This is a genomic window from Flavobacterium johnsoniae UW101, assembly GCF_000016645.1.
Taxonomy (GTDB): Bacteria; Bacteroidota; Bacteroidia; order Flavobacteriales; family Flavobacteriaceae; genus Flavobacterium; species Flavobacterium johnsoniae.
In genome coordinates this window covers 690868-1152240 of record NC_009441.1, presented here as the reverse complement: position 1 = coordinate 1152240, position 461373 = coordinate 690868, and the positions used below count along the sequence as shown (strand labels likewise).

Genomic DNA, 461373 nt, shown 5'->3' with positions numbered 1-461373 from the left:
AGAAATTAGTTTTGAGTTTTCAGAAAACTAAAGAAAGCATAACAACACAAAATATTGTAAACGGATTCGTTTCATCTTATACAGATTACTTTTCAAATTCTTATACAAGTATTTTACAATCCATTTTACCTTATGTAATTGGCTGGTTTATAAATAAAAAAAGAGGCAGTTAAGCCTCTTTTTTATTTTAAAATTATGAATGAACATCTGGTTGAATGTCATCTTCATAACCAGATTGCGGTTGAATAGGTTTTGGTTTCTCTATCTTTTTATTGTGCTTTTTCATCATTTCACCAACCTGGTTCGATGCAGAAAATGAAGCAACCATATTATTTAACATGTCACTTCCAGCTTGTGGAGAATTTGGTAACAAAATTAAATTAGAATTAGCATCAGCTCCAATTGCTTGTAAAGTATCATAATGCTGAGTAACTACAATTAGGGCAGAAGCTTCTTGAGAATTAATTCCAACACTGTTTAAAACTTCAACACTTTCTACAAGACCTCTTGCAATTTCACGACGCTGATCTGCAATACCTTGACCTTGTAAACGTTTACTTTCTGCTTCAGCTTTTGCTTTAGCAACGATTCTAATTCTTGAACTTTCTGCTTCAAATTCTGCAGCGGTTTTTTCTCTGTCAGCAGCATTGATTCTGTTCATTGCATTTTTTACCTGAATGTCCGGGTCAATGTCTGTAACCAATGTATTGATAATGTCATATCCATAAGTAGACATTGCTTCGTTCAATTCACGTTTAACTGCAACTGCGATATCATCTTTTCTTTCAAAAACATCATCTAATTTTAATTTTGGAACCTCGGCACGAACCACATCAAATACATAAGAAGTAATTTGATCGTGTGGATATTCCAGTTTATAAAAAGCTTCGTATACTTTTTCCTGAATAACTTTAAACTGAACAGAAACTTTCATTTTAATAAAAACGTTGTCTCTGGTTTTCGTTTCGATGATAACATCTAACTGTTGAATTTTAAGATTTACACGTCCGGCCAATCTGTCAACTAACGGAATTTTAAGCTGTAATCCTGAATTTCTAACACTCTGAAATTTTCCAAATCTTTCGATAATTACAGAAGACTGCTGTTTTACTGTAAAGAAAGACGACATGAAAATGAAGAATGCCAATACTAAAAAGATAATAAATGCTGTACTCATGGTGATATAGTTTATATTTTTGATTTTGGTAAATTACGAAAATTCTTCTAAATTAAAATTTTAAAACATTAAAAAAACGCTAAGAACATTTTTGAGATGTTGCTTAGCGTTTGTTTTTTTAACCATTAAGGTATTAAGAAAATTAAGATCAAAACTTTGTCAAGAGAATTAAGCTTAGCTTTATGAACTTTTAAGTTCTGTTTTTTACCACCAAGAAATGCTTAATTAACTTAATATCTTAATGGTAAAATATTTTTATAAAGCAGAAATTGCTTTCTGAATTCTTGAAACAGTTTCTTCTTTTCCAATGATTTCTACAATGTCAAATAGGTGAGGACCTTTAAGAGCTCCAACCAAACTTAAACGGAAAGGCTGCATTACTTTACCCATTCCAATTTCGTTTTTAGTTAACCATTCTTTTACAATAGTTTCAATGTTTGCAGAAGTAAAATCTTCAATATTTTCAAGAACCGAAATCAATTCTTTCATTAAAGCTGGAGTTTCTTCTTTCCAGTTTTTACTTGCTTTTTCATCATAAGATGATGGTGCCTGAAAAAAGAAATCAGTTAAATCCCAAAATTCAGAAACGAAATGAGCTCTTTCTTTAATCAAAGAAACAATACGAGTTGTCACTTCGAGCGGAGTAGAGAAGCCTTTTTCTTCTAAAATTGTAGAGAAGCTCTTTGCTAAATCAGCATCATTTTGTTTGATTAAATATTGGTGATTGAACCATTTGTTTTTTTCAGGATCAAATTTTGCTCCTGCTTTATGAACTCGGTTTAAGTCAAAAGCTTCAACTAATTCTTCAAGAGAAAATAATTCTTTATCAGTTCCATCATTCCAACCTAACAAAGCAAGGAAGTTTACAACTGCTTCCGGGAAAAATCCTTTCTCTCTGTATCCAGATGAAACGCCTTCTTCCGTTTTCCACTCTAATGGAAACACCGGAAATCCTAATTTATCACCATCTCTTTTCGATAATTTTCCGTTTCCAACAGGTTTTAAAATCAAAGGCAAATGTGCAAATTCTGGAGCATCCCAGCCAAAAGCTCTGTATAATAAAACGTGAAGAGGCATAGATGGTAACCATTCTTCACCACGAATAACATGTGAAGTTTCCATCAAATGATCATCCACAATATTCGCTAAATGATACGTCGGCATTCCGTCACTTTTAAAAAGAACTTTATCATCAAGCAAGTTCGTTTCAAACTTAACATCACCACGAATGATATCTTTTAAATGTAAAGTTTCATCAACCGGAGTTTTAAAACGAATCACATAATGTTCTCCATTTGCAATTCTTTTAGCAGTTTCTTCTGCAGAAATTACTAAAGATGTATCTAATTTTTCACGGTTGTGATGATTATAAATAAATGTTTTTCCTTCAGCTTCGTGTTGTTTTCTATGTGCATCAAGAGCTTCTGGAGTATCAAAAGCATAATACGCCCAGCCTGAATTGATCAATTGATCTGCATATTTTTGGTATAAATCTTTACGATCACTTTGTCTGTACGGACCAAATTTTTCATTTTTTCCAACAGTTTCTTCAGGAGAAATTCCTAACCATTCCAGTGCTTCCATAATATAAGCTTCGGCACCTGGAACAAAACGTGTCTGATCTGTATCTTCAATTCTCAGATAAAAAACACCGTTATGTTTTTTTGCAAATAAATAATTAAATAGGGCAGTACGAACTCCGCCAATATGTAATGGTCCAGTCGGACTTGGTGCAAAACGCACTCGAACTTGCTTTGACATTTTGTTTAAATTTTGATGCAAAGATACGATATTAGTCAAAAGCCAAAAGTCGAAAGTTTGAAAGGTTTTTAGCTGTGTGCTAAACTTTTGACTTTCGACTTTTGGCTTTCAGACTTATCGTTATAATTACTACTTTTATGGGTTATAATTAAAAGAGATTTTATTTTGAAAACATCATCTGCAATATATCAGAAGTTAGAAGGATTTATAAAGAAATATTATATGAATGAATTGATAAAAGGAGGACTTCTTTTTATTGGTTTTGGACTTTTGTATTTCCTGTTTACACTTTTTATTGAGTATTTTCTTTGGCTTAAACCATTAGGAAGAACCCTTTTATTCTGGATATTTATTGCAGTAGAAGTTTTTCTGTTGTTTCGTTTTATTTTGTTTCCAATTTTTAAGTTGTTCAAACTTCAAAAGGGAATCGATTATAATCAGGCTTCAGCTATTATTGGAAATCATTTTACAGAAGTAAGTGATAAGCTGACAAACTTTTTACAGCTTTCTTCAAACGAAAATTCTGCTGAAAGTTCAGAATTAATGTTGGCTTCGATTGAACAAAAAGCAAATTCATTGCAGCCAATTCCATTTGGAAATGCCATCAATTATAAATCAAACAAGAAGTATTTACCTTTGGCTTTGATTCCGGTTTTATTGTTTGCAGTCTTTTTTGTTTCTGGAAACAGCAATATAATTTCTCAGAGTTTTAATAGAGTAGTACATTTTAATGCTTCGTTTTTACCGCCGGCTCCTTTCAAATTTGTGGTTCTAAATGACAAACTTCAAACAGAACAAAACAAAGATTTTATTGTAAAAGTTGAAACAGAAGGAAACGTAGTTCCAGAAAATGTAATGATCCATATTGGTAACGAAAGCTATTTTATGGAATCTTCTCAAACCGGAAAGTTTGAATTTAAGATCGAAAAACCTACATCAGATGTTCAGTTTTCATTTGAAGGAAATTCAGTTTCATCAAATGAATATGAATTAAAAGTTATTACAGTTCCATCGATTGCCAACTTCGAAATGGTTTTGAATTTTCCATCTTACCTAAAAAAGAAATCAGAAACGATTCAGGGAACCGGAAATACAATCGTACCAGAAGGAACAATTGTAACCTGGAAAATGAAAACGCAGTCGACTCAAGAGGTAGTTTGGAAAGATGATAACTCAATTTTGAAGTTTAATAAGGCCGAAAATGAGTTTAAATTAGCTAAAAAGATCAATCAAAATACAGAATATCAAATCCTTACTTCGAATAATAAGGTTAAAAACTACGAGAAATTAGACTATCAGCTGTCAGTTATTAAAGATCAGCATCCAACAATCACTGTTTCGCCAGCTCCGGATAGTTTAAAATTAGATAAGAATTATGTTTTAGGAAGACTTGGTGATGACTACGGTTTATCAAAATTGCAGATTGTGTATTACGAACATGGCAAACCACAAACTGCAAAACGCGGAACCATTCCAGTAAAGCAGGCAGTATTCGATCAGTTTGTTTTTAACTTCCCGAGTAATCTTGCAGTAGAAGAAGGAGTATCTTATGAATACTATTTTGAGGTTTTTGATAACGATGCATTGCACGGATTTAAGAGTACAAAATCTTCTACGTTTTCAGACCGAGTTTCTACTACAGATGAAATTCAGGATGCAGAACTGAAACAGCAAAATGCTAACATTAATAGTTTATCTAAATCATTAAAGAATCAGGAAAAGCAATTTTCTGAAATGGATAAACTAAAAAATGCCGGAAAAGAAAAAGATAATTTAGAGTTTAAAGATCAGCAAAAAGTAAATGATTTTATCAAACGTCAGAAACAGCAAGACGAAATAATGAAGCAGTTTGCTGAAAAAATGAACAAGAATTTAGATAAATACAATACCGATAAGAAAGATAAAACTGCCGAAGATTTACAAAAGCGTTTAGATAATGCCGAGAAAGATTTAGAGAAAAATCAAAAATTGATGGATGAGTTGAAGAACTTAAATGATAAATTAAACAGCGATGAGTTGTTTGATAAGATGGAAAAGTTTAAACAAATCAGCAAAAACCAATCTCGTAATTTAGAACAATTAGTTGAATTAACGAAACGTTTTTATGTAGAAAAGAAAGCAGAGCAGGTTGCAGAGAAGCTAAATAAGTTAGCCGAAAAACAAGAACAGCTTTCTAATAAAGATGTAGAAAACACAAAAGAGAAGCAGGACGATATCAATAAATCATTTGATAAAATCAAAGAAGATCTTAAAGATTTGAAAGACGAAAACAATAGTTTGAAATCTCCATTAGATATTCCTAAAGATGCTTCTAAAGAAAAAGACGTAGAGAATGATTTGAATAAAGCTTCAGAAGAATTAAATAAAAAGAATACTTCTTCGGCTAAGCCAAAACAAAAAAGTGCTTCAAAGAAAATGAAGTCTATGGCAGAGCAAATGAGTTCAAGTATGGAAGGCGGAGAACAGGAACAATTAGTAGAAGATGTTGCCATGCTTCGTCAGATTCTGGATAACCTTTTAGCTTTTTCATTATCTCAGGAAGATGTTATGAAACAATTTAAATCGATGAAATTAGGTTCTTCAGCCTATACAAAGAACATAAAAATTCAGCAGAATTTAAAACAACAGTTCCGTCATGTAGATGATAGTTTGTTTGCAATGTCTCTTAGAAATCCAAAAATAGCTGAAGATGTTACGAAGGAAATTGGCAACGTACAATATAATATGGATAAAGCAATTGAAGTTTTAACCGATGTTCAAATCCCAAAAGGAGTTTCGCATCAGCAATATGCTGTTTCATCTGCAAACAAATTAGCCGATTTTTTAAGTGATCTTTTAAATAATATGCAGATGCAAATGTCAAAACCGGGAACTGGAAAACCAAAACCAGGGGATGGGCAAGGGATGCAATTACCAGATATTATTCAAAAACAAAAAGGTCTTGCTGATAAAATGAAAGAAGGAATGAAACCCGGAGACAAACCAGGAAGTGGGCAGCAGGGAAAAAGTGGAGAAGGAAAACAAGGTCAGGACAGCGGGCAAGGAAAAGAAGGAAATGGTAAAGAAGGTAAAAATGGTCAGGGTAAAAATGGACAAGGAAGTAAAGAAGGTGGAAAAGGAAAGGATGGAAATGAAGGCGAAGATGGAGAAGGAGATGCTGAAAAGATAATGGAGATTTACAAAGAGCAGGTTAAACTTCGTGAAGCTTTACAAAAAGAGTTAGCTAAAAAAGGATTAGATGCTCAAGGAAGATCTGCAATAGAACAGATGAAAGCTTCAGAAAAACAGATTTTAAATAAAGGATTTAAGAATGAGAACCTGCAGAGAATTTTAAATATTCAGCAAGAACTATTAAAATTAAACAATGCAGTCCAGGAACAAGGTCAAGATACGAAGCGTCAATCTGAAACAAATAAGACTGAATTTTCTAATCGTTCAAATGCTCTACCAAGCTCATTAACTGATTATTTAAATAGTGTAGAAATTTTAAATAGACAATCGCTACCTTTGCGCTCGAATTTTAATCAAAAGGTTCAAGAATATTTTAATACAAAATGATAAACTTTAATTACGAAACCGAATTTTCTTTAGACAACGAACAAGCTTTTACAGATTGGTTGAGCGCTGTTATTGTTTCTGAAGAGAAGAATGAGGGAGAAATAAATTATATTTTTTGTGATGATGAATACCTGCATAAAATAAATGTTGAGTATTTAAACCACGATACACTAACTGATATTATTAGTTTTGATTATACAGTTGGTAACGAAATAAGCGGAGATATTTTTGTATCTGTTGAAAGAGTAGAGGACAACGCTAAAGATTTTAATGTTTCTTTTGAAGAAGAATTGAAACGTGTTCTTGCTCACGGTATATTACATTACTGTGGATATAAAGATAAAAGTGATGCAGATGCTGAACTAATGCGTTCGAAAGAAGATGAAAAAATTGCAATGTTTCACGTGGAACAGTAATTAAACATCTATAAAAATTAGAGATATGTTCCACGTGAAACATGTTTTTAAGGTTAAATATATTGTGTTCCACGTGAAACGTTTTTAATTATTGAGGCTCAATTTTATAATTTCGTTCCACGTGGAACATAAAACAGAATAAAAGAATTCAGTTTTTAATTCTTAAAACAAGTTCCACGTGGAACAGTTTAGAGGAATTTTCAATTCGTTTTAAGTAAAGAAATATATTCCACGTGAAACAGTTTTGATATTTATAAGTAATCAAGATATTGTTTAGAGAGTATATTTTTAAATATTTCGTTCCACGTGGAACGAATAAAATAAATTTAGAATAGATGAATTTGGGTTTAAAATTGTTTTGAGCTTTGTTTGAGAAATGTTTTAAATCTGATGTTTTGATAGTTTTTGATATTAATTTGGTTCCACGTGGAACCAAATTTTAGGTTTGATTTTAATTTTTTCGTTTCGTTTTACTTTGTAAAAGAATGAAAAACGGAATTGAAATATAGTTTTAAGTGTACGCTGTAAAGCGTGAAACTTGAAACATTGAATGGAAACTTCAAGTTTTGAATTTGGATTTTCTGAGATTGAAATTAAAAGATTCGTTCTACGTGGAACAAAAAGAAAATAAAGTTAATTCTGAGAACTGCCTTAAACGGTTTGCAGAGAATAATAAAACAAAATGTTTTTAGAAGAGTACGATGTTATTGTAGTTGGTGCTGGTCATGCAGGATCTGAAGCCGCGGCAGCGGCCGCAAATTTAGGATCCAAAACTTTGTTGGTTACAATGAGTTTGCAGAACATTGCCCAGATGTCTTGCAACCCTGCAATGGGAGGAATTGCAAAAGGACAAATTGTTCGTGAGATCGATGCGCTTGGAGGATACTCCGGAATTGTTTCAGATCGAACTGCAATTCAGTTTAAGATGTTGAACAAATCAAAAGGACCTGCGATGTGGTCGCCGAGAGTTCAAAGTGATCGAATGCGTTTTGCAGAAGAATGGAGAATGATGTTGGAGGGAACTCCAAATTTAGATTTTTACCAAGAGATGGTAAAAGGTTTGATTATCGAGAACGGAAAGATAAAAGGAATCAGAACTTCACTTGGAGTTGAGATTCGATCCAAATCGGTTGTGTTGACAAACGGGACTTTTTTGAACGGATTAATTCATATTGGAGAAAAACAATTTGGAGGAGGAAGAGCAGGCGAGAGTGCTGCAACCGGAATTACCGAAGATTTAGTGAAAGCCGGATTTGAAGCTGGAAGAATGAAAACAGGAACGCCGCCACGAGTTGATGGACGTTCTTTGGATTATTCTAAAATGAACGAAGAAAAAGGAGATGCAAAACCAGATAAATTTTCATATTCTGATTTGACAAAACCTTTAACGCAACAACGTTCTTGTTACATGACATACACGTCGCTGAATGTTCATGATATTTTGAGAGAAGGTTTTGATCGTTCACCAATGTTCAACGGAAGAATAAAAAGTTTAGGTCCGAGATATTGTCCTTCGATCGAAGATAAGATTAATCGTTTTGCAGATAAAGAACGTCATCAGCTTTTTGTTGAACCGGAAGGATGGAATACTTGTGAAGTTTATGTAAACGGATTTTCAACTTCGCTTCCGGAGGATATTCAGTTTAAAGCTTTGCGCTCTGTTGCCGGTTTTGAAAATGTGAAATTCTTCCGTCCGGGTTATGCAATCGAATATGATTATTTCCCGCCGACACAATTGAAACATACTTTGGAAACTAAGTTAGTTGAAGGATTATATTTTGCCGGACAAATTAATGGAACGACAGGATATGAAGAAGCAGCTTCGCAAGGTTTGATGGCAGGAATAAATGCGCATTTAAAAGTGCATGAAAAAGCGCCGTTAATTTTAAAACGTGACGAAGCGTATATTGGAGTTTTGATCGACGACTTAATTACGAAAGGAACAGAAGAACCTTATCGTATGTTTACATCAAGAGCAGAATACAGAACTTTGCTGCGACAAGATAATGCCGATTTCAGACTGACGCCAATGTCGTTCGAAATTGGTTTAGCTTCTGAAGATCGAATGAGAAGAATGGAGCATAAACTTAACGAGTCTGAAAAGATGGTTGCCTTCTTTAAAGAAACAAGTGTAACAGTTGCAGAAACAAATCCAATTTTAATTGAAAAAGAATCGGCACCAATTTCACAAGGCGATAAAATGTTTAAAGTTTTTTCTCGTCCGCAGATTGAATTAGAGGATATGCTGAAATTTGAAAAAGTAGATTCTTATATCAAAGAAAATAATCTGGATGAAGAAATTGTTGAGCAAGCCGTAATTCAAGTTAAGTATTCTGGTTATATCGAAAAAGAAAGAAATAATGCTGATAAACTAAATCGTTTAGAAGAAGTAAAAATTCCGGAGAATTTCGATTACAATAAAATTAAATCAATGTCGATTGAAGCAAAACAAAAATTAAGCAAAATTCGACCTGTTACAATTTCTCAGGCATCAAGAATTAGCGGCGTATCACCAAGTGATATTTCCGTGCTTTTGATTTATATGGGAAGATAGAAAAGTTTTCAGTCGCAGTTTTCAGTTTTCAGTATTTTTAACTGAGACTGAAAACTGAGACTGAAAATTAAATTTTGTTCCACGTGAAACATTGAATTCAATTTTAATGAAAGTTGTTAGAATAGAAAATTTATCATTAGAAGAAAAAAAGGTTTTAATGCATCTTCGTAACAATGCATTTCCGATTCAGTTTGGTCATGCAGTATTTGAAGAATTTGATTTGTATTTGGATAGTTTGATCGAAGTAAAACATTATTTGCTGAAAGACGAAAATCAAATAGGAGGCTGGGCTTTTACTTTTTTTCGAGATCAGGAAGTTTGGTTTTCGATAATGATAAATAATCAAATTCAAGGAAAAGGAAACGGAACAAAATTGATTGAAGAATTAAAAAGAAATAATTTCAATTTGAATGGCTGGGTTATCGATCATGAAAATGATATAATGCAAAATGGCGAAGTTTATAAATCGCCTTTGTTATTTTATATCAAAAACGGTTTTAGTGTTTATCAAAATACAAGAATCGAAAATGAAAAAATTAAAGCAGTTAAAATAAATTGGACAAACAACAAATAGAAATAAAAAAATAATGCTAAAAGTGATTTTTCATTTTTAGCATTTCTCATGAATTAAACCAAAAAATACCAAGAATTAAAAAATGGACGTTTTAAATAAAAAACATTTTCTTACTGTAAAAGACCATTCTGTTTCAAAAGAAATTTTCGATTTGTACTATGATGAAAATCTGGATATGCTGATTACTTCTCCGCAGCCGGATTTAGAAAATTTAGGAAGATATTACGAAAGTGAAGATTACATTTCGCATACAGATAACAAACGTTCTTTTTTTGAAAAAGCATATCATTTTGTAAAAAGTATCGCTTTAAAAAATAAACTGAATTTGATAAATTCAGAACAATCTCAAAAAGGAAAAATTTTAGACATTGGAGCCGGAACCGGAGATTTTTTATTAACGGCAAAAAATGACGGCTGGAATGTAATTGGAATTGAACCGAGCGACCGGGCAAAAAATATTGCAAAGCAAAAAGGAATTTCGTTTGCAGAAGAAACAGCTTCTTTAGAAAATAATTCTTTTGACGTAATTACCATGTGGCACGTTTTGGAACATGTTCCAAATTTAGAACTTCAAATTCAGGAATTGAAGCGTTTGTTAAAACCAACTGGAACATTAATTGTTGCGGTTCCAAATTTTAAATCTTTCGACGCAAAACATTATGGAGAATTTTGGGCAGCTTTTGATGTGCCAATTCATTTTTGGCATTTTTCAAAAAAAGCGATAAAATCACTTTTCGAAAAAGTCGATATGAAATTAGAAAAAGTACTTCCAATGAAATTTGATTCATTTTATGTGAGTCTGCTTTCTGAAAAATATAAAACGGGAAAAATGAATTTTGTCCGTGCATTTTTTATTGGTTTAAGATCAAATTTAAAAGCATCAAGTACAAAAGAGTATTCATCTCACATTTACGTGCTAAAAAACAGCTAAAACGCAAAATAAGTGCATTTAAGACACTTTCTCTCTTAAGTTGAAGGTTTGTGTCGTCTTTTTTTAGAAAAAGGCTCTAATAAAGGCTATGAAAGTCACTTTTAATAGTGATATTTTATAGCTTTTTTTTGATCCATAAAGAAAACTAATACCTTAAAATTAGGGCAGTTTTTCTATTTTTTTCTTGATTTTTTCAATTTTTAATTTTCGACTTTGACGAGATGAAAAAATGAAATTTTTTTGTTTTTGGATTTTGCTTTTTGGATTTTCAAAAAAATGAAAATTTCAAAAAGTATGAAAAACAGAAATTTCATGACTTTTTTTAAAAATGAACTTGATTTCTTGTTTTTGTTGATTTTGGTAATGAAATTTAATAACGAGGTTCAAAAAAGTTTTCGTTTTAGAATTTATGAGCTAAAAAAGCATCAAAACGCAAAATAAGCGTATTTAAGGCGTTTTCTTGGTTAAATTGAGGGTTTGTGTTGTCTTTTTTGAGAAAATAGTTCTAACGAAAGCTATAGAAGTCACTTTTAATAATGATATTTTATAGAATAAAAATGTACCATAAAGAAAACTAATATGCTAAAATTCGAGCATTTTTTAAACTTTATGTCGATCCTATTTATTTTTTTATATTTTTGTCTTTCATACCAATAAAAAAATAGAAATTTAGAAAATGAAAAAAGCATTAGCAATTATCGCACTTTCAATTTTAGTTGTTTCGTGTAATAAAGCAACAGAAGTTAAGGAAGTAAAAACAGCTTACATAGATACTTCAGTTTTAATGAAAGAGTACACTGAAGCAAAAGACCTTGAGGCTAAATACAAAGCTCAGGCAGAAGAAAAAGGAAGACAATTACAAGCTGAAATTTCCCGCTTCAAACAAGACGCTGCTAATTTTCAAAGCCAGGCACAGGCAAATGGCCAGCAATGGGCTCAGCAAAGAGGTGCAGAATTGCAAAAAAGAGAGCAGCAATTAGGATATGCTCAACAAGCATTATCTCAGCAATTACAGCAGGAAAGCGGTGTTGAAATGGATTCTCTTGTAAGCGGAGTTAAAAAATTCATCAAAGAATACGGTAAGAAAAACGGATATTCTTATATCTACGGTACAGGTGATGCAGCTACAGTTTTGTATGCTGAAGACAAGTATGATATTACAAAAGAAGTAGTTAAAGCTTTAAATGACAAATACAAAGCGTCTCCAAAAGCAGAAGAAAAAGCTCCTGCTAAAAAAGAAGAAGCTAAAAAATAAAAACTGCCAAACTAACTAAAACTAAAATTGAAAAACCTAAATCCACATCGGATTTAGGTTTTTTTCTTTTATAAAAATGCGATAATTTTGACGTTTAATACCGGTCTAATGCAAAACGTTTCTGAAGCTGCAGCTTACACTTTACAATTTATCAATCAAACACAAAAATCGATCTTCCTGACAGGTAAAGCCGGCACAGGAAAAACGACTTTATTGCGTGAAATTATAGCAACAACACACAAAAACACTGTAGTTGTTGCGCCTACCGGGATTGCAGCTTTAAATGCAGGCGGTGTAACAATTCATTCGATGTTTCAGCTGCCTTTTTCAGCATTTATTCCTTCGTATGAAGAAAGTTCCCAGTTTACAGAAACCGTAAAATTTGAGAATAAGGAATCACTTCGCCGACATTTTAAAATGAACAATGTAAAGCGAAATGTAATTCGTAATATGGAACTGCTGATTATTGATGAAGTCAGCATGCTTCGTGCTGATTTACTGGATGCTATCGATTTTATGATGCAGACAGTCCGAAGAAATACGCGCGCTTTTGGAGGTGTTCAGGTGCTTTTTATTGGTGATTTATTGCAGCTGCCGCCCGTAATTCGGGATGAAGAATGGCGCACTCTGCGCAATTTTTATAAAGGCAAATTCTTTTTTCATTCGCATGTAATTCAGCAAAATCCGCCTTTGTATATCGAATTATCCAAGATTTACCGCCAGAGCGACGATGTCTTTATTTCGGTTTTAAACAATCTGCGAAACAATCAAATCACAACTCAGGATATTGAGGTTTTGAACCAATATGTACAGCCGGATTTCGACTTAAAAATGAATCCGGGTTATATAACCCTTACAACGCACAATGCAAAAGCCGATGCTATAAATGAACAGGCTATCAATGATTTAGCAGGAAATGAATTTGCTTATCAGCCATTTGTAGTGGGTGATTTTCCGGAGAAAATTTTTCCTGTAGAAGAAAATCTAAAACTTAAAGTAGGTGCTCAGGTAATGTTTGTCAAGAATGATTTATCTTTTGAAAAGCGTTATTTTAATGGAAAAATAGGCGTTATAAAGTCACTTTCCGCAGAAGAAATCTTTGTTCATTTTCCGGAAGAAAACAAAACAATTGAAGTTGAAAAATACGAATGGAAAAACATTCGCTACAAAGTCAACGAACTGACAAAGGAAATCGAAGAAGAAGTTCTGGGAACATTTGCCCATTATCCAATCAAATTGGCCTGGGCGATTACGGTTCATAAAAGTCAGGGTTTAACTTTTGAGAAAGCTGCGCTCGACGTATCGCAAGTTTTTCTTCCCGGGCAGGCCTATGTAGCACTTTCGCGTTTAACTTCCTTAAACGGGCTTATTTTGCTTTCTAAGATGCAGATGAATGGTCTGTCGAACGATCAGGATGTAATGGATTATGCTTTGAACAAAGCAACAGAAGATGATTTGAAAAATTCACTTCATTTTGAAACCAAGAATTTTATTCATAACTATTTGATAAACAGTTTTAACTGGACGGATTTAGCACAAGAATGGAGAAATCACCGTTTTAGTTATAATGAAAATGCTGTCGCTTCAGAAAAATCAAAACATTCGGTCTGGGCGCATAAACGCATGGATACGATTGAAGCATTGGCAGATCCTTCGCAGAAATTCATTCAGCAGCTTAATAAAATTTTCAGCAAAGAAACTGTCGATTTAAAGTTTGTTCAGGAAAGGGTAGTGGCGGCTTACGATTACTTTTTTAAACCAATGGATAAATTGGTTTCGGATCTTTTGAGTAAAATGGCTGAAATCCAGAAATTTAAAAAGGTAAAAGAGTTTTACGAAGAATTGGCTCTGCTGGACGATTTACAGACAAAAGCCGTTTTGCGTTTAATGAAAGCCAGACTGCTGGTTGATATTGTGGTTTCCCGTGAAACAATCAGTAAAGAAAGTTTAACATCGCCAGCCATTAAAAATTATAAAACAGATAAAATTTCGAAAATCAAAGAAGAGTTCAAAATGGCGAATACAGAAATGTTTCAGGTTGATGAGCCTGTTATACGTTATTCTTCTAAAAAAGTGGATAAAACAGCCGAAAACGGACCAAAAAAGACTACTGTGGAAGAGACTCATGAACTTTGGTTACAAAAAAACTCTGTAGAAGATATTGCACGCATTAGAAAACTCACTGTACAAACTGTCGAATCGCATTTAATAAAACTCATTCAGGCGAAAAAAGTAGACGTTTCAGATGTGCTTCCGTATGATAAAATCCTTGCTTTACGTGAAGCATTTCAGTTTTACGATGAAGAATCCTTAAGTCCGTTAAAAGAAAAATACGGTGAAGAATTTACCTGGGATGAACTCAAGATGTTTAAAGCCAGCATTAACTGATTTTAGATTTTAGATTTTAGATTTTTTGTGCGTCTTGGGTAAGATTTTGTAACTTGTTGTGTGATTCTAAATTTTAGAATTAACTATAAAAACATTATGTAAAATAGAAATTATGAAAAAGCTTATATACATTGCATTACTTATTTTTTCTGTCACAAATATTTCGGGTCAGGAACTTAAAAAAGAATATCAAAAATTCATTCAAGTTTTCATTGATAATGTACAAGTGGACAAGAAAGAAGAAATTGCAAAGATAATTTCGTATCCGTTAAAGAGAGATACTCCAATTCCATCAATCAAAAATAAAGCGGAATTTATTAAGAGATATTCAGAAATTTTTGATGCCGCTTTGAAGAAAGAAATAACATCGTCTAAAGCCGATAAAGACTGGACAGAAATGGGATGGCGCGGTATTATGCTAAATCAGGGAACAATTTGGTTTGATGAAGAAGGTCGTTTAATTAGCATTAATTATCAATCCAAATTTGAAAGCGATTTGAAAAACAAACTGATAGGTTCTGAGAAAACTAAAGTACATGCGTCTATATCTAAATTTAAAGAACCCGTTTATGTTTTAGAAACTTCTAAATTCAGGATCAGAATTGATGATTTAGGCAATAATAACTTTCGTTATGCTTCATGGTCTATCAAACAAAAAATGAATGAAAAACCAGATTTAATTATAACTAACGGTAAATGGGTTCAGGATGGAACAGGAGGAAACCATTACATTGAATTTAAAAAAGGAAACTATGTTTATGTATGTGATATCATAGTTTTGGGCGAAAAAAATTCGCCTCCGGCAAGATTAGTTATTACACAAAACGGAAAAGAAATTTTGAATCAAGATGCGAAAATTGTTCCACGTTAAACACAAAAAAAATCCTATTCTTTTCGAATAGGATTTTTTATTTTAATCAAAGAGCTGAAATAGCCTTTTCAAGTTCTTTTTGCTGCGTTATTTGTGTTAATTTAAGTTTTTGAATGTTGAGCTCGTTTTGCTTCGTTTTAATTCTTTGTTTTTGAATTTCTTCATCAGAGATTGAAGTAGTGGTTATTTTATTTTCAATTTTTTGATTTGCGAGTTCCAGTTTGCTTATTTTTTCTTTCGTTGAGTTTAAATTATCTTCAGACTTAACTAAGTTTTTCTTTTTTGTTTCAAGATCTTTCAGCTGTTTTTTTAAATCTGAAATTTTGTTGTCAAGGATTTTATGATTATCGGCAGATATTCTTTTTATCTCATTTTCATAGTTTTGCAATTCAATTTCATGAGTTTTTTGATCTGTATTTATTTGCTGTGCAAAAAAGAACTGAGAGCTCATTAGTGACAGTATAACTGCCAATGTTTTTAAAGTTACTTTCATTTTTTAAAGGTTTAATTAAAAAACTAAATTATCAGATGTAGTTTTTTAAAAAGCCCCGATAAAATTTTTAAAGCAGCAGAATAGGACAAAAAAAATCCTATTCAAACGAATAGGATTTTTAAAGATTTATAGATTTTCAACGAGAATCCAGGCATCTGGATTTTCACCTTTTTGAATTTCTTTTTGAGCTTTTTCAGCTTCGGCCATTGTAGCATAACTTCCGTATAAAACCGGAAATAAACCATGTTTGTTTTCACCAAGCATTCTGGCGCTGTATCCGTCTTTAATTAACTGGTTATAAGCTTTTCTTGCATTAGCTTCGCTTCTAAACGCGCCAGCCATAATGTGATACGGCATTAATTTTTCGGCAGTTTCTACTTTTGCAGAATCTACTAACGTTACTGCTGGCAGCGGGTTTTGAATAACAAAAGTTGCTTCCTGAATTTTGTTCTGAACTTTTTTCTGAACATTTCCTTCTACCACAAGGGTTTGAGCAGCAATTTGATTTTGGTATAATGGATATCCTATACTTCCAGTTATTCCAAGTCCAAGAACAAATATTGCAGCATATCTTAAGAATGGTCTTGAAGATCTAACTTCTTCATTTTCATATAATGAAATTGGTTCTTTTTCTGAAATCTGTTCGATTGTTTTCTCAAAAATTTCTCTTTTAACCAACGGAGAAACAAACGGGCTCAATCCAAAAGATGTTGCCAGATAGTTCATTTGCTCATTTGGTGTAAATATGATATTGCTTTCAGAATTAAGACGAAGATCTCCAATATTTTTAAGACTTATAACGCCGTTTTCTTCAAGAGTTTGTCTCCAGTTTTGTACTTCATAAGCAATACCATTTACCGCTGCTCCGTAAGATATATTCTCTGCCTGAGCAACATGATTTGCCAATAATCCGTCGTTGTTTTTTAAACGGCTGTTGAAAAAGATTGTTTTCTTGGGTGGAAAAAACGAATTTGTACTTTCATTCAGTTGAGCTGAGTGAATTTCCGTTAAAAATGCTCCAAATCCAGGAACCGTTACACACTGATAACGATACAATAACTGCGCGATGTAAGTTTCGATTTTCATAGTAACAAAGTTAGGTAATGAATATAGTTATCAAAATTTTATTCACAATTTTTATTAACAATTGGAATTTTTTTATAGATAATTAATTTTCAATATTTTAATATTTAGGTTATCAGCAATATTAAATTTTGTTTATTATAAAATAATGTTTTTATTAAGAAATTACTTTGTTTTTATCATATTTGCAATACTTTTTGAGTTTAGTTTTTAGCTCTATTTTACATAATATTTTAAAGAGATGTCAGATCAGGAATTGTTTTATTTATTAGCCTTACTTAAAGTAGATGGAGTTGGAGATATAATGGCTAAAAAATTGCTGGTAAATTGCAGTAAAGCTGAAGATGTTTTTAAAACCAAAACAAATCAACTTGCTGCTATAGATGGAGTTGGTTCAGTCTTATTAAAAAACCTGAAAGACAAAAGTATTTTTGAGAAAGCGAACCAAGAACTTGAGTTTATAAGAAAAAATAATATTACGGTTTCTTATTTTCAGGAAGAAAATTATCCAGATCGGTTAAAACATTGTTTAGATTCTCCTGTCTTACTTTTTTCGGGCGGTAATATAAATCTAAAAAACAAAAAAATTATAAGTATTGTTGGTACACGACAGATAACATCTTATGGCATAGAATTCTGCCGAAAACTTATAGAAGATTTGATACCCTTAGATCCAGTAATTGTAAGCGGTTTTGCTTATGGGGTTGATATTGTTGCGCATCAGTTTGCTATGGATTATAATTTGCAGACTATTGGCGTTCTGGCACATGGTTTAAATCAGGTTTATCCAAAAACGCATAAAAAGTATATGGCGAAAATGGAAGGAAACGGAGGTTTTATAACCGAATTTTGGAGTTCATCAAATCCTGATAAAGAAAATTTTGTGAAAAGAAATCGCATTGTGGCCGGCATCAGCGAAGCCACAATTGTAATTGAATCTGCAGATAAAGGCGGATCACTCATAACTGCCAATTTAGCAAATGATTATAATCGTGATGTTTTTGCAGTTCCAGGCAGAGTAACAGATAGATACAGCCAAGGGTGCAATGATTTAATTAAAACCCAAAAAGCCAATGTTTTAACTAGTGCGGCTGATTTGATTTATGTTTTGAATTGGGATTTAGAAAAGAAACCCAAAGTGATTCAACAACAATTGTTTATCGATCTCAATCCTGACGAACAAAAGATTTATGATTTTCTTTTAAAAAATGGAAAAGAACTTCTAGATATTATCGCTTTGGAATGCGATTTGCCGATTTTCAAGATCTCCGGAACTCTTCTAAATATGGAACTAAAAGGCATTATAAGGCCTTTGCCTGGAAAAATGTTTGAGGTTGTTTAAAAAAGAATTAAGATTTAGGATAATATTTCGAAATTTCAATAGAAAAAAGAACACTCGAAATCTTCCATTGTCCATTAATTTTGACTAGCTGCCAATATTCATTACCCCAATTTGTCATCGAATCTTCTGACCAAAAACTGTAATCAAATGTTACGCTGGCAATGGCATCATCATTTTGAATTACTATGTTTTCGAACTTTTCCTCGCTTTTTTTATTTCGTAGAATACTTTGTATAAATGAAGTATAAGTGCTTGTAAAATAATTTTTTACGATTGATGGATTAACTTCGATTCTTTTGGCTTGACTTTTTTCTTTAATTACACCAATCCAGTTAACGTTTCCTTCAAAAAATAAACTATTAAAAGTTACAGAATCCTTTTTTACAATACTTTGCATAAAACTGTTTAACAATTGATGTATTTCCTCCTTATCTTTTGATGTTTGTTGTGCAGAAATGAAGTTTAAAGAAACAAATAGTAATAAAATTGTAATGGCTGTTTTCATGTTTTAAGACTTAATTTTTAGTATATAATTTTTAATTTTTGAAGAAGGATTTTCAATTAAATGTTTGATAAAATAACTGATTATGATACAGTTAATAAAACAAATTAGTAAAGTGATTTGTCCGTCTTTTTCAATATTTAATTTTTCTAATGCCATTTGTGTTAAGTGTATAATTCCTTTGTGCGTGAGATAAATAGAAAAAGAAAGTGATGCCAGCCGAGCAGATAAAATAGATTTTGAATGGTATAAAAAACAAGATTTTGAAACAGCCGACATTACAATTAATCCAAAGCCAATTGAAACTAATGTAAATCCAATTATAGAAGCTGATTGTGAAGTTTGATTGGAACAAATCCAAAACGAAAATGAAACAACTACTAATCCAGATAAGAATAATAGATTGCCATTTGAATTAATGAATTTTTTAAAGCATCTGGAATATTCATAAAAATATGCAATACCAATTCCTGTTAGTAAACCGTCTAATCTTGTGTAGGTTGGATAATAGATTTTCATGTACCAAATTCTCCATACATTCTCCGTATTTTGGTTTGGAACTATGAATAACTCCCATGAAATTATTCTCAAAAGAATAGTTAAGAACAATAGAGAAAACAGAAAATATTTTATTGTATATACTTTTTGGAATTTTACAAACAGCAGTAGAAATAATGGAAAAAGAAAATAAAACTGTTCCTCAATACATAGTGACCACGCATGAGAAAAGGTTCCAAAGTGGAGTAGGTCAAGTTCAATGTTTTGAGTAAAAGTGATAAATTTCCAAAATGAAGGCAAAGCTTCTCTTTCTCTAAAAAGAGGAAAGCCAAAATATAAAATTAAGGTTAATGCGTATGGAGGAATGATTCTAAAAAAGCGTTTGATATAAAACTCTTTTAAGCAAATTTTATTTGAGAATTTGAGTTGTTCAAAAAGCTGTTTTGAAATTAGAAATCCACTAAGAACAAAAAACAAATCTACCCCAGTCCAGCCAAATTGACCATATTTGTCTACCCATTCTGGATGAGCAAACATGCGATAATGATACACCAAAACCATTATAATCGCTAAAGTGCGTAAATGATCAAGGCCAAGAAATTTTTCTGTTGTTGGAGAGTTCATTTTTTTTCTGCAAAACTAGAGCAGACTTTCTTCTGTTTTTTGAACGGTATTTGTAAAGCTTACTTTGATGTTTGAATAACTTAATTTCATATTTCAACGACGCTTCTTGTCGTTCATCATTAAATTTAAGCCGTTTACCATCAACTTATAAAAAATGGAATTTGATTGTCTATTTTTGGATTATGATAAAATGTAGTTTAAATAATAATGCAAAGCAAAGTACTGTATTTCAGTTGTTTTTCTGGATTTTGTTTTTCTTAATCGGCGAAGCCAAAATTTATGCTGAATACAGACAGCCGCTTTTTTCTATGAATATTCCGTATGATTTGTGCCATTTGATTTTTCAAGTCTTAAGTGCCAATTTCATATATTTCATTTTGATAAAAAGGGTATTTTATAAAAAGCATTATTTTCAATTTGTCGTTTTTTTAGTCACTAGTATTTATTTGTTTTCAGTTTCAAACAGAGTTTTTGCTATTTACATAGCCGAACCTTTTTTTAGTAATGAACCGCAGGACGATTTGTTAAGTATTTTTACAGATTTGGATTATCTGTTTTGTTATTATGTGATTCCAATTGCGACTGCTTCTTTTGTTTTTGTTTCTGTAGCATTTATGTTCGATTTAAGGAACGAAAAACAATATTCTGTAGAAATACTCAAAGAAAAGGCAGAATTAGAATTAAAGGCCTTAAAAACGCAATTAAATCCACATTTTTTATTCAACACGCTGAACAATATTTATTCGCTGTCGATTATTGATTCTGAAAAAACGTCAGAATCAATAAGCCGTCTTTCAAACATTTTGGATTATATTTTATATAAAGGCCATAATAAATTAATTTCTATCTCAGATGAGTTGAAGGTAATTCACGATTACATCGAATTAGAGAAATTACGTTACGATTCAAGGCTAGAACTTATTATTACAGAACAAATTAAAAATCAGAATTTTGTCCCGCCTTTATTGTTTTTATCTTTGGTAGAAAATGCTTTTAAACATGGCGCAGGAAGTATTTCTGGAAAAATTTTCATTTCAGTTTTTATCGAAACTGATGCTGTAAAGACAGTTTTTAAAATTGAAAATTCTTTTGTTCCTAAAGAAATTAATAATGAAAAGAGTATGGGTTTAAAGATAATCCAGCAACAATTAAAAATTATTTATGGAAATCTGAGTTCCTATTTAGTTAAAAATGAAGATAATCGCTTTATTGTAGAAATAATAATTCCGGCCAATGAAAATTGATTGTATTATAGTTGATGATGAACCGCTTGCAATTAAGCTTTTAGAAAATCATATCTCTAAAATTGAAGAGCTGCGATTGGTTGGTACGGCCGGAAATGCATTAGAGGCTTATAAGCTCACTAAGTTAAAAACTGTTGATCTAATTTTTTTAGATATTCAAATGCCGGACTTAACCGGAATAGATTTTCTAAAATCATTAAAAAACAAGCCAAAAACCATTTTTACCACTGCATACAGAGAATTTGCTGTTGAAGGTTTTGAACTTGAAGCGGTAGATTATATTTTGAAACCCATAACTTTTGATCGTTTTTTTAAAGCTGTAGAACGTGTTTTAAGACATGACTCTGATTATGTAAAAGAAGACTTTCTTATGTTGAAGTCAAATGGTCTGCAATATAAAATTAACCTGAAATCTATTTTGTTTTTTGAAAGTCAGGGAAATAACGTTAAGGTAGTTTTAAAGAATGAAAAGCCTCTTATTGTGAAGTACAAATTAAGTGATTTAGAGAATGACTTAAGCTCACTTGGTTTTGTTCGGATTCACAGATCTTTTATAGTTAACTCAAAAGAAATAAATGCTTTAGGAAATACTGAGCTCATTATTGAAAACTTTTCTGTACCCGTTGGAAGAAGCTATAAGTCAAATTACGAAGAGTTGAAAAGAAAACATTCTATATAGTTTACTATGAGAGTTATTTATATATTTAACGAGTAATTTCTGTTATTTGTTTTTGTTTCTAAAATGTTTAAATAAGCGATACAATACATAGATAATCAATATTCCAAAAGCAATATTTAGTATCTGAAAAAGATAAGGAGGAATGTCGTAGTCTTCAATATATTTATTCATTTTAAGCAGGTATTAAATTATAAATAATTAGTTTATATGAAGTTACAAAAAAATATATAAAAAAAACCTCTTGTATTAACAAGAGGTTTGATATGGTGTTTGAATTTGTTTTTATTTTCCAAATCCTAGTTTCTCACGAACTCTTTGCAGAACTCCGTCAGCAACTGCAGAAGCTTTGGCAGCACCTTTTTTCAATAAGGCATCAACTTCATCAAGATTGTTTATATAGTAATTATATCTTTCTCTTTCTGTTTTGAATTTTTCTGTAATCAATTCAAAAATAGCTTGTTTTGCGTGGCCATAACCATAATTTCCGCCTAAATAATTCGCTCTCATTTCTGCAATTTGAGCTTCATCTGCCATTAAAGAATAAATAGCAAAAGCATTGCAGGTATCAGGATTTTTTGGAGCTTCAAGCGGTGTACTATCCGTTTCAATGCTCATAATCTGTTTGCGCAAAGCTTTATCATCAAGGAAAATGTTGATGTAATTATTAGCAGATTTACTCATTTTTCCTCCATTTGTTCCTGGAATCAATTTGCTGTCTTCCTGAATTTTAGCTTCTGGAAGTACAAAAGTTTCACCCATTTGGTGGTTGAATCTTGAGGCTACATCACGGGTAATTTCTATATGCTGTAATTGATCTTTTCCAACAGGAACAAATTCTGCATCATACAATAAAATATCAGCAGCCATCAACATTGGATAAGTAAAAAGTCCGGCGTTAACATCGTCTAAACGATCGGCTTTGTCTTTGAAAGAATGTGCCAAAGTTAAACGCTGAAACGGGAAAAAGCAGCTTAAATACCAGGTTAATTCAGTTGTTTGAACTACATCTGACTGTCTGTAAAAAGTTACACGGTCAATATCTAATCCAAAAGCAAGCCATGCAGCAGCCACACTAAAGGTATTTTCTCTTAATGTTTTACCATCTTTGATTTGTGTAATCGAATGTAAATCAGCAATAAACAAAAATGATTCGTTTGCCGGATTATTCGATAACTCAATTGCAGGGATGATAGCTCCCAATAGATTTCCTAAGTGAGGCGTTCCAGTACTCTGAACACCAGTAAGTATTTTTGCCATTCTAGTTTTTTTCTTAACCGCAAATATTGCAAGTTTAATTTTAACCGCAAAGTTCGCAAAGTTTATTTTTAATTTAACTGCAAAGTTCGCAAAGTTTATTGGAATGTAAATTCTTTTATAAAATTCACTTCGGTTTTCTTACATTTGAAACCATGAAAATATTGAAAATTGCTTTTTGGATTATCTGGCGCGTTTGGTTTTACGTTTTAATGGCGGTTCCAATACTTATTATGCTGCCGTTACTGCTTATTTCTATCATCTCTGAGAGAGGATATCCATATTTCTTTAAAATGGCCCGCATTTGGGCTAAATTCATTCTGTACGGAATGGGTTTTTATTATAAAGTAAAACGCGAACAAAAACTGATCAAGGGAAAAAGCTACATGATCGTTGCCAATCATACATCAATGACTGACATTATGCTGATGCTGGCAATTATTAAAAATCCGTTTGTTTTTGTTGGAAAAAAAGAACTTGTAAAGATTCCGTTGTTTGGATTTTTCTATAAAAGAACCTGTATTTTGGTTGACAGAAATTCATCAAAAAGTAAAAATGAGGTTTTTAAAAGGGCTCAAAGCCGTTTAAATCAAGGTTTAAGTATTTGTATTTTTCCTGAAGGCGGCGTTCCGGATGATGAATCGATTTTGCTGGATGAGTTTAAAGATGGTGCTTTCAGACTTGCCATAGACCATCAAATTCCAATTGTGCCTATTGTATTTCCTGATAATAAAGACCGTTTTCCTTATAGGTTTTTAAGCGGCAGTCTTGGAAAAATGCGCAGCAAAATTCTGCCTTTCGTAGAGACAAGCGGACTTGCATCTGATAACAGAAAAGAGCTTAGAGATACAGTCAGAGAAATGATTTATAAAGGTTTACTCGAATTTAAAAAGAAAGATTTAAAAGAGTAATTTAAAATACAAACCCGGCAAAATATAAAAAATTGCCGGGTTTTCTTTTGAATAAAAACCCCCGTTTATAATTCAAAAAGTTTATCGGTGTATTATTTTTTCTGAGATGAATCGTAATACTTTTTTAAATTTTAATTTGGTTTTTCTGCGGTTTTTATTGAACAACACTTCTATTCTCTCTTTCATGATTAAGTATTTATAGGGTTGATAATAAAGAGTTTATTAAACTCAAGTTAATGTCACATATTACTAAGAGCGTCAAAAATGAAAAAGGTTGCGTCGAAAGAAGAAAATTCTTTAAAATAATTAGTAAAAAATCCGTTAGTTCTTGGATACTAACGGATTTTTACTGAATCAACCAACCAAATTTATTCTAAAAAAACGACGAATTGGTATTTATGGCCCATACCAAAAACAAATCGTATGTCTGTTTAATAGATGAGTTTGTTTTAAAAAGGTTGCGTTGATTTCTAATTTTATTTTCAAAATAAAAAACCCGGACTTTTATAAGTCCGGGTTTTTATATGTAAAGTATTAATTTTAAAAGATTAAGCGTTTGCTAATTCTTTCATATGAGCTTTTATTTTTTCTTCTAATTCGTCAGCTAATTCTGGATTATCTTTAATTAGAGCTTTTACAGCATCACGTCCTTGACCTAATTTTGTATCGCCATAGCTAAACCAAGATCCTGCTTTTTTAACGATATCAAATTCAACCGCTAAGTCAAGAATTTCACCGGTTTTAGAAACTCCTTCTCCGTACATAATGTCGAACTCGGCTGTTTTAAAAGGCGGTGCCACTTTGTTTTTAACGATTTTTACTTTAGTTCTGTTACCAATTACGTTTTCACCGTCTTTAATTTGAGCAGAACGACGAATATCTAAACGTACAGAAGCGTAGAATTTCAATGCATTACCTCCGGTTGTTGTTTCAGGATTCCCAAACATAACACCAATTTTTTCACGCAGCTGGTTAATAAAGAAAACAGTACAATTTGTTTTACTGATAGTTCCGGTAAGTTTTCTTAAAGCTTGAGACATTAAACGTGCATGAAGACCCATTTTAGAATCTCCCATTTCACCTTCAATCTCGCTTTTTGGTGTCAATGCAGCTACAGAGTCAATTACAACAATGTCTATAGCTCCAGAACGAATTAGGTTTTCGGCAATTTCTAAAGCTTGCTCACCATTGTCTGGCTGTGATATAATTAAGTTCTCGATATCAACATTTAATTTTTCAGCATAGTTTCTGTCAAATGCATGCTCAGCATCAATAAATGCTGCAATTCCACCCGCTTTTTGTGCTTCGGCAATAGCATGTAATGTCAATGTGGTTTTACCAGATGATTCCGGCCCGTATATTTCAATAATTCTTCCTTTTGGATATCCATTTACCCCAAGAGCTAAATCAACACCAAGTGAGCCAGAAGAAATCGTTTCTACCTCCACAATGGCTCTGTCGCCCATTTTCATTACGGTTCCTTTTCCGTAGGTTTTGTCAAGTTTATCAAGCGTTAGTTGTAACGCTTTTAATTTGGCTTCTTTGTCTGAACTCATCTTTTCTTAAATTATCTAAAATTGTTATTTTTCTTTCCGGTTAAAATTCAAAAAAAATGCTTCTTTTAAATTTTACAGGTCAGGCTTATAATTTGTAAAATTACTTCTTTTTTTGAAGTTTGATTGTTCCAAATTGTCACAATTTAACTATAAAAATAAAGCTTTTAATTCTGTTGCATCAGAAGGTTTTATTTTTCCGGCAAGCAGTAAACTCAGCTGTTTACGACGCAGAGCAGCGTCAAAACGCTGTATTTCAATTTCTGTTTCCGGTACAATTGGCGGTACTTCGACAGGTCTTCCGGTATCATCTACAGCTACAAAAGTATAAATTGCTTCGTTTGCTTTTGTTCTGTTTCCAGATTCGCGGTCTTCTACCCAAACGTCTATAAAAACTTCCATTGAACTTTTGAAGGATCTTGAAACTTTTGCTTCGACAGTAACTACGCTTCCAAGCGAAATGGCTCTGTTAAAAGCCACGTGATTTACAGATGCCGTAACTACAATTCGGCGGGAATGTCTGCGTGCTGCAATACTTGCTGCACGATCCATTCGGGCTAATAATTCGCCTCCGAAAAGATTGTTTAAAGGATTAGTCTCGCTCGGTAAAACTAAATCAGTTAATATAGTTAGGGACTCTGAAGGATGTTTTGGATTCATTTTTTTAATGTGAAAATTTAAAATAATTACGGTTGATTAATTCAACCAGTTTACTACCATTACGGCAGGAATGAAATATATAACAATGGTTCTCGCACCATCATAATCTTTGGCTAATCGTTGTCCGAAAAGCATCATTAACAAACAGATACATGAAAAAATTCCGGCATAAAAACCATACTCACGACCACTGTTTGTTAGTAATTGTATGGCTCCGACAACACTTAAAATTCCGGAAATTAATTCTAAAATTAATAAATGAAGTAAAGCAAGAGGAACTTGATTTTTTAATGGCGTTTTGGCAAAATGTTCTTTAAGCCAGGCTACATTATCTTTCCAGTAAAAAATCTTTTCGTAGCCTGATTGTAAAAATGTTAAGGCTAAAAATGCCAGTGATAAAATTGAGGCAACATTATTCATTTGAGGACTATTTTTTATGAATTAAACGAGTCAGTTTTATAGATAAATCGGTTAGGATTATTTTTGCATTTCCGTTTCTTTCAATGTGATACATGGCATCTGAAAGTTCTTTGAAAATTTCGTGAATGTTATTTCCGTTTACAAAAGGAGCAAAATTTTCGAGTTTAAATTTGTCGACTTTTGGTTCTATGTAAACTAAACTTGGCGTTTGATAATTCAGTAAAAGTGCCTGTCTGAACATTTCGATACAGAACTGAATAAACTTTTTCTGGCTTTCACGTCCAAGTCCAGCAATTTCTTCGCTCCATGAAATTAAATCCTGAATTGCCGCTGCATTTCCTTTTGCTCTAAAAGCAGCGCGGACCCAATTGACAAACCACTGTTCAAAAGGATATTCAGAATCATCTTCTTTTAACAAATGCATTGCTTTATTGAAATTTCCCTGTGCCTGATGAGCGATTTTTTTAGCGAAATTAGAATCGATATTTTCTCTGGAAACCAATGCTTCGGCAATAACTTTTTCCGGAAGTCCGTTAAAGTGAATTACCTGACAGCGAGAACGTATGGTTTGTATAATATCTTCTTCATTTTCAGAAATCAGAATAAAAATGGTTTTATCTGATGGTTCTTCAAGAAGCTTTAAAAGTTTGTTTGAAGCTGCAATATTCATTTTATCTGCCATCCAGATAATCATGATTTTATAACCGCCTTCATACGACTTTAGCGAAAGTGACTTTAAAACTTCCTGTGCATCTTCGACTCTGATTTCGCCCTGCTTGTTTTGAACGCCCAGAATTTTATACCAGTCAAATAAACCGCCGTAAGGCATTTCCTGAATAAATGTTCGCCAATCCTGAATAAAGTCTAAACTTTTTGGTTTGGTTTTTACATCTTCGGTAGTAACTGTTGGGTAAATAAAATGCAGGTCGGGATGCGAAAGATTTTGAAACTTTAAATTACAGGAGTCGTTTCCGTTTTCATTTTCGTTTCCGGTATTATTGCATAAAATATATTGCGCATAGGCAATTGCAGTAGAAAGTGTACCGCTTCCTTCGGGTCCAATGAATAATTGTGCATGCGGAATTCGTCCGGAAGATGCACTTTTTATTAAGTGGCTTTTGATATAATCCTGACCTAAAATTTGAGAAAATTGCATGAAGCAAAGATAGAAGAAAATGATGTAGTCAAAAATTTTAGATTAAAAGATTATCGGCTGGATTTGATTTATGAGATTATGATTGATTTTTGCTAAAAATTTTGCTGTATGTTAACCAGCTTTTGTTAATAAATTACTTCACGCGAGTGGATATCAAGACTTTTTTGTTAATATTTTTTTGCTGAAAACGATAATCGTACGTTTTTTTTAGCTATTTATTAGTTCAAAACGCTGTTTTTTTATAGGTAATATCTTATGCTTTGCGTTTTAACAATTTTAACAAAAAGCCCGTTAAAACGCACATTTTCTCGACATAAGACTGATTTTTAAGGTTTTTTTAAGGTTTTTTTTTGAAAAAAAAAATCAATAAAGTTGCAATTTAAGTTAATTTCTATATTTTTGTTTGCATCAACAACCAATTATATAATAAGAATTTATGAAAGGGAAAATTATTTTATTTAGTGCATTTTTAATCATGACAACTGCAGCTGTTTCGGCTCAGGCAAAGAATGCTCCAAGAAGTATTATTAGTACAACAGCTCTTATTCGTAAATACCATGATCAAAAAGAATTGAGCGGTATGCAAAAAGGAGAACTTTTGGAATTGTACATCGAACGAATTAAAGTATTAGTAAAAACTCTCCCTTACATTGCTTTGGTTACTAAACCAGGTGTTACGATGGCAGACTTAGGTATTCCAGACGATAACGAACACAAAAAAGTTTTAGATGCTCAGGCAGTTGGTACTTCAACTTTCTTAGATACTACAGTTGAGTTTCAAAGAAAAATGATGCCTTACTCTGATAAAGGAAACCTTATTGCGGCAATCTTATTTTACGAAAACACATTAAAATCTTTACACGAGTTCAATGAATTGAACGAAATGTAATTAAAAAATATTTTTTAAAACCTTTTTCGGATTGTTTACGTAGATGCATAAAATTTCTGCGTTATTTCGAAAAAGAAATCATCATCAACTCGTTCTCGTTGTATTCTGAAATTTTATTAGAAAACACGAGGGGAGTTTTTGTATTTACGCATACCCAAATTTATTATTAACCTAATACACATTGATCATGAAAAAAATTACTCAAATGATCTGCGTTCTTTTGACTGTTGCGAGTATGAATGCTCAACAAGAAAAAGGAATTATGGGCTACACAAACTGGTTAAACAACTGGACAGAATTTAAGCCTAACAAAGTAGAGTATGGAGAAGCAAATCAAATTTTAGCAGGAAACATTTCTGTTAATACAAAGTTGCTTAAGAGAAACATTTACGTACTTCAAGGTAATGTTTATGTTACTAACAATGCAGTTTTAACAATTGAACCGGGAACATTAATTATTGGTGATTTCGAAACAAAAGGAACATTGGTAGTTACAAAAGGTGCACAACTTGTTGCTGATGGTTTAGAAACAGATCCAATCGTATTTACTTCAAACCGCAGCCAGAAAAAAGCTGGAGACTGGGGTGGAATTGTTGTTCTTGGAGATGCTCCAATTAACAAATTTGGAAACGTAGGTTCTTACAACATGGATCTTGACCCAACTTTAACTACTTATGGTGGTGACAATGTTGCTTCAAACTCTGGAATTTTAAGATTCGTTAGAATCGAATTCGCTGGTAAAAAAGTAAAAGGTGTTGATACTTTCAACGGTTTGACTTTGGCTGGTGTTGGAAACAAAACTATCCTTGAAAACATTATGGTGAGCTACGCTGGTGGTGACTCATTTGGTTTCTTAGGAGGAGACGTTAATGCTACAAAATTTGTTTCTTATAAATCAATCAATGACGATTACAAATTCTCTCAAGGAGTTCAATGTCGTTTCTACAATTCATTAGCTGTTAGATCTTCTTATTTCTCTAGTACAAAAGACGGTTCTCGTTGTATGGAAGTAAAATCTTATGAGAAAAAGAGCGAAACAGACTTTACTAAAAAACAAACTTTAGTTGTTGCTACTAACATTACAATGCTTAATGACAGTGAAAATATCAATGCTGATATTCAGGCAGGATTGGTAAAAGAAGCTGTATACGTAGCTGAAAATGCTTCTCTTGAAATGAAAAGAAGTGTGATCTCTGGATTTAATCCTGCAGTATTATTAGACAGCAAAACTGAAATCAATGATGCTAACCTTAAAAAAATCAAATTTGAGGAAATGTATTTCAACTTATGTAAAGGAAACATCTTTACTGAATACAATTCTAACAATGAAGATTTAGAGAGCTGGTATGGAAACAGTGTTTTCTTTAATGTTTACTCACAAAGTGATAACAAAGAAACATTCATTGATATGTTCAACCCTAAAAAGCCAGACTACAGATTACAGTTAGGAAAAATTACAGCTTCAAGCGGCAATAGATAAATAAATTTCGATTTTTATTTCGCGTAAATTTTATTAATAAAGTCCCCAGACACAATTTATGTATCGTCTTGTACGGACCAAATAAAGATCAAAACATAATGGCTCTATCTACAAAAAAATATTTATATATATTCTTTTTGGTTTCTCCTATTTCGTTAAGTCTGTATGCACAAAGTTTGACAACAGAAAAACCTACAGTTTCTGTTGGTTTTGACTGCAAATCAGCTGCGGTAATCGAGGCAAATCAAAACAATGACTCAGCTGTTTTAAATAACAGTAAAATAGATAATTCCAATCAGTTTATAGTAGGGTTGTCCACCCCCAAGGACAACCTTACTATGGCGACTGAAACGAATGATCAGTTCACAAAATGTAATGAAAATACATTGCTTAGTTCTACCTCAATTCTTGCAAAAGATATTATTGAGAACTACAAATATGACTTTTCAGAAACATTCATTGATATCTTGTTTTTTGAGCGTATAGACTTAGCAAGAAAACGTACTATATGATTCAAAAAACTACTTTATCTTTTTTTAAAGTTTTCATTTTATTTAGTATAATCATTTTTACTAAATCAAATTCTTATGCCCAGGCTGCGATAGTTCCGCAGCCTTTAGATGGGCTTCAAAAGCTATGTGCAGGACCTTCATTTAATGAGTTTTTTGCAACTTTTGGTTACGTAAATTTTCCAGCAGGTACAACTTTTGAAGTTGAACTTTCTGATGTTTCGGGAAGCTTTTTAACTACAACAACCGCTACAACAAAATTGGAAGTAATCGATATAAATACCACTCAGCAGACAATTAAGTTTGCACTTCCTACAAATTTGGCTGGTTCTGAGATTTACGGTATAAGAATTAAAAGTTCTACAGGAGTTGTCAGCGCAAGATTTAGAAACTCTATTGATAATGCTTCTGAATTTCCAGCATATTACAAAAGTTATGAATCTAGTTTTTCAATTAATAAAAGAAGTTCTAGTGCAATTATATGTACAGGTGGTTCAGTAACCTTATCAGTAGATAATGATACTCCTGCTGATGTCAATTCTTCTCCTTTAAATTATCCAAATCTTAAATACAGATGGTACAAAGACGATGTACTAATTACTGGACAAAGCTCAGCTTCTTTAGTAGTTAATACTCCAGGGAGTTACTATGCAGAAGTAGATTATGGAAAATGTACAGAGCCTAATATTAGTTCAAATCGTGTAACTGTTTCATCAGTAAGCGGCGGTTCTGCTGTTACAATAGATTCAAGTTTAGGTAACCCTTTTTGTTCAAGCGGAGAAGGAACGGTTTTGACTGCTACAAATGGAAACACTTATGTTTGGACAAAAAATGGAGTAGAATTAGGGAGAACTAGAAGTATTAATGCTAAGGAAAGCGGAGTTTATACTGTAGAAGTAGATTTTGGCGGCTGTAAAGCTACTGGAAGCATTAATTTAAGCAGTAATGGCTTCGAAGCAAGTATAGACGTAGCAGAAACGACTTCAATTAACGAAGGAGAAACTTTAAATGTTACTGTAACTACAGATGCAGCTAATCCAGATTTTCAATGGTTTTTAAACGGAAATGCAATTTCTGGAGCAAATGCAAATTCTTATTTGGTAGCCGTACCAGGTAATTACAAAGTAACAATTTCTCAGGTTTCAGGATGTGTATCATCAAAAGAATTTAATTTTAAAGTAACTGGACCATCAAAACCATCTTCAGTTATTCAAAACATTATAAAATTAGGAGGATTAAACCCTTATTGGAATATTCCTGATGAATATAAAAATGCAAACACCAATGTAATAATTCTCAGTTCAAATGGAGAAAAGGTTCTCGATGTAGTTAACTATCAAGGCGACTGGCCTCAAACAGCAATAGATTTTAAAAATGTAAATCCAGTATATTACTATGTCATTAAATCCGACACAGGTGAAAAAAAAGGATCAATAACCGTGATTAAATAATGAAGAAAATTTTACTATTCATAACTTTATTCTGCGGTTTTTCATGTTTACTCTATTCTCAGGAAAAAAATGAGAATGGAGTTGTTTCGTTTTCAATGCCTATTAGAAATTCATTAAAGTTCAATAGATATTTAATTAACCCGACTTTTAGTTTTGTACGTGAATCAAACCCTTACGCAAGTTTTTATAATAAAAGACAATGGGTGCAGTTTGAAAATGCTCCACAGACGTATTTAGCAAATTATTCAGGAAGATTTAGAGAAAATGAAGCATTTGCAGTTGGTTTATTTCAACAGAATTATGGTTTAATGACCGTTTTTGGCGGGGTTGTCAACTTTGCACATAACATCGTTTTACAAGAAGACAGTAATTTGACTTTTGGTTTAAACGTTGGAGCTTACCAAAGCGGGCTTAATAAAGGAAAAATCGTAACAGACGATATGGATATTTTAAATGGAGATTATCCATCAAATATGCTGCTTACTGTTAATCCTGGTATTAATTACGGAACTACATTTCTTGATTTTGGATTATCGGTTAACAACTTAATCCTTTACAATTTTGGGTCAGGAATGGTAAAAGAAGATCCGGAAAGAGCGATTCAATTACACGCCATGTATACAGGTTATATTGATACATATGGTTTTTTTGACAGAAGTAAATTTTCTGGAATAATTAGAACAGAACTTAAAAAAGATAAAACAGTTATTTCAGGGCTTGCAATGCTGGCTCTTAAACAAGGAGTCTGGGCGCAGGCAGGTTACAATACTCTATACGGAGTTTCAGCAGGTTTAGGTATTAATCTTTCTCCTAGCATTGCTATCGAATACAATTATGAAAGAGGAATGGGCAATTTTACAAATATGGGAGGTTCTCATGAATTTGCAATTGCTTACAGATTTAAAAACAGAAATTACTATTACGGAGATGACGATGAAGGTTCTATAATCGATCCATCAAGACCAAAACCGGTGCCAGCAAAACCAAAATCAGCAGCAACGCAGGTTAATAGAGCTGATATCGCTGAAAAGAACAAACTTGCAGCTGAAGCAAAAGCAAAAGCTGATGCTGAAGCAAAACAAGTAAGACTTGCAGCCGCAGAAAAAGCTAAAGCAGATGCTGAGGCCGCTGCGAAAGCAAAACTAGAAGCAGACAATAAAGCTAAAGCTGATGCTGAAGCTCTTAAAATAAAATTAGCGGCAGATGCAAAAGCAAAAGCCGATGCAGCAGCGGCAGCACGTGCTAATGTTGTTGCAGAACAAAAAGCACAAGCACAATTAGCTGCAGATAAAGCTAAAGCAGACGCTGAAACAAGAAGATTAAAATTAGCGGCAGACAATAAAGCTAAAGCTGATGCGGCTGCAGCAGCTAAAGCAAAAGCAGCAACAACAACGCCGGCAGCAGCAACACAGAAAACGCAGGCACAATTGGCAGCAGATAAAGCCAAAGCCGATGCAGAAGCAAGAAGATTAAAATTAGAAGCAGATGCTAAAGCCAAGGCTGATGCAGAAGCTGAAGCAAAAGCGAAAGCAGCTGTTACGACACCAGCAGCGCCTCAGCAGACACCTGCACAATTAGCAGCTGATAAAGCTAAGGCCGATGCAGAAGCAAGAAGAATAAAATTAGAAGCAGAAGCTAAAGCAAAAGCTGATGCAGATGCAGCAAAAGTAAAAGCAGTTACAACGACATCTGTTCAACAAAGAACACAGGCGCAATTAGCTGCAGAAAAAGCCAAAGCTGATGCAGAAGCAGCAACAAAAGCAAGACTTGCAACGGCAGAGAAAACAAGAGCCGATGCAGAAGCTGCAAGACAAGCTCGTTTAGCTGCAGCAGAAAAAGCTAAGGCCGATGCAGAAGCTGCAAGAGCTAAATTAGTTGCTGATGCAAAAGCCAAAGCAGATGCCGCAGAAGCTAAACGTAAAGCAGATGCCAAAGCAAAAGCAGAGGCGGCTGACATGGAATCAATTCTTGCTGCAGACGCCAAAGCAAAAGCTGATTCAGATGCATTACAAGCAAGATTAGCTGCTGATGCAAAAGCAAAAACAGCAGCAGAAGCTAAAACTAAAGCTTCAATAGATGCAGCAAACAGAGCAAAATTAGCAGCCGATGCAAAAGCGAAAGCAGCAGAAGAAGCGGCTCTAAAAGAAAAATTAGCAGCTGAAGCAAAAGCAAAAGCCGATGCAGAAGCAAGACAAGCAATTATTGCAGCTGAAGCCAAAGCCAAAGCTGATGCAGAAGCATTGAAAATAAAACAAGCAGAAGAAGCAAAAGCCAAAGCGGCAGCAGAGGCTCAGGCTAAATTAGATGCTGAAGCCAAAGCCAAAGCTGATGCAGAAGCTTTACAAGCGAAATTAGCAGCCGATGCAAAAGCTAAGGCCGATGCAGAAGCATTGAAAATAAAACAAGCAGCTGAAGCAAAAGTAAAAGCAGAGGAAGAAGCTCGTCAGGCTAAGTTAGCTGCAGAAGCGAAAGCAAAAGCTGATGCAGAAGCATTACAAGCGAAATTAGCAGCTGATGCAAAAGCTAAGGCAGATGCAGAAGCTCTTCAGGCAAAACAAGCGACTGAAGCAAAAGTAAAAGCAGAGGAAGAAGCTCGTCAGGCTAAGTTAGCTGCAGAAGCGAAAGCCAAAGCTGATGCAGAAGCTTTACAAGCGAAATTAGCAGCCGATGCAAAAGCTAAGGCAGATGCAGAAGCCCTTCAGGCAAAACAAGCGGCTGAAGCGAAAGTAAAAGCAGATGAAGAAGCTCGTCAGGCTAAGTTAGCTGCAGATGCTAAAGCAAAAGCCGATGCAGAAGCATTACAAGCTAAACTAGCAGCCGATGCAAAAGCAAAAGCTGATATGGAAGCTGCTCAAGCTAAATTATTAGCAGATGCAAGAGTGAAAGCCGACGCAGAAGCTACAGCGAAAGCAAAAGCAGAAGCTGAAGCGAAAAAATTAAGAGAAGAGGAAGAAGCACGTCAGGCGAAATTAGAGGCCGATGCTAAGGCAAAAGCCGATGCAGAAGCGCTTCAGGCAAAACAAGCAGCTGAGGCGAAAGCGAAGGCAGATGAAGAGGCACGTCAGGCTAAGTTAGCTGCAGATGCAAAAGCTAAGGCAGACGCAGAAGCATTGCAAGCGAAATTAGCAGCCGATGCTAAGGCAAAAGCTGATGCAGAAGCCCTTCAGGCAAGACAAGCAGCAGAAGCAAAAGCAAAAGCAGATGAAGAGGCACGTCAGGCTAAGTTAGCTGCAGATGCAAAGGCTAAGGCCGATGCAGAAGCACTTCAAGCAAAATTAGCAGCCGATGCTAAGGCAAAAGCTGATGCAGAAGCCCTTCAGGCAAGACAAGCAGCAGAAGCAAAAGCAAAAGCAGATGAAGAGGCACGTCAGGCTAAGTTAGCTGCAGATGCAAAGGCTAAGGCCGATGCAGAAGCATTGCAAGCAAAATTAGCAGCCGATGCTAAGGCAAAAGCTGATGCAGAAGCCCTTCAGGCAAAACAAGCAGCAGAAGCAAAAGCTAAAGCAGATGAAGAGGCACGTCAGGCTAAGTTAGCAGCAGATGCAAAAGCTAAGGCCGATGCAGAAGCATTGCAAGCAAAATTAGCAGCTGATGCTAAGGCAAAAGCCGATGCAGAAGCCCTTCAGGCAAAACAAGCAGCAGAGGCGAAAGCGAAAGCAGATGCAGAAGCTCTTCAAGCAAAATTAGCAGCAGATGCAAAAGCTAAAGCTGATATGGAAGCTGCTCAAGCTAAATTATTAGCAGATGCAAAAGCAAAAGCTGATGCAGAAGCAACAGAAAGATTAAGAGCTGAAGAAGAAACAAGACAATTAAAAGAAGAAGAAGAACGTCAGGCAAGATTAGCAGCAGAAAAAGCAAAAGCTGATGCTGAGGCAGCAGCCAGAGCAGCAGCTGCAAAAGACGAAACGGCAAAAGCAATTGAAAATCTGACTCAATCTATTGAGGGTACAAGTAAAACTCAGAATGATTTATTAGACCAGTTTAAAGCAACTGTAGCAAATAAACAAAAAGACTTGAATGACTTAAAAGAAGAGAATGACTTAAGCGAAAAAGGAATTTATAGAGAGCCGAAACCGTTCAAGAGTGTTGCTGCTGAAAACAGCCAGCTGGAAGCTTTAAAAGCACAGCTTGCAGATGCCAGCCGAATTCAGAAAGATGAAATTGCCAAGCTGACGAATTTATATAACGAAAGGCTTAAAAAAGTTCCTAATAAGAATGACGCTTTAAACAAAGCTTATCTGGAAAAGATAAATCAGTTAAAAGCAGCTCAATTGAAAATGGAAATGGAAGGAGCAGCACTGTTAGCCGATTTAGAACGAATTAAAACGGAAACTGAGATTGAGAAAAAACGTAGAATTAAACGTGCAGCTTATGAAAATGATGAAGGAAGATATGCTCAGGACGTTGCCGCTCTTAAACGTATTAAGGAAACAACAAAAGTAAGCAGTACACCACTAACAGCAAGTGATTTTGATTTTGGAGAAGATCAGTCAAATATGCAGATTATCAAGAATATTAAAAATTCTGAAAGTGGTTTTTATATGATACTTGCAGTTCATAATAGTGTAGAGAAAAGGGATCAGTTCTTAACGAAAGCTGTAGCAGCAGGACTTACAGATATTAATTTCTTTTACAATGTAACAACAAGTAAGTATTATATCTATTACGAGAAATTCGACGGTTTACAAGAGGCTACAAAAGCACTTGAAGCAAAAGGATCTAAGCCATATAACGGGAAAATGGCAATCGTAAAAGTTGAGAATTAATAAATATAAAATATAAAGAGGCTTCTGGAAACCCAGAAGCCAACAGATATAAAATGTTTTAAATACTAATTATTTTTCTTCTGATGCCCCTCAGAAAAGAAATGTAAGTAAACAATAGAGTGATTATGAAAAAACCTACTATTTTAAGAACGCTGATTTTTGTTTTAGCAATGATGTTAAATTTTGCCTCCTACTCGCAAAATTTAATTTCTTTTAATTCAAAGTTTGATAAAAACTTGAAGGAAAATATCTTTCTAAAAGCAAGTAATCAGCCCAACAGTCAAATCAGCGATACTACTCATTTAAGTGGAATTGTTGAAAAAGTAGCAGTACCTACCATTCCCAACCCTGTACTTAAGTACGCACAAGGAGAGTATGCGGGTATTATATCCATCTGTCCGAATGATGGAAAAGAGCTTCCTAAATTATTTTTATGTGGTTCTAATGATGCTCGTTTAATCGAAACGGGTATTACAAATGCTTCCTCTTTTAATTGGGCGAGACTCACTGGCGGCTGTACTGCTTTTGCAAACGTAAATTGTGCTAATGAAGCAACAAACTGTACGTGGACAACAGTAGGAACTGGAGCAAATTACAGTGCTAATGCAGCAGGTGAGTACAGACTTAGAATTACCTATTCTGATGGTACCGTTTTCATTTTCTATTTTAATGTTTATACAAATGATCTTGATCCTACTAATATATCCAAGAGTAATATTTTAAATGGAAGTGGTTGTTCTATACCAGGAAGAATAACTGTTGGAGGTTTTGGTTCTAAATATGAGTATGCAATAAGTACTGGTACAACAACACCAACATCTGGATGGCAGGACAGTAATATTTTTGCCAATATTACTACAGCAGCGACATATAATGTTTTTGTAAGATTAAAAAATGTTACAGGAACTTGTGTTTTCAGAGTTAGAAATATTGCTATCACAGCAGCTAATCTTACCATTTCAACAACGATTAATCATCCAAAATGTAATGGTGATAAAGGAAGTATAACTGTAAAAACAAGTGATTTAGGTCTTCGTTATGATTATACTCTTTTCAGAGGTACAACTCAAGTTGGTAATATTCAGGGCGTAGCAGCTCCAGAATGGACTTTTACAGGTTTAGACCCGGCAACAAATTATAGAGCAGTAGTTACTGTAAGTAATGCTTGTGTATCAAATTCGATAAGTAACAGAACAGTTAATAATGCACCAAATCTTTTAACTTTATCTATAAGTAATCAATCCGCAAACTCAGGCTGCTCTACAGGAAATCTGCAGGCAAATCCTAGCGGAGGAACTTCTCCTTATAAATATTTTGTTAATGTAAACAATGCAGGTTTTGTTCCTAATACATCTGGAAACACTATAGTTGTTACCACTCCTGGAACTTATCAGGTTCGTGTAGAGGATATCAATGGTTGTACGGCTACAGCATCTTATACTGTAAATACAGTTACAAAACCAAATTATAATTTTACAACAACCAGTCCAAATTGCAGCGTTACTACAGGATCAATTACTGTTAATTTAATCAATGCGAATAGTTATACTATTCAATATAGAATTAATAACGGTTCTTGGGGATCTACAAAAGCCTGGAGTAATCTTGGTCCGGGTAACTATACAGTAGAAGTACGATATAGATTAAACAATAACAATAGCTGGTGTACAGATACTAACGTAGTTACTATTTTAGATGCCCCTAATGGTTTAACTGCATCTGCAGGTGTGGCTGCATTGGCCGGCTGCGGACCAAATGGAACAGGTATAGTTAGAATAACAAACCCATCAGGAGGTGTACCTCCTTACCAATATAGTTTTAATGGAACAACTTGGGGTGCTTCAAACGAAGCTAACATGGCTCCAAATAATGCTCCGGGTTATACAGTATACATTAGAGATTCGTCGCCAACTCCTTGCGTATATGCAATGACGGGTATTATTATAGACCCAGTGCCTACACCTCCTCGTATTACATATGAGGGACCTACTTATGATTGTAATGGTATTGCTTCTATGAAAGCTATAGTAACAAGCCCAGTAGGATCAAATTATACATATACTTATTTATTAGATGATGTTGAAAATACCAATGTTCCAGCTAATGAATTCATTAATATTGGTGCAGGAGACCATAATATTAAAGTCGTTTATAAATTAGCTAATGTATCAACATATAGTAATTTATTAAAAGAAGATTTTGGAAGAGGAAATCCAACTACCTCTCCGGGTATTAATCCAGCTTATTGTTTTGAGAATCAGTCAGGTGTACACCCTCCGGGTTATGCATGTAATTTAGATAATGAGATTAACGATGGTGAATATGCAGTAACTAATAGAATTAATCCTAGATTTGGAAGCTGGCTGGATATGAGAGATCATACCAGCGGTGGTTCGGATACACAAGGAAGATTCTTAGCTATTAATATTGGTGGAGTTGCTGGAATTGGAGGTATTATTTACAGAAAACCAATTTATGATGTAATTCCAAATCAAGATGTAAAAATTTCTTTTTGGGTTGCCAACCTAATTAATAATCTTCCGCAGAACGCAGGAAACGATGATCCTAATATTACAATTCAGTTAATTGCGGATTATGGATTAGCAACACAAACCTTAGTAGCATCTCAGGAAACGGGGGTAGTACCTAAAAGTAATAAATGGGAAAACTACAACATGAGTTTAAATCCGGGATCGTATTCTACATTAGATTTTGTAATACGATCTTATAGTGCTGTTGATTTTGGAAATGACTTGACATTAGATGATATTACAGTATATCAGGTTCCTAGAGCTTGTGCTTTTGCCGATCCTTTTAAATTTGAAGTTCTGGATGATAAAGCTTTCAAGGCCGAAATAGTACCAGTTTCTAATGTTACCTGTAACGGTGCAAATAATGGATCATTCAAAATTATTGCTACAAATTTTGGAACTAGTTTTGAATATTCATTAAATGGATCTGCTGGTCCTTGGATTCCGTCTACTACATCAGAAGTTACTGTAACGGGATTGCAGCCTAAAACTTATGATGTTCGTGTTCGTAGAACAGGTACTAACGTTGCTGGGTGTGAATTAACACTTAATCCAGTAATTACATCTCCTACAAAATTTGTAATTGCAGCTACAGGGAAAGATGCATTATGCAGCACTGGCGGTTTAGGTAGTGTTGATGCAAGTGCAACTTCAGGCGGAACACAACCTTATAATCTTGTACTTACTAACAATGCAGATAATACCCAAATTACTTTTCCACCAAGTTTAGTTTTGTCAGGTGTAGTACGTCCTGGAACTTATACGATTTCTGGAACTGATGGAGGAGGCTGTCCGGCAACAGGAAGTACAAGTTTGGTTATTAATGGTACTATTCCTCCAAAAGCTGATATAACTAAAAATACTGGTTTGTGTTTTGGTACTAATGCAACAATAACAGTTACGATTAGAGACGGCGCAGCACCTTATAGCTATAGTGTAAGTTACAATGGAGGAGCATACAGTGCTCCAAGTACGCCTTCTAATGCTACTAGTTTTAATTATACAGCTGCAGCTCCTGGAACTTATAGTTTCTTAATTACAGATCATAATGGTTGTAATGCAATAGCAGTAAGTCAAAGAATTGACCCTAAAATTACAGCTACTACTGCAATTAGAAACTCTTTAACTTGTGATCCTGCAAATCCGGATGCAACTATTGAAGTAACTATTTCTGGAGGAACAGCACCATACACTTATACCGTTAAAAATAAAACAACAGGAGCATTATTATATACCAGTTCTTCTATTACTGGTCCAACATTTACTTATTCAACAGCTAACCCGGGAACTTATACATTTGATGTAAAAGACGATAACGGTTGTATTGCAACTATTGATGGTGTAGTGAACTCTTTAGTTCCGGTTATTGCATCAGCTGCACCAGTTAATCCTACATGTAATGGGGGCACAAATGGTTCAGTACAGTTATCAGGTTCAGGCGGAGTCGGTCCGTATATGTTTAGTTTTAACGGAGGAGCTTTCTCAAACCAGTCCTTATATACCGGTTTATCAGCAGGAGTTTCTTATTCATATCAGGTAAGAGATTTTAACCAGTGTTTATCAGCAGCTGGTACTATTACTCTAAGCCAGCCGGATCCTATAACGGGAACCACTTCATTTACACCTTACACTTGTTTACAGACAGGAAGTATTACAGTAACAAGCATATCAGGCGGAACAGGAACTTACCAGTACAGTATTAATGGCACCACATTCCAGGCCGGTACTACTTTTACAGGATTAACAAATGGCACTTATACAATTACGGTTAGAGATGCTAATAATTGTACAAACACATTAGCGCCTGTAACTCTGGATCCATTAACGCCTCCAACGGCATTAAGCTTCAGTAATACAGCCTTAAGCTGTCCTACAAATAAAGTAAGTATAACAGTAACAACTACAGGCGGGTCAGGAGCATTAAGCTATCGTATTGTTGAGCCAGCTTCAGCTTCAGGGAACACATCAGGATTAACTACAGGTACTTTTACTAATTTAGATCCGGGAACCTACAAGTTTGAAGTTACAGATGCAAAAGGCTGTAAATATGAAGATTCATATACAGTTGCACCTCTTCCAGCTTTAACGGTTGTGGGCACCCACACTAATGTTCAGTGTTTTGGTTCATCAACAGGAACAGCACAGTTTACCGTTTCAGGTTCAACAGGGTTTACTTATACATTAAATACAGTTTCACAGGGAGCAGGTACTTCACCAATCAGCTTAACAGGATTGGCGGCAGGTACTTACACTGTTGAAATTACTAATACAGCAACTAACTGTAAAGCATTGGCTTCTGTAACTATTACAGCTCCGGCAGCAGCTTTAACATTAAACAATACACCTTCTGCAATCACTTGTGACGCGCCGGGAAGTGTTGTTCTGACAGCTGCAGGAGGCTGGGGAGGAAACACTTATAGTTTAACTCAGCCAGATGGAACAGTTTTAGGTCCTCAGAATACAGGTACTTTTGCGAATCTGACTCAGACAGGAAGCTATACAGCCAATGTTACAGATGCGAATAACTGTATTGCTTCAAGCACATTTACATTAAGCACACCTTCAGCTCCGTCGGCAAGTATTGCAGGATCTGATATTTGTTATGATGCTAATAACCAGGCAACAATAACAGTTACAGCTTCAGGTGGAGTTGGTCCATACCAGTACAGTATCAATAATGGAACAAGCTACCAGTCTGGTAATACGTTTGCGAATCTTCTTCCGGGAAGCTACACTGTTTTGGTAAAAGATGCTTTTGGATGTACTTCTACAGCTATTGCTCAGGTTATTGCAAATCAGCTTCAGGTTGATGCAGTACTAACAAAAACATTAGACTGTAAGACACCTCCGGCAGCGAGAATTACAGGAACAATTTCTGGCGGAACTGCACCTTATACTTACAGCGTTTCTGTTAACGGAGGTGCTTATACATCATTAGGAGCAGTTACAGGAACTACTTTTACATACGACACAACAACAGCAGGAGAGTATCAGTTTCAAGTTAATGATGTTAACAACTGTCCGGCTGTTTCTACATCAGTTAAAATAGATGCTTTAGTTCCGGTTATTGCATCAGCTGCACCGGTTGATCCTACATGTAATGGGGGTACTAATGGTTCAGTACAGTTATCAGGTTCAGGCGGAGTGGGTCCGTATATGTTTAGTTTTAACGGAGGAGCTTTCTCAAACCAGTCCTTTTATACCGGTTTATCAGCAGGAGTTTCTTATTCATATCAGGTAAGAGATTTTAACCAGTGTTTATCAGCACCTGGTACTATTACTTTAAGCCAGCCGGATCCTATAACGGGAACCACTTCATTTACACCTTACACTTGTTTACAGACAGGAAGTATTACAGTAACAAGCACATCAGGGGGAACAGGAACTTACCAGTACAGTATTAATGGCACCACATTCCAGGCCGGTACTACTTTTACAGGATTAACAAATGGCACTTATACAATTACGGTTAGAGATGCTAATAATTGTACAAACACATTAGCGCCTGTAACTCTGGATCCATTAACGCCTCCAACGGCATTAAGCTTCAGTAATACAGCCTTAAGCTGTCCTACAAATAAAGTAAGTATAACAGTAACAACTACAGGCGGGTCAGGAGCATTAAGCTATCGTATTGTTGAGCCAGCTTCAGCTTCAGGGAACACATCAGGATTAACTACAGGTACTTTTACTAATTTAGATCCGGGAACCTACAAGTTTGAAGTTACAGATGCAAAAGGCTGTAAATATGAAGATTCATATACAGTTGCACCTCTTCCAGCTTTAACGGTTGTGGGCACCCACACTAATGTTCAGTGTTTTGGTTCATCAACAGGAACAGCACAGTTTACCGTTTCAGGTTCAACAGGGTTTACTTATACATTAAATACAGTTTCACAGGGAGCAGGTACTTCACCAATCAGCTTAACAGGATTGGCGGCAGGTACTTACACTGTTGAAATTACTAATACAGCAACTAACTGTAAAGCATTGGCTTCTGTAACTATTACAGCTCCGGCAGCAGCTTTAACATTAAACAATACACCTTCTGCAATCACTTGTGACGCGCCGGGAAGTGTTGTTCTGACAGCTGCAGGAGGCTGGGGAGGAAACACTTATAGTTTAACTCAGCCAGATGGAACAGTTTTAGGTCCTCAGAATACAGGTACTTTTGCAAACCTGACTCAGACAGGAAATTATACTGCAAATGTTACAGATGCAAATAACTGTATTGCTTCAAGCACATTTACCTTAAGTACACCTTCAGCTCCGTCGGCAAGTATTGCAGGATCTGATATTTGTTATGATGCTAATAACCAGGCAACAATAACAGTTACAGCTTCAGGTGGAGTTGGTCCATACCAGTACAGTATCAATAATGGAACAAGCTACCAGTCTGGTAATACGTTTGCGAATCTTCTTCCGGGAAGCTACACTGTTTTGGTAAAAGATGCTTTTGGATGTACTTCTACAGCTATTGCTCAGGTTATTGCAAATCAGCTTCAGGTTGATGCAGTACTAACAAAAACATTAGACTGTAAGACACCTCCGGCAGCGAGAATTACAGGAACAATTTCTGGCGGAACTGCACCTTATACTTACAGCGTTTCTGTTAACGGAGGTGCTTATACATCATTAGGAGCAGTTACAGGAACTACTTTTACATACGACACAACAACAGCAGGAGAGTATCAGTTTCAAGTTAATGATGTTAACAACTGTCCGGCTGTTTCTACATCAGTTAAAATAGATGCTTTAGTTCCGGTTATTGCATCAGCTGCACCGGTTGATCCTACATGTAATGGGGGTACTAATGGTTCAGTACAGTTATCAGGTTCAGGCGGAGTGGGTCCGTATATGTTTAGTTTTAACGGAGGAGCTTTCTCAAACCAGTCCTTTTATACCGGTTTATCAGCAGGAGTTTCTTATTCATATCAGGTAAGAGATTTTAACCAGTGTTTATCAGCACCTGGTACTATTACTTTAAGCCAGCCGGATCCTATAACGGGAACCACTTCATTTACACCTTACACTTGTTTACAGACAGGAAGTATTACAGTAACAAGCATATCAGGCGGAACAGGAACTTACCAGTACAGTATTAATGGCACCACATTCCAGGCCGGTACTACTTTTACAGGATTAACAAATGGCACTTATACAATTACGGTTAGAGATGCTAATAATTGTACAAACACATTAGCGCCTGTAACTCTGGATCCATTAACGCCTCCAACGGCATTAAGCTTCAGTAATACAGCCTTAAGCTGTCCTACAAATAAAGTAAGTATAACAGTAACAACTACAGGCGGGTCAGGAGCATTAAGCTATCGTATTGTTGAGCCAGCTTCAGCTTCAGGGAACACATCAGGATTAACTACAGGTACTTTTACTAATTTAGATCCGGGAACCTACAAGTTTGAAGTTACAGATGCAAAAGGCTGTAAATATGAAGATTCATATACAGTTGCACCTCTTCCAGCTTTAACGGTTGTGGGCACCCACACTAATGTTCAGTGTTTTGGTTCATCAACAGGAACAGCACAGTTTACCGTTTCAGGTTCAACAGGATTTACTTATACATTAAATACAGTTTCACAGGGAGCAGGTACTTCACCAATCAGCTTAACAGGATTGGCGGCAGGTACTTACACTGTTGAAATTACTAATACAGCAACTAACTGTAAAGCATCGGCTTCTGTAACTATTACAGCTCCGGCAGCAGCTTTAACATTAAACAATACACCTTCTGCAATCACTTGTGATGCGCCGGGAAGTGTTGTTCTGACAGCTTCAGGAGGCTGGGGAGGAAACACTTATAGTTTAACTCAGCCAGACGGAACAGTTTTAGGTCCTCAGAATACAGGTACTTTTGCGAATCTGACTCAGACAGGAAGCTATACAGCCAATGTTACAGATGCGAATAACTGTATTGCTTCAAGCACATTTACATTAAGCACACCTTCAGCTCCGTCGGCAAGTATTGCAGGATCTGATATTTGTTATGATGCTAATAACCAGGCAACAATAACAGTTACAGCTTCAGGTGGAGTTGGTCCATACCAGTACAGTATCAATAATGGAACAAGCTACCAGTCAAGCGGTACTTTTGCGAATCTTCTTCCGGGAAGCTACACTGTTTTGGTAAAAGATGCTTTTGGATGTACTTCTACAGCTATTGCTCAGACTATTGCTAATGAATTTACTGTAGCAACAGTTTTAACAGACGGTCCAAAATGTACTTCTCCAAATATCACTATTGATGGTACAATAAACGGAGGTACAGCAAATTATAATTATACTGTAACAATAAATGGAACTTTAGATCCAACTGTGCATACTGTAGCAGGAACTACATTTACTTATACAGATGCTACAGCAGTTACAGCAACAACAACAACAACCTATTTATTTACATTTACAGATAATTCAGGTTGTAACGCAACTTCAACAGTTGTTGTTCAGCCTAAGACAAATCCTGATTTTACAGCAGTTCAAGGAAATCTTATTTATTGCAGCGGTCAGGAAACTGGATCTATCAATGTAAATATTGATACAACAGTTGGAGTTGGTCCATATGTAATAAATGTGGTAAAAGACAATACGGCATTAGGAACACCAAATGTAAATTACGGTACTCAAACAACTGGTCTTCCAGGTGGTGATTACATTGTTACTGTAACTGATGCTAATGGATGTTCTTTAAATAGAAATGTAAGTATTGCACAACCAGATCCGATTGTTTTCACAGAAGATATTCAACAGATTAAATGTATTGGTGGAGGTGCTGGTACAGCTTTAGGTTCAATTGGTGTAACTGCCTTAGCAGGTGGTACAACTTCAGGACTAGCTTTACCTGCTAAATCTGGATTTATTTATACTTTAACTAGTAATACAAGCCCAACACAAACGTTTACTCCTGATGGCAGAGAAAATCATAGTTTCCAAATTTTAAATTTTGGTATATACGAATTAACAGTTACTGATTTTAACGGTTGTTCTGTTACAAAAACTATTAATATCGCTTCACCACCTGAAGATATGATTATTGATGTTACGCAAGGTACACCATCATGTACTTCTGCAACTATTGTAGTAAGTGTAACACCGCCAATTCCTGGAGGACCATATCATTTTGCATTATATCCTGTTGATCCTGCTAATCCAAATAATTACGATTATGCAACATATTCAGCATCTTATCAGGATGCAGATGCGGTATCACCGCCAGCATCACCTGGAGATCCAGATTTATTAAAATCTACTTTTACAGGATTAAATCCTGGAGTTTTATATTCTTTCATTGTTTATGATGAATCAACAAATTGTTATTTCTTTAAACAGGCAGACACAAAAACACCTACTTTATCGACATTAACAAGTGATCTTACAGAGTCAAATGTAACTTGTATGAATGCTGGAGACGGAAGTGTTTCGTTTACATTTACGAAAAACTATACAACAACAACAACTGTAAATTATCAAGTTTATAATTCTCAGACTAATCAACCAGTAGTTCCTGCTATTACAGGTTCTGTTACTGGATTGAATGGAAATGTTACCAGCCCGGTACAGACAGCAGGTCCTCTTGTTCCAGGAACATATTATATTTTATTTACAGAAGTTGGAGGTTCAACTCCTGGTTGTACAAATTCATCTAGAACATTTACAATTACACAGTCTGTTGTTCCAGTTTTAGTTAATGCAACAGTAAATAAAAATCAAAACTGTAATGAATTAGGAAATATTAGTGTTTCTGCTCAAGGTGGTACGGCTCCATATAAATATTTAGTATTATCAGATACAGCACCAGCACCAACAGCAGGTGATGCTTGGGTAGACGGCAGCTCTTTCAATTTAGCTGCAGGAAATTACATTGCCTACGCTAAAGATGCTAATGGTTGTATTCAGCCGGCAGCAGTTAAAGTTATTCCTTTAGATCCTACACCAGTTGTGGCAGCAGTATTGGCTGCGCAGTGTAATGTTACAGAGGGCAGTTTTGTGATCAATGTTACGGTTCCAACAGCAGGAGTTTCGCCATATACGTTTAGTGTTGACGGCGGGGCATTCCAGTCACGTACGGCACCATTCAGCATCACGGGCTTATCATCAGGCAGTCATACAATTGAGATAAAAGATAAAAACGGATGCGGTAACACAGTTACTGTACCAATTTTAAAACCATTAGGATTTACACCAGAGGTTACAGCCCTTCCGACATGTCCAAATAATGACGGTCAGATAACAGTAACTGCTGCAGGAGGATCATCTACTTACAGCTATGAGTTATTAGATGCATCAGCATCAACTGTACTTGCAGGTCCTCAGGCTTCTAATGTATTTAATGCAGTTGCGGCAGGAAGTTACCAGGTAAGAGTTACTGATGTTACAACAACATGTGCTTTGGTTAAACCAATTCTATTGACATCACCGGCACCTGTAAACTTTACAGCTTCTCCAACAGATGTGAGCTGTAACGGTGGAAGCAACGGAACAATTAAAGTTACTTTAGGTGCAGGTAATACAGACCCTGTTTATACTTATACTTTAACAGCGCTTTCAGGTCCTGCTTTAGTTGTAGGTCCTCAGACAAGTAATTTGTTTACAGGATTATCAGCGAGAGATTACAGCATTAGTGTTGCTTCAGGCAGATTAGGCTGTAGTACACCTCAGACAATAACGGTAGGACAGCCTCCTGTTCTTTCAGTTGATGCTTCATCAGCAGCGGCACCGTTTAAATGTGCGCCTGATAATTCTACGAATACAACTATAGTAACAATAAATGGTTCAGGTGGATTTGGAGATTATACATACAGTATTAATAATGTTGATTTTTATCCAACAAATACCTTTACTGTTGCAGATAACGGTACAACTTATAACCTTCCGGTTTATGTAAAAGATGCTAATGGATGTTCTGCTATTGGATCAGTTCTGATCACTAGACTTACAAGAATTACGACTGTTACAGTTGCAGGAACGGCTATTGACTGTTTAAATAATGGTAGAGCAGATATCACTGTTTTAGGAGGTTCAGGTAACTTTAGTTATCAGCTTCTGCCAAGCGGAGCGCCTCAGGTAGATAATTTCTTTGGAATTACAGCCCCTGGAGATTATTACTTTAGAGTAATTGATAACGATACAGATTGTTATTTTGATGCTCCGGTATTCAGAGTAGCACCTTATAATACGATTAAAGCAGTTGCGACAGCAACTACACCGGTAAACTGTTTTGGCGATGCTAATGGAGCATTAGCAATCAATGTTACAGGTTATACAGGAGCTTATACTTATGAGGTATTTAACAGTGCCGGTACATCAGTAATGGGACCTATAGGATCAGATACTACTGTAAATCCAAGAAGTATTTCAGGATTATCAGCAGGAAACTATACAGTTGTTGTAACAGAAACGGCAAGTCCGTACTGTTCAGTAACCACAAACGCTGTAACGATTGGTTCTCCAAGTGAAGCAGTTTCGGTAACAGCTTCAACAGTTAATGATAACTGCGGTACAAATGCCGGACAGATCATTGCAGAGGGTCATGGCGGAACAGCACCATATTACTACCAGATTTTACCACAAGGAAGCCCGGCTCCTTTGGTAACAGATGCAGGATGGAGTACTGTTACTACCTTAAATGCAGAATCTGGAAACTATACAGTTTATGTAAAAGATTCAAGAGATTGTCCAAGTTCAGTAAATGTTATACTTGGTTTAGACCCTTCACCAGTTGTGGCAGCAGTATTGGCTGCACAGTGTAATGTTGCAGAGGGCAGTTTTGTGATTAATGTAACGGTTCCAACAGCAGGAGTTTCGCCATATACCTTTAGTGTTGACGGCGGGGCATTCCAGTCACGTACGGCACCATTCAGCATCACGGGCTTATCATCAGGCAGTCATACAATTGAGATAAAAGATAAAAACGGATGCGGTAACACAGTTACTGTACCAATTTTAAAACCATTAGGATTTACACCAGAGGTTACAGCCCTTCCGACATGTCCAAATAATGACGGTCAGATAACAGTAACTGCTGCAGGAGGATCATCTACTTACAGCTATGAGTTATTAGATGCATCAGCATCAACTGTACTTGCAGGTCCTCAGGCTTCTAATGTATTTAATGCAGTTGCGGCAGGAAGTTACCAGGTAAGAGTTACTGATGTTACAACAACATGTGCTTTGGTTAAACCAATTCTATTGACATCACCGGCACCTGTAAACTTTACAGCTTCTCCAACAGATGTGAGCTGTAACGGTGGAAGCAACGGAACAATTAAAGTTACTTTAGGTGCAGGTAATACAGACCCTGTTTATACTTATACTTTAACAGCGCTTTCAGGTCCTGCTTTAGTTGTAGGTCCTCAGACAAGTAATTTGTTTACAGGATTATCAGCGAGAGATTACAGCATTAGTGTTGCTTCAGGCAGATTAGGCTGTAGTACACCTCAGACAATAACGGTAGGACAGCCTCCTGTTCTTTCAGTTGATGCTTCATCAGCAGCGGCACCGTTTAAATGTGCGCCTGATAATTCTACGAATACAACTATAGTAACAATAAATGGTTCAGGTGGATTTGGAGATTATACATACAGTATTAATAATGTTGATTTTTATCCAACAAATACCTTTACTGTTGCAGATAACGGTACAACTTATAACCTTCCGGTTTATGTAAAAGATGCTAATGGATGTTCTGCTATTGGATCAGTTCTGATCACTAGACTTACAAGAATTACGACTGTTACAGTTGCAGGAACGGCTATTGACTGTTTAAATAATGGTAGAGCAGATATCACTGTTTTAGGAGGTTCAGGTAACTTTAGTTATCAGCTTCTGCCAAGCGGAGCGCCTCAGGTAGATAATTTCTTTGGAATTACAGCCCCTGGAGATTATTACTTTAGAGTAATTGATAACGATACAGATTGTTATTTTGATGCTCCGGTATTCAGAGTAGCACCTTATAATACGATTAAAGCAGTTGCGACAGCAACTACACCGGTAAACTGTTTTGGCGATGCTAATGGAGCATTAGCAATCAATGTTACAGGTTATACAGGAGCTTATACTTATGAGGTATTTAACAGTGCCGGTACATCAGTAATGGGACCTATAGGATCAGATACTACTGTAAATCCAAGAAGTATTTCAGGATTATCAGCAGGAAACTATACAGTTGTTGTAACAGAAACGGCAAGTCCGTACTGTTCAGTAACCACAAACGCTGTAACGATTGGTTCTCCAAGTGAAGCAGTTTCGGTAACAGCTTCAACAGTTAATGATAACTGCGGTACAAATGCCGGACAGATCATTGCAGAGGGTCATGGCGGAACAGCACCATATTACTACCAGATTTTACCACAAGGAAGCCCGGCTCCTTTGGTAACAGATGCAGGATGGAGTACTGTTACTACCTTAAATGCAGAATCTGGAAACTATACAGTTTATGTAAAAGATTCAAGAGATTGTCCAAGTTCAGTAAATGTTATACTTGGTTTAGACCCTTCACCAGTTGTGGCAGCAGTATTGGCTGCACAGTGTAATGTTGCAGAGGGCAGTTTTGTGATTAATGTAACGGTTCCAACAGCAGGAGTTTCGCCATATACCTTTAGTGTTGACGGCGGGGCATTCCAGTCACGTACGGCACCATTCAGCATCACGGGCTTATCATCAGGCAGTCATACAATTGAGATAAAAGATAAAAACGGATGCGGTAACACAGTTACTGTACCAATTTTAAAACCATTAGGATTTACACCAGAGGTTACAGCCCTTCCGACATGTCCAAATAATGACGGTCAGATAACAGTAACTGCTGCAGGAGGATCATCTACTTACAGCTATGAGTTATTAGATGCATCAGCATCAACTGTACTTGCAGGTCCTCAGGCTTCTAATGTATTTAATGCAGTTGCGGCAGGAAGTTACCAGGTAAGAGTTACTGATGTTACAACAACATGTGCTTTGGTTAAACCAATTCTATTGACATCACCGGCACCTGTAAACTTTACAGCTTCTCCAACAGATGTGAGCTGTAACGGTGGAAGCAACGGAACAATTAAAGTTACTTTAGGTGCAGGTAATACAGACCCTGTTTATACTTATACTTTAACAGCGCTTTCAGGTCCTGCTTTAGTTGTAGGTCCTCAGACAAGTAATTTGTTTACAGGATTATCAGCGAGAGATTACAGCATTAGTGTTGCTTCAGGCAGATTAGGCTGTAGTACACCTCAGACAATAACGGTAGGACAGCCTCCTGTTCTTTCAGTTGATGCTTCATCAGCAGCGGCACCGTTTAAATGTGCGCCTGATAATTCTACGAATACAACTATAGTAACAATAAATGGTTCAGGTGGATTTGGAGATTATACATACAGTATTAATAATGTTGATTTTTATCCAACAAATACCTTTACTGTTGCAGATAACGGTACAACTTATAACCTTCCGGTTTATGTAAAAGATGCTAATGGATGTTCTGCTATTGGATCAGTTCTGATCACTAGACTTACAAGAATTACGACTGTTACAGTTGCAGGAACGGCTATTGACTGTTTAAATAATGGTAGAGCAGATATCACTGTTTTAGGAGGTTCAGGTAACTTTAGTTATCAGCTTCTGCCAAGCGGAGCGCCTCAGGTAGATAATTTCTTTGGAATTACAGCCCCTGGAGATTATTACTTTAGAGTAATTGATAACGATACAGATTGTTATTTTGATGCTCCGGTATTCAGAGTAGCACCTTATAATACGATTAAAGCAGTTGCGACAGCAACTACACCGGTAAACTGTTTTGGCGATGCTAATGGAGCATTAGCAATCAATGTTACAGGTTATACAGGAGCTTATACTTATGAGGTATTTAACAGTGCCGGTACATCAGTAATGGGACCTATAGGATCAGATACTACTGTAAATCCAAGAAGTATTTCAGGATTATCAGCAGGAAACTATACAGTTGTTGTAACAGAAACGGCAAGTCCGTACTGTTCAGTAACCACAAACGCTGTAACGATTGGTTCTCCAAGTGAAGCAGTTTCGGTAACAGCTTCAACAGTTAATGATAACTGCGGTACAAATGCCGGACAGATCATTGCAGAGGGTCATGGCGGAACAGCACCATATTACTACCAGATTTTACCACAAGGAAGCCCGGCTCCTTTGGTAACAGATGCAGGATGGAGTACTGTTACTACCTTAAATGCAGAATCTGGAAACTATACAGTTTATGTAAAAGATTCAAGAGATTGTCCAAGTTCAGTAAATGTTATACTTGGTTTAGACCCTTCACCAGTTGTGGCTGCAGTGTTAGCTGCACAGTGTAATGTTACAGAGGGTAACTTTGTGATTAATGTTACGGTTCCAACAGCAGGAGTTTCGCCATATACATTTAGTGTTGACGGCGGCGCCTTCCAGTCACGTACGGCACCATTCAGCATCACGGGCTTATCATCAGGCAGTCATACAATTGAGATAAAAGATAAAAACGGATGCGGTAACACAGTTACTGTGCCAATTTTAGCACCACTTGAATTACGTTCTGAAATTACGCTTACTCCGGTTTGTAACAACCCTAGTGGAGATATAACATTGTTTGCTTCTGGTGGAACAGTTTCTACTCCAAGCAGTTATGTTTACACAATGAATAATTGGGCAACATCTCAATCTAGTCCAGTCTTTGGAGGTTTAGCTCCTGGAAGTTATACTTTCAGAGTAAGAGATATTGTAACAAATTGTGAAAAAGAAGTAACTCAGATTATTGAAAACGCTACAGTTGTTACTGGAATTACGTTAAAACCAACAGCAGTGTCTTGTAATGGCGGTTCTGATGGAACAATTTCGGTTGAATTAGATGCTTCGAATAATAACCCTATTTATAGATATACTTTAACAGCTACGATAGCGGGTGTACCGTTAACAGTTGGACCTCAGGACAGTACTTTATTCTCAGGATTGTCAGCTGGTACATACACTGTTTCAGTAACTTCAGGAAGAGGTTGTCCAGGTACAGCTACAATTACAGTAGATGAGCCGGCTCCAATTGTTGTAGATGCTCCTCTTGTAACACAATATGTTTGTGCTGCCGGAACAAATACATCAAGCAGAGCTACAATTACAGTTAATTCTGTAAATGGTGGATCTAATAATTATGTTATTTACGAATTTACAAGAGGTACAACTGTTGTACAAAGAGGACTTTCTAATTCTTATACAGAAACAGATTATGCTGGAGGAAGTTATTCTGTAAAAGTTTTAGATAGTAAAGGATGTAGTGGTGTTACAACAGCACCAATTACAATTGATCCATTTATTAGTTTGGATAATATGGCAATAGCAGTTACACCAATAACTTGTGTGGCTGATGAGTCTATTCAGGTTACGGTTACAACTACAGGAGGTACACCGCCTACATTGTATTATACTGTAACAGGAAATGGATACAACCAAACCAATACAACTGGAACTTTCACAGATTTAGGTATTGGAAGTTATTTTATAACTGTTGAAAATAGAGTAACAAATTGTATGTTGAGACAATTCCATAATGTAATTAATCCAAATACATTTAATATTGTAGCGGCAGCTGTTAATGCAGAAATTTGTTATGGCGCAACTAATGGAAGTGTAGATTTAACTTTCATTGACAATCTGCCAAATCCAACAGATAAAGCAGGACCGTTTGATTATACAATTTCTGGACCAATGCCAGATATAACTGAAAGTACAACAAATGCTGGACCAGTTAGGATTTCTAATCTTATCGCAGGTGATTATAAAGTTGTTGCTAAATTAAGAGGTACACCAGAATGTACAGTTGAAACTGTATTCTCAATTCTGCAGCCACTAGAACCACTTGCATTAAGTCTTGAACAGACTAGAATTACATGTGTATCTGGTAACGATGATGGTACTATCACAGCGACTGCAACTGGAGGCTGGGAAGGAGATTATCAATTCGAATTAGTTGGACCTTACGGAACAATTAATTACTCTGATCAGTATAAATTTGAAAATTTAAGAGAAGGTACATATACAATTACAGTTAAGGATAGCAAAGGTTGTATGGATATCCAAACGATAACCTTAACTAAGCCGGATCCAATTACATTTACAGCAGCAGCAGACGTAACTGTGTTGTCATGTTTTGGAGGACAAGATGCGACAATTACAGTATCAGCTCCTACTGGAGGTCAGGGAAGTAACTACACGTATACTTTAAATTATACGGTAGACGGTGAAGCTGTTTTTGTAGGACCACAGTCATCTAATGTATTTACAAATTTAGGTGCAGGAGATTATACTGTAACAGTTAAAGACGGATTTACTTGTGAAGCAACGTCAGCAGTAATATCTATTGCTAACCCGACTATCATAGAACCGACTCTTTCTTTAGATAAAGCAATCACTTGTTTAACTAACGCAAGACTTACGTTAAGTGTTACAGGAGGTACAGGTCCTTATACTTATAGTGAAGATGGTACTAATTATAGTGTAACAAGTTTTAATTCATCAGTTACTTTTGAAGTTACTCCTGGATTACACCGTTACTTTGTAAAAGATAACGTTGGATGTATCAGCTATGTATCAAATGATTTTGAAGTAATTCCGGTAACTCCATTAACAGTTGAATTGAATACAGATAATGCAAAAGTTAATTGTAAAGATGAAAGCACTGCATTAATCGTTGCTGAAGCTGTAGGTGGTTTAGGAAACTATGAATATTCACTATTAGATGGTGCAGGTACAGAAATTAGACCGGCACAGCCTGATGGAGTTTTCGCAGATCTTCCTGCTGGAACTTATACAGTTCATGTTAAGAGTGTTGACTGTGAGGCAAATTCAACAACTATCGTTGTTAGTCAGCCGGAAAATGCTTTAACTGGAGATTATACTGTAGTACCTGTGAAATGTTTTGGAGATAACAATGGTAAAATTGTTGTTACTGCATCTGGAGGAACAGGAACAATTAAATATGCGATTGAACCTAACCTGGATCAGTTCTTTGAAAGTGGAACTTTTGAAAGATTAACAGCTGGTACATATACTGTAATCGTTCAGGATCTTGCAGGATGTAATATCATTTATGAAATTGACGTTGTTCAGCCTAATATCTTAACAGCTTACGAAGTACCAGGATCTATGATTCCTGAAATTTGTAAAGGTGATAAAGATGGTGCATTTACAATCGAGATTCAAGGTGGTACAGCTCCATACTTTGAAAGTTTAGATAAAGACAATGGACCATTTAATCCAGTTCTTGCAACTACGGTTGATTACACTGGTTTATCTGGAGGAAGACATACAGTATTTATTAAAGACAGCAACGGATGTATTTATCCTGTAGAAGTTAATATGCCGGAATCAGTTGTTCTTGATCCTAAGTATACAGTATCTTACGATTGTGTTAACAATGCACAGTCTAATATGGTGGTGATTACAATTGATCCAAGCAATAACCCTGCAGATATTGATTACTCTCTTGATGGCGGTACTATCCAGCCAGGAAACATTTTCACTAATATTCCTGCCGGAGATCACACTATTAGAGTAAGACATACTAATGGCTGTACAGCAGATGTTGATTTCAACATTATTGGATACGCTCCATTACAATTAACATTAACCGAAGAAAAAGGTGTTTGGAACGTAATTACAGCTTCAGCTGTAGGCGGCGGAGGTGAATATGTATACAGTATCGACGGTGTAAACTTTAGTTCAGAAACTAAATTCAAAATTTACAAAACAGGTACTTATACGATCACAGTTAGAGACAAAAACGGATGTACAGATACGAAAGATTATTACATCGAGTACGTAGACGTTTGTCTTGACAACTACTTTACACCAAATGGTGATGGAGTTAACGATACTTGGGGTCCTGGATGTACAAACATTTACAACCACCTTAAGTTCTCTATCTTCGACAGATACGGTCGTGTAATTGCGAAATACACTTACGGTCAAAAATGGGATGGTAGATACAATGGCGAGGAATTACCTTCTGGTGATTACTGGTATGTTCTTAAACTAAATGACGAGAATGATGGAAGAGAGTTTGTTGGACATTTCACTTTATACAGATAACAAAATAATAGCCCCTATGATGTTATCTAAAAAAATTATTACAATGAAAAAGTTTATTTTATCCTTAGTACTCATGGCTGTAACAACAAGTTACAGCCAAGAGTTAAACCTACCGGTGTTTACTCAGTATTTAGCTGATAACCCTTTTGTACTTTCTCCTGCTTATGCAGGTATTGGAGATAACCTTCGTATTAGAGCCAATGGATTAACACAATGGGTCGGAATTAAAGATGCACCGCAAAACCAGTCTCTTTATGCCGATTTTAGAATCCTGGATCGTTCAGGTGTTGGTATCTCTATGTACAATGATAAAAATGGATATACTAAACAAACAGGAGCCAAAGTCTCTTTTGCACACCACCTTATTTTAGATTATTACGGTGAGCAGTATTTGTCATTTGGTCTTTCGTATAACTTTAATACATTTAGAATTGATATCGATGAGTTTAACAACACAATCGAACACCCAATTCTGGATCCGTCTGTAACAGACAATCGTTATACAACAAATAATAACTTTGATATTAGTGCTTTGTATCGTAACAAAAACTTCTATATCAGTTTTAACGCAAATAACGTTTTAAAGAAAAACACAAACAAATACCGCGGAGTTGAGCCAGACCTGCTTTCAAACTATCAGGTTTATACAGGTATGATTTTCAAAGATGCTGAAAACAGACGTATCGAATATGAACCATCTATTTACTACCAGTATTTTGCGAGTGATAAACGTTCTACTACCGATTTTAACTTCAAATACAGAAGATACAATCGTTACGAAGATTACTATTGGATTGGAGTTTCGTATCGTTTCCTAAACGACCAGTTTCCAAAACCTTTATCAGTTGGGCCAATGGCTGGTTTCATGAAATCTAAATTCTATTTTGGATATTCATATCAGGTTATGTTTAACGATTTGGGAGCCTACAATACAGGTACGCATGTCGTAACTATTGGATTTGATTTCTTACAATCGATTAGTAACTGTCCTTGTACGCAAAGCCCGGTTCACGATTAATAATTACAATTAAAAACTTACTGTAAATCAAATACAGTAAGTTTTTATATTTTAAAGAAGATCGATTTTTTTCTTTATTTCCTAAATTTTTGTTTTTTTTCAGTGTTTACATCGTTTTCGTTGTAATGATGCACTATTTTTCGTTTTTTTCGAATTTAACACAAGCCGAAATGTCCTATATTTGTTTTTCTTTCAAAAAAACTAAAAAATTATCAAATGAAAACTCTAAACGATTTCGACTTTAAAAATAAAAAGGCAATTATCCGTGTTGATTTTAATGTGCCGTTAGATGAAAATTTTAATGTAACAGATACAACACGTATTGAAGCTGCAAAACCAACTATCGATGCTATTTTAGCTCAGGGCGGAAGTGTAATTTTAATGTCACATTTAGGAAGACCAAAAGGTGCTGAAGAAAAATACTCTTTGAAACATATTTTAAAAACAGCTTCTGAAATTTTAGGCGTTCAGGTTAAGTTTGCTGAAAACTGCATTGGAGAACCAGCTCAGACAGCAGCTAAAAACCTGCAGCCAGGAGAAGTTTTATTATTAGAAAATTTACGTTTTCATGCTGAAGAAGAAGCCGGAGATGTTGCTTTTGCCAAAGAATTAGCTTCACTTGGAGATATCTATGTGAATGATGCTTTTGGAACAGCACACAGAGCACACGCTTCAACAACAATTATTGCACAGTTTTTTCCAAACGATAAATGTTTTGGAACTTTATTGGCAAAAGAAATTGACAGTTTAAACAAAGTACTTAAAAACAGCGAAAAACCTGTTACTGCAGTTTTAGGAGGATCTAAAGTTTCTTCAAAAATTACAGTTATCGAGAATATCTTAGACAAAGTAGACCACATGATTATTGGTGGTGGAATGACTTTTACGTTCATTAAAGCACAAGGTGGAAAAATTGGTGAGTCAATCTGCGAAGATGATAAACTAGATTTAGCACTTGAAATTTTGAGATTGGCAAAAGAGAAAAACGTACAGGTGCACATTCCTGTTGATGTTGTAGCTGCTGACGATTTTTCAAATACAGCAAATACACAAATTGTAGACGTAACTGCAATTCCTGATGGATGGCAGGGTCTTGATGCAGGTCCAAAATCTTTAGAGAACTTCAAAAAAGTTATTTTAGAGTCAAAAACAATTCTTTGGAATGGTCCATTAGGAGTTTTTGAAATGGAAACTTTCTCAAAAGGAACTATCGCTTTAGGTGATTTTATTGCAGAAGCAACTAAAAACGGAGCATTTTCTCTAGTAGGAGGAGGTGATTCTGTTGCAGCAGTAAAACAGTTCGGATTTGAAGATAAAATGAGTTATGTATCAACTGGCGGCGGGGCAATGCTTGAAATGTTAGAAGGAAGAATTTTACCTGGAATCGCTGCGATTTTAGACTAAAATATCACAATTAACATTTTTTTGCATATTTTTAATGCATAAACTCTTTAAGTTTGCAAAAATACAAGTCCTATAATTGGTTGAATTATAGAATTTTAAAAAAATGTTATATGATTGTAAAGAAAATCTCCTTAGTGGTTGCCGCTTTGTTTTCAATGTCGATGTTTGCGCAGGAAACTTCAGAACATGCAAAGGAAATAAAGCCAGAAGTAAAGTTGTCCTATTTAGATTCTATTAAAAGCACATTCAAAAAAGACGATCTTGCTTCAAGAGTAGACAGTCTTTGGATGAATGAGTTAGTAAGCTTAGACATCTACGATGATTTGACAAAAGATATTCAAACCATTAATAAGGATGTGACAGTAGACGAAGAACTGCCAACTGAACTTTTAAAACAGCGTTTGGCAGCAATGAATGCTAAATCTCCTTTTGAGATAGAATACAATCAAGGATTAGAAAATATAATAAAGTCATTCCTTAAGAATCGTAAAAAATCGTTTTCTCGATTAATGGCTTTATCAGAATACTACTTTCCAATATTCGAGGAAACTTTCGCTAAAGAAAAAATCCCATTGGAAATAAAATATTTAGCCGTTGTAGAATCTGCTTTAAACCCTAAAGCAGTTTCTAAAATGGGCGCCACGGGACTTTGGCAGTTTATGTACGGAACCGGAAAACAATACGCTTTAAAAATCGATTCTTATATCGATGAAAGAAGCGACCCTCTTAAAGCTACTGCAGCATGCTCAGATTACATGACCAGAATGTTCAGCGTTTTTAACGACTGGGAATTAGTTTTAGCATCTTACAATTCAGGACCAGGAAACGTTACAAAAGCAATCCGCCGTTCCGGAGGTAAAACAGGATACTGGGATATTCGTAATTATCTTCCAAAAGAAACACAAGGATACGTTCCGGCATTTTATGCTACTATGTACCTTTTTGAATACCACAAAGAGCACGGAATCAATCCGGAAAGAGCAGTGGTTAAAAACTTTGAAACAGACACTGTTGGAATCAAAAATCAAATCTCATTTAAGCAGTTAGCAGATTTATTAGATATGCCGCAATCGCAGCTGCAGCTTTTAAATCCATCTTACAAACTGAATATAGTCCCGGCTTATCATGGAGAAATGAATTTCCTTCGTCTGCCAAAAGATAAAATTGCAGCTTTTGTTTCAAACGAAGATAAAATTTATGCTTATGTAGAACATGAATCTCTGGTTAAAACAATTCCAACCCGTTTAGCAGCTAAAATTGCTCCAAAAGGGAAATCAGTTAGAGAAGCTGTAGAATCTTCAAAAGACATTCAGTTTTATAAAGTTAGAAAAGGAGACAACTTAGGAACGATTGCAGATAAGTACAATGTAAATATTTCAGATTTAAAAAAATGGAATAATCTTAAAACAAATGCAATCGCATTAGGAAGAACCCTAAAAATTAAATCAGATATAGATGCCTCGGCAAAAGTGGTTAAAGAACCTAAATCTATACCTGCAATCGAGAAAAATACAGAAGAAGCAATTGCTTCTAACGATGATAAAGATAAAGTTTCAATTCAAACTGTAGAGTACGTTGTTGCTGCCGGAGACAATTTAGGAAGCATTGCTAAAAAATTCGGTACGACTATTGCGGACTTAAAAGAATTAAATGATCTTACGTCTAATAATATTGGTTTAGGAAAAACATTAGTAGTTTCTAAAATTGTTACAGAGATTCAAGAGCCTGTTACAACAGCGATTGCTTCAAACTCTGTAGACGCTTTCAAGAAAAAAGCTCCATCGGCTAAAAGTGCAAGCGAAGATTATTACGTAAAAAAAGGTGATTCTTTGTACAGTATTTCTAAAAAATATCCTGGAGTAACAATTTCAGATATTAAAAAATGGAATGGTATTAAAGATGAAGATATTAAACCGGGAATGAAACTTAAAATAAACGGATAATAAAAAAATCTTATTTAAATTTGGGTTTTATTTCATTAAATCAAAAAAATGAATAAAACCCATTTTTTATTTCTAATACTTCCGTTTCTGTTGATTTCTTGTTTAAAATCAGACAAGCAGTCGCAGCCCGTTTCCGGAAAAACAAATACCATTTCCATAATTATCGACGATCAATTATGGTATGGAGAAGTTGGTGATACCATCCGAAATAAATTTGCCTCTCCTGTTTTAGGTCTAACTCAGGAAGAACCACTCTTTACAATTAATCAATATCCTGCCAAACTTCTGGAAGGATTTGTAACCGACAGCCGAAGCATTATTGTAGTAAAAAAAACAGCAAACGAAAAGTTTGAAATTACCCACAGTAAAGCTTTACCTCACAACACGTTTCGCATTTACGGAAAATCTATAGACGATATTATCTGCAGTATCGAATTAAATTCGGCACAGATTATCAAAATGATCCGTGATGCCGAAATCGAAAAAATTCAGGAAGACAACAGCAAATCACTTTTAAATCCTGCTGTTATAAAAAACAAATTTCACATCGATATTCAAATTCCAACAGGATACGAATATGTCTTGCATAAGAAAAATTTTATCTGGCTAAAAAAAGACATTATTAGCGGCAACACCAGTTTGTTGATATACCAAATTCCATTGCACAATTTTAAAACAAAGGGCAATGTAGTGGGCAATATTATCAAAATGAGAGATTCTGTTGGCCGTTATATTAAAGGGCGTGAACCAAACACACCCATGATTACCGGCGAAGCTTACGCGCCTTATTTTTCTGCCACTCATTTAGACGATAAAGAAGCTTTTGAGACCAAAGGTACATGGGAGCTGAAAAATGATTTTATGGCCGGTCCTTTTATTAATTACGCTATTGTTGATCCTCTTTATAACCGAATCCTGGTAATTGAAGGATTTTGCTATTCTCCCTCAAATCAGGAACGCGATCTAATGCTCGATCTCGAAGCAATTATAAAATCAGTAAAAATAGACAAGCGATAATTTTCTAAACTTAAGTTAAGTTATTGTGGTTAATATATTTCTTACTTTTGTTTTTATAACAAACATAAAAACAAAGACTTATGAAAAAATTAACCACAGCATTAGTACTGTTTGCAATGTGTTTTGTTTCTTGTAAAAAAGAAATAAAGACAGAAACAATAACAGAAAAAGATTCAGATACTGTAAAAACAGAACAAGCTGAAGCAGAACCAGTCTTAGACTCGGCGGCACAAATGAAAGCCTGGCAGGCTTATGCAACTCCGGGAAACCCGCACAAAATGATGGCAGACGAAGTGGGAACCTGGAACTGCGATATGACTTTTTGGTCTGAACCAAACGGAAAATCAGAAAAAGCAGCTTCAATAGCAGTTGTTAGAATGATTTTGGGCGGACGCTATCAGGAAGCTGATTATAAAGGAACCATGATGGGACAGCCGTTTGAAGGCAAAAGTACTTTAGCCTACAACAATGCCAGTCAGGAATACACGACAACCTTTATAGATAATATGGGAACCGGAATGATGGTGGCAATGGGAAAATACGATGAGAAAACCAAAAGCATGGAACTAAAAGGCGAAATGGTTAACCCGTTAAACGGTAAGAAAACACCTTACAGAGAAGTTTATACTATTGTTGATCCCACAACTCGAAAAATGGAAATGTTCGACACTAAAAACGGAACAGAATATAAAAGCATGGAAATTATCATGAAGAAAAAATGATGTGCTGTTTACTAGAAAAATTAAAAAATCCCGATCGTAAAATGCGATCGGGATTTTTAATTTTAAGGGTTTTTATATTGAGCAACAATGTTGCAATAAGTAATTTTGTACTTTTTAATTTTGCTTTATTTTTTATATATAAAACATTTAAATACAGCCAAGTAATAACTATTGTTTGAAGTATTGGTTAAGGAAAAATAGAATATGAAAATCTCAATATAATTAGAATAATGGTTTAGATTTTCGTGATCAAAAACTCAACCCGCCGATCGTAATTATCGCCCATTCTTAGAGGAAATTTATTGCCGCAGCCTTGATACCGCATTCTGTTTTTAGAAACTTTTTTAGAACTCAGATAATTAAAAACGTTTTTTGCACGGTTCCACGAAAGCCTTCTTTCTTTAGTGTCTTTATCAATTCCGTCACTGTAAATTTCAGGAGTGCAGCAAACGTGGCCGCGTATTTCAAATTGTATGTTTTTTTGCTTTAAAAGAGTCAGTGCAATTTTATCCAGTTCCCTTTTCGAATTATGAGTGAGTCTGGCACTTCCCATATCAAACAAAATGCTTTCAAGATATATTTTGTCGCCAACCTTTAATTTGTCTTTAAAAGAAGAGTAAATATCTTTTCCAAAACTGTTGCGTTTTACCACAATCAAATCAACGCGTCTGTTTCGTAATCGGGTTTCATAAAGATTTTCGACTGTATCAGGCCTTACCACAACACGGCCTTTTCCTTCAAGAATAACAATTTTACTTTCCTTAAACCCTGATGAAACTAATAAATTTTGTATCGTATTAACCCGGTCGTGAGACAAACGAAAATTATAATCGTCAGTGCCGCGGTCATCACAGTAACCGTAAATTTGTATAGATTCAACTTTTGCCGTGTCTATCGATTTTATAAAATTATTTACAACTTTGCTCTGCGATTCAGTAAGATTGTATTTGTCGAAATCAAAATATACGGTTTCGATTGGTTTTTGCTGTGCCGCTAAATTGTAAATAATAAACAAAAAAAGGACCCGGGAAAGTTTCATTTTCTACATTTTTAAAATCGTTTTATATTCAGTTTGATTATTCAATACGTTTACTGCTCTCTTAATTTCTGAATTGTTCTTAATGTATAACTGATACAAACCTTCCTGGTATTGGTATCTTTTAATAAGCTCTTCCTGAATTAAACCTCTAATTTCTTTTTGGTTTTTGTCAAGGAGCGTATTCTCACTTTTCTCTAATGCGGCTAATAATTGTTGATATTCGGGAGCAATAGTCTCGTCAATTTTTTCATTTTTGGCTGCTGCCAAAGTATTTTTTAAAGCAACTTCAGTTTCGGTATCAAAACTAATTTTGTTCGCTTTTAAGTATTGTTTGAAGGCCGAATAATCAGCATCAGTAACAACGGGTATTTTTTCGCCCAGATTTGGGTTTTTATAGTAATAAGATGTTGCGTAGTCAAATATCCCGTCATTTTTCAACAGAGCGCTCGTAATGGGGCTCATTTTGGCTTCTTCAAGTTCAATGTCCGGTAAAACACCGCCGCCGTCATAAACCGTTCTTCCTTTTCGGGTTTTAAAAGCATTAAAATTTTTCGCATCTGTTTTTTGGGCAACACCGTTTTTATCTTTGTGCGCATAATCAAGTGCCTGTATGCATCGTCCTGATGGAGTGTAGTAACGGGAAATCGTAACCTTCAACTGAGTTCCGTAAGTCAAATCAACAGAACGCTGTACTAAACCTTTACCAAAACTTCTGCTTCCTAAAACTACAGCACGGTCTAGATCCTGCAAAGCTCCCGATACGATTTCAGATGCCGATGCACTTCTTCCATTTACCAAAATAGCAAGCGGAATCTGAGTATCAATTGGTTCTTTTGTTGTTTTATAAGTGTTATTGTGTTTTTCAATTCTTGATTTTGTCGTTACAATAACTTCATTTTTTGGAACAAACAAATTACAAATATCAATAGCTTCATTTAAAAGTCCGCCCGGATTACCTCTTAAATCCAGAACAATTTGAGTGGCACCGTCCGCTTTTAATTTTTCCAATGCATCTTTAACTTCGGCAGAAGCCTTTCTGCTAAAATGTGCCAGAACAATATATCCGGTTTTCTCATCGATTTTTCCATAAAACGGAACCGATTTAATATCGACTTCGTCCAAAACCAGTTCTGTCGTATACGTTTTTCCCTGACGCAGGTATTTTATTGAGATCTTTGTGTTTTTAGTTCCTTTCAGCAGCTGCGAAGCATCATCTTTAAAATCAGCAATTAAAACATCACCAATTTGTATAATTTCGTCACCCGCTTTTAATCCTGCTTTGTCTGCCGGATAATTTTTATAAGGTTCGCGAACAATCAGGCGGTCTTTTTTGCGGGCAATCATGGCGCCAATTCCCGTATATTCTCCCGTATTGTTGATTTTAAAATTTACAACATCCTGTTCGTTAAAATAAACCGTGTACGGGTCTAAACTTCCCAGCATGCTTTTAATGGCTTTGTCCATCAAATCACCCGGATTGGTTTCGTCTACATAATTCGTGTTTACGGCTTTGAATAAGGTTGTGAAGATTTCAATTTGCTTGGCAATCTCAAAAAAGTCCTCTTTGAAACTGGTTCCAATAAATAAAAAACCTGCAGCAACAGCTGGTATAATGAATTTCTTTTTGAAATAACGATTCATGATTGTTGTTTTTTTCTTTTAAATCTTTTTCTAATAAAATAGGCTAATACACAAAATATAATAATAAACGGCCAAACGCTGATCAGCGAAATTAAGAAATCAGATAAACTAAAGAATCCTGATTTTACTGCTGTCCAGATTTTTGAACCGTAGGATATTTTTACACCTTCTTTTTCGGCGGTTGTTTTGTAAAATTCTATGGTAACAGTGCTTTCAGAAACACGGCTCTGCAAATATTTTAATTGGCCTTCTTTGGCTTCTATTTCCTCGCGAATAACTGAAATTTGTTTTTCAATTTCTAAAATCTCACTCACTTTAACCGCTTTCTGCAAAATTTGAAGATAACGTTCTTCAAGTTTTTTCTTAGTATTTAATCTTGAAGTTAAATCTATAAACTGCTCTGTAACATCCTGTGCAGAAATGTTTTTAATTTCAAAATACGATACACCTTTTGAAATATCATTTATAAAACGATCAAAATTCTGGCTTGGTACTTTTACCGTAAGGTTTCTAAAAACGGTTCCATAATCTTTTCCTTCAGAATCGTTTATAATTGTGGCTTTGCCAGCCGTAACCGCTTTTTGAATTTGATTGAAAGTATTTTCTAAATCATCGGTTTCAAATCGTAAAGTGGCTTCTTTAATGATTTTCTGTTCTATTTTTGGAGCAGACAAATCCGGATTGCGATCATAAGAATCAGATTCTGCATTTACATTTGCATTTACATTTGCTTTTGCAGGTAATTTTACAGCAGAAATCATCATCGATTCATTCTGCGGTTCATTAGATTTACTGCATCCGGAAAAAATCAGGAAGAAAACAGACAAAAAGAAAATATTTCGCATAAAATTTCAATTTAAAGCTAAAACTACGATTTTTTTATCTAATCTGATTAATTATCTTACCTTTTGAGAGTCAGGGCTTAGTTCTCTTTTTCAGAATCTGCGGGTTTGTTAATCTGCAGTACAAATTTCTCAAACAGCTGAATTGTTTTAGTATTAATTTCTTCATAAGACAATCGGTCTTTTGACTGATAAAAAAGCATGAAAGAATACGGCTTATCGAGATTATCGAGAAGCAGATGTTTGTTAAGCCTGTAAGTTTCTCGTAAAACTCTTTTGAAATAATTTCTATCAACTGCTTTTTTAAAGTATTTCTTAGAAACCGAAACGCCCACTTTAGTATTTCCCTGATATGCTTCTTCCGCCTGACGGTAAACCAAACGAAGCGGATATTTTGAAACCGATTTCCCTTCAGAAAACAGTAATCCAATCGTTGTTTTGCTCTTTAAGCGTTCATTTTTAGGGTATGTGAAGTTCATTTAATTCAGAAAAAAGTTGCAATTTCAAGGGCAAAGGTACAATTAAACCATAAAAACGGTTATTGTTTTCAAATTTTATACCGCTAAAAATATATTTACTACTTTTGGCGTTAAATTTTTTCAAGCATGCAAAAGATAATTTCATATCCAATATCGGTAATTTATTATTTATGTTTTGGATTTTGTCTGGCAGTTTTTCACCCAATACAGTGGATCTGCCTTAATCTTTTTGGATATCAGGCACACAAAAAAAGTGTCGATTATTTAAATTTCTGTCTTTTAAGATGCACCAACCTTGTTGGAACTACTTATAAAGTTACAGGTGTAGAGACTATTCCTAGTGGTGTTCCCATTATTTTTGTTGCCAATCACCAAAGTATGTACGATATCGTGGCAATGATTTGGTACTTTAGACGTTTTCATTGTAAATTTGTAAGTAAGAAGGAGTTAGGAAGCGGAATCCCGAGTGTATCTTTTAATTTACGCCACGGAGGTTCTGTTTTAATTGACCGTAAAGACCCTAAACAAGCGATTCCAGTAATCAAAGGCTTGTCTGAATATATAGAAAAAAACACTAGATCTGCAGTAATTTTTCCGGAAGGAACCCGCAGTAAAACCGGGAAACCAAAAGAATTCGCTCAAAGCGGTTTAAAAATCTTATGTAAATATGCGCCATCAGCGTATGTAGTACCTGTCAGCATCAATAATTCATGGAAGATGGTTCGTTACGGAATGTTTCCCGTAGGTTTAGGAAACCATCTAACCTTTACAGCTCACAAAGCGCTGGCTGTAAAAGATTATAAGTTTGAAGAATTAATGGAAATTACTGAAAAAGCAGTAAAAGAAGGAGTAAATGAGTATAAACAGGTTTAAGTTTTAGTCCGAGCTGAAACGTACAACCCAAATTTAAAATAAGTAATGTCTATAAAAAACATTCGATTAGAAGTGATGCAGTTTTTGGAAAAAAACGTGGACAGCTTCGTTGAACAGTATTTAATTCCGGTGGAAAAAATTTGGCAGCCGTCAGATTTCCTGCCTAATTCTGAAGGAGAAAACTTCTTTGAGGAGGTTAAGGAACTACGCGAAATTGCGAAAGAACTTCCATACGATTTCTGGGTAACTCTTGTAGGTGATACAATTACCGAAGAAGCTTTGCCAACATACGAGTCTTGGTTAATGGATGTAGAAGGAGTAGATCAGGTGGAAAACGGCGGTAATGGATGGTCTAAATGGATCAGACAATGGACCGGAGAAGAAAACCGCCACGGTGATCTTTTAAATAAATACTTGTATTTGTCTGGTCGTGTTAACATGCGTGAAATCGAAATGACAACACAGCATTTAATCAACGACGGTTTTGATATTGGAACTGGAACTGACCCATACAAAAACTTTGTATACACTAGTTTTCAGGAATTAGCAACTTATGTTTCTCACAACAGAGTATCGCAGATTGCGAAAAAATTTGGAGATAACAAGCTGTCTAAAATGTGTAAAATGATTGCAGGTGACGAAATGCGTCATCACCATGCTTACAGTGAATTTGTAACCAGAATTTTTCAGGTTGATCCTAGCGAAATGATGCTGGCTTTTCAATACATGATGAAACAGAAAATCGTTATGCCGGCTCACTTTTTAAGAGAATCAGGTCAAAAGATCAGTTCTGCTTTTGAACAGTTTTCTGATTCTGCACAGCGTATTGGAGTTTACACAGCTACTGATTATGTTGAAATTATGCAGAAGTTAATCAACAAATGGGAAATTGATAAAATCTCCAACTTAACAGACGAAGCCGAAAAAGCACGTGATTACCTAATGAAATTACCAGCCCGTATGGCTAAAATTTCAGAAAGAATTGTAATTCCACAAGAATCACACATCTTTAAATGGGTAGAACCTGCTAGATTGTAGATTTTAGATTGCAGATTTTAGATTGCAGATTTTAGATTTTAGATATATGATTTATGAAGCTTGTCCTCCTGAGCGAAGTCGAAGGATTTCATGCTAAATCAAATACTGTATGTCCTTCGACTTCGCTCAGGAAGACATAAATTGAAATTGATTTTTGCCATTGCCATTGATATTGAAATTGCCATTGCCATTGCCATTGCTATTGATATTGATTTTTGCCATTGCCATTGAAATTGATTTTTGCAATTGATATAGAAAACATTGTTGATTGTTGAAGTTTTAAAGCTTTAACAATCAACATTTTTTATTTAAACTATAAAAAATACCAGTGTAAATTTGCTGCATCAGTAAAATCAGCGCGCCATTTCACCACAAAACAAATACATTTATGAATAATTCTGAACTTATAATTAAAACAATCGCTTTTGTAAAAGAGAAATTAAACGATGCCGAAGGCGGACACGACTGGTTTCATATCGAACGTGTTTACAAAAATGCACTTTTAATTGCCAGTGATACCAGCTGCGATCTTACTATTGTTCAGTTAGGGGCTTTACTGCATGATATTGCCGACAGCAAATTTCATAACGGAGACGAAACCATTGGCCCAAAAACAGCACGTTTGTTTTTAGAGTCAGAAAACGTTTCTGAAGACATTATCCTTCATGTGGTTAATATCATTGAAAATATCTCTTATAAAGGCGGAAATTTTGAAAAGAAATTCTCATCTGTCGAATTAGATGTTGTTCAGGATGCTGATCGCTTAGATGCAATAGGTGCAATTGGGATTGCAAGAGCGTTTAATTATGGCGGATTTAAAAACAGAACTCTGTACAACCCCGAAATTGCCCCGGTAACCAATATGACCAAAGAGGAGTATAAAAACAATAATGGCCCGACTATTAATCATTTCTATGAAAAGCTTTTACTTTTAAAAGATAAAATGAATACCGAAAAAGGAAAACAAATTGCCTCAGAACGCCATCATTTTATGGAATTATTCCTTGCTCAGTTCTATGCAGAGTGGGAAGGATTAAAATAAGCTTTGTTCTTTTATAAATAAAAAAACGGTTTCATATTCTGAGACCGTTTTTGTTTTCAAACGTTTATTGGATATAATACCCTGTAATTAACCTTTTAAAAAGGACATTATCCCAAAAGCACATAAGAAGCCTATTGAAAACCATAGTAATCTGGCAACCCTGTTGTCTCTTACTATTTCTTGTTTTTCGAACTTTGTCATTGTTTAGATAGTTTTTTTACATTGCAAAATTAAATTGTGTAAAACACAAAAACAGGCTGTAGAAGTTTTTTTAGCATTAAAAAAAGACATTTTTATGCCTAATTATCGCTGATTAAGAATACACAAGCTTTATAAAGGAAAATCTCTATGAAGCTTGTGTTTATAAATTCGTTTAGATAGACTTTGTAAAAATTAAACTAGTCTGTAACCAGTGTTCCCATCAAGGATGATAGTATAGCAGTAGGACCTCCGTCAGAATCTTTACCTTTGTAAAGTCCCACATAGCTGCCGCCATTGGTCTGGTCTGGTGTTCTGGCCTGAACAGAAATGCTGTAGGTTGTTCCTTCTGTTACCGGTATCTGGCAGTAAATAGTGGTAGTGGCTGGAAAGAGATCTGTTTTATTGGCAAAAGTAGAAACTGGTGCTGTAGTAATTAAAGAAGAACCATACCCAATAGGTGTACCGTCTACCATAACTGCCATTTCGGTTTTAACCACCGTTGGGCTTTTGGTAAGAAAAATATCCGGAACGGTAGAAATTAAATTGGCCTCAAGATACAATACCCCGTTTACAGGAGCAGTATAAGGAATGTTTTCCATTCTGGAAACAGGATTAAAAACCGCAGAGTTAAATTTTGAATTTTGATCTGCCCTAACGAAAAACTGGAACATGGTGGCGCCTTTAATTCTCACTAGAGGTTTCCAGATTACGTTTCCGTTTGCATCGGTAGAAACCGCTATATCATCTTTCTGCGGCAGTGAGGCATCTGTACCTTTTGGTATTTGTGCAGAAACCACGGTAGTTTTAGAGGTGGTTTCGTCTATAGACAAGGCATTGCTTCCAACAAGTGAATTGTAAATGCCAAAAGTACCGTTGTCTTTTTTTAATGAAAAATAATTAGTGTTGGTGCCGCTTTGATCTAAAAATTGGGCTTCTTTTTTAATATAAATATCAGCTATATTACTAATATCATTATTATTTAAATTTAAGGTTGTAGTGGCAGTATGATTTCCTAAATTATCGCCCGGCGGGCTGAGATTTATGTTTACTTTTTCGCCGTATGGGCTTAGTACAGTTTTAATTTGTGCAGACATAAAGGCACTGCTGAGTACGAGTAAAAATGCTATTTTTTTCATAATAATTTTATCTTAATGAGTTATATAAAGCGGGCAGAAAAGAAATAAGAATTTGTTAGAGTCGCAAAAAATTTGTAAAAAATGGTTTCTGCCCGGCTTTGTGTATTACGTTTCTTTAAAGAAGCTTTTTGTAAAAAGTATACTAGTCTGCAACTAGAGTTGCTTGCATTCTTGAGTTATAATATTTATCTGTTCTATCTGTTGGGACATATGTGCCAACATAATTGAATGGAAGAGCAGCACTATCTGTATAATCTGCGACACGGGCCATAACCGAAAAAATGTAGGTTTGTCCTTCTGTTACGGGATACAGGCAATAGATATTCGTAGAAGTAGGATGATAATTCGTTTTATTTGCATAGGCCGAAGTGGCGCCTGTTGTAATAAAAGAAACACCATAACCTTCAGGTATGGGTACTCCATTTACCGCAATAACCATTTCGGTTTTAATAGATGTTGGCGTTGTATAGGCAAGCATAATGAAATTAATCATAGCAGCTTTAATATAGAGTACTCCTGTAGCAGGTGCAGTTAAACGCATGCTAAAATTACCAATAGGAGTGAAAGTTGAGGTATTGATTTTTGTAAAGTCTATAGAGTAGATTTGAGTGATGTCAGTTGTAGCGCCTTTTACTTTGTATAAAGGTTTCCAGCTTACATTTCCATTGGTATCGCCCGCAACCGCTACATAACTGTTATCTGGTGTTGAGGCAGGCGAATCTGCGCCTTGTTTTATTTGGGCACTTACTACAGTCGTTTTAGAGCTGGTTTCGTTTATAGATAAGGCATTGGCTCCAGCACTGGAATTGTAAATACCAAAAGTACCGTTGTTTTTGTTTACGGTAAAAGTATTACTGTTGGCCGTATTGGTGTCAAAAAACTGCGCGTCTTTTTTAATAAAAGCAGTGGCGGCGCTGCTAATATCGTGTGTATCGAGATTTAATGTTGTGGTGGCAGTATGGTCTCCTAAATTGTCGCCGCCGGCATTCGGGTCTATGGTTATCCTTTCTCCATTAATCGTAACTAGGGTTTTGGTCTGCGCGCACATTAGGCCGCAGTTGAGTACTATGAGTAATGCTATTTTTTTCATAATAAGTTTATATAAATGATTTTATTTAAAACGGACAAAAGTATTTTGAACCGTTTTTGTGTAAGAGTATTTAAAAGCTGATAAGCAGTAAAAAAGACATTTTTAATCTCTAAGAAATTCTTTAAAAAAACTAAAAACATTTCACTTGTTAACGAAAATAGCCTGGATCTGTGGCTAGAGTTCCCATTAGCGTTGAATAGGTCGTAACAGAGCCGTTTGTATAATTTCCTACAGCACTGCCCACACCGGCAGTCGTGGTATCTGCTGTTTTGGCCAGAACCGTAAAGGTGTAGGTCTGCCCTTCTGTTACAGGCATTTGGGATATAATGGTGGTAACAGCAGGAAAGTTTCCGCCGCCGTTAGTAAAAGCCGAAGGCAGTGCTGTTGTAATGGTAGATGCACCACCTCCAAGGATATCGTTTCCAACCGAAGAAGACGTTAGGGTAATGTGCATTTCGGTTTTAACAGAGGTTGGGGTTTTGGTCACCACACCGTTTGGAACCATACTATACAAATTAGCACATAGGTTTAGGACTCCTGTAGCGGGTGCTGTATAGGTAACCGTTAAACCGGGAACCTCGTTAAACGCGGCTGCATTGTATTGAGAGCTGCCCGTACTGTAGTTAAGGAACTGAAAGGTTAAAGCATTTTTAACTTTAATTAAAGGTGTCCAGGCAGTGTTTCCATTTGTATCTGTAGATGTCAGCACATTGTCTTTTTGAGGCAATGATCCGTCTGTACCTTTTGTTATCTGCGTTGTAACAAATGTAGTTTTAGAACTTGTTTCGCTTATTGATAAAGCATTGCCGGCCGTTAGCGAATTGTAAATTCCAAAAATGGCATTGTTTTTATTTATAGAAAAATAATTACTGTTTCCTGCATTTTTATCTAACAGCCGGGCTTCTTTTTTTACAAAAATGGTTGAGACATTATCGATGTTGTTGTTATTCAAATTTAATGTCGTTGTAGCAGTATGATTTCCTAAATTATCACCAATCCCGTTAGGGTTAATGGTTACTTTTTCTCCATATACAGTAACTACCGTTTTAGTCTGCGCAGACATAAAGCCGTAGTTAAATAATAATAATAGTGCAATTTTTCTCATAGTAAAAGTTTATCTATATAGTTAAAATTAAAAGTGCACAAAATTATCTCGAATCATTTCGCTTAATGACCCGTAAAAGTTTTATAAGTATTAAAAAAAGACATTTTTTACTTTTTAAGATATCTTCTAAAAAAAAACTGCTTCATAGAATTACCTATGAAGCAGCTTTTTTTAATTGTTAATTGTTAATTGTGAATTATTAATTGTGAATTCTTAGAAGCTTAGCACCTTAGAACCTTAGCATCTTAGCACCTTAGCACCTTAGAAGAACCTCAGCACCTTAGAAAAAAAACTAACCGCACCCGCAGTTTCCGTCGCCGCAGTCTTTTTTCTTTTTCTATGCAGATATATCATACGCTGTATTCATTAGTGGTCTAAGGTCAAGATACATTTGTCTCGTATCATCTCCTTTATCACTATCTGAAAGAAACTTGAATCCTAGTTTTGTGTAAAAATTTAATGATTGACTATAAGCATCAACAGTTATTAGTTGGCATGCGCAATTGCTGTTTTGTTCTAATGCTAAATTAATAACAAAATTCACTAACGCTCTGCCAATTCCTTTTCTCTCTTTTTTTGTTGATTCACAGACAGCTAGTCTTCCAATTTTAATTGCGGGGAATTGTCGTAAATGTCTTTTTGGATGAGAAATGATTTCTTTTAATAATCTATTGAAAGTACTTTTGAAGCGAAATCTTTTTCCTGAACAGCTAAAGCATCATTGTAAATACTTAAATAAGCAATAGTTTTATCTTCACTTTCAAGTAAATATGTAGTAGCTAAGAGTTCTTTTTTATATGGAATAGCTTTATTGCTAAGGAAGCTATTCAAATCATCGTCTCCACATTCAAAAGGAAGAATGTTTGTTGTAGTATTTAATTTTGAAAATGAAAAACCAGTTAAAGGCATTACTTTTCCTTTAGAATTTCTCTTAATTTACTCGCGTCAGTTCTAATTGAATTCAAAGTATCAGCACTAACTTTTTTATCTCTATTAGAATCAATAGATTTATAAAAGTTAATGGCCTCTTTACCTCTTAAAACAGGAGTATTTTTGATTGGTTTTGCCATTGTGATGAATATTTGATTAATAAATTTTTTTGTACGGAAAACCACATTTTAGTGTGCACTGACTTTAATCTTTCGTTTTTGTAAGAAAGATATGCGGTTTTATTACTCGACAAACATACAAAATGTAGATGTATAAAACATACATTTGGCAAGACATTTTTTTTCAATTTTTTATTTACTATTAAAAAAAAACGTAAAAATAGAATAATTAAAAGTGCTAAAGTATTGTTTTTAAAGGAATTGATTGATTAATAAAGTAAATAGTATACTATATGAAATTTTGATATTTGAATAAGTATTCATTAAACATAAAAACAGATAATACTTACAAACAAGACGTTAATGGTCTGAAATAGTTATTGTTAATTATGAATTATGAATTATTAATTGTGAGTTATGAGTTGTGAATTCTTAGAAGCTTAGCACCTCAGAACCTTAGAACCTCAGCACCTTAGAACCTTAGAAAAAAAACCTAACTGCATCCACAGTTTCCGTCGCCGCAGTCTTTTTTCTTTTTTGATTTCCAAAAGAACTTTCTGATCAAAAAAGCAACGGCAATACCTAATATAGAAAAGGCAATAATTTCTTGCACCATGACATTTTACTTTAAAAATTGATACGCTATAAGCGCCGAAATGTAAGCCAGTCCAGTCATAAAAAACAACTGCATAACAGGCCATTTCCATGAATTGGTTTCTTTTTTGGTAATCGCTAATGTACTGGCGCACTGCATGGCAAAGGCATAAAAGAGCAATAACGAAATACCGGTTGCAAAGTTAAATATCTTTTCGCCTGTTTCCGGATTTACTTCTTTCTGCATTCGGCTTTTAATAGTCGATTCGTTATCGCTGTCTCCCACACTGTAAATTGTCGCCAATGTACCAACCAAAACCTCACGCGCTGCAAACGAACTGATAATCGCAATTCCTATTTTCCAGTCGTAACCCAAAGGAGAAATTACAGGCTCAATAGCTTTACCCATAATCCCGATATAAGAGTTTTCTATTTTTTGAGAAGCTACTTCATTTTCAAACTGAGTTTCGTCTAAAGTGGTATTTGCAAATCTTTCTTTAACAATAGTCTCAGCATCATTAAATTCTTTTCCGGGACCAAATGAAGCCAAAAACCATAAAATAACCGATATTGCTAAGATAATTTTACCCGCACCCAAAACGAAAGCTTTGGTTTTCTCTACCACATTAATTCCAACATTCTTTAAAAGCGGTAATTTATAACTTGGCATTTCGACAACGAAATACGTTTTTGAATCCAGCTTTAAAACTTTATTTAAAATATAAGCCGAGATTATCGCCGCTACGAATCCTAACAGATACAGTAACATCAAGGATAATCCCTGAAGATTTAAAAATCCAAGAACTCGTTTATTCGGAATTACCAATGAAATCATAATTGCATAAACCGGTAATCTTGCCGAGCAAGTCGTGAATGGCGTTACTAAGATCGTAATTAGGCGTTCTTTCCAGTTCTCGATATTTCGGGTTGCCATAATAGCCGGAATAGCACAAGCCGTTCCCGAAATTAATGGCACAACGCTTTTTCCGGAAAGTCCAAATTTGCGCATTATTTTATCCATCAAAAATACCACACGGCTCATATAACCGCTTTCTTCGAGAATGGAAATAAAGAGGAACAAAAAGGCAATCTGCGGAATAAAAATAATAACGCCGCCAATTCCCGGAATGATTCCCTGCGAAAGCAAATCGGTTAAAATACCGCTTGGCAGTTCTTCAGAAACCCAGCTGCTTAATGAAGCAAAACTGGCATCAATAAAATCCATAGGAATAGTTGACCAGCTGAAAATCGATTGGAAAATAATAAATAAGATACCAAGGAAAATAGCATAACCCCAAAACTTGTGGGTTAAAACACGGTCTAGTTTTGCCCTGAAATCTGTAGCAGCAGATGCATCAACTTTTAAACCTTCTTTTAAAACATCATTTATAAACTGATATCTTTTGATGGTTTCCTTTTGCTGTAAACGTTTTAACTCTGAATGTGATTTGGTAAACGTATTGCGGATTTCATTTCGGTCTAAATTCGAAAAGTTAACATCCTGCGTAATTACCAGCCACAATTTATACATTAATTGATTTGGAAAAGCATGCTGCAGTTTTTCAAAATATTCAGGATCAATTACCGAAGCGTTTAAGCAAGGTTCATGCGTGATCGTTTTATACGAAACAATAAGTTCTTTTAATTCTTCAATTCCTAAACCTTTGCGCGAACTTACCAGAGCAATTTTGGTTTTTAGTTTTTCTTCTAAATACGGAATATCTAATGAAATTCCTTTGCTTTCCATACGATCAGACATATTGATAACCAAAATCGTTGGAATTTCAAGGTCTTTTATCTGAGTGTAAATCAGTAAATTTCTTTTTAGATTTTCAACATCAGTTACCACAACGGCAACATCCGGATATAATTTGTCGTTTTTGTTGAGCAAAAGTTCAATTACCACACTTTCGTCCATTGAACTTGCATTCAAACTATACGTTCCCGGTAAATCGAGAATGTTCGCTTTTATGTTTTGAGGTAATTTACAAAACCCGATTTTTTTCTCGACCGTAATTCCGGGATAATTCCCAACTTGTTGATTTAAACCTGTTAACTGATTAAATACAGAAGTTTTTCCTGTGTTTGGGTTTCCAATAAGGGCAACATTGATATTCTGAATGCTCATTATAAATTGTTTTGGATAAGTTCAACTTCAATTTCACGAGCAGTTTCAACACGAATAGCAACATGCGAACCGTTAATGTCTAGATATAGAGGATCTCCAAAAGGAGCAATTTGAAGCAGTTCGACTAAGCTGCCAGGCAGACAACCCATTTCTAATAATTTTAAAGGAATCAAATCGATATCAAAATCTTTGATAATGGCTTTATCGCCTTTTTTCAGGGTATGGATTGTATTCTGCAAAGCTTATTTAGATTGAATTTAGATTGCAAAAATAGGCAATAATTATTTATCTCAAGGCAATAATCGCTTTTGAAAATGCTAAAACTTTCTAAAAATAAGGGATTTTACTCTTTTGATAAGAAATCTATGTCTTCTAACAAACGCTGGATTTCTTCTTTTTTGGTTCCGTCATAAAAACCGCGCACTCGTCTTTTTTGATCTACCAAAACAAAATTCTCGGTATGCACCATATCATACAGCTGATCTGGTCTTCCCAGTTTTACCGCCAGATACGATTTTCTGGCCATAGTGTAAATTTCTTTTTTATCGCCGGTAACCAAATTCCATTTGCTGTCAACAACACCATATTTTACCGCATACGCTTTTAAAACCGAAACACTGTCTACTTCCGGAAATACCGTATGAGAAAGCAATTTTACTTTTGGATTATTTAAAACCGCCTTTTGAACATCAGCCAGATTGGTTGACATTTTTGGGCAGATAGAACCGCAGGTTGTAAAAAAGAAATCAGCAACATAAATCTTGCCTTCATAATCTTTTTGGGTAATCGTATCGCCGTTTTGGTTTACAAATTTAAAATCAGCAATTGTATGGTATTTGCTTTTGTACTGAATCGTACTGTCTACCAATTCAGGATTTACATCAGACGGATTGTAAATTGGAAGTGTTTTTTGCGGTTTTAATGCCGAATAAAATAAAGATATAGTGACTGCAGAAAATACAATTAATACAATAAAGAATTTGCGGTATTTGTAAAGAAGCGATTTCATAAAAATAATTTGGCGCAAAAATACGAAAAGAGCATTTTAAAAGCGGCGGTTCTAACACTTTTTAACAGACAGAATACGTTGTACTATCACAATGGGGCAGAGGTGCCAGGTTCAGGTTTTATAAGTTTTGTCTTTTTAAGTCTGTAAAGATTAATCTTAAATAAAAACTTTGTGCCTCTTTGTCTTTGCGAGATTAAAATCAACGCTGCGATTATTGCAAAAATTTTAACATAGAGTTTCAAATATTAACAATATGTTTGTGTTTACACTCAAAAACTATGTATTAATGAAAAAACAATTAAGCAGACCCTTATTTTGTGCTTTTTCTGTAATGGTTTCATTTACAGCAATGCATGCACAGACTAAAGAAGTAAAAGAACCCGGTATTAATGTCTCATACATGAATACTAAAATTAGTCCAAGTGAGGATTTTTTTAAATATGTAAACGGAACCTGGCTGGATCAAACAGAAATTCCAAGCGACAGAAATTCTTGGGGAAGTTTTAATGAATTGCGTCAAAAAACAGATGATAATGCATTGGCGATTTTAAAAGAAGCTTCAAAAAATCCAAAATACAAATCAAATACAGATCAGGGAAAAGCGATTGCTTTGTTCAATACGATCTTAGATACTGTTGGAAGAAACAAACAGGGAATAAAACCATTGCAGCCAACTTTAAAAAAGATTGATGCAATTAAAAACGTAACCGATTTACAAAACTTCCTTACCGAAATGCAGGCGCAGGGCAATAGTCTTGGTTTTTTTGGCGTGTATGTTGGTGCCGATGCTAAAAACAGTAATAAAAATTCGGTAACATTAAGTCCGGGAACTTTAGGATTGTCTGATAAAGATTATTACAATTCTGATGATAAAGATTCTAAAGAAAAACGTGAAAAATACGAAGTTCATGTTGCCAGAATGTTACAGTATATTGGCGAATCTCCGGCAAAAGCCAAAGAAAGCGCAAAGCAGATTGTAGCATTAGAAATCGAAATGTCTGCTCCAAGGCTTGATCGTGTTGAAAGAAGAGACCGTAGAAAACAATACAATCCAACAGCAATCGCCGATTTAAAAAAGAATACTCCTTCAATTCAGTGGGAAAAATATTTCGCAGGAATTGGAATAACAAAACTAGATACGGTAAATGTTGCGCAGCCACGTTATATGACTGCTTTGGAAAAAACCTTTACAGAGAAAAAAGTTGAAGCCTGGAAAGAATATTTAAAATGGTCTTTACTAAACCGTACAGCATCAACATTAAGTACAGATATAGAAAATGCCAATTTTGATTTCTACGGAAAAACATTAACTGGAGCTTTAAAACAACGTCCGCGTGAAGAAGTAGCGCTTCAGGTTATCAACGGAGCAACTGGTGAAGCTTTAGGAAAACTGTATGTTGAGAAATTATTTCCAGCCGAAGCAAAAGAAAAAGCAAAGAAAATGATTGCTAACGTAATGCTGGCTTATGAAAACAGAATCAATGCGCTGCCATGGATGTCTGCAGAAACAAAATCTAAAGCTATTGAGAAATTAAAAAAACTGACCGTTAAAATTGGATATCCTGATAAATGGAAAGATTACTCAGCACTGGAACTTAAAAATATAAACGAAGGAGGAACTTATTTTGATAATATGAAAAATGTATCAAAATGGTCTTACGCTCAAAGTTTGGCAAAATTAGGAAAGCCGGTTGATAAAACAGAGTGGGGAATGTCTCCGCAAACGGTAAACGCTTATTTTAACCCATCTTATAACGAAATTGTATTTCCTGCCGCAATTCTGCAGCCGCCTTTCTATAATTATCAGGCTGATGAAGCTGTAAATTATGGAGGTATTGGCGCGGTTATCGGACATGAAATTTCACATGGTTTTGATGATTCAGGAGCAAGATACAATGCCGATGGAAATTTAGTAGACTGGTGGACTGCTGATGATTTAAAACAATTTACAGCTCTTGGCGGCGAACTTGCTGCACAATACAGTGCGCTTGAACCGCTTCCGGGAATTTTTGTAGATGGTAAATTTACATTAGGAGAAAACATTGGAGACTTAGGCGGTATCAATGCAGCTTATGACGGATTGCAGTTGTACCTGAAAGAAAATGGAAATCCGGGTTTAATTGATGGATTTACTCCAGAACAGAGATTCTTTATTTCCTGGGCGACAGTTTGGAGAACAAAATCAAGAGACGAAGCAATTAAGAGTCAGGTAAAAACAGATCCACACTCACCGGGAATGTACAGAGCAGTTGTGCCAATCCAAAACGTTGATGCTTTTTATCAGGCTTTTGGAATTAAAAGTGGTGACAAAATGTATATAAGTCCAGAAAAACGAGTTAAAATCTGGTAATCAATTTTATTCTGTTACAAAATAAAACCGGGGTTGTCTCAATTTGAGTCAGCCCCGGTTTTTTAATTCCCCCAGCGGAGCAAAATATTTGTAGAAAATCAATGTAGAGCTCCAGAGGAGCGACATATTATAGCAGATGTTTATAGGAATTCAATTTGCAGTATCATAAAGCTCCGGAGGAGCGGTATATTTATAGAAAATTCAATTTGCAATATTGATAAAGCTCCGGAGGAGCGACATATTTTTCTACGTTTTAATATATGTCGCTCCTCCGGAGCTCTATGTTGTGGATATTTATCGTTTGCTATAAATATTTCGTTTCTCCGAAACGTTATGCTGTAGATGTTTATAGAAATTCAATTTACAATATTGATAAAGCTCCGGAGGAGCGGTATATTTTTCTACCGTTTTAATATATGTCGCTCCGCTGGAGCTCTATGTTGTGGATATTTATCGTTTGCTATAAATATTTCGTTTCTCCGAAACGTTATGCTGTAAATATTTATAGAAATTCAATATACAATATGATAAAGCTTCGGAAGAGCGGTATATTTTTCTACCGTTTTAATATATGTCGCTCCGCTGGAGCTCTATGTTGTGGATATTTATCGTTTGCTATAAATATTTCGTTTCTCCGAAACGTTATGCTGTAGATGTTTATAGAAATTCAATGTACAATATGATAAAGCTTCGGAAGAGCGGTATATTTTTCTACCGTTTTAATATATGTCGCTCCTCCGGAGCTCTATGTTGTGGATATTTATCGTTTGCTATAAATATTTCGTTTCTCCGAAACGTTATGCTGTAGATGTTTATAGAAATTCAATGTACAATATGATGACGCTCCGGAGTAGCGATATATTTTTTACCGTTTTAATATATGTCGCTCCGCTGGAGCTTTATGTTACGGATATTTATCGTTTGCTATAAATATTTCGTTTCTCCGAAACGTTATGCTGTAAATATTTATAGAAATTCAATATACAATATGATAAAGCTTCGGAAGAGCGGTATATTTTTCTACCGTTTTAATATATGTCGCTCCGCTGGAGCTCTATGTTGTGGATATTTATCGTTTGTTATAGATATTTCGTTTCTCCGAAACGTTATGTTGTAGATATTTATAGAAACTCAATATACAATATGATAAAGCTTCGGAAGAGCGGTATATTTTTCTACCGTTTTAATATATGTCGCTCCGCTGGAGCTCTATGTTGGGGATGTTTATCGTTTGCTATAAATATTTCGTTTCTCCGAAACGTTATGCTGTAGATGTTTATAGAAATTCAATGTACAATATGATAAAGCTTCGGAAGAGCGGTATATTTTTCTACCGTTTTAATATATGTCGCTCCGCTGGAGCTCTATGTTGGGGATGTTTATCGTTTGCTATAAATATGTCGTTTCTCCGAAACGTTATGCTGTAGATATTTATAGAAATTCAATGTACAGTATGATAAAGCTTCGGAGAAGCGATATATTTATAGGAATTTAATTTTACAATGTCATAAAGCTCCGGAGGAGCGGCATATTTATAGAAAATTCAATTTGCGATATTGATAAAGCTCCGGAGGAGCGACATATTTTTCTACGTTTTAATATATCGCTTCTCCGAAGCTTTACAACATAATTTGATTATTTCAAATGACTATAAATGTAAGTTTCAATAGCTTTTAATTCTTCATCAGACATTGCTTTTGTTATTCCAAAATTAGTCTGCATAACTGAGAACTGACTTGGATCGACAATTGGATCTGCATTTCCTTTTAAGAAAGTTACAATGTCGGCATTTTTGTCTTTGTAGATTTTGGCAATCTCTTTAATACTTGGTCCAATAACTTTTTGATCTGGTAAATGGCATGCTGTACAATTTCCTCTTCCTTCAAAAAGTTCTTTTCCTAAATCTTCCGGAGTTTTGGCTTTCGCCGATTCGCCTTCAGAATAGGTTTCTGTTTTGGAATCGGTATTTTCTGAAACTTCTTTTTTGCAAGACGAAAAAGCTAAAACGGCAGATAAGAATACTATTTTTTTCATATTATTTATTCAATAAAATTGCAGCTTCTTTTGCGAAGTATGTCGAAATAAGATTAGCACCAGAACGTTTAATGCACATTAATTGTTCCATCATAATTTTATCGTGATCAAGCCAGCCTCTTTCAGATGCGGCTTTAATCATGGCATATTCTCCAGAAACCTGATAAACAGTTACAGGAACATGTACCGTGTTTTTTATTTCGCGAACAATATCCAAATAAGCAATTCCGGGTTTTACCATTACCATGTCTGCACCTTCTTCTACGTCAGACAAAGCTTCTTTAATCGCTTCAATACGATTAGCATAATCCATTTGATATGTTTTTTTGTCTTTTGGAACCACAACATCCGCTTCTTTTGGAGCCGAATCTAAAGCATCTCTAAAAGGACCATAAAAAGCTGAAGCATATTTAGCCGAATAACTCATGATTCCCACATTTTGGAAACCGGCAGCGTCTAAACCTTCGCGCAGGCGTAAAACACGTCCGTCCATCATATCACTTGGCGCAACAAAATCGGCACCAGCTTCTGCATGTGAAACAGCCATTTTTACTAAAGCATCAACTGTACTGTCGTTTTCTACATCACCATTTGTTATAATTCCGTCATGACCGTAAATAGAGTATGGGTCTAATGCGACATCTGGCATAACGATCATTTCCGGACAAGCGGCTTTTATGGCACGAATAGCTTGCTGCATTAATCCGTTAGAATTCCATGCTTCTTTTCCAGTATTGTCTTTTAGGTTTTCGCTGACTTTTACATAAATATTTACGGCGCGAATTCCTAAATCGTAAAGTTCTTTTACTTCTTCAACTGTTAAATCTATTGATCTTCTGAAAATTCCCGGCATTGACGGAATTTCGACTTTTACATTTTCTCCTTCAGCAATAAACATTGGAAACATAAAATCCGACGGACTTAAACTGGTTTCGCGTACTAAAGAACGAATAGACTCATTTACTCTTAATCTTCTGCCTCTTTGTAATGGGAACATATAATTTTAGATTTTAGATTTTAGATTTTAGATTTTTTAGTTGATTTCTTTGAAACTCAGACTTAGAATCTATTTCTAAAACAGCAGTTATTTTTATTTTTTTGAAGTTTGTTTTTACTTTTTAATAAGTGGTGCAAAGTTAAAGAAAAAGGAACAGAATAAGGCGTTTAGCCCATAACAGAATCCGTTAATATTATCTAAAAATTTGGTTGGGTTTTGTTATTTAAATTAGATTCGCAAAACCAAGAAAAACCTTTCTTTTTAATAAGTTTTTTATAAAGTGAGCATGAAAATGAGAAAGTTTATTTATATTGATGATTCAAAGTTTACAAATGATCATTGGGAATATTGTGAAAAGAATAAAATCCCATACATCACAGTTAAAAGAAAAAATAAATCTTTTTTTGAAGTCTTTTATGATATTACAAATACGAAAGTTGATTTAAATAGCGTCTCAGATGAAATCAAAAACATTTATTTAAGTTATGTGAAGTTTCTTTTGATTCCTTATTATGAATACGAGTCTTATTTAAGTCAAAATTATTTTTTTTCTATGTTGATAAAAGAGGGACATGAGCAATTTTTTGCAGAAAAGCTTTTTGATTATTTGATGAATGAATTGTAAATACAATCCTCGCTAGCAAACTAAGAATTTAGACATATCATGGTTTTTCAAATATTTCCGTCTAAATTTGTATAATGAAGAAATTTCTCGCTTTCTGCTGCTGTCTGCTCTTAACAAGTTGTTTTGAGATTACAGAAAGAATCAAACATCACGACGATCAAAGTGGCGAATATACTTTGATGATCGATTTTTCGCGATCATGGTTTAAAACAAAATCGGCTATTTGGCTTGAAGAAGTCGATGGCGTAAAAATCCCAAACGAACAGGAAATCTCCCAAAAACTGGATGATTTTAAAATCAAAGCTTCTAAGATTGATGGCATTTCGAATGTGTCCACAAAAGCAGATTTTGACAATTATGTATTTATCATCAAACTCAATTATGCTAATCTAAAAGCATTAAATACAGTGGTAAATTCGATCAACAATCAGCGCGAACAAATTCACTTTAGCAGTAATGCCAAAAACTTTGAAAGAATTGCATCTTATCCAATTCCCGAAAAAGTAGTGAACGATCCTAAAAAAAAGAAAGATCTCGAAGAAGCCAGCATAATTGCAATCTATACTTTCGATAAAGATATTCTTTCGGTAAACAATGCAAACAGCAAAATCTCAAAAAACAAAAAGACCGTTTTTTTAAAACAAAGCATGTACAGTGTATTAAAAAAGTCGACTTTAATGAATAATACGATCCAATTAACGCCTTAATTTATGAAACAATTTTATTCTTTATTTCTAATATTCGCCATACAATTTTCTTTTGCTCAGATTAATCAGGAGAAATACGATTATTTTGTACAGTTTAACGGAAATCAGCTTTCCAAAAAAGTCGATATCAACCAAGTACTCAATCATCCAATTATTACAAAATACATTAGTAAGAAACCAGATTTTGATTTGAGAAAATATACCTCAATTATCAAATTAGATCAGAAAATTACAATTCACGGAAGTTTTTTAGACAGCGTTCCGTATTACCAATTTACGATTCCCATAAAAGGCAAAGAAGCTGTAAAGCAGTATTTAACTGAAAAATTAGGAGCAGGAACTGAGAACAATGCTATCCAGGATTTGGGTAAATATTCTGTTTTTACACCAAAAGGAGTTAAAAAAACACTGGCATGGAATGATGAATTTCTGGTAATATTTGAATTAACAAAAAGACTTCCAAAGAAATATTATGAAGAAACAACTTCAACTGCGGTAATGGATTCTGTTGCTGCAGTAGATTATTATGAAAACGATACTATTGTTGAAGCACCTGCATATGGTGATCCGGCAATTCCAGTTCCAAGTCCGCCAAAAATTGCAGAGCCTTCAGTATCTAAAAATGACCCTGTAGTTTTTACAGATGCTGTGCAGGAAGAGTATCAGTATGATGGAAATCCATACGAAGAATATACTGCTGAGCAAGCAGAATTTGATAGAAAACTGGCAGAAAACCAAAGTGAAATTATAAAGCATTTATTCGAAAATGGTTTTGCGGCACCAAATTCAGCTAAGATTAATATTGGCGCAGATATTTCGACCTGGGTTGATTACGGCAGTATGATTTCTACTTTTTATTCTGCATATAGTCTTCCAATGGCATTGTTTGGAGGTTATGATAAATATTTGCCGATGCAGAAAAACTTTGGGGATTTTGTAAAAGGAATAAACTTTGATTTCTATTTTGATAATGACAATGCAAGAATCGAAGAAATTGTAGAGTATTCTAAAGAAATTGCCGATGCTGTCGGCAAAATTGGAGATAGAAAAATAAATAAAAATATCTTTAATTATTTCCCGTCTGAAAAACCATTGGGATATATGTCATATCACATTAATACCAAAGCGGCGCTTGAAAAGTTTCCGTCGTTGATGAGTGATATGTTTCAGAATACAAAATTTGCAAAAGAGGATATCGCAATCATCACGGATTTAATATCTACAATTGTCGATGAAGAAGCCACGGCAAAGCTTTTCGATGGTGATTTAAGTGCTTTTTTATACAATGTGAAAGAAGTTGAGGTAATGACCAAAAAATATAGTTATGATGAAAATTACGAGGAAAAAATTACAGAGGAAAAGGTGAAAAAGACAATTCCGCTGTTTTCGGTAGTTTTTACATCAACTCATCCCACTTTTGGAGATAAATTGCTGCAGTTAGGCGTTCGCAAAAAAATACTGACTCAAAACGGAAATTATTACCAAATTTCAGGAACTAAAGAATATGGAGATATTTATATTCTAAAAGATAAAGACGTTGTTACGGTAAGTAATACATTGGATTATTTTAGTAAAGGAAGCGGTGCTTTTGTTAAAGAAACAAAGAAAGACCTGAGCAAGAATGTTATCTTTGGAAAACTTAATATTTCGCACACGGTTAAAGCTTTTGGACAAAATGCAAAAGAAGACGATTTAAACAAACTGAATAGAATTGCATCGCAGTTTTCAGATTTTACCATGGAATCGCCTAAAAAGCTGATTGATAATAAATTCAAGTTTGTACTGAAATTGAATTCTTTACAAACCGATAAAAATATCATTTTGCAGACATTAGATTTGGCCAATGATATGATGGCTTCAAAATAAAGTTCAAAACAAAAATCCCCGAAACATTAGATTTCGGGGATTTTTGTTTGTAAAAGAATCTGTTGGATGAAATTAAAACGAGTATATTTTAACACATAGAAACATAGATTTTTATATTGAAAAAAGAGAGTAGAAGAAACTAGTTTCCACACATAGCTAACTATGTGCATTAATGCAAGTGAAACGCCTTTTTTACATCTTTAATAAACTATGTTTCTATGTGTTGAAATAATTATGCCCACAGATTAAGAATAGCTTTTAAGTAATGGAAGCGTTGTAAATGGTTTTTATGGTATCGCCAAGAACAGCATTAAAATCAGCATCAGATTGACCTGCGCTGAGACCTTCGGACAATGCTCTGGAGAAACTGGCAATTAAGCCATGGTTTTGAGCCAGTTTTGTATTGGCTTCTTCTCGCGAATAACCGCCGGACAATGCCACAACACGAACTACATGCGGATCAGAGATTAAACTGCTGTAGAAATTATTAACAGTTGGAATAGAAAGTTTCAGCATTACTTTTACATCTTTATCCAGGGCGTTAAGCTGTTTCTGAATTTCTTTTTTTAGAATTTCTTCTGATTTTTCTTTGTCAGCACTGTAAATATCAACTTCAGGTTCAATAATTGGAATCAATCCTTTTTCGAAAATCTGCAAACCAACCCTAAACTGCTGTTCTACAATATCGCGGATTCCATCTGGATTTGCTTCTTTAATAACCGAACGCATTTTTGTTCCAAAAACATTTCGCTCTACGGCTCTGTTCAGCAGTTCATCCAGATTTGGAATAGGTTTCATCAATTGTACTCCGCTGGCAAGATCTGCCAGGCCTTTGTCTACTTTTAGAAACGGAACTATATTTTTCTTTTCCCATAAATAATCTGCAGTCCACAGACCATCAATTTTACGGTCCATTGTATTTTCAAACAAAATAGCACCTAGAATATATTCGCTGTCAAAAGCTGGAGTTTTAATAATTCTGGTTCTCATTTCGTGTACGAGAGTGTACATTTCTTCGTCGTTAGAATAGCTGTTTTCTTGAACGCCATATTGCGATAATGCTTTTGGTGTGCTCCCGCCGCTTTGATCTAATGCTGCGATAAATCCTTTGCCAGAATGCATACGATTTAATTGTTCCTGGTTCACATTTGCCATAATAATGAATTTTAGTTTTTATAAATCCATGTAATTTAAGCAATTTTCACAACTTATTGATTATGAGACGGCAGGTTTTTTAAAGGCCGATTTTCTCATTTACCTTATCATAAACTTCCTTTACTTTTTTTGGAGGATCAAATCTGTAACCTGCAGAAAGTTTTAAAGTCGCGATATTATCATTCAATCGTGGATCGACTTTTTCATCTTGGGCAAAACTGATAGTATTTAAAGTAGCAAAGGCAAAAAAACGGTCATTATTGTAAGCTAATTTTAAATTGAAATCAGCTTGATATAAAGCTGAGGTATCTTTATCAATCATATTGAGTCCGGCTCCCAAAGCAAGCCCGGCGCCAATTAAAACCCGATCACTAATAACAAAATTGTAGAAATAGGAAGGTGCCAGCGTAAAAACATACATGTCTCCTGGCGATGAATCGGGTGTATTTAAATCTAAATTGGTGTAATAAAAAGAGAAAGTTGGAATAAAACTTCCGGAACTTTTGGTCTGCCATTCGTTTTGACTAACCAGTGTCTTGAAAGAAAATTTATCATTGAAAACGTAAGCCGTCGATCCGCCAATTTTCATAGTCCGCATATCAGGCAGTTGTGCCGTAATATTGTCATCACTAATATAAAATCCTTTTTGATTGATATAAGTAAAAGACTGCATCCATTTTTTTAAATAAAAACGGGTATTGAAATTAAAATGCTTGGAATGCGAATCGCCTTTGTTCTGACTCAGAAATTTGGGTGCAAAGCCAAAACCAACATCAATAATTTTATAGTTTAAGTTAAAGCCTATCTGTTCTCTTCGGTTTGGAATAAGATTTACAAATATTTTTGAATCCTGACTTCCCGAAGCAATTTGAAAGCTGTTTGAAGTGTCTAAATAATAAACACTGCCCGTAATTTTATCACTATAAGATTTGAAATACGGATTCTGTACAGAATCGTTTTGGGCGAAACATCCAAAAATGCTGATAAAGAATCCTATGTAAATCAGTTTCAAAGCCATATTTTATTTGAAAAATGCTTCGGATAAGCAAAATATTTTCTAACAATTAAAATAACCAAATGAAATCTAAAGCTCCAGCGGAGCGGCATAAAATCAAAATTCTTTAAAAATATATTCATCTTTAAAATCAATATTGAATAATTTTAGAAATGCGATATATTCTTCCTTGAATGTTTTGGTTTTATGATGCTCTTCTTGATTTTCGATATATTTTATGACATTAGTCAATTGCGAATGCCCATATGAAAAAGCACCAAAACCATTCTGCCATTCAAATTTTCCATTAATCCATTTTTGTTCATTGATGAATTTAGATGAACTTGATTTAATATCTCTTACTAAATCAGATAATGAAATATTTGGTTTTATTCCAACTAAGATATGAATATGATCTGGCATTCCGTTAATTGCAATCAATTTTTGTTTCTGATTGGTAATAATTCCTGTAATGTATTTGTAAATTTCATCTTTCCATTTTTTAGAGATTAAATTCTGCCTTCCTTTTACAGCGAAAACAATTTGAATGTACAGTTGAGAGTAAGTGTCTGCCATGTTTTAATTAAAATTACAAAAGGTAAAGCTAATTAATAATTTTAATTTTGTAAGATAAGTATTGTTTTTTATGGTAAAGAATATGTCGCCCCTCTGGGGCTATAAATATTTCGCTCCGCTGGAGCTCTATGTAGAGATTGCTAAATGAGGCTATAAATATTTGGCTTCTCCGAAGCTTTTGATGTAAAATAGTTTTCTCTGTTTGATAATGTGAGATTGGTCGTATTGGTATAAATTTTTTTAGCACATTTTAAAATGCTTCGGAGAAGCAAAATATTTATAGAAAAAAATTATTGACATTTTCAAAAGCTCCAGCGGAGCGATATAGATATTTTGTAGTTATTTAATATAGCTTTTCTTTAAAATGCGTAACAATATATATCACCCCTCTGGGGTTTTATATTAGGGAGATATAAATTTTCGCTATAAATATGTCGCTCCTCTGGGGCTTTATGAAAAGATTGCTAAATGGGGCTATAAATATTTCGCTCCGCTGGAGCTCTATGTAGAGATTGCTAAATGAGGCTATAAATATTTGGCTTCTCCGAAGCTTTGATGTGAGTTAAAAGTCTCTTAGAACTAGTGTATATAAAAAATGCTCCGGAGGAGCAAAATGTTTATAGAAAAAACATCGACATTTTCAAAAGCTCCAGCGGAGCGATATAGATATTTTGTGGTTATTTAATATAGGTTTTTCTTTAAAATGCTTAGCAATATATCACCCCTCCGGGGCTATAAATATTTGGCTTCTCCGAAGCTTTAGATGTTAGTTAAAAAATCTCTTAGAACTAGTGTATATAAAAAATGCTCCAGAGGAGCATTATATGTCTAGATATTTATAAAGATTAGATAAAAGCTCCAACGGAGCGGCATCTATTAATCCGAATTCATTTAATAAAAATTAAATCCAATCAATCGGGTTCTGCAATACATTAATCAATTTTTCTTCGTCACTTCCTGCTTCTGGATGATGATCGTAAACCCATTGTACATGCGGAGGCAGACTCATTAAAATACTTTCGATTCTTCCGTTGGTTTTTAAGCCGAATAAAGTTCCTTTATCATGAACCAGATTAAACTCAACATAACGGCCACGGCGGATTTCCTGCCAATTTCTGTTTTCTGATGTATACTCTAAGTTTTTTCTTTTTTCTACAATCGGAACGTAGGCTTCAAGGAAACTGTTTCCAACTTCAGTTACAAAATCGTACCAGTTTTCCATTGGCATTTGCTCATTTGCCTTGCAATAGTCAAAGAATAAACCGCCAAGTCCACGGGCTTCATTTCGGTGTGCGTTCCAGAAATACGAGTCGCATTGTTTTTTATATTTTGGATAAAATTCCGGATTGTGTTTATCACAAGCGGTTTTACAGGTTTGATGAAAATGTTTGCCATCTTCTTCAAACAAATAATAAGGCGTTAAATCCTGTCCGCCGCCGAACCATTGTTCGATAACTTTTCCAGATTCGTTGTACATTTCAAAATAGCGCCAATTGGCGTGGACAGTAGGAACCATTGGATTTTTCGGGTGAATCACCAGACTTAATCCGCACGCAAAGAAATCGGCTTCGCCAACACCGAACATTTTCTGCATTGTTTCAGGAAGTTTTCCATGAACGGCTGAAATGTTTACACCGCCTTTTTCAAAAACGGCTCCGTTTTCAATAACGCGTGTTCTTCCGCCTCCGCCTTCAGGACGTTTCCATAAGTCTTCACGGAATTTTGCAGTTCCGTCAACAGCTTCTAATCCAGCGCAAATCTGGTCTTGTAAATTTTGTATGTATGCGTAAAATTTATCTTTCATGATTTAATATATTCTGATTTAAGAAGTCCGAAATAAACGGTATTTTGCAATTGCCCATCGCCGTTTCTAAATTCGTCTCTTAATATTCCTTCTTGTTTAAAATTATGTTTCAATGCAATTCTTTGACTTGCTAAATTAACTTCTGATGTACAAATGAAAACCTTGTTCATCATCAATTCTTTAAAGCAGAATTCAAGTGCATCAGAAACCATTTTTGATGTAATACCTTTTCCTTGGTAATCTTTATCAATAAAATACCCTAATTCACATTTAGAAATGCGATAATCTATTGTTTTTACACATAAATAACCAATCAAATTATTGGTTTTAATATCTCGGGCATAAAAATAATAACCTTCACTGTTTTTTTCTCTGTCTTTGCTGACCGAGATAAAATTTTCTGCATTTTCCGGTGAATCAGAATTTGCAAGAGTTACTGGGAAAGTATGTCCGATATGATCTCTATTCTTATCAATTAGTTCATAAAACTCATTGGGAAGAATGTGTTCAATTCGATCGGTTTTCCAGTCTGTAAAATCCATCTTTATTTATTTTTAAGAGAAGCAATTTTAGTGTTGATTCCAAAAGAAAAAACCTTGCTTTCATGTTGGATATATTGGTAAACAGCCAAAGCTTTATCAGTAAGATTATAATTTTCTTCTTTAGAGAATTCGATTAAAATATCTCCAAATTGCTCTAATTGATCCCAGTCAAAATGAAGACGGATTAATAAGTTGATTAATTCTTCATGAGAATAATCAATTAGCGTTTGAATATTTAGTCCAAACTCTTTTAATTGGTTCTCAATATCTGATTTTTGTAAATGACTTAGCGGATAAGGAACATAAACAAGAGTTCGCAATGTTTTTAAAACATTGTCGATTCTGATTTTCTCTTCGTCTCTTAAACCTTTATTAAGCATTCTTAGTATTTATTAGATTTGAATGTGGTTTTACTGAAAACTAATTTTCCTTTTTGGGAAGTTTCTTCTTTACCAAAGTTCTTAATTATTCGGTAAATAAAATACAAAACAGGAACTGAATAATAAATGAATCCCATACAAATAGGAACATAAGGCTTTTCTATAAATAACCCGCTCGACTTGACCATTTGGAAATAATGAGACTTTTCTAAAAATTCATTTGTCAATCCAAACGGAGGAACATATTTATTTCCAATTGCAAGAATCATAATTAAGAAGAAATAGAAAATGACTTTTACAACTGATTTTCCTATCTGCATCATTCTGACATCAGGAGTTACGTTTGAAAACGCAAATCGCATTCGATTTAAAACCGTCAGCAGATAGATAAATAAAATATTAGTATTGATAACCGATTCATTGAACGAATAGGCAAATGTTCCGTATAAAGGGAAAAAGACAAAAAGCGACCATTTTTTGGGCATAACCGCCATAAAAACTCCCGAATGTACCATTATAAACTCAAAAGTCATTAAAACAGCAAGATCATTTATGAGACTTACAGGGTGAAGTTCCGGATGCGTCCAAACCATCAAAAACACATAAGCATAATAAGCCTGAAATCCGTATTCGATAAATGAAAACGGTGAGTTTCTGCTGAGGTTTAGGTTTGCTAGCATATTTTTAAGTTGATGGTTGTTGGTTTATGGTTGATAGTATTCGTATCCAACAACTATCAATCATAAACTATCAACGACTATTGTCCGTATTCCTTAACCGCGTCGATAAACGCTTTTGCGTGATCTACAGGAATATTTGGTAAAATTCCGTGTCCTAAATTTACAACATATTTATCTTTTCCAAACTCATCGATCATTTCGTGAACCATTTTCTTGATTGTTGGAATTGGAGAAAGCAGTCTTGAAGGATCAAAATTTCCTTGTAGTGTAATGTTTCCACCAGACAAGTAACGGGCATTTCTTGCAGAACAAGTCCAGTCTACTCCAAGAGCAGAAGCACGGCTTTTACCCATTTCGCCAAGAGCAAACCAGCATCCTTTTCCGAAAACAATAACCGGAGTTAAATCAGCCAAAGCTTCGACGATTTGGTTGATGTATTTCCATGAGAATTCCTGATAATCAACAGGAGAAAGCATTCCTCCCCAAGAATCAAAAATCTGAACGGCATCAACTCCCGCTTTTACTTTTTCTTTTAAGTATAAAATTGTAGTATCAGTGATTTTTTGCAATAAAGTATGTGCTGCAACCGGATTTGAAAAGCAGAATCCTTTTGCCATATCAAAACTCTTAGAACCTCTTCCTTCAACAGCGTAGCAGAAAATTGTCCATGGCGAACCAGCAAAACCAATTAATGGAACTTCGTCGTTCAGCATTTCTTTAGTCAATTTGATTGCATCCATTACATAACCAAGACTTTCCTGAATATCCGGAACGTAAACTCGTTGAACATCAGCCATTGAACGAATTGGATTTGGGATGAATGGACCGATATTTTCTTTCATTAAAACTTCGATTCCCATTGCTTGCGGAACAACTAAAATGTCTGAGAACAAAATAGCGGCATCTGGAGCAATTCTGCGGATTGGCTGTACAGTAATTTCAGCAGCTAATTCTGGAGTCTGACAACGTGTGAAGAAATCATATTTATCACGTAATTCGATGAATTCCGGTAAATATCTTCCAGCTTGACGCATCATCCATACTGGCGGACGCTGAACGGTTTCTCCTTTTAATGCTTTTAAAAATAGGTCGTTTTTTAACATTTTTTTCCTTGCTTTAGGCTTTAAGCTTTAGGCTTTAAGCTTGTTTAACTATGATTTTTTGCTTACGGCTTACTGCCTAAAGCTTATTGCTATTTATATTCTTGAATTACATCTTCGATCACGTCTTCAATTGTGGGCTGATCTGCGATAATGATGTTTTTGGTGATTTTATGTAAAGCTTCTGCGGTGGTTTCTCCAATACAGAAACAAAGCTGTTTATTTATGGTGTTGTCTTTCAGATAACTTTTTACTCCAGATGGACTAAAAAACAAAAGTGCTTCTGGATTTGCTTTTATTTTTTGTGGCTGCAGTGTAGTTTCATAAACCTGAATTTCATTGAGTTTTATCCCGGCTTCTTTCAAAGCTTCTGGCAAAGTATCTCTTCTTAAGTTGCCGCTGAAAAAAGTATAACTTTCATTTCCATAAATCAAAGTGATAATTTCTGCCAAATCAGATGCGTAACCTGTATAAGCCACAACATTAAAGCCATTATCGCTTAAAAGCGTTTTGGTTTTAAGTCCAACGCAATACACATTTTTGCTTTTAAGTTCTTCGGATTTTGGATTTGATAAAACACTGTGAACGGCATTTTGACTTGTGAAAATCAGACTTTCGTTAAGGTCTTTTAATTCGAAAGGTTTGTTTTCTGTTTTAATGAAATCAGCTTCGATTACTTCGATGCCAATTTTAACCAACTCTTGTTTATGAAGAGGCGATAGTATTTTAGTAGATAATATCTGAATTGGGTTTGCCATTATTTTTTCAGGGATTCTTTAATCTTTTGCATTAATTCCGTTCCGCCATTGTTCAAGATTTCCTGAGCTGAGTTGAAACCTAGTTTTTTCCACTCCGAAATATCAACGGTTTTGTTGATTTCCAGTTTTTGTTTTCCGTCAATAGAAAGTAAAACACCTTGAAAATGCAAAGTATCTTCGTCCTCGTTATACGTTACTAAAGCTCCAATTGGGGCTGTACATCCGCCTTCAAGTGTTCTTAAAAACTGACGTTCGATATGTGTACAGATTTCTGTTTCAATATCATTTAGCTGAGAAAGAGCATCCAATGTATAATTGTCATTTTCCATTCCCACCACAAGCATTGCTCCTTGTGCCGGTGCCGGAATCATCCAATCTAAATTGATATAATTTTCTGGTTTTAAGTTGATGCGCTCCAAACCTGCAGCAGCAAAAACAGCTCCGTCCCAATTATTGTCTTGTAATTTTTGCATGCGTGTATTCACGTTTCCGCGTAAATCAACAACCGTATGATTTGGGTATTTATTAAACCATTGTGCCTGACGACGCAAACTTCCTGTTGCGATGGTACTTGGATTTGTAAAATCAGGATTTCCTTTATGAACTAAAATATCCAGAACATTGGCTCGTGGTAAAACAGCACCCTGAACGATACCTTTTGGTAAAGCCGTTGGAACATCTTTCATAGAATGCACCGCAATATCAATATCGCCATTGATCATAGCAATGTCAAGCGTTTTGGTAAAAATTCCGGTAATCCCTAATTCGTAAAGAGGTTTATCCAGAATAATATCGCCCTGAGATTTAACCGCAACAATTGAGGTTTTATAACCTAAATCGTTTAGTTTTTTCTCGACATTATGTGCCTGCCAAAGTGCTAATTCGCTGTCACGCGTTCCAATTCTGATTGTTTTTTCAGCCATGTTTTTTTATTTTTACCATTAAGGTATTAAGGTTCATTAAGCTTTACGTTGATTTTTTTCTTACCATTAAGAAAATTAAGCTTTGTATGAATTTAAGATTAATAAGTTTGAAAAGATTTTTAAACTTAATTCTCTTGGCAAAGATTGACTTAATTTTCTTAATGTCCTTAATGGTTCAATATTTTAATCTATTAATCTTGCAAAATGATCATTCACAAGAGGTTTCATTGATTTTGTGATATTTGTTGTGTTGAAATTGATTAATAAACCCTGAGGTCTTTGTAATAATTTCATATAAGTTAATAATTGCGCTTCGTGAATGGGCAATAGGTTTTCTATAGCTTTTAATTCAACAACCACACAATCATTAACAAGTAAATCAATTCTTAAATCTGATTCAAATTCAAGATCGTAATAATCAATTTTAACAACTAATTGTTGTTTTACATCGTATCCATTTCGTTCTAATTCATATTTGAGGCACTTTTCATATATGCTTTCTAAAAGTCCAGGTCCCAAAGCTTTGTGCACTTTTATAACAAAACCTGTAATTTCATAAGCCAATTGTGTAACCTCTTTTTTTGTCATAGAACTTTTTTGTTTTTTACCATTAAGGGCATTAAGAGAATTAAGCTTTTGTGTTGAATTTAAGATTATTAAGCTTTGCGTTATAGCGTTGCTTAATTCTCTTGACAAAGCTTGGTCTTAATTTCCTTAATATCTTAATGGTTTAAATTAAAAACTAAGATGCTTTTATTTTGAAGACTTTTTCGATCCATTCGATACTTTCATCGACCATAGTATCGTCGTCTTTTAAATGATTTGCAAAATGTGTAGTGATTTTTTGAATGATTCTGTTACTGATAATTTCAGCTTGCTCTTCATTAAAATCGGCGATTTTTTTGCTTTGAAAATCTAGTTCCGAAGCTTTAATAGCGTTTAATTTCTCTTTTAAAGCATTGATTGTTGGAGCGAACTTTCTTCCTTTCATCCAAGTAACAAATTCTTCTTTGATTTCTTCGATGATTGCTTCAGCAGCGGGAATATGTAATTTTCTGTTTTCCAAAGTTTCATCTGTCAATTGAGACAAATAATCCATGTGAATTAAAGTTACACCTTCTAATTCCTCAACGTTTTCATTTACGTTTTTCGGAATCGATAAATCCAGGATCAACAAAGGTTTTTTAAGATTTAAGATTGCTTTGTCAACCGTTGGGTTTTGCGCGCCGGTTGCTACAACTACAACATCAGCTTTTTGAAGTTCTAAGTGTAATTCAGAATAATCTTTAACAATAAGATTTAACTTTCCTGCTAATTTCTCTGCTTTATCTTTAGTTCGGTTGATTAAAGTGATATGCTCGTTTTTAGTGTGTTTTACTAAATTCTCACACGTATTTCTTCCGATTTTACCAGTTCCAAAAAGTAAAATGTTTTTGTTACTGATATCTTCAACATTCTTCAAAATATATTGTACAGATGCAAAAGAAACTGAAGTAGCACCAGAACTGATTTCTGTTTCCGTTTTAATTCTTTTGCTTGCCTGAATTACCGCATTTACCAATCTTTCCATAAAAGCATTGGCTAATCCCATTGATTTTGAATGCGTAAAAGATGTTTTTATTTGAGATATAATTTCGAAATCGCCTAAGATCTGACTGTCTAAACCAGTTCCTACGCGAAACATATGATTAATCGCTTCCTGATTTTTGTAAACGAAACCAACTTTTTGAAAAGCGTCTACAGATCCGTTACTATTATCGCAGATAAGTTTTATTAATTGAAATGGATGTTCGGCAAAACCGTAGATTTCGGTTCTGTTGCAAGTTGAAGTAACTAGTAAACTTTCTATTCCATCGTTTTTAGCTTGTTCCAGCAATCGCGTTTTGGCAACGGCATCCAAACTAAATTGACCTCTAACCTCAGCATCAGCTTTTTTATAACTCAGACCAACTGAGTAAAAATAAAGGTGTTTCGGTACGTTATTGTTTTCCATAAATTCACTTTCATAAAAGTGCAACAAAATTATTACTATAGCATTGATAAAAATAACGCTAAAAGTACTTTTTATGTCGCTGTATGTTTTTTTGAACCTAAATAGGTGTTTTTGAGTAAAAAGGACTACTTTTGTAGCAAAATCAACTCCTTTGAAGTGATTAGTTTAGAGTCGTTCTAAATAACATTTTGAGTTTGTTTTGATTTTCGTTTCAAAAAAATATCGCTATGAGTTCTCAAGAAGTTATAAAAATTGAAGACGACTTTACGCTGATTCGTTTTCAAAATGATGGTTCAGAACCTTTTTATGCACAGCACGAAATAATAGGTACGGGCCTGATACAGTTTCACTTCGGGATAAAAGGAAATGCAAAATTTTTATTCAATCAGGGCAGCTATGCTTTAGAATTGAAAGAGGAAAAATCACTTCTTTTATACAACCCACAAAAAGAATTACCGCTTAATTTAGAGCTGGCTCCAAACTCGTGGGCGATTTCAGTAATTGTATCGATTAAGAAATTTCACGCTTTATTTTCTGCCGAAGCCGATTATATCACTTTTCTAAGTCCGGATAATAAGGATAAGAAATATTATAACGAAGGAAATATCAGTCCGTCAATGGCAATTGTGCTGAGTCAGTTGTTTCATTACAATCTTCACCCATCCATAAAAAACCTTTATTATAAAGGAAAAGGATACGAATTGTTGAGTTTGTATTTTAACAGAACTGAAGATCCAAATGCAGAGCAATGTCCGTTTTTAATTGATGAAGATAACGTTTTAAAAATCCGAAAAGCCAAAGAAATTATCATCGCCAATATGGCTGAACCTCCGGGATTGCAAGAGCTGTCAGATGAAATTGGTTTGAATTTGAAGAAACTTAAAATGGGTTTCAAACAAATTTACGGCGATACGGTTTATGGTTTTCTGTTTGATTACAAAATGGATTTCGCTAGAAAATTATTAGACAGCGGTTCCTATAATGTAAATGAAGTGGGATTGAAAATTGGCTACAGCACAGGAAGTCATTTTATAGCGGCGTTCAAAAAGAAATTCGGAACAACACCCAAAAAATATTTAATGTCGATTAATGCGAATGTTTAATTTCAAGTTTTATTAAAATAATGGAAATTGGAATATTAGGAGATCATAAGGATTATATAGAAGAAAAATTTGAAGAAGTTTTGGTACGTTATAATCGATTTGGCAAAGATCTTTATAATGTAATTAAAGAGGAATTGCCAGATGTATTCAAATATTTAAAATACTATAGGACAATAAAGTATGGAAACATAGGTCAGCTTGAAGATAGTTACGCAACTTATAATGACGGAGATATTCTGTTTGCTATCCAATTAGAACCTGAGTGCGAAGTAATCTGTTTATATAATCGGGAAATTCACATTGAAATTAGCGATTGGAATAATAATGATTATTATAAACAGTCTATTGAATTTATAAAAACGGAATTTCTGAATGGAAAGATCTAATAAATCAATTTTAAATATTAAACAATAATTAAAAAGTAATAAATATCATATTTCGATAAAGTATCCTTAAATACTTTTGACGAAATTTTTAAAAACAAATAAAAAGCTTAAAGCAAGAAACAATAATGAAAGGTGTATTATTAGTAAATCTAGGATCTCCGGATAGTCCAACAACAAAAGATGTTAAACCTTATTTAGATGAATTTTTAATGGATAAATACGTGATCGACGTTCCGTATTTATTAAGAGCATTATTGGTTCGCGGTATTATATTAAGAAAAAGACCAGAAGAATCTGCGCATGCTTACGCAAAAATCTGGTGGGAAGAAGGTTCTCCATTAGTTGTTCTTTCAGAAAGAATGCAGAAAAAAGTACAGCCTTTAGTAAATGTTCCTGTTTCCTTAGCAATGCGTTACGGAAGCATGACCATCGAAAAAGGACTTCAGGAATTGAGCGATAAAGGAGTTACAGATGTAATGCTTTTTCCACTATATCCGCAATATGCTATGGCTTCTACTTTGACTATTTTAGTAAAAGCAGAAGAAATTCGCAAGAAGAAATTCCCGCACATGAAATTTACTGATGTTCCGGCATTTTACAATAAACCGGATTATATCAAGAATTTAGCCGATTCGATTCAAAAACATTTAGTTGGTTTTGATTACGATCATTTATTGTTTTCATACCACGGAATTCCAGAACGTCATATTCGCAAAACCGACGTAACTAAATCGCATTGTAAAATTGATGGTTCTTGCTGCAACACACCATCTCCGGCGCATGAATTCTGCTACCGTCACCAATGTTATGAAACTACAAGACAAGTCGTAAAATTATTAGGACTTCCTGAAGATAAATATAGTTTGACATTTCAATCGCGTTTAGCGGGAGATAAATGGTTGGAACCTTACACTGATGTTGAAATTGATAACATGCCGGCAAAAGGAATCAAGAAATTGGCAGTTGTTACACCAGCTTTCGTTTCAGATTGTTTAGAAACCTTAGAAGAAATCGCCATGCGCGCCAAAGAAGATTTTGAAGCAAATGGAGGAGAAGAGTTCCTGGCAATTCCATGTTTGAATGATGATGACGAATGGTGTCAGACGGTTTCTAACTGGATTAATGATTGGGCTAAATAGAAAATAGAAGAAAGAGTAAAGAAAAAAGACTTTATGATGGAATACTATAACTATCTAAAATCACTGCACCTCATTTTTGTGATTACTTGGTTTGCAGGTTTGTTTTATATTGTGCGTTTGTTTGTGTATCAAATTGAGGCAAATGAAAAACCTTCACCGGAAAAAGAAATTCTTCAGGCGCAATACAAAATAATGGCCTACCGTTTGTGGTACATTATTACATGGCCGTCGGCAGTTTTGGGGAGTATTTTTGCTTTTTGGATGTTGTTTTTCACAGAAGCAGGACATATTTGGCTTTCACAGTCCTGGATGCATGTAAAATTATGTTTCGTTTTTCTTTTATATTTATATCACGGAAAATGCCATCAGATTTTTAAGCAATTACAAAACGATGAGGTAAAATATACCAATAATTTTATGCGTTTATGGAATGAAGGCGCAACGATTATTTTATTTGCCGTTGTCTTTTTAGTAGTTTTAAAAAGTGCCATCAACTGGATTTTCGGCGTAATCGGAATCATTTTATTCTCGGTTTTAATTATGCTGGGATTTCGTTTTTACAAGCGTATACGAGAAAAAAAATAAAAAGAGTTTGCCACTAATTGCACTAATTAGCACGAATTTATTTTAAGCAATTATTGCCACAGATTAAAAGGATTATGAGGATTAAAAAAAATCATTTAAATCTTTTTAATCTGTGGCAAAAAAAAGAATTAGTGTAAATTAGTGAAATTCGTGGCGAAAAAACAAAAACTATGTTTAACAACTTCAAAATGACAATGCTTTCACTTCGTACCAGGATTTTCCTATCGATGATTGTATTGATTGTTGTGGCATCTTTTTTATTGGCTTCGATTTCGATTATTCAGTTTAAGACTGAGGCAAAAGAATACCATCAGGAACGTTTAGAAAGAAAAGAAAATGCGGTAAAAGAACACATCAATTATGTGCTTTCTACAACGACTTATCCGCTGAAAACCCAAAACTTAGATTTAATCTTCAAAGATAAAATTCACGAGTTAGCACAGATTCACAAAATCGAAATCAACATTTACAGTCTTGACGGAAAACTTTTAAAATCTTCCAAAGAGTCTTTTGCCGTTGATAAAATTGCTCCTCCAATTCCCGAATATATTTTAAAACTAGTTCGTTCTTCTATTGAAAAGCGTTTTGTAGATATTAAAACCATCGACGGAGTTAAAAATCGATCTTCATACAGTTTAATAAAAGACGAAAAATTCAAACCACTCGGAATTCTGAATCTTCCGTATTTAGAAGACGACGGTTATTATGATAACGAGTTGAATACTTTCCTGATTCGTTTGAGTCAGGTTTATTCTTTTATGCTGATTGTCGCTTTTGCTTTGGCTTATTTCCTTTCAACCTACATCACAAAATCACTAAAAACCATATCAGATCGTTTGGAGGAAACCAATCTGGATCAGAAAAACGAAAAGATTGTTTTAGAAGCCAACAGCAAAGAAGTCAATTTCCTTATCAAAGCGTATAACGGAATGGTTGACAAACTCGAAACGAGTGCTATTAAATTGGCACAAAGTGAACGTGAGGAAGCCTGGCGCGAAATGGCAAAACAGGTTGCGCACGAAATTAAAAATCCGCTTACGCCGATGCGATTAACGGTTCAGAGTTTCCAACGAAAGTTTGATCCGAATGATCCTGATGTGAAACAAAAGATGAATGATTATTCTGAAACCTTAATTCAGCAGATCGATACGATGACTTCGGTTGCTTCGGCATTTTCGAACTTCGCTTCGATGCCGGCTCAGCAAAATGAAACATTGAATGTTGTTGAGGTTGTCGAACTGGCTCTGGATATTTTCAACGAAGATTATATCTCTTTTGAAAAAGAAGAAGAAGAAATCATTTCTAAAATGGATCGTACACAGCTGATTCGTGTCATTACCAATTTGGTTAAAAATGCTACGCAGGCAATTCCGGAAAGTCAGTTTCAAAAGTCTATTATTGTTACCGTAAAACGACGCAACAACAATGTTGAAATCGCGGTAAAAGACAACGGAATTGGAATCCAGAAACAAGATATCGGAAGAATCTTCGAACCAAAATTTACCACTAAAACCAGCGGTATGGGACTTGGACTCGGAATTATCAAAAACATTATAGAAAATTACAAAGGAACAATTACCTTTGAATCAACTTACGGAAAAGGAACGACTTTCAGGGTTTCTTTGCCTATCACAAACTCATAAAACCAGTTGTTATGAACTACGAAAATATCTTAATTTCAATTGAAGAAAAAGTTGCAACCATTACCATTGACAGACCAACTAAGTTAAATGCTTTAAACAAAGCAACAATTAGTGATTTAAGTAATGCCGTTGAGTCATTATCTAAAAATGATGATGTTCGTGTTATTGTTTTAATCGGAAGCGGTGAAAAAGCTTTTGTGGCTGGAGCAGATATTTCGGAATTTGCTAATTATACAACTGTAGAAGGTGCACAATTAGCGGCAGAAGGGCAGGAGTCTTTATTTGATTTTATCGAAAACCTTAAAAAACCGGTTATCGCTGCCGTTAACGGATTTGCTCTTGGAGGCGGATTAGAACTAGCAATGGCCTGTCATTTCAGAGTAGCTTCAGACAATGCTAAAATGGGACTTCCTGAAGTAACTTTAGGATTGATTCCTGGTTATGGAGGAACACAGCGTTTACCGCAATTAATTGGAAAAGGCCGTGCGATGGAAATGATTATGACTGCAGCAATGATTACTGCCGAACAAGCAAAAGATTACGGTTTGGTAAATTATGTTGTGCCTCAGGAAGAATTACTTTCGTTTACAAACGTAATCGCTCAAAAAATCATTAAAAATGCGCCATTTGCAATAGGAAAAGCTATAAAAGCAATCAATGCTAATTTCAAAGATGGCAAAAATGGTTTCGATACTGAAATCAAATCATTTGGAGAATGTTTCGGAACACAGGATTTTAAAGAAGGAACAGCAGCCTTTTTAGAAAAACGTAAAGCTGAATTTACAGGAAAATAATTCTTTTTAACCGCAAAGTTCGCAAGGGATTACGCAAAGGACACAAGGAAATTTAAAAAACTTTGCGAACCTTGCGTAAATCTTTGCGACCTTTGCGGTTAAATAATAAACAAAGGTTTTAAAAACTTAGAACCTCAACATCTTAGAGCCTTAGCACCTTTAAAAAAAATGTACGAACCAATATTTGCCCTTTTTTGTGAACGAGTTAAAGAAAGCATCCAAGCAGGAACTTTCGCTAAACTTACTTTGGCCAAAACGATGGGCGATACTGAAATTAAAAATATCTATTTCCGCTTGGTTCTCAACGAAGACAATACTTTTTCTATTTCCTTAACTTCTCGTTATAAAACAGAAGAAATTGAAAGCATTCATACCTTAGATGAAGCGTTATTGGTTTTAAGTACTTACATCAAAAAGCCTTTTTTAACTGCACTTTTATTTACAACAGATAACGATGTGACTTTTAAAGTAAATAAAAAGAATGCCGGAAGTATTATCGAGCAGCCGCCGACATTTAAAAATGCTTCGCCGGTGATGCTTGAAATGATTGAGAAAGGAATTGTTTAAAATTAAACGATGGAGGAAATTAAGGAAATATTATGGAAGCAATTTGGAGCTGTAATAGATATGCTCGAGAGTTCAATCTTAGTGTGTCCTGAGAGTTTTTGGGATAAAAAAGATTTTTGGTATTCTGCTTATCACACCATTTTTTGGCTTGATTATTATTCATCTGTAAAACCAGACGAATTTTCTCCACCACAACCATTTTCTTTGTCTGAATTTGATCCAAAAGGAATTTTACCGGAAAGAATTTACCTAAAGGAAGAATTGCTTGAATATCTTGAGCATTGCCGTAAAAAGGTTTTCTTTTTAATTGAAGGACTAAACGAAGAAACTTCAAAAGAAAGATTCATCACAAAGAAGAAAAATTATAACAGAATTGAAATGATTTTATACAACATGAGACATGTTCAGCATCATGTTGGCCAGCTAAATTTATTGTTGAGACAAAATGTTGATACAGCAGGAAAATGGGTTTCACAAACTAATAAAAAATATTGATGTATGAATACTCTAAGAACCTCTTAGTTTATTTCTTGAAAACATCCCTCTAAACCAGCTTTACAAACAAATTAGAAGCAATTTTATTCGAAATAGATAATTCTCTTCCGTCAACTTTAATTTTGACTGATAAATCGAATGATTCTTTAGATAAAAACTCGATTTTAGACCCCAAAGCGATTTCTTGTTTATCGAGGTATTTCAAAAATTCTGATGAAGTATCTTTTACGCCTACACAAACTCCGGTTTGGTTTACTTCTAATTCAGATAAAAGCTGTTTTTCTATTTTAATGATTCGGCCGTTTGCATCCGGAATTGGATCGCCATGCGGATCTTCAGTTGGATTTCCCAGAAAATCATCCAGACGGTTAATCAGCTGTTCTGATTTAATGTGTTCCAGCTGTTCTGCAATATCATGAACTTCATCCCAGCTGAAATTGAGTTTTTCAACCAGAAAAACTTCCCATAAACGGTGTTTTCTTACGATCATTTTAGCAGCAAGTTTTCCGTTTTCTGTCAATGAAACGCCTTGGTACTTTTTATAATTAACCAAATCCTTTTCTGCGAGTTTTTTCAGCATATCTGTTACAGAGGAAGCTTTCGTTTCCATCATTTCAGCAATAGCATTAGTGCTTACTTCAGTTTCTAACGAAGCCGTAAGATGATATATCGATTTTAAGTAGTTTTCTTCTGAAAAGGTCATTTTTTTTCTTTTTGAGGGGCAAAGTTGCAAAGGTTCAAAGGTTCAAAGTCGAAAACCTTTGTTCCTTTGTAACTCTGAACCTTTGAGCCTTGTTTATTTAACAATCAACAAAGGTATAGAAATTTTATGTCTCAATTTATCTACCGTTGTACCGAAAAGAATATCTTTTAGTCCAGTGTGGCCGTGGGTTCCCATTACCAGAATATCGAAAAGTCCATTGTTTATGATTTCCGGAATTATCTTAGCTGGTTTTCCAAAACCAAGTTCAGTTTCAATATTGAATCCTTTTTCTGAAAGCATTTCTTTGTATCCTAATAATAATTTTTCGTCGATAGTAGTTTCATGATCGTGAACATGAGTGCCATACACTAAAGCACCTACTGTTTCAACAATATGGATTAATGTATATTTTGCATCCATTCCGCCCAACTCGAAGGCATGGTTAAGTGCAGCTTCATCGGCATGAGAAAAATCTACAGAAACCGCAATGTTTTTAACTTCCTGAGTTTTCTTTTGAGAAAAATGAAGTTTCAGGTTATGCGGAGAATGATTGATCGTTTTTGCTTTGAATTTAGCAATAAACGGTTTAAAAATAATATACAGCAATAATGCCGAAAATCCAAAAGCCAGCGGAACAACAGTAAACCATAACAAGGCTGGATTATTAGAAGTTTCGAGCCATGAAGTGATTTCGTCATAAACTAATTTTGCATTCAATGAAACAATGATTGAAGCAATAATCCACGATACCACCTGAGTAGTTTTAGAAATATGAAAACCATTCATTTTCGATTTGTCGCTCACAAAGTGAATCAGCGGAATAATAGCAAATCCCAATTGAAGGCTCAAAATTACCTGACTTAAGATTAATAATTTCCCGGTTATATCTTCACCATAAATGTAAATCACAATTAAGGCCGGAACAATAGCAATTAAACGTGTAATGATTCTGCGGACCCATGGCTGTATTCTAAAATGGAGATAACCTTCCATTACAATTTGTCCGGCCAAAGTTCCTGTAACTGTTGAACTTTGCCCTGCGGCAATTAAGGCAACGGCAAATAAAATCGGCGCCCATTTAGTTCCCAGTAAAGGCTCTAAAAACTGATGCGCATCCTGAATTTCGGCAACCTCAAACATTCCATTTTTATGAAAAGTAGCAGCAGCCAGAATCAATATCGCAGCATTTACAAAAAATGCGAGATTAAGAGCAATTGTTGAGTCAATAAGATTGTATTTCAAAGCTTGTTTGATTCCGGCAGGGGTTCGGTCAAATTTTCTGGTTTGCACCAAAGAAGAATGCAGATAAAGATTATGAGGCATTACCGTTGCACCAATAATTCCGATTGCAATATATAAAGCAGCCGAATTTGGAATAGAAGGCACAAGTCCGCCAATGATCTTGTGAATTTCAGGTTCAGCAAAAATCATTTCAAAAATAAATGAAAACCCAATAATTGCAACCAAAGCAATTATAAACGCTTCCATTTTTCGAATTCCCTTGTTAATCAAAAATAAAAGAAGGAAAGTATCCAGAACAGTAATTAAAACACCCTCAAGAAGCGGAATTCCAAATAAAAGATTGATTCCAATTGCCATTCCCAGAACTTCTGCCAAATCGCAGGCGGCAATAGCTATCTCTGCCAGAAAATATAAAATGTAGTTAATGTATTTTGAATACGTTTCTCTTGAAGCTTGAGCGAGGTCACGCTGCGTAACAATTCCAAGACGTGCACTTAAACTCTGCAAAAGCAGCGCCATTAAGTTACTCATAAGTAAAACCCAGACAAGGGTATAGCCAAACTGGCTTCCGCCTGCAATATCTGTTGCCCAGTTTCCGGGATCCATATATCCAACGCTGACTAAATATGCCGGGCCTAAAAAGGCTAATATTTTCCTGAATCCTGTTTTTTTATGTTCTGTAGCAACCGATTGGTTTACTTCTTCTAAAGATTTAGTCATTGTAAAAGTATTGTTTTAACAAATATATGTAAAAATTACATTCGCTGAACAATATTTTTAGACGAGCCTAAAAGTTAAATGTTAGAATTTAAACATTTTGGGCACAATCCTGAAAGTGTAAAGTTGATCTCGTTTACTTTATAATTGTGCGGCATAATATAGCTTGGTTTTACAGTTTCCAGACAGGTAATTTCATGACAGTTTTCACAGCTGAAATGTGCATGATTATGTATGTGCACACGCTGATGCGAATGATTGCATTTTGCATATTTTACTGTTCCGTCTAAATTGGATATTTTATGAATTACATCTTCATTTACCAAACGATCTAATATTCTATAAATTGTGACGCGGTCGCAGACATCGTTCAATTGTTTTTGAATTTCGGTGTGAGACAGTGCAGTTTTAGATTTTTCAAAAACCTCTAAAACGGCTGTCTTTGCTGTGGTGTTACGCGTGGCTTTCATTTTGTTTTTTGTATTAAAAAATTAAAGCAACAATGTTGCAATTGAATTTATTGTGTATATTTGCAACAAAATTGCATTAAGCAAATGTACGAGAAATGAAGAAAACTACCTCATCCTTTTACGATATTTTAGGAATTTCAAGCGCCTCAATTTGTTTGATCCATTGTTTGATTTTTCCAATTTTAACCATCCTTCCATTGGGCATAAGTCATAATCCAATTATCGATTTAGTATTTGCTTCGATAGGCTTATTTGCAATTCTCAAAATTACGAAAAAATCAAATCTTTTGGTTTCTTCAATTTTGATTGTTTCAATGTGTCTAATCTGGATTAGTATTTTGACAGATATTTTCTTAGAGATACATCTGGATTTAATATATTTTGGAGGAATTGGAATGATTACAGGGCATTTGATTAATTACAAATTTCACAGAAAACAAAAACATTAAAAGTATTAGTTATGAAACGAAATGATTTTGACGTTATTATAATTGGCGGAAGTTACAGCGGATTATCTGCCGCTATGAGTTTAGGACGTTCTCTGCGTCAGGTTTTAGTTATCGACAGCGGTCTGCCTTGTAACAAGCAGACACCGCATTCTCATAATTTTATTACACAAGACGGTGAAAAGCCTGCTGTTATTTCGGCGAAAGCCAAATTACAGGTTGAGATTTATAAAACAGTTCAATTTTTTAACGGACTTGCAGTAAAGGCATTTAAAACAGATAAAGGTTTCGAAATTATAACCAAGTCAGGCGATGTTTTTACTTCGAGAAAAGTATTATTTGCGACAGGAGTTAAAGATTTGCTTCCGGAAATTAATGGTTTTGCAGAATGTTGGGGAATTTCAGTATTACATTGTCCGTATTGTCATGGTTATGAAGTTAAAAATGAAAAAACGGCGATTATTGCCAATGGTGAAATGGGGTTTGAATATGCCAAATTGATTTCGAACTGGACAAAAGATCTCCGCTTATGTACCAATGGAAAATCAGAGCTAACTTCTGAACAAACTCAGATTCTTAAAAATCATGACGTTCAGATTTTTGAAGAACAAATTGAATCTTTTGAAAATCAAGAAGGTTATGTTCAAAATATTGTTTTCAAAAATCAGGATAAAGTTGAAATAAAGGCTATTTATGCCAGACCGCCTTTTGAACAGCATTGCGCAATTCCTGAAACTTTAGGCTGCGATCTTAACGAACAGGGCTTATTAAAAGTTGATGCAATGCAAAAGACAAATATCTCTGGAATTTTTGCAAGTGGAGATTGTACAACACCAATGCGATCTGTTGCTATTGCCGTTTCTACAGGTTCTTTTGCGGGAGCGGTGATTAACAAAGAACTTATTGATGAAGATTTTTGAGCTATAAACCCGACAGGTTTTTAAAACCTGTCGGGTTTTATTGAAAGAATTGCACAGCCCTAACTTTTGCTGGACGCTATTCAAATTTGCACAACATTTTTAACGGATTGAAAATGAAATGTTTTAAAAAACATGTTTCGGGATAAGTGTATGTCAAATTTAATTTTTAGTTTTGTCTAAAATTAATTTTAAAACAATGAAATATTTATTTTTGACAATATTAATAATAACATCTAAATGTATATATTCTCAAAATATATCAGGAAAAATAATCACAAATAGTCCTGTTGTGCAGGGAATTAATATTAGTTTGTTAAATACAAACTTTAAAACAAAAACCGATTCTTTAGGAATTTATCAGTTTCTAAATATTCCAAAAGGAACCTATAAAATACAAGTGACCTCTACAGGATTCAAACCTATAGTTCAAAGAATATCCCTTTTAGAAAATCAGGATTTGAATTTAGATTTTGAATTAGAAGAAGATCAAAACGAATTGAACGAAGTTGTAGTTTCGGGAACTTTAAAACCTGTAAAACGATTAGAAAGTGCTGTTCCTGTTGAGGTGTATTCTCCGGTTTTTTTCAAGAAAAACCCAACCCCAAGTATTTATGATGCGCTCCAGAACATAAATGGCGTTCGTCCGCAATTGAATTGCGGTGTCTGTAATACGGGAGATATTCATATAAACGGATTAGAAGGTCCATATACTTTGGTAATGATCGACGGAATGCCAATTGTAAGCAGTCTTTCGACGGTTTACGGTTTGTCTGGAATTCCAAATTCATTGGTTGAAAGAATTGAAATTGTAAAAGGTCCCGCTTCGTCTCTTTACGGAAGTGAGGCAGTTGGCGGTTTGATTAATATTATTACTAAAAATCCAACCAATGCTCCGGCTTTTTCTGCGGATTATTTTACGACTTCTTATTTTGAAAGTAATCTTGACTTGGGAATGAAGTTTAATGCAGGTAAAAAAGCAGTTTCACTTATCGGAATTAATTATTTTAACTACGATCAGGTTATCGATAAAGACAAAGATAATTTTACTGATGTCACGCTTTCTGAACGAATTTCGGTTTTTAATAAATGGAGTTTTAAGCGAAATCATAATCGCCTTTTTACCATTGCAGCACGCGGAATGTACGAAGACCGATGGGGAGGAGACATTCGCTGGGAAAAGAAATACCGAGGCGGTGACGAAATCTACGGCGAAAGTATTTATACCAAAAGAGCCGAATTAATTGGAAGCTACCAATTACCTTTTGAAGAAAAACTAATGTTTTCGTTCTCCGGAAATGTTCATTATCAGGACAGCCGATACGGAACGACATCATATATTGCCAATCAGAAAATTGGATTTGTGCAATTAACGTGGGATAAAAAAATTGGACGAAACGATCTGCTGGCGGGAATTGCAAGCCGATATACGTATTATGACGATAATACACCAGCAACTAAAGAGGCTGAAAATACCTGGCTACCCGGAATTTTTGTTCAGGACGAAATTACATTTTCTCCCAAAAGTCAGGTTTTGCTGGGAGCGAGATACGATTATAACTCGATTCACGGGTCGATATTTACACCAAGATTTGCTTATCGGTTTAAAGCAGACGAAAACACAATTTTTAGATTAAATGCAGGAACAGGATTTCGGGTTGTGAATCTATTTACCGAAGATCATGCCGCTTTAACAGGTTCGAGAGATGTTGTTATTAAAAATGACTTGAAACCAGAGAAATCAGTAAACGTGAATTTGAATTATATTCAGAAGATCAACTTTGGAAATGGAACATTTATGGGAATTGAAACAACAGCTTTTTATACCAGATTCAGCAACAAGATTATTTCAGATTATGAAACAAATCCAAACGAAATCATTTACAATAATATTGACGGTTACGCTTTAAGTCAGGGAATCAGCACGAATATTGATCTTAATTTTCCATCGGGATTAAAATTTATTGTGGGAGCAACGGTTTTAGATAATAAAAATGTCGAAAACGGAATTTCAGAAAGACCTTATTTGACTGAGAATTTTACAGGAACGTGGAGCATTTCATATAAAATTCAGCCTTGGGATTTATCAATAGATTATACAGGAAATGTTTACAGTCCAATGAAACTTCCTTTGTTAAGTGAAACAGATCCAAGAAGTCCAAAATCACCTTGGTATAGTATTCAAAACATTCAGTTTACCTATTCGGGATGGAAAGATTTTGAAGTTTATGGCGGAGTTAAAAACTTATTGAACTTTACGCCAAAACAAAATAATCCCTTTTTAATTTCGAGAACCAATGACCCGTTTGATAAAAATGTGCAATACGATTCAGCAGGAAAAGTATTGGTTACTCCTGATAATCCGTATGGTTTGACGTTTGATACCACTTATGTTTATGGGCAAAACCAGACTATTCGAGGATTTTTGGGATTGCGATATACTTTGAGATAACTGTTTAAACACATAGAAACATAGTTTAACTTTGTGTTTAAAGGCGTTTCACTTGCATTAATTCACATAGTTGCTATGTGTAGAAGCGAGCTTCTTTGTAATCTTTAAAATAGAAAAAAATCTATGTTTCTATGTGTTAAAACAATAACACAACTAAAATCAAAATGAAAAAGCTATTTCTATTAATCTTCTTCTTCGGGATTTCAGCAACGGGTTTCTGTCAGCTGAAAAACAATTCTTTTGAAGAAATAGACAGTTTACAGCAAATTCAAAAACGAAAAACCATTGTTTTCATTCATACCAACTGGTGTCAGTTTTGCCAAAGAATGAAAACAGCGACCTTCAAAAACCAAGAAATCATCGAAAAATTAAACTCTGATTTCTATTTCATTAGTTTCAATGCCGAAGAAAAACGAGATATTACGTTTAATAATCAAACTTTTAAATATCAGCCTTCTGGAAATAATGTCGGTATTCATGAACTGGCTTTGCAATTGGGAACTCAAGACAATCAAATTGCATATCCGGTTTTGTGTGTTTTGAATGAGAAAAATGAGATTGTCTTTCAATATTCAAACTATTTATCATCTAAAGATTTTAAAGTACTTTTAGAAAAACTACAAGAATAAATTTTTCTTATTTTTGAGAATGAACTCTTCGCAAATTAAACATTTCAATTATATCTTTACTGGAACAGGTCTTGCATCTTTAATGACCATTTACAAAATGGTTTTATCTGGAAAATTCACAGATAAAACTATTCTGCTGCTGGATCAGGATTTGAAGAAAACAAATGACAGAACCTGGTGTTTTTGGGAAAAAACAGAAAGTGTATGGAATCCGGTTGTTTCAAAAAAATGGGATTCGGCCTTGTTTGCCAATGAAAATTTTAAATGCAATTTGGATTTGAAGCCTTACACATATAATAAAATCAGCGGATTAGATTTTTATAATTTTGTTTTCGAAGCCATTTCAAATCAATCGAATATTACTTTTTTAAATGAAAAAGTAACGGATATCAACGAACTCGAAACACATGTTTTTGTTGGAACTGAAGAGAATCGATATACCTGCGATTATTTATTCAACAGCATATATACTAAGGCTTTCGCCGAAAGCCAAACGAAATATCCTGTTTTGCACCAGCATTTTACGGGCTGGTTTGTAAAATCAGAATCAGAAGTTTTTAATCCGGATGAGGCAACTTTCATGGATTTTTCGGTAGAGCAGAAAGGGAATACAAGATTTATGTATGTTTTGCCAGCTTCGAAAACCGAAGCATTGGTTGAATATACACTGTTTTCAGAAAAACTGCTTACTGCAGAAGAATATGAAAAGGAGATTCAACTGTATTTGAAAAAACTCGGAATTAATAAATTTGAAATTATAGAAAAGGAGCAGGGAAGTATTCCCATGACCTGTTACCCTTTTTGGAAAAAGAATACCAAACGGGTTTTAAATATTGGCACCGCGGGCGGATGGACAAAAGCCAGCACAGGTTATACGTTTAAAAACTCGGATAAAAAATCATCGGAATTAGTGGAATTTCTTCAAAATAATACTTCGGCTCCGCTCAGTATGAAAGCATTTCATAAAAAAAGCCGATTCTGGTTTTATGATTTACTTCTTTTAGATATCCTTTATCGTCATAATGAATTAGGAAGTACAGTTTTTTCATCTTTATTCAAAAAAGGAAATCCTGCTTTGATCTTTAAATTTCTTGACGAAGAAACAAACCTGGCAGAAGATCTTAAAGTAATTTTGAAATGTCCCAAACTGCCTTTTATTAAAGCATTGTTTCGTGTGGCTTTAAAATAATTTTTTTGTTTAAGAAGTCTTTTAGATTCCTAATTAAAGGAAAGAGCTAAAGGATGAAAAAATGTCTTATTTTTTGGTTTTAATAACTTTTTGGGGAGGTAATAAAAATAGGATAACATTTAGATTTGCCTTATATAATCGGTTATTAACGATAACGAATTAATGGGAAATCGTAAAAAAATAAAATTTGATAAAGAAACAGAAGTAATTGGTGAAATTTGTAAAGCACTGGGGCATTCGACTAGAATTCATATTATGACTCTTTTATGGAAAAAAAACAATAGAACTTGTGGTGAAATTGTCGAACTACTGCCATTTGCACAATCAACAATTTCTAAACATTTGCTGGAATTAAAAAAAGCAAATCTGGTAAATATAAAAAATAAAGGGAAAAAAATAATCTACTCTATCGAAGTAGATAAGATACAAATACTTAAAAAGTTTTTTGCCAATTTCATTTCAACAATTGATATTTCTGAACAGGATAAATCTACCGTTTTAAAAACCAGACATAAGGTAAAAGGAAGAAACAGCCATTTGAAGCAGTACAATTATGAATTTCCTCATAAGAAAATAAAAGATGATACACTTTAGATTGTTTGCGGCGTAATAATTTTCTTTTGATTTAAATTTTAATATTGAACTATAACAAAACTTTATACTTCAAATTAACTAGTTGCGAGTAAACTTTGTAACTTTGCAGATCAAAAGTAAAATTTTAAAAAATAAAAATATGTATCCACTAGACATGGTAAAACCAATGGAAGCTGAATTAACAGCTGCAGGTTTTCAAGATTTACATAGTGCTGAAGCTGTTGAGAATGCTATCAAAGCTGAAGGTACCACTTTAGTTGTTGTAAACTCTGTTTGCGGTTGTGCTGCTAGAAATGCACGTCCGGGAGCAAAAATGAGTTTACAAGGGGCTAAAAAACCAGATCACCTAATTACAGTTTTCGCTGGTGTTGACAAAGAAGCGGTTGATGCTGCAAGACAACACATGTTTCCTTTTCCTCCATCATCGCCATCTATGGCTTTGTTCAAAAACGGAGAATTGGTTCACATGTTAGAGCGTCATCATATCGAAGGACGTCCAGCTGAAATGATCGCTGAGAATTTGCAAGATGCGTTTAACGAGTTTTGTTAATTTAATAGGTTCAAAGTAACAAAGTTACAGAGATACAAAGTTTAGAAAAAGGGCTGTTTCAATTTTGAAACAGCCCTTTTTCGTTCTATATTTTGTTCCGTAGGAACATCCCGTCGATAGAAAATTATATTGTAGAAATGTTTTACGTTCCATAGGAACGTTTGACATCATTAGATAATTAAAAAAGGGAGTGATATACGTGTGTAACCTAATATTCTTATTTACCTTCTTATATATATAAATTTTGTTTTGCTCAATATTGAAATTAAGATAAAAATGGCAGGACATTCTGCCATGCAGTAACTTCTTCTGTTATAATATCTTTAATGCTATCATCATCAAAACCATCACATTTATGCCAATGGTTAGTATCGGCATTGTAATAAGCTATGTAGTTAAATGTAAAGTCGCCGTTTTCATAAGGTCTTTTTATTGAGACAAGATATGTCCTTGAAGTATGAGGTATATTTTGAGGGTAAACATTCCAATCCATATTTAGCAAATTTTTAAAATAAGATAGTTATTCTGTAGTTTGGAACTTATCTTTTAGTCGGTTTTCAATTTTAAATATTAAATTGAAGACAAAATCAAAGTAAGGATGAGAACTGTTTTTAGCAAAATCTTCCATTTGTAAAGCTTGGAAAGTCGGCATAATTTTTTGATTTATGGAAACTTCTTTTAATCCTGCATTTGGATTAAGGAGACTTCCTTGAAACATTATTGTTTCATCAGGTAAACTGGCAAGTATATTACTTGAATCAGCATGCGAAAATCCATTTCTCATTAATACACGAATAGTATCAAACAAATATATTTTTTCAGTATCTGAAATCAGTCCAAATTTCTTGCATCGTTCAATTGAATTACCCAAATCAATAGTTCCAAAATTTGTATTGGGTTCTTCAAAAGCTTCTGACCATTTATCAATTTCTATTGGCCCTATTCCAACATCATTATAAATCAATGTAAGTTTTAAAAGACGCTCTAACATATGATTTGTTAGGGTAATGGCTGCTCTATCAAGTTCAAGAATTAAACATTTATTTATCTCATAAATTAGAGTATTGAATTCACAAAATACTTCTAATCTAAATTCGAAATATTTAGAAAATTTTGGATAATTTTTATTCAATTTTTCTATGAAATTATGTTCAAATCTACTTTTTTCCATGTTTGTTTTCTTTATACTAAGATATTAAAATACATGAAGAAGGTTTAAATAAAAAAAAACACCTAGTAATGGATTTTTAATATTTCTAATTTATGCGTTCAATTAACTTTCAATTTTTATTTTATTTGCATCATTAGGTAATTCAATATATGCGTTTACATTATCCAAAATATTTCTAATTTCACCAATTGTCCTAGGATTAGCTAAAAATGCTTTGCTTTCCAATATAGAGACTTTTATACCAATCATATCTATATGGTTTGTTTCCATAAGTAATTTTTGTAGTAATGAAATTAGTTTATTTTTCATAATAGAAAATTTTAGATGTAATCACGGATTTTCACTATAATGTAATATTCCAGCTTCTAAAATTTGCCTAATAGTCTTTCCTTTAGAAATTTTGGAATATTCTTCAAAATAAGAATCATCAAGGTGTGCCATTATGATGTTAGAATTAGTAATTCCAGTTGGCAAATCTCGTAATTGCTTCAATGTTGAACAATCGTCATGGTTGCAGGATTTATCCATTATGTTATGTAAATCTAACCACAATGAATCATACTCACTCATGACTGGAAAAGTGTCTCTTATCTCATATTGTACTTTAGCTGAGGGCTGTAAATTATGTAATGGATCAAGTAATATTATCTGAAAAACATTATTTTCATCCCAGAAACCAATTATTCGTCCTGTAGCCTTGGATATATGGAATTGACAAAAAGGATATTCAATTTCATTCTTTAAGTAAACCGGATCTATCCAGTCAAATTCCGTTCTGGTAAGTGGGCATTTCTTTGATTCCCAATTTATTATATGATACCTATAGCCACCTTCAAGAACTTCTGACATTCCTGTGTATTCCATTTTAGAGGTTTGTCGCAGTCTTTCCAATACTGATGAAAACCATTCCATTCTAATATTGCTAAAACCAAATTTATCTATCTGCTTATAGAATTTAAAACCAAATGACCAATATAATTTACTAACGCTTGAATTATCTTTTGGCAATAAACGTGAATGCTCAGATGCTGGCTCAATTGGAACTAAACGTTTTTTGCCTTTATCATCATTTTTACGCGGCATTAATTTAATCGAGATTTAAAATATGATTCCATGATTTTTTCATCTAACTCAACTTCACATCTTTCTGAGGGTTTGAATCCCTTTCTAGCATTTATCCATGGCTCTTCCTGATGTGTTTTGCTTTCAAGATCTGTATCTGAAAAGCCAGCATACGTTTCTAAAACAACGTCTATGTGCTCTTTCACTTCGAGCGGTAATTTTGTAGTAATTTCAGTGTCTGAAAGATCGTCTAAATCAATTGTGGAATACATATATTTAGTATCTTTAAATCTATCATATATGGCTCTGTTAACTGGACCATGAATCCATGCTTGAAACTTACCATCGAAAAAACGAGTGCCATAAAAAGCAAGATGCCATGATTGAACATAGTATAATAGCTTTTGAAGTTTTAAATGATTTAAAGAACCACTTTCTTCACTTTTTAATCTGAAAATTATATAGTCACAGGCTTGATGTATAGTTATCATAGTAGTATATTTTTTAAAATCAATTTTTAGTTAATATGACTTTTTTCATTTAACTTTCCTTATATATTAAATAACTAATTCTTAAAATGATACATTCGGTAAATTATCATTCACAGCTTTCGTTTTTATGAATGCTTTTTTCATCCAGTAGGCAACAAATATTTTTGGCACATTAAATTTAGCGGCTGTATTATCTACAAATGAGTAATCTACAAACTGGTTTCTTTGTCCGAATAACCATTTCCTTAATCCATCCCCATTGAACAGATATTCGTATGCAAAAGAATTAGCCTCTTGTTCCTTTTTATTTATTTTAGATTTCGGAAGATCTAAATTTCCTTCAAAAATTTCATCATTTCTATGCTTAATGACATGCCCAAATTCATGGAATAATGTATACCATGCAGTAGCTAAACACTTTCCTTTGTCAGATATTTGAACTAAAGGTTTTCCGTCAAACCATCTTACCGCACCGTGTACTGTTTTTTCCAAATAAGGTGTATAAACAAGACCAACACCAAACTCTCTTAATATATTTGGTATACTTAAAAAGTAATTTGCATTACTTAATTGTTTTTTCCAAACATTTGAATTAATCCAATCCAAAAATAATTCTTCACTATAATCCGGCAAATCTAGTTTATAAAAGTCTAATTCGCCTCTTTTTAACCAAGCATATAGGTTTAGATTGTCTGGTACAAAATTAGAAATTCTATATAAGGCGATATTTTTCTGAACTTCTTCAAATATATTTTTTTCATTTTCTATGCCCAAAAAGTCCGAAATATCGCCCAAAAGATCAATACTTGAAGTAAACTCTCCTTTTAGTAAGCCATCTATTCTTTTAACCTTTTTGTATATACTTATATTTTCTTTGTAGTCTACTAATGCTTTCTTCTTTGATTCGTTATAATTTTTTTGAAATGAAATTAAATATTCGATCAATTCTCTTTTTTGTAAAACACTACAAATGTTTCCAATTTCTTTTTTATTCAGTTTTTCAATTGCTGTTAAATTGGAAGTAGTCCATCCCATTGCATCAGAAATGTGCACAAAATCAAAATCATTAGCAATACATATATCTTGTATTTCCATTGCTACGGTATTGAAATATGTCATAGGGTTTAGCACCTCTACTTTATTCATTATTTCCATCACTTTTTGTAATCATGTTTGTTAACATCATGAACATATATCTTAGATATTTGATCAAATTGTCCTGTCCAATCTTTTGTAAGACAAAATGTTTCAACACCAGTTGAGTCCGACACGTAGAAATTAAAAAATTTTCTGTATGCATCTTGAACTCTGACTTTTAATATTAAAGATTCCTTATCGGGTGTTCCGGATTTCAACTGTATTTTGTTGTCGTTAGAAACAGTTAAATTATAGATACTAGCATTGGGTGCACTTAATAATTTGTTGTGCACTTTCACAGCAGCACTCATCAATTTTGAATCAAATCTTCTGCCAAAATTCTTCATTGATTGTCTATCAGCTGGATTCAATACTAAATCCCTGTAGCAATTACAATCCTTGTTATTTTCAAAATTTATAATCATGTGTATATGAAAAATGCCAAATTTAAAATACAAACATTTCCCTCACAAGAGTATTAATACCTGTTTAAAGGTATGCTTTACTATAAATGATTAGTGCATTTTTTGCATCATAAAACTTTTTCCGTTTTTTGTTTTATATTCAAAATAATCATCTACTTTAAACTTCCTATAAAAATAGTCATAGTTTCTTGCTTCTTCTTCTATGAGAAGAAATTTTTCTACAAAATTCTTCAAATTTGTATCAAAGCATACAACTTTATTCTCTTTTATGACTATATATAAATATTTGACATCTTTATTCATGGTGCAAATATAAAATATTCCGTATTTATTTGCAAATTACTGGTAAATGCAAAATAAAACGTATATATTTGCAATGTAAAAATATCAGCCAAATGAGTAAAGTAAAAGATTTAAGAGATTTTGATAGTTTATTTGAGTTAATGGATCATTTCACTACTGAAGAAGTATGTGAAGAATATCTTGCAACAATAAGATGGAATGGAAAGCCTACTTGCCCTTATTGCGAAAGCGAAAAGGTTAAAGTATTAAACGGAACTACCAAACGCTTAAAATGTTATGGATGTAAAAAACAATTTGGTGTTAAAGTCGGTACAATTTTCCATGATACAAAAATCTCTTTACGAAAGTGGTTTATTGCTGTATATATTATTACAGCACATAAGAAAGGTATTTCTTCACATCAGTTATCACGTGATCTTAAAGTAACTCAAAAAACAGCTTGGTTTATGCTTCATAGGGTTAGGGAAGCATATAATCAAAATGCTGAAATGTTTTCTGATGAAGTAGAAATTGATGAAACATACATAGGTGGTAAAGAAAGTAATAAGCATGCTCATAAAAGAACACCTGGAACACAAGGTAGAAGTACTAAAACCAAAACAGCAATATTAGGTATTTTAAATCGTAATGGAAATGTTTATGCTTCACCTGTTCTAGATACAAAAAGAACTACGATCCTTCCTATATTGCTTGATAAAATTGAAAGAGGCAGTACTGTTTACACTGATGAGTACAGACCATACAGATCATTAGCTAAAGACTTCATTCATGATTTCGTGAAGCACAATACAGCTGAATATGTAAAAGGACTTGCCCATACTAATAATATTGAAGGATTCTGGGCGATATTAAAGAGAGGTATTATTGGAATTTATCATCAAATAAGTTCAAAACACTTATTTCGATATGTAAATGAATTTAGCTTTCGATATAATAACAGAAAAATTTCGGATGCATCAAAATTTGACGTAGCTTTGACAAACGCAGTAAACAAAAGATTAGATTACAAAACGCTCGTCCATGGCTAAAAAAGAGAAAGAAATAGAAAAACCAAAAGAAGATCTTAGGATTCCTGAAAAGAATCCGAAATTTAAAGATGTACTTTCTTCCTTAGTAAATAAGCCTACAAAGCCTATTAAATAAAAAGTTTTTAGGAATCTTAGTGATCATAAATATCACCAAAATTTTCTTCTATAAATACTACGTGGAATACATTGTTATTTCTTATTCCTAAGAATGGTCTCTTGTCTGAATTTGCTCTAAATACAGTCAAATGAGATACATCAGGAGTTATAAAATTGGGTAATTGTTTTTTAATTTTTCCAATCGGCATTTTTTCAGTTCCATATCCATGTCTATCTTGAGTATGTATATAATCCCACGAGAGACTTGATATTCTTTTCAATCGTAGAATAAAATCTAAGTAAAATTTATAGTCTTTATTGTGCGTTTCTTGTAAATGTTTAAAACAAAATACAGGATAATCAACTTCCGTTGTTGATTCCGGTTTTTTGATTTTAGGCTCATGAACTTTTTTACTTTTTATTTTTTTAGTCATCTTCAACTTGAGTCAGAAAAAAATCTTTTAATAAATCGAAATCAATTTCCCCTTTTGGATTTGCATTAAATATCTGTCGCCATGGCTTTTCATCATGCGTCATGTTCATTAGTGCAATAGCAGAATATTGATTGTACTGCTCAAAAACGTCATTAAACAGATTTTCTTCCTCATCTGTATTTAATCTTATTATATTTTCTTTTATTTCATCTGATATTGTAATTGCGCTTGAACCAAATTCCTTAAAGTGCATATACATGGTAGGAACAACTGGACCATATTGCCATGCTTCTATTACGTCATCAAACAGTTTTTTATTAAAAATAGCAATATAGTATCCCTGCATATAATATAAAAGTTTCTGAAGTTTTAAGTTTGAAATCAAATCACCTGCTTCTGTATTTATATTAGCAATTATTTTATTTGCTATGTCTACAACATTATACGCCATCGAATTGTTTTTTTGCAAATTTAAGAATATTACTGAATAATTCAATTTATTAATACAGTGAAAATCAGTAGATTCATTTTTTGTTATAAATAACCTACTGTATATATAAAATATCTGTTGTGTAAATTTTCGATATTTGTTACTTCCCAATAAATAGGATCTAAATATCATCGAAATCTATTATTTTTCGTTTGTTAATTTTATATTTTTGATATTCTAATTTAACTAAATCAATTATATATCATGAAATTCACAAAGAAAGATTTGCATTTTAAAGATTATTCCTGGGCAGCTGATGGTGGTGACAACCCACATTATAAAGGAGATTTAGACAAAGAAAAAGTTGATAAAACAGAAGGATATGAAGTTGTATACTTCTGCAACGATTTTCTTGTCACCTATGATAAAGAATTAACTAAAGAAAATTTCCAAAAGATAGAGAGATTACTTCGAGAAGAGTTGTTCCGTAAAATAGAGAAACGTTCTGAGTTAAATAAAAGTATATATGAGTATTGGAACTTCATTGAAATGAAAAATAAATATAAATAAAAAAAAGTAAAAGTGTCCTCAAAGGTTTTAATATATAAAAGAAAAGAGTTTTTATGAAGAGGATACTTAGCTACGAAGATTTTCAAAACCAGGAATTCAGTGAATCAAAATCCATTCAAGATATTGAAACACATCCAGAAGAAGAAAATATAAAGATTACAGAAATCAGACCTGAAGGTATTGTTGCTACAAATAACGTAGAAGAAACAACTATACTTTCGAAAGAAGATATTCTTGAAAAGTAAAAAACCTGGCTTTAAAGCCAGGTTTTTCTTTTTGTCATGTTTTAAAAGGAATGGATTATTCTTTTGGCTCTGTGAAATATGCCCAAAAAGCCCCAATGATAAGCAGAAGGTATATATATGATAGTATTTGTCCGCCCATCGGATTTAAATAAAATACAACACTTAAAATCACTATCAGCGTCGGAATTATAATTTTCCAATGTGGTGTAAGTTTTCGAATTAAAGCCATAGTCTTTCTTGCTGTTTCAATATTTTCCTGTTCGTTTTTTTCTTGACGAAGCTTCTTTTCTTCACGCTCATACTGTAACTCTTCAATTGTTTTACTACCATTGGAATTATTTCCGTTGTTGGTAAATTCCTGATTACTGTTTTTCCATTGAGTTGCGCATTTATTGGAACAGAAGGAATAACCTAGTACTAAATTTCGTCGATACCAAACCGTATCGCTATCGGCTACTTTGGTATTACACCACTTGCAAATGTTCATGTTTTATGTTTTTAAAAGGTTATTTTTAGTTTATTTGATGATTATATTTGATTGTATATCGAATATAAAATTGAAGTTTCCTTCGAAATTGCACTTTTCAAAAATGATAGTTGATTCATTTTTGACTATAATTTCAAATATCCTATCGGTACTATTTTTAAAATGACAATCTTTAAAGTTTATTTCTGAGTTGTAAAATTCCATGAAAACAATTGAGAACGAATTCAAAATTGGATCATCCATCAAGTCATATGATTGAATGTTATAAGTGAATTTTAAGCCTGAATAAGTGATGTCATGATTATCAGAATGGAAAAGTAAAGTTGAATTAAATTTCCACGCAGGATTTGATGATAATTCCTTACAATCGAGATAAATATTATAGTTCACATTGCGACCAACAATATTCAATTTCACAGCATCTAAGAATCTTAAAAGATGACAATGATCCACATTGTTTCCAATAAGTATAGAAGCTTCTTCATTTTTTCCACTCTTTATTTTGGCTATGGCATCAAAAAACTGAATAGTGTCTTCAACAAAATACTCACACATCCGTTATAATGTTGAGAAGTAAACTTTCTCACTTGCACCTTTTCCAACACCATTGGTTGCATATCCAATAATATAATACTTGTTATTACGTGATAGTCCTGTAATTTCGTAATTTACAGACGGTGAAGCATCTTGACTGTTCCAACCACTACTGCTGGATACTTTTCCAACACTATTTCCATCCATGTCAAAACAGCCGATACTTATACTTTTAATATTATCACTCCCTTTTGATTTAACCGTTACAGTCGCATAAAGAGTTGTTCCTGTTGCTCTAGCTGAGGCAACAACACTTGGTTTATTACCACCTATTGTGTTAAAGACAACACCCTCACTATAAGCTGTTCCAGCTGCACTAGTCGCATATGCTCGAACGTAATATAACTTATATGGTTGTAAGCTGTATAAATTGGACACAAAAGAACCTATGCCATTTCCGTCTTTTGTTTTTGAATTGGTAATGGTAGGATTAGGATAAGCTGCCCAACAAATACCTCTTTCAGTTACAGGATGGCTTCCTTCACTTATAACTGTGCCGCCGCCAATTGCAGTTGTTTCACCAATCGTAGAAATTTGTGCTGTCGTAAGAATAGGTAAAACATAAGAGGATGTTTTAAAGGAAACAACATTTCCTAGCGCAGATCCTGCAATATTGCTTGCAAACGCACGCACATAATATGTGGTATTTTGCTCCAAACCTGTTATAGAACTGGAAAATTCAAAATTACCTGTGCTTTCAACTCTTTCATCTTTATACTCAGGCTTAGGATTTGTTTTGCTATAATAGAAACCTTTAGATACTATTTTAGAAGAGCCATCACTTTCAATCTTACCATTAAATACTGCACTATTTTGCGTAACCAAGGAAACTTCTAAAGTGTTTACAGCCGGAACACTAATGTTTTTGGTTGTGAACGTAAGTTCATTTCCATAGATAGTCTTCGAATTTGTTGTAATGAAAGGTCTGGCATAGAATTTTGTATTGTATTGCAAATTTTCAAATTTCGAAACATATTGACCCAAAATATTTCCTTCCTCTTCATATTTTATATCATTAATTGTTGGGTTAGTTTGCATAGCAACGCAGACACCACGATATAGAATATTTTCCTTTCCGCTTGATTTTAAATCAGCATTTATGACAGCCGAATTTTCCGTCACATTAGTGATTTCGGTTATTTCAAAATCAATAACTGATTTGTCTTCATCTTTTTCATTACTTGAACAGCCAAAATTTATGGTAAGCAGTACAAACAAAATAACAAAAGGTGAAAGCAATAGTTTCATTGTAATTTTTCTCATTTTAATAAGGTTTTATGTTATTGGAATGTTAGGATTTCGATGACAAATATATTGAAAAAATTCTATTATATAGTGTACTTTTTAATAGAGTACCACAGAAAAGACAAAATCTTGAGATTTGACGTATGGAACACTCGAGAAAAAAAGAAAATTTACAAGAATTAGATGCAATTGCTTTGCGCCTAAAAGAATTGAGAAAAGAGAAAGGCTACTCTAATTACGAGCACATTGCATTTGCTCTAGAAATGAGCCGCAGTGCTTATTGGCGACTTGAAACGGGGGCGAACTTTGAATTAAAAACTCTAATAAAAGTCTGCAGGCTACTAGATGTAAGTCTAGAAGAATTCTTTAGAGGAATTGATATTCCTAATTCAAAACAGATGCCGGATAAAGATAAAAACTCATAGTTAAGTAAGTTTTTAGGTGAGGAAGCTGTATCTTTATACATTCTGAAATAATTAACTGATAAATATTTATGGTATGAAATTTAGAAGATTTATTAGATTTAATACTTATCAAATTCAGATGATTGTTCTAGTAACGCTTCTCGTTGTGCTGACTGTTATATTTATTAAACGTCGCCACAATATTGCAGAATTAAAAAGAGAAGAGGAAAGAATTGATAAAGAACTTTACCAAAAGGAACTACTTTATCAAAAACGAATGAAAGAATTTGAAATAGAGAAAGAAAAACATCGAAAACAAATAGAAGAATACAAGAGAGATATAGAAAAAGGATATTCTTCCTCAAATTACGGGAAACCGTAAGGAAATTATTTGCAAATAGTTTATTTTGCCAGAAATAACCTTAAACAAAAATTTAAATCGAGAAGCTTTTTAAATTTCTTTTTATTGGCAATTTAAATATGAAACTATGGAACTATTTATAGGTATAGCTGGTTTAATTATTGCTTGGTTGACATACCAAAAAACATTTAATTCTAAACCTGATGAAGAAATAAATAATTTACTAGCTGTTTTTAAAGTTACTCAAAATTTACACTTAGAGGTTCAATCTATAATTCAACAATACATTGATGATAATGATGGGGCAAATCATTTCCTTTATCCTAATATAACATTTCAACAATATTTGAATGTTGCTAAACAAGAGTATCAAAAAGGACTGTCTGAAAAAGTGTATAAGATTTAAGAACAAATAAGCATTACACAAAAGCAAATATATCCACTTTTCAAAATATGATTGACACACAACATAATGCCTTATTGCAATTTAAAAATCAATTATTATTACTAGTTCCTCCCGCAAAAAAATGAAAACAAACAAAATATAATCCATGATGGAAATCAAAATTTACTATATATGAAAGTTATATAGCATTTTATATTTTTAGGTTACACATGTATATCACTCCCTTAAAAAAATGACATCCGAACGTTCCGTAGGAACGTAAATGCGGATGATTGCTGTTTTTTTCTACCAATGAAACATTCCTACGGAATGATAGTTAGATAAAAACAAAAAACTTAGTGTCTTAGCATCTCATAACCTTTAAAAGCTCCATCCTCCTCCCAGCGCTTTATATAACTGAACCATCGAACTTAATTGTTTTTGAGTTAATTGCGAAAGGCTCAACTGCGCTTCAAACAAAGATCTTTGTGCGTCCAAAACTTCTAAGTACGAAACATAACCATTGTAATATCTGGCGTTTGAAAGATCGTAGTTTTTTTGAGCCGCAACGACTTGCCTGTTTCTGGCAGTCCATTCTTCTTTAAACATCGCCACGTTTTGGAGCGAGTTCTCGACTTCAGAAATTGCGGTTAAATAGGTTTTCTGGAAATTGAATTTCATTTCTTCTGCAATTTGTCGATTGACTTCAACACGTCTTTTGTTTTTTCCGAAGTTGAAGATCGGACCTGCAACTCCAGCGCCGACATTTTGTGTGTAAGAACCGTCGTTAAATAAATCTCCAACCGTAATACTCGCAAAACCGGCAAGCGCTCCAATGTTAAATGACGGATATCGCAACGCTTGTGCAACGCCAATTCTTTCAAAAGCGGCTTTATACAAATACTCCTGACGTTTTACATCGGGCCTGTTTTCCAGTAATGCAGATGGTACAGAAGTTGGGAACTCTGTTAAAATCAATAATTCACTGTTGGTTTTTCCTCTTGGAATAGGCTGTGGAACTTGTCCAACCAGAATTGAAATTGAATTTTCTAAAGCCGTAATCTGTCTTTTAATTAGCGGAATATTTGCTTCGGCAATGGCAACCTGCTGTTCGATTTGTACTTTATCCAATTCCGCAACATAACCGCTTATAAAACGTTCGTTGATAATATCATACGCTTTTTGTCTGGTTTCTAAAGTGTGAATGGTAATTTCCAATTGATTATCAAAGTCTCGCAGTTCAAAATAAGAAGTCGCAATTGTACTTACAATATTAGACAATACTACTTTTCGGGCTTCATCAGAAGCTAAAAGTTCATTTTGTAAAGCTTTAGTCTGATGACGGTATTTTCCCCAAAAATCAAGTTCCCAAGACATATTGGCAAATACTGATGAAGGCTGCATGAAAGTTTCGGCACTATTGACCTGACCGGAATATTGAAAAGCAGGAAATAAATCGGCTTTTGCCATTCCAAGATTGGCTTGTACTTGCTCTAGTCGAGCAATGGCAATTTTAAGATCATAATTGTTCTGGATTCCTTTTTCAATCAAACCAATTAAGACATCATCGTTAAATATCGATGACCATTTTATAGTCGTAACCGATTTTGTGCTATCAGCAGACTGATTGCTGTAACGGAAAGAATCTGTTTGAGGCTGTTCTGGTTTGGCATACTTTGGTCCAACCATACATCCGTAAGGGAAAACAGCTATCAAAAATATTGCTAGAAGTATTTTTAGAGTTTTCATTGTTCGTCCTTTTTAGGTTCATCGGTTTCATCGGTTTTTTTCTTTCCGAAGGTTTCAATAAATACAAACAATACGGGAATCAGACAAACTCCCAAAATAGTAGCGACAAGCATCCCGCTAAAAACTGTCATACCCATAACTTTTCTGGCTTGGGCTCCTGCACCGGTTGCCGTCAGCAATGGAACAACTCCCAAAATGAAAGCAAAAGCCGTCATTAAAATAGGACGGAAGCGCAGTTTTGCAGCATATAAAGCAGCATCTTTTGCAGGCATTCCTTTTTCATATTCTTCTTTTGCAAATTCTACAATCAGAATGGCATTTTTAGCCGCAAGTCCAATCAGCATCACCAAGCCAATTTGAGCAAAAACATTATTTACATAATCCGGGCTGAGTAATCGGCAGATGTACAATCCTAGAAATGCACCAAAAACCGCAAAAGGCGTTCCGAGCAAAACACTGAATGGCAGTTTCCAGCTTTCGTATTGGGCGGCGAGAATTAAAAACACGAAAAGCAGTGCCATGATAAAAACGGTATTTCCTTTTCCTTCGGCCTGTTTTTCCTGATAACTCATGTTTGCCCATTCGTAACCCATTCCCGCAGGAAGTACTTTAGCGGCCGTTTCCTGTAAAGCAGTCATGGCTTGCGCCGAAGTAAATCCGGGAGCGGGAGTTCCTCCAATTTCTGCAGCTCGGTACAAATTGAAACGAGTTGTAAATTCGGGACCGCTTACTTTTCGGATTGTGGCAATACTTGAAATCGGAATCATTTTGTTGTCTTTGCTCCGAACAAATATCTTATTAATGTCCTCTGGATTTACAGTATAACTTGGATCAGCCTGAAGGAGTACGATATACTGTCGTCCAAATTTGTTGAATTCATTAATGTATTGCCCTCCTAAACTGGCACCAATGGCGATATTCACATCAGATAAAGAAAGATTTAATTCTGTTACTTTTTCCCTGTCGATGTCCAGACTAATCTGTGGCACATTCGGATTAAAAGTCGTTCGGATCGTTCCAATTTCAGGTCTCTTTTTGGCTTCAGCCATAAATTGCTGTGCATTTGCAAAGAGATACTGCGGTGTGTTTCCTTCACGATCCTGAAGCATCATTGAGAATCCGGCAGCATTTCCAATTCCTGTAATCGGCGGAGGACCAAATGCAAAAACAGTTGCTTCGGGAATTCCGAAAACTACTTTTCCATTGACTTCTTTTAAAATCTGAAAAACATCTTGTTCTCGTTCTTTCCATTCTTTTAAAGCAACGAAGAAAAATCCGTTGTTGGTTGCCACCGAGTTTTTGATTAAACTAAATCCAGCAACCGAAGTATAATATTCAACACCTTGATTTTGTGAAAGAATATGTTCTACTTTCTGAATCACTTTCCCTGTTCTTTCCAAAGATGATGCGCCGGGAAGTTCAATGTTTACAAACATATAGCCTTGATCTTCTTCGGGGACAAAACCGCCTGGAATTTTTCCTCCCAACAGAATAATCGCTCCAACGATAATTCCGATGAAGATTAAGCTTCGAGCTGTTTTTTTAATTAGAAAACCAGAAAAGCCAGTGTATTTATTGGTGAATTTTCCAAATTTATCATTAAACCATCCAAAGAATTTTCCGAGCCATCCTTTTGCTTCCTGATTGGGTTTTAATAAAAGGGAACATAAAGCCGGACTTAAAGTTAAAGCGCTTAATGCAGAGAAAATCACTGATATAGCAATTGTAATAGCAAATTGTTGATACAATCTTCCTGTAATTCCGGGTGTTAAAGCTACGGGAATAAAAACGGCGGTCAATACAATCGCAATGGCAATTACGGGTCCCGAAACTTCTTTCATAGCCTGATTGGTGGCTTCGCGGGGAGACATTCCGTGTTCTATATGATGCATTACGGCTTCAACAACTACAATGGCATCGTCGACGACAATTCCGATGGCCAATACTAATCCTAAAAGCGAAAGTACATTTATAGAAAACCCAAGTATTGGAAAAAGCATAAAAACCCCAATCAACGAAACAGGAACGGTTAAAAGCGGAATTAAAGTTGCACGCCAGTTTTGAAGAAAGATAAAAACCACGATAATTACCAGAATAATGGCTTCGACCAAAGTGTGCATGATTTCATTGATTCCTTCGGAAATGGCCAAAGTGGTGTCTAATGAAACACGGTATTTTAAATCCTGTGGAAATCTTTTGCTGAGCCTTTCTATAGTATTTTTTACATTTTCGGCAACTTCCAATGCATTAGAACCCGGCATTTGTTTAATTCCGATAGTTCCTGCAGGATTTCCGTTTAATTTTGCAATTGAAGCATAGCTTTCTGTTCCTAAAGTTACTGTTCCAATATCTTTTAAACGAACCTGCTGATTATTGATGTTTGATTTTAAAATGATATTTTCAAAATCTTCAGGATTAACCAAGCGGTCTTTCAGCATGACGTTATAAGTAAACTCGTTATTCTCGGTTGCCGGCGGAGCACCAAATTTTCCTCCGGGGGCAATGGCATTTTGATCCTGGATGGATCGTATAATATCAGGCACCGTCAAATTGTATTTGGCCATAATATCGGGCTTGACCCAAATTCGCATGGCATAATTACTTCCTCCATAAAGCGTAACTTCTCCAACTCCTTTTATACGCGCCAAAGCATCTACAATGTTGATATTGGCATAATTGGTCAGAAAGTTTCCATCAAAAGTTTTGTTGGGAGAATACAGGGACAAAATCAGCATGGGCATTGAGAGCGACTTTTTTGTGGTAACTCCTGTTGTCTTAACGTCATTAGGAAGTTTGTTGGTCGCTTCGTTAACGCGGTTCTGGGTCAGCATGGTAGCATTATCCAAATCCGTTCCCATATCAAACGTAATATTTAACGTCATACTCCCATCACCTGTGTTTGTGGACTGCATGTAAAGCATGTTTTCAACTCCGTTTACCTTTTGCTCAATTGGCGTGGCAACGGCCTGCTCAACGTTTAAGGCATTTGCTCCACGATAACTTGTTGAAACTTGTACCAAAGGCGGTGCAATTTCCGGATATTGAGCAATAGGTGTTGAAAGGACAGAAAGGCCTCCAATTAAAACAATGAAAATGGAGAGAACAATAGCAACGATTGGTCTGCGTACAAAGAAATTATCCATAATCTAGTTGTTTAGAGATGATGCAATCTGCTTTTTATCTTTGTCGGCTACATAAGGAACGGGAACAACAGTTGATCCGGGCTGAATAAACTGATTTCCAATAATAGCGACTTTTTCGTCGGGTTTTAAACCTTTGGTAATAATCCAGTCGACACCAATTTTTTGTCCGACTTCAACCATTCGGGTTTGAATCGTGTTTTTAGAATCTATAATTGAAACCTGAAAAAGTCCCTGAATTTCGGTTACTGCTTTTTGAGGGACAACAATGGCATCTTTTTGAGTACGAATTAAAACACGAACTTTTGCAAATTGTCCGGATCGTAAAGTACCATCTGGATTAGGAAACTGCGCCTCGATGGTTACAGTTCCCGTTGTAGGATCTATTTTAGTGTCGGAGAAATTGAGACTTCCTTTGTATGGGTGGGTACTTCCGTCAGAAAGTATTAAAGAAAGATCAGTAATACGTTCTCCGGCTTTGACCTGCTTTTGATATCGCAAATAATCAGATTCACTGACCGTAAATTGTACTCTTACTTTTTCTAGTTTAGAAACGGTATTGAGTTTCGCATCATTTCCAATTCGGGTAATATAATCTCCTAATCGGGCATTGGAAAGTCCAATTACGCCATCAATTGGAGATCTGATGTCGCAGTAGCTTCTTTCAATCTGCTGATTTCTTAAACTGGCCTGTACACTGTTGAGGTTAGATCGTGCTGCTTTGTCTTTTGCGACGGCGGCATCTAATTCACGTTTACTGACTGCATTCATATCAGCAAGCGGACGGATTCTTTTTAATTCTTCTTCGGCATTTACCAAATTACTTTGAGCGCCGGCAACTTGTCCGCGAACCTGCTCTACTTTGGTATCATATTCTAACGGGTCGATGGTATATAAAAGCTGGCCTTTTTTGACTCTCTGGCCTTCTTTAAAATGAATTCCGGTGAGAATACCATCAACTCTTGCGATTAATTCAATGTCTAAATCTCCAAAAGTCTGTCCTGCAAAATCTTTATAAATGGGGACATCTTCACTTTTGACCGTAACAAAAGGAGCCTGCATTGGAGGCGGAGCTTTGGGCTGTTCTTTTTTGCAGGAAGTAAATAAGGTTAAAAGAAAGAAGAGGGGGAGGATTGGTAGTTTTAAAGCATTCATAATCATAAATGTTAAAATTATACACATAAATTTAATAAATTTTTGTAACCAATTGATAAGCAGAGATTGTTTTTTATTAATGCAACAATGTTGTTTATTTAAAACGATAGAATTTAAATTAAAATATCTCGTTTAGATGGCTGTAAAATCCTGAGTTTTTATTGTTTTTAAAATTGAAAAGAAAGCCTTACCTTTGCGCCCGAATTTATTCCATTTTATAGATTCGTAATTCATTTATTCTTAACTTAAAAATGTTTATAGCATGCAACTGTATAACACTTTAAGCGCAGAAGAAAGAGCCATCATGATCGATGATGCCGGTAAACAACGACTAACGTTGTCTTTCTATGCGTATGCCAAAATTCAAGATCCACAAAAATTTCGTAACGATTTATTTCTTGCCTGGAATGCACTAGATGCATTGGGAAGAATTTACGTTGCTCATGAAGGAATTAATGCTCAGATGAGTGTTCCTGCCGAAAACTTTGAAGCTTTTAGAGAAACCCTCGAAGCTTATGATTTCATGAAAGGCATACGATTGAATGTTGCTGTAGAACAAGACGATCATTCCTTTTTAAAATTGACCATCAAAGTGCGTCACAAAATCGTTGCCGACGGTTTAAACGATGAAACTTTTGATGTTACTAATATTGGCGTTCACTTAAAAGCCAAAGAATTCAACGAAATCCTTGATGATCCAAATACAATTGTAGTAGATTTTAGAAACCATTACGAAAGTGAAGTTGGTCATTTTAAAGGTGCGATTACTCCAGATGTGGAAACTTTTAGGGAGAGTCTGCCAATTATCAACGAACAGCTTAAAGATCACAAAGACGATAAAAATCTGGTAATGTATTGTACTGGAGGTATTCGATGTGAAAAAGCAAGTGCTTATTTTAAACACCAAGGTTTTAAAAACGTTTATCAGTTAGAAGGCGGGATTATTAATTACGCTAAACAATTGAAAGAAGAAGGTTTAGAAAGTAAATTCATTGGTAAAAACTTTGTATTTGATAATCGTCTTGGCGAAAGAATTACAGATGATATTATTTCACAATGCCACCAATGCGGAAAACCTTGTGATAACCATACAAACTGCGAAAATGACGGCTGTCATTTATTGTTTATTCAGTGTGATGACTGTAAAACTGCAATGGAAAACTGCTGTTCTACAGAATGTTTAGAGATTATCCACATGCCTCTTGTTGATCAGGTTCGTTTAAGAACTGGAAAACAAGTTGGAAATAAAGTATTTAGAAAAGGAAAATCTGAAAACCTTAAATTCAAACATTCAGGTGAATTACCGGAAACTGCTTTGGCTACAGCGCAAACCCGAGGCGGAGCCGAACGGAGCGGAGCTAAACCAGCAGATATCCGTCAGAAAATAAAAGTGAAGAAAGTCCTTCTTGGAAAAGCAGAACATTATTATGTAAAAGCGCAGGTCGGACAATTTACTATAGAAAACCAAGAGTTAAACAGCGGTGATAAAATTTTAATTTCTGGTCCAACTACGGGTGATCAGGAAATGGTTTTGAATAGAATCATTGTTAATGGAGCAGAAACTCAAACTGCTAAAATTGGTGATAAAGTTACCTTTGAGGTTCCTTTTAGAATTAGATTGTCAGATAAGTTATATAAAATTATAAATTAGCGGTTTTTTAAACTCTAATTTACAATGTCACATTCTTTTACCAAATTATGGATTCACGCAATTTGGGCAACTAAAAATCGTCAGGAATTAATTGATTTTTCAATTGAGAAAACCGTGTATGATTATATTCATAATGAATTAATTGATTTGGATTGCCCTGCTAGAATCATTAACGGAATGCCTGACCATATACATGTTTTATTTTTATTAAATCCGAAAAAATCTCTATCAGATGTAATTCGTCAAGCGAAAGGAGGATCTTCTCACTGTATAAATGGAGTAAATCTAATTCCTGAAAAATTCGCGTGGCAAACTGGTTACGCAGCTTTTGCAGTAAGCGAATCTCAGCTAGATGCTGTTTATAATTATATCAAAAATCAAAAACAACATCATCTTAAGAAAAACGGACAAGACGAATTTGATGATTTTGTAAAATTGCATGGATTAAATACACCATAAAGATACACCCAAAAAATACCACAATATATATAAGCATAGCCCACGGTTTCAACCGTGGGAAACGTATTGTTGCGTAACGTTGAATATTCGCATTGTGTACCCACGGTTGAAACCGTGGGCTATGTTTAATAAAGATTGTGTAACGATTTACAAATATTTTTTAAAATATAAACTATGATATAAATCATAGGAATCTAATCTACACCCACATTATTTTTGTCAATTGTTAGATTACTGATTAAAAAATCATTTCATTGAAATAATAGAATCAAAAATGACAATTAACAATGCAATTGAACTCATGTCCCCAGCGGGAGATTTTGAGTCGCTTCAGGCTGCCTTAGATAATGGCTGTGATTCCGTATATTTTGGAGTTGAACAGCTTAATATGCGTGCACGTTCGACAGTGAATTTTACGATTGACGATTTAAAAGAAATTGCCAATCGATGCGAAGCCAAAAACGTTCGAAGCTATTTGACTTTAAACACCATTATTTACGATCACGATTTATCTGTTGTAAAAACATTATTGACAAAAGCTAAAGAAGCAAACATTACAGCAGTAATTGCTTCTGATCAAGCCGTAATTGCTATGGCAAGATCAATTGGAATGGAAGTTCATATTTCAACACAATTGAATATAACGAATATTGAAACCATTAAATTCTACAGCTTATTTGCCGATACTATGGTTTTAAGTCGCGAATTAAGCTTACGCCAAGTAAAAAATATTACCGATCAAATTGAAAAAGAACAGATCAAAGGACCAAACGGAAATTTAGTCGAAATCGAAATTTTTGGACACGGTGCTTTATGCATGGCAGTTTCGGGAAAATGTTATTTGAGTCTGCATTCGCATAATTCATCTGCAAATCGTGGTGCGTGCAAACAAAACTGCCGAAAAAAATATACCGTTATCGATCAGGAAACTGGTTTTGAAATTGAATTGGATAACGAATACATGATGTCGCCAAAAGATTTGTGTACTTTGGATTTCTTAGATCAGGTTATTGATTCTGGAATTAAAGTCTTAAAAATCGAAGGACGAGGTCGTGCTCCGGAATATGTGGCAACGGTAACTAAAACGTATCGTGAAGCTATCGACGCGTACTACGACGGAACTTTTTCAAAAGAAAAAACCGCAGTTTGGGTGAAAGCATTAGAAACCGTTTATAATCGCGGATTCTGGTCGGGATATTATTTGGGTCAGGAATTAGGCGAGTGGAGTGATATTCCGGGATCTGCAGCGACTCAGAAAAAGGTGTATGTGGGTAAAGGAACCCATTATTTTCCAAAAGCTGAGGTTGGGCAGTTTAAGATTGAGGCTTATGATATTAAAATCGGCGATAAAATCTTAGTAACAGGACCAAGCACCGGCGCTCAGGAAATGATTATTGATGAAATGTTTGTAAATGATGTCGCGGGAGAAAAAGCCACAAAAGGCGATGACTGCAGTTTCAAACTGCCATTTAGAATCAGAATGTCGGACAAATTATATAAAATTGTTGAGGCATAATGGTTATCGTAACTTTACAAAGAGATAAATGCATTGGCTGTAATTACTGTGTCGAAATGGATCCCGTCCATTTTCAAATGTCTAAAAAAGACGGGAAATCGGTTTTAATTCATTCGCAGAATGCAAAAGGCTTTTATACTTTAAAATCTCCAAATCATACTATTGTCGAAAGTTGTGAATTGGCAGCTAAAGCCTGTCCAGTAAAGATTATTACAGTTAAAGAAACTTAGAAATATATAAATAAAAACAGCTGCGAATCGCAGCTGTTTTTATTGAGTTGTTATTCTTTGATCACATTTTTAAAATCGGTATTTGCTAATACTGCTAAAGTTCCAGTTTTGGCTGTTCCTTTCCAGTCAGATAATTTCCCATTTACATAAATTTTAATGCCTGTTTCGGTAGAAGTTTCATATGCAATATATTTTATGGGACCACTGTTAAATTCCAATTCATAAGCAGCATTCTGTTTTCTAAATTTAAAAACCGATTTGTCCGCTTTTTCAGGACTAGAAGGATAAGCAAAAGAGATAAATTTATATTCGTCGTTTTGCTGAAAGGCATAGTACAGAATATCTTTAACTTTAAATAAAAGCACCCGTCCTTTTCCGTTTTTAGTGTCAAAAGAAAACACTTTGTCTAAGCCTGGTTCATAAACAGATAAAGTTGAAACGGAAACCCAGTTGTTGTCTTTCCATTTTTTACCTGTTATTGTTATAAATGGAGAAAGTGCATCCGCTCTTTCCTCAAAAGCAGCTATCTCTTTTGCTTCTATGCCAGAAATACTGTAGTATGAGGAGACATGAAGCGCTGCTCCGCCGCTGCTCGAAGTAATAATACGTTTGTTTTTAGAGTCAATTTCAAATGATCCGCCTCGTACACAATAAGCATCGTTATATAAGCGGCTAATACTTGGACTGGTGAGAAAATTGCCTGGTGTATTAATGAAAACATACGCTGTTGCCTGAGCAGTATAACAGCCATCATCGTTTATTTCGGTTTCGTGGATTACTATATCTTGTCTGCCATCAAAGTTTACATCACCCAAAACACGAATGTTACTTTCTGGAATACTTTTGAAAGCAGTGATTTTAGCTGTTTTTAGTGTTTCTGGTTTAGAAAGTTCATTCGAACCATATTCGAGTACTGTTTTCTTAGTTTGATTCTCTGTAAGTTTATAATATTCTTTTGTTTCAGATTCAGTTTTATGACTAAAAAAATACAAAGTATAACCTTTAAGAAAATCATTAATGATATAAGCTTTTTGAGCATTTGCGTGATAGATTTCTGCCAAAAGAAAGACGACTAAGCACAATTTTATTTTCATAAGTTATCGTATTGATTTAGATTTCATCAAACTTTACTTCTTTATATCGCTCAAAATAGATGCTTTCGTCAATAACTGATCCGTTTGAAATTTGTTCCACAATTTTCTGTTGAAAATCAATTTCTTCTTTAAGCAGATTATTCCAGTATTCAGGGTTATCAGAGAAATTTTCATAATAATCCAAAATATCAATCACCAATAAAAAGTTGTAAACGGCATATTCTGATTTGTCGTAAGTGAGTACAGAATTTTCTAAACCGCTTATAATGTTGACTTCCATCGGATCGAGTTCTTCAAAATTATCAGCATATTCATCTGTTTCGGCATCATAGTTTTTTAATGCATCTTTAAAATACTGAAGAGTATTATTTTCTAAATCCTCAATCAGCTTTGATTCAGAAATTTTAATTTTTAAATGATGTTCGATACATTCTACTGTTTCAGGCAATAGAAAATAGAATTGAATAAAAGCTTTACCAATACTTTTTCTTTGATTTAGATTTAACTGCTTTAATTTGTCTTCTAAAAATGCAGTGTGTTTTGAGATTACAGATACAATATCAAACATCATTTTAAGGTTAGGATTTTACTTTATTTCTGATGAACATCTTTTTTAGCTTTTTATAAATTCCAAAAATCGGCATTGTAATTATAAATTCTTCGGACATAAATCTGGAAGTTCTTTCAAAGTCTAATAAAGGCTTTTTTTATTGTTTTATGAAATGCTTGTTTCAGCTTTTCTAGATTTGTTCAAAATAGGTGAAACTGTCTTTTGCATTGTCGATAATGTTTTGCGGATATGCTGTATTTAAAGATATGCTCTTCATTAAATCCAGATATTTTTGATGTTCAGAATTATTTTTGTCGTTTATCAGACGATGTAATAAGAACAAGGTGTATTCTGTTGGCTTACGTTCAATAGATTTTAAAAGTAGTTCTTCGTATCCGTTTTTATAATGATTTTCCATGAAACTGCCTAATGGGCCTGGGCAGCCATAGTCTATATCCGGACTGCGTTCAATAAGTTCAAAAAGTGGCTCTATTGCGTTGAAATTATCTTCCATTGCTTCAAGTTCGTCACATATTTCATAAGCAAGATCTATAAATTCATATTCATCTCCCGTTTCGTATGCTTTTTGAATGTATTGCTCAAGGTTGGTAATGATTGTTTCAATTTGGGTTGTCATATTTTGTTGTTTTATTTTTACCCTTTCAAAATTTTACTTTTTTCAGTTTCAAATTCTTCTGATGTTAAAATGCCGGCATCCAGAAGTTCTTTTAAATCCAGTAATGCTTTTTTCTTTGCTTCCATAGAATTTGAAGAATCGGCTTTTGGTGCTTCACTTTGCGGTGTTGTTTGTATAGGGTTTACAACCGTTCCCGAAGGAGCATATTTCAAGATTAGTTCTGTAATTTCATTAAAACCTTTTACGTTTGAATAGTCAATTGCTTTTTGCTCTTTCACGTTTACGATTGATGCATCAGCTTTATTGTCAAGCAGATATTTTACAACATCTTTCTTTCCGTTGGCAGCACTGTAGTGAAGAGGCGTATTTCCAGACTCATCTTGAATATTGATATTCGCTCCGGCTTCGATAAGCAGTTTTACCATACTTAAATTTCCTTTTTTTGTTGCAACGTGCAAAAGGCTTTCTCCGCCATAGTTATATGAATCGTTGAGTGTAAAACTAGAATCGTTAGCGATATTAGATGCGCTTACAACCCAATCCAAATAATCGTTCATTGATGAAGTATCGCCTGCGACTGGTTTGCTGTAATTTACATCAACACCATTTTCCAGGAACAAAGCCACAATTTCTTTCTGATTATTTGAACAAGCATACCAAATAGGAGAATATCCATTGTTGTTTGATGTAAATACATCGGCACCTCTTTCTACCAATAATTTGGCAAGCATTCTATTGGTTTCGTAACAGGCAATTAAAAGAGCATTTTCTCCGGCATGGTTGGTATGATTTACTTCGGCACCATTTTCTAAAAGCAAAGTCACCATTGGAATCGATTTGGTGTAACAAGCATAAAGTAATGGCGTATTTCCCTGCTTATCCGTTACATTAATATCGGCTCCTTTGTCTAAAAGCAATTGTATAATTTCTCTGTTTAGTCGTGCAGATGCCAATATAAGCGGAGTTTCTCCATTGTTATTCAGTAAATTAACATCAATGCCGGCTTCGAGCAACTTTGTTGCAATTTCAATTTGTGCAGTCTGAACCGTTAAATGCAAAAGACTGTTTCCGCTTTTGTCATTGATTTCGATTTTTGCTCCATTTTCTAAAAGATACAATGCCGTTTGTTTCTGTTTTTGAAGGCAGGCAAAGAACAAAGGCGTTTCGCCTTCATGATCTTCATAATCTAAATCTGCACCATCTTCGCATAAAATTTTTACAATATCCAGATATCCTCTATGTGCGGCATAATGAAGAGCAGTTCTTCCTTTTTCATCGGTATATTTTACATCTACTTCTTTATTTTGAAGGAGTAATTCGGCTATTTTTCGGTTGCCGTTTTCACAGGCAATTATAAATGACATTGACATATAATCGTGATTTTATATATTTCTAAAAATTAGGCTTTCATTAAAAGTTCAACAGTTTTTATTTTCAAATTATCTGTAGAAGCAAGTATTAAGGCTGTTTCGTCTTTATCGTTGCTAATGTCTTTATCGGCGCCATTTTCAAGCAGCAGTTTTACTTTTCTATAGATTTCTTTTGCAGCTTCGGCATCATAATTTACATTGTATGCGCAGACTTTGTGTAAGATGGTGTTTCCTTGATTGTCCTGTTCGTTGATATCAATAGAGCCGCTGTCTAATACAGATTTTAGAATACCGGATTTTTTCTCAGCTACATAATCTATGCCTGATTTTGGATTTCCATAATATAAAGCGCTGTGTTTTAAGTCAGCACCATCAGATAATAATCTTTGTAGTGAATTCAAGTCATTTTCTGAATCAGACATCATACGGATAAATTCGGTCAGCAAAGTTCTTCCGTCTTTATTGATGCTGTTAAAGTCTGCCGTAGATGATTCTGCTAAAAGTTCATACATGGGCATAGAAAATTGTTCGCCAACAGCATAATAAAAAGAACTGTTTTCCTGATTGTCTTTTTCGTTAGGATCGGCCCCATTTTCTAATAGCAATGGAATGTATTCTTTTTTGTTTCTTTTCACTGCATACATTAGGGGCGTAGTACCAACAACATTTTTTTCGTTGATGTCAACTCCGTTTTCAACAAGAGTTTTGATGTATTCTTTGCCTTTCTCTGCATTTAGAGAATAGTTATTTACAATTTTATGAATCAGATTTTCCTGTGCATTGTTTTTATAATCAGCATTACAGCCAAAATCTTCTATTAAACTTTTAATGATTTCCGGAACGGCTTCCTTTTCGATGCAGTAACCCAATAAAGTCTGGTCGCTTATTTCGTCATTGACATTGTCCATTTTCGACATTATTTCTTTGAAGAAAGCCAAAGACTCGTCATCACCTTTTATATTTCGGGCCAATGAACTGAAAATCGATTTATCAAAACTGTCTAATTCGTAAATATCAGTTTCTATAAAGCCTGCTTTTATCAAAGCTTCTACAAGATCAAGAGCTTTTGCTTCAAAAATTTTGGCGGTTATCTGCGAAAAATTGTTTTTAAGATATTGCTCAGAAAAGGATTCGCCATTTTTAATTGCTTCTCTCGCGGCGTCAAGATTTCCTTGAAAAATGTACTGTTCGATAATATTCTGTGTCTGCATGTAAAAAATATTTTTGAGTTGAAATATAAGCGCAATTTATATTCTCAAGAATTCTAAATTCATGAGAACATAAATCATGTTGTAAGATAAAACATAAAATTGTCAAATATATTTCAGAATAAAAATTTAAAATGCCTCTTTACGGCATAAAATGGACAGAATAAGGTTTTTTTGAAAAAATGATGTTTTAAAACAGAAACAAAACTGCTAAAACAAAGTTGCAGCAGCTTTTATAAACCATACGTTTGGGCTTCAATTTTATTTAAATCTGAAATCATGATTTGGTAATTTTCATGATTTTGAACCTGATTTAAAAAATTAAGCGAAGCCAGAGTTTTTTCTTTTACATCTTCCATGATAAATCCGTTTACTTTTAAGTTTGTAAAACCAATTGATACAATTGCGTTATGATCGTAAACTAAAAAATGTAAATTTTCGTTGTCTCTATTCTCATTATAATCATAATTCTCAATTTTGATTTCATTAATAAACTGGATAAGATGAAAGTTGTTTGAATCATCTTCTTGTAAAAATTTCTCAGTTTCGATCATAGCGTCAAAACCGGCATCATTACCAAAAGGCGAATAAAAGTCACTTATGCTGAAATAAAAATCAGATTTAAAGTAATCATTGAATGAAGGATGTACAGTTTCTTGATTTAGACCAATTTCTGTATCATAATAATATTCTAGAAGATATTTTGTTATATTTTCCCATTGATTTAAATCAGGTAAATTGCCCTCGTAATATTGCCTGAAAATATGTAAACATTCTGTTTTTGTGACTTTTTCAATTCCATACTGCGAAAAGTCATTGTCGTATTCCAGTCTTATTTCCAGCGTAAACTTTTCTTTGTCTGTAACTATTGCTTGTAAATAAATAGCTTTATCAATAGCAGGGTCATTGTTTAAAACGATAAAATCGTCAATGTTTTTACAATTATTTATTTCACTTTCAAGAGTATCGAAATTTTTAAGTTTAGTTTCTTTTTCGATTCGGTTTGTAATTATTGAAAATTTCATGGTTTTAATTTTTTGTAAACTCAAATGGAGTTAATTATTTAAAAAAAATCTAGTTATTAAAGATCAAGTTCCTAAGAATTGTATTCAGATAAGCCAAGCGCAAAAAATATTTTCGGGGTTTATAACACATAGTATAAATTTGATTTTGATTATTTTAATTAGGAAAATTTAATATCCAGTGTTTCATATTTAAAAGAATCAAAATTATTTATTAATCCTCTAAATGGTTTTCCACAATTAAGAAAGGTTATATTTTTTAGAAATGGATTCTCGATAATGGTGTGCGTATTTTTTATGTTTTTAGAATTTATTATGTTTAAAGTTGTAAGATTGTTCATTTTGCTAAAAATTGAACAATCAACTTCTGATTTAACTCCATTTAAAAAAATTGATTTTAAATTTGAAAAATGTATCAGGTTGTTTAAGTCAAACTTATTTCCAGATGTAATAATGCCAATTTCTTCAATGTTTTTTGGTAAATAATCTGTTATGTTAAAATTTCCAATATTTGAAATAACAACAGTTTTTAATGAATTGTTTGGTTCAATATTTTTTAAAAGATTCCCGTTTTTCAGGAGATCAAAATTCAAATAATCAAGATTGTAGTTATTAATATTAAATCCTGTAAGCTGATCAATACAATTATTGGAGCCAAATTCATTTTGAAAAATAATGGATTTTAGACTGTTAATGGACTCAATACCATCCCATTTTACATCAGATTGAAGATTATGATTTGAATTAATCAATAAGAGTATTTCCAACTCTGGAGTAAGAGTAACATTTTCTCTAGAAAGCATAGGGATGGGAATTTGTAGAAAACGCAATTTTTTTAGTTTTGTTACAAAATTCGGTAGTTTTGTTTTATCAGTTTTTGTTATTGGAATTAGTCGCAAAATCTCAGTTTCGAGATTAATATCTTTAGATTTATTCCACGGAATTATTATAGCCCCATCTTCTTCAAAGTGATAACATTCTTTTCTGTTTCCAATACAATAATATCTCCCATAATGATTGGAAGTAGAGTTTTTTATTACATCAAAGGGATTTCTTATCATTACTTAAATTATTTTATAAGTTAATTTAATAAAAGTTATATTTCTGTAAGATACTAACACTAGCGAGGACCAATCGAGAAATCGAATTATCATTTAATATCATCTTCCAAATAAGAAATAAATAAGTCAAAAGATTGACAAACAAACACAAGTTCTTTTTCATCTATTAACCAAAGAAATATTGAATTAGAATTTTCTTTTTTTAAAGATAATAGAAAACAATTTCCTCCATAATCATATGCAAATGGAATCATTTGATTTAAATTATTGAAATCTTCAATCAAATCTTTATAAATCCGTTCAATAGGAAGTTTTCCATACTTAATTGAATTAAATCCGCCTAAAATAAAACGATTGTAATTTTCTTCGGGTAAAAAACCACCATTATTTAAAAGATAAAAATCTTTAAATGAATCGGGTAGTAGACAATTAAAGAGTTTTTCAAATTCAATGATTTCTTTTATTGTTAGTTTTTGTTCCGATTCTTCGAGAATTAATTTCATATTATTTTGTTTCACATATTTTTTAATATTCCCTAGTTAGTGCGACCATCTTGCTCGTGAACGTCTTCTAAATCAATAATCTCAATTTTATAGAACTTGTGTTCACGAGCAAAATGCTTGAGTAAGAAAGGAAAATCATTTACGCTATTCTAATTTTGTCAGAATTTGTTCGACAATGCTATAATTTATTCCTAATTTACCACGCCATGCTGATATAGGGAAATCAATTTCCACTCTATGATTTGGGGCCTTTTCATGTAGCTTTAATTCCCATTCTAATCTCTGATAATATGGAACAAACTTATTTAAAGAACTATAATTTTCATCGAATGTATTTTTCATTATACCCAACTCAGCCAAAATTTTGATAAGCCATGTTCTTGAAACATTATTACTGTTCGGTAAGATCTTTACTCTTGATATTCTGTTTTTTAAGTCCGTTGGCGTTTCTTTTTCGACTGCATTGTCAATGGTTGTAATTAATTTTTTGAAAATATTAATATCGTCATCTGTCGATCTTATGTTTTCAAATGTAGCTACTTCCTTAAGATCTAAAAGAGATTCTAAACTACCAAACATTGGACAATATCCTATATATAAATTGTAGAGATTTTTTCCATCATTTTCCCATGATTCTTTTGGAAGTCCACAAATTTTACAAATATTTCGATAATGTCGATCTTTCAATGGCTCAAAATCATGCTCAGGAACTTGTATTGCAAATAAATAGCTCATTATGGGTTGAAGCCCTCTATGAAACCCAGTTCCAACAGCTCTTAAGAATAAATTATAGACAATTGTTTCTAAATTATTTTCAGTAATTATTTTTTTTAATTCTTTAATAACAGAATTGTGTTCATAATGTTCTATTTTATTGATTTCAAATCTGCTGTTTTGTATTAAGGAAAGATCTTTTTCTTTAAAGTTGTTAGGGAGTTTATATAAACTAATATCTTTTTTAAAGTTATAGTTCTCATTATTATATTGATATACTTTAGAAAGTATTTTGATTAATTTGCTGTCTATCATGTTTTTTAAATTTATAAATTGTATAATTGGCTTGAAAATTGACGTTTTTTTCTTCGTAGTTGGCTCATTTTGCATTAAATGGTTTCTCCTGCTAGCGCGAACATCTTGCTCATAAACGTCTTCTAAATCAATAATCTCAATTTTATAAACTTGTGTTCACGAGCAAGATGCTCGCGCCAGCGAGGGGATTATTCATACTATATTTTTAAACCTCTTTAAGTATCATGGCAGATAATTTTTTGTCTTCATACATTTTTCGTATATCTTGTCTGCTGTAGTTTTTTTCCATAAAAGACAGCAATTTAGTTAGCGCTTCCTTAAGAACATTTTCTAGTCTTTCTTCTTGCCCATTTTCAACTGCACGGCCAATTTGTATAGTTAAATCCTCAGGCATTCCAGGGCAACTTTCAATTCTAAAAGTTACATGAGGAAAAATAGCAGATTTTCCCTTGAATGCATTTTTTAGTTCATCTTCAGTAATAGTATGATCTACCAATTCTTTATAAATCAAGCCAACATTTGCATAAAAATGAATGCTGTAAAATGATTTTTGATGATTTACGAGTAACCAATAATTAGGAAATTCAATATAACGAGTTACACCACTGCCTTTAAATCCGGTTTCTTTAGCAGCTTTGCCAAAGATTTTACCTGTTTGTATTTTTTTATTTTTCATTATTTGAAAATTAATACTGTTATTTAATTTTTATAGTTAGAAAGAAATTACTCAAAATGTAACTCACAAAAGTACCTTAGGGTAATAGTAAAAATGACCAGTATAAGACATAAAACAAACAGAATAAGTTTTTTATTTGATCTATTCATTGGAGAAAAGAAGATGTTTCGAACAAAATTTTGTTTAAAATCAAGGCATTTTTTATTTAACACCCCTTTAGAACTAATCTATAAAGGGCAAAATAAAAAAAATACTATCTTTACCGATCAAACGTTTATGAACTTAAGCTGCATTCTGGCAGCACTACATATATAATTATGGCATGTACAAGTTGTTCAACCTCAGATGGCGGCGCGCCTAAGGGTTGTAAAAATAATGGGAGTTGCGGCACCGATAGCTGCAATAAATTGACGGTTTTTGACTGGCTTTCGAACATGAGTCCGTCTAATGGAGAGGCGATTTTTGATTGTGTTGAGGTTCGTTTTAAAAACGGACGTAAGGAATTTTTTAGAAATTCAGAAAAATTAAGTTTAAGCATTGGCGATATTGTAGCAACTGTTGCATCGCCTGGTCATGATATTGGAATTGTTACTTTGACAGGAGAATTGGTTAAAATTCAAATGAAGAAAAAAGGAGTTAATCCAGATAGTAACGAAGTTCCAAAAATTTACAGAAAAGCATCTCAAAAAGATATCGATATCTGGTCTACAGCACGTGACCGCGAAGAACCAATGAAAGTTCGCGCACGTGAACTGGCAATTCAGCATAAATTGGAAATGAAAATTTCGGATATTGAATTTCAGGGAGACGGATCGAAAGCAACTTTTTATTACACAGCAAATGACAGAGTCGATTTTAGACTTTTAATTAAAGATTTTGCAAAAGAATTCAGCACCAGAGTCGAAATGAAACAAGTTGGTTTCCGTCAGGAAGCAGCTCGTTTGGGCGGTATTGGTTCTTGCGGACGTGAACTTTGCTGTTCAACATGGCTTACAGATTTTAGAAGTGTAAATACTTCGGCGGCACGTTATCAGCAATTATCACTTAATCCGCAAAAATTAGCCGGACAATGTGGTAAACTAAAATGCTGTCTAAACTATGAGTTAGATACTTACATGGACGCTTTGAAGGATTTTCCGGATTACGATACCAAACTCGTAACCGAAAAAGGTGATGCTGTCTGCCAAAAACAAGATATTTTTAAAGGATTAATGTGGTTTGCTTATACTAATAATTTTGCAAACTGGCACGTTTTAAAAATAGATCAGGTAAAAGAAATTATTGCCGAAAACAAACAAAAAAACAAAGTTTCTTCTTTAGAAGATTTTGCAATTGAAGTTACTTCAGAACCTGAAAAAGACTTCAACAATGCAATGGGGCAGGAAAGTTTAACACGTTTCGATCAGCCGAAAAGAAAGAAAAAACCAAACCGCAAGAAAAAGCAAAGTGCTGAAAGTGCGGTTGTTGCTGCGCCGGAAAAACCAAAACAGGCAAATAACAACAACAATAAACCAGCAGGCGGAAACCCAAATCCGCAGAATAAACAGAACCCCAATAAACCTAATCATAAGAACAAGCACAAAAATTCGAATAATTCAAACAATCCGAATAAGCAGAATTCAAATGATAATAAACCAGCTGAACCTAGAAAACCTATAATTATCACAAAAAATGAGAATAAAAAATAGCGGGATTCTTCTTTTGGCAGCGATACTTCTTTTTTCGTGCGATAAAAAAAGAGTATTCGATGAGTACAAATCTGTTGGAAGTGCCTGGCACAAAGACAGCGTTGTAACTTTTGACCTGCCAGTTTTAGATTCTACCAAAAAGTACAATTTGTTTGTAAATTTGAGAGATAACAACAATTATCCTTTCAATAATTTATTTTTAATTGTGGCTATTGAAACACCAAGCGGTTTTACAAAAGTTGACACTTTAGAATACCAAATGGCAAACCCGGACGGGACATTAATGGGGAACGGTTTTACTGATATTAAAGAAAGTAAACTGTACTACAAAGAAGATGTGAAGTTTAAAGGAAAGTACAAAGTCCATATCAAACAGGCTGTTAGAGAATCAGGGAAAATTCCCGGAGTTGAGGCTTTAGAGGGTATTACAGACGTAGGTTTTAGAATAGAACAAAAAGATTAGAAAAATAGTTATGGCTGCTAAAAAAAACAATCAAACAAATACCACGAAGGATATTAATTACTACAAAAAGAAGTTCTGGAGAATCTTCGCCTATTTCCTGTTAGGAATTCTGGCATTTTTCTTATTTGCTTCTTGGGGACTTTTCGGTTCAATGCCTTCTTTTGAAGATTTAGAAAACCCGGATTCTAATTTAGCTACCGAAGTTATTTCTTCGGATGGAGTTGTATTAGGTAAATATTTCAAAACCAATAGATCACAGCTTAAATATTCTGATCTTCCAAAAAATTTAGTAGAAGCTCTGGTTGCTACCGAAGACGCTCGTTTTTATGAACATTCAGGTATTGACGGTCGTGGAACTTTAAGAGCCGTTTTTAGTTTAGGTACAAACGGAGGAGCAAGTACATTGACACAACAGCTTGCAAAACAGTTGTTTCACGGAGAAGGTTCTCGTTTCCTGCCTTTCAGGATTCTGCAAAAAGTAAAAGAATGGATTATTGCCATTCGTTTAGAAAGACAATATACCAAGAATGAGATTTTAGCAATGTATTGCAACGTTTACGACTTTGGAAATTATTCCGTTGGAGTAAGCTCAGCAGCACAAACCTATTTCTCAAAAGAGCCAAAAGATTTAACAACCGACGAATCGGCTATGCTGGTTGGAATGTTCAAAAACTCTGGATTATACAACCCTATTAGAAATCCTGAAGGAGTAAAAAACCGTCGTAATGTGGTTTTGGGGCAGATGGTGAAAGCAAAAATGATTTCTGAAGCTGAAAAAGAAAGATTACAGGCTTTACCAATTGCATTAAAATTTAAATTAGAAAGCCATCGTGAAGGTACAGCAACTTATTTTAGAGAATATCTTCGTGATTACTTGAAAAAATGGGTAACTGAAAACAAGAAACCAGACGGATCTGATTATGATATTTATAAAGATGGTTTAAGAATTTACACAACCATTGATTCAAGAATGCAGTCTTATGCTGAAGAAGCAGTTTCTGCACACATGCAAAACTTGCAGCAGCAGTTTTTTATTGAACAAAAAAACAATAAAAATGCACCATTCGTAAATATTACGCAGGCAGAGACAGAAAGAATCATGATGCAGGCGATGAAAAACTCTGTACGCTGGGCTCAAATGAAAGACGCAGATAAAAGCGAAGATGATATTATTGCTTCTTTCAAAATAAAAACTAGAATGCGAGTGTTTACCTGGAAAGGAGAACGTGATACTGTTATGACACCTATGGATTCTATTCGTTATTACAAACACTTCCTGCAGTCAGGATTAATGGCGATGGAACCTCAAACAGGTAACATCAAAGCCTGGGTTGGAGGAATCAATTACAAATATTTCCAATACGATCACGTAGGTCAGGGAGCAAGACAAGTAGGATCTACTTTCAAACCTTTCGTATATGCTACTGCGATCGAAGAATTGAATATGTCTCCTTGCGACTCTATACTTGACGGACCTTTTATGATCCATAAAGGACGTCACCACGTAACAGAAGACTGGGAACCAAGAAACTCTGATTACAAATACAGAGGAATGGTTACTTTAAAACAAGCTTTGGCGGCTTCTATCAATACAGTTTCGGCTAAATTAATTGACAGAACAAGTCCTGAAGCAGTTGTAGAACTGACTAAAAAATTAGGAGTAAAAACAGAAATCCCGGTACAGCCTTCAATTGCTTTAGGAGCGGTAGATATTACGGTTGAAGACATGGTTGCGGCATATAGTACATTTGCAAACCAGGGAGTTTATGTAAAGCCACAGTTTTTAAGCAGAATTGAGAACAAAAGCGGCGAGGTTATTTACGAGCCAATTCCAGAGTCTCATGACGTTTTAAATAAAGATATTGCCTTTGCAGTAATCAAATTACTTCAAGGGGTAACAGAAAGTGGTTCTGGTGTGCGTTTACGTACGCAAGGCGGAGGAAGCGGAGACAATCGCTGGACAGGTTATCCGTATATGTTTAAAAATCCAATTGCTGGTAAAACCGGAACAACACAAAACCAATCAGACGGTTGGTTTATGGGAATGGTTCCAAACTTAGTAACTGGAGTATGGGTTGGATGCGAAGATCGTTCGGCACGTTTCAAAAGTTTAACTTACGGACAAGGAGCAACTGCAGCTTTACCAGTTTGGGGGTATTTTATGAAGAAATGCTATGAAGATAAAAACCTTCAGGTTTCTAAAGGAGAATTTGAACGTCCGGCAAATCTTTCTATAAAAGTAGACTGCTACCAAAGACCTGCTATTGTAAAAGATACGACACAGACTGAACAAAACACAGACGAATTCGAGTTGTAAAACTTAGAATTAGTTTTAAAATAGTAACATCCTTTTGTACTTTTCCGGATAAGGAAGATTGCAAAAGGATGTTTTTTTATGGTTCAATTTATTTTTTACGAAATCGTTATAATTTAATCTAAAAATCTTATTTTTATCAAAATTATACAGTAATAAAGATCATTTGTTATGATAACAAAAAAAGTTAATAATGTTCAGGAAGCTATTGCAGGAATCGAAACCGGAATGACAATTATGTTTGGCGGATTTGGTTTGTGCGGTATTCCAGAAAATACAATCGCTGCATTAGTAAATACTCAAATTTCAGATTTAACCTGTATTTCAAATAATGCAGGTGTAGATGATTTTGGTTTAGGTTTGCTTTTGCAGAAAAAACAAATCAAAAAAATGATTTCTTCGTATGTTGGAGAAAATGCCGAGTTCGAACGTCAGATGCTTTCTGGAGAACTGGAAGTTGAATTAACACCGCAGGGAACTTTGGCTGAACGCTGTCGTGCAGCTCAGGCAGGAATTCCGGCATTTTTTACGCCGGCTGGTTACGGAACCGAAGTTGCCGAAGGCAAAGAAGTACGTGAATTTAACGGCAAAATGCATATTATGGAAGAAGCTTTTAAAGCAGATTTTGCAATTGTAAAAGCATGGAAAGGCGACGAAGCCGGAAATCTTATTTTTAAAGGAACTGCAAGAAACTTTAATGCCTGCATGGCGGGAGCTGGAAAAATCACGATTGCCGAAGTTGAAGAATTGGTTCCTGTTGGAACTCTGGATCCAAATCAAATTCACATTCCCGGAATTATGGTACAGCGTATCTTTCAGGGAGAAAAATTTGAAAAAAGAATTGAACAGCGAACTGTAAGAACTAGAAATTAGATAATTGAGATAATGAGACAATTGGATAATTGTTTTTGAATTATCTAATCATCTAATTTCCAAATTGACACATTAGAAAATATGTTAACAAAAGAAGATATAGCAAAACGAATTGCAAAAGAAGTTAAAGACAGATACTTTGTGAATCTGGGTATTGGAATTCCTACTCTGGTTGCAAATTATGTCAGAGAAGATATTGCGGTCGAATTTCAAAGTGAAAACGGCGTTTTAGGAATGGGGCCTTTTCCTTTTGAAGGAGAAGAAGATGCCGATATTATTAATGCTGGTAAACAAACCATAACAACATTGCCGGGAGCAAGTTTCTTCGATTCGGCTTTTAGTTTTGGAATGATCCGCAGCCAAAAAGTAGATCTAACTATTTTGGGTGCAATGGAAGTTTCTGAAAACGGAGACATTGCCAATTGGAAGATTCCCGGAAAAATGGTAAAAGGAATGGGAGGCGCAATGGATTTGGTGGCTTCTGCCGAAAATATCATTGTGGCTATGATGCATGTTAATAAAGCAGGAGAATCTAAAATCCTAAAAAAATGCACTTTGCCATTAACTGGTGTAGGATGCGTAAAAAAGGTTGTAACTGAGCTCGCAGTTCTCGAAGTAACTGAAAAGGGTTTTAAGCTCTTAGAACGAGCGCCAGGTGTGTCTGTTGAGCATATTATTGCTTCAACTGAAGCAGATTTGATAATTGAAGGAGAAATTCCAGAAATGGATATCTAAATAAATAAGAATTTTACGAAAAAATTTAAAAGCCGGCATTAAGCCGGCTTTTTTTGTAAGAATAATTAAAATTCTGTCCATAAAACTGACTTATTTTTGAGTTTTGTGCTGTTTTTCAGTTGTTTAAATATTTAAACTATACAAAATTTCGCACTTTTATTTGAGAATTCCTTACAGTTTGTTAAATAAAAGTGAATTTAAAGTAAAAATTGTTGCATTTTATCGATTAACGGCAAATTTCATCGATTATCTAACAAAATTAAAATACTTTTATTTCAAATTTAAGTATTTACTTACTTTAATTGATTTGTTTGTAATTATTTAACCAAACTTAAAAACCCCCAATTATTATGGAAAAAAAATTACCAAGAATTATTACAGCAGCTTTACTAATTTTATCACTTTCTGCAGCTGCGCAGGTTACTGACAAAAGGATAAGCCAAAAAAATGTATCCGAAAACGGACAGCCTAGTTTAATTACCTTTAGCGATGTATCGACGTATAAAGGAACAGATTCTCAAAAAGTTTTTAAAGAGCAGCTTGGGCTAAAAGACAATCAGACTTTTAGAAAAGTAAAAACAGAAACTGATAAACAAGGTTACACGCATGAAAAATTTCAGTTGTATGAACAGGGAATTAAAGTAGAATTTGCCAATTATACATTACATTCTGAAAACGGAAGATTAGTTTCGATGAATGGAGAGTATTACAACATCGAAAATGTAAAACTTACTCCGGCTCTTTCTCCCCAGGAAGCTTTTAACAGAGCAGTTAGTCATACACACGCGTCTGAATATCTTTGGGATAAACCACAAGATGCGAAAGAAATTGGATATGAAAAACCTGTTGGTGAACTGGTTCTTCTGCCAGATATGGAACAACAGGGAGAAAAAAGAACGACAGACAATGTTCGTCTTGCTTACAAATTTGATATCTATGCAACAAAACCTTTAAGCAGAGGCGATTTGTATATAGATGCTCAAACAGGAAAAGCATTGTTTTACAATGCTGCAATTAAGCACTTAAACGATAATGTTCATGCAAGAAAAGTTTCATCTTCAAAAAGTGCTGATAAAGAAACGGCTTCTTCTTCTAAAAAAACAATTGTTGCCGCAAATGCAGAGACACGTTACAGTGGAACGCAGACTATTCAAACAACTTTAAGCGGCTCATCTTATATTTTATTAGATGGAACGCGCGGCAGTGGAATTCAAACCTATAATTCTGCAAGAACAGCAACTTATCCAACAACAAACTTTACCGATGCTGATAATAACTGGACAGCAGCAGAATATAATAATACCAATAAAGACAATGGAGCGCTCGACGCACATTGGGGTGCAGAAATGACCTATGATTATTGGTCTGCAGTACACGGCAGAAATAGTTATGACGATGCCGGAGCAAAAATTAAAAGTTATGTGCATTATAATTTAATTGCCGCAGGATATTCAAGTAATAACAATGCCTTCTGGAACGGAAGTGTTATGACATACGGCGACGGAAGCGGTACAGGCGGATTTGATATCTTGACTTCATTAGATGTTGCCGGACATGAAATTGGCCACGCAGTTTGTACGTATACAGCAAACTTGGCATATCAAAAAGAATCTGGAGCAATGAACGAAGCTTTCTCTGATATTTGGGCAGCTTGTATTGAATATCGCGCCGCGCCGACAAAGTCGACTTGGTTAGTAGGTGAAGATATTGAAAGAAGAAGCGGACACGTAGCTCTTCGTTCAATGAGTAACCCAAAATCAGAAGGTCAGCCGGATACTTATGGAGGAACAAATTGGATTAGTGTAAGCTGTACGCCGACAAGCAGCAATGATTATTGCGGTGTGCATACCAACTCTGGAGTTTTTAATCACTGGTTTTATATTTTATCTGTTGGAAAAACAGGAACTAATGATATTGGAAGTTCATACAACGTAACAGGTATTGGAATTGATAAAGCAGCTAAAATTGCATTTCGTTTAGAAGATGTTTATTTAACTTCAAACTCAACTTTTGCAAATGCAAGAACATCAGGAATTCAATCAGCTATTGATTTGTATGGAGCAGGTTCTGCAGAAGTTATCGCAACTACAAATGCATTTTATGCGATAGGAGTAGGTGCAGCATATTCTGGAACTACAGATACAGTAGCCCCATCGGCGCCAACAGGTTTGGCAGCTTCTGGAACAACCGGAACAACAACAAATTTGACATGGACAGCTTCAACAGATAATGTTGCCGTTACAGGATACGATATTTATCAGGGAACAACTTTAAAAGGTTCATCTACTACAACTTCATTCAATGTTACGGGATTAACAGCACTAACAACTTACAGCTTTACTGTAAAAGCTAAAGACGCTGCTGGAAATGTTTCTGCAGCAAGTAATGCGGTTAGCGTAACTACAACAGCAGCGACAGTATCATATTGTGCTTCTCAGGGAAACAGCACAGCTGATGAAAGAATAAGCAAAGTTGTTTTTGGAACAATCAATAATACGTCAACTGGAACAGCAGGATATGAAAATTATACTGCTATTTCTACAAATGCAGCAAGAGGAAGTGCTTATACAATCACTATAACTCCGGTTTGGACATCTACAACTTACAATGAAGGTTATGCAGTATTTATCGATTATAACCAAGATGGAGATTTTGCAGATTCTGGGGAAACAGTTTGGACAAAAGCAGCATCAAAAACTACTCCGGTAACAGGAACGATTACAATTCCGGCAACTGCAGTTTTAGGCGCAACAAGAATGAGAGTTTCTATGAAATATAATGCTGTTCCAACATCATGCGAAGGATTCTCTTATGGACAAGTTGAAGATTATACCATAAACATAACAGCTTCTGGAACGATCGAAGCAGAACCAATTGCTGCGGGAATTGTTGAAACTGAAACAAAAGGATTTGCATTGTATCCAAACCCTGTTGAAAGTGAGCTAAATGTTACTGTTTCAGAAGAAAATGCATATTCGTATAAAATTATTAATGCTCTTGGGCAGCAGCTTGGTTCTGGACAAGTTTCAGGCGCAATTGATGTAAGCAGATTAAGCACAGGGATTTATCTTATCGAATTGAATAATGGCAAAGAAAAAATAGTTAAGAAATTTGCTAAAAAATAAAAACAGAGATTAATAAATAGAAAACCTTAAAAGGTTTTTTACAGATTAACCCAAAAAAGAAAAACCGCTCTAAATTGAGCGGTTTTTAATTTATAAAACTTTGCGAAACGTTTTTAAGTGATTAAATCACAAACAAAACCTCGGCTATGATTATAATATAAACTTAGTTCAGTTTAAAAGAAGCTCCTAAGCTGAAAGTAACTTGATTGTTTAAATGATCGAATACATCTTTCTCCGTGCTGTATTTTGCAATTGGAAAACCAAGCTCTGTGAAAACACCAAATCCGTCAGTAAAAAAGTAACGACCTCCTACATGTCCGCCAAAGTTGCGTAAACCTAAACTTAAACCAGGATAAACGTCTAATTGTTTCACTCCAATCACACTGCTTAAATTAGCGTTAATTCTTGCTTTAGCATCAAAACGATCTTTAAATTCTGGTTTGTAATCGTTGTATGGAGTTGGGTCGTTGTGGTAAAAACCATTAAAATTATCTACTCCAAGCAAGTAATTGGCAACAAATCCAAAAGAGAAATTTTCTCCTAAACCAAAATCAACAGAACCTTGAATTCCTGAACCGCCATCTTGAAGATTAGCACCCACGTTTACTCTAATGTCGCCTTTACCTGTAAAAGCCTCTTGTGCCTGAATAAATCCAAATGATACTAAAAACAATAATGTGATGATAACTTTTTTCATAAACTTAAATATTAATTATTTTGCTGGTGCAAATTTAGTTTTTTACGGATTAATTCCTACCTTTTTCGTTAGAATACAATTCATTTAACGGATCGCTCTGCCAGAACTCTTTGGTATTCACGTCCATAATCGTCAACGGACCTTTGAAAGCGGCACCCGTATCAACATTCCAAACGCAGGCTTTGTTTACAGGAACGGTTTGTCCAATTCTTGTAACAGGAGTATGACCAATGTAGATTTCTTTATAAACGGTAAAACGCTTAGGATAATATAAATCGTCAGGTTTTAAATTTGGGTCTAATGCCAAAGCAGATTCCCAAAGTGTTCTGTCCCAGTAAAATAATTTCGGAAAATATTCCCAGACTACACCATTTAAATTAGTGAATCCGGCATGAACAAAAAGGCGGTTTTCATCATCAAGATAATAATCTTTCAGTGATTCAAAAAACGCTATATGTTCTTTTTTTCTTTCAGGAGATATTTTAGAATATCCTTCAACAGTGGCTTTTCCGCCATGTTTGTACCACATTTCTTCATCAAAATCCTCATGTCTGTTTTCCAGCCAGTCTAATGCCAGCTGATCATGATTTCCTCTAATGCAAATGCAGTTTTGTTTGGTTTTAAGGTCGATTAAAAAGTCAATAACTTCTGCCGACTGGCTCCAGCCGTCAACATAATCGCCTAAAAATATAAGAGTATCTTTTGTAGTAACTTCGGCTTTCTTCAATACTTGTTCAAGTGCGAGTAATCCTCCGTGTATGTCGCCTATAACAAATGTTCGCATTTTTAAATATTTCGGGTGTAACTACAAAAATAAGTAAAATGATTTGTTTGGATTCATTTAGTTGATAATCTTTAAAAATTGATACTATTTATAACTATTAGCAGCGTTCTTTTTATTGCTTTCCTTTTTAAATTTGCATAATGTCAGATGTGCCAACATATCGAAAAATTATCCATATCGACATGGATGCTTTTTATGCTTCGGTAGAGCAGATGGATAATCCTGCTTTGCGAGGAAAACCTTTGGCAGTTGGCGGTTCAGAAAACAGAGGAGTAGTTGCGGCGGCAAGTTACGAAGCCAGAAAGTTTGGTGTTCGAAGTGCCATAAGCGGTGTTTTGGCCAAAAAATATTGTCCTGAAATTATTTTTGTCCGCCCAAGATTCGACCGATACAAAGAAATTTCATCCAAAATTCATAAAATCTTTCATGAATATACCGATTTGGTCGAACCACTTTCGCTCGACGAAGCTTATCTCGATGTAACCCAAAATAAAAAAGGAAATCCAAGCGCCAGTTTATTGGCACAAGAAATCAGAACCCGAATTTTTAACGAAGTTGGATTAACCGCTTCTGCAGGTATATCGGTCAATAAATTTGTAGCTAAAATTGCCAGTGATATCAATAAACCAAACGGACAAAAAACGGTTAATCCAGATGAAATTATTCCTTTTTTAGAAGAACTGCCTATTAGAAAGTTTTACGGAGTTGGAAAAGTTACGACTGAAAAAATGTACCAGCTCGGAATTTTTACGGGCTCAGATCTTAAAAGCAAATCGTTGGAGTTTCTTGAAAAACACTTCGGTAAATCAGGTGCTTTTTATTACAGCGTGGTTCGGGGCATTCATAACAGCGAAGTTAAACCGCATCGGATAACTAAATCTGTTGCCGCAGAACATACTTTTGATGTCAATCTTTCTTCGGAAATTTTCATGCTCGAACAATTAGAAAGAATAGCTGTTTCGCTTGAAAAACGATTAAAGAGGCATAATGTTTCGGGAAAAACAGTGACTCTAAAAATAAAGTACAGCGATTTTACCCAGCAGACAAGAAGTAAAACACTTCCTTATTTTATTTCAGATAAAAGCTTGATTATGGAGATTGTAGAAGAACTGCTTTATCAGGAAAAAATGAAAAATTCGGTTCGGTTACTCGGAATTTCACTCAGTAATTTAAATACCGAAGAAAAAAAAGCAGTTGTAGTGCAATTGAAATTTGCTTTTTAATTCGTATAAATAAGGTTTAACGTAATCTAATTTGCAATTTTAGTGCTATCTTTGAGGGAAAAGTATTTCTAAAATTCATTTAAAATGAAAAAGAATAGCTCTGAAGATATAACAAACCGCACTTTGGTGCCAATCTTGGCCTTAGATCTTCATTATGAGTATTTAAATGAATTAAAAGCTGTTTTTGCCGATTTGAAAAAGGTTAATAAAATTGCTTCCCAATTTACCTGGAACGAAAAAGATCTCAAAATAGAAGAAAGAATCAAAGAAGAAGTAGTGCTTATTACTGATTTAGATTTGAAAATTGTCTTTGCATCAAACCGAATTAAAAGAATGACGGGATATCAGGAAGAAGAAGTTCTAGGAAAAACGCCTAAAATGTTTCAGGGGCCTGCAACTTCTAAATCTGTTTTAAAAGAAATTAAAGAAGCCATCCGGCTAAAAGTTCCGTTTAAAAAAACAATAGAAAACTATAAAAAAGACGGCAGGACTTATAAATGCAGTGTCGATGCCGCGCCGATTTATAATTTAAAAGGCAAAATTTCACATTTCATAGCATTTGAAAAAGAAGATAAAAGTGCTTAAGTTTAACCGCCAGGCACTAAGTTAATAGAAACAAAAAACCGCCCAAACAGGCGGTTTTGTATTTAAAGCTTAGCAGCTTAGAACCTCAGTACCTTAGCAACTAAAAAAAATTATAAATTTTCAAAGAAATCATTCCCTTTATCATCCGTGATAATGAAGGCAGGGAAGTCTTTAACAGTGATTTTACGGACTGCTTCCATTCCTAATTCTTCAAAATCAACCACTTCTACTTTTAAGATATTATCTTGTGCCAAAATAGCAGCAGGACCTCCAATAGAACCTAGATAGAATCCGCCATATTTGTTGCAGGCATCAGTAACTTGTTTCGTACGATTTCCTTTAGCAAGCATAACCATGCTTCCGCCATTTTTCTGGAATTCATCTACATAAACGTCCATACGTCCGGCTGTTGTAGGGCCGAAACTACCTGAAGCCATTCCTTCCGGAGTTTTTGCAGGACCAGCATAATATACCGGATGGTTTTTAAAGTATTCCGGCATTGGTTTTCCGGCGTCTAATAATTCTTTAATTTTTGCGTGAGCAATATCTCTGGCTACAATTACAGTTCCGTTTAGTTTTAAACGGGTTTTGATAGGATATTGAGATAGTTTAGCCAAAATATCCGCCATTGGCTGATCTAAGTCAACTTCAACCGGAGCTTCTAAATGTGGCGCCGTTTCTGGTAAAAACTGTTTTGGATTTACTTCTAACTGTTCAACGAAGATTCCGTCTTTTGTAATTTTTCCTTTGATGTTTCTATCTGCAGAGCAAGAAACCCCTAATCCAACCGGACAAGAAGCAGCGTGACGAGGTAAACGAATGACACGAACGTCGTGCGTGAAATATTTTCCTCCAAACTGAGCTCCAATTTCACTTTCCTGACAGATTTTCTGAACGCGTTCTTCCCATTCCAAATCACGAAATGCCTGACCAGCCATGTTTCCTGAAGTTGGCAGATGGTCATAATATCCGGCAGAAGCTTTTTTAACAGCACTTAGGTTCGCTTCCGCAGAAGTTCCTCCAATTACTAAAGCCAAATGATAAGGCGGACAAGCCGAAGTTCCTAAGTCTTTGATTTTGGCGCGGATAAATGCATCCATAGATTTATCGTTCAATAACGATTTTGTCTGTTGGTATAAGTATGTTTTATTTGCAGATCCGCCTCCTTTTGCCATAAAAAGGAATTCGTAAGAAGTTCCTTTTTTTGCATAAATATCAATTTGTGCCGGAAGATTCGATCCTGAGTTTTTCTCTTCAAACATCGAAATCGGAACAATCTGCGAATAACGTAAATTACGTTTTTGGTATGTATTGAAAATTCCTTTGCTTAACCATTCAGCATCATCAACACCTGTAAAGATGCTTTCGCCTTTTTTAGCCATTACAATTGCTGTTCCGGTATCCTGACAGCTTGGTAATTGACCTTCGGCAGCAACTGAAGCATTTTGAAGTAAATTGTAGGCAACAAAACGATCGTTATCTGTAGCCTCTGGGTCGTCAAGAATGTTTCTTAGTTTTTGTAAATGCGACGTTCTAAGCATGAACGAAACATCGGTTAAAGCTTCTTCAGCTAATAATTCTAAACCTTTTGGATCAACGGTTAAAACTTCACGTTCTCCAAATTTTTCAACTTTTACAAAATCAGAGGTGATTTTGCGGTACTGCGTATCATCCTTTAAAATTGGATAAGGATCTTGGTATATAAAATCAATCATTTCTTTGTTTTTTTACAAAGTTAGAAATTATTTACCTAAGAAAGAATTTGAATAAGACCTCTTAAAACAGTTTATTGCTGGTTGTGAAACTCGTTAAAAGTCATTTTCTTTTCGAAATAAGGTTTCTCTTTTGCCGAAAGCAACTTCTTTTTCCATTTGTCTCCTTTTAGTGAAAATGAAATGGAATCAGAGTAAGTTACAATGCCAGAGTCCTCAGAATCATCGTCTGAAGGCTCAAATGCAACAGTCTTGCAATAAAAGTTTTTAGGGTCTTTTCCGGTTTCATCACTTGCAAATTCAGTCCAGCTTCCCCAGCCGCTGTCAGACATTGAATACCATTGGTGAACAAGCTGAAGATCATTATTTTTTAAGTAATACAGGTAGTTGTCATGGGTATAACCGCAAGCCGGATATCCCGAAGTAATTTTTATAAAAGAAGAATTTTTATCTGATGAATCTGTTAAACCAAATGATCCGTACCATTCAGCGCCTTTTTCATATTGTTTGATTTCTACATTTGAAGAAGCAACTTTGGTTTTATTTTGATAAAAATCAAGTCTGAATTTAGAAGTTACAATACTGTCTTTATCTACTTCTTTCTCCATTAAGTTTGCCAGAATACGGCTGACATTTGCATTTTTCTCCTCAGAAAGAATAATAGTGTCAATATGCAGCGGAAGTTTTTCGGTTTCTTTTGCATTGGTTTCGGCAACTTCTGGAATTTCAATAGAATTAAAATCTGCTGTCTCCGTTTTTTTCTGTTCTTTTTGGCATGCAGCAAAAGTCATTATAATGAAAAGGTATTTTAACTTCATGTTTTAAATTGTTGGCAATTTGAACGAATTATATTTTTTATTTGTTAAATGAATAAAGAACAAAGAAGATGAATGCGACAATTACAAATCCAATAATTTCATTATCTTCTTTTGCAACTTCATTCATTGGTTTTTTTCCTCCATAATATACCCATTTAACACTATTTCCGATAAAGAGGCATATTAATTTTGATATTTCCCACATAGTTTAAAAAAACCAAGTAGCCACAAAAATCGCTGTAATAACACAGATAAGATCCACCAAAAGCATCGTCCCTAAAGCATAACGGGTATTTTTGATATTAACTGAGCCAAAATAAACTGCAATTACATAAAAAGTACTTTCGGCACTGCACTGGAAAATACTGCTTAATCTTGCCGTTAAAGAATCGGCTCCAAAAGTATTCATAGAGTCGATAAGGAAGCCGCGTGATCCTGCTGAACTAAACGGACGAAGCATTGCAACCGGTAATGCATTTGTGATTTCTTTGCTTACGCCCATATTAGAAAATACAAACGCAATTCCATCACTGATAATTTCGAATAAACCGCTGTTTCTGAATAAAGAGATAGCAACCAGCATTCCTAAGACATAAGGAAAAATAGTAACTCCGGTTTTAACACCATTATTGGCACCAACAACAAAAGTGTCAAAAACAGTTGTGTTGGCTTCGCTGAATTTCTTTTCATTTTTAAAAGAGAAAATCAAAGTAAAAGCAATAATAGCAATTAAGATTAATCCTGAAAGGTTAGAAGTGAAGTAATTTTTGCCAATTAAATCCAATTGGTTCACGTACATTAACAAGCCTACAATAGCAGCAATTAATCCCATTAAAACAATTAAAAGTGAGGCACTTTTAAAATTTATTTTTTGTTTGATACCCACAATTAAGAAAGCTGCTATTGTTCCGATGAAAGAAGTAATAATACAAGGCAGCATAACATCAGCAGGATTACTTGCGTTTGCAGCAGCACGATATCCAATAATTGAAGTAGCAATCAAAGTTAAACCTGATGCGTGCAGACACATAAACATAATCTGGGCGTCGCTGGCTTTGTCTTTATCGGGGTTTATTTCCTGTAAACTCTCCATGGCTTTAAGTCCAAATGGTGTTGCAGCCGAATCCAATCCTAAGAAATTTGCAGCAAAATTTAAAGTCATGTATGAGATTGACGGGTGATTTTTTGGAATACTTGGAAAAACCTTTACAAATACCGGACTCAATACTTTAGCCAGGTTTCCAGATGCGCCAGAAACAATTAAAAGTTCCATTAAGCCGCAGAAAAAAGCCAGGTAAGCAATCAATGGCAGAATTAAATCAACCAAAGTGCTTTTACAAGTCGGCAGTAAACCATCAGATTTCTGAAGTCCGCTGTAAATTTTTACAGTTTTGTTTTTATAAACATAAGTCGTGTCGGCATTAAGCGTGTCACGATTAATAATCATGGTTTGATCTGGAGCTTTTTTTATACTGTCTTTAATAAAAACAGGAAGCTGTTCGATATATTTTTCAGATACCAGAATTGGATCGTCTTTCTTTCCATTTAAAACAGAATCAATAGTATAAGTGTTGGCTGTAAATAAGCTCACAACAATAAAAACAATCGAAGAAATAAAAATAACTAACCAAAATCTGCTTAATACCATAATTCTATTTTTTTGTAAATGTAATTATTTAGCCAGAATATGCATAAAGATTTTATTTATTGAGACGGGAATTTGATAATTACGGCTTTGTATAATGTTTAAATATGCCGCCCCGCTGGGGCTTTTGTTATAATTGGCTTAATTTCTATAAATATATCGCTCTTCCAGAGCTTTATTACTATTTTGACAGCTCTGGAAGAGCGATATTTTTACAGCTTTAGAAAAAAATGCAAAAAAGCTCAAGCTGAGCGAAACATAATAATTGAGTTTTTTTAGAATAGTAGATTATTCAATAATAACTTTAGTTTCCAAATACTTCTCAAAAGACTTAATCCCTTCAAATAAAATTTCTTTTTTTGAATTTTCGGTTTCATTAAAAAATTCTGTTTCAATTTTGGCGTGGTCTTTTTTTATGGTTCGTTTCCATATTCCAATAACTTTTCCATTTTCTAGAATTATCGGTTTAAAGATGCCGTTATTGGTAAAAACCTTAGTTTGATGATCTGATAGAAAAGAAGCTTCTCTAGTTTTATATGAAATCAAAATTTCATCAAAGGCTGGAAGAAAGTGCACGCTTTCGCGGAAAGAATTCTCGTTAGATCCTTGACTTGTAAAGTAATACGTTTGATTGTTAATGTCAGCAGAACTTATTTGCAACTCAATTGCGTTAATGGCTTTTTTACAGATAGTTGGCGAAAAACCAGACCACCATGAGAAATCGAGTAAAGTTGCTGGACCGTGGCTTTCAAAATAACGCTTGGCCAATTTTGCTAAAGCTTCTTCTTTTGTAAAGTTCGTTTTTGGCTTTTTGACACGTTCTTCGAGCAAGGCATACGTGATTTGTTTGCCTTTCATTTTTCCATTGCAAACCAAACCATCAAGTTCTGCATGCATCATAATTGCTGCACTAAGAAAATCTTCTTTCGAAGTTCTCTTAATGTCAAGTTCCTGCATGATTTCATCTCTGGTTAAATGTGTATTTCCAGGTAGTAATTTTTCAATCGAATTAATTGTTTTGTCTAATTTCTTGATGTCAAAACCATATTTTTTAACAGCAGAAATTGTCATTTTTTGTACTTGAGGTCCAGAAAGATCCAGCATCCAGTAAATATCATCAGCCGAAACAAAATGCCAGGTCGGTCGTAAAATATGAGTCCGAATAATTTGTGCCGAGTTTATAGCTTCTTCAATTTCTTTTTCAGAAGCATCACATCTAGAACCAATTGCCCACTTTGCCATGGCATAATCCTGAGCCTGCATAGCACCCAAATGACGTACTATTTGCTGCGGAGAACATTGGTCTGTTTTGTAAAGTTTTTGTGAAACAAGCCGATGATGTGAAATTTCTTCGTATGTCATTTTATAAACTATTTAAAAACTGTAAGTTATGTTAGTTTACTTCAATATAAACTTTGTGTCTCTTAGCCTTTTTAGCTTTGTACCTCAAAAAACTATACATGAATTATTTCTTCATCAATCAGCAAATCTTCTCGGCGTAAACGAAGAAAAATCTGCGCTACGGCAATTGTATCTTTTTCACAATACGTAATAATTCGGTCAATATCTTTTTCTACATAATAAACATGTGCAACCTGACTGCCGTCGATATCGCCTTTTGGAGAAGGAACGCCTAGAATTTTGGTTAATAGTTTTAAAGACGTAAAATGCTTATAATCACCAAACTTCCATAATTCTAAAGTATCAAGGTGTGCAATTTCCCAGGGCTTTTTTCCAAATAGATTCAGTTTGTCGGGAATCGCAATTTGATTGATGATCATTCGGCGAGCCAGAAACGGAATGTCAAATTCTTTCGCATTATGTCCGCATAAAAGATGTTGAGGCTGATTAAAATGATTGTTCAGCAGGTTATTGAAATCTTTCAGGATCTTTTTTTCTTCTCCAAAAAAAGAAGTCACCCTAAAATTTCGAACATCGCTTTTGATTGTAAAATAGCCTACCGAAATACAAATAATCTTACCAAACTCAGCCCAAATTCCGGCACGGTCATAAAATTCTTCTGGTGTAAAATCGTCTTTTCGCTGATATTGTGTTTTAATATCCCAAAGTGATTTCATTTCTTCATCAAGCGAATTAAAGTTTTCTTCTTCCGGAACGGTTTCTATATCAAGAAATAAAATATTGTTTAGGTTTATTTTTTCAATCATAGTTTTATTTTGGTTTTGCCACGAATTCACAAATTTTCAATAATTTTTTATGCGATATAAATGTACACAATTTTGATTTTTATAGATTGTAGAGTTTTATAAAAAAGAATGAATTTTCTTATTGTAAGAAAATCAGTTATTCCAGAAAAATCAAAATTGAAGAGAATAGAAATAATTCGCGGCTGATATTCTTAAAACAAACTTTGTTGTTTACTTGGGCTTTCGTGTTCCAAAAGCCATTTTTTGCGTGATAATCCGCCGGCGTAACCTGTTAAAGAACCATTTGTGCCAATAACACGATGACAGGGAACTACAATCCAAAGCGGATTTTTTCCGTTTGCTGAAGCCACGGCCCGAATTGCTTTTATATCACCCAGCTTTTTGGTTTGATCCATATAACTTACCGTTTTTCCGTATGGAATTTCTAGTAATGATTTCCAGACTTTTTGTTGAAATTCGGTACCCTGAGGATTTAGTTTTAAGTCAAAATTGGTTCTTTTGCCTTCAAAGTATTCTTCAAGCTGCGAAACTGCATCTTTTAAAACTTTTGGAATTTTTTTTGAAACTTCGTTTGTTCCTACATCAGAAACAGAGATTGCTGCAATACCTGCTTCATCACCAACTATTTTGGTAATTCCTAAAGGCGAATTGATATATACTGTTTCCATAATTTAACCGTAAAGTTTTTACCGCATAGACACGATGGTTTCGCAAAGTTCGCAAAGTTTTTTAAACCATATAAGTTAGATCAGTAATTGTTTTGCTATGCAAAGTTTGGGAAGTCTCGATTAAATGAACTTACACAACTTATATCGTTTAATAATTTTTCAACTGAAATTGATAGTTTAGAATATTTTCAATTTTTTTGCCTGAAATAGTCTTTTTAATATTTGATTTCTCTGAACTGAATTGTGGTAAAATCAAGTTTTGTTCTTTTGCTTTTAGAGTATAATATTCCTCTCTTGTTGGATGAAAAGGAGCAACGGCATTAAAAACAGTGTTCCATTTTTCTTGGTTTATGATTGCTTCAATAACTCCAATGCAGTCATTTTGATGAATTAGATTTACTGGTGCATCTGGATTTTCGAGATTTTCTTTTCCCGCTAAAAACTTAACAGGATGACGATCTTTACCAATTAATCCGCCGAAACGCAAAATCGTAGTTTCGAAGTTTGGATTATTTTGAAGAATTTTTTCTGCTAAAAGCAATTGTTTTCCGCTTTCGGTTTCCGGATTAGGAATTGTTTCTTCGGTAATACTATCATTATCATCTCCATAAACAGAAGTTGAACTCACAAAAAGTATTTTCTGAATGGTTGATTTTTCTATAAATGGGATTAGGTTTTCGATTTTTTGTACAAAAACCATATTAGAATCTGAAGCAACCGCGCGTAACTTGGGTGGAATATCAATAATCAGGATTTCGCTTCCGGCTAGAAAATCAGTAAAGTTTTTAGAAACGCTGTCGCTTTCAACGGTAACCAAAAATGGATATATTCCAGCATCTTTTAATATTGAAAGTTTATTTTCAGAAGTTGTTGATCCGTTTACCGTATGTCCTTTTTCGATTAGTTTTTTTGCTAAAGGCAAACCCAGCCAGCCGCAACCCAATATACTTATTTGTTTCATTTTCTTTTTTGAGATTCAAAGAAACAAAGATACAAAGGTTCAGAGGTTTTTGCTTCACGCAGATTTTACAGATTTAAACAGATTTGAAAATCATTTTAATGCTTTTATCTATAGCTGAAATTTATAAAGTTAACGTAAATCGGACTTTATCTTTTCCTTTTGCGCCCATTCTGGTGTAAAATTTAATAGCTCTTTCGTTAAACTGAGGTGTCTGCCATTGTATGTTAACGCAGTTATTTTCGATCCCAATTTCTTTTAGCTTATCGATTAAAACTTCGCCAATCCCGAAACTGCGTGCTTCTTCTTCCAGAAATAAACAATCCATATACAGAAAATCGGCAGTGTTCCAGGTAGAAAAATCGAAAGTATAAGAAACATATCCTACAATTGTATTTTTTACTGCCACAACTAAACAATGTAGTTTTGGGTTTTCGCTAAATAAGGCTTTTTTCAAACCTTCTTCTTTGCCTTCCGGAGAATAGTCGGCCTTTTCGAAGTCGGCGTGTTTTTGGCATAAAATAACCAGTTTAGGTAAATCGGCGATTTCGCACTTTCTAATTAAATATTCCATTGAAGATTGATTTCGTTTTGTAAAAAGTTAATAAAATGCTGAAAATAATCAGGATAAGTTTCGTTTGCTCTGGTGGCGATAAAATGTTTACGTTTTAAGCCATTTTTACCCACTTTTACCGCTTTAATTGAATTATTCTTGATATGTGGCTGCAATGCCCATTTTGCCATTGACATAATGCCCATATCAGCTTTTACCATTTCAAGAGAAGCTTCTGTTAATGGAAGCGGTGTTATCTTTTTCGGACTTACTTTGGCTGGAGCCAAAAAATACTGATGAATTGTAACCGTTTCCATAGGAAGTGAATGAATAATTAAATGTTCATTTACAAAATCTTCGGCAACGACATACTTTTTGCCGGCCCACGGATGGTTTTCTGAAATCACCACTACTACTTCATCCTGAAATAATTCGGTGTATTTTATATGATGGTCTTTTATAGTGTCACTTACAATGGCAATGTCAATCGTGTTTTCTAAAAGTTTTTGCAGCGGAATATGAGTGGCTTCGGTAACAATCTTCAATTCAACATTTGGATATAAAAGGTGAAACTGCTTTAAAACCGATGGAAGCCAGTGATAACTGGAAAAACATTCTGTACTGATTCTAATTTCGCCATATTCTCCAAAAACCATTTGTTTGATCTGACTTTCGGTTTCGGTGAGTTTGTTTAGGATTTCATTTGCCAGTTCATAGATTTTTTCTCCGGCTTTGGTAAGAACCAGTTTTTTATTGGTTCTTAAAAAAATGGGCGTACCCAATTGATATTCTGCTTCTTTGAGCTGATGACTCAAAGCCGATTGTGTCAAGTGAAGTTTGTCAATAGCTTTTGTTATGCTTCCTTCTTCAACAATTGCTTTTATCAATTTTAAATGACGTATTTCCATTTTTAAAGTATTGCTACAACAAAGTAACAAAATTTTAAACTGGCTTTTACATGAAAAAAACTAATGCCGTTCATGAATTCTTTTCGTTTTTATGACATCTAATGATCTTCTACTTTTGAAAAAACAAATCATTAAAACATAATTAAAATGGAAACGCAAATTAAACATTACGAGAATAAGTTAGCTTTTGAAATGGATCCTTCAGATTTATTTGATGCCTTAAATAATGGCGAAAAAGTAATAGCACTGGATGCCAGAAAAGCGTTTGGATTTGAAGCAGAACATATTCCGAATGCGATTAACATTCCGCACCGCGAAATGTCGGCAGAAACAACAAAACATTTAGATAAAGATGTTTTGTATGTTACCTATTGCGATGGAATTGGCTGTAATGCTTCAACAAAAGGCGCTTTGAATATGACTAAATTAGGGTTTAAAGTAAAAGAGCTGATGGGCGGAATCGAGTGGTGGAAGTTCGACGGATATGCAACAGAAGGTTCCAAAGGAATTAAAACAGGTTTAAAAATTGAATGTGCCTGTTAAAAAAAAAGCAGACTTTGATTACAAAGTCTGCTTTTTTATTATTTTAAAAATACTTTATTACGGCTGCGTAACAGGCTGTATTAAACTGTCTTTTGCAATTACGGCGCTGTCCTTAACTGGTGCCGGCTGTACTGGCGGATTAACCGGAGCGGTATATCGTTTAATTTTCTGCTGAATTATTACGGCATCATTCAATACAAATGGAGTCGGCATCATCCAGTCGCTTCTCGGATTTACTTTAAGCAGAGGGTTTGTCATTAAATCGAAAGAACTTTCAATTAAATCCATATCAAAAATAGACGATTTGTTAATATAGAAATCCATAACAAGCGGTTCGTTGCCTACAACATAATAGCATAACAGGCGCATTCCGTCTCGTTCTAAACGATTTGTCTTTTTGCCCGAAGTAGATACACCATTTGCTTTGAAATTATAAAATGTCATTTTTGGATTAGCATAAATATCGTAACGGTTCACTTTTCTATTTGGCGTAATCTTGATTTTTAAATAGCGATTATTACCCACAACACTGTCTTTCAGGAAAGCAATAGTTGGTTTTGGAACATCAACAATTGGTGCTATGGAGCTGTATGTAAATCTTGTATTGTATTTACTTGCGATTGGCAGACTGTTGAGACCAACAACTTTTTGATTTTTCTGCCCTAAATACGTTTTAGTCCATTCATCAAGGTTTACATCATAAGTTGCCCAAACTGCCGAGTTGGTGTTGGCATTATAGATATATAACAAACTGTTAGATTTTGCCTTTCCGGGTTCATAGCTGGAATGAATTCCTGCATAAATAAAAAATCCGATGGAAATTGCAAAGAAAACCATAATCCAAGCACCTTTTTTAGCGAAAGTATTAAATATTGGCAGTAACAATCCGAAAAGAAGGACAGTTAGAATTGCACTTCCAAATAGTATTTTTAGACCTAAACCAATTGGAAACATTACAATAAACGGAGCGATAATAGCCAAAGCCGGAATACTGAAAAGTAAATTCATGCCTAAACTGTAATGCTGCGTAAAAACGAAGATTCCGAATAAAAGAATTCCAAAATATACCGGAATAATTAAGAATCCTGCTCCAGTTAAACTGTTTGCTAAAAAAGCATTAATAATAATCCAAAGCAGCAAAGGCGCTACGAAATGGGTCATTGTTATTTTTGCATCAGAAAAATGATGGTAAAAAGCAAAGCAGATGGCAATGCTTAAAGTTACAAACGCGCCAATGTAAGCATGTCCGTTGTAGGTAAATCCGTTTAAAAGATCCGAATACTGCGGATAAATCTCTAGAATAATTTTCCATCCTAAAAAGGTTACTAAACCAGCAATAATTACAGATCCTAAAAGCGGTACAAAGCCTTTGAATATTTCTCTTAATGAAATCATTCTTTTGGCTTTTCCAATGAACATAAAAAGGATTAAAAGACCAAAAGCGATAAGTGTCATTGGCATTACCCATGAAAAAGGATAACTTATGAAAGAAAAAGGTGCGTTGAAATAAACGTAATCTTCTGAATTTGGTGAAGTAATTTGGTTTAAGTCAGTATTTGCGAAGTATTTTAATAAAGGCATCAAATAAGAACCCTGATGCGCCAATGTCATTTTGTTTAAATGCTGAACATCGTCCTGCTGTGTGTGATAATTGTAATGTCCGTCGATAAAAGCAAAATTAAACCCCTGAATATTTCCCTGCTCTCTAAAAACAGTCAAATCAGTATCATTTGGAAGCATTTTGTAGATGCTGTACATCAATGAATTTGAAACCGGATAAGAAGGTTTTGCTTTGGTAAATTCTTTTACAAGTGCCTGATTTCCCTGATTGGTTTCCATCAGCATATAACTTGGTCCTGAAGTTCCCCTTGCTTCAAAGTTTAAAACCAAACCAACATCTTTTGCCCACGGATGTTTGTTTACAAAAAGTGCCGCGCCGTTTAAACCTAATTCTTCAGCATCTGAAAAAAGAATAATGATGTCGTTTTTCTGAGGTTCTTTGGCATATAAAAAAGCCCTGATTCCTTCTAATATTGTGGCAACCCCAGAGGCATCATCACTTGCACCTTTTGAAAAAGAATGCGGTGCACTATCATAATGAGAAAGTAATAATAGTGCTTTTGTATTGTTTGTTCCCTTTATTCGGGCAAGGATATTTTTAGATTTTACCAAAAGCCCTTTATCATTAAGAGTAAAACCTTCCTGAACACTTGTTTCTAATCCAATTCTGTTAAGCTCAAGTTTAAGATAATTAGCAACCAATTCATGATTAGTTGAACCTACATAATGAGGTTTTTGAGCTATAATTTCAACCTGATTTAAAGCTCTTTCGGTAGAAAAATCGGCGAGAGCTTCATCATTTTTTGAAATGTATTGAGGCATCATCGTGGCATATATAGCAGCTAACAATGCCAGAATGCAGATTATTGCGAGAATCGAGGTGGGGTTTTTTCTCATAGTAAATACATCTAAATTTCTTTTTTAACAAGCATATAATAATCATTGTCCAAAGACCTGTATCCCTGGTCGTACAGGAAATAGTAGGTATTGCCTGTTTTGGTCTGCAAGATATTAGTAAAGAAATCAAAATCAAAGCCTTTGTTAATCATTTTGTCCCTCGTTGCTTTTGATTTTCCATCAACATTCAGCTCCGATAAAATCCGATAATTTTTTCGTAGCTTATTATTTACATTCCGCATATAATTGTTGCTGTCTTTGTTTATTTTGTTATTATAAGCATTTCGGCAGCTGTCTGAACAAAACTTTTTATCTTCTCTGCCTACAAGTTTTTCAGAGCATTCAAGACACGTTCTCATTATTTTGTTTTGTTAATTTGATACAAATCTGTTCTTCTGTCTTTTAGAATTCGCACGCTTCCATGTTCATGAAGATTTTTCAATAAATTTAGATCAACATCAACAATCAAAGTCATTTCTGTATTTGGAGTAGCTTCTGCTTTAATTCCATTACTTGGAAAAGCAAAATCAGAAGGTGTAAAAACCGAAGCCTGTGCATATTGAATATCCATATTGTTTACTTTCGGAAGATTTCCAACACAGCCCGCAATCGCTACATAACATTCGTTTTCGATTGCACGCGCCTGAGAGCAGTGTTTTACACGAGTGTAAGCATTTTGAGTATCGGTCAAGAACGGAACAAATAAGATATTCATTCCTTCATCGGCCAATAATCTTGAAAGCTCAGGGAATTCGACATCATAACAAATTAAAATTCCAATTTTACCACAATCTGTATCGTAAGTTTTAAATTCAGATCCGCCTTTCATTCCCCAATGATGCACTTCATTTGGTGTGATGTGAATTTTATAATACATCTCAGAAGTTCCGTCTCTTTTGCATAAAAAACCAACATTATACAAGATACCGTTTTCAAGATGAGGCATACTTCCGGTTATGATATTGATATTGTATGAAATGGCAAATTCCTGAAAGCGTTTTCTAATGGGGTCAGAGTGTCTTGCTAATTCCCGAATCGCTTCGGCTTCAGATAAGTGATTAAAATCGGCCATTAAAGGTGCTGTGAAAAGTTCTGGGAAAAGAGCAAAGTCACTTCCATAGCCGGAAACAACATCAATAAAAAATTCAGCCTGTTCAAAAAGAGCTTCAACATTATTAAGCTGACGCATCTGCCATTGAATTAATCCTAAACGAATAATGCTTTTTTCAGAATTAATCAACTTTGGACTTTCATCATAATACACATTGTTCCATTCCAGAAGAACTGCAAATTCTTTAGATTCTTCGTCGCCTTCCAAATAATTTTTAATGATGCGTAATACATGGAAATCATTGCTCAATTGAAATGAAAGAACCGGATCATGAAGTTCCTTGTCTTTTACTTTCTCGATATAATTTCTTGGTGAAAGCTTTTTCGAATATTGATTGTAATTGGGAATCCTTCCTGCAAAAACAATCGCTTTTAAGTTCAGTTGTTCGCAAAGTTCTTTTCGGGCATCATAAAGACGTCGGCCCAAACGAAGTCCGCGGTAATTTGGATGAATGAAAACATCAATTCCGTACAAAATTTCACCGTCAGGGTTATGGGTCGAAAAAGTATAATCGCCAATGATTTGTCTGTAATTGTGTCTTTTGTCAACCAGTTTTTCATCGACAATAAGCGATAATGCTGAACCTACGACTACGCCGTCGACTAATATTACCAATTGTCCTTCGGGAAATATTGAGAGTAGTTTTTTGATGTCATTAGATCTCCAGTAGGAGTTTGCCATTTCTGGATACGATTCAACCATTGAATTTTTCAATTGTTTGTAATCTTCAAACGCAAGGTTTCGTAACTCAACTTTTTTAATTTCTGTCTGCATATATGTACGATTTATCTCAAATATAGCAAAAATAAATTCCATTTACAAACGCTTACAAATATTTACAACCGAAAGTAAATAGTTTGCAACCGAATATTTTAGCCGAGACAGCGCAATTTTGCATCGTTGAATTTGATCAACGAATTTTTATATGAACATTTAAATAGTATACGCCATGAATGCAATGAAAAACAGAGTACAATTAATTGGTAACGCAGGAAACGACCCAGAAGTTAAAACATTAGAAAGCGGTAAAAAGCTGGCACATTTGACAATTGCAACTAACGAAATTTACAGAAACGAGAAAGGCGATAAAGTAGAGCAGACGGAATGGCACCGAGTTACTGCGTGGGGCAAAACGGCAGAAATAATCGAAAAGTTTGTTGTAAAAGGAAAAGAGGTTGCAATCGACGGAAAGTTAACCCACAGAAGTTACGATGACAAAAACGGAGAAAAAAAGTATATAACCGAAGTTGTTGTAAACGAGATTTTATTGCTGTAAATACTCTTTGATTAAACGCCGCGTAAAGAAACAAACCCGACAGGTTTTTAAAACCTGTCGGGTTTAACTTTTGCGTTGAAATATTTTATAAAACTGAAGCGCCGTTTATATCAGTTGAAAGCACTTCGCTCATATAATCAAAAAATGGTCTCATGTTTTGAAATGCTTCTAAAGCTTTTTCAAGAAATTGCGGACTCAAAACTTCCTCATCCGTAAAACGTTTTATGATTAAAAACTGTTTGTAACGAAGTAAATCGATAGCTTCATGATCTGCATCAAAACCTTTTGGCGTTGTTTTGAGCTGTTCGCCTTGCATCGTTCCGAAATTATTTTTGAAGGTTTTTGAATTCAAAATCTCTCTAAATGACTCATGATCGTGGGCAAATTCACTTCTTATGCGTTTTAAGTCGGCAGCATTTGGTCCCCAAAAACCACCAATCAAAGAAGTGTTTCCTTTTTCGATATGAAAATAATAACCGCCGCGTCTTGCACTTGTAGCACGTTTATAACTGCCGCCCCAATAGGTTTTAAAAGGGGTTTTATCTTTAGAAAAACGAATATCGCGATAAATACTATACACACTTCTTTTGCCTGATTGTGTTTCGAATACATCGGTTTTAGAAAGTTCATGAAGAAGTGAGCCTGCAAAAGTTTCAATGTAATTGAGTTCTTTTAAATATTCTGCTTTATGTTCTTCAAACCACGGTTTATTATTGTTGTCTTTCAGCTGTACTAAAAAATCTAAACTCGATTTGGGAATAAGAATTTGGTTTTCCATAATTAAATTGAACCTTTTTATAATCAGAAGACGAATGTAAGTAAAATTAAAAACCCACCAGATTTCTTGGTGGGTTTTCTATATAGTTAAGCCGTTTTTTTAAATAAATCAAACATAGGACAACGTGAGCAGCGTTTCTTTTCGCTCTTTTTATATTTCTCACAGCAAGAAGATTTACAGTTTTCAATCTTCTTAATTTTATCAAGGATATCTTTATTCTTCTTTTTCTTTTTATCCTTTTTCTTGTCCTTGTCTTTGTCTTTCTTGCTCAAAATTCCTCTGTATTATAAAAACAGAGACAAATATAAACGAAAAAAGTTATTTTTAAGCGTTCTAAATAAACTTTAACTTTTTTATTTTGGATTTATAGCAATAGAGCTTGTAACTGTTAATTGCTGAATATCACGGTCAAACAAATAAAGTCCGCCTTTATCGTCTCCAATTAAGTTGATTTTATCCAAAATAGATTTAGCTGTAGCTTCTTCTTCAATTTGTTCAGAAACGTACCATTGCAAGAAATTATGTGTAGCATAGTCTTTTTCTTCAAAAGTAATATGTACTAATTCGTTGATAGATTTCGAAACAAAAAGTTCGTGATTGTAAAGCTCCTCAAACATTTCTTTGAAAGTTGTATAAGTTGTTTTTGGCGCTTTAAGATCTGTAACCTGAGCGTGGCCTCCGCGTTCGTTTACATACTTAACCAATTTAAGCATGTGTGCACGCTCTTCATCTGATTGAGTGTACATAAATTGAGCGATTCCCTCTAATCCTTGTACTTCAGCCCAACAAGCCATAGAAAGATAAGTTTGAGAAGATTCTGCTTCTATGCGGATTTGCTTGTTTAAAGCCGATTCAATATTTTTTGATAGCATAATGATGTCTTTTTTGTAAAATTAGAAAAAATAATCCAAACCATTTTTTACAAACCGCGAAAACATTAATGGGATTTTATAGGATCAAAAGAAGCAGGCTTTGAGAATACAGATTTGTTCATGATTGGATTTCCTGGTCCTTCGTTCGTAAATCCATCTGTAAATTTTCTCATAACGAGTTGTTTTAAAGCAGGATCATAATAACTTAAAATGTAAAAATCTTTTAGTCTTAATGTGTTTTGCAATATGATCGTATTATTGGTATTTAAGAAAAAGTATAAATTATCTATTGCTAAAGGATCCGGCTTTTCATTTTTTACAAAATCTAAATTTTTATTAAGCATAGAGTCAAAGTAAACCATTTTGCTTTGTGTACGCATGCCGGAAAAATTTAAAATTTCATCTGAGTTGTATAAATAATCAGTGTTTACGTATTCTATATAGCCTCCAAAAGTAATAAAACTGTTTTCTCCGTTTTTGGTAATAGAAATCCCTGCACTTAAGTTTGCTAAATTTTTAAGGAATTTTGCTGTGTTTTTTATTTCCTGAGGTCTGCTGTTATCTGTTTGAACTAGAAAAGGAGAGTTTTTAAACTGAATCGTATCATTTTTTGTCAGGGTAGTATTTTTAATGCTATTTCCAGAATCAAAATCTTTTATATCAAACAAAAATTCATCTTTATTTGCCGCTATCTGAAATAGCTTTTTATCGTAATAAAATGAGTTTGCTGTTTGAATTGGTTTTTGGGAAACAGGCAGATTGAAAAATTTCTCTTTTATATCTGAAGTTTCAATATTAAGATCGAAAACATGTGTTTTTTTTGAATTATAGTCTAATGTCAATATAATATGACCGTCAAGAACATACATTTTATTGATCGCAGCCGTTTTATCTATAGGATTAAAATCATTTAAATCCATTTTTTGGATGGGATAGTACCGAATAAGACTGCTAAATGATAAACTTTTTCCTCCTCCATTTTGAAAGACAAAAGAAGAAAAATCAAACATTTTTATTTCACAGTTTCCGTTGTCAAATTTATAAAGAAGAAGATGCTGCTGGGCTCTTTCTTTTGCCAGAAGATAAAAGGCATTGTCTTTTTGAAAAGAGGTTATAATGTATTCATGGTTATCCGGAAAATCAAAATTTAATGATCTGGAAGTTTTCATTTCTGGGAAATATTTGACAATACGTATATTTCTCAAATTTGCAGAAGCCCAATATAACAAAGGATTTTTGTCTTCTCCGATGCTGTAACCTATTAAGTTTCTGTTTGAGGCAAATTTTATAGAATCAGTAAACTGAGTTGTAAGGAACAACGACTTATTGTATTTTAAAATAGTCGTTTTTTTGTCATCAGATGCAAAAACATAAATGTCATGCGTTTTTACATCTTCGGCATTTATAATCTGCCCTTCATCTGATGGGTTATTCAGATTTAATGGAAACGAATTTAATACTGTTTGACCTATCAGTACTGATTTCGAAAGTAAAAGTGAGATAAGTAATAGCTTTTTCATGAGTTTTCAAACGTCAAATATCATTCCAAATTTAGCGAAATAAACTGTACGTAAATGCAATAGAATCATATCGCGATAATAGGGTTTGATTTGAACTTTAAAGAGATAAAAAAAGTCCTTAAGAAATCTCTTAAGGACTTGATTTTTAATTATCAAAAAGAATTATTTTACTTTAAAAGTAACTCTTCTAGCTAATCTTCTAGCTTCTTCTGAATCTTTTTGGATTGAAGTATCTGCACCAGCAGGAATAACGTTTAATCTTGAAGATGCAATTCCAGCTTTTTCAAAGATAGTTTTTACATTTTCTGCTCTTTGGTTTGAAAGTTTTTCATTGTATTCTGCTTTTCCAACCTGATCAGCATAACCAATAATGTCAAGAGATGCAGAAGGGTTTTTTCTTAAGTAAGTTAAAACCACATCGATTGCAGCAGTTGAGTTTTCGATAGGAGTTGCTTTGTTGAAATCAAAATAAACGCTGTAATATTTATCGTTTATTAATTCTTTTACAACATCTTTATCGTTTACAACAGTAGTGTTGTTAACTGGTTTTTCTACAACAACTTGTTTTGATGGTATATTCTTGATTTGGTTTTCAAGATCAGCAATTCTGTTATCGTAAGCACTAAGGTCTACATTTTCAGAAACTACAGTCCAGTCAGCATGTTTAGTGTTTTTACCTAAGTAAACGTTTAAACCAACTGTACCATTGAATATTAACCCAGAATAACCTCTGTTCCCAGCAAGATAAGCTCCATCAAAAGTATGATCCTGAGATGCATTTAAGATTGTAGAGAAATCTCCAGTTAAAGCTACTCGGTTAGATAATTTTATTTGTCCTGTTACACCAGCAATAAAGTTACCCATTTCATCTGCTCCTCTGAAGTTGTCACTTCTTAATTGAGCATAACCAAAACCTGCATGTCCTAATAAACCAAAAGTGTTAGTCCAGGTTTCAAAGTTCATGATACGGCCTAAGTTGGCAACAGCTTGTAAATCTACTCTATAGTATCTTGAATCAAAATCTATAGAACTGCTTTTTGCAGTAAAACTGTTGTATCCAAAATCAGCCTTCAAACCAAATTTGTTGTTAAACATGTAACGAACACCTAAATCACCAACCCATGGGCTTGGAGTAGCGGTAGTGTAACCTGCAGAGAATGGTCTTTGAGGTTTAGTTAATCCTCCCGCAAGTTCTACAGACCACTTGTTATAGCTATTTGCAGAGCTTTCTGTTTGTGCATTTACATGAATTAACCCTAAAGCAAACGCCAGAGTAATAACAATTTTTTTCATTGTAATATGAGTTTTAAAATTTTCCCCAAACCAACGAATTTATTACTGCTTAAGACGTCCCCTAAAAGGTATTAGAGTATCAAAATAAGGTAAATTTGTAAGATTAAAACTATTTTGTATTCATAACCTCCTGAAAGAAATCTACAAACTGTCCTACATGCAAACCGTCCATCAATCCATGGTGAACGTGTACAGACATTGCGATTGTGCGTTTTCCAGATTCAGAAACAATCATTTTTCCGAATGAAATTTTAGGGCAGCTGTCCGGAAAAGTATAACTTCTGGCATGCGAAATAGAAGTGAAGTTTAACCACGGAATTGCCGAAAAATGAATCAGATTGTCATTATCAAAAGATCTTGTAAAAAGTCCGGTTGTATTTTGAATGCGTTCAATTTCTGCCAGAGCATTTTTTTCAAAGATTTTAAAATCAGGATTGTATTCGATTAAAGAAAATCCGAAAGTTCCGTCTGCACGGCCAATTGTTGCCGAAGCATCGATACGATCATTGATATAAATTTTGCCTTCTGAAATTCTGTATTTGAAATTTTCAACCGCATTTACGGCTGTTAAGGTTTTGTGTAAATAGAAAATGAAGAAAGAAGCATTTAATTCTTTTGCCGTTTCGTAAGCTTTTGTACAATCAATTTCGACAGTTACGCCAAAAAATGGTTCTTCCATTCGGCAGAAATGTTCAAAATGCTCTTTACGGTTCCAGTTTTCTAAGTCTAAAAGTGTTTTCATTATAATAAATTATGAACCACCTCAGTAATTTTTTCAAATGAACTAAAGTGTTTGTGTTCAACTTTGTGATTGATTTTTTCGTGTTCCCAAGTTGTGTGAAACGGAATATGAACAGCATAACCGCCAATTCCTAAAACAGGCAGTACATCTGATTTTAATGAATTGCCTATCATTAAAAACTCATTGGCCTGAATGTCTAAACGTCCCAGTAATTTTTGATAATCGATTTCCTGTTTGTCTGACATTACTTCGATATGGTGAAAATAATGACCTAAACCAGAGCGGTGCAATTTGCTGTGCTGGTCTTTTAAGTCGCCTTTTGTTGCTACGACCAATTTGTATTTTCCGTGTAAAGCCTGTAAGGTTTCTTCGATTCCGTCAAGAAGTTCGATTGGTTTTTCGAGTAATTCCTTTCCGTACTGAATAATCTTTTCAATTACTTCAACCGGAATCGTATTGTTTGAAATATTCATTGCGGCTTCGATCATCGAAAGAATATAGCCTTTAATTCCGTAACCGTACAAAGGCAGATTAGCAATTTCGATTTTGAATAATTCCTGCGAAATGCCCTGATGCGAAAGATAATCTTCCATCAAAGCGCAAAACTTATGTTCGGTTTCCTGAAAATAAGGTTCGTTTACAAATAAAGTATCATCGGCATCAAATGCGATTACTTTTAAGTTTGGTATTTTGGTTTTATGTAACATAAGTTTTTTGTTTCAAGTTTTGTTTGTTTCAGGTTTATTTTTCGCCACGACCCGAGCGATAGTGAACAGGCGAAGCAATTCACGAATTGCACTAATTTTTTTTAGCCACAGATTATTAAGATTAAAATGATTTTTTAAAATCTGCTCAATCTGCGTGAAACCTCGAATTGCACAAACTATCAGTGTAAATCAGTTTCATCCGTAAAATCAGTGGGCAAACTATTTAGAAAAAAGCCTTTTCAAAGAAATCGTTTTGTCGTAAAAAGTAATTCGGATTCCGAAAAGCAGAATGATTCCGCCGAAAACCATTTGTAAAGTTATTTGTTCTTCTAAAAACAACCAAGCCAAAATTGAAGTAATTACGGCCTGACTCAGTAAACTCAACGAAACTCGAGTTGCGCGCATATGCTGAGTCGCATAACTAATCGAAAGCCAGGCGCACAATTGGCAAATAACAGCTTGAAGGACGAGAACAAACCATCCCGTATTTGAAAATCCGGTAAAAGGTTCGTCCAGCGAATAACACAAAATTCCTAAATAAATACTTGAAGCCAATAAACTAATTGTCATAAATGATAAAACATCGACTGCAGAAAGCACATTTTTGCTTACCAACATATAAACGGAATATAGAATTCCGGATAAAACGGCAAATAGAAATGCTTTATCAAAGTTTAAATCGATGAAAAATTCAAAACCAACTAAGGTTATCATTCCTAATAAAGCGACAAATGTTCCTATCCAGAAATTTGCGGCAGGTTTTGCTTTCAGAAAAAAGAAAGAACCAACACCAACCCAAACCGGAGATAAATTAGTGAGCAGCGAAGCCTGAGTCGCGCTTGATTCCTGAATGGCGATATTCCAAACGGCTACATCTGATGCAAATAAAATACCGCAAAGCGCTGCTAAAAGTGTGAATTTTAATGTTGGAATTTTAAAATTGCCGCTCAACAGCACATAAGGCAAAAGCAGTGTGACGGCAAAAGCCATTCGGTAAAAAGCAGAGATTAATCCAGGCGTTAAACGTAATTTAACCAATATAGGGAAAATTGAGATGCAGAGTATACCGCAGATTAGAGCTAATCTTGGTTTTGTGATTTTCATTGTATTAATCGTGTATTATTTTTCAAAGATACTTTACAAAGTGAATACTTTGAATGCAAAAAGCGCGAATCAATTAAAAATGTTAATCGGTTCGCGCTTTTTTATGACAGAATTTAAAAATTATTCTTCTTTTTCTACAACTTCAATAGCTGGCGGAACTTCGGGTGTATCTTCACCTTTTAAATAACTCGGTAAATTTAATCCGGCCATATTGAATAAGTCATTCAATGGCGGAACTGTTTTCATCATTCCAGAAACAAAATTGGCTGTTGAACCGCCATTTTCGCCCTGACCATTTCCAGAATCCCAAACGGTAATTTTGTCAATTTTGATGTTTTTAACAGCTTCAACCTGAGTTTTAACCAATTCAGGAAGCTTCTCTAGTAATAAAAGCTGGAATGCTTTGCTTGGATCTCCGCCCGCAGCAGCTACAACATCTTTGTAACCTTCGGCTTGTTTGGTTAATATTTCGAAAAGACCTTTTGCTTCGGCTTCCATTTTAGCATAAATCGCATCGGCTTCACCTCGTGCATTTTCTCTGATAGTTTCGGCAGCAGCCTGAGCTTCGATAATGGCTCTTTGCTTAGCAATTTCGGCAGGAACTACAATGTTGGCAATTTGAGTAGAACGCTCTCTTTCAGAACGTGCAAGCTCGGCTTTTTGCTCAGCAACGTATGATTCTTCTAATGCTTTTGCCTGTTGTACTTTTTCGGCAGCTATTGCAACACGCAATGATTCTGCTTCTTTTTCTCTACGTAATGCTTCAGAATTAGCGATGGCAATTTTAGCCTCGTTCTCTCCCTGAATCGCAATTGCGTTTGCTTCAGAAGTTTTTACCCTTGTATCTCTCTGCGCTTCGGCTTTACCAATAGTTTCATCTCTTGATGCAGTAGCAATACTGATTTCTTTATCTTTTTGAGTAATCGCAATTTTTACGTCACGGTCTCTGTGTGTTTCTGCAATTTGAGTATCTTTTTCTCTATCGGCAAGAGCCTTACCAATTTCCCCGATTTTTTCCTGTTCGGCAACGCTGATTTTTGCTTCGTTAATAGCTTTTGCAGCGGCTTCTTTTCCTAAAGCTTCAATATATCCAGACTCGTCACGAATATCGGTAACGTTTACGTTGATTAATTTTAAACCAATTTTCTTTAATTCGCTGTCAACGTTTTTCGAAATATTATCAAGGAATTTGTCACGGTCTGAGTTGATTTCTTCAATTGTCATGGTTGCAATTACCAAACGTAACTGACCAAACAAAATATCTTTTGCCAGTTCCTGAACCTGCTCGTATGATAAACCTAACAATCTTTCGGCAGCAGTATTCATACTGTCTGATTCTGTAGAGATTGCAATGGTAAATCGGCAAGGAACATCTACTCTAATGTTCTGACGGCTCAGCGCATTAGTTAAATTAGCTTCGATTGAAAGCGGTTTTAAATCTAAAAATGCATAATCCTGAATTACCGGCCAGATAAAAGCACCGCCGCCGTGTACACATCGTGCTGAGGTTCCGCCTGTACGACCGTAAATAACTAAGATTTTGTCTGACGGACAACGCTTGTACCGCGATATTAATGCCGAAATTGTTACGAATAGAACGATTGCCGCAACTGCAATTAAAATAATTGGGTTCATTATGATTTGTGTTATATGGTTTCTACAATTAAAATGTTGTTTTCGATTTTGATAACTTTTACAGCTGCTCCAGACGGAATTTTGCTTTGTTCTGTCATCGCTTCTAATTCATGAAAAGAACCGTTTACGCTAATCATGATTTTGCCTTTTCCTGTTTTATTTTCGGGAATTGTTAAGTAAACTTCGGCGGTTTTATTAAGCGTATTAGTGATTTTAAAAGAATTGTCTTCTGCTAGTTTTTGTACTTGTTTGATAACGAAGAAAAACAAAAGCACAAATAAAACGCCAACAACAAGTGATAAAATAATGAGAAACCAGGTATGTTCGCCAATTGTAGAATAAAACGAAATTCCCGTCCAGCTGAAACCTAAAAGAAAATTGATAAGGTTTCGTAATGAAAAAAGCTGAAAATCACCATCGTGTGCATCTGCATGAAAATCAGTGTCGAAACCATCTGCAACATCAAGACCCGAAAAGGTAATAATGGTTTGAATAAGAAAAATTAAACTTGTTGGAATTGCGATATACCAAAAAGATTTAAGCAGTGTAGGCAAACTTTCTAATAGTTCCATAATTTTTAGTTTTTCGAATAGCTTTTGGTGCTAATATCTTACTTTTTATGAAAGAAAACTAATTTGTGTAAAATTTATATAAAAAAGGAATTATGAGAGAACTATCAATGAGGTTAAATATGCCGTTAGGCATTAAAGGTTGGTAGAAAAAAAAGATTAGCATCTATTCAGTGTGCCGTAGGTACGCAAGATATGTGTCGTACCTACGGCACGAAACCGAATTTTAAATTTAATATTCTACCAACCTTTAATGCCTAACGGCATAATTTACTGATTTTAAATTGCTGATAAAAGAGGATTAAATTGCCTCGAAAATTTCAGATATATTTTTCGTTTTGTAATGATTTTTAAATATGCCGTTAGGCATTAAAGGTTGGTAGAAAAAAATAGATTAGCATTGATTCAGCGTGCCGTAGGTACGCAAGATATTTATGTGTCGTACCTACGGCACGAAACCGAATTTTAAATTTAATATTCTACCAACCTTTAATGCCTAACGGCATAATTTACTGATTTTAAATTGCTGATAAAAGAGGATTAAATTGCCTCGAAAATTTCAGATATATTTTTCGTTTTGTAATGGTTTTTAAATATGCCGTTAGACATTAAAGGTTGATAGAAAAAAATAGATTAGGATCGATTCAGCGTGCCGTAGGTACGCAAGATATGTATCGTACCTACGGCACGAAACCGAATTTTAAATTTAATATTCTACCAACCTTTAATGCCTAACGGCATAATCTGCTGATTTTAAATTGATGATATAAAAGAGCATTAAATTGCCTCGAAAATTTCAGATATATATTACGTTTTGTAATGGTTGTTAAATATGCAGTTAGGCATTAAAGGTCGGTAGAAAAAAATAGATTAGCATTGATTTAGCGTGCCGTAGGTACGCAAGATATGTATCGTACCTAGGGCACGAAAATGAATTTTAAATTTAATATTCTGCCAACCTTTAATGCTTATGGCATAATTTGCTGATATAAAAGAGCATTAAATTGCCTCGAAAATTTCAGATATATATTACGTTTTGTAATGGTTGTTAAATATGCCGTTAGGCATTAAAGGTTGGTAGAAAAAAATAGATTAGCATCGATTTAGCGTGCCGTAGGTACGCAAGATATGTGTCGTACCTACGGCACGAAAACGAATTTTAAATTTCATGTTCTACCAACCTTTAATGCCTAACGGCATAATTTGCTGATTTTAATTGATAATATAAAAGAGGATTAAATTTGTTTTTGTGTGGTATTATGCGTTGAGCATTTTTTGGTAAGCCTTTTTGATTTCCATGTCTGAAAAAGGTTCAAGTGCTTCTGCCAGTTTGTTAATGGTTCTAATGCAATTAATCATTTTGATGCGAAGATCCATATAGTCGCCGACTTGGGTAACCAGAATTGCCTCAAAAATTTCGCACATGTGTTCTGGCTGCTCTCTAATTTCTTCCTCAAACCAAATCTCGGAAAGAAATTTTGCCATTGCTGTCATTACAGCTGTTTCTGTTGTTTGTTCATTTTCTTTTTGCATAATAGAAAATATTAAATACACGAATACCACGCGTTAGGTGTGCAAAACATTCCAAGGAATGATTTAGGTGGTTTCCCATACCTTCACCATGGCGTGGTATACGCTTATCTTTACTTAAAAATAGTTTTAAGGATTTCTCCTTGGTAATGTTTTGCAAGACAAACTTACAATTATAAACTTATATAAAAGTAAAAAACATGAGAAATTTCTCATGTTTTTAATATTTCGATTCTAGAAAGAACTTCTTAGTTTACTGTTGCTCCATTTGGTGCATCAGCATCTGGATTTACAAAAACCAGTTTTCCTTCGGCATTTGTTGTCATCAAGATCATTCCTTGACTTTCAACGCCGCGTAAAGCTCTTGGAGCAAGGTTTGCTAATACAGAAACACGTTTTCCGATGATTTCTTCTGGCGAAAAACTCTCTGCAATTCCCGAAACAATTGTACGAACATCAATTCCCGTATCTACTTTAAGAACCAAAAGTTTGTTTGCTTTTGGCATTTTTTCAGCCTCAAGAATAGTTCCTATACGAATATCCATTTTTGCAAAATCTTCAAACTGAATTAAATCTTTTTGTGGTTCTGCTTTTTGGTTTTCAGCAATATTTGCGGTTTTTGTCGCTTCCAATTTATCTATTTGTTTTTGTATTTCTTCGTCTTCTATTTTAGCGAAAAGCAATTCAGCTTCGCCAATTTTATGTCCGGCCGGAATTAAATCTGAGTTTTCAGAAATATCATTCCAACCCAATGTTTTATCAATAATGATGTCGTTTGCATCCTGATGTCTTTCTTTCAGGAACTTGCTAAACCCTTCAAAATGTTCTTTAAGATCACCTAAGTTCAGGATTTTAGACAATTTAGCAGCTGTAAAAGGTAAAAACGGTTCAGCCAAAACGCTCAACGCTGCAGCAATTTGCAATGCTACATACATTTGTGTTTTTACACGCTCTGGATTGTCTTTCATTACTTTCCAAGGTTCTTCATCTGCAAGGTATTTATTTCCTAAACGAGCAACATTCATCAATTCGCCCAGAGCTTCACGGAATCTGTAACGCTCAACCGAACTTGAAATCACGGCTGGATATGCTTTTAATTCAGCTAAAGTTTGTTCGTCGATTTCAGTAAATTCGTTTGGAGTCGGGATAACACCATCGTAATATTTGTTGGTTAAAACCACAACACGATTTACGAAGTTTCCAAAAATAGCAACCAATTCGTTGTTGTTTCTAGCTTGGAAATCTTTCCAGGTAAAATCGTTATCTTTTGTTTCAGGAGCGTTTGATGTTAACGCGTAACGTAAAACATCCTGCTTATCTGGAAATTCTTCTAAATATTCGTGTAACCAAACTGCCCAGTTTTTAGAAGTCGAAAGTTTGTTTCCTTCTAAATTTAAAAACTCATTTGCCGGAACGTTGTCTGGTAAAATGTAGCTTCCTTCAGCTTTTAGCATCGCTGGAAAAATGATACAGTGAAAAACAATATTGTCTTTCCCAATAAAGTGAACCAATTTGGTTTCTTCATCTTTCCAATATGGTTCCCAGTCTTTTCCTTCGCGTGCTGCCCATTCTTTCGTAGAAGAAATGTAACCAATAGGTGCATCAAACCAAACGTATAATTTTTTTCCTTCGGCACCTTCAACCGGAACGTCAATTCCCCAGTCAAGGTCACGTGTTACAGCACGAGGCTCAAGTCCGCCGTCGATCCAGGATTTTACTTGTCCGTAAACATTAGGTTTCCAGTCGTTTTTGTGACCTTCAAGAATCCATTTTGTTAAGAAATCAGAATATCTATCTAAAGGTAAAAACCAGTGTTTTGTTTCTTTTAAAATTGGAGTTTCTCCTGTAATTGTCGATTTTGGGTTGATCAAATCAGTCGCGTTCAAAGTCGATCCGCATTTTTCGCACTGATCGCCATAAGCTTCCGGATTGTCGCATTTTGGGCAAGTTCCAACCACAAAACGGTCTGCTAAAAACTGATTTGCTTTTGCATCGTACAATTGCTCTGTAACTTCTTCAATAAAATCGCCTTTATCATACAAAGTTCTAAAGAATTCTGAAGCCGTATCATGATGAATTTTTGCCGAAGTTCTAGAGTAATTGTTGAATGAAATTCCGAAATCAGCAAATGATTTACGAATAATTCCATCATATTTATCAATAACTTCTTGTGGCGTAACTCCTTCTTTTTTTGCTTTCATTGAAATTGCAACGCCGTGTTCATCGCTTCCGCAAATAAATGCTACATCTTTTCCCTGCAATCTTAAATATCTCGAATATATATCTGCAGGCACGTAAACCCCCGCCAAATGCCCAATGTGGATTGGTCCATTTGTGTAAGGTAATGCCGCCGTGATTGTATATCTCTTTGGATTCTGTGTCATAACTCAATTTTATTGAGTGCAAAAATAAGGAATAGAATTGAGATTTTTAAGTTTCATGGAGATTCAGGACGAAAAGGACTTTTAATATGGATCGTTCCTACGGAACTTTTGTTTCTATCCGCATTTTTTCAACGGATTAAAATCCGTTGCTACAATATAATTCGAGCCAATGGCTCTTTACATAAAAGTTCCGTAGGAACAATTTGTTTTGTAGCAACGGATTTTAATCCGTTGAAAATGAACCATTGTCAAAATAAGAGTTCCGTAGGAACGATTCATATAAATTTATCAATCTTTGCGGGACTTCGACTTCGCTCAGTCTGACAATCGAATAAAATCTTCGTATATAGCTGTCGGTAAACCCATAAAATAGAACCAGTTTAAACTAGCCTTACAAGCAAAATCTTCAAGATTTATTTCGCAATCTTTGCATTCGAAAAAAAACAAAAAAACAAGTTTATGAGCAAGACAAAACTAATCATCAATAAAAATGGATCAATTAAAATTGAAGGTGATTTCGAAATCATGGATCCGGAAGGAGCGCTTTACGGTTTACAAGGAAGATCTGCACTTGGACTTTGCCGCTGCGGATTATCTGCAAACAAACCATTTTGCGATGGCGGACACAGAAACAACTTCGAACACGATTCTGTTGCATTCGATTTACCACCAATGAAAACAAACTAAGAAATTCTATTTCTAAGTTTAGATATAAAAAAAGCTGCATTTCTGGATGCAGCTTTTTTTATTTAGATGTAAAGTTCACCTTTCATTGTAATTATTGATGAACCGCCTACTAAAATATCCTCTTCCCGATTCATAACTTCGATCATTGAGGCTTGTTTTAATTTTACACCTTGAAGAATTTTATATTCTTTTTCAGATTTGGTGAATTTCTTTTGAGTTAAAAAACCAATTAAAGGACCCGCTGCGGTTCCCGTTGCAGGATCTTCATTTATTCCGATTATGGGATTAAAAAATCTTGTTTCAACGATATGTTCCTGGCCTTCATCGGCAATTGTGAAACAATAAAATCCTTCAAAATTGTATTCTTTAGATATTTCGATTAAAAGTTGATTATCTGGTACAAAGCTGTTCAGTAATTGGCTGTTTTTTATAGGCACCATTGTGTGTGCTACTTCTGTTTTAACTACTGTTGGAACAAAAGCACTTACATCTAAATCCTCAATTTTTAAGCCCAGTGCTACTGCAATTTTATAGGTTGGAATTTCCTGTTTAATGACTGCCGATTTTTGATGCATTTGAACCACAGGATAAAAAGTAACCGGATCAAAGCTTACTGTTACAGGTATTGCCGAATGTTTCATGATTACAAAAGGCTCGCTTTCGTTTTGTTCCTCAAAAATGGGCATTCCTTTTAGCAAAGCACCGCAGACTGCGCCTAATAAATTATGTCCTGCACCGTCGATTTCGATTCCCGTTGGGGTAAATGAACGAACTACGAGTGCTTTTTCTCTTGTAGAATAATAGACAAAAGAGGTTTCAGAATAGCCAAATTCTTTAGAGATATCCTTATAGGTTTCTAATCTTAAATTTCCATCAGTAAAAACTACAGAAAGAGGGTTTCCTTTGTAACTTTCGTTTGAAAACACATCTAAAACGTAATATTCTAATGCTGTTCTTCCCTCCATATTTTCCTTTTTTATAGCTGAGCTTGTTTAGACGGAATAAAGTTACAGTTTAAAAAATATCAAAGCAACAACCTTTACAACATTCGTTTTCCTTCAGCGCTAAATTTTATTGCTTTTTCCAATCTTGCAATTCTGGTTTTTTCTTGTTTGGCGCTCATAATCACATGTATTATTACTTTTCTGTATGATGGCGCCTGACTGCTAAAATATTCCCAAGCTGTTTTATGGGCTTTAAATTGTTTTTCAAGTTCGGGATCAAGAACGTAAGCTTCGTTTTCATGCGAGTAAATTTTGGATCTTTCTTCAGATCTTAATTCAAAAGCTTTTATGCCTTCTTCTTTCATCAATCCGGCTTTTGTGAGTGCTTCTACTTTTTTAATGTTGATGGCGCTCCAGATACTTGATTTTTTTCTTGGAGTAAAACGTATCGAATAACTTTCTTCGTCAATAGATCTTCGAACACCATCGATCCAGCCAAAACAAAGCGCCTGATCTACAGATTCTGACCAGGACATAGACGGCTTTTTGCTGTTCACCTTATAAAAACCTACTAACAGTTCGGTTTCTTTTTTATAATGCTTTTCCAGCCATTCTCTAAATTTTTCTTGAGTTGCGAAGAAAGTCGGGTTCATTTTTTAAGTTTTATTATTCATTTAATTCTTTCCAGCAAACGTCAATTTCCCGTTTAACTTCTTTCTGTAATTGGGGAAGTTCATTTTCAATCCAATGTTTACTTTCTTTAGTTAAATAATATTGGTTTTCGTTGAGTTTGTATTTCATCGCGCCATGAATTATTTCAATCATTTCATCAGTTTCAGATGTTCCGTTGGCAAAATTAGGCGCAATTAAATATCTCAGAAGTTCTTTTTCGTATTGTGGTTTGTAATACAAAATATAACTGACTATTGGCAGATAGAAATAAAAATAGCTGTTGGTGTTAGAGGCGTATTGTATTTTATGAAATTCAGAAATCAAATTATTCCATTCAAAATCTGTTGTTCTTGAATTGAATTCTGTCAGTAATTCAAAGGTTTTTTTCGCACTCGGAACAATTTCTCCCATTCTTTTTAGACTAGAAAAAGCTTCTTCAAACTCAATATTTTCAGATTTGTTTTTGTTCCGGTTAAAAACTCCCATTTGTCTGTCTTTTTAATTTCGATTTCTTATAAAAATAACTGCCAAAATATATAATTAAAGGAACAAAGATATTGTATTGTTGTGGTTAGGTCTTCCATTGTTTAAAATAATAAAACCATAAAAACAATATGCAGTGTCTTTATGGTTTTATAAAAGTATAACAAATAAGAGAAATGAAAAATTTATTCGAAAACTACTTCTTTGTTGGTTTTTGCTATTTTAACAATATGATAAGGCTGTGTGATTACTGTTGCAAGGCCTCCTGAATTTAATCGTTCAACTTTAACTACTATGCGATTTTCAGTTTGGGTAATTCCGGTAATATCTATAGAGAAACCGCCGTAGTTACGTACTTCATCAATAACTGCAATAACAGTATATTTTTCAAAGTCAATATCGGTGCTAATGCTGTTTTGCCAAGGTTTAATATTGAGATCCAGTTTTACCAATAACTTGTTCCATTCTGACAGGTCTTTAATAACAAGATTTGCTTTTGGATTATTGTAATCTCCGTTAAAATAATCTGCATGATACAGATCTGTAAATTCTACTTTTGACGATGCCGAATCATCGTTACTGCAGCTTGTAAGCGTGAATAAAATACTCAAAATAAATAAAATCTGTTTCATAATTTTTTGGTTTTAGTTAACTAACATTTCTTGTTAAATGCTATTTATTAAACAGATGGGATTTATTTATATGGTTGCGTATTTCAATATTAAGTTTTTATTTGGTAACGTTTTAATAATATTTCCAGCCTGTTATATCATTTTTAACTGAGGCTTTACTTTTTCAAAAAAAGTAAGATAATCATTGGCATAATCGGGATTTGTAATTCTTGAAAAACCACAGTTTTCAAAACAAATCCTCAAATAGTTTATAAAAGTAGTATTGTGTTCTTCATGTAAAAAAGGAGCATCGATACTTTGCTTTGGTGTGATCTGGAGTGAATAGGGCAGACCACCGCAAATATTGTCTTTATGAAGATAATCTGAAGAAAGATCTAATGAAACAAAACCATCTTCTTTAAAACATTCCTGAAAAACTTCATGACTGTCTTCATCTGAAACATGAGAAACAAAATCGTCAAGACTTACTATCTGAATTGGATCAGCACGTTCCCAGATAAAATTTTCATTTGTATCGTAATCCCATTCAAAATTGCAGGCACCCACAATTTTATAAAACATTTTTAACGATGCCGGAATAAAACCAAATGGCTTCACCGATTTTTCGAGTTCGCCTAATAATTGATCTGTGTTTGAAAGCGGTTTTACTAACGGACGTTCAAAATTGAACTGAAAATTGGTTTTAAAAAGGTAATTTATATTGGTAAGTTCCTTATAAATAATATTAAGATTGTGTGCCGTTCTTTCGAATGTTTCGGTTAAAACGTTCTCAATATCTATAATGTTTTCCGGCAGAAAAGCATCATCACCTAATTTATATATGTCATTGTAAACGGTTTTTGTTTCTCCATTTAAATATCTTTCGTAAAATTTCATATTTAGCCTGATTAAACATGCATTTATTAAATGCAGATAATTAAAAATTGCTTTTGAGTATTAGTAAAAACTGAAGAAATAATCTTTTACATTCTCGTTATGGGAATGAAAAGCTATTTAATTATACAGATGTGATTTTTTTTTTAATGGTTGCGTGAAATTTTCTCTCAACTTTGCAAAACAAAACACTAAATACAAACTCAAATGGAATTCGGTAGAATTATAGTTTCAGAAACAGCAATGAAAAGTGAAAATCTGCAGGATGTTATTCACTCCAATATTTCGATAATCAACTTAATGCGCGAAGAAGGCGTAGACGACGAGCTTATTCACGAAGATGCGCTTACGAGTTACTATCTCGATTATTACTATTCGCAATATGCCGAAGGAAATTTTTCGCAGTTTGTTTACAACTCAGGCTGGAACAAAGAATTAAATGAACTTATTGAAGAGGGTCTGGCTTTAATTGGTGCTGAAAAACATTTAGAATTGTTTTTAGAACAAAGCAAGAAGGTTAGAATCATGAGCAATATTAAACTGGGAAAATTTCTGAAAGGGAAATTAGAAGGCATAAACCCGGTTCGTGATGCTTTAAATAACAACATTTTTTTTGAATTAGATGAAAATCTGGTTGAGCTGAATGCCAATTTCCTGAAAAATCATCCTGATTTTGAGGTGCTTGCTGTAGATGAAATCTTTGCTGTTTTGGAAGAATTTACAGGACATGAAATTAAAAGATCTTAAATTTTTAGGTTTAAGATTCTGAGATTGAAACAAAATTACGAATCAAATTCAATGGAGTTTTTGCGAATCTGTAATTTATAAGTGTATTTTTTTGATTTAATTTAAAAAGCTTAGCCAGAATATTTTATATTTGATAGCCCTAATTTTAAAATCAAAAACCAATGAAAATTAAAACCTACTTAATTCTCAGCGGCGCTTTTCTGTTTTTGTTCTCCTGCGGGAAGAATGAAAAACAGCTTATTGAAGAAAACGCCCCATCGTTAGCAGTTCAGTCTGAAAGCCCCAAAGCAGTCGAAAAGCTAATCTTTAAAAAAAGCGAATACATTATCCCATCAGATGAACTAGATTTGAGTCTGCTCAAGAAAGCAGCAGAAAATTTAAACATCAGATATGCTTCCATTAAAACCGAAGATGTAAGTTCGATTCGTTATAATGATAATGTTACTTTTTTCGTTATTTCAATTATCAATAAATCTGAAAAAGCAAAATCAAATGAAGAAGATTTAGGTAATTACTACCAGAGAAAGTATCTTTTTGTTAATAACGAAGACGGAAAAATCCTGGCAGAAGAAAACGATAAAAATCTTGGTTATTATGAAAATGATGGTTTAAGAGCTGCCAAAACTTATGTTTTAAAAGATTTACTGCAATTAAACGATACAACCCGTGCAATTGCTTTGACTACAGAAGTATATTCGAACAGCAGGGTTGTAATGTATTCTGAAGAAAAATTTACTATTATATCTTTCGACGGAAAAAAAATGAAGAAGGTTTTATATGAATATCCAATTCGATCTGCAAATGGAGATTCAAACGGAGGAGGAACTTATCAAATAGAAACCCTAGAAGCCGGAATTAGTATTTCAGACACGCAGACAAACGGTTTTTACGACTTAATGGTTTCTAAAATCTTTACTTACGAAGATGCTGTTGAGGCAGATGTAGAAAATGATATTCAGCAAAAAAGCGATTTAAAAGTCAAAAAAGAATTTCAGAGATTAAAATTTGATGGTAAAACCTATTCATTTCATAAAGACGATCGAAGCCGATTTTTATAAGTTCGTATTTCATTAAAACTAAAAAATGTTTAAAAAGATCCTTTTTGCCTTATTCATCTGTCCTGTTTTTCTGCTGGCTCAGGAAAAAGAAAAAGAGGTATCTGATAATGTTACCCGATATTTTTATTACGATAAAGTAGTTTCGGTTGCGATTTGGTATGGAGCAGATAAAAAACCGGATAGCTCGAAAACTTATTATTCGAACGGGAAACTAAATGAAGTTTTCTATTTTGATAAAGACGGATTAAAAGACGGCGATTGTTTTCAGTATAATAAACAGGGGGAAAAATTGGTAACGTGGAATTTTGCACACGGAAAAATGACCGGCAGGACAGATCATAAACTTCCGTTTAATAAAGATCGAGAAGAAACGGTAACCAAAGCCTTAAAAATGCTCACGGATATTAATACAAGAACCAATTTTAATCCAACAAAAATAAATGATCTTTACAATCGTGGTGTTTTAAGCATTAGTCTTGGCAATAATACTTTGGCGATTGAGGATTTAAAAAAGGTTGAATATGCGATTGATAAAGATCCGAAAAATAAAAAATTAGTATTTTCAGATTCGGCTCAAAAAAAGGCAGCTATTTTTCGCAGTAAGCTTTATGACCGAATGGCAAGTATTTACGCAGCGCTTGAAATGGAAGGGTTTGCTCTAAATTATTATCATAAAGCAATTAAGAACGCGCCCAATGATTATCGCATTTTATATAATTTCGCAACATTGTTGCAAAATAGGAAAATGAATGATTTGGCGCGTTATTATTTAGAGAAAATTGTAATCGAAAAACCAGACCATGCCCACGCATACTGGGGACTTGCCAGATTATTGAGTGATGAAGGCGAGTATGAAAAAGCATTCGAAAATATCCAGAAAGCGTTTCAATACGAAAAGCAGATTATTGAAAGAACAGCTGCTTACGGAGGAAGAGATTTAAAAACAACCAGAGGATTAATTTATCATAAACTGGGAGAATCCAAAAAGGGAATTGCCGATTTGAAAGCTGCATTAGAAATGGATAAAAACAATTCGTATGCAATGAAAAATCTCGGCATAATTTATCTGGATCAGAAAAAGTATGACGATGCCTGCGAATTATTTCAAAAAGCAAAAGACCTCAATTATACTTTAGCTTACGACGAATTTGATTTGGACGCACTTTTAGAAGATGCGTGTAATAAACGCCAGCCGGAAAAAGAAGTTAAAATCAAACCGTATGTTTTTCCAAATCCGGCTCAAACCACAATTACAGTTGAGAATCTTAATTCAAAAAACTTTGATTTTGAGTTTTTTAATTTTGAATCAAAATCGGTTTTAAAAGGAAAAACCAGCGACGGAACAATAAACATCCTCGGACTTGATTCCGGGTTTTATATTTTAAAAACTACTATTGGAGAAACTGTAGAAACTTTTAAAGTCATAAAAGAATAGGTTTACAAGATGTTTTATTGAAAAGATATGTCACCCCGCTGGGGCTTTGAGCAATATGGTGTTTTAATTTCTATAAATATTATACCCCTCTGGGGCTTTTTTATCAATAGAATAATGATTTAGAAAGAGAAGAAGATGCTCCGCAGGAGCTAAATATTTATAGCAATTTGTTTTGAGCGGTTAGTTAAGCTCCATCGGAGCGATAGATTTTATACCATTAAGCATTTTAAAGAATACTATGATTTAATTTCTATAAATATTCCGTCTTTTTTAAGATTTATTTATCTCAAAACTTAAAAAACTCCCCTCGCATCTTTGCAAAACCTTCGCATATCTCTGCTTAATTCCCGAAATAACTTTAGACTAAACTTTGTAGGTAATCTTAGCAAACATTTCCTTAAATTTGCTTCCGTTATAAAAAAATACAATAGTTATAAAAATCAAGCTATGTTACAAATCGCATTTATTAGAGAAAATCAGGAGAAAGTAATCAAGGCTTTAGCAAAACGTAATATCGATGCTAAAAGCGTTGTTGAAGAGGTGGTGCAATTAGACGAGAATCGTCGTGCAGCTCAAGTGGAATTAGATAATACTTTAGCTGAATCTAATAAATTGTCCAAAGATATAGGCGAATTAATGAAAGCAGGAGAGAAAGTTAAAGCAGCGATCTTAAAAGAAAAAACGGTTTCATTAAAAGAAAAAAGCAAAGAACTTGGCGAAAAAGCAGAAGCTTTAGCAGTTGAGTTAACAAATAAATTATACACACTTCCAAATCTTCCGGCTGATATTGTTCCTGAAGGAAAAACTCCAGATGACAATTTGAATGTTTTTGAAGAAGGTGAGATTCCGGTTTTACACGAAGGCGCACAGCCGCACTGGGAATTGGTAAAGAAATACGATATCATCGATTTTGAATTGGGTGTAAAAATTACGGGTGCAGGTTTTCCTGTTTACAAAGGAAAAGGAGCTCGTTTACAGCGTGCTTTAATCAACTATTTTTTAGATAAAAATACAGCTGCAGGATACAACGAAGTTCAGGTGCCGCATTTGGTAAACGAAGCTTCAGGTTACGGAACCGGACAATTGCCAGATAAAGAAGGGCAGATGTACCACGCCGGAGTTGATGATTTATATTTAATTCCAACGGCTGAGGTTCCGGTTACGAACTTGTTCCGTGATGTTATTTTAAACGAAAGCGAACTGCCAATTTTACATACGGCTTATACGCCATGTTTCCGTCGTGAAGCTGGTTCTTATGGAGCACACGTTCGCGGATTAAACCGTTTACACCAATTTGACAAAGTAGAAATCGTACGTGTAGAGCATCCGGATAATTCATACGCAGCGCTTGACGGAATGGTGGAGCATGTTAAAAACATTCTTCAGGAATTGAAATTGCCATACAGAATTTTACGTCTTTGCGGAGGCGATATGGGTTTCACATCGGCATTGACGTATGATTTCGAAGTATTTTCTACAGCACAGGACCGCTGGTTAGAAATTAGTTCTGTTTCTAATTTCGAAACTTTTCAGGCAAATCGTTTGAAATTGCGTTTCAAAGATAAAGATGGTAAAAACCAATTAGCACATACATTAAACGGAAGTTCATTAGCATTGCCAAGAGTTTTAGCCGGAATTTTAGAAAATTACCAAACACCGGAAGGAATTGTAATTCCAGAAGTTTTACGTCCTTACTGCGGATTTGATATAATTGACTAACTTTAGTATATAGTTTACAGTCGCGGTCTCAGTTTTCAGTTTTCAGTCACAGTTTACAGTTTGACTGAAATGATTACTGAGACTGTAAACTGTGACTGAATACTGAACTAAAAATACCACATTAAAAAACAGAAATATGAAAAACCTCTTTATCTATATCTTTTTGTTGTGGTCTGGTCTTATGTTCTCACAAAACGAACAGTTAGCGAACAATTACTACGATAAAGGCGATTTTGAAAAAGCTAAGATGATCTACGAAGATCTTTTAAGAGGCTCGCCATCCAATACCCAATATTTTTTAAGAACGATAGATTGTTATCAGCAGTTACAGCAGTTTGATATAGCAGAGAAAACAATTCTGGAACGATACAACCGCTACAAACAAGGCGTTTTCTTGGTTGAATTGGGATACAATTATCAATTACAGAAGAACGAATCGAAAGCCAAAAGTTACTACGAACAGGCAATTGAAAAAATCAAAACCAATCCCAATGATGTTTACGGAGTTGGAAATGCATTTGAGAAAAAGGTTTTATTAGAATATGCTCTAAAATCCTATCAAACCGCAATGCAGGTGCAGCCGAATTATAATTTCAATTTTCAAATTGGAATGTTATACGGCCAGTTAGGTAAAACCGATTTGATGATTGATCTCTTGCTGACAGAATCGTATAACAATCAGCAGAATGCTAATTTGATCCAAATGCAGCTTTCTCGTTTTATGAATGGCGAAACCGATAATACGGCTTTTAAAGATGCGATGCGAAAAGCATTGATTTTAAGAACCCAGAAAGATCAGGATGTTTTTTGGAATCATTACTTAAGCTGGTTTTATGTGCAGCAGAAAGAATTTGGAAAAGCATTTATTCAGGAAAAAGCGATTTACAAACGCGAACCGGAATCTTTAATCAGCATTGTAAATTTGAGTCAGTTTGCATTGAATGAAGATGATACCGAAACAGCTTCTGAAATCCTGAATTTTATTCTTCAAAATACAAAAGATGTCGATTTGCTTATTAAAAGCAACGCAAGTTTAATACAGATTAAAATTGATAAAGCCCAGGAAAAAGAGTATCCGGCCATTACAAACGAACTGCAGCAATTATTGGTTACTTACGAAGTAACTCCTTTTACCTTATCTTTGCAATTAATTCAGGCTCATTTTTTGGCTTTTAATTTAAAAAAGACAGAAGAAGCCAAAACAGTTGTAAAGAAAGCTCTAACTTTAAATTTAAATGCTTATCAGCAGGCTGATGCCAAAATGGAGCTTGCAGATATTCTGCTTTTAGAAGAAAAGTACAATCAGGCGTTAATTTATTATTCGCAGATCCAGTTAGATTTAAAGAATGATGTCATGTCACACGAAGCTAGTTTAAAGGCTGCGAAAACCAGTTATTACAAAGGCGATTTTGAATGGGCATTAAAACAATTTAAAGAATTAAAATCGGCAAACACGCAATTAATTGCCAACGACGCTCTTGAATATTTCTTACTGATAAATGATAATACAGCTGCCGATTCGACACAAACAGCCTTAAAGGAGTTTGCAAAAGGCGATTTTTTACTTTATCAGAACAAAAAACCAGAGGCTATTACACAGTTTCAGAATATTTTAAAGAACTTTAAAGGTCAGGAAATAGAAGCTGTAACATTGTTGCGTTTAGGTAAAATATACGAAAGCCAAAAGGATTTTGCTTCGGCTTTAAGCCAATACCAGCAAATAATAGACAATCACAGCGACGGAATTTATGTAGACGAAGCGCTGTTTTTCTCAGCAGAAATTTACAACGACGAATTAAAAGACGTAGAAAAGGCCAAGCCTTTATATGAAAAGGTAATTTTTAACCATCAGGATAGTATTTACTTTGTTGATGCCAGAAAAAAATACCGGGAATTGAGAGGAGATAAGAATTTATAGTTTGGTTTAATTGGTTATTTGTTTAACCGTTTAACCGAATTAATGATTAAACAAATGAATTTAGTAATATGAGATGTTTATTTTAAGAGTCTAAGAAAAGAAAACTTAGAATCTTAGAATCTCAGAATCTTTTAAAAAACATGATTATTTTTAACGTTACCACCAATATACACGAAAGCGCGCACGATCAATGGTTAAAATGGATGCAGGAAAAGCACATACCGGAAATTTTGGCGACACAAAAATTTTCTTCGGCACGAATTGTAAAAGTTTTGGTTGAAGAAGAAATGGGCGGAGTTACTTATTCTGTACAATACACAACAGACAGTAAGGATACTTTAGAGAAATATTATCTGGAAGACCAGCCCAGATTTGATAAAGAAGCTTTAGAACTCTTTGCAGATAAAATGCTTTCTTTTAGAACAGAACTTGAGGTTGTTTCAGAACATTAATCAGTTCTAACTCTCGGTTTTCAGTTTTCAGAAAACAGAATTGCCTGCAGATTAAACAGATTATTTAGATTTAAAATTGTGATAATCGCGGCAAAAAAATATAAAGCTTTGAGTCTTTGTGCCATTATGGCAAAAAAAGTAAAATAAGCTTTGACCCTTCACAGCAAAAGAATACTTTTGCGCCCTCGTGGCAAAACAAGAATGATAAAATGGAAAAAGTAAAAGCCAAAAAACATTTAGGACAGCACTTTCTTAAAGACGAAAGCATTGCAAAAGCAATTGCCGATACTTTGAGTTTAAAGGGATACGATGAGGTTTTAGAAATAGGGCCTGGAATGGGTGTGCTTACTAAATATTTACTTGACAAACCTGTTAATACACGAGTAATTGAAATTGATACAGAATCTGTTGAGTATTTGGGTGTAAACTATCCAAAATTAAAAGATAAAATTATTTCAGAAGACTTTCTGAAATACAATATAAATCAGGTTTACGAAAACAAGCAGTTTGCTATAATTGGTAACTTCCCATATAACATTTCATCTCAAATTGTTTTTAGAACATTAGAATTTAGAGATCAGATTCCTGAATTTTCAGGAATGTTTCAAAAGGAAGTTGCAGAACGCATCTGCGAGAAAAAAGGATCAAAAACCTACGGAATCCTGTCTGTACTGGCACAGGCTTTCTATGATACTGAGTATTTGTTTACTGTAAGCGAAAATGTTTTTATTCCTCCGCCCAAGGTTAAGTCGGGTGTGATGAAAATGACCCGAAAGGAAGATTATAGTCTTCCGTGTGGTGAAAAGTTATTTTTTACGGTTGTAAAAACGGCTTTTCAGCAAAGACGAAAAACATTACGTAACAGTTTGAAAACATTAAATTTATCAGATAAACTGCGAGAAGACATTATCTTTGATAAACGTCCCGAACAGCTAAGTGTTGAGGAATTTATTGTTTTGACTCAAAAAATAGAAGCCGATGGAGTTCAAAGTTAGCAGAGAATTTATCCACCAATTAGAGGAACTAATCGTTAAGAAAAACGACAATGAACTTGAAGTTTTACTTAATGATCTTCACCACGCTGATATCGCCGAAATTCTTGAAGAATTAGATTTTGACGAAGCAACTTACATTTTCAAAGTTTTAGATAGTGATAAAACCGCTGAAATTCTTCTTGAATTAGAGGAAGACCTGCGTGAAAATATCTTAAGCCGACTTTCACCAAAAGAAATTGCCGAAGAGCTTGATGAACTTGAAACGAATGACGCGGCAGATATTATCGCAGAGCTTTCTCAGGAAATCAAAGCTGAGGTTATCTCTGAGATGGTCGATGTTGAACACGCCAAAGATATTGTCGAGTTATTACGCTATGACGAAAATACGGCGGGTGGTTTAATGGGGAAAGAGCTTGTAAAGGTCAATGAAAACTGGAACGTTTTGACCTGCGTAAAAGAAATGCGAATTCAGGCTGAAAATGTTTCAAGAGTACATTCTATTTATGTTGTTGATGATGAAAACCGTTTAAAAGGGAGACTTTCTCTTAAAGACTTGCTGACTTCTTCTACCAAAACCCAGATTGGTGAAGTTTATATACGAAAATTGAATTTTGTAAATGTTGATACTGAAGATGTAGAAGTTGCCCGTATCATGCAGAAATACGATTTAGAGGCAATTCCGGTTGTTGATGAACTGGGACGCCTGGTTGGAAGAATCACGATTGATGATATCGTAGACGTAATTAAAGAAGAAGCCGATAAAGATTACCAGTTAGCTGCGGGTATTACACAGGACATTGAAACAAATGACAGCGTTCTCGAATTAACAAAAGCGCGTCTGCCTTGGCTTTTAATAGGTATGGTGATAGAGATCGTAGCTTCTTTTGTTTTAAAAGATAATGAAACCGCTTTTCAAAAATATTCAACATTAATTATTTTTGTGCCTCTGCTTTCGGCAACAGCCGGAAATATTGGAGTTCAGGCATCGGCAATCGTAGTTCAGGGTTTGGCCAACGGAACTTTGAAAGAATTCAGTAAAAGTTATTTCAGCAAAGAAATTACCGTTTCGATGATTTCCGGAAGCATTATTTCATTGCTTTTGCTGGCCTATCATTCTCTTATGTACGGACAATATTTAGTGGGAATTGCTATTTCGATTTCTATGATTGTAGTTATTATGTTTGCTGCAACTTTAGGAACTTTAGTCCCGCTTTTTCTTCATAAAAATAAAATAGACCCCGCTATTGCAACAGGTCCTTTTATTACCACAACAAATGATGTTTTTGGTATCATGCTCTATTTTGGAGTAGCAAAAATGATTCTCGGCTTTTAGATTTTTGCCACAAATTGATCTCTTACAGTGATTTAAAATCTGTAAAATCTGCGTAATTTACACGCCGATAAAATCTGCTGTTTAGCAGCCAAAATAAATTAAAACCAAGCAGGATGAAAGTACACATTATAGGGGGAGGAAACCTTGGAGTTTCTATTGCCTTGGGAATTGCAAAATTTTCTAAAAACAATCAAGTAACTGTAACCAGAAGAAATATAGCCGCTATTCAATATTTAACGGAATACGGAATTACAGTTTCTAACGATAACAAACACAATATTCAGGAAGCTGATGTAGTGATCTTAACCATAAAACCGTATCAGGTTGATACAGTTTTGGCAGAGATCTTACCGGTAATTCAAAATAAAACAATTGCTTCTGCTGTAAGCGGTTTGTCTTTGGATATTCTTCAATCTAAGACAAATAACGAATATCCTGTTGTACGTATTATGCCAAACATTGCGGCACAGTTTGGAGAATCGGCAACTTGTATTTCTTTTCCTGAAAAATACAAAGAAAATGCGGCGCCAATTGTAGACTTATTTCAGGATTTGGGAACAGCTCCTGTAATCGACGAAAAATTAATGGATGCAGCAACAGTTTTAGGTGCATGTGGTACTGCATATGCTTTGCGTTATATTCGTGCCTCTATGCAGGCAGGAATCGAAATTGGGTTTGATTCAAACACCGCTCTCGCAATTGCTGCACAAACGGTAAAAGGAGCTGCAAAAATGCTTTTAGAAGAAAGAGTTCACCCAGAACAGTTAATTGACCGTGTAACAACGCCGCAAGGTTGTACAATTGTTGGTTTAAATGAAATGGAACACAATGGTTTCAGTTCGTCTTTAATTAAAGGAATCAAGACTTCTTTGAAACAAATCAAAGGCTAGTTTTAAAGAAATTCGAATATTTTTAAAATTCCAAATTCCAATTCTTTGTTGGAGTTTGGGATTTTTTGTTTGTAATATATTTGAGCATGTTTTCTCGCAACCCAAATGACATACTTTGTATGAAATGCTATTTTTTAATTAATTCTATATACTTTCTGTCACAATCAGAAAGCTTCGTGTAATAATTCATTGAATTGCCAGAATTTTGAATTGTAAGTGTATCTTTTACATAGCTGGCACTGATTCCAACAGGGATTTCTAAATCTTTTGAATCTGAAACAGAATCATTTTCTTCTTCATTACTGATGTCTCCTTCATATTCAGCCCATTTTATACCTTCTAAAACCAAATATTTTTCTCCATTTTGGTCTTTAAAAGTGGCGGTCCCTTTCAGTTCCCTGCTTTTTGTTTTTAAAAAATAAGAATACCCATTTTTAGTTTTAGTTATTTGCAAAGTAAGTCTGCATTCGCCAGAATCATTTTCTTCTGCTTTTGTTTCATAAGTACCTTCAACAGTTTCCTCATTATTTTTTACAGGAAGTACAATAGTATCTTTTGTAATTTTTGTTTCGATAACTTCAGATTCTTTTTTTGTATTACAGGCTGAAATTATTAAAACTGCAGAAATTGGTATGATAAGTTTATTTATAAAATTCATTTCAGGTATTTTTATTTGTTGTAAGAATATACCGCAAATATACGAAACCTGTAATTCCAGAAATGATTGAGGCAATAATAATTGCAATTTTAGAAAAAACAATAATTTCAGGATCTTTAAAAGCTAAAAGAGTTATAAAAATTGACATTGTAAAACCAATTCCACCCAGCATTCCCGCTCCTAATATGTGTGCCCATTTTAAGTTTTTTGGCAGGGCACATAATCCGGCACTTACTCCAATTGAAGAAAAAAGCAGAATGCCAAGAGGTTTTCCTATTACCAGACCTAAAATAATTCCGAATGCATTGGGATGATTTAAGCCAATATGCCAGTTTGATTCTATCGCAATGCAGGTATTGGCAATCGCAAAAAGAGGAAGAATAAAAAATGCAACAGGCTGATGTAAAAAATGCTGCAATTTGTATGAAGTAGATTTTTCGCCTCCGTCGCCAAATGGAATTACAAATGCCAAAATAACTCCTGTAATTGTAGCATGGATTCCGGAATTCAACATAAAATACCACATTATGACACCGCCAATTAAATACGGAATCAAATTATAGACTTTCATTCTGTTTAAAACAAATAGGAAAACCCAAATTCCTAATGCAATAGCAAGATTCACAAACCCAATTGAAGTAGTATAAAATACGGCAATAACTATTATGGCTCCCAAATCGTCAATTACTGCAAGTGCTGTTAAAAAGACTTTTAATGAAGCTGGGACTTTATCGCCTAAAAGCGATAATATTCCAATAGCAAAAGCAATATCCGTTGCCATAGGAATTCCGGCACCGTTTTGAGTTGAAGTTCCAAAATTTAGAGCAAGAAAGGTAGCCGCTGGAATAAGCATACCGCCAAAAGCGGCCATAATAGGCAGTGAAGCATTTTTGATATTTGATAACTCACCATGATAAATTTCACGTTCCAGTTCCAGACCAATCAATAAAAAGAAAATCGTCATCAATCCGTCATTAATCCAATGCGTGATCGAATGCCCTGCTAAATCTTTTTCCCAAAAAGCAATGTACCCAGCTGAATAAGATGAGTTAGCAGCCCACAACGAAATTACAGTGACAAATAATAATAGTAATCCGCCTGATTTTTCGTTTTCAAAGAAGGCTTTAAAAGTCTTGGTTAATTTCATTTTGGAAAGTTTGAGATGATTTAGAAATGACAGAATTTCTTTGAGGCTTGTATTTTCAAAGTTAAAAAAAAATCTGACCAATAAAAAGTTTCACTTCCATAGCGCAAATATTCCTGTTTTAAATGAGTAAAATCTTTTAACAGCGATGAAGGTTATAAGGAGACTTATATTGATACTCAGTTTAAATCCCGATACTACTTTTTACATTGAAGAAGTAGAAGACACTGCAGCAGACGGCATTTAAGGCTGTTTGGTCAGCCAGTTTCAAACTCCCGCTTATTTTGGTTTAACCGATTTTGAAATGCAGGAAGTTAATGGAAAACTTGTTGCAGGATTTATATCCTATAATGCTGATTATGTAAATAACAATTGGGAATATCCGCATGTTTTCCGTTCAATATCTTATCCTTTAGATTAAAAGATCTTAGAGAATTACTCGTATTTTTGCCTGACATTAAATTCAATTAAAATGAGTGTAAAAATTCTACATATAGACAGCAACCATCCGGTTCTGTGGAACCAGTTAGAAGAAGCAGGTTTTGAAAACCATGCCGATTTTAAATCTTCTAAAGAAGAAATTGAAGCTAAAATTCAGGATTATAATGGTATTGTAATTCGAAGCCGATTTAAAATTGATAAGACTTTTTTAGATAAAGCCGTAAATCTTCAGTTTATCGCCAGAGTTGGTGCAGGTTTAGAAAGTATTGACTGTGATTATGCCGAAACAAAAGGAATTCGTTTAATTGCTGCGCCCGAAGGAAACCGAAATGCAGTTGCTGAACATTCGCTTGGCGTAATCTTATCGCTTTTTAATAATTTAAATCAGGCCGATGCCGAAGTGAAAGCCGGACAATGGAATCGCGAAAGTAACCGCGGCCACGAACTGGACTTAAAAACGGTAGGTATTATTGGTTACGGAAATATGGGAAAGGCTTTTGCTAAAAAACTTCGCGGTTTTGAAACAGAAGTTTTGTGTTATGATATTCTGGATAATGTTGGCGATGAAAATGCCAGACAAGTTTCTCTGGCAGAATTACAAGAAAAAACAGATGTTTTGAGTCTTCACCTTCCGTGGACACCAGAAACAGACAAAATGGTTAACACCGATTTTATAAATGCCTTTAAAAAGCCGTTTTGGATCATTAATACTTCACGAGGCAAAAACATTGTTACGGCAGATTTAGTCGAAGCAATGAAGATAAAAAAAATATTAGGAGCAGGGCTGGATGTTCTTGAGTATGAAAAACTATCTTTTGAAACACTTTTTCAGGATAAAAATACACCGGAAGCATTTCAATATCTGCTTGAAGCAAAAAATGTTTTGCTGACGCCGCATATTGCAGGCTGGACATTCGAAAGTCATGAGCGTCTGGCTCAGGTTATTGTAGATAAAATTAAGGCTGTATATGCCTAGAACGTTGTTTTCTTTGTTAATTTTAAATAACGAGTCTTTTCTTGTAAATTTTTCGCTGCCGATTAGTTTTATTTGTTAATTTTTAATAATATTGTTTCCGATATTTAAAGAATCAGTCTAAATAACTTTTTCTTTATTTTTCCTGGAGAAGCCGAAAATCCAAAAAAGAGTAGGCATTATTACTTAACTAATTTTATTAATTATGATTGAATGGTACAAAAAAGTAGTTTTTGAAAACTATGCAAACTTTGACGGAAGAGCCAGAAGAAAAGAATATTGGATGTTTTTCTTGACAAATATTATTATAAGTTTTGTTTTAGGCTTTGTAGCTGGATTAATTTCACCGAGTTTAGGCTTAATTGCAAACGTTTACAGCCTTGCTGTTCTTGTTCCTTCAATTGCTGTTGCTATTAGAAGAATGCATGACGTAGGTAAAAGCGGATGGTTTATCCTTATTCCAATTTATAACTTGATTTTAGCTTGTACTGAAGGAGATAAAGGAGCAAACGCATACGGACCAGATCCTAAAAATGAGTTTGATGAACTTAATGAAATTGGTAAAGCCGAGCTATAATTGATATAAATAGTACTATATAATATGGAAACTACAAAACCAGAATCATGGAATACGCCGTCAGGGCCAAAACCAGAAAATAAAAAAGTTGTTGCAGGTGTTCTTGGTATCTTATTAGGAGGATTTGGAATTCACAAATTTGTATTAGGATACACACAAGAAGGAATAATTCAAATCGTGGTTACTTTAGTAACTTGCGGAGCAGGAAGCTTAATTGGTTTCATCGAAGGAATTATCTACCTTACTAAAACAGACGAAGAATTCTACCAAACTTACCAAGTAGGTAAAAAAGGCTGGTTCTAAAACGATATTAAATCCCATTTGTGTACTATCAAATGGGATTTTTTTTGCCATTTACATTTAATAATAAACTTTAAAAATACAGGTATGGAAAGTACACAAGAGAATAAAAAAGTTGTTGCAGGAATTCTTGCTATATTATTAGGGGCATTAGGAATTCATAAGTTTTATTTAGGATACAGCAAAGAAGGTATAATCCAGCTTATTTTGGGTCTTTTATGCGGTGTAGGAGGTATAATTGGTATAATTGAAGGAATTCTTTATCTAACGAAGTCAGATGAAGAATTTTATCAAACATATCAGGTTGGTAAAAAAGGCTGGTTCTAAAAAATAAAAAATCCCATTTGAAAGAATGGGATTTTTTATTTGACTGAATTTCAACTCAAAGAAATGTCCTTTTTTGTTATAATAAAAACGTTTACCTCCTTTTATAAACTCTAAAAGTAAGTAATCTTGCACTTTGTTAAAAGTAATGGAGTAACTGAAAATCCATAAAGAGTAGGAGAATTTATAAAGATTTTTATTATGTTAGAAATGTACAAAAAAGTAGTTTTTGGAAACTACGCAAATTTTAACGGAAGAGCAAGAAGAAAAGAATACTGGATGTTTTTTTTAGCCAATGTCCTAATTAGTTTTATTCTAGGTTTTATTCTAGGATTGATTTCGCCAGGTCTTGTTTTAATTGGCAACCTTTACAGTTTAGCAGTTTTGGTTCCTTCAATTGCTGTAGCAGTTAGAAGAATGCACGACATTGATAAAGAATGGTGGTATATGTTAATTCCATTTTACAATGTTTATTTAGCTTGTCAGGAAGGAACAAAAGGACCAAATCAATATGGTGCAGATCCTAAAAATCAATTAGAAGAACTTGATGAAATTGGAAAAGAATAATTCCAATATAGTTTTAAATAAAAGTTGTAACTAAAAAATCCCATTTGCATTTGCAAATGGGATTTTTTGACATTTTATTAGTTAAAACTTTAGTGTAAAATTTATAATGATTTTATATCCAGATAAGCGAAAGGTCCATTGTTATCCACAAAAGTTTCTTTAGTATAATTACTAATAGAAAATATGACAAAAGTAATCTAGGGTATAAATTTTAATAAAACCTTTTTTCTTGCCTTAGATAAGCTTATTGTAGTCTCGCTAATATATTTTGGAAAACAGGGTTAAAATAATACAAAATGATAACTATAGATAAATTTGATAGAGTTTATGATGATTTTTTTTGTTTTAGATATACAATAAAAGATATCACGTATAGATCTGGGATATTTTTTAGTGAAAAATGCAGTGATAAACATTTTGCAGAAATATTTAATTCAATTCAAGAGAACTTAATATGGTTGAAACAGAATGTAGATATTGTAAAATCAAATATTAAAGATAGACTGCCTATTGATGCTGATGTAGAAGTTTTCTACAATATTTACATAATTGCATTTTCATTGTTTTTTGAAAAGAAAAGTAGTATTCCTACCATTCAACTAGCTTATGGCAACGAAGAAGGTGAAACTTATTTAATTGCTAAAATAAAAGATAAACAAATAATTTCAGTTGAGTTGAACTAAAAAATCCCATTTGCATTTGCAAATGGGATTTTTTTATTTCGGGAGATTATAACTAATCTTCTTTTTCAGATAATTTACGCTCTAATTCTATTTGAAACTCTTCAATAACAGGTTTCATAGTGCTTTCAGGAATATCTGCGATTCTAATGTACATTAAACCATCAATTGCATTATTAAATAAAGGATCGACATTAAAAGCAACTACGCGGGCATTTTGTTTGATGTATTTTTTGATTAAAACCGGCAAACGAAGGTTTCCTGGTTCTAACTCATCAATGATTTTATCGAATTTATTTAAGTCAGATTCTGCTTCATCAAAAATAAAATCTTTATCAGCGTCTTTTAATTTTACCTTATAAGCTTTTTTCGGATGGATATATTGAGCGATATACGGATCGTAATAATTCGATTTCATGAACTCAATCATCAATGATTTAGAGAAGTCTGAAAACTGATTACTGATACTTACACCTCCAACCAGATATTTGTGTTCAGGATGACGCAGAGTAGTATGAATAATACCTTTCCACAATAAAAATAACGGCATTGGTTTTTGCTGATATTCGCGAGTAATAAACGCACGCCCCATTTCAATTGACTTGTGCATCATATCATGAAGTTCCGGTTCAAATCTAAAAAGATCTGTCAGGTAAAAACCTTCAATACCGTATTTTGGATAAATCTCAGAACCTAATCCCATACGGTAAGCACCTGCAATTTTCTTGGTGTCATCATCCCATAAAAACATATGGTGATAATATTGATCGTATTGGTCAATATCTATAGATTCATTGGTTCCTTCGCCAACTTCACGGAAAGTAATTTCACGAAGACGTCCAATTTCATGTAAAATATTCGGAATTGATTTTGCTCTCGCAAAGAATACTTCGTAATTTTTACTTTGTAAAAATCGGCAGTCGCTGTCTCTTAGCGCCTGAACTTCATCAAGCATTTTAGATTCATTCGCCGGAGTTACAATCTTTTTTGGTGCTTTTGGAATTTTTAAGCTAGCTGTGTCAATCAATTTGGTGTCTTTCTCAAATGGATTAGCCAGCATATAAGTTTTTCTTCTTAAAAACTCTGAATATTCTTCAAACGATTCTATTTCGTTTTGTTCGCTTACAGAAATTGGTTTTCCAATACGAACTTTAATTACACGATCTTTCTGCGTTAAAAGCTCAGAAGGTAATTTAGCAGTACGTAAAGTATCGTCTATTTTAGAAAGCCAATAGAATAATTTACTGTTTTTGGCATGAAAATAAATTGGAACAACCGGAACTTTAGCTTTTCTGATTAATTTCAGAGCGCCCTCTTCCCAAGGTTTGTCTACTACTAATTTCCCGTCTTTATAAGTTGAAACTTCTCCAGCAGGGAAAATTCCAAGCGGTTTTCCGTCACTTAAATGACGTAAAGTTTCTTTAATACCCACTACGCTCGATTTGGCATCCTTATGGTTCTCAAAAGGATTAACCGGCATAATGTATTTTTTTAGCGGAACAATTCTGTGTAATAAGAAATTGGCAATGATTTTGAAATTAGGCTCTCTTTCAAGCATTAACTTCAATAGCAAAATCCCATCAATTCCTCCAAGCGGATGATTTGAAATGGTAATGTACGGACCTTCTTTTGGCAGACGTTTTAAATCTTCTTCCGGGATTTCGAATTTAATCTCCATCTCATCCAAAATTCCATTTAAAAATGCAACATCCTCTAAATGCTTATTATGATCGTAAATTTTATTGAGGGTCGAGATCTTAAGAACCTTCATAAGAATCCAGCCAGAAAACGTACCGAGGACTCCGTACTTTTCAACATTTATTGCCTTTGCAACTTCTTTCGCGGTAACTAAACCCATGTACTATTTTTAATTTATTAGAACAGCGAACAAAGATAACAAAAAACTCTACTTTTCGCTGTTTCCAAAATAAACTTTGCACTTTTTTATTACATTTGGAATCCTAAAAAAAATACCAAGATGAAAATTATTTCTTATAATGTAAACGGAATTCGTGCTGCAATTACCAAAGGATTTATAGAATGGCTGCAAGCGGCGAGTCCGGATGTTATCTGTCTTCAGGAGATTAAAGCAACTCAGGATCAAATTCCTGTAGAGGCTATAACGGCTGCAGGCTATCCGTATCAGTATTATTATCCGGCAACCAAAAAAGGATACAGCGGCGTTGCAATATTATCTAAAATTGAACCCCAAAAAGTAGTTTATGGAACAGGAATTCATCATATGGATTTTGAAGGACGCAACCTTCGTGCCGATTTTGATGATGTATCAGTAATGAGTTTGTATCTTCCATCGGGAACTAATATAGACAGACTGGATCATAAATTTATGTTCATGGACGATTTTCAAACTTATATTAATGAATTGAAAATTTCTATTCCAAATTTAATAATATGTGGAGATTATAATATTTGTCATGAAGCCATAGATATTCATGATCCTGTTCGTAATAAAACGGTTTCAGGATTTTTGCCTGAAGAACGTGCCTGGCTTGATGCTTTTATGAAATCTGGATTTATAGACAGTTTCCGTCATTTTAATAAAGATCCGCATCATTATTCATGGTGGAGTTACAGAGCCGGAGCAAGAGGAAATAATAAAGGATGGCGTATTGATTATAACTTGGTAAGCAACGCTATTGAGCATAGATTAAAACGTGCTGTTATCCTTCCGGATGCAGTTCATTCAGACCATTGTCCGGTTTTAGTCGAGATTGAGTAAAGTTTGGTATTGTTCTTGTTGAAAGAATAGCTGTTTAAATTATAAATCGCCTCCAAGTAAAAACCGAAAAGTAAAATGATTAAAAAAGCCTCCATTGGATTAGTAGTTTTGGCATTGTCAGCAACTTCTTGTGTATCCAAAAAGATTTACAATGATCTTGAAACAAAATATTCAGATCTAAAAAAAGAAAACCGTTCAATTGCAGATGAAAATGCTGATTTGAAAAAAGCAAAAAATCAGTTAGAATTAGATCGTGATAAACTGACTAAAGATTTAGCAAGTACAAAAGACGATCTGGCAAAACAAAAAGCTGATTTAGCTGCTGAACAAAAGAAATACAAAGTATTACAAGATTCATATAATGCATTAGAGAAAAACAGCAACGATGCATTAGAGAAAAACATGGCTAAAAACCGTGAATTGTTAGCGCAGTTAGAAGCAAAAGGTAAAGCCCTTGCAGATGAACAAGCACGTTTGGATAAAACTGCCAGCCGTTTGAAAGAACTTGAAGATATGATTGCTGCCAAAGAAGAAGCAATGCGTAAACTAAAAGAAACTTTATCTAAAGCATTAACTGGCTTTGAAGGTAAAGGTTTGACGGTTGAACATAAAAACGGAAAAGTATATGTTTCTATGGAGAATAAATTACTTTTCAATTCAGGAAGCTGGGCTGTTGGCACAGAAGGAAGAAGAGCAGTAGTAGAACTTGGAAAAGTTTTAGGAGACAATCCGGATCTTTCTGTTCTTATCGAAGGACATACAGACGATGATCCGTATGCAGGTTCTGGACCAATTGCAAACAACTGGGATTTATCGACTAAAAGAGCAACAGCAATCGTGGCTATTTTAAGTGAAAACCCAAAAATCAACAAGCAAAAATTAACTGCAGCAGGAAGAAGCGAATTTTCTCCTTTGGCAAGTAATGCTACTCCAGAAGGAAAAGCTAAAAACCGAAGAATCGAAATTATCTTAACTCCAAGATTAGATGAGATTGCAGAGATGCTTAATAGTATTAATTAAGTTCCAAAGGGACAAAGAAACAAAGGCTCAAAGGTTTTAACTTTTGAGCCTTTTTTGTTTTTTTTAAGGTCTTTAGAAAACTTATAACTTGAATGAAAAAAACTTGTACTTTTTTTAACCTTTGTCAAATTTAGATTTGAAAAATCCCTTTGTACCTTTGTCTCTTTGCAACTTTGAACCTAAAGAAAAAATGAAATACACTACATTACCTAACACCGATATAAAAGTTAGTAAAATCTGTCTTGGAACTATGACTTTCGGACAGCAGAATACAGAAGCCGAAGGGCACGAACAAATGGATTACGCTCTTGATCAGGGTGTGAACTTTTTTGATACTGCCGAAATGTATTCGGTTCCTGCGCGTGAAGAAACTTACGGAAGTACAGAAAAAATTATTGGAACCTGGTTTAAGAAATCAGGAAATAGAGACAAAGTTATTTTAGCATCTAAAATCGCAGGTCCAAATCCAAATTTTGGTTACATGCGCGAAAAACTGGATTTTTCTCCGGCAAGTATTAAATATGCTTTAGAAAATAGTTTAAAAAGACTGCAGACAGATTATATCGATTTGTACCAAATGCACTGGCCGGAACGCAAAACGAATAATTTTGGCAGCCGTGCTTTTACAGGTTACGAAGATGCATGGGAAGATAATTTTAGAGAAATTTTAGAAACATTCGACGGATTAATTAAAGAAGGGAAAATTAAGCACGTTGGGGTTTCAAACGAAAATTCATGGGGAATGATGCGTCTTTTAGAGGAAAGCAAATATCAAAATTTGCCAAGAATTAAAACAGTTCAAAATCCTTATAATTTATTGAATAGACTTTTTGAAGTAAATTCTGCCGAAGTTTCAAAACATGAAAATGTTGGTTTATTAGCGTATTCACCTTTAGCATTTGGAGTTTTAACGGGTAAATTTTTAACTGGTGAAGCACATCCAAATGCGAGAGTTAATCTGTTTCCACAATATACACGTTACAAAAGCGATCAATGTACGCAGGCGACCAAATTGTATCAGGAAATCGCTAAAAAACATGGTTTAACGTTAACAGAACTGGCGATGGGATTTGTATTGCAGCAGCCATTTTTGACCAGTGCGATCATTGGTGCAACTACAATGGAACAATTAAAAGAAAATATTGCAGCTATTGATGTTGAACTTTCTAAAGAAATTATAATAGAAATAAACAAAGTTCAGGCAATTATTCCTGATCCAGCGCCTTAAAACAGGATTTAACCGCAAGGTTCGCAAAGATTTACGCAAAGTTCGCAATGTTTTAATTAAGAAAAATAATAGAAAAAGCACACAAAGATTTACTTTTATAAGTAAAAAAGATCTTTGTGTGCTTTTGCGTAAATCTTTGCGAACCTTGCGGTTAAACTTTGCTTATGTTGTAATTACAAATCAAATTCATCGCCCATAGACAAAGAATCATTTTTTATTGCTGTTGAATCTGGCACTTTTATGCGGATTAGAGAACGTGCATTTCCAGAAATATAAACCGGTAATTGTCCAATAGTATCTTCGGGAACTAAAAGTCCTCTTTTAAACATTAAATTTTTCAGGAACTTTTGGTTTTTAACGGCGTAATCTTTCAAATTGCCTTCATCATTAAACTGATACATGAATTTTCTTGGTTTCGGAATAATTGTAGCTAAGTACAAACATTCGTCTACATTTAAAGCTGAAGGACTTTTTTGGAAATAAAAATGACTCGCTTCGCCAATTCCGTAAACATTTGGTCCCCATTCAATAATGTTGAAATAAACTTCAAGCATTCTCTCTTTGCTTACAATTCGGTTGTTTTCTAAAATATAAACTAATAATATTTCTTCAAGTTTTCGCGAAAGCGTTTTTTCACGAGTTAAAAAAACATTCTTAATCAACTGCATACTGATTGTGCTGGCACCGCGTGAGAACTTTTTGGTTCTGATATTTTTCAGAATCGATTGTTTGAAAGCTTCATTTATAAAACCACGATGTGAGAAGAAAGAAGGATCTTCTGTAGTAAGAACACATTTTCTCAAATAAGGCGAAATTTGATCTAAAGGAGTATAATTTGGATTGGCATTTCCAACCAAAATTGGTCTTTGTAAAACATTTTGAATAATGGCACGATAGACAAATTCGCCATTTAGTTTATTTAAATCGGCTTCGCCGTATTTTGTAATTCGTAAATCTTCTTTATTGAGTTTACTGTCGAAAACAAGTGCATTTGGTTTGTTTTGGTTGAATTTGAAATCGAGTTTATAATCAAAATTTCCAGTAGCCTGCATTCCCTGAAAATGCGTAAACAATCCGTCAGGAAGCGAAACAATAAAATCCTGCGCTTTCATTTTAGGAATATCAACTTTTAATGTATAAACAGTGTCTTTTTCAGTATCATACGAAACATAAGGGCGGACTTTTATTTTGTTCAACTGCATTGTTGAGGTGCTGTCGATCGAAATAAAGCTGTCACCTAACAAAAAGCGATAATCAAATCGGGCATTTTTTATAACAACATCCTTGCTTGCAATTTTTGGATGGTTAATTTTTAGATTTACAATCGAAGTGTAACCGTCGATATGAAGTTCACTGCCGCTTTTGTCAATATTTTCAACATTTAAACGAATAGAATCAAAACTTGCTTTTAGGTTATATCTTTCATCTAAGTATGGAACTCTAATTGCTCCAGTATCTAAATTAAAAAATCGAATATCGGCTTTTTGGTTTCTTGGATCTGCAAATCCTTTTAGATTCCATCGCTGGTCAAAATCTTTGCTTACAACATGAATGTTAGTTTCTAGTTGTTTGTTGTTTAAAACAAGCTTATTTATGGCTATATTGGTTTTCTTGCCGTTGTCGTCAATCTTGAATTGGAAGTTTTCCAAATTCATATCCGTAGGAACTAAATTAAGCAGTTTAGAAATGATGCGATAAGCAAAGGCACCGTATTTTCTTTTTTCATTTTTTTCAGATTCGTCGTCTTTATTTCTTTTTAAGAAAGCATCAAAATTGCGGATTTTTCCTTTTTTGACTAATTGAACATAACCTTTATTAATGTTTAAAGTTCCAACCTGAACATCGCCAATTAATAAATTACTTAGACTTACACTGGTTTCAATGTTGTTGATTTTTAGTAATGTATCGGCATTTTTAGGAACGAGAACAACATCTGTAAGTTTAATAGTTGATAATCCGTCAAATGAAGCTTCTTTGATAGAAAAATCACTATTGTAGGTAACTGCCATTTTGTGCGTTACCTTAGCAATTGCCTGTTTTAAAAGTGAGTTGCGAAAAAAGTACAGACCAATGCAAAGGAATATAAATACTACGGCAAGTATTTTTAAAGCTTTGTATATTTTTTGTTTAGGAAAATTCATAGAGGTATTTTTATCAGAGATCAACCAAAAAGGATACTGGCAACATCTTCAATTTTTGCTACAAGTTCAACTTTGATTCCTGTATTTTTTAAAGCAATTTTATTGTATTTAGAAACAAAGATCGTGTCGAAGCCTAATTTTTCGGCTTCCTGAATGCGCTGGTCTACACGGTTTACAGGACGAATTTCTCCAGAAAGACCAACTTCACCGGCAAAACAAAAACCTTTTCCAACGGGTATATCTTCATTTGATGATAAAATTGCAGCAACAACTGCAAGATCAATCGCAGGATCATCTACAGAAATTCCTCCGGTTACATTTAAGAAAACGTCTTTTGCACCCAAACGGAATCCGGCTCTTTTTTCTAAAACAGCCAAAATCATGTTTAGACGTTTGGCATTGTAACCTGTTGTGCTTCTTTGAGGAGTTCCATAAACAGCGGTACTTACCAAAGACTGAATTTCGATCATCAGCGGGCGCATTCCCTCAAGAGTTGTGGCAATTGCAGTTCCTGATAATTCTTCGTCTTTGTGTGAAATTAATATTTCTGACGGATTGCTGACTTCTCGCAAACCGCTTCCAAGCATTTCGTAAATTCCCAGTTCAGAGGTTGAACCAAAGCGATTTTTCAGCGAACGCAGAATTCGATAAATATGGTTTCTGTCGCCTTCAAACTGAAGAACGGTGTCAACCATGTGTTCCAGAATTTTTGGTCCGGCGATATTTCCGTCTTTAGTAATATGACCAATTAAAATAACCGGAATATTGGTTTCTTTAGCAAATTTGATCAATTCGGCAGTGGTTTCTCTAATTTGAGAAATACTGCCGGCAGTAGATTCAATATAATCTGTATGTAAAGTCTGAATCGAATCGATGATTACAATTTCAGGCTGAATGGCTTCAATTTGTTTAAAAATGTTTTGCGTTTTGGTTTCCGTTAAAATATAGCAGTTATCGCTGTTTGGCGTTATTCTTTCGGCACGCATTTTTATTTGTTTCTGGCTTTCTTCGCCAGAAACATATAAGGTTTTATAAGGTAATTTTAATGAGATTTGAAGTAAAAGTGTACTTTTTCCAATTCCTGGTTCGCCGCCTAAAAGTGTTAAAGATCCCGGAACAATTCCGCCTCCCAAAACACGATTCAATTCGCCGTCGGTAGTATCCATACGAATTTCCTGCGCCGAATCAATTTCAGTTATTTTTAAAGGTCTTGGTGCTTTACTTGATGAAGTCGGCTCGCTTTTCCAGGCGACTTTTTCTTGTTTCTGGATTATTTCTTCAGCAATTGTATTCCATTCCTTGCACGCGTTGCACTGCCCCTGCCATTTAGAATATTGGGTGCCGCAATTTTGGCAAAAAAAGGAAGTTTTAACTTTTGACATTATTTACTTTTTTTAGCAAGCGTATTCATTTCGTCGATTTTCTCATACATCAAATCTTTGTTTAAATCTCCAATTGGCTCCATTTGAGAAGCATTCTGGTATTTTTTAGATGCATGTTTTGGATCGCCCATTTTTTCGTACATCAATCCTAATTCATATTCGCCTAACATGGCTTTTGGATAATTTACGTTTCCAATTTCGGCCATCTTTCCTAATTCGTCGTAAGCATTTTTCTTTAAAATAATGTTTTCAATTACTTTAAAATCACTCATTCTAACAGGAATCTGAACTCCTAAGATTTCAGACATGATATTGTATTTTTTTTCCAGATAATCTGCATAACCCGTTTCAAGAACTGCAATTTTATTGTTGTATTCGGCTGAGTTTATAGGTCTGTAAGCTTCAAATATCTGATATAATGCGTTTGGAATTGAATGTAAAACTTCTGTATAATGCGTTGCGCCTTTGAATACATCATATTTATAATTCACTAACGAATTATTTGCGATTTTAATATTGCTGTCTAATTTTTCTATCGGCTCTTTGATTTTTTTGATGTCTCCTTCGCCGGCAGAAAGATAATAGAAAATTGGTTTTTGTATTTTGGCAAATTTTTCAGCTATTCTAACTTCCATTTTTGGAGCAAGTTCCGGGCTAAAACAGATGTATGCACTAAAAAGCGGGTTTTCTTTGTATAAATAAAAATTAGCAAAACTTGCTGTTACATCGTGGCCTGCAATTATTCTGAAAGGCGATGTGCGATATTTTTTTTCAATATATGGCACTAATTCAGCTCCTATAAATTCGAAAAATTTTGCTCCTTTTTCGAATGGTAAACCTGTATTTTGATCTATTGTTGTGTCGTCATAACGTTCTTCATCTTTATTTTGATGAATTCCTATGATGATCATTTCCGGAATATCATCCCAATAAGAACCATAACTTACGGCTCCAGAAAACGGATCAAATAAATAATCTCCATCTAATAAATATAAAACGGGATATTTTTTGTCTGGTTTTGCTTCATAAGAAGCAGGAAGCCCAATGGTAATTCTTCTTTCTTCTCCTAGTTTTTCAGATTTAATGTTGTCAAATTTTTTCTGAGCAAAAACAGAAGCAGAAATTAAGGCAATCAGCAGGTAAACTTTTTTCATGATTTGTGGCATTTCAGTGAATTAAAAAGTATTGGAAATAGAGGGCAATATAATACTTTATTTGCTTTTTTGATATTGGGAGTTTTAAAAAAGCAATGAATTCTTACGCAAATATATTTCGATTAAAGCAAAAGAATATTTGTTTGTGCAAAATAGTTTTGACAAAGCTGGTAATCTAAAAATGTTTAGGGTGAAATCTAGGTTAACGAATTATCGTTTTCATTTGGGAAAATGATCCATGGTTTGAAGGTTTTAGCTTCTTCAAAATCAAGGGTTGCATACGAAATGATAATAATAATGTCGTCTTTTTGAACCTTTCTGGCAGCTGGGCCGTTCAGTGTAATTTCGCCTGAATTTTTTTCTCCTTTTATGGCGTAAGTTTCAAAACGTTCTCCATTATTAATGTTAACAATAGATACTTTTTCGCCTTCAATAATGTTTGAGGCTTCCAGTAAAGTTTCATCAATAGTAATACTGCCAATATAATTTAAATCAGCTCCAGTAACTTTTACTCGATGAATTTTTGATTTTATAACTTGAATTTGCATGCAGCAAAGGTAATTTAATTTAATGAAATGGTGTCAATCAGTCTTATAGAATTAACAAATACCGCTATAAACGCACGGTACTTTTTGTCTTTAATTTTATGATCGATGGATAATAATGTAGATTCGTCAGCAATTACGAAATATTCCAGCTCAAATCTTTTATTGTCTTTAAAAGCATCTTCTACAAACTGAATTGTTTCGGCAGGCGTGCTATTTTGGAATATTTCCTTGGCTTCGGTCAAAGTTTTGTAAATAATCGCAGCTTCTTTTCTTTCTTCTGGAGTCAAACGTTCATTACGAGAACTCATGGCTAAAAGATTGTCTTCTCTAAAAATAGGACAGCCTACAATGTTGACTGGTAAATTATTTTTTTCGACTAATTTTTTAACAATTTGAAGCTGCTGAAAATCTTTTTCGCCAAAATAAGCATTGGTTGGAGTAACAATTTCGAATAAGCGTTTTACAATAGTTCCAACTCCGTTAAAATGTCCTGGACGGAATTTTCCTTCCATCTGATTTTCTAATCCATCAAAGTCAAATGATTGAGAAACGGTCTGTCCTTCATAAATATCTTCAACAGAAGGAGCGTATAAAATTATTTTGTCACTTAATCCTCTCATTTTCTTTACGTCTTCTTCAAGAGTTCGAGGATATTTTTCAAGATCTTCAGGGTTATTAAACTGAGTTGGATTGACAAAAATACTTACAACAGTGTCGTCATTTTCTTTTAGTGAACGCTGCATTAAAGCCAGATGCCCTTGGTGTAAAGCTCCCATAGTGGGTACAAATCCGATAGTTGAATTTGCGGTTTTGATAGTTTTTAAATAGGCTATCAGAGCTACTTTACCGTAGAAAATATGCATGGCGGTATTATTAAAATTTAGTGCAAACATAATATATTAGTTATAAACTGCATAAAATTTTGTAATTTTGCGACGTTTTTATTACCAAAAATTAAGTAAAATACTATTATGAAAGATAAGAGGATATTATACGTATCATCTGAAGTCGTGCCGTATCTGGCTGAAAATGAGGTTTCTTTAATGTCTTACGACGTTCCTAAAATGATTAATGATCAAGGAGGTCAGATAAGAATTTTCATGCCAAGATATGGGAATATCAATGAAAGAAGACATCAATTACATGAAGTGATCAGACTTTCAGGGATGAATTTGGTAGTGAATGATTTAGATATGCCATTGATTATCAAAGTTGCTTCAATCCCAAAAGAAAGAATTCAGGTTTATTTTATTGACAACGATGAGTATTTTAAACGCAAGGCAACTTTTGCAGATGAAGAAGGTGCTTTGTATCCGGATAACGATGAACGCGCTATATTTTTTGCAAAGGGAGTTGTTGAAACCGTAAAAAAATTAAACTGGGTTCCGGATATTATTCACGTTCATGGATGGCTTGCTGCAATGCTGCCAATTTATATGAAGCATTATTATAAAAATGAAGCTTTGTTTAATGATACTAAAATTATCACTTCGGTTTACGGTCAGTCTTTTGATGAAAATTTAGACATGGAGATGATAAATAAGGTTAAATTTGATGGTGTTCCGCACGAGTCAATTTCTGATCTTGAAACTCCGAACTACGAAAATATTTTAAAAGCCAGCATATTGCATTCAGATGGTGTTGTTATAGCATCGCCAAATGTTTCTCCAAGTTTAACAAAATTTATAGAATCTTCAGGAAAACCTTTTTTACCTTTCGCCACGAAAGATGCATTCGCTGAAGCGTATACAAATTTCTACAGAACGTTTGGTCTTTAAAATTTAATTTTGATTATTTAATATGTACAATACTTCTTTTATTAAGAAAATTCTATTAGCAGCAACTGCTGTTTTTCTCTATTCATGCGATAAAGATTTTAATGCGATTGGCGGTGATTTAATTGGTGATGATCATTTTGGACTTGAGTCTGAAAAATATGATGTTTTGTCTTATAATCAAGAAGTTACTTCAGTGCAGTCAAATGTGTTGCCAACAAGTGCTTTAGGTATTTATAGTAATCCTGTTTTTGGAGAAACAACAGCTAACTATGTAACACAAGTTGCGCTTGTAGCTTATGCACCAAGTATTGGAGAAGATCCTGTTATAGAAAGTGCGGTATTAAGTATTCCTTATTTCAGCCACGTAACGGCAAATAATACAGATGGAAGCCATACTTATGAATTGGATTCTATTTACGGTCCTGCAAACGGAAAGTTAAAGTTAAGTGTTTATGAGTCAGGGTATCAAATGAGAAGTTCTTTCCCAAGTAATGGTACAGAACTGCCTCAGTATTATTATACTTCGCAAAATTCTACTTTTGATCAGGCTAAAGTTGGAACACGTTTAAATGATGATTTAACTAAGCCGTTTCAAAATGACCAGTTCTTTTTTAGTTCTGAAGAATATAAAACCGTAACTAAAGATAGTAACGATAAAGAAACTACTACTTATACAGCTCCAGAAATGCGTTTAAATTTAAATAGCGCTTTTTTTCAAGACAAAATTTTAAAAGCACCTGCGTCTAAAATAGCGAGTACTGATGTTTTTCAGGAATACTTTAGAGGATTGTATTTTAAAGTTGAAAAAGCTGATGGCAGTCCAAGTAATATGGCTTTGATGGATTTTTCGAAAGGAAAAATTACAATTACTTACAAAGCAAAAACCGATATTACAACTGATGCTCCTGAAACTACAGAAGAAAGAACAATAGTAATTAATTTGGTAAATCCAACAAGTTCAGGAGGTACTGCAAATTTACTGCAAGATGCTAAAAGTGCCGGTTATTCAGGTGCTATAAGTTCATCAAATGTAAATAAAACAGAAGGCGATGAAAGGTTGTATATAAAAGGAGGTCAGGGATCTGCAGCAGTTATTAAGCTTAATGATTTTGCTTCTAAACTTGATGATATCAGAGCTAAAAACTGGAAAGTTAACGAGGCTAACCTGATTTTTAATATTGACTCTGATTTGATGACAGGAGCTGATGAGCCTAAAAGAGTTTATTTATACGATTTAACTAATAATGTGCCTTTAGCCGATTATTATGCAGATCAAACTACTAGTTTAACGGTGGGTGATACTAAAGGGGCTAAATATGTTTTTGGAGGATTGATTAATCTTGGAGATAACAAGAGAGGTAAAACGTATAAAATAAGAATTACAGAATATATTAGAAATCTAATAAAAGATAAAACAGCCAAAAATGTTAATTTAGGATTGGTTGTTACAGAAAGTATTGGTATTACGACTTCTAATTTTCTGGAAAATAGAATTGTACTTCAGCCAAACGAGTACTTTTCGCAAGTACCGAGAGCATCAATCATGAATCCGCTGGGTACAATTTTGTATGGCGGAAAAGCTTCTGTTCCAGATGATAAAAGATTAAGGCTTGAGGTTTACTACACGAAACCAAATTAATAAATATATATGTGTGGAATTGTTGGATATATCGGTCACCGAGAGGCTTATCCTATTGTAATAAAAGGATTAAAGCGTCTTGAGTACAGAGGGTATGATAGTGCCGGCGTTATGTTATACGATGACGAATCGGGCATAAAAGTTTGTAAAACGAAAGGAAAAGTTTTAGATCTTGAAGCTAAAGCACAAGAAGGATTTACCATAAACGGAAATATTGGAATTGGACATACCCGCTGGGCAACCCACGGAGTGCCAAATGATGTGAACTCCCATCCACATCTTTCAAATTCTGGAGACTTGGTGATTATTCACAACGGAATTATAGAAAATTATGCACCGCTGAAAGAAGAGTTAATTAAACGCGGTTACACTTTTAAATCTGATACAGATACTGAGGTTTTGGTAAACCTGATTGAAGAAGTTCAGAAAAAAGAAAACATAAAACTTGGTAAAGCTGTTCAGATTGCTTTAAATCAGGTTTTAGGAGCGTATGCAATTGCTGTTTTTGATAAAAAAAATCCAAATGAAATTGTTGCGGCACGATTAGGAAGTCCGTTGGCAATTGGAGTGGGTGAAGGTGAATACTTCATTGCTTCTGATGCATCTCCGTTTATTGAATATACTTCGAATGCAGTATATTTAGAAGATGGTGAAATGGCAAACATTAGATTGCACAAACCTCTTAAAATTAGAAAAATTAAAGATGACTCTTTAGTTGATCCTTATATTCAGGAACTTCAATTGAATTTGGAACAGATTGAAAAAGGAGGTTATGATCATTTCATGCTAAAAGAAATTTACGAGCAGCCAAGTGTTATTAAAGATACATACAGAGGAAGACTTCATCCAAATGAAGGAATTGTTCAGATGGCTGGTGTGGAAGATAATCTTGAAAAATTCTTAAACGCAAAACGTATTTTGATTGTTGCTTGTGGAACTTCATGGCATGCTGGTCTAGTTGCTGAGTATATCTTCGAAGAGTTTACACGTATTCCTGTTGAAGTAGAATATGCGTCTGAGTTTAGATACAGAAATCCCATCATTAATAAAGATGATGTGGTAATTGCAATTTCTCAATCTGGAGAAACGGCAGATACTATGGCAGCTATTAAATTAGCTAAAGAAAACGGTGCTTTTGTATTTGGAGTTTGTAATGTTGTAGGTTCGTCTATTTCAAGAGAAAGTCATGCAGGTGCTTATACACACGCTGGACCAGAGATTGGAGTAGCTTCTACAAAAGCATTTACTACTCAAATCACGGTTTTAACGATGATTGCTTTGAGATTAGGAAAAGCAAAAGGAACTTTGTCAAGCCCTGATTTCCATGCTTATTTACAAGAATTAGAATTAATTCCTGAAAAAGTATTAGAGGCTTTAGAGACTAACGACAGAGCAAAAGAAATTGCGGCTAAATTTAAAGATGCGCCTAACTGTCTTTATTTAGGTAGAGGATATAACTTTCCGGTAGCGTTAGAAGGAGCATTAAAGCTTAAAGAGATTTCTTATATTCATGCTGAAGGTTATCCTGCTGCAGAAATGAAGCACGGACCAATTGCTTTAATTGATGAGCAAATGCCAGTTATTGTAATTGCACCAAAACAAGGTCATTATGATAAAATTGTAAGTAACATTCAGGAAATTAAATCACGAAGCGGTAAAATTATCGCTGTTGTTACTAAAGGAGATATTCAGGTTCGTGAATTGGCAGATTATGTAATTGAAATTCCAGAAACTTCAGATGCATTGTCTCCACTTATTACTACAATTCCGTTACAATTGCTGTCATACTATATTGCAGTTATGAGAGGTTGTAATGTAGATCAGCCGCGTAACTTAGCAAAATCAGTTACAGTAGAATAGATTTTAAAATATCATTAGTGTTAAAAAAGCGAGATTTAGGTCTCGCTTTTTTTTATTGTCAAATTTTTTTTCTAGAACATGTATTTTTATTGATTCTTCAAAAATATTATGAAATTTTATATGTATGCATAGTATTGTTGTTGATTTTGTAAATAAACATTGATTTTAATTTAATAAAACTAATTACGAAATAGTTAATATTGTTGTAAAAATTACGATTATTATTGGTTTTTTTTAACAATTTTTTATTAATACTAAAAATATTTGTATTTTGGCTAGATAAACTAGTAATAAAACTAACCAAAAACTAACCCTAATGAGAGTCTACTTGCTAATTATGTTGTTTTTCAGCGGAATTTCCTTTGCGCAGAATACAATAACAGGTTCTGTTACAGATGGTAACAAACAATCTATTCCTGGCGCCAATGTTGTTGTGCTTGGAAGTACTAGTGGTGTATCTACTGATTTTGACGGATCATTTAAATTAACTACAAATGAGAAACTGCCTTTTACCTTAAAAGTTTCTGCTGTAGGATTTGAATCTAAAACAATCAGTGTAACATCGGCAAATCAAAAAGTAAATGTGATTTTAAAAGATGAAGAAACTAAGCTGGATGAAATTGTAGTTTCGGCTTCGAGAACACCTGAGCGTGTAATCGAGTCGCCTGTTACTATCGAGCGAATGGGACTTCAGGAAATTAAAAACACAACGGCAGCAACTTTCTACGATGGTTTAGAAAATTTGAAAGAAGTAAATTTTAATACAAGTAGTATTTCTTTCAAATCTGTAAATACTCGTGGTTTTGCTACAGTAGCTAATACTCGCTTTATGCAGCTGGTAGACGGAATGGACAACTCATCTCCGGCATTGAATTTCGTTTTAGGAAATCTTATTGGAGTTTCAGATATTGATGTCGCAAGTGTAGAGTTGCTTCCAGGGGCTTCCTCTGCATTATATGGAGCAAATGCTTTTAACGGGATTATGTTTATGACCAGTAAAAGTCCTTTTACAAATGAAGGGATAAGTGTTTACTATAAATATGGGCAGACGTCTCAGGATGCGGCTGGTACAAATGATTATAATGATTTTGGAATTAGAGCGGCAAAAGCCTTTACAAAACATTTTGCAATGAAAGCTAATTTTACTTACATGGAAGCAAGTGAGTGGATTGCAAATGATACAAGAAGTATGACTGGCGGATCTGTAGGACATGCTATGAATCAGAATTATGATGGTTTGAATATTTATGGTGACGAGGTTACTACTTTTATTCCTAATGTTGGTCAGGTTAGCAGAACGGGTTATCGTGAGCAGGACTTAACAGATAACAAGGTTCAAAGTATGAAAGCGGATTTTAGTGCTCACATCAAGCCTTGGGCAGATGACACGGAGTTTATATTGCAATATAAAATTGGAATGGGAAGTACAATTTATCAGGGAGCAAACAGATATGCTTTAAAAGATTTCTTAATGCAGCAAGGTAAATTTGAAGTAAAGGGTAAAAACTTTTTCGGACGTATTTATTTTACTAGTGAAGATGCCGGAAATTCTTATGATATGAGATTTGCAGCATGGAATGTTAACAGAGCGGCAAAATCAGATACTGAATGGTTTACGAATTATGCAACGGCTTATCAATATGCTGGAGCAGTAATGGGTACAAATGCAAACGAATCTGCTGCAATTGCAAGAAATTTCGCAGATTATAATGTGCTGCCTGCTCAAATTTCATTTATTCCAAAGCCAACAGGATCTCCTAGATTTGAACCAGGTTCTCCACAGTTTAATAGTGCTTTGAAAACTGTTGTGGCAAATCCTGATTTAACGCAAGGTGCTAAGTTTATTGACCATTCAAAATTATATCACTCAGATGTGAACTATAATTTTAAAGATATGATTGATTGGGCGGAAATTCAGGTTGGAGGTTCTTGGAGAAAATATGTAATGGATTCGCAAGGAACAATCTTTACAGATTATGATGGACCGATTGAATATAAAGAATATGGAGCCTATGCTCAATTACAGAAAAAGTTCTTAGATGACAGATTGAAATTTACTGGGTCTTTACGTTATGATAAAAGCCAGAATTTTGACGGAAATGTATCGCCAAGAATTTCGTTTGTGTATTCTGCAGGAGCAAACAAAAATCATAACTTCAGGTTATCTTATCAAACAGGATTTCGTAATCCTACTACACAGGATCAATATATTGGTTTAGATTTAGGACCGTTTGCATTAATTGGTTCGGCTCCGGAAAATTTAGACCGTTTTCAAGAAACAGTAAATGTAAGTGCGGCAGGACAAGCGGCAGGACAGCCGGCAACAATTGGTATGTCGGGGCAAAATGCTTATCATAATGCTTACACGGTAGCTTCAGTTCAGGCTTTTGCTGCTTCATCTAATCCGGCAGTTCTTCAAGTTGCTGATATTGGATTGGTAAAGCCAGAACAGGTTCAGGCTTTCGAGGCTGGATATCGTACAGTGGTGCAAAATGACTTATCAGTAGATTTAAATGCTTACTATAATATTTACAATGATTTCATGAATACAGCGAGAGTTATTTCTCCTTATTATGGAACCGTTGGAACAGATCCATCGAATCCAGCTGTGCAGCAGACTTATCAGGCTCTTGCATTTGGTGATAGAAGGGTGTATCAGGTTTATACAAATACTACTGCTCAGATTTCATCTTTTGGTTTTGGTGTAGGATTGTCTAAAAAGGTATATAAAGATTTTGAAGTAGGCGCAAACTACAACTATTCTCAATTTAATTTTAATCAGGAAGATGATCCAGATTTCGTGGCTGGTTTTAATACTCCAAAACATAGAATTAAAGCTTCTTTAGGAAATGCAAAAGTTGTTAAGAACTTAGGTTTCAATGTAAATGTAAGATGGAATTCAGAGTACTTATGGGAATCTTCTTTTGGAGACGGTATGATACCTGAAAATACAGTTCTTGATGCTCAGATAAATTATGCAGTTCCAAAATTAAAATCGGTTATTAAAGTTGGAGCAACAAATCTTTTCGGAAAAGATTATCTTCAGGTTATTGGAGCAGGTATGATTGGTCAAATGTGGTTTGCTTCTTGGACTATCAATCCATAAGAATGTAATTATTTATGTGAAATTGACATAGCTTCCCTGAAGTTATTTGTGAAAAATGAAGAGGTAATAATTTAAAAAGTACTAACATGAAAAAAAATATAAAATTGCTGTTATTGGTTTCTTTGACCTTCATGGCGTCTTGTAATAATGATGATAATAATAATACTCCAGAAGAAGTTCCGGTAGTTCCCGGTTCGGCAGTTTTTACAAAATATATTGCTCTTGGGGATTCTTTCGCAGCAGGTTATAGTGATAATGCCTTATTTAAAAAAGGACAAGAGAATTCGTATCCAAATATTTTGGCACAGCAATTTGTTGCCGCTGGTGGAGGGACTTTTACACAGCCGCTTATGAATGATAATATTGGAGGCTTGTTGTTGGGGGGTAATGTAATTGCAGGTACACGTTTGTCTTTTGATGGAGCAACTCAGACTCCAATAAATGTAGTTGGAAAGCCAACTACAGAAGTTACCGCTCATCTTACAGGTACATTTAATAATTTGGGAGTTCCAGGGGCAAAAAGTTATCACTTGGTGGCTCCTAACTATGGGAATGTTGCTGGTGTTGCAATGGGTCAGGCAAATCCATATTTTGCAAGATTTGCAAGCACAGCTTCAACGACTGTTTTGGCTGATGCCTTAGTGCAAGATCCGACTTTTTTCTCATTGTTTATTGGGGGAAATGATGTTTTAGCATATGCGACTTCTGGAGGAACGGGAAAGGATCAGACAGGAAATCCCAATCCGGCAACCTATGGAGGAAATGATATTACAGATCCAGCAGTTTTTGCAGGTGTGTATAGTAATCTAATCGCTGGATTAACAGCAAAAGGCGCAAAAGGAGTTGTGGCAAATCTTCCTTATATTACTGCTTTGCCACATTTTACAACAGTGCCTTATAATCCACTTACAGCTAAAACGATCGGGAAAAATGATGCTGTTGTGGGTTTGGCAAATATAAAAGCTCTTAATGCGCAATTATATGGTCCGTTAAAACAAGCGCTTACTGCTTTCAATGCTGGAGACAGAATTAATTTGCTTTCTGAAACTGGTGCAAGTCCATTGTTAATAAAAGACGAAAGTCTGCCTAACTTATCTGCTCAATTAACTGCAGCGTTTACGCCTACATTGGGTGCTCAGAATGCTGCTTTTTATGGTGCTGTTTTTGGGCAGGCCAGACAAGCTAAAACTACGGATCTAGTTGTACTGACTACAAGAGCAGATATCGGAACTGCTCCAACTGCAGCGAATTCTGGAATTGGAATTGCTCCGCCAGCTCCTTTAAATGCATTTGGAATATCGTATCCTTTACAAGATAAACATGTGTTAATTCCAACTGAAATCGCAGAAGTTAAAAAGGCTACTGATGCATACAATACAACTATTGAAGCGATTGCTAAAGAAAAAGGCTTGGCGTTTGTAGATACAAGAGCGACTTTAACCCAATTAGCAAATGGCGGAATTAGATTTGGAAACTTTACAATGAGTTCTTCTTTCGCGACCGGTGGAGCTTTCTCCTTAGATGGTGTGCATCCAAGCGCAAGGGGTTACGGATTAATTGCTAATATCTTTGTTGATGCTATAAATGCAAAATACGGTTCAACACTACGTCATGTTGATTTAGGAGTATATCCAATTCAATATCCGGCAATCATTCAGTAATGCTTTAAAAAAAAGTCTAAAAAAAACCGCTCATTTATATAGTGAAGCGGTTTTTTTCTTTTATTAAAAAAATGCTGTTTTAGTTATTTTTTGGACGAGTTTTATGAATCAAACAAAATCATGCTATTTTTTATGAAAAAAAAATTGATTTTATATTTTAAAAAATTATCTTTGCGCTCTGAAAAAAGAGGTATTTTCGATAAACCTAAATAGCTATTTAATAAATACATAAGTAATGTCAAAAGTAATAGGAAAAGTTGCTCAAATCATTGGACCAGTAGTAGACGTAGTTTTCAACGGTAAAGATGTTGAACTTCCAAAAATTTATGATTCACTAGAAGTCACTAAAAAAGATGGAACTTTATTAGTTCTAGAAGTACAATCTCACATTGGAGAAAACACTGTTCGTACAATCTCTATGGACTCTACAGACGGTTTGTCAAGAGGATATGAAGTAGTTGGAACTGGTAATCCAATCCAAATGCCAATCGGTCCAGACGTATATGGACGTTTATTTAATGTTGTTGGAGATGCCATTGACGGTTTAGGTAATTTACCTAAAACAGGAGAAAACGGTTTGCCTATTCACAGACAAGCTCCTAAATTTGAAGATTTATCAACTTCATCTGAAGTTTTATTTACAGGTATTAAAGTAATCGATTTGATTGAGCCTTACGCAAAAGGAGGTAAAATTGGATTGTTTGGTGGTGCCGGAGTAGGTAAAACAGTATTGATTCAGGAGTTGATCAACAATATCGCAAAAGGTCACGGTGGACTTTCAGTATTCGCTGGAGTAGGTGAAAGAACACGTGAAGGAAATGACTTGCTTCGTGAGATGTTAGAGTCAGGAATTATTAAATACGGTGATGATTTCATGCACTCTATGGAAAATGGAGGATGGGATTTATCTAAAGTAGATATGCCAGGAATGAGAGAGTCTAAAGCTACTTTCGTTTTCGGACAAATGAATGAGCCGCCTGGAGCTCGTGCACGTGTAGCACTTTCAGGATTATCTATTGCTGAGTATTTCCGTGATGGAGCTGGATCTGATCAAGGTAAAGATGTATTATTCTTCGTTGATAATATCTTCCGTTTTACACAAGCAGGTTCTGAGGTATCAGCACTTTTAGGACGTATGCCATCTGCAGTAGGTTACCAGCCAACATTGGCAACTGAGATGGGTGCTATGCAAGAGCGTATTACGTCTACAAACAAAGGATCTATTACATCTGTACAAGCGGTTTACGTTCCTGCGGATGACTTAACTGACCCGGCGCCGGCTACAACTTTCGCGCACTTAGATGCAACAACTGTATTGTCTCGTAAAATTGCTGAGTTAGGTATCTATCCTGCGGTTGACCCGTTAGATTCTACTTCAAGAATTTTGACTCCACATATCTTAGGAGATGAGCACTACAACTGTGCACAAAGAGTTAAAGAAATTCTTCAAAAATACAAACAATTACAAGATATCATCGCGATCTTAGGTATGGAAGAGTTATCTGAAGAAGATAAACTTTCTGTATCAAGAGCACGTCGTGTACAACGTTTCTTGTCTCAGCCGTTCCACGTAGCAGAGCAATTTACAGGTATTCCAGGTGTATTAGTTGATATTAAAGATACTATCAAAGGTTTCAACATGATTATCGATGGTGAGTTAGATCACCTTCCAGAAGCAGCTTTCAACTTGAAAGGTTCTATTCAAGATGCAATCGAAGCTGGAGAAAAAATGTTAGCTGAAGCTTAATATAATTATGAATTATGAGTTATAAATTATGAGTCTTCTACTCACTTATAACTCATAACTTATAACTCATAACTAAAAAAAGATGATTTTAGATATAGTATCACCAGAAGCAAAATTATTCTCAGGAACAGTTACATCTGTTACATTACCTGGAGTTGATGGAAGCTTTCAAATTTTGAATAATCACGCTCCTATTGTGTCTATTCTAGAAAAAGGAACTGTAAAAATTACAGCGCCAAGTTTTAACTTTTCTAAAGAGGTAGCGGATAAATTTACGAGAGTTAATGACCAAACTTATACATTAGAGATTACGTCAGGTACAATTGAAATGAAAGATAATAAGATTATTGTTTTAGTAGACTAAAACAGTTTTTAAAATAAGGAAAAGCCAAACAATAATTGTTTGGCTTTTTTTTTTATGTTTTATAGTTATACTTCTTTACTTGTAAAATAAACCAACTTTGATTTTATCTTTTCAAGGTTTTTAGAAATATTGAGAAAGGCATTCGTGTCAGAAAATTAACAAAAAAAGCTAAAAATGACTCTTTAAATATTGTAATATTTTACTGAACATACATTAAGTTTGTGAGTGTATTAACATTTAAAAAAAATATTATGAAAAAAGTTTTTTTAGGAATGCTGCTTATTGCGTTAGGTTTCGGGACAATGTCTCTAACTACTAATTCTAAGAATGTTATTAAAGCTTCAACAGATAATCAAAAAGGAGTTGAAGTTGTAAATGTTGAATTTGGTGCTACATACACATGTGCGTGGAATAGTTGCTGCGAGTCACCGCTTATTCCTATTGAGCGAGACATTGTTCAGCGTGGTTTGCCATCTGGTACTACTTATTCAATTATAAGCACCACTAGTAACTCTGTGACTTATAAAGTCTATTAATTATGATAAATGTTTCTTATCAATTGATCAATATCGTAAGTTTAAATGCTTATTGATTTATAGAAAAATTATATAAATTGAGAATAAATGAAAAGCCAGATAATTATTGTTTGGCTTTTTATATTTTTGAAGTATGGCTGACCAACAATTGGATGAATTAATTTATACATCAAGAAGACCCCTTTGGCATTTTCTATTAGCATTGCCACTTTATATTTTTACTGTTTTAATGTCTTTTAAAATGTTTGCTCTTTTTTATTCAAAAGATATTATGAATGGTTTAAAATTTACTACAGCAGTGTTTCTTATGTTCGTTTGTGCTGCTGGATTAACTTTTACAAAAAGAGTATATACCAATTCTGTTACAAAAACTGTTCGCTTTACTTTTACTTTGTTTAGAATCCCGTTATGTAAAGACACGATCTTTAAAGATGTGCTATATGTTTCTATTTATAAAAATTATACAGACAGAGATTATGAAGTACAGATCTGGTTTTCTGAAATAGAGAAAAAATCTGTTTCGGTTCACCTAAATATTCAGACTGCATTTAACCTTGCATCTAAAATTGCAAATGGTTTACTAGTTGACTTACTTGATGCAACAGAAAAAGGTAACTTTAAATGGATCGAAAAAGCAAAATAAAGCATTATTATTCTTTACAAAATGATCTGGGCTTATAATTTTAAAATTAATTTTCTACTTTTGAAGTATTAAAATCTCTTTATAAAATATTGATTCTGTTATAAAAGCTCAGTAAGCTTTTATGTTTTACGCTTTATTACTTCATAAAGCGCAAATTATTTATGTCAAATTTTATAAAGAATGTCTATGAAAAATATATCAAAAGTTGCCGTTTTGGGCGGCGGTGGAAGAACTGGAAATTATCTTGTGAACCAGTTATTAAAAAAAGGATTTAGTGCAAAACTTCTGCTTAGAAATCCTGAAAAATTCGAAATTAAAAACTCTAAAATTGAAATTATTAAAGGAGATGCTCTCGATTTTGAATCTATAAAAGTATTGCTGGAAGATTGTGATGCTGTTGTGAGTACTATTGGCCAGAGGAAAGACGAGCCTTTGGTTGCAAGTGCAGTAACAAAAAATGTTTTGAAGGCAATGAAGGAATATAGTATAAATCGTTATGTTTTGCTTGCCGGACTAAATATTGATACTCCTTTTGATAAAAAAAGTTCCAAAACAATTATGGCTACAGATTGGATGAAAGTTAATTTTCCAATAATACAGGAAGATCGCCAGAAAGCCTATACTCTTTTAGAAGAAAGTGATGTAAACTGGACACAGGTTCGTGTTCCGTTTATTGAATTTTCAAATGATAGTTCTGAAATTGCAGTTGATGTTGAAGATTGTTTGGGAGATAAAATCAGTGCATTTGATATTGCTGTTTTTATGACTAAAGAAATGGTTGAATCAAATTATAGCAGACAATCGCCTTTTATAAGTGCCGTTTAGAATACATCAAAAAACAGCGGGAATTTGAAAACCCGCTGTTTGTTTTTACCAAATTTCAATTTCATAACTTTGTTTTATGAAATTACCTGAAAATCTTAATCAAAAGCTTGAAAAGCGAATGCAGAACAATTCGCTTCGTAAACTTCCTGCGTTTAATAATCTCATTGATTTTTCTTCTAATGATTATATTGGTTTTTCAAGATCTGAAACAATTTTTAAACTTACTCATGCTTATCTGCATGAAAATGAAATTTTTCAAAACGGTGCAACGGGTTCTAGATTAATTTCAGGAAATCATTCTTTGTATCAAATTGCAGAAAGTTTTATTTCGCAATTTCACGACTCAGAATCGGCTTTAATTTTTAATTCGGGTTACGATGCCAATCTTGGTTTTTTTGGTGCTGTACCGCAAAGAAATGATGTTATTTTGTATGATGAGTTAAGTCATGCTTCAATTCGGGATGGAATTACAATGTCAAACGCAAAATCGTTTAAATTCAACCATAATGATTTTGAAGATTTAGAACATTTAATTCTAAAATTTCCAGACACAAATATTTATATCGTAACCGAAACGGTTTTTTCTATGGATGGAGATACTCCAAATTTAGAAGAATTAGTACAGCTTTCTGAAAAATACAATTGTTATCTTGTAGTAGATGAAGCACACACTTTAGGCGTTTTTGGTGAAAAAGGCGAAGGATTGACTCAATATTTAAATCTGCATAATAGAATTTTTGCCCGAATTATGACTTTCGGAAAAGGATTGGGATGCCACGGAGCGGTTATACTTGGAAATACTGAACTTAAAGAATATCTAATAAATTTTGCCCGAAGTTTTATTTATACCACAGGATTATCTCCACATTCTGTTGCGGCAATTTTAACAGCATATCAGCAATTGGAAGTTGAAAAAGCAGCAATTCAAAAATTACGTCAAAACATTATTTTCTTCAATCAACAGAAAAATTTACTGGGTTTAAAACCAATATTTGTCCGAAGTAAATCAGCTATTCAATCTGCAATTGTTCAGGGAAATGAAAATGTCAAAAAGCTCGCTCAGGAATTGCAAGATAAAGGTTTTGATGTAAAACCGATACTTTCTCCAACAGTCCCCGAACGCCAGGAACGTTTACGATTCTGTATTCACAGCTATAATTCAGAAGAGGAAATTAAGCAGGTTTTAGAATTGCTGCGTGATTTTATTTATTAAAAAAACATATATGGATAAAAGTTTTAAATTAGTTAGACGTTTTCAATATCCTTCTGAAGCTTTGATTTTTCAAGGTAAACTTGAATCAGAAGGAATTCAGGTTTTTTCAAGAGATATTAATACAATAAATTCAAATCCTTTATTGAGTAATGCAATTGGTGGTGTTAAGCTTTTCGTTAAAGCTGAGGATTATGAAAGGGCGAATAAAGTCCTTTCAGAAATAAGTAAATTTTCATTAGATGAAAATAATAAATTACTCAAATGCCCAAATTGTGATGCTGAAGAAATAGAAATGGTTACTTCAATAAAAGATATAAAGACAATTGTGGCTTTTGTACTTTTGTTATATTTTGCAATGATGCCTCTTTATTCTAAACATAAATATAAGTGCTCTAATTGTAATTTTGAATTTAATTAGTATTGGTTTATGTTTAATTTTTAAGGCCTTTATTTTTGATTTTATAAAGAAATCAATTTTTTGTAATGTTTTACAATTCATTTGCTTACGGGGCGTAATTAAAAAGGGGTATTCTCTAACTCATCTCAAATGAAAAATTTATTCAAGTTATTTATAACTGCACTCATCCTTTTTGGACTAAAAACACAAGCTCAACCCCAATCGCCAAAACTAGAAAACTCTCTTTTATGGGAAGTTTCGGGAAACGGACTTTCAAAACCTTCTTATTTATACGGAACAATACATATGATTTGTTCATCGGATTATTTTTTAACAGATAAAACGAAAAGAGCTTTTGAATCTTCAGAAAAATTAATGTTAGAAATCAACTTTTCAGACCCAAAAGAAATGTCTCAAATGCAGCAGCTGGCGATGGGAAAAGAACCGTTAAGCAAAAAATTAACTCCGGAACAGTTAGCTAAATTAGATGACATTTTGAAAAAAACAACCGGAATGACAGTAAAACAAGTTGACAGTTTTAGTCTGCTGACCGTTATGAGTTTGATTTCAATGAAAACTTTTGGCTGTGCCGATTTAAAATTTTACGAAATGGAATTTATAGAACAAGCTAAGAAAAGAAATATTGAAATTGGCGGACTCGAATCTGTAAAAGACCAGTTTGTAATACTTGAAAATGCTTATACAAATGATGAAATCATTGCTATGCTCGACGAATCTGTACCAGAAGAAACAGCAAAATTAGTTTCGACTTATAAAGCTGAAAATATCGAATCATTATACGATATTACTACTGACGAAAGGTTTACAAGTAAGAAAACAAAAAAGATTATTTTGGATGAAAGAAATCTAAATTGGGTAAAAAGTATGGCCGAATTAATAAGAAAACAAAGTGTCTTTTTTGCTGTTGGATCAGCTCATTTGGGAGGAGAATTTGGAGTTATTAATTTACTGAGAAAAGCAGGATATAAAGTAAAACCAATTCTGAATTAAGGTTTTAAAAGAAGAATGATAAACAGAACCCATCGTAATGATGGGTTTACTTTTTTATTGGTACTTTTGTTGACAGTCCACTAATAAAACAGATGCGGTAATTTTTTGCTGATTATTGCTTTGAGATTTGATGTAAAATGTAAAAAATCCGTGTTTATCTGTTCAATCATTAACATTGCGGTCTAATACTTATGAAAATATTTGTAACAGGAATTTCGACAGATGTTGGAAAAACAATAGTTTCATCTATAATCGTTGAGGCTTTAGAGGCCGATTACTGGAAACCTATTCAGGCTGGAGATTTAGACAATTCTGATACTCATAAAGTTCAATCTAGAGTTTCAAATAAAAAGACTCAATTTTTTGAGAATAGTTATCAATTAAAAACACCAGCAAGTCCGCATTTGGCTGCAGAGATTGATGGAATTACAATCGAATCGAATCAGATTCTGGAACCCAAAACAAAAAATCATTTAGTTATTGAAGGCGCGGGTGGTATTTTTGTTCCATTAAACGAAAATGAAACAATCATTGATTTAATAAAACCCGATTATAAAATTATAGTAGTTTCAAGACATTATCTTGGGAGCATAAATCATACTTTGCTAACAATTGAAGCAATTCAAAATAGAGGATTTGAAGTGGCTGGAATTATCTTCAGCGGAAGCGAAAACAAATCAACAGAAAGTTTAATTCTGAATAAAACCAAAATAAAATGCATTGGAAGAATTGACGAAGAACCGTATTTTGATCAAAATGTAATTCTTGAATATGCAGATTTGTTCCGAAATGATTTACTATCATTAGAAAAATCTAAAATCTAAAATCAGAAATCTACAATATTACATAGATGACATTAACAGAAAAAGACAGTCAATATTTATGGCATCCTTATACACAGCATAAAACATCGCAAACGCCAATCGCAATTACAAAAGCCGAAGGTGCATTGCTTTGGGATGAAACAGGCAAAGAATATATTGATGCTATTGCTTCCTGGTGGGTAAATCCGTTTGGTCACAGTAATAAATTTATTGCCGATGCGATCTATAAACAGCTGACTACTTTAGAGCATGTTTTGTTTGGAGGTTTTACGCATGAACCGGCGGTAAAAGTAGCTGAAAGACTAATGGAGATTCTCCCTAAAAATCAGCAGAAAATTTTCTTTTCTGATAATGGATCAACAGCTGTTGAAGTGGCTATAAAAGTGGCTTTGCAATATTTTTTCAATAAAAATGAAAAGCGAACCACTATTATTGCTTTTGAAAATGCATTTCACGGAGATACTTTTGCAGCAATGGCGGCAAGCGGCATTTCATTTTATACTCAGGCATTTCAGGGAATGTTTATAGATGTGGTTCGAATCCCGGTTCCGGTAAAAGGGAAAGAGCAGATAAGTTTTGATGCTTTAGAAAGTGCAATTAAAAATAACAATTGTGCCGGTTTTATTTTTGAACCTTTGGTACAAGGCGCGGCCGGAATGGTAATGTATGAGCCTGAATCTTTAACAAAGCTTATTCAGATTTGCAAACAAAATAAAGTTCTGACAATTGCTGATGAAGTGATGACGGGTTTTGGGAAAACAGGAAAAACCTTTGCAATGGATTATGTGTCTGAAGAACCAGATATGATATGCCTTTCAAAAGCATTAACTGGAGGGACAATTCCAATGGCGATTACAACATTTACCCAGGATATTTTTGATGCGTTTTATGATGACGATATTAATAAAGCCTTATTTCACGGACATACATTTACAGCAAATCCTACTGGTTGTGCAGCTGCTTTGGCAAGTATCGATTTGCTTCAAACGGCTGAAATGCAAAAGAATATTGAAAGAATAAATCTTAAGCATTTAGAATTTCAAAAGAAAATTGAAAACCATCCAAAAGTAATAACAGCACGAACATTAGGAGTTATTTTCGCAGTAGAAATAAAATCTGATTCTGAGGAAAGTTATTACGGATCAATGCGTACAAAACTATATAATTTCTTTATTGACAATGGAGTTGTTTTAAGACCGGTGGGAAATATCGTTTACATTTTACCTCCGTATATAATGTCTAATGATCAGCTTCAAAAAATATATAACACAATTGAAGAAGCTATAGAAATGGTATAATTTGTACACAGTTTTTAACGGATTAAAGAGTTTACACAGATTAATTATTTCATTAGTTGAATCTTGTTAAAGCCGTATAATCAGTGTGCCATTTTTTTTAAGATCTTTTTACAAAACTAACTATTGTGAATACACCAAAAATTGCCATAACTGCTTTTTCATCTATTTCTCCTTTAGGAAACAATAGTGATGAAATCTGGAAAAAATATCTTGATAAAAACCATTGTTTTACGAAACGTTTTTTGGATCAGCAAGAAACTTCTGTCGCTTCTTTAAGTACTGAATCGAAACAAATTATAGACAAAATACGAGAGGAGGATATTAGATATAAATTTTTAGATAATTCTGTTTTGTTTGCTTTGGCAGCTTCGAGAGAAGCGGTTCAAAATGCAGGATGGAAAACCGATGATATCTTCGGAATTAATATTGGTTCTTCAAGAGGCGCTACTGATTTATTTGAAAAACATTATAAAGAATATCTTGAAACCGGAAAAGCACAGACTTTAGCCTCGCCAACAACTACTTTAGGAAATATTTCGTCTTGGATTGCACATGATCTGCAAAGCTCAGGTCCTGAAATTTCGCATTCTATTACTTGTTCAACTGCTCTTCATGCACTTTTGAATGGAGTGGCTTGGTTAAAATCAGGAATGGCAGATAAGTTTTTAGTTGGAGGCAGTGAAGCTCCTTTAACAGATTTTACAATTGGACAAATGAGAGCTTTGAAAATATATTCCCGACTTAATCTGGATATTGATTCTTGGCCTAATTTGGCTTTAGATTTTGAGAAAAACCAAAACACTATGATTCTGGGTGAAGGAGCAGCGGTTTGTTGTTTAGAAGCAGGAGAAAAAGAAAATGCGATTGCTTATGTAACAGGTGTGGGTTTTGCAACTGAAATTTTGGAGCATAATATTTCAATTTCTGCTGAAGCAGACTGTTTCCAAAAATCTATGAAAATGGCTTTAAAAGATGTTGATTTAGAAAGTGTAGATGTTATTGTAATGCATGCACCCGGAACAATAAAGGGTGATTTGACAGAACTAAGAGCTATTGAAAAAGTTTTTGGTTCATCGCTGCCTTTGTTAACAACAAATAAATGGAAAATTGGCCATACTTTTGGCACATCAGGAATGTTAAGTCTAGAGTTAGCATTGTTAATGATGAAACATGATACTTTTATTGAAACCCCGTTTTCAGAAACAAAAAATCAGAACAAAACAATTAAAAAAGTGCTGGTAAATGCAGTTGGTTTTGGAGGAAATGCAGTCAGTATTTTAATTGAAAAAGCATAGATATATCTTAAAATAAAAAATCCATTTGTCTTACTTGGCAAATGGATTTTTTATTTGGGTTTAGAAGTGTAATTCTATTTAAAGATCACTTTTCTGGTTATCTGGGCATTGTTTTCAAGATTAACTTTTACAAGCAGCACCTGATCGGCTGACTGAAGGTTTGAGATTGATAATTCAGTATTTCCGACTTTCTTTTTATTGTAAATCAGTTTTCCTGTAATATCGAAAATGTTTACTTCTTTAATATTTTCTTTTGCAGAAGTAACTTTGATAGTTTTATCTTTTACAGAAATTAAAAGTCCGTCTTTTACATTCTCAAAATCACCAGTTCCTAATGTTTTATTAGTGTAACGAAGTGCAAAACGATCTGTAAAAGTTCCCGCTTCTGTTTTAAAAGTATAGTCCTGAGCTTTTAAATCTGAAACAGTTCCTGTTGTTTTGTCTTCCAGATATACATTCTGTTTATCAAATAATCCGTCAACATGATCAATTGAAATTGTAAAATCTCCTGCAATTGTTGTTTTGTATCCTAACGGAATTACATCACTGTTCTCAAAAGGCAGTCCTCGTCCCTGAATGGTTAAAGACATATTTTGGTTAATGCTGTAAAAATCTGTATAGGTGTTTGCATCCATAGTTTCTGCATCATATTGGATGTCCCAATTGTTTGTTGCGCCATCAATATATCCTACTAAGAGCTGTTTGAAAGCTCCTTCTTTATTGGCAAAATTCAGCCAGATACGGTTTCTTTCGATATTATCTGTTCCTGTTGTTTTATAAAACTGGCTGTTATTGCCTGAAGCTCTCATGTTGTTTGTAAACAAAATACTGTTTCCTGCTCCATTGTTGGTAAAGAAAGCCTGTCCCGCTGCAATGTATCCAGCCGGAGTCTGAGCAGCATTTGAAGTTGTAACACCTCCTGATGAATTGAAAACCGCATAATCACTGCTTGCGTAATTGTATGTAGCATCTCCTGAAACAGCATCGCTTGGAGGAGCATTATGCATCCAGAAATATAATGATCCTATAGTGCTGTTTGCTGACAAAAGCTGAAAAGCATTTACGGCAGAAGGATAGGGATTCCCTATTAAATTAAAACTGTTTGGAACTACATTAACTGTAACATTTCCGTTATTTGGAACTCCAACAAATGATGCCGGATAGACTGCCGGGATGGTAATATCAAAAGTCTGCGGAGATCTAACGATGTATCCGCTTCCTTTGGCCATTGGCAATATTCCATTAAAACTTATTATCCATCCTGCAGCAGGATCGTAGCTGTAATATTTATCTAAAAGTGTTGCCGGCGAAAGATTGGCCAGTGTAAAAGCAGGAGTCGAAGTTACAGGTGTTGACCAATAGGTAAAATCGTAACGACGTACCGGCTGGGTATCTCTTCTGTAAGTAATGTTTCCTGAATTGATATTTGTTCCGGTATTAGTTTGTAATAAACTAGAATTATTGTTGAAAGTTAATGAACCCGTAGTATTTACTGCTATTGTATTAGTTATGTTAAGGGTGTTTGTGCTGTTTACAGTTAAAGCTCCTAAATTATTTACAGAAAGAGTATTGGCGTATGAATTAGTATTAGTTCCGTTAATAATTGGTTTATTAGTTGTATTTGGTATTACAACACAGTCAGATGCAGTTGGTACGCCGTTTGGTGTCCAGTTAGACGCTGTATTCCAGTCAGTATTTGTATTTCCATTCCATACTTTTGCAATTACTTTTACTAAAACAACTGCAGATACAGAAGAACAAGCGCCGTCGTAAGCAGTTCTTCTAAACCAAGTGTCTTGTGTTAAAGTTCCAGGAGTATAATTTTGTCCATTATTTGTTCCTGATGCAGCAGAGAAACCAGTTGTATTGCTGGTTGTACTGCTTTCCCATAAATAAGTGTAAGTATCATTACCTGTTGGAATAGATCCGGTAATTGTTCCAGGTAAATTTCCTGCACATATAGATTGAGAATAAGATGCAGTAATATATAATCTTTTAGTTGTTCCTACACAAGGATCTGTAAAGTTACCATTTGTAGCAGCAATTAAAATTGTATTGCTATTACCTAAAAGCGCACTTTCAACTACTGATTGACTAGTTGCCGCGTGGCAGAAAGGATTTATTACAAATGAACCACAAGCTGTTCCTGTTGGTGTTCCATAACTGGCAAAACTTACATTGTTAAAATAAGTTCCAGCTGGTGCAGTCAGGCTTCCTACTGCATTTTCTACAGGCTGCATACAAACAGTTCCAGAAGTTCCGTTACTATAACTAATAATATTATTACCTGCTCTAACAGTGATTGTAACTACTGTAGAAGTTGCTGTATTGCACGTTCCACTTGTTGTTGCTCTGTAATAAGTAGTTTTTGTTAAAGTACCTATTTGAGAACCAGCTAAGACGGCTGTTGTTGCTCCGTCAATATTGTTGAAATTTGTATTATCTATAGATGCCTGCCATTGTATATTACCTCTATAGCCGCTTAATGTAATATTAGCAGGCTGAGTTCCGTAACAAATCGATTGGTTTGCAGAAGCAGTTCCGCCAACACTTGTTGGACTGTTTGTAATGGTAACGGGAGTACTTGCTGTAAAATCACAAGCAGTTCCGGTTCCTGCTACATTGCTGGTAGCCAAACGTCGATATTGGTATACAATATCATTTGCCGTGCCGTTCGCAGCCATTGCAGGAGGATCGTATGTTCTTCCTGTCGCTCCTGGAATATTAGAGAATCCGCCGCCATCAGTCTGTATCTGCCATTGAAAGTTGATATATGGATTTGCTGCATTAGGATCGGCACTGTTATATTGAAGTGAGCCGTCAATAACTGCCGGATCTCCTCCATTGCAGAAATTTACTGTAGCTGGAGCTGTGATGGTATTCAATGCAGCGTCAAATGGTGTTATGTTAAAAGCAACTCTGTTGGCACCTGCATTTTCATAGTATTCTAATGTGAAAATTGGATTTGCAGGAACATTTACCAAAATGTTGCTGTATGTAGTAGCGCCTTGTTCTACCCATCTGTCTAAAATATACCCGCCATTATTTATAGATAATCTTACTCCGTCATCTCCTATTATTCGAATTAAATAACATCCTGCAGGTCTTGTTGACTGCATGCGGTATCTTACAGCAAACCCTTCTGTATACATCGAAGCTCTTTGTACTCCATTTGAAAATACAGGAAAACAAGTGTAGTCACCGCCAAAGTCTGTATCAAAGTTTTCAGTTCCTATCGTATAATAACCTGCATAATTTGCATTTGTAAATGGTGAAGGAGCGGCTCCTACAGAATTATATACATGGCCTATCCAGGTGTTATTTGCTCCTGCCGTTGTTTGGCTGTCAAGTGTATTGGCGGCAGAGTTTAATCTTAGAGTCATTGTACCGCTATTTGTCTCTCCACAATTACCTGTTAAAAGTACCCGTACTTGTCCTGAGAAAGTAGCTGTCCAGGTAACTGTTGCACCACTAGTTCCGGATGATACAACACTAGGGCTTAAATTGTTATTTGAGTTGTCTAATAATGTTAAATTCTCTGCTCCTGCAAATATATTGTCTACAGAAAAGGTGTAATTATATCCCTGAATAACATTCACTAATGAATATTGACCATTACTAACAGTATTGGTTTGTGTATTGCTGTTGTCAATACAAAAAGTGTACAAAGATCCTGCTTGAGTAGGAGTTGGTTGTGCTGGAGGAGGTGTGAAAGTATATACTTGATTAGTAGCAGGTCTTGCGTTAATACTAGTAGTGAAAGTATCGACTTGACCAGTCGGATTTGAACCAGAATCATTTAAAGTAATGTAGTTCCCATTTGCATCATAAATACCAATTGAGGCACTTATATTTCCTGAATTGTTGTTTCCACGACTATATCTATATTCAATTTTATTTGATCCTTCATATAGCCACACTTGAAACGAAATTGCATTTCCATTATTTCCATTATAAAAATATTGTTGAATCCATTCAATTTTTAGAATTCGGCTTCCAGAAACTGTATCAATGCGATATCTAGGTACAGAACTATAAACCATATCATCCCAAAATGGAAATAAAATTGGCTTTGCATTATTAGCATTTGCGGCAGAATTATCGAAATATGCATTGTTAACATTAGCAAAAGATAACCAGCCATTCTCACTAATTTTGATCTGAGTATAATTTATTCCTGCGAAATTAAATGTAAATGGCAAGGTAGAAAAAGAAGAAATAACATCATCATTATTGCCATTAGTTGGCATTCCAGGAAAAGCTGTTGCGCCAGTTAAATTGCTATATGTACTTGTGGAAGAACTAAAACAATAATTATTCGCAGATTGTCCAAAACTTAGGTATTGTATAAATAAAATAATGAGTAAGAGTAGTTTTCTAATCATAGTAGGCGTGGTATTAAATTTTTGTTTTTGGGTGTCAAATTCAATAAAAAATGTAGAATTTCGTTATCAACAAAATTTTAATTTTTTTAGTAAAATGTTAAAAATCTTATTAATATTTGTTTAAGATCTTGAACAGTTTAACAAACAGAATTTGCCTCAAAAATATTACAATTTGGAATAAAAAACAACTGTGATAAATGCTGTTTTTGAGAAAAGTAAATAAATTATCATAAAATTTAACAGTTTATTGTTTATTTTTAGCATTTAGAGTTAAAAAAGAAAGAAAATACACATGAGTAAAATTTACACTGCAAAAGAAGCTTTACAGAAATTAGAGCATTTTTGTGCCTATCAGGAACGTTGCCATGATGAAGTTGTCTCTAAACTATATAGTTTAAAAATGACAACTGAAGAGGTTAATATAATTGTTGTTCAGCTAATTGAAGGAAATTTTTTAAATGAAACTCGTTTTGCCTGCAGTTTTGCAAGAGGCAAACATCGAATAAAATATTGGGGAAAAATTAGAATTACGAACGAATTAAAAGCTCGTCATATTTCTTCAACAAATATTTCACTTGCTTTAAAAGAAATTTCATCTGAAGAATATTTTGAAACTTTCGAGAATCTCGCTGAAAGATGCTGGAATTCTATACATGAAAACGATACTTTCAAAAAGCGCAAAAAGTTTTGTGATTATATGCTTCGAAGAGGCTATGAAAGTGATCTTGTTTATGAGAAAGTTAAAGAATTGGAACAAAAATAATGATTAAAATACTCTTCAAAAATCTTATTTCTGATTCGTTTAGACTAGAACTAAAAACAATTATAAATTATCATAAATTCCTTACGTAATAATAAATAACGCATAGTTGTAAAATATTGCTTTTCTGAGAAATTTTTATCAAACTAGACGTTTTTTCGATTATTTTGCCAAAAAGAGAACAGAAAAAAGAATGATATTACGGATTTTTCCTATTTTTAACAAACTCGTTTTATAAGAAATTCCAGTAATACTGAATTTTTACTATGTAGTTCGTCGATTTTTTCACCAGTTTATCGATTATATAGTGGTTCTAAAAACCGCCGTAGAATCTAACACGTAGATGTTTTTATATTTGCTCGGTTCAAAAAGCTATGCCAGCATAACAACCTGATAGAAAAACATCTAGTATGAAAAAAACTTTACTTTTATTTTTGTTTTTAATACCTTTTTTAGGTAGTGCGCAGCTTGCAAGTGCGAGTTATGTTATTGGTAATTCACAGCCAGCACCATTTAAAACTTTGGCTACAGCTATTACAAGTATCAATTCTACTGGGATTGCAGGTCCTGTTACTTTATTACTAGATGAAAATCAAACAGTAACATCAACTATTTTTATAGACAGATCAGATTTTAGCGCTGCAAAGACATTAACAATAAAGCCAAATACAAATAGAAATATTACTATTACTGGAAATATAGGTAATACAAGTACAGCGCCAATTTTAAAGTTAGAAGGAACAGATTATGTTACAATAGATGGAAGTAATAATAATACAACTTCAAGTAACTTAATCATTAGTAATACTTCAACAGTAAATTATAATAATTTCACTCAAATACATTCAGCTATTTTGTGGATTACAAATAAGGCCGCCGACGCAGCGACTTATAATACTTTAAGGAACATACAGTTTGTTGGTTCTGGTGTAGATGCTACAAGTTCAACTTCTGCGGGTGTCGTTATTAGTGATGCAAACAATATGCAGACAGCAGAAACAATATCAAATTCAAATAATACTATTTCGAATAACATCTTTACAAGAATGAAATTTGGAATATGGACTTTTGGTGGAACTTCTTATAATCAAAATTTAACCATAAATAATAATACTTTCGGTTCTGCAAATGCAGCCGATGTAATTGTTGTAAATGCAATTAAGTTATCAAATACTCAAAATACATTGGTTACAGGTAACTCTATATTAGGGGTTGCAATGTCATCAAACAGTACTTTTATTTCTGGAATTAATTTATATGATAGAAGTATAGGCTGTACTATTTCTAGAAATAGAATTTCAAGTGTGAAAAGTTCTGGTTTAGGCAGTGGAATACACATCGATCTTGATAATTCAGTAACTGCAAACTTAAATATTGTCAATAATTTTATAAGTGGAATAGCTTCTTCTACTGGTGGCCAGTATGATTACAATAATGCTGGACATGGTATTTATTTTGTTAAAGGGAATAGAATAAATTTATATTACAATACAGTTGTTCTTAATGTAAATCAAACGGGATTATCTGCAAGTTTATTTATATCAGATGGAAGTAATTTAGATATTAGAAATAATATTTTTTATAATTCCCAAACAGGATCGGGTTTACGATATGCTGTCTACTCATTAACAAATAGAAGTGTATTTTCAAATATTAACAGAAATGATTATATAACAAGTTCTGGAGGTACGTTAGGACGATTAAATAATGCTGATGCAGCTACAATAGCTGATTGGAGAGTTGCGACATCTCAGGACGGAAACTCATTAAGTGTTGCTCCTTCATTTGTCAGTGCTTCAGATTTTCATTTAATTACAAATAATACCAATAATGAAAGTTTAACAGGAGTTACCATTTCTGGTATCACAACAGATATTGACGGAGATACGAGAGTAAAGCCATATATGGGTGCAGATGAACTTGTTCAATGTACACCATCAGGAGATCAAACAACATTTGGTGTAAATTCTTGGCTTGGTTATGTATATTCTTGGACGGGAACTGCTTATCCAAATCCAGCTACATCAACTACATTACCAGTATCTGCGACATCGACTTATATTGGAACTGTTACAGAAAATGCTCTTTTTGATAGAAATGTGACATCAGGTCAGGTAAATGGAGTTACTAGAAACATTCCGTGTGATACTCCGCCTTCTGATAAATTTTTCGTTCGTTATAAAATGCAGACTACTACAGCAGCCGGAAGATACAATTTCACAATTGGAGGAGATGATGGTGTAAGATTATATGTCGATGGAAGTTTAGTAACTGTAGCTCCAACAGGTTCTTATGGTGTTCATAGTTATAATACTTATGCAGCACAAGTTGATCTTACTGCCGGAACACATAATTTTATTTTAGAATATTTTGAAAATGATGGAGATTCAAGAGTATCGTTTTCATATGGTCAAATTCAAGGAAACGTTGCGCTTCCATTTGGTGACAACAAGTGGAATGTATATGGTTTTACAGTAGCTAATATCAATCTGCCATCATATGCTTATGCTGGAATGTATGTAGACAATAATGTGAATGTTAACACTCAAACATCATGGGGAAGAACAAGCTCGCCCTCTGCAGCTTCAAGCTGGCTTGGGGCTCCTGTTGGAGTTGATCAGTTTACAATTACTTACAAACGTCAGGGATTTCCTTGCGGGCGTTACCAGATTCAATTAGTAAATTGTGATGACGTAGGAGAGATTTATGTAGATGGAACGAAAGTTTTTACTCAAAATGGTTATACAGGTACTTCAGCAATTATAAATGGAGGTACAACTTATTTGTTGAATAAAAATTCAACAGTTGAAATTCGTCTAAGAGAAGATGGAGGAGATGCAAACATAGCGGTTAATTTTATTGATACACCAACGGTTTATAATGGGTCAGGGACTTTAGCAAGTGATACTTCTATAAGAATTAGTGCAAATACTACTTTGGGTTCAGATCTTCAGGTTTGTTCATGTACAGTTGACACAGGAGTCACTTTTACAATTCCTGCGAACAGAACTTTAACTGTAGATGAAACCATAAATGTTGCAGGAACAGGAAAATTGCTTATTCAAAATAATGGATCATTATTACAAAAAAATACAACTGCTGCAGCTTACACAGGAGCAGTGACTTCATTTGAAATGCAGAGAAATACAGCGCCAGTACGTCGTTATGATTTCAGTTATTGGTCATCGCCGGTAACACTAGCATCAAATTTCACATTATATAAATTATCACCAAATACACTTGGAGATAAGTATTACAGTTATAATCCAAATTCAGGATGGGCAATTAATTATAATGGAACACAAGTTATGACTCCAGGTCAGGGATATATTGTAAGAGCACCTCAATCTTATGATATAAACAGCACGGCAGTATATACCGCTTCTTTTATTGGTGTTCCTAATAATGGAGATGTCACAATAACTCCAGTAGGTGGTCAATGGAATTTAATTGGAAACCCATACCCATCGGCTCTAGACGCTCAAAAACTTATGACGGCAAACAATAATGTTGGCTCATTATATTTCTGGACGCATAATTCACCTCCTAGTAATACTGTTTCGGGTGATGCAACTTACAATTACACAAGCAATGATTATGCTGTTTATAACTTTAGTGGTGGTGTTGCAACTTCTAGTGGTGCAGCTGCTCCTAGCGGATACATTGCAGCAGGACAGTCTTTCTTTATTAATGCAAGTTCAAGTAATAATATTGTGTTTACTAATGATATGCGTGTTGGTGGAAATAATACACAATTCTTTAAAACTGCTAAGGCTGCAGAAGAGGTTGAGAGAAATCGTTTATGGTTGAATTTTACAAACACACAAGGAGCATTCAAGCAAGCATTAGTTGGTTATATCGAAGGAGCTACAAATAGTTTAGATAATGGTTTCGATGCCGAAACTATGGCAGGTAACAGTTATGTAGATTTTTATAGTATTAATGATGCTTTGCAATTAACGATTCAAGGGCGAGCACTTCCTTTTGAAAACAGCGATATAATTCCTCTTGGTTATAATACATCTATTGCAGGAGACTTTACAATCTCTATAGATCATGTAGATGGAGTGTTTAATGACCAAGCTGTTTATTTAGAAGATAAAAAAACGAGCACAATTTATGATCTAAAAGCAGGTGATTATACCTTTAAAACAGAAGCAGGAACTTTTGATGATCGTTTTACGCTGCGTTATACAAACAAAACATTAGGAACAGGAGACTTTGAAAATGTAGATAATGGTCTATTGGTCTCTGTAAAAGACAAGGTAATCAAAGTGACTTCTAATAAAGAAAATATAAAGAGTACCGCAATTTATGATATATCGGGAAGACTTATTTATGATAAAAATAAAGTTGGAACCACAGAATTGCAAATATCAAACCTGCAGTCAGCCGATCAGGTATTGTTAGTAAAAATTATATTAGACAATAATTATACTCTAACGAAGAAAATTATTTTCAAATAGATATAAATAAATCACATAGAAAATCCGATAGTTTTTACTATCGGATTTTTCAATGTAAAAACAATACATAATTAAAAAACATAAATATTACATTAAGAAAATAACCTATTTAACACCCCAATCAAACCAAAATTACAAACTTATATGTGCCCAAAATCACTTTTGTTTATTCGTTCTTTATTTTTAAAAAGTATAATTTTATTTTTCTTGTTTATTTCATTTGAAGTATCAGGCCAGTCTGCTGTTACAAGAATTATAACAGATTGGAAGGGTTATTGGTCATCAACTGGTTTAACCGGAGTAGGAAATCGACCTGACGATGTCAATAATTTATTGGCTTTTACATGGAATGGAACTATTTATTCTACAGGTGTAAATAACACTATTCTTAACAACAATGCCGTTACTTACAATCCTCAAAGATTTAGAGCTTTAAAGATTCAAAATTTAGGTTCCACCACGAGTATGTATTTTTTACAAGGTTCTATGATAGATGGATCTGCCTCAACAGCTACCTTAGTGCCGCCAATAGCAGGAGCAACTGCAACAGGTGCTGAACTAGCTTCAAGATTAACAGATGGTGTTAACGGATTAACACTAGGAACTGGTGTTGCAAATATAAAAGCGGGTGTCGCTGAATTTAAAATAGGAACTAATAATTTAAATTCAAGCGGTATTGGCGATGGAATTCCTGATTTAATTGTGACTCAGGTAGCAGAACCTGGAGGAACACCAGATACTTTCAAATTCATTGATGCATCAGGCAACACTGTAGGAAATCAATTGTCTATAAACTTTATTTCGGTTAATGCTGTTGGAACTTATAGTCTTGATTTATTTAAGATGGATGGGACATATGGTTTTACTCCGGCAGCAACAAGAGACATTCGTGTTTTGGGAATCGAAACAAGTGAATTTGGAATAACAGCTGCTAATGCATCACAAGTTGATCGATTTGTTGTTACCTTTTCAGGAAATTCAGATTGCGCTTTTATAGCTTTTAATACAAATTCTCTAAAAATTGCTGAATTAGGTTTAGTAAAAAAAGCTTCAATGCCATCATGTGGAAAAGAAGGAGATGTTATTAATTATACTTTTGATGTAAGAAATACAGGAGAAGTGCCAATTACAGATATAACAGTAACTGATCCGATGCCGGGAGTAATAATAACTGGAAATCCCATCAGTAGTTTAGCAGTGGGGGCTACAGCAACGGTTACTGGTACTTATACCATAACGGCATCTGATGTAAATTTGGGAAGAGTTGTAAATTCAGCAAAGGTTACTGGAACAGATCCTTCGTTAAATCTAATAGAAGATATTTCAGGACAAACCTTTACGGATAATATTCCAACAAGCATAGACTTACTTGCTCCGCCAGTTATTGGTACAATAACTAATACAGGGTGTGCCGCTTTGGGAACAATAGAATTAACAAATCTGCCTTCAGGTAATTGGACTATAGAACGTAGTCCTGGACTTATTACTACAACCGGCTCAGGAATAACTACAACAATTACAGGTCTTACGGCAGGGACATACACTTTTAGAGTAACCAATTCAACAGGATGTAAATCACCAGCAAGTGCAAATGCAGTTGTTACAGATCAATCCTCTACAACTTGGAACGGTACTGCTTGGTCAAACGGAACGCCAAATGCCACAAAAGCTGCGGTCTTTAATGGAGCTTATTCTATAACAGCAGATTTAACAGTATGTGCCTGCACAGTTAATTCTCCTGTTAATTTAGTTGTCCCATCTGGAATAACATTACATGTTGTAAATGCTTTAACAGTAAATAGTGGTGCTTCTTTAACTTTCAATAATAATTCTAGTTTGTTTCAAACTAATACCGGAACAAATATCAATTCAGGAAACATCACTTACAGAAGAGATACACAGCCGGTACGTCGTTACGATTTCACCTATTGGTCAACACCAGTAACTTCGACTCCTGCTTTTACACTGGCAAACCTTTCGCCGGCAACACTTCTAGATAAATATTACAGCTATGATCCTGCTGCAGGATGGATAATAAGTTTTAATGGAATACTGCCAATGGCCAAAGGAAGCGGTTACATCGTTAGATCTCCGCAGACTTTTGATATTGTAACACCGGCAGTTTATCCTGCTTCCTTTGTTGGAGTTCCAAATAACGGAAATGTTACAGTTAATGTAGTTCCAAACAGTTTTAATTTAATAGGGAATCCCTATCCTTCTGCCGTAAATGCTTTTCAGCTTTTATCAGCAAACAGCACTATAGGATCATTATATTTCTGGATGCATAATGCCCCTCCAAGCGATGCTGTTTCAGGAGATGCTACATACAATTACACAAGCAGTGACTATGCGGTTTTTAATTCATCAGGAGGTGTCACAACTTCAAATGCTGCTCAGACTCCGGTTGGATATATTGCAGCGGGACAGGCTTTCTTTACCAACAATGGAACAGGAAACAGCATTTTGTTTACAAATAACATGAGAGTTTCAGGCAATAACAGCCAGTTTTATAAAACAACAGGAACAGATAATATCGAAAGAAACCGTATCTGGCTGAATTTTGCCAATAAAGAAGGAGCTTTCAAACAGCTCTTAGTAGGATATATTGATGGCGCAACAAACAATTGGGACATTCAATACGATGCAGAAACTATGGATGCAAATACCTATACAGATTTTTACAGTATTAACCAAAATATGTCTTTAACCATTCAGGGACGAGGACTGCCTTTTGAGAACAGCGATGTGATTCCGTTAGGGTACAAAACAACAATTGCGGGAGATTTTACGATTTCAATTGATCACGTTGACGGATTATTTGATAACCAGAATGTATATCTGGAAGACAAAACAACAGGAACTGTTTCAGATTTAAAAGCTCAGGACTATACTTTTAAAACAGAAGCAGGAACTTTTACAGATCGTTTTGCACTTCGTTACACTAATAAAACATTAGGAACTGGTGATTTTGAAAATGTAAAAGACGGACTTTTAATTTCTGTAAAAGATAAAACTATCAAAGTTACTTCTGCAAAAGAGAACATTAAAGAAGTAAACATTTTCGATATTACAGGAAAACTGATTTATAATAAAAAGAAAGTCAGCAATACTGAATTATCAATCTCAAACCTTCAGTCAGCCGATCAGGTGCTGCTTGTAAAAGTTAATCTTGAAAACAATGCAGAGGTAACCAGAAAAATCGTTTTTTAATAATCAATAGTTTTATATTAATTGAAAATCCGCAGTTCAGCTTGAACTGCGGATTTTTTTATTTTAAAAATCACCAAAAGTGGGTATTGTATTATTTTTCGAATCGATTTAATTTCGGCAAATTCTTACAATTTATAATTGCTTATTTTGGATTTGATTAAAAACATAATTTGTTCACTAATTTTTACGGCCTTGCCATTAAATGTTATTGGACAACAAGGAAAAGTTGATGCTACTTTTAATACTCTTGATGATGGACTAAAAGGAGATGGTTTTGATAATGTAGTTCGAACTCTTTTATTGCAGTCTGACGAGAGCTTAATAGTGGGCGGAGACTATACAAGTCTTAACGGAATTTTATCAGCATATTTCACCAGATTAAATGAAGATGGAACAATTGATAATAGTTTTGATACTGGAATTGGTTTTAATGGAAAAGTCTATGCTTCAAATATTCAATCAGATGGAAAAATAATCGCAGCGGGAAGTTTTACATCATTTAACGGAAGAAATGCAGGAAGACTAATCCGTTTAAATAATGATGGCTCTCAAGATCTATCATTCAACACCATTATTGGTGCAACAACAGGAATTATATCAGGTATTAGTATTCAGCCAGATGGAAAAATTATAATTTCAGGAAGTTTTACAAAATATAATAATGTAACTGTAAATCGAATCGCCAGAATTCTTCCCAATGGAGATATAGATACCTCGTTTTTAACAGGAATCGGTTCTGCTCTAAGTATTACAAACACAAGGGTTTTATGGGATGGAAAAATTTTAGTTACAGGAAATTTTACTTCATTTAATGGTTTTTCAAGTAATAGAATAATTAGATTAAATCTTGATGGAACTGTTGATACAAGTTTTAATATAGGTTTAGGTTTTAATGATGATGTTAACGCAATAGCGATTCAAAATGATAGAAAAATTATTCTTGGAGGAAATTTTACTTCATATAATGGTAATGAAGCCAATAGAATTATCCGCCTCAATGAAGATGGCTCAATAGACAATGCTTTTTTGAGCTCTGGTTTTAATAATGGAACGGTTCAAGTCATAAAAACAGATTCTTCGGGTAATATTATGGTTGGCGGATCATTCACAAATCAATATAATGGAACGAATGTTAACAGAGTTGTATTGCTAAATTCAAATGGGACAATTAAAAGTGATTTTGATATAGGATCAGGTCCAGCATCAGCTTCTGTTTTAACTCTAGAAAATAATTTAGAAGGATCTTGGTTTGTAGGCGGTTCATTTTCGGTTTTTGATGGACAAAATCAAGGCCGATTGGCAAAAATTAATGATCATGGTGAACTTGATTCAAGCTACCTGACAGCAGGAATAGGGTTCGATAATTCTGTTTTAAAGATAATTTCGCTAAATGATAAAAAAACCATGGTATTTGGAAGCTTTACCAAGTTTAATAATAACTCAGTAAACAGAATAACAAAACTCCTGGAAGATGGTTCATTAGATCAAAATTTTAATAGAAGTCAATCTGGAGCGAATGACTTAATAGATACGGCTGTAATTCAGGATGACGGAAAAATTATATTTGGAGGAAAGTTTACAAAATATAATGATTTAACCTGTAATCGTATTGTTCGTATTTTGCCAGATGGAAGCATTGATAATACATTTAGTACTGGTGCAGGTTTTAATAATCAGATATATTCAATAGCGATTCAGCCAGATAATAAAATAATTGCTGCGGGGCATTTTACACGATACAATAATGATCCTTCAGCAGTAAGAATAATAAGGTTATTACCCGATGGATCAAAAGATATGACTTTTAATGCAGGACTAAGCGCTGAAGCTGTTATTGAAATTGTATTGATTCAGCCCGATGGGAAAATATTAGTTGGAGGAAGATTTACTACTTTTAACGGACAGTCTCTTTCTCATTTGGTTCGATTAAACACCGATGGCAGTATTGATTCAGGTTTTTCAATTGGTACAGGATTTAACAAAAACGTTTACGCATTAGCTTTACAATCTGATGGAAAAATAATTGTTGGCGGTTCTTTTACAACCTTTAATGGAATAACACAAAAAGGAATTTTACGTTTAAATTCTAATGGAACTCTTGATAATTCTTTTGAATCAGGTTCTGGTTTCAATAAGGGAGAAGTCAGGACAATTTTGATCCAGCCTGACGACAGAATTTTGGCAGGCGGTACATTTTCTGGAACTTATAAAAGCAATCCTTCGTTCCGATTAATTCGATTATTAAAAACAGGAGAATTTGATCCTTCGTTTAGTTCTCCTCTTAACAATAAACTTTTCTCATTAAGTTTTACTTCTGATTACAGATTACTGATTGGAGGAAATTTCAACTCTGTTTCTGATCTTTCAAAACACAGAATAGCAAGATTAAAACTCTGTTTAGAATCTACAGAATGGAATGGCATTTCATGGTCAAATGGTTATCCTTCCGGAGGAAAAGAAGTTTTTTTTAAAGCAGATTATCCAAATCTAAATTCTGCTGAAGTCTGCAGCTGCACTATTGATTCCGGAAAAACAGTAACACTTTTAGAAGGAAATACATTAGGAATTGAATTTTCTTATTTAGGAAATGGAATTTTAGTTTTAGAAGATTCAGCAAGTTTATACCAATGCGATGATGAGACGATAAATAACGGTATTATTCATCTAAAGAGAAAAACAAAGCCTATTTTAAGATACGATTATACATATTGGTCGTCGCCGGTGAACAATCAAAAATTAATTGATGTTTCACCTCAGACTTTATTTGATAAATATATGTCTTATGACGAAACAATAGATAATTGGAAAATAGAAAATCCTTCAAATAATATGATTTTGGGAAAAGGATATATTATCAGAGGCCCTCAGGAATTTTCGATAGAACAGCCCACTATTTATGAAGCTGTATTTAAAGGAATTCCAAACAATGGTAAAATAGAAATCAAATTAGGACAAAATGATAGTTTTAATTTAATAGGGAATCCCTATCCTTCAGCAATTGATGCGGATCTTTTTCTAAGAAAAAATGAATTTAAAACAAAAGGTGCATTATATTTTTGGACACACAATACTCCTATAACTAATTATGAATATTCAGAAGATGATTATGCCGTTTATAATTTAGTTGGCGGAATTGGCACCAGAGCAGTATCTGATGGTATTAATGATTTTATTCCAGATGGGAACATTGCTTCCGGCCAGGCCTTTTTCTTAAAGAGTAATCTGCCTGAAACCATTGAGTTTAATAATAGTATGCGGATTCAAGATAAAAATAATGCCTTTTTTAAAATTGCCAAAAAAACTATCGAAAAACATAGAATTTGGTTGAATTTTAGAAATGAGAAAGGAGCTTTTAAACAGACATTATTAGGATATGTTGATGGTGCAACAAATGGTTATGATATAAACTTTGACGGTGAAACTTTAGACGGAAATCAATTTGTTGATTTTTATAGCATAATCGAAGATAAAAAATTAGTAATTCAGGGCAGGGGATTACCCTTTAAAGACAGCGATGAAATTATCTTGGGGTACAAAACAACAATTGCAGGAGAATTTACTATTGAAATAGATCATGCAGATGGTTGTTTAAGTCATCAGCCAGTTTACTTGCTTGATAACATCGAAGGGAAAAGTATAGATTTAAGTATAAATAATTATAAATTCACTACTAATAAAGGCACCTTTACAGATAGATTTTCTATTCATTTTTTAAATGAAAATTTAAAAACTAATGAATTTGAGAATGATGATAACTCTTTATTTATTTCTGTTAAAAATCAAGTCATTACAATAAACTCCTCTCAGGAAAAAATAGACACAGTTTTTATTTACGACGTTTCAGGAAATTTGCTTTTTAAAAAGAGAAACAATGAAACGAACCAAATGAGCATATCAAATTTTAAATCAGCTCAACAGGTTTTATTGATACAAACAGTTCTCAAAAATGATAAAAAAATAACAAAAAAGGTCATTTTTTAGGTATAGAATACAATCCATTTGCTTAAAAGTAAATGGATTTTTTGTTTAAGTAAGTTTGACTAAGTACGTCTTTATTTTTAGCCGGATCCTATGTTTACTGGACTTTTCTTAATTAACACAAAATGTAAGAATTGCCTGTTGTTGAGTGAAAACTGTTAAAGTGTTAATTTTTAACATATTGCAAATACAGCATTGTAAATAAAATCGTACCTTGTAGTAATAATTGTACGATTAACGTACTTAAAAGCCGTTGAAATACATTTTGTCACCCCCTTCCCAAAATGATATTTTTTATTTTTTATCTGCCAAAAAAATATTGATTGCTATTTTAAATACCATTAAAAAATAAGCATCAAAATAGTACTTCTTTGGATTTAATTATCAGATCTCTATTCTGTACGCATACTTTTTTTGAGGTATTTAGAATTTTCAATTTAATCAGACTTCATTTGATTTTAATTTTTCTTTTAATTTAAAAAATAGTGTGATGGAAAAAAAACTACCAGCCTCTTTGGTTTTGCCTCAAGTTTTAACGCATTGCTTTTATTACTTGAATCTGTATTTTGGAAAAATTTCATCTTCAAAGGCAAAACTATCTCTTCTTTTTTTATTTGTATGTTTTTCTTTATGGGCACAACCACCTCATACATTTAATTCCAACGGATCAATCGTAGTCCCTGCCGGGATAACCACAATGGATGTACAGGCTTGGGGAGGCGGAGGCGCTGGTGGAGGTGCAAGTGGAGCCGTTTTAGATGGAAGAGCGGCAGCTGGAGGTGGTGGCGGTGCTTATGCAAGAAGTAATATAACTGTTGCCGCTGGTGCGACTTTAAATGCATCAGTTGCAGGTACAACTACAAATGCCTTAGTTTCGGGTGCTGCAGTTAACGGAGCAGCAGGAGGGAGTTCTACCATTTTAGGATTTGAAACATCTATATTAGCATTAGGCGGTGGTGGAGGCGGTGCAAATAATGCGGGAGGAACACCAGCAGGCGGAGCTGGAGGATCAGCCGCAAGTTCAGTTGGAAATGTATCAAAATTGGATGGTGCAGCTGGAGGTAATGGAGTTACAGGTGCAATAGGTTTATTAACTGTGTCAGGAGCCGGTGGAACAGCCGGCGGCGGCGGCGGTGCTGGTGGTGCTGGTGTTGCCAGTGTAGCATTAGGAAATGGTCCTGGAAATGCAGGTACAGCACCAGGAGGAGGAGGAAGTGGTGCTATGCAGTCGTTACTTGGAGGAGCACAAATTGGAGGTTCGGGAGCGGCAGGCCGTGTTATAATTACCTATACTTGTCCAACTTACAGCATCACTGGAATTTCTGCCGCAAATGTTTGTAATTCAGTAGGAACAACTTCTGTAGTAACCTTAACATCCAGTGGAGGAGGCCTTCCTATTGGGCCCTATGTAGTTACTTATAATCGTAGTAATCCTAGTGGAACAGGATTAACAGCTATAATGAATGTTACTACACCCGGAACAGGAACTTTTACAGCAGCAGGCTTAAATGTTATTGGAACAAGTAATATTACAGTGACCAATTTGACATCTGCAGCATGTTCTTCTAATATATCAACAAATAATGTAGCCTCATTAACTGTTTTTGCAGCTACAGTTGGCGGAACTCTAGCCGGAACTGCCACAGTTTGTTCAGGAGCAACAAGCGGAACATTGACTTTGAGCGGGCAAACTGGATCTATTATAAAATGGGAATCATCTGTGAGTCCTTTTACAGTTTGGACAACAATTCCAAATACAACAAACACTTATACTTCAGGTGCTCTTACAGAAACTTCTCAGTTTAGAGCCGTAATTCAAAATGGAAATTGCGCAGTTGTTAATTCTTCTATTGCAACAATAACAGTAAATCCACTCCCTCAAGGCAGTTTGAGTGCCAATGGTCCATTTTGTGTAACAGGTAGTGGACAATTAACATTTACAGCAACAGCCGGAACCGGACCTTATACAATTGTTTACAAAGAAAATGGCGGTGCAGATCGTACTGCAGCAAATATATCAAGCGGTGTCGCTTTTCCAACATTTACAACTCCAGTTACTACAACTACAGTATACACTCTGGTGTCTGTAACAGGAGCCAATACATGTTCAAGAAGCAGTGGATTTACAAATAATACAGCAACAATTACCGTAAATTCAAGAATTGCAACACCGGGCTTTGGAACAGTAACACAACCAGATTGTGTCACTTCAACCGGAAGCGTTGTCTTAACTGGGCTGCCTGCGGGAAGCTGGACCATAACACAAAGCGGAACGGCTTCTCAGACCTATAATTCTTCCGGAACAACTTATACTATTTCAAATTTAGCAGTTGGAAATTATACATTTACAGTGCAGGATGCTGCAAACTGCCCATCACTAGCTACGTCTACTCTTACTCTTATTGCTCCAGTTGTAAATATTTGGAATGGCACAAGCTGGTCAAAAGGAAGCCCGCCTATAAGTACAGATGTGGTGCGTTTCTCTGGAAATTATTCAACAACAGGAAATTTAAGTGGTTGTTCTCTAATAGTAGATTCTGGTTTTACTGTTACGGTTAACTCTAATCATACTTTAACAATTTCAAATGCAGTAACAAATAATGGAGGTCAGTTAATTTTTGAGAATAATTCAAGTTTATTGCAGACCAATAATGTTACTAATGTTGGAAATATTACTTACAAAAGAATTACTCCGCCTGTTAGACGTTATGACTTAACGTATTGGTCTTCTCCAATTACAAGAACGCCCCCATTTACACTTTATGATTTATCTCCGGGAACATTAGCTGATAAATATTACAGCTATGATCCTGTTGCAGGATGGGTTATTAGTTTTAACGGAACACAACAAATGGTACCAGGACGCGGTTATGTGGTGAGAGCACCGCAAACAAACGATTTAAATACGGGTGCAAACTATTTAGGAGCTTTTGTTGGAGTGCCCAATAATGGACCAATTTCAGTTTCTTTAGGTACAGCAGAAGCATTTCAACTTTTGGGAAACCCATATCCTTCTGCTATTTATGCAGATCAATTTATTGCTAATAATTCAGCCAACCTATATGGGACTTTATATTTCTGGACCCATAATAGTCTGCCAAGCAGCAGTACGCCGGGTGGTGCACAATATAATTATGATAATAATGATTATGCAGTTTATAATTTATCTGGAAGTATAATTGTTGGTGGTATGACTGGCCAAGGAGCAACGACGCCGGGTAATCAAAGTGCTCCTTTGGGGTATATAGCCGCAGGACAGGGATTTTTTGTAGTATCTAAAACAGCAGGAAATGCCGTTTTTACAAATTCGATGCGAGTTGCAGCAAATAATACACAATTTTATAAAACCAATAAATCAGCGATCGAAAGACATAGAGTCTGGATTAATTTAACAAATACTCAGGGAGCATTTAAACAACTATTAATAGGCTATATTGAAGGAGCTACTAATTTCTGGGATCATAATTACGATGCAATTACAGCTGATGCAAATCCTCATTTGGATTTTTACAGTATTAATGAAGGACAGAACTTAGTAATTCAAGGACGTTCTCTTCCTTTTAATGAGTCAGATGTTGTTCCTCTTGGATATAGATCAGCAATAGCTGGAGAATTTTCAATTTCTCTGGATCATGCAGATGGTGATTTGACAAACCATGCAGTTTATTTAGAAGATAAATTGACAAATACATTACATAATCTTCAAACAAGTAATTATACTTTCAATACTGCCATTGGAACATTCTCAGATAGGTTTGTAATTAGGTACACTACCGCCACTTTAGGGACAGATGATTTCGAAAATCAAACGAATAGTTTTTATGTTTCTGTAAAAGATAAAACAATAAAATTAAATTCGACTGAAGATGTAATGCGAGAAGTTTCGATTTTTGATATTTCAGGCAAGCTGCTTTATAACAACAAAAAAGTAGAAAACACGGAGTTTCAAGTTTCTAACTTCCAATCCGGAAATCAGGTTTTAATTGTGAAAGTAACTTTAGATAATGGAAATATTATAACTAAGAAAATTGTTTTTAATTAAGAAATGACAGAAATAAAAAAACCAGCTGCAATTTTAAACTGCAGCTGGTTTTTTGTTTTCAAAATTTATGCTCAAGCACTCTTTCGGAGATTTTGATTGGTATTATGAATAGCTTTTTCGTTTTTATAATCAATCCATTTCTGACCTTTTACTTTTCGCATCATGATGTCAAAATAACGCATGATAAAGATGTTGTACGCGGCTTTTGATAAATTGGAGATATTTTTTGGAAAAGCACGCAGACTCATAGAAAATCCAGGAGTCAGGTATTTCATATAATGCCAATATCCTTCCGGCATATACAGCATTTCTCCATGTCTAAGATTTGTGATATATCCTTCTGCATTTTGAAGAGCAGGAAATTTATCATAATCTGGATTATCAAAATCAATATCTTCCCTCGAAATTAAAGCATGAGGCACTTTATACATGTATTTTGACTGATTCGGTGCAAAAAGCATACACTGTTTTTCACCATGAAAATGAAAATGCAGTATATTCGAATAGTCAATATCATAATGCATAAAAACTCGGGCATTTTCTCCGCCAAAAAAAAGCATTGGTAATTGTTTAACTAATTTTAAGCCAATATCCGGCCATAAAAAGTCGTTTTTCAATACTGGGACTTCTTTCATTAAATTATAAAGAAAAATGCGATAGTTGGTAGGTTTTGATTCTAATAAACTAATATAATCGCTCATTTTCATTTTTGTATGAGCTTCGTTAAAACCCTCCTCATGATTTACAGGTCTGTCATCGTATAAAGGAACAGTAATATTACCGGCAATTTTATTAATATAGGATAATCTCCATTTTTCATAAGCTGGCCAGTCTTCAGTTAATTCTTCGACAACAACGGGAATTTGTTTTTTTACATATTGGGAAACAAAATCATCTTTAGAGATTTTTTTAACCCTCTCGATTTGTTTTAATTTCATTAGTACAAATAAAAAATTGCTTATAACTCTGTGTCATAAGCAATTTAAAAATATTTATCGAGATTTTTGAGCTCTTTTAATTAAATTTTTGATTTGATCGATGCTTCAATGTTTCTTTCAATTGTATGTCCGGGTCTAGACCATTTTGGTTTTTCTCCTAATGGAGCAAATTGAGAATCAGCAGCTTCAACTGTTTTAGGCTGCATTATTTTAATAAATGGTTTTTGAGCCACCATGCCTAAAGTCTCAAACATCTTCATGTCTTCGTTAACATCAGGATTTGGTGTAGTAAGTAGCTTATCTCCGGCAAAAATTGAATTCGCTCCGGCAAAAAAGCACATTGCCTGACCTTCGCGCGACATATTGGTTCTTCCGGCAGACAAGCGAACCTGAGTTTCCGGCATTACAATTCGGGTAGTAGCTACCATACGAATCATCTCCCAGATCTCAACCGGTTTTTCTTCTTCCATTGGAGTTCCTTCAACAGCAACTAAGGCATTAATAGGAACGGATTCTGGCTGTGGATTTAAAGTTGATAGTGCAACAAGCATTCCGGCTCTGTCTTCAATACTTTCTCCCATTCCAATAATACCGCCGCTGCAAACTGTTACATTCGTTTTACGAACATTTTCTATAGTTTGTAAACGGTCTTCAAAACCGCGTGTTGAAATTACATCTTTATAGTATTCCTCAGAAGTATCTAAATTATGGTTGTAAGCATACAAACCGGCTTCGGCTAAACGCTGTGCCTGATTCTCGGTCAGCATTCCTAAAGTGCAGCAGACTTCCATATCAAGTTTATTAATGGTTCGTACCATTTCTAAAACCTGATCAAATTCTTCACCATCTTTAACATTTCTCCAGGCAGCACCCATGCATACACGGGATGATCCGTTTGATTTTGCTCTTAATGCCTGTGCTTTTACCTGACTTACAGTCATTAAATCATTTCCTTCAACTCCTGTATTATATCTAGCCGCTTGTGGGCAGTATCCGCAATCTTCCGGACATCCGCCGGTTTTTATAGAAAGCAGGGTAGATACCTGAACCACGTTTGGATCATGTTGTTGTCTGTGAATCGTCGCTGCCTCATAAAGCAAATCCATTAATGGTTTGTTGTAGATTGCAATAATTTCGTCTTTTGTCCAATTGTGTTTTGTAGTCATGCTCATGGATAAATTGTTTTTGAAGCTTCAAATGTAATTAAATTTTTGAATCAACAACATTGCGTGTTGTAAATGAATATTTGTTAAATAATTTCATAAAAAAAGCACTTTAAAATCATATAATTATTAATTTTTATGATTTTAAAGTGCTTAAATAATGGTTTTTATTTTGATTAATTAATCGGCAGCATATTTATTGTTCCAATACAGCATCATCATTAAAGTAACAATAACCGAAGAAGCAAGTCCTTCAAAAAGCAGACAGATGCAATAGGTTGGAACAGAAGGATTTCCTCCAAACATAAAAGTTTTAGACAAAGTTTCGACATAAGCGTCGCCGCCTCGTGCATAACTATAAACTAATAATCCAAAAACGCTTAGAGCCACACCAACAACAGAAGTTGCCATTGCAGAAACCGCGTTAGATACAAAATTTGTTTCCCCTTCATGAAGATTCATCTGCATTGTCCTGTTTACGCCATAAAATATAAAGAATACGTTAAGTGTACGCAGGTAGAATAAATCTGCCAAACCTAATAGATTCATCAATAAAAAATAAATCCCAATTCCAAGGAATATTAAAAAACCGTTTGTTATTTCTTTAGGTAATTTCATAGTGGTTATTTTTAAAGAAGTTAATAGTAAATATTTGAAAAACAGTTCTATATCAAATTTACTAAAAAAATAACTACGATGATCTAAAAAGAGTTAAAAGTGTTTTTTGAAATTTTATTGAAGTTTGCTCACAAAGGCCAAAGCATTTTGTTTGTCTTGATTTAATTGGGCTTTTAATAAATCAATAGAGCCGAATTTTTGTTCGTCACGAAGATATTGAAGTAACGAAACTTCGATTTTTTTACCATAAATATCGGCATCGAAATCAAAAAGATTGACTTCTATAGTTTGTTTTTGTCCATTAACAGTTGGATTAAAACCAATATTCATCATTCCAAAAACTTCCTTTTCATCAATTAAAGCGCGAACTACATAAACTCCGTTTTTAGGAATCAATTTGTATTCTTCTTCAATTTGTATGTTAGCAGTAGGAAAGCCAATTGTTCTTCCTAATTGCTTTCCTTGAACAACTTCGCCAGTTAAGAAATAGTCATATCCCAAATATTCATTGGCCAAAATCATATTTCCTTCAGTAAGAGCTTTTCTAATTTTAGTTGAACTTACTGAAACATCCTGAATTTCCTCGGCTGATATTTGTTCGACTTCAAAACCGTATTCAATTCCAAAAGCAATTAAATTCTCAATATTTGCTGTTCTGTTTCTTCCAAAACGATGATCGTGTCCAATAATTATTTTTTGAATATGAAATTGATCTACTAAAATAGAGTGCACAAATTCTTCGGCAGTAAGTCTTGAAAAACTTTCGTTGAACGGATGTATAACCAGATTTTCAATTCCGGTTGCTTCTAAAAGTTTTGTTTTTTCAGAAATTGTATTTAGAAGTTTTATTTCTGATTTTTCCTGCAGAACCATTCTTGGATGCGGAAAAAAAGTAAGCACTAAACTTTCATACTTTCCATTTTCGGTATTTTCAGTAATTCTTTCCAGAATTTTTTTATGACCAATATGTACGCCGTCAAAAGTTCCAAGAGTTAAAATTGTTTTCTTGGTCGTATGGAAATCGTTTATAGAATGAAAGAGCTTCAAAACAAATTATTTAAGATGCTGCAAATTTATACTATCTATTTTAAATTTTGTGCTTCGCTGAATTGATTTTTTAAGAAGATTCGCTTTCTTTTGCCGAAAAAAGAATTTGATTCGTCGACTAAAAAATGTTTATCGTCGTTTACATGTAAGAATTTGATTTAAATCTATTAATTTTGAATTATATAAAAGCCTCACTAAGTATGAAAAAACTACTACTTTTTTTAATGTTTATATTTTGTTGTGTAAAACTTCATGCTCAGAGTGATGATTTATGGCAAAAAGTTAGCTTAACGTCTAATAAAAATACCATAACGGTTGATTCAGATAAACTGTATTATAGATTAAACACAGAATCTTTAAAAGCTAAACTTTCAAAAACATCTCAAAAATCTTTAGATGAAGGTATTGCAGAAATTACTATTCCTAATACCAATGGTGTTTTAGAAAGATTTCAAGTTTCAGAATCTTCAAATTTCGATCCTGAATTGCAGGCAAAATATCCTGAAATACGTGCTTATCAAGGAAGTAGTTTAGATGACAAATCAGCCAGAATACATTTAAGTGTTTCTCCTAAAGGAATACAGACAATGGTTTTGAGAGGGAATAAAAAAACAGAGTTTATTGAACAAAATCCTGAAAATAGAGAGCAATATGTTTTGTTTTCATCTGATAGAACAACTTCAAGAATGAAACTGGACTGCAAAACAATTGATCAAATAGCACAAGAGTCGGATTTATCAAAAACAGCTAAGACTACTTCAAATAATAAAGTATTTAAAACTTTACAGCTTGCATTGTCTTGTACAGGAGAATATGCAGCTTATTTTGGAGGAACTAAGGCTCTTGCACTTGGCGGAATGAATGCAACACTAACAAGAGTTAATGGAATTTTAAATAGAGATTTAGCAGTAAAACTGGTTCTAATTGCTAATAATGATGCTATAATATATCTAAATGCTTCTACGGATCCATATTCAGGTGCTTCTGCTGGCGCTGGAGGTGCTTGGAATCAAGAAGTACAAACAACATTAACAAACGTAATAGGTAATAATAATTATGATATTGGTCATTTATTTGGTGCTTCCGGAGGAGGCGGAAATGCAGGCTGCATAGGTTGTGTATGCAGAAACCCAACTTCAGCAGATCCTTTAGCTAAAGGCAGCGCTTATACATCTCCATCAGATGGAAAACCAGAGGGTGACACATTTGATATTGATTTTGTAATTCATGAAATGGGACATCAGTTAGGAGCTAATCATACTTTTTCTTACGACTCTGGTGAAAGAACTTCTGTAAATGTTGAACCAGGAAGCGGCAGCACTATAATGGGGTATGCAGGAATAACTGATGATTATGATATTCAGAATAATTCCGATGATTATTTTGCTTATGCAAGTATTTTACAGATTCAAAATACTCTTGCCTCAAAAAGCTGCCCGGTCAGCAGTACTATAACAAATAATCCACCAGCAGTTAATGCCGGAATTGATTATACAATTCCAATTAGTACCCCTTTTGTTTTAAAAGGAAGTAGTTTAGAAGCGAATAATATAACTTATAATTGGGAAGAATATGATAATGCTACTACAACTTCAGGAACAAATAGTACAGCTTATCCAACTAAACCTAACGGTCCATTATTTCGTTCAGTTGCGCCAAGCAGTTCACAAATTCGTTATATGCCAAGTTTAAGTTCAGTTCTTCAAAATAAATTAACGACTACATGGGAGTCGGTTTCGTCTATAAATAGAACTTTAAATTTTACTTTAACAGGTAGAGATAATGGTGCATCTGGTCAAGCACAAACAAATACCGATGCTATGGTTGTTAACGTTGTTTCCTCTGCCGGACCATTTGCGGTTACTTCACATAACATAGACGACATAAGCTGGTGGCAGGGATATGGTCAAACAGTTACATGGAGTGTAAATAATACCAATAATCTGCAAGGTTCATCAACAGTAAATATTAAATTATCAACAGATGGAGGATTGACTTTTCCAATAACTTTAGCATCAAATACTCCTAATGATGGTTCTGAGTTTGTGATTGTGCCGGAAAGTATTGAATCTTCAACTAATTGCAGGATTTTAATTGAACCAATAGGTAATATTTATTATGCACTAAATAGTAAGCCATTTGCTATTGGTTATGTTGCTGCTACAACTTGTAATACTTATAGTTTTGGAAGCTCTTTTAGTATTCCATATTCTTCAAGTTATACTGCAAGAACTGTTAATGTTCCTGCTGCTGAAGGAAATATTTCAGATGTAAATGTTTCGATAAATGTGACACATACAAGATTTTCTGACCTCGAAATTGAAATTGTAAATCCGCAAGGAACAACTGTTCGTTTGTTTAATAAATCATGCGGAGGTACAAGTTCAACCTTAGCTCTTCAATTTGACGATTCCGGAAATACATTAGACTGCGCTAAAACAACAACTCAAATTGTTTTTCCAGCAGATGAATTGAGCGTCTTTAATGGTCAAAGCCCTGAAGGTACCTGGACATTTAGAGTTAGAGATGCCGTTTCTGGAATGTTTGGAACTGTAAATTCGGCTTCAGTAAATATATGTACGCAAGTTTTTACATTAGATACTATAGATGTCGTAAAAAAAGATTTTGTACTTTATCCAAACCCTAACAAAGGAAGTTTTACTGTTCAATTTAAAAGTGAATCAACAAGTGTGAAGGTTTTCGTAAACGATATTTTAGGTAAAACTATTTATGCTAAAACTTTTGAAACAGACGGAGATTTTAACCAAAATATTTTCCTTCCAAATGCTGCATCTGGACTTTATTTAGTTACTGTAATCGATGGTGATAAAAGAACTGTTAGAAAGATTATTATAAACTAATATTTATAAAATCCCAAATTTCAAACTGAAATAAGTGGTTGAAATTTGGGATTTTTTATATTAAAATTTTAATCTTTACGAATTTGCCATTGCCATGCAGACAATACTGATTCTTGCTCCCGGAATTTTGAGTAAAGCACGAGAACAAGCTTCGAGAGTTGCTCCGGTGGTTAGAACATCGTCTACAATTAAAAAATGTTTGTTTTGATTTTCTTTGGATAAATGAACATCAAAACTGTTTTCGATATTTTCAGATCTCCCTAAAAGATTCTTTTTTGATTGTGTTTTAGAATATTTCTTTCGGTATAAAATAGAATTATCAAAAGGAATTTTTAAGGTTTCAGATAAAGCTTTTCCAAATGTTGTAACCTGATTATAACCTCTTTCTTTAAATTTTCTGGGATGAAGCGGTACAGGAATTATAACATCAAACGGATTTTTGAGTTTTAGTTCCTTTAAATCTTCTGCATGCCAATTGCCCAAAACTGTTCCAATTTCTTCGTGCCCTTTATATTTTAAATTATGGATGAGTTCCTGAACAATGCCTTGTTTATTAAAGTATAAAAAGGCAGATACATGTTCGACTTCGACCTTGCCGTAGAATTTTTTGACAGCCTGATTATCTGGATCAAGATGATATTGCGTTAAAGGCATTTCATGCCTGCAATTTGTACATAAAACCGTTTCATTAGTCATTAAAACAGAGTGGCATCCGGAGCAGACTTTAGGAAAAAAGAGATCAATAATAAAATTAAACACAAATAGAAAGAATTTAGTTACAAAAATAGCCAAAATAGGCCTTCAATCTTTTTTATTTTTCTTTTTTTTATAACTACTTTTTATATTTTTGCATTACTATGGCAAAACAAGAAGATATATTTAAGAATGTGGTTTCGCACGCAAAAGAGTACGGATTTATTTTTCCGTCAAGCGAAGTGTACGACGGTTTAAGTGCAGTATATGATTATGCACAAAACGGTGTCGAATTAAAAAAGAATATCCGTGAATATTGGTGGAAATCAATGGTTCAGATGAATGAAAATATTGTGGGCCTTGATGCTGCAATATTAATGCATCCAACAACCTGGAAAGCTTCAGGCCACGTTGACGCCTTCAATGATCCGTTAATTGATAATAAAGATTCTAAAAAAAGATATAGAGCAGACGTTTTAGTTGAAGATTTTGCTGAAAAAATTCATCAAAAAGCGCAAAAAGAAATTGACAAAGCAAAAGCTCGTTTTGGTGATGCATTTAACGAACAGGAATTTATTACAACAAATGCCCGTGTAGTTGAATATTTGGCCAGAGAAAAAGAAATCAGAGAGCGTTTAGGACGTTCTTTAGGAAACGGAGATCTTGAAGATGTAAAAGCTTTGATCGAAGAACTTGAAATTGCTGATCCAGAAACCGGTTCAAGAAACTGGACAGATGTAAAACAGTTCAACTTAATGTTTGGAACTAAATTAGGAGCTTCTGCAGAAAATGCAATGGATCTTTATTTACGTCCTGAAACAGCACAGGGTATTTTCGTAAACTTTTTAAATGTTCAGAAATCTGGCCGTATGAAAGTTCCTTTTGGAATTGCTCAAACAGGTAAAGCTTTTAGAAATGAAATTGTTGCAAGACAATTTATTTTCCGTATGCGTGAATTTGAACAAATGGAAATGCAGTTTTTTGTACGTCCGGGAGAAGAAATGCAATGGTACGAACACTGGAAACAAACGCGTTTGAACTGGCATTTATCTTTAGGATTAGGAAAAGAGAATTACCGTTTTCATGATCACGAAAAACTAGCACATTACGCAAATGCAGCAGCAGATATCGAGTTTAATTTTCCATTTGGTTTCAAAGAATTAGAAGGAATTCACTCTCGTACTGATTTTGACTTAAAAGCACATGAACAATATTCAGGAAGAAAATTACAATATTTCGATCCGGAATTAAACGAAAACTATGTGCCATACGTAGTTGAAACATCTGTAGGTTTAGATCGTATGTTCCTGGCAGTTTTTGCTACTTCATTACAAGAAGAAACTTTAGAAGACGGTTCTGAAAGAACAGTTCTAAAATTACCTGCAGTTTTAGCGCCGACAAAAGCAGCAGTTTTACCATTAGTTAAGAAAGATGGATTACCAGAAATCTCAAAGAAGATTATTGAAGACTTAAAATGGGATTTCAATGTTTCTTATGATGAGAAAGATGCAGTAGGACGTCGTTACAGAAGACAAGATGCATTAGGTACACCATTCTGTATTACAGTAGATCATCAAACTCTGGAAGACGAAACGGTAACAATTCGTCATAGAGATACTATGAAACAAGATCGTGTAAAAATATCTGAATTAAGAGGTATTATTGAAAACGAAGTTTCGATGAAAAACTGGCTGATGAAAATGTAATTTTAAAATATTACGATATACAAATCCCAAATTCCTTAAAAGGAGTTTGGGATTTTTTTATTATAAAAAGATGTATTTAATCGATAAATTCTGTATTTCGTCCTTTTGTGTTAACATTTGAATATAATCTATTAACAATGAAATTGTTAGGTGCTTTTAAATTGTAATTTTAATTACGAATAAAAGAGCCAGATTTATTTTTTATAAGAATAGAGAAAAAAAATATATAAAAAATACAAGAACTCTCTTATATTCGTAAAAAGTCAATAGAACCTAAATTGAAAAAGTATTCGTATATAATTATTGATGATGACGCAGATAGTATTTCGAAAACCCAAACAATTGCAGAAGGTTTTTCGGAACTATTGTTTCTGGCATCCGCAGTGAATTATCAGGACGGTTTAAATTTGGTTTTAGAATACAAACCTTCACTTGTATTTTTAGAAATAGATCCTAAAAAATCCTCAAGCAATTTATCGCTTTTGTTTATTAACGAACTTCATCGTTTTTTAAATGTACTGCCCCGGATTGTTGTTTTAACGTCTAAAAAAGATGCAGCATTTGAAGCTATAAAATATGGTGTTTTCGACTATATATTAAAACCGCTCGTTACGGCCGAATTATTAAAAACCATTTTAAAATTAAACCGTCTGCCGGAAGAAGCAAAATCGGGTGATTTTAAGAAAGAAATTCCTCTAGTTGTAACATCTGATGCAAAAGTGCGTCAAATAGTCGAAAAACCGCTCATAATCTGTATCAAATCATATGGCGATCATCGTTATATAAATGCAGATGATATCAGCTATTTTCAGGCAGATAATAACTCGACGGATATTTATTTAAATTCGGGAGAAATGATAACGGCCTTTAAAACTTTAAAACATTTTGAGCATGTTTTATCGTATCCTTTTGTCAGAATTCATAATAGTTATATTATCAATCGAAATTACATTGCGAGGATTCATAACGGAAACTCAATATGTTACATAAAAAACTCATCGAAAAAGATTCCTTTTTCGAAAACTTACAAATCAAATGTTGATTTAATTATCAGCGATTTTTCTGAAGGAAATTACTTAGAAGTCTAATAATTAAGTAATTACATCGATTTGCTATCCGTTGACTACCAATTGGGTACGATCTACCACAAACTGATTTTTTCGTATATATATTTTTTGATTTCGGACTTAGTTTTACACCGTGATTGACACCAAAACAATCACTAAGCCCCAAATAAATATTAAAAAATAAAACACCTCAAAACATGAAAAAAACAGCTTTAACAATCGGATTATTTTCTTTAGTGGCAGCAGCGACTTCTTTTGCAAACCCTGCAGCTCCAATTATTTCAAGTGAAAAATTAAGTTCTGATCTTCCGGTTGATGGATCAACTGGTGGCGGAAGAAAGCAGGATTCACATAGAATAATGAGTGAGTTAGTAGTTAAGAATAATGATTTAGGTTTTTCAAATATTAACCAATCTGTAGGCACAAATAAAAAAGTAGATTAAGTTTGAAATAAAATATTTACAAAAAATATTTAAGCTGTCAAATTTTTGACAGCTTTTTTTGTGTTTATAGTTTTAGTATTTTTGGTGAAATTCACAATCTGTATTGAAAAGATATTGCCAAATATTATTGTTTCTTTTTATGATCTTTCTTAGTTGCAATAAGAAAAGTCATCTAGATAAAAATATCATTTCTCAAAAGGATAGTCTTCCTGTTTATTTGTCACTGGCAAATGATATTAATTTGAGTTATGATTTCAAGCAGAAGTATGCCCAGAAAGCATTTTCAATTATCGTTGATGAAAAAAATGATTCAGTTAACAGGATCAACCTATTTAAAGTGGCTAATAGATATTATAATATGAATGATTTAAAGTCATATAAAACAATATCACAGCTGATTTTAGAACGATCAATGAGTGCTAAAGATTCTTCAAGCATTGCAAAAGCTTATACATATTTAGGAGATTATTACGGAGCACAATTAGTTTCAGACAGCGCTTTTAGAAATTATTTTAAAGCGCAAAAAATTTATTTACAGATTAATGATAAATATAATTTATCTAAAACATTATTGAGTAAAGCCAGTTTACAATATAATGAAGGAGATTTTTTTGAAAGTGAAATATCTGTTTTTAAGGCGCTTAGTATATTAAAAGAACAAAAAGATGTAAATGATCTACTTTATGAATGTTACAATCTTTTAGGAATTTTAAACAACGAAAAAGAAGAATATAGTAAAGCGTTAGAATTTCAAAACAAAGCTCTTAATACACTTACGGATAAAACAATACCATTGGATCTGCAGTTAAAAGCTACTTCATTTAATAATATAGGTTTTGTTTATATGCGTATGAAAGATTATAAACAGGCAATACCTTATTTTCAAAAAGGATTACAGGAAAAAAATCTATTTGAAGAAAAGACAATATTATATGCCATGCTACTGGATAATTTAGCATATTCTAAATTAAAATCCAGAAATATGGAAGGGCTTCCAGATTTGTTTTACAGATCTATGAAAATTAGGGATAGTTTAGGGATGAGAATGGCTAAAATATCCAATCAAATTCATTTGTCTGAATATTATGCTTTTAAAAAAGATACTTTTAAAGCAATTCAGCTTTCCAAACAAGCCTTACTTCTTTCCCGTTCGTCAGATAAACTAAATAATACACTGCAAGCATTAAAACAAATTGCTGTTGTTGATCCTAAAAATGCTGCAAAATATTCCAGAGAATACATTCTTCTTAATGATAAAATGCTTAAAGCAGAGCGAAATATGGGAGAGAAATTCTCTCGTATAGAATACGAAACCAACGAAATAAAAGACCAAAATTCCAGCCTGCAGGAAAAAAACAAAACCCTGATTTATGTTTTCAGTATCTGTACTTTGATTGGTTTATTTTTCTATGTTTACAAAACGCAGCAGGCAAAAAACAGAGAACTGCTTTTTAAACAGCAGCAGCAAATTGCAAATGAAGATATTTACAATTTAATGATTTCACAGCAGAATGAAATTGAATTAACCCGAATTAAAGAAAAGAAAAAAGTAGCCCAGGAATTACACGATGGAGTTCTAGGCAGAATGTTTGGAGTTAGAATTAGTTTAGACAGTTTGGATAAAATTGATGAAGCAGAAGCAGCAGAAAAACGCAGGAAATATTTAGCCGAGCTGAAACATATTGAAGAAGACATACGTGAGATTTCGCATGACTTAAATAGGGAAAAATCTGAATTAATTAATAATTTTGTAGTAATTTTAAATAAGTTATTTGATAATCAAAAAAATACGTATCCTTCAAAACTGGAAACTTCTTTTGATTCGCATATAAAATGGGAGCTTGTAAACAATATTGTAAAGATTAATTTATATAGAATAATTCAGGAAGCGCTTCAAAATTGTAATAAATATGCCAAGGCAGATACAATTAAAGTAGAGTTTAAAAGTGAAATCGATCATTTGGTTTTATCAATTTTTGACGATGGAGTTGGATTTAATGTAAGACGTACAAAAAATGGTATAGGTTTGCATAATATCGAATATAGAGCAGCAGAATGTAAGGGCACAGCAGCTATAAAATCTGCCAAAGGAGAAGGGACACTTCTTGTAGTTAAAGTTCCAATTGATCAAAAAATTAACCTGCAGAAAAATGACATTTAATTTGAAATCCCCAATTTCGGAATTAATTAAGCCTAACATCTTAATTGTAGATGATCATCCTTTTATAATTGAAGGATACAAAAATGCTATAACCCGCTATAAAACCAATGAATATGAGTTTGAAATAGCACAGGCTCATGATTGCAGATCGGCTTATGATTTGCTGGAAAATCAAAACACGCCGCAGTTTGAAATTGCTTTTCTGGATATCAGTATGCCGGCTTACGAAGAAAAAAATCTTTTTTCTGGCGAAGACCTTGCTAAACTTATCATGAAAAAAATGCCATATTGCAAGATCATTCTCTTGACAATGTACACAGAACTGCTCAAGATAAAAACAATTATAAGGACAATTAATCCAAACGGATTGATAATTAAAAATGACCTTACTTTTGATGAGCTGCTTCTGGCTTTTGATAAAGTAATGAACAATCAAAAATATTACAGTCAGTCAGTAGTTAAAATGCTCAATCAGTCACCGCACAATTCAATAGAAATAGATGAGTTTGATAAACAAATTTTATTTCACTTGTCAAAAGGTACTGAAGTATCTGAAATGCCTCAATATATCCCCATTTCTTTAACCGAAATTGAAAAACGAAGAGTAAGCCTTAAAGAACTCCTTAAAGTGCGATCAGGCTCAGATGACGATTTAGTTAAAGAAGCCAAAAGCAAAGGGCTGTTTTAAAATTTTAGATTTACGAATGTAGATCTTAGATTTAAATACATAAAAATAAAACCTGACAGAATCTAATTCTATCAGGTTTTATAAACTGAGACTGAATACTGAGACTGAATTTATTCACTCAAAGCATCCCAGCCGCGTGCTTTTAAAGCAATCTTAGTATTAGCACGGGTTACCAAATGAATTCCTTCGCTTTCATCTGCCATGTGGCCAATGATAGAAAAGTTTGGATTTCCTTTTATCTTATCAAAATCATTAATATCAATCGTAAAAAGGAGTTCATAGTCCTCTCCGCCGTTAATGGCAACGGTTGTGCTGTCGATATTAAACTCTTCGCAAGTCGAAATAAACTGAGGATCTAACGGAAGTTTATCTTCATATAAATTACAGCCCACTTTTGACTGTTTGCACAAATGTATAATCTCTGAAGATAAACCATCAGAAATATCAATCATTGAAGTTGGTTTAATTTCAAGGGCATGCAAAAGTGTACGAACATCTGTTCTGGCTTCTGGTTTTAATTGTCTTTCGACCAAATACGTATAAGGATCTAAATCCGGCTGACTGTTTGGATTTACCTGAAAAACCTGTTTTTCACGCTCTAAAACCTGTAATCCCATATAAGCTGCGCCAATATCTCCCGTTACAACCAGTAAATCGGTTTGTTTGGCACCGTTTCGGTAAGCAATTTCATTTTCATCAGCTTCACCAATTGCTGTAATACTTATAATTAATCCTTTTTGAGATGAGGTAGTATCGCCGCCAATAACATCTACTTTGTATTCTTTTGCTGCATGTGTAATACCTTCAAATAATTCTTCTAAAGCTTCCAAAGGAAAGCGATTAGAAACAGCAACTGAAACTGTAATTTGAGTTGGTTTTGCATTCATGGCGCAAATATCAGACAGGTTTACTATAACTGCTTTATAACCTAAATGTTTCAAAGGCATATAAGCCAGATCAAAGTGAACACCTTCAATTAATAAATCGGTTGAAATAACGGTTTTTTTGTCTTTAAAATCAAGAACAGCTGCATCGTCGCCAATACTTTTTAAAGTAGATTCTTGTGTAACATCAAAGTTTCGTGTTAAATGCTCAATTAAGCCAAACTCGCCTAATTGTGATATGCTGGTGCGTTGCGGATTTTTATCTTCGATCATTTTTTCTGAGTTCCAAAGTTTGTAAGGAGCAAAGGTACAAAGGTTTTTTTTAAAGATACTAATCCCGATAGCTATCGGGACTAAGAAGCTAAGGTTCTAAGTTTTTTTCTCACTGCATTGCGGTGCTTTTCTAGGACAGAGAAAATATTTTTAAAATTATTTTTTCCTGCTGACAAACTGTTGTCACCGGCCCATTTTAATTTTGAATTGTAGAAATTTAAAAACTTAAAAATTATGAAAACGTTAGAAGCACAAGTAATTACTTCAGAAGATTTATTAAAACACTGGCAGGGACACCGCGCACTTACGCGTCGTTTAATTGAACTTTTTCCTGAAAAAGATTTCTTTGAGTTTTCAATTGGCGGTATGCGTCCTTTTGCAAAATTAGTTGATGAACTTTTAGCTATTGCAGGTCCGGGTTTGAAAGGAATTGTAACTAAAGAAACTGCACCTTTTTCAGAAGGAGCAGAAAAACTCGTTTTTAAAGCGCAGTATCTTGAAAAATGGGATGAGGCAACAGAAGAAATCAATAAATATTGGGAACAATTATCTATTGAAGATTTCAGTGAAACCTTTAATCTTTTTGGGCAGTATGAATTTCCTGTTATTCAAAATATCTTGTATTTTATTGATAACGAAGTTCATCACCGCGGACAGGCATACGTATATTTACGAGCTTTAAACATTGAACCACCTTTTTTTTGGGAAAGATAATTCTGTGATTTTCATAACTTTATAAACAAATCTAAAATTAAGAACCATGAGTTTAAAAAAGATAATGTCAAATTATGCAGATTACAATTTATGGGTAAACCAGCAATTTGTAAACTGGCTGTCGCCAAAGCCAGATGATTTGCTCTATGCCGAAGTTCCTTCGAGTTTCTCGACAATTATGAAAACCCTCGATCATATTTGGTCAACTGAAGAATATTGGTTTTCTGTAATTTCAGAGACTGCAATGTCTGAAAAGAAAACAGAAAATGAATTATCGAAAGAAGAAATATTCGACGGGCTTTTAAATTCATCTGCAAAATTGAAACATCTTATTAATTCATTGTCAGAAGAAGATTTGGTTAAAGAAGTTAAAATCACTAATCCGTGGTTTGAGTGCGAACTGCCAATTTCTGAGTATTTAATCCAGGTTATTAATCATGGAACTTATCATAGAGGACAGATTGTAACAATGGGACGAAATATTGGCATTACAGATGCCTCAAATACAGATTACAATTTTTATAATGTTGTTAAACAGAAATAGATAAAAAAAAACTCCTGAAGATAATTCTATCAGGAGTTTTTTCTATACAAGCCTTTGTCTGTTAATTTCTAATAATTTCAGAACATTGGTTTTTAATATTTCAGGTTCCATAATCTCGGCATAATCTCCAAACATAAGAAACCATCTTGGGAATGCATTATCAATATCCCTTGACATAAAAGTCATTTCTATTTTTTCGCCAGCTTCTTTTTGTGAAATAAAACCATGATATTTTCTCTCTGTTGCCAAATATCTTGCGATTTTGCGATCAATTAAAAGACGAACTTTTGTTGTTGGGCAGGTTTCAGTTTTAGTTAAGTAGGTTTCCAGTGCATCGTGTTCGATCGTAAAATCAAAATCTGTTTTTTTAATTTCCTGAATTCTGTCGGTTCTAAACTGTCGATAATCTTTTCTAAGATGGCAGTATCCCAAAAAATACCAATTGTTATTATCATGAAAAACGCCAACAGGTTCTAAATTTCGTTGCGTAGTTTCCTCTTTGTCAAAAGTTTTATAAGTTAAAAGAATTTGCTTTTTCTCTGCGATTCCTTCAAAAAGAACTGCCAATGTATTTGGCGAATTATCATTAAACATTGGTTCTGCATCCTGCATTACAATTCTGGATTCGATGTTCGAAAGATAATCTTTGTCATTACTTCTTAAAACAGCTTTCAGTTTGTACATCGCAGATGCGTAGTGTGTTCCCAAAGAAGGATCAGTAAACTTTTGCATTAGTTTTTCGGCAGCAATAAAACTGCTTACTTCTTCGCGGGTAAACATTACAGGAGGCAGTCTATACCCGTCCATTAAAGCATAACCAACTCCAGCTTCACTGTAAATAGGAACTCCAGAAGCTTCGAGAGTTCGAATATCCCTGTAAATCGTTCTTAAACTGCATTCAAAACGATCTGCCAATTCCTGTGCTTTTACAATTTTTTTTGATTGTAATTGAATCAGAATGGCAACAATTCTATCAAATCGTTTTGGGGTTTCGTCTAGCATTTCTTTTAAGATTCTAAGGTTCTGAGCAGCTAAGCATTTTTTACAGCTTTAAAGATTCAAAGATACAAATGAAAAAAGTAAAGAAAATAAAAAAAGCTGTTCCAAACTGGAACAGCTTTTTTTAATAAATCGTAGAAATGAATTAAAATCTGTACAAAACTCCAAATTGAGGCTGATCGAAAATGTTCTCAAATAAATTGATGTTTAATTGAAAAGTATCAGATGATGGACCATTTTCTGGAGAAACACTGTTGTAGGCCAAAACATTTGCCAAAACAAAAGTCACTGCGATGTTTTTAGTTACAAAGTAATTTAATCCCACATTAATATCAGCAGTTAAGCTGTTATCAGTATCACTGCCGGCCAGCGGTGTTTCGGTTTTGTTTCTTCCATAACCTAAACCAACTTCAGCATACGTTTTCAAACGTTTTTTGTCCAATTCCAAGAAATAATAACGAGCAAAAGCGCCAATTCCGAATACATTGGTTTTAATACCTGTTGCTTCTTCTTTATTACTGGAGTAATCTATTTTTGCTCCAACTGCAAATTTGTCATTCAATAAATAGCCAAACTTTGGACTGAACCCATAATAATCATTTTCGCCTCCGGTACTAATTTTTATAGAACCTTCGAGAATCATATCACCTTGTTGAAAGGTAACGCCTTTTGCAGAGTTCATTTCAGAATCGACTTCATCCTGCTGTGCATTTGCAAATGAGAAAGTCAGCATTGATAAAATAATAAAAAATCTAGTTTTCATGATATTAGTTTTAAAAGTTGTAAGATTAAAGCTATATTTTAATGTTAAAACTTTTAAGAATCCTAATCGAATGAATTAAAAAAGAAGCTATTGAGTTAATAATCTTACTTTTTTATAAGTATTTCCCTGTTTATTTTTGAGAGTATTTTAAGATAATTTGGTTTTTGAAATGGATAATAATTAAGTATTTTCAAACAAAAACCCGACAACATTAGTCATCGGGTTTGTATATATTCTTACTATTTAGTACTTAAATCTTAATGCTAAATTTAGTCATTCAATTTCAAAACAGCCATAAATGCTTCTTGCGGAATTTCAACGTTTCCTACCTGACGCATACGTTTTTTACCTTTTTTCTGTTTTTCAAGAAGTTTACGTTTACGTGAAATATCTCCACCGTAACATTTTGCGGTAACGTCTTTACGAAGCGCTTTAATCGTTTCACGAGCGATAATTTTTGCTCCAATTGCTGCCTGAATTGGAATATCGAATTGCTGTCTCGGAATCAACTCACGTAATTTCTCGGTCATTTTTTTACCGATGTTGTACGCGTTATCTTCATGGATCAATGCAGAAAGTGCATCAACCGTTTGTGCATTTAAAAGAACGTCAAGTTTCACTAATTTTGAAGTTCTCATTCCAATAGGAGAGTAGTCAAAAGAAGCATAACCTTTAGAAACTGTTTTTAAACGATCGTAAAAATCGAATACAATTTCGGCCAAAGGCATATCAAAGTTTAACTCAACACGTTCTGTTGTTAAATAGGTTTGGTTGGTAATTAAACCACGTTTTTCGATACATAAACTCATTACGTTTCCAACGAAATCAGCTTTTGTAATAATTGTAGCTTTAATAAAAGGCTCTTCAACTCTGTCTAGTTTTGAAGGTTCCGGTAAATCTGAAGGATTATTTACAATTAATGCTTTTTCAGGTTCTTTTTTAGTGTAAGCCAAATACGAAACGTTAGGAACTGTTGTAATTACAGTCATATCGAATTCGCGCTCTAAACGTTCCTGGATAATTTCCATGTGAAGCATTCCTAAGAATCCGCAGCGGAAACCGAATCCTAATGCAGCAGAACTTTCAGGAGTAAAAACTAATGAAGCATCATTAAGCTGTAATTTTTCCATAGAAGAACGTAAATCTTCGTAATCTTCTGTGTCAACAGGATAAATTCCGGCAAATACCATTGGTTTTACATCCTCAAAACCAGTAATCATATTGGTAGTTGGTACTTTTGCATCTGTAATTGTATCACCCACTTTTACTTCGCGGGCTTCTTTAATTCCAGAAATCAAATAACCAACATCTCCTGCCGAAACCACATTTTTAGGAACCTGATTTAATTTTAAAGTTCCAATTTCGTCAGCAAAATATTCGTTATCAGTAGCCATGAATTTAATTTTCTGGCCTTTTTTGATTTCACCATTTACAACTCTAAAGATTACCTCAATACCGCGGAACGGATTGTAAACCGAGTCAAAAATCAAAGCTTGTAATGGTTCTTCCGGATCCCCTTTTGGAGGAGGGATTTTTTCAATAATTGCTGCCAAAATATTTTCAACACCAAAACCAGTTTTTCCCGAAGCATGAATAATATCTTCTAATTTACATCCTAATAAATCGATGATATCGTCGCTTACTTCTTCTGGATTAGCACTTGGTAAATCAACTTTGTTTAAAACCGGAATAATTTCTAAGTCGTTTTCAAGAGCCAAATATAAATTTGAAATCGTTTGTGCCTGAATACTCTGAGCCGCATCTACAATCAAAAGCGCACCTTCGCAGGCAGCAATAGATCTTGAAACTTCGTATGAAAAGTCAACGTGTCCCGGGGTATCAATTAAGTTTAAGATATATTCTTCGCCTTTGTATTTGTATTCCATTTGAATGGCGTGACTTTTTATGGTAATACCACGTTCGCGCTCCAGGTCCATGTTGTCAAGCAATTGTGCTTTTTCTTCACGAGCTGTAACGGTTTGTGTTGCGCCTAGTAATCTGTCCGCCAATGTACTTTTACCGTGGTCAATGTGTGCAATAATGCAAAAGTTACGAATCTTCTTCATTTTAGTATATCAGTTCTCTATCGAGTTTAAGTATTTTTTTGATGTAAAATGCGCTGTAGCAATCGCTTTAACACATATTATCAAGTGGCAAAGATAGCGCAAAGTTTTGGATTCTGGAATTTAGTTGAAGGATTTTGAAATTTGAAGCCAAAAAGCTGTATTTCAATACCTAAACTCATTCATTCTTTTATAATTACGGTTTACCATTCAATCAAAAACTTGAAGAATGTTTGTGTTTATAGATTTATTTCAATCGTTGTTTGTCGAAAAAACAGCAAAAATGATTTTTAGCCGGGTTATTTGTAAAATTTGTGCGAATAATTGTCGTTTAGATTAAATATGATTATACTTGTAGTCATTATAACCATAAGATTGATCAGCTTTGGTTTTTGTATTATTTTCTTAGAATTTATCTGTGCACGAGATACATCTTTGAAATAATAAAATGAGTTTTTACTATTTACTAATTTAACCCCAACAAATTATGAAAAAACAAACTATGCAGCTTGCCGCTAAATTTGGCAGGCTTTCAAATGAAGAAATGAAAAATATAAATGGCGGCGTAACACCCGTTGGCCGATTTACAGTTCCTACAAGTATTTGTGCTTCGGGATATGGTTTAGTAGCCACGGGCTGTCAGGGAACTTCTTATCCTATGCTTGATGGTTATACTTGTGTTTTGACTTGTTTATAACCCAATTGAATTCAAATAAAAAATGGGCATCAATTATCGATGCCCATTTGTGTTTTAAAACTCAAAATTAAATCCTTTTTCAGTCAGTTTTTTATAAATATCAGGATCAAATTTGTACAGTTTTGCGGCTCTGTGCGATACGTCCTGTTGTTTTTCGTCTAGAGCGACTAATAATTTCATGTGCAGAATTTTTCGTCGAAAGTTTGATTTGTCCAATTCAATTCCAAGAATTTCTTCATACAAATGCATCAATTGCAATAAAGTAAATTTTTCTGGCAGGAGATTAAAACCAATTGGTGCCTGGCGCACACGATTTTGAAGCTGTAATAAACTGAAATTTAAAATTTCGTTATGGTCAAAAATTAAATTTGGGATTTCTTTAATCTTACACCATTTTGCTTCTCGAACATCTAAACTGGCTTTTACATTATAATCTTCCTGATTTACGAGAGTATAATATCCAATTGTTACAATTCGGCGGTCTAAAACACGACTCGGATTTGTAAATGCTTTTAACTGCTCAAGATAAATGTTATCGAGGCTTGTAAGCTCATAAATAATTCGGTGAGCGGCATCATCGGCACTTTCTTGTCTTTTCATCCAGCCTCCAAGAAGTCCCCAGCTTCCTTCGCTTTCTCCTCCGGCATGCTGTACTAAAAGTACTTCAAGGCTTTCTTTTTTGAAACCAAAAATTACGCAGTCAACTGAAATACCATCAATTTCGGGTGTTACAGTATTGGCGGCAATGCAGCTGTTTGTTTGTGAGTTTTTTTTAGATGATGATATTGCCATTGTATGCTTTTATAAGCGGTTTTTAAAATTCAAAATTGAATCCTTTTTCAGTCAGTTTTTTATAAATATCCGGATCAAACTTATATAGTTTAGCTGCTCTGTGTGAAACATCTTGTTGTTTTTCATCTAAAGCGACCAATAATTTCATGTGCAGAATTTTTCTTCGGAAATTAGATTTGTCCATTTCAATTCCAAGGATTTCTTCATAAAGATGCATTAACTGCAGTAAAGTAAACTTTTCCGGAAGGAGATTAAATCCAATAGGAGCCTGACGAACACGGTTGCGAAGATTTTGTATACTGTAAGATAAAATCTCATTGTGATCGTAAATCAAATCCGGTATGCTGTTGATTTTGTACCATTTAGCGTCAGATGCTGTAAAACCGGCTTTAATATTGTAATCTTCTCTTTTTACAAGAGCGTAATATCCTATAGTTATAACACGTCGAAGCGGAAAACGATCCGGATCTCCAAAAGCCTTAAGCTGCTCCAGGTAAATATTATCAAGTCCGGTAAGCTCGTTCAATAAACGATGTGCGGCATTATCTGTACTTTCTTTTTTATAAATCCATCCGCCGGGAAGTCCCCATTTTCCTTTACTAATACCTTCAGCATGCTGCACTAAAAGGACTTCAAGGCTTCCTTCATCAAAACCAAAAACAACACAGTCAATGGTTATTGCATTCATTGCATTTTGTTCGCTTTTTGCAACAGATTCGGCATCTACTTTTTTATCCATGTGCGAAATAAATTTTGACAAATTAAACAAATAAAATGCATAACTGCCTTTTTTGATTACTTAATATTTTTTTAACAAAGCAAAAAATTGACGTTCAGTGATTTAAAATTTACTAAAAAAATGATCTGAAAATTTAATCTTCTTTAAATGTCTGATTATCAAATTTATAATTGGAAGTTTTTTCTGAATCTTTTATTTCTATTTAGTAAGAGATCTTATTGTATTGACAAAAACACCTTGCTATAAATCAGAATCAAAAAAAAATAACCTTAATATTTTGCTAAAATAGAAAAAAAGTTTTACACTTGTAGTCAAATTTACCATAAGATAAGTTCATCATGACTATAAGTTTTTTGAAAACGTTTTTGTGCGTAATAAAACAGGCGGTTTTATTTCAAAAAATATTTTGAAAATCTGCCTCAAACCAATTTGATGTGAAACTTACACTTTAATCAATAAAAACCGTAACTAACTTAAATTTAAACCAACTCTTATTAACTATGAAAAGCAAAGATTGTATTAAAACAACAGTTTTATCGTTTTGTACGACGCTGTTGTTTAGCTTATTTATGATACAGACGGGTTATGCTCAGGCACAATCCAAGTCTGTAAGTGGAAATGTAACATCGGCTGTTGACGGAATGGGAATCCCGGGAGCTACTGTTGCAGTAGAAGGAACAAAAATTGGTGCCGCCACTGATTTTGATGGCAATTATAAAATAGAAGCAAAAACAGGCGACGTACTTGTATTTACTTTTATTGGATTTAAAACTCAAAAAGTAACCGTAGGAACTCAAAAAACAATTAGTGTTACTTTACAGGAAGAAACTTCAGAACTTAAAGAAGTTGTGGTTATTGGGTACGGTTCTCAAAAGAAAACTTTAGTAACCAATGCTGTAACTCAGGTAAGTGGTGAGAATCTTGCCAAAACAAATACTACAAATGCGCTTCAGGCATTGCAGGGACAAGCTGCCGGAATCCAGATTACTTCTACTTCGGGACAACCGGGTGAAGGGTTAAATGTAGTTATCAGAGGTGTAGGTTCAACAGCAGGAAGTACTCCGTTATACGTAGTAGATGGAATACTTACAAGTGATATTTCTTATTTAAGTAACTCAGATATCGAATCGATTTCTGTTTTAAAAGATGCCGCATCTGCTGCTATTTATGGTTCTCAGGCTTCTAATGGAGTTGTCTTGGTGACAACTAAAAAAGGGAAAAGAGGTGCTGCAGGACAAATTACTTTTGATCAGTATTATGGTGTGCAGTCAGTAGCCAGAAAAGTAGATTTATTAGATGCAACTGAATACGCTACTATTTTAAATGAAGCAGCAGTAAATTCAGGAAAAAATCCATATTTTACTAATGCTCAGATTGCCAGTATGGGTTCAGGAACAAACTGGATGGACAAAATGCTGGTTGATAATGCTGCTACTAAAAATTTCTCTTTTGGTGCATCGGGGGGGTCAGAAACTTCTGTTTACTCTTCATCTTTATCTTACTTAGGACAGGAAGGAGTTGTAGGAGGTAAAGATTTATCTAACTATGAGCGTTATAATTTTAGATTCAATTCTGAACATAAATTATACAAAGATGTACTTACTTTCGGTCAGAACTTAAGTTTTGCTTACATCAACAAAAACGGTATTGGAGTTGGAAATCAATACAATAATTCTTTAAGAAGTGCCTATCAGGTATCTCCATTATTACCAATGTACGATGCAAATGGCAACTATTACGACAGCAGTCCAAACAACGAGCCTTGGCTTGCTGGTCAGGCAAATCCTTATGCATTAATGGTATACAACAACCAGAATGAAAGCAATAACCAAAAATTGCTTGGAAATGTTTATTTGCAAATTGAGCCAGTAAAAAACCTGACATTCAAGACTACTTTAGGACTTGATTATTATGCTGGTGAAGGACATTCTTATACACCAATATACCGTTTGTCTATTTACGCAAACACTGCTTTTGATAAAGTAAATCAAAACATGAACAAAGGTAAAACGCTTACTTGGGATAACTTATTGACTTATAAGTTTAATGTTGCAGACAATCATCATTTTGAAACTATGGTAGGTACTTCATCTATTAATTTTGACGGTACTACAATTGATGCTACAAATGCAGATTCGTTTTTTGATGATTTAGAACATGCCTGGTTAGACAATACGACCAATAAAGATGGGGCTAAAATTGCTTTTAAAGGAATTAAGCAGCAAACCAAAAGAATGTCTTACTTTGGAAGGTTAAATTATAATTATAAAGAAACTTATTTATTAAATGCAACTTTTAGAGTTGATGGATCTTCAATTTTTTCTAAAGAAAATGAGTGGGGGTATTTCCCATCTGTTTCAGGAGGATGGATTGTATCAAACGAAGAATTTTTGAAAGATTCAAAAGTTTTAAACTTTCTTAAATTAAGAGCAAGCTGGGGACAGGTTGGAAATCAAAATGCTAGAGCTTTCCAATATTTATCACCAATAAAAGTGAATAATACAAACTATTCTTTTGGAGATGAAGAAGGAGTATTGACTCCGGGTGCATATCCAAACAGACTGTCTAACTTAGATTTAAAATGGGAAACTTCAGAGCAGATTGACCTTGGTTTTGATGCCAGATTTTTAAACAACGCTTTAAATCTTAATGTTGATTTTTATAAAAAAACAAACAAAGACTGGTTAATACTTGCTCCAATTTTAGCAACTGCCGGTGCCGATGCTCCTTTTATTAATGGTGGAGACGTAGTCAATAAAGGGGTTGAGGTAAGCTTAAGTTACCAAAATAAAATTGGAGATTTTAATTACAGCGTAAGTGCAAATGGTGCTTACAATAAAAATACTGTTGGCCAGATACCTGCAGAAGGCGGAATAATTCATGGACTGCCAAACGAACTTTATGATAACTCAAGTGAATTCTACAGAGCACAAAACGGATATCCGTTAGGTTATTTCTGGGGATATAAAACAGGAGGAGTTTTCCAGAATCAGGCACAAATTGACAATTACAAATCTGCAAACGGTGTAGTATTACAGCCTAATGCAGCTCCCGGAGATATTATTTATGTAAACACAAACGGAGATGATAAAATCGATGCAACAGATAAAACAAGTATAGGAAATCCTAATCCTGATTTTACATACGGGTTCTCTATTTCTGCAAATTACAAAGCTTTTGATTTTTCATTAATGGCTAATGGTGTAGCAGGAAATCAAATCGTACAATCGTACAGAAACCAATCTAATGCTTACGGAAATTACACTACTGCAATATTAGACCGCTGGCATGGTGAAGGTTCTTCTAACACAATGCCAAGAGTAACAGAAGACAACCGAAACTTTACGCAGTTTTCAGATCTGTATATTCATAATGGAGATTTCTTAAGAATTAATACCGTAACATTAGGATTTGATTTAGCAAAAATGAAACAGTCAAAACCATTTTTTGCAAGTCAGTTTAGAGTTTATTTCTCAGTATTAAATCTGTACACTTTTACCAAATATAATGGTATGGATCCTGAAATTGGATTTGGTTCTTCAAATGATGATCAAAAGTTTTCGTCAGGGGTTGATGTGGGTTACTATCCAAGACCAAGAACATTCATGATGGGATTAAATGTTAAACTTTAATAATAAAAAAATGAAAAATACCTATTTATATATTTTCTTTTTGGGTTTATTGTCTCTAGGTTCTTGCAGTTTAGAAACAGAGCCGTTAACACCAATAGATACAAGTTTTTATAAAACAAAAAATGATGCTTATGTAGCATTAGTAGGCTGTTATGACGGATTACAAGTGGCAACAGGAGGAGCAGGTCTTGGAGTTCCGGTAGTAAGTGAAGTAATGTCTGATGATTGTTTTGGAGGAACCGGAAATTCTGATGGCTACAATTATGCCGCTATAGATGAGTTTGATATTTCACGCTCTCCTGGAGATGTTGATTTGCTTAATAACAATTGGGTAGCTTATTACAAAGCGATTTACCGATGCAATATGCTGTTATCTAAAATGGATCAGATTGAATGGGATGGAGATACAGCTTTAAGAAATACATACGAGTCTGAAACTAAATTTATCAGAGCATACCTTTATTTTGAAATGGCTCGTTTATGGGGAAGCGTTCCTTTATTGACAGCACCTTCTTCTGAAAATGTTCCTCAGGCAACACCTGAAGAAATTTATAAACTAATTGCTGAAGATTTGGTATTTGCTTCAACCAATCTGCCTACAGAAGCTTATAACGTTAAACCAAACGGACGCGTTACAAAATGGGCAGCAAAATCTTTATTAGGACGTGTTTATCTGTATTACACAGGATATTATGCAAAAAATGACTTAGCTGGCGTAGTTACAAAAACTCAGGCTTTAGGTCATTTAGAAGATGTTATAGCCTCAAGTGGTCATGGTTTAGTAGATGATTTTGCGACTTTATGGCCGGCAGCTTCAGTAGAAAAATATGCAGGTGAAGCCAATAGAGAATTTGTGTTTTCTATAAAATATACTTACACAAGTGATTATAACGGAAATACAGACGGTAATCAATGGATGGTAATGTTTGGAATGAGAGAATTTTCATCTTATCCTTATGGCCGCGGCTGGGGAGTTACTGTAAATGCAAAGTTATGGAATGCTTTCAGTGCTACAGATACAAGACGTGCAGCTAGTATAATTGGAATTGATGAAGAAAAAATAAAATTTGATAAAAAGAACAGCCAGAGAGAATATACAGGTTATTACAACAAAAAATATTCACCAATGGTAGACAAAAACGGAGTAGATCTTCCAATTACTTTGGGAAGCCAGTTTTGGGATATCAGTCAGTTTCAGGATTATGTAGTATTAAGATATTCTGATGTTTTATTGATGGCAGCAGAATTAGGAAGCGGTAATGCACAGGCATATTTTGATGCTGTTAGAAAAAGAGCCTACAAAGATAATTTTGTATCATCGCCTGCCACTATTGATAATATTATGAATGAGAGACGTTTAGAGTTTGCTCTTGAAGGTATAAGATATTATGATTTATTACGCCAAGGTATCGGAAAAGCATCTTCAAGTATTGCAGAATCAACGACATTATTGAGCGGAGGAGTTGCGGGAACAAAAACAATTACGGCAGCTAAGATTCAGGAAACAAAAGGGCTTACTCAAATTCCGAATACGCAGATCACATTATCCGGAGGAGTTTTAAAACAAAATGCCGGTTGGTAATTCTAACTAAAAAATCAAAGAAATGAAAAATATTAAATTATTAGTGACATCATTTTTGATGTTAACGGCATTGCTGATATCATCTTGTTCTCCAGATACATACTCTTTGGATGAACCGATGGATAAATCGGATATACATTTTGAAATTACTCAAGACCTTGCAGCAGACCCAGGAGGAAATACTGTAATATTGAAAAACACAACACCAGGAGTTGTTCTTACATGGGATTATGTAACAGGAAAATCCAACAAAGCGGTTGAAACAGTAAAGTATGCCTTTAAAGGTAATTATACGATAAAAATTTCTGCGGTTACTGATGGTGGAATTGTAGAGTTAGACCCAGTAACAGTAACAGTTTCAGCAGATAACTTAAACTATGTAAACGATCCTCTTTGGACAGCTTTATCAGGTGGAGTTGGAAAACAAAAATCATGGGTATTCGACAATGGTAAATATGGTTTAGCACCAGGAGCAATGTCTTATGCAGACCCGAGCGGAACTGTTGAATGGGGTAATTTTAGTCCAAACTGGGAACCATCCGGAAATGCTAATTCAAGTACAGATGCAGACATGCACTGGGGCAGGTATATGACTTTCAGCCTTGAAGGAGGACCTTTTATGACTGTTCACGAAGCAGATGGAACAACAATAGAAAACGGATCTTATTTCTTAGATATTAATGCTCATACCTTAACAACAAATGGTGCAACAATTCTAAGACCTGACAACTATATTGCAAATGCCAGTAACTGGACATCAAATATCAAAGTATTAAAACTGACAGATAACCAGTTAAGAATTGCTATTATGAGAACCAATAGTGAGGGTGCATGGTGGTATATCTGGAACTTTGTTTCTAAAGAATATGCAGATAATTATGTGCCAATAGTAACTGAACCTGTTGTTGACGAAGGTTTTAATCCAACTTTTGCTTCAGGCGAATTGTTAAAAATGCTTACTGGAGGTGTTGGTGCAGGAAGAATCTGGGCTCTAGATGCAGCAGGAAATCCTGTAGATTGGTTAGCAGCCGGTATTGGATGGACAACTGGACCAGGAAGTTCTTCTGACTGGGGATGGAATCCTGACTGGACAGCTGTTGCAAATAATTCTTGGATACGTTTTGACCAATACGGAGGTAAACAGAATTATACAAGAAGCCAAAATGGTGTGGTAACTTCTGGATTATTTACTATTAATGCAGAAACGAACGAAATCAATTTAGGGTCAGAGACATTAATTCAAAACCCGTCAAGCTGGATGAACCCAACTACAAATGTGATTAAAGTAGTAAAAGCATATAACAGCGATTTTGGCACTAAAGGTATTTGGTTTGGAACATCTTATGATGCAGGTAAAAATGAATGGTTTGTGTTCCACTACATAATTCCTTAAAAATTCAGAAAGATTTTTTAATTTACTAATAACTTGGAAGCAGCGTTAAAAACTACTTCCAGGTTATTAAAATTTATAAAACAATGTTGCAGCTAACTTCATATAAAAAACTAGGATTACTATTTGCAGGCTTTCTTTTATTGACAGCATGCAAGTCATCAACAGATCAAAAATTTAGTAACCGAAAAGTTTCTTTTAATGCAGATTGGAGTTTCCACCTTAACGACAGTATTGCAGATAAAGATACTATTGGAGCGGGAACAAAATGGAGAACTTTAGACGTTCCGCATGATTGGAGTATCGAAGGAAAATTTGATGAAAAAAGTCCTGGCGGTTATGGCGGAGGATCGCTTAACGGAGGTTTGGGCTGGTACAAAAAAACATTTAAAGTAGCTGCAGAAGACAGCACAAAAGTAACTTCAATCACTTTTGACGGTGTTTACAAAAACAGTGAAGTCTGGGTAAACGGACATTATTTAGGAAAACGTCCAAACGGATATATTGGTTTTCAATATGAAATTACGCCGTACTTAAATTACGGAGACAAAAACAACGAAATAATTGTTAAGGTTGACAATTCAAAACAACCTAATTCACGCTGGTATTCGGGTTCAGGAATTTTTAGAAATGTTTGGCTTGAGACCACAGATAAACTTCATGTAGGACAATGGGGAACGTATATTACAACTCCAAAAGTTACAGCCGAAAAAGCTTCAGTAAGTATTGAAACCACAATAAAAAATCAATACAAAGAAGGTAAAAAAGCAACGGTAACTACCACCATTTTTAAAGAAGATAAAAAAGTAACATCAGTTACTCAAGATATAACAATCAACGCCAGCGAAAATCAAACGCTGAATCAATCGGCGGAAGTTGAAAATCCGATTTTATGGTCAGATGAAAACCCTGAATTGTACACAGCAGTTACCGAAATTTCACTTGACGATAAAATCATTGATCAATATAAAACCACTTTCGGAATTAGAGATTTTAAATTCGATTTGAACAAAGGTTTTATTTTGAATGGAAAACAAGTCAAAATAAAAGGTGTTTGTATGCACCACGATTTAGGACCATTAGGTTCTGCGATCAACACGCGTGCAATCGAACGTCAGTTAGAAATTTTGAAAGAAATGGGCGTAAACGGAATCAGAACTTCTCATAATCCGCCTGCTCCAGAGCTTTTAGAACTCTGCGATAAAATGGGTTTCATTGTTATGGATGAAGCTTTTGATATGTGGAAACAGACCAAAACCAAATACGATTACGGAAACGATTGGGACAAATGGCACAAACAAGATTTAATCGATCAACTGCTTCGCGACCGAAATCATGCCAGTATTTTTATGTGGAGTATTGGAAATGAAATTCCGGAACAATGGAGTGAAAAAGGTGTTGAAATTGCGAAAGAATTGGCCGCAATTACACGTCAATATGACAAAACACGACCGTTGACTGCAGGAATGAATCCGCCAGTAAACATGAATATTGATGCCGTGACTTTACAATTTGAGAAAAAGGATGTTTCGATTAATCCGCTTGCTGGATCTGGAGTTTTAGATTTAATTGGATACAATTATGCGCATCAAACTTTTGAACATCATTTGGAAAACTTTCCAAAAACACCTTTTATCGCAACTGAAACTACTTCAGGTTTACAGACAAGAGGATATTACGATGCCGTTTCAGATACTATCAAAAAATGGCCGGTAAGATGGGATCTTAAATTTACAGAAGGAAATCCTGGAAATACCGTTTCGGCTTACGACCAAGTGCAAACGCCTTGGGGATCTACACACGAAGCGACTTGGAAAATCATTAAAAAACACGATTTCTTGGCAGGAATGTATGTTTGGACAGGCTTCGATTATATCGGAGAACCAACTCCTTATGAATGGCCGTCTGTTAGTTCCTATTTCGGAATTGTCGATTTAGCAGGTTTTCCGAAAGACGTGTATTATATGTACCAAAGCGAATGGACAGATAAAACCGTTTTGCACATTTTCCCACATTGGAACTGGAAAGCCGGACAAACTGTTGATGTTTGGGCATACTACAATAAAGCCGATGAGGTGGAACTTTTTGTAAACGGAAAATCAGTTGGAAAAAGAAGTAAAAAAGGAGACGATTTACATGTGATGTGGAGAATTCCTTTTGAAGCTGGAACTCTAAAAGCAGTTTCTCGTAAAGACGGAAAAGTGGTTTTAGAAAAAGAAATCAAAACAGCTGGAAATCCTTCTCAATTAAAATTAACTGCGGATAGAAGCACTATAAAAGCAGACAAAAACGATTTGTCATTTATCACAGTTGATATTTTAGATGATAAAGGAACGATTGCACCAAATGCGAATAACGAAATTAATTTCTCTTTAAAAGGAAATGGAAAAATTGTAGGCGTTTGCAGCGGAGACCCAGTAAGTCACGAGTCTTACAAAGGAAATAAACATACCGCTTTGGCTGGAAAATGTTTGGTTATTGTACAATCTGGAGATAAATCAGGAAGATTGGAATTAACCGCAAAAGCAAACGGATTGAAACAATCAACAATTGTAATTACTACTGAATGATAATTATAATACGTTAAATTTTAAACACATAGAATCATAGATTTTTTGTTTGTGAAAAAGAAAATTAAAAGAAACTAGTTTCTAACACATAGCTATGTTGGTTTAAACAAGTGAAACGCCTTTTTAAAGATTCCGATGAACTATGATTCTATGTGTTTAAAAGATTTTAAGATATATAAAAATAAAACTAACTCATGAAAAACTCAAAAATAACCACATTGCTTTCTGCGTTTATGTTTGGATTTTTGGCAGTTCCAAATGCTAATGCTCAGATCCAAAATGCAGATGTATTAAATGCTCCAATAGATATCAGTAAAGATTTTCAGAATTATCTGAACACTTTTTATTTCGCAGACGAACTGGCTTCTTTTGATCCTGCAACAGGAAAAGGAACGATCAAATATCTGAGATACAATTATAAAACACGTCAGGCTTTCAACAACATGATGATGAAACCAGATGTTGAAAAAGCAAACGAATTTCCAACAACAGAATATGCAGAATCTCCTGTTTTGCCATTCGAAATTCAGTTTGTTTCAGATAGAACAGTTAGAATCAAAACTACTTCTGGTCCGCAGTTTCATCCACAAAAAGAGTCTTTAATGCTGGTTGACGGCGTTGCGCCAAATCACCCAGAATTATGGAAATATGCTAAAATTGAAGGAGGTCACAGCTATACAAGCAAACACGGAAGAGTTGAAATTTTGACAAAACCTTGGCACGTAAAAATCTACGATGAAAAAGGAAAATTGCTGACAAGTACACTTCACGATACTGATTTTAAAAACACCTATACGCCAACACTTCCATTTTCTTACGTTCGCAGAAACAGCGATTATTCAAGAAGTATGGGCGCAGCTTTCAGTTTAGAACCAGACGAAAAAATATTTGGCTGCGGTGAATCATTTACACAATTCAACAAACGTGGTTCAAAAGTAGTTTTATGGACGGATGACGCCAACGGAATCCAAAATGAAACAATGTACAAACCGATTCCGTTTTATATGAGCAGCCGTGGTTACGGAGTTTTCATGCACCATTCAACACCAATTACAGTTGACTTCGGAAAATACTTTTCAAGTGCCAACGAAATGTACATTGGAGATGACGAAGCCGATTTGTTTTTCTTTATCGGAGAACCAAAAGATATTTTAGATCAATACACAAATCTGACAGGAAAAGCAGCGATGCCACCACTTTGGTCATTCGGTTTCTGGATGAGTCGTATTACGTATTTCTCAGAAAAAGAAGGGAGAGACGTTGCCAGAGATTTGCGTAAATACAAAATCCCAACCGATGTTATTCATTTTGATACAGGTTGGTTTGATGTAGATTGGAGAAACAATTATGAGTTTGCAAAATCTCGTTTCCCAGATGCTACAAAAATGATGTCTGATTTAAAGAAAGATGGTTTCCAGGTTTGTCTTTGGCAGTTACCATATTTTACGCCAAAGAATACTTTGTTTCCAGAAATCATGGATAAAAACTTAGCAGTAAGAGACAGAAAAGGAAATCTTCCTTATGAAGATGCTGTTTTAGACTTCTCAAATCCAGAAACGATTTCTTGGTACCAAGGTAAATTGAAAAAGTTATTTGATGAAGGCGTTGCAGTTTTCAAAGTAGATTTTGGAGAAGCCGCTCCGCCAGACGGAATTTACCATTCTGGAAGAACAGGTTTCTATGAGCACAATTTATACCCATTACGTTACAACAAAGCAGTTGCAGAAATTACTCAGAAAGAAAAAGGATACACTTTAATCTGGGCAAGAAGTACATGGGCAGGATCCCAGCGCTATCCTTTACATTGGGGAGGAGATTCTGAAACAACAAACGGAGCGATGTCGGCAGAATTACGCGGCGGACTTTCATTAGGTCTTAGCGGATTCAGTTTCTGGAGCCATGATGTAGGAGGATTTGCAACAAAATCGCCTGAGAATATTTACAGAAGATGGACGCCTTTCGGAATGTTCACGTCACACGTAAGAAGCCATGGAGAACCGCCTCGCGAACCTTGGTTGTACAGCAAGGAGTTCTTAGAAGGATTTAGAAAAGCAGATAATATGCGTTACGAGTTAATGCCATATATCTACGCTCAAGCAAAAGAAAGTTCTCAAAAAGGTTTGCCAATGATGCGCGCTCTTTTTGTAGAATATCCAAACGATCCAGGAGCTTGGTTAGTAGATAATCAATATCTATTTGGATCAAGTATGTTGGTTGCACCACTTTTTGAAGAGGTTGAAGAAAGAGACGTTTATCTTCCAGAAGGCACTTGGATCGATTACCAAACTAAAAAAGTGTACCAATCTGGTTGGCATAAAATCAAAGCTGGCGAAGTGCCAATCATAGTTTTAGTAAAAGACGGAACTGCAATTCCGCATATCGGTTTAGCGCAGTCGACAAAAGATATGGATTGGAGCAAATTGACATTGAAAGTTTACGCAAGCGACAAAACCACTTCGGCAACAGCTAAAGTATTTTTACCTGAAGGTGACGCAGTACAAGAAATAAAAGTGAACAAAAACGGAAACAATTTTGAAGTAGCTACAAATCCGTTAAACGGAAAAACCACTTTTAAAACGGAGTGGGTTAAATAAATTACGAGAGTTTTTTAAACACATAGAAACATAGGTTTTTTTATTCTTGAAAAGAAGACAAAAAAGAAACTCGTTTCTTCACACATAGCTATGTTTGTTTAAATAAGTGAAACGCCTTTATAAGTATGGTGTAACTATGTTTCTATGTGTTTAAAATCATTATACAGTATTAAAATAAGTTTTTGTTTAGTTTTTAAATCGGGTGAAAGCTTGCAACGCCCGATTTATTAAAAATGAATTAAGAAAATGACCATGAAAAAACACCTCATTCTTCCCGCTCTCTTACTTTCAGTTTCGATTGGATACAGTCAGAAAGCAAAAAACGCTTATGAATTAGCATCGCCAAACGGACAAAATAAAATCAAATTTGAGCTTGTAAAAAATGCTCCAAAATATGCTGTTTCTCACGGAAAACAGAAGTTATTTCTCCATCTGACATGGGATTTGTATTGAAAGGAAACGAAGACTTAAGCACAAACTTTGAAATAAAAGGAGCAAAAACTTCAACTTTTGATGAAACTTGGGAACAAGTTTGGGGAGAAAAGAAAAATATTAGAAATCACTACAATCAATTGGTAGTTGATTTACAACAAAAAACAGGAAATAAAAGAAAATTACAAATTCAGTTTCGTGCTTTCGATGACGGAGTTGCTTTTAGATACGTTTATCCAAAACAAAATGTAAAAGACAGTATTTTCATCATGGATGAAAAAACAACTTTTAACTTAAAAGAAGATGGAAAAGCGTGGTGGATTCCGGCAAACAGAGAAAACCGTGACGAATATCTTTTCAAAGATGCGCCAGTAAGTACTTTAGATACGGTTTTAACTCCGTTAACAATTGAAAGCAAAAACGGATTAGCATTAAGTTTCCACGAAGCAAACCTGTATGATTTCGCAAGCATGACTTTGGTAAACACAAAAGGAACAGAACTAAAATCAGATTTAGTGCCTTGGCCTGACGATGTAAAAGTTCGTGTAAAGGATACTTTTACTTCTTCTTGGAGAACACTTCAAATTGGAGAAAATCCAGGTGAGTTGATCACTTCTTATTTGGTTTTAAACCTAAACGAACCAAATAAATTAAAAAATACAAACAGCTATTTCAAACCATACAAATATTTAGGAATCTGGTGGGGAATGCACATTGGTAAATATACTTTCTGGGAAAGCGATAAACAAGGTGCTACAACCAAACACGCTGAAGAATATATCGATTTTACAGCAAAAGAAGGTTTCCATCATTTATTGATCGAAGGCTGGAATAAAGGCTGGACTCCAGGTTGGTATGAAAACCGTATGCACATGTTCAGCTTTACGAAAAATGCAGACAATTTCGATTTAGAAAAAGTAGTTGAATACGGAAAGAAAAAGAACATCGAATTAATTGGTTACCACGAAACAGGTTCAAACTTAATTAATTACTTAAAAGAAGTTGATGAAGGTTTTGCTTTATACAAAAAACTTGGAATTCATACCGTGAAAATTGGTCACGTAGGTTCTAAACTGAATATGAAACAAATGCACTTCGGGCAGTTTGGAGTAAATTATTTCAGATACATTTTAGAAAAAGCAGCGCAGTACGATTTAGCAGTTTTATACCACGAATCAATAAAAGATACAGGAGAAAGAAGAACTTTCCCAAACATGGTTTCGAGAGAAGCAGCGCGCGGACAAGAATATAACGCTTGGAGCGAAGGAAATCCACCAAACCATTTAAGTATTATTCCGTTTACAAGATTACTTTCTGGCCCAATGGATTTTACACCTGGGATTTTTGATGTTGAGGTAAAACAAGGTTATCCAGGAAAAAGAATTCAGGGAACAGTTGGACAGCAATTGGCATTGTACGTTACGATTTATTCTCCAATTCAAATGTTGGCAGATCTTCCAGAAAATTACGAAGGAAAACCAGCGTTGCAATTCTTAAAAGACGTTCCAACAGATTGGGAAGACACAAAAATCTTAGAAGGAAAAATTGGCGAATACATCACAACAGCAAGAAAAGACAGAAATAGCGCTGATTGGTATTTAGGAACTTTAACAAATGAGAAACCAAGAAACGTAGAAGTTTCATTATCATTCCTTGATCCAAATGCAGCTTATGAAGCACAAATTTATGTTGATGCCGAAGGAACAGATCAAACACACAATCCAGAAGCCGTAGCAATTTCTAAGAAAACAGTAAAAGCTTCAGATAAATTACAGTTGAAATTAGGCGGTGCCGGCGGTGGAGCTGTTAGATTTAAAAAGCTATAATTATTAATTTCTCAAACCCGACAGGTTTTTAAAACCTGTCGGGTTTAATAACACAACACATTTTCAGATGAAAAGAATTTTAATAGTATTGGTTTTAATTCATTCAATCCAAATTATTGGACAAAACAATAATGCTGAAAATCGAATCATAAAAGTTGATTATAAAAAAGAAGCAGGAAAATTAAACACCATGTTCAAGGAATGCATTGGAGCCGGAAGAGCAAATGAAGGTCTTCGTGCCGACTGGCAGCAGCAATTGGCATTGGTAAAAAAAGAATGCGATTTTAAATACATCCGTTTTCATGGTTTATTGTCTGATGATATGGCCGTTTATCGCGAAGACGAAAAAGGAAATCCAGAATACAATTACCAATATGTAGACGTTCTGTTCGATTATATTGTTAGTCTGAAAATGAAACCGTTTGTAGAATTAGGTTTTATGCCCAATGCATTAGCAAGCGGGAAAGAAACGATTTTCTGGTGGCGCGGCAACGTAACACCTCCAAAAGATTATAAAAAATGGGAAGATTTAGTTCGAAATTTAACCCAGCATTTTGCGGCACGTTACGGAGATGAAGAAGTAAAAACATGGTATTTTGAAGTCTGGAACGAACCGAATTTATCACCGGGATTTTGGAGCAGTACTCAGGAAGAATATTATAAATTATACGATTATGCCGCTCGTGGTGTAAAAGCAGTAAACAAAGAATATAAAGTCGGCGGACCGGCAACAGCAGGTTCTGCTTGGGTTTCTGAAACAATTGATTTCTGTACTAAAAATAATGTTCCGATGGATTTTGTTTCGACACATACTTATGGTGTAAAACATGGATATCTGGACGAATTCGGAACTTCGGGAACAATTTTAAATCAGGACGAATGGAGTGTAAGCGGTGAAATTATCAATTCAAGAAAATTGATTGCAGAGTCGGCTAAACCGAATCTTGAATTGCATTATACGGAATGGAGTTCATCTTACACGCCTGCAGATCCAATTCACGACAGTTATCATTCGGCAGCTTATATTCTACAGAAATTAAAACAAGTCGGCAATGCGGCAAACTCCATGTCATATTGGGTTTTTACCGATATTTTTGAAGAAGCAGGACCAAGATTTACACCTTTCCACGGCGGTTTCGGATTATTGAATACGCAGGGAATCAAAAAACCGGCTTATTTCTCTTATTATTTATTGAATAAATTAGGAGAAACAGAACTTCAAAATTCAGATAAAGCTTCTTGGACTTCTAAAAATGCAAAAGGAGATGTTCAGGTTTTATTGTGGGATTTTACCAATACACATCCCGGCGATAAAGAGTTGAATCAAACGTATTATATAAAAGATCTTCCGTCAAAAGAAAAAGGAAAAGTAAAAGTGGAGATTGACGGAATGCAGAAAGGAAAATATCTTTTAGAAATTTACAAAGTGGGTTACAAAGTAAATGACGCTTACGCAGATTATCTGGCGATGAATAAACCAAGTCAGTTAACACGTGAACAGGTAAATTTAATAAAAGAGAAAAATAACGGCGCGCCTATTTCGACAGAAAAAATTACAATTGACGGAAAAGGAACTTTCAGCAGAGAATTTAAAATCAATGAAAATGATGTTGTAATGCTGAATTTAATCAAACAATAATTAAAACCACAAACATAAAAGTAATATTAACTGTATTTAAAGATTCTGAGTCAGGAATCAAATCTTTAAATAAAAAGAACCTAACTATCTATGAAAAACAAAATGATATACCTTTCTGCAGCTTTGGTTTTTGCATTTTTTACTTCTTGTAAAAATGAAACACAAACTTCAGCTTCAAATTCCAGCCAGACTGAAGAATACGTTGGGAAAGAAATCAGTACAGATCATGATGCCGAAATTGACAAACTGATTTCGCAGATGACATTAGAAGAAAAAATAGGAATGCTCCACGGAAACAGCATGTTTGCTAATGCAGGCGTGAAACGTTTAGGAATTCCAGAATTAAAAATGGCCGATGGGCCATTGGGAGTTCGCGAAGAAATTTCAAGAGACAATTGGGCTCCGGCAGGATGGACAAACGATTTTGCAACGTATTATCCGGCAGGAGGTGCTTTAGCAGCAACTTGGAATGCAGAAATGGCACATACTTTCGGAACCAGTTTAGGAGAAGAATTACGCGCAAGAGACAAAGACATGCTCCTTTCGCCAGCGATCAATATGGTAAGAACACCGCTTGGAGGAAGAACGTACGAATACATGTCGGAAGATCCGTTTTTAAATAAAAAAATAGCTGTGCCTTTGGTTGTTGGTTTACAAGAAAAAGATGTAATGGCATGTGTAAAACACTATGCAGCAAACAATCAGGAAACAAATCGTGATTTTGTCGATGTACAAATTGACGAACGTACACTTCGTGAAATTTATCTTCCCGCTTTTGAAGCTACTGTAAAAGAAGCAAAAGCATATAGTATAATGGGCGCTTATAACAAATTTAGAGGCGAATATTTATGTGAGAACGATTATATGCTGAATAAAATCCTTCGTGACGAATGGGGATTTAAAGGAGTTGTAGTTTCAGATTGGGCTGCGGTGCATTCAACAGCAAAATCTTTGAAAAATGGTTTAGATATTGAAATGGGAACACCAAAACCTTTCAACGAATTTTTCTTAGCCGATAAATTAATTGCAGCAGTAAAATCTGGAGAAGTTTCTGAGAAAGAAATTGATCTTCATGTAAAACGTATTTTAAGAGTTTTATTTCAAGTGAAAGCAATGGGCGGAGGCGAGCGTGCAAAAGGAAGCATCGCTACCGAAGCGCATTACCAAGACGCTTACAAAATTGCAGCAGAAGCAATTATATTGTTAAAAAACGAAAACAATGCACTGCCATTAAAATTAGATGGAGTTAAATCTATTGCTGTAATTGGAAACAACGCAACAAAGAAAAATGCTTTGGGCGGATTTGGTGCCGGAGTAAAAACAAAAAGAGAAGTTACACCTCTTGAAGGTCTTAAAAACAGATTGCCTTCATCAGTTAAAATCAATTATGCTGAAGGATATTTAGAGAAATATGAGGAGAAAAATAAAGGAAATTTAGGAAATATTACTTCTACAGGACCAGTTACAATTGACAAATTAGATCCTGCAAAAGTTCAGGAAGCTGTAGAAGCTGCTAAAAAATCTGATGTTGCCATTATTTTCGCAGGTTCAAACCGTGATTACGAAACAGAAGCTTCAGACCGTAGAGATTTACACCTGCCATTTGGACAAGAAGAATTAATCAAAAAAGTAATAGAGGCAAATCCAAAAACGATTGTAGTAATGATTGCCGGCGCTCCGTTTGATTTGAATGAAGTAAGCCAGAAATCATCAGCTTTAGTTTGGAGCTGGTTCAATGGTTCTGAAGGCGGAAATGCTTTGGCTGATGTTATTTTAGGAAAAGTAAATCCGTCAGGGAAATTACCTTGGACAATGCCAAAACAACTAAAAGATTCTCCTGCACACGCCACAAACAGTTTCCCTGGAGACAAAGCGGTTAATTATGCTGAAGGAATCTTAATAGGATACCGTTGGTTTGATACTAAAAACGTAGCACCATTATATCCTTTTGGTTACGGATTATCATACACAACTTTCGCACTTGATAATGCCAAAACAGATAAAGATTCTTACGCTCAAAACGATGTAATTGAAGTTACGGTTGACGTTAAAAACACTGGAAAAGTAGACGGAAAAGAAGTAGTTCAGTTGTATACTTCAAAATCTGATTCAAAAATTACCCGTGCGGCACAAGAATTAAAAGGATTCAAAAAAGCAGATGTAAAAGCTGGCGGTTCAGAAAAAATAACAATCAAAGTTCCAGTAAAAGAATTGGCTTACTATGATGTTGCTGCTAAAAAATGGACAGTTGAGCCAGGAAAATATACAATTAAGTTAGGAACTTCTTCTAGAGATATTAAAAAGGAAATTAACTTCACAATTAAATAAAATGGAAAAGATCATCAAAGGTTACCTGTTTAGTTTTGTATTATGTTTTTCTTTTTTAAGTATTTGGGCTTGCAGTTCAGATAAAGAAGAAGCAGAGAAAACAGCCGAAAAAACACTTACGGTTGATACTAATAAAATTGATTTTGCCAACACAGGAAACGATGTCAACATAAAAGTGACAACAAATGCCAGAACATGGAAAATCAGCAGTGCCGATACTAAATGGCTCGAACTAAGTCAGACTTCTGGTGTTACAGGATCAGTTTTAGTTAAAATTACAGCTTTAGAAAATACCGGAAAAGAAGCAAGAACAGCTGTTATAACAATTACTTCTGATGAAACCTCGCCAATACAAATTGCAGTTTCTCAGGCAGGAGGCGCAGCAGCTCCAGGTTTATATCCAAGCTATAATACAAATCCAATTGCTGCAGACCAAACCGGAATGTCAAGTAATGCAGTACAGTTAGCCGCAAAAATAAAATTAGGCTGGAACATTGGCAACACAATGGAAGCAACTGGCGGAGAAACCGCTTGGGGAAATCCAAAAGTTACAAAAGCTTTAATCGATGCTGTAAAGGCAAATGGCTTTAATGCCATTCGAATTCCGTGTTCATGGAATCAAAATTTAGCGAATGCTTCAACTGCACAAATTCAAACTGCCTGGCTGAACCGAGTGAAAGAAGTTGTACAATATTGTGTAGATAATGACATGTATGTTTTGGTAAACATTCACTGGGACGGCGGCTGGCTGGAAAACAATATTACCGAAGCCAAAAAAGAAGAAACTAACGCCAAACAAAAGGCTTTCTGGGAACAGATAGCCACCCATTTACGTGACTTTGACGAGCATTTACTTTTTGCAAGTGCCAATGAACCTGCTGTTGAAGATGCTGCACAAATGGCAGTTTTAACATCCTATCACCAAACGTTTATTGACGCTGTTCGTTCTACAGGAGGAAAAAATGCGTATCGTACTTTAGTGGTTCAGGGACCAACAACCGACATTGAAAAAACAAATAAATTAATGACCGTTTTGCCAACAGATACAGCCGCAAATAGAATGATGGTTGAGGTTCATTATTATACGCCATGGAATTTTGCAGGTTTAACAAAAGATGAATCCTGGGGTAAAATGTTTTACTATTGGGGATCAGGCTACCATTCAGCAACCGATACAGAAAGAAATGCAAACTGGGGAGAAGAAGCAGACTTAGAGAAAAATTTCAAGTTAATGAAAACTCAGTTTGTAGATAAAGGAATTCCGGTCTTATTAGGAGAATTTGGAGCAATCAGAAGAACAAGTCTAACCGGAGATGCTTTAACTTTACATTTAGCATCAAGAGCGTATTACTTAAAAACGGTGGTAAAAACAGCTCGTGCAAACGGATTATTACCTTTTTATTGGGACGAAGGAAGTACAGGCGATAATAGTTTTGGAATTTTTAAAAGAAGCGATAATACTGTTTTTGACTCACAGGCTTTGACGGCTTTAAAAGAAGGATTACAATAAAAAAACTTTCTAAATTATATTAGTGATATAAGTAATTTAAATTTAAAAACAGCTTTGAATTTATTTTTATTTATATCACTAATTTGATTTTAACTATTTTAAATTGCAGGATATGAAAAAGTATTTAATGGTTATTTTGCTGATATTTAGCGTTTTTGCAAGCGCTAATGTAAAAATGCCTTTATTGTTTTCAGATGGAATGGTGCTCCAAAGAGGCAAACAAATTCCAATTTGGGGTTTTGCTGATGCTGATGAAAAAATAGAAGTCCATTTTAACAAACAAATCCAAAAAACCACAGCTGATAAAAATAGAAAATGGACTCTTAATTTAAAATCAGAAAAAGCCGGCGGACCTTTTGAGTTGATTATAATTGGAAAAAATACAATCACGATCAAAAATGTTTTGGTTGGTGAAGTATGGATTTGCAGCGGACAATCGAATATGGAATTTCAGGTTTTCAAAACCATGAATGCCGAAAAAGAAATTGCAGATTCAAATTATCCTATGATTCGTCATTTTGGAGTGGCGCAGGATTTAAGCGGAAAACCAAAAGACGATTTAAAAGCTGGAAAATGGGAAACGGCAAACAAAGAAACTGTTGGTAATTTTACAGCTGTTGGATATTACTTTGCCAGAAAATTATATTCAGAATTAAAAATTCCAATAGGAATCATAAATACTTCCTGGGGAGGAACTAATGTGGAAACCTGGACAAGCCGTGAAGCATTTCAAAACAGTGATGAATTTAAATCGATGATAGCCGATGTTCCGGTTGTAGATATTGATGCAGTTTTTGAAAGCTATAAAAAATCAATTTTAGACAATCTGAAAAAAGTGCAGAGTTTTGATATTTCAATGGAAAACGAAGATCAATTTAAAAAGCCGGATTTTCAGGATAAAAACTGGCCGGAAATAAAAGTGCCTTCACTTTGGGAAAACCAGCAGATTGGAAATATTGATGGAATTGTCTGGATGCGAAAAACGATTGTTCTAACTGCCGAACAAGCTAAAAAAGAAGCCGTTTTACATTTAGCAAAAGTAGACGATGAAGACAAAACGTATGTAAACGGAGTAGAAGTAGGAACCAATAACCTTTGGGACAAACTAAGAATTTATAAAATTCCAGCCAATGTTTTAAAAGAAGGAACAAACGTGATTGCTGTTAGAATTACAGATTACAGCGGCGGCGGCGGAATTTATGGTGATCCAGCCGATTTAAAAATCGATTTTAAAGACTCAAATGTATCTCTGGAAGGACTTTGGAAATTTAATATTGTAAAAGTAAGAATCGAAGTTTCGCCTAATAGTTATCCTTCATTATTATACAATGCCATGGTAAATCCGTTAGTGCCGTACGCGTTTCAGGGTGTTTTATGGTATCAGGGAGAAGCTAATGTATGGAGGGCAGAACAATATAAAAAGTCATTTCCGCTGATGATAACTGACTGGAGAACAAAATTCAAACAAGGAAACTTTCCGTTTTATTTCGTTCAATTGTCAACCTTTGATGAGTTTGGCGGCAACAGCCAAAAAGGAAGCCGTTGGGCAGAACTTCGAGAAGCACAGTCTGAAACTTTAAAACTCCCAAACACAGGAATGGCGGTTACAACCGATATTGGAAACGCAAAAGATATTCATCCAACCAACAAACAAGATATTGGATTGCGTTTGGCTGCGATTGCGATGAACAACATTTATGGTAAAAAACAAATTCACAGTGGACCAGTTTATAAATCTCAGGAAATAAAAGGGAATCAGATTGTTTTAACTTTTGACAATATTGGCAGCGGATTATCAACGCCAAATAACGATGAGTTAAAAGGATTTGAAATTGCAGGTGCAGACAAAGTTTTTCATTCTGCAAAAGCCATTATAAAAGACAACAAAGTAATTGTTTCGAGCGATAAAGTTCAAAATCCACTTGCTGTTCATTATGGCTGGGCAGATGATGATACACAGATCAATCTTTTCAACAAAGAAAAATTTCCTGCATCACAATTCAGAACCGATAATTGGGAAATGATTACTGCCGGCGAAAAATACAAAGTGAGTAAATAGTAATTAGTCCTTAGTAATTAGTGAGAAGTAAAGGATAATTTGAACGGTTTTCAAAACTTGTTTGAATGAAAAATAAATTAAAATGTTCCGTTAGGAACAATTCATCGGTAGCAGCGGATGAAATCCGCAGTAAAAATTAAAAATGCAATATTGTTCCGTGGGAACATCTGATCGGTAATATTTAAAACGCAGCAAAATGAATTCAACCCTTATCAAAAAAACATTTTTCATCTTACTTCTCACATCTTATTATACAAACATTTTGGCACAATCAAAAAATGTTTTATGGTACAAACAACCCGCAGAATTTTTTGAAGAAAGTTTGGTTTTAGGAAACGGAAAAATGGGCTCGACAGTTTTTGGAGGTGTAAATTCAGATAAAATTTATTTGAATGACATTACACTTTGGTCAGGTGAACCCGTAAATGCAAATATGAATCCGGAAGCTTATAAAAATATTCCAGCGATTCGCGAAACATTGCAAAACGAAAACTACAAACTGGCCGAAGAATTAAATAAAAAAGTACAAGGAAAAAACTCCGAATCGTATGCGCCTTTAGGAACACTGGAAATCAATAATTCTGAAAAAGGAAAAGCTGTAAATTATCGCAGAGAACTGGATATTTCAAACGCCGTATCAAAAGTAAGTTATGAAATGGCCGGTATAAAATATACACGAGAGTATTTTGTTTCGGCACAAGACCAAATCATGATAATTAAATTAACTGCCGATCAAAAAGGAGCTTTAAATTTTGATATCAATTTAAAAAGCCTTTTAAAATCTAATGTAGAAGTACGAAATAATATCTTGGTTATGACTGGTTCTGCGCCAATTCATGAAAATGCAGGATACAATGTACTGCCAAAATATCTAGCCCTAAAAGATAGAGGTACACGATTTACAGGTTTAGTTCAAATCAAAAAAACCGACGGAAAAATTACAAGTTCGAGAGAAACCTTAACCTTAAAAGACGCAACAGAAGCGATTATTTACGTTTCTGTCGCAACAAGTTTTAATGGTTTTGATAAAAATCCGGCATCAGAAGGTTTAGACGATATAGCAATTGCGGCACAAAACCTGAATAAAGCTTTTGAAAAACCATTCGACAAAATAAAAGAATCTCATATTGCCGATTATCAAAAATTTTATAATCGCGTTGACTTAAATTTAGGCAAAACAACCGCTCCTGATTTGCCAACAGACGAGCGTTTATTGCGTTATGCAGACGGAAATGAAGATAAAAATCTCGAAATATTGTATTTTAATTACGGTCGGTATTTATTAATCAGCTCTTCAAGAACACTTGGAGTACCGGCAAATCTGCAGGGACTTTGGAATCTGCATTTAAGTCCGCCCTGGAGCAGTAATTATACAATGAATATTAATCTGGAAGAAAACTATTGGCTGGCAGAAAACACCAATCTTTCAGAAATGCACAAATCGCTTTTGAGTTTCATTAAAAACCTTTCGGTAACAGGAAAAGTTACGGCAAAGACTTTTTATGGAGTAGATAAAGGCTGGGCTGCAGCGCATAATTCAGATATCTGGGCAATGACCAATCCTGTTGGGCAGTTTGGAAAAGAAGATCCAATGTGGGCTTGCTGGCCAATGGCGGGTGCCTGGCTGAGTACTCATATTTGGGAACACTATATTTTTACACAAGACGAAACATACTTAAAAAAAGAAGGTTATCCGTTAATGAAAGGTGCTGCCGAATTTTGTTTGGGCTGGCTTGTAACCGATAAAAAAGGAAATTTAATTACATCGCCATCCACTTCCCCAGAAAACCAATACAAACTGGAAGATGGTTTTGTGGGTGCGACATTTTACGGAGGAACGGCAGATTTAGCTATGATTCGCGAATGTTTCGATAAAACCATAAAAGCGTCAAAAGTGCTGAATACAGATGCTTCTTTTAGAGTAAAATTAGAAACAGTACTTTCAAAATTACATCCGTATCAAATTGGTAAAAAAGGAAATCTGCAGGAATGGTATTTTGACTGGGATGATCAGGATCCAAAACATCGCCATCAATCGCAGTTATTCGGACTTTTTCCAGGCGATCATATTACGCCTTTAAAAACTCCGGATTTGGCTGAAGCCTCTAAAAAAACGTTAGAAATAAAAGGAGATGAAACAACCGGCTGGTCAAAAGGCTGGAGAATTAATCTGTGGGCAAGACTTTGGGACGGAAACCGCGCTTATAAAATGTTCCGAGAATTACTTCGTTATGTAGATCCTGACGGAAAGAAAACGGAAAAACCAAGAAGAGGAGGAGGAACATACCCAAATTTATTCGATGCACATCCGCCATTTCAAATTGATGGTAATTTTGGAGGTGCAGCTGCGGTTGCGGAAATGTTAGTTCAGTCAGATGAAAATGAAATTCGATTATTACCTGCTTTGCCAGATGCCTGGGCAGAAGGTTCTGTAAAAGGAATCTGCGCCAGAGGCGGGTTTGAAATTGAAATGGCATGGAGTAATAAAAATCTAACTCATGTTGTAATCTCTTCTAAAACAGGGGGAAAAACAACTTTGATTTTTGGTGATAAAAAGCAAGAGATTGTTTTGAAAAAAGGAGAGAAAAAAGAAATTAATTTTTAAAGATTCGGAGAAGCGAAATATTAATAGAGTAAAATAGATGTTTACATTATAAAGCTCCTGTGGAGCGACATATAATTTTCACAATCAAATATATCGCTCCGCTGGAGCTCTTTACATTCGGACGGTTTAATTTCTATAAATATATCGCCTCGCTGAGGCTTTTAATAACAAACCCGACAGGTTTTTGAAACCTGTCGGGTTTATTTTTTTATACAAGCTTCGGAGAAGCGAAATATTAATAGAATAAAATAGATATTTACAATATAAAGCTCCAGAGGAGCGACATATAAATTATTTACAATTCAAATATTTCACTTTGCTGGAGCTCTTAACATTCGGACGGTTTAATTTCTATAAATATATCGCCTCGCTGAGGCTTTCTAATAATAAACCCGACAGGTTTTAAAAACTGACGGGTTTTGTGTTTTAGGAGAGCTTCGGAGAAGCGAAATATTAATAGAATAAAATAGATATTTACAATATAAAGCTCCTGCGGAGCGACATATAAATTATTTACAATTCAAATATTTCACTTTGCTGGAGCTCTTTACATTTGGACGGTTTAATTTCTATAAATATATCGCCTCGCTGAGATTTTCTAATAATAAACCTGACAGGTTTTTGAAACCTGTCGGGTTTGTTGATTTGTAAACGAGAGGCTTCGACTTCGCTCAGCCTGACAAAATGCATTATTCCTTGTTTGTAGCTTGCTCTTTTTCTTCTGCTTTTTCAGAATGTTCTTTTTTAAAAGTGTCGTACCATTTTTCAATTGACGGATATACAAAAGCAGCGACTTTTTTAACCGGATTATAAAAAATAGTATTATCTAAAGTTTCCTTTTTGGCGAAAGTATTATTGAAATTAATTTTCTCAAACAAAGCAATAAATATACTTAGAATAAGAATAGTTTTTAGAACCCTGAAAAATCCGCCTCCAAGTTTGTTCATCCAGCCAAGCATGGCAAAATCGGCAATTCCGGTTAATATTTTTGCCAGAAAATAAACGCCAATTACAACCAGAATAAAAGTTAGAATAAAAGCCGTAATCTGGATATTGGTAGGATTCCAAGAAACATGTTTTGAAATCATTTCGCTCATTAATGAAGAAAACTTTATGGCAAGATAAATTCCTAATAGCAAAGAAATAAAAGAAGCGACTTCAACAAAAAGTCCGTTTTTAATGCCTTTATATAAACTATAACCTAAAAGTGCGGCTACAATAATATCAAAAAAACTCATGTTTTGGTTTGGTGTTTAATGAGGCGCAAAGATATATCTTTTTTCAGGTTCAATGCTTGATAGTGACAAAGGTTGAGAGGTTTTTGTAGTAGTATTTTTGTATGTGTTAATTTTTTTAGGTGCAATGTATTGAACTGTGTATCTTTGCAAATCAAATTTTAGAGTTCAGATTGTAATTCTGCCCCTTCAGAATTGAATTTTTAAACAATCTAATATCTAAAATCAACAATCTAAAATCATACAATGTCTAGAGATATACAATTAAAAGAGCGCTGGGAAAAGCTCGTCGATATACTTTCCAATCAATTTTCGCAGGGCGAAGACTTAGATTTGGATGCCATAATTTACCTAATTGGAGTTCAGGAACTCGGAAAACTACACCGTGAATTCAAAAAAGATGAAAAATTAAATCTGATGCATATTGCCATCTGCCGATTGTTAGAACCATACGGATATTACGAATTTGACTTTTTTGATGCCGAAGGCTGGCCGCACTATAAAATAAAAGAACAACTCCCGCCGTTAAAAGCTGGTGAACAATCGGTTTTAATGAAAGAAGCAATCGTGAATTACTTTTTAGAAAGAAAATTGATTGAGTAGTTTTTTAGTTGACAGTCGCAGTCTCAGTTCCTCAGCTTTTGAGACTGGAAACTGTCACTGAAAACTAAGACTAAAAACTAAAGAAAATGTGCAGATACGCAATGGTATCCTATAAACCTCATTATGCTTGTTTTAATTGTCGAAAAACATTTAAAAGAAGATTAATGGGTGATATTAAAAAGGGAGAAACATCGATTTTTGAAGCCAAATGTCCGCAATGTGGAGAATTAATGGCAAACATAGGACTTGATTTTGAATCGCCTAAGAAAGACGACGTAAAAAAATGGGAACATCTTAAAAGCTTATATTCTGTTGGTATTACATTTCATTCCTGTGGCTGCAGCGGACCAGGTTATATTCCAAATTCAAAAGAAAAATTAATCGAGTGTTTTGAAGGCATAAAAAAGACATATCTTAAAAATATGGATTTTTGGCGAACCAGAATTGAACCTTCAACAAAACAGGAAAAAGAACGGGATTTAAATAAAAACTGGCATAAATTAAGCAGTATCTCTCCTAATTACAAAAAGGAAATAGTAACCAATCAGCAAGGTTTAGATTATTGGCATGTAAAGATTAAACAAGTTGAAGAAAAGTTAAATCTGATAAAATAATTTACAGAAAACCTAAAACTGCAGCTGTGACCGCACACTTTCAACTAAAAACACTAAATTTGTACTCTCAATTATCGAAGGAAAATGATAGATAAGATAAAACAGCATATAGAGGAAGCTAAAGCCTTTAATGAGAAAAATAAAGAATCTTTAGAACAATTTCGTATTAAATATTTAGGAAGTAAGGGTTTATTAAAAGAACTTTTTAATGAGTTTAAAAATATTCCAAACGACCAGAAAAAAGATTTTGGACAAGTAATCAATACTTTAAAAGCTGTTGCTGAAGAAAAAGTAAAGCAGATTCAGGAAGAGCTGGAAAGCAAAGAAGAATCAAAAGGAGTTTTTGGTGATTTAACACGTGCTGCAGAACCAGTAATTATTGGTTCACGACACCCAATTTCTATTGTTAAAAATCAGATTATAGATATTTTTGCCAATATCGGATTCAACGTTTCTGAAGGACCGGAAATAGAAGACGACTGGCATAACTTTACAGCATTGAACTTGCCAGAATACCATCCGGCGCGTGATATGCAGGATACATTTTTCATTCAGACTAATCCCGATGTGTTATTGCGTACGCATACATCATCTGTTCAGGTGCGTTATATGGAAAATCATAAACCGCCAATTCGTACAATTTCTCCGGGACGTGTTTTCCGTAACGAAGCAATTTCATCTCGTTCGCACTGTATTTTCCATCAAGTAGAAGGATTATACATTGACAAAGATGTTTCTTTCGCCGATTTAAAACAGACATTGTTATATTTCACAAAAGAAATGTTCGGAAAATCTAAGATTCGTCTTCGTCCGTCATATTTCCCATTTACAGAACCAAGTGCTGAAATTGATATTTATTGGGGACTAAAAACAGAAACTGATTACCGTATTACAAAAGGAACAGGCTGGTTGGAAATTGGAGGCTGCGGAATGGTAGATCCAAACGTTTTGAAAAACTGTGATATCAATCCAGATGAATACAACGGTTTTGCTTTTGGAATGGGAGTAGAGCGTATTGCAATGCTTTTATACCAAATTGGCGATATCCGTATGTTCTATGAAAACGATGTTCGTTTCTTAGAGCAGTTTAAAGCAAATATTTAATTTAAGTCGAAAGTCTAAGGTCGAAAGTCATAAAGTCTTTGCTTTGTGGCTTTCGACTTTCGACTTTTAAACTTTTGACTCATATGAAAAAAGATATAATAATTCCAGAAGTTGAAAATGTATTTCTTGCTGCTGTGCAGGAATGGAGTGACGATTTTATGGAAAAAGTGTGGTATGCTTACTTAGTAAACGATAGTGATTTTAACTTAGACAGCGTTATGGTAGTTTCAAAAGCTTTTGGAACGATTGACGGTGAAATGAAAAAAACTTCAATCCTGCGTCATGCTTTTGTTGAGGTTCCTTCGGTTTCTGTTGTTAAAATAGAATTAGTCGAGAAAAGCCTTTTAGCACTTAACAACGAATTCATGGTAACTTTCTTCATTGGAAATACTTTGTACGATAAGAAGTTTATTTTTAAAGCCAATTCGCTTGACGAAAATAAAACGGAAGAAGTGCCGATTTTGTTTGTTGAAGGCGTGATGGTGAAGTAGTTTTAGTCACAGTTTACAGTCTCAGTCTCAGTTTTTGAGGCGTATAAAAAAAGTCTAAAATTTTATTTTAGACTTTTTTTATTTTGAAAACTGTAAAGTATGCGTATTTAAAACTGAAAACTGCGACTGTAAACTAACTACTGTGGTAAAACAGGCGGACGCATTCTATAAGCTCCCGTTGATAAAGTCATAATAAAATCTTCTAGAGCATCTAATTCTGATTTGCTTAAATTTAATTTCTGAATGAGTTTAGAAGTCGTTGGAAACAAAGTATCGTTTAATTGATTTTCTTTTCGTTTTGGCTGAGGCATTCCAGCGTTGTAAATATTTAAAACGCCTCGTAAATTTGGAAATAATCCATTGTGCATATATGGTGCGTTTTGAGCTGCACCTCTTAAAGATTGTGTTTTAAATTCACCAACATTTTCTGCTTTTCCTGTTACGTTATATCGTCCTAAATCCTGATATTCTCTTCCGTAATACGTTAAACCAATATTATGGAATTTATTATCGGCAAAATTCGCTGTGTTGTGACAGTTAATACATCTTGCTTTTGTACGGAATAAATGTAAACCTTCGACTTGTTTGTTTGTCAATTGTGTAGAATCGCCTTCAATAAATCTGTCAAACTTGCTTTTTGGAGTAATCAAAGTTCTTTCGAATGTTGCAATGGCTTTTAAAATTTCTTCCTGAGTCAGTTTTTCTTTTCCAAAAGCCTTTTTAAAATACGGTTTGTAGCCTTTTATTTTGTTTAAACGTTTTGTTGCTAAGTCGATATGAAAGTTCATTTCTTTAGCATCTTTTATTGGAAAACTTGCCTGATCTTCTAAAGTTTCGGCTCTTCCATCCCAAAAGAAAACTTTAGAATACGCAATATTCATTAAACTTGGAGCATTTCGGTTTCCCTGCTGTCTGCCTTCGCCGTATGAAACTCTTCTGGCATCGCCCCAGTTCAATTCTGGATCATGGCAGTTGGCACACGAAATCTGCCCTGATTTGGATAATCTAGGATCAAAGAAGAGTACTTTACCCAATTCGGCTTTTTCTTCGGTATACGGATTGTTTTTGGGAAATTCAGGTTTGCCTAAAATCCCTATATCTTCAAAACCTTGTGCGTACACAATAGAATCTACTTCTGGCTTAGGCCATTTTTGATAATCGCCGCTGCTGTATAATTTTTTTAATTCAGATATGGATAGGTTTGGTTCAATCTTAGCATAAGAAAGCATGATGAGTGAAACTATCATTGCCCCAATGCCGATTAATTTTGTTTTCATTTTTTAATAATTTAATTGTACACCCATTTGAACCCAATAGGTGGTGTTGGTATTAATGCTGACTGGATAATCAGTTTGTTTTTTAAGTGCGATTTTCTCTTTTAAATTGGTAAAGAAAACCACTGTTTTATTATTTTTTGTTGGATAACTGTATTGCAAACGCAATGCAGGAGCAAAATAATGGGTTGTATTAACGGCATAATCATAAAAAATCACTTCGTCAAAAAAACGGGCATTTGTGCCGCCCGAAGTATCGTAATATTCCAGTTTTGACGGAAGCGGGAAATACATATTGAAACTTACGGTAGTATTTAATTTACTTTTGTTGAAAGCAAAATCCTTACTGGTGTAAATTCCGGTATTTAACGAATTTAATTCAATATGTGCTGTGGCCAAAATATCATTGTATTCGTTTTGCTGATAAAGCATATTCAAACCCAATAAATAATCAATTTTTGAACCTGTTTTTTTTGATAATGACGCTGTCCAATTGATTTTGCTTAATGAATTGGTATAATTGTAGCCATTGCTTTGTTTGTCAAAATTGCGGGCATCACTTTGATCAAACTGTAAAGTTGACTGAATTTCTTTTTGATTCCATTTATGAAAAGCAAATAATTCAGCATGATTGGCTTTTGTTTTTATTTTCATTCTTTCATATTCTTTAAGAGAATAAGAGCTGGGATAAAAAATATTGTTTGAATTTTGCTTGTAATACAAAGCCGTAAAAATTGTTTTTTTATTTGAGAAAGTATATCCTAACCCTGCTTTGTCTATAAGGTCTTTATAGTTGTAAGAATAACTGTCTTCAATAGATTTAAAATAATTTAGAATTCTTCCATAACCTGCATTAAAACGAAGATACGTTTCAGGATAGGCTTCGTAATTTAAAGTGTTATTATTATACGTATAACTGAAATCTTTTTGGTTTTCGGCATAACTGCCTAGAAGAAATGCTTTATGATTTTTTGAAATTTGATAACCAAGCTGTAATTCTCCTCCCAGTTTTCTGTTGATAATTTGAGATCTTGGGTCTAAAGTCCTGCTGTATTTTTCGGCACCGTAATTAGCTTTAACAGCAACAGATAAATGATTGGTAATGTCTTTAGAAAAACCGCCGTTTAACACATAAACCTGATTGTCCCAATTGGCTTTTCTTGGAACATAAAAATAATGCGGTGTAATCACTTCCTGTTCTTCGGCACGATCATCAGAAAGTACAAATCCCAGATTTTTTTCGAGTATTTTTTTGATGGTCAAATCGCCAAATAACTTCCATTTAGATTTTGTTGTAAAATATCCCTGTGCTGAAAATTGATACGTATTAACTTCGTTTGCTATCTGCTTTCGGGCAAATTCATTTTGCTGATGCTCATAAGAAACTTCAGTAAAAGTAAAATCCTTTATACTTGGAGTTGTATAAATAATAGGGTATTTAAAAACTTGATTTTTAATCTGATTATCAACAATGTGGTTTTGCACTTTGATGGTGTCTTGTGCATTTACATTAAAAACGAAAGAAAACAACAAAAGGAGTAATGCCCAGTATTTCCAGGCATTACTTTTAATGTTATTTGTTTTAATCTTATTGATTTTCATTAAAGAAAATTTTTAGTTGAATCCTCTAGGATTTGCAGTTACTTCCACAAAATCGTTTGTAGAGTTATTAGTGTCCTGAAGAACAATTCTTCCGGCAATTGTAGTTTTAGTTTTTCTCATTACTGATTTTGAAGAATACGCTCCAGAAGGCAGATAAGTATTTCCTCCATCAATTTGTGGCTGCAGTTTTTTAGGAATTAAATTAGATCCTAAATCTTTTGTAGTATCAACACCATCAATAATAACTGAATTAGGAATTTGAAGAAATAAGTTTTTATCTCCTTTAGGGTTTTTGTATGTTTTTAAAGCAGTAAATGCAGCATTCTCCATTTTAAAAATAACATATGCCTGTCTTCCGTTTGCATCTAAGATCATATCATTATTACTATTTCCCCAATATGCAATATCCACATCTGGAACAGCAGGATTTTGAATGTCGTATTGATAAAGATCGCCTGAATAAGTTCCTAAGAATGATTCGAAATCTGCTTTGCTTAAATCTACAGTCAGTTCAGGGCTTACAATACTAACTGCTTTACCATTATTATCAACATAATTGGCTTTATGATTAATTGCGTTTTGAGCGATAACAATACTCGCTCCCGGCTGCACAGGATATTGTGTGCCGTTTCCTGGTATTTTGATGATATTAATTGCGTAAACAAAATCTGTATTTGCAGTATTTCCTATAGTCATTCCATCTGATTTGCTCCAGTCAAACTGACCGTTTGCTAAAGAGTATGGAGTTACTGTTGTTGCAGTAGATCCCGTAAGTTGTGCCATGTATAAGCCATCAGCATACTGAACTGTATTTGAGTTATTGTAAATTTCGATAAACTGATCTCTAAATACTGCCCCTTTTTTAGTGTCAGAACCGCCGTAGTAGATTTGTTTAATAACAAAATCACCTACTTTAGAAGTTTTCATTTCTACGTTTGCAGTAATAGAAGCAGCATTTACAATAACGTTGCTTTCTGCTCCATTAAAATTAATTTCGGTTTCTGTTGGTGTATATCCAAAAGTCTCAGTAAATTCAGCAGACTGTATTACTTTTGTAGCTGTAATAGAATACGATCCCGGTAAAATTTGTTTAAAAAGGGCAACACCATTTTCGTCAGATTCAACTGTATATTTATTAGCAGTTTCTGTATTCACAATAGTAACACTTCCTTTTTTAACTGCCTGACTGTTAAAAGCCGCATCGTATTTAAGCGAAACGCTAAAATCTACAGGTTTTAATGCTTCACTTTCGTTATTGTCATTGCTGCAAGACTGGATAATTAATCCAAAGAGTATTATAAAAATAGAGAGCGTTTTTTTCATAGTATATAGATTTAAAATTGATAATTAAGTCGTGTTCCAAACGAAAAGTTTGCAATGTCATACATGGTTCTTAAATTGTCTTTGTCGTAATAAGGTTTTAGATTTAAAAAATTGGTAGAATAAAAGGAAACACTAAATCCGTTTAAGAAATCTTTAGAAATGCGCAGATGAAAATTGTGCAGCACATCCTCAAGCTTGGTTTGAGTACCTTTTATAGTTCGAATAATGTGACCGTATTTTTGTAAATCACTACGTTCTTCCTGCGGAATTTCGTGGTAAGTCAATGTCGCATCTAAATAACCATTTGGAAACTCACTCGTAGGAATGTAGGAAGTACGTAATATAGTATGCTCGCTTCTCAAGGACAGCAATAAACCTGCTTTGGGAATATGATAACTAAAATTGAAACTTGCTGTAAAGTTTTCGTTTGTTGTTGGCATTGAAGGAAATACGCCGTATTTTTCTGCAGATAACAAATTTGTAGAAGCATAATAATTAATAGACTTACTATTATCATTAGTCTTTACATAAGAGGCATTCATGCTGACATCCAGATTTAATGCTTTGATCTTGCGGAAATTTATTATCGTTTCAATACCCATATCTTCAGAATTTGTATTGTTTTGAATGCTGTTGGTTAGGTAATACAGTTTTGCTGTGCCAACAATCTCATACGTTGGAATTTCTGTTCCGTTTGTAATTACATTTGCTTGTGGGATTTCTTTCGAAACAGGAACCTGCTGGCCTGTAAAACCATTCGTCAGTTTGTTATAATATCCCGTTAGATTTATATTGGCAAATGGAAGATCAATATCGATTCCGCCTTCCGTTTTCAATGACTTAGAAGGTTTTAAATTGAGGTTATCACCAGGGCTGACTACAGTTAAAATCCATGCTTTTTGATAAACACCGGGATAGCTGTAAATTCCGCTGCCCAATAATCGGTCTAAGTAGCGTTCTCCAGTATATAATTGATTAAGCGAAGGAGCTTTAGACGATAATCCAAACCCGCCGCGGACTCTAAAAGTTTTGTTTAGAGAATAAGAGGAATTAATACGCGGTTGTAGGGATACGTTACCAGACTGATTTTCATATCTAATTCCGTAATCAATATTCAGGATTTTATCTTTTTCAAATTTTTTATATACTCTGTCCTCCAGATAACCAGAAAACTGAGTTTCAGTTCGGGTTCTGTTAAAATCATAGTCTCTATAGCCCAGCTTGCTGTCGCCTCCTTCAGCAAGAACATAAAAATTTATTAAACCCGTTGCGCTGCTTTTTCTGCCTTCTCCTTTGTTTGAACTTGATCTTCCTGATAGTCCAAATGAAATACTGTGTACCCAATTGGTTGTAGTAGTAAGGGTTTTAGTGGTTTCAAGATTCACAAAAGTAGAAATTGGAATACCTTCGACTGTGCTCATACTGGTATATTGAGACGGAATAACGAAAGCTTCATGAATTCCTTCTTCTTTAGAATCAGTTGCAGCGGTTAAAGATCGATTTATCCATCTTTCTTTTCTGGAAAACTGCCTGTCATAAGAGAAACCGCTGTTTATGTTTATACCATCCAGCCAAATGTTTGAAGGTTTCCACATTAAGTTGTTAGAAATCGAAAAACCCTGCTTTTCATTTTTTACAACATCTGCCGTAATATTATCCGGATCATGTTTTGCATCATCTAGGTTTGATCTAACGGATAAATTCAGGGTATTTTTTATTTTAGAAAGTTTATCTGTAGTTTTCCAGGCAAAACTTCCGCTGATGCGCTGATAATTCAATAAATTGTCTCTAGGGTCTGCTTTAGAATCTAAATAGTTAATTCCAAAATTCATGGAGTTTCTTGAATCCAATTTAATGCCTTTGGTTAAATTCAATTCACTTGTAGCATCTCTAATAGAAGCAGAAACTCTGTACGGACTGTTTCCAACTTTAGTCGTTATCAAAACAAGTCCTGAAGTCAAATCTCCATATTTTGCAGAAGGAATTCCCTGAATGACTTTTATCTCCTCAATAGTATTAGTTGGAATTTCCCTAAGATCAACCCCGACATTTGGGTTATTAAAAACTTTATTACGAATGCCATAATCATTGCCGGCCAAAGTAGGTGTATTTGGACTAAGTGCCTGCATATTTTCATTGTTCGAAATTGGAATATCATTTATTACAAATGAAGTTCCAAACGCTTTGCTGCCTTTTGAAGAATTACCATCAGATGCCGTACGAAAAACAATATTTTTATATTCATTCAAAGTAAAATCTGCGGTTTTTTGCCCCGGAAGCTGTTGTAAAACATCATCTAGAGAAAAAGCCTGAACGTTATTTATGGCATTTGTTCCTAAGGTTAATTCAGAATATTTACGCTCTTTATTGGCCGTAACCATTACTTCCTTAAGATGAAGCGTATTATCTTCTAAATAAACAGTAATAGAGTTCTGCCCGTCTTTTAGTGATTGATTAATTTCTTTTTTTCCAAGTATCGAAAAATTTAACTCAATGTCCTGAAAGTAAGGAAGTGTAATAGTGAAATTTCCATCTTTATCAGAAATCGTCCAGTTTTCTGTTTTGGTATCACGAACAAAAACACCAGATAAAGATGTAGATGTTTCTTTCGACAAAATTGTACCGGAAATGGTTTTTTGAGAAAAAATTGTTTGAGTGAACAGTAAGAAAATTATAATGTAGCGCACCTATATTTAATTTAGAACAAATAAAAATAATGATGCAAATCTATTGATAATTCTTTGCGAAGCAATGAAAAATAAAGGAATTGTAAAATAGAGTATAAGTCAAATTGTGAGAAAATAACAATTTGTAAAGTTTTAAATAATGAAGTTATCTTGTTGATAAACAGTTGAGTAATTCTTCGGGTGTTTTGTAAGGCTAATAACTTTACTTTTTTTATGTAAGATGTAGGTTTGATGTATTCTCAAATAAAATATTTCTTGTTAATTGAGTAGTTTTTATTCGTTCAGTTTTATTTTTGAGATTTCTTATCAATAAAAAAAGAGCCAAGACTGAAATTCAGTTTGGCTCTTTTTTCTTGCTTCTTGTCTTTTAAAAAAAATACTAATCTAAAGATTCAGTCAATTTTCTAAATACAGATTTTGCATCTTTTCCTTCATATAAAACGGCATAAACGGCGTCAATAATTGGAGTTTTTGCTCCGTATCCCTGATTTAGTTTATAAGCACTTTTTGTAGCGTAATACCCTTCGGCAACCATACTCATTTCCATCATGGCACTTTTTACAGTGTATCCTTTTCCAATCATATTTCCAAACATTCTGTTTCTTGAAAAAACCGAATATCCTGTAACTAATAAATCACCCAAATAAGCCGAATCATTAATGTTACGTTTCATTTTATGAACTTTACGAATGAATTTCTTCATTTCGCGAATGGCATTACTCATTAAAACCGACTGGAAATTATCTCCATAACCTAATCCATGTGCAATTCCGGCTGCGATTGAATAAATGTTTTTCAGCATTGCAGCGTATTCGGTACCAATAATATCATCAGAGATTTTGGCTTTAATGTAATTTCCGGAAAGTGATTTTGCTACTATAGAAGCTTTTTCTGGATCACCGCAGGCAATGGTTAAATACGAAAGTCGTTCAAGAGCAACTTCTTCGGCGTGGCATGGACCAGTAATAACACCAATGTTGTAATACGGAATATCGTATTGAATATGAAAATGCTCGCCAACAATTAAACTCGTTTCAGGAACAATACCTTTAATAGCCGAAAAAATAATTTTATCAGCTAATGAAACCGTCATGTTTTTTAATTCAGCATCAAGGAAAGCAGATGGAATCGCAAAAATAATGTAATCTGCATATTCAATTGCTTCGTTTATATTGCTGGTCAGTTTAAGTTTATTGGTGTCAAACTCAACAGAACTTAAATAGTTTGGATTGTGTTTGTATTTTTGAAGATGTTCAATTGCAGATTCATTACGCATGTACCACGCAATTTCAGAAAGATTAACGCATAACATTTTTGCAATTGCCGTAGCCCAGCTTCCTCCTCCAATTACTGCAAATTTTAACTTTTCGCTCATTATTTTATTAATTTAAAACAAAAGTACTTAATAATGTGCTAATAAAGCAAAATCTGATTTAAGAAATTTGGCAAAGCCCTTTTGGTTCGTACTCTTTTAAATTAAAAGCTGCTGAATTTCAGATTATATTTCAGCTTTAAAAACTAAATTTATACAAAAAACAGTATTTTTGAGAAATTTCGTTCAATTATGATAAATAAATTTTTGACCCTTATTTTTGTTTTTACGACACTATTTTCTTTCTCCCAAAATATGGAACCACTTTATTTCGATGCCAATTGGAAAACTACTACTAAAGAAAATGCTTCTTTTTACAGAATTCAGCCTTCAAAGAAATTAGGAAATCTAATTTTAGTCGAAGATTTCTACATCAATAAAACACCGCAGTTTCAGGGATATTCTTTTCAGGATAATGAAGATAATTATGTGGGTGATGTACTTTGGCTTGATGAAAATGGCTTTGATTCTTCTTTTTATCAATTTTATAACTTTTCTGCGGTTTCAAATTTGACGTATTATTATCCAAGCGGGCAAAAGTTAAAAACCATTCAGTATAAAAATGGAAGAAAAGATGGTGAAACTATTCTTTATCACGAAGACGGCAGTGTGTTGATGAAAGGAAAATACGACGGAGGAAAACCTGCAAGCGGCGATTTTGAAGAAGTTTTAAATTGGGAAGATTACCGATTGAACAAAGCCGATAATGCAGCCGATAGGGAAGAACCAATTCGAATGACCGAGGGGATGATTATTCGTGATGAAACGGACAAGACTAAAAGCAGAAAGATTATTAAGAAAAAGATATTCTGGACAGCTTCAAAACAGCTGGCGCAAGAAATATGGTACGATATTGCAAATGGTAATACAGAACCGTTTAAGCAGATAAATTACGATAAGTCGGGAAAAATTCTGCAGACTATTAATGAAAATGATTTTGAAAAGTACGGACGTGAAATTTCAAACGGAGTTGTTTACAATTATTACTTTCAAAACAAATTTGCTGTCGCTTTAAAATCTAAAACGAATTATAAAAACGGACAGAAAAACGGAGAGGAAATTCAATATTTTCCAAATGGAAAAGTTTTAAAAATTGTAAAATATTCTGATGGAGAAGAACAAGGCGATCAGGTTGAATACAACTCAGACGGAAGCATAAAAGCTAAACGAATTTATAAAAACGGACAGCCTTTTGAAGGTAATTTTGATGAAAGATTTGCGAGCGATTTATTTATCAATCAAAATTATAATAATGGATTGATAGAAGGAGAAGCAATTGTGAAAGATGAATCTGGAAATATTGTTGCAAAAGGAATTTACAAAGATGGAAAACCATTCAATGGAACTTTTGTCGTTAAAACTGAAAATGAACAAAACGAATTAATCAGCGTTTCTGGATACAAGAAAAATGGAATTCAGAAAATCTTTAATTATTATCTCGACGATCCGGTTAGAACTTACACTGTGGTAAACGATATTAAAAACGGAGAAACTGTTTTTTACGATAATCGCGAAATAACAGGAAAGCTGGAATATAAAAATGATCTGCCGTATGAAGGAACTTTAGTCGAGGCTCAAAAAAGCACAATTTATAAAAAAGGAGCAGTAACTGAAGAGATTTATTATAGAAGTGAATACGATAAAAAAGGGGAAAACAATATTCTAAAAACCATCTATTTTGAAAATGGAAAAAGAACGAAAATTGTTAACCAGTCTTTTTTGATTACTTCGGACAGACAGGATTCTTATGTTGGAATTTATAAAAATGACAAACCCTATTCGGGTTATTTTGCTGCAGATTTTAATGAATTTAACTATGTTGATTATTATGAAAACGGAGTTATCAAATACCAATATTCTAACAATTATTTAGAAAATCTCGAAAAGTATCAATACCCAAATTATGATATAAAATCGACTTATAAAGATGGAAAAATAGTTGACGGTCCGGAATACATAAAACTGGAGCGCCAGTTTATTACAAAGTACTGGAAAAACGGTATTCCGCAGAGTTTTGACTTCGATATTTTTGCCATGCATTATTTTAACCGATATCATTTTGAGTTAAAAAATAATGCTATTGAATTCGAAGAATTCAATAAAAAAGTAAAAGGAAAAATTGTTCTGGAAAAAGTAAATAATAAAACGATTGGCAAGTTTAGTGTTAATGATAAAGTACTTCTTACCAGTTCAGCATTAGAAGTTAATGAAACAGCTCCATCAGAAACCGGAAGTGTTTTATATTATGAAACTAACAATAAAATCGAGGCAAAACTATTCAAAACAATAAAAGGAAATGATGAGCAGAGAAGAGATTCTGAAATTTTCAGTACAGTTTTTACTTCTTATCTGGATCATAATAAATCTATTCAGGAAAATTTCAATTCAATTGCTGCAAAAATTTCTTCCGAAAAAGATGTTGAACTATTATTTGGAAACGAACTAAAAGGCAGCATGATTGGTGGTTTGAGAATTAACGAAGCAAAAAAGCCGGAAATTGGAACCCTGATACTGAAAAACAAAAACAATTTGTATGATTTGAAATTGTTTTTGGATGAAAAGATTTTGGAAGAAAAAAAGAATATCGATTTTAAAAATATCAAAACAGAAGTTGAAAATCTGAATAAAACCTTGGAAAAGAAGATGAATGAAGATTTTAAATAAAAATATTTTAATTGCATACAATAAAATACAAAACCTTACGTTGTAAGTCTTAATAAATTAGAATTTTAATGAATTTACAAAGATTTGAGTTAGTTAGTTTTGTTTTAGTATTTTAAAAAGGCGTTCCTATTTTTTATAAGAACGCCTTTTTTTGTTTGCAGTCACCCGTTAACAGTTTTCAGTGATATGCAAAAACCGCAAACTGAGACTGAATATTGTGACTAATAAGAAAGTTCCACAATAGATTTCACCTTATCTAAAGTCACTAATTGATTTTCACCAAGACCTTTCCAGCCTCTTTCGTCAAAACGATTTACTATAAAATCTGCTGTTTTGCTGTAATCTTCTGTGTATTGTGAAAGTTTTGTGTCCATTCCCATAGTATGGAAAAACTCAACCGTTTTGTTGATGGCTTCTTTTGCTACTTCTTCGTCAGAACCAGTCAAGTTGAATATTCTTCTTCCGTATTGTGCCAGTTTGCCTTTTTTAGTTTCAAACATTACATGGTACAAACTTGGGCCAATAATAGCTAAAGTTCTCGCATGGTCAATTTCGTAAAGTGCTGTCAATTCGTGGCCAATCATGTGAGTTGCCCAGTCACTTGGAACACCTTTTTGAATTAACCCATTTAAAGCCATTGTACAACTCCACATAAAGTTTGAAGCCAAAGTATAATCAGTTGGATTTTTTACAATTCCAGGACCAACTTCAATTAGAGTCTGTAAAATTCCTTCGGCAATTCTATCTTGTAAAAAAGCATCATGCGGATACGTTAAGTATTGTTCCATAACGTGTGTATAAGCATCTACAACACCATTTTCGATTTGTCTTTTTGGTAAAGAAGCTATAACTGCTGGGTCACAAATTGAGAATTGAGGAAACAAAGCACTTCCGCCAGAAGATAATTTTTCCTGAGTTGCTTCAATCGTTACTACATATCCAGAGTTCATTTCACTTCCCGTTGCCGGAAGTGTTAATACAGTTCCAAACGGCATCGCATTTTCTTTAATCAAAATACGTTTCTGTAAAATATCAATTGGGTTGCCTTCAAAATGAACAGCGCCCGAAATAAATTTCACACCATCAATCACAGATCCGCCGCCAACAGCCAAAATAAAGTCGATTTTTTCAGCTTTAATAACGTCGACCGCTTTCATTAAAGTCTCAAATCTTGGGTTTGGTTCGATTCCGCCAAATTCCACAATATTAAAGCCTTTTAAAGCTGTAATTACCTGATCGTAAATTCCGTTTTTAAAAATACTTCCACCGCCGTAAGCCAAAAGAATTTTTGCGTCTTTTGGAACCAAAGTCGAAAGTTTTTCAATTTGTCCTTTCCCGAAAACTAAGTTTGTCGGATTGTATAATTCAAAGTTTAGCATTTTTTTTTAGAGTTTCTAAGATACTAAGCTGCTAAGGTTCTAAGTTTTTTTTCTTTGAACTTATCTGCAGTCTAGCATTGTTGTTTGTTTAATTTTTTAATAGTAATGAAATAAGAGATTAAGCTTTTAAGCAACTAAGAAAAACCTTAGAACCTTAGTTACTTAGAAGCTTAGTAACTTTTATTTCAATTCCTGCAATAGTTTTCCAGCTACTAATTTAGATGATGCCGGATTTTGGCCGGTAATTAAAAGTCCGTCTGCTACTGCGTAAGGCTGCCAGTTTGGACCTTTAGAAAAAATTGCTCCGTTTGATGCTAAAGCATCTTCTAATAAAAACGGAACTACTTTAGTTAAGCCAACCGCTTCTTCTTCTTCATTGGTAAATCCGGTTACTTTTTTACCTTTACGTTTTTCAAAACAGCTGGAGCGTGACATACAAATGCTACCGGTTTTTTGTTCGTATAAAAAGCTTCGATTAAAGCTATTGAGTTTTTATCTTCAACTAAATCCCAAAGCGGACCGTGACCTCCCGGATAAAATACAGCATCGTAATCTTTTTGATTAACAGTTGATAGTTTTAAAGTGTTTTTTAATTTTTCCTGTAAAACCTTATCGGAGTCAAAACGCTTAGTGTCTTCTGTTTCCGATGCGGGATCAGCGCTTTTTGGATCAATTGGAGGCTGTCCCCCAAGCGGAGAAGCAATTGTAATTTCGACTCCCTGATCTAACAGTTCATAATAAGGTGCTGCAAATTCTTCAGACCAAAATCCTGTTTTTTCTCCCGTATTGCCCAGCTTATCATTGCTGGTTACAACAAATAATACTTTTTTCATACCTTTTTTATTTGATTTTTGAGCCAAAGCAGATGTGCTTACAGCGGTAAATGCAATTATTGCGAGTAATGCTATTTTTTTCATAATTTTAAATTTTTAACAAATTTACGTCTTAAGTGATATCAGTAAAAATAAAATAAACTATGTTTGTTATAAGTAAATTTATGTCATGGTAAATCTAGAATGGTACAGAACTTTTAAAGCTGTATATAAAAATGGTAATTTTTCGGTAGCCGCAAAAGAGTTATTTATGAGCCAGCCTGCGGTTAGTCAGCAAATTTCTATGCTTGAGGCTCACGTTGGGAATAAATTATTTAATCGGAAATCAAAAGGAGTAGAGCCAACCGAATACGCTAAGTTACTGAATAATTTGATAATAGATGCGCTCGATCGTCTTGAAAGTGTCGAAACCGGTTTTCGGGCAAAAGCAGAAGATGCTAACCGATTAATTTCTGTCGGGATTTCAAAACATCTTTTTGACTGCGTTGGAAATCTCTTAATTTCAAAGTTTGATTTAATAGATTTTACTTTTGCAGAAAACGACGAGCTTTTTGCATTAGTAGATTCAAAAAAACTCGATTTTGCCATTACAACCAAAAGGTTCGATACTTTTGATACTACTTATGAAATAGTTGGAAAAATTAAACTCATAATGGTTGCTCCGGCAAGTTTGGATATAACCGATTTCCGCCAGAAATTGAAAGCAGATAATTTTACTGAAATAGAGCAATGGCTTAACGGACAAAAATGGTACAGTCATGACGCGAGAATTCCGCACATAAAAGTATTCTGGCTTCATGCTTTCAATAAAAAAAGGCCGTCGATGGTGCCAAATTACATTATTCCTTCAGAATCTGAGATGCTGAGACTGCTTTCAAAAAATGATGGTGTTGCGGTGACCTGGAATTGTAATGCAAGAAATTATATCAAAGAAAATAAACTGCAATTAGTATGGAACAGTTTTCATGTTCCCGAAGAATTTGTCTATTTACTGGCTCCTAAAAATAATAATGTGAAATCGTTTTTTGATATAATTGAAAAAGAATTAAAACTGTTTTTTGGAAATAGATTATAAGAATATAGTTGTTGAGTGTTGAAATTCAGTTGATTAATTTTTTTAGAATGTCGAAAAAAGATAACTTTGAGATGTTAATTTCTAAAAGATACAGATTATGAAAAAAGCAGCCTCAGTTTTAATACTCACTATACTATTTTTTATGATTAATTCCTGCAGTAAAAACGAAGCAGAAGATGTAATAGATTGTCTTGGTGAATCAATTTATATTAAGCTGCACAATTCGACAGATGCAAACAATCCGAAATTAATGAATTATTCAGTTGAATATACAGGAACGGGAACTTTAAGTTCTGTAAAATGGACATTTGGTGACGGAACTACCGGCGATGGAACAACAGTTACTCATACGTATAATGCTGCAGGAACCTACGAAGCTAAAGCCGATGTTACAGTTAAAAAAAATGGATCTGAATGCACTTCTAGTCCTAAACGAAGTGTTACTATAAACTAGAAAAAGAATAAAAATTATTTACTGAGAGTCAATTTTATAATTTAATGTATCTGCATGAATTATAAAACTGACTCTCATTCGTTATATTTGTTTGATATGATTTTTGATTATGGAAAAATTACAAAATATTAGAATTGCTGTTGATGCGATTGTTTTTGGATACAAGAACAATGACTTATATGTGTTATTGATAGAACAGCAATTTGGCACTTCAGAAAAATATTGGGCTTTACCGGGCGGTTTAGTTAAAAATGATGAATCGCTGAGCGATGCTGTAATACGCGAATTACATGAAGAAACAAACGTACAGCTGACTTTTATGGAACAGTTGTACACTTTTGGAGATGATATTTACAGAGATTCAAGAAACCGTGTTATTTCGGTGGCATATTATGCTTTAGTCGATGCTTCAAATTTAGACATCAAAGCCAGCACTGATGCTGAAAGAGTGCAGTGGTGTAAAATAGATGAAATTCCTGCTTTGGCTTTCGATCATAATATAATACTTCAAAAAGCGATTGACAGGCTAAAATCAAAATTGACTTATGAACCTATTGGTTTCGATTTACTTCCCGAAGAATTTTTGTTTTCAGATCTTGAAAACTTGTATTGCACTATTTTAGAAAAAGAAATTGACCGCAGAAACTTCAGAAAAAAAATACTCAGTTATGGTATTTTAGAAGAAACCGAAAAATTTTCACCAATAAAAACAGGTCGTCCGGCAAAACTTTTTAAGTTCAATAAATTGAAATATAATGAGTTAACTCAAAACGGCTTTCACTTCGAAATAAAGTTTGCGTAATTTTTACACAAAATAAATTGTTTATTTAAAATTTAATTCTACATTTGCGTATAATTAACGCAAACTAAAAAACTATGATACTAAATCTCGACCCAAAATTCGCTCCTTTCCAAAATCAGGAAGAAATCAAATTTCAAAGTTTTACATTTTCTGGCGGAGAACCGCATATTAAAATAGTACCTGATTTTGATACAAACAGAAAAATTACAATTACACATAGACTAAACTCTTTCAACGATTTAGGTTTACTGTGTGTTACAGTTGATGCGTTACGCAGAATGGACGTTAAAATCATTGAACTCTTTATTCCGTATTTCCCGGCAGCGAGACAAGATCGAGTTATGATTCCAGGCGAACCGCTTTCTGTAAAAGTGTATGCAGATATTATAAATGCAATGCAATTGAATAAAGTTTTTGTTTTTGATGCACACTCAGAAGTGACTCCAGCTTTGTTGAACAACAGTACAGTAATTCCAAACTATGCTTTTATCAAAGAAGTCTTGAATAAAATTGGCCAAAACGTAAAGTTGATTTCTCCAGACGGAGGTGCTTTAAAGAAAATCTACAAAGTTTCTGAATTTTTAGGCGGTGTTGAGGTTGTAGAATGCAGTAAAAGCCGAGATGTAAAAACAGGAAAATTATCTGGTTTTAAAGTGTATGAAGATGATTTACAGGGAATGGATTGTTTAATTGTAGATGATATCTGCGATGGCGGCGGAACGTTTGTTGGCTTAGCCGAAGAATTAAAAAAGAAAAATGCCGGAAAATTATACCTAGCCGTTAGCCACGGAATTTTTAATAAAGGTTTTGAAGTTTTAGATTGTTTTGACAAAATATTTACTACGAACTCTTTTAAAGATTTTGATGATCAAAGGGTTGAGGTGGTAAAATTTGAATTATGAATAAAAATTATAGAGTAGAAATAGCAAATAAAACTTTAGAAATCATAAAGAATGGTTTCTATGAATACAAAGGAAAAAAGATTGACATAAAAAATGAACTCGAAGAGTCGATAAAAAATACGTTTACAATTGCACCAAATGATTGGGATACAATCTTAAAAACGCCAATTGAAAATAAGTTTGAAACAGAAATCGTAACCAAAAATTGTTCTACAATTGAAGCAATTGTTGAGGAGGAAAATGGTAAAATCTGTGTTTTAAATTTCGCTTCGGCAAAAAATCCGGGAGGCGGGTTTTTAGGAGGAGCTTCTGCTCAGGAAGAAAGTCTGGCGAGATCTTCAAGCCTTTATGAAACGCAGATCAAAGACAAAACAATGTATGATTTTAATAGAAATCAGTCCTCGTTTTTATATTCAGATTACATGATTTATAGTCCAAATATTTTGTTTTGGAATGATGATAATGGAGATTATTTTGAAAAACCATTTGTTGTAGATGTGATTACAGCTCCGGCACCAAACAAAGGCGCGATGCTGCAACACAATAGAAAAGAAGAAATTACAGCAACTGAAGATGTTTTTAGAAAAAGAATGGATAAAGTATTAGCAATTGCTTTGCAGCAAAAAAGTGATACATTGATTTTAGGAGCTTGGGGATGTGGTGTTTTTAGAAACGAACCCAAAGATGTAGCACATTTGTTTAAAGAGATTATTGCAGAAAAATATTCAGGTGCTTTTAAGAAAATAGTTTTTGCAGTATTTGACAATTCTGATAAAAAAACAAATTTTAAGAAGTTTGAAGAGGTGCTGAATTAGTTTAAAAAGTTTCAAGTTTCTTTTTGAAACGTGAAAAATTGAAACAAAAGAAATCCTATTAACCGTTTCAAGTTAAAACCAAATTTCAAGTTAAGCGCTTAACCTGAAACTTTAAACCTGAAACCAAAACAACCAAAAAGTTATGAGTGATGATTTAAAACCAAGATTTATTGAATCTTTAAGAAGAAACAATGATCAAATTAGAGAAGACAGAGCCAAAACCATTGGCGAAGATTCTGAATTAATATACAGACGTCGCGTTGAAGACATCGAATTAAAAATAAAAAGACTCGAAAGAGAACAAGAAGGATTGATCGATATTAGTCCGCTGGATAAAAACAGTTTAACCTTTGCCGATTTTCAGCCAGAAGCTTTTGTACAAAAAGATATGGAACTTTCGCTGACCATCAGAAATTTGAATATCCAGTTTGAAGTAACAAAAAAGAGATTTGAGTATTTATTTGGTAAAACATTTTAGTCATGGGAGGTACAAGATATGATTTCGGAGCTCGTGAAGACAGAGCAAAAAAAGTAGGTTATGCAAGCAAATCAGCTAGTGAAATATTTACACAGAATGCGTTAAGAAAAGCGCATGAATCGATGAATCCAAATGGAGTGATTTTTAGAGAAGCGAGAGATTCAGAAGTTCATCCAAACACAGTTCCAATTATTTTAGGATTGGATGTCACAGGAAGTATGGGGCATATACCACACGAACTGATTAAAGAAGGTCTTCCAAAATTAATGGGAGGAATTATTCAGGGAGGTGTTCCAGATCCGGCACTTTTATTTTTAGGAATTGGTGATCACGAATGCGACAGATATCCTTTACAGGTTGGTCAGTTTGAATCTGGTGACGAAGAACTGGATATGTGGTTAACGAGAACTTACATTGAAGGCGGAGGAGGCGGAAACGCTGGCGAAAGTTATCTTTTGGCTTGGTATTTCGCAGCATTTCATACCAAAACAGATGCATTCGAAAAAAGAGGGCAAAAAGGATTGTTGTTTACAGTAGGCGATGAACCAGGTTTAAAAACACTTCCAGCATCAGCAATAAAAGAAATTATGGGTCAGGGACAACAGACTTATACACATCTTGAATTATTGGCAGAAGCGCAAAAAAGATACGATGTTTATCATATTAGTGTATTGCATTCAGGACAAGCCATTAACGCCGATGTAGAATGGAAAGAATTACTGGGGCAAAATTGCCTTTCAATTGAAGATCACAGAGAAATTCCAAATGTAATCAAGAAGATAATCTGCGATAAACATAAAAGTTCTGGTTCTGGTTTAGGAACAATTCCAGTTTCTGATACCAATGATAAAGGTTTAGATAATATACAAATGCTTTAAATTTTTAAACACATAGTAACATAGGTTTTTGTTTGAGAGTAAAAGAAAACAAAAAGAAACTAGTTTAACACATAGTAATTATGTGAATTGAAACAAGTGAAACGCCTTTATAACGTTTCCAAAAATCTATGTTACTATGTGTTTAAAATAAATAGAACAAAATGAAAACAGCACAAATAGTTATAGGTTTAGGATTTGGTGATGAAGGAAAAGGAATAACAACAGATTTTCTGGCGAAACAAAATCCTGAATCTATAGTTATTCGGTTTTCGGGAGGACAACAGGCTGCGCATACGGTTATGATTGGCGATAAAAAACACGTTCACTCCAGCTTTGCCAGCGGTGCGCTTCGCGGTCTTCCGTCTTATTACAGCGAACATTGCACGATTCATCCGCTCTTTTTGTACAATGAGAGAGAAGAATTAAAAGAAAAAAACGCTAATCTGGATTTATATATTCATCCATTAGCAAAAGTTACCACTCCGTTTGATGTTTGGCACAACAGAGGAAACACCAGAAATATAGATCACGGAACCTGTGGAAAAGGCATTGGTTCAACCATGAAAAGAAACGAAGGTCCGTATAAATTGTTTGCCATAGATTTAATTGCGCCTCGTGAAATGCTTTTAGAAAAACTAAACCAAATCGCGTACTATTATGGATTTTTAAATGAAAGTGGAATCGACGAAGAAATTCAGGCTTATCTAGAGGCAGTTGATAAATTGAAATGGAATATTGTCGATTATACTTTCCTTTTAAAATACGATAATCTGATTTTTGAAGGAAGCCAGGGAATCCTGCTTGATATGGATCATGGTGTTTTCCCGAATGTGACTTATGCGAATACAACTTCAAAAAATGCAGTTGAAATTTGTAATAAATTAAAAATTGAAGATGTAGAAGTTTATTATGCAACCAGAAGTTACACCACAAGACATGGTCACGGCTGGATGCCGAATGAAAGAGAAATAAAATTAAAAAATAACGAAGAAGAAACCTGTGTTTTCAACGAATATCAAAAGCATCTAAGATTTGGGGATCTGGATTACGATTTGTTGAACTACGCTTTAAAATTAGATGCTGCTTACAGTCCAATGGCAAAAAGAAATTTGGTCGTAACCTGCATGGATCAGTTAGAAAAGGATTATGAATTTGAAAACCTGACAACAGATTTTGATACCATTTACGGGTCATTTTCACCGGACTCTAAAGATTTTAAACAGATTACTTCTTTGTTCCAATAACAGAAAAAATGAAATACAATATAGATACTATAGCTCCGGAAAGTAAGTTTTTATTTTTCTGGGGACATCAGCCAAGTAAAGACGGAACGATTACTAAAAACTGCTTCAGCCAGTGGTGGTTAAGTTCGTTTAAAGTAAATGAAGTAACCTATAAAACGGCTGAACACTGGATGATGGCAAAGAAAGCCGAATTGTTTAACGATCAGGAAATTTTAGAAAAAATCATACAATGCAATTCACCTGCCGAAGCCAAAAAGTTAGGTCGTAAAGTGAAAAATTATGATGACAAAATCTGGTTAGAAAACCGATTTGAAATTGTAAAAGAAGGCAACTATCACAAATTCAGTCAAAATTCAGATTTGAAAACCTTCCTTCTAAACACAAATGACCGAGTTATTGTAGAAGCAAGTCCGGTAGATCCAATCTGGGGAATTGGAATGGCAGGAGACCATAAAGATGCTTTAAATCCTGAAAAGTGGAAAGGTTTGAATCTTTTAGGTTTTGCTTTAATGGAGGTTAGAGATGAATTGAGATAATATTTTATTCATGAAAATTACAAGATTTACAAAAACATTCTGCAAAATGTTCCATAGGAACATTTCATGGGTAGAATAAAATATTATCAGATCGTATTTACGTTCCATGGGAACGTTTGATTAAAATAGATAAAAAAATGAAAGACATTCAATATACAAAAGGAGACGCTACATCGCCTCAAACATTAGGAAACAAAATAATTGTTCACGTTTGTAATGATATTGGCGGATGGGGAAAAGGATTTGTAATGGCAATTTCAAAAAGATGGAAAAAACCGGAAAATCAATATAGAGAATGGTTTAAATCAAAAGATAATTTTGAGTTAGGTCAAGTACAGTTTGTCCAGGTTGAAGAAGATTTGTGGGTAGCAAATTTAATTGGTCAGCATAAAATTAATAAAGATGAAAACGGCGGAGCTCCAATACGTTACAATGCGATTGAAGAAGGATTAAAAGCAGTTTCTGATTTTGCAAAAACAAATAATGCATCTATTCATATGCCTAGAATTGGATGCGGATTAGCAGGCGGAAAATGGGAAATGATTGAACCAATTATTCTTAAAACGCTTTCGGATAACAATGTTGAGGTCATTGTGTATGACTTCTAAAAAAAAATTAAAATGAATGAAAATATAGCAAAGAGCATCAGCAAGTTTTTGAGTCTGGTGCTCAGACATTCACCAGAAAAAATCGGATTAAAATTAGACGAAAACGGTTGGGCAGATGTCAATGAATTAATAGAAAAATGCACTAAAAAAGGGAATCGTCTCGATGCCGAACTTTTAGATTACGTAGTAGAAAATAACGATAAAAAGCGTTTTGCTTACAATGAAGATAAAACCAAAATCCGTGCAAGTCAGGGACATTCCATTTCGGTTGAATTAAATCTAGCAGAAACAGAACCTCTGGAATATCTGTATCACGGAACCGTTGGAAAATTCATGGAAAGCATTCAGAAAGAAGGTTTGAAAAAAATGAGCCGTCAGCATGTACATCTTTCCAAAGACAAAGAAACCGCAGTAAAAGTGGGAAGCAGGAGAGGAGTTCCGCAAATTTTAACCGTTAGAAGCGGTGCTATGTACAGAGACGGATTTAAATTTTATTTGTCTGAAAACAATGTTTGGCTGACAGATGAAGTTCCGCCAAAGTATATCGAATTTAAATCATGAAAAGAACCTTAGTTTTTGGAGATATTCACGGCGGATTAAAAGCGTTAATTCAGTTGCTTGAAAAAATAGATTATTCAAAAAATGACCGATTTATTTTTCTGGGAGATTATGTCGACGGCTGGAGCGAATCGAAACAACTGATTGATTTTCTGATTGAATTATCCCAAAAACAGGAATGTATTTTTATAAAAGGAAATCATGATGCTTGGTGTCAGGAATGGTTAGAGAATGATGTTGTAAATGACATTTGGTTTTTGCACGGAGGAAAATCGACTATAGAAAGTTATAAGGGAATTGATTCTTCACATAAAGAAAAGCATCTCGAATTCTTCAACGAAATGAAAGATTACTTTGTAGATGAAAACAATAATTTGTTTATTCACGCTGGTTTTTCATCGATGCACGGTCCGGAAAAAGAACATTACAAAACCAATTATTCCTGGGACAGGACACTTTGGGAAATGGCTTTAACGATGGATGAACGAATCCAGAAAGATTCACTTTTGTACCCAAAGCGGTTATTGCTTTTTAATGAGATTTATATCGGCCATACACCGACATTGCATTATAATGTTGAAATCCCGATGCAGGGATGCAATGTTTGGAATATAGATACCGGAGCAGGTTTTTACGGAAAACTTTCCTGTATTGATATAGAATCAAAAGAATTCTGGCAGAGTGATGTCTTGCAAACCTTGTATCCTAACGAGAAAGGAAGAAATAAATAAAATGAAAAATAGAATAGAATCTGGTTTATTTGGTGTTGCCATTGGCGATGCTTTAGGTGTTCCGGTTGAATTTAAATCCAGAGAAAAATTAAAACAGAATCCGGTTGTCGATATGATGGGTTTTATGTCCTGGAATCAGCCGCCTGGAACATTTAGCGACGATAGTTCATTGGCTTTTTGTACTGCCGAAAGTTTGTGCAAAGGTTACGATATAGAAGATATGGCTTTGACTTTTGTAAAATGGATGCAGGAAGGATATTGGGGAGCGCATCATAAAGTATTTGATATTGGAGGAACGACGAAACATTCTTTAGCAAGAGTTGTAAAAGGAGAATCGGCTAGAAATTCAGGTAATTTTTTTGAAGAGGATAACGGGAATGGTTCCTTAATGCGTATTTTGCCATTAGTTTTTTATCTTCAAAAAGAGAATGATATTGAAGTTATTTATAAAAAAGTAAAAGAAGTTTCGTCAATAACTCATGCTCATTTCCGTTCGGTATTTTCTTGTTTCATTTATGTTGTATATTGTTTGGAGATTCTAAAAGATAAAGATAAATTCGAAGCTTATAAAGAAATGCAAAATGTTCTTTCTGAATTTTTAAAAGATAAAAAATATAATCCTGTAGAAATTCAACTATTTGAAAAGATATTAAAGAATGATATTTGGACTTATCCAGAAAATGAAATTCGTGCATCGGGTTATGTTCTTCATAGTTTAGAAGCCAGTTTTTGGTGTTTTTTAAATTCTGATTCTTATGGAGAAACGGTTTTAAAAGCAGTAAACTTAGGCGAAGATACAGATACAACGGGCGCAATTGCGGGAGGATTGGCAGGAATTTATTACGGAATTGAAAATATGCCGCAAAAATGGATCGACAATTTAGTCAGATCCAATGATATAAAAGATTTAGCAAAACGCTTATCAAATAAATATAAATAGAAAATTATATGAACCCACTATTATTAACCGATGGTTACAAAGTTGACCACAGAAGACAATACCCAGACGGAACAAGTTTAGTATATTCTAATTGGACACCAAGAAAATCAAGAATTGAAGAAGTAGATGAAGTAATCTTTTTTGGACTTCAGTATTTCATCAAAAAATATATTATTCACGACTTTGAAGAGTATTTCTTTAAAAAATCAAAAGAAGAAGTTGTTTCAAAATACGCTCGAAGAATCAATAATTATTTAGGCGAAAACCAAGTTGGCACAAAACATATCGAAGATTTACATGATTTAGGATATATTCCAATGGTTTTTAAAGCATTGCCAGAAGGGGCAAGCGTTCCTTTAAGAGTGCCAATGTTTACAATGTACAATACAATTCCTGAATTTTTCTGGTTAACAAATTATTTCGAAACCTTACTTTCTGCTGTAATCTGGTTGCCTTGTAATTCAGCAACCATTGCAAAAGAATACAGAAAAGTATTAGACAAATATGCAGCAGAAACTTCTTCTGTTCCAGAATTTGTTGACTGGCAGGCACACGATTTCTCAATGAGAGGAATGGGTGGTATTGAAGCTTCTGTAACTTCTGCAGCAGGACATTTATTGAGTTTTACAGGATCTGACACGATTCCTGCAATTGATTTCTTAGAAGAATATTACAAAGCCAATTCAGATCAGGAATTGGTTGCAGGTTCAGTAGCTGCAACAGAACATTCTGTTATGTGTATGGGAACTACAGAAGGCGAGTATGAAACCTTCAAAAGATTAATTACAGAAGTGTATCCGAAAGGAATTGTTTCTATCGTTTCTGATACTTGGGATTTATGGAAAGTTTTAACGGATTATCTTCCAAGATTAAAAGAAGAAATCGTTTCTAGAGAAGGTAAAGTTGTAATTCGTCCTGACAGCGGTGATCCGGTTGATATTATCTGCGGAAATCCAAATGGAAAAACAGAACAGGAAAAGAAAGGCGTTATCAAATTACTTTGGGATGTTTTTGGCGGTACAACAAATGCTAAAGGATTCAAAGAATTGGTGCCGCAAATTGGAGCAATTTACGGAGATAGTATTACTGTAGCAAGAGCTACTCAAATCTGCGAAAGATTAAAAGAAAAAGGATTTGCTTCTACGAATGTTGTTTTAGGAATCGGATCTTTCACCTATCAATATAATACCAGAGATACTTTCGGATTTGCGATGAAAGCAACTTACGGAGAAGTAAACGGAGAAGGAAGAGCTATCTTTAAAGATCCGATTACAGATGACGGAACTAAAAAATCGGCTAAAGGATTAATGAAAATCGATTTAATCGATGGCAAGTATCATTTAAGTGATAATGTTTCTTGGGAAGAAGAAAAACAAGGTGAATTGAAAGAAGTTTTTAGAGATGGAAAACTTTTGATTGATCAATCCCTGAGTGAAATTAGAACAAGAGTAAAAAGTGAAGTAAGTATCGAAGCTTAATTATAAAACGAAAGCCTGAATGTAAGTTCAGGCTTTTTTTGATGGAATAATATTGATTATGAGCCATTGGCTCGAAAATATTGTAGGGCCGGATTTTAATCCGGTCATAGTTGTAATGTAATTAAAAAAAAGAGCCGTAGGTTCGGCCAATTTTAATAAAATAAAAAATTATAGGAAATACGATTCGTTCCGATGGAACTTTCTGGTAGACATCTTGTAATGTCAACGGATTAAAATCCGTTGCTACAATATAAATTCTAAGGAACAATTTATATTGAAAACCTTATTTCTTATAAAAATTATTATGATCAATATATTCCCAAACCTTAGGAGGAAGTAATGGCTGAATATTTTTACCTTCTTTAATGCTGTTTCGAATAAAAGTCGAAGAAATCTCTACAATCGGCGCGTCAATTACATGAATTTTTGGATGCGATTTTAATTCAACATTTTCAGGTTCATCAGAAATTCTCGGATAAACATAAATATCATGGTTTTCTAGAATCACTTCGTAGTTTCTCCATTTGTGAAGCGTTTTCAAATTATCTTCTCCCATGATTAAAGAAAACTCATGGTTTGGATATTTTTCTTTTAAATGCTCTAAAGTAATTACTGTATAACTTGGCTGAGGTAATTTAAATTCGATATCAGACGGTTTTATCTTTGTATAATCTTCTGTTGCCAGATACACCATTTGCAGGCGCTGCTGGTCATCTAATAAAGTCGATTTCTTTTTTAACGGATTATGTGGCGTCACAACCATCCAAATCTGATCTAAATCTGCAAACTCAGCCATGTGATTGGCAATGATCAAATGACCAACATGAATAGGATTGTATGTTCCGAAGTAAAGACCTATTTTCATTTATTATAGTACTTAGTTCTTAGTCCTTAGTCTTTTAGATTTTTAGCGAAAGCACTTATCATTTTGCTCTCTTCTTCAATTAAAAACATAATTTCATTAAATAGGCTTTCGTCAGAAATAAATTCTAACTCTTTTGCAATAATTAATTGTGTTTCTATTTCATTTAAAGAACCTCTGGAAATATTCAAAAAATGATTAAATGATTTGTCAGTTTGGCGTCCAAAACCTTCTGCAATATTCGACGGAATAGATACACTGGCTCTTTTTAATTGACTTGTCAAGGCATATATTTCTTCTTTAGGAAAGTTCTTAGTAAGTTTATAAACAAGAACAACTAGTTTAATTCCTTTTTGCCAAATGAATAACTCTTTGTAAGATTTAATACCGCTCATGTAAAATTTTTAGCTTGATGTGTTTCAGACTAAGGACTAACAACTAATGACTAAATAACTACTTAGATACAAAATCCTTTACCAGTTGATGTGCTTCTTCAAGGGCAACTGATAAATCATAGTTTTTGATAATAGCGTCAAATTGTGGAGCAGTTGCCAATTCTACAGAAGCTTTTGCAATACGCATATTGATTTTGTCTTCACTTTCTGTAGAACGTTGTTTTAATCGGCGTTTTAATTCGTCAACACTTGGAGGTTTAACGAAAACAGCTAGAGTTTCTTCGGGAAATTTATGTTTAATACGAAGACCGCCAACCACGTCAATGTCAAAAATGACATTTTTTCCTAAAGCCCAGATTCTTTCAATCTCCGATTTTAAAGTACCGTAAAAGTTATCTCGGTAAACTTCTTCCCATTCCAGGAAATCCTCTGCTTTAATGTGTTTTTTGAATTCTTCCAGCGAAATAAAATAATAATCCTTTCCGTGTACTTCTTCACCACGCGGTGCACGCGATGCAGCCGAAATCGAAAATTCAAGATTTAAATCTTCCTGACCTAATAAATGTTTTACGATAGTTGTTTTTCCTGATCCTGAAGGTGCCGAAAAAACAATTAGTTTTCCTTTGTTCATTGTGTATGCTTTAGGCTTTAAGCAATATGCTCTAAGCTTGATATTTGTGTGGTATTTATGCTTTAAGCTTTAAAGCACATTCAATACTTGTTCTTTAATCTTCTCTAATTCATCTTTCATCATCACGACCAATTTCTGCATTTGGGCATGATTTGATTTTGAACCCATAGTATTGATTTCGCGGCCCATTTCCTGAGTAATAAAACCTAGTTTACGACCATTTGCTTCATTTCCGTTTAAAGTTTCTAAGAAATAATCTAAATGATTGGTTAAGCGTACTTTTTCTTCGGTAATATCCAGTTTTTCCAGATAATAAATTAATTCCTGCTCGAAACGATTTTCATCAACATTTACCTGTAGTTCTGAAATTGCAGTTTGTAAACGATCTTTAATTGCCTGAACACGTTCTGGATCAAGGGCCAAAGCATCATTCATATACTGGCGGATATTTCCAATTCTGAGATTAAATTCTTTTTCAAGAGATTCGCCTTCGTCTTTTCTAAAACTTAAAATGTTTTGTAAAGCTTCATCAATAATAACCTGAATTTGTTCCCAGTCATTTTCATCGATTTCTTCGCGTTCTGTTTTTAATGTATCCGGCATACGAACAGCCATTTTCATTAATTCAGTTTCATCGGCATCGGCATAAACCTCTCTCAATTGTGCGATATAATTCTTCACAACAGGAACATTTACTTTTGTTGAAGTTTGTTCGGCAGTACTCTCTATGTAAATTGCAAAATCAATTTTGCCTCTTTCAAGTTTAGTTGAGATTTGAGTTCTTAAACCTAATTCCATTTCACGGTAAACAGACGGCATTCTTACGTTTAAATCTAAACCTTTGCTGTTTAAAGATTTTACTTCAACGGTAATTTTTTTTGTAGGCAATTGCAAAGAAGCTTTGCCAAACCCTGTCATAGATTGTATCATATAATTGAGTATAAAGGCGCAAAGATAAATAAAAGTTTGCTCTATTTGATTGGAAATTAGTGTTCAGTCATAGTTTTCAGTTTGACACAAAAAATATTGACATTTTAGCTCAAAACATTTATCACTTCGGCCACATTTTTTTGGCTGTTGCCGATGTAAATTTTACCGTCAATAATAAAAACCGGACGGCTTAAAAAAGTATAATGTTCTAAAATGTATTTCTTAAAATCAGCCTCTGTCAGTGCTTTGTCTTTTAAGCCCATTGATTTGTACAATTGTGCTTTTTTGCTGAATAACGCTTCGTAGCTTCCTGAAAGTTTATACATTTCTTCTAATTCTGCTTCCGTAATAGGATCTTGTTTAATGTCGTGAAAAACCAAATTGTTTTTTGGAAGACTTTTGATAATTTTTCTGCAGGTATCGCAAGACGCTAAGTAATATATTTTGTTCATTTTTTTACTATTTTGTTAGAGTACAAAGAAAATTCATTTGAAACTGAAAATTGTCTATTTTTAATAAAAAAATAAAATTATGAGTTCAGTTTTTGAAACGCAGCAAACAATCAGAGAAATTCTATTGAAAATTTTAGATAATCATTCATTAGAGCAATTAAACAAAATTCCGGAAGGATTTAATAATAATATAATTTGGAATGTGGCGCATTGTGTTGCAGCGCAGCAAACCTTAGTTTATAAATTATCTGGACTGCCAACAATGGTTTCGGAAGATTTTATATTAAAATACCGAAAAGGAACAAAACCAGAAGAAGATGTTTCTGAAGAAGAAGTAAACGAGATCAGGGCATTTCTTTTAAGTACATTTGAAAAAACGAAAAATGATTTTCAAAGCGGACTTTTTGTTGATTATAATGAATATACAACCAGCATGGGATTTACTCTTAAAAATGTTCAGGATGCATTAGATTTTAATAATTACCATGAAGGAATTCATACCGGAATTGCGATGAGTTTGAAAAAATTGGTTTAAATAAAAAATCCCGCTTTAAGCGGGATTTTTTTATTCGATTATAGTTTCAATTGTTACTTTCATGGCACCAGCACCTTTATGTTTGGTGATTTCCATAAAAGCTCGTTTGGAAAGATCTATTTCGCGTGTTTTTACAAACGGACCTCGATCTGTAATTTTTACAATTACAAACTTCCCATTGGCTTCGTTGGTAACTTTAACTCTGGTTCCAAAAGGGAGTTTTTTATGTGCCGCAGTATATTTGTTGTTGTTAAAACGACTTCCGTCGGCAGTTTTTCTTCCATTAAAACGATCAGCATAGTAGGAGGCGTGAGCGTTCTTTTTGTAGGCTTTTAACTTTAAACCTTTATCTGTAAAAACAGAATCGGTTGGAAGTGCAATAATGTTTGGCCTGATGTTTTTTACAGTATCCTGAGGAGGGTTTTTAGGCTCAATTACTGGTTTGGTCTGGCTTATAACGTAGGTAAAACAACTTAAAAAAGTTATTGTTAATGTGCTGAGAATAATGTTTTTTTTACTCATGATTTATTTTTTTTCAGACTTGGGGGAGTTTGTACAAATAATATGCCGAGATAAAAAAAGCCCTATTTTCAAGGGCTTTTTAATTGGTATTTTTTAGAACCATAGGTTCCACGGAATTCTACTTAAAATAAGTATCAATCCTAATCCGTAAAAAATAGCGAAAGTTTTAAATTTAGCTTCGCTGTTGATTAGTTTTTTATGTTTTGACCATCCGATAGTTATCAAAGCGATAGCAATTAAATTAATAAGCGGATGTTCTAATGAGGTTAATCGTAATGCAGCATCTGACATTTGTCCAAAAGCAGCTTTTCCAAAAGGAGAAACAAAATAAAGGATTAATCCAACCAATAACTGAGTATGTGTCCCGATTAAGGCAAACAAAGAAATTTTACGGTCTTTTGCTGTAAACTCTTTTTTAGAGGTAAAACCTATGATGGCATTTATAACGGCAAACACTAAAAGCAGTAACGCTAAATAAGCCCAGCCGGAGTGAAATTTTTGTAAAAAATGATACATAAACTATGTTTTTTTGTTAAAAACAAATATAGCAAAAAGGACCATAAAAAAACGGCATTAAACTTAAAAGTCAATGCCGTTTTTATTATTTATTTAGATTCTAAATTTTAGAAATCGTAACGTAATGTAAAGTTCCAAGTTCTACCAAATCCAAAGAATACCTGGTTAGCATCAGCTACACCTCTGTATAATCTGTTATTTGAAGCATAAGTTCCTAAAGCAGCATTTGAAGAGCTTACGTTATCGTCAGCAAAAATGTTTGTTCTAGACTCAGCGATGTAAATCTTATCAAATAAGTTGTTTACGTTTAATCTGAAGTTAACTGATTTGTCTTTGTTTTTACCTGTTAACATTTTGTATGAGAAACCAGCATCAAATAAACCGTAAGAAGGTAATTGTAAAGCTCCTTTGTTGTCTGCACTTGTAAATGTAACCGGGCTTAATCCTGCATATAATTTATCATTAAAATTATAGTTTGCATCAACAGTTACTCTTGTTAAAACTTCGTAAGAAGCTCCTAATGAAGCTGTCATTTGTGCAGCATCACCAACTTTTACTTTGTCCATGTATACTGTAGCAGCTGTATATCCTGCAACAGGAGTATTGTCTGCTTGGTAGTAAGCGTTTACGCTTGCGTTTCCTTTGTATTCCCAAATACCGTAAGAGAACATAGCATTAACTTTGAATCTGTCAGTAATGTTAGAAGATCCTTCAAACTCAATTCCAGAGTGAACCTCGTTAAGACCTGTAAACTCAGTATAAGTTGTGTTAGCAGCAATTCCTCCACCAGCTGGAAGAGCGTTACCTTTTAAGTATCTGTCGTTCCAAGTTGTGTTGTAAAGGTTAACTGTAGCGTTAAAGAATCTTGAACGGAAACCATATCCAGCTTCAAATCCAGTAATTTTCTCGTTAGTAAGGTTAGGGTTTACTGTAGATCTGTTGTTTGGATAAACTGAGTTAAAGAATGGTTGTCTTGAGTAGAATCCAGCATTAACATAAACATTATGTTTTTCGTTGATGTTATAGTTAGCTCCAGCTTTAGCATTTCCACCTAAGATGTTTTCGTAGCTAGTTGATGCTAATGGATCAGTTGGCAAGTATACGAAATCATCTTCTCTTTTGAAACCTTGTTGAGAAATAGCTCCCTGTACGAATGCAGTTAAATTATCTTTAGAGTACTCTAACTGAGTAAATGCTCCGTACCATCTAACTTTTCCAGTACTGTTGAATGAAATTTTGTCATAATCTCTTTTGTCAAAAACATTCCATTGTACGTTTGTAGCGTAAGTTGATGTAAGGTGTCTTCCTGCAGGTCTTAAACTTGCAACAGTATTGTCAAAAAATTCACCACCACCTAATAAATCATTAACTACTGTAAAGTGGTATCCTGTATAAGTTCTAGCATCAATACCAAAATCTAATGTTAATGTACTAGATAATTTTTTGTTTAAGTTGATCAAAGCTCCAAACCAGTCATGAGAGTTGATAGATGAAGTTTGTGTAATACCTGATGTAGTATTGTAAACATATGGATCAGCTGCATTTCCAGCTCCAGTTCTTCCTGTTGAAGAACTATTTTGGTATACACCTCCAACTTGTGTTCTAGTTCTGTTTGCTCCATTAAAGAAAACACTTCCAGTACCATTATTCCATGCTTGGATTTTGTCATAATCAACCATTCCATTAGGTAATAAGAAAACTGAACTGTTGTAAACATTTCCTCCAATACCACCTGTAGCACTTGCACCAGCTCCACGACCCATAGATGCATAAAGTACACTTGAAAGTTTTGTAGTTTCATTAATGTTATAATCCCAGTTAAAAGAAGCTACTGGTTTGTGGTAGTAGTTTTTTCTGATGTTATATTGCTCACCATTCAAATATCCTGTATCAGGGTTGTATTTGATGTTTGGCTCAGTAAGAGAACCGTATTTTTGGTAAGTTGCAATTGTAGAAGCTGTAGATCTTTGGTTGTGCCATTGCGGCGCACCAGTTACAGTAAGTTGAAAGTTGTGTTTGTCATTTTTAGTTCCATAACCTAAAGCTATGAAATAGTTTGATCCTTCAAATTGAGTTCCAGGAATGTATCCATCTCCCATTGTTTGAGATAATAATACAGAAGCAGAAAGACCGTTTTCTAATTTTCCTGTGTTGTAAGAACCTTGAATTTTGAAGTTTCTTCCATTACCAAATCCCGAAGAGAATGATCCTCCTTCTTTCATGTCAGAAGACTTAGTAACAATGTTGATTGTACCCCCTACAGATGGAGTTGCTAATTTAGAAGAACCTAAACCTCTTTGAACCTGCATAGCAGATGTTACATCTGATAAACCTGCCCAGTTACTCCAGTAAACAGAACCGTTTTCCATGTCGTTAACCGGCATACCGTTAATCATAACAGCGATATTGTTTTGGTTGAAACCACGAATGTTAATTCTTGCATCTCCAAAACCACCACCTGATTTAGTAACGTATACAGAAGGTGTGTTTCTTAAGATTTCAGGAAATTCCTGAGTTCCTAATTTTTCTTTAATTTCTGCAGCTTTAATTGTAGAAACAGCAACCGGAGTTTTTCTGTCTTTTGCGATATCTACAACTGTACTTTTTACTACGATTTCACTTAATTCGTTAGAATTAGATGTTAAAGCAATAGTTCCTACGTTTGCAGTTCCGCCATTTACTGTAAATTTTACAGTTTTGTTTTCGTAGCCTAAGTAAGAAATAACAATTTCTCCTGTACTTGTTGTTGAGTTGAGGGTAAATTTACCATCAAAATCTGTTGAAGTTGCCGTAGAAGATCCTTTGATCTGTACGTTTGCTCCTGGTAATGAACCTGTACCGTCGGTAATAGTACCAGTAACTTTTCCTTGTGAAAATACGGTTGAAACTATCATAAAAAATAGTCCGGTAAGTAACCAATTTTTCATTTTCTTCATGTTGCTATTTAGTTTATTGTTTTTGGCAAAATTATAACAATAAAATCAGATAATGTTATCAAAATGTTAAGAAAAATAAGTTTTGTAATTTGTGCTGCGTATTAAAATGAATTTTTCTTTTTTCTTTAAATAAAATCATGTTTTGTTGAATTTTAATATCTATATTTTGTTAAATCGATAATGTTTTAAATAGCGGTGTAGCGAAAAACCTTCTTTTTTTGTTAAAAAGACAGGTTTTGCGACTTGTTCTATACGAAAAAACGCCTTAATTTTTGTTAAATTAAGACGTTTCAGTGTTTTACAAAATTAAACTTTTAGTTAAATTTTATTTATTCTTTAAAAAGTGATTCAATAAGAATGAAGTTGAGCTGTCATGATTCTTAACAGTTTTAGAATTTATCTCATCTAAAATTGAGTTTGCTAACTGTTTTCCTAACTCAACTCCCCATTGATCAAAACTAAAAATGTTCCAAATTACACCCTGAACAAATATTTTATGCTCATACAATGCAATTAAAGAACCTAAGCTTTTTGGAGTAAGTTTTTGGATCAAAATTGTATTGGTTGGTTTGTTTCCTGTGAAAACTTTAAATGGTAATAAATAAGAAGCTTTTTCTGCAGAAAGTCCTTGTTTGTCAAACTCAGCCTGAACTTGTGCAGGAGTTTTTCCGTTCATTAAAGCTTCAGTCTGTGCAAAAAAGTTCGACATCAGTTTATTGTGATGATCTTCGTTTCCGTAAAGTGGTTTTACGAATCCTATAAAATCTGTTGGGATTCTCTTAGTCCCTTGGTGAATCAATTGGAAAAAGGCATGCTGTGAATTTGTTCCAGGCTCACCCCAGATAATAGTTCCAGTTTGGTAGTTAACCGGTTTTCCGTCACGGCCAACACTTTTTCCATTACTTTCCATAGTTGCCTGTTGTAAATATGGAGCCAGTTTTGATAAATATTGTGTGTACGGAATTAATGCTTCACTTTCGGCACCAAAGAAATTATTGTACCAAACGCTTAATAAAGCTAAAATTACCGGAATGTTTTCGTTAAATTCTGCCGATTTGAAATGTTCGTCCATTTCATTTGCTCCCACTAATAATTGGTTGTAATTATCAAATCCAATTGCTAGAGCAATACTTAATCCAACTGCACTCCAAAGAGAAAATCTTCCTCCAACCCAATCCCACATAGGGAAAACATTGTCTGGATTAATTCCAAACTCAGTTACTTTTTGGATGTTTGTAGAAACTGCCACGAAGTGTTTTGCAATATCTTCCTGAGAACCTGATTTCAAAAACCATTCTTTAATAGTTTCAGAATTTGATAACGTTTCCTGAGTTGTAAAAGTTTTAGAAACGATTAAGAAAAGTGTAGTTTCAGGGTTTAACTTTTTAATTATTTCGTTTACGTGATCACCATCAACATTTGAAACGAAATGAGTTTTTAAATGGTTTTTGTAAAATTGTAAAGCTTCAACGGCCATAACTGGTCCAAGATCTGAGCCTCCAATTCCAATATTTACAATATCTGTAAAAGCTTTCCCGGTAAAACCTTTTCTTTCTCCCGAAATAACTTCGTTTGTGAAATTTTTGATTTTGTTTTTTACTTCATAAACTTCCGGGATTACGTTTTCTCCATCAATATTAATTACTGCCGATTCCGGAGCACGCAATGCAGTATGAAGAACAGCGCGATTTTCAGTCTGGTTAATTAATGCTCCGCCAAAATATTGAGCAACGGCATCTTTTAATCCGATAGAATTTGCTAATTCTAATAAAAGAGAAATTGTTTCCTGACTAATATTATTTTTAGAATAATCTACTAAAAAGTCATTCCATTGCAAGTTGAATTTTTCAGCACGAGCATTATCTTGTTGAAACAATTCTTGAATTGTGGTTTCGTGAATTGCATTATAGTGGTTTTGCAGATTTTTCCACGCTTCAGTCCCGGTTGGGTTTGTTGTGTTTAAAGCCATTTGTATTTTTTATTGAAGATTTTGTTTTTTTTAGAAACACAAAAATACTGAAATAACTTTTAAAAGGGTAACGGTTGATGATTATATAACAATTAGTTACGAAAACGTTTTATGATGCCGTTAGTCTTGTGTTCGAGTTGTTATTATGACAGCTCCATCATTTTCTTTTTCATTATACATTATACGGCTGCTGTTTTGATTCAAAAATTCTAAACTTTTGATTTCAGACTTTTTTAAAGGTAATAAAATTGTATCCTGACTTTTTTCGTATTTAAATGGTATTCCATTTATAACAATTAAAGGAGATTTGCCAATCTGATTTTCTTTAATGTTATCTATAAAATCCGATACAAAATATTTGTTTTCTTGGGTGTCGTCTAAAATAAAAATTCGCGGATTTGAACATCCAGTTATTAATGTACAGAAAAATATCAGTAAAAACTGTTTCATTAATTGAATTTGAATTTAGGAATGCTCTTGTGAAAATCTTTTACCAAATCTTCCACCAAGGTTTTTTGTTGATTTTGATAGTTTTCTCAGCGATATTGATTTCTATTCTTTTAAATGGTTCCGTCTTAATTTTAGAATCGTCAAAAAATAGTTCACCGTTATCGTTCATTCCAATAGAAGATTTGGTTCTTTCTTTCCAGTTTTCGGTTTGCAGATCAGCAATTAAAGGAGCATCGTTTTTATCATTGAATTTTTTTCGTGCTTTTTCTGTGATTTCTTCCTCGAGATTTGAAGATGAATTTTTGAAAAGTGAAAGTGAATTGTCTGGAATGTTTAAAAGAAAAACCTGTGTTTTGTCGCCAATTTTATAAATATCTAATACTTTAAAATAGGCAATAGTGTCTAAAAGAAAGTGACCAATTTTTGCCGAATCAGGATTGAACTTTGATAAGTCTTTTGCGTGTGCACTGGCAATCAAATACCTGAAATTTCCCGAAACACCTCCGCCAAAAGAAGTCATATCAGTAAAACCTTTTTCCTGAATGATCTGTCCGACTTTATAATTTGAAATTAAATTTTCCGGTAAATTGGTGTCTCTGTAAAATAGTTTTAAATCTGAAAAAGTGTCATTGTAAATCGCTTTAAGCCGAGCGTTTTTCATATTTTCTATTTTAAAAATGAATTTTTGAATCTTTATAAATTCCCAATGCTGTCTAATTCTCTTTTTAGAGGTTCGATTTGTTTAAAGAAACGGGTTTTATCATTTCCGATTAGAGATTCTCCAGTTGGTAAGTTTAATCGAAGCGCATCTACCTGAACTCCATTTTTCCAGAAACGGTAACAAACGTGCGGACCAGAAGCTAAACCTGTGCTTCCAACTAAACCAATAGTTTGTCCTTGAGTTACTCTTTGCCCGCGTTTTACCAAAATTCGGGACATGTGTAAATATTGAGTAGAGTAGGTTCCGTTGTGTTTTACTTTTACAAAGTTTCCGTTTCCAGCCGTGTAACCTGTTGTTTCAACAACTCCAGATGCTGTTGTAGAAATTGGTGTTCCGGTTGGAGCAGCATAATCAGTTCCTTTGTGAGCTTTCCAGGTATGTTGAACCGGGTGAAATCTGTTCATCGTGAATCGTGAAGTAATTCGGCTGAACTTGATTGGTGTTTTTAAGAAAAAGTTTTTTAATGTTTTTCCTTCATCATCATAATATTCTACTTTTCCAGAAAGGGTATCTTTTTCAAAAGGAAATGCATAAACGATTTTTCCTTTATATTCAAAAAAGGCAGCCTCAAGATCTTCAACGCCGTCGTACGTTTTTCCATTAATGAAACGTTCTGTGAAAATTAAGCCGTAACGATCGCCTTTTTTAAGTTTGAAGAAGTCAATTGACCAGGAAAATACTTTTGTGATTCTGCTGGCAAGAGCTGTTTCGACACTTTCGTTTCCTAAAGTTTCAGATAATGAACTTTTTAAAACACCGCCAATAATTTTTCTTTTTAAGGTAACCGGTTTTATTTTTTTATACGCTTTAGCAATGCTGTCTCGTAAATCGATTACATAATAAGTTAAAGCATCTGGCTGGTAAATAAAAACCTGAAGATTGTTTGTTTTGTTTTTTGAACGCAGTAATGTAAAAGGTTTGTTATATCGAATCGATCTAACATTAAAAGAATCTTTTACCTGTTCTACAATATCGTGTACTTTTTTGTCGCCAATATTTTGACTTTGCATAATGGATCCAAAAGAATCTCCTTTGGATATAGTATCATTAACGACATTAAAATCAGCGTAATTAAAACCAAACTCTACTTTTTTAGTTTTTGGTTTTGTAATTTTAATTTCAACTTTTTCTTCAGCTTTTTTACATGAAAATATTGAAAATAATACTATTATAATTACGAATGCTTTTTTCAAACTCTTAAATTTTTTGCAGGAAATTATAGTGGATTTTCATTTCCCCAATTGGACAATTCTTCTTCGGTCCACAATTTAGGAAAAAAGATGCGTCTTTGGTATTTTGGATGCATATATTTTTGCCAGTCGCTTCCTCCGGTTGCTTCACCGTTGCCTTTTCCGCTTTCTAAAATATATTTTCTGGCGGTATTTAAATGCTGCATTACCCAGGTAATATTTACTGTGTAATCGTAGTGGCGCATTGCTTTGATTAATTCAGGATTCTGCTGATCTTCAATTGGTAACTGAGTAAATTTCTGCCAAATATTTTTTGGTTTAAATGTAGCAATTTGTTTTAAAAACTGGTCTTTGTATTTTTTTTCGAACTCATTAAGCAAATATGATTTTTCGCCGGTATGGTAATCTTTTCCAGCGGCCTGCCAATATAAATGTTCAAAACTTGTTTCAAGATCTGTATTTTCGTCAAAGTTTGCTTTGTATCTGCGGTCTGTTAAATTGATAACATCAGTAGAAGCAAATTCAATCATTCTATATTGTGCGCTTTGAAATCCGCTTGCAGGAGTAAGCGTATTTCTAAATTTCATGTACTGGTCTACTTCCATTCCGTTTTCCATAATGCTGAACGAATTGGTAAGCATATCAAAATAACGAGTAATTCTGGAAAGTCTTTCGCTGAAAAAATCAACCTGAATATTTTGTTGGTCGGCGATTTGGTCAATTTCCCACAAAATCATTTTAAAGATTAATTCATTTACCTGATGATACATGATAAAAACCATTTCGTCAGGAAGTGTGGTGCGTTGTATTTGTAAATTTAGAAGAGCATCTGTTTGAATGTAATCCCAATATGTGATTGGTTTTGACCAAAGCAGTCCTTCTAACTGAACGTCAGTTTTTTGGTTTATAGCTTGAAATTTAAGATCAATTTCTTTTAAAATTGATTCTGAATTATCAGTTAGGTTCATTTGTTTTTTACTTTAAGCGGACTCTGAAGTCCTTTATATTCATCGAGATCTGCTTTTAGAGATCCAACAGCAAGATCTGCTTTAATTCTAATTGGAACTTTGTTTGCATCATCTGTTATCCAGAGTGTTAAGCTTTCCTTTTCTTTAAAAACCCTTCCGGTTTGAACAAGAGGTTTAAAAATCATGCAGGAAACGGTTCCAAATTTAGTTGTAATATCTTGACGGCCTACATATTTTAACTTAAATTTTGTGATTTCGTCGTCAAAAAACATATCGATTGTAATCGCTTCACCCGATTTTAATTTGTCTATATTCGGATGGTTTCTTAAAAAGTAAAAAGACGATACAATATCCTGCACGTTATCAGTAATTACGATCGTTTTTTCAGTTTTTCGTTTGTAATCTTTTACTAAAACTTTATTTTCACTTTGGTTAAAAAAACCTTCCTGATTTTTGGTATAACCCCCTTCGTCAATTTTTCTAACGAAACGATACGGTTCTCCGGTTTCTTTGTCAAAATAACTCTCATAAAGATCTTCAACCTTAAAGAAAAATTTTGACATACCAGTCGTATAACCTTTGCCTACAGCATGATGCACTTTTTTGTTATTTATGGTCGCATCTTTGACTTCGAGAGTAGCATAGCCGGCATTTACAATTCCGTAATGAATTCTAAATTTGAAATATTCTCCTGTATTAAAAGCGTCTTCCTTTTGTGTGTCGAAACTTAATGTAGAGAGAATTAATATAATGAGGACGAACTTTTTCATAGTACATTTTTTACATTCTATTATAAAGATAGAGAAATGCAAATTCTATTCCAAATGTACTAAAACAAAAAAACTCAGTCAAGAAGACTGAGTTTTTATGCTATTAACTAACCAAAAAACTATAAATTATGAAATTTATATCAATTCAGAAGGAAACCACCCCTTCTTGATTTGCGAGTGCAAAGATAGATACAAAGTCGATAAAAAAAATAGCAAATAGTAAGTTTAACATAACATTTGCATAAAAATCATCATTTTATAGGGATTTTTTTTGCATAATGTAAAAATAATGCATTTTTACAAAGTTCCTCTCAATTCCTGTTCTCTCTCAATTGATTCAAACAGAGCCTTAAAGTTCCCTGCACCAAATCCTTTTGCACCCATTCTTTGAATAATTTCGAAGAATAAAGTTGGTCTGTCCTGAACTGGTTTTGTAAATATTTGTAAAAGATAACCATCTTCGTCTGCATCGACCATGATAGCCAGCTTTTCAATTTCGTTTAAATCTTCTTTCATCATATCCATATGAACACCTAATCTCTCAGGGATTGCCTGATAATAGGTATGAGGAGGAGCAGATAAAAATTCAACACCGCGGGCTCTTAGCTGCGATACGGTTTTAATAATATCATCTGTAGCAATGGCGATGTGCTGAATTCCAGGTCCGCCATAAAAATCTAAATATTCTTCAATCTGCGATTTTTTCTTTCCTTCAGCCGGTTCGTTGATTGGGAATTTAATTCTTCCGTTTCCGTTAGACATTACTTTACTCATCAAAGCAGAATACTCTGTAGTGATTTGTTTGTCATCAAAAGATAGGAAGTTTACGAATCCCATAACTTCTTCGTAAAATTTTACCCAGGTATTCATTTCGTTCCATCCTACGTTTCCAACCATGTGGTCGATGTATTTTAATCCAGTTGATTCTGGGTTAAAGTCAGATTTCCATTCTCTGTAACCTGGTAAGAAAACACCATTGTAGTTTTTTCTTTCTACAAAAATATGAACGGTTTCTCCGTAAGTATAAATTCCAGAACGAACTACCTGACCAAATTCATCTTCCTCAATAGTTGGTTCCATAAAAGAACGCGCGCCGCGTTTCATAGTTTCTTCGTAAGATTTTGTAGCATCTTCAACCCAAAGTGCTGCAACTTTTACTCCGTCACCGTGTTTTTTTAAATGTTCGTTGATTGGAGAATCAGCTGTTAGTGGCGTAGTTAAAACAATTCTGATTTTATCTTGTTTTAAAACATAAGACGCTCTGTCTTTTACTCCGGTTTCTAATCCGGCATAAGCCAAAGATTGATATCCAAATGCAGATTTATAGTAATGAGCGGCTTGTTTGGCATTACCTACATAAAATTCTACATAATCTGTTCCTAATAATGGAAGGAAGTCTTGCGCTCCTTCAAATATTTTTTCTAATCCGTATTCTACTGATTTAACTTCTTTTGACATGATGTTTATTTGTTTAATCGGTTAATCGTTTAATTGATTTGGCCGAAGTGTTGTTTTAAGATTTGATTTTTTTTAACCGCAAAGTACGCAAAGGCAAATCGCAATCCCGATAGTTATCGGGAGCTAAGTTATTCATGGCGATCTTTGCGTAAAATCCTTGCGAACTTTGCGGTTAGATCGAAAGTGAATTTATTCAACCCAAGATTTGTAATACTGACCATCATCCAATCCCATAGCTTCTTCAGTAACCATAAGTGGACGGAAAGTGTCCACCATAACGGCTAATTCCTGAGTTTCTTTGTGACCAATACTGCGTTCCATTGCGCCAGGCGCTGGTCCGTGTGGAATTCCTTTTGGGTGTAAAGTGATATGCCCTTGCTCAATATTATTACGGCTCATAAAATCACCATCAACATAATATAGTACTTCGTCAGAATCTATATTGCTGTGATTGTATGGTGCCGGAATGGCTTTAGGATGATAATCGTAAAGTCTCGGGCAGAATGAACAAACAACAAAAGCTGCTGTTTCAAAAGTCTGGTGTACCGGAGGCGGTTGGTGAACACGCCCCGTTATAGGTTCGAAATTGTGAATTGAAAATCCGTATGGGAAATTGTAGCCGTCCCAGCCTACAACGTCAAACGGATGTGTGGCATAAACCACTTCGTGGATCATTCCTTCTTTTTTGATTTTGATTAGAAAATCACCTTTTTCGTCATACGTTTCCAATTCATTTGGCAGAATAAAATCACGCTCGCAAAATGGAGAATGTTCTAAATGCTGGCCAGATTGGTTTTTATAACGTTTTGGAGTATAAAAAGGAGAATATGATTCTACGTAAAATAGTCGGTTATCTTCTGTTTCGAAATCGATTTGATAAATAATACCGCGCGGAATAATTAAGTAATCACCATATTCAAACGGAATATTTCCTAACATGGTTCTTAATTTTCCTTTTCCTCTATGGATAAAAAGCATTTCATCGGCATCGGCATTTTTGTAGAAATAATTTCGAAGCGATTCTTTCGGTGCGGCTAAACCAATAATACAGTCTTTGTTGACTAACATTGCTTTTCGGCTGTCCAGAAAATCATTTTCAGGTTTTAATTCAAAACCTTTAAAAAGAAGTGATTTTATATTTTTTCCGATTGCAATTTTAGGTTCAACCGAATATGAGTTTAAAATTTCCTTAACCTGCGTTGGTCTGTGTACGTGATAAGACAGAGACGAATGTCCGTGAAAACCTTCGGTTCCGAATAACTGTTCGTAGTAAAATCCGCCGTTTGGTTTTTCGAATTGGGTGTGTCGCTTTTGAGGAAAATCCCCAAGTTTATGATATAGTGGCATGGCTTTTCAATTAGATAATTAGTAAATTAGATAATTCGAAAATTTGAATTGCAGAGATAAATAACCAGTTTAATTTTTCAATTAACTGATTATTTCAATTCGATAGAGCCATTACTCAGGATTTCTCTTGATGAGGAATTGAAGATACTCTAATAAACCTGTCCAATTTGTTTTCATTATAACAAATGTCGTAATTTTTTCGAAGTAAAAATAAAAATTATATTATTTATAACTATAAAATAACTTAGTTTTTTTGATATAATTTTTATGAAGTAAAAAAATAGACAGATTTTATTGAAGTATTCTCGGTTATACTACTAAAATTGAAACCCAATGCTAAACCACGTAAAACTTTTTGACATTTCTGGAGACCAGGATTGTTTTATTTCAATTGGACCAATAATGGTTTCTAAACCATAACCAACTGCATATCCTGTATACTTTGGCATAGAAACCCAGTCAACAGAAGAGAAAATATCATCTCCTAAATTGGCAAAATTAGCCGAAAGACTAATATGATTCTTTTTAAAAATTTCGTAATCTAAAGCAATGTCAGCTTTTATAAAACTATTTCCGGCAATACTTAAAAAGTCATATCCATAGAAATAATTAAAGTTGTTAATCTTATTATATCCATAACCGCCTAGTATAAAATCAAAAAACGGAACGCTGTCACTGCCAATATTAAAACCGGCATCGGCTCCAACTTTTATTGTGGCTTTTCTAAATAATGGCCTTACAACAGCAAGTTCGGCTTTTGCAATTGAAAAAGGTTTAAACTTATTGGTGTAATCTGATGATGCTAAATAGGTTTGTAAGTCTGTAGAGAAATATAAACCAGAACTTGGGTAATATTTATCATCTAACGAATCGTACTTTAAATAAGCAAAGGCGCTGAAATAATTACTTTTGTCAATTATGTTTTCGGCATTAGAAAGCGTTGGCGAATTTATCTTAAGATATTTATACTCTAAACCGCCTCCCATTAAGAACTTTTGCACAAAAATGGTTTGAAAATAAGCCTGATTGCTCAAGTCCATGAAATCAACATTAATCAAATTTAGATTTTGATTCTCTGCAATTAGACCGCTCAAACTCGTGGTAACGTTTCTATTAAACTGACTTAGTCGCGAACGGAAACCGAAACTGATATTGAAACCATTTTCTACATAATAATTTAAATCGTATCTAAAATTATCTCCCAAAATAATATCAAGCGAAGTGACATCATTTTTTAAGAAAGTCTTTTTATGAGTTAAGTTTAATAAAACAGCACTTTTGTATAGTCCGTCATAATGAAGTCCTAGTTTTAGAAAGGTTTGAGTAGGGTTTTCTTTTAAAACCAAATCTAAATCATCTTTCTCTCCGTTTGGCTGAAGACAATAAGAAATAGTACTAAAGTTTTGAGTTGCATTTAAATTATTGATTCCCGTTTTAAGATCGTCATACGTAATTGTGCTTCCGGGTTTAAAGCGAAGTTTTCCTCGAATGTACTCTCTCGTATAATTGTCTAATGGATCAGAATTTATTTTTTCAATTTTAAGTGTGTCTGTAGCAACTTTTAATTTTGGTTTTTTATAAAAGTTATCTTCATTTACCAATGATTTGATTTTTTCGTAAACAGCAAAAGCCGCTTCCTCACCTTTTCTGATGATTTCTTCGCCTTTGTCAAATGAAATTACGCCATAATCACGAATGTCAGGTTTTATGTAAACATCCGTATCTTTTATTTTGTTTTTCATTTTATCTATAGATTGCAGATTGGTAATCTGAACCAGGATTCGGGTTGCGTTTTTTAAGTTTTTTCGTTTCATTAAATCATCCTGAACATCAACACCAATAATAATGTCTGCGCCAAGATTTCGAACTTCTTTTATAGGATAATTATTTACAACACCACCGTCAACTAACAAATTGCCGTCTATTTCTACCGGAGTAAACAAAGACGGAAAAGCAGCACTGGCCATCATAGCCTGAACAAGATTTCCTTTGTTAAGCAAAACTTCTTCGCCGGTTTCAATATTAGTTCCGATACATAAAAATGGAGTTGGCAGTTTATTAAAATCACGTACATGACGAACGTTTCTCGTTAAACTGCTCAATAAATTGTAGTTGTACATTCCTTTTGAAAGTGCTTCGGGAATACCGACTCTAAAATTACTGAAAGGAAGTACTATTGCATATAATTCATCATTTTTCTTTCCGTAGAAATTTTTAGATGAACGCGGAATATAATCGTTAATAAGGTCGTCGAAATTGGTTTTTTTGAAAATAGAATCAATTTGAGATGCATTGTAGCCAGAAGCATAAAGTCCGCCAATTACAGATCCCATACTTGTTCCGCCAATATAATCAATTTTGATTCCGGCTTCTTCCAAAACTTTTAAAACTCCAATATGTGCAAAACCTTTGGCGCCGCCACCGCTTAAAACCAAACCAATTTTAGGTCTTTTTACGCTGTCTTTTTTTATTTCCTGAGAAAAAGAAGTTTCGGGAAACAGTATTAGCAGCATAAAAAATACATACGACGCGATGCAAATAGAATTTAAAAAGAATCCTTTTGATCGGGTAGTTACGTTAGAATGTTGATTTAGGCGCATAAAAATCTGCTAATTGGTTTTGTAAAAGTCGACAATTTTTTTTGCTTTTGATACTCCGACAACGGCAGATATTTCTTTTTCTGTCGCTAATTTCAATCTTTTAACACTTTTGAAATGTTGTATTAATGTAAGCATGGTTTTTTCGCCAATGCCGGGAATACTTTCTACCGAAGAATTAAGCGCAGCTTTGCTTCGTTTGTCTCGGTGAAATGTAATACCAAATCTATGTGCCTCGTTTCGTAATTGTTGAATAACTTTTAAGGTTTCGGATTTTTTATCTAAATAAAGCGGAATCGAATCTCCGGGATAAAAAAGTTCTTCAAGACGTTTTGCAATTCCAATAATTGCAACTTTACCTCTTAAACCTAATTCGTCAATACTTTTTAAAGCCGATGATAATTGTCCTTTTCCACCATCAATAATAATTAATTGCGGTAAAGGCTGATTTTCATCTAATAATCTTTTGTAACGGCGATACACAATTTCGGTCATCGAAGCAAAATCGTCAGGGCCTTCAACTGTTTTTACATTAAAGTGTCGGTAATCTTTTTTGCTTGGTTTTCCGTCTTTAAAAACTACGCAGGCCGCAACAGGATTTGTTCCCTGAATATTCGAGTTATCAAAACATTCGATATGACGAGGTTCAACCGGAAGTCGTAAATCTTTCTGCATTTGCGCCATAATTCGATTTACGTGACGATCAGGATCTACGATCTGTAATTGTTTTAATTGTTCGATTCGGTAGAATTTTGCATTTCGAATTGATAAATCCAGGATCTGCTTTTTATCTCCAAGCTGGGGAACGGTTGTTTTAATGTTTTCGCCCAAATCAATTTCAAAAGGAACAATTATTTCTTTTGACATCAACTGGAAACGTTCACGAAGTTCAATAATCGCCAGTTCCAGCAGTTCTTCGTCGCTTTCGTCCAGCTTTTTCTTCATTTCTAAAGTATGCGAACGAATAATCGATCCATGAGAAATCTGTAAAAAGTTAACATACGCAGCACTTTCATCAGAAATAATCGAAAATACATCAATATTGGTAATTTTCGGATTTACAATTGTCGATCTTGACTGGTAATTTTCGAGAACTTCTATTTTTTCTTTGATTTTCTGCGCTTCTTCAAATTGTAAATTCTGCGCATAATTGTTCATCAGTTTTTTAAAATCCTTTAAACTTTCCTTGAAATTTCCTTTTAGAATTTCGCGAATTGCATTGACTTGTCTTTGATATTCTTCCAAAGGTTCTAAACCTTCGCACGGACCTTTACAATTGCCAATATGATATTCCAGACAAACTTTAAATTTGCCGGAATCAATATTAGACTGGCTCAAGTCATAATTACATGTTCGTAACGGATACAATTCTTTTATTAAATCCAAAATGGTATAAACCATCTTGAAATTAGTATACGGACCAAAATATTCAGATCCGTCTTTTACCATTCTTCGGGTTAAAAATATTCTTGAAAAAGGTTCTTTTTTAATACAAATCCAAGGATAGCTTTTATCATCACGCAGCAAAACATTATATCTAGGCTGTAATGTTTTAATTAAATTGTTTTCTAATAAAAGCGCGTCAGTTTCAGTAGGAACGACGATATGTTTTATAGTCACGATTTTTTTAACCAAAACATTTGTTTTGGCTGTATCGTGAATTTTATTGAAATAGGAGGAAACCCTTTTTTTTAAATTTTTGGCTTTGCCGACATATAGAATTTTCCCGTCTTTATCATAATATTGATAGACGCCGGGATTATCCGGCAAGGTGAGAATTTGAAGATCTAAGGACGGTTTTGACATTCTGTTTTATTTCTGAAGATAGAGGTTTAGCGTTTTCAAAAACCATTCCGATTTTCTGGAAAAAAGCTTAACATTGATTTAGTTTCAAATTTACGAAATCAAAAGAATAATTTCTATATTTAGATTTTATAATTCTGCATGAAAAATAGTAAGCCCTTGGTTATTTTTGGCGAGTCGATTCTGCCGGGAGAACATAAAACCATAAATGTCGAAATAGCGCGATTGCATACTACGACAAAACTCAATATTCCTGTAATTGTTCGTCGTTCAAAGCATGAAGGTCCGGTTGTTTTATTTTCGGCAGGAATTCACGGCGACGAAATAAACGGTGTAGAGGTTGTTCGACAAATCATCAGTAAAAAAATAAACCGCCCGCAGAGAGGAACAATTATTTGTATTCCAATTATCAACATGTACGGCTTTGTGAATAAATCCCGCGAGTTTCCTGACGGACGCGATTTAAATCGTGTTTTTCCCGGAAGTAAAAAAGGTTCTTTGGCAAGCCGATTTGCTTTTCATATTGTCGAACAGATTTTACCCATTATAGATTATGCAGTCGATTTTCATGCCGGAGGCGCAAGCCGTTTTAATGTACCGCAGATTCGAATTACCGAAAATAACATGGAGTTGAAATTACTGGCCGATATTTTTAATGCACCTTTTACCTTGTATTCAAAAAATATTGGAGGCTCTTTTAGAAATACCTGCGAAAAAGCGAATATTAAAATGCTGCTTTTTGAAGGAGGAAAATCGCTTGATATAAATAATGCTGTTGCCAATGAAGGAGTGAAAGGAGTGAAGCGGTTATTGAATTATTTAAATATGCTGGATCCTAAGCATATTGTAGAGCCGGCTTTAGAATCGTCTATCTATATAAAATATTCGGTTTGGCTGCGTGCAAAATGCTCCGGTTTGCTGCATGATTATAATATGGCGGGTAAGTTTGTAACCAAAGGTACTATCTTAGCTATAATTACAGATCCGTTTGGAAAGTTTGAGCAGAAAGTAAAAGCGCCGCATGACGGATATGTTATTAATGCCAATCATTCGCCAATTGTTTACGAAGGCGATGCAATTTATCATATATCTAAAAATTCTCCTGTAAATGCCGACGAATAAAAAAGAATTACGACTTCATTATAAAAACCTTCGGGCAGCACTTTCTGAAAGTGATATCGAAGAAAAAAGTCTGGCTGTAACCAATAATTTAATTCAGATGCCTATTTGGGATAAAACCTATTATCATGTTTTTCTTCCTATTGTAGAACAAAAAGAAATCGATACTGAATTTATTCTGCATTTACTTTCAGGAAAAGATAAAGAAATTGTGATTTCAAAAAGTGATTTTGAAACCAGAGAAATGTCTCATTTTTTATTGACGGATAATACCAAAATCAAAAAAAACGAATACAATATTCCGGAGCCGGTAAACGGACTTCCTGTTCCAACAGAAAATATAGAAGTTGTTTTTGTACCGCTTTTAGCTTTTGATGTTTTTGGAAACCGAATTGGTTACGGTAAAGGTTTTTATGATAAATTCTTAGCCAATTGTAAATCCGAAACCATAAAAATTGGTCTTTCTTTCTTTGAATCGGTTGATCAGATTGATGATGTTTTTGAATCTGATATAAAATTGGATTATTGCGTAACGCCTTTAAAAATCTATACTTTTTAAAAAATTCGTTTTAAAAACAATGTAAAAAGAAAATCCCAAATTCCAGAATTGATATTTGGAATTTGGGATTTTTTTTATTGAGATTTAAGCTTATTTTACTTCCTTAATTGTCGTAGCATCAATCCAGCCTTCCTGACCGTCAGTTAATTCAATTTTTTTCCATTTTCCAACGGTTTCCATAACATACACTTTTGCGCCTTCATGAAGTAATATTATGGCAGAACCTGCTTTTTGCGGTTCGCTTCGAACTTCACTTAATTCAGAAAACACAATGGCAGGACGATCATTGTCAAAATGGTTTTTTTCAGACATTCCTGCTGAAACACTTAATAATATTGCTACTAAGAAAATGAACATTGCAATAAAGTAAATTCTTTTAGTAAGGGTAAGCTGCGAAAAATAATAACCAATAAAACTAAGCAAAAACAAAAAGGCAATGGCAACAGAAATTTTTGCCCATTGATTGTAATCAAAAATGCCGGTAAAGTTCTGAATCAGTTTTGCAAAACCTACTTTTGGAACTTCTTTAATTTCATCAATTGTTAGTTTTTTGGCAAACTTAAGGTTGTTTAAAGTTTCAGGATCATTGGGTTTTAATACCAATGCTTTTTCATAATTATAGATAGAAGGAGCAACCTTATTTAGTTTGTAATAACTATTTGCCAGGTTAAAATATAACTCTGCCGACTGCTGTTTGTTTTCTTTAAGAATATCTTCATAAACCTGAGCAGCTTCCTGATATTGTCCCTTTTGGTACAAAGCATTTCCTTTTTCAAAGCTGCTTTGAGCAAAGAAAACCTGAGAGATTAGTAAAAAAAGATATAGTATGTTTTTCATTATTATTTAGTTAAACCCGACATTTTAAAACATGCGGCTTTATTTTTAAGTTAAAAACTAAACGATTTGCTTTTCTAATTCTGAAATAATTAAAACCGCTTTATCATAATCCTGCTGAATCGAAGTGCTTGATGCGGGAGCATAACGTGCGAATTCACAGTTTTCAGTCAAATTAATGAAATTTTGAACCGTTTCAGGGTTTGCATTTCTTGATAAAAGCAATTCACGAATATTATCTTTACTCATTTCAGTTGTTTCAATATGCAGTTTTGCTTTTAAGAAATTATGCATTGCTTTTTCCAGAGCAATATAAAAAGCTTCTTTGTTGTTAAGCTGTTTTTTAGCCTGCGATAAATATTTCTTCGCAAGTTTATTGTTCATTCTGATTCTGTTTCCAGTTACATCACTGTCAATTGCTTCTTTTTTCTTCTTAGCCAAAATGATGATTGGAATAATAGCAAATGGGAAGAATAACAAAGCGTAATATAAATTTGAACCATAAAAATCATTTTTAGCAATGCTTACTAAAGTTGTTTTTGGTTTAATATATTTAAACTGTTCTGTTTTTGTAATAACATTTTTAGATGCAGTAGAAGGATTTGCTTCTGCTAAAGTCGGACCGTCTAAAACATCGACCATAATTTCTGGAGAAGTTATGGTTTTATATGAATTCGTACTCAAATCAAAATATGAGAACGTCATTGGTTTGATGGCGTATTTTCCTTTATACTGCGGAATAATAGTGTATTTGTCGGTTATTTTTCCAGACATTCCAGACAATGACGTGGTTACTTTTTCATCGTGAACCGGATCATACATTTCTAATGCATTTGGAACAACAGGTTTTGGAAGTGTAAACAATTTCATGTTTCCGGTTCCTGAAGCACTCACAATTAGATCTAAACCTTCTCCGCTTTTTAATGTTGTTCTTGACGGAGTAACTGTAAAATTGAATTTACCAACTGCTCCAGTAAAACCTTCTGGTTTGCCAGTTTCAGGAAGCGGTCTTACACTAATTCCTTTAGCTCCGGTAGTTACAATTTTATTGTCTTCGGCAATAATCATCTGGCCAAACATATCACGTCGGTTTGTTGGCAGCTGCACTCCAATATCTAATGAAAGAGGTTCAATTGTTAATCTTCCTGATTTTTGAGGATATAGAATAGTTTTCTTTAATACTACATAATGACATCTCTGGCCCTGATAACTGCCTTCTTCCATTACCAATTGTTTGATATCAATATTCTGATTCCAGAAATCATTGTATTTAGGTTTAGCAAGTTCTCTAAATCCGGTAACTCCAATTTCATTAAAATACAATTTGTAAACAACTGTAATAGGTTCGTTTACGTACGGAGTTGTTTTAGAAACTTCTGCAACTAACTGTAGTAATTCATTTCCAGATGCACCGCCTTGCTGTCTGTAATCATTTGGATCTCGTTCCTGTGCTACAGCATTCGTAACTGTAACTTTTATGGGAGACGTTTTATAAATCTGGCCATTATATTCTATTGCAGCTTGTTTGATAATAACAGTTCCTTTTTTCTCAGGCTGTAAAATATAAGAGTATACTTTTTGAAAAGAGCTGCGTCCGTTAATCCAAGACTGGCTGATTTGCTGGCTTGGTCCGGCTACAAGTTTAAAACCTTCAAATGCAGGCTGATCAAAATTATCTCCGTCAACATTCATAATAAAATCAATACGGAGTCTTTCGTTAAGTCCAAGCGTGTTTTTGCTTACTTTGGCTTCAAATTGAACTTGAGCCATAAGGCCTTGAAAAGCGAGTAGTAATAGAATTAGATATCTTTTCATTAATGTTTGATCATTGTTTGTTTAACTGCTAAATCGTTTATTCGCCAAATTGTTTAATAGATAAACAAATTAATAACGATTAAACGATTCAACTTATTTTACCAGTCTTTCTCTGGTTTTTTGGTATTAGGTTTTACTTTTTGAGCGTTTACTTTATCTTGAATTTTCTTTTCTTCGTTGTTTACGGCATCTAACAAGTTCTGAACACGTTCTTTTGAAATTCCTCCAGGCATTCGTTTTGGTTCTCCTTTATTATCAGACTTGTCATCTTTTTTAGGATCATTTTTGCCATCTTTTTTGTCCTTGTCTTTGTCGCCTTTATCGTCTTTCTTGTCTTTGTCCTTATCCTTGTCTTTATTTTTGTCCTTGTCTTTGTCTTTATCTTTGTTTTTATCCTTGTCTTTGTCTTTATCCTTATTCTTGTCTTTGTTTTTATCGTTTTTAGGCGGATTTTCTTTTAGCTTTTGTTTTGCATACACATAGTTGTAACGTGTTTCATCATCGGTTGGATCGTTACGTAAAGCCTCTTTGTATGCTTCAACAGCCTGCGAATAATCTTTCTCCTTCATAAAAACATTTCCAAGATTGTGATAAGCTTTATGCTTTTCTGGTCTTGTTTTAGCTCTTTTTATGGCATTAGCGTAAGCGTATTTTGCTTCAGAAGGCTGGTTTTGTCTGTAAATTGAGTTTCCTAAATTGTAAGACCCGGCAGCGCGTTTTGAAAATTTTGACGCCGAAATTCTATAATTGGCCTCTGCTTCAGTAAATTTATTCTGCTTATATTCTTCATTGGCATCAGGCAATGTCTTGTCTTTTTCCTGAGCAGCAGCTGCAAAAGAAAGCGTTAGTAAAATATAAAGAAGTAAATTTTTCATTCTATTTTTTTTATTTTTTGTTCCGATTTTAAAAAGGAATCTTTATTTCTTTTCGTTGAATAAATTCAACTCTTTAATCCAGTTTGTTTTTCTTTCTAAAAGGAAAATGTCTATAAATAACAACAAGAATCCAAAACCGATGAACCATTGAAACTGCGATTGAAAATCGGCCATTTGTGTCGATTCAAATTCGGTTTTCTGAATATTATTTAAGGCATTTTTAATATACTCCAAAACCTCTTTTGTATTCCCGCCGTAAACATAACCGCCTTTTGTGGCTTTTGCAATAGTTTTTAAACCTTCCTGATTTAGTTTTGTAATTACCGTTTGCCCATCCTGATCTTTCTGGTAATTTTTTACAACTCCATTTTCTTTTAAAGGAATAGTTCCTCCTTTTTCTGTTCCAACACCCACGGTAATGATTTTCATTCCAATTTTGTTAGCTTCTTCGGCCGCAGCAGAAGCGCCTTCAGAATGATCTTCACCATCAGAAATTAAAATTAAAAGTTTACTTGTTTTGCTTTTTTCATCAAAATATGTAGCAGACAATCTAATAGCTTCATCAAGAGAGGTTCCTTGTGATGAAACCATATCAGGACTCATACTCTGCAGAAACATTTTGGCAACGCTGTAATCAGATGTGATTGGTAAAACCGGGAATGCACTTCCTGCATAGGCCACAATTCCAATTCTGTCATTTCCTAATGAATTGATGATTTGAGAAACCAATTGCTTGCTTTTATCTAAACGGCTTGGTGCAACATCTTCTGCCAGCATACTTTTAGAAACGTCGACAGCAAAAACGATATCAATACCTTCACGTTTTACCGTTTCCATTTTAGTTCCAATTTTAGGATTTACCAACCCGATAATTAAGCATGCTAAAGCTAAAAGCAATATCGATAATTTTAAAACGGGTTTAAAAACAGATGTTTCAGGACTCAGTTTTTTTACCATTTCGATATCACCAAATTCACGTTGTTTTTTTCTTTTCCAATACAAATTGAAAAAGAAAATACACACCACAATTGGGAGTAATAGTAAGAGATATAAATATTTTTTTTCGTCTAATTCCATTTTTTAATTCTAGTTTTCAGTCTCAGTTTTCAGTCTCAGTTTTCAGTTGTTAACTGTATACCGTGACTGCGACTAAAATATTAAATAAAGCTTCTGTAAACTGTATTTCTTAAACCAACTTCTAACAATAATAAAAATGCTGCGATTAAAACAAAGATTCTGTATTTTTCATCGTAATCGTAGAACTTTAATTCTTGTATTTCTGTTGTTTCTAATTTGTTAATCGAATTGTATATTTCGGCTAATTTATCGTTGCTTGTTGCTCTAAAATACGTTCCATCTGTTTTTTTAGCGATGCTTTTCATTAATCTTTCGTCGATTTCAACTTTCTGCATTTTGAATAAAAAACCTCCGTTTGGTGCGTATGCGTATGGAGATTCTGCCATTCCATTTGTACCAAGACCAATGGTATATACTTTTATTCCGTATTGTTTGGCAATATCTGCTGCAGTTTCAGGTTCAATAAAACCAGCGTTGTTTACACCGTCTGTTAATAAAATAATAACGCGGCTTTTTGCTTTACTGTCTTTTAAACGGTTTACAGCAGTTGCTAATCCCATACCAATTCCTGTTCCATCTTGTAAAACAGTGTCATATCGAATACCTTTTATGGCTTCCAGAATAATAGGTTTATCGCTTGTAACGGGCGTTTTTGTATAAGCCTCTGAAGCATATAAAACTAAACCAATTCTATCATTTGGACGTTCTTCAACAAAATCTGCGGCAACTCTTTTTAAAGCTTCCATACGGTTTGGCTTTAAATCTTTTGCAAGCATAGAGCCAGAAACGTCGATTGCCATTACAATATCAATTCCTTTTGTTGTTTTAGTCTGGTTGCTGATGTCAACCGTTCTTGGTCTCGCTAATGCTATAATTAGTGAACTTAAAGCAATAATTCTAAAAACATATAAGCAGGGTTTTAGCTTTGTTAAAAGCGACTGGCTGTTTTTGAAACCTGCTGTTGAACTCATTTTTAATGTAGCCGACTGCTGGTTTCTTTTCCAGAAAAACCATCCAATGACAATTGGAATTAATAGAAACAACCAAAAGAATTCCGGATTTAAAAAAGTGATCTTATTATTCATTAGTTACTTGCTTTTTTAAGTTCAACAGAATTTAAAATTCGGGTTGTAATATCGTTAGCATACGTGTCGCCTTCTTCATGTAAAATGATGATTTGCTGTAATCCCTGATCTTGTTTAAAAAGCAGGATTTCATAATATGCCTTTGTACTTGTTTTCGTTGTAGGGTTTAAAATGCTCATGGTTCCGTAACCTTTTACTCCCTGAATACCTTGATTTGTTTGGAAATTTTCCTGTTTTACAATGATATTTTGTCCGCCTTGAAGTTCAATTACTTTTAAGCTTCCTTCTAAAGCTTTAGATAAATCAATGTCAGTTGGATTTTTGAATTTAGTAGTCGAAACGGCTACATAAAAATTATCAATCATACTTCCATAAACAAAAAGCTGCATTTCCTTAATTAAAGCCATTGTTTCTTTTGGAAGTGCTTTTAAGGCATCCATACGTTTTAAAACCTTTGGAGTTTCGATAATTACACCAGGATTTCCGTATTCACTTTTTACCCATTCTCCTTCTAATAATTCTTTAGACGGATGACCAATAACATTGTCTTTTACGTATGCAAAACCTTTTGTAGCAACAAAGAAAGTTGTAGTTGCTAATAATAAAAAGATAACTGAACCAACGGCAATTGCAATTCGCTTGTTTCTTTGTTTTTTTAACTGAAGCTGAATTTGCTTTTGTTTTTGAGCTTCGTTTAATAACTGATCTTCTTCTTCAGCCGGAACTTCAGTTGGAATCGCGTTATCAAGCGTTAAAATTACTTTCTGAATTTTATTTCGGTCTTCTGTAATTTCAAAGTCAAGCGGTTTCGATTTAGCAAATTTTACTAAGTCGGCCTGACGTAAAACACGTTCCAGATTTTCTACCGTTTCCGGCGTTAAAGTCATTTTCTTTTTAGTTGAAGCAGTTCTGATTGCCTGAATCAATTCAGAAGTTGTACTTTCCATTGCCGGAATATGAATTGCTTCTTCAATATAGTTACGGGCAATATCTGTTAATTCGCTGTAGTATTCTTTAATTTCTCCTTTTTGAACCAGCTCTTTTTGCTCCAAATTGTTCAGCAGGCTTGTTGCTTTTTCAATAGGTGTTTTATAAACTTCTTCTTCTATTTTCTTTTTCTGATGTTTTTTAACATACCAATAAATTCCCGCACCAATTGCAAGAATTATAACTAATGCCAAAACATATTTCCACCAGTCGCCAATACCATCTTCTGCAGGGGTAATGTCTTTGATGTCATACATTTTTTGCTGTAAAGTATCGACTTTTACATTAGCAACTTCTACACGAATAGAATCTGAGAAATAAGTTTTTTTATCAATAAGAATCTTTACACTCGGTATTACATATCTTCCTGAATCAAATTGTGTTAATCCATACTTTTTGATTAATTCATAACTGCCGTCTTTTTTAACGGTATCAACAGGATAAGACTGAATTACTTCCAGCGCTCCGAATCTTTTGTCTTTTGGGAAAACAACTTTTGAATTAGCATTTACAACCGTTTTAAGAGTCAGCTTAAATTCGGCTCCAATTTTATTTTTTGTTGTATCAATACTAGTTTCAACTTGTTTTTGAGCAAAAACAGCTGAAGAAAGCAAAAATAAAAAGATGTAAAACTTTAATTTCATTATGATTAACGATTGAAGATTAACGATTTTTGATTTCAGATTTATTATGAAACTTAAATCGTAATCTTTGTTTTTTATGGATTATTTTTTGATGTTTTAATACTTGAAACAAAAATTGAGATTAATTGGTTAGCTTCTGTTTTTGCTCTTGTTAAACGTTCATGATCTGTTGAAAGATTTGCTTTTTCTATTATTTTTAAACAAACAAATGTTTCTCTTAATTCTTTCAGACAAATTCCCATTTTATGGATAAAATCTTTTTTACTTTCTGCACTTTGTGCTTCTCCATAATTTAAGGCTGGTGATGTACTAGAACGAGTTATCTGACCTAATAAATGATTTCCAGCGTAATTCTTTTCAAATGTAATGGTTAGTAATATTATGCTCGCAGCAAAATCAATTAATCTATTTTCTAATTCTTGTTTAGTCATTTCTTAATTCTTTCTTTTTGTTATAATCATAATAGATCATAAATCAAAAATCGTTAATCATAAATCAAAAATCTTACCTTGATTTAAAATAACCTAATAATTTAGTTACGTAATTTTCGTCGACTCTTGTGTGAACTATACCTGCACCAGATTTACGAAATGTATCTTTGAAATAATTTACTCTTTCCTGATAATGTTTTTCGTAATTCATTCGCACGGTTTTTGAACCTGTATCGACTAACTGCGTTTTTCCGGTTTCGGCATCTAACATCGTTACCATTCCTAAATTCGGAATTTTTTCTTCGCGGATATCGTACACACGAACGCCTGTAAGGTCATGCTTTTTTGAAGCAATTTTTAAGGTCTGTTCATAATTTTCAGACATAAAATCTGAAATCATAAAAACAATTGCTTTCTTTTTTTGAGTTCCTGATAAGAATTTTAAAGCCTGTGCAACATCTGTTTTCTGACTTTTTGGTTCAAATTCGATTAATTCACGAATAATTCTCAAAACATGCGAACGGCCTTTTTTGGGCGGAATGTATAATTCGACATTATCAGAAAATAAGATTAATCCAATCTTATCATTATTTTGTGTAGCCGAAAAAGCCATCGTGGCAGCAATCTCTGTTACGATGTCTTTTTTAAACTGACTTTTTGAACCAAAACCTTCAGAACCCGAAATATCAACCATTAAAACCATGGTTAATTCACGTTCTTCTTCAAAAACTTTTACGTGGGCTTCGTTGTAGCGTGCGGTTACATTCCAATCGATGTTACGAATATCATCTCCGTATTGGTATTGACGCACCTCGCTAAACGTCATTCCTCGTCCTTTAAATGAAGAGTGGTATTCACCCGAAAAGATATGATTGCTCAGTCTTTTGGTCTTGATTTCTATTTTCCGTACTTTTTTTAAAAGCTCTTTTGTATCCATTTTTTGTTTGGTTTATGGTTTATGGTTGTTGGTTGATGGCAAAAGAACCATCAACAAAAAACTATCAACCATCAACTTTTTAAGGTACTTCAATCTCGTTTACGATTTTGTTGATAATGTCTACAGAAGTAATATTTTCGGCTTCAGCCTCGTATGTTATCCCAACTCTGTGACGTAATACATCATGCACAACAGCGCGAACATCTTCTGGAATTACATAACCACGGCGTTTAATAAATGCGTAACATTTAGCAGCATTTGCTAAGTTGATACTTCCACGCGGAGATGCTCCAAAACTGATAAGCGGTTTTAAGTCGGCTAATTTGTATTTTTCTGGATAACGTGTAGCAAAGATGATATCTAAGATATATTTTTCAATTTTTTCATCCATATAAACTTCACGAACCGCTTCCTGCGCACGTAAAATTTGATCTACAGAAACTACAGGGTTTACTTTTTCGTAACTTCCTTTTAAGTTCTGGCGGATTACAAAACGTTCTTCGTCAATTTTTGGGTAATCAATTACCGTTTTCAACATAAAACGGTCAACCTGAGCTTCAGGCAGTGCATATGTTCCTTCCTGTTCAACAGGGTTTTGAGTTGCTAAAACTAAAAACGGACGGTCTAATTTGAAAGTTGAGTCACCAATTGTAACTTGTTTTTCCTGCATCGCCTCTAAAAGTGCAGATTGTACTTTTGCAGGCGCACGGTTAATCTCATCGGCAAGGACGAAATTAGCAAAAATTGGTCCTTTTTTAATAGAAAATTCGTTTGCTTTGATGTTGTAAATCATGGTTCCGATAACATCGGCAGGAAGTAAGTCTGGTGTAAACTGGATACGGCTGAAAGAACCCTGAACCGCTTGTGACAACGTATTAATCGCTAAAGTTTTTGCTAAACCGGGAACACCTTCAAGTAAAATATGCCCCTGACCCAAAAGACCGATTAAAAGACGCTCGACCATGTGTTTCTGGCCCACAATAACTTTGTTCATTTCCATTGTAAGAAGGTCTATAAAAGCACTTTCTCTCTCAATTTTTTCATTTATCGCTCTAATGTCTAAAGTCGTTGTATTTTCTTCCATATAAATATTTTTAAAAACCTTGATTTGTACGCCTAATTTTTGAGAGTGCAAATTGAATATTTTTTGAGAAGTAAGATGTTAAAGAATGGTTAAAACTTCGACCAAACACCTAATTTTAAGGACGAATTGTGAATCTATTTTTATATTTTTAAGAACTTTGATGAATATGTTTTTCAAAAGCATATTTATTACCAAAAATAACTCAATATAACCATGAGCAAAACAGCATTATCGCCTATAATTTCGGGCACTATGAATTGGGGTGTTTGGGATAAAAACCTTACATCAAAAGAAATGGAAAACATGATACAAATCTGTATCGAAAACAAAATCACAACTTTTGACCACGCCGATATTTACGGTGATTATACGACCGAAGCCGATTTTGGTAAGGCCTTTAAAGACAGTAAGATCTCGCGCGAAAAATTACAATTAATAACAAAATGCGGTATTCAGCTGGTAACTGAAAGCCGTAAAAACAAAATCAAACATTACGATTATTCTAAAGACTACATCATTTGGTCTGTTGAAGAATCTTTAAAGAAATTGAAAACAGATTATGTTGATTTATTTTTACTGCACAGACCAAGTCCGTTAATGCAGGCAGATGAAATTGCAGAAGCTGTAGAAAAATTAAAATCAGAAGGAAAGATTTTAGATTTCGGACTTTCGAATTTTACAAGTTCTCAAACGGAGTTAATTCGCCAGAAAACAGAAGTGAGTTATAATCAGGTACAGTTTTCGGCAACTCATTATGAACCAATGATCGACGGAAGTTTAGATTATATGCAGACAAACGGAATTCGTCCGTTATCATGGAATCCGCTTGGGACTGTTTTTAGAGAAGACACGAAAAAAACGCGTCGTTTGAAAAAACTATTCTCGACTTTGCTTGAAAAATATCATTTAGGTGCAGATACGCTTTTATTGGCCTGGATTTTAAAACATCCTGCTAATGTTATTCCAATTGCAGGAACTGTTAACGTTGCCAGAATTCAATCTTTAGTAAAAGCAGTTGAGCTTGATATGGACAAAGAAGACTGGTTTGCTATCTGGACAGAAAGTATGGGCGACGATGTGGCTTAAATAAAAATATTGGCCCACAGATTTTACGGATTTAAAAAATTACAATGTAAATCTGTTTAATCCGTAAAATCAGTGGGCAAAAACAAATACTCATAATGAAAAAAACAGTTTTAATTACTGGTGCTACAAGTGGAATTGGAAAAGCAACGGCTCAGATTTTAGCAAAAAACAATTTTAAAATTATCCTTTGCGGCAGACGCAAAGAACGTTTGGAAGAATTAGAAAAAGAACTTTCTGCTTTTACAGATGTACATTCGCTTTCTTTTGATGTTCGTGATAAAAATGATGTTCTGGAAAAAATCGAAGCGCTTCCTGCTGAATTTTCAGATATTGATATTTTAATTAATAATGCCGGAAATGCACACGGTTTAGATCCAATTCAAACAGGAGATTTAGATGATTGGGATGCCATGATTGATATTAATGTAAAAGGACTTTTGTATGTTTCTAAAGCGGTAATCCCGAAAATGACTGCTAAAAAGTCCGGACACATTATTAATATTGGTTCAACAGCTGCAAAAGAAGTTTATCCAAACGGAAATGTGTATTGCGGAACTAAACATGCCGTTGATGCGATTACTGCGGGTATGCGAATCGATTTAAATCCATTTGGAATTAGAGTTGGTGCTATTCATCCCGGAATGGTCGCAACAGAATTTAGTGAAGTGCGTTTTAAAGGTGATGTCGAAAGAGCTTCAAATGTTTATAAAGGATTTGATCCGCTTCAGGCAGAAGATATCGCAGATATAATTCATTTTGTGGTTTCAAGACCGTATCATGTAAATATTGCTGATTTAGTTGTAATGAGCACCGCGCAGGCATCTTCGACGATTGTTAAGAAGACATTATAGATCTATAGATTTTAGACTTCTTAGATTTTTTGTTCTAAGAAGTGTAAAGTCTAAGAAAGTCTAAAAATCCAAAATTCTAAGAAGTCTAAAAATGATTAATAAACGCCTTTTAATAAAAAACCTACTGGCTCACAATGACGAGAGCAGTTTTTATGATAAAAAAAGGCAGTTGAATCTTCATTCCAGAGAAGGAAAAGCAAAGTTTTTAAAACATATTTGTGCACTTTCAAACTCTAATCCAGCGAATAATTCTTATATCGTTGTGGGCGTTGAAGATCAGGACAATGAAATTGTAGGTGATGATTTCTTTGATGACAGCCGAATTCAGAATCTTGTCAATGCCTTTCTTGAAAATCCTCCAAGAATTCAATACGAAAATGTTCCGTTTCCGAATCTGCCAAAAGATAAAGTGATTGGTCTGGTAACTATTAAGCCCAAAAGTCAGATTTCTTATTTTAAAAAAGGCATTCATACTATACCTGCCAACAGCATATTTGTGCGAAGAGGAAGTAATTCTACTCCGGTAGAAGAGCATGAAGAAATTGAAAAGAATTATCAAAATACGGAAACTGTAATTGGTATTGAGAACAGTTCCCGAAACAGTATTCAATACACTCTTGATGGTGTAATCGATTTTATGAATTTCAGACATAAAGATATGTCGCCAAAATATCGGGTTTTTAAAGAACTGTTTGTAATCTGCTGGGCGGGAGTTCCTAAAAAATCCAGAGAGATCACTTTTTTATCACGAGTAGATATTGAATTAATAAACGAACAGGTTAAACTTTTTTATTCGGCTCAGGATGTGGTTACCATTTTTTATGATGATGATAGTTTTACTATTACTGAATATGTTCCTTTAGGATTGAATGATAAAACAAGTTATTATCCTCTTGAAAAACAAACTATTCACTTTTTTGATAATGGATATTATAAAATTGACAGGGAGATACTTTTTCAGCCTCCGGAATTCAATAGGAAAATGTTGTATCATATTTATAATTCTAACCTGGCACTGCTTCAAAAATTAGAAAAAGGAATCTCATTGTCTGATCGTGAATTAACTGATCTGGAAAATCTGCCTTCAACTTTTATGATTTGTTATTTGAATGGTTTTGATGATGCCAAACAAAAATTGATTGATGCCAAATTGCTTTTAAAACCTTTTAGCCAGACTTATTTATCTTTTAAAGAAGCTTTGAGGGTTTTGAGAAAGATGAAATATGATGTTCAATAAAGGTTCTGAGTTGCTGAGAGGCTAAGGTTCTGAGTTTTTTATCGTGTCTGAATTACTGAAATTTCAAATATTTGCTCACTTTATCGTATGGAAATACGATTTCTTTTGGGCCATCTGCATAAGATGCTGCTTCATAAGAGTTGTAATATAAAAGCAAACCTTCAGAAGTGTAAAAAATATTCTGAGATAATTGGAATTTATCATTTTCAAACATCAGTCCGGTTGCATTTATATTTGCTTTTTCTGGAATGTGATACTTGGCTCTGAATTCTTTTTCGGCGAAAGCCTTAAATTCTTTCTCATTTTTAAAAAGGTCTTTGTTAAAAATGAATTTTCCTGTTTTTCTGTTAAATAATAAAGATCTAAAACCTTGATAACCGTGAGCACCACCAGTAAAAGTGTAATGATCTATTTTGATGTTTACAATCTGCTCTGATTCAAACTCAACATTTCCGGTTATTTTTCCTTCCCAGCCAAAAGTATCATTTGGAAATTTCTGGTGCATTTCTTCATAAGAAGCAATAAAAGATTTTGATAATGATTTGTAATCATTAACTTTTGTAGAATCTTCTCCAAAATATATAATTTCTTTTATGACAGTAAATACCTTTTTGTTTATACTGTCAGCAACAACCTTTTTATTTTTAGCAATTGGGACTTCTATTGTGATATCCGGACAGTCATTTTTGCACGGAATAGTAGATTTTTCTTCAAATGTTTCATTCTCAAATGAAAGCTCTTTTTTGCAACTTGTAAAAATCAAACACAATAAGATTGTAAATATGTAATTTTTCATATCAAAAAGTGTTAATTATCTACAAAGGTAAGAAGTTGTATCCCGATAAAATAAATTAAAAGGTAAATTTGTAAAAGAATTAAGGAAATAAAATTTATAACTATATGAAATTCAATACAAAAGTAATACATGGTGGCCAGCATCATGATCCAAGTACAGGTGCTGTTATGCCTCCAGTATATCAAACTTCAACTTTTATTCAGACAAGCCCGGGAAAACCTCTGGCTGATTATGAATACAGCAGGGCTTCAAACCCAACTCGTACAGCTTTAGAAGAAGCTTTGGCAAGTATTGAAAATGGTACACGCGGATTGGCTTTTTCTTCTGGTTTAGCTGCAACAGATTGTATTTTAAGATCGTTTAAAGCAGGTGATGAAGTTATTGCAATGGATGATTTGTACGGCGGAACTTACCGTATGTTTTCTAGAATTTATAAAGATTCAGGAATTAAGTTTCATTTTGTTGATATGACAGATTTAGCAAAATTGAAATCACTTATCAACGAAAACACAAAATTAGTTTGGGTTGAAACGCCTACAAACCCGTTAATGAAATTAGCCGATATCGCTGAAGTAGCGAAAATCACTAAAGAACATAAAATTTGGTTTGCAGTTGATAATACTTTTGCAACACCTTATTTGCAAAAACCGCTTGATCTAGGAGCTGATATCGTTATGCATTCTGCAACAAAATATTTAGGAGGACATTCTGATGTAATTGCTGGGGCTTTAATTGTAAAAGATGAAGCCTTAGGAGAACAATTGCACTTTCAGCAATTTGCTACTGGAGCAACTTTAGGGCCAATGGATAGTTTTTTGGTTTTAAGAGGAATAAAAACTTTAGCTTTAAGAGTACAAAGACATTGTGAAAATGGAGAAAAAGTAGTTGAATATTTAAGTAAACATCCTAAAATTAATAGAGTTTATTATCCTGGATTAGAAAATCATCCGTTTCATGAAATTGCTAAGAAACAAATGAAAGCTTTTGGAGGAATGGTTTCTTTTACTTTTAAATCAGGCAAAAAAGAAGATTCTATTGCATTTTTAGAGAAGCTTAAGGTGTTTACTTTAGCAGAATCTTTGGGCGGAGTAGAGTCATTAGCAAATCACCCGGCTTTAATGACACACGCATCGATTCCCGCAGATAAAAGAGCAGAAGTAGGAATTACTGATGATCTTGTCCGACTAAGTGTTGGTATTGAAGATGTAGAAGACTTAATTGCTGATTTGGAGCAGGCTTTAGCATAAAATGTAATTCTATAAAAATAAAAAATCCCAAATTCCAACTTATATTATGGAATTTGGGATTTTTTTATGTTGTAATTTTTTTAGAATTCTAAATAATAAATGTATCCAAAGTTAAACCAAACCTGCCAGTCATTTGATTTGTTTTCTGTGTAAATGTCTTTATTAGGATTTAAACCGTCAATCCAGTCAGAGCTGTACATTTGAAACTTTGTTTCAAACATTAAATCACTCATTGTGGTCAATTTATAATGTACACCAATACCTGCAGTTGCAGCTACAGTTATTCCATTTTCACTTGAAAATCCATGTGCACGTCCATCAGAAGGGGTTAAGTATTTTCCTGGTGTTACGCTAGGAAGTGACATATCACCTAAACGTGAATTTAATTTTGCAGAATAATAACTAACCATAAATCCTGCACTAAAATAAGGGCTTATACCTCCAACAGAGTTTTCAAAGTTATGGATACTTCTAAATGGAGAAAATTCTAATTGAGATCCAAGTCCAATTACAGTTGAAGTTCCTTTCATGTTTTTTAACTGCTGAGCAAATAATCCATCTGGTTTTCTTTCTACCCATTCACCAAAATGTCTCAAATTAGTTCGGCTGAAAGATAATTCAGATCTAATTTTAAAATGTTCAGGAAAATAACGGTCTCTGTTATTGGCAGCTGAAAAGTTTAACCAATGTGCTACACCAAAACCAAAACCAGCGTTTCCAACATTGGTGTCAACATTGTGTCTTTCACCAAAATCTGATTGTAATGTTACGGGTCCTGCAAAAAATCCAATCTCATGAGCAAGATTAGCTTGTGCAGTAGCAATTGTCGATAAACTAAATAAGGCGAAAATTGTGGTATATAGGTGTTTACGCATTGTCTGGGGCTTTCAAAATATTGGCAAATATATAAAAAAGCTAGTCCAAACAAAATATAAAATTCGTCTATTAAACAATTAGTAACAAAACACTTAATTTTCTGACTTTAACTGTAATGATTTGATGTAAATTCGGAAGGGAAAAATTGTATTTTCGGCATTGTTTAGAAATAACACAATTCTATCTCAAAAACGAAAAAAAATAACAAATCATATTCATTTTGATGTATCTTTGTCTGTTGTAACGAAAACGTTTTCTTAAAACGTATTTTCTTATTTAAACGATTAAGTATAAAACTATTATTTGAATAATTTATTTTAAAAATGGAACAAAAAATAAATGAATTTATGGCTCTGGTTGAGTCAAAAAATCCAAATGAGCCAGAATTCCTTCAAGCCGTTAGAGAATTTGCTGAAACAGTAATTCCATTTATTGCAGAAAGAAAAAAATACGATGGAAAAAATTTACTTTTAAGAATAGCTGAGCCTGAAAGATCTATAATTTTTAGAGTTCCGTGGGTTGACGATAAAGGAGAAATAATTGTAAATAGAGGATTTAGAATCCAGATGAATTCTGCAATTGGTCCATATAAAGGAGGAATTAGATTTCATCATACAGTAAATTTATCTGTTTTGAAATTTTTGGCATTCGAACAAGTTTTTAAAAATAGTTTGACAACTCTTCCAATGGGTGGAGGAAAAGGAGGTTCTGATTTTGATCCTGAAGGAAAATCTGATGGTGAAATTATGCGTTTCTGCCAGTCATTTATGACTGAGTTATGCCGTCATATTGGTCCAGATCTTGATGTTCCTGCCGGAGATATTGGAGTGGGTGCCAGAGAAATTGGTTATTTATTTGGTCAGTATAAAAGAATTAGAAATGAATTTACCGGAGTATTAACCGGAAAAGGTCTTGCTTATGGTGGTTCATTAATTAGACCAGAAGCTACAGGTTATGGAGTTGTTTATTTTACAGATCAAATGCTTCGTACTATTGGTCACGAAATTAAAGGTAAAAGAGTTGCGATTTCAGGATTTGGAAACGTAGCTTGGGGAGTTGCTTTAAAAGTAAATGAATTAGGAGGAAAAGTAGTTACTCTTTCTGGTCCTGATGGTTATATTTATGATGAAGAAGGTATTTCTGGAGAAAAAATCGATCATATGCTTGAAATGAGAGCAACTGGTGATAACAGAGCAGAAAGATATTTAGAAAAATATCCAAAAGCTGTATTCCATAAAGGAAAAAGCCCTTGGGAAGTAAAAGTTGATATTGCTATTCCATGTGCAACTCAAAATGAATTGACCGGAGAAGACGCAAAAAAACTAATCGATAATGGTGTTTTATGTGTAACAGAAGCTGCTAATATGCCTTCTACATTAGATGCCATTAAACTTTTCTTAGATAATAAAGTTCTTTTTGCTCCAGGAAAAGCAGCAAATGCAGGTGGTGTTGCCGCATCTGGATTAGAAATGACACAAAACTCTATTCGTTTAAACTGGACAAGCGAAGAGGTAGATTTAAGATTGAAAGAAATCATGGTTGGAATTCACAACCAATGTAAAAAATATGGTGCAGAAGAAGATGGTTATGTTAACTATGTAAAAGGAGCCAACATTGCCGGATTTGTTAAAGTTGCCGATGCTATGCTTGCACAAGGTGTAGTCTAAGATTAATTACAATTGAAAAATGCTCTCATTTGTCTCTAAAGATAAATCGAGAGCATTTTTTTATTTATAAAGAACAAAAAACAAATACTGTCGTTTGTAGTATATTTGTCTATCTGAAAATATCAAATAATGGTAAAAAGATTTCTGTGCTTTTTGTTTTTCCTTTTATTTCAATTTGGCTTTGCTCAAGGTCAATTGTCGTGGCAGGGTTATTTTTCGTTTAATGAAATAAAAGATATTTCAGAATCTTCAACAACGATTTATGCAGCTTCAGAAAATGCATTGTTTTCTAAAAATTCAGCTTCAAATGCTTTAAAAACAATCACAACCGTTGATGGTCTTTCCGGACAAACTATATCTGCGGTTTATTACAGCCAGGCTTTTAAAAAAACAATTACAGGTTACGAAAACGGACTGTTGACTGTAATTAATGAGGCTGACGGCAGTGTGATAAAAAAAGTAGACATCATTAATAAACAATTACCTACAAGTATTAAAAAGATAAATCATTTCTTAGAGCATAATGGTTTATTATATGTTTCCTGCGATTTTGGAATTGTGCAGTTTAACTTGACTACTTTACAATTTGGAGATACTTATTTTATAGGTGATAATGGAGCTGAGATAAGTGTTAAACAAACAGCTTTTTATAACGGATTTATTTTTGCCGCGACTTCCAGTGGTATTAGAAGAGCAAGTATTACAAACCCAAATTTAATTGATTTTAGCCAATGGGCAGTTGTAAACTCTGGAGATTGGTCAGGTATAAATGCATTGGATACTGAATTGATTGCCGTAAATTCAACAGGAAATATACATAGATTCAATTCAAGTACCTTTGTTGGATTTTTACAATTACCACAGCCTTCTGTCGATATGCGTGTGGTAAATCATAATTTATTTATTACAACTGCCAATACCACTTATGTTTATAATAATCAGATGGTTTTGAACCGTCAAATTGTAAACTCACAGCTTCCAGAACTTAATTTAACTTTTTCCTGTGCATCGGCTGTAGGAGATGTAATTTATATCGGAACAAAAGAAAAAGGTCTGTTTTCTTCTGCACTTTCAGGAATTGGAACTTTTGAAAACAATACGCCCGATGGTCCAATACGCAATAATATTTTTTCAATTGATGCTTCGCCAAATTCACTTTGGGCTGTCTATGGAGATTATGATATTAATTATAATCCTTATTCCTTAGATAGTTATGGGATAAGTAAATTTAGTAACTCAAAATGGTTAAATATTCCATATTCAGAAGTTTATGATGCTAAGTCAATTACGCGTGTCATTGTAAATCCAAATAATGAAAAGCAGGTTTATGCAAGCTCTTTTTTCTCTGGATTGCTGCGAATAGAAAGTGATATTCCCAATCATTTGTTTAATGAAAAAAACAGTGGTCTAGAGTCAATTACTTTTGAAGGGCCGACTTATATCGATGTTCGTATAAATGGAACTGCTTTTGACAAATCAGGAAATCTTTGGGTGACCAACAGCCGTATCAAAAACGGATTGAAAGTTTTAAAAACAAACGGAGATTGGGTAAGTTATGCCACAAGTACAATTTTAAATAATGCCGAAAGTAATAATTACGCCAATATTGTTATTGATAAAAATAATACAAAATGGATCTCAACTTATAATGACGGTGTAATTGCATTTAATGAAAATGGTAATGTTTTTAAAAAGATAACTACTGGAACCGATACAGGAAATCTGCCGTCAGCTGATGTTAGATCGGTAGCAGTTGATACAAAAAACCAGCTTTGGATTGGAACAACAAAAGGGTTAAGGGTTCTGTCTAATGTTGGAAATTTTCAAACAGACAGTCAGCTAAAAGCAAATCCAATAATTATTATTGATGATAATCTGGCTCAGGAATTAATGTACGAACAGTTTATTACTTCTATTGTAGTCGACGGTGCTAACAACAAATGGATTGGTACAGTAGATTCAGGAATTTTTATGGTTTCTCCAAACGGTCAGGAAACAAAATATCATTTTACAATTAACAATTCTCCTCTGCCAAGTAATACTATAAATGATATTAAAATTAACAGTTCTACCGGCGAAGTTTTTATTGCAACAAATAAAGGAATGATTTCTTTTAAAGGAATTGCAACTGGTGCTAATGAAGATTTAAATAATGTATATGTATATCCAAATCCGGTTAGGCCAACTTATTCTGGAACTGTAAAAGTTGCCGGCCTAATTGATAAGGCTAATATCAAAATTACAGATATTGAAGGGAATTTGGTTTACGAAACAACTTCAGATGGAGGAACTATAGAGTGGGATACAACTGCTTTTGGAAGATATAAAGTATCGTCAGGTGTTTACATGATTTTTATTTCTGCACAAGATGGCAGCGAAACAAAGGTTAAGAAGGTTATGATTATTCGATAATTTTCAGTTTTATATAATCTACAATCTACAATATAAAATTGTGCAAATCAAAACCAAAGCAATAGTAATCTCATCATTAAAATTTCAGGAAAAAAGCCTGATTGTAAAATGTTTTACGCTTTCAAACGGACTGAAATCTTATTTTGTACGAGATGCGTTTTCAAGTCGAAAAGCAAGTCAGAAAATTGCGTATTTTCAGCCATTATCTATTTTAGAAATCGAAGCCGTCCATAAAAACAAAGGGACTTTGGAAAACTTCAAAGAAATAAAAACGGCAGTTCCTTTTCAAACCATTCATACAGATATCTTTAAAAGCACAATAGTGATGTTTTTGTCTGAAATGCTTCATTATTCTATTCAGGAAGAAGAAAAAAACGAACCGCTTTTTGTATTTTTAGAAACTGCTTTAACCTGGCTGGATCACCATGACGATATTTCTAATTTTCATTTGATTTTGCTTCTGGAAATCACAAAATATCTTGGTTTTTATCCAGATGTTTCTGAAATTGATTTGCCTTATTTTGAAATGAAAGAAGGGATTTTTACACTCTTTCATACTTCAACAGCACTTTCTGAACATGAAACCAATTTGCTTAAAAAACTTCTTGATCTTAAATTTGACAACAGTCAAAAAGTCTTTCATGTTGTTGAAAGGCAGATACTTCTTAGGGTTTTAATTGATTTTTACAGCGCTCACTTAGATGGGTTTAAAAAACCTAAGTCGCTGGATATTTTGAAAGAAATCTTTTCTTAAGAACTGTATCCGATTTTCATATATTTGGCACACCAAAACAAATTTATATGAAAAGAATAATTACTTTTTTACTTCTTATTTTAATAAACCCCGTTTTTTCGCAATCTGTTGATTTAGATCCGTATAGTTTTAATGTATCTTATGTAAACCTTCCTCCAAAACCGGTTGTAGATAGAAAAAACAGAACCTATCATTTAGCCCTTAATCCTACTAGTATTGCCTTGTTTAAAGATGCCAAGGATAATTTGGAATATAATTTTTCTATAGATGGATTTAAAAATGTGCCTTCAGGCGGTTACTTCGAAATTGCGGTTGATTTATGGGATCCTATCACTTTGCCGCTGGGAGTAAGAAAAGTTGAGAATAAAGTAAAAGATTCAAATGGAAAAGAAAGAATTGAAGTTTCTTTTGTGTCTGGAGTTAAAGTGCGAGAATTAGGAAGTTTCTCTGTTAAATGTGCATCTGATGCATCCTTTAATAGAAAGTATAGTTTAGAAAATTCATTTACAATAGAAAATTCATTTTCAAATCCTGATGATGCCCGAAAATTTATTGATGTTGAGATGTATGCAGTAAGAAGTAACTATTTGTCACGCGTTGCTTCAAGTATGGATGTAAGATTGAATCGTGACTATGGTTATAGTGTGGAGCAGATATCAGATTATGTCTGGATTTTAGACTCTAAAAAGCATCCAGAATATGACAGCAGTGTTAAAGCACTTTCAAGCATAAAGGCAATTTTTAATAAAATGGAGTATAATGAAGATGTAGCTCCTTTAAAAAAAGAATTAGAACCTGTAATTGAATACTTTAAAGGAATTGATAAGACTTATGCTGAAGATGAAAGAAGACATAGAAAACTTCGATACGAAGCCTATTTTAATCTGGCTGTTATCTATCATTATTTAGACATGCCGGATGAATCCGATATTTGGTGCGATAAATTAATCGAAAATAAATACGATGCTTCTGATGGAAAAAGCATGAAGCTTAAAAATGAAAGTTTAAGAGAAATTTTTGCTGTAAATCAGGTTACAAGCAGACATATGGATGTTGAAGCCCGAACAAATGGTGTTAAAGAGGAAGAAGTAGATGTTGCTAATTTTGATCCTAATTATTTCCTGAAAAACGATCCAAAATACCAATTGGTTTCTCTTATTCTGACTACAAATGATACCGTTTCCGGATATGCAAAAATAAGAGCATTAGAAAATCTAGACCGAAAAATTTCAGTAAGTATTCCGGATGAAAACGGAAATCATAACCATATTTTCAAAACTTATTTTGCAGATCAGGTTACAAGATTAGTTATCCGTGAAAATGATTTTTATTCAACCGTATCTTTCAAAGAAGCTTTAAGGGCAGGTTCAAAACCGGTCTTTAGATTTGTTCGTGAGATTTTAAATGGTAAAACAATTTCGTTATATGGATATCAAAATAGCGAGATAATCATAAAAAAACAAAATGAAGCTTTTGGTGCATCTACAAGTTCTGTCGGCTGGCAGATGAATACCAAATCTAAGTTTGCTGAGCTCGCAAGGCCTTGTCCAAAATTAGCTGCAAGGGCAAATGGAACAGAATTTCAAAACGATCTTAATTCGTTGATGAAATTTGTAGAAGCATTAGATGCTTGTAAATAAAACTTAATTTTAAATGAAATAAAAAAAGGACTACAGTTTTCAGCTGTAGTTTTTTTGTTTCAAATCTTAACCATTTTTATTCTGTTTTATTTTAAAACCATTTAAAACGTTAGCATTTGTTAAAAATTATGTTATAAATTGGTTCAAAATGGTCTTTTTTCCTTCATCTTTTATCTATTTTCCTCAAAATTCCTTACTTTCGCACCTCGTTTAAGAAAAGGATAAAATGAGTACAAAATTTACTGAATACAAAGGACTTGACTTACCAGCGGTAGCGTCTGAAGTTCTTGATTTTTGGAAGAAAGAAAATATATTTGAAAAGAGTGTAACAACTCGCGAAGGTGCTGAGCCTTTCGTATTTTTTGAAGGTCCGCCTTCAGCAAACGGATTACCGGGAATTCACCACGTAATGGCACGTGCGATTAAAGATATTTTTTGCAGATATAAAACTCAAAAAGGTTTTCAGGTTAAAAGAAAAGCCGGATGGGATACTCACGGTTTGCCTGTAGAATTGGGTACCGAAAAAGAATTAGGAATTACAAAAGAAGATATTGGTAAAACAATTTCTATTGAAGAATATAACGAAGCGTGTAAAAAAACCGTTATGCGTTATACAGACGTATGGAATGATTTGACCGAAAAAATGGGATATTGGGTAGATATGGATGATCCGTATGTGACTTATAAACCAAAATATATGGAGTCTGTTTGGTGGCTTTTGAAACAAATCTACGATAAAGGTTTGTTGTATAAAGGATACACAATTCAGCCATATTCTCCAAAAGCAGGAACTGGATTATCTTCTCACGAAGTAAACCAACCTGGCGCTTATAGAGATGTAACTGATACTACAATTGTAGCGCAATTCAAAACTTTGCCAGAAACGCTTCCGAGCTTTTTACAAGGTTTTGGAGATATCCACATTTTAGCTTGGACGACAACTCCTTGGACATTGCCATCAAATACAGCTTTAACAGTTGGTCCAAAAATCGATTATGTTTTAGTTAAAACATTCAATCAATATACTTTTGAGCCGATTAATGTTATTTTGGCCAAAAACTTAGTTGGAAAACAATTCGGAAAAGGATATTTCGTAAGTGAAGACGACGCTGATTTTGACAATGTGAAAAATGGCGACAAAAAACTTCCATACAAAATCTTAACTGAGGCAAAAGGAGCAGATTTAGTAGAAATTCGTTACGAGCAATTATTGCCTTACGTATTGCCATATCAAAATGCTGAAAATGCATTTAGAGTAATTTCTGGAGATTTTGTTACAACAGAAGATGGAACAGGAATTGTGCATACGGCTCCAACTTTTGGTGCAGACGATGCTAAAGTAGCAAAAGAAGCAAAACCAGAAGTGCCGCCAATGTTGGTTCTTGACGAAAACGGAACAGCAGTTCCTTTAGTTGATTTACAAGGAAAATTCACTTCTCATGTAGGTGATTTGGCTGGTAAATATGTTAAAAACGAATATTACGATGCAGGACAAGCTCCAGAGAAATCTGTAGATGTTGAAATTGCTATTCGTCTTAAAGAAGAAAACAAAGCATTTAAAGTTGAAAAATACGTGCACAGTTATCCACACAGCTGGAGAACTGATGAGCCGTTATTATATTATCCTCTAGATTCATGGTTCATCAAAGTAACCGATGTAAAAGATAGAATGTTCGACCTGAACGAAACTATCAATTGGAAACCTAAATCTACTGGTGAAGGACGTTTTGGAAACTGGCTTAAAAATGCCAACGACTGGAACTTATCTCGTTCTAGATATTGGGGTATTCCTTTGCCAATTTGGAGAACAGAAGATAAAACAGAAGAAGTTATTATCGGTTCTGTTGAAGAATTGTACAATGCAATCGAAAAATCAATCGAAGCAGGTTTTCAAAAAGAAAATCCGTTTAAAGATTTTGAAATCGGAAACATGTCTGAATCAAATTATGATTTAATTGATTTGCACAAAAATGTTGTTGATGCTATCACTTTGGTTTCAGCTTCAGGGAAGCCAATGAAGCGCGAAAGTGATCTAATCGACGTTTGGTTTGATTCTGGAGCAATGCCTTATGCACAATGGCATTATCCTTTTGAAAACAAAGAAAAAATTGATGATAACAAAGATTTTCCAGCAAATTTCATTGCAGAAGGAGTAGATCAAACACGTGGATGGTTCTATACTTTGCATGCAATCGGAACTTTGGTTTTTGATAAAGTAGCCTATAAAAACGTAGTTTCTAATGGTTTGGTTTTAGATAAAAATGGAATTAAAATGTCTAAGAGTAAAGGAAATACCATAGACCCATTTAAAACCATTGCAGAAAACGGTCCAGATGCTACACGCTGGTATATGATTATGAATGCAAATCCGTGGGATAACTTGAAGTTTGATCTTGAAGGAATTGCTGAGGTTAAACGTAAATTCTTCGGAACACTTTACAATACCTATTCATTCTTCTCGTTATATGCAAACATCGACGGATTTAAATACGAAGAAGCTGAAATTCCGTTAAACGAAAGACCAGAAATCGATCAATGGATTATTTCTGAATTACATTCGTTAATCAAATTTGTTGACGAATGTTATGAAGATTACGAGCCAACAAAAGCGACAAGAGCAATTTCTGACTTCGTTCAGGAAAACTTAAGTAACTGGTACGTTCGTTTATGCCGTCGTCGTTTCTGGAAAGGGGAATATGCAAAAGATAAAATTGCGGCTTACCAAACGCTTTATACTTGTTTGCTTACGATCAGCAAATTAAGCGCTCCAGTAGCTCCATTTTTTATGGATAAATTATACCGTGATTTAACAACTTCGACGGGAAGCGAGGATTTTGCTAGTGTTCACTTGGCTGAATTCCCGAAATTTGTCGAAAACTTTGTTAATAAAACGTTGGAAAGCAAAATGCAGAAGGCGCAAACGATCTCATCTTTGGTTTTATCACTGCGTAAAAAAGAGATGATTAAAGTTCGCCAGCCTCTGCAAAAGGTAATGATTCCGGTACTTGACGACAATCAGCGTGCTGAAATCGAGGCGATTTCTGACCTTGTAAAAGCCGAAGTAAACGTGAAAGAAATCGAACTTTTAGATGATGCTTCAGGTATTTTAGTGAAACAGATTAAGCCTAATTTTAAAGCTCTTGGGCCGCGTTTTGGAAAAGACATGGGCTTGATTTCTAAGGAGATACAAGGTTTTTCTGCAGATCAGATTAATCAATTAGATAAGCAGGGAACGTTAGATATTGTTATTTCTGGAAATAATGTAACTTTATCATTAGAAGACGTCGAAATAACATCACAGGATATCGAAGGATGGCTGGTTGCAAATTCAAATGGAATTACAGTTGCACTTGACATCACAATATCTGAGGAATTGAAAAATGAAGGTATCGCGAGAGAATTAGTAAACAGAATTCAGAATATCCGTAAAGATTCAGGATTTGAAGTTACTGATAAGATTAAAGTTCAAATAAAAAGAGACGGTAATTTAGAAGAGGCCGTTCTAAAAAATGAAGACTATATTAAGTCTGAAACATTAACAGATGATTTGGTTTTTGCAGACGCTTTAGAAAACGGCACAGAAATTGAGTTTGATGATATTAAAACAATGATATTAATTTCAAAATAGTTATAAAATGATAGATGAAATTACAAGATACTCTGACGCAGATTTAGCGGAGTTCAAAGAAATAATCCAGGCAAAAATAAAAAAAGCGCAAGAAGATCTTGATTTGATCAAGAGTGCTTATATGAATGATTTAAATAACGGAACAGACGATACATCTCCAACTTTTAAAGCCTTTGAAGAAGGAAGTGAAACAATGTCCAAAGAAGCAAACTCTCAGTTAGCTATTAGACAAGAAAAGTTTATCCGTGATTTAAAAAACGCGCTTTTCCGTGTAGAAAATAAAACTTACGGTATTTGCAAAGTAACAGGTAAATTAATCAGCAAAGAAAGGCTTAAAATCGTTCCTCATGCAACAATGAGCATCGAAGCTAAAAATTTGCAGAGATAATAAAAATTCAGTAAAAATAAACGCTCCTTTTGGGGCGTTTTTTTTTGTTTAATGTTTGTTGAGTTTGAGAAGAATCAATGCTTTGTCTCTTTTGAAAGAACTTGACTACAAACAATAAATGTGAATACAATAAGCAAAGATGCTTTTTGTAAGAAAGTAAAAGTCGTCGAAATAAGATGAAAAAATATTTTAATTAGAACTGTCTTTTTTAAGACAATTCTAATTAAAACTGAAAATTAGGTTTAGGCAAGATTTTTTTCTAAATCAGCTTTGTGTTTTCTTAGAACAGCTCTTGTCATTCCAAGATTTGCTTTGTTTGCATCTGCAGCAAGGTAAATCATGAACTTTTTGTTTGGTGAAATGTCAATAATGTGAATTTGGTTTGAAAGTGTAATCAAGATATCTTCAATATCCTGATTTAAACCTAAAGCTTTTACAGCATTCAGTTTTGCTTTTACTACTTCCAGGTTGTAAGCGGCAGCTAATTCAGGATCAAAAGCAGGGTCAACTGTTATGTTGCCAAAGCTTAATCCTGACTCAATTTCTGTTACAGCTACAGCTATAAAGCCGTTTACGTTGGTTTTCATTTCATTTAAAAACACGTTTAAAAAGTCGTTACTCATAGTTTTTGGGGTTTAGGTGTGGTTAATAGATTATGTTATTTTAATAAAGAATTTTTGCTTAGCTCTGCAGATAATTCATCGGTAGAGTGCATTAATAAGCCAAGGTTGCTTCCTTCTTTTGAAAAAACAATTACGAAGTTTGAACCGCTTATTTTATTTCCGACGACAACCCCATCGGAACTTTTTAAGTAAAGTTGTTTTAAAGCGCCTTTTTCCAGATCAATTAAAAATTTTTCGCTCATAGATAAAATTGCTGCGCTCATAGCTGCAATGCTGTCGCTGTAGTCCAGATTTAAGGAAGTGATTAGTTTTCCTTTTCCGTTTAAAATTAAAGCTGCGCTTGCTTTAGTGTCGACCAAAAAATTGTTTAGAATAGTAGTTATTTCATTCATACTTTTGTAAGGTTTGGGGAAATGTTAAAATTAGTTCGTTTTTGGTAAGGTTTTATAGGTTGTAGTTGCGATTTGTCCTAAACAAGTGTTAATTTTTATTAACAAATATAAATTAAATTATGTATTATTGTAAAACCAAATCGTTAAATATTTTATTTTTTTACTTAAAAAACTTACACTATGGCTAAAGTATTGAAATTCAAAGATGTGAATTCTGACGTCGAACACAGATTGAAGGAATTCGAAAAGTTACGAGTTAAATTTAAAACAGAGGTAAAAAAGGCAGAAGCGAAGAGGGCTGCAGCCGGAAAACCAAGTAAAGGTATTTTTAAATCTATATCGGATTTTTTTACAGACAGCCCGGCAAATACAGTTGCTAAAAAATAGATTTTAAAGTTAAATGCAAAATAAAATGTTTGTATTTAGTTTTATTACAAAACAATTAACGTTCCAAATGGAGCGTTTTTTTTGATTTAATTGTTACTTTTGCGCATCAAAAATTCATAAAATGTCATTACGAAAAGCGTATTTCCTTATATTTTTAGTTTTAATTGTTGATCAGCTTTCTAAAATCTATGTAAAAACAAACTTTGTTTTAGGTGATGAAGTGGTGATTTTTGATTGGTTCAGAATTCATTTTATCGAAAATGAAGGAATGGCCTGGGGGACAAGAATACCTGGAGAATATGGTAAACTAATTTTGACTGTCTTTAGAATCTTTGCAGTATGCGGAATTGGATATTGGTTAGCCGATTCTGTTAAGAAACGTCATTCAACTTATTTGATAGTTTCTATTGCTTTAATTTTTGCCGGTGCAGCCGGTAATATCATTGATTCTGTTTTTTACGGAGTAATTTTTGATGACAGCACACATAATTTAGCTACAATCTTTTCGCCGCATCCGTACGGAACATGGTTTCATGGTTTGGTGGTAGATATGTTTTATTTTCCAATCTGGGAAGGTGATCTTCCAGCATGGCTTCCAATTTTTGGAGGAAAGCATTTTATGTTCTTTAATGCTATTTTTAATGTGGCCGATATGGCGATTTCAACAGGAGTTGGAATATTGCTGGTTTTCAATAAAAGAGCATTTCCAAAACACGCATAAATTATTTTAAAATTCAAAAAATAAATTCCAAATTCCAATATTTGAAAGTGTTCATTGCACACAGGTATTGGAATTTGGAATTTTTCATTATTGGGATTTAAATATTTATTGTGCTATTTTTACAATACAAAAAACCAGAATTATGCAAAGTCCGTCTTTTTCCATTTATGATGCTTCTGCAGGATCAGGAAAGACCTATACTTTGGTTAAAGAATATCTGAAAATTATTCTTTCTTCTCCAAAAAACGATGCTTATCGTAATATTCTGGCCATAACTTTTACCAACAAAGCAGTTCATGAAATGAAAAGCCGTATTGTTGGGAGTTTATCTGAATTTGCCAAAGAAGAGCCTTCTGCGAAAGCGGTTGATTTAATGGAAGATTTATCTCGGGATACCGGGCTTTCAATTATTCAGTTAAAAGTAAAATCTCAAAGTATCATTAAGCATTTAATTCACAATTATGCTGCTTTTGATATTTCTACTATCGATAAATTTACTCACAAAGTCATTCGGGCTTTTGCGCATGATCTGAATCTGCCAATGACTTTTGAGGTTACTTTGGATACTGAAAATTTATTGGTTGAAGCTGTTGATGCTATTATTGCTCAAGCTGGTCAGGACGAAACGCTGACTAAATTGCTGATCGATTTTACGATGGAAAAAACCGATGATGATAAAAGCTGGGACATTTCGAGAGAAATTCTCGAAACCGGACGTTTGGTTTTGAATGAAAATAATCGAAATGAAATTCTTCATTTTAATGATAAGACAATCGAGGAGTTTGTCGAAATTAAAAAGAAAATGCTGGCCTTGTGCAAAGAACTCGAATCTGAAAACGAACAATTTGCAATTGAAGCACTTTCTTTAATCGAGAAAAACGGAATCGATCTAAAATCTTTTTCAAGAGGGACCTTCCCAAATCATCTTGAAAGTATTCGTGACGGGAAATTTAATCCACGCAATAAAACCTTTCATGAATTTGATGATATTGCAATTAATAAAACGGCTAAGGATAAATCTTTAATCGAAAATATAATTCCGGATTTACTTCAAATACTGAGTAAAATCTATAAAAATTTTGAAAAAAGAGATTTTTATAAAGCCTTCCTAAAAAATATAACACCGCTTTCATTACTGAATACAGTCAGCAATGAATTGGCGAAGATTCAATCAGAACAAAATGTTTTGTCTATTTCAGAATTCAATGCGATTATTCACCGCGAAATTCAGAATCAGCCTGCGCCTTTTATTTATGAGCGTTTAGGTGAAAGATACCGTCATTTTTTTATTGATGAATTTCAGGATACTTCCGAAATGCAATGGCAGAATCTAATTCCGCTTATTGATAACTCGCTTTCAGGTCTGGATGATTTAGGGAATAAAGGAACCTTAATGATTGTTGGAGATCCAAAACAATCTATTTATCGCTGGAGAGGCGGGAAAGCGGAGCAGTTTATTGAGCTGAGCAAAGATGTAAACCCGTTCAATAATCCTGATAAGGCAATTAAACATTTAAATACAAATTATAGAAGTTACAGCGAGGTAATTGAATTTAACAATGCTTTCTTTAAATTAATTTCTTCCGAGTTTTCAAATGAAGATTATAAAGATTTGTATGAAAATCACAGCTTTCAAAATACAAATTCAAAAAAAGGCGGTTATGTAAATATTTCGTTTCTTCCGATAATCGAAAAATCAGATTTTGCAGATGAAGAAGAAGTAATTGAAAAATCAGATTTATATGTTTTAGCGACCTTAAATACAATTCAAAAAGTAATTCGAGAAGGTTTTGAATATAAAGATATTGTAATTTTAACCCGCAAAAGAGATCAGGGAATTGCAATTGCAAATTATTTAACAGAACAGAATATTCCGCTTTTATCTTCGGAAACATTAATGATTAAAAATGCAACTGAAGTTCGTTTGATTATAAATCTTCTGAGATATTTAAATAACAATGCAGATTTAGAATCGAAAGCCAATTTTCTTCATTTTTTAGCTGAAAATAAAGAAATTGAATTGCCTGTTCATGATTTTATTGCACAGGGAATGGCTCAAAAATTTGAAGAAGATTTTGAAAAATGGCTTTTAACTTTTGATGTTTCTCTTTCTTTTGAAAATGTTCGAAAAAAATCACTTTACGAAGCCGTCGAAATAATCATTTCTAAGTTTGTTCTGCCATCAGAAGGAAATGCTTATGTTCAGTTTTTCTTGGATATCGTTCTGGAAAGAGATATTCGAAATCAAGCTGGTGTGGCAGATTTTTTAAGTTTTTGGGATAAGAATTCTGAGAAATTCAGTATTCCTTCTCCAGAAGGAAATAATGCGGTTCGAATTATGACAATTCACAAGTCCAAAGGTTTGGAGTTTCCTGTTGTTATTATGCCTTTTGCAGAAGAGGATTATAATCGAAAACCAAAAGATAAATTATGGCTCGATACCGAAGAAACAGATTTGGGAGTTCCAAAAGCTTTGATTGATAACAGCAGTGCTGTTGAAGGATTTGGAGAAAGTGCTTCGATAGTTTTTAATTTGAAAAAACAAGAAGAGCTGTTGGATAATATTAATGTTTTGTATGTTGCATTAACACGTGCCGAAGAACAATTATATGTTATTTCGCAATCTTTAAAAGAAAGAAAAGACGGTGAGATGCCCAATAATATGGCATCTTATTTTATTAAATATTTGATGCATAAAGGAATTTATGATTCTGAGAAGTTAGAATACGAATTTGGAAACAAAATAAGACTTTCAAAATCTGAAAAAACAGTTGATTTAGTAAAAACGATTCCAATTGTAAAAGAAGTTTTAAATCCCAAAAATATAAAAATTGCACAGCGAGAAGCGTTAATGTGGGGAACACATCAGCAAGAAGCGATTTCGTATGGAAATATTGTGCATGAAATCCTGGCTTTCGTTAAAGATAAATCAGATGTTGATCTTGCGGTAGTAAAAGCATTAGAAAATGGTTTGATAACAATAGATCAATCTGAAATGGTTTTAAAAACGCTCAAAGAAATTGTAAATCATCCTGAATTAAGTATTTGTTTTGATGGGAATCATAAAGTTTTAAATGAGCAGACTATTGTGCAAAAAGCTGGTAAAATTCTAAAACCAGACAGGGTAGTGCTGACAAACAATAAAGAGGCTTATCTCTTGGATTATAAAACTGGAGCATTTAATTCAAAATATCAAAAGCAAATTCAAGAATATCAGGATGCAATTGAAGATTTAGGATACAAAGTGTTAAAAAGAGCTTTGATATATATAGGGTCGGAAATTGAAGTGGTAAATTTGTGAAAAAATTAATCAGATGTTAAAGAAATAATGTGGCTTTTTTAGGCTTAAGTTGTTAATTTTTAACGTTTTAAATAAATTGTAAAAATGTACGGTAAAATTAAAGAACATCTGCAAAGTGAGCTGCAGACAATCGAAGAAAATGGTATTTTCAAAAAGGAGAGAATTATAACATCGCCCCAAGGTGCTGAAATTACGATTTCGACCGGAGAAACAGTTTTAAATTTTTGTGCCAATAATTATTTAGGGCTTTCGTCGCATCCAGAAGTGGTTCAGGCAGCAAAAGATGCAATGGATACTCATGGTTTCGGAATGTCGTCTGTTCGATTTATTTGCGGGACTCAGGATATTCATAAAACATTAGAAAAAAAAATAGCTGACTTTTATGGTACAGAAGATACCATATTGTATGCTGCTGCATTTGATGCAAACGGTGGTGTCTTTGAGCCTTTATTAGGAGAAAACGATGCGATTATTTCAGATAGTTTAAATCATGCTTCTATTATAGATGGTGTTCGTTTGTGTAAAGCGGCTCGTTATCGTTATGAAAATAACAATATGGAAGATCTGGAACAGCAGTTAATCAAAGCAAATGAAGCAGGAGCCCGTTTTAAATTAATTGTAACTGATGGTGTTTTTTCTATGGACGGTTTAGTTGCGCCTTTAGATAAAATCTGTGATCTTGCTGATAAGTACGATGCAATGGTTATGGTTGATGAATGTCATGCTGCAGGATTTATAGGAGCAACAGGAAAAGGTACACTTGAAGCAAAAGGTGTAATGGGACGTGTTGATATCATTACTGGAACTCTAGGTAAGGCACTTGGAGGGGCAATGGGAGGTTATACAACAGCTAAAAAAGAAATAATTGAAATTCTGCGTCAGCGATCAAGACCTTATTTGTTCTCAAACTCACTTGCGCCTTCAATTGTTGGAGCTTCAATAAAAGTATTTGAATTATTAGAAAAAGACACAACCCTTAGAGATAAGCTGGAGTGGAATACTAATTATTTTAAAGAAGGAATGAAAGAAGCCGGTTTTGATATAATTGATGGAGATTCTGCAATCGTACCAGTGATGCTTTACGATGCAAAATTATCTCAGACAATGGCAGACGAACTTTTAAAGCTGGGCATTTATGTAATAGGATTCTTCTTTCCTGTAGTTCCAAAAGATAAGGCGAGAATAAGAGTGCAGCTTTCGGCAGCGCATACCAAAGAACACTTAGACAAGGCAATAGAAGCTTTTAAATTAACAGGTAAAATGTTAAAAGTTATATAATTGCCACATTTGGTGTTTTTTTGTAGGTTTTTTTTAACATTTGATTTTGTATTTAAAAAATTTGGTGTTACTTTTGCTTGTAATTAACTAAATTGTAATTAAAAAAATTAAGTATGAAACATCTTAACAAACTTTTAGTTGCTGTATTGATGGCGATGGGTTTAAGCTCACACGCGCAAGACAGTAACAATCCATGGGCTATCTCTTTCGGAGTTAATGCTGTGGATACTAGGACTAGTTCGGGTTCAGGAAGTGGATTTTTTGATCAGCACTTCTCTCAGCCATTCTCAGTAAAAGACAACTGGAATATTCTTCCTTCTTTATCTTACATTGGTGTGTCTAGATATGTAGGTAGTGGTTTCTCAGTTGGTTTACAAGGATCTGTAAACAAAATTGATAAATATGTAACTTTCGCTCCAAGTGCTCCAGGGCATGACTCAAGAGGAAACGTTGTAACTAATCCTGGCGACTTGATGTACTACGGAATTGATGCTACAATCAAATACAGCTTCCAAGAATTAATCAAATCTAAAGTGGTTGATCCTTCGTTATCTGTAGGTGGAGGTTATACTTTCTTCGGAGATAGCAGCTACGGAACTGTTAACCCAGGTGCTGGTGTTACTTTCTGGTTTACTGATGCTATTGGTCTTGAATTAGCTACAAGATACAAGTGGTCTGTTAGTGGTGATAGAGAAGATGCAGCTGGTGTTCCAGATGCTCCATCTCACTTCCAACACACTGCAGGTTTAGTTTTCAAATTCGGAGGTAAAGATACTGACGGAGATGGAATCTATGACAAAGATGATGCTTGTCCAGATGTTGCTGGTTTAAAACAATTCAACGGATGTCCTGATACTGACGGTGACGGAATCGTTGATGCTTCTGATGCTTGTCCAAATGAATTTGGTTTAGCTGCATTAAACGGTTGTCCTGATAGAGACGGAGACGGTGTTGCTGATAAAGATGACGCTTGTCCAGATGTTGCTGGTTTAGCTGCTTTAAAAGGTTGTCCTGACACTGACGGTGACGGTATCGCTGATAAAGATGATAAATGTCCTACAGTTGCTGGTCCTAAAGAAAATGGTGGTTGTCCTTTCTTAGACGCTGATAAAGATGGAGTTTTAGATAAAGATGACGATTGTCCTACAGTTCCTGGTCCAGCTAGTAACAGAGGATGTCCAGAAGTATCTTCTCAAGCTTTAGAAGATCTTAAAGTTCAAGCTAGAGCTATCTACTTTAACTCTGGTAAAGCTACTTTCAAAACTGGTGACAAAGAAACTCCAGCTAGATTAGACGCTATTAAAGAAATCCTTAAAAACTATCCAAACGCGAAATTCTCTATTGAAGGACACACGGATAACACAGGTTCTGCTAAAATCAACGATAAATTATCTCAAGACAGAGCTAACGCTGTATTAAACGCTTTAGTTGAAAGAGGTGTTAATCCAGAAAATTTAGAAGCTAAAGGATTTGGATCTTCTCAACCAGTTGCAAGTAACAAAACTGCTGCAGGTAAAGCACAAAACAGAAGAACTGAAATCAAACATATTGGTTCTAAATACCAAGGTAAACTATAATTTACTTTGTAAATAATACCGAAAAGCCATTCTTAATTGAATGGCTTTTTTTATTTTTATAAAATGATAAATACGTCTTTTTTAGAGAAAATTGCTGGTGTTGTAATACAAAATTATTCAGATAAACTTTCTGAAACCACAATTGTACTGCCTAATAAAAGAGCTAAAGTTTTTCTTATTGAAGCTCTTAAAAAAGAAACATCAAAAACTATTCTCTCTCCGGAAATTATCAGCATTGAAGATTTTGTACAAGATGTAGCGTCAATTAGATCAATTGATTCTATTGAGCTGTTGTTTGAGTTTTATGAGGTTTATTTGTCAGTTACAGATAAACAGCATCAGCAGTCATTTGAGCTGTTTGCTAATTGGGCAAAAACACTTTTACAGGATTTTAATGAGATTGATCGTTATCTTTTAGATCCATACCATGTCTTGTCTTATTTGAAAGATATTGAGGATATTAAAAAATGGGGAATTGAAGTAGAAAACAAAACAAAACTTTTAGAAAATTATATTGATTTCTGGAAGCTTCTTCCTATGTATTACGATTCCTTATATAACCATTTATTAAATAAATCTATTGGTTACCAAGGGTTGATTTATAGAGAAGCGGTAAATAACCTGAATCATTTTTCGAATACCATTTCAAACCGTAATTTTATATTTGCCGGATTCAATGCCTTAAACGCTGCAGAAGAAAAAATAGTACAACATCTTTTAGCATTAGATCAAGCCAAAATTTATTGGGATGTAGATCAGACTTTTTTAAATGATCCATATCACGATGCAGGACTTTTTGTGCGTCGTTTTAAAGAAAGCTGGAAACACTATAAATCACATCCTTTCGAGTGGATTGTAGATGATTTTTCACAAACTAAAAATATAGAAGTAATTGGAACCCCAAAAACTATTGGACAGGCTAAAATTGCTGGAAGTATTATTGAGGATTTAATTAATAAGAACCCTGCGGCTTCTTTAGATAAAGTTGCGGTAGTTTTAGGAGAAGAAAATTTACTAATTCCGGTTTTGTATTCGCTCCCATCTTCTGTTGGAGCTTTGAATATTACGATGGGATATTCAGGAAAAAATAATCCATCGCAGATACTTGTGGCAAAATTTTTCAAAATGCATACAAACGCGCTTTCCCGCGCGGGAAATTATGTTTTTTATTATAAAGATGTGCTCGATGTTTTGACACATTCTTTAGTAGAACCCTATGCAAATGTGAATCATTTAGTCAGGATTATAAAAGAAAACAATTATACTTTTATTACCCTTAATAAAATTTTGGATCTGAATCCAAATCCTTCCAAGTTATTTTCTTTATTATTTCAGAAATGGGAAAATGGATCTGTTGCAGTTTTAGAAAATATTTCGGCAGTTTTGCTGCTTATAAAGCAAAGCTTTAGCAACGATAATGAAGAAGAAAAAATAGCAAAAACGTTTGTTTATGCTGTTTTTAAAGTAATAAATAAGCTTATTAATTATTATTCGCAGCACAAGCATATTGATAATATCGATACGCTTCATGCTATTTATAAACAGATAATAGATGTTGCAGAAGTTTCTTTTGAAGGAGAACCTTTGCGCGGGCTTCAAATTATGGGAGTTCTTGAAAGCCGTGTACTAGATTTTGATACCGTAATTGTAACTTCAATGAATGAAGGAAAATTTCCGGCAGGAAAATCCCAGAATTCATTTATTCCTTATGATGTAAAAAAAGAATTAGGTCTGCCGACTTTTAAAGAAAAAGATGCTATTTATACCTATCACTTTTATCATTTACTGCAGCGTGCAAAAAACATCTATTTAATTTATAATACCGAAAACGACGGATTAGATGCCGGTGAAAGAAGTCGTTTTATCACGCAGCTTGAAGTTGAAAAAAAATCAAGGCATAATCTAACTTTTGATATTTATAATCCTGTATTGCCAACTACTGCTTATCTGCCAATGGTGATTCCAAAATCCGATGCAGTTATGGAGCGATTAAAGGAAATTGCTTTGTCAGGATTTTCTCCTTCGGCATTAACAAGTTATATTCGTAATCCTACTGAATTCTATTTTCAAAAAATCCTGCGTATTCGTGAAGTCGAAGAAGTAGAAGAAAATATTGCCTTAAATACACTCGGAACCATTATTCACGAAACATTAAAAGCTTTATATGATCCTTTTGTTGAGAAATTTATTTCTGAGTCTGATATTTTAAATTGTTTTAAATTGTTGGATGACGAAGTTCTGAAGCAATTTAAACTTGTGTATAAAGAAGGTGAAATTAAAAAAGGGAGAAACCTTTTGGCGTTTGAAGTCGCAAAACGAAATGTTTCTAATTTTTTGAAAATTGAATTGGAGTCAATCAAAAATGGAGATACAATTAAAATTATTGCTTTAGAGAAAACTTTCGAACGAGAATTAGTCCATTCAGAACTGCCATTTCCGGTTTTAATTAAAGGAAATGTAGACAGAATTGAACTTCGTAACGGAAAAATAAGAATCGTTGATTATAAGACAGGAAAAGTTGAAAAAACAAATATTGTACTTAAATCGTGGAATGGTTTAACACAGGAGCTTAAAAACGATAAAATTATACAGGTATTGGCTTATGCTTTTATGTATGAACAATTGGCAGGAGAAACTCCAATAGAAGTTGGTATCATTTCATTTAAAAATTTAAAATCGGGGTTTTTATCTTTCGGATTTAAAGAAGATAAAGATTTGGAAGTTACCGTTTCTAAAGCAATTTTAAATTCTTATGTTGAAGAAATTGTACTGCTTTTAAAAGAAATATTTGATCTGAGTATCCCTTTTGAAGAGAAGATTTAAATGCATTTTTAATTTTTGTATAAAATCAAAATCAATGTTTGGTCTTTTAGAAAAGCGATTCAAAAATTGACCCGCTAAACAAAATACTTGATTTTTTTAAATTTGTATGTTTTCTCTGACTTGCTTTAATGGCGGGGTATTTTGGCTTTATCTACAAAAAAAATTCTATTAATATAAAAAAAGCTTACCTGATCGTTTTTGTGTTTTTATTTTCTTGGGGTTGAATTTTTATCAGGAATTCAATAAGTCAAATATGTTATGATAAATAGAGTATAAAAACAAAGAATTCGTATACACTTAAATTTTACTAAAAAAATGTAGTCCTGTTTTTTTTAGTTTTTTGACTTTAACTGAATGTTAAGATTCAGATCATGAAGGAAAAAGCTGCGATAATATTAAATAATCATTGCAGCTTTTTGTAAGTAGTTTTTAACTAAATATTTTTTTGAAAAAACCTTTTTTTGCAGGTTCTTCTGAAATTGAAGCATTTATAGGTCCATTTTCAAAACGAAATCTTCTGAACTTCATCAATTTTACATTTAAGTCAAAACGTAATTCATCTACAGTTTTCATTGGAAATTTTTTTTGCAAATTTAGAAAAAACTTCTATTAAACTGATTATCTGCACGTATCAATAATGTGTTTTGAATTTTATGAATTAAAATGTTTGAATTTTGGATAATTCTCTTTTTTCTGTTAAATTTTTTTAATGATTTTCTTTTAAAAATCAGGTTTAATTATAGTATAAACAAAAGTGATTCAGATAGTTGAGCGAAGTCATTTTTTTAACAAGTGTTTAGCCGACAATTCTTTTTATTAAAAATAACTTTGACCTTCTTAAAAAAATTAATGTTATATGGTTGATTTAAATACACTTGTAGAAGAAACTGGAGCTGAGTCTGGAATTACTTTTAATATTGACGGAGTTCTATTAGAATCTGTGAATTTAGAATATGATGGAAATGTTGCCGCGATGATTGGAATGATTTTGAAAATGTGTTTGGAAATGTCTGAAGATGTTAATAATGGCGATTTAAAACAGGTGATGATTAAAAATAATGATGGTATTGTTGTTGCTAACAAAAGCGAGGATGACAATTGTGTAGCATTATTATCTAAAGATATTAGTAAAATGGGGCTTCTGCTTCGTAAAATGGATACTGTTTTCAGCAATTAATTTAAACCAATTATTTATATATACACATGTCAGATTTTTTACAAAATTTTCAAAATGATTTAAAAGAGAATGTTCACGGATTTATCGCAGTTTCTGTAACTGAGGTAGAAACAGGAATGTCGTACTGCTCGCTTTCTGTAAAATCAGATTTTGATCCGGAATTAGCATCTGCTTATAATTTAGAAGTTGTAAAAGCAAAATTAAACGCCATTAAAGCTCTAGGATTAGATCAAAAAATAAACGATATTTTAATTACATTGACGGATCAAATACATATTATAGATGTTTCTGAAGACGGCCAGTATTTTATTTACTTAGCTGTTGATGCTAAAAAAGCAAATCTTGGATTAACAAGAGCTACTTTGGCAAAATTCAAAAAAGACATTATTACAAAATTATAATTTTTGCCCCCAAAATGAAGAAAAGGCTGTTTCGATATCATTTCGAAATGGCCTTTTCTGCTTTTAATATTTTCCTTTAATTTTAGTTGAAGAACTGTAATAAAACAGGCTTCAATTCTTCTTTGTTTTCAATTTGGCTCATATGCCCGTCTTCAAAAGAAACTAATTGTACAGATGTATTCTCTGCTTGCGAAAGACTTTCTTCGTAGCTTAAAACAGGATCTTTTTTTCCTAAAATTAATAAAACAGGAAAGCGGTTTTGTTCTAACAGCCACTCTCGGTCTTTTCGTATTTTCATTCCTTCCAATGAAGCTATAATTCCCTGCAAAGGAGTTTTTAAAGCTTCTATTTTTGCCTTTTCAATTTCTTCTGCTAATCGCGTTCTATTGTTTTCGCTGAATAAATTAGCAATGGCTAAGCTGACAAAGTTGATATAGTTTTGTTTTACAGCTTTTATGGCCCGGGTTCTGTTTAATTTTTTTTCGGCGCTGTCTTCTTTTGAAGTTGAATTTAGTAAAACCAATTTCTGTATTTTCTGCGGATACAATTCGGCGAAAGCCAAACCAACATATCCGCCCATTGAATGCCCAAGAATTATCGCTTTTTCTATTTTTAAATGTTCTAAAATTTCGTTTATAACATTGGCATTATCTTCCATTTCATGAACATAGCCTAATGGATCAGATTCGCCATGACCTAATAAATCGATTGTTATGACGCGATATTTTTCTGAAAAAAAAGCAACATAGTCTTTCCACATTTTTTTGTTTTCCAAAAAGCCGTGCAGTAAAACAATTGCGTTTCCAGTTCCTGAATCTGAGTATGAAATCGTGGTGTTTTTATATAAAAGCGTTTTCAAAATGAACTTTTTTTGTTATGAAGCACAAAGTTAAGAAAGCTGGAGTAAAATATCGAAATGTCTTGGTTTAATTGGGAAATCTTTAAAGTAGTAATAAATTTATTTATAACAAATATTGTTTGTGAACTAATAAAAAATGGCTTCCGTTTCTGAAAGCCATTTAAAATTAAAATCTATTATCACCGTCCAGGAGATTTCCTAATCCGCCAAGGAGGCTTCCTTCGTCACGGCTGTTTCCGCCAGATCTTGGTGCCGATGCTATAATTCGGTCTGCTAATCTGGAGAAAGGAAGTGATTGTATGTAAACCGTTCCCGGACCTTTTAATGTGGCATAAAATAATCCTTCGCCTCCAAAAATAGAATTTTTGATGCCGCCAATAAATTCAATATCATAATCTACATCTTTGGTAAAACCAATAATACATCCCGTATCTACTTTTAGAACTTCGCCATGACCCAAAACTTTTTTAGCCATTGTTCCGCCAGAGTGTACAAATGCTATTCCGTCTCCTTCTATTTTCTGCATAATAAAGCCTTCACCGCCAAATAAGCCTCGTCCTAATTTCTGAGAGAATTCGATCCCGACCGAAACGCCTTTTGCAGCGCATAAAAAAGAACTTTTCTGGCAGATAAACTTACCTTGAAATTCTGTTAAGTCAATTGGAAGGATTTTTCCAGGATAGGGCGATGCAAATGATACTTTGCTTTTAGTATTTCCTTGGTTTAAAAATGCGGTCATAAATAAACTTTCGCCCGTAAGGACTCTTTTACCCGCGCTTAAAAGTTTGCCAAACAAACCTGAGCCTTGTTGTTGAGAACCGTCTCCAAATATGGTTTCCATCTGAATATTGTTTTCCATCATCATAAAACTGCCGGCTTCGGCAATTACAATTTCCTGCGGATCTAATTCTATCTCGACATATTGCATTTCTTCTCCAAAAATCTGATAATCTATTTCGTGTGCCTGCATGATTTCTTAGTTATTTGTTTTTAAAATTAGACTCATGATGCAGCAGAATGTTACAATTTTTGGTGTAGTTCAGTGGTTTTTAAAAACATAAAATCATTTTGTTATTTTAAATTAGTCTTAATTATGTGTTTAATTACTTTAAATTCTATATTTTTGCACCGTTATTATATTTTATCAGAATGGCATTAGTTAGTGATTTGACCACCAAAGTATTATTTGAAACCGAAAAAGGATACAGTTATCAATGTGATTTGACCAATAGTATAATTATCAATTTTGTTGATACAGTGTCAAGTTATAAAATTCATGATTTTTTGATTTTTCAAAGAAAGGTTAACAGCGTTGACATTCTCAATATGCTTTATGACTTATCTGATCAGTCAGACGCGCAGCTGATTGAAACTACCAAAAGAAATTTTTCCAGAAATCTTACTATCTGTGAAATAGTACAGTTAAGAGATTTACTAAACGGAACTAAATTTACCCTCAGTTTGCATTCTATGCTTTGTAATATTGTAAACGTCGAGCTTATTTAGATTCTTACTTAGATTAAATCCAAATTTTCAGGCAGTTAGGACGGTCTTCTTTAATTTTTGTAATTTTACACATATAAAAATTAAAGGATATGAAAGATTTACTAAGAACACGTACTTCATTAGTTGAAGGTGTAGAAAATATATTAAACTTACAGGCAAAATTAGAAAGTGACGCATCTAACAAATATTTAGCTATGGCTGCATGGCTGGATAGAAACGGTTATGCAAATACAGCATCTTATTTGTATAAGCAGGCCGAAGAAGAAAGAGAGCATTTTCTAAAAGTTTTCAAATATATTACAGATATGGGAGGGATTGCCGTTACGCCATCTATTCCAGAAGTGCAGCAAGAATTTGCTTCTTTGAGAGAAGTATTTGAAATTGCTTTACAAAATGAAATTGCTGTTACTCAGGCAATCAATAAAGTAATCGCAAAATGTAGAGCTGAGAATGACTACGCTACAGAAGATTTTATGATGTGGTATGTTGCTGAGCAAAGAGAAGAAGAGAAAAACGCAAGAAGGGCTTTAGAGCTTTTTGAGTTAATCGATGAAAATGAAGCTGCTGGCAAATTCCAATTAGATGTGCAAATAGCAAAAATCGGATAATAATCGATTTATATAATTTTAAAAAAAGCTGTCTCAAAAGAGGCAGCTTTTTTTATAAGCTTCGGAGAAGCGAAATATTTATAGACAAAAATGTTTTTTACAACATAAAGCTCCGGAGGAGCGACATATTTTTATACATTCTTAATATATGTCGCTCCTCTGGAGCTTTTTTATATTTGTCTTATTGAAATCCTATAAATATTTTACCCCGCTGGGGTCTGCCGATGGAATAATTTATAAATATTCTGTTAATTCAAGAGGAGTGTGTTTCTTTTATAAGCTTCGGAGAAGCGAAATATTTGTAGCAAAGAATAAGATAAAAATTTCACCCCGCTGGGGTTTTTACACATAGAATAAATTTTGCAAATATTTGAGAAGCAAAAAAGCTGTCCTTTTGAGACAGCTTTTTATTTTATTTTAAAAATGAATTAATATCGTTGAAATACTTTTCTCTGGCATCAAGCCATCCGTAATGTTTGGAATGTTCTAATAAAATCAATTTCGAATTTGGAAAAGTCTTATGTGCCAATTCTCCAATTTCATTGCTGATAATATCTTCTTTTCCCTGAATAATTAAAACAGGATTTTTGAAATTCTTCAGTTTAGATTTATAGTCAAAATTCATTTTCTGCATGTCCGACCATAACAAACCATTGATTGTCGAATTTCCCTGAGTTAATCTTTCGGCAATAATCGGAATAAATTTTTGATCGTAGACATAAGCCGGAGCCATGGCACGACCGCGTCCGAGTCTTGCTTTGTGAGATGTATCGCCTTTTTCGATTTTATCATTCCAGTAATTCATAGAATCTATTTCAACTTTCGAAAGATTCGATTCGATTAAATTCGGGCCTTTCAATAAAGATAAATCTACACCTCCAGAAGAAGATAAAATCAACTTGTTGATACTGTTGGGATAAATAGTTGCGTAATATGAACCCAACATTCCTCCAAAAGAATGTCCGAGAATATTCCATTTTTTGATTTTAAGATGTTTTCTCAATGATTCAATATCATCAATCATTAAACGCATAGAAATTGTCTTAGCGTCTAATTTTGAAAGTTTCGATTTTCCGGTTCCTCTTTGGTCATAAATAATTGTTTGCTGATTTTCGCCCAAAGTTTTTGCCATATCTTCAAAACCATTACTGTTCATTCCCGGGCCGCCGTTTATAATTAAAAGCGGTTCGCCTTTTCCGAATGTTTTGTAATATGTTTTGCTTCCGTCGTTATTTACGGCATAACCTTCGGTTTGCGCGTAAATATTTGCCAGAAACAATAAAAAGCCAAAGAGAAAAATCTTTTTCATCAGTGAATTATTCATTCATCAATGTTTCAATCTCGTCAGCTTCAACAGGAATGTTGCGCATCAAGTTGAAAGGTTCTCCTTTTTCCTGAACCACAACATTATCTTCTAAACGAATTCCGAATTTTTCTGCCGGAATATAAATTCCCGGTTCAACTGTAAAAACCATATTTGGTTTCATTGGTTCATGAAGCAATCCGTAATCGTGCGTGTCAAGTCCCATGTGGTGAGAAGTTCCGTGCATGAAATATTTTTTGTAAGCAGGCCATTCTGGATTTTCGTTCTGAACATCGGCTTTGTCTAGTAAACCTAAACCAAGCAATTCAGAAGTCATGATTTTACCCACTTCAATATGATATTGTTTCCAAAGCGTTCCTGGCGTAAGCATTTTAGTAGCTTCGTTTTTAACTCTCAAAACAGCATTATAAACCGCTTTTTGACGTTCTGTAAAACGTCCCGAAACCGGAATTGTTCTCGTCATATCGCTTGAATAGTTTGCATATTCTGCAGCAACGTCTAATAATAACAAATCACCTTCTTTACATTGCTGGTTGTTTTCGATATAATGTAAAACATTAGCATTGTTTCCAGAAGCGATAATTGGTGTATATGCAAAACCTTTAGAACGGTTACGAATGAATTCGTGTGCTAATTCAGCTTCAACTTCATATTCGGTAACATTTGGTTTTACGAATCCTAATAATCTGCGGAAACCTTTTTCTGTAATATCACAAGCGTGCTGAATCAAATCGATTTCTTCGCTTTCTTTTACAGAACGAAGTCTTTGTAAAATTGGGTTGCTTTTTGCAACATTGTGTGCTGGATAACGTTCTTTCCACCATTTTACAAAACGAGCTTCGCGGGTTTCTGTTTCAACAGTTGCGCGGTAATGTTCGTTTGTATTGATGTACATCGTATCGGCATACGTCATCATTTCGTTCAAAATTTTATGAAAATCCTGTAACCAATAAACGGTTCTAATTCCAGAAACCTGAAAAGCACGTTCTTTAGTCAGTTTTTCACCTTCCCAAACAGCAATATGATCGTTGGTTTCTCTCAAAAAAAGAATTTCTCTTTGATGCTCATAAGGCGCATCCGGAAACAAAAGCAAAACACTTTCTTCCTGATCTACACCGCTCAGATAGAAAATATCTCTGTGCTGTGCAAATGGTAAAGTACTGTCGGCACTAATTGGGTAAATGTCATTTGAGTTGAATACTGCAACAGAATTAGGTTTCATTTCAGCCATGAACTTTCTGCGGTTTTTTACAAAAAGAGCGCTGTTTATTTGATGATATTTCATAATTGTTTCGTTTTTGAACTTTGAATTTCAAAATTAATGATTTTTGAATTAGTGGCGTATAGCAGATTTATTAAAGTTTTCTTATTTATTGTTTTTGCCACAAAGGCGCTAAGGCATGAAGTTTTTTAACCGCAAAGAACGCTAAGGTTTACGCAAAGTGCGCAGGAGATTTTTGCTCGCAAAGACGCGAAGTCGCAAAGTTTTTTGTTGCAAAGAACACAAAGTTTAAGTTTTGTTTTGTCTTCCTGAGCGGAGTCGAAGGATCGCAAGTAACTCCACAAAGATTGTCTGTTTTGTTTCACGCAGATTTTGCAGATTTTTTCTTTTCAAAATCACATGTAATCACAATCTTGTCATTTCGAGAAACGAGAAATCTTCGCCAGGAACTCCTCAAAGATTAAAATGCAGACAATTTGTTATTCTGAGAAACGAAGAATCATTTTGGAGACTTACAAAAAGGTCAATTGTACTTCATGTAGATTCTGTAGATAATAAAATTTAGTAACTTAAAATTTCAGAATTTCTGCAATGATGTTCCTTAGAGATGATATTTTTGTTTTGTTTTTCATTTGGCAGAGCTTTATAATTAGGATAAAAATATCTATTCTCAAGATAAAATTTGACTTTGTAATGTGTGTGGTTCTATTATGCGTTTTTTTTATTATGAAATATGATTATTTTGGTTAAATTGTCCTAAAATTAAATTTAAATTAACACTAACTATAAACTTTTTTTAATGACTGACGAAGAATTACCTTTTGATAATGATAGAACAAAAGAGAGTTACATTCGGGATCAAAAAATAAGAGATATTCTTGGAAAAGAAGCTTATTTAAGAAGAGAACGACAAAAGTTAATATCTGAAAAACCTTGGTATAAAAAACCAGAAATTATTATTGCAATTTTTGGGGTTATATTTCCGATTTTAGCTTCATATTTTATTACTTCATATGAAAGTGATAGGAAGGAATTAACTGTTTTGAATAGTAATTTTGAACCTATAATTTCAGAATCTAGTAATTTTCAAGGAAATTTGGTGATCAGTTATGACAGTGCCGCTGTAAACAATATTTCAAAACTAACTATAAAATTAAAAAATACGGGGAATGTGAGCTTAGTTAAATCGGATTTTCTTGATGGACCTGTTAATTTTCAAATTATTTATGATAAAAATAATTTGAGCACTATTTTGCAGGTTAGAAAAAAATCTGATGCGAATCAACAAAATTCGGAACTTTCTTATAAAAACGGAAAAGCGAAAAGCAGTGTAATTTATCTTCCAAGTTTGTTGAACAAGGGGGATGAAGTATTGATAGAGGCGTATTTTTTAAACACTCCTAATGCTAGATTTAATGTTGTGGGAAAACTTTTAAATGGAGATATTAAGGACACAAGGCCAATCGATTCAAAAGATACAAAAATTGGATATAGAACTTTTATACTTTCAATTAACTCTTTTTTTGGTTACAAATGGTTAACAGTTTTTATCTGTATAATTCTTTTTATATCGACATCTCTTTCTTCTATTTTTCAATATGCGATGGCGCAAGATCAAGATTTAGATCCCAAGACTTTAATATATTTAATAGTTACTATAACTTCCTTAATTGCAATATTATCAATTTCAATCATGATATCAGTTTTAATATATATATAGAATTTAGTTTTTTAAGTTTGAAAAATTATATATAGAAGGTGTAAAATAACACGCATAAAAATTAAAGAATAAAAAAACCGAAGCTTTTGAAATTTCAAAACTTCGGTTTTTTATTTTTATAAAAATAAATTTCTATTTCTTATCAAGTAACTTCTCCAAATAAGCAGCTTTCTCTCTTTCTATTTGAATTAATCTTTCATAAAGTTTTTCATTCTTTTCAATAGATTCAATAAGTTTATCTAAAGGATTAAAAGTGCATCCATAACTTATTACTGAAGAACCAGTATTATTTTCTATTTCAATAGTATTTCCAATAATATTAAAAACAGCATCTTCAGAAAAATTTTTAATAGTTTCTGCTGAAACTCCCAAAGCTTCCGCAATTTTCTTTAGTTTCTCTTCATCAACACTTTCGCTTCCTTCAATAATAGAGATAGATTGTTGGTTTGTACCAATTGCAATAGCAAGTGCTTCCTGCTTCATATCTCTCAGTTCTCTAATTCGGCTAATGTTTCTGCCGATATGTTTTGGTTTTACTGTGCTCATAGTTCAAAGATATTTAAAAATTGGTTACATTTTTGGTTTCAGTAGAAAACAAGTTCGTTCTTGTGAGATACAAATTGTAAATCTTTTCGCGGGTAAAAATACAACTTTTCTGACTATCGTTTGATTTTCAATTTAGAATTACGTAATCTTGATATTCAAAAAATCACTTCGAACAATACCAATAAAATGCAGACTTCCAATTTCAAATTAACAACAATTGCCGAAATCAAAACCAAATATCCTTTTTTAACTGAGGATGAAAAGTTTGATTATTTTGATGAATGGGAAGACGAAGATTTTTTTCTAACGGCAGAAGAAAATGCCAATTTTGAAGGAAATTTTTATTTAGACCTTTATGAAGATAAAGAGAAAAAATGGCTGGCTAAATTGCTAAATCTTCCGGCTAAAAATATTGAAGAAATAAGAATTGAAGGCATTTTTATAAATGGAAATTTCTATGTAAGCGGTTCAATTATTAATGCCGAAGGCGATTATGGACCGTATGTTTTTATAAACGGAAATGTAAACTGCCAAAGTCTTTTACTTGGCGGTGCCAATGTTGAAATAAAAGAAAACGTTACAGCAAAAGAAGTAGTGATGACGTATTACAATCATGGAAATTTCAATTGTTCGGGTTCTATAAATTCTCCGGTTTTTATTGTTACAGATCACAATACGGCATTTGCAGAAAGAAAAAATGATTTGTTTTATTATAATGACAGAGATGAAATTGATCCGAAAAATGAATGTGAATATGATGATGAAACCGACGAAGAAATTATTTCAAACGAACTTAGAAAATTACTCGATAATCCGTTAATTGAAACTTTTGAAGAATTAGAACGAGATCTGGCAAGAGGCGAATTGGTTTTAAAACAAAATAATCCGCCAGCTAAAACTTACGAATATTGGCGTGAGCGTGTTTTGGCAAATTATAGGGATCTTAAACTAGTTCCGAAGCAATTTAAAACCGAAGAACTCTGCAATTTGGCATTAAATATTACATTTCATGCTTTGCCGTTTGTCGATCAGGATTTAATAACTTCTGAACTCTGCGAAAAATTAGTAAGCAAAGATGGTTTTGCGATTCAGGTAATTCCTGATGAATTTATAACGGAAGCACTTTGTTTTAAAGCAGCAGAAAACGGTACAATGTTGAGATTGATTCCAGAAGATTATTATTCGGAAGAATTGATTTTGTTAGTTTTTAAAAACGGAAAACATCAACCTGATATCAACGATGTTCCTTCTCAATTTATAACAGAAAATCTTCTTGTAGAATATGTGAAAATTGGAAAAGGATTATGGCTGGATAAAGCCTGTAAAGCAACTGGAATTGATAAGTTGCAGGTTTTAAAACAAGTAATCGATTCAGGAATTCAATATTTAGATAATATTTTTGGAAATCATTTTAGTAAAGAAACCGTTGAATATGCTTTTTCTGTTTATAAAAATGATGAGGAGTGGAATAAATATGTTCAAAAATACAAACAGAAATTTGAACGACTTGAGAAATGAAAGAGCTATTAATAGAAAGCAAAGGAATAAGAACCAAAGAATATTTTATACCGCCTTTCGAACTTAAAAAAGGAGAACTGCTTCTCATTCACATATACGGAACAGCTTACTTTTATGAAATGAAAGCTGAGTTAGTAGATATTTTTACAGGAAAAATACAACATGAAAATATAAAGATAGTACAGCCCTTAACTTTTGCAGAGAATTTTAAAGAATCAAGATTTGTACGCATTTTTAATTCTATAACAGTAAGTAGATACTTAAAAAGAAATACAAATTTGCATGAAGACTCAGAGCCAAAAATCTTTGAAGAAAACGGTATCTCTAAAAAAGACAAAGTAAAAAGCCTTGATTATAGTCAAAAAAAGTTACTTTCTTTATATTCTCTTTTTACGAAAACAAGAAATATAGTTTTTGATTTAAGTGGAGAAGGTCCTGTTGGAGCTATAAAAACATTTGATTTTGTTAAAGATCAAATTAAAAATGATGGTGCCGCAATTTTAATTGATTGGGCGGGAAGTGATGTGAAAGATAAATGTTCAAAAGTTGTTACTATTGAATGGCTTATTGAACCTAGAAAAGGAACTTTATTATAAAACCTGCAAATTAAAATGGTTGGGAGAATTTGTTTAAGCTAATTGATTTTTAAGATGAAAGATGAAAAAACTAAAATCAGAAAAATACAAAATCAAGATCTAGATTTCGTTTACAAAGCAATCTGCGAACTCGAAAAGGAAATTCTAGATTTTGAAGTTTTCGAAATGATATTTAATGAAAACATTTCAAATCCAAAAAATCTGTATCTCATTGCTGAAAACAAAAATGAAGGTTTAGGTTTTATTAGTTTTCATACCCAAAATCTCCTTCATCATTGCGGATTGGTTGGTGAGATTCAGGAGTTTTTTATTCATCAAAAATATAGAGGTCAAGGTGTTGGACGATTATTAATAAATGAGATTTTAGATTTTGCAGAGAAAAATGGATTGAAAAGCATTGAAGTAACGACAAATAAAAAACGTGTAGAGAATGTCGCGATTTATGAAAGTTTGGGTTTTAGGTTAAGTCATAATAAGTTTACGATTTATAAATAAAGAATTATCAGTCTAGTTTGTCATTTCGACGAAGGAGAAATCTTCACGAGAAGCTCGGCAATGATTGGCTTGTTGAAACGGAGTTACTTGCGAAGATTTCTCCTTCGTCGAAATGACAAGATTGTGAAAAAATAATTAGGATGAACAAACTAAATCCATCAATAAAGCATCATTTAGTAATTGCCATTCTCATTAGTTTATGGCTTTTCGTTTTTGCTTTTGTTATAAAACCTTTTGATGACGGAACCATAAATTTCAGAGCTTGGTTTTTAATCAGTTTTGGTTTTAGTGTAATGGCATTTTTGTGTTATGGTCTTTTAGCTTTTATTCAAAAAAGCTTTTACAAAAGAATAGGAAAGTGGAACATCAGTTTAGAAATAACAGCCATTTTTCTATTTTATGTACTGTATTTAATTGGAGTTTTTGCTTTTTATAAAAGTCCAATTTTAAATGGTGGATATGATTTTTCAGAGTTCTTTTCGATAATCTTTATAAAAGTCGCTTTGATTTTGACACCTGTAATCATTCTCGCAAGAAGATATTTAATTAAGCTTATTCCAAAGGAGAGAGATGTTTTGATTTTTAAAGGAGAAAACAGATTAGACATTCTAAAAATCAATAAAGCTGATTTGGTCTGTATTTCGAATGCACAAAATTATATAGAGATTTTTTATATTGAAAATAATAAACTCCATTCGAAACTTATTCGATCTTCTCTCAAAAAAGTGCTTGACGATTTTGGATTTTTGGTTCAAATCCATCGTTCACATTTAATAAATCCATCGCATTTTAAATCTTGGAGAAATTCAAATACAATTATTTTGACTCAAATTGAACTTCCGGTTTCTAAAAATTATAAAGATGTTTTATTGGCATTGTAATTTCATACCTAAAATAATACATTTCGTACCTAAGTCAATAAAATAAAGCTTTCAGATAAATTTTCATTCTAGTTTTACTTCATCAATTTTTAAAACAAATTATGAAAACAAAACAACGCTGCCTGATCGGATTACTGTTTTTTCTAATCAGTTACTTATTCTTTTCTAAACTTTTACCAAGTTTAAGCGAATCTATAGATTTTGCACATTGGTTTAATTTAATTGGAGCTTGTTTTTTGCTTTCGTTTAATGACGCATTTCCAAGAACAAAGACAAATAAAGTAACTTCTGTTTTGACAGCTTTAGGTGTTATTGCGCATATTGGTCTATGTACAATCGATTTTATAATGTCAAGTTACGGAAATAATGAAACTGCAAAAGAAGCATTAGGTCAGCATATCAGCAATTCACCATTAATTTTTTATCCGTTTGTGGCTGTTGGTCCGTCTTTACTTTTTCTTGGTTTGGCTTTGCATGCATTTACTTTTATAAAAACAGAAACGGTAAAGTCTTTAATGGTAATTTTTGGTTCGGCTGCTGTGGGATTTTCCTTTTTTGCTTTAAAAAATGGAATTTTAATGTTTTTGAGTTGTGTAATTTTTGTTTTAGGATTGGGGTTGTTGCTTTATGTGCCAAGAACTTTGTCAAAGTTTTTTTAAGACAATCTTGCCATCCTGAGCGAAGTCGAAGGACGCGTTAGTTGCTCGACAAAGATTGGAATATTGTTGCGGAGCTGCTTGTGTGTCCTTCGACTTCGCTCAGGATGACAAACTGTATGATATAGAAATAAAAAACCGAAGCATTTGCTTCGGTTTTTTGTTTTAATTTCTTACTCTGGATTTTCTAATTTTTTTAATTTTTCGGTCAGGTATTCAATCTTTTCATTTTTCAATTCGATAATTTCAAGTCTTGCCTGAGCAAGTTCTTTGTAATCTATATTTGTATTTAATTCGGCATTTTGAGTGCTGATTTTTAACATAGATCCTTCACCTGTTATCATCCAATTGGCATCAATATCAGAATATCTTTTTAATAAATTTTGAATAGGTGTAATTCCTGCATTTGTTCTTTGTTTACAGATTTCTGTAAATAAAGATGTGCTTATGTTCAGTTCCTCTGCAAATTTTTTAGGATTTGATACCATGTTTCGATCCTTTAAGTAATTGTAAACCTCTAAAAATCTTTTAGTTATATCGTTCATTAAGAAAATCTTTACAGAATTTTGTATTTGTATGCATTTACTTACAGAATTATGTATATATTTGCTACAGTGATAAACAAAGGTATAAATAAACTTTTTTGTTATGACAATCGAACAAATTAAAAAGAGCACAATTTATGGGGATTATACTTTGCTTGCCCTTGTGTTGGGTATTAAGGTGCCGGCTGCTAAAATGAGGTTTCTTCGAGGCGATGAAACAGCAACAAAAGTCTTGATTAAAATTATTGCTAATCGCGAGAAATTAATTAAAGAATTTGTGGCGGAAGATAAAAAACGAATGCACAAACAATAGACATTTTATGTCAAAAATTAAGAATAATAAAGATAAGTGAAATGAAGAAAATTACGTTTTTAGTATTGATGATTCAAGGTGTGTTTGTCTTTTCACAAAACAAAACTGTCGTTACCATGTATGGAGAAAAAGTTACCATAAACCCTTATGTAAATAACGGGCTTACGGCTAACAATGGTTATATCCAGCTGGGCGGCGCTTTAACACAGCCTTCGGTTTTAACCACGACGAGTGCTTTTACTCTGGCTTTAAAAGGACTGCAAACGGGTGCTGCAGCCGATAATCTTGTGGTAACAGATGCTAATGGTGTTTTAAAAACAATTACAAAAGATGCTTTATCAAGCGGGATTACAAAAGGTTCTCTGTTAAGTACAAATGCTACTATAGCAATTACAGGCGGAACAAACAAATTATTTGACGGTGATGCCATTATTGATATTGCGCCGGGAGTATCAAATACAACGCTTACTACAAATAGCGCCGGAAAAGTGGTTTGGTCTGCAGGTTTACCATGGATACTTGACGGGAATAATAATGGAGCTGTTAAGTCTATTGGAACTAATGATAATTTTGATTTGCCAATAGAGACAAATAATGTTGAAAGAATGCGTGTTACTTCTACTGGGCAGGTTTTAGTTAATACAGCTACAGCTTTAACAGGAGGAGCAAATACAAAATTGCAGATCAATAATGGTACTACAGCTGGAGCTTTGCAGATAAAAGATGGAACACAAGCGGCTGGCAGAGTGTTAACAAGTGATGCAAATGGTGTAGGGACTTGGCAACCTAATGTTGGAACCCAAACATCTAATTATAGAACCTATTACTGTAATATTAGTAGTGATTTGATACTAAGCCAGGGGGTTTCTTATTCGCTTCCTGGAATTGATTCATACACCGCGCCAAATACCGGAAAATATGAATTGATTTTTCATTCGTTTTTTATTAATGATGGGGCAGTTGCTGAAAATAAATCTTTTTATGTACAAATATTTATAAATGGAGTAGGGTATTCAAGTGATGAAACATATTATTATACGGCAGCTGGCGGTTACTTAAACATTCATTATCCAGCTATTTTTCAAGCAAATGCAGGAGATGTTGTAACGTTGAAAATTGCAGCGGTTGTGGGAGCGCCATTAAGGATATCATCAGGTTTAGCATCTAGAAATCGTTTGGATATTATTTTTCTAGGAGTTTAATTTTGGTTGTAGTATTTAGTTAATGTCTTTCTGTTAAATAGGGGTTAAAGTATTTTATTTAGAATATTTTTTAACCTTTTAAGTGTGCTAAACCCGACAAGTTTTCAAAACTTGTCGGGTTTTATTATATTCTTTTGAGAATGTAAATTTGTCAAAGTTTAAAACTTCGGCAAAGGTTTTTAAATGTAATCTTGTCATTGCGAAGAACGAAGCAATCTCAACGCGTTTATTATTGTTAGTGTGGTTGCTTCGTTCCTCGCAATGACAAACTTTGTGTTATAAAAAAACCGAAGCATTTGCTTCGGTTTTTTTATTGGAATTTCTTAATCAATCCATTTATAATAACGAGCTCCAATTAAAACAGGAATCTCTTTTTCGATTCTGTCTAAAATCCATTCGTTTTTTGGAGTTCTTATACTTTGTTTTTGTTCTTTTTTATGAAGGCTTTCGTAAGTGTTGAAATCAATTTCTGTGCTTTCGGTTAAATTTTCAAAAAGCTTTACGTTTTCTAAAGCTGATTTCCATTCTGGCTGAATCGTTCCTTCAAAAACTTTCGATTTTGATCCGCTTCCATAAGCAAGGAAACCAAATTTAGTTCCTGCAACTTCTTTTTTTGTATCATAAAAATGAGCCAAAGTCGATAACAATCCCATGAAAATAGAACCAGTGTAAAGGTTTCCTATTAAAGAAGAAGCCAATTCTGCAGGTTGTAATTTCTCGGTTACAAAACTTCTGTAATCATCAGATTTTGCCACTTCTTTAATTTTTGTCTGATAATCGGCTGGTGCAATATCATCAGCGATAATTTTTTCGGCACTGTCTAAAGCGTAGATTTCAGATAACATTCTTCTTCCCTGGAAAGAATATGGCAGGTGCATTACGATACTGTGCCAAGTGTTATAAAGAGTTTCGGTAGTGTTTTTTAATTTTTTGAATGAAAAGTAGGCATTGCGCGTACGATCCATATAACATTGGTTAGAATATTGTCCGTCAAAAACCGGCTGGTCTTTATGGATTTCAATTTCGGCTTCTAAATTGTCAAACCAAGGGTCGTTGCTGGTATTTTTTGTAATTTCTTCTTTAGAGATAGTTCTGTATGGTTTAAAGAAATCGAAAACGCCTTTTGTGCTTGTTGCCCAATTGTCATCAAAAGCAATAATTTTTGGGTCTGCGGTAATCAGCATTGCAACTGCTCCGGCACCTTGCGTATATTCTCCGCCAGAGTTTAAGTCGTATTTTGCAAAATCAGAAGTAACTACAATTGCTTTTTTTGCTGGATTTAATTTTACGAAATCAAGACAGTTTTGCATCGCGTCAACTCCGCCAATGCAGGCAAAAGTAAAATCTACAACATCACATTCTGCTAGTGAATCTTCGCCAAATTTTTGCTCCATTAAACTAATTAAATAAGAAGCAATTGGTTTAGAGCTGTCAATGCTGCTTTCGGTACCAACATAAATTCGGCTTATTTCTTTTAAGTCAATTTTATTATCAATGATAAGCTTGGTTAAAGCATTTGCTCCAAAAACAACAGCGTCCTGATGAACGTCCGGGAAAGTCATTTTTAGTAATCCAAGACCTTTTTCTAATTTTTCTGGTTCAATATTTCTGGCAATGGCCAAAGTTTTTATGGGTAAATGTATGTTTGCTACGTCAAAAGATATAGCATCAATTCCTGTTTTCATTCTTATTTTTTTGAGCCGCTAAAGGTAAAACTATGTTGCGGAATGACAATTTTTTACTTTGATAAAATTCCGGACATAGAACACTTTTGAAGAAAACAAATCAAAACTTTGAATAAAATAACAATATGATAAATTTTTAGTAATCTACTTAGAATAGATTTTTTCTTTTAAAGCTTGAAAAGCATTGCTTTGGGGCTTCTATAGTAAATTATTTTTAAGCAGCTCAATTATTGTACGTAAAAGTACGTATGTTTAATCTATTTTAAAATCATTATAAATAACAGCGAAATGGTTGTAGTTCTTTTGTAATTGAGTTATTTTTGTCTAATTTTTTAAAACAAACTACTTAAACACTTATGGCACAATCTGCACTATTGAATGCTTCCATCTTAAAGAAAGTAGCTATGGCTCTTTCGGGAATATTCTTAATCACGTTTTTAGCGCTGCATGTTTCCTTAAACTTTATTTCTATTTTGAGTGAAGACGTTTTTAACGAGGCTTCTCACTTTATGGGATACAATCCGCTGATACAATATGTAATGCAGCCAATTTTGGCATTTGGAGTAATTTTCCATTTCGTAATGGGATTTGTACTTACTGCTCAAAACAGCGCGGCAAGACCAATTGCATATGCTAAATACAACGGAGCTGCAAACGCTTCTTGGAGTTCTAGAAATATGATTATTTCTGGATTGGTTATTTTGGCTTTCTTAGGATTGCACTTCTATGATTTCTGGTTTCCTGAAGTTAGCTATAAATATATAGCTGGTACGGCACCAGATGCTACAAGGTATTATGGAGAGTTAGTTCATAAATTTCAAAGCCCGGTTCGTACAGCATTATACTGTGTGTCTTTCATCCTTTTAGGATTTCACTTATGGCACGGGTTTGCATCTTCTCTTCAATCTGTAGGGATGCACAACAAATACTCTAGATTTTTAGCGAAAGTAGGTTACTGGTTTGCAGTGGTAGTTCCTGCAGCTTTCGTAATTATCGCTTTATTTCATCATTTCAAACAATAATTAATATCAATTATAATGGCATTAGATTCAAAAATTCCAAATGGTCCTATAGCGGACAAATGGACAAATTATAAAGATCATATTAATTTAGTAAACCCTGCTAACAAACGTAATTTAGATATTATTGTAGTTGGTACAGGTTTAGCTGGAGGTTCGGCTGCGGCTACTTTGGCTGAGTTAGGATATAACGTAAAAGCATTCTGCTTCCAAGATTCTCCACGTCGTGCGCACTCTATTGCTGCACAAGGAGGTATCAATGCTGCAAAAAATTATAAAGGTGATGGTGACTCAGTTTACAGATTGTTCTACGATACTGTAAAAGGTGGTGACTACCGTGCACGTGAGGCAAACGTTCACCGTTTGGCTGAGGTTTCTGCAAACATTATTGACCAGTGTGTGGCTCAAGGGGTGCCATTGGCTCGTGAATACGGCGGACTTTTAGATAACCGTTCTTTTGGAGGAACTTTGGTTTCTCGTACATTTTATGCACAAGGACAAACTGGACAGCAATTATTGTTAGGAGCTTATTCTGCAATGAACCGTCAGATTGGTCGTGGAAAAATTAAAATGTACAACCGTCACGAAATGCTTGACATTGTAATCGTGAACGGAAAAGCGAGAGGTATTATCGCTCGTGATTTAATTACAGGAAAAATAGAAAGACATTCTGCTCACGCGGTAGTAATTGGTTCTGGAGGATACGGAAACGTATTTTTCCTTTCAACAAATGCTATGGGAAGTAACGCAACAGCAGCTTGGAAAATTCATAAAAAAGGAGCGTTTTTCGCAAATCCTTGTTACACACAAATTCACCCAACATGTATTCCGGTTTCAGGAGATCACCAGTCAAAACTGACTTTGATGTCTGAATCTTTACGTAATGACGGTCGTATTTGGGTTCCAAAAAACTTGGAAGATGCAAAAGCTATCCGTGAAGGGAAGAAAAAAGCAATTGATTTATCTGAAGAAGAAAGAGATTATTTCTTAGAAAGAAGATATCCTGCGTTTGGTAACTTAGTTCCTCGTGACGTTGCGTCTCGTGCGGCTAAAGAAAGATGTGATGCTGGTTTTGGTGTTAACAAAACGGGTGAAGCAGTTTATTTAGATTTTGCGGCGGCTATCGAACGTTACGGAAAAGAAGCTGCTCACGTAAAAGGTTTGAATGAAAATGACAAAGCTTTAATTACTAAATTAGGAACTGATATTGTAAAAAGTAAATACGGAAACTTATTCCAAATGTACTTGAAAATTGTTGACGAAGATCCTTATGTAACACCAATGATGATTTACCCGGCGGTTCACTACACAATGGGTGGAACTTGGGTTGATTATAACTTGATGACTACAATTCCTGGATGTTTCTCAATTGGAGAATCTAACTTCTCTGATCACGGAGCAAACAGACTTGGAGCTTCTGCTTTAATGCAAGGTTTAGCTGATGGATATTTCGTATTGCCATATACTATTGGAGATTATTTAGCTCCGGATATTAAAATGGGACCAATTTCTACAGATTTACCAGAATTCGTTGAAGCTGAAAAAGCGGTTGTAGATCAAATCAATAAATTCATCAATAACAACGGTAAACATTCTGTAGATTATTTCCACAAAAAACTTGGAAAAATCATGTGGGATAAAGTAGGTATGGCTCGTAACGCTAAAGGATTAACTGAAGCTATCGAAGAAATTGCTGCTTTACGTGAAGAGTTTTATAAAGATGTAAAAGTTCCTGGAAGCCCTTACGAATTTAATCAGGAATTAGAAAAAGCAACTCGTGTTGCCGATTTCTTAGAATTAGGAGAATTGTTCGCTAAAGATGCTTTACACCGTAACGAATCTTGTGGAGGTCACTTCCGTGAGGAATACCAGACAGAAGAAGGAGAAGCACTTCGTGACGATGATAACTTTGCATACGTTGCAGCTTGGGAATACAAAGGAAAACCAAGTGATGCCGTATTACACAAAGAACCACTTAATTACGAAAACATTAAATTAGTACAGCGTAGCTATAAATAAGAATTTGGTCGAAAGCCCAAAGTCTTAAAGTCAAAAGGCAGAATGTGCCAAGCGACTTTCGACTTTCGACTTGATGACTTTCAAACTCAAACAGTATGAAACTTACATTAAAAATATGGCGTCAAAAAAACGCTCAAGATAAAGGAGGGATTGTAGAATATCCTATTGATGGAATCGAGCCGGATATGTCTTTCCTTGAAATGTTAGACGTTCTTAACGAAGGTTTAATTAACAAAGGAGAAGAGCCTGTAGCATTTGATCACGATTGTCGTGAAGGAATCTGCGGAATGTGTTCTTTATTCATCAACGGAGAAGCGCACGGACCAGACAGAGGTGTTACAACTTGTCAGTTACACATGCGTATGTTTAAAGATGGTGATACAATTTTTATCGAACCATTTAGAGCAAAAGCTTTCCCGGTAATTAAAGATTTAGTTGTTGACAGAAGTTCTTTTGACAGAATTCAACATGCAGGAGGATTTATCTCTGTAAATACTTCAGGAAATACAATCGACGCTAATACTATTCCAATTCCAAAAGACGACGCAGATAAATCATTTGACGCTGCAGCTTGTATTGGATGTGGAGCTTGTGTTGCAACTTGTAAAAACTCTTCGGCAATGTTATTCGTTTCTGCAAAAGTTTCTCAATATGCATTATTGCCACAAGGTAAAGTTGAAGCAACTGACCGTGTATTAAACATGGTTCACCAAATGGATTTAGAAGGTTTTGGTAACTGTACAAATACAGGAGCCTGCGAAATCGAATGTCCAAAAGGAATTTCGCTTGAAAATATCGCACGTATGAACCGTGAGTATTTAGCAGCAAGCTTGAAAGGATAATACATACAATTTAGTATATTTAAAAAACGCTTCCGTTACGACGGAAGCGTTTTTTGTTTGTTTATGACATTCTGTAAAATTTTTATCCCGGAGCTTTTTTAAGCTTCGGAGAAGCAAAACATTTATAGCAAAGAATAAATGTTTGTAATATAAAGCTCCAGAGGAGCGGCACATATTTAGATTATAAAAAACATGCCGCTCTTCTGGAGCTTTTTTAGTTGTCTTATTTAAATCTATACATATTTTACCCCGCTGGGGTTTTGGGGATACAATATCTATAGGTTATTACGTCGAATGGAAAGAGTTGTTCTTCTCATGCAATCTTTTTTCTTATTCATAATACAACTGCGATTCACTGATTTCCTGTTTTTCTTTTCCTTCCTGTTGTATAAAACAAGTTAAAGTAGTACCTCCAACCTGATCAAAATAGCTGATGTTGATTTTATGAAATCCTTTTTCGAGTTTAATAACTCCGTAAGCTTCATTAAGCCAATGTATGCCGTCGTTGTTTACAACTAGTTCATTGTCTATAAAAAGCTTCGATCCGTCATCTGAAAGCGTTGAAATTGTATAATTTGCTGTTTCTGGAATAAAGATATAGCCGTCAAATTTTAAGCCGATATAACGTTCTAATTTCGTTTTCCATTTTTCAGCACTTATTTTGCCTTCAAAAATGCCCGAATTAACAGGTTTTGTCAATTCTAAATCCTGAACCTGCTGAAAAGTTCCGGTATAATAATCGAATTTTAAACCCTTTTTTGTTGGTTTTAGTGCTAAGGTCGGTTTCAAATCTGGATTTCGAACTAGTATTTTACTGATCGAACTTTTTCTGCCGCCCGGACTGATTTGGACTGTTTTTATAATTCGGAATTCTCCTTTTGGAATATGTATCGTTACAGGTTTTGTATAAAGTTCTGCCGTTTCATCTGGATTGTAACCGTCAATTGTGTAGAATATCTGCCCGTTTTTAATTGTGGGTTTTAAGTCTAAAATATAACTTGATGCAATTAAAGCGGTTTCTTCAGATCCAAAAGGAATTGGAACTTTATACATTCTTTTTTGTGCTTCGAGTTTCTCTAAATGATGCGGAATTTGATTTAGAATAAAACGGTTGTAATTCTTGTTTTTGGGTTCAGTCCACGCAATTTCTGCTAAAGCAAAAACTCTTGGATAAATCATATAATTTAATTTCGCAGGAGTTGTCAAATATTCAGACCAAAGATTAGACTGTACGCCCATAATGTATTTTTGCTCCTCAACCGTTAAGCTGTCTACAGGAGTTGGATTGTAATTGTATATTTTTTCAACCGTTGTTAATCTTCCAATTGTTAAAGGTTCCTGAGGAGAATAACCTTGGTTGTAATCCAGATACAGCACTTGCTCAGGATTCATAATCACAAAATGCTTTTGTTTTGCAGCGCTGATGCCGCCAGATTCGCCTCGCCATGACATTACAGCTGCATTTGGCGCAAGTCCGCCTTCCAGCATTTCGTCCCAGCCCAGGATTTGCCTTCCATTTGCGTTTAGGAATTTTTCAATTCGTGTTGTTAAATAGCTTTGCAGTTCATGTTCGTCTTTTAAACCTAAAGCTGCAATTCTCTTTTGACAGTTCGGACATTCTTTCCATCTTGCTTTTGGGCATTCATCTCCGCCAATATGAATGTATTTACTCGGAAATAAAGCCATAACTTCTGTTAAAACATCTTCTAAAAAAGTAAAAGTTTCTTCTTTTCCGGCACAAAAAATATCTTCAAAAACGCCCCATGATTCTACAACTTTATAATTTCGATCCGGAAAACAAGATAGATTTGGATAAGCCGTTACCGCTGCAGTGGCATGACCCGGCATTTCGATTTCGGGAATAATATTTACATAATGGTCTTCGGCAAATTTTACAACGTCTTTAATTTCTTCCTGAGTATAAAATCCGCCATATGGATTTCCGTCAAAAAAATACGGGAATCGTTCAAATTTATTGCCTACTAAAGTCTGTGCTCTTTTAGATCCGACTTCGGTAAGTTTTGGGTATTTTTTTATTTCAATTCTCCAGCCCTGATCATCGGTTAAATGCCAATGGAAATTATTTAATTTATAATAAGACATTTGTGCGATAAAATCTTTTATAACATTAACCGAGAAAAAATGACGGCACACATCGAGGTGAAGCCCGCGGTAGTCGTATCTGGGCTCGTCTTCGATAGTTGCAAAGGGTAATTTTATTTCCTGATTTTTGGGCTGGTTCGGCAAAAGCTGCAATAAACTCTGAACTGCATAAAATAATCCTTCTTCACTTCCGGTAACGGTTATTTTTTTGGAAGAAATATTGATTTTATAGCCTTCTTTTTTTGAAGCTGGCGATGGTTTTTCGGCAATAAACAAAACTTCAATATTGCTTTTTTTATTTGGTGTATTAGCATTTACTGCCGACTCAAAAATTTGTGCAGTTTTTAATTCTTTTGCGCTGTATGTATTTTTGTCGAATGCAATTTTGATTTTTCCGTTTATACGAATACTGTCTCCGTTTGTTTTATAAAAATTGGGAGCGGGAATTATCAAAGTGTTATCACAAGTACTTTGCGCATTTCCGAAAGAGAAACAGAAAATCAAAAGAAGAAATATACTTTTTTGCATGGTTACTTTTTTGTTTTGTTAAACAAATTTAAGGTTTGTTAGTTAGTTTGCATTTTTTTTGCAAAAGGTATTTGTGTGTAAATGTCTTTAAAATAGTGTAATTAACTTTTTAATTACTTTGTGTTATAATTTGTTTCGCAAGAATATTGCATTTATTGTTTACATTTGTTCAAAAAAAGAATTCGCATGAATAATGATAATGAAGTGGTTAATTACACTAAAGAAGAACGTAAAAATCTTATTTTAAAAGAGATTAACTTGCATACTCGTGTAAGTTTTGAAACCCTTTCGGCTAAATTATTTGTTTCTGAAGATACTGTAAGACGTGATATAAATGAACTTGAGTCAGAATCTTTATTGATTAAAGTAAAGGGCGGCGCGATGACAAAAGCCTATCACCATTCTTCATCTAATCAGACCTATGCGGGCGAATCTAAACAAATTATTGCACAAAAAACTTTAGGCCTTCTTCGTGACGGCATGGTTTTGCTAATTGGAGGCGGTACTACAATTAGAGAATTCATTCGGCTAATTCCTAACGATTTAAGTTTGACTATTTTTACTGTTACGGTTTTATCTGCAGTTGAACTTTTGGATAAACCCAACGTTAAAATTATCATGATTGGCGGCAGCATTTCGTCTTACAGCCAAATGTGTGTGAGTGGCGATGTTTACAATCAACTGGCTAATATTAAAGTCGATTTATTAATATTAGGAACCAATGCTTTAGATATCGAAGGCGGTTTCTCAGATTCTGACTGGGAAACGGTTCAGGTTAAAAAAGCAATGATTCAGGCTTCAGAAAAAACAGCGATTCTTACGATTTCTGAAAAACTGGATACGGTGCTAAAAATGAAAATTGCCAACTTATCTGAAGTAGATTACGTTGTGACGGAAGTTGATCCAAGCGACGAAAAATTACAATCATATAAGAAGGCAGTTCCAAGTTTAGTTTTTATTTAATCCCAATTCTTCATTAAAAAATTGATCCAGTTCTGGTGAAAGATTTTATCTAAATCTTCATCAGAATAACCGTTGTTTTTAAATATCAGAACCAATTTTTGTAAATCGGCAATGGTGTTTAAATCATACGGAGATTGTTCTGTACCAAAAGCACCATCTAAATCTGAACCTACGCCAATGTGATTCGCATTTCCAGCCAATTGACAAATGTGATCCATGTGTTTGAAAACGGTTTCAAGATTGCAATTCATTTCTAACGGCATCGAAACACCTCTTTCCCAATTTGGAACCAGCATCCACGCATCTAAAGCACCGCCAATAACGGCTCCTCTAGAAATTAAAGCTTTGATCATTTCATCGCTGTATTGGCGATTATGATCAACCAGACTCCTGCAATTGTTATGACTTGCCCAAACGGGGCCGTTATAATTATCTAAAGCCTGCCAAAAAGCATCATCGCATAAATGCGTTGCGTCCAGAATTATATTTAAACGTTCCATTTCTTTTAATAAATCAATTCCGTTTTGATTCATTTTTCCAGTTGCGTCCGTTCCGTTTGCATAACGCCCAGGGCCGTAATGCGCAGGGCCAATCGCACGTAATCCGTAATTGTAGGCTTTTTCTAAATACGAAATATCAATAATGGAATCAGCACCTTCTAAACTCAAAATATAGCCAATTGGTTTTTTATCGTTTGACGTTCCGTCGTTCCATAAATCAATTTGTTTCTGGAGCGATTTTTTATCTGTAATTTGGGTTATTTCTCCCGCTTCTTCCATGGCTTTGTACCACGCCAGCTGTCCTTGTGTTTGTGCCCAGGCCTGTTCAGGAGAATTCCAGCCCGGAATTAAACTGTCTGGTTTTACAAATCTTGCAATTTGCGTAGCTACCACAATTCCTATATTGCCTTTGCGTAAATCAGGAAATGAAACCGTTGCACGTTCACGGTCTGGTTTGTCGGTCATTCCTTTTTCTAAACTGCGCAGCGTGGGAACATCATTTCTTAAATCACGATTCCATTCCATTGCATTCATGCTCAGGTCTAAATGGGCGTCTATTATAAACATATATTTTTGACTTAAATTTTATATACTAATTTCTCTGCTTCGGGCCGCAACTTTCCATTGATCGCAAATTTGATGTCCTTTATTTACAACCTGAACAGCATCATAAAGTGCGCAGGTAGGGCAGACATGATAAGGAAGCGCATAAATGGTGTCACCAATTTTATACTCGTTTTTTCCTTGGTTTTCCAAAATCAAATGCTCTTCAGAATGTGCTGTCGGAATCAGATTTTCATCATTTAAAATCACCAATCGTTTATCAATTGGATTTTCTGAAGAAACAGCTTTGTAGCCAATGTCAATACAAAGCGTAGAATTTGTTGGTTTTGAAATGATAGTTCCAACGATTACCAAAGCAGGTTTAAAATTTTGTTCTGGTAAATTAGATTGATAATTAAAATCCCAAAAAACAAAAGTTCCAGGACTGCATTCTACGTTTTCCTGAGTTGCATAAAAAGGAAATGTATTAGAACCTCCGGCAACAATTTTTAATTCGTAACCCAGTTTTTCCCCAATCGCTTCTGCTTTTTCTTTTATTTCAGAAAATGAGTTTGAAGCTGTATGGGTTCGTTCTTCAACGGTTCCTTTTAAATGACCGTCGTAAATATGAATGCCTTCAAAATGAAGATTTTTTAACTTAACAATTTTATCAATTAAAGCCGTCCAATCTTGCGAAATGGAGAATCCGGTTCTGTTCATTCCGGTATTTAAATCCAGATAAACATTCAGTTTCAGGTTGTTTTCTTTAGCAGTTTCATTTAAGGCTTTCGCCGATTCCAGATTGTCGACAATAGTCGAAAAATAAGTATCCGGATATTTTTGAAGCAGCGAAATCCATCTTTCCTTTTTAATTCCAACAGGCTGGTAGGCGAGAAGAACATCTGGAATTTCGTGAATCGCTGCAAGTTCGGCTTCGGCAATTGTGGCACATTTTATCTTTTTGATATTATAGATTTTAAACAATTCCAGAATTTCGCCAATTTTATGTGTTTTAATATGAGGTCTTAGTTTTTGCGTGTCACCGCTTACTGAGCGAATAAGACGCTCCAGATTAAACCGGATACGATCTTCGTAAACAGCTAAAAACGGCGTATCAATTAAGATATCAGATTTAATTTTCCACCAATTTTCTTCCATAACTTAGTTTCTTGTTTTTTCTACTACTTCAATTAAATTTTGAAAAGCCTGGAGCGCTTCTTCATAATTTAAATTCAAAAGCATTTCTTTTGAAAATAAATTTGAACCAATTCCAACGCATACCACTCCAGATTTAAACCACGATTTTAAATTGCTTTCTTCAAGGGTTACGCCTCCTGTGGGCATTATTTTTAAATTTGGGAAAGGCGCTCTTATTGCTTTTACATATCCCGGTCCGCCAATTTTATCAGCCGGAAAAAGTTTTACAACTTCGGCACCCAGTTTGTTGGCATGAAGAATTTCATTTAAGGTTGCAGCGCCCGGAATCCAGTAAATATTGTTTTTAAAACAGTAATTGCCAATTTCCAGATCAGTGTGCGGACAGATAATACAATCTGCTCCCAATTGATGATAAGTTTCGGCATCGGCCACACTTAAAATCGATCCCACTGCTATTTTTACATCTAAATTGTTTTCTTTTTTAAAAGCTGTCATTTGAGCAAAAACTTCTTTTGCATCATCTGCACGAGCTGCGAACTCGATAATTTTTATGCCAGCATCAGCCGCTGATTGCAATACGATTTGGGCTGTTTGGATATTGATTTGGGTTACTAACGGAAGTACACCTTGCGTTTTTAAAATGCTGTACATATTCTTTTTTTATCTGTTAATTCTATTGCTTGAACCATTTTTAATAAAATGACGTATTTCGTCGAGCGTGCTTATGGCAAAATCTCCGTGTATACTTTGTTTGATTACGCCGCAGGCTGCAGCCCATTCGATACATTCCTGAGCGGATAATTTATTGGATAATCCGTATAGTAATCCGGCATTAAAAGCATCTCCGGAACCAATTTGGTCAGTTACAACGTGTATTTTATGTTCCGGCGTTTGGTAAAAATTACCTTCATGCATCAATAAACCTTTGTATAAATGTGCCGGTCCGTCTGATTTTCTAAAACTCATGGCAAGTGTTTTTAGAAAAGGCATTTTTGCTTTTAATAATTCGAAGGTTTTTTGGAAACGTGCTGCATCAGATTCATTTTTATCGGTTTTGATTCCGAAGTAAATTTCAATTGCATCTAAGTCGGCTACGGTTATAGTGCTGTATTGTAATAAATCGGGCATAATTTCAGACGGATGTTTTCCATACTGCCACAATTTTGATCTGTAATTAAAATCAGAAGAAATAGGAAGGCCTTTTTTATGCGCTGTCAAAATTGCTTCTTTACAAGCTAAACCAGCTTCATTAGAAACTCCCGGACTTATTCCTGACCAATGAAAATGCATAGCATCTTCTAAAACTTCATTCCAGTTAATTTGGTCTTTTTGAATCGTTGCAAAAGACGAATTGCTTCGGTCGTAAATAACCTGCGATTGTCTGATTTGATTTCCGGATTCGACAAAATATAAGCCCAGACGTTCCCCGCCATAAACACATTTTGAAGTATTGACTTTGTATTTCTGAAGTTCGTTTAAAGCCAGTTGTGCCAAGTCATTTTGGGGCAATCGGCTGATATAATCGGTTTGTATTCCGAGCTGCGAAAGTAAAACACAAACATTGGCTTCGGCACCGCCTACATGAACTTTTATTTCATCTGCCTGCGTAAATCGGTTTCCATTGGCAACATTCATCCGAAGTAATAATTCTCCAAATACTGCTATTCTTGTTTGTGAGGTAATTTTATTCATTGTTGTCTTTTTTTTGCCACAGATTTTTATTGATGAACGCGACGCTTAATTTTTAACACATAGAAACATAATTTTTGAAAGTGTTGAAAAAGGCGTTTCACTTGCATTAATTCACATAATCACTATGTTTTAAAAGCTGGCTTTTTTTGTTATTCTTTATCAAGTAAAAAATCTATGTTTCTATGTGTTTAAATTTTTTTGCCACTCCCGATAGCTATCGGGATTCACAGATTAAAATGTTTTTTTTGCCACGAATTACACGAATTAATTTTTTTACTTCAAGCATATAGAAATTAGTGAAAATTCGTGTAATTCGTGGCGAAAAAAATTAAGCAGCATCTAAAAAATAATCCTTTTTAATCTGTATAATCTGCGGTCTATATTTTTAACGTAACCACAGACTTAGAATCAAAGTATTTCCTTAACCAATACAGATTACTCTTTAATCGTTATCGTCTGTGGTCTAATTTTTTAGAATAATTCGAAAACAGCTTCAACTTCAACAGGAATATTGTCTGGGAGAGAACCCATTCCTACGGCGCTTCTTACTCCAATTCCGTTTTCTTGTCCCCAGACTTCGGCAAATAATTCACTGCAGCCGTTTATTACATAGGGATGTCTTAAAAAATCGCCGCTGCAATTGACCATTCCTAAAACTTTTATGACTCTTTTTACTTTATTCAGGCTTCCAAAATTGGTTACAATTGTAGAAAGCATAGTTAAACCCACTTGTCTTGCGGCTAATTTTCCTTCTTCGATATCCATATCATCGCCAATTCGGCCAATGATTAAGGATTTGTCGTCTCTAACCGGCCCGTGACCAGAAAGGTATAAATATTTACCATCAACTAAATAGGGTTTGTATATGCCCAGAGGCTGAGGCGCCGGCGGTAAAGACAAACCAAGAGTTTCAAATTTTTCTTGAGGTAATAAATTCATGATATTAATGTATTATAGAGTTTAAAATAAAAACGAAAATGATGCCTAAAACAGATACTAAAGATTCCATGACGGTCCAGGATTTAAAAGTGTCTTTTAGGCTGATATTAAAATATTCTTTGAACATCCAGAAGCTTGGGTCGTTTACGTGTGAGCACATTAAACTTCCGGCGCCAACAGATAAAACCAATAAGTTAGGATCGAGTCCTGTGGTTTGCAGTAAAGGAAGCAGAACGCTGGCGGTCATTAATCCGGCGGCTGTAGCAGAGCCCACACAAACGCGAATAATCGCTGCCATTATCCATGCCAATAAATAAGGATGAATGTTTATTTGTGTTAAGGCTCCAACTATAGTTTCGTTTACTCCGCTTACAATCATAACTTCTTTTAAACCTCCGGCTCCGCCCACAATTAGAACAATTAATGCAACATCTTTTATAGCGGTTGCATAATCATCCATAACAGAGGTAATGCTTCGGTTCATTCTGAGTCCTAAAGTATACGTACAGATAAGTAAAGAAATCAGCATAATCATACTTGGTTCTCCTACCGTTTTGCAAATATTTTCTACCGTTTCATTTTTTATGTAAATGGGTAATATTGAAGTGAGCGTTAATCCAAAAACGGGAAATAAAGCAGAGAATAAACTAAGTGAAAAACTCGGGAGTTTACCTTGGTTTACTACTTCTTCAACATTTAAAATTTCATGATCTGATTCGGTTTTGATGTTTTTAAGCAGATTTGAAAACAATAAACCGGCAATAAAAATCGTTGGGACTGCGATTATAATTCCGTAAACCAGAACAAGTCCAATATCAGCATTTAAAATACTGCTCAAAGCCATTGGTGACGGATGTGGGGGCAAAAAACCGTGTGCTACTGAAAGCGACGCCAGCATTGGAATTCCCAGATATACTTTTGAAAGTTTGAACTGATGGGCTACTGAGAAGATTAGTGGTACTAACAAAACAAATCCAACACTATAAAATAGAGGTATCCCAACAATAAATCCGGTGATCATTAAGCCGAGTCGAACGTATTTTCTGCCCGTCCATCCCATAACTGTTTTGGCAATGACATTGGCGGCGCCTGATGAAACGGTAAGTTTGCCAATACAGGTTCCAAAAACAATAATCAGCGTAATAGATCCTAACATTTCGCCCAAACCTTTTTGAACAGTTTGCGACAAAGTGTTTATTGGCAGGCCTAAAAACAGGCCTGCTAATAAAGCTGTTATGATAAAGGCAATAAACGGATTGATTTTAAGCCAAGCTATTTGAATGATTAAAAACGCAATGCATGCCGTAAGAATTAAAATGCTCATTTATCTTTTATTATTAACCCGTTGAGAGTAATTCGTGAAAATTTTATTGAACACATAGTAACATAGATTTCTTTACTTGAAGCAGGAGTTTAAAAAAGCCAGCTTTTAACACATAGATGCTATGTATGTTAATGCAAGTGAAACGCCTTTCAACACTTTCAAAAACTATGTCTCTATGTGTTTAATTACGGCAACGGTTATTATTTTTATTTATCCCACCAGATTCTTGTTGTAAAAGCATCTTCGCCCTGACGCTTAACTGCTTCTGCTAAGTTAGCTGAATTCACTGAATATTCGCTGGTTGGATATTTTAAACGTCTTGGTATTGTGCCATTTGTAACGTTTCCAGGGAAATTTACAGGAGTTAAAACTGGGTATCCGGTTCTTCTCCAATTGGCATAAATTTCTTGTTCGTCTACAAATAATGCGATGTAAATCTGCGTATGAATCTGGTTCATTTTGGCTTCAAAACTTCCTGCGGCATTATACGGATTTGCGGTTAAATATACTGCTGCGTCCGGAATAGCATAAGCAGCACCATAAATTCCCATGTTTAAGAAAGAAGCTTTTACACCTTTTTCATATAAATCTTTATCCGTTTCATTGGTGTACCAGCCTCTTGCTGCAGCTTCCGCTAAATATAAATTGGTTTCGGCATTGCTGATAAGTACAAGCGGTGCATCATATTTAAAAACGGTACTTTGGTTGGGTTCAGAATACGTTCCTTGTTCTGCCGCACTTGGAGCTGTTTTAGTTCCGTTAGGAAAACCTTTTTGAATGGCAAGACTTGTGTTTTGTGAGCCTCCCTGCCAAACTCCTGCATAAACGCTGATTCGAGGATCGGCAGTTGATTGCAGCAAATCGATAAATGTTTTAGCCAGTTTACCGCCTTCAACATTTTTTTGTCCAAAAGACCCCGCTGTAAAATCTTGTCTTCGGGCATCAAAACCAACCGGATTTCGATTAAAATCATTTGGCCCGTCAGTATATTTCATGATTGCATTATCTGTTCCGTTTAAAATTACGCCGCCGGCAATCGCTTTGGTAACCCATGATTGAGATAGGGCAGGATCTACTTTAGATAATCTTAAACCCAGACGAAGCATTAAAGAGTACGAGAATTTTTTCCACTTCGTTACATCTCCGTCATAAATAAAATCAGATTTTCCGAAACTTGGTTTTGCCGGATCTAATCCTGCAGCAGCTTCATCTAATTCTTTTAATAAGTCTTTATAGATAAATTCCTGAGAATCATATTTTGGAAGAAAAACTTGTGTGCTGTTAGCTTTCGCTGCTTCAGAATACGGGATGTCTCCGTATAAATCAGTTAATTTATGATACAAATATACTTTCCAGATTCTGGCAATATTAAGTCGGTTACTGTCGTTTGGACTGTTTTTTAAAGCATCGATTACAATTTGTGTTTCATTTATACCAGTTGGGTACGCCTGATTGAAATAAGCCGAGAAATATACTTCGTTGCTTAAATATTTATCTCCAACCCCAGAAGCTTCTTTATAAGTAGCATAATGCTGCAATAAGCCGCCGCATTCCAGAATATTGGTAAAGAAATAATTATTGTTTAATCCGTCAAGTTGTGCTTTACTGAAAACAAAATTCGGATTTGGTTTATCTACTGAATTTGGGTTCTTATTAATTTCCTCAAAATCCTTGGTACAGGATGTCATACTTCCTAAAAGTATTCCTGTGATATATAATATGGTTAACTTTTTCATGTCTTTTAATTTAAAAATTAGAGATAAAACGAGTTTAAAATTTGACATTTAAACTTAAACCGAAACTTCTGGTTTTTGGCACTCCAAATTGTTCTACACCCTGAGCATTTCCTGCGCTGAATACAGATTCTGGATCTACGTTTGGTGTTTTCTTATAAAGAATGAATAAGTTTCTGGCCACAAATGAAATTGAAGCTCCCTGAAGTTTTGATAATCCTTTTATTTTTTCAATCGGTAATTGATAACCCAGAATGATTTGTCTTAATTTGATAAAGCTGGCATCATAAACAAAAGTTGAAGATATGTTTCTTAAACCGTCATAATATGTTCTTAAGTTTTCTGGAGCGATAACCATATCAACCGGATTTCCGTTTGTATCTACACCTTTAATTGGTAAACCGCTTTCATGACCTTCAAGAGTTAGTTTCGTTAAACCCATACGAGTTCCGTATAAATCAGTTCCAGAGTATAAACTTCCTCCAAATTTACCGTCGATTAAAAAGCTGAATGAAATGTTTTTGTATTTAAACTCATTACTGATTCCTGCTCCCCAAGGATGAACTCCCTGTCCTAATTCTTCAAGCGGACCCTGAGCAATTGTTGCCGATCCGCCGCTTACATTGTAAACCGTGTTTCCATTAGCATCTTTACGTGGTCTGTATCCTTTGATGATACTGTATGGGTGGCCAACATCACTTGTAATCGTAACATATCCGTTTACAGAAGTTGCCATTGTAATAGAACTCAACTGATCTGTAAGTGCTTCGACTGTATTTTCATTATACGAACCATTGAAACTTGCATCCCAGGAAAAGTTTTCAGAATTGATAATTTTACTACTAAGTAAAAATTCAACTCCTTTGTTTCTCATTTTTCCAAGATTTAATAATGCGGTATTAGCTCCCGAAGCATTAGAGATTGTAGTTTCTACAATATCGTTTGTTGTTGCACGATTGTACCAGGCAAAATCAAGATTTAAGCGATTGTTGAAAAAAACTAAATCGGTTCCAACTTCAAAAGTGGTTGAAGTCAACGGACTTAAAGTTGAATTAGGAACTCTCGAACTTGTTGGTCCTTGTAATTGTTGTCCGTTATGTCCGCCCTGAATCATTGAATACGACTGATTTAATGCATACGGATCAGGAGTTGCTCCTCCAACCTGTGCCCAAGAAGTTCTTAGTTTGGCAAATGAAACAAATTCAGGCATTTTTACAATATCCGATACGATAATACTTGTTCCAACAGATGGGTAAAATACCGTATTGTTGTCTTTAGAAAGTGTCGAGAACCAATCCTGACGACCTGTAAAGTTTAGGAAAACAACATTTTTATAATCTAAATCTACCGCACCGTAAACAGAATTTGTTTTTGTTTTTCCGTACGGATATGTATAAGTAAGCGTAGATAAATTGCTCAAAGCATAAAAATCATCCAATACAAAATTAGATCCTTCAAATCTTGTTTCATCTCGCAAAGTGGTACGTGAGTTTACACCAGCCAAAGCATTTAAAGAGAAATTGCCGTAAATGTTTTTCTTAGTATAATTAAGAATGGCTTCTGTATTTAAATTTGATAATTTCGCTTTTTGACCTTGTGCATATCCAACCGGATTGTTAAGAGTTGTTTTTGGGATGTATCCGAAGAAATCATAATCAGTATAATCCTGCCCGATTCTTCCTTGTAAAAATAATTCAGGCGTAAAGTTCAACTTTACATTCAGCATTCCAATGAAACGGTTTTTGGTGTCTTTATTTTTAATTTTATTGACTACAAAATAAGGGTTTGTCGCTACAGCAACCGGATTCCATGCTTCTTCAACGCCATTTTCATCATATCCGGGAGCAAGATTTCTAATATCAACTGTATTAGCAATCATGTACGTTCCCCAGTTTGGATTTGCTTCGGCATCTGAAACGGTAACCCTGTTATTTGATTTTTCGTTGTTATACTGCGCAACAACATCAAACTTTAACCAGTCTGTCATGTTTACATTTCCGGCAATATTTACACTTTTTCTGTTAAAATCTGAGTTAGGAACAACAGATTGGTTGTCTGTGTTTGAAAAAGATAAACGTCCCGCTGCTTTTTCATTTCCGCCAGATAAAGCAATAGAATTAATAAAAGTTGTTCCGGTTTCGTAGAAATTTTTAATATTATTTTTTTGCGGAGAATACGGTCTTGCTACGCCATCAAACTGCACAACATCGCTTCCGTCCATTTTGGCACCCCACGACCAGCGCCCGGCAGCTATAGCTTCAGACTGATTAATTGGTTTTTTACCGTTTGATCCTGAACCGTATTCGTACTGCCAGTCTGGAAAAATAGACGGCGTTTCAAAAGTAAATGACGTATTGTAATCAACTCCAATTCCTTTTTGTGCAGCACCTCTTTTGGTCTGAATCAAAATAACTCCATTTGCTGCATTTGCACCGTATAATGCTGCAGCGGTTCCGCCTTTTAAAACGGTTATGGTTTTAATATCGTCCGGGTTTATTACAGAAGTTCCGTCTCCGCGGTCCACATTAATTCTTGTAGATCCGGGACCATTTCCAATTCCAGGTAAATTAAGTTGTGTGTTGTCAATTGGTAAATCGTTCACTACATACATCGGCTGGTTATTTCCGTTTAGCGAACCATTTCCTCTTATTACAACACGGCTTGATCCGTTTGGTCCTGTTGCTGTGCTGCTCACGTTAACACCTGCAATTTTTCCAACTAAGGCATTGGCAATATTAGTTTCTTTCGCTTTTGTAAATTCAGTTCCTTTAAGTTCTGTTACTGCGTATGCAACTGCTTTTGTGCTTTTTTTAACTCCCAGGGCAGTTACCAAAACCTGATCTAGTACATTTTCTGCAGGTTTTAAACTAATAACTAAATTGGTTTTCTGGTTAAGGTTAAATTCTAAAGTTCCGTAACCCATATACGAAATCACGATTTGTTTTTCATTTTCAGGAACATTGAGTCTAAACTTTCCTGTTTCATCGGTTATCGTCGCTATTTTAGTACTGCTTTTGGCATAAATTGTTGCGCCGGCAATAGGCATTCCATCATCCTGACCTATTACCTGGCCGGTTATCTCAATCTGATTGCTGTTTTGTTGAAAGACATGCATTTTAATTGCAGCTTCTTTTGCATTTGCTGAGAAGATCATCCCCCCAATTAATGCCAATGAAATAAGCTTTGTTTTCATAATAGTTTGGTTTTCATGTTTTTTTTGGTTTTTTATTGGCGAATCAAATATATAGATTTATTTTTCACAGTTGCATTTTTTTTGCAAAAAATGCATTTTTTTTGCAATAAATTTTATTCAAGTATTTTTATAATCCAAAAAAGCTAAGGTTTTAAAGGGTGTTTTGAGAAAATTTTGCAGAATATACTTTTTTGACAAAAAATAATTTTTAGCTGAAAATTCGTATTTTTGGAAAATGAAAATTGCACTTATTCAATCAGATCTTTATTGGGAAGACATTCCGGCAAACAGAAAAAACTTCGAATCGAAAATAAATCAAATCGATTCGCAGGTAAATTTGATCGTACTTCCAGAAATGTTTTCGACAGGTTTTACAATGAATCCTTCTGCTGTTGCCGAAACAATGCAGGGCGAAACTGTTTTGTGGATGAAAGAAATGGCGAAGAAAAAAAATAGTGCCCTGACAGGAAGTCTTGTAATTACTGAAAACGGAAACTATTATAACCGAATGTTTTTTGTGTTTCCATCTGGAGAAATCCAGCATTATGATAAACGCCATTTGTTTTCACTGGCTGGAGAAGATAAATTCTACACTGCAGGAACAGAAAAAGTAATTGTAAATTATCTCGACTGGAAAATTTGTCTGCAGGTTTGTTACGATTTAAGATTTCCTGTTTTTGTTCGAAATGTAGAAAATTACGATTTACTTTTATACGTTGCCAATTGGCCAAAAGTGCGTACTAATGCCTGGGATGCTCTGCTAAAAGCACGCGCAATCGAAAATTTGAGTTATGTTGTTGGTGTAAATCGTGTTGGTTTAGATCATCATAATTATGAGCATACCGGTCACTCGCAGGTTATAGACTTTTTAGGCAATTACATTCTTGAACCACAAGAAACCGAAGATATTTTTGTGGTTGATTTAGATAAAAATGAAATGTTGGAAACGAGAAAAAAACTGGATTTCCTAAGTGATAAAGATGTTTTTGAAATTAAGATTTAGAAAGCTTTTCGTTTCTTTTCGTCGTCTTTTCTCTTTTTCAGATCTTCTTTTTTCTCTACGTCAGGGTTGTATGGAACACTTAAATCAATGGTTTCATTAACGTCCCAATTGGTTCGTACATCAATTTCACGTTGAAAATAAAAGACTTCTTCGGCATACCTTTTTTCAAGGAAATTACCGGTATCATACATTTTGTTTTTATTGTCATCGTAAATAACTCTTATCGTAAACTGCGACGGTAACATCAAATTGAATTCAATTTGAGTTTTGCCTTCAGAATATTCGCTTGCCAGAACTTCATCTCCTTTTTTGTTTGTTATTTCAACAATTATTGGGAAACGTTTTACGTTTTTCAAATTCAAAATTAAGTTTCCATAATCAGCATATTCTTTTGTGCTTAACTTGTATGATAAGGTGTCATTTGTTTTGTCATAAAAATCAGTCAGCGCTCCCGGGAAAAATGTAAAGCTATATTTTTCAAGAGGTTCTTTCTTGAAATCGACATATAACTTCTGTTCAAATTCGTTGTATTCTGTAGTAAAATCAACAGCCGTAGAGTCTTTATTGATTAATTTAATTTTTGATTTATCAAATTTAACCAATGGAGTTTCAGTGTCTAAAGTAAATCGGTCTCTAAAATTAATAACTCCGTTTTGAACCGCTTTAATATTTAAAGTGTCTTTTTTCTGGTCTTTAATCTTAAAAGTAAATTTTTTATTATAAGTATCTTTTGAAACTTCTAACGATAATGAATCTGCTTTTAGTGGCTTGTACCATATTTGAAGCGAATCTTTTTTAGGAAACTGCGTTACAATTGTTTCTAACGTTTCACCATTGTTTTTAAGTACAATAGTGGGTTTGTTAAGTTTAAAATTTTGTTTTCCTTCGTACGGAAGAAGCAGTCTGTTGCCTGAAGCCTGAATAGGTTTTAATGTTTTTAAAGGAAGTGTTTCCTTAAATAAACTTAATTCAAACAAAGTGTCATTTGGAACCGTGATAAAGTGTTTGATAAAACCTATTTTATCATCTTTTGGGTTGTATTTATTATTGTTTGATTTGTCTTTTAAAGCTACCAAAAGATATTTTCCTTCTTTTAAATTTTCGAATTTAAAAGTTCTCATACTATCTAAAGTATTGGTAATGTAGCGTGGAAATTCTTTGTAAATAACAGAATCTTTGTATTTGTAATTGGCTTCATAAAGCATTACAGAAACAAAATTATCTACATTTTTTGCATAAGCATCTTTAATTTTTCCTCCAAGAGTAAGAGAATCAATGTAAGGCCCTGTTGAGAAAATATATTTAAACTGGTTTAATGCATTACCTTCGTTATTATCGGCAATACTTTCACCAAAATTAAAGCTGTAAGTTGTATTAGGCAGTAAAGTATCTTTTATTTTTATGTTTATAAATTTACTTACTCCGGTTGGTGTAATCAGCGGCTCATATTTCATTGGAGGAGAAATAATCAGCTGCTTGTTAAGATTTTTTAATTTGATATATTCATCAAATACCAAATTAATTTCATTTCCTTTAAAATCAGTAGTAAAGTTTTTTGGTGCACTCGAAACCAAAACCGGTGCCAGTGTATCTTTTAATCCGCCGGTAATGCTGCCTCTTTTGGCGCAGCTCATCATTAATAATACCAATAAAAATGAAATATATTTGAATTTGCTTTTAAACATAGCGGTTTTTGAATTTGATTGCACAAAATAACAATTATATTTGCTTTAATTGAAATTTTTTATCCATTTATTAGGATTACAGGTTTGTGTTATTCCTTCTTTTTTATTTTAGACAGTTGATAGATTTTTTTTTATTTCTGAATTTGACTGAATTAAAAATTACCATCAGTTTTATATTTTTTGCCTTAAATTATTGTAATAATGACTTCTGTGGGATATTTTAATATAAATGTCATTTTAGTTTTGCATGAAACTTAGTGAGTTATGGATATTGACTTTTTAAAGAATGATTTTATTGTTTATGGTGGAGGACTTATAGAGCCTTTTCAATATTTTGGAAGAATAATTTCGGATAAATTAAAGCAGGAAAAAATAGATTTTCCTGTAAAAGAATTTGAGATTAATCTAGTAAATATTTCAAGTTTGACAAAAGTAGAACAGGAAGAATATTGTAGCAAATTACCTTATTACTATCGTGGCAAAAATATGATTAGTTTGGTTTTACTTGTATTAGAAGCTGAAAAAACGGTAGAAAATGTTTTTCAATTTTTTTATAATGCCTTTGATATATTGTTCGCGAAGAAAAAAAAGAATGATAATTATGATGTTGAAAAGGTTAGACAGATTTTGACTGTTTTAGAGTTAGAACTTAAAAATGTCGACCTTTTAAAGCTTAATAAACAATATGATATAATTTTTAGAGAGGAGAATTTAGCAAAAAGAATTTTTGAAAGAGAAGAAAGAAGAAATCGAATCGTTGAAAATAAAAGATTAATTAAGGATGTACGATTTTATCCTTGTTTCAAAAGTGTACATGAAGCCTATTTTAAATTTTACGACAAAGAATTCTGCTGTAAAATTTTAATAAAGCTTCGCGAAAGAAAGTTTAAACTGCCTGATTATACTCATTTGTATATAAAAGTTTCTGATTCTTTTGAAAATGCGTTGCTTGAAACAATTACATCAGAAAGCTGGTATATTTGTGGTGTTGCTGTACTTGATGATTTTGTGAATTATTCAAATAAAACTCAATTGCAACAGAAAAGAATAATATTTAATCTAATTAGTGAAGGTTTAAACGATATTGCTGCAATTGATAAATTAGATATTCATGTTTTAAATGTGGTGTTGAAAGAAGTTGAGAATGAAACGTTTTTGTAAGTTGTTTTTATTAAGATGGATCTGTAATAGATTGTTTGTTGTATAAAAAAGGTATTAAAACTTAATTTTAAAATGGATTTTACAATATTCAAAAAATAGGTTTTCTTTTTTAGTTCTTCTTTTTTCTTTATAGAAAGAATCAATATGATATAATTTCTTACTTTTGAATTAAATTAATATCACTTCGTTTTGGTTAAAAGTTTTTTTTGGGTTTTGTTATTTCTTTTTCTGACAGCATGCAGTAAAAATGAACAGCCGATAATTTCTTTTTACTATTGGAAAACCAACTTAAAATTTTCAGAAACAGAAAAGACTGCTTTAAAAGATAATGATGTACATAAACTGTATATCCGTTATTTTGATATTGGACTTCATCCTCAAACACAAAAGCCATTCCCGGTAAGCCCGGTTCATTTTTATGAAGACATGAAGGAGTTTGAAATTGTTCCTGTTGTTTTTATTCAAAATAAAGTGATGCTGGATAAGAATCTTGATATTGAAGATCTGGCTGAAAAAACACTTCATTTAGTTACTGAAATCAATAACAAGAATAAAATTAATTGTGCCGAAATTCAAATTGACTGCGACTGGTCTTTGAATAGTAAAGACAATTATCTTAAATTTATTGAACAGATTAAAAAGCTTTCGAAGAAAAAACTTTCAGCTACAATAAGACTTCATCAGGTGAAATATTTTAAGAAAACTAAAATTCCAAATGTAGATAATGGTGTTTTGATGTTTTATAACATGGGAAGTATAGCGCCAGATTCGCTGAATTCTATTTACAGCCGAAAAATTTCTGAACGTTATCTTAAAAGTTTAAAGAAATATCCGCTTCATCTTGATTATGCACTGCCTATTTATTCGTGGGCAATTCATATTAGAAATCAGAAAGTTTTAGGGCTTCGTTCAAAGTTGAATTTCAACGAACTTAAAAAAGATAAAAACTTCGAGCAGATAAGTCCGATATTTTTTAAAGTCAGACAATCTAATTACAAAAATGGTGTTTATTACGAAGAAAATGATCTCTTGAAAACAGAGACTATTTCTCCAGACGATTTAAAAGAAATGGCTGAGGACTTAGACGATAATAAAGCTCAGTCTCCAAAAGAAATTATATTTTACGATTTAGACGAATTCAATTTAAATAATTATGAAAAGAATATTTTTAAGCAGGTTGTTTCTTGGTTTTAGTGCAGCTTTCCTTTTTGTGTACGGAATAATTTATGCCTGTGCCGATGGCGACTGGGATTATTTTGGTGCGTACAGTTCTAATTTTACCCCTGAAACTTTTGCAGACAAATCCTATTCGCCTTTGTTTTTGTCGGGCGGTATTTTCTATGGAATTGGGTTTGATACCCAGCATAATTCCCGTTTTAATAAAAACATAAAATCAGATTGGGCAGATTATCTTAAAGGAAAAGTAGATACGACGACAGTTAATTATTTTTTAATTGGAGACGAAAAACCAAGCTATTATTCTGATGATAAAAATACGATCAAAAACAAAGAAGAAGTAACCGATCTACACGTTTTTTATAAAACAGCAAAGGAAAATAAAAGTTCTCAAAAATGGGGCAAAAAGATTCCGTTGAAAGATGAAAAGGTAAAAAGCTTTGTTGAGTTCTTGTATCTGGCGCAAAAAATTGAAACCGTTTCAATTGGTGAAGATTATTGGAGTTACGATCCTGTAGTTGCCAAAACATTTAACGATGCCAAAATGATTCAGTCAATTGAGAATGTTTACAATACTATTTCAGACCCTTTTTTAAGAAACAGATATTGGTTTCTTACCATGAAAGCCCGTTTTTACAGTAACGATAAACAAAAAGCAATCGACTTTTTTAATAAAACAGAAGCTTCAGTACCTAAAAATGTTTTGTATTACCGCGCACTTGGATATGTTGCCGGAATCAATTATAAACAAAAGAAATATGCTGCATCAAATTATTTGTATGCACAGGTTTTTGATAATTGCCCTGAACTAAGAGTGGTAACTGCTTATAGTTTTAGTCCAAAAAACGAAGCCGATTGGAATAAAGCGCTGACAATGGCAAAGAATAATAAAGAAAAAGCAGCGCTGTGGGCAATTCATGGATATTACAAAGATGAAAAACAGGCAATTGAAAAGATCTATGAATTAGATCCAAAAAGCGAGCACTTAAATTATTTAGGAACGAGATTGGTAAACAGGCTGGAAGAAACTATCAATAATTCGTTTCAGCAGGATGGCGGAGAAAATCAGCCGAAAAAACAACTTACAATAGCCGAAAATAAAACACAAAATCAGGTTAAAGTTGATAAAAAAGCATTGGATTTAATCGCAAAAATTTCGGCGGCAGGAAATACAGACCGACCATATTTATGGGATTTGTCTCTGGGATATTTACAGACGTTAAAAGGAGATTATGCGAATGCCGACAAGAATTTTGATAAAGCAGTAAAAACACTTCCTAAAACTGAATTGGCAGGAATGCAGCTTCGTTTATTACGCTTTGTAAACAACTTGAGCAAAATTGATAAACTGACAGATAAAAACGAAAAAACAATTCTGGCCGATTTGAATTGGTTATACAATGAACTTCCTAAAACATATAAAGGTCAGGAATTTCGTTATGTAAATGCTTCTGCATGGAGCAAAAGTTATTTGTCGACACTTTATCGCGAAAAAGGAAATTTAGTTATGGCCGAGATTTTTGGCGAATCACGTTACAGTTATTGGAACGATGGAAATGCTTTTTATGATGATGAAAAAAATCTGCAAAGCATAAAAACATTTTTAGCGAAGTCAAATAAAACCGAAATCGAAAATATTGGAGCAGGAATTTATAGTTTGAAGTTAAAAGACATTAATAACTTTCAGGCAGTTCAGGCGGCTTTTAAAAATAAAATCCCTGAAGCGATTGAATTTATGAAACAGACAGATTCAGTTCAGTATTATAAATTTTTAGGAAATCCATTTAACGGAAGTATCAAAGATTGTCACGACTGCGATCATGCAGCGTATCAAAAAAGAAAATATACTCAGATGGATTTCTTAACTACAATTAAAGATATGCAGGACAAACTGGCTAAAAACGAAGATGTTTATACAAATAGTTTATTGTTAGGAAACGCATTTTATAATATTTCTCATTTTGGAAACGGAAGAACTTTTTATGAAATTACTATTGTGGGAGATGGCTCAAGTCCATACTCGTTTAGAGATTCTATGAAAAAGATGATTACAGACTGCAGTGTTTCAAAAATGTATTATCAAAAAGCTTTGCAGGCTGCGACAACAAAAGAGCAGAAAGCAAAATGTGTGTACTTAATTTCAAAATGCGAACGAAACGAATATTATAATAATAAATACAACAGCGTAAGATATTGGTGGGATGCAAATGATGATAAAGTTAACTTTATAGCCTGGAACGGATTTAAAACGCTTCAAAAAGATTATTCAGATACTAAATATTATCAGGACGTAATTGCAGAATGCGGTTATTTTAATACTTATGTTAACCAATTATAATAAAATCAAATGGTAAACAAAATAGAACATATTGGAATTGCTGTAAAAAATATGGATGATGCAAATGTATTGTTCGAGAAATTATTGGGCGTTCCGTCATACAAAGAAGAAACGGTAGAAAGTGAAGGCGTTTTGACTTCTTTCTTTCAAACCGGAACAAACAAAATTGAACTTTTGATGGCGACAAACCCAGAAAGTCCAATTGCAAAATTTTTAGAAAAGAAAGGCGAAGGAATTCATCATATCGCTTTTGATGTTGAAGATATTCATGCTGAGATTTCGCGCTTAAAAAACGAAGGTTTTGTGCTGATAAACGAAGTTCCGAAGAAAGGAGCCGACAATAAACTGGTCGTTTTTCTGCATCCGAAGAACACAAATAGCGTTTTGGTCGAGCTTTGCCAGGAAATTAAATAAAAAAAGATGATTTTTTATTTTAAATAATCTATTGAAAATCAATCTTGTTTTTAAAACAAATAGATTTAATTGAAATTAAATGCAAATCAAGTCCTAAAATATTTGGAGTGAATGAAAAATAGTAGTAATATTGCATCCTCTAAACCGGTCCTATAGCTCAGCTGGTTAGAGCACCTGACTCATAATCAGGTGGTCCCTGGTTCGAGCCCAGGTGGGACCACTCATTTAGAAATAGAAAGCCTTTACAGCAATGTAGAGGCTTTTTTATTTCTAGGGGACGAATAATTACTCTAGTGGTTTGATTAAATTAAGAATAAAAAAACTCTATTAGAGGTTTGTTTCTTTAGAGTAGTTATTTAGCTTTTTAAGCTACTTTTAAGGATGTAAAGTAATTTTCTATATGATTCAATATTCCATCCGTATTTTCTTTTCTAATAGGTGTTCTTTCGAAAAATGATGATGAAAATAATTCTGCTGGTAAAATTCTCTTTAGATTATCTTTGTCAAGAAGCTCTTCAACACTTATCCCTTCATTGAATGCTATTTTTTTCAAATAATTAAAAAACTTGTCCTTAATATCACCCAAAGAATCTAAGGTTGAAAAATCCCAGTCACTAGTTTGTAGGTAGTGATTTTCTAAAAAACCGGTAAGGACTTTAATGCAAAATCCTACGCAAGTAGTTATGTCGTATTTTGCCCCTTTTAAATAGTAATCAGCATTACTGTCATAATATGATTCATCAAAAAGCCATCCATACATGGGAGTTGCTTCACTTGATAATTTTTCACAATGCCATAAAAAAGAACAAACTAATTCTTCATTAATTAAATCTAGTTTTTTGAAATATAAATTGTCTGGTATTGTATCTGTTAATTTTACAGCGCCATCAAAATGAAAGTATTTGAGTTCGTTTTCAAAACATATTAATAGACCTGAATGTTTGCATTCTCCTATATCGTCTATTTCAGTAGTGCATGCTACAAAATCTTCCTCTGTACTAATTTCTGAAATATTAAAAATCTTAGATAGAATAGTTTTGTGATTTAATAATTTTGCCATTTTACTATTTTCTAATTTTTTTATTTAACAATTGGTTTAAATTTTTTAAAGTATCAACAAAGATTTTGTTTTTTACAGAGTCGATATTTTTATCAATATTTTTTGACAGAACAAGTATTGTTTTCAAATAATTTGGATTAACTTCTTTATTGTTGAAAATTCTTAAAAATTTAGAAGCGTTTTCAAAATCTTTAATATTGTAAAAGCTTTCTAATTTTGAGCTAATTCTATGTAGAGGTTCTGTTCCTTTCAAGGTTGATATTTCTTTAAAGAATTTTTCAAAATCTATGAAATGTTGTTTTGCAGAATCGGTCATATAAAAATCACAAAATCTATATACCCTTTTTCCTTTTTTCTTTTTATCTACCCAGGCAGATATATAAATCTCCTGATATAAATAATTCACTTTTTGAGCTTCCTCTTCTGTACAATCAATTGTAATTATTCCAGCAGGTATTTGAAGATGAAAATTAGGATTAGTTCCTCCGTTCTGCAGTAATTTTCCTTTAATAAACTCAACTTCAAAATAATTTAGAGTTTTATCTTTTTCTCTTTTTTCTTTAAAGCTTTTATCAAAAAGATTTGTAATTTCTGTTCTTGAGTTATCTTTTAGATAGAATATTTTTGCGTCTTTTTTTTCGTGAATATTATTTCTAATAATATTTAGATTTTTTACGTAAAAATTATCTCGTGATGGTTTGTTGTTAACTACATCCTCAATTTTATTATATACAACTTTTAAGTTATCTGGAGTGCCGATTAACATTTCGCATGCACTACCACTTTTTACACCAATATTTAAGTCAATATTATTTATAGTTTTTTCATAACGAGCAATCTCAATTAGAGATTCTAAGATATTTTTTAATGACTCGGTAGCGCCAATAGGCATATTGTCTAAGTCAATATCTCTATTGTTGTTATCTTTTTTAAGAACAATTTCTATGCTATCCATTGCTTTTTTTTGTTTGTTATAAATACAAAATGCTGATAATTAGTGATTTTGCTGGTGTTTTTGTGCGAATTTACGTTTCAAATATACATTTAAACTTTTAATTGATTTTAAAAAGTTAATTAATTTTGATTTTTTTAATTATTGTTCTAAGCCTTATTATTTGTTTAATTTTATATAAATTAATATTTTGATGGTTTTTATGAATAAGAATAATAGTCTGTTGGATATATGAATAATATCTTACAAAAGAATGTTTTGCAGGATATTTTTTTATCTTTGAAAAACAGATCCGCAGGGCTTTATCTTTGAGCTTTTAGGGAATTAATACTATTATGGAACAGAAAATACATCAAGGAAGAAACGTAAAACGTTTTAGAGAAATGCTTAACATAAAGCAAGAGGCATTGGCTTATGATTTAGGAGAAGATTGGAATCAAAAGAAAATTTCTATGCTGGAGCAAAAAGATGTAATCGAAGATAATCTGCTTAAACAAATCTCTGCAGTTTTAAAGATTCCTGTTGAAGCTTTTCAGAATTTTGATGAAGAGCAGGCGGTAAATGTAATTGCAAATACATTTGGGAATAATGGTATTGGATATCAGAGAAATGATAATCCTGTTTTTAATCCTATAGAGGAAGTATTAAAAATGCACGAAGAGAAAATTGCTTTGTACGAACGTATGCTGAAAGAGAAAGATGAAATGATGGTAATGCTTCAAAATCTAATCAATAAATAATTTCAGGAATAATTATTCAAAATTTAGGCTCAGCTATTAAGCTGGGCTTTTTTTGATCTATTCTTTTTGTGTAGTATTATTCTTTAAAATATTTACTTTTATATTATTCTTTTAAAGATTGAGTAATAAATCAAATCATGAAATTAGATCAAAGAGATAACGGCTATTTCATTACTTCAAAAAAAACATTTGAAGGAAAACCTGTTGATGCCGCTTTTGTAAAACTAGCTTTTGATTTTGCGTATGAAATGGTTTATGGAGAAGGATTTCATAGAATTAAAAGATCGGGCGGGCAGTTAAATCGCACGCCGTTGGAGATTTTTCAAAATACTTTTCAGGGAAAATTGGCAGAAATTATATTGTATGAAATTTTAAAACTCCAGAATATTGAAGTTGAAGAGCCAGATTTCAGCATTCACGGAAAAGGAGTTTGGGATGAAACCGATTTAAAAGCAAACGGAAAATTTATTTGTGTAAAGTCGGCCGCTTTTTTCTCTAATCTTTTGCTTTTGGAAACCAAAGATTGGAATTCAGAAGGAATGTATATTCCGAATCATGATCTTTCGAAAACGGCTGTCTATGATTATTTTGTGTTGGCTAGAATTAAACCTGATATAAAATTTATTTTAAAAGATGTTCCTGAAAACAAAGAAAATTTATGGCAGGAAATTGAAAAAGCAGTTTGGTTTTATGATATTCCAGGTTGTTGTTCTGTAAAAACAATTCGGCACATAATTAAAAATCAATATGTTATTCCTAAAAATGCGTTATTGAACGGTAAAACTAAAATGGATGCTGAAAATTATTATATTCAATCTTGTAATTTGCATAATGTGGCTCGTTTATATTCGGGTTTAATGGAAAAATAGATTAAATTTATCATTCAAAGACAATTTAATCTTAACAAAAGATGGATAATTTAACTCCCGAACAACGGAGAAAAAATATGCAGGCGATAAAAAGTACGGCTACAAAAGATGAGGTTCGTTTGGCTAAAGCTTTGTGGAAATTAGGGTATCGTTATCGCAAAAACAATAAAAAAATATTCGGTAAACCAGATTTAACTTTTGCCAATTATAAAATTGCCATTTTTATTGACAGCGAATTTTTTCACGGAAAAGATTGGGAAACACAGCAGCTTCGAATTAAATCGAATCGCGACTATTGGATTCCGAAAATCGAACGAAATATGAAACGTGATATTGAAGTCAATGAACATTTACTTTCAAAGAATTGGAAAGTTTTACGGTTTTGGAGCAAAGAAATTCAAAAAGAATTAGAATCTTGCATCGAAAAAATTAGAGAAGAAATTGAACTTTCAAAATAAATAATGTTTCTACAAACTCAAACAAGTCAAAATATCGAAAATTACACAAGTGCTTTAAAGGCAATTGGTGCATTTTCGAATTTGTTTAGTTCTTCAGATAAACCTTTTATTCAATACCGAGTTGCTGAAAATGCTTTTTGTAAAGCTTTTGGCGCCGATAATCTGGCGCGTGTAGATGTTGCATACGATGCCATAATAAACGGCTGCGGGGTTGGTATTAAAACATTTGTATTATCCGGAAGTTCAAAAATTGAAAAGGTTGCAGAATTTAATTCAAGAAGTTCTGAGCTTAGAATGCTGAAAGGTTTGGATCTGGCAAATAAACTAGCCGATTTTAGAAATGAAAGAATCGAATTTGCAGACCGACTTTATAATACTCAAAACAGAGTCTATCACATTATTGGCCGTGATAAATTATTGATTAAGGTGTTTGAAACTTCTTATGATTTAATTGATAAGAATTCAATTGAAATTCTGGAAGAAACAAAAAGTTCGCTTAAGTTTAAAGACGCTTTAAACGAATATAATTTTAATTTTTCTAAAAGCGTTTTAATGAAACGCTTCATAATTCCTCAGGAATGTATTGAGATTAATGTTGAGATTTTAGAAGAACCAATTAACGTACTTTTAAATCTGGCACAGCCAATTTTAAACAAACAAACTGATGGTGCAAAAGTAAAGCTTCAAAATGCTATTGGTTTGTTGACACAAGAAGAACTGATTCCGTTTGTAGATTATGTTATTCTGCCTTTATATTCTCCCGAAGCCAAAAAGAAATTAAAAGAGCCAATTGTGCCCATAAAAAGCCAGTTGAATCAATGGAACGCAGGCGGAAGAAAAAGAGATCCGGGAGAAGTTTATATTTCGATACCTTCAAAAATAAGAAATAACGCTCCGGATTTTTTTCCAGAAAAAGACGTTATTTTTAATCTTAAAATCCCTAATGGTAAAGTTCTTTCGGCAAAAGTCTGCCAGGACGGAAGCAAAGCTTTAATGACAAATCCAAACAAAGCCATGGCCGACTGGATGCTTCGTGACGTTTTAATGCTCAACGAAAACGAAGTTCTGACTTATGACAAACTCAGAAAAATTGGTTACGACAGCGTAAAAATTACAAAATCGACAGAGCAAGACTATTTTATAGATTTTACCAAATTAGACGAATACGAATCTTTTGTAGAAAAAATATCAGAAGCTCAGGATGGACAGTTTAAGCTTTTTCTTTAGATTTTTTTGTCTTTTTCGATTCTACTTTTTCAAGTACTTTATAAATTTCAGATGCCAGTCTTTCAATTACAGGCATACTTACAGAGTTTCCAGCCTGTTTATACAAATGCGAATTTGAAATAGCAGGAAGTTTAAAATCATCAGGAAAACCCTGAAATCTAAAACATTCTCTTGGGGTTAGTTTTCTAAAACCAAAATCGGTTGTAATAAGCGGTACATTGTGGCCGCCGGTTCCCATATTGGCAGTAAGGGTAGGGCAGACGCTCGATTTGTTTTCACGAACATATTGTCGTCTAAACTGATAAATTCTATCCTTGTTTGTAATAGATTCTCTCAGCATATCATACATATATTTATCTTCGTGATAATAAAATTTCTCGTCGACTTTTTCTTTCGTAATTAAATCCTTGATCGATTTGGTTAAGTCTTCTTTTTCAGGGAAATGAAACTCGAATTTATCATCTTTGATATAATCTTTGTCAAAAGCAACAATGAAAATTCTTTCTCTGTTATGAGGAATGTTTCCAAAATCTTTGGTGTTCAAAACTGCGCTGTCAAAAGTATAACCGCGTTTTCTGATTTCGTTTTCGATAACTTTGATAGTGTTTCCTTTGTCGTGCCCTTTTAGGTTTTTTACATTTTCAAGAAAAATAACATTAGGGCGCATTTCGTCTACAAAATCCAAAATTTTAAAGAAATGATTTCCTCTGCTGTCCTCAAAACCTTTTCGATAGCCCGCAACCGAAAATGGCTGACAGGGAAATCCTGCAGTTAAAATGTTTATTTTTTTAAGCGAAGTAACGTCCAGAGCCATTACATCACCTTCAATAAGATTATGTTCAAAATTATTTTTGTAGGTTATACAGGCATTTTTGTCAAATTCATTTGCCCATTCTAGTTCAAACCCCGCTTTTTTAAAACCCAAACATATACCGCCTACACCAGCATACAAACTTCCAACTGTTTTCTTCATTTACTATTTGTCCTGATTTAATTAAAAGACCTTTTTAGGTTCTCTTATAATTATGCAAATATATTAATTCGGAAACACTTGATCAATGTGAGAATTTAAAAAGAAAAATAAGTCTGTTTTAAATGGAATTATTTACAGTTCTTTCTGACTTATTTGAGATTTTCTCTTTTTTGTTAAAAAAAATATTTTGTGAGATTTTTATTAAAGTTGGGAAACTAAAAAATAAATATTAATTTTATAATACTGTGAATTTTAGATACTAAACAGTAGTAATTCCCCGTTTAATAAGGTATTACGTGAAATTATGAATGAAAAAACAATTTGAGAAAATGTACTTTAAGAAGAATTAATCTAAGGCAAAAACTAAATTGAAGTACAATTCGTATGTTAAGAGTATAAGGTCTTTTTGTTTATAAAGTTGTTTTTTTCTAAAAATCATATATTTTTGCCATGGAATTTCTCTTTAAGAATATTTTTTGTGAGAAATTTTTGTAAAAAATATTTGCCAGTATTATAATAGTATTGATTATCAGCACCCCCAAATTTATGAAGATAGTAAGAATTATTTTTTTAGTATTTTTTTTAGTATTGAATGTTCCAAATGTTTTGGCTGACAATGAACCACCACCGCCTCCACCTGCAGCGGCAAAAGGTGCTGCTAGTACAGCTCTTGCTCCGCCAGCACCAGGGCTTCCAATAAATCAAGATCTGCCTTATTTAATTGCTGCCGGATTATTATTGGGTACAGCAGTTATATATCGAAATAAAATAAAAAAAGCTTCAATTTAATATTGAAGCTTTTTTTATGAAGTAAATTTTCTTTCTTATTTGTTTATCGAGTAAAGTCTCGAAATGTATTTTCCAACAACATCAAATTCTAAATTTATTTTTGTTCCAACTTTAAAATCTTTGAAGTTAGTATTCTCAAAAGTATAAGGTATTATCGAAACACTGAATTCGTTTGTTTGAGAATTTACAACTGTTAAACTTACCCCGTTAACAGTAATAGATCCTTTTTCGATAGTTATATTGTTGAGGTTTTTATCGTATTCAAAAGTATAATTCCAGCTGCCGTTAGCTTCTTCTATTTTTGTACATACGCCGGTTTGGTCAACATGTCCCTGGACAATATGTCCGTCGAGACGGTCGCCAAGTTTCATTCCTCTTTCCAGATTTACAATATCGTTTACTTTCCAGTCGCCAATATTGGTCTTTAAGATTGTTTCTTCGATTGCGGTAACGGTATAAAAAGAATCTTTTATAGCAACAACTGTAAGGCATATTCCATTATGCGATACACTTTGGTCAATTTTTAATTCGTTTGTAATTGATGAGTCAACTGTAACGTGTAAGTTGTTTTTATCTTTTTGTATTTCGTGAATCCTTCCAAGGGTTTCAATAATTCCTGTAAACATTGTGGTTTTATTTTACTAAATTTGCACATCAAAATTAGTAATAAATAAGCTGAGCTCATGAATAAAAAAGCAGAAAATATAATTGTTGGAATTTCAGTAGGAGATTTAAACGGTATTGGAAGCGAAGTTATACTAAAAACATTCGAAGATTCAAGAATGTTAGAATTGTGTACACCGGTTATTTTCGCAAATGCTAAAATACTTTCTTTTGTTAAAAAAAGTTTTACATCTACGGTTCAATTTCATGGTGTAGATAAATTAGATCAAATTATTCCGGGAAAAGTAAATGTTTATAACCTTTGGAAAGAAGGAGTAGATATTAATTTTGGAACTAATGATGAGAAAATTGGAGAATATGCGATAAAATCGTTTGTTGCGGCTACAAAGGCTTTAAAAGAAGATTTGATTGATGTTTTGGTTACGGCGCCAATTAATAAATACAATATTCAGTCAGAAGATTTTAAATTTCCCGGACATACAGATTATTTAGATCAGGAGTTAGAAGGAAATGCACTGATGATGATGGTTCAGGATAATCTAAGAGTTGGATTGTTGACAGATCATGTGCCGTTAAATCAAGTTTCTTCTCATTTAACAGAAGAATTAATAGTTAGAAAAATCGAAACTATTAAAAAATCTTTGATTCAGGATTTTAGTATCGTAAAACCAAAAATTGCAGTTTTAGGATTAAATCCGCATTGTGGAGACGGCGGTGTAATTGGAAAAGAAGACGATTTAGTTTTAAAGCCTGTTTTGAAAAAAATATTTGACAGTGGTACTTTGGTTTTCGGACCTTTTTCTGCAGATGGATTTTTTGGAAGCGGACAATATGAGAAATATGATGCTGTTGTGGCGACTTATCACGATCAGGGATTAATACCTTTTAAAACCTTGTCGTTTGGTAAAGGAGTCAACTATACAGCGGGATTAAATAGAGTAAGAACTTCGCCGGATCATGGTACAGGTTATGATATTGCCGGAAAAGACATGGCAGATTTCAACTCGTTTAAAGAAGCCGTTTATCTGGCATTGGATATTTTTCGCTCGCGTAATCAGTATGAGGAGATTAGCGAAAAACCTCTAAAAATAAAAGAAAAACAGTTATAAACAAAAAAAGGTCAATAAGATTATTAGATTTATAATAATTTTATATCTTTGCACCCCAATTCAGATATGTAGTTTTGTATTTGGATTGTACAAATTGATGTTGAAATGAGCAAATCAAAAGAATTTTTAATTCCTTTCGTAGGATTAAAGCTGGGAAAACACCATTTTGAATATCAAATAGATAACACGTTCTTTAAGGACTTTGAATACGATGAGTTTCAAAGTGCAGATATTAAAGTCGATTTGATTTTCGATAAGAAAAGCAATATGTTAGAGTTAGAATTCAAACACAAAGGAACTGTAAATGTACCTTGTGATCTAACAAGCGAAGATTTTGATCTTCCTTTAAAAGGGAAAATGAAATTAATTGTGCGCTTTGGAGATGAATTTAACGATGATAATGAAGAATTGTTGATTTTGCCGCATGGAGAACATGAATTAGATGTGTCACAATACATTTATGAAATGATTGCACTTTCAGTGCCCCAAAAAAGAATTCATCCGGGAGTTAAAGACGGTACATTACAAACCGAAGCTTTAAACAAACTAAATGAATTAAGCGTAAAAGAACAAAAGGAAGAGAGTAAACAAGAAGAAGATATTGACCCGCGTTGGGAAAAATTAAAGAAACTATTAACGGATAAATAATATAGTAAAATGGCACATCCTAAGAGAAAAACCTCGAAAACAAGAAGAGATAAGAGAAGAACACACTATAAAGCTACTGTAGCTCAAATCGCTACATGTCCTATTACAGGTGAAGCACATTTATACCACAGAGCTTACTGGCATGAAGGTAAAATGTACTACAGAGGGCAAGTTGTTATCGATAAATCTGAAGCGGTTGCTTAATACGTTTTTGTAAATTATACTAGAACTCTCACATAGTGAGAGTTTTTTTTGTTGGTTATAATTTTTGTTTTTTAAGAAAATACAGGCAAATTCGTTTTAATTTTTTTTGTAATTTTCGAGTCTTTTAAAAATTTTTCAAATACTAATATTTGAAAGGAAATAATAGAATATAATGAATACAATCACAGCCGCAATTACCGCTGTTGGAGGCTACGTTCCAGACTTTGTGCTTTCAAACAAAGTGTTGGAAACAATGGTAGATACCAATGACGAATGGATTACCACTCGTACAGGAATTAAAGAAAGAAGAATTCTTAAAGATGCTGATAAAGGTACATCTTACCTTGCCATACAAGCAGCACAGGATTTAATAGCAAAAGCTAATATTGATCCTCTTGAAATTGATATGGTTATTATGGCAACTGCAACACCAGATATGATGGTAGCTTCAACAGGAGTTTATGTTGCAACAGAAATTGGAGCTGTTAATGCATTTGCATACGATTTGCAGGCAGCTTGTTCAAGTTTCTTATACGGAATGTCTACTGCTGCGGCTTATGTACAATCTGGAAGATATAAAAAAGTTCTTTTAATTGGTGCCGATAAAATGTCATCAATTGTAGATTACACAGACAGAGCAACTTGTATTATTTTTGGTGATGGAGCAGGGGCAGTTTTGTTTGAGCCAAATTACGAAGGTCTTGGTCTGCAAGACGAATATTTAAGAAGTGATGGTGTAGGACGCGATTTTCTTAAAATACCAGCTGGAGGATCTTTAATTCCAGCTTCAGAAGATACTGTAAAAAACAGACAACACAATATTATGCAGGATGGTAAAACAGTTTTTAAATATGCTGTAACCAATATGGCTGATGCCAGCGAACTAATCTTGCAAAGAAACAATTTAACTAATCAGGATGTTGATTGGTTAGTGCCTCACCAGGCAAACAAACGCATCATCGATGCAACTGCAGGAAGACTAGAGTTAGAAGAGTCTAAAGTACTAGTTAATATCGAAAGATATGGTAATACAACTTCAGGAACATTACCTTTGGTATTAAGCGATTTTGAAAATCAATTCAAAAAAGGAGATAATATTATTTTAGCAGCATTTGGAGGTGGATTCACTTGGGGATCTATTTACCTAAAATGGGCTTACGATAAGAAATAAATTAAAACTAAAATCGAATCATTATGGATTTAAAAGAAATTCAAAACCTAATCAAATTTGTAGCAAATTCGGGCGTTGCAGAAGTGAAGTTAGAAATGGATGATGTAAAAATCACTATTAGAACAACTTTAGAAACAAATGTAACTGAAGCTACTTATGTTCAGCAATTACCTGCTCAGGCTGCATTGCCTCAAGCAACACCGCAAGTTACTGCTCCAGTAGTTGTAAACGTGCCGGCTGAAACTCAAGCTCCTGCTGCTGATAATTCTAAATATGTTACTATAAAATCTCCAATCATTGGAACATTCTATAGAAAACCATCTCCAGACAAACCAGTTTTCACTGAAGTTGGAAGCACTGTTGCTAAAGGAGATGTTCTTTGCGTAATTGAAGCAATGAAATTATTCAACGAAATTGAATCAGAAGTTTCAGGTAAAATTGTGAAAATTCTTGTTGACGATATGTCTCCAGTTGAATTTGATCAACCTTTATTCTTAGTAGATCCATCATAAATAAATTTAGATTTTAGATTTTAGATTTTAGATCGATCTGACAGAATTAATACATCAGGCATCTAAAATTATCTAATTATCAAATTGTCTAATTATCTAATTAAAATAAGATGTTTAAAAAAATATTAATTGCGAATAGAGGAGAAATTGCACTTCGTGTAATTCGTACGTGCAAGGAAATGGGAATCAAAACTGTTGCAGTTTATTCTACAGCAGATGCAGAAAGTCTGCACGTTAAATTTGCAGATGAAGCGGTTTGTATTGGTCCTCCTCCAAGTAACTTATCGTATTTAAAAATGTCAAACATTATTGCTGCTGCAGAAATTACAAATGCAGACGCAATACACCCAGGATACGGTTTCCTTTCTGAGAATGCTAAATTCTCGAAAATTTGTCAAGAGCACGGAATCAAATTTATTGGTGCCGCTCCTGAAATGATCGACAGAATGGGAGATAAAGCTTCTGCAAAAGCTACAATGAAAGCAGCAGGAGTTCCATGTGTGCCAGGTTCAGACGGATTATTAGAATCTTACGAACATGCACAAAAAACAGCAGCAGAAATTGGTTACCCGGTAATGATGAAAGCTACTGCTGGTGGTGGTGGAAAAGGAATGCGTGCTATCTGGAAAGAAGATGAGCTTTTAAAAGCTTGGGAAAGCGCACGTCAGGAAGCTGCTGCAGCATTTGGAAATGACGGAATGTACATGGAGAAACTTATTGAAGAACCACGTCATATCGAAATTCAGGTTGTTGGAGATTCTTATGGAAAAGCATGTCACCTTTCTGAAAGAGACTGCTCAGTACAACGTCGTCACCAAAAACTTACTGAAGAAACACCTTCGCCTTTCATGACAGATGACTTACGTACAAGAATGGGAGAAGCTGCTGTAAAAGCTGCTGAATTCATTAAATACGAAGGAGCTGGAACTGTAGAGTTTCTTGTTGACAAACATAGAAACTTCTATTTCATGGAAATGAATACACGTATTCAGGTTGAGCACCCTATTACTGAACAAGTAATTGATTACGATTTAATTCGTGAGCAGATTATGGTTGCTGCCGGAATTCCAATTTCTGGGAAAAACTACCTTCCAGAATTACACGCTATTGAATGTCGTATTAATGCCGAAGATCCTTATAATGATTTCCGTCCTTCACCAGGAAAAATTACTACGCTTCATATGCCGGGAGGTCATGGAGTTCGTTTAGATACTCACGTTTACTCAGGTTATAGTATTCCGCCAAATTACGATTCTATGATTGCTAAGTTAATTACAACTGCGCAGTCTCGTGAAGAAGCTATCAGCAAAATGCGAAGAGCTCTTGATGAGTTTGTAATTGAAGGTGTGAAAACTACAATACCTTTCCACAGACAATTAATGGATGATCCAAAATATATTGCAGGAGATTATACAACTGCATTTATGGATACTTTTAAAATGAATAGTCCAGAATAATTTAAAGGCCGTCAATATTGACGGCCTTTTTTGTTCTAAAATAAATTTTTTTGTCAATAAGCTTGTTTTGATTTTGATAAGTTTTATTGTTTTTTAATTGAAGTAAACACTAATTGTGTATACTTTTTACACACTGTTTTACCAGTTTACACACTTTTCTATATTTTTCATTTTTTGGCATAAAGCTCCAAATCCCTTTAATAACAAGGCTTTATGTAGGTTTTAGTAGTAATGTTTGGTTTTCGGCACAATAGTTTCTTTATCTAAAGTGTAAAACAAACTATTAACTATTAAAATATACACATTATGAAAAATTTATTTTTATCAGCCGCGATCGTTTTAGGAGGTTTGACATCATTTGCTTCTACAACTCCAATTACAAACTCTATTATAAAAGTTATTTCAGTTGCAGACGATTATACTGAAATTAAATTAGAAGAATTACCAGCACCAATTGTTGAAGCTTTGAAAAAAGCATATCCAGATGCTGTAATTACTAAAGCATACAAAAACGAGAAATCAGAGTATAAATTAGACGTAACAGTAGGAGACAAAGTAGGTAATCTATTCGCTAATGCTGACGGAACCTGGATTAAAAAATAATCCAAAAAAACTCTAAGAGTAAAAACTATTAAAACAATCTAACTTAGGTTCTTATGGAAATCCAGATTAAGAATACTAAAATTAAATTAACAATATTAAAATATCACTATCATGAAAAATTTATTTTTATCAGCCGCAATCGTTTTGGGAGGTTTAACATCATTTGCTTCAACTTCTCCAATTTCAAATACAATCGTAAAAGAAGTATCATTTCAAGATGATTATACAGAAGTAGCATTAACAGAAGTACCCGCAGCGGTAACAGATGCACTTAAAAAAGCATATCCAGATGCAGTTCTTAATAAAGCATACAAAAACAGTGCTTCTCAATATAAATTAGAAGTAACAGTTGGAGACAAAGTAGGTTCTCTTTATGCTAATGCAGATGGAACTTGGGTAAAAAAATAAAAAAACTAACCCTAAAAAACTATTATTATGAAAAAGCTAATATTATCGGCAGCAATCCTTTTAGGAGGGCTGTCAATGCAGGCAGAAAATACTGTTTTAACCACCACGACAGTAAATTCAGTAAACTATCAGGATGATTATAAAGAAGTCGACGCCGTTCCGGCGGCGATTAAAAAATCTCTGGACGATGCTTATCCGGGTGTAAAACTTGAAAAAGCATTTGTGAATTCAAATAAAGAATACAAGATTGAAATCACAGTAAGAGGAGAAAAATCGATTGTTTACACTGATGCAACAGGGAACATCCTTAAAAAATAATTATAAAAATTAAGCATTATGAAAAAATTAATCTTATCAGCAGCAATTATTTTGGGAGGTTTGTCTGTACAGGCAGCTGTTCCATCACAAGTGAATTCAATAATTGCATCAGTTAATATCCAGGACGGATATACTGAAGTTACTGCAGATGCTGTACCAGCAGCTGTAAAGTCAACAATTGAAAAATCATTTCCAGGTACAAAACTTGAAAAAGCGTACAAAAACGACAAGAATGAGTACAAACTTGAAATTTCAAGCGGAGATAAAAAGTATACTGTATTTACAGATGCTTCAGGAAATATCATTAAAAAATAATTAAACACAGAGCAATATGAAAAAGTTAGCCATCTCAGCAGCTATTATTTTAGGAAGTTTGTCAATTCCTGCATTAGCAGAAATAACTCCAAATAAAGTAAATACATCGATTTCTGTTCAAACAGAATATACTGAAGTTACTACAGATGCTGTACCGGCGGCTGTAAAAACTGCTCTGCAAACTGCTTATCCAAATGCAAAATTGGTAAAAGCGTATGTTAATGATAAAAAAGAATACAAATTAGAAATATCAGTTGGTGACCAAAAGGCTACTGTGTATTCAGATGTCAATGGCAACTGGTTGAAGATATAAATTAGGTGAAATTAGATTTATGTTTTTGGTGAAAAAGAGATTGCATCGTGCAATCTCTTTTTTTTTCGCATAATTTTAAGAAATTATAACTTTAATAGTATTATTTTAGCAAAAAAGTCCCTAAAAGCAAATGCCAAAGATATTAGTAATAGAAGATGATATTTCATTTTGTAAACTATTAGAGAAATTTCTAACAAAAAACAAATATGAGGTATCTGTCGCTTTTTCCGCTTCAGAAGCCAGAGCAATAATCAAAAATGAATCATTTGATTTGATTTTGACAGACTTGCGTCTGCCTGATTCTGACGGTATTGGACTTATGTCTGAATTCAAAAATGAATACCCCCAAGTTCCCGTTATATTGATGACTGGATATTCAGATGTTAATACGGCTGTAAAAGCAATAAAAAATGGTGCAGCAGATTATATTTCAAAACCATTTAATCCTGATGAAGTTTTACTGGTAATTACAAATGCTCTCCAGACTTCAAAGGAAGAGCAAGAAGAAATTGAAACTCCTGTAAAGCAAAAAAAAGCTGTAAAAAAGACCGCTTCAACTGAAAATGAATTTGTAAAAGGAATCTCAGTTGCTTCTAAAAAACTTTTAGATCATATTCAGCTGGTAAGTCCAACCGATATGTCAGTTTTAATTATCGGTGAAAGCGGTACCGGAAAAGAAATTATAGCCAAAAGTATTCATCAGCAAAGCCAGAGAAAAAACAATAATTTTATTGCGGTAGACTGCGGTGCGATTCCAAAAGAATTGGCAGCGAGTGAATTTTTTGGACATTTAAAAGGTTCTTTCACGGGTGCTATCAGCGATAAAATGGGATATTTTGAAGCTGCAAACGGAGGAACTCTTTTTCTTGATGAAATAGGAAACCTTTCTTATGAAAACCAAATTCAGTTATTGCGTGCGCTTCAGGAAAGAAAAATAAAACCTGTTGGAAGCAATAAAGAAATAAACGTCGATATACGCATTATTACTGCGACAAACGAAGATTTGCGCGAAGCAGTAAAAAACGGCGATTTTAGAGAAGATTTATACCATAGAATCAACGAATTCTCTATTCAGTCTCCATCATTAAAAGATCGTGACGAAGATTTAATGGTTTTTGCAGATTATTTCCTTGAAAAAGCCAATCAGCAGTTAAATAAAGATGTTATAGGTTTTTCACCGGAAGTAGTTTCTATTTTTCAAAACTACAGCTGGCCGGGAAATTTACGTGAACTTCAAAACTGTGTTAAACGATCTACGCTTTTAACTCAGGGCGATTTTATAGAAAGTGATGTTCTGCCAATCGAATTTTTTCAGGCAGAGAAACAAAAGCCAGGTTTTAGCAGTACTAGTTTTTCATTGTCAGACAATGAAAAAGAAGCCATTATTCAGGCGCTTAACAGAACTCAAAACAACAAATCTGAAGCTGCAAAACTTTTAAAAATTACCAGAAAAACACTTTACAATAAATTAAAGCAATACAATATCGATTAAACTATTTCCTGTTCTAAAGCAGTAAATAGTTTAGTTGTTTTTGCTTTTAAAGCAGCATAAATATCCCTTAAATCTGAAATTTCCAGATTATTCTGCTCTAATGTTTTTAATATTGTCCCAATATCTCGGGCTTCTATCTGTTTGAACATTGGCGCAATTCGGTGTGCTATAGAATTTATTTCGGGAATATTTTCTTCATTAACCGCTTTTTCAAGTAAATCTAAATTTTCGTTACTGCTTATTATAAAAGCTTTTAAAACATCATTCAAAGCATCATTATCATTACCCAAAAAATCTTTTAGAGTTTCTAACGAATACAATTGAGGCGAAGTAACCTCTGCGGGATCATTTATTTCAACTTCAGGAAGCGTTTCATTATCTAAAATATTCTGAATGGTTTCTAATAGTATTCTTGGAGAATAAGGTTTTTTAATTACCGTTGTAAAACCAGCTCTGGTGTAAATAGCAGAATCGAGATCAGTTCTTCCGGTTAAAGCAATTACCGGCTGATTTTTATATATACCGTTTGACGAATTGCGAAGTTTTTCCAAAAACATAAAACCATCAATTTCCGGCATTTGAATATCGGTAATCACAAAATCGAATTTAGTATTCTGAATTGCTTCCAGAGCTTTTCCGGCGCTGGTAAAAGAAAATACTTCGTGGTTTTCCTGTCTTAAAACACCGCTTGTTAAATTGAGCAGATTAATATCATCATCAATAACAATGAAAGTTTGTTTTTTTGTATTTCGATTAATGTTTCGCTTGATTTCTTCAACCGTAATTTCGTTGTGATCAAATACCAAAGGAACTTTAATTTCAAATGTACTGCCTTTGCCAAAAGTACTTTCCAGACTAATTCTTCCGCCCATAAATGAAATTATCTTTTGGCAGATAGAAAGGCCTAAACCAGTTCCGCCATATTTCTTTTCGATATTTTCATTCGCTTGGGCAAACTCTTCAAAAACGAGTTTTAGATTGCCTTTCTCAATTCCAATTCCGGTATCTTCAATTGTAATAACAAAAAAGTTTTCGTTTTCACTAACATACGAACTGATTTTGATATGACCTTCTTCGGTAAATTTATAAGCATTCCCAATAATATTGCTCAAAATCTGTTTCAGTCGAAACGGATCGCCTACAACTCTCGTGTTCAGTTTTTCATCTACATTAATAATCAAATCAATGTTTTTTTGTTTGTAAACTGTCTGGATATTTCGGGCTGTATCTTCAATAATTTCAGGGAGAAAAAATGGAACTTTCTCAATAGTGATTTTTCCGGCTTCAATTCTCGAAAAGTCTAATAAATCCTGAACCAGCTGTGTAATGTATTCAGATGAATTTTTGATGTTTTTAATAAAATACGACTGTTTCGTATTAATATCAGAATTACCCAAAAGTTCAGAATAGCCCACAATAGTACTCAAAGGCGTTTTCAAATCATGACTTACCGTCGAGATTAATTGTTCACGGCTTTTTAATAAATTCTTGGTTTTGAAATTCGCAATCTCAAGCTGTTTTTTATACACCTGCGATTTTGAATAATCGCTTACAATTAAAACAGAAAAAAACAGAGTCAAAATTAAACCTGCAATTGCCGAAGCCGTCACAATTTCGTTGACTTTTTTAAGTGATTTTTCTTTTAAGGAATTGTTTTTTATTGAGTTGATTATAATTTCTCGTTCTATAATACGAAGCACTTTTCGAAGCTGGTCTGAAATTGCAATTTCATTTTTCAACAATTTATTTTCTTCAAAATTCAGCGTTTCCTTTTTCTTTTCTGCTTTCATTTTTACGTTGCTGAGCAGTTTTTTAGAATTGGCCAAAATAGAATCCGATGCTTTTTTACTCAATGTGTTAGTGCTGTCGTCGGGAATATTTTGATTTAAATAATCCACATATTTCTGCAGTACATTTCGCTGATAACTTCCTAACTCATTTGGATTTTTGGTAAAATCCTGAAGTTCCAGTTTTCGAAGGTTAAACTCCATTTTTGTAATCTCATCAATAGCATTATTGACAGAGACTTCATCTTCGGCTTTGTTTTTTATGGTTTTTAACTGCCTGATGTTTTCTGTTTTTTCAGACAATAAATACGTTACACTATCCAAAAGTGTTTTTTGATATTCTGTGGTAACGATTTGTTTTAGAGTGTCAATTCTGGCTTTTAAAGAATCGGTTTCGATAAGGTAGCTTTTAAAATCTTTTTCAGAATTAGTCTGAATGGTTTGTCTGGCTAAACTTTCTGTTTTGTAAACATTCGAAAACAATTTACTTACACGCAGGATTTTGGTTTTTTCCTGAGCAATTTTATCTTCCAGTTTTTTATAAACTACATTTTCAGAATATAAAAACCACCCTACAGTTACAACCAAAGCAAGTAATGCAACATAGCTGAATAGAACTTTGAGTGCTGTGTAACTTTTTTTGCTCTCCATAATATTTATTGGGGTTGGGGAAGTTTTTTAATATTTGAATTCCTTGCAATTTATCTAAAATTTCAATTTAAGAAAAGGAAATATAAACCAAATATTTATATAATTCCAATGTTCTAAAAATAAAATAACCGCAGATTATATAACTAATACTGCGGTTAAGTTTATTTTAATTCTTGATTTTACAATGTCTCGTTCAGCCATTTAAAGAATTCTCCCTGCCAAACCTGAGCATTTTGCGGATGCAGAACCCAGTGGTTTTCATCTGGAAAATATACAAAGCGGCTTTTAATTCCTCTTAACTGTGCTGCCTGAAAAGCTTCTTGTCCCTGTCCGATTGGCACACGGAAATCTTTTCCTCCCTGGAAAATCAAAATTGGTCTGTTCCAGTTTTGAACCAAAGTTGCCGGGTTAAAAGTTGTGTAAGCTTTTTGAGCCACAGCATTGTCTTTTTCCCAATAAGGTCCGCCAAAATCCCAGTTGTTAAAGAAAACTTCTTCAGTTGTTCCTAACATTGAGACCGTATTGAAAACACCATCATGAGCGATAAAAGTTTTAAAACGATTGTTGTGAATTCCTGCTAAGTAAAATACAGAATATCCTCCGTAGCTGGCACCAACGCATCCTAGACGGCTTTTGTCAACATAACTTTCTTTGGCAACGTCGTCAATTGCCGAAAGGTAATCGTCCATAACCTGTCCGCCCCAGTCTTTACTAATCTGCTCGTTCCATTCAACGCCATGACCCGGCATTCCGCGGCGGTTTGGAGCAACAACAACATACCCTTTTGCTGCCATTAAAGAGAAATTCCAACGGAAAGAATACGATTGTGTCAACGCGCTTTGAGGTCCGCCTTGGCAGAATAATAAAGTTGGATATTTTTTAGAAGCATCAAAGTTTGGAGGTAGGATTACCCAAACCAGCATCTTTTTACCGTCAGTTGTTGTAACGTAACGTTTTTCGGTTTTGCTTAATGCTAAAGTTTTATAAGTATCAGTATTTACGTTTGATAATTGTTTCCAGGTATTTTTCTTCAAATTAAAAGAAAAAATCTCACCAGCATGATTCATATCTGTTCTGGTAACAATAATATCATCTCCAGAAAAACCTACTAAATCATTTACGTCAAAATCACCGTTTGTTAACTGACGAACTTGAATCGCGATTTTAGTCAACCCCGGAAAGTTAACAGAGAAAAGTTGTTTTGTTCCGTCAATTGGCGCAACAAAAAACACCGTTTTTCCGTCTTTACTCCAGATGAAATTATCTACAGTTCCGTCCCAGTTTGCCGTTAAATTTGTTTTGATTCCTTTAAACTCAACAATGATATCGTTTTTGTCAGACTCGTAACCGTCGCGTTTCATTTGTAACCAAGATAAATTTCCTGTTGGAGAAAACTGCGGTGCTGTATCGTAACCTAAATTGCCATCGGTTTTATTGGTTGTTTTTTGAGTTTCTAAATTGTACTCATAAATATCTGTGTTGGTAGAAATCGCATAAGCAGTTCCTGCTTTTTTCTTGCACACATAAAAAATGCTTTTACTGTCTGGCGACCAGATATAATCTTCGTCACCGCCAAAAGGTTTTTGCGGAGAATCAAAATTTTCACCTTTCAGGATGTCAATTCCTTTTGCGCCGTCTTTGTTTTCTTTATAAAAAACGTGATTAAATTTTCCTTCGTTCCAGGTATCCCAATGACGGTAATCTAATCCATCATAAATTTGAGCATCAGATTTGTCTAATTTTGGATAAAAATCTTTACCTAAAACTTTATCAATTTTTACTTCTTCGTTGTACACAACATATTTTCCGTCTGGAGAAATGTTTTTATCAGCAAGAATGTCTTTTGTATCTTTAATTTCGGTTGCATTTCCCCCGTTTACAGGAATAGTGTAAAATTTAGAATGCGATTTGTTTTCTTCTACAGAAGGTGTAGAAACCTTAAAAACTACATTTTTTGCATCTTTAGAAATTCCAAGCGGTGTAACTCTGCCTAATTTCCATAACAATTCCGGAGACATAACATTCTGCCCGATAGCGTTTAAACTCATCATTATTAAGGTTGTTAATAATACTTTTTTCATAATCAAATTATTCTATTTTTTTGTGCGCTAAAAATACAACTTTTAAGCCCCAAGTTGTTAAATTCCAAATCCCAATTATTGTTAAAGTTTTGAATGATATTGTGCAATTGTCACCTTGAGCGAAGTCGAAGGGTGCAAAGTAAGAGGCTTCGACTTCGCTCAGCGAGACAAAGTATTTAAATGAACTTACATTTTTTATATGGTTCAAAAAAATCATTATTTTTATAAAAACTCTAAAAAATGGAACTAAGCTACTGGGAACTAAAAAACTGGTTCACGAATGTTGATTATACAATTGCAGGGAGTGGAATCGTAGGTCTGCATACAGCATTACGCTTGCGCGAAAGATTTCCTGCTGCCAAAATTCTGATTCTCGAAAGAGGAATGCTGCCACAAGGGGCGAGTACCAAGAATGCTGGTTTTGCCTGTTTTGGGAGTTTGTCTGAAATTATGGATGACTTAAAAATACATTCAGAAGATGATGTTGTGGCACTTATCGAAAAACGCTGGAAAGGGTTACAATTACTTCGAAAAAAATTAGGAGATCAGGCAATCGATTTTAAACCTCACGGCGGATATGAATTGTTTCTAAAAGAAGATGAATTTGGGTTTAGCGAATGCATTTCTAAAATTCCGTTTATCAATGAAGTTTTGAAACCGCTTTTTAAAGCTGATGTTTTTTCAAAAGAAGTAGATCGATTTGGATTTGAAAATATTCACGAGTATTTAATTTTTAATCCGTTTGAAGGACAAATTGATACTGGAAATATGATGCAGGAATTGTTGAAACAGGCAGTTTCTGCAGATATTTTAATTTTAAACCAGCAAACGGTAAAATCGTATTCCGATGCCGGAAACCATGTTGAAGTTGTAGTGAACGATTTTAGCTTTAAAACTCATAAACTGCTTTTTGCAACCAATGGTTTTGCAGGCGAAATAACAAAAGGAGCTGTAAAACCTGCAAGAGCGCAAGTGCTTATTACAGAGCCTATTCGTGATTTAGATATTAAAGGTACGTTTCATTTAGACCGCGGTTATTATTATTTTAGAAATATTAACGATCGTATTTTGTTAGGAGGCGGTCGAAACCTTGATTTTGAAGGTGAAACAACAACTGAATTTGGAGAGACGAAAATTATTCAAAATAGATTGGAAGATTTACTGAAAAATGTAATTTTACCAAATCAGGATTTTCAGATTGCGCACCGATGGAGCGGTATCATGGGAATAGGAAATAGTAAGAATCCTGTCGTAACCCAGCTTTCTGAAAATGTGTTCTGCGGAGTGCGTTTAGGCGGAATGGGAGTGGCGATAGGAAGTTTAATAGGAACAGAATTAGCAGATTTAATATAATGGCAGCAACCAAGAAACCAGTACCAAAAACGACTACAAGCAAACCAAAACCTAAAACAGCATCTTCAAAAAAATCAAATCGCTCTTTTGGAGAAAAAGTAAAATGGTTTTTTATTAAAGCTGCTTTGTGGTTCTTTGGAGTTTCAATCGCATCGGTTGTGTTTTTTAAATATGTACCAGTACCTTTTACACCTTTGATGATTATTCGTGCTATCGAAAATAAAATGGACGGAAAAGAGGTTTATTTTGACCATGACTGGGAACCAATTGAAAAAATTTCAATGAATTTACAAAAAGCAGTTATTGCCAGTGAAGATGCCACTTTTTTAACGCACAATGGTTTCGATTTTAAAGCGCTTCAAAAAGCGTATAAAAGCAACGAACGCGGACGCCGAATTCGAGGCGGAAGCACCATTTCGCAGCAAACAGCCAAAAACGTTTTTTTATGGCAGGGAAAAAGTTACCTGCGTAAAGGTCTTGAAGCTTATTTTACCGTTTTAATTGAAATTATCTGGGGTAAAGAACGAATCATGGAAGTGTATTTAAACAGTATCGAAATGGGCGACGGTGTTTATGGTGCTTATGCCGCAACTGAACATTGGTACCGCAGAGATGCTTCGAGTTTAACGCCAATGCAGGCTGCTGGAATTGCAGCAATTTTGCCAAATCCAAGAAAATTTAAAGCTACGGGATCATCAAGTTATATTAACAGAAGAAAAGAAAGAATTGTTCGCGAGATGCGTTATGTTGGAAAAATCAATTATAAAGGAGATGGGAAAAAATAAAAAAGCATTTTTTGCTTTTCTGATTTTGACCACAGCGTTAACTTTTGGACAAGGAAAAACTACAGAAATAGGTTTTATAACCGACAATGATTTATATACATCGTCTAAATACGATATGTATTATACCAATGGTTTGGAACTTTTTTATCGATTTTTATCTAAAAATGATAATCAGAAAATCAATAAAAAAATCACCGAATTTAGAATTGGGCAATATCTTTATAATCCAAGATTTATAAACAAAGAAGCGGTTACGATAAACGACCGCCCTTTTGCCGGATATCTTTTTGCCGAAGCCGGAAGAAGCTTTTTTTATGAAAGCGAATCAGTTTTAAAAACAGATTTTCAAATTGGATTTATAGGGCCAAATTCTCTTGGAGAAAATTTACAGAAAGGTTTTCATAACATGATTGGTTATAAAAAAGTATATGGCTGGGAAAACCAGATTCATAATGCTTTGGGACTTCAGGCGCATGTTATGTATTCTAAAAAAATGTTTGCTTCTGCACACAATGATTTTGTTGATCTTCATTTTCAATCTGAAGCTAATTTGGGAACTATTTTTACAGGAGTTTCAACAGGATTTATGGCGAGATTTGGGTTTAAAAAATTGATTCCAATTTACGATTCTAATCTTCATGATGCTTCGGTAAATGCAAATGCTCAGCCAAATATTAGAGAATTTTATTTCTATGCAATGCCAAGCGTTAATTATCAGTTTTATGATGCCACGATCGAAGGCAGTATGTTTAACGATTCAAGCCCAATTACTTTCGATTTGGTGCCGCTTCGTTTCAATGGAGAAGCTGGTTTAAAATACCGTCACAACAATTTCAATATTTCATATTCTTTTATTTACCGCGGAAGAGAACTTAAAGGCGATGTTAACGATACAAATACCGGATATTTTTATGGTTCGATTCGATTAGGATTTTTGTTGAAGTAATATTTGCATCGTAAGAAATGAGCCGATTTATATATAAAGTATTGTCTTTAATTTTTGCTCTTTTTTTTATCTATTGCATGGTACAGTTTATTAGTACCAATGCCTTCGAAATTAGGCATTTTAGAGGTTATACAGATGTAAAACTTGTTGCGATTAGAATACTTATTCTTTTATTCAGTTTGTTTTGGGCAATAGTTTTTTTTCTTATTCACAGGCACAAAAACAAGTAATTATTTAATAAGCTGAATTATTTCAGGATATACTTTATGGAAACAGATTTACAATCTGTGTTATCGAGTTTTAAAATCAAAATCTATAAAGTCCCTACGAGACAAATGTTTGGGGCTGTAATTTTATTCTACCAATATGTAACTCCTAACGGAGTAATTTTTAAGTTTAAATATTGAAACAGGTATCTAATTTTATTTTACCAATATGTAACTCTAGCGGAGTTTTTTTAAGTTTAAATATTTGAAACAGATATCTAATCTAAAATTCTATCAATATTTGTTTACTCCTAATTAATTTCCCGGAAATACTCCGTTAGGAGTTACATATTGGTAGATTGAAAAACCCACCAAAAAAATATCCCGTAGGGATTACCCGAACACAAAGTAATTCCTTAGTTAGAAAACAAAAAGCCAATTCTGTTTTTAGAAATGGCTTTTTTATATGATAAATAGAAAGGACTTATTTCCCCTTCATTAATTTTTCTAAATACTCAACTTTATCTTTTTCAACCTGAACCAAACGCTCATAAAGTTCAACTACTTTGTCAAGAGGATTGAAATTGCAAATTGCTCCACTGGCAAAATTTCCAAAATTTCCGTGGCTATCTGTGAATGTGTTAAAATAATTAAACACATTTTCTTCCGAAAAACTTTTTATAGCTTCTGGAGTTACACCAAGTGCTTTTGCTATTTCAATAAGTTTTGCCTCGTCTATAGTTTCACTATTTTCTATTGTAGAAATAGCTTGCTGGTTTGTTCCTAAAGCTTGTGCCAAAGCTTCTTGCTTCATATCGCGAAGTTCACGAATACGGCTTATTTTTCGCCCTATATGATTTGGTTTTGTTGCTGTGCTCATAATTCAAAGGTATTTAAAAAAACTTTTACAAATCCATTTTCAGTAAAAAACAGACTTGTTTTGGTAAAATACGATTTAGCGTTTAAAAGAAGTAAAAATACAACTTTTCATACGATTTTATTTTATTTTAATACGTTTCATAAATTATCTCATCATTCATTTTCAGGTTTTTATCAAATGAGATATACAAAAACAATTGTCCTGCGGGTGATTCGCCAGCATCGAAACCTATTCGAAAAGTATTTTCGTCTTCAAAAATAATATCAGATAGTTTTAGGCTTTCAACATCTTCATTAGGATGTTGTTGTTTAATAAAGTTAATAGCGTCGTGATTGAGTTTAGAAAAGTTTTTCCCAAAAGTTTTTATTATCGTTTTTAGTTTTTCTATTTCTTTATAAGTCCTGGCTTCTGTGGAAACATAGAGTTCTTTATCCTCAAAAATAAGATTCGCGTTGTAAGTCGAAGTTGATACATTATATTTAAAAACACCTATTTCATCTATTAGAAAGTCTTTTTCCCAGATGAGATTATTGGAATAATCCAGTGTTTGCAATTTTGTATTGTGACTGGTATCTAATACAGAAATTTTGTTGTTTGAACAATATAGAGTTTCAAGTAATTTATTCTGGCTGATATCAAGTGTCGTGATATGGTTATAAAAACAACGTAAATCTTCCATGATTACATTTTTTGCCAGCTCTATTGATAAAAGAGAATTATTAGCACAATGTAAAACTTTTAATTCTGGACAATCACTTACATCGAGACTTATTAATCCATTTTGACTGCATTTTAAATTTTTCAATTTAGGTTTTACTCCCAATTCAATTCCAAAAATATGGTTGTAAGCAAAGTCAAGTTCTTCTAAAAGAGAATTGTTCTCAAGATCCAGATTAGTTAATAGGTTCCAATGACAAATAAGTTTTACCAATAGTAAATTATGGCTTATGTTTAATTTTTTTAATCTGTTGAAAGCGCAGTTAAGATGTTCTAAATGTGTATTTGCAGATAGATCAAGTGATAGAATTTCATTTTCATTACAAATTAATTCTTTTAGTAATAAGTTTTGGCTAATGTCAATAGAACGGATCTGGTTATAAGAGCAGTCTAAGCTGTTTAATGAGGTAAAATATTCAATACCATTTAAATTTTCTAACTTTTGACTTTTTAAATTAAGTGATGTGATATTTTTTACATCGCTTATTTGAATACTTGTTTTGTCCTTCGAAAAATTTTTCAGGACATAATCTCTAAATCCAGAATCAGTAAAAGAATTGGTAATATTCATAATGTCATGTAATTAAATATAATAGGTAACAAACTTGCAGTTCTCGACTAAAGAGAATTAATAGTAATGTATATATTATATTTCAAAATCTATTAATAATTTGTGTAAAATCGAGAATGCTTGATGTATTTTATATTTATCTATTTCAATTTCATTAAAAAGATTGATTCAAATTATTTTCGTTCTACTACATCAAACTCATAATTAGAATCGCCGCTGCCCATCACTCTGCCTAAAAAATGTGTTGTATAGGTACTGAATTCTTCAAATTCCAGATCTTTTAAAAATCGTGATAATTTTATTTTATGCTCTTTAGATGAAAAAGATGCTCTATCGGTTGGTATTTTTTCCCAATTTTCTTTACTGAATACTGCTGCTCCTTCAATTATGTGTAAGGAACGCACAATAGTAAGGGTATCGCCTTTTATGCGTAAAACTTTTACCAAAGTTCCCTTTGAGAATCTCATGCCATTCTCATACCA

Annotated in this window: 391 protein-coding genes, 1 tRNA gene and 1 pseudogene (2 of these 393 cut by a window edge); 208 read left to right on the top strand and 185 right to left on the bottom strand. The window is 33.9% G+C overall.

Going from position 1 to position 461373, the window contains the following annotated elements:
* On the top strand, window positions 1-173 hold the 3' portion of the coding sequence (locus tag FJOH_RS05260) for a DUF6327 family protein (protein WP_012023094.1). 82 nt of this gene lie to the left of the window's left edge; 173 of the gene's 255 nt are visible here — the last part of the coding sequence; its start codon lies off the left edge, out of view; it ends in the stop codon at window positions 171-173.
* A gap of 20 nt (window positions 174-193) precedes the next feature.
* Here the strand turns inward: FJOH_RS05260 and FJOH_RS05255 are convergent, their stop codons facing one another.
* Together FJOH_RS05255 and gltX are read right to left on the bottom strand one after the other, a co-directional pair.
* On the bottom strand, window positions 194-1177 hold the full coding sequence (locus FJOH_RS05255; RefSeq protein ID WP_012023093.1) for an SPFH domain-containing protein: 984 nt from the start codon (window positions 1175-1177) through the stop codon (window positions 194-196).
* Window positions 1178-1432: 255 nt separating this feature from the next.
* Window positions 1433-2938, bottom strand: coding sequence for a glutamate--tRNA ligase (gltX, locus tag FJOH_RS05250; RefSeq protein WP_012023092.1), 1506 nt, complete (start codon window positions 2936-2938; stop codon window positions 1433-1435).
* 165 nt (window positions 2939-3103) lie between these two features.
* Here gltX and FJOH_RS05245 point away from each other — a divergent pair, with 165 nt between their 5' ends.
* From FJOH_RS05245 to FJOH_RS05205, 8 genes are all read left to right on the top strand, one after another.
* Window positions 3104-6496, top strand: a complete 3393-nt coding sequence (locus FJOH_RS05245) for a DUF4175 family protein (protein ID WP_044047524.1) — start codon at window positions 3104-3106, stop codon at window positions 6494-6496.
* Window positions 6493-6912, top strand: coding sequence for an rRNA maturation RNase YbeY (ybeY, locus tag FJOH_RS05240; RefSeq protein ID WP_012023090.1), 420 nt, complete (start codon window positions 6493-6495; stop codon window positions 6910-6912). Before FJOH_RS05245 ends, ybeY begins: the two co-directional genes overlap by 4 nt.
* 682 nt (window positions 6913-7594) lie before the next feature.
* Window positions 7595-9466, top strand: a complete 1872-nt coding sequence (gene mnmG / locus FJOH_RS05235) for a tRNA uridine-5-carboxymethylaminomethyl(34) synthesis enzyme MnmG (RefSeq protein WP_012023089.1) — start codon at window positions 7595-7597, stop codon at window positions 9464-9466.
* A gap of 106 nt (window positions 9467-9572) precedes the next feature.
* Complete coding sequence (locus FJOH_RS05230) at window positions 9573-10040, top strand: hypothetical protein (RefSeq protein WP_012023088.1); 468 nt, start codon at window positions 9573-9575, stop codon at window positions 10038-10040.
* A gap of 82 nt (window positions 10041-10122) precedes the next feature.
* Window positions 10123-10971 (top strand): class I SAM-dependent methyltransferase, encoded by an 849-nt coding sequence (locus tag FJOH_RS05225; RefSeq protein WP_012023087.1) that lies wholly within the window; start codon window positions 10123-10125, stop codon window positions 10969-10971.
* Window positions 10972-11647: 676 nt separating this feature from the next.
* Window positions 11648-12226 (top strand): OmpH family outer membrane protein, encoded by a 579-nt coding sequence (locus FJOH_RS05215; protein ID WP_012023086.1) that lies wholly within the window; start codon window positions 11648-11650, stop codon window positions 12224-12226.
* 108 nt (window positions 12227-12334) lie between these two features.
* Window positions 12335-14614, top strand: a complete 2280-nt coding sequence (locus FJOH_RS05210; protein WP_012023085.1) for a helix-turn-helix domain-containing protein — start codon at window positions 12335-12337, stop codon at window positions 14612-14614.
* A 112-nt stretch (window positions 14615-14726) separates the two neighbouring features.
* A complete protein-coding gene (locus FJOH_RS05205; RefSeq protein ID WP_012023084.1) occupies window positions 14727-15485 on the top strand; it encodes a hypothetical protein in 759 nt (252 codons plus the stop codon).
* Between the two features lie 46 nt (window positions 15486-15531).
* Here the strand turns inward: FJOH_RS05205 and FJOH_RS05200 are convergent, their stop codons facing one another.
* Together FJOH_RS05200 and FJOH_RS05195 are read right to left on the bottom strand one after the other, a co-directional pair.
* Window positions 15532-15978 carry a hypothetical protein gene (locus FJOH_RS05200; protein WP_012023083.1) on the bottom strand — a complete coding sequence of 149 codons (447 nt, stop codon included), beginning with the start codon at window positions 15976-15978 and terminating at the stop codon, window positions 15532-15534.
* 126 nt (window positions 15979-16104) lie between these two features.
* The gene (locus FJOH_RS05195) at window positions 16105-17064 is read right to left on the bottom strand and encodes an HU domain-containing protein (RefSeq protein ID WP_012023082.1); all 960 of its coding nucleotides are present in this window, start codon (window positions 17062-17064) and stop codon (window positions 16105-16107) included.
* 238 nt (window positions 17065-17302) lie between these two features.
* Between FJOH_RS05195 and dprA the strand changes: the two genes are divergently transcribed.
* A complete protein-coding gene (dprA, locus tag FJOH_RS05190) occupies window positions 17303-18403 on the top strand; it encodes a DNA-processing protein DprA (RefSeq protein ID WP_012023081.1) in 1101 nt (366 codons plus the stop codon).
* Between the two features lie 7 nt (window positions 18404-18410).
* On the opposite strand, the gene FJOH_RS05185 is transcribed toward dprA, so the two are convergent.
* Together FJOH_RS05185 and FJOH_RS05180 are read right to left on the bottom strand one after the other, a co-directional pair.
* The gene (locus FJOH_RS05185; protein ID WP_012023080.1) at window positions 18411-18908 is read right to left on the bottom strand and encodes a nuclear transport factor 2 family protein; all 498 of its coding nucleotides are present in this window, start codon (window positions 18906-18908) and stop codon (window positions 18411-18413) included.
* Between the two features lie 3 nt (window positions 18909-18911).
* Window positions 18912-20027, bottom strand: a complete 1116-nt coding sequence (locus FJOH_RS05180; protein ID WP_012023079.1) for an acyltransferase family protein — start codon at window positions 20025-20027, stop codon at window positions 18912-18914.
* Window positions 20028-20098: 71 nt separating this feature from the next.
* On the opposite strand from FJOH_RS05180, the gene FJOH_RS05175 reads away from it, so the two are divergent.
* On the top strand, window positions 20099-21271 hold the full coding sequence (locus FJOH_RS05175) for a sensor histidine kinase (RefSeq protein WP_235022999.1): 1173 nt from the start codon (window positions 20099-20101) through the stop codon (window positions 21269-21271).
* Complete coding sequence (locus tag FJOH_RS05170; RefSeq protein ID WP_012023077.1) at window positions 21261-21950, top strand: LytR/AlgR family response regulator transcription factor; 690 nt, start codon at window positions 21261-21263, stop codon at window positions 21948-21950. Before FJOH_RS05175 ends, FJOH_RS05170 begins: the two co-directional genes overlap by 11 nt.
* Window positions 21951-22232: 282 nt before the next feature.
* Here the strand turns inward: FJOH_RS05170 and trpS are convergent, their stop codons facing one another.
* Window positions 22233-23207, bottom strand: coding sequence for a tryptophan--tRNA ligase (gene trpS, locus FJOH_RS05165; RefSeq protein WP_012023076.1), 975 nt, complete (start codon window positions 23205-23207; stop codon window positions 22233-22235).
* A gap of 152 nt (window positions 23208-23359) precedes the next feature.
* On the opposite strand from trpS, the gene FJOH_RS05160 reads away from it, so the two are divergent.
* Window positions 23360-24115, top strand: a complete 756-nt coding sequence (locus FJOH_RS05160) for a lysophospholipid acyltransferase family protein (protein WP_012023075.1) — start codon at window positions 23360-23362, stop codon at window positions 24113-24115.
* A gap of 548 nt (window positions 24116-24663) precedes the next feature.
* On the opposite strand, the gene recA is transcribed toward FJOH_RS05160, so the two are convergent.
* The 4 genes from recA to FJOH_RS05140 form a co-directional block, all read right to left on the bottom strand.
* On the bottom strand, window positions 24664-25671 hold the full coding sequence (gene recA / locus FJOH_RS05155) for a recombinase RecA (protein WP_012023074.1): 1008 nt from the start codon (window positions 25669-25671) through the stop codon (window positions 24664-24666).
* Window positions 25672-25818: 147 nt separating this feature from the next.
* Window positions 25819-26328 (bottom strand): acyl-CoA thioesterase, encoded by a 510-nt coding sequence (locus FJOH_RS05150; protein WP_012023073.1) that lies wholly within the window; start codon window positions 26326-26328, stop codon window positions 25819-25821.
* 36 nt (window positions 26329-26364) lie between these two features.
* Window positions 26365-26748: a hypothetical protein gene (locus tag FJOH_RS05145; RefSeq protein WP_012023072.1), complete on the bottom strand. Its 384-nt coding sequence runs from the start codon at window positions 26746-26748 to the stop codon at window positions 26365-26367.
* A 7-nt stretch (window positions 26749-26755) separates the two neighbouring features.
* Window positions 26756-27904: a DNA polymerase III subunit gene (locus FJOH_RS05140; RefSeq protein WP_012023071.1), complete on the bottom strand. Its 1149-nt coding sequence runs from the start codon at window positions 27902-27904 to the stop codon at window positions 26756-26758.
* Between the two features lie 436 nt (window positions 27905-28340).
* Here FJOH_RS05140 and FJOH_RS05135 point away from each other — a divergent pair, with 436 nt between their 5' ends.
* The 11 genes from FJOH_RS05135 to FJOH_RS05085 all read left to right on the top strand — a co-directional run bounded on the left by FJOH_RS05135 (window position 28341) and on the right by FJOH_RS05085 (window position 62722).
* On the top strand, window positions 28341-28793 hold the full coding sequence (locus tag FJOH_RS05135; RefSeq protein ID WP_012023070.1) for a hypothetical protein: 453 nt from the start codon (window positions 28341-28343) through the stop codon (window positions 28791-28793).
* A gap of 187 nt (window positions 28794-28980) precedes the next feature.
* Entirely contained in the window at window positions 28981-30273 is a 1293-nt protein-coding gene (locus FJOH_RS05130) for a hypothetical protein (protein WP_012023069.1), read from the top strand.
* 98 nt (window positions 30274-30371) lie between these two features.
* Window positions 30372-30785: a hypothetical protein gene (locus FJOH_RS05125; RefSeq protein ID WP_012023068.1), complete on the top strand. Its 414-nt coding sequence runs from the start codon at window positions 30372-30374 to the stop codon at window positions 30783-30785.
* A complete protein-coding gene (gene sprC / locus FJOH_RS05120) occupies window positions 30782-32233 on the top strand; it encodes a gliding motility protein SprC (RefSeq protein ID WP_012023067.1) in 1452 nt (483 codons plus the stop codon). Before FJOH_RS05125 ends, sprC begins: the two co-directional genes overlap by 4 nt.
* The gene (locus tag FJOH_RS05115; RefSeq protein ID WP_012023066.1) at window positions 32233-36999 is read left to right on the top strand and encodes a PorP/SprF family type IX secretion system membrane protein; all 4767 of its coding nucleotides are present in this window, start codon (window positions 32233-32235) and stop codon (window positions 36997-36999) included. The genes sprC and FJOH_RS05115 overlap by 1 nt, the downstream gene beginning before the upstream one ends.
* A gap of 125 nt (window positions 37000-37124) precedes the next feature.
* Entirely contained in the window at window positions 37125-56618 is a 19494-nt protein-coding gene (locus FJOH_RS26780; protein WP_012023065.1) for a T9SS type B sorting domain-containing protein, read from the top strand.
* Window positions 56619-56661: 43 nt separating this feature from the next.
* On the top strand, window positions 56662-57636 hold the full coding sequence (locus FJOH_RS05105) for a PorP/SprF family type IX secretion system membrane protein (protein ID WP_044048232.1): 975 nt from the start codon (window positions 56662-56664) through the stop codon (window positions 57634-57636).
* 216 nt (window positions 57637-57852) lie between these two features.
* On the top strand, window positions 57853-59040 hold the full coding sequence (locus FJOH_RS05100) for a phosphoglycerate kinase (RefSeq protein WP_012023063.1): 1188 nt from the start codon (window positions 57853-57855) through the stop codon (window positions 59038-59040).
* A 110-nt stretch (window positions 59041-59150) separates the two neighbouring features.
* On the top strand, window positions 59151-60983 hold the full coding sequence (locus tag FJOH_RS05095) for a lytic transglycosylase (protein WP_012023062.1): 1833 nt from the start codon (window positions 59151-59153) through the stop codon (window positions 60981-60983).
* Between the two features lie 48 nt (window positions 60984-61031).
* Complete coding sequence (locus FJOH_RS05090; protein ID WP_012023061.1) at window positions 61032-62000, top strand: DUF4837 family protein; 969 nt, start codon at window positions 61032-61034, stop codon at window positions 61998-62000.
* 80 nt (window positions 62001-62080) lie between these two features.
* The gene (locus FJOH_RS05085) at window positions 62081-62722 is read left to right on the top strand and encodes a DUF1579 domain-containing protein (RefSeq protein ID WP_012023060.1); all 642 of its coding nucleotides are present in this window, start codon (window positions 62081-62083) and stop codon (window positions 62720-62722) included.
* A 235-nt stretch (window positions 62723-62957) separates the two neighbouring features.
* Here FJOH_RS05085 and FJOH_RS05075 read toward each other — a convergent pair whose 3' ends face one another.
* From FJOH_RS05075 to rnpA, 4 genes are all read right to left on the bottom strand, one after another.
* A complete protein-coding gene (locus FJOH_RS05075; protein ID WP_012023059.1) occupies window positions 62958-63761 on the bottom strand; it encodes an OmpA family protein in 804 nt (267 codons plus the stop codon).
* Window positions 63762-63764: 3 nt separating this feature from the next.
* Complete coding sequence (locus FJOH_RS05070; protein WP_012023058.1) at window positions 63765-65402, bottom strand: S41 family peptidase; 1638 nt, start codon at window positions 65400-65402, stop codon at window positions 63765-63767.
* A complete protein-coding gene (locus FJOH_RS05065; protein WP_012023057.1) occupies window positions 65399-66247 on the bottom strand; it encodes a DUF4349 domain-containing protein in 849 nt (282 codons plus the stop codon). The genes FJOH_RS05070 and FJOH_RS05065 overlap by 4 nt, the downstream gene beginning before the upstream one ends.
* Window positions 66248-66324: 77 nt before the next feature.
* Window positions 66325-66723, bottom strand: coding sequence for a ribonuclease P protein component (rnpA, locus tag FJOH_RS05060; RefSeq protein ID WP_012023056.1), 399 nt, complete (start codon window positions 66721-66723; stop codon window positions 66325-66327).
* 126 nt (window positions 66724-66849) lie between these two features.
* Between rnpA and FJOH_RS05055 the strand changes: the two genes are divergently transcribed.
* From FJOH_RS05055 to FJOH_RS05045, 3 genes are all read left to right on the top strand, one after another.
* Window positions 66850-67596 (top strand): lysophospholipid acyltransferase family protein, encoded by a 747-nt coding sequence (locus tag FJOH_RS05055; protein WP_012023055.1) that lies wholly within the window; start codon window positions 66850-66852, stop codon window positions 67594-67596.
* Between the two features lie 45 nt (window positions 67597-67641).
* Window positions 67642-68634: an acyl-ACP desaturase gene (locus tag FJOH_RS05050; protein ID WP_012023054.1), complete on the top strand. Its 993-nt coding sequence runs from the start codon at window positions 67642-67644 to the stop codon at window positions 68632-68634.
* Window positions 68635-69022: 388 nt separating this feature from the next.
* On the top strand, window positions 69023-69676 hold the full coding sequence (locus FJOH_RS05045) for an HD domain-containing protein (protein ID WP_012023053.1): 654 nt from the start codon (window positions 69023-69025) through the stop codon (window positions 69674-69676).
* 398 nt (window positions 69677-70074) lie between these two features.
* On the opposite strand, the gene FJOH_RS05040 is transcribed toward FJOH_RS05045, so the two are convergent.
* From FJOH_RS05040 to FJOH_RS05010, 10 genes are all read right to left on the bottom strand, one after another.
* Complete coding sequence (locus FJOH_RS05040) at window positions 70075-71013, bottom strand: hypothetical protein (RefSeq protein WP_012023052.1); 939 nt, start codon at window positions 71011-71013, stop codon at window positions 70075-70077.
* Between the two features lie 142 nt (window positions 71014-71155).
* The gene (locus FJOH_RS05035; RefSeq protein WP_012023051.1) at window positions 71156-72103 is read right to left on the bottom strand and encodes a hypothetical protein; all 948 of its coding nucleotides are present in this window, start codon (window positions 72101-72103) and stop codon (window positions 71156-71158) included.
* Window positions 72104-72251: 148 nt separating this feature from the next.
* Window positions 72252-73208 carry a hypothetical protein gene (locus tag FJOH_RS05030; protein ID WP_012023050.1) on the bottom strand — a complete coding sequence of 319 codons (957 nt, stop codon included), beginning with the start codon at window positions 73206-73208 and terminating at the stop codon, window positions 72252-72254.
* Between the two features lie 337 nt (window positions 73209-73545).
* Window positions 73546-73767: a GNAT family N-acetyltransferase gene (locus FJOH_RS27200; protein WP_235023013.1), complete on the bottom strand. Its 222-nt coding sequence runs from the start codon at window positions 73765-73767 to the stop codon at window positions 73546-73548.
* A gap of 101 nt (window positions 73768-73868) precedes the next feature.
* The gene (locus FJOH_RS27195; protein ID WP_235022998.1) at window positions 73869-74117 is read right to left on the bottom strand and encodes a hypothetical protein; all 249 of its coding nucleotides are present in this window, start codon (window positions 74115-74117) and stop codon (window positions 73869-73871) included.
* Entirely contained in the window at window positions 74117-74278 is a 162-nt protein-coding gene (locus FJOH_RS26925; protein ID WP_159436627.1) for a hypothetical protein, read from the bottom strand. Before FJOH_RS26925 ends, FJOH_RS27195 begins: the two co-directional genes overlap by 1 nt.
* A 472-nt stretch (window positions 74279-74750) precedes the next feature.
* A complete protein-coding gene (locus FJOH_RS26440; RefSeq protein ID WP_073099451.1) occupies window positions 74751-74873 on the bottom strand; it encodes a FeoB-associated Cys-rich membrane protein in 123 nt (40 codons plus the stop codon).
* Window positions 74874-74879: 6 nt separating this feature from the next.
* Entirely contained in the window at window positions 74880-76979 is a 2100-nt protein-coding gene (gene feoB, locus FJOH_RS05020) for a ferrous iron transport protein B (RefSeq protein WP_012023049.1), read from the bottom strand.
* Window positions 76979-77218 (bottom strand): FeoA family protein, encoded by a 240-nt coding sequence (locus FJOH_RS05015; protein WP_012023048.1) that lies wholly within the window; start codon window positions 77216-77218, stop codon window positions 76979-76981. The genes feoB and FJOH_RS05015 overlap by 1 nt, the downstream gene beginning before the upstream one ends.
* Before the next feature lie 104 nt (window positions 77219-77322).
* Window positions 77323-77988 (bottom strand): SCO family protein, encoded by a 666-nt coding sequence (locus FJOH_RS05010; RefSeq protein ID WP_012023047.1) that lies wholly within the window; start codon window positions 77986-77988, stop codon window positions 77323-77325.
* A gap of 286 nt (window positions 77989-78274) precedes the next feature.
* Between FJOH_RS05010 and FJOH_RS05005 the strand changes: the two genes are divergently transcribed.
* Window positions 78275-80338: a M13 family metallopeptidase gene (locus FJOH_RS05005; protein ID WP_044047512.1), complete on the top strand. Its 2064-nt coding sequence runs from the start codon at window positions 78275-78277 to the stop codon at window positions 80336-80338.
* A 1635-nt stretch (window positions 80339-81973) separates the two neighbouring features.
* Here FJOH_RS05005 and FJOH_RS05000 read toward each other — a convergent pair.
* Window positions 81974-82372 (bottom strand): c-type cytochrome, encoded by a 399-nt coding sequence (locus FJOH_RS05000; protein ID WP_012023045.1) that lies wholly within the window; start codon window positions 82370-82372, stop codon window positions 81974-81976.
* A gap of 1 nt (window position 82373) precedes the next feature.
* Window positions 82374-83369, bottom strand: a complete 996-nt coding sequence (gene hemB / locus FJOH_RS04995; RefSeq protein ID WP_012023044.1) for a porphobilinogen synthase — start codon at window positions 83367-83369, stop codon at window positions 82374-82376.
* A 292-nt stretch (window positions 83370-83661) separates the two neighbouring features.
* Here hemB and FJOH_RS04990 point away from each other — a divergent pair, with 292 nt between their 5' ends.
* The 3 genes from FJOH_RS04990 to FJOH_RS04980 all read left to right on the top strand — a co-directional run bounded on the left by FJOH_RS04990 (window position 83662) and on the right by FJOH_RS04980 (window position 86567).
* A complete protein-coding gene (locus FJOH_RS04990) occupies window positions 83662-83994 on the top strand; it encodes a hypothetical protein (protein WP_044048231.1) in 333 nt (110 codons plus the stop codon).
* 74 nt (window positions 83995-84068) lie between these two features.
* Window positions 84069-84701 carry a hypothetical protein gene (locus FJOH_RS04985; protein WP_012023042.1) on the top strand — a complete coding sequence of 211 codons (633 nt, stop codon included), beginning with the start codon at window positions 84069-84071 and terminating at the stop codon, window positions 84699-84701.
* A 3-nt stretch (window positions 84702-84704) separates the two neighbouring features.
* Window positions 84705-86567 (top strand): hypothetical protein, encoded by a 1863-nt coding sequence (locus tag FJOH_RS04980; protein WP_012023041.1) that lies wholly within the window; start codon window positions 84705-84707, stop codon window positions 86565-86567.
* A gap of 258 nt (window positions 86568-86825) precedes the next feature.
* Here FJOH_RS04980 and FJOH_RS04975 read toward each other — a convergent pair whose 3' ends face one another.
* From FJOH_RS04975 to hemA, 12 genes are all read right to left on the bottom strand, one after another.
* Entirely contained in the window at window positions 86826-87713 is an 888-nt protein-coding gene (locus FJOH_RS04975; protein ID WP_044048230.1) for a fructose bisphosphate aldolase, read from the bottom strand.
* 88 nt (window positions 87714-87801) lie between these two features.
* Window positions 87802-88740, bottom strand: coding sequence for a DUF4421 family protein (locus tag FJOH_RS04970; RefSeq protein ID WP_012023039.1), 939 nt, complete (start codon window positions 88738-88740; stop codon window positions 87802-87804).
* 93 nt (window positions 88741-88833) lie between these two features.
* Window positions 88834-89292 carry an IS200/IS605 family transposase gene (gene tnpA, locus FJOH_RS04965; RefSeq protein WP_012023038.1) on the bottom strand — a complete coding sequence of 153 codons (459 nt, stop codon included), beginning with the start codon at window positions 89290-89292 and terminating at the stop codon, window positions 88834-88836.
* Between the two features lie 901 nt (window positions 89293-90193).
* On the bottom strand, window positions 90194-91096 hold the full coding sequence (hemF, locus tag FJOH_RS04960; protein WP_012023037.1) for an oxygen-dependent coproporphyrinogen oxidase: 903 nt from the start codon (window positions 91094-91096) through the stop codon (window positions 90194-90196).
* A complete protein-coding gene (locus tag FJOH_RS04955; RefSeq protein WP_012023036.1) occupies window positions 91093-91638 on the bottom strand; it encodes a GNAT family N-acetyltransferase in 546 nt (181 codons plus the stop codon). Before FJOH_RS04955 ends, hemF begins: the two co-directional genes overlap by 4 nt.
* Window positions 91639-91640: 2 nt before the next feature.
* Window positions 91641-92018 carry a hypothetical protein gene (locus FJOH_RS04950; RefSeq protein ID WP_012023035.1) on the bottom strand — a complete coding sequence of 126 codons (378 nt, stop codon included), beginning with the start codon at window positions 92016-92018 and terminating at the stop codon, window positions 91641-91643.
* Window positions 92019-92020: 2 nt separating this feature from the next.
* Entirely contained in the window at window positions 92021-92698 is a 678-nt protein-coding gene (locus tag FJOH_RS26175; protein WP_012023034.1) for a hypothetical protein, read from the bottom strand.
* 77 nt (window positions 92699-92775) lie between these two features.
* Window positions 92776-93801, bottom strand: coding sequence for a uroporphyrinogen decarboxylase (hemE, locus tag FJOH_RS04940; protein WP_012023033.1), 1026 nt, complete (start codon window positions 93799-93801; stop codon window positions 92776-92778).
* Window positions 93802-93890: 89 nt separating this feature from the next.
* Window positions 93891-94556 carry a uroporphyrinogen-III synthase gene (locus FJOH_RS04935; protein ID WP_012023032.1) on the bottom strand — a complete coding sequence of 222 codons (666 nt, stop codon included), beginning with the start codon at window positions 94554-94556 and terminating at the stop codon, window positions 93891-93893.
* Entirely contained in the window at window positions 94556-95479 is a 924-nt protein-coding gene (gene hemC, locus FJOH_RS04930) for a hydroxymethylbilane synthase (protein ID WP_012023031.1), read from the bottom strand. The genes FJOH_RS04935 and hemC overlap by 1 nt, the downstream gene beginning before the upstream one ends.
* A gap of 183 nt (window positions 95480-95662) precedes the next feature.
* Window positions 95663-96067: a GxxExxY protein gene (locus tag FJOH_RS04925; RefSeq protein ID WP_012023030.1), complete on the bottom strand. Its 405-nt coding sequence runs from the start codon at window positions 96065-96067 to the stop codon at window positions 95663-95665.
* Between the two features lie 154 nt (window positions 96068-96221).
* A complete protein-coding gene (gene hemA / locus FJOH_RS04920) occupies window positions 96222-97472 on the bottom strand; it encodes a glutamyl-tRNA reductase (protein WP_012023029.1) in 1251 nt (416 codons plus the stop codon).
* Between the two features lie 227 nt (window positions 97473-97699).
* Between hemA and FJOH_RS04915 the strand changes: the two genes are divergently transcribed.
* From FJOH_RS04915 to FJOH_RS04880, 8 genes are all read left to right on the top strand, one after another.
* Entirely contained in the window at window positions 97700-98575 is an 876-nt protein-coding gene (locus FJOH_RS04915; RefSeq protein ID WP_012023028.1) for an AraC family transcriptional regulator, read from the top strand.
* A gap of 20 nt (window positions 98576-98595) precedes the next feature.
* A complete protein-coding gene (locus FJOH_RS04910; protein ID WP_012023027.1) occupies window positions 98596-98961 on the top strand; it encodes a hypothetical protein in 366 nt (121 codons plus the stop codon).
* 125 nt (window positions 98962-99086) lie between these two features.
* Window positions 99087-100100 (top strand): ferrochelatase, encoded by a 1014-nt coding sequence (hemH, locus tag FJOH_RS04905; RefSeq protein ID WP_012023026.1) that lies wholly within the window; start codon window positions 99087-99089, stop codon window positions 100098-100100.
* A 36-nt stretch (window positions 100101-100136) separates the two neighbouring features.
* On the top strand, window positions 100137-100685 hold the full coding sequence (locus FJOH_RS04900; protein ID WP_044047508.1) for a CopD family protein: 549 nt from the start codon (window positions 100137-100139) through the stop codon (window positions 100683-100685).
* A gap of 227 nt (window positions 100686-100912) precedes the next feature.
* A complete protein-coding gene (locus FJOH_RS04895) occupies window positions 100913-102328 on the top strand; it encodes a sensor histidine kinase (protein ID WP_012023024.1) in 1416 nt (471 codons plus the stop codon).
* An 11-nt stretch (window positions 102329-102339) separates the two neighbouring features.
* Complete coding sequence (locus tag FJOH_RS04890) at window positions 102340-103122, top strand: enoyl-CoA hydratase/isomerase family protein (RefSeq protein ID WP_012023023.1); 783 nt, start codon at window positions 102340-102342, stop codon at window positions 103120-103122.
* Between the two features lie 168 nt (window positions 103123-103290).
* The gene (locus tag FJOH_RS04885; protein WP_012023022.1) at window positions 103291-103689 is read left to right on the top strand and encodes a hypothetical protein; all 399 of its coding nucleotides are present in this window, start codon (window positions 103291-103293) and stop codon (window positions 103687-103689) included.
* 9 nt (window positions 103690-103698) lie between these two features.
* Window positions 103699-104184, top strand: a complete 486-nt coding sequence (locus tag FJOH_RS04880) for a DinB family protein (RefSeq protein ID WP_012023021.1) — start codon at window positions 103699-103701, stop codon at window positions 104182-104184.
* A gap of 49 nt (window positions 104185-104233) precedes the next feature.
* Here FJOH_RS04880 and FJOH_RS04875 read toward each other — a convergent pair whose 3' ends face one another.
* The 3 genes from FJOH_RS04875 to FJOH_RS04865 form a co-directional block, all read right to left on the bottom strand.
* The gene (locus FJOH_RS04875) at window positions 104234-104887 is read right to left on the bottom strand and encodes a metal-dependent transcriptional regulator (protein WP_012023020.1); all 654 of its coding nucleotides are present in this window, start codon (window positions 104885-104887) and stop codon (window positions 104234-104236) included.
* A gap of 93 nt (window positions 104888-104980) precedes the next feature.
* Entirely contained in the window at window positions 104981-106849 is a 1869-nt protein-coding gene (locus tag FJOH_RS04870; RefSeq protein ID WP_012023019.1) for an Nramp family divalent metal transporter, read from the bottom strand.
* 74 nt (window positions 106850-106923) lie between these two features.
* Entirely contained in the window at window positions 106924-107316 is a 393-nt protein-coding gene (locus FJOH_RS04865; RefSeq protein WP_012023018.1) for a Fur family transcriptional regulator, read from the bottom strand.
* A gap of 95 nt (window positions 107317-107411) precedes the next feature.
* On the opposite strand from FJOH_RS04865, the gene FJOH_RS04860 reads away from it, so the two are divergent.
* The 7 genes from FJOH_RS04860 to FJOH_RS04830 all read left to right on the top strand — a co-directional run bounded on the left by FJOH_RS04860 (window position 107412) and on the right by FJOH_RS04830 (window position 114093).
* The gene (locus FJOH_RS04860; RefSeq protein ID WP_012023017.1) at window positions 107412-107765 is read left to right on the top strand and encodes a MerC domain-containing protein; all 354 of its coding nucleotides are present in this window, start codon (window positions 107412-107414) and stop codon (window positions 107763-107765) included.
* Between the two features lie 11 nt (window positions 107766-107776).
* Complete coding sequence (locus FJOH_RS04855; RefSeq protein WP_012023016.1) at window positions 107777-108682, top strand: NAD(P)/FAD-dependent oxidoreductase; 906 nt, start codon at window positions 107777-107779, stop codon at window positions 108680-108682.
* 196 nt (window positions 108683-108878) lie between these two features.
* Window positions 108879-111131 (top strand): TonB-dependent receptor, encoded by a 2253-nt coding sequence (locus FJOH_RS04850; RefSeq protein WP_012023015.1) that lies wholly within the window; start codon window positions 108879-108881, stop codon window positions 111129-111131.
* A gap of 164 nt (window positions 111132-111295) precedes the next feature.
* Window positions 111296-111760 (top strand): thioredoxin family protein, encoded by a 465-nt coding sequence (locus FJOH_RS04845; protein WP_012023014.1) that lies wholly within the window; start codon window positions 111296-111298, stop codon window positions 111758-111760.
* A gap of 19 nt (window positions 111761-111779) precedes the next feature.
* Window positions 111780-112949, top strand: a complete 1170-nt coding sequence (locus tag FJOH_RS04840; protein WP_012023013.1) for a lycopene cyclase family protein — start codon at window positions 111780-111782, stop codon at window positions 112947-112949.
* 162 nt (window positions 112950-113111) lie between these two features.
* Entirely contained in the window at window positions 113112-113543 is a 432-nt protein-coding gene (locus FJOH_RS04835; RefSeq protein WP_012023012.1) for an ArsR/SmtB family transcription factor, read from the top strand.
* Window positions 113544-113682: 139 nt separating this feature from the next.
* Window positions 113683-114093: a BrxA/BrxB family bacilliredoxin gene (locus FJOH_RS04830; RefSeq protein WP_012023011.1), complete on the top strand. Its 411-nt coding sequence runs from the start codon at window positions 113683-113685 to the stop codon at window positions 114091-114093.
* A gap of 265 nt (window positions 114094-114358) precedes the next feature.
* Here the strand turns inward: FJOH_RS04830 and FJOH_RS04825 are convergent, their stop codons facing one another.
* From FJOH_RS04825 to FJOH_RS04790, 7 genes are all read right to left on the bottom strand, one after another.
* Window positions 114359-114586 carry a hypothetical protein gene (locus FJOH_RS04825; RefSeq protein ID WP_044047504.1) on the bottom strand — a complete coding sequence of 76 codons (228 nt, stop codon included), beginning with the start codon at window positions 114584-114586 and terminating at the stop codon, window positions 114359-114361.
* Window positions 114587-114613: 27 nt separating this feature from the next.
* Complete coding sequence (locus FJOH_RS04820; RefSeq protein ID WP_012023010.1) at window positions 114614-115264, bottom strand: hypothetical protein; 651 nt, start codon at window positions 115262-115264, stop codon at window positions 114614-114616.
* Window positions 115265-115366: 102 nt separating this feature from the next.
* Window positions 115367-115573: a hypothetical protein gene (locus tag FJOH_RS04815; RefSeq protein ID WP_044047503.1), complete on the bottom strand. Its 207-nt coding sequence runs from the start codon at window positions 115571-115573 to the stop codon at window positions 115367-115369.
* Window positions 115574-115594: 21 nt separating this feature from the next.
* Window positions 115595-116347, bottom strand: a complete 753-nt coding sequence (locus FJOH_RS04810; RefSeq protein WP_012023009.1) for a hypothetical protein — start codon at window positions 116345-116347, stop codon at window positions 115595-115597.
* A complete protein-coding gene (locus FJOH_RS04805) occupies window positions 116347-116817 on the bottom strand; it encodes a Panacea domain-containing protein (protein WP_012023008.1) in 471 nt (156 codons plus the stop codon). The genes FJOH_RS04810 and FJOH_RS04805 overlap by 1 nt, the downstream gene beginning before the upstream one ends.
* A gap of 81 nt (window positions 116818-116898) precedes the next feature.
* The gene (locus FJOH_RS04800) at window positions 116899-117963 is read right to left on the bottom strand and encodes an ImmA/IrrE family metallo-endopeptidase (protein WP_159436626.1); all 1065 of its coding nucleotides are present in this window, start codon (window positions 117961-117963) and stop codon (window positions 116899-116901) included.
* A 506-nt stretch (window positions 117964-118469) separates the two neighbouring features.
* Window positions 118470-118682, bottom strand: coding sequence for a hypothetical protein (locus FJOH_RS04790; protein WP_044047498.1), 213 nt, complete (start codon window positions 118680-118682; stop codon window positions 118470-118472).
* A 92-nt stretch (window positions 118683-118774) separates the two neighbouring features.
* Between FJOH_RS04790 and FJOH_RS04785 the strand changes: the two genes are divergently transcribed.
* Together FJOH_RS04785 and FJOH_RS27335 are read left to right on the top strand one after the other, a co-directional pair.
* Complete coding sequence (locus FJOH_RS04785) at window positions 118775-119710, top strand: IS1595 family transposase (RefSeq protein ID WP_012023006.1); 936 nt, start codon at window positions 118775-118777, stop codon at window positions 119708-119710.
* On the top strand, window positions 119703-119825 hold the full coding sequence (locus FJOH_RS27335; RefSeq protein ID WP_262410492.1) for a hypothetical protein: 123 nt from the start codon (window positions 119703-119705) through the stop codon (window positions 119823-119825). The genes FJOH_RS04785 and FJOH_RS27335 overlap by 8 nt, the downstream gene beginning before the upstream one ends.
* A gap of 16 nt (window positions 119826-119841) precedes the next feature.
* Here FJOH_RS27335 and FJOH_RS04780 read toward each other — a convergent pair whose 3' ends face one another.
* Both FJOH_RS04780 and FJOH_RS04775 read right to left on the bottom strand, forming a co-directional pair.
* Complete coding sequence (locus FJOH_RS04780) at window positions 119842-120240, bottom strand: hypothetical protein (protein WP_044047496.1); 399 nt, start codon at window positions 120238-120240, stop codon at window positions 119842-119844.
* Window positions 120233-120691 (bottom strand): Panacea domain-containing protein, encoded by a 459-nt coding sequence (locus FJOH_RS04775; protein WP_044047495.1) that lies wholly within the window; start codon window positions 120689-120691, stop codon window positions 120233-120235. Before FJOH_RS04775 ends, FJOH_RS04780 begins: the two co-directional genes overlap by 8 nt.
* Before the next feature lie 243 nt (window positions 120692-120934).
* Here FJOH_RS04775 and FJOH_RS04770 point away from each other — a divergent pair, with 243 nt between their 5' ends.
* Window positions 120935-121240, top strand: a complete 306-nt coding sequence (locus tag FJOH_RS04770; protein ID WP_012023003.1) for a hypothetical protein — start codon at window positions 120935-120937, stop codon at window positions 121238-121240.
* 53 nt (window positions 121241-121293) lie between these two features.
* Complete coding sequence (locus FJOH_RS04765; RefSeq protein WP_012023002.1) at window positions 121294-121485, top strand: hypothetical protein; 192 nt, start codon at window positions 121294-121296, stop codon at window positions 121483-121485.
* A gap of 55 nt (window positions 121486-121540) precedes the next feature.
* On the opposite strand, the gene FJOH_RS04760 is transcribed toward FJOH_RS04765, so the two are convergent.
* From FJOH_RS04760 to FJOH_RS04750, 3 genes are read right to left on the bottom strand one after another with little or no spacing between them, the layout of a single operon-like run.
* Window positions 121541-121972: a hypothetical protein gene (locus FJOH_RS04760; RefSeq protein ID WP_012023001.1), complete on the bottom strand. Its 432-nt coding sequence runs from the start codon at window positions 121970-121972 to the stop codon at window positions 121541-121543.
* Between the two features lie 30 nt (window positions 121973-122002).
* Complete coding sequence (locus FJOH_RS04755; RefSeq protein WP_012023000.1) at window positions 122003-122527, bottom strand: hypothetical protein; 525 nt, start codon at window positions 122525-122527, stop codon at window positions 122003-122005.
* Between the two features lie 3 nt (window positions 122528-122530).
* Window positions 122531-123829, bottom strand: a complete 1299-nt coding sequence (locus tag FJOH_RS04750) for a hypothetical protein (protein WP_012022999.1) — start codon at window positions 123827-123829, stop codon at window positions 122531-122533.
* 125 nt (window positions 123830-123954) lie between these two features.
* Here FJOH_RS04750 and FJOH_RS04745 point away from each other — a divergent pair, with 125 nt between their 5' ends.
* The 3 genes from FJOH_RS04745 (at window position 123955) to FJOH_RS04735 (ending at window position 124982) form a co-directional block, all read left to right on the top strand.
* Window positions 123955-124236, top strand: coding sequence for a helix-turn-helix domain-containing protein (locus tag FJOH_RS04745; RefSeq protein ID WP_012022998.1), 282 nt, complete (start codon window positions 123955-123957; stop codon window positions 124234-124236).
* A 73-nt stretch (window positions 124237-124309) separates the two neighbouring features.
* Complete coding sequence (locus tag FJOH_RS04740) at window positions 124310-124597, top strand: hypothetical protein (protein ID WP_012022997.1); 288 nt, start codon at window positions 124310-124312, stop codon at window positions 124595-124597.
* A gap of 106 nt (window positions 124598-124703) precedes the next feature.
* Window positions 124704-124982 carry a hypothetical protein gene (locus FJOH_RS04735; RefSeq protein WP_012022996.1) on the top strand — a complete coding sequence of 93 codons (279 nt, stop codon included), beginning with the start codon at window positions 124704-124706 and terminating at the stop codon, window positions 124980-124982.
* Between the two features lie 360 nt (window positions 124983-125342).
* Here the strand turns inward: FJOH_RS04735 and FJOH_RS04730 are convergent, their stop codons facing one another.
* Genes FJOH_RS04730 through FJOH_RS04720 form a run of 3 tightly spaced genes read right to left on the bottom strand, consistent with a single transcriptional unit; the run spans window position 125343 to window position 131032 of the window.
* Window positions 125343-126710 (bottom strand): efflux transporter outer membrane subunit, encoded by a 1368-nt coding sequence (locus tag FJOH_RS04730; protein ID WP_012022995.1) that lies wholly within the window; start codon window positions 126708-126710, stop codon window positions 125343-125345.
* The gene (locus FJOH_RS04725) at window positions 126707-129853 is read right to left on the bottom strand and encodes an efflux RND transporter permease subunit (protein WP_012022994.1); all 3147 of its coding nucleotides are present in this window, start codon (window positions 129851-129853) and stop codon (window positions 126707-126709) included. Before FJOH_RS04725 ends, FJOH_RS04730 begins: the two co-directional genes overlap by 4 nt.
* A gap of 3 nt (window positions 129854-129856) precedes the next feature.
* Window positions 129857-131032: an efflux RND transporter periplasmic adaptor subunit gene (locus FJOH_RS04720; protein WP_012022993.1), complete on the bottom strand. Its 1176-nt coding sequence runs from the start codon at window positions 131030-131032 to the stop codon at window positions 129857-129859.
* A gap of 235 nt (window positions 131033-131267) precedes the next feature.
* On the opposite strand from FJOH_RS04720, the gene trhO reads away from it, so the two are divergent.
* The 4 genes from trhO (at window position 131268) to FJOH_RS04700 (ending at window position 134861) form a co-directional block, all read left to right on the top strand.
* On the top strand, window positions 131268-132656 hold the full coding sequence (gene trhO / locus FJOH_RS04715; protein ID WP_012022992.1) for an oxygen-dependent tRNA uridine(34) hydroxylase TrhO: 1389 nt from the start codon (window positions 131268-131270) through the stop codon (window positions 132654-132656).
* A 24-nt stretch (window positions 132657-132680) separates the two neighbouring features.
* Window positions 132681-133115 carry an IS200/IS605 family transposase gene (tnpA, locus tag FJOH_RS04710; protein ID WP_012022991.1) on the top strand — a complete coding sequence of 145 codons (435 nt, stop codon included), beginning with the start codon at window positions 132681-132683 and terminating at the stop codon, window positions 133113-133115.
* A gap of 274 nt (window positions 133116-133389) precedes the next feature.
* Window positions 133390-134631 (top strand): peptidase U32 family protein, encoded by a 1242-nt coding sequence (locus FJOH_RS04705; protein WP_012022990.1) that lies wholly within the window; start codon window positions 133390-133392, stop codon window positions 134629-134631.
* Window positions 134631-134861, top strand: coding sequence for a ferredoxin (locus tag FJOH_RS04700; RefSeq protein ID WP_012022989.1), 231 nt, complete (start codon window positions 134631-134633; stop codon window positions 134859-134861). The genes FJOH_RS04705 and FJOH_RS04700 overlap by 1 nt, the downstream gene beginning before the upstream one ends.
* Before the next feature lie 50 nt (window positions 134862-134911).
* Here FJOH_RS04700 and FJOH_RS04695 read toward each other — a convergent pair whose 3' ends face one another.
* The 10 genes from FJOH_RS04695 to FJOH_RS04650 all read right to left on the bottom strand — a co-directional run bounded on the left by FJOH_RS04695 (window position 134912) and on the right by FJOH_RS04650 (window position 144011).
* Window positions 134912-135955 (bottom strand): XAC2610-related protein, encoded by a 1044-nt coding sequence (locus FJOH_RS04695; RefSeq protein WP_012022988.1) that lies wholly within the window; start codon window positions 135953-135955, stop codon window positions 134912-134914.
* Between the two features lie 16 nt (window positions 135956-135971).
* Entirely contained in the window at window positions 135972-136526 is a 555-nt protein-coding gene (locus FJOH_RS04690; protein WP_012022987.1) for a hypothetical protein, read from the bottom strand.
* 169 nt (window positions 136527-136695) lie between these two features.
* A complete protein-coding gene (locus FJOH_RS04685; protein ID WP_012022986.1) occupies window positions 136696-137142 on the bottom strand; it encodes a hypothetical protein in 447 nt (148 codons plus the stop codon).
* A gap of 17 nt (window positions 137143-137159) precedes the next feature.
* Window positions 137160-138512, bottom strand: coding sequence for an ankyrin repeat domain-containing protein (locus FJOH_RS04680; RefSeq protein ID WP_012022985.1), 1353 nt, complete (start codon window positions 138510-138512; stop codon window positions 137160-137162).
* Window positions 138513-138541: 29 nt separating this feature from the next.
* On the bottom strand, window positions 138542-139723 hold the full coding sequence (locus FJOH_RS04675; protein ID WP_012022984.1) for an ankyrin repeat domain-containing protein: 1182 nt from the start codon (window positions 139721-139723) through the stop codon (window positions 138542-138544).
* Window positions 139724-139953: 230 nt separating this feature from the next.
* Window positions 139954-140745, bottom strand: coding sequence for a hypothetical protein (locus FJOH_RS04670; RefSeq protein WP_012022983.1), 792 nt, complete (start codon window positions 140743-140745; stop codon window positions 139954-139956).
* A gap of 158 nt (window positions 140746-140903) precedes the next feature.
* Window positions 140904-141803 carry a hypothetical protein gene (locus FJOH_RS04665; RefSeq protein WP_012022982.1) on the bottom strand — a complete coding sequence of 300 codons (900 nt, stop codon included), beginning with the start codon at window positions 141801-141803 and terminating at the stop codon, window positions 140904-140906.
* An 89-nt stretch (window positions 141804-141892) separates the two neighbouring features.
* Window positions 141893-142306: an SMI1/KNR4 family protein gene (locus FJOH_RS04660; RefSeq protein ID WP_012022981.1), complete on the bottom strand. Its 414-nt coding sequence runs from the start codon at window positions 142304-142306 to the stop codon at window positions 141893-141895.
* A gap of 144 nt (window positions 142307-142450) precedes the next feature.
* Entirely contained in the window at window positions 142451-143335 is an 885-nt protein-coding gene (locus tag FJOH_RS04655) for a hypothetical protein (protein WP_044048222.1), read from the bottom strand.
* 205 nt (window positions 143336-143540) lie between these two features.
* Window positions 143541-144011, bottom strand: coding sequence for a DUF4304 domain-containing protein (locus FJOH_RS04650; protein WP_012022979.1), 471 nt, complete (start codon window positions 144009-144011; stop codon window positions 143541-143543).
* 317 nt (window positions 144012-144328) lie between these two features.
* Here FJOH_RS04650 and FJOH_RS04645 point away from each other — a divergent pair, with 317 nt between their 5' ends.
* From FJOH_RS04645 to FJOH_RS04620, 6 genes are all read left to right on the top strand, one after another.
* Complete coding sequence (locus FJOH_RS04645; protein WP_012022978.1) at window positions 144329-145699, top strand: PSP1 domain-containing protein; 1371 nt, start codon at window positions 144329-144331, stop codon at window positions 145697-145699.
* On the top strand, window positions 145683-146162 hold the full coding sequence (locus tag FJOH_RS04640) for a gliding motility lipoprotein GldH (protein WP_012022977.1): 480 nt from the start codon (window positions 145683-145685) through the stop codon (window positions 146160-146162). Before FJOH_RS04645 ends, FJOH_RS04640 begins: the two co-directional genes overlap by 17 nt.
* 10 nt (window positions 146163-146172) lie before the next feature.
* Entirely contained in the window at window positions 146173-148479 is a 2307-nt protein-coding gene (locus tag FJOH_RS04635) for a penicillin-binding protein 1A (protein ID WP_012022976.1), read from the top strand.
* A gap of 168 nt (window positions 148480-148647) precedes the next feature.
* Complete coding sequence (locus tag FJOH_RS04630) at window positions 148648-149349, top strand: CoA transferase subunit A (protein WP_012022975.1); 702 nt, start codon at window positions 148648-148650, stop codon at window positions 149347-149349.
* Window positions 149350-149430: 81 nt separating this feature from the next.
* Window positions 149431-150084, top strand: coding sequence for a CoA transferase subunit B (locus FJOH_RS04625; protein ID WP_012022974.1), 654 nt, complete (start codon window positions 149431-149433; stop codon window positions 150082-150084).
* 350 nt (window positions 150085-150434) lie between these two features.
* Window positions 150435-153209 (top strand): M4 family metallopeptidase, encoded by a 2775-nt coding sequence (locus FJOH_RS04620; RefSeq protein WP_012022973.1) that lies wholly within the window; start codon window positions 150435-150437, stop codon window positions 153207-153209.
* Between the two features lie 163 nt (window positions 153210-153372).
* Here FJOH_RS04620 and FJOH_RS04615 read toward each other — a convergent pair whose 3' ends face one another.
* The gene (locus tag FJOH_RS04615; RefSeq protein WP_012022972.1) at window positions 153373-153906 is read right to left on the bottom strand and encodes a DUF6646 family protein; all 534 of its coding nucleotides are present in this window, start codon (window positions 153904-153906) and stop codon (window positions 153373-153375) included.
* Window positions 153907-153955: 49 nt separating this feature from the next.
* On the bottom strand, window positions 153956-154690 hold the full coding sequence (locus FJOH_RS04610) for a metallophosphoesterase family protein (RefSeq protein ID WP_012022971.1): 735 nt from the start codon (window positions 154688-154690) through the stop codon (window positions 153956-153958).
* A gap of 140 nt (window positions 154691-154830) precedes the next feature.
* Here FJOH_RS04610 and dinB point away from each other — a divergent pair, with 140 nt between their 5' ends.
* On the top strand, window positions 154831-155913 hold the full coding sequence (dinB, locus tag FJOH_RS04605) for a DNA polymerase IV (RefSeq protein ID WP_012022970.1): 1083 nt from the start codon (window positions 154831-154833) through the stop codon (window positions 155911-155913).
* Window positions 155914-155997: 84 nt separating this feature from the next.
* On the top strand, window positions 155998-156498 hold the full coding sequence (locus tag FJOH_RS04600) for a PAS domain-containing protein (protein WP_012022969.1): 501 nt from the start codon (window positions 155998-156000) through the stop codon (window positions 156496-156498).
* 110 nt (window positions 156499-156608) lie between these two features.
* On the opposite strand, the gene FJOH_RS04595 is transcribed toward FJOH_RS04600, so the two are convergent.
* The 10 genes from FJOH_RS04595 to FJOH_RS04555 form a co-directional block, all read right to left on the bottom strand.
* Window positions 156609-158213 (bottom strand): fumarate hydratase, encoded by a 1605-nt coding sequence (locus FJOH_RS04595; protein WP_012022968.1) that lies wholly within the window; start codon window positions 158211-158213, stop codon window positions 156609-156611.
* 71 nt (window positions 158214-158284) lie between these two features.
* Window positions 158285-159028 carry a hypothetical protein gene (locus FJOH_RS04590; RefSeq protein WP_012022967.1) on the bottom strand — a complete coding sequence of 248 codons (744 nt, stop codon included), beginning with the start codon at window positions 159026-159028 and terminating at the stop codon, window positions 158285-158287.
* 37 nt (window positions 159029-159065) lie between these two features.
* Entirely contained in the window at window positions 159066-159233 is a 168-nt protein-coding gene (locus tag FJOH_RS26920) for a hypothetical protein (RefSeq protein WP_159436625.1), read from the bottom strand.
* Window positions 159234-159236: 3 nt separating this feature from the next.
* Window positions 159237-160676, bottom strand: a complete 1440-nt coding sequence (locus FJOH_RS04585; RefSeq protein ID WP_012022966.1) for a nucleoside recognition domain-containing protein — start codon at window positions 160674-160676, stop codon at window positions 159237-159239.
* A 285-nt stretch (window positions 160677-160961) separates the two neighbouring features.
* The gene (locus FJOH_RS04580; protein WP_012022965.1) at window positions 160962-162035 is read right to left on the bottom strand and encodes a winged helix DNA-binding domain-containing protein; all 1074 of its coding nucleotides are present in this window, start codon (window positions 162033-162035) and stop codon (window positions 160962-160964) included.
* Window positions 162036-162127: 92 nt separating this feature from the next.
* Window positions 162128-162841 (bottom strand): 3'-5' exonuclease, encoded by a 714-nt coding sequence (locus FJOH_RS04575; protein WP_012022964.1) that lies wholly within the window; start codon window positions 162839-162841, stop codon window positions 162128-162130.
* Window positions 162842-163032: 191 nt separating this feature from the next.
* Complete coding sequence (locus FJOH_RS04570) at window positions 163033-163509, bottom strand: methylated-DNA--[protein]-cysteine S-methyltransferase (protein WP_012022963.1); 477 nt, start codon at window positions 163507-163509, stop codon at window positions 163033-163035.
* Window positions 163510-163657: 148 nt separating this feature from the next.
* Window positions 163658-164470 carry an SDR family oxidoreductase gene (locus tag FJOH_RS04565; protein ID WP_012022962.1) on the bottom strand — a complete coding sequence of 271 codons (813 nt, stop codon included), beginning with the start codon at window positions 164468-164470 and terminating at the stop codon, window positions 163658-163660.
* Between the two features lie 121 nt (window positions 164471-164591).
* Window positions 164592-165041 (bottom strand): GNAT family N-acetyltransferase, encoded by a 450-nt coding sequence (locus FJOH_RS04560; protein WP_012022961.1) that lies wholly within the window; start codon window positions 165039-165041, stop codon window positions 164592-164594.
* Window positions 165029-165928, bottom strand: coding sequence for a LysR family transcriptional regulator (locus FJOH_RS04555; RefSeq protein ID WP_012022960.1), 900 nt, complete (start codon window positions 165926-165928; stop codon window positions 165029-165031). Before FJOH_RS04555 ends, FJOH_RS04560 begins: the two co-directional genes overlap by 13 nt.
* 147 nt (window positions 165929-166075) lie before the next feature.
* On the opposite strand from FJOH_RS04555, the gene FJOH_RS04550 reads away from it, so the two are divergent.
* Window positions 166076-166471 (top strand): rhodanese-like domain-containing protein, encoded by a 396-nt coding sequence (locus FJOH_RS04550; protein ID WP_012022959.1) that lies wholly within the window; start codon window positions 166076-166078, stop codon window positions 166469-166471.
* Between the two features lie 57 nt (window positions 166472-166528).
* Here the strand turns inward: FJOH_RS04550 and FJOH_RS04545 are convergent, their stop codons facing one another.
* The 3 genes from FJOH_RS04545 to FJOH_RS04535 are packed head-to-tail and all read right to left on the bottom strand — an operon-like array spanning window position 166529 to window position 170813.
* On the bottom strand, window positions 166529-168928 hold the full coding sequence (locus FJOH_RS04545; protein WP_012022958.1) for a M28 family peptidase: 2400 nt from the start codon (window positions 168926-168928) through the stop codon (window positions 166529-166531).
* Between the two features lie 11 nt (window positions 168929-168939).
* A complete protein-coding gene (locus FJOH_RS04540; RefSeq protein WP_012022957.1) occupies window positions 168940-169287 on the bottom strand; it encodes a hypothetical protein in 348 nt (115 codons plus the stop codon).
* Window positions 169287-170813 carry a carbon-nitrogen hydrolase family protein gene (locus FJOH_RS04535; protein ID WP_044048221.1) on the bottom strand — a complete coding sequence of 509 codons (1527 nt, stop codon included), beginning with the start codon at window positions 170811-170813 and terminating at the stop codon, window positions 169287-169289. Before FJOH_RS04535 ends, FJOH_RS04540 begins: the two co-directional genes overlap by 1 nt.
* Before the next feature lie 175 nt (window positions 170814-170988).
* Between FJOH_RS04535 and FJOH_RS04530 the strand changes: the two genes are divergently transcribed.
* Window positions 170989-171315: a single-stranded DNA-binding protein gene (locus FJOH_RS04530; protein ID WP_012022955.1), complete on the top strand. Its 327-nt coding sequence runs from the start codon at window positions 170989-170991 to the stop codon at window positions 171313-171315.
* Between the two features lie 85 nt (window positions 171316-171400).
* Here the strand turns inward: FJOH_RS04530 and FJOH_RS04525 are convergent, their stop codons facing one another.
* The 12 genes from FJOH_RS04525 to metG all read right to left on the bottom strand — a co-directional run bounded on the left by FJOH_RS04525 (window position 171401) and on the right by metG (window position 184449).
* Window positions 171401-172093 (bottom strand): DUF2461 domain-containing protein, encoded by a 693-nt coding sequence (locus FJOH_RS04525; RefSeq protein ID WP_012022954.1) that lies wholly within the window; start codon window positions 172091-172093, stop codon window positions 171401-171403.
* Window positions 172094-172179: 86 nt separating this feature from the next.
* On the bottom strand, window positions 172180-172365 hold the full coding sequence (locus FJOH_RS04520) for a hypothetical protein (protein WP_044047488.1): 186 nt from the start codon (window positions 172363-172365) through the stop codon (window positions 172180-172182).
* An 81-nt stretch (window positions 172366-172446) separates the two neighbouring features.
* Window positions 172447-172965: a ferritin gene (locus FJOH_RS04515; RefSeq protein WP_012022953.1), complete on the bottom strand. Its 519-nt coding sequence runs from the start codon at window positions 172963-172965 to the stop codon at window positions 172447-172449.
* Window positions 172966-173030: 65 nt separating this feature from the next.
* The gene (locus tag FJOH_RS04510) at window positions 173031-174485 is read right to left on the bottom strand and encodes a hypothetical protein (protein WP_012022952.1); all 1455 of its coding nucleotides are present in this window, start codon (window positions 174483-174485) and stop codon (window positions 173031-173033) included.
* Between the two features lie 162 nt (window positions 174486-174647).
* The gene (locus tag FJOH_RS04505; RefSeq protein WP_012022951.1) at window positions 174648-175778 is read right to left on the bottom strand and encodes an OmpA family protein; all 1131 of its coding nucleotides are present in this window, start codon (window positions 175776-175778) and stop codon (window positions 174648-174650) included.
* 109 nt (window positions 175779-175887) lie between these two features.
* Entirely contained in the window at window positions 175888-176520 is a 633-nt protein-coding gene (locus tag FJOH_RS04500; RefSeq protein ID WP_012022950.1) for a chloramphenicol acetyltransferase, read from the bottom strand.
* On the bottom strand, window positions 176520-177227 hold the full coding sequence (locus FJOH_RS04495) for an HAD family hydrolase (protein ID WP_012022949.1): 708 nt from the start codon (window positions 177225-177227) through the stop codon (window positions 176520-176522). The genes FJOH_RS04500 and FJOH_RS04495 overlap by 1 nt, the downstream gene beginning before the upstream one ends.
* 219 nt (window positions 177228-177446) lie before the next feature.
* Entirely contained in the window at window positions 177447-178331 is an 885-nt protein-coding gene (locus FJOH_RS04490) for a DMT family transporter (RefSeq protein WP_012022948.1), read from the bottom strand.
* 120 nt (window positions 178332-178451) lie between these two features.
* Window positions 178452-179966 carry a flotillin family protein gene (locus FJOH_RS04485; RefSeq protein WP_012022947.1) on the bottom strand — a complete coding sequence of 505 codons (1515 nt, stop codon included), beginning with the start codon at window positions 179964-179966 and terminating at the stop codon, window positions 178452-178454.
* An 11-nt stretch (window positions 179967-179977) separates the two neighbouring features.
* A complete protein-coding gene (locus FJOH_RS04480; RefSeq protein ID WP_012022946.1) occupies window positions 179978-180538 on the bottom strand; it encodes an NfeD family protein in 561 nt (186 codons plus the stop codon).
* A 1254-nt stretch (window positions 180539-181792) separates the two neighbouring features.
* Window positions 181793-182068 (bottom strand): hypothetical protein, encoded by a 276-nt coding sequence (locus tag FJOH_RS04475; RefSeq protein WP_012022945.1) that lies wholly within the window; start codon window positions 182066-182068, stop codon window positions 181793-181795.
* Between the two features lie 245 nt (window positions 182069-182313).
* On the bottom strand, window positions 182314-184449 hold the full coding sequence (gene metG, locus FJOH_RS04470; RefSeq protein ID WP_012022944.1) for a methionine--tRNA ligase: 2136 nt from the start codon (window positions 184447-184449) through the stop codon (window positions 182314-182316).
* A 459-nt stretch (window positions 184450-184908) separates the two neighbouring features.
* Here metG and FJOH_RS04465 point away from each other — a divergent pair, with 459 nt between their 5' ends.
* Complete coding sequence (locus FJOH_RS04465; RefSeq protein WP_012022943.1) at window positions 184909-185136, top strand: CDGSH iron-sulfur domain-containing protein; 228 nt, start codon at window positions 184909-184911, stop codon at window positions 185134-185136.
* A 62-nt stretch (window positions 185137-185198) separates the two neighbouring features.
* Here FJOH_RS04465 and FJOH_RS04460 read toward each other — a convergent pair whose 3' ends face one another.
* The 5 genes from FJOH_RS04460 to FJOH_RS04440 all read right to left on the bottom strand — a co-directional run bounded on the left by FJOH_RS04460 (window position 185199) and on the right by FJOH_RS04440 (window position 188743).
* Window positions 185199-186101 (bottom strand): PhzF family phenazine biosynthesis protein, encoded by a 903-nt coding sequence (locus FJOH_RS04460; protein WP_012022942.1) that lies wholly within the window; start codon window positions 186099-186101, stop codon window positions 185199-185201.
* Between the two features lie 74 nt (window positions 186102-186175).
* Window positions 186176-186733 carry a YdeI/OmpD-associated family protein gene (locus FJOH_RS04455; RefSeq protein ID WP_012022941.1) on the bottom strand — a complete coding sequence of 186 codons (558 nt, stop codon included), beginning with the start codon at window positions 186731-186733 and terminating at the stop codon, window positions 186176-186178.
* A gap of 13 nt (window positions 186734-186746) precedes the next feature.
* Window positions 186747-187238: a hypothetical protein gene (locus FJOH_RS04450; RefSeq protein ID WP_012022940.1), complete on the bottom strand. Its 492-nt coding sequence runs from the start codon at window positions 187236-187238 to the stop codon at window positions 186747-186749.
* 182 nt (window positions 187239-187420) lie between these two features.
* Complete coding sequence (locus FJOH_RS04445) at window positions 187421-187867, bottom strand: protease complex subunit PrcB family protein (RefSeq protein WP_012022939.1); 447 nt, start codon at window positions 187865-187867, stop codon at window positions 187421-187423.
* Between the two features lie 132 nt (window positions 187868-187999).
* Window positions 188000-188743, bottom strand: a complete 744-nt coding sequence (locus tag FJOH_RS04440) for a hypothetical protein (RefSeq protein ID WP_012022938.1) — start codon at window positions 188741-188743, stop codon at window positions 188000-188002.
* A 204-nt stretch (window positions 188744-188947) separates the two neighbouring features.
* Between FJOH_RS04440 and FJOH_RS04435 the strand changes: the two genes are divergently transcribed.
* From FJOH_RS04435 to proC, 9 genes are all read left to right on the top strand, one after another.
* Window positions 188948-189487 (top strand): DMP19 family protein, encoded by a 540-nt coding sequence (locus FJOH_RS04435; RefSeq protein WP_012022937.1) that lies wholly within the window; start codon window positions 188948-188950, stop codon window positions 189485-189487.
* A 161-nt stretch (window positions 189488-189648) separates the two neighbouring features.
* Window positions 189649-190545 carry a PA3715 family protein gene (locus tag FJOH_RS04430; protein WP_012022936.1) on the top strand — a complete coding sequence of 299 codons (897 nt, stop codon included), beginning with the start codon at window positions 189649-189651 and terminating at the stop codon, window positions 190543-190545.
* 25 nt (window positions 190546-190570) lie between these two features.
* Window positions 190571-191980: a T9SS type A sorting domain-containing protein gene (locus tag FJOH_RS04425; RefSeq protein WP_012022935.1), complete on the top strand. Its 1410-nt coding sequence runs from the start codon at window positions 190571-190573 to the stop codon at window positions 191978-191980.
* Window positions 191981-192427: 447 nt separating this feature from the next.
* Window positions 192428-193699: a serine--tRNA ligase gene (gene serS, locus FJOH_RS04420; protein ID WP_012022934.1), complete on the top strand. Its 1272-nt coding sequence runs from the start codon at window positions 192428-192430 to the stop codon at window positions 193697-193699.
* A gap of 136 nt (window positions 193700-193835) precedes the next feature.
* On the top strand, window positions 193836-195617 hold the full coding sequence (locus FJOH_RS04415) for a tetratricopeptide repeat protein (RefSeq protein WP_012022933.1): 1782 nt from the start codon (window positions 193836-193838) through the stop codon (window positions 195615-195617).
* Window positions 195618-195757: 140 nt separating this feature from the next.
* Window positions 195758-196069: a DUF4286 family protein gene (locus FJOH_RS04410; protein ID WP_012022932.1), complete on the top strand. Its 312-nt coding sequence runs from the start codon at window positions 195758-195760 to the stop codon at window positions 196067-196069.
* A gap of 209 nt (window positions 196070-196278) precedes the next feature.
* Window positions 196279-197064 carry a 16S rRNA (adenine(1518)-N(6)/adenine(1519)-N(6))-dimethyltransferase RsmA gene (rsmA, locus tag FJOH_RS04405; protein WP_012022931.1) on the top strand — a complete coding sequence of 262 codons (786 nt, stop codon included), beginning with the start codon at window positions 196279-196281 and terminating at the stop codon, window positions 197062-197064.
* Entirely contained in the window at window positions 197048-198397 is a 1350-nt protein-coding gene (mgtE, locus tag FJOH_RS04400) for a magnesium transporter (RefSeq protein WP_012022930.1), read from the top strand. The genes rsmA and mgtE overlap by 17 nt, the downstream gene beginning before the upstream one ends.
* A gap of 113 nt (window positions 198398-198510) precedes the next feature.
* Window positions 198511-199287 (top strand): pyrroline-5-carboxylate reductase, encoded by a 777-nt coding sequence (proC, locus tag FJOH_RS04395; RefSeq protein ID WP_012022929.1) that lies wholly within the window; start codon window positions 198511-198513, stop codon window positions 199285-199287.
* A 127-nt stretch (window positions 199288-199414) separates the two neighbouring features.
* Here the strand turns inward: proC and FJOH_RS04390 are convergent, their stop codons facing one another.
* On the bottom strand, window positions 199415-199945 hold the full coding sequence (locus FJOH_RS04390; RefSeq protein ID WP_012022928.1) for a hypothetical protein: 531 nt from the start codon (window positions 199943-199945) through the stop codon (window positions 199415-199417).
* Between the two features lies 1 nt (window position 199946).
* Window positions 199947-201092 carry a Na+/H+ antiporter NhaA gene (gene nhaA / locus FJOH_RS04385; RefSeq protein ID WP_012022927.1) on the bottom strand — a complete coding sequence of 382 codons (1146 nt, stop codon included), beginning with the start codon at window positions 201090-201092 and terminating at the stop codon, window positions 199947-199949.
* Window positions 201093-201561: 469 nt separating this feature from the next.
* Here nhaA and FJOH_RS04380 point away from each other — a divergent pair, with 469 nt between their 5' ends.
* From FJOH_RS04380 to FJOH_RS04355, 6 genes are all read left to right on the top strand, one after another.
* Complete coding sequence (locus FJOH_RS04380) at window positions 201562-202506, top strand: 2-hydroxyacid dehydrogenase (RefSeq protein ID WP_012022926.1); 945 nt, start codon at window positions 201562-201564, stop codon at window positions 202504-202506.
* A gap of 202 nt (window positions 202507-202708) precedes the next feature.
* Complete coding sequence (locus tag FJOH_RS04375) at window positions 202709-203080, top strand: DUF805 domain-containing protein (protein WP_012022925.1); 372 nt, start codon at window positions 202709-202711, stop codon at window positions 203078-203080.
* 24 nt (window positions 203081-203104) lie between these two features.
* Window positions 203105-203383 carry a TM2 domain-containing protein gene (locus tag FJOH_RS04370; protein WP_012022924.1) on the top strand — a complete coding sequence of 93 codons (279 nt, stop codon included), beginning with the start codon at window positions 203105-203107 and terminating at the stop codon, window positions 203381-203383.
* An 84-nt stretch (window positions 203384-203467) separates the two neighbouring features.
* Window positions 203468-203707: a TM2 domain-containing protein gene (locus FJOH_RS04365; RefSeq protein ID WP_012022923.1), complete on the top strand. Its 240-nt coding sequence runs from the start codon at window positions 203468-203470 to the stop codon at window positions 203705-203707.
* A gap of 198 nt (window positions 203708-203905) precedes the next feature.
* Complete coding sequence (locus FJOH_RS04360; RefSeq protein ID WP_012022922.1) at window positions 203906-204271, top strand: DUF805 domain-containing protein; 366 nt, start codon at window positions 203906-203908, stop codon at window positions 204269-204271.
* Window positions 204272-204567: 296 nt separating this feature from the next.
* Entirely contained in the window at window positions 204568-204954 is a 387-nt protein-coding gene (locus FJOH_RS04355) for a hypothetical protein (RefSeq protein WP_012022921.1), read from the top strand.
* Between the two features lie 52 nt (window positions 204955-205006).
* Here the strand turns inward: FJOH_RS04355 and FJOH_RS04350 are convergent, their stop codons facing one another.
* Window positions 205007-206809 (bottom strand): GNAT family N-acyltransferase, encoded by a 1803-nt coding sequence (locus FJOH_RS04350; protein WP_012022920.1) that lies wholly within the window; start codon window positions 206807-206809, stop codon window positions 205007-205009.
* Between the two features lie 120 nt (window positions 206810-206929).
* Between FJOH_RS04350 and FJOH_RS04345 the strand changes: the two genes are divergently transcribed.
* The 3 genes from FJOH_RS04345 to FJOH_RS04335 all read left to right on the top strand — a co-directional run bounded on the left by FJOH_RS04345 (window position 206930) and on the right by FJOH_RS04335 (window position 209939).
* Window positions 206930-207691 (top strand): exodeoxyribonuclease III, encoded by a 762-nt coding sequence (locus tag FJOH_RS04345; RefSeq protein WP_012022919.1) that lies wholly within the window; start codon window positions 206930-206932, stop codon window positions 207689-207691.
* 75 nt (window positions 207692-207766) lie between these two features.
* Window positions 207767-208711, top strand: coding sequence for an OmpA family protein (locus tag FJOH_RS04340; protein WP_012022918.1), 945 nt, complete (start codon window positions 207767-207769; stop codon window positions 208709-208711).
* Between the two features lie 190 nt (window positions 208712-208901).
* Window positions 208902-209939, top strand: coding sequence for an aldo/keto reductase (locus FJOH_RS04335; RefSeq protein WP_012022917.1), 1038 nt, complete (start codon window positions 208902-208904; stop codon window positions 209937-209939).
* A 173-nt stretch (window positions 209940-210112) separates the two neighbouring features.
* Here FJOH_RS04335 and FJOH_RS04330 read toward each other — a convergent pair whose 3' ends face one another.
* The 5 genes from FJOH_RS04330 to panC all read right to left on the bottom strand — a co-directional run bounded on the left by FJOH_RS04330 (window position 210113) and on the right by panC (window position 216057).
* Window positions 210113-212080: a transglycosylase domain-containing protein gene (locus tag FJOH_RS04330; RefSeq protein WP_012022916.1), complete on the bottom strand. Its 1968-nt coding sequence runs from the start codon at window positions 212078-212080 to the stop codon at window positions 210113-210115.
* 20 nt (window positions 212081-212100) lie between these two features.
* Entirely contained in the window at window positions 212101-213462 is a 1362-nt protein-coding gene (gene radA / locus FJOH_RS04325) for a DNA repair protein RadA (protein ID WP_012022915.1), read from the bottom strand.
* Complete coding sequence (locus tag FJOH_RS04320) at window positions 213462-214616, bottom strand: alpha/beta hydrolase (protein ID WP_044047482.1); 1155 nt, start codon at window positions 214614-214616, stop codon at window positions 213462-213464. The genes radA and FJOH_RS04320 overlap by 1 nt, the downstream gene beginning before the upstream one ends.
* A gap of 197 nt (window positions 214617-214813) precedes the next feature.
* Window positions 214814-215164: an aspartate 1-decarboxylase gene (panD, locus tag FJOH_RS04315; RefSeq protein ID WP_008465481.1), complete on the bottom strand. Its 351-nt coding sequence runs from the start codon at window positions 215162-215164 to the stop codon at window positions 214814-214816.
* A gap of 14 nt (window positions 215165-215178) precedes the next feature.
* On the bottom strand, window positions 215179-216057 hold the full coding sequence (panC, locus tag FJOH_RS04310) for a pantoate--beta-alanine ligase (protein ID WP_012022913.1): 879 nt from the start codon (window positions 216055-216057) through the stop codon (window positions 215179-215181).
* Between the two features lie 78 nt (window positions 216058-216135).
* Between panC and FJOH_RS04305 the strand changes: the two genes are divergently transcribed.
* From FJOH_RS04305 to FJOH_RS04230, 16 genes are all read left to right on the top strand, one after another.
* Window positions 216136-216942 carry a glycogen/starch synthase gene (locus tag FJOH_RS04305; RefSeq protein WP_012022912.1) on the top strand — a complete coding sequence of 269 codons (807 nt, stop codon included), beginning with the start codon at window positions 216136-216138 and terminating at the stop codon, window positions 216940-216942.
* A 22-nt stretch (window positions 216943-216964) separates the two neighbouring features.
* Window positions 216965-218581, top strand: a complete 1617-nt coding sequence (locus tag FJOH_RS04300; RefSeq protein WP_012022911.1) for a DUF4270 domain-containing protein — start codon at window positions 216965-216967, stop codon at window positions 218579-218581.
* Window positions 218582-218590: 9 nt separating this feature from the next.
* Complete coding sequence (gene glmS, locus FJOH_RS04295; protein ID WP_012022910.1) at window positions 218591-220441, top strand: glutamine--fructose-6-phosphate transaminase (isomerizing); 1851 nt, start codon at window positions 218591-218593, stop codon at window positions 220439-220441.
* Window positions 220442-220757: 316 nt separating this feature from the next.
* The gene (locus FJOH_RS04290; RefSeq protein WP_012022909.1) at window positions 220758-223547 is read left to right on the top strand and encodes a TonB-dependent receptor; all 2790 of its coding nucleotides are present in this window, start codon (window positions 220758-220760) and stop codon (window positions 223545-223547) included.
* Between the two features lie 86 nt (window positions 223548-223633).
* Window positions 223634-225208 (top strand): SGNH/GDSL hydrolase family protein, encoded by a 1575-nt coding sequence (locus FJOH_RS04285; protein ID WP_012022908.1) that lies wholly within the window; start codon window positions 223634-223636, stop codon window positions 225206-225208.
* A gap of 235 nt (window positions 225209-225443) precedes the next feature.
* Entirely contained in the window at window positions 225444-226955 is a 1512-nt protein-coding gene (atpD, locus tag FJOH_RS04280; RefSeq protein ID WP_012022907.1) for a F0F1 ATP synthase subunit beta, read from the top strand.
* A gap of 82 nt (window positions 226956-227037) precedes the next feature.
* Complete coding sequence (locus tag FJOH_RS04275) at window positions 227038-227319, top strand: F0F1 ATP synthase subunit epsilon (protein WP_012022906.1); 282 nt, start codon at window positions 227038-227040, stop codon at window positions 227317-227319.
* Between the two features lie 272 nt (window positions 227320-227591).
* On the top strand, window positions 227592-227855 hold the full coding sequence (locus tag FJOH_RS04270; RefSeq protein WP_123875756.1) for a hypothetical protein: 264 nt from the start codon (window positions 227592-227594) through the stop codon (window positions 227853-227855).
* Window positions 227856-227988: 133 nt separating this feature from the next.
* Window positions 227989-228498, top strand: a complete 510-nt coding sequence (locus FJOH_RS04265) for a hypothetical protein (protein ID WP_012022904.1) — start codon at window positions 227989-227991, stop codon at window positions 228496-228498.
* 186 nt (window positions 228499-228684) lie between these two features.
* Entirely contained in the window at window positions 228685-229323 is a 639-nt protein-coding gene (locus FJOH_RS04260) for an NAD(P)-dependent oxidoreductase (RefSeq protein WP_012022903.1), read from the top strand.
* Window positions 229324-229399: 76 nt separating this feature from the next.
* Entirely contained in the window at window positions 229400-230536 is a 1137-nt protein-coding gene (locus FJOH_RS04255) for an aminotransferase class I/II-fold pyridoxal phosphate-dependent enzyme (protein WP_012022902.1), read from the top strand.
* Window positions 230537-230546: 10 nt separating this feature from the next.
* Window positions 230547-230954, top strand: a complete 408-nt coding sequence (locus tag FJOH_RS04250; RefSeq protein ID WP_012022901.1) for a putative signal transducing protein — start codon at window positions 230547-230549, stop codon at window positions 230952-230954.
* Window positions 230955-231083: 129 nt separating this feature from the next.
* Window positions 231084-231944 carry a TraB/GumN family protein gene (locus FJOH_RS04245; protein WP_012022900.1) on the top strand — a complete coding sequence of 287 codons (861 nt, stop codon included), beginning with the start codon at window positions 231084-231086 and terminating at the stop codon, window positions 231942-231944.
* A gap of 191 nt (window positions 231945-232135) precedes the next feature.
* Window positions 232136-232768 (top strand): dethiobiotin synthase, encoded by a 633-nt coding sequence (gene bioD, locus FJOH_RS04240; protein ID WP_012022899.1) that lies wholly within the window; start codon window positions 232136-232138, stop codon window positions 232766-232768.
* 26 nt (window positions 232769-232794) lie between these two features.
* Entirely contained in the window at window positions 232795-234066 is a 1272-nt protein-coding gene (gene bioA / locus FJOH_RS04235) for an adenosylmethionine--8-amino-7-oxononanoate transaminase (RefSeq protein ID WP_012022898.1), read from the top strand.
* A gap of 125 nt (window positions 234067-234191) precedes the next feature.
* Complete coding sequence (locus FJOH_RS04230; RefSeq protein WP_012022897.1) at window positions 234192-235361, top strand: beta-ketoacyl synthase N-terminal-like domain-containing protein; 1170 nt, start codon at window positions 234192-234194, stop codon at window positions 235359-235361.
* A 74-nt stretch (window positions 235362-235435) separates the two neighbouring features.
* Here the strand turns inward: FJOH_RS04230 and FJOH_RS26170 are convergent, their stop codons facing one another.
* Window positions 235436-239746 (bottom strand): T9SS sorting signal type C domain-containing protein, encoded by a 4311-nt coding sequence (locus FJOH_RS26170; RefSeq protein WP_012022896.1) that lies wholly within the window; start codon window positions 239744-239746, stop codon window positions 235436-235438.
* Between the two features lie 292 nt (window positions 239747-240038).
* On the opposite strand from FJOH_RS26170, the gene FJOH_RS04220 reads away from it, so the two are divergent.
* From FJOH_RS04220 to FJOH_RS26155, 5 genes are all read left to right on the top strand, one after another.
* Window positions 240039-240509: a regulatory protein RecX gene (locus FJOH_RS04220; protein WP_012022895.1), complete on the top strand. Its 471-nt coding sequence runs from the start codon at window positions 240039-240041 to the stop codon at window positions 240507-240509.
* Window positions 240510-240916: 407 nt separating this feature from the next.
* Complete coding sequence (locus FJOH_RS26165; protein ID WP_012022894.1) at window positions 240917-244972, top strand: T9SS sorting signal type C domain-containing protein; 4056 nt, start codon at window positions 240917-240919, stop codon at window positions 244970-244972.
* A gap of 207 nt (window positions 244973-245179) precedes the next feature.
* On the top strand, window positions 245180-248182 hold the full coding sequence (locus FJOH_RS26160) for a DUF7507 domain-containing protein (RefSeq protein ID WP_159436624.1): 3003 nt from the start codon (window positions 245180-245182) through the stop codon (window positions 248180-248182).
* 192 nt (window positions 248183-248374) lie between these two features.
* Window positions 248375-252163: a T9SS sorting signal type C domain-containing protein gene (locus FJOH_RS04205; protein WP_235022997.1), complete on the top strand. Its 3789-nt coding sequence runs from the start codon at window positions 248375-248377 to the stop codon at window positions 252161-252163.
* Window positions 252164-252650: 487 nt separating this feature from the next.
* The gene (locus FJOH_RS26155) at window positions 252651-256202 is read left to right on the top strand and encodes a T9SS sorting signal type C domain-containing protein (protein WP_052295173.1); all 3552 of its coding nucleotides are present in this window, start codon (window positions 252651-252653) and stop codon (window positions 256200-256202) included.
* A 71-nt stretch (window positions 256203-256273) separates the two neighbouring features.
* Here the strand turns inward: FJOH_RS26155 and FJOH_RS04190 are convergent, their stop codons facing one another.
* The 4 genes from FJOH_RS04190 to FJOH_RS04175 form a co-directional block, all read right to left on the bottom strand.
* The gene (locus tag FJOH_RS04190; protein ID WP_012022890.1) at window positions 256274-257140 is read right to left on the bottom strand and encodes a cupin-like domain-containing protein; all 867 of its coding nucleotides are present in this window, start codon (window positions 257138-257140) and stop codon (window positions 256274-256276) included.
* Between the two features lie 80 nt (window positions 257141-257220).
* Entirely contained in the window at window positions 257221-258312 is a 1092-nt protein-coding gene (gene bioB / locus FJOH_RS04185) for a biotin synthase BioB (protein WP_012022889.1), read from the bottom strand.
* Between the two features lie 171 nt (window positions 258313-258483).
* Complete coding sequence (locus FJOH_RS04180) at window positions 258484-258921, bottom strand: hypothetical protein (protein WP_012022888.1); 438 nt, start codon at window positions 258919-258921, stop codon at window positions 258484-258486.
* Between the two features lie 114 nt (window positions 258922-259035).
* Complete coding sequence (locus FJOH_RS04175) at window positions 259036-259968, bottom strand: bifunctional riboflavin kinase/FAD synthetase (protein ID WP_012022887.1); 933 nt, start codon at window positions 259966-259968, stop codon at window positions 259036-259038.
* A gap of 200 nt (window positions 259969-260168) precedes the next feature.
* On the opposite strand from FJOH_RS04175, the gene FJOH_RS04170 reads away from it, so the two are divergent.
* Window positions 260169-262829: a zinc-dependent metalloprotease gene (locus FJOH_RS04170; protein ID WP_012022886.1), complete on the top strand. Its 2661-nt coding sequence runs from the start codon at window positions 260169-260171 to the stop codon at window positions 262827-262829.
* 75 nt (window positions 262830-262904) lie between these two features.
* Here the strand turns inward: FJOH_RS04170 and FJOH_RS04165 are convergent, their stop codons facing one another.
* Window positions 262905-263525: a ComF family protein gene (locus FJOH_RS04165; protein ID WP_012022885.1), complete on the bottom strand. Its 621-nt coding sequence runs from the start codon at window positions 263523-263525 to the stop codon at window positions 262905-262907.
* Window positions 263526-263686: 161 nt separating this feature from the next.
* Between FJOH_RS04165 and FJOH_RS04160 the strand changes: the two genes are divergently transcribed.
* The 5 genes from FJOH_RS04160 to FJOH_RS04140 all read left to right on the top strand — a co-directional run bounded on the left by FJOH_RS04160 (window position 263687) and on the right by FJOH_RS04140 (window position 269587).
* Complete coding sequence (locus tag FJOH_RS04160) at window positions 263687-265228, top strand: glycine--tRNA ligase (protein ID WP_012022884.1); 1542 nt, start codon at window positions 263687-263689, stop codon at window positions 265226-265228.
* A gap of 278 nt (window positions 265229-265506) precedes the next feature.
* On the top strand, window positions 265507-266316 hold the full coding sequence (locus FJOH_RS04155) for a LytR/AlgR family response regulator transcription factor (RefSeq protein ID WP_012022883.1): 810 nt from the start codon (window positions 265507-265509) through the stop codon (window positions 266314-266316).
* Window positions 266317-266492: 176 nt separating this feature from the next.
* Complete coding sequence (locus tag FJOH_RS04150) at window positions 266493-266738, top strand: hypothetical protein (protein WP_012022882.1); 246 nt, start codon at window positions 266493-266495, stop codon at window positions 266736-266738.
* Window positions 266739-266877: 139 nt separating this feature from the next.
* The gene (locus FJOH_RS04145; RefSeq protein WP_012022881.1) at window positions 266878-268899 is read left to right on the top strand and encodes a tetratricopeptide repeat-containing sensor histidine kinase; all 2022 of its coding nucleotides are present in this window, start codon (window positions 266878-266880) and stop codon (window positions 268897-268899) included.
* The gene (locus FJOH_RS04140) at window positions 268889-269587 is read left to right on the top strand and encodes a response regulator (protein WP_012022880.1); all 699 of its coding nucleotides are present in this window, start codon (window positions 268889-268891) and stop codon (window positions 269585-269587) included. The genes FJOH_RS04145 and FJOH_RS04140 overlap by 11 nt, the downstream gene beginning before the upstream one ends.
* 110 nt (window positions 269588-269697) lie before the next feature.
* Here the strand turns inward: FJOH_RS04140 and thiL are convergent, their stop codons facing one another.
* Complete coding sequence (gene thiL / locus FJOH_RS04135; protein WP_012022879.1) at window positions 269698-270744, bottom strand: thiamine-phosphate kinase; 1047 nt, start codon at window positions 270742-270744, stop codon at window positions 269698-269700.
* A 234-nt stretch (window positions 270745-270978) separates the two neighbouring features.
* On the opposite strand from thiL, the gene FJOH_RS04130 reads away from it, so the two are divergent.
* Window positions 270979-271458, top strand: coding sequence for a DinB family protein (locus FJOH_RS04130; protein ID WP_012022878.1), 480 nt, complete (start codon window positions 270979-270981; stop codon window positions 271456-271458).
* Window positions 271459-271504: 46 nt separating this feature from the next.
* Window positions 271505-272002 (top strand): DinB family protein, encoded by a 498-nt coding sequence (locus tag FJOH_RS04125; RefSeq protein WP_012022877.1) that lies wholly within the window; start codon window positions 271505-271507, stop codon window positions 272000-272002.
* Between the two features lie 42 nt (window positions 272003-272044).
* Here the strand turns inward: FJOH_RS04125 and FJOH_RS04120 are convergent, their stop codons facing one another.
* The 3 genes from FJOH_RS04120 to lepA form a co-directional block, all read right to left on the bottom strand.
* Window positions 272045-273004, bottom strand: a complete 960-nt coding sequence (locus FJOH_RS04120) for a helix-turn-helix transcriptional regulator (RefSeq protein WP_012022876.1) — start codon at window positions 273002-273004, stop codon at window positions 272045-272047.
* A gap of 142 nt (window positions 273005-273146) precedes the next feature.
* On the bottom strand, window positions 273147-273764 hold the full coding sequence (locus tag FJOH_RS04115; protein WP_012022875.1) for an outer membrane beta-barrel protein: 618 nt from the start codon (window positions 273762-273764) through the stop codon (window positions 273147-273149).
* Window positions 273765-274033: 269 nt separating this feature from the next.
* Complete coding sequence (lepA, locus tag FJOH_RS04110) at window positions 274034-275830, bottom strand: translation elongation factor 4 (RefSeq protein ID WP_012022874.1); 1797 nt, start codon at window positions 275828-275830, stop codon at window positions 274034-274036.
* 484 nt (window positions 275831-276314) lie between these two features.
* Here lepA and FJOH_RS04105 point away from each other — a divergent pair, with 484 nt between their 5' ends.
* A complete protein-coding gene (locus FJOH_RS04105) occupies window positions 276315-276524 on the top strand; it encodes a hypothetical protein (RefSeq protein ID WP_012022873.1) in 210 nt (69 codons plus the stop codon).
* Between the two features lie 54 nt (window positions 276525-276578).
* Here the strand turns inward: FJOH_RS04105 and FJOH_RS04100 are convergent, their stop codons facing one another.
* Both FJOH_RS04100 and FJOH_RS04095 read right to left on the bottom strand, forming a co-directional pair.
* Window positions 276579-277316: an NUDIX hydrolase gene (locus tag FJOH_RS04100; RefSeq protein WP_012022872.1), complete on the bottom strand. Its 738-nt coding sequence runs from the start codon at window positions 277314-277316 to the stop codon at window positions 276579-276581.
* Between the two features lie 22 nt (window positions 277317-277338).
* Entirely contained in the window at window positions 277339-278055 is a 717-nt protein-coding gene (locus FJOH_RS04095) for an NUDIX hydrolase (RefSeq protein WP_012022871.1), read from the bottom strand.
* A gap of 500 nt (window positions 278056-278555) precedes the next feature.
* On the opposite strand from FJOH_RS04095, the gene FJOH_RS04090 reads away from it, so the two are divergent.
* The 12 genes from FJOH_RS04090 to FJOH_RS04035 all read left to right on the top strand — a co-directional run bounded on the left by FJOH_RS04090 (window position 278556) and on the right by FJOH_RS04035 (window position 302222).
* Window positions 278556-281687: a SusC/RagA family TonB-linked outer membrane protein gene (locus tag FJOH_RS04090; protein WP_012022870.1), complete on the top strand. Its 3132-nt coding sequence runs from the start codon at window positions 278556-278558 to the stop codon at window positions 281685-281687.
* 10 nt (window positions 281688-281697) lie between these two features.
* Window positions 281698-283269, top strand: coding sequence for a RagB/SusD family nutrient uptake outer membrane protein (locus FJOH_RS04085; RefSeq protein WP_052295218.1), 1572 nt, complete (start codon window positions 281698-281700; stop codon window positions 283267-283269).
* Between the two features lie 22 nt (window positions 283270-283291).
* The gene (locus FJOH_RS04080; protein WP_123875661.1) at window positions 283292-284662 is read left to right on the top strand and encodes a hypothetical protein; all 1371 of its coding nucleotides are present in this window, start codon (window positions 283292-283294) and stop codon (window positions 284660-284662) included.
* A gap of 83 nt (window positions 284663-284745) precedes the next feature.
* A complete protein-coding gene (locus FJOH_RS04075; RefSeq protein WP_012022867.1) occupies window positions 284746-287229 on the top strand; it encodes a glycoside hydrolase family 2 TIM barrel-domain containing protein in 2484 nt (827 codons plus the stop codon).
* 194 nt (window positions 287230-287423) lie between these two features.
* On the top strand, window positions 287424-289823 hold the full coding sequence (locus tag FJOH_RS04070; RefSeq protein ID WP_012022866.1) for a glycoside hydrolase family 31 protein: 2400 nt from the start codon (window positions 287424-287426) through the stop codon (window positions 289821-289823).
* Between the two features lie 252 nt (window positions 289824-290075).
* Entirely contained in the window at window positions 290076-290276 is a 201-nt protein-coding gene (locus tag FJOH_RS27190; protein WP_235022995.1) for a hypothetical protein, read from the top strand.
* Window positions 290261-292081 (top strand): glycoside hydrolase family 97 protein, encoded by a 1821-nt coding sequence (locus FJOH_RS04060; protein WP_012022865.1) that lies wholly within the window; start codon window positions 290261-290263, stop codon window positions 292079-292081. The genes FJOH_RS27190 and FJOH_RS04060 overlap by 16 nt, the downstream gene beginning before the upstream one ends.
* A 67-nt stretch (window positions 292082-292148) precedes the next feature.
* Complete coding sequence (locus FJOH_RS04055; RefSeq protein WP_012022864.1) at window positions 292149-293720, top strand: GH39 family glycosyl hydrolase; 1572 nt, start codon at window positions 292149-292151, stop codon at window positions 293718-293720.
* 90 nt (window positions 293721-293810) lie between these two features.
* Window positions 293811-296048, top strand: coding sequence for a glycoside hydrolase family 3 C-terminal domain-containing protein (locus tag FJOH_RS04050; protein WP_012022863.1), 2238 nt, complete (start codon window positions 293811-293813; stop codon window positions 296046-296048).
* Between the two features lies 1 nt (window position 296049).
* Window positions 296050-297558 carry a cellulase family glycosylhydrolase gene (locus FJOH_RS04045; protein WP_012022862.1) on the top strand — a complete coding sequence of 503 codons (1509 nt, stop codon included), beginning with the start codon at window positions 296050-296052 and terminating at the stop codon, window positions 297556-297558.
* Window positions 297559-297670: 112 nt separating this feature from the next.
* Window positions 297671-299617 carry a sialate O-acetylesterase gene (locus FJOH_RS04040; protein WP_012022861.1) on the top strand — a complete coding sequence of 649 codons (1947 nt, stop codon included), beginning with the start codon at window positions 297671-297673 and terminating at the stop codon, window positions 299615-299617.
* 196 nt (window positions 299618-299813) lie between these two features.
* Window positions 299814-302222, top strand: coding sequence for a glycoside hydrolase family 95 protein (locus FJOH_RS04035; RefSeq protein WP_012022860.1), 2409 nt, complete (start codon window positions 299814-299816; stop codon window positions 302220-302222).
* A gap of 689 nt (window positions 302223-302911) precedes the next feature.
* On the opposite strand, the gene FJOH_RS04030 is transcribed toward FJOH_RS04035, so the two are convergent.
* Complete coding sequence (locus FJOH_RS04030) at window positions 302912-303460, bottom strand: CvpA family protein (protein WP_012022859.1); 549 nt, start codon at window positions 303458-303460, stop codon at window positions 302912-302914.
* 243 nt (window positions 303461-303703) lie between these two features.
* Between FJOH_RS04030 and FJOH_RS04025 the strand changes: the two genes are divergently transcribed.
* The 4 genes from FJOH_RS04025 to FJOH_RS04010 all read left to right on the top strand — a co-directional run bounded on the left by FJOH_RS04025 (window position 303704) and on the right by FJOH_RS04010 (window position 306269).
* Window positions 303704-304060: a hypothetical protein gene (locus tag FJOH_RS04025; protein ID WP_012022858.1), complete on the top strand. Its 357-nt coding sequence runs from the start codon at window positions 303704-303706 to the stop codon at window positions 304058-304060.
* Window positions 304061-304224: 164 nt separating this feature from the next.
* Window positions 304225-304674, top strand: coding sequence for a hypothetical protein (locus FJOH_RS04020; RefSeq protein WP_193345422.1), 450 nt, complete (start codon window positions 304225-304227; stop codon window positions 304672-304674).
* A gap of 84 nt (window positions 304675-304758) precedes the next feature.
* Complete coding sequence (gene pheS, locus FJOH_RS04015) at window positions 304759-305778, top strand: phenylalanine--tRNA ligase subunit alpha (RefSeq protein WP_012022856.1); 1020 nt, start codon at window positions 304759-304761, stop codon at window positions 305776-305778.
* Window positions 305779-305861: 83 nt separating this feature from the next.
* Window positions 305862-306269, top strand: a complete 408-nt coding sequence (locus FJOH_RS04010) for a hypothetical protein (RefSeq protein ID WP_012022855.1) — start codon at window positions 305862-305864, stop codon at window positions 306267-306269.
* A 137-nt stretch (window positions 306270-306406) separates the two neighbouring features.
* On the opposite strand, the gene FJOH_RS04005 is transcribed toward FJOH_RS04010, so the two are convergent.
* The 5 genes from FJOH_RS04005 to FJOH_RS03985 form a co-directional block, all read right to left on the bottom strand.
* Window positions 306407-307546: a cytochrome-c peroxidase gene (locus FJOH_RS04005; protein ID WP_012022854.1), complete on the bottom strand. Its 1140-nt coding sequence runs from the start codon at window positions 307544-307546 to the stop codon at window positions 306407-306409.
* Between the two features lie 3 nt (window positions 307547-307549).
* A complete protein-coding gene (locus FJOH_RS04000) occupies window positions 307550-309145 on the bottom strand; it encodes a DUF6850 family outer membrane beta-barrel protein (protein ID WP_012022853.1) in 1596 nt (531 codons plus the stop codon).
* A 12-nt stretch (window positions 309146-309157) separates the two neighbouring features.
* On the bottom strand, window positions 309158-310468 hold the full coding sequence (locus FJOH_RS03995; RefSeq protein ID WP_012022852.1) for a DUF4876 domain-containing protein: 1311 nt from the start codon (window positions 310466-310468) through the stop codon (window positions 309158-309160).
* An 11-nt stretch (window positions 310469-310479) separates the two neighbouring features.
* On the bottom strand, window positions 310480-313083 hold the full coding sequence (locus FJOH_RS03990; RefSeq protein WP_159436623.1) for a TonB-dependent receptor: 2604 nt from the start codon (window positions 313081-313083) through the stop codon (window positions 310480-310482).
* Window positions 313084-313534: 451 nt separating this feature from the next.
* Window positions 313535-314530: an NAD(P)H-dependent glycerol-3-phosphate dehydrogenase gene (locus tag FJOH_RS03985; protein WP_012022850.1), complete on the bottom strand. Its 996-nt coding sequence runs from the start codon at window positions 314528-314530 to the stop codon at window positions 313535-313537.
* A 252-nt stretch (window positions 314531-314782) separates the two neighbouring features.
* Here FJOH_RS03985 and FJOH_RS03980 point away from each other — a divergent pair, with 252 nt between their 5' ends.
* Window positions 314783-317191: a toxin-antitoxin system YwqK family antitoxin gene (locus tag FJOH_RS03980; protein WP_044047466.1), complete on the top strand. Its 2409-nt coding sequence runs from the start codon at window positions 314783-314785 to the stop codon at window positions 317189-317191.
* Window positions 317192-317412: 221 nt separating this feature from the next.
* Here FJOH_RS03980 and FJOH_RS03975 read toward each other — a convergent pair whose 3' ends face one another.
* Window positions 317413-318570: an iron-containing alcohol dehydrogenase gene (locus tag FJOH_RS03975; protein WP_012022848.1), complete on the bottom strand. Its 1158-nt coding sequence runs from the start codon at window positions 318568-318570 to the stop codon at window positions 317413-317415.
* Window positions 318571-318750: 180 nt separating this feature from the next.
* Window positions 318751-319487 (bottom strand): annotated as a pseudogene (locus FJOH_RS03970) (type 1 glutamine amidotransferase domain-containing protein).
* A gap of 85 nt (window positions 319488-319572) precedes the next feature.
* Between FJOH_RS03970 and FJOH_RS03965 the strand changes: the two are divergent.
* The 14 genes from FJOH_RS03965 to FJOH_RS03900 all read left to right on the top strand — a co-directional run bounded on the left by FJOH_RS03965 (window position 319573) and on the right by FJOH_RS03900 (window position 330902).
* Window positions 319573-320478: a LysR family transcriptional regulator gene (locus FJOH_RS03965; RefSeq protein ID WP_012022847.1), complete on the top strand. Its 906-nt coding sequence runs from the start codon at window positions 319573-319575 to the stop codon at window positions 320476-320478.
* A 97-nt stretch (window positions 320479-320575) separates the two neighbouring features.
* Window positions 320576-320932, top strand: coding sequence for a PKD domain-containing protein (locus FJOH_RS03960; protein ID WP_012022846.1), 357 nt, complete (start codon window positions 320576-320578; stop codon window positions 320930-320932).
* A gap of 109 nt (window positions 320933-321041) precedes the next feature.
* Window positions 321042-321734 carry an NUDIX hydrolase gene (locus FJOH_RS03955; protein ID WP_012022845.1) on the top strand — a complete coding sequence of 231 codons (693 nt, stop codon included), beginning with the start codon at window positions 321042-321044 and terminating at the stop codon, window positions 321732-321734.
* Window positions 321735-321808: 74 nt separating this feature from the next.
* Entirely contained in the window at window positions 321809-322636 is an 828-nt protein-coding gene (gene prs / locus FJOH_RS03950; RefSeq protein ID WP_012022844.1) for a ribose-phosphate diphosphokinase, read from the top strand.
* Entirely contained in the window at window positions 322633-323451 is an 819-nt protein-coding gene (locus FJOH_RS03945) for a TIGR02452 family protein (RefSeq protein ID WP_012022843.1), read from the top strand. The genes prs and FJOH_RS03945 overlap by 4 nt, the downstream gene beginning before the upstream one ends.
* Before the next feature lie 142 nt (window positions 323452-323593).
* Entirely contained in the window at window positions 323594-323929 is a 336-nt protein-coding gene (locus FJOH_RS03940) for a hypothetical protein (protein WP_012022842.1), read from the top strand.
* A gap of 2 nt (window positions 323930-323931) precedes the next feature.
* Window positions 323932-324807: a hypothetical protein gene (locus tag FJOH_RS03935; protein ID WP_012022841.1), complete on the top strand. Its 876-nt coding sequence runs from the start codon at window positions 323932-323934 to the stop codon at window positions 324805-324807.
* Between the two features lie 161 nt (window positions 324808-324968).
* Window positions 324969-326051 carry an adenylosuccinate synthetase gene (locus tag FJOH_RS03930; RefSeq protein ID WP_012022840.1) on the top strand — a complete coding sequence of 361 codons (1083 nt, stop codon included), beginning with the start codon at window positions 324969-324971 and terminating at the stop codon, window positions 326049-326051.
* An 8-nt stretch (window positions 326052-326059) separates the two neighbouring features.
* On the top strand, window positions 326060-326587 hold the full coding sequence (locus tag FJOH_RS03925; RefSeq protein ID WP_012022839.1) for an NADAR family protein: 528 nt from the start codon (window positions 326060-326062) through the stop codon (window positions 326585-326587).
* Between the two features lie 137 nt (window positions 326588-326724).
* Window positions 326725-327195: a macro domain-containing protein gene (locus FJOH_RS03920; RefSeq protein WP_012022838.1), complete on the top strand. Its 471-nt coding sequence runs from the start codon at window positions 326725-326727 to the stop codon at window positions 327193-327195.
* A 12-nt stretch (window positions 327196-327207) separates the two neighbouring features.
* On the top strand, window positions 327208-327756 hold the full coding sequence (locus tag FJOH_RS03915; RefSeq protein ID WP_012022837.1) for an RNA 2'-phosphotransferase: 549 nt from the start codon (window positions 327208-327210) through the stop codon (window positions 327754-327756).
* Window positions 327753-328484, top strand: coding sequence for a metallophosphoesterase family protein (locus FJOH_RS03910; RefSeq protein ID WP_012022836.1), 732 nt, complete (start codon window positions 327753-327755; stop codon window positions 328482-328484). Before FJOH_RS03915 ends, FJOH_RS03910 begins: the two co-directional genes overlap by 4 nt.
* Before the next feature lies 1 nt (window position 328485).
* A complete protein-coding gene (locus tag FJOH_RS03905) occupies window positions 328486-329424 on the top strand; it encodes an ADP-ribosylglycohydrolase family protein (protein ID WP_012022835.1) in 939 nt (312 codons plus the stop codon).
* Between the two features lie 8 nt (window positions 329425-329432).
* Window positions 329433-330902, top strand: coding sequence for a nicotinate phosphoribosyltransferase (locus FJOH_RS03900; protein ID WP_012022834.1), 1470 nt, complete (start codon window positions 329433-329435; stop codon window positions 330900-330902).
* 283 nt (window positions 330903-331185) lie between these two features.
* Here the strand turns inward: FJOH_RS03900 and nadD are convergent, their stop codons facing one another.
* From nadD to FJOH_RS03875, 5 genes are all read right to left on the bottom strand, one after another.
* Window positions 331186-331767, bottom strand: a complete 582-nt coding sequence (nadD, locus tag FJOH_RS03895; protein WP_012022833.1) for a nicotinate (nicotinamide) nucleotide adenylyltransferase — start codon at window positions 331765-331767, stop codon at window positions 331186-331188.
* A 26-nt stretch (window positions 331768-331793) separates the two neighbouring features.
* Window positions 331794-332159: a four helix bundle protein gene (locus FJOH_RS03890; RefSeq protein WP_012022832.1), complete on the bottom strand. Its 366-nt coding sequence runs from the start codon at window positions 332157-332159 to the stop codon at window positions 331794-331796.
* A gap of 58 nt (window positions 332160-332217) precedes the next feature.
* On the bottom strand, window positions 332218-332790 hold the full coding sequence (gene gmk, locus FJOH_RS03885; protein WP_012022831.1) for a guanylate kinase: 573 nt from the start codon (window positions 332788-332790) through the stop codon (window positions 332218-332220).
* A 69-nt stretch (window positions 332791-332859) separates the two neighbouring features.
* The gene (locus FJOH_RS03880; protein WP_012022830.1) at window positions 332860-333720 is read right to left on the bottom strand and encodes a YicC/YloC family endoribonuclease; all 861 of its coding nucleotides are present in this window, start codon (window positions 333718-333720) and stop codon (window positions 332860-332862) included.
* Between the two features lie 104 nt (window positions 333721-333824).
* Window positions 333825-334172 (bottom strand): arsenate reductase family protein, encoded by a 348-nt coding sequence (locus tag FJOH_RS03875; RefSeq protein WP_012022829.1) that lies wholly within the window; start codon window positions 334170-334172, stop codon window positions 333825-333827.
* Window positions 334173-334251: 79 nt separating this feature from the next.
* On the opposite strand from FJOH_RS03875, the gene FJOH_RS03870 reads away from it, so the two are divergent.
* Window positions 334252-334707: a DinB family protein gene (locus FJOH_RS03870; protein WP_012022828.1), complete on the top strand. Its 456-nt coding sequence runs from the start codon at window positions 334252-334254 to the stop codon at window positions 334705-334707.
* 30 nt (window positions 334708-334737) lie between these two features.
* Here the strand turns inward: FJOH_RS03870 and FJOH_RS03865 are convergent, their stop codons facing one another.
* The 13 genes from FJOH_RS03865 to uvrC all read right to left on the bottom strand — a co-directional run bounded on the left by FJOH_RS03865 (window position 334738) and on the right by uvrC (window position 351957).
* The gene (locus tag FJOH_RS03865) at window positions 334738-335232 is read right to left on the bottom strand and encodes a septal ring lytic transglycosylase RlpA family protein (RefSeq protein ID WP_121359897.1); all 495 of its coding nucleotides are present in this window, start codon (window positions 335230-335232) and stop codon (window positions 334738-334740) included.
* Window positions 335233-335322: 90 nt separating this feature from the next.
* The gene (locus FJOH_RS03860) at window positions 335323-335745 is read right to left on the bottom strand and encodes a hypothetical protein (protein ID WP_012022826.1); all 423 of its coding nucleotides are present in this window, start codon (window positions 335743-335745) and stop codon (window positions 335323-335325) included.
* A gap of 107 nt (window positions 335746-335852) precedes the next feature.
* Window positions 335853-338681, bottom strand: coding sequence for a TonB-dependent receptor (locus FJOH_RS03855; protein ID WP_012022825.1), 2829 nt, complete (start codon window positions 338679-338681; stop codon window positions 335853-335855).
* A 325-nt stretch (window positions 338682-339006) separates the two neighbouring features.
* Window positions 339007-340650, bottom strand: a complete 1644-nt coding sequence (pgi, locus tag FJOH_RS03850; protein WP_012022824.1) for a glucose-6-phosphate isomerase — start codon at window positions 340648-340650, stop codon at window positions 339007-339009.
* A gap of 120 nt (window positions 340651-340770) precedes the next feature.
* On the bottom strand, window positions 340771-341100 hold the full coding sequence (locus tag FJOH_RS03845; RefSeq protein WP_012022823.1) for a hypothetical protein: 330 nt from the start codon (window positions 341098-341100) through the stop codon (window positions 340771-340773).
* A gap of 40 nt (window positions 341101-341140) precedes the next feature.
* On the bottom strand, window positions 341141-341761 hold the full coding sequence (locus FJOH_RS03840; RefSeq protein WP_012022822.1) for a hypothetical protein: 621 nt from the start codon (window positions 341759-341761) through the stop codon (window positions 341141-341143).
* Between the two features lie 32 nt (window positions 341762-341793).
* Window positions 341794-343014: a M23 family metallopeptidase gene (locus tag FJOH_RS03835; RefSeq protein ID WP_012022821.1), complete on the bottom strand. Its 1221-nt coding sequence runs from the start codon at window positions 343012-343014 to the stop codon at window positions 341794-341796.
* A 23-nt stretch (window positions 343015-343037) separates the two neighbouring features.
* Window positions 343038-343979, bottom strand: coding sequence for a tryptophan 2,3-dioxygenase family protein (locus tag FJOH_RS03830; protein ID WP_012022820.1), 942 nt, complete (start codon window positions 343977-343979; stop codon window positions 343038-343040).
* Window positions 343976-344749: a DUF3108 domain-containing protein gene (locus tag FJOH_RS03825; protein WP_012022819.1), complete on the bottom strand. Its 774-nt coding sequence runs from the start codon at window positions 344747-344749 to the stop codon at window positions 343976-343978. The genes FJOH_RS03830 and FJOH_RS03825 overlap by 4 nt, the downstream gene beginning before the upstream one ends.
* Before the next feature lie 297 nt (window positions 344750-345046).
* The gene (gene hppD, locus FJOH_RS03820; protein WP_012022818.1) at window positions 345047-346207 is read right to left on the bottom strand and encodes a 4-hydroxyphenylpyruvate dioxygenase; all 1161 of its coding nucleotides are present in this window, start codon (window positions 346205-346207) and stop codon (window positions 345047-345049) included.
* 189 nt (window positions 346208-346396) lie between these two features.
* The gene (locus FJOH_RS03815; RefSeq protein ID WP_012022817.1) at window positions 346397-347554 is read right to left on the bottom strand and encodes a homogentisate 1,2-dioxygenase; all 1158 of its coding nucleotides are present in this window, start codon (window positions 347552-347554) and stop codon (window positions 346397-346399) included.
* Between the two features lie 317 nt (window positions 347555-347871).
* Window positions 347872-350067: a patatin-like phospholipase family protein gene (locus FJOH_RS03810; protein WP_044047460.1), complete on the bottom strand. Its 2196-nt coding sequence runs from the start codon at window positions 350065-350067 to the stop codon at window positions 347872-347874.
* A 96-nt stretch (window positions 350068-350163) separates the two neighbouring features.
* On the bottom strand, window positions 350164-351957 hold the full coding sequence (gene uvrC, locus FJOH_RS03805; RefSeq protein ID WP_012022815.1) for an excinuclease ABC subunit UvrC: 1794 nt from the start codon (window positions 351955-351957) through the stop codon (window positions 350164-350166).
* Between the two features lie 138 nt (window positions 351958-352095).
* Here uvrC and FJOH_RS03800 point away from each other — a divergent pair, with 138 nt between their 5' ends.
* Window positions 352096-353076: a succinylglutamate desuccinylase/aspartoacylase family protein gene (locus tag FJOH_RS03800; RefSeq protein ID WP_012022814.1), complete on the top strand. Its 981-nt coding sequence runs from the start codon at window positions 352096-352098 to the stop codon at window positions 353074-353076.
* Complete coding sequence (locus tag FJOH_RS03795) at window positions 353063-353632, top strand: 5-formyltetrahydrofolate cyclo-ligase (protein WP_012022813.1); 570 nt, start codon at window positions 353063-353065, stop codon at window positions 353630-353632. Before FJOH_RS03800 ends, FJOH_RS03795 begins: the two co-directional genes overlap by 14 nt.
* A gap of 90 nt (window positions 353633-353722) precedes the next feature.
* Here FJOH_RS03795 and FJOH_RS03790 read toward each other — a convergent pair whose 3' ends face one another.
* The 9 genes from FJOH_RS03790 to FJOH_RS03750 all read right to left on the bottom strand — a co-directional run bounded on the left by FJOH_RS03790 (window position 353723) and on the right by FJOH_RS03750 (window position 363401).
* On the bottom strand, window positions 353723-354469 hold the full coding sequence (locus FJOH_RS03790; RefSeq protein WP_012022812.1) for a tetratricopeptide repeat protein: 747 nt from the start codon (window positions 354467-354469) through the stop codon (window positions 353723-353725).
* Between the two features lie 57 nt (window positions 354470-354526).
* Window positions 354527-356281: a BatD family protein gene (locus tag FJOH_RS03785; RefSeq protein ID WP_012022811.1), complete on the bottom strand. Its 1755-nt coding sequence runs from the start codon at window positions 356279-356281 to the stop codon at window positions 354527-354529.
* A 98-nt stretch (window positions 356282-356379) separates the two neighbouring features.
* Entirely contained in the window at window positions 356380-357156 is a 777-nt protein-coding gene (locus tag FJOH_RS03780; RefSeq protein WP_012022810.1) for a tetratricopeptide repeat protein, read from the bottom strand.
* Between the two features lie 42 nt (window positions 357157-357198).
* Window positions 357199-358233 carry a VWA domain-containing protein gene (locus FJOH_RS03775; RefSeq protein WP_012022809.1) on the bottom strand — a complete coding sequence of 345 codons (1035 nt, stop codon included), beginning with the start codon at window positions 358231-358233 and terminating at the stop codon, window positions 357199-357201.
* 80 nt (window positions 358234-358313) lie between these two features.
* Window positions 358314-359318, bottom strand: coding sequence for a vWA domain-containing protein (locus FJOH_RS03770; protein WP_012022808.1), 1005 nt, complete (start codon window positions 359316-359318; stop codon window positions 358314-358316).
* Entirely contained in the window at window positions 359318-360949 is a 1632-nt protein-coding gene (locus tag FJOH_RS03765) for a BatD family protein (RefSeq protein ID WP_012022807.1), read from the bottom strand. The genes FJOH_RS03770 and FJOH_RS03765 overlap by 1 nt, the downstream gene beginning before the upstream one ends.
* 74 nt (window positions 360950-361023) lie before the next feature.
* Window positions 361024-361380: a four helix bundle protein gene (locus FJOH_RS03760; protein ID WP_012022806.1), complete on the bottom strand. Its 357-nt coding sequence runs from the start codon at window positions 361378-361380 to the stop codon at window positions 361024-361026.
* A 73-nt stretch (window positions 361381-361453) separates the two neighbouring features.
* Entirely contained in the window at window positions 361454-362317 is an 864-nt protein-coding gene (locus tag FJOH_RS03755; RefSeq protein WP_012022805.1) for a DUF58 domain-containing protein, read from the bottom strand.
* A 79-nt stretch (window positions 362318-362396) separates the two neighbouring features.
* Window positions 362397-363401 carry an AAA family ATPase gene (locus FJOH_RS03750; RefSeq protein WP_012022804.1) on the bottom strand — a complete coding sequence of 335 codons (1005 nt, stop codon included), beginning with the start codon at window positions 363399-363401 and terminating at the stop codon, window positions 362397-362399.
* Window positions 363402-363614: 213 nt separating this feature from the next.
* Between FJOH_RS03750 and FJOH_RS03745 the strand changes: the two genes are divergently transcribed.
* The 3 genes from FJOH_RS03745 to FJOH_RS03735 all read left to right on the top strand — a co-directional run bounded on the left by FJOH_RS03745 (window position 363615) and on the right by FJOH_RS03735 (window position 366575).
* A complete protein-coding gene (locus FJOH_RS03745) occupies window positions 363615-364487 on the top strand; it encodes an aldo/keto reductase (RefSeq protein ID WP_012022803.1) in 873 nt (290 codons plus the stop codon).
* Window positions 364488-364582: 95 nt separating this feature from the next.
* Complete coding sequence (locus FJOH_RS03740; protein ID WP_012022802.1) at window positions 364583-365338, top strand: SDR family NAD(P)-dependent oxidoreductase; 756 nt, start codon at window positions 364583-364585, stop codon at window positions 365336-365338.
* A gap of 91 nt (window positions 365339-365429) precedes the next feature.
* Window positions 365430-366575, top strand: a complete 1146-nt coding sequence (locus tag FJOH_RS03735) for an ATP-binding protein (RefSeq protein ID WP_012022801.1) — start codon at window positions 365430-365432, stop codon at window positions 366573-366575.
* 52 nt (window positions 366576-366627) lie between these two features.
* On the opposite strand, the gene FJOH_RS03730 is transcribed toward FJOH_RS03735, so the two are convergent.
* Complete coding sequence (locus tag FJOH_RS03730) at window positions 366628-367371, bottom strand: DUF3298 and DUF4163 domain-containing protein (protein WP_012022800.1); 744 nt, start codon at window positions 367369-367371, stop codon at window positions 366628-366630.
* Between the two features lie 104 nt (window positions 367372-367475).
* Here FJOH_RS03730 and FJOH_RS03725 point away from each other — a divergent pair, with 104 nt between their 5' ends.
* On the top strand, window positions 367476-368618 hold the full coding sequence (locus tag FJOH_RS03725; protein WP_012022799.1) for a cystathionine gamma-synthase: 1143 nt from the start codon (window positions 367476-367478) through the stop codon (window positions 368616-368618).
* An 80-nt stretch (window positions 368619-368698) separates the two neighbouring features.
* Here the strand turns inward: FJOH_RS03725 and FJOH_RS03720 are convergent, their stop codons facing one another.
* A complete protein-coding gene (locus FJOH_RS03720) occupies window positions 368699-369493 on the bottom strand; it encodes a THC0290_0291 family protein (protein WP_012022798.1) in 795 nt (264 codons plus the stop codon).
* A 324-nt stretch (window positions 369494-369817) separates the two neighbouring features.
* Here FJOH_RS03720 and gdhA point away from each other — a divergent pair, with 324 nt between their 5' ends.
* From gdhA to FJOH_RS03690, 6 genes are all read left to right on the top strand, one after another.
* A complete protein-coding gene (gdhA, locus tag FJOH_RS03715; protein WP_012022797.1) occupies window positions 369818-371161 on the top strand; it encodes an NADP-specific glutamate dehydrogenase in 1344 nt (447 codons plus the stop codon).
* A gap of 129 nt (window positions 371162-371290) precedes the next feature.
* Complete coding sequence (gene porZ, locus FJOH_RS03710) at window positions 371291-373573, top strand: type IX secretion system anionic LPS delivery protein PorZ (RefSeq protein WP_012022796.1); 2283 nt, start codon at window positions 371291-371293, stop codon at window positions 373571-373573.
* Window positions 373574-373613: 40 nt separating this feature from the next.
* Window positions 373614-374327 (top strand): DNA repair protein RecO, encoded by a 714-nt coding sequence (recO, locus tag FJOH_RS03705; RefSeq protein WP_012022795.1) that lies wholly within the window; start codon window positions 373614-373616, stop codon window positions 374325-374327.
* 47 nt (window positions 374328-374374) lie between these two features.
* Window positions 374375-375967, top strand: coding sequence for a hypothetical protein (locus tag FJOH_RS03700; RefSeq protein WP_012022794.1), 1593 nt, complete (start codon window positions 374375-374377; stop codon window positions 375965-375967).
* A 226-nt stretch (window positions 375968-376193) separates the two neighbouring features.
* Window positions 376194-379595: an isoleucine--tRNA ligase gene (ileS, locus tag FJOH_RS03695; RefSeq protein ID WP_012022793.1), complete on the top strand. Its 3402-nt coding sequence runs from the start codon at window positions 376194-376196 to the stop codon at window positions 379593-379595.
* A 7-nt stretch (window positions 379596-379602) separates the two neighbouring features.
* The gene (locus FJOH_RS03690; RefSeq protein WP_012022792.1) at window positions 379603-379983 is read left to right on the top strand and encodes a TraR/DksA family transcriptional regulator; all 381 of its coding nucleotides are present in this window, start codon (window positions 379603-379605) and stop codon (window positions 379981-379983) included.
* Window positions 379984-380225: 242 nt separating this feature from the next.
* Here the strand turns inward: FJOH_RS03690 and FJOH_RS03685 are convergent, their stop codons facing one another.
* Both FJOH_RS03685 and FJOH_RS03680 read right to left on the bottom strand, forming a co-directional pair.
* A complete protein-coding gene (locus FJOH_RS03685) occupies window positions 380226-380606 on the bottom strand; it encodes a hypothetical protein (RefSeq protein WP_012022791.1) in 381 nt (126 codons plus the stop codon).
* Between the two features lie 35 nt (window positions 380607-380641).
* Window positions 380642-380998 carry a roadblock/LC7 domain-containing protein gene (locus FJOH_RS03680; RefSeq protein ID WP_012022790.1) on the bottom strand — a complete coding sequence of 119 codons (357 nt, stop codon included), beginning with the start codon at window positions 380996-380998 and terminating at the stop codon, window positions 380642-380644.
* Between the two features lie 180 nt (window positions 380999-381178).
* Here FJOH_RS03680 and FJOH_RS03675 point away from each other — a divergent pair, with 180 nt between their 5' ends.
* The 6 genes from FJOH_RS03675 to FJOH_RS03650 all read left to right on the top strand — a co-directional run bounded on the left by FJOH_RS03675 (window position 381179) and on the right by FJOH_RS03650 (window position 391085).
* The gene (locus FJOH_RS03675) at window positions 381179-381385 is read left to right on the top strand and encodes a hypothetical protein (protein WP_044047458.1); all 207 of its coding nucleotides are present in this window, start codon (window positions 381179-381181) and stop codon (window positions 381383-381385) included.
* A 121-nt stretch (window positions 381386-381506) separates the two neighbouring features.
* Complete coding sequence (locus tag FJOH_RS03670) at window positions 381507-382106, top strand: lipoprotein signal peptidase (protein ID WP_012022789.1); 600 nt, start codon at window positions 381507-381509, stop codon at window positions 382104-382106.
* 142 nt (window positions 382107-382248) lie between these two features.
* Window positions 382249-385407, top strand: coding sequence for a UvrD-helicase domain-containing protein (locus FJOH_RS03665; protein ID WP_012022788.1), 3159 nt, complete (start codon window positions 382249-382251; stop codon window positions 385405-385407).
* An 84-nt stretch (window positions 385408-385491) separates the two neighbouring features.
* Window positions 385492-386685: a glycine C-acetyltransferase gene (kbl, locus tag FJOH_RS03660; protein ID WP_012022787.1), complete on the top strand. Its 1194-nt coding sequence runs from the start codon at window positions 385492-385494 to the stop codon at window positions 386683-386685.
* Window positions 386686-386798: 113 nt separating this feature from the next.
* On the top strand, window positions 386799-388262 hold the full coding sequence (locus tag FJOH_RS03655) for an OmpA family protein (RefSeq protein ID WP_012022786.1): 1464 nt from the start codon (window positions 386799-386801) through the stop codon (window positions 388260-388262).
* Window positions 388263-388325: 63 nt separating this feature from the next.
* On the top strand, window positions 388326-391085 hold the full coding sequence (locus tag FJOH_RS03650) for a PD-(D/E)XK nuclease family protein (RefSeq protein WP_012022785.1): 2760 nt from the start codon (window positions 388326-388328) through the stop codon (window positions 391083-391085).
* 429 nt (window positions 391086-391514) lie between these two features.
* Here FJOH_RS03650 and FJOH_RS26915 read toward each other — a convergent pair whose 3' ends face one another.
* Window positions 391515-391658 carry a hypothetical protein gene (locus FJOH_RS26915; protein WP_159436622.1) on the bottom strand — a complete coding sequence of 48 codons (144 nt, stop codon included), beginning with the start codon at window positions 391656-391658 and terminating at the stop codon, window positions 391515-391517.
* Window positions 391659-391941: 283 nt separating this feature from the next.
* On the opposite strand from FJOH_RS26915, the gene FJOH_RS03645 reads away from it, so the two are divergent.
* Both FJOH_RS03645 and FJOH_RS03640 read left to right on the top strand, forming a co-directional pair.
* Window positions 391942-392262, top strand: coding sequence for a roadblock/LC7 domain-containing protein (locus FJOH_RS03645; RefSeq protein ID WP_012022784.1), 321 nt, complete (start codon window positions 391942-391944; stop codon window positions 392260-392262).
* A 26-nt stretch (window positions 392263-392288) separates the two neighbouring features.
* A complete protein-coding gene (locus FJOH_RS03640; protein WP_012022783.1) occupies window positions 392289-392663 on the top strand; it encodes a hypothetical protein in 375 nt (124 codons plus the stop codon).
* Between the two features lie 82 nt (window positions 392664-392745).
* Here FJOH_RS03640 and FJOH_RS03635 read toward each other — a convergent pair whose 3' ends face one another.
* Together FJOH_RS03635 and FJOH_RS03630 are read right to left on the bottom strand one after the other, a co-directional pair.
* Window positions 392746-393522 (bottom strand): alpha/beta fold hydrolase, encoded by a 777-nt coding sequence (locus FJOH_RS03635; RefSeq protein WP_012022782.1) that lies wholly within the window; start codon window positions 393520-393522, stop codon window positions 392746-392748.
* Between the two features lie 166 nt (window positions 393523-393688).
* Window positions 393689-394492 (bottom strand): TIGR00266 family protein, encoded by an 804-nt coding sequence (locus FJOH_RS03630; protein ID WP_012022781.1) that lies wholly within the window; start codon window positions 394490-394492, stop codon window positions 393689-393691.
* Window positions 394493-394671: 179 nt separating this feature from the next.
* On the opposite strand from FJOH_RS03630, the gene FJOH_RS03625 reads away from it, so the two are divergent.
* Both FJOH_RS03625 and FJOH_RS03620 read left to right on the top strand, forming a co-directional pair.
* Complete coding sequence (locus tag FJOH_RS03625; RefSeq protein WP_012022780.1) at window positions 394672-395028, top strand: hypothetical protein; 357 nt, start codon at window positions 394672-394674, stop codon at window positions 395026-395028.
* Window positions 395029-395117: 89 nt separating this feature from the next.
* The gene (locus FJOH_RS03620) at window positions 395118-395636 is read left to right on the top strand and encodes a ferritin (protein ID WP_012022779.1); all 519 of its coding nucleotides are present in this window, start codon (window positions 395118-395120) and stop codon (window positions 395634-395636) included.
* Window positions 395637-396048: 412 nt separating this feature from the next.
* On the opposite strand, the gene FJOH_RS03615 is transcribed toward FJOH_RS03620, so the two are convergent.
* A complete protein-coding gene (locus tag FJOH_RS03615) occupies window positions 396049-396960 on the bottom strand; it encodes an alpha/beta fold hydrolase (protein WP_012022778.1) in 912 nt (303 codons plus the stop codon).
* Window positions 396953-398245 carry an aminopeptidase P family protein gene (locus FJOH_RS03610; RefSeq protein ID WP_012022777.1) on the bottom strand — a complete coding sequence of 431 codons (1293 nt, stop codon included), beginning with the start codon at window positions 398243-398245 and terminating at the stop codon, window positions 396953-396955. The genes FJOH_RS03615 and FJOH_RS03610 overlap by 8 nt, the downstream gene beginning before the upstream one ends.
* A gap of 736 nt (window positions 398246-398981) precedes the next feature.
* On the opposite strand from FJOH_RS03610, the gene FJOH_RS03605 reads away from it, so the two are divergent.
* Complete coding sequence (locus tag FJOH_RS03605; RefSeq protein WP_012022776.1) at window positions 398982-399902, top strand: hypothetical protein; 921 nt, start codon at window positions 398982-398984, stop codon at window positions 399900-399902.
* Window positions 399903-400034: 132 nt separating this feature from the next.
* Here the strand turns inward: FJOH_RS03605 and FJOH_RS03600 are convergent, their stop codons facing one another.
* Entirely contained in the window at window positions 400035-400448 is a 414-nt protein-coding gene (locus tag FJOH_RS03600) for a helix-turn-helix domain-containing protein (protein WP_012022775.1), read from the bottom strand.
* A 120-nt stretch (window positions 400449-400568) separates the two neighbouring features.
* Between FJOH_RS03600 and FJOH_RS03595 the strand changes: the two genes are divergently transcribed.
* The 5 genes from FJOH_RS03595 to FJOH_RS03575 all read left to right on the top strand — a co-directional run bounded on the left by FJOH_RS03595 (window position 400569) and on the right by FJOH_RS03575 (window position 404597).
* Window positions 400569-401966 carry a polymer-forming cytoskeletal protein gene (locus FJOH_RS03595; RefSeq protein ID WP_235022994.1) on the top strand — a complete coding sequence of 466 codons (1398 nt, stop codon included), beginning with the start codon at window positions 400569-400571 and terminating at the stop codon, window positions 401964-401966.
* Entirely contained in the window at window positions 401963-402562 is a 600-nt protein-coding gene (locus FJOH_RS03590; protein WP_012022773.1) for a hypothetical protein, read from the top strand. The genes FJOH_RS03595 and FJOH_RS03590 overlap by 4 nt, the downstream gene beginning before the upstream one ends.
* A gap of 54 nt (window positions 402563-402616) precedes the next feature.
* A complete protein-coding gene (locus tag FJOH_RS03585; protein WP_012022772.1) occupies window positions 402617-403057 on the top strand; it encodes a GNAT family N-acetyltransferase in 441 nt (146 codons plus the stop codon).
* 140 nt (window positions 403058-403197) lie between these two features.
* Window positions 403198-403938, top strand: a complete 741-nt coding sequence (locus FJOH_RS03580; protein ID WP_012022771.1) for a LytTR family DNA-binding domain-containing protein — start codon at window positions 403198-403200, stop codon at window positions 403936-403938.
* A gap of 101 nt (window positions 403939-404039) precedes the next feature.
* Complete coding sequence (locus tag FJOH_RS03575) at window positions 404040-404597, top strand: hypothetical protein (RefSeq protein ID WP_012022770.1); 558 nt, start codon at window positions 404040-404042, stop codon at window positions 404595-404597.
* Window positions 404598-404767: 170 nt separating this feature from the next.
* On the opposite strand, the gene FJOH_RS03570 is transcribed toward FJOH_RS03575, so the two are convergent.
* Window positions 404768-405139 (bottom strand): peptide chain release factor 1, encoded by a 372-nt coding sequence (locus FJOH_RS03570; protein WP_012022769.1) that lies wholly within the window; start codon window positions 405137-405139, stop codon window positions 404768-404770.
* A gap of 103 nt (window positions 405140-405242) precedes the next feature.
* On the opposite strand from FJOH_RS03570, the gene FJOH_RS03565 reads away from it, so the two are divergent.
* Entirely contained in the window at window positions 405243-405452 is a 210-nt protein-coding gene (locus FJOH_RS03565) for a hypothetical protein (RefSeq protein WP_044047456.1), read from the top strand.
* Window positions 405453-405493: 41 nt separating this feature from the next.
* Window positions 405494-406654, top strand: a complete 1161-nt coding sequence (locus tag FJOH_RS26150) for a hypothetical protein (protein WP_012022768.1) — start codon at window positions 405494-405496, stop codon at window positions 406652-406654.
* A gap of 323 nt (window positions 406655-406977) precedes the next feature.
* Here the strand turns inward: FJOH_RS26150 and FJOH_RS03555 are convergent, their stop codons facing one another.
* Window positions 406978-408339, bottom strand: coding sequence for a hydroxymethylglutaryl-CoA synthase family protein (locus tag FJOH_RS03555; RefSeq protein WP_012022767.1), 1362 nt, complete (start codon window positions 408337-408339; stop codon window positions 406978-406980).
* A 356-nt stretch (window positions 408340-408695) separates the two neighbouring features.
* Between FJOH_RS03555 and FJOH_RS03550 the strand changes: the two genes are divergently transcribed.
* The 3 genes from FJOH_RS03550 (at window position 408696) to FJOH_RS03540 (ending at window position 412219) form a co-directional block, all read left to right on the top strand.
* Complete coding sequence (locus FJOH_RS03550; protein WP_012022766.1) at window positions 408696-409361, top strand: succinate dehydrogenase cytochrome b subunit; 666 nt, start codon at window positions 408696-408698, stop codon at window positions 409359-409361.
* 15 nt (window positions 409362-409376) lie between these two features.
* The gene (locus tag FJOH_RS03545; RefSeq protein ID WP_012022765.1) at window positions 409377-411377 is read left to right on the top strand and encodes a fumarate reductase/succinate dehydrogenase flavoprotein subunit; all 2001 of its coding nucleotides are present in this window, start codon (window positions 409377-409379) and stop codon (window positions 411375-411377) included.
* Window positions 411378-411472: 95 nt separating this feature from the next.
* Window positions 411473-412219 carry a succinate dehydrogenase/fumarate reductase iron-sulfur subunit gene (locus FJOH_RS03540; protein WP_012022764.1) on the top strand — a complete coding sequence of 249 codons (747 nt, stop codon included), beginning with the start codon at window positions 411473-411475 and terminating at the stop codon, window positions 412217-412219.
* Window positions 412220-412549: 330 nt separating this feature from the next.
* Here the strand turns inward: FJOH_RS03540 and FJOH_RS03535 are convergent, their stop codons facing one another.
* On the bottom strand, window positions 412550-414850 hold the full coding sequence (locus FJOH_RS03535; RefSeq protein ID WP_012022763.1) for a family 20 glycosylhydrolase: 2301 nt from the start codon (window positions 414848-414850) through the stop codon (window positions 412550-412552).
* A 186-nt stretch (window positions 414851-415036) separates the two neighbouring features.
* On the opposite strand from FJOH_RS03535, the gene FJOH_RS03530 reads away from it, so the two are divergent.
* Entirely contained in the window at window positions 415037-415813 is a 777-nt protein-coding gene (locus FJOH_RS03530; RefSeq protein WP_012022762.1) for a DeoR/GlpR family DNA-binding transcription regulator, read from the top strand.
* On the opposite strand, the gene FJOH_RS03525 is transcribed toward FJOH_RS03530, so the two are convergent.
* From FJOH_RS03525 to FJOH_RS03490, 8 genes are all read right to left on the bottom strand, one after another.
* The gene (locus tag FJOH_RS03525) at window positions 415810-416880 is read right to left on the bottom strand and encodes a dipeptidase (protein ID WP_012022761.1); all 1071 of its coding nucleotides are present in this window, start codon (window positions 416878-416880) and stop codon (window positions 415810-415812) included. The genes FJOH_RS03530 and FJOH_RS03525 overlap by 4 nt on opposite strands.
* An 18-nt stretch (window positions 416881-416898) precedes the next feature.
* Complete coding sequence (locus FJOH_RS03520) at window positions 416899-418014, bottom strand: D-TA family PLP-dependent enzyme (protein WP_012022760.1); 1116 nt, start codon at window positions 418012-418014, stop codon at window positions 416899-416901.
* A 3-nt stretch (window positions 418015-418017) separates the two neighbouring features.
* Window positions 418018-418665 carry a bifunctional 4-hydroxy-2-oxoglutarate aldolase/2-dehydro-3-deoxy-phosphogluconate aldolase gene (locus FJOH_RS03515; RefSeq protein ID WP_012022759.1) on the bottom strand — a complete coding sequence of 216 codons (648 nt, stop codon included), beginning with the start codon at window positions 418663-418665 and terminating at the stop codon, window positions 418018-418020.
* Between the two features lie 9 nt (window positions 418666-418674).
* The gene (locus tag FJOH_RS03510) at window positions 418675-419706 is read right to left on the bottom strand and encodes a sugar kinase (RefSeq protein ID WP_012022758.1); all 1032 of its coding nucleotides are present in this window, start codon (window positions 419704-419706) and stop codon (window positions 418675-418677) included.
* Between the two features lie 471 nt (window positions 419707-420177).
* Window positions 420178-420645 carry a RidA family protein gene (locus tag FJOH_RS03505; RefSeq protein WP_012022757.1) on the bottom strand — a complete coding sequence of 156 codons (468 nt, stop codon included), beginning with the start codon at window positions 420643-420645 and terminating at the stop codon, window positions 420178-420180.
* 4 nt (window positions 420646-420649) lie between these two features.
* Window positions 420650-421969 carry a GntP family permease gene (locus tag FJOH_RS03500; protein ID WP_012022756.1) on the bottom strand — a complete coding sequence of 440 codons (1320 nt, stop codon included), beginning with the start codon at window positions 421967-421969 and terminating at the stop codon, window positions 420650-420652.
* 206 nt (window positions 421970-422175) lie between these two features.
* The gene (locus tag FJOH_RS03495; protein WP_012022755.1) at window positions 422176-423705 is read right to left on the bottom strand and encodes a SusD/RagB family nutrient-binding outer membrane lipoprotein; all 1530 of its coding nucleotides are present in this window, start codon (window positions 423703-423705) and stop codon (window positions 422176-422178) included.
* 34 nt (window positions 423706-423739) lie between these two features.
* Window positions 423740-426895, bottom strand: coding sequence for a SusC/RagA family TonB-linked outer membrane protein (locus FJOH_RS03490; protein ID WP_012022754.1), 3156 nt, complete (start codon window positions 426893-426895; stop codon window positions 423740-423742).
* A 235-nt stretch (window positions 426896-427130) separates the two neighbouring features.
* Here FJOH_RS03490 and FJOH_RS03485 point away from each other — a divergent pair, with 235 nt between their 5' ends.
* The gene (locus FJOH_RS03485) at window positions 427131-427898 is read left to right on the top strand and encodes an amidohydrolase (protein ID WP_012022753.1); all 768 of its coding nucleotides are present in this window, start codon (window positions 427131-427133) and stop codon (window positions 427896-427898) included.
* Here FJOH_RS03485 and FJOH_RS03480 read toward each other — a convergent pair.
* Window positions 427895-429583 (bottom strand): Ig-like domain-containing protein, encoded by a 1689-nt coding sequence (locus FJOH_RS03480; protein WP_012022752.1) that lies wholly within the window; start codon window positions 429581-429583, stop codon window positions 427895-427897. The genes FJOH_RS03485 and FJOH_RS03480 overlap by 4 nt on opposite strands.
* A 264-nt stretch (window positions 429584-429847) precedes the next feature.
* Between FJOH_RS03480 and FJOH_RS03475 the strand changes: the two genes are divergently transcribed.
* The 5 genes from FJOH_RS03475 to FJOH_RS03455 all read left to right on the top strand — a co-directional run bounded on the left by FJOH_RS03475 (window position 429848) and on the right by FJOH_RS03455 (window position 434892).
* On the top strand, window positions 429848-430744 hold the full coding sequence (locus FJOH_RS03475; RefSeq protein ID WP_012022751.1) for a hypothetical protein: 897 nt from the start codon (window positions 429848-429850) through the stop codon (window positions 430742-430744).
* 213 nt (window positions 430745-430957) lie between these two features.
* Window positions 430958-431938, top strand: coding sequence for a hypothetical protein (locus FJOH_RS03470; RefSeq protein WP_235022993.1), 981 nt, complete (start codon window positions 430958-430960; stop codon window positions 431936-431938).
* Window positions 431898-434258 carry a hypothetical protein gene (locus FJOH_RS03465; protein ID WP_012022749.1) on the top strand — a complete coding sequence of 787 codons (2361 nt, stop codon included), beginning with the start codon at window positions 431898-431900 and terminating at the stop codon, window positions 434256-434258. The genes FJOH_RS03470 and FJOH_RS03465 overlap by 41 nt, the downstream gene beginning before the upstream one ends.
* Window positions 434259-434267: 9 nt before the next feature.
* Window positions 434268-434672: a methylmalonyl-CoA epimerase gene (gene mce, locus FJOH_RS03460; RefSeq protein ID WP_012022748.1), complete on the top strand. Its 405-nt coding sequence runs from the start codon at window positions 434268-434270 to the stop codon at window positions 434670-434672.
* 146 nt (window positions 434673-434818) lie between these two features.
* Window positions 434819-434892 (top strand) — tRNA-Ile (locus tag FJOH_RS03455).
* A gap of 144 nt (window positions 434893-435036) precedes the next feature.
* On the opposite strand, the gene FJOH_RS03450 is transcribed toward FJOH_RS03455, so the two are convergent.
* Window positions 435037-435732: a hypothetical protein gene (locus FJOH_RS03450; RefSeq protein WP_012022747.1), complete on the bottom strand. Its 696-nt coding sequence runs from the start codon at window positions 435730-435732 to the stop codon at window positions 435037-435039.
* Window positions 435733-435736: 4 nt separating this feature from the next.
* Window positions 435737-436687, bottom strand: coding sequence for a hypothetical protein (locus tag FJOH_RS03445; protein WP_012022746.1), 951 nt, complete (start codon window positions 436685-436687; stop codon window positions 435737-435739).
* 332 nt (window positions 436688-437019) lie between these two features.
* Between FJOH_RS03445 and FJOH_RS03440 the strand changes: the two genes are divergently transcribed.
* The 4 genes from FJOH_RS03440 to FJOH_RS03425 all read left to right on the top strand — a co-directional run bounded on the left by FJOH_RS03440 (window position 437020) and on the right by FJOH_RS03425 (window position 439978).
* On the top strand, window positions 437020-437424 hold the full coding sequence (locus FJOH_RS03440) for a helix-turn-helix domain-containing protein (protein WP_012022745.1): 405 nt from the start codon (window positions 437020-437022) through the stop codon (window positions 437422-437424).
* A 137-nt stretch (window positions 437425-437561) separates the two neighbouring features.
* A complete protein-coding gene (locus FJOH_RS03435; RefSeq protein WP_012022744.1) occupies window positions 437562-438293 on the top strand; it encodes a hypothetical protein in 732 nt (243 codons plus the stop codon).
* A 41-nt stretch (window positions 438294-438334) separates the two neighbouring features.
* A complete protein-coding gene (locus FJOH_RS03430) occupies window positions 438335-438751 on the top strand; it encodes a very short patch repair endonuclease (protein WP_044047453.1) in 417 nt (138 codons plus the stop codon).
* 3 nt (window positions 438752-438754) lie between these two features.
* Entirely contained in the window at window positions 438755-439978 is a 1224-nt protein-coding gene (locus tag FJOH_RS03425; RefSeq protein ID WP_012022742.1) for a phospholipase D-like domain-containing protein, read from the top strand.
* On the opposite strand, the gene dcm is transcribed toward FJOH_RS03425, so the two are convergent.
* On the bottom strand, window positions 439962-440951 hold the full coding sequence (gene dcm / locus FJOH_RS03420; RefSeq protein ID WP_012022741.1) for a DNA (cytosine-5-)-methyltransferase: 990 nt from the start codon (window positions 440949-440951) through the stop codon (window positions 439962-439964). The genes FJOH_RS03425 and dcm overlap by 17 nt on opposite strands.
* Window positions 440952-441497: 546 nt before the next feature.
* Here dcm and FJOH_RS03415 point away from each other — a divergent pair.
* Entirely contained in the window at window positions 441498-441740 is a 243-nt protein-coding gene (locus FJOH_RS03415; protein WP_044047451.1) for a hypothetical protein, read from the top strand.
* A 35-nt stretch (window positions 441741-441775) separates the two neighbouring features.
* On the opposite strand, the gene FJOH_RS03410 is transcribed toward FJOH_RS03415, so the two are convergent.
* A complete protein-coding gene (locus FJOH_RS03410; protein WP_012022739.1) occupies window positions 441776-442366 on the bottom strand; it encodes a riboflavin synthase in 591 nt (196 codons plus the stop codon).
* Window positions 442367-442423: 57 nt separating this feature from the next.
* Between FJOH_RS03410 and pdxA the strand changes: the two genes are divergently transcribed.
* The 12 genes from pdxA to FJOH_RS03350 all read left to right on the top strand — a co-directional run bounded on the left by pdxA (window position 442424) and on the right by FJOH_RS03350 (window position 450914).
* Window positions 442424-443473: a 4-hydroxythreonine-4-phosphate dehydrogenase PdxA gene (gene pdxA, locus FJOH_RS03405; protein WP_012022738.1), complete on the top strand. Its 1050-nt coding sequence runs from the start codon at window positions 442424-442426 to the stop codon at window positions 443471-443473.
* 105 nt (window positions 443474-443578) lie between these two features.
* Window positions 443579-444121 carry a YceD family protein gene (locus FJOH_RS03400; protein WP_012022737.1) on the top strand — a complete coding sequence of 181 codons (543 nt, stop codon included), beginning with the start codon at window positions 443579-443581 and terminating at the stop codon, window positions 444119-444121.
* A gap of 9 nt (window positions 444122-444130) precedes the next feature.
* Entirely contained in the window at window positions 444131-444325 is a 195-nt protein-coding gene (gene rpmF, locus FJOH_RS03395) for a 50S ribosomal protein L32 (RefSeq protein WP_008465217.1), read from the top strand.
* Window positions 444326-444497: 172 nt separating this feature from the next.
* On the top strand, window positions 444498-445496 hold the full coding sequence (locus FJOH_RS03390) for a beta-ketoacyl-ACP synthase III (RefSeq protein WP_012022736.1): 999 nt from the start codon (window positions 444498-444500) through the stop codon (window positions 445494-445496).
* Window positions 445497-445519: 23 nt separating this feature from the next.
* Entirely contained in the window at window positions 445520-446008 is a 489-nt protein-coding gene (accB, locus tag FJOH_RS03385; RefSeq protein ID WP_012022735.1) for an acetyl-CoA carboxylase biotin carboxyl carrier protein, read from the top strand.
* A gap of 110 nt (window positions 446009-446118) precedes the next feature.
* Window positions 446119-447465, top strand: a complete 1347-nt coding sequence (gene accC, locus FJOH_RS03380; RefSeq protein WP_012022734.1) for an acetyl-CoA carboxylase biotin carboxylase subunit — start codon at window positions 446119-446121, stop codon at window positions 447463-447465.
* A gap of 306 nt (window positions 447466-447771) precedes the next feature.
* Window positions 447772-448068: a hypothetical protein gene (locus FJOH_RS03375; protein WP_012022733.1), complete on the top strand. Its 297-nt coding sequence runs from the start codon at window positions 447772-447774 to the stop codon at window positions 448066-448068.
* Between the two features lie 111 nt (window positions 448069-448179).
* Window positions 448180-448476 (top strand): hypothetical protein, encoded by a 297-nt coding sequence (locus tag FJOH_RS03370; RefSeq protein WP_012022732.1) that lies wholly within the window; start codon window positions 448180-448182, stop codon window positions 448474-448476.
* Window positions 448477-448503: 27 nt separating this feature from the next.
* On the top strand, window positions 448504-448794 hold the full coding sequence (locus FJOH_RS03365; RefSeq protein WP_012022731.1) for a hypothetical protein: 291 nt from the start codon (window positions 448504-448506) through the stop codon (window positions 448792-448794).
* A gap of 18 nt (window positions 448795-448812) precedes the next feature.
* Complete coding sequence (locus FJOH_RS03360) at window positions 448813-449109, top strand: PepSY-like domain-containing protein (RefSeq protein ID WP_012022730.1); 297 nt, start codon at window positions 448813-448815, stop codon at window positions 449107-449109.
* Between the two features lie 16 nt (window positions 449110-449125).
* Window positions 449126-449422, top strand: a complete 297-nt coding sequence (locus FJOH_RS03355) for a hypothetical protein (RefSeq protein ID WP_012022729.1) — start codon at window positions 449126-449128, stop codon at window positions 449420-449422.
* Between the two features lie 130 nt (window positions 449423-449552).
* The gene (locus FJOH_RS03350) at window positions 449553-450914 is read left to right on the top strand and encodes a sigma-54-dependent transcriptional regulator (RefSeq protein ID WP_012022728.1); all 1362 of its coding nucleotides are present in this window, start codon (window positions 449553-449555) and stop codon (window positions 450912-450914) included.
* On the opposite strand, the gene FJOH_RS03345 is transcribed toward FJOH_RS03350, so the two are convergent.
* On the bottom strand, window positions 450911-453352 hold the full coding sequence (locus FJOH_RS03345; RefSeq protein ID WP_012022727.1) for an ATP-binding response regulator: 2442 nt from the start codon (window positions 453350-453352) through the stop codon (window positions 450911-450913). The two genes, FJOH_RS03350 and FJOH_RS03345, sit on opposite strands and share 4 nt — an antisense overlap.
* A 179-nt stretch (window positions 453353-453531) precedes the next feature.
* Window positions 453532-455433 carry a S9 family peptidase gene (locus FJOH_RS03340; RefSeq protein WP_012022726.1) on the bottom strand — a complete coding sequence of 634 codons (1902 nt, stop codon included), beginning with the start codon at window positions 455431-455433 and terminating at the stop codon, window positions 453532-453534.
* 240 nt (window positions 455434-455673) lie between these two features.
* Here FJOH_RS03340 and FJOH_RS03330 point away from each other — a divergent pair, with 240 nt between their 5' ends.
* The 3 genes from FJOH_RS03330 to FJOH_RS03320 are packed head-to-tail and all read left to right on the top strand — an operon-like array spanning window position 455674 to window position 458517.
* Window positions 455674-456786 carry an NAD(P)/FAD-dependent oxidoreductase gene (locus tag FJOH_RS03330; protein WP_012022725.1) on the top strand — a complete coding sequence of 371 codons (1113 nt, stop codon included), beginning with the start codon at window positions 455674-455676 and terminating at the stop codon, window positions 456784-456786.
* Window positions 456786-457571, top strand: a complete 786-nt coding sequence (gene mtgA, locus FJOH_RS03325; RefSeq protein WP_012022724.1) for a monofunctional biosynthetic peptidoglycan transglycosylase — start codon at window positions 456786-456788, stop codon at window positions 457569-457571. Before FJOH_RS03330 ends, mtgA begins: the two co-directional genes overlap by 1 nt.
* A complete protein-coding gene (locus tag FJOH_RS03320; protein ID WP_012022723.1) occupies window positions 457558-458517 on the top strand; it encodes a lipid A deacylase LpxR family protein in 960 nt (319 codons plus the stop codon). The genes mtgA and FJOH_RS03320 overlap by 14 nt, the downstream gene beginning before the upstream one ends.
* 690 nt (window positions 458518-459207) lie before the next feature.
* On the opposite strand, the gene FJOH_RS03315 is transcribed toward FJOH_RS03320, so the two are convergent.
* From FJOH_RS03315 to FJOH_RS03305, 3 genes are all read right to left on the bottom strand, one after another.
* Window positions 459208-459603 carry a helix-turn-helix domain-containing protein gene (locus FJOH_RS03315; RefSeq protein ID WP_012022722.1) on the bottom strand — a complete coding sequence of 132 codons (396 nt, stop codon included), beginning with the start codon at window positions 459601-459603 and terminating at the stop codon, window positions 459208-459210.
* A 127-nt stretch (window positions 459604-459730) separates the two neighbouring features.
* On the bottom strand, window positions 459731-460891 hold the full coding sequence (locus FJOH_RS03310; protein ID WP_012022721.1) for a leucine-rich repeat domain-containing protein: 1161 nt from the start codon (window positions 460889-460891) through the stop codon (window positions 459731-459733).
* A 173-nt stretch (window positions 460892-461064) separates the two neighbouring features.
* Window positions 461065-461373, bottom strand: the 3' end of a protein-coding gene (locus FJOH_RS03305; RefSeq protein ID WP_012022720.1) for a hypothetical protein. Its footprint extends 438 nt past the window's final position; only the last 309 of its 747 coding nucleotides appear in the window; its start codon lies off the right edge, out of view — the gene reads right to left on this strand; the stop codon is at window positions 461065-461067.

Excerpts from the sequence above, each read along its gene's own strand:
- FJOH_RS26150 (WP_012022768.1), top strand. The coding sequence starts at position 405,494 with ATGAAGAAAATTACGTTTTTAGTATTGATGATTCAAGGTGTGTTTGTC.
- FJOH_RS03585 (WP_012022772.1), top strand. The coding sequence starts at position 402,617 with ATGAAAGATGAAAAAACTAAAATCAGAAAAATACAAAATCAAGATCTA.
- FJOH_RS04285 (WP_012022908.1), top strand. The coding sequence starts at position 223,634 with ATGAAAAAAAATATAAAATTGCTGTTATTGGTTTCTTTGACCTTCATG.
- FJOH_RS03675 (WP_044047458.1), top strand. The coding sequence starts at position 381,179 with ATGGCTAAAGTATTGAAATTCAAAGATGTGAATTCTGACGTCGAACAC.
- porZ (WP_012022796.1), top strand. The coding sequence starts at position 371,291 with ATGGTAAAAAGATTTCTGTGCTTTTTGTTTTTCCTTTTATTTCAATTT.
- FJOH_RS04365 (WP_012022923.1), top strand. The coding sequence starts at position 203,468 with ATGGAAAGTACACAAGAGAATAAAAAAGTTGTTGCAGGAATTCTTGCT.
- FJOH_RS03465 (WP_012022749.1), top strand. The coding sequence starts at position 431,898 with ATGAAAAGAATATTTTTAAGCAGGTTGTTTCTTGGTTTTAGTGCAGCT.
- FJOH_RS04620 (WP_012022973.1), top strand. The coding sequence starts at position 150,435 with ATGGAAAAAAAATTACCAAGAATTATTACAGCAGCTTTACTAATTTTA.
- FJOH_RS03375 (WP_012022733.1), top strand. The coding sequence starts at position 447,772 with ATGAAAAATTTATTTTTATCAGCCGCGATCGTTTTAGGAGGTTTGACA.
- FJOH_RS26440 (WP_073099451.1), bottom strand. The coding sequence starts at position 74,873 with ATGGTGCAAGAAATTATTGCCTTTTCTATATTAGGTATTGCCGTTGCT.
- FJOH_RS05035 (WP_012023051.1), bottom strand. The coding sequence starts at position 72,103 with ATGAAAAAAATAGCATTACTCATAGTACTCAACTGCGGCCTAATGTGC.
- hemB (WP_012023044.1), bottom strand. The coding sequence starts at position 83,369 with ATGTTCCCATTACAAAGAGGCAGAAGATTAAGAGTAAATGAGTCTATT.
- FJOH_RS26915 (WP_159436622.1), bottom strand. The coding sequence starts at position 391,658 with ATGAAAACTGTAGATGAATTACGTTTTGACTTAAATGTAAAATTGATG.
- FJOH_RS04150 (WP_012022882.1), top strand. The coding sequence starts at position 266,493 with ATGAAAAAAACAGCTTTAACAATCGGATTATTTTCTTTAGTGGCAGCA.
- FJOH_RS03915 (WP_012022837.1), top strand. The coding sequence starts at position 327,208 with ATGAATGAAAATATAGCAAAGAGCATCAGCAAGTTTTTGAGTCTGGTG.
- pgi (WP_012022824.1), bottom strand. The coding sequence starts at position 340,650 with ATGGCTTTAAACACAACAAACCCAACCGGGACTGAAGCGTGGAAAAAT.
- FJOH_RS05135 (WP_012023070.1), top strand. The coding sequence starts at position 28,341 with ATGAAAGGGAAAATTATTTTATTTAGTGCATTTTTAATCATGACAACT.
- FJOH_RS04510 (WP_012022952.1), bottom strand. The coding sequence starts at position 174,485 with ATGAAAAAGCTATTACTTATCTCACTTTTACTTTCGAAATCAGTACTG.
- FJOH_RS04345 (WP_012022919.1), top strand. The coding sequence starts at position 206,930 with ATGAAAATTATTTCTTATAATGTAAACGGAATTCGTGCTGCAATTACC.
- FJOH_RS03825 (WP_012022819.1), bottom strand. The coding sequence starts at position 344,749 with ATGAAAAAGTTCGTCCTCATTATATTAATTCTCTCTACATTAAGTTTC.
- FJOH_RS03550 (WP_012022766.1), top strand. The coding sequence starts at position 408,696 with ATGGCACAATCTGCACTATTGAATGCTTCCATCTTAAAGAAAGTAGCT.
- lepA (WP_012022874.1), bottom strand. The coding sequence starts at position 275,830 with ATGAAGAAGATTCGTAACTTTTGCATTATTGCACACATTGACCACGGT.
- FJOH_RS04700 (WP_012022989.1), top strand. The coding sequence starts at position 134,631 with ATGGTTATCGTAACTTTACAAAGAGATAAATGCATTGGCTGTAATTAC.
- FJOH_RS04100 (WP_012022872.1), bottom strand. The coding sequence starts at position 277,316 with ATGGCAATATCATCATCTAAAAAAAACTCACAAACAAACAGCTGCATT.
- FJOH_RS03500 (WP_012022756.1), bottom strand. The coding sequence starts at position 421,969 with ATGAGCATTTTAATTCTTACGGCATGCATTGCGTTTTTAATCATTCAA.
- FJOH_RS04375 (WP_012022925.1), top strand. The coding sequence starts at position 202,709 with ATGATTGAATGGTACAAAAAAGTAGTTTTTGAAAACTATGCAAACTTT.
- FJOH_RS05170 (WP_012023077.1), top strand. The coding sequence starts at position 21,261 with ATGAAAATTGATTGTATTATAGTTGATGATGAACCGCTTGCAATTAAG.
- FJOH_RS03590 (WP_012022773.1), top strand. The coding sequence starts at position 401,963 with ATGAAAGAGCTATTAATAGAAAGCAAAGGAATAAGAACCAAAGAATAT.
- FJOH_RS03960 (WP_012022846.1), top strand. The coding sequence starts at position 320,576 with ATGAAAAAAGCAGCCTCAGTTTTAATACTCACTATACTATTTTTTATG.
- FJOH_RS03355 (WP_012022729.1), top strand. The coding sequence starts at position 449,126 with ATGAAAAAGTTAGCCATCTCAGCAGCTATTATTTTAGGAAGTTTGTCA.
- FJOH_RS03620 (WP_012022779.1), top strand. The coding sequence starts at position 395,118 with ATGAAAGATTTACTAAGAACACGTACTTCATTAGTTGAAGGTGTAGAA.
- FJOH_RS04010 (WP_012022855.1), top strand. The coding sequence starts at position 305,862 with ATGAAAAAAGATATAATAATTCCAGAAGTTGAAAATGTATTTCTTGCT.
- hemH (WP_012023026.1), top strand. The coding sequence starts at position 99,087 with ATGAAAGGTGTATTATTAGTAAATCTAGGATCTCCGGATAGTCCAACA.
- FJOH_RS05095 (WP_012023062.1), top strand. The coding sequence starts at position 59,151 with ATGATTGTAAAGAAAATCTCCTTAGTGGTTGCCGCTTTGTTTTCAATG.
- FJOH_RS03450 (WP_012022747.1), bottom strand. The coding sequence starts at position 435,732 with ATGGCAAAATTATTAAATCACAAAACTATTCTATCTAAGATTTTTAAT.
- FJOH_RS04725 (WP_012022994.1), bottom strand. The coding sequence starts at position 129,853 with ATGGATAATTTCTTTGTACGCAGACCAATCGTTGCTATTGTTCTCTCC.
- FJOH_RS04980 (WP_012023041.1), top strand. The coding sequence starts at position 84,705 with ATGAAACAATTTTATTCTTTATTTCTAATATTCGCCATACAATTTTCT.
- FJOH_RS05145 (WP_012023072.1), bottom strand. The coding sequence starts at position 26,748 with ATGAATAATGTTGCCTCAATTTTATCACTGGCATTTTTAGCCTTAACA.
- FJOH_RS04340 (WP_012022918.1), top strand. The coding sequence starts at position 207,767 with ATGATTAAAAAAGCCTCCATTGGATTAGTAGTTTTGGCATTGTCAGCA.
- FJOH_RS03340 (WP_012022726.1), bottom strand. The coding sequence starts at position 455,433 with ATGAAAAAAGTATTATTAACAACCTTAATAATGATGAGTTTAAACGCT.
- FJOH_RS03435 (WP_012022744.1), top strand. The coding sequence starts at position 437,562 with ATGAAATTAGATCAAAGAGATAACGGCTATTTCATTACTTCAAAAAAA.
- FJOH_RS05185 (WP_012023080.1), bottom strand. The coding sequence starts at position 18,908 with ATGAAAACAGCCATTACAATTTTATTACTATTTGTTTCTTTAAACTTC.
- FJOH_RS04890 (WP_012023023.1), top strand. The coding sequence starts at position 102,340 with ATGAACTACGAAAATATCTTAATTTCAATTGAAGAAAAAGTTGCAACC.
- FJOH_RS04650 (WP_012022979.1), bottom strand. The coding sequence starts at position 144,011 with ATGAAAAATAAAAAAATACAAACAGGTAAAATCTTTGGCAAAGCTGCT.
- FJOH_RS03565 (WP_044047456.1), top strand. The coding sequence starts at position 405,243 with ATGACAATCGAACAAATTAAAAAGAGCACAATTTATGGGGATTATACT.
- FJOH_RS26155 (WP_052295173.1), top strand. The coding sequence starts at position 252,651 with ATGGAAAAAAAACTACCAGCCTCTTTGGTTTTGCCTCAAGTTTTAACG.
- FJOH_RS04255 (WP_012022902.1), top strand. The coding sequence starts at position 229,400 with ATGAAATTACCTGAAAATCTTAATCAAAAGCTTGAAAAGCGAATGCAG.
- FJOH_RS04390 (WP_012022928.1), bottom strand. The coding sequence starts at position 199,945 with ATGAATTTTATAAATAAACTTATCATACCAATTTCTGCAGTTTTAATA.
- bioD (WP_012022899.1), top strand. The coding sequence starts at position 232,136 with ATGAAAATATTTGTAACAGGAATTTCGACAGATGTTGGAAAAACAATA.
- FJOH_RS03615 (WP_012022778.1), bottom strand. The coding sequence starts at position 396,960 with ATGAATAATTCACTGATGAAAAAGATTTTTCTCTTTGGCTTTTTATTG.
- mnmG (WP_012023089.1), top strand. The coding sequence starts at position 7,595 with ATGTTTTTAGAAGAGTACGATGTTATTGTAGTTGGTGCTGGTCATGCA.
- FJOH_RS04575 (WP_012022964.1), bottom strand. The coding sequence starts at position 162,841 with ATGATTGAAAAAATAAACCTAAACAATATTTTATTTCTTGATATAGAA.
- FJOH_RS04910 (WP_012023027.1), top strand. The coding sequence starts at position 98,596 with ATGGAAATTGGAATATTAGGAGATCATAAGGATTATATAGAAGAAAAA.
- FJOH_RS04430 (WP_012022936.1), top strand. The coding sequence starts at position 189,649 with ATGAAAATTAAAACCTACTTAATTCTCAGCGGCGCTTTTCTGTTTTTG.
- FJOH_RS05160 (WP_012023075.1), top strand. The coding sequence starts at position 23,360 with ATGAAAATATTGAAAATTGCTTTTTGGATTATCTGGCGCGTTTGGTTT.
- FJOH_RS03985 (WP_012022850.1), bottom strand. The coding sequence starts at position 314,530 with ATGAGCGAAAAGTTAAAATTTGCAGTAATTGGAGGAGGAAGCTGGGCT.
- FJOH_RS04950 (WP_012023035.1), bottom strand. The coding sequence starts at position 92,018 with ATGCTTAATAAAGGTTTAAGAGACGAAGAGAAAATCAGAATCGACAAT.
- FJOH_RS04580 (WP_012022965.1), bottom strand. The coding sequence starts at position 162,035 with ATGACATACGAAGAAATTTCACATCATCGGCTTGTTTCACAAAAACTT.
- FJOH_RS04130 (WP_012022878.1), top strand. The coding sequence starts at position 270,979 with ATGAAAACGTTAGAAGCACAAGTAATTACTTCAGAAGATTTATTAAAA.
- FJOH_RS04480 (WP_012022946.1), bottom strand. The coding sequence starts at position 180,538 with ATGGAACTATTAGAAAGTTTGCCTACACTGCTTAAATCTTTTTGGTAT.
- FJOH_RS04250 (WP_012022901.1), top strand. The coding sequence starts at position 230,547 with ATGGATAAAAGTTTTAAATTAGTTAGACGTTTTCAATATCCTTCTGAA.
- FJOH_RS03540 (WP_012022764.1), top strand. The coding sequence starts at position 411,473 with ATGAAACTTACATTAAAAATATGGCGTCAAAAAAACGCTCAAGATAAA.
- FJOH_RS04485 (WP_012022947.1), bottom strand. The coding sequence starts at position 179,966 with ATGAACCCAATTATTTTAATTGCAGTTGCGGCAATCGTTCTATTCGTA.
- FJOH_RS04465 (WP_012022943.1), top strand. The coding sequence starts at position 184,909 with ATGAGCAAGACAAAACTAATCATCAATAAAAATGGATCAATTAAAATT.
- accC (WP_012022734.1), top strand. The coding sequence starts at position 446,119 with ATGTTTAAAAAAATATTAATTGCGAATAGAGGAGAAATTGCACTTCGT.
- FJOH_RS03740 (WP_012022802.1), top strand. The coding sequence starts at position 364,583 with ATGAAAAAAACAGTTTTAATTACTGGTGCTACAAGTGGAATTGGAAAA.
- FJOH_RS05075 (WP_012023059.1), bottom strand. The coding sequence starts at position 63,761 with ATGAAACTTTCCCGGGTCCTTTTTTTGTTTATTATTTACAATTTAGCG.
- mtgA (WP_012022724.1), top strand. The coding sequence starts at position 456,786 with ATGGCAGCAACCAAGAAACCAGTACCAAAAACGACTACAAGCAAACCA.
- FJOH_RS04610 (WP_012022971.1), bottom strand. The coding sequence starts at position 154,690 with ATGCGAACATTTGTTATAGGCGACATACACGGAGGATTACTCGCACTT.
- FJOH_RS05050 (WP_012023054.1), top strand. The coding sequence starts at position 67,642 with ATGTCTATAAAAAACATTCGATTAGAAGTGATGCAGTTTTTGGAAAAA.
- FJOH_RS03360 (WP_012022730.1), top strand. The coding sequence starts at position 448,813 with ATGAAAAAATTAATCTTATCAGCAGCAATTATTTTGGGAGGTTTGTCT.
- FJOH_RS04880 (WP_012023021.1), top strand. The coding sequence starts at position 103,699 with ATGGAGGAAATTAAGGAAATATTATGGAAGCAATTTGGAGCTGTAATA.
- FJOH_RS04895 (WP_012023024.1), top strand. The coding sequence starts at position 100,913 with ATGATTGTATTGATTGTTGTGGCATCTTTTTTATTGGCTTCGATTTCG.
- FJOH_RS04220 (WP_012022895.1), top strand. The coding sequence starts at position 240,039 with ATGAGTAAAATTTACACTGCAAAAGAAGCTTTACAGAAATTAGAGCAT.
- FJOH_RS05065 (WP_012023057.1), bottom strand. The coding sequence starts at position 66,247 with ATGCGAAATATTTTCTTTTTGTCTGTTTTCTTCCTGATTTTTTCCGGA.
- FJOH_RS04455 (WP_012022941.1), bottom strand. The coding sequence starts at position 186,733 with ATGAACCCGACTTTCTTCGCAACTCAAGAAAAATTTAGAGAATGGCTG.
- FJOH_RS03610 (WP_012022777.1), bottom strand. The coding sequence starts at position 398,245 with ATGAAATATCATCAAATAAACAGCGCTCTTTTTGTAAAAAACCGCAGA.
- FJOH_RS04305 (WP_012022912.1), top strand. The coding sequence starts at position 216,136 with ATGAAAGATAAGAGGATATTATACGTATCATCTGAAGTCGTGCCGTAT.
- FJOH_RS03630 (WP_012022781.1), bottom strand. The coding sequence starts at position 394,492 with ATGCAGGCACACGAAATAGATTATCAGATTTTTGGAGAAGAAATGCAA.
- FJOH_RS05005 (WP_044047512.1), top strand. The coding sequence starts at position 78,275 with ATGAAAAAACAATTAAGCAGACCCTTATTTTGTGCTTTTTCTGTAATG.
- FJOH_RS05085 (WP_012023060.1), top strand. The coding sequence starts at position 62,081 with ATGAAAAAATTAACCACAGCATTAGTACTGTTTGCAATGTGTTTTGTT.
- FJOH_RS05200 (WP_012023083.1), bottom strand. The coding sequence starts at position 15,978 with ATGAAAGTAACTTTAAAAACATTGGCAGTTATACTGTCACTAATGAGC.
- FJOH_RS04290 (WP_012022909.1), top strand. The coding sequence starts at position 220,758 with ATGAGAGTCTACTTGCTAATTATGTTGTTTTTCAGCGGAATTTCCTTT.
- FJOH_RS04045 (WP_012022862.1), top strand. The coding sequence starts at position 296,050 with ATGGAAAAGATCATCAAAGGTTACCTGTTTAGTTTTGTATTATGTTTT.
- FJOH_RS04860 (WP_012023017.1), top strand. The coding sequence starts at position 107,412 with ATGAAGAAAACTACCTCATCCTTTTACGATATTTTAGGAATTTCAAGC.
- FJOH_RS04350 (WP_012022920.1), bottom strand. The coding sequence starts at position 206,809 with ATGGGTTTAGTTACCGCGAAAGAAGTTGCAAAGGCAATAAATGTTGAA.
- FJOH_RS04600 (WP_012022969.1), top strand. The coding sequence starts at position 155,998 with ATGAAAAAGAATAGCTCTGAAGATATAACAAACCGCACTTTGGTGCCA.
- mgtE (WP_012022930.1), top strand. The coding sequence starts at position 197,048 with ATGGAGTTCAAAGTTAGCAGAGAATTTATCCACCAATTAGAGGAACTA.
- FJOH_RS03720 (WP_012022798.1), bottom strand. The coding sequence starts at position 369,493 with ATGCGTAAACACCTATATACCACAATTTTCGCCTTATTTAGTTTATCG.
- FJOH_RS27335 (WP_262410492.1), top strand. The coding sequence starts at position 119,703 with ATGGCTAAAAAAGAGAAAGAAATAGAAAAACCAAAAGAAGATCTTAGG.
- FJOH_RS04050 (WP_012022863.1), top strand. The coding sequence starts at position 293,811 with ATGAAAAACAAAATGATATACCTTTCTGCAGCTTTGGTTTTTGCATTT.
- FJOH_RS03905 (WP_012022835.1), top strand. The coding sequence starts at position 328,486 with ATGAAAAATAGAATAGAATCTGGTTTATTTGGTGTTGCCATTGGCGAT.
- nhaA (WP_012022927.1), bottom strand. The coding sequence starts at position 201,092 with ATGAAATTAACCAAGACTTTTAAAGCCTTCTTTGAAAACGAAAAATCA.
- FJOH_RS03415 (WP_044047451.1), top strand. The coding sequence starts at position 441,498 with ATGAAGATAGTAAGAATTATTTTTTTAGTATTTTTTTTAGTATTGAAT.
- FJOH_RS03665 (WP_012022788.1), top strand. The coding sequence starts at position 382,249 with ATGCAAAGTCCGTCTTTTTCCATTTATGATGCTTCTGCAGGATCAGGA.
- FJOH_RS03700 (WP_012022794.1), top strand. The coding sequence starts at position 374,375 with ATGAAAAGAATAATTACTTTTTTACTTCTTATTTTAATAAACCCCGTT.
- FJOH_RS03920 (WP_012022838.1), top strand. The coding sequence starts at position 326,725 with ATGAAAGACATTCAATATACAAAAGGAGACGCTACATCGCCTCAAACA.
- FJOH_RS03600 (WP_012022775.1), bottom strand. The coding sequence starts at position 400,448 with ATGAGCACAGTAAAACCAAAACATATCGGCAGAAACATTAGCCGAATT.
- tnpA (WP_012022991.1), top strand. The coding sequence starts at position 132,681 with ATGTCACATTCTTTTACCAAATTATGGATTCACGCAATTTGGGCAACT.
- FJOH_RS03440 (WP_012022745.1), top strand. The coding sequence starts at position 437,020 with ATGGAACAGAAAATACATCAAGGAAGAAACGTAAAACGTTTTAGAGAA.
- FJOH_RS03505 (WP_012022757.1), bottom strand. The coding sequence starts at position 420,645 with ATGAATTTATTACCTCAAGAAAAATTTGAAACTCTTGGTTTGTCTTTA.
- FJOH_RS03480 (WP_012022752.1), bottom strand. The coding sequence starts at position 429,583 with ATGTTTAAAAGCAAATTCAAATATATTTCATTTTTATTGGTATTATTA.
- FJOH_RS03640 (WP_012022783.1), top strand. The coding sequence starts at position 392,289 with ATGTCAGATTTTTTACAAAATTTTCAAAATGATTTAAAAGAGAATGTT.
- FJOH_RS03770 (WP_012022808.1), bottom strand. The coding sequence starts at position 359,318 with ATGAATAATAAGATCACTTTTTTAAATCCGGAATTCTTTTGGTTGTTT.
- FJOH_RS03515 (WP_012022759.1), bottom strand. The coding sequence starts at position 418,665 with ATGTACAGCATTTTAAAAACGCAAGGTGTACTTCCGTTAGTAACCCAA.
- FJOH_RS03765 (WP_012022807.1), bottom strand. The coding sequence starts at position 360,949 with ATGAAATTAAAGTTTTACATCTTTTTATTTTTGCTTTCTTCAGCTGTT.
- FJOH_RS04545 (WP_012022958.1), bottom strand. The coding sequence starts at position 168,928 with ATGAGAAAAAACCCCACCTCGATTCTCGCAATAATCTGCATTCTGGCA.
- FJOH_RS05115 (WP_012023066.1), top strand. The coding sequence starts at position 32,233 with ATGAAGAAAATTTTACTATTCATAACTTTATTCTGCGGTTTTTCATGT.
- FJOH_RS04730 (WP_012022995.1), bottom strand. The coding sequence starts at position 126,710 with ATGAAAACTCTAAAAATACTTCTAGCAATATTTTTGATAGCTGTTTTC.
- FJOH_RS04035 (WP_012022860.1), top strand. The coding sequence starts at position 299,814 with ATGAATTCAACCCTTATCAAAAAAACATTTTTCATCTTACTTCTCACA.
- FJOH_RS05125 (WP_012023068.1), top strand. The coding sequence starts at position 30,372 with ATGGCTCTATCTACAAAAAAATATTTATATATATTCTTTTTGGTTTCT.
- FJOH_RS26165 (WP_012022894.1), top strand. The coding sequence starts at position 240,917 with ATGAAAAAAACTTTACTTTTATTTTTGTTTTTAATACCTTTTTTAGGT.
- FJOH_RS03795 (WP_012022813.1), top strand. The coding sequence starts at position 353,063 with ATGCCGACGAATAAAAAAGAATTACGACTTCATTATAAAAACCTTCGG.
- FJOH_RS04270 (WP_123875756.1), top strand. The coding sequence starts at position 227,592 with ATGCTGCTTATTGCGTTAGGTTTCGGGACAATGTCTCTAACTACTAAT.
- FJOH_RS03800 (WP_012022814.1), top strand. The coding sequence starts at position 352,096 with ATGAAAAATAGTAAGCCCTTGGTTATTTTTGGCGAGTCGATTCTGCCG.
- FJOH_RS04875 (WP_012023020.1), bottom strand. The coding sequence starts at position 104,887 with ATGACCTTTTCAGAAGAAAACTACTTAAAATCGATATATCATCTTACG.
- FJOH_RS04630 (WP_012022975.1), top strand. The coding sequence starts at position 148,648 with ATGATAACAAAAAAAGTTAATAATGTTCAGGAAGCTATTGCAGGAATC.
- FJOH_RS03680 (WP_012022790.1), bottom strand. The coding sequence starts at position 380,998 with ATGAATGAAATAACTACTATTCTAAACAATTTTTTGGTCGACACTAAA.
- FJOH_RS04245 (WP_012022900.1), top strand. The coding sequence starts at position 231,084 with ATGAAAAATTTATTCAAGTTATTTATAACTGCACTCATCCTTTTTGGA.
- FJOH_RS04845 (WP_012023014.1), top strand. The coding sequence starts at position 111,296 with ATGAAAAAGCTATTTCTATTAATCTTCTTCTTCGGGATTTCAGCAACG.
- FJOH_RS04735 (WP_012022996.1), top strand. The coding sequence starts at position 124,704 with ATGGAACTATTTATAGGTATAGCTGGTTTAATTATTGCTTGGTTGACA.
- FJOH_RS03745 (WP_012022803.1), top strand. The coding sequence starts at position 363,615 with ATGAGCAAAACAGCATTATCGCCTATAATTTCGGGCACTATGAATTGG.
- FJOH_RS03995 (WP_012022852.1), bottom strand. The coding sequence starts at position 310,468 with ATGAAAAAAACGCTCTCTATTTTTATAATACTCTTTGGATTAATTATC.
- FJOH_RS03965 (WP_012022847.1), top strand. The coding sequence starts at position 319,573 with ATGGTAAATCTAGAATGGTACAGAACTTTTAAAGCTGTATATAAAAAT.
- FJOH_RS04830 (WP_012023011.1), top strand. The coding sequence starts at position 113,683 with ATGTATCCACTAGACATGGTAAAACCAATGGAAGCTGAATTAACAGCT.
- FJOH_RS03860 (WP_012022826.1), bottom strand. The coding sequence starts at position 335,745 with ATGTATCATTTTTTACAAAAATTTCACTCCGGCTGGGCTTATTTAGCG.
- FJOH_RS03475 (WP_012022751.1), top strand. The coding sequence starts at position 429,848 with ATGGATATTGACTTTTTAAAGAATGATTTTATTGTTTATGGTGGAGGA.
- FJOH_RS04825 (WP_044047504.1), bottom strand. The coding sequence starts at position 114,586 with ATGGATTGGAATGTTTACCCTCAAAATATACCTCATACTTCAAGGACA.
- thiL (WP_012022879.1), bottom strand. The coding sequence starts at position 270,744 with ATGATCGAAGATAAAAATCCGCAACGCACCAGCATATCACAATTAGGC.
- dinB (WP_012022970.1), top strand. The coding sequence starts at position 154,831 with ATGTCAGATGTGCCAACATATCGAAAAATTATCCATATCGACATGGAT.
- FJOH_RS04550 (WP_012022959.1), top strand. The coding sequence starts at position 166,076 with ATGGAAACGCAAATTAAACATTACGAGAATAAGTTAGCTTTTGAAATG.
- FJOH_RS26780 (WP_012023065.1), top strand. The coding sequence starts at position 37,125 with ATGAAAAAACCTACTATTTTAAGAACGCTGATTTTTGTTTTAGCAATG.
- FJOH_RS03775 (WP_012022809.1), bottom strand. The coding sequence starts at position 358,233 with ATGGAATTAGACGAAAAAAAATATTTATATCTCTTACTATTACTCCCA.
- FJOH_RS26175 (WP_012023034.1), bottom strand. The coding sequence starts at position 92,698 with ATGCTAGCAAACCTAAACCTCAGCAGAAACTCACCGTTTTCATTTATC.
- FJOH_RS04560 (WP_012022961.1), bottom strand. The coding sequence starts at position 165,041 with ATGGAATATTTAATTAGAAAGTGCGAAATCGCCGATTTACCTAAACTG.
- FJOH_RS03390 (WP_012022736.1), top strand. The coding sequence starts at position 444,498 with ATGAATACAATCACAGCCGCAATTACCGCTGTTGGAGGCTACGTTCCA.
- radA (WP_012022915.1), bottom strand. The coding sequence starts at position 213,462 with ATGTCAAAAGTTAAAACTTCCTTTTTTTGCCAAAATTGCGGCACCCAA.
- mce (WP_012022748.1), top strand. The coding sequence starts at position 434,268 with ATGGTAAACAAAATAGAACATATTGGAATTGCTGTAAAAAATATGGAT.
- FJOH_RS03855 (WP_012022825.1), bottom strand. The coding sequence starts at position 338,681 with ATGAAGAAAATGAAAAATTGGTTACTTACCGGACTATTTTTTATGATA.
- FJOH_RS03495 (WP_012022755.1), bottom strand. The coding sequence starts at position 423,705 with ATGAAAAAGTTAACCATATTATATATCACAGGAATACTTTTAGGAAGT.
- FJOH_RS04865 (WP_012023018.1), bottom strand. The coding sequence starts at position 107,316 with ATGAAAGCCACGCGTAACACCACAGCAAAGACAGCCGTTTTAGAGGTT.
- FJOH_RS04690 (WP_012022987.1), bottom strand. The coding sequence starts at position 136,526 with ATGATGTTTGATATTGTATCTGTAATCTCAAAACACACTGCATTTTTA.
- FJOH_RS04685 (WP_012022986.1), bottom strand. The coding sequence starts at position 137,142 with ATGACAACCCAAATTGAAACAATCATTACCAACCTTGAGCAATACATT.
- FJOH_RS05130 (WP_012023069.1), top strand. The coding sequence starts at position 28,981 with ATGAAAAAAATTACTCAAATGATCTGCGTTCTTTTGACTGTTGCGAGT.
- FJOH_RS04115 (WP_012022875.1), bottom strand. The coding sequence starts at position 273,764 with ATGAAAACTAGATTTTTTATTATTTTATCAATGCTGACTTTCTCATTT.
- FJOH_RS04490 (WP_012022948.1), bottom strand. The coding sequence starts at position 178,331 with ATGAAAATCACAAAACCAAGATTAGCTCTAATCTGCGGTATACTCTGC.
- FJOH_RS04780 (WP_044047496.1), bottom strand. The coding sequence starts at position 120,240 with ATGACTAAAAAAATAAAAAGTAAAAAAGTTCATGAGCCTAAAATCAAA.
- FJOH_RS03645 (WP_012022784.1), top strand. The coding sequence starts at position 391,942 with ATGGTTGATTTAAATACACTTGTAGAAGAAACTGGAGCTGAGTCTGGA.
- dcm (WP_012022741.1), bottom strand. The coding sequence starts at position 440,951 with ATGAAGAAAACAGTTGGAAGTTTGTATGCTGGTGTAGGCGGTATATGT.
- FJOH_RS04595 (WP_012022968.1), bottom strand. The coding sequence starts at position 158,213 with ATGATTGATTTTATATACCAAGATCCTTATCCAATTTTAAAGGATGAT.
- FJOH_RS03975 (WP_012022848.1), bottom strand. The coding sequence starts at position 318,570 with ATGCTAAACTTTGAATTATACAATCCGACAAACTTAGTTTTCGGGAAA.
- FJOH_RS04985 (WP_012023042.1), top strand. The coding sequence starts at position 84,069 with ATGAAGAAATTTCTCGCTTTCTGCTGCTGTCTGCTCTTAACAAGTTGT.
- FJOH_RS03755 (WP_012022805.1), bottom strand. The coding sequence starts at position 362,317 with ATGGATACAAAAGAGCTTTTAAAAAAAGTACGGAAAATAGAAATCAAG.
- FJOH_RS05195 (WP_012023082.1), bottom strand. The coding sequence starts at position 17,064 with ATGAAAATCGAAACTTACATCGCGCAGTTATTGTATCGTTATCAGTGT.
- FJOH_RS05030 (WP_012023050.1), bottom strand. The coding sequence starts at position 73,208 with ATGAGAAAAATTGCACTATTATTATTATTTAACTACGGCTTTATGTCT.
- FJOH_RS04025 (WP_012022858.1), top strand. The coding sequence starts at position 303,704 with ATGTCTAGAGATATACAATTAAAAGAGCGCTGGGAAAAGCTCGTCGAT.
- FJOH_RS03735 (WP_012022801.1), top strand. The coding sequence starts at position 365,430 with ATGATTAATAAACGCCTTTTAATAAAAAACCTACTGGCTCACAATGAC.
- FJOH_RS26170 (WP_012022896.1), bottom strand. The coding sequence starts at position 239,746 with ATGATTAGAAAACTACTCTTACTCATTATTTTATTTATACAATACCTA.
- FJOH_RS03400 (WP_012022737.1), top strand. The coding sequence starts at position 443,579 with ATGAGCAAATCAAAAGAATTTTTAATTCCTTTCGTAGGATTAAAGCTG.
- FJOH_RS04755 (WP_012023000.1), bottom strand. The coding sequence starts at position 122,527 with ATGTGTGAGTATTTTGTTGAAGACACTATTCAGTTTTTTGATGCCATA.
- FJOH_RS03490 (WP_012022754.1), bottom strand. The coding sequence starts at position 426,895 with ATGAAAACAAAGCTTATTTCATTGGCATTAATTGGGGGGATGATCTTC.
- FJOH_RS04935 (WP_012023032.1), bottom strand. The coding sequence starts at position 94,556 with ATGGCAAACCCAATTCAGATATTATCTACTAAAATACTATCGCCTCTT.
- FJOH_RS03330 (WP_012022725.1), top strand. The coding sequence starts at position 455,674 with ATGGAACTAAGCTACTGGGAACTAAAAAACTGGTTCACGAATGTTGAT.
- FJOH_RS05090 (WP_012023061.1), top strand. The coding sequence starts at position 61,032 with ATGAATAAAACCCATTTTTTATTTCTAATACTTCCGTTTCTGTTGATT.
- FJOH_RS03760 (WP_012022806.1), bottom strand. The coding sequence starts at position 361,380 with ATGACTAAACAAGAATTAGAAAATAGATTAATTGATTTTGCTGCGAGC.
- FJOH_RS04665 (WP_012022982.1), bottom strand. The coding sequence starts at position 141,803 with ATGATAAGAAATCCCTTTGATGTAATAAAAAACTCTACTTCCAATCAT.
- gdhA (WP_012022797.1), top strand. The coding sequence starts at position 369,818 with ATGGAACAAAAAATAAATGAATTTATGGCTCTGGTTGAGTCAAAAAAT.
- FJOH_RS04915 (WP_012023028.1), top strand. The coding sequence starts at position 97,700 with ATGAGTTCTCAAGAAGTTATAAAAATTGAAGACGACTTTACGCTGATT.
- prs (WP_012022844.1), top strand. The coding sequence starts at position 321,809 with ATGATACTAAATCTCGACCCAAAATTCGCTCCTTTCCAAAATCAGGAA.
- FJOH_RS04090 (WP_012022870.1), top strand. The coding sequence starts at position 278,556 with ATGAAAAGCAAAGATTGTATTAAAACAACAGTTTTATCGTTTTGTACG.
- FJOH_RS04335 (WP_012022917.1), top strand. The coding sequence starts at position 208,902 with ATGAAATACACTACATTACCTAACACCGATATAAAAGTTAGTAAAATC.
- FJOH_RS03575 (WP_012022770.1), top strand. The coding sequence starts at position 404,040 with ATGAAAACAAAACAACGCTGCCTGATCGGATTACTGTTTTTTCTAATC.
- FJOH_RS04760 (WP_012023001.1), bottom strand. The coding sequence starts at position 121,972 with ATGAACATTTGCAAGTGGTGTAATACCAAAGTAGCCGATAGCGATACG.
- FJOH_RS04525 (WP_012022954.1), bottom strand. The coding sequence starts at position 172,093 with ATGGAAAACCAAATTCTTATTCCCAAATCGAGTTTAGATTTTTTAGTA.
- bioB (WP_012022889.1), bottom strand. The coding sequence starts at position 258,312 with ATGAGCATGACTACAAAACACAATTGGACAAAAGACGAAATTATTGCA.
- FJOH_RS04635 (WP_012022976.1), top strand. The coding sequence starts at position 146,173 with ATGGCTGCTAAAAAAAACAATCAAACAAATACCACGAAGGATATTAAT.
- ybeY (WP_012023090.1), top strand. The coding sequence starts at position 6,493 with ATGATAAACTTTAATTACGAAACCGAATTTTCTTTAGACAACGAACAA.
- FJOH_RS04565 (WP_012022962.1), bottom strand. The coding sequence starts at position 164,470 with ATGAAACAAATAAGTATATTGGGTTGCGGCTGGCTGGGTTTGCCTTTA.
- atpD (WP_012022907.1), top strand. The coding sequence starts at position 225,444 with ATGTCAAAAGTAATAGGAAAAGTTGCTCAAATCATTGGACCAGTAGTA.
- FJOH_RS05010 (WP_012023047.1), bottom strand. The coding sequence starts at position 77,988 with ATGAAATCGCTTCTTTACAAATACCGCAAATTCTTTATTGTATTAATT.
- FJOH_RS04000 (WP_012022853.1), bottom strand. The coding sequence starts at position 309,145 with ATGAAAATCAATAAGATTAAAACAAATAACATTAAAAGTAATGCCTGG.
- FJOH_RS04815 (WP_044047503.1), bottom strand. The coding sequence starts at position 115,573 with ATGAAAAATAAACTAATTTCATTACTACAAAAATTACTTATGGAAACA.
- FJOH_RS03445 (WP_012022746.1), bottom strand. The coding sequence starts at position 436,687 with ATGGATAGCATAGAAATTGTTCTTAAAAAAGATAACAACAATAGAGAT.
- FJOH_RS04055 (WP_012022864.1), top strand. The coding sequence starts at position 292,149 with ATGAAAAGAATTTTAATAGTATTGGTTTTAATTCATTCAATCCAAATT.
- FJOH_RS03425 (WP_012022742.1), top strand. The coding sequence starts at position 438,755 with ATGTTTCTACAAACTCAAACAAGTCAAAATATCGAAAATTACACAAGT.
- FJOH_RS05100 (WP_012023063.1), top strand. The coding sequence starts at position 57,853 with ATGAAAACTCTAAACGATTTCGACTTTAAAAATAAAAAGGCAATTATC.
- FJOH_RS04125 (WP_012022877.1), top strand. The coding sequence starts at position 271,505 with ATGAGTTTAAAAAAGATAATGTCAAATTATGCAGATTACAATTTATGG.
- FJOH_RS03605 (WP_012022776.1), top strand. The coding sequence starts at position 398,982 with ATGACTGACGAAGAATTACCTTTTGATAATGATAGAACAAAAGAGAGT.
- FJOH_RS04040 (WP_012022861.1), top strand. The coding sequence starts at position 297,671 with ATGAAAAAGTATTTAATGGTTATTTTGCTGATATTTAGCGTTTTTGCA.
- FJOH_RS03840 (WP_012022822.1), bottom strand. The coding sequence starts at position 341,761 with ATGAAAAACGCTCGGCTTAAAGCGATTTACAATGACACTTTTTCAGAT.
- FJOH_RS04140 (WP_012022880.1), top strand. The coding sequence starts at position 268,889 with ATGACATTTAATTTGAAATCCCCAATTTCGGAATTAATTAAGCCTAAC.
- dprA (WP_012023081.1), top strand. The coding sequence starts at position 17,303 with ATGTCAGATCAGGAATTGTTTTATTTATTAGCCTTACTTAAAGTAGAT.
- pdxA (WP_012022738.1), top strand. The coding sequence starts at position 442,424 with ATGAATAAAAAAGCAGAAAATATAATTGTTGGAATTTCAGTAGGAGAT.
- FJOH_RS03625 (WP_012022780.1), top strand. The coding sequence starts at position 394,672 with ATGGCATTAGTTAGTGATTTGACCACCAAAGTATTATTTGAAACCGAA.
- FJOH_RS04160 (WP_012022884.1), top strand. The coding sequence starts at position 263,687 with ATGGCAAAACAAGAAGATATATTTAAGAATGTGGTTTCGCACGCAAAA.
- FJOH_RS04330 (WP_012022916.1), bottom strand. The coding sequence starts at position 212,080 with ATGAATTTTCCTAAACAAAAAATATACAAAGCTTTAAAAATACTTGCC.
- FJOH_RS05230 (WP_012023088.1), top strand. The coding sequence starts at position 9,573 with ATGAAAGTTGTTAGAATAGAAAATTTATCATTAGAAGAAAAAAAGGTT.
- FJOH_RS04695 (WP_012022988.1), bottom strand. The coding sequence starts at position 135,955 with ATGAAAATAAAATTGTGCTTAGTCGTCTTTCTTTTGGCAGAAATCTAT.
- FJOH_RS05210 (WP_012023085.1), top strand. The coding sequence starts at position 12,335 with ATGCAAAACGTTTCTGAAGCTGCAGCTTACACTTTACAATTTATCAAT.
- FJOH_RS04670 (WP_012022983.1), bottom strand. The coding sequence starts at position 140,745 with ATGAAATTTTCAATAATTACAAACCGAATCGAAAAAGAAACTAAACTT.
- FJOH_RS03580 (WP_012022771.1), top strand. The coding sequence starts at position 403,198 with ATGAACAAACTAAATCCATCAATAAAGCATCATTTAGTAATTGCCATT.
- FJOH_RS04320 (WP_044047482.1), bottom strand. The coding sequence starts at position 214,616 with ATGAAAAAAGTTTACCTGCTGATTGCCTTAATTTCTGCTTCTGTTTTT.
- serS (WP_012022934.1), top strand. The coding sequence starts at position 192,428 with ATGTTACAAATCGCATTTATTAGAGAAAATCAGGAGAAAGTAATCAAG.
- FJOH_RS04360 (WP_012022922.1), top strand. The coding sequence starts at position 203,906 with ATGTTAGAAATGTACAAAAAAGTAGTTTTTGGAAACTACGCAAATTTT.
- gmk (WP_012022831.1), bottom strand. The coding sequence starts at position 332,790 with ATGAACAAAGGAAAACTAATTGTTTTTTCGGCACCTTCAGGATCAGGA.
- FJOH_RS04460 (WP_012022942.1), bottom strand. The coding sequence starts at position 186,101 with ATGGAGGGAAGAACAGCATTAGAATATTACGTTTTAGATGTGTTTTCA.
- FJOH_RS04675 (WP_012022984.1), bottom strand. The coding sequence starts at position 139,723 with ATGCAGACACAGAATATTATCGAACAGTACATTTTTCAAGGAAATCTT.
- FJOH_RS03685 (WP_012022791.1), bottom strand. The coding sequence starts at position 380,606 with ATGAGTAACGACTTTTTAAACGTGTTTTTAAATGAAATGAAAACCAAC.
- hemC (WP_012023031.1), bottom strand. The coding sequence starts at position 95,479 with ATGGCTGAAAAAACAATCAGAATTGGAACGCGTGACAGCGAATTAGCA.
- FJOH_RS04900 (WP_044047508.1), top strand. The coding sequence starts at position 100,137 with ATGGAATACTATAACTATCTAAAATCACTGCACCTCATTTTTGTGATT.
- FJOH_RS03650 (WP_012022785.1), top strand. The coding sequence starts at position 388,326 with ATGATAAATACGTCTTTTTTAGAGAAAATTGCTGGTGTTGTAATACAA.
- FJOH_RS03315 (WP_012022722.1), bottom strand. The coding sequence starts at position 459,603 with ATGAGCACAGCAACAAAACCAAATCATATAGGGCGAAAAATAAGCCGT.
- FJOH_RS04765 (WP_012023002.1), top strand. The coding sequence starts at position 121,294 with ATGAAGAGGATACTTAGCTACGAAGATTTTCAAAACCAGGAATTCAGT.
- FJOH_RS04535 (WP_044048221.1), bottom strand. The coding sequence starts at position 170,813 with ATGCAGACAGAAATTAAAAAAGTTGAGTTACGAAACCTTGCGTTTGAA.
- FJOH_RS26920 (WP_159436625.1), bottom strand. The coding sequence starts at position 159,233 with ATGTGGGAAATATCAAAATTAATATGCCTCTTTATCGGAAATAGTGTT.
- FJOH_RS05225 (WP_012023087.1), top strand. The coding sequence starts at position 10,123 with ATGGACGTTTTAAATAAAAAACATTTTCTTACTGTAAAAGACCATTCT.
- FJOH_RS04530 (WP_012022955.1), top strand. The coding sequence starts at position 170,989 with ATGAATGCAATGAAAAACAGAGTACAATTAATTGGTAACGCAGGAAAC.
- FJOH_RS27195 (WP_235022998.1), bottom strand. The coding sequence starts at position 74,117 with ATGCCTTTAACTGGTTTTTCATTTTCAAAATTAAATACTACAACAAAC.
- FJOH_RS04785 (WP_012023006.1), top strand. The coding sequence starts at position 118,775 with ATGAGTAAAGTAAAAGATTTAAGAGATTTTGATAGTTTATTTGAGTTA.
- FJOH_RS03320 (WP_012022723.1), top strand. The coding sequence starts at position 457,558 with ATGGGAAAAAATAAAAAAGCATTTTTTGCTTTTCTGATTTTGACCACA.
- FJOH_RS04870 (WP_012023019.1), bottom strand. The coding sequence starts at position 106,849 with ATGACTAAATCTTTAGAAGAAGTAAACCAATCGGTTGCTACAGAACAT.
- FJOH_RS03530 (WP_012022762.1), top strand. The coding sequence starts at position 415,037 with ATGAATAATGATAATGAAGTGGTTAATTACACTAAAGAAGAACGTAAA.
- FJOH_RS04410 (WP_012022932.1), top strand. The coding sequence starts at position 195,758 with ATGATTATTTTTAACGTTACCACCAATATACACGAAAGCGCGCACGAT.
- FJOH_RS04740 (WP_012022997.1), top strand. The coding sequence starts at position 124,310 with ATGAAATTTAGAAGATTTATTAGATTTAATACTTATCAAATTCAGATG.
- FJOH_RS04625 (WP_012022974.1), top strand. The coding sequence starts at position 149,431 with ATGTTAACAAAAGAAGATATAGCAAAACGAATTGCAAAAGAAGTTAAA.
- FJOH_RS03935 (WP_012022841.1), top strand. The coding sequence starts at position 323,932 with ATGGGAGGTACAAGATATGATTTCGGAGCTCGTGAAGACAGAGCAAAA.
- FJOH_RS05040 (WP_012023052.1), bottom strand. The coding sequence starts at position 71,013 with ATGAAAAAAATAGCATTTTTACTCGTACTCAGCAGTGCCTTTATGTCT.
- FJOH_RS04415 (WP_012022933.1), top strand. The coding sequence starts at position 193,836 with ATGAAAAACCTCTTTATCTATATCTTTTTGTTGTGGTCTGGTCTTATG.
- FJOH_RS04645 (WP_012022978.1), top strand. The coding sequence starts at position 144,329 with ATGGCATGTACAAGTTGTTCAACCTCAGATGGCGGCGCGCCTAAGGGT.
- FJOH_RS04640 (WP_012022977.1), top strand. The coding sequence starts at position 145,683 with ATGAGAATAAAAAATAGCGGGATTCTTCTTTTGGCAGCGATACTTCTT.
- FJOH_RS05000 (WP_012023045.1), bottom strand. The coding sequence starts at position 82,372 with ATGAAAAAAATAGTATTCTTATCTGCCGTTTTAGCTTTTTCGTCTTGC.
- FJOH_RS03365 (WP_012022731.1), top strand. The coding sequence starts at position 448,504 with ATGAAAAAGCTAATATTATCGGCAGCAATCCTTTTAGGAGGGCTGTCA.
- FJOH_RS04660 (WP_012022981.1), bottom strand. The coding sequence starts at position 142,306 with ATGAAATTAATTCTCGAAGAATCGGAACAAAAACTAACAATAAAAGAA.
- FJOH_RS04440 (WP_012022938.1), bottom strand. The coding sequence starts at position 188,743 with ATGAAATTTTACGAAAGATATTTAAATGGAGAAACAAAAACCGTTTAC.
- FJOH_RS05215 (WP_012023086.1), top strand. The coding sequence starts at position 11,648 with ATGAAAAAAGCATTAGCAATTATCGCACTTTCAATTTTAGTTGTTTCG.
- FJOH_RS04800 (WP_159436626.1), bottom strand. The coding sequence starts at position 117,963 with ATGAATAAAGTAGAGGTGCTAAACCCTATGACATATTTCAATACCGTA.
- FJOH_RS04720 (WP_012022993.1), bottom strand. The coding sequence starts at position 131,032 with ATGTGTATAATTTTAACATTTATGATTATGAATGCTTTAAAACTACCA.
- FJOH_RS03750 (WP_012022804.1), bottom strand. The coding sequence starts at position 363,401 with ATGGAAGAAAATACAACGACTTTAGACATTAGAGCGATAAATGAAAAA.
- FJOH_RS04265 (WP_012022904.1), top strand. The coding sequence starts at position 227,989 with ATGGCTGACCAACAATTGGATGAATTAATTTATACATCAAGAAGACCC.
- FJOH_RS03880 (WP_012022830.1), bottom strand. The coding sequence starts at position 333,720 with ATGATACAATCTATGACAGGGTTTGGCAAAGCTTCTTTGCAATTGCCT.
- FJOH_RS27190 (WP_235022995.1), top strand. The coding sequence starts at position 290,076 with ATGAAAAAACACCTCATTCTTCCCGCTCTCTTACTTTCAGTTTCGATT.
- FJOH_RS03945 (WP_012022843.1), top strand. The coding sequence starts at position 322,633 with ATGAATAAAAATTATAGAGTAGAAATAGCAAATAAAACTTTAGAAATC.
- FJOH_RS03535 (WP_012022763.1), bottom strand. The coding sequence starts at position 414,850 with ATGCAAAAAAGTATATTTCTTCTTTTGATTTTCTGTTTCTCTTTCGGA.
- FJOH_RS04570 (WP_012022963.1), bottom strand. The coding sequence starts at position 163,509 with ATGGAAACAGTATATATCAATTCGCCTTTAGGAATTACCAAAATAGTT.
- FJOH_RS05070 (WP_012023058.1), bottom strand. The coding sequence starts at position 65,402 with ATGAATCGTTATTTCAAAAAGAAATTCATTATACCAGCTGTTGCTGCA.
- feoB (WP_012023049.1), bottom strand. The coding sequence starts at position 76,979 with ATGAGCATTCAGAATATCAATGTTGCCCTTATTGGAAACCCAAACACA.
- rpmF (WP_008465217.1), top strand. The coding sequence starts at position 444,131 with ATGGCACATCCTAAGAGAAAAACCTCGAAAACAAGAAGAGATAAGAGA.
- FJOH_RS04085 (WP_052295218.1), top strand. The coding sequence starts at position 281,698 with ATGAAAAATACCTATTTATATATTTTCTTTTTGGGTTTATTGTCTCTA.
- hppD (WP_012022818.1), bottom strand. The coding sequence starts at position 346,207 with ATGTCAAAAGAAGTTAAATCAGTAGAATACGGATTAGAAAAAATATTT.
- hemA (WP_012023029.1), bottom strand. The coding sequence starts at position 97,472 with ATGGAAAACAATAACGTACCGAAACACCTTTATTTTTACTCAGTTGGT.
- FJOH_RS04750 (WP_012022999.1), bottom strand. The coding sequence starts at position 123,829 with ATGAGAAAAATTACAATGAAACTATTGCTTTCACCTTTTGTTATTTTG.
- FJOH_RS04540 (WP_012022957.1), bottom strand. The coding sequence starts at position 169,287 with ATGAGAACGTGTCTTGAATGCTCTGAAAAACTTGTAGGCAGAGAAGAT.
- FJOH_RS03690 (WP_012022792.1), top strand. The coding sequence starts at position 379,603 with ATGATAGATGAAATTACAAGATACTCTGACGCAGATTTAGCGGAGTTC.
- FJOH_RS03890 (WP_012022832.1), bottom strand. The coding sequence starts at position 332,159 with ATGAGCGGTATTAAATCTTACAAAGAGTTATTCATTTGGCAAAAAGGA.
- panD (WP_008465481.1), bottom strand. The coding sequence starts at position 215,164 with ATGCAAATTCAAGTTATAAAATCAAAAATTCATCGAGTAAAAGTTACT.
- FJOH_RS04300 (WP_012022911.1), top strand. The coding sequence starts at position 216,965 with ATGTACAATACTTCTTTTATTAAGAAAATTCTATTAGCAGCAACTGCT.
- gltX (WP_012023092.1), bottom strand. The coding sequence starts at position 2,938 with ATGTCAAAGCAAGTTCGAGTGCGTTTTGCACCAAGTCCGACTGGACCA.
- hemE (WP_012023033.1), bottom strand. The coding sequence starts at position 93,801 with ATGTTAAAAAACGACCTATTTTTAAAAGCATTAAAAGGAGAAACCGTT.
- FJOH_RS04680 (WP_012022985.1), bottom strand. The coding sequence starts at position 138,512 with ATGTCAATGTCATTTATAATTGCCTGTGAAAACGGCAACCGAAAAATA.
- FJOH_RS03780 (WP_012022810.1), bottom strand. The coding sequence starts at position 357,156 with ATGAAAAATTTACTTCTTTATATTTTACTAACGCTTTCTTTTGCAGCT.
- FJOH_RS03980 (WP_044047466.1), top strand. The coding sequence starts at position 314,783 with ATGGAACCACTTTATTTCGATGCCAATTGGAAAACTACTACTAAAGAA.
- FJOH_RS03845 (WP_012022823.1), bottom strand. The coding sequence starts at position 341,100 with ATGAAACAGTTTTTACTGATATTTTTCTGTACATTAATAACTGGATGT.
- hemF (WP_012023037.1), bottom strand. The coding sequence starts at position 91,096 with ATGAAAGATAAATTTTACGCATACATACAAAATTTACAAGACCAGATT.
- FJOH_RS04555 (WP_012022960.1), bottom strand. The coding sequence starts at position 165,928 with ATGGAAATACGTCATTTAAAATTGATAAAAGCAATTGTTGAAGAAGGA.
- FJOH_RS04515 (WP_012022953.1), bottom strand. The coding sequence starts at position 172,965 with ATGCTATCAAAAAATATTGAATCGGCTTTAAACAAGCAAATCCGCATA.
- FJOH_RS04425 (WP_012022935.1), top strand. The coding sequence starts at position 190,571 with ATGTTTAAAAAGATCCTTTTTGCCTTATTCATCTGTCCTGTTTTTCTG.
- FJOH_RS04260 (WP_012022903.1), top strand. The coding sequence starts at position 228,685 with ATGAAAAATATATCAAAAGTTGCCGTTTTGGGCGGCGGTGGAAGAACT.
- FJOH_RS05150 (WP_012023073.1), bottom strand. The coding sequence starts at position 26,328 with ATGAATCCAAAACATCCTTCAGAGTCCCTAACTATATTAACTGATTTA.
- FJOH_RS04505 (WP_012022951.1), bottom strand. The coding sequence starts at position 175,778 with ATGAAAAAAATTGTTATTACTCTGGCGTTTGCTTTAGGGTTAATTCAT.
- FJOH_RS03815 (WP_012022817.1), bottom strand. The coding sequence starts at position 347,554 with ATGCCACTATATCATAAACTTGGGGATTTTCCTCAAAAGCGACACACC.
- FJOH_RS03485 (WP_012022753.1), top strand. The coding sequence starts at position 427,131 with ATGAAAATTGCACTTATTCAATCAGATCTTTATTGGGAAGACATTCCG.
- rnpA (WP_012023056.1), bottom strand. The coding sequence starts at position 66,723 with ATGAACTTCACATACCCTAAAAATGAACGCTTAAAGAGCAAAACAACG.
- FJOH_RS04495 (WP_012022949.1), bottom strand. The coding sequence starts at position 177,227 with ATGTTACATAAAACCAAAATACCAAACTTAAAAGTAATCGCATTTGAT.
- FJOH_RS04080 (WP_123875661.1), top strand. The coding sequence starts at position 283,292 with ATGAAAAATATTAAATTATTAGTGACATCATTTTTGATGTTAACGGCA.
- FJOH_RS03785 (WP_012022811.1), bottom strand. The coding sequence starts at position 356,281 with ATGAAAAGATATCTAATTCTATTACTACTCGCTTTTCAAGGCCTTATG.
- FJOH_RS04970 (WP_012023039.1), bottom strand. The coding sequence starts at position 88,740 with ATGGCTTTGAAACTGATTTACATAGGATTCTTTATCAGCATTTTTGGA.
- FJOH_RS05140 (WP_012023071.1), bottom strand. The coding sequence starts at position 27,904 with ATGCAATTTTCTCAAATTTTAGGTCAGGATTATATCAAAAGCCACTTA.
- FJOH_RS03655 (WP_012022786.1), top strand. The coding sequence starts at position 386,799 with ATGAAACATCTTAACAAACTTTTAGTTGCTGTATTGATGGCGATGGGT.
- trhO (WP_012022992.1), top strand. The coding sequence starts at position 131,268 with ATGCAACTGTATAACACTTTAAGCGCAGAAGAAAGAGCCATCATGATC.
- nadD (WP_012022833.1), bottom strand. The coding sequence starts at position 331,767 with ATGAAAATAGGTCTTTACTTCGGAACATACAATCCTATTCATGTTGGT.
- FJOH_RS03410 (WP_012022739.1), bottom strand. The coding sequence starts at position 442,366 with ATGTTTACAGGAATTATTGAAACCCTTGGAAGGATTCACGAAATACAA.
- FJOH_RS04990 (WP_044048231.1), top strand. The coding sequence starts at position 83,662 with ATGAGAAAGTTTATTTATATTGATGATTCAAAGTTTACAAATGATCAT.
- FJOH_RS05180 (WP_012023079.1), bottom strand. The coding sequence starts at position 20,027 with ATGAACTCTCCAACAACAGAAAAATTTCTTGGCCTTGATCATTTACGC.
- FJOH_RS26925 (WP_159436627.1), bottom strand. The coding sequence starts at position 74,278 with ATGGCAAAACCAATCAAAAATACTCCTGTTTTAAGAGGTAAAGAGGCC.
- accB (WP_012022735.1), top strand. The coding sequence starts at position 445,520 with ATGGATTTAAAAGAAATTCAAAACCTAATCAAATTTGTAGCAAATTCG.
- FJOH_RS03875 (WP_012022829.1), bottom strand. The coding sequence starts at position 334,172 with ATGAACAAAATATATTACTTAGCGTCTTGCGATACCTGCAGAAAAATT.
- FJOH_RS04590 (WP_012022967.1), bottom strand. The coding sequence starts at position 159,028 with ATGAAGTTAAAATACCTTTTCATTATAATGACTTTTGCTGCATGCCAA.
- uvrC (WP_012022815.1), bottom strand. The coding sequence starts at position 351,957 with ATGTCAAAACCGTCCTTAGATCTTCAAATTCTCACCTTGCCGGATAAT.
- FJOH_RS03555 (WP_012022767.1), bottom strand. The coding sequence starts at position 408,339 with ATGAAAACAGGAATTGATGCTATATCTTTTGACGTAGCAAACATACAT.
- FJOH_RS05205 (WP_012023084.1), top strand. The coding sequence starts at position 14,727 with ATGAAAAAGCTTATATACATTGCATTACTTATTTTTTCTGTCACAAAT.
- FJOH_RS04445 (WP_012022939.1), bottom strand. The coding sequence starts at position 187,867 with ATGAAACAGATTTTATTTATTTTGAGTATTTTATTCACGCTTACAAGC.
- rsmA (WP_012022931.1), top strand. The coding sequence starts at position 196,279 with ATGGAAAAAGTAAAAGCCAAAAAACATTTAGGACAGCACTTTCTTAAA.
- FJOH_RS04925 (WP_012023030.1), bottom strand. The coding sequence starts at position 96,067 with ATGACAAAAAAAGAGGTTACACAATTGGCTTATGAAATTACAGGTTTT.
- FJOH_RS03525 (WP_012022761.1), bottom strand. The coding sequence starts at position 416,880 with ATGTTTATAATAGACGCCCATTTAGACCTGAGCATGAATGCAATGGAA.
- FJOH_RS04855 (WP_012023016.1), top strand. The coding sequence starts at position 107,777 with ATGAAACGAAATGATTTTGACGTTATTATAATTGGCGGAAGTTACAGC.
- FJOH_RS03350 (WP_012022728.1), top strand. The coding sequence starts at position 449,553 with ATGCCAAAGATATTAGTAATAGAAGATGATATTTCATTTTGTAAACTA.
- FJOH_RS04165 (WP_012022885.1), bottom strand. The coding sequence starts at position 263,525 with ATGACTAATGAAACGGTTTTATGTACAAATTGCAGGCATGAAATGCCT.
- FJOH_RS03545 (WP_012022765.1), top strand. The coding sequence starts at position 409,377 with ATGGCATTAGATTCAAAAATTCCAAATGGTCCTATAGCGGACAAATGG.
- FJOH_RS04475 (WP_012022945.1), bottom strand. The coding sequence starts at position 182,068 with ATGCAAAAAGAAAATGAACAAACAACAGAAACAGCTGTAATGACAGCA.
- FJOH_RS04790 (WP_044047498.1), bottom strand. The coding sequence starts at position 118,682 with ATGAATAAAGATGTCAAATATTTATATATAGTCATAAAAGAGAATAAA.
- FJOH_RS03310 (WP_012022721.1), bottom strand. The coding sequence starts at position 460,891 with ATGAATATTACCAATTCTTTTACTGATTCTGGATTTAGAGATTATGTC.
- FJOH_RS04885 (WP_012023022.1), top strand. The coding sequence starts at position 103,291 with ATGTACGAACCAATATTTGCCCTTTTTTGTGAACGAGTTAAAGAAAGC.
- pheS (WP_012022856.1), top strand. The coding sequence starts at position 304,759 with ATGATAGATAAGATAAAACAGCATATAGAGGAAGCTAAAGCCTTTAAT.
- FJOH_RS04705 (WP_012022990.1), top strand. The coding sequence starts at position 133,390 with ATGACAATTAACAATGCAATTGAACTCATGTCCCCAGCGGGAGATTTT.
- FJOH_RS03910 (WP_012022836.1), top strand. The coding sequence starts at position 327,753 with ATGAAAAGAACCTTAGTTTTTGGAGATATTCACGGCGGATTAAAAGCG.
- FJOH_RS05105 (WP_044048232.1), top strand. The coding sequence starts at position 56,662 with ATGAAAAAGTTTATTTTATCCTTAGTACTCATGGCTGTAACAACAAGT.
- FJOH_RS03830 (WP_012022820.1), bottom strand. The coding sequence starts at position 343,979 with ATGAACCTAACTGATAATTCAGAATCAATTTTAAAAGAAATTGATCTT.
- FJOH_RS04955 (WP_012023036.1), bottom strand. The coding sequence starts at position 91,638 with ATGGATTTTACAGACTGGAAAACCGATCGAATTGAACACATTCTTCCC.
- FJOH_RS03810 (WP_044047460.1), bottom strand. The coding sequence starts at position 350,067 with ATGCTGCTAATACTGTTTCCCGAAACTTCTTTTTCTCAGGAAATAAAA.
- recA (WP_012023074.1), bottom strand. The coding sequence starts at position 25,671 with ATGAGTTCAGACAAAGAAGCCAAATTAAAAGCGTTACAACTAACGCTT.
- FJOH_RS04380 (WP_012022926.1), top strand. The coding sequence starts at position 201,562 with ATGAGTGTAAAAATTCTACATATAGACAGCAACCATCCGGTTCTGTGG.
- FJOH_RS04105 (WP_012022873.1), top strand. The coding sequence starts at position 276,315 with ATGAAAAAACAAACTATGCAGCTTGCCGCTAAATTTGGCAGGCTTTCA.
- FJOH_RS04145 (WP_012022881.1), top strand. The coding sequence starts at position 266,878 with ATGATCTTTCTTAGTTGCAATAAGAAAAGTCATCTAGATAAAAATATC.
- glmS (WP_012022910.1), top strand. The coding sequence starts at position 218,591 with ATGTGTGGAATTGTTGGATATATCGGTCACCGAGAGGCTTATCCTATT.
- FJOH_RS03510 (WP_012022758.1), bottom strand. The coding sequence starts at position 419,706 with ATGAATAAAATTACCTCACAAACAAGAATAGCAGTATTTGGAGAATTA.
- FJOH_RS04850 (WP_012023015.1), top strand. The coding sequence starts at position 108,879 with ATGAAATATTTATTTTTGACAATATTAATAATAACATCTAAATGTATA.
- FJOH_RS04810 (WP_012023009.1), bottom strand. The coding sequence starts at position 116,347 with ATGCCGCGTAAAAATGATGATAAAGGCAAAAAACGTTTAGTTCCAATT.
- FJOH_RS04020 (WP_193345422.1), top strand. The coding sequence starts at position 304,225 with ATGGGTGATATTAAAAAGGGAGAAACATCGATTTTTGAAGCCAAATGT.
- FJOH_RS03345 (WP_012022727.1), bottom strand. The coding sequence starts at position 453,352 with ATGGAGAGCAAAAAAAGTTACACAGCACTCAAAGTTCTATTCAGCTAT.
- FJOH_RS04745 (WP_012022998.1), top strand. The coding sequence starts at position 123,955 with ATGGAACACTCGAGAAAAAAAGAAAATTTACAAGAATTAGATGCAATT.
- tnpA (WP_012023038.1), bottom strand. The coding sequence starts at position 89,292 with ATGGCAGACACTTACTCTCAACTGTACATTCAAATTGTTTTCGCTGTA.
- FJOH_RS03870 (WP_012022828.1), top strand. The coding sequence starts at position 334,252 with ATGAGTTCAGTTTTTGAAACGCAGCAAACAATCAGAGAAATTCTATTG.
- FJOH_RS03725 (WP_012022799.1), top strand. The coding sequence starts at position 367,476 with ATGAAATTCAATACAAAAGTAATACATGGTGGCCAGCATCATGATCCA.
- FJOH_RS03955 (WP_012022845.1), top strand. The coding sequence starts at position 321,042 with ATGGAAAAATTACAAAATATTAGAATTGCTGTTGATGCGATTGTTTTT.
- FJOH_RS05055 (WP_012023055.1), top strand. The coding sequence starts at position 66,850 with ATGCAAAAGATAATTTCATATCCAATATCGGTAATTTATTATTTATGT.
- FJOH_RS04095 (WP_012022871.1), bottom strand. The coding sequence starts at position 278,055 with ATGGATAAAAAAGTAGATGCCGAATCTGTTGCAAAAAGCGAACAAAAT.
- FJOH_RS04435 (WP_012022937.1), top strand. The coding sequence starts at position 188,948 with ATGGAATTCGGTAGAATTATAGTTTCAGAAACAGCAATGAAAAGTGAA.
- FJOH_RS04180 (WP_012022888.1), bottom strand. The coding sequence starts at position 258,921 with ATGAAATTACCTAAAGAAATAACAAACGGTTTTTTAATATTCCTTGGA.
- FJOH_RS04030 (WP_012022859.1), bottom strand. The coding sequence starts at position 303,460 with ATGAGTTTTTTTGATATTATTGTAGCCGCACTTTTAGGTTATAGTTTA.
- FJOH_RS04835 (WP_012023012.1), top strand. The coding sequence starts at position 113,112 with ATGGGAAATCGTAAAAAAATAAAATTTGATAAAGAAACAGAAGTAATT.
- FJOH_RS04500 (WP_012022950.1), bottom strand. The coding sequence starts at position 176,520 with ATGAAAACACTTTTAGACTTAGAAAACTGGAACCGTAAAGAGCATTTT.
- FJOH_RS03670 (WP_012022789.1), top strand. The coding sequence starts at position 381,507 with ATGTCATTACGAAAAGCGTATTTCCTTATATTTTTAGTTTTAATTGTT.
- FJOH_RS03730 (WP_012022800.1), bottom strand. The coding sequence starts at position 367,371 with ATGAAAAATTACATATTTACAATCTTATTGTGTTTGATTTTTACAAGT.
- FJOH_RS04615 (WP_012022972.1), bottom strand. The coding sequence starts at position 153,906 with ATGAAAAAAGTTATCATCACATTATTGTTTTTAGTATCATTTGGATTT.
- FJOH_RS04655 (WP_044048222.1), bottom strand. The coding sequence starts at position 143,335 with ATGATAGACAGCAAATTAATCAAAATACTTTCTAAAGTATATCAATAT.
- FJOH_RS05255 (WP_012023093.1), bottom strand. The coding sequence starts at position 1,177 with ATGAGTACAGCATTTATTATCTTTTTAGTATTGGCATTCTTCATTTTC.
- proC (WP_012022929.1), top strand. The coding sequence starts at position 198,511 with ATGAAAGTACACATTATAGGGGGAGGAAACCTTGGAGTTTCTATTGCC.
- FJOH_RS04805 (WP_012023008.1), bottom strand. The coding sequence starts at position 116,817 with ATGATAACTATACATCAAGCCTGTGACTATATAATTTTCAGATTAAAA.
- panC (WP_012022913.1), bottom strand. The coding sequence starts at position 216,057 with ATGTTTGCACTAAATTTTAATAATACCGCCATGCATATTTTCTACGGT.
- FJOH_RS04775 (WP_044047495.1), bottom strand. The coding sequence starts at position 120,691 with ATGGCGTATAATGTTGTAGACATAGCAAATAAAATAATTGCTAATATA.
- FJOH_RS04060 (WP_012022865.1), top strand. The coding sequence starts at position 290,261 with ATGGGATTTGTATTGAAAGGAAACGAAGACTTAAGCACAAACTTTGAA.
- FJOH_RS03900 (WP_012022834.1), top strand. The coding sequence starts at position 329,433 with ATGAACCCACTATTATTAACCGATGGTTACAAAGTTGACCACAGAAGA.
- FJOH_RS03520 (WP_012022760.1), bottom strand. The coding sequence starts at position 418,014 with ATGGAAGAAAATTGGTGGAAAATTAAATCTGATATCTTAATTGATACG.
- FJOH_RS04840 (WP_012023013.1), top strand. The coding sequence starts at position 111,780 with ATGAACTCTTCGCAAATTAAACATTTCAATTATATCTTTACTGGAACA.
- FJOH_RS03570 (WP_012022769.1), bottom strand. The coding sequence starts at position 405,139 with ATGAACGATATAACTAAAAGATTTTTAGAGGTTTACAATTACTTAAAG.
- FJOH_RS03370 (WP_012022732.1), top strand. The coding sequence starts at position 448,180 with ATGAAAAATTTATTTTTATCAGCCGCAATCGTTTTGGGAGGTTTAACA.
- FJOH_RS03790 (WP_012022812.1), bottom strand. The coding sequence starts at position 354,469 with ATGAAAAACATACTATATCTTTTTTTACTAATCTCTCAGGTTTTCTTT.
- metG (WP_012022944.1), bottom strand. The coding sequence starts at position 184,449 with ATGACACAGAATCCAAAGAGATATACAATCACGGCGGCATTACCTTAC.
- sprC (WP_012023067.1), top strand. The coding sequence starts at position 30,782 with ATGATTCAAAAAACTACTTTATCTTTTTTTAAAGTTTTCATTTTATTT.
- FJOH_RS04355 (WP_012022921.1), top strand. The coding sequence starts at position 204,568 with ATGATAACTATAGATAAATTTGATAGAGTTTATGATGATTTTTTTTGT.
- FJOH_RS03930 (WP_012022840.1), top strand. The coding sequence starts at position 324,969 with ATGAAAACAGCACAAATAGTTATAGGTTTAGGATTTGGTGATGAAGGA.
- FJOH_RS05045 (WP_012023053.1), top strand. The coding sequence starts at position 69,023 with ATGAATAATTCTGAACTTATAATTAAAACAATCGCTTTTGTAAAAGAG.
- FJOH_RS03925 (WP_012022839.1), top strand. The coding sequence starts at position 326,060 with ATGAAATACAATATAGATACTATAGCTCCGGAAAGTAAGTTTTTATTT.
- FJOH_RS04005 (WP_012022854.1), bottom strand. The coding sequence starts at position 307,546 with ATGAAAACAAAATTAATCGGCATTGGGGCAATGATAGTTTCACTCATC.
- FJOH_RS04075 (WP_012022867.1), top strand. The coding sequence starts at position 284,746 with ATGTTGCAGCTAACTTCATATAAAAAACTAGGATTACTATTTGCAGGC.
- FJOH_RS04070 (WP_012022866.1), top strand. The coding sequence starts at position 287,424 with ATGAAAAACTCAAAAATAACCACATTGCTTTCTGCGTTTATGTTTGGA.
- FJOH_RS04275 (WP_012022906.1), top strand. The coding sequence starts at position 227,038 with ATGATTTTAGATATAGTATCACCAGAAGCAAAATTATTCTCAGGAACA.
- FJOH_RS04585 (WP_012022966.1), bottom strand. The coding sequence starts at position 160,676 with ATGGTATTAAGCAGATTTTGGTTAGTTATTTTTATTTCTTCGATTGTT.
- trpS (WP_012023076.1), bottom strand. The coding sequence starts at position 23,207 with ATGGCAAAAATACTTACTGGTGTTCAGAGTACTGGAACGCCTCACTTA.
- FJOH_RS04190 (WP_012022890.1), bottom strand. The coding sequence starts at position 257,140 with ATGAAATTAAAACAAATCGAGAGGGTTAAAAAAATCTCTAAAGATGAT.
- FJOH_RS04170 (WP_012022886.1), top strand. The coding sequence starts at position 260,169 with ATGAAAAAACTACTACTTTTTTTAATGTTTATATTTTGTTGTGTAAAA.
- FJOH_RS04820 (WP_012023010.1), bottom strand. The coding sequence starts at position 115,264 with ATGGAAAAAAGTAGATTTGAACATAATTTCATAGAAAAATTGAATAAA.
- FJOH_RS04370 (WP_012022924.1), top strand. The coding sequence starts at position 203,105 with ATGGAAACTACAAAACCAGAATCATGGAATACGCCGTCAGGGCCAAAA.
- FJOH_RS03940 (WP_012022842.1), top strand. The coding sequence starts at position 323,594 with ATGAGTGATGATTTAAAACCAAGATTTATTGAATCTTTAAGAAGAAAC.
- FJOH_RS04120 (WP_012022876.1), bottom strand. The coding sequence starts at position 273,004 with ATGCTAGACGAAACCCCAAAACGATTTGATAGAATTGTTGCCATTCTG.
- FJOH_RS04770 (WP_012023003.1), top strand. The coding sequence starts at position 120,935 with ATGAAATTCACAAAGAAAGATTTGCATTTTAAAGATTATTCCTGGGCA.
- kbl (WP_012022787.1), top strand. The coding sequence starts at position 385,492 with ATGTACGGTAAAATTAAAGAACATCTGCAAAGTGAGCTGCAGACAATC.
- FJOH_RS04450 (WP_012022940.1), bottom strand. The coding sequence starts at position 187,238 with ATGGGAGTTTTTAACCGGAACAAAAACAAATCTGAAAATATTGAGTTT.
- ileS (WP_012022793.1), top strand. The coding sequence starts at position 376,194 with ATGAGTACAAAATTTACTGAATACAAAGGACTTGACTTACCAGCGGTA.
- bioA (WP_012022898.1), top strand. The coding sequence starts at position 232,795 with ATGACATTAACAGAAAAAGACAGTCAATATTTATGGCATCCTTATACA.
- FJOH_RS03430 (WP_044047453.1), top strand. The coding sequence starts at position 438,335 with ATGGATAATTTAACTCCCGAACAACGGAGAAAAAATATGCAGGCGATA.